The sequence below is a fragment of the Pseudarthrobacter phenanthrenivorans Sphe3 genome (assembly GCF_000189535.1).
In the GTDB taxonomy this organism is placed as follows: domain Bacteria; phylum Actinomycetota; class Actinomycetes; order Actinomycetales; family Micrococcaceae; genus Arthrobacter; species Arthrobacter phenanthrenivorans.
In genome coordinates this window covers 3,906,398-4,250,414 of the sequence record NC_015145.1, presented here as the reverse complement: position 1 = coordinate 4,250,414, position 344,017 = coordinate 3,906,398, and the positions used below count along the sequence as shown (strand labels likewise).

General features: G+C 64.8%; 295 protein-coding genes, 1 tRNA gene, 6 rRNA genes, 9 pseudogenes and 2 riboswitches. Of the genes and pseudogenes, 173 read left to right on the top strand and 138 right to left on the bottom strand.

The window, feature by feature from the left end; genetic code table 11:
- The first annotated feature begins 73 nt into the window (after positions 1 to 73).
- From rpmH to ASPHE3_RS19645, 8 genes are all read left to right on the top strand, one after another.
- The gene (rpmH, locus tag ASPHE3_RS21655; RefSeq protein WP_003800212.1) at positions 74 to 211 is read left to right on the top strand and encodes a 50S ribosomal protein L34; all 138 of its coding nucleotides are present in this window, start codon (positions 74 to 76) and stop codon (positions 209 to 211) included.
- A 41-nt stretch (positions 212 to 252) separates the two neighbouring features.
- Complete coding sequence (gene rnpA, locus ASPHE3_RS21650; RefSeq protein WP_081459877.1) at positions 253 to 663, top strand: ribonuclease P protein component; 411 nt, start codon at positions 253 to 255, stop codon at positions 661 to 663.
- Positions 656 to 1,051 carry a membrane protein insertion efficiency factor YidD gene (gene yidD, locus ASPHE3_RS19670; RefSeq protein ID WP_013602944.1) on the top strand — a complete coding sequence of 132 codons (396 nt, stop codon included), beginning with the start codon at positions 656 to 658 and terminating at the stop codon, positions 1,049 to 1,051. Before rnpA ends, yidD begins: the two co-directional genes overlap by 8 nt.
- 15 nt (positions 1,052 to 1,066) lie before the next feature.
- Positions 1,067 to 2,047 carry a membrane protein insertase YidC gene (yidC, locus tag ASPHE3_RS19665; RefSeq protein WP_013602943.1) on the top strand — a complete coding sequence of 327 codons (981 nt, stop codon included), beginning with the start codon at positions 1,067 to 1,069 and terminating at the stop codon, positions 2,045 to 2,047.
- The gene (locus ASPHE3_RS19660; RefSeq protein ID WP_013602942.1) at positions 2,047 to 2,613 is read left to right on the top strand and encodes a Jag family protein; all 567 of its coding nucleotides are present in this window, start codon (positions 2,047 to 2,049) and stop codon (positions 2,611 to 2,613) included. Before yidC ends, ASPHE3_RS19660 begins: the two co-directional genes overlap by 1 nt.
- Before the next feature lie 21 nt (positions 2,614 to 2,634).
- Complete coding sequence (rsmG, locus tag ASPHE3_RS19655) at positions 2,635 to 3,285, top strand: 16S rRNA (guanine(527)-N(7))-methyltransferase RsmG (RefSeq protein WP_013602941.1); 651 nt, start codon at positions 2,635 to 2,637, stop codon at positions 3,283 to 3,285.
- Between the two features lie 89 nt (positions 3,286 to 3,374).
- Positions 3,375 to 4,442 carry a ParA family protein gene (locus tag ASPHE3_RS19650; RefSeq protein WP_013602940.1) on the top strand — a complete coding sequence of 356 codons (1,068 nt, stop codon included), beginning with the start codon at positions 3,375 to 3,377 and terminating at the stop codon, positions 4,440 to 4,442.
- A gap of 63 nt (positions 4,443 to 4,505) precedes the next feature.
- Positions 4,506 to 5,798, top strand: coding sequence for a ParB/RepB/Spo0J family partition protein (locus tag ASPHE3_RS19645; protein ID WP_013602939.1), 1,293 nt, complete (start codon positions 4,506 to 4,508; stop codon positions 5,796 to 5,798).
- 4,468 nt (positions 5,799 to 10,266) lie between these two features.
- Here ASPHE3_RS19645 and trxA read toward each other — a convergent pair.
- The 5 genes from trxA to ASPHE3_RS19620 form a co-directional block, all read right to left on the bottom strand.
- Positions 10,267 to 10,593: a thioredoxin gene (gene trxA, locus ASPHE3_RS19640; RefSeq protein ID WP_013602938.1), complete on the bottom strand. Its 327-nt coding sequence runs from the start codon at positions 10,591 to 10,593 to the stop codon at positions 10,267 to 10,269.
- 32 nt (positions 10,594 to 10,625) lie between these two features.
- The gene (gene trxB / locus ASPHE3_RS19635) at positions 10,626 to 11,582 is read right to left on the bottom strand and encodes a thioredoxin-disulfide reductase (protein ID WP_013602937.1); all 957 of its coding nucleotides are present in this window, start codon (positions 11,580 to 11,582) and stop codon (positions 10,626 to 10,628) included.
- 284 nt (positions 11,583 to 11,866) lie between these two features.
- Positions 11,867 to 13,486: a protein kinase family protein gene (locus tag ASPHE3_RS22350; RefSeq protein ID WP_013602936.1), complete on the bottom strand. Its 1,620-nt coding sequence runs from the start codon at positions 13,484 to 13,486 to the stop codon at positions 11,867 to 11,869.
- A gap of 166 nt (positions 13,487 to 13,652) precedes the next feature.
- On the bottom strand, positions 13,653 to 15,857 hold the full coding sequence (gene murJ / locus ASPHE3_RS19625) for a murein biosynthesis integral membrane protein MurJ (RefSeq protein WP_013602935.1): 2,205 nt from the start codon (positions 15,855 to 15,857) through the stop codon (positions 13,653 to 13,655).
- 61 nt (positions 15,858 to 15,918) lie between these two features.
- Positions 15,919 to 16,419 carry an NUDIX hydrolase gene (locus ASPHE3_RS19620; RefSeq protein ID WP_013602934.1) on the bottom strand — a complete coding sequence of 167 codons (501 nt, stop codon included), beginning with the start codon at positions 16,417 to 16,419 and terminating at the stop codon, positions 15,919 to 15,921.
- Positions 16,420 to 16,626: 207 nt separating this feature from the next.
- Between ASPHE3_RS19620 and ASPHE3_RS19615 the strand changes: the two genes are divergently transcribed.
- The 17 genes from ASPHE3_RS19615 to ASPHE3_RS21645 all read left to right on the top strand — a co-directional run bounded on the left by ASPHE3_RS19615 (position 16,627) and on the right by ASPHE3_RS21645 (position 43,787).
- Positions 16,627 to 18,132 carry a CCA tRNA nucleotidyltransferase gene (locus tag ASPHE3_RS19615; RefSeq protein ID WP_013602933.1) on the top strand — a complete coding sequence of 502 codons (1,506 nt, stop codon included), beginning with the start codon at positions 16,627 to 16,629 and terminating at the stop codon, positions 18,130 to 18,132.
- A complete protein-coding gene (locus ASPHE3_RS19610; protein ID WP_013602932.1) occupies positions 18,129 to 18,713 on the top strand; it encodes a histidine phosphatase family protein in 585 nt (194 codons plus the stop codon). The genes ASPHE3_RS19615 and ASPHE3_RS19610 overlap by 4 nt, the downstream gene beginning before the upstream one ends.
- A gap of 618 nt (positions 18,714 to 19,331) precedes the next feature.
- Positions 19,332 to 19,472 carry a hypothetical protein gene (locus ASPHE3_RS22345; RefSeq protein ID WP_167536968.1) on the top strand — a complete coding sequence of 47 codons (141 nt, stop codon included), beginning with the start codon at positions 19,332 to 19,334 and terminating at the stop codon, positions 19,470 to 19,472.
- 121 nt (positions 19,473 to 19,593) lie between these two features.
- Positions 19,594 to 21,054, top strand: coding sequence for a glycosyltransferase family 87 protein (locus tag ASPHE3_RS19605; RefSeq protein ID WP_013602931.1), 1,461 nt, complete (start codon positions 19,594 to 19,596; stop codon positions 21,052 to 21,054).
- Positions 21,047 to 22,495, top strand: coding sequence for a phytoene desaturase family protein (locus ASPHE3_RS19600; RefSeq protein WP_013602930.1), 1,449 nt, complete (start codon positions 21,047 to 21,049; stop codon positions 22,493 to 22,495). Before ASPHE3_RS19605 ends, ASPHE3_RS19600 begins: the two co-directional genes overlap by 8 nt.
- A gap of 67 nt (positions 22,496 to 22,562) precedes the next feature.
- Positions 22,563 to 24,551: a penicillin-binding transpeptidase domain-containing protein gene (locus tag ASPHE3_RS19595; protein WP_013602929.1), complete on the top strand. Its 1,989-nt coding sequence runs from the start codon at positions 22,563 to 22,565 to the stop codon at positions 24,549 to 24,551.
- 35 nt (positions 24,552 to 24,586) lie between these two features.
- The gene (locus ASPHE3_RS19590) at positions 24,587 to 26,269 is read left to right on the top strand and encodes an ABC-F family ATP-binding cassette domain-containing protein (RefSeq protein ID WP_013602928.1); all 1,683 of its coding nucleotides are present in this window, start codon (positions 24,587 to 24,589) and stop codon (positions 26,267 to 26,269) included.
- 42 nt (positions 26,270 to 26,311) lie between these two features.
- The gene (locus tag ASPHE3_RS19585; RefSeq protein WP_041653414.1) at positions 26,312 to 27,085 is read left to right on the top strand and encodes a DeoR/GlpR family DNA-binding transcription regulator; all 774 of its coding nucleotides are present in this window, start codon (positions 26,312 to 26,314) and stop codon (positions 27,083 to 27,085) included.
- Entirely contained in the window at positions 27,082 to 28,293 is a 1,212-nt protein-coding gene (locus tag ASPHE3_RS19580; protein WP_013602926.1) for an MFS transporter, read from the top strand. Before ASPHE3_RS19585 ends, ASPHE3_RS19580 begins: the two co-directional genes overlap by 4 nt.
- 31 nt (positions 28,294 to 28,324) lie before the next feature.
- Positions 28,325 to 29,821, top strand: coding sequence for a bifunctional phosphatase PAP2/diacylglycerol kinase family protein (locus ASPHE3_RS19575; RefSeq protein WP_013602925.1), 1,497 nt, complete (start codon positions 28,325 to 28,327; stop codon positions 29,819 to 29,821).
- Between the two features lie 157 nt (positions 29,822 to 29,978).
- A complete protein-coding gene (locus tag ASPHE3_RS19570; RefSeq protein ID WP_013602924.1) occupies positions 29,979 to 30,926 on the top strand; it encodes an ABC transporter ATP-binding protein in 948 nt (315 codons plus the stop codon).
- Positions 30,923 to 31,774, top strand: coding sequence for an ABC transporter permease (locus ASPHE3_RS19565; RefSeq protein ID WP_013602923.1), 852 nt, complete (start codon positions 30,923 to 30,925; stop codon positions 31,772 to 31,774). Before ASPHE3_RS19570 ends, ASPHE3_RS19565 begins: the two co-directional genes overlap by 4 nt.
- A 23-nt stretch (positions 31,775 to 31,797) precedes the next feature.
- Positions 31,798 to 33,168, top strand: a complete 1,371-nt coding sequence (locus tag ASPHE3_RS19560; protein ID WP_013602922.1) for a sensor histidine kinase — start codon at positions 31,798 to 31,800, stop codon at positions 33,166 to 33,168.
- Positions 33,161 to 33,853: a response regulator gene (locus ASPHE3_RS19555; RefSeq protein ID WP_013602921.1), complete on the top strand. Its 693-nt coding sequence runs from the start codon at positions 33,161 to 33,163 to the stop codon at positions 33,851 to 33,853. The genes ASPHE3_RS19560 and ASPHE3_RS19555 overlap by 8 nt, the downstream gene beginning before the upstream one ends.
- A 33-nt stretch (positions 33,854 to 33,886) precedes the next feature.
- Complete coding sequence (locus tag ASPHE3_RS19550; RefSeq protein WP_013602920.1) at positions 33,887 to 35,188, top strand: M18 family aminopeptidase; 1,302 nt, start codon at positions 33,887 to 33,889, stop codon at positions 35,186 to 35,188.
- Between the two features lie 300 nt (positions 35,189 to 35,488).
- Positions 35,489 to 41,005 (top strand): DUF4082 domain-containing protein, encoded by a 5,517-nt coding sequence (locus tag ASPHE3_RS19545; RefSeq protein ID WP_013602919.1) that lies wholly within the window; start codon positions 35,489 to 35,491, stop codon positions 41,003 to 41,005.
- A gap of 43 nt (positions 41,006 to 41,048) precedes the next feature.
- Positions 41,049 to 43,787 (top strand): WecB/TagA/CpsF family glycosyltransferase, encoded by a 2,739-nt coding sequence (locus ASPHE3_RS21645; RefSeq protein WP_013602918.1) that lies wholly within the window; start codon positions 41,049 to 41,051, stop codon positions 43,785 to 43,787.
- 22 nt (positions 43,788 to 43,809) lie between these two features.
- Here ASPHE3_RS21645 and ASPHE3_RS19530 read toward each other — a convergent pair whose 3' ends face one another.
- The 16 genes from ASPHE3_RS19530 to ASPHE3_RS19455 all read right to left on the bottom strand — a co-directional run bounded on the left by ASPHE3_RS19530 (position 43,810) and on the right by ASPHE3_RS19455 (position 64,294).
- Positions 43,810 to 45,117 (bottom strand): hypothetical protein, encoded by a 1,308-nt coding sequence (locus tag ASPHE3_RS19530; RefSeq protein ID WP_013602917.1) that lies wholly within the window; start codon positions 45,115 to 45,117, stop codon positions 43,810 to 43,812.
- 97 nt (positions 45,118 to 45,214) lie between these two features.
- Entirely contained in the window at positions 45,215 to 46,507 is a 1,293-nt protein-coding gene (epsE, locus tag ASPHE3_RS22855; RefSeq protein WP_013602916.1) for an exopolysaccharide biosynthesis GT4 family glycosyltransferase EpsE, read from the bottom strand.
- The gene (locus ASPHE3_RS19520) at positions 46,504 to 47,340 is read right to left on the bottom strand and encodes a hypothetical protein (protein WP_013602915.1); all 837 of its coding nucleotides are present in this window, start codon (positions 47,338 to 47,340) and stop codon (positions 46,504 to 46,506) included. Before ASPHE3_RS19520 ends, epsE begins: the two co-directional genes overlap by 4 nt.
- Positions 47,328 to 48,713: an O-antigen ligase family protein gene (locus ASPHE3_RS19515; RefSeq protein WP_013602914.1), complete on the bottom strand. Its 1,386-nt coding sequence runs from the start codon at positions 48,711 to 48,713 to the stop codon at positions 47,328 to 47,330. The genes ASPHE3_RS19520 and ASPHE3_RS19515 overlap by 13 nt, the downstream gene beginning before the upstream one ends.
- A 44-nt stretch (positions 48,714 to 48,757) precedes the next feature.
- Positions 48,758 to 49,750: a glycosyltransferase gene (locus ASPHE3_RS19510; RefSeq protein WP_148258131.1), complete on the bottom strand. Its 993-nt coding sequence runs from the start codon at positions 49,748 to 49,750 to the stop codon at positions 48,758 to 48,760.
- A 275-nt stretch (positions 49,751 to 50,025) separates the two neighbouring features.
- Positions 50,026 to 50,925 (bottom strand): DUF6492 family protein, encoded by a 900-nt coding sequence (locus ASPHE3_RS19505; RefSeq protein WP_013602912.1) that lies wholly within the window; start codon positions 50,923 to 50,925, stop codon positions 50,026 to 50,028.
- Complete coding sequence (locus ASPHE3_RS19500; RefSeq protein ID WP_013602911.1) at positions 50,915 to 51,988, bottom strand: glycosyltransferase family 2 protein; 1,074 nt, start codon at positions 51,986 to 51,988, stop codon at positions 50,915 to 50,917. The genes ASPHE3_RS19505 and ASPHE3_RS19500 overlap by 11 nt, the downstream gene beginning before the upstream one ends.
- Entirely contained in the window at positions 51,981 to 53,144 is a 1,164-nt protein-coding gene (locus ASPHE3_RS19495) for a glycosyltransferase family 4 protein (protein ID WP_013602910.1), read from the bottom strand. The genes ASPHE3_RS19500 and ASPHE3_RS19495 overlap by 8 nt, the downstream gene beginning before the upstream one ends.
- Positions 53,141 to 54,703, bottom strand: coding sequence for an oligosaccharide flippase family protein (locus tag ASPHE3_RS19490; protein ID WP_013602909.1), 1,563 nt, complete (start codon positions 54,701 to 54,703; stop codon positions 53,141 to 53,143). The genes ASPHE3_RS19495 and ASPHE3_RS19490 overlap by 4 nt, the downstream gene beginning before the upstream one ends.
- On the bottom strand, positions 54,693 to 55,859 hold the full coding sequence (locus ASPHE3_RS19485; RefSeq protein WP_013602908.1) for a DegT/DnrJ/EryC1/StrS family aminotransferase: 1,167 nt from the start codon (positions 55,857 to 55,859) through the stop codon (positions 54,693 to 54,695). The genes ASPHE3_RS19490 and ASPHE3_RS19485 overlap by 11 nt, the downstream gene beginning before the upstream one ends.
- The gene (locus tag ASPHE3_RS19480) at positions 55,856 to 56,515 is read right to left on the bottom strand and encodes an acetyltransferase (RefSeq protein WP_013602907.1); all 660 of its coding nucleotides are present in this window, start codon (positions 56,513 to 56,515) and stop codon (positions 55,856 to 55,858) included. Before ASPHE3_RS19480 ends, ASPHE3_RS19485 begins: the two co-directional genes overlap by 4 nt.
- Positions 56,512 to 57,678: a DegT/DnrJ/EryC1/StrS family aminotransferase gene (locus ASPHE3_RS19475; RefSeq protein ID WP_013602906.1), complete on the bottom strand. Its 1,167-nt coding sequence runs from the start codon at positions 57,676 to 57,678 to the stop codon at positions 56,512 to 56,514. Before ASPHE3_RS19475 ends, ASPHE3_RS19480 begins: the two co-directional genes overlap by 4 nt.
- On the bottom strand, positions 57,675 to 58,670 hold the full coding sequence (locus ASPHE3_RS19470; protein ID WP_013602905.1) for an NAD-dependent epimerase/dehydratase family protein: 996 nt from the start codon (positions 58,668 to 58,670) through the stop codon (positions 57,675 to 57,677). Before ASPHE3_RS19470 ends, ASPHE3_RS19475 begins: the two co-directional genes overlap by 4 nt.
- A complete protein-coding gene (locus ASPHE3_RS19465; protein WP_013602904.1) occupies positions 58,667 to 59,791 on the bottom strand; it encodes a Gfo/Idh/MocA family protein in 1,125 nt (374 codons plus the stop codon). Before ASPHE3_RS19465 ends, ASPHE3_RS19470 begins: the two co-directional genes overlap by 4 nt.
- 27 nt (positions 59,792 to 59,818) lie before the next feature.
- Positions 59,819 to 61,444, bottom strand: a complete 1,626-nt coding sequence (locus tag ASPHE3_RS19460; protein ID WP_081459902.1) for a sugar transferase — start codon at positions 61,442 to 61,444, stop codon at positions 59,819 to 59,821.
- A 153-nt stretch (positions 61,445 to 61,597) separates the two neighbouring features.
- Positions 61,598 to 64,294: a LuxR family transcriptional regulator gene (locus tag ASPHE3_RS19455; RefSeq protein WP_013602902.1), complete on the bottom strand. Its 2,697-nt coding sequence runs from the start codon at positions 64,292 to 64,294 to the stop codon at positions 61,598 to 61,600.
- Positions 64,295 to 64,722: 428 nt separating this feature from the next.
- On the opposite strand from ASPHE3_RS19455, the gene ASPHE3_RS19450 reads away from it, so the two are divergent.
- From ASPHE3_RS19450 to ASPHE3_RS19410, 9 genes are all read left to right on the top strand, one after another.
- On the top strand, positions 64,723 to 66,144 hold the full coding sequence (locus ASPHE3_RS19450; protein WP_013602901.1) for an amino acid permease: 1,422 nt from the start codon (positions 64,723 to 64,725) through the stop codon (positions 66,142 to 66,144).
- A gap of 547 nt (positions 66,145 to 66,691) precedes the next feature.
- Positions 66,692 to 66,997, top strand: a complete 306-nt coding sequence (gene rpsF / locus ASPHE3_RS19445; protein WP_013602900.1) for a 30S ribosomal protein S6 — start codon at positions 66,692 to 66,694, stop codon at positions 66,995 to 66,997.
- 74 nt (positions 66,998 to 67,071) lie between these two features.
- Positions 67,072 to 67,647 (top strand): single-stranded DNA-binding protein, encoded by a 576-nt coding sequence (locus ASPHE3_RS19440; protein ID WP_013602899.1) that lies wholly within the window; start codon positions 67,072 to 67,074, stop codon positions 67,645 to 67,647.
- Positions 67,648 to 67,775: 128 nt separating this feature from the next.
- Positions 67,776 to 68,015 carry a 30S ribosomal protein S18 gene (gene rpsR / locus ASPHE3_RS19435; RefSeq protein ID WP_003800144.1) on the top strand — a complete coding sequence of 80 codons (240 nt, stop codon included), beginning with the start codon at positions 67,776 to 67,778 and terminating at the stop codon, positions 68,013 to 68,015.
- 17 nt (positions 68,016 to 68,032) lie between these two features.
- Positions 68,033 to 68,485 carry a 50S ribosomal protein L9 gene (gene rplI / locus ASPHE3_RS19430; RefSeq protein WP_013602898.1) on the top strand — a complete coding sequence of 151 codons (453 nt, stop codon included), beginning with the start codon at positions 68,033 to 68,035 and terminating at the stop codon, positions 68,483 to 68,485.
- A gap of 108 nt (positions 68,486 to 68,593) precedes the next feature.
- Positions 68,594 to 69,589, top strand: coding sequence for a YdcF family protein (locus ASPHE3_RS19425; protein ID WP_013602897.1), 996 nt, complete (start codon positions 68,594 to 68,596; stop codon positions 69,587 to 69,589).
- A 62-nt stretch (positions 69,590 to 69,651) separates the two neighbouring features.
- Positions 69,652 to 70,500 (top strand): PhzF family phenazine biosynthesis protein, encoded by an 849-nt coding sequence (locus ASPHE3_RS19420; protein WP_041652399.1) that lies wholly within the window; start codon positions 69,652 to 69,654, stop codon positions 70,498 to 70,500.
- 92 nt (positions 70,501 to 70,592) lie between these two features.
- On the top strand, positions 70,593 to 71,219 hold the full coding sequence (locus tag ASPHE3_RS19415; RefSeq protein ID WP_041653387.1) for an FMN reductase: 627 nt from the start codon (positions 70,593 to 70,595) through the stop codon (positions 71,217 to 71,219).
- A 64-nt stretch (positions 71,220 to 71,283) separates the two neighbouring features.
- The gene (locus ASPHE3_RS19410; RefSeq protein ID WP_013602894.1) at positions 71,284 to 71,613 is read left to right on the top strand and encodes a TFIIB-type zinc ribbon-containing protein; all 330 of its coding nucleotides are present in this window, start codon (positions 71,284 to 71,286) and stop codon (positions 71,611 to 71,613) included.
- Between the two features lie 63 nt (positions 71,614 to 71,676).
- On the opposite strand, the gene ASPHE3_RS19405 is transcribed toward ASPHE3_RS19410, so the two are convergent.
- Positions 71,677 to 72,249 carry a hypothetical protein gene (locus tag ASPHE3_RS19405; protein WP_013602893.1) on the bottom strand — a complete coding sequence of 191 codons (573 nt, stop codon included), beginning with the start codon at positions 72,247 to 72,249 and terminating at the stop codon, positions 71,677 to 71,679.
- A 2-nt stretch (positions 72,250 to 72,251) separates the two neighbouring features.
- A complete protein-coding gene (locus tag ASPHE3_RS19400; RefSeq protein WP_013602892.1) occupies positions 72,252 to 72,527 on the bottom strand; it encodes a hypothetical protein in 276 nt (91 codons plus the stop codon).
- A 656-nt stretch (positions 72,528 to 73,183) separates the two neighbouring features.
- Here ASPHE3_RS19400 and dnaB point away from each other — a divergent pair.
- A complete protein-coding gene (dnaB, locus tag ASPHE3_RS19395) occupies positions 73,184 to 74,566 on the top strand; it encodes a replicative DNA helicase (protein ID WP_013602891.1) in 1,383 nt (460 codons plus the stop codon).
- 27 nt (positions 74,567 to 74,593) lie between these two features.
- On the opposite strand, the gene ASPHE3_RS19390 is transcribed toward dnaB, so the two are convergent.
- Both ASPHE3_RS19390 and ASPHE3_RS19385 read right to left on the bottom strand, forming a co-directional pair.
- Positions 74,594 to 75,565, bottom strand: coding sequence for an acyl-CoA thioesterase (locus ASPHE3_RS19390; RefSeq protein WP_013602890.1), 972 nt, complete (start codon positions 75,563 to 75,565; stop codon positions 74,594 to 74,596).
- Between the two features lie 220 nt (positions 75,566 to 75,785).
- Positions 75,786 to 76,220 carry a DoxX family protein gene (locus ASPHE3_RS19385; RefSeq protein WP_013602889.1) on the bottom strand — a complete coding sequence of 145 codons (435 nt, stop codon included), beginning with the start codon at positions 76,218 to 76,220 and terminating at the stop codon, positions 75,786 to 75,788.
- Positions 76,221 to 76,327: 107 nt separating this feature from the next.
- Here ASPHE3_RS19385 and ASPHE3_RS19380 point away from each other — a divergent pair, with 107 nt between their 5' ends.
- The 3 genes from ASPHE3_RS19380 (at position 76,328) to ASPHE3_RS19370 (ending at position 78,794) form a co-directional block, all read left to right on the top strand.
- Positions 76,328 to 77,680, top strand: a complete 1,353-nt coding sequence (locus ASPHE3_RS19380) for an MATE family efflux transporter (RefSeq protein ID WP_254362949.1) — start codon at positions 76,328 to 76,330, stop codon at positions 77,678 to 77,680.
- Between the two features lie 55 nt (positions 77,681 to 77,735).
- Positions 77,736 to 78,326 (top strand): hypothetical protein, encoded by a 591-nt coding sequence (locus ASPHE3_RS19375; protein WP_013602887.1) that lies wholly within the window; start codon positions 77,736 to 77,738, stop codon positions 78,324 to 78,326.
- A gap of 105 nt (positions 78,327 to 78,431) precedes the next feature.
- The gene (locus ASPHE3_RS19370; RefSeq protein ID WP_013602886.1) at positions 78,432 to 78,794 is read left to right on the top strand and encodes a hypothetical protein; all 363 of its coding nucleotides are present in this window, start codon (positions 78,432 to 78,434) and stop codon (positions 78,792 to 78,794) included.
- Here ASPHE3_RS19370 and ASPHE3_RS19365 read toward each other — a convergent pair.
- A complete protein-coding gene (locus ASPHE3_RS19365) occupies positions 78,791 to 79,336 on the bottom strand; it encodes a CGNR zinc finger domain-containing protein (protein ID WP_013602885.1) in 546 nt (181 codons plus the stop codon). The two genes, ASPHE3_RS19370 and ASPHE3_RS19365, sit on opposite strands and share 4 nt — an antisense overlap.
- A gap of 72 nt (positions 79,337 to 79,408) precedes the next feature.
- On the opposite strand from ASPHE3_RS19365, the gene ASPHE3_RS19360 reads away from it, so the two are divergent.
- The gene (locus ASPHE3_RS19360; RefSeq protein ID WP_013602884.1) at positions 79,409 to 80,449 is read left to right on the top strand and encodes an EamA family transporter; all 1,041 of its coding nucleotides are present in this window, start codon (positions 79,409 to 79,411) and stop codon (positions 80,447 to 80,449) included.
- A 76-nt stretch (positions 80,450 to 80,525) separates the two neighbouring features.
- Here the strand turns inward: ASPHE3_RS19360 and ASPHE3_RS19355 are convergent, their stop codons facing one another.
- Complete coding sequence (locus ASPHE3_RS19355) at positions 80,526 to 80,789, bottom strand: WXG100 family type VII secretion target (protein ID WP_013602883.1); 264 nt, start codon at positions 80,787 to 80,789, stop codon at positions 80,526 to 80,528.
- Between the two features lie 210 nt (positions 80,790 to 80,999).
- Between ASPHE3_RS19355 and ASPHE3_RS19350 the strand changes: the two genes are divergently transcribed.
- A complete protein-coding gene (locus ASPHE3_RS19350; protein ID WP_013602882.1) occupies positions 81,000 to 81,272 on the top strand; it encodes a DUF2277 domain-containing protein in 273 nt (90 codons plus the stop codon).
- Positions 81,273 to 81,282: 10 nt separating this feature from the next.
- On the opposite strand, the gene ASPHE3_RS19345 is transcribed toward ASPHE3_RS19350, so the two are convergent.
- The 6 genes from ASPHE3_RS19345 to ASPHE3_RS22340 all read right to left on the bottom strand — a co-directional run bounded on the left by ASPHE3_RS19345 (position 81,283) and on the right by ASPHE3_RS22340 (position 87,361).
- Positions 81,283 to 83,745 (bottom strand): heavy metal translocating P-type ATPase, encoded by a 2,463-nt coding sequence (locus ASPHE3_RS19345; RefSeq protein WP_013602881.1) that lies wholly within the window; start codon positions 83,743 to 83,745, stop codon positions 81,283 to 81,285.
- 24 nt (positions 83,746 to 83,769) lie between these two features.
- Positions 83,770 to 84,009, bottom strand: a complete 240-nt coding sequence (locus ASPHE3_RS19340) for a heavy-metal-associated domain-containing protein (RefSeq protein WP_013602880.1) — start codon at positions 84,007 to 84,009, stop codon at positions 83,770 to 83,772.
- An 80-nt stretch (positions 84,010 to 84,089) separates the two neighbouring features.
- A complete protein-coding gene (locus ASPHE3_RS19335; protein ID WP_041653380.1) occupies positions 84,090 to 84,440 on the bottom strand; it encodes a metal-sensitive transcriptional regulator in 351 nt (116 codons plus the stop codon).
- 287 nt (positions 84,441 to 84,727) lie between these two features.
- Positions 84,728 to 85,246, bottom strand: coding sequence for a universal stress protein (locus tag ASPHE3_RS19330; protein ID WP_013602878.1), 519 nt, complete (start codon positions 85,244 to 85,246; stop codon positions 84,728 to 84,730).
- 78 nt (positions 85,247 to 85,324) lie between these two features.
- On the bottom strand, positions 85,325 to 86,056 hold the full coding sequence (locus tag ASPHE3_RS19325) for a sortase family protein (RefSeq protein ID WP_013602877.1): 732 nt from the start codon (positions 86,054 to 86,056) through the stop codon (positions 85,325 to 85,327).
- 117 nt (positions 86,057 to 86,173) lie between these two features.
- Complete coding sequence (locus ASPHE3_RS22340; protein WP_167536992.1) at positions 86,174 to 87,361, bottom strand: hypothetical protein; 1,188 nt, start codon at positions 87,359 to 87,361, stop codon at positions 86,174 to 86,176.
- A 297-nt stretch (positions 87,362 to 87,658) separates the two neighbouring features.
- Here ASPHE3_RS22340 and ASPHE3_RS19315 point away from each other — a divergent pair, with 297 nt between their 5' ends.
- From ASPHE3_RS19315 to ASPHE3_RS19305, 3 genes are read left to right on the top strand one after another with little or no spacing between them, the layout of a single operon-like run.
- A complete protein-coding gene (locus ASPHE3_RS19315; protein ID WP_041653378.1) occupies positions 87,659 to 87,859 on the top strand; it encodes a hypothetical protein in 201 nt (66 codons plus the stop codon).
- Positions 87,860 to 87,916: 57 nt separating this feature from the next.
- Positions 87,917 to 89,023 (top strand): WD40/YVTN/BNR-like repeat-containing protein, encoded by a 1,107-nt coding sequence (locus ASPHE3_RS19310; protein WP_013602874.1) that lies wholly within the window; start codon positions 87,917 to 87,919, stop codon positions 89,021 to 89,023.
- Entirely contained in the window at positions 88,983 to 89,303 is a 321-nt protein-coding gene (locus tag ASPHE3_RS19305; protein WP_375153953.1) for a MoaD/ThiS family protein, read from the top strand. The genes ASPHE3_RS19310 and ASPHE3_RS19305 overlap by 41 nt, the downstream gene beginning before the upstream one ends.
- Before the next feature lie 105 nt (positions 89,304 to 89,408).
- Here ASPHE3_RS19305 and ASPHE3_RS19300 read toward each other — a convergent pair whose 3' ends face one another.
- Both ASPHE3_RS19300 and ASPHE3_RS19295 read right to left on the bottom strand, forming a co-directional pair.
- Positions 89,409 to 89,645 carry a hypothetical protein gene (locus ASPHE3_RS19300; RefSeq protein ID WP_013602872.1) on the bottom strand — a complete coding sequence of 79 codons (237 nt, stop codon included), beginning with the start codon at positions 89,643 to 89,645 and terminating at the stop codon, positions 89,409 to 89,411.
- A 126-nt stretch (positions 89,646 to 89,771) separates the two neighbouring features.
- Positions 89,772 to 91,001, bottom strand: coding sequence for a pyridoxal phosphate-dependent aminotransferase (locus ASPHE3_RS19295; RefSeq protein WP_013602871.1), 1,230 nt, complete (start codon positions 90,999 to 91,001; stop codon positions 89,772 to 89,774).
- Positions 91,002 to 91,482: 481 nt separating this feature from the next.
- Here ASPHE3_RS19295 and ASPHE3_RS19290 point away from each other — a divergent pair, with 481 nt between their 5' ends.
- The 5 genes from ASPHE3_RS19290 to ASPHE3_RS19270 are packed head-to-tail and all read left to right on the top strand — an operon-like array spanning position 91,483 to position 96,694.
- Entirely contained in the window at positions 91,483 to 92,565 is a 1,083-nt protein-coding gene (locus tag ASPHE3_RS19290) for an ABC transporter substrate-binding protein (RefSeq protein ID WP_013602870.1), read from the top strand.
- A 3-nt stretch (positions 92,566 to 92,568) separates the two neighbouring features.
- Positions 92,569 to 93,453 (top strand): ABC transporter ATP-binding protein, encoded by an 885-nt coding sequence (locus ASPHE3_RS19285; protein WP_013602869.1) that lies wholly within the window; start codon positions 92,569 to 92,571, stop codon positions 93,451 to 93,453.
- Positions 93,453 to 94,334, top strand: a complete 882-nt coding sequence (locus ASPHE3_RS19280; protein ID WP_013602868.1) for an ABC transporter permease — start codon at positions 93,453 to 93,455, stop codon at positions 94,332 to 94,334. The genes ASPHE3_RS19285 and ASPHE3_RS19280 overlap by 1 nt, the downstream gene beginning before the upstream one ends.
- 42 nt (positions 94,335 to 94,376) lie before the next feature.
- On the top strand, positions 94,377 to 95,345 hold the full coding sequence (locus tag ASPHE3_RS19275) for a TauD/TfdA dioxygenase family protein (RefSeq protein WP_013602867.1): 969 nt from the start codon (positions 94,377 to 94,379) through the stop codon (positions 95,343 to 95,345).
- Positions 95,342 to 96,694: an LLM class flavin-dependent oxidoreductase gene (locus tag ASPHE3_RS19270; protein ID WP_041652396.1), complete on the top strand. Its 1,353-nt coding sequence runs from the start codon at positions 95,342 to 95,344 to the stop codon at positions 96,692 to 96,694. Before ASPHE3_RS19275 ends, ASPHE3_RS19270 begins: the two co-directional genes overlap by 4 nt.
- A gap of 129 nt (positions 96,695 to 96,823) precedes the next feature.
- On the opposite strand, the gene ASPHE3_RS19265 is transcribed toward ASPHE3_RS19270, so the two are convergent.
- On the bottom strand, positions 96,824 to 97,324 hold the full coding sequence (locus ASPHE3_RS19265; protein WP_013602865.1) for an SRPBCC family protein: 501 nt from the start codon (positions 97,322 to 97,324) through the stop codon (positions 96,824 to 96,826).
- Positions 97,325 to 97,577: 253 nt separating this feature from the next.
- On the opposite strand from ASPHE3_RS19265, the gene ASPHE3_RS19260 reads away from it, so the two are divergent.
- The gene (locus tag ASPHE3_RS19260; RefSeq protein ID WP_013602864.1) at positions 97,578 to 98,093 is read left to right on the top strand and encodes a flavin reductase family protein; all 516 of its coding nucleotides are present in this window, start codon (positions 97,578 to 97,580) and stop codon (positions 98,091 to 98,093) included.
- Positions 98,094 to 98,121: 28 nt separating this feature from the next.
- Here the strand turns inward: ASPHE3_RS19260 and ASPHE3_RS19255 are convergent, their stop codons facing one another.
- Both ASPHE3_RS19255 and ASPHE3_RS19250 read right to left on the bottom strand, forming a co-directional pair.
- Positions 98,122 to 99,816 (bottom strand): alpha-amylase family protein, encoded by a 1,695-nt coding sequence (locus ASPHE3_RS19255; protein WP_013602863.1) that lies wholly within the window; start codon positions 99,814 to 99,816, stop codon positions 98,122 to 98,124.
- Complete coding sequence (locus ASPHE3_RS19250; RefSeq protein WP_013602862.1) at positions 99,813 to 100,793, bottom strand: TIGR03885 family FMN-dependent LLM class oxidoreductase; 981 nt, start codon at positions 100,791 to 100,793, stop codon at positions 99,813 to 99,815. The genes ASPHE3_RS19255 and ASPHE3_RS19250 overlap by 4 nt, the downstream gene beginning before the upstream one ends.
- Positions 100,794 to 100,972: 179 nt before the next feature.
- On the opposite strand from ASPHE3_RS19250, the gene ASPHE3_RS19245 reads away from it, so the two are divergent.
- Positions 100,973 to 101,896: an AEC family transporter gene (locus ASPHE3_RS19245; protein ID WP_013602861.1), complete on the top strand. Its 924-nt coding sequence runs from the start codon at positions 100,973 to 100,975 to the stop codon at positions 101,894 to 101,896.
- On the opposite strand, the gene ASPHE3_RS19240 is transcribed toward ASPHE3_RS19245, so the two are convergent.
- A complete protein-coding gene (locus tag ASPHE3_RS19240; protein ID WP_013602860.1) occupies positions 101,893 to 102,402 on the bottom strand; it encodes a hypothetical protein in 510 nt (169 codons plus the stop codon). The two genes, ASPHE3_RS19245 and ASPHE3_RS19240, sit on opposite strands and share 4 nt — an antisense overlap.
- Positions 102,403 to 102,532: 130 nt before the next feature.
- Here ASPHE3_RS19240 and ASPHE3_RS19235 point away from each other — a divergent pair, with 130 nt between their 5' ends.
- Positions 102,533 to 103,609 carry an ATP-dependent DNA ligase gene (locus tag ASPHE3_RS19235; RefSeq protein ID WP_013602859.1) on the top strand — a complete coding sequence of 359 codons (1,077 nt, stop codon included), beginning with the start codon at positions 102,533 to 102,535 and terminating at the stop codon, positions 103,607 to 103,609.
- Between the two features lie 123 nt (positions 103,610 to 103,732).
- Here ASPHE3_RS19235 and ASPHE3_RS19230 read toward each other — a convergent pair whose 3' ends face one another.
- The gene (locus tag ASPHE3_RS19230; protein ID WP_013602858.1) at positions 103,733 to 105,052 is read right to left on the bottom strand and encodes an MFS transporter; all 1,320 of its coding nucleotides are present in this window, start codon (positions 105,050 to 105,052) and stop codon (positions 103,733 to 103,735) included.
- Positions 105,053 to 105,283: 231 nt separating this feature from the next.
- Here ASPHE3_RS19230 and ASPHE3_RS19225 point away from each other — a divergent pair, with 231 nt between their 5' ends.
- The 17 genes from ASPHE3_RS19225 (at position 105,284) to ASPHE3_RS19145 (ending at position 121,018) form a co-directional block, all read left to right on the top strand.
- A complete protein-coding gene (locus ASPHE3_RS19225) occupies positions 105,284 to 106,111 on the top strand; it encodes an IclR family transcriptional regulator (RefSeq protein ID WP_013602857.1) in 828 nt (275 codons plus the stop codon).
- Between the two features lie 135 nt (positions 106,112 to 106,246).
- On the top strand, positions 106,247 to 107,128 hold the full coding sequence (locus ASPHE3_RS19220) for a shikimate dehydrogenase (RefSeq protein ID WP_013602856.1): 882 nt from the start codon (positions 106,247 to 106,249) through the stop codon (positions 107,126 to 107,128).
- Positions 107,128 to 109,002, top strand: a complete 1,875-nt coding sequence (locus ASPHE3_RS19215; RefSeq protein ID WP_013602855.1) for a bifunctional sugar phosphate isomerase/epimerase/4-hydroxyphenylpyruvate dioxygenase family protein — start codon at positions 107,128 to 107,130, stop codon at positions 109,000 to 109,002. Before ASPHE3_RS19220 ends, ASPHE3_RS19215 begins: the two co-directional genes overlap by 1 nt.
- A 55-nt stretch (positions 109,003 to 109,057) precedes the next feature.
- Complete coding sequence (gene pcaH, locus ASPHE3_RS19210) at positions 109,058 to 109,930, top strand: protocatechuate 3,4-dioxygenase subunit beta (protein WP_013602854.1); 873 nt, start codon at positions 109,058 to 109,060, stop codon at positions 109,928 to 109,930.
- Between the two features lie 12 nt (positions 109,931 to 109,942).
- A complete protein-coding gene (gene pcaG / locus ASPHE3_RS19205) occupies positions 109,943 to 110,506 on the top strand; it encodes a protocatechuate 3,4-dioxygenase subunit alpha (RefSeq protein WP_013602853.1) in 564 nt (187 codons plus the stop codon).
- Positions 110,503 to 111,945 carry a lyase family protein gene (locus ASPHE3_RS19200; RefSeq protein WP_013602852.1) on the top strand — a complete coding sequence of 481 codons (1,443 nt, stop codon included), beginning with the start codon at positions 110,503 to 110,505 and terminating at the stop codon, positions 111,943 to 111,945. The genes pcaG and ASPHE3_RS19200 overlap by 4 nt, the downstream gene beginning before the upstream one ends.
- Positions 111,938 to 112,756 carry an alpha/beta fold hydrolase gene (locus ASPHE3_RS19195; protein ID WP_013602851.1) on the top strand — a complete coding sequence of 273 codons (819 nt, stop codon included), beginning with the start codon at positions 111,938 to 111,940 and terminating at the stop codon, positions 112,754 to 112,756. The genes ASPHE3_RS19200 and ASPHE3_RS19195 overlap by 8 nt, the downstream gene beginning before the upstream one ends.
- Positions 112,753 to 113,199: a 4-carboxymuconolactone decarboxylase gene (pcaC, locus tag ASPHE3_RS19190; RefSeq protein WP_013602850.1), complete on the top strand. Its 447-nt coding sequence runs from the start codon at positions 112,753 to 112,755 to the stop codon at positions 113,197 to 113,199. Before ASPHE3_RS19195 ends, pcaC begins: the two co-directional genes overlap by 4 nt.
- 29 nt (positions 113,200 to 113,228) lie before the next feature.
- Positions 113,229 to 114,461 (top strand): thiolase family protein, encoded by a 1,233-nt coding sequence (locus ASPHE3_RS19185; protein ID WP_013602849.1) that lies wholly within the window; start codon positions 113,229 to 113,231, stop codon positions 114,459 to 114,461.
- Between the two features lie 4 nt (positions 114,462 to 114,465).
- Complete coding sequence (locus tag ASPHE3_RS19180) at positions 114,466 to 115,167, top strand: 3-oxoacid CoA-transferase subunit A (protein ID WP_013602848.1); 702 nt, start codon at positions 114,466 to 114,468, stop codon at positions 115,165 to 115,167.
- Between the two features lie 2 nt (positions 115,168 to 115,169).
- Positions 115,170 to 115,844, top strand: a complete 675-nt coding sequence (locus tag ASPHE3_RS19175; protein WP_013602847.1) for a 3-oxoacid CoA-transferase subunit B — start codon at positions 115,170 to 115,172, stop codon at positions 115,842 to 115,844.
- A gap of 37 nt (positions 115,845 to 115,881) precedes the next feature.
- Positions 115,882 to 116,685, top strand: a complete 804-nt coding sequence (locus ASPHE3_RS19170) for an IclR family transcriptional regulator domain-containing protein (RefSeq protein WP_013602846.1) — start codon at positions 115,882 to 115,884, stop codon at positions 116,683 to 116,685.
- Positions 116,686 to 116,739: 54 nt separating this feature from the next.
- Positions 116,740 to 117,066, top strand: coding sequence for an MmcQ/YjbR family DNA-binding protein (locus ASPHE3_RS19165; protein ID WP_013602845.1), 327 nt, complete (start codon positions 116,740 to 116,742; stop codon positions 117,064 to 117,066).
- Positions 117,067 to 117,158: 92 nt separating this feature from the next.
- Positions 117,159 to 118,328, top strand: a complete 1,170-nt coding sequence (locus tag ASPHE3_RS19160; protein ID WP_013602844.1) for a Re/Si-specific NAD(P)(+) transhydrogenase subunit alpha — start codon at positions 117,159 to 117,161, stop codon at positions 118,326 to 118,328.
- A complete protein-coding gene (locus tag ASPHE3_RS19155) occupies positions 118,328 to 118,648 on the top strand; it encodes an NAD(P) transhydrogenase subunit alpha part 2 (RefSeq protein WP_013602843.1) in 321 nt (106 codons plus the stop codon). Before ASPHE3_RS19160 ends, ASPHE3_RS19155 begins: the two co-directional genes overlap by 1 nt.
- On the top strand, positions 118,645 to 120,018 hold the full coding sequence (locus ASPHE3_RS19150; RefSeq protein ID WP_013602842.1) for an NAD(P)(+) transhydrogenase (Re/Si-specific) subunit beta: 1,374 nt from the start codon (positions 118,645 to 118,647) through the stop codon (positions 120,016 to 120,018). Before ASPHE3_RS19155 ends, ASPHE3_RS19150 begins: the two co-directional genes overlap by 4 nt.
- A 79-nt stretch (positions 120,019 to 120,097) precedes the next feature.
- On the top strand, positions 120,098 to 121,018 hold the full coding sequence (locus ASPHE3_RS19145) for a diacylglycerol/lipid kinase family protein (protein ID WP_013602841.1): 921 nt from the start codon (positions 120,098 to 120,100) through the stop codon (positions 121,016 to 121,018).
- Between the two features lie 74 nt (positions 121,019 to 121,092).
- Here ASPHE3_RS19145 and ASPHE3_RS19140 read toward each other — a convergent pair whose 3' ends face one another.
- Positions 121,093 to 121,932, bottom strand: coding sequence for an ACT domain-containing protein (locus ASPHE3_RS19140; RefSeq protein WP_013602840.1), 840 nt, complete (start codon positions 121,930 to 121,932; stop codon positions 121,093 to 121,095).
- Positions 121,933 to 122,093: 161 nt separating this feature from the next.
- Here ASPHE3_RS19140 and ASPHE3_RS19135 point away from each other — a divergent pair, with 161 nt between their 5' ends.
- From ASPHE3_RS19135 to ASPHE3_RS19125, 3 genes are all read left to right on the top strand, one after another.
- The gene (locus ASPHE3_RS19135; protein ID WP_013602839.1) at positions 122,094 to 123,197 is read left to right on the top strand and encodes an FUSC family protein; all 1,104 of its coding nucleotides are present in this window, start codon (positions 122,094 to 122,096) and stop codon (positions 123,195 to 123,197) included.
- 42 nt (positions 123,198 to 123,239) lie between these two features.
- Positions 123,240 to 123,983, top strand: a complete 744-nt coding sequence (locus ASPHE3_RS19130; protein WP_013602838.1) for an IclR family transcriptional regulator — start codon at positions 123,240 to 123,242, stop codon at positions 123,981 to 123,983.
- Positions 123,984 to 124,104: 121 nt separating this feature from the next.
- Positions 124,105 to 125,292: a 4-hydroxybenzoate 3-monooxygenase gene (locus ASPHE3_RS19125; RefSeq protein ID WP_013602837.1), complete on the top strand. Its 1,188-nt coding sequence runs from the start codon at positions 124,105 to 124,107 to the stop codon at positions 125,290 to 125,292.
- Between the two features lie 89 nt (positions 125,293 to 125,381).
- Here ASPHE3_RS19125 and ASPHE3_RS19120 read toward each other — a convergent pair whose 3' ends face one another.
- Complete coding sequence (locus ASPHE3_RS19120) at positions 125,382 to 125,921, bottom strand: TetR/AcrR family transcriptional regulator (protein WP_013602836.1); 540 nt, start codon at positions 125,919 to 125,921, stop codon at positions 125,382 to 125,384.
- A 54-nt stretch (positions 125,922 to 125,975) separates the two neighbouring features.
- Here ASPHE3_RS19120 and ASPHE3_RS19115 point away from each other — a divergent pair, with 54 nt between their 5' ends.
- Positions 125,976 to 127,031, top strand: a complete 1,056-nt coding sequence (locus ASPHE3_RS19115; protein ID WP_013602835.1) for an FAD-dependent monooxygenase — start codon at positions 125,976 to 125,978, stop codon at positions 127,029 to 127,031.
- On the opposite strand, the gene ASPHE3_RS19110 is transcribed toward ASPHE3_RS19115, so the two are convergent.
- The 4 genes from ASPHE3_RS19110 to ASPHE3_RS19095 form a co-directional block, all read right to left on the bottom strand.
- Entirely contained in the window at positions 127,032 to 128,849 is a 1,818-nt protein-coding gene (locus tag ASPHE3_RS19110) for an ABC transporter permease (protein ID WP_013602834.1), read from the bottom strand.
- Positions 128,846 to 129,916, bottom strand: coding sequence for an ABC transporter ATP-binding protein (locus ASPHE3_RS19105; protein WP_013602833.1), 1,071 nt, complete (start codon positions 129,914 to 129,916; stop codon positions 128,846 to 128,848). Before ASPHE3_RS19105 ends, ASPHE3_RS19110 begins: the two co-directional genes overlap by 4 nt.
- A gap of 55 nt (positions 129,917 to 129,971) precedes the next feature.
- Complete coding sequence (locus ASPHE3_RS19100) at positions 129,972 to 131,045, bottom strand: extracellular solute-binding protein (protein ID WP_013602832.1); 1,074 nt, start codon at positions 131,043 to 131,045, stop codon at positions 129,972 to 129,974.
- A gap of 320 nt (positions 131,046 to 131,365) precedes the next feature.
- Positions 131,366 to 131,869, bottom strand: coding sequence for a GNAT family N-acetyltransferase (locus tag ASPHE3_RS19095; protein ID WP_013602831.1), 504 nt, complete (start codon positions 131,867 to 131,869; stop codon positions 131,366 to 131,368).
- A gap of 154 nt (positions 131,870 to 132,023) precedes the next feature.
- On the opposite strand from ASPHE3_RS19095, the gene ASPHE3_RS19090 reads away from it, so the two are divergent.
- From ASPHE3_RS19090 to ASPHE3_RS19080, 3 genes are all read left to right on the top strand, one after another.
- Positions 132,024 to 132,530, top strand: a complete 507-nt coding sequence (locus ASPHE3_RS19090) for a MarR family winged helix-turn-helix transcriptional regulator (RefSeq protein ID WP_013602830.1) — start codon at positions 132,024 to 132,026, stop codon at positions 132,528 to 132,530.
- 74 nt (positions 132,531 to 132,604) lie between these two features.
- Complete coding sequence (locus ASPHE3_RS19085; protein WP_141001712.1) at positions 132,605 to 132,925, top strand: hypothetical protein; 321 nt, start codon at positions 132,605 to 132,607, stop codon at positions 132,923 to 132,925.
- Positions 132,922 to 133,842 (top strand): serine/threonine-protein kinase, encoded by a 921-nt coding sequence (locus ASPHE3_RS19080; protein ID WP_013602828.1) that lies wholly within the window; start codon positions 132,922 to 132,924, stop codon positions 133,840 to 133,842. The genes ASPHE3_RS19085 and ASPHE3_RS19080 overlap by 4 nt, the downstream gene beginning before the upstream one ends.
- Here ASPHE3_RS19080 and ASPHE3_RS19075 read toward each other — a convergent pair.
- Positions 133,839 to 134,516, bottom strand: a complete 678-nt coding sequence (locus ASPHE3_RS19075; RefSeq protein ID WP_013602827.1) for a histidine phosphatase family protein — start codon at positions 134,514 to 134,516, stop codon at positions 133,839 to 133,841. The two genes, ASPHE3_RS19080 and ASPHE3_RS19075, sit on opposite strands and share 4 nt — an antisense overlap.
- 125 nt (positions 134,517 to 134,641) lie before the next feature.
- Entirely contained in the window at positions 134,642 to 136,084 is a 1,443-nt protein-coding gene (gene purB, locus ASPHE3_RS19070) for an adenylosuccinate lyase (RefSeq protein ID WP_013602826.1), read from the bottom strand.
- Between the two features lie 186 nt (positions 136,085 to 136,270).
- Here purB and ASPHE3_RS19065 point away from each other — a divergent pair, with 186 nt between their 5' ends.
- Together ASPHE3_RS19065 and ASPHE3_RS19060 are read left to right on the top strand one after the other, a co-directional pair.
- A complete protein-coding gene (locus ASPHE3_RS19065) occupies positions 136,271 to 136,573 on the top strand; it encodes a hypothetical protein (RefSeq protein WP_013602825.1) in 303 nt (100 codons plus the stop codon).
- A complete protein-coding gene (locus ASPHE3_RS19060; RefSeq protein WP_013602824.1) occupies positions 136,573 to 137,919 on the top strand; it encodes a hypothetical protein in 1,347 nt (448 codons plus the stop codon). Before ASPHE3_RS19065 ends, ASPHE3_RS19060 begins: the two co-directional genes overlap by 1 nt.
- A gap of 18 nt (positions 137,920 to 137,937) precedes the next feature.
- Here the strand turns inward: ASPHE3_RS19060 and ASPHE3_RS19055 are convergent, their stop codons facing one another.
- Positions 137,938 to 138,360: a phage holin family protein gene (locus tag ASPHE3_RS19055; RefSeq protein WP_013602823.1), complete on the bottom strand. Its 423-nt coding sequence runs from the start codon at positions 138,358 to 138,360 to the stop codon at positions 137,938 to 137,940.
- A gap of 234 nt (positions 138,361 to 138,594) precedes the next feature.
- On the opposite strand from ASPHE3_RS19055, the gene ASPHE3_RS19050 reads away from it, so the two are divergent.
- From ASPHE3_RS19050 to ASPHE3_RS19020, 7 genes are all read left to right on the top strand, one after another.
- The gene (locus ASPHE3_RS19050) at positions 138,595 to 139,968 is read left to right on the top strand and encodes a pectate lyase family protein (RefSeq protein ID WP_013602822.1); all 1,374 of its coding nucleotides are present in this window, start codon (positions 138,595 to 138,597) and stop codon (positions 139,966 to 139,968) included.
- Positions 139,968 to 141,878, top strand: coding sequence for a pectinesterase family protein (locus ASPHE3_RS19045; RefSeq protein ID WP_013602821.1), 1,911 nt, complete (start codon positions 139,968 to 139,970; stop codon positions 141,876 to 141,878). Before ASPHE3_RS19050 ends, ASPHE3_RS19045 begins: the two co-directional genes overlap by 1 nt.
- Positions 141,879 to 142,010: 132 nt before the next feature.
- Positions 142,011 to 143,129 (top strand): histidinol-phosphate transaminase, encoded by a 1,119-nt coding sequence (locus ASPHE3_RS19040; RefSeq protein WP_013602820.1) that lies wholly within the window; start codon positions 142,011 to 142,013, stop codon positions 143,127 to 143,129.
- A 149-nt stretch (positions 143,130 to 143,278) separates the two neighbouring features.
- A complete protein-coding gene (pdhA, locus tag ASPHE3_RS19035; protein WP_013602819.1) occupies positions 143,279 to 144,517 on the top strand; it encodes a pyruvate dehydrogenase (acetyl-transferring) E1 component subunit alpha in 1,239 nt (412 codons plus the stop codon).
- Entirely contained in the window at positions 144,517 to 145,497 is a 981-nt protein-coding gene (locus ASPHE3_RS19030) for an alpha-ketoacid dehydrogenase subunit beta (protein ID WP_013602818.1), read from the top strand. Before pdhA ends, ASPHE3_RS19030 begins: the two co-directional genes overlap by 1 nt.
- A 20-nt stretch (positions 145,498 to 145,517) precedes the next feature.
- Positions 145,518 to 146,996: a 2-oxo acid dehydrogenase subunit E2 gene (locus ASPHE3_RS19025; protein WP_013602817.1), complete on the top strand. Its 1,479-nt coding sequence runs from the start codon at positions 145,518 to 145,520 to the stop codon at positions 146,994 to 146,996.
- A gap of 9 nt (positions 146,997 to 147,005) precedes the next feature.
- Positions 147,006 to 147,629: a phosphatase PAP2 family protein gene (locus ASPHE3_RS19020; protein WP_013602816.1), complete on the top strand. Its 624-nt coding sequence runs from the start codon at positions 147,006 to 147,008 to the stop codon at positions 147,627 to 147,629.
- 16 nt (positions 147,630 to 147,645) lie between these two features.
- Here ASPHE3_RS19020 and ASPHE3_RS19015 read toward each other — a convergent pair whose 3' ends face one another.
- The 6 genes from ASPHE3_RS19015 to ASPHE3_RS18990 form a co-directional block, all read right to left on the bottom strand.
- Positions 147,646 to 147,981, bottom strand: coding sequence for a hypothetical protein (locus ASPHE3_RS19015; protein WP_013602815.1), 336 nt, complete (start codon positions 147,979 to 147,981; stop codon positions 147,646 to 147,648).
- 156 nt (positions 147,982 to 148,137) lie between these two features.
- Positions 148,138 to 148,566, bottom strand: a complete 429-nt coding sequence (locus ASPHE3_RS19010; RefSeq protein WP_013602814.1) for a universal stress protein — start codon at positions 148,564 to 148,566, stop codon at positions 148,138 to 148,140.
- 43 nt (positions 148,567 to 148,609) lie between these two features.
- The gene (locus ASPHE3_RS19005) at positions 148,610 to 149,902 is read right to left on the bottom strand and encodes an aminotransferase-like domain-containing protein (RefSeq protein WP_013602813.1); all 1,293 of its coding nucleotides are present in this window, start codon (positions 149,900 to 149,902) and stop codon (positions 148,610 to 148,612) included.
- A 105-nt stretch (positions 149,903 to 150,007) separates the two neighbouring features.
- A complete protein-coding gene (locus ASPHE3_RS22745; RefSeq protein ID WP_254362946.1) occupies positions 150,008 to 150,802 on the bottom strand; it encodes a hypothetical protein in 795 nt (264 codons plus the stop codon).
- A 116-nt stretch (positions 150,803 to 150,918) separates the two neighbouring features.
- Positions 150,919 to 152,163 (bottom strand): non-homologous end-joining DNA ligase, encoded by a 1,245-nt coding sequence (ligD, locus tag ASPHE3_RS18995; RefSeq protein WP_013602811.1) that lies wholly within the window; start codon positions 152,161 to 152,163, stop codon positions 150,919 to 150,921.
- 112 nt (positions 152,164 to 152,275) lie between these two features.
- Positions 152,276 to 152,833: an NAD(P)H-dependent oxidoreductase gene (locus ASPHE3_RS18990; RefSeq protein WP_013602810.1), complete on the bottom strand. Its 558-nt coding sequence runs from the start codon at positions 152,831 to 152,833 to the stop codon at positions 152,276 to 152,278.
- Between the two features lie 124 nt (positions 152,834 to 152,957).
- Between ASPHE3_RS18990 and ASPHE3_RS18985 the strand changes: the two genes are divergently transcribed.
- The 7 genes from ASPHE3_RS18985 to ASPHE3_RS18955 all read left to right on the top strand — a co-directional run bounded on the left by ASPHE3_RS18985 (position 152,958) and on the right by ASPHE3_RS18955 (position 161,198).
- Positions 152,958 to 153,566, top strand: a complete 609-nt coding sequence (locus ASPHE3_RS18985) for a TetR/AcrR family transcriptional regulator (protein WP_013602809.1) — start codon at positions 152,958 to 152,960, stop codon at positions 153,564 to 153,566.
- 136 nt (positions 153,567 to 153,702) lie between these two features.
- Positions 153,703 to 153,915 carry a hypothetical protein gene (locus ASPHE3_RS18980; protein WP_041652393.1) on the top strand — a complete coding sequence of 71 codons (213 nt, stop codon included), beginning with the start codon at positions 153,703 to 153,705 and terminating at the stop codon, positions 153,913 to 153,915.
- A 6-nt stretch (positions 153,916 to 153,921) separates the two neighbouring features.
- On the top strand, positions 153,922 to 154,905 hold the full coding sequence (locus tag ASPHE3_RS18975) for an ABC transporter permease (RefSeq protein ID WP_013602808.1): 984 nt from the start codon (positions 153,922 to 153,924) through the stop codon (positions 154,903 to 154,905).
- A 2-nt stretch (positions 154,906 to 154,907) separates the two neighbouring features.
- Positions 154,908 to 155,897 carry an ABC transporter permease gene (locus ASPHE3_RS18970; RefSeq protein ID WP_013602807.1) on the top strand — a complete coding sequence of 330 codons (990 nt, stop codon included), beginning with the start codon at positions 154,908 to 154,910 and terminating at the stop codon, positions 155,895 to 155,897.
- Positions 155,894 to 158,131, top strand: a complete 2,238-nt coding sequence (locus tag ASPHE3_RS18965; protein ID WP_013602806.1) for an ABC transporter ATP-binding protein — start codon at positions 155,894 to 155,896, stop codon at positions 158,129 to 158,131. The genes ASPHE3_RS18970 and ASPHE3_RS18965 overlap by 4 nt, the downstream gene beginning before the upstream one ends.
- Positions 158,132 to 158,183: 52 nt before the next feature.
- Complete coding sequence (locus ASPHE3_RS18960; RefSeq protein WP_041653364.1) at positions 158,184 to 159,887, top strand: ABC transporter family substrate-binding protein; 1,704 nt, start codon at positions 158,184 to 158,186, stop codon at positions 159,885 to 159,887.
- A gap of 249 nt (positions 159,888 to 160,136) precedes the next feature.
- Complete coding sequence (locus ASPHE3_RS18955; RefSeq protein WP_013602804.1) at positions 160,137 to 161,198, top strand: Gfo/Idh/MocA family protein; 1,062 nt, start codon at positions 160,137 to 160,139, stop codon at positions 161,196 to 161,198.
- 78 nt (positions 161,199 to 161,276) lie between these two features.
- Here the strand turns inward: ASPHE3_RS18955 and ald are convergent, their stop codons facing one another.
- Entirely contained in the window at positions 161,277 to 162,395 is a 1,119-nt protein-coding gene (ald, locus tag ASPHE3_RS18950; protein WP_013602803.1) for an alanine dehydrogenase, read from the bottom strand.
- A gap of 234 nt (positions 162,396 to 162,629) precedes the next feature.
- On the opposite strand from ald, the gene ASPHE3_RS18945 reads away from it, so the two are divergent.
- Positions 162,630 to 163,850 carry a PucR family transcriptional regulator gene (locus tag ASPHE3_RS18945; protein WP_013602802.1) on the top strand — a complete coding sequence of 407 codons (1,221 nt, stop codon included), beginning with the start codon at positions 162,630 to 162,632 and terminating at the stop codon, positions 163,848 to 163,850.
- Here ASPHE3_RS18945 and ASPHE3_RS18940 read toward each other — a convergent pair.
- Positions 163,847 to 164,251, bottom strand: coding sequence for a helix-turn-helix domain-containing protein (locus ASPHE3_RS18940; protein WP_013602801.1), 405 nt, complete (start codon positions 164,249 to 164,251; stop codon positions 163,847 to 163,849). The genes ASPHE3_RS18945 and ASPHE3_RS18940 overlap by 4 nt on opposite strands.
- A 50-nt stretch (positions 164,252 to 164,301) precedes the next feature.
- Here ASPHE3_RS18940 and ASPHE3_RS18935 point away from each other — a divergent pair, with 50 nt between their 5' ends.
- Positions 164,302 to 165,105: an alpha/beta fold hydrolase gene (locus ASPHE3_RS18935; protein ID WP_013602800.1), complete on the top strand. Its 804-nt coding sequence runs from the start codon at positions 164,302 to 164,304 to the stop codon at positions 165,103 to 165,105.
- A gap of 8 nt (positions 165,106 to 165,113) precedes the next feature.
- Here the strand turns inward: ASPHE3_RS18935 and ptsP are convergent, their stop codons facing one another.
- Complete coding sequence (gene ptsP / locus ASPHE3_RS18930) at positions 165,114 to 166,799, bottom strand: phosphoenolpyruvate--protein phosphotransferase (protein WP_013602799.1); 1,686 nt, start codon at positions 166,797 to 166,799, stop codon at positions 165,114 to 165,116.
- A 160-nt stretch (positions 166,800 to 166,959) separates the two neighbouring features.
- Between ptsP and ASPHE3_RS18925 the strand changes: the two genes are divergently transcribed.
- The 3 genes from ASPHE3_RS18925 (at position 166,960) to ASPHE3_RS18915 (ending at position 170,995) form a co-directional block, all read left to right on the top strand.
- Entirely contained in the window at positions 166,960 to 167,688 is a 729-nt protein-coding gene (locus ASPHE3_RS18925; protein ID WP_041652392.1) for a TetR/AcrR family transcriptional regulator, read from the top strand.
- A gap of 80 nt (positions 167,689 to 167,768) precedes the next feature.
- Positions 167,769 to 169,832, top strand: a complete 2,064-nt coding sequence (locus ASPHE3_RS18920) for a PTS mannitol transporter subunit IICBA (RefSeq protein WP_013602797.1) — start codon at positions 167,769 to 167,771, stop codon at positions 169,830 to 169,832.
- Positions 169,832 to 170,995, top strand: coding sequence for a mannitol-1-phosphate 5-dehydrogenase (locus tag ASPHE3_RS18915; RefSeq protein WP_013602796.1), 1,164 nt, complete (start codon positions 169,832 to 169,834; stop codon positions 170,993 to 170,995). The genes ASPHE3_RS18920 and ASPHE3_RS18915 overlap by 1 nt, the downstream gene beginning before the upstream one ends.
- A 114-nt stretch (positions 170,996 to 171,109) precedes the next feature.
- Here the strand turns inward: ASPHE3_RS18915 and ASPHE3_RS18910 are convergent, their stop codons facing one another.
- A complete protein-coding gene (locus tag ASPHE3_RS18910) occupies positions 171,110 to 171,394 on the bottom strand; it encodes a hypothetical protein (RefSeq protein WP_013602795.1) in 285 nt (94 codons plus the stop codon).
- A gap of 147 nt (positions 171,395 to 171,541) precedes the next feature.
- Here ASPHE3_RS18910 and ASPHE3_RS18905 point away from each other — a divergent pair, with 147 nt between their 5' ends.
- Positions 171,542 to 172,030, top strand: coding sequence for a GNAT family N-acetyltransferase (locus ASPHE3_RS18905; RefSeq protein ID WP_013602794.1), 489 nt, complete (start codon positions 171,542 to 171,544; stop codon positions 172,028 to 172,030).
- Positions 172,031 to 172,112: 82 nt separating this feature from the next.
- On the opposite strand, the gene ASPHE3_RS18900 is transcribed toward ASPHE3_RS18905, so the two are convergent.
- The 3 genes from ASPHE3_RS18900 to rraA all read right to left on the bottom strand — a co-directional run bounded on the left by ASPHE3_RS18900 (position 172,113) and on the right by rraA (position 176,006).
- Complete coding sequence (locus tag ASPHE3_RS18900) at positions 172,113 to 173,552, bottom strand: sugar porter family MFS transporter (RefSeq protein WP_013602793.1); 1,440 nt, start codon at positions 173,550 to 173,552, stop codon at positions 172,113 to 172,115.
- A gap of 210 nt (positions 173,553 to 173,762) precedes the next feature.
- Positions 173,763 to 175,415: an MDR family MFS transporter gene (locus tag ASPHE3_RS18895; RefSeq protein ID WP_013602792.1), complete on the bottom strand. Its 1,653-nt coding sequence runs from the start codon at positions 175,413 to 175,415 to the stop codon at positions 173,763 to 173,765.
- 96 nt (positions 175,416 to 175,511) lie between these two features.
- Positions 175,512 to 176,006, bottom strand: a complete 495-nt coding sequence (rraA, locus tag ASPHE3_RS18890) for a ribonuclease E activity regulator RraA (RefSeq protein ID WP_013602791.1) — start codon at positions 176,004 to 176,006, stop codon at positions 175,512 to 175,514.
- Between the two features lie 122 nt (positions 176,007 to 176,128).
- Between rraA and ASPHE3_RS18885 the strand changes: the two genes are divergently transcribed.
- From ASPHE3_RS18885 to ASPHE3_RS18865, 5 genes are all read left to right on the top strand, one after another.
- Positions 176,129 to 177,418, top strand: a complete 1,290-nt coding sequence (locus ASPHE3_RS18885) for an MFS transporter (protein WP_041652387.1) — start codon at positions 176,129 to 176,131, stop codon at positions 177,416 to 177,418.
- A gap of 139 nt (positions 177,419 to 177,557) precedes the next feature.
- Positions 177,558 to 178,166: a TetR/AcrR family transcriptional regulator gene (locus ASPHE3_RS18880; protein WP_041652385.1), complete on the top strand. Its 609-nt coding sequence runs from the start codon at positions 177,558 to 177,560 to the stop codon at positions 178,164 to 178,166.
- 280 nt (positions 178,167 to 178,446) lie between these two features.
- Entirely contained in the window at positions 178,447 to 179,646 is a 1,200-nt protein-coding gene (locus ASPHE3_RS18875; protein ID WP_013602788.1) for an NAD(P)-dependent malic enzyme, read from the top strand.
- Between the two features lie 96 nt (positions 179,647 to 179,742).
- A complete protein-coding gene (locus ASPHE3_RS18870; RefSeq protein ID WP_013602787.1) occupies positions 179,743 to 180,246 on the top strand; it encodes a DUF456 domain-containing protein in 504 nt (167 codons plus the stop codon).
- 40 nt (positions 180,247 to 180,286) lie between these two features.
- Positions 180,287 to 180,661, top strand: coding sequence for a nuclear transport factor 2 family protein (locus ASPHE3_RS18865; RefSeq protein WP_013602786.1), 375 nt, complete (start codon positions 180,287 to 180,289; stop codon positions 180,659 to 180,661).
- A gap of 27 nt (positions 180,662 to 180,688) precedes the next feature.
- Here ASPHE3_RS18865 and ASPHE3_RS18860 read toward each other — a convergent pair whose 3' ends face one another.
- Positions 180,689 to 180,895, bottom strand: a complete 207-nt coding sequence (locus ASPHE3_RS18860; RefSeq protein WP_013602785.1) for a hypothetical protein — start codon at positions 180,893 to 180,895, stop codon at positions 180,689 to 180,691.
- Between the two features lie 100 nt (positions 180,896 to 180,995).
- Here ASPHE3_RS18860 and ASPHE3_RS18855 point away from each other — a divergent pair, with 100 nt between their 5' ends.
- Positions 180,996 to 181,973 carry a hypothetical protein gene (locus ASPHE3_RS18855; RefSeq protein WP_013602784.1) on the top strand — a complete coding sequence of 326 codons (978 nt, stop codon included), beginning with the start codon at positions 180,996 to 180,998 and terminating at the stop codon, positions 181,971 to 181,973.
- Between the two features lie 4 nt (positions 181,974 to 181,977).
- Here the strand turns inward: ASPHE3_RS18855 and ASPHE3_RS18850 are convergent, their stop codons facing one another.
- Positions 181,978 to 182,616, bottom strand: coding sequence for a LysE family translocator (locus ASPHE3_RS18850; RefSeq protein WP_013602783.1), 639 nt, complete (start codon positions 182,614 to 182,616; stop codon positions 181,978 to 181,980).
- A gap of 105 nt (positions 182,617 to 182,721) precedes the next feature.
- On the opposite strand from ASPHE3_RS18850, the gene ASPHE3_RS18845 reads away from it, so the two are divergent.
- Positions 182,722 to 183,177 (top strand): Lrp/AsnC family transcriptional regulator, encoded by a 456-nt coding sequence (locus ASPHE3_RS18845; RefSeq protein WP_081459876.1) that lies wholly within the window; start codon positions 182,722 to 182,724, stop codon positions 183,175 to 183,177.
- Here the strand turns inward: ASPHE3_RS18845 and ASPHE3_RS18840 are convergent.
- Entirely contained in the window at positions 183,174 to 183,674 is a 501-nt protein-coding gene (locus ASPHE3_RS18840) for an Lrp/AsnC family transcriptional regulator (protein ID WP_174266621.1), read from the bottom strand. The genes ASPHE3_RS18845 and ASPHE3_RS18840 overlap by 4 nt on opposite strands.
- A 366-nt stretch (positions 183,675 to 184,040) precedes the next feature.
- Between ASPHE3_RS18840 and gluQRS the strand changes: the two genes are divergently transcribed.
- Together gluQRS and ASPHE3_RS18830 are read left to right on the top strand one after the other, a co-directional pair.
- Positions 184,041 to 184,922, top strand: a complete 882-nt coding sequence (gene gluQRS, locus ASPHE3_RS18835; RefSeq protein ID WP_013602780.1) for a tRNA glutamyl-Q(34) synthetase GluQRS — start codon at positions 184,041 to 184,043, stop codon at positions 184,920 to 184,922.
- A gap of 9 nt (positions 184,923 to 184,931) precedes the next feature.
- Entirely contained in the window at positions 184,932 to 185,528 is a 597-nt protein-coding gene (locus ASPHE3_RS18830; protein WP_013602779.1) for an HD domain-containing protein, read from the top strand.
- Between the two features lie 43 nt (positions 185,529 to 185,571).
- On the opposite strand, the gene ASPHE3_RS18825 is transcribed toward ASPHE3_RS18830, so the two are convergent.
- The 4 genes and pseudogenes from ASPHE3_RS18825 to ASPHE3_RS18810 all read right to left on the bottom strand — a co-directional run bounded on the left by ASPHE3_RS18825 (position 185,572) and on the right by ASPHE3_RS18810 (position 190,782).
- Positions 185,572 to 187,035, bottom strand: coding sequence for a carboxylesterase/lipase family protein (locus ASPHE3_RS18825; protein ID WP_254362944.1), 1,464 nt, complete (start codon positions 187,033 to 187,035; stop codon positions 185,572 to 185,574).
- A 76-nt stretch (positions 187,036 to 187,111) separates the two neighbouring features.
- On the bottom strand, positions 187,112 to 188,368 hold the full coding sequence (locus ASPHE3_RS18820) for a low temperature requirement protein A (protein WP_041652383.1): 1,257 nt from the start codon (positions 188,366 to 188,368) through the stop codon (positions 187,112 to 187,114).
- Between the two features lie 45 nt (positions 188,369 to 188,413).
- Positions 188,414 to 189,729 (bottom strand): annotated as a pseudogene (locus tag ASPHE3_RS18815) (ATP-binding protein).
- Between the two features lie 105 nt (positions 189,730 to 189,834).
- The gene (locus ASPHE3_RS18810; RefSeq protein ID WP_013602776.1) at positions 189,835 to 190,782 is read right to left on the bottom strand and encodes an L-lactate dehydrogenase; all 948 of its coding nucleotides are present in this window, start codon (positions 190,780 to 190,782) and stop codon (positions 189,835 to 189,837) included.
- Positions 190,783 to 190,942: 160 nt separating this feature from the next.
- On the opposite strand from ASPHE3_RS18810, the gene ggt reads away from it, so the two are divergent.
- Positions 190,943 to 192,793 (top strand): gamma-glutamyltransferase, encoded by a 1,851-nt coding sequence (gene ggt / locus ASPHE3_RS18805; protein WP_041652382.1) that lies wholly within the window; start codon positions 190,943 to 190,945, stop codon positions 192,791 to 192,793.
- Between the two features lie 115 nt (positions 192,794 to 192,908).
- Here ggt and ASPHE3_RS18800 read toward each other — a convergent pair whose 3' ends face one another.
- The 5 genes from ASPHE3_RS18800 to ASPHE3_RS18780 all read right to left on the bottom strand — a co-directional run bounded on the left by ASPHE3_RS18800 (position 192,909) and on the right by ASPHE3_RS18780 (position 199,360).
- Entirely contained in the window at positions 192,909 to 194,423 is a 1,515-nt protein-coding gene (locus ASPHE3_RS18800) for an amino acid permease (protein ID WP_013602774.1), read from the bottom strand.
- 33 nt (positions 194,424 to 194,456) lie between these two features.
- A complete protein-coding gene (locus ASPHE3_RS18795; RefSeq protein ID WP_013602773.1) occupies positions 194,457 to 195,887 on the bottom strand; it encodes an aspartate ammonia-lyase in 1,431 nt (476 codons plus the stop codon).
- Between the two features lie 6 nt (positions 195,888 to 195,893).
- Positions 195,894 to 196,928, bottom strand: a complete 1,035-nt coding sequence (locus ASPHE3_RS18790; RefSeq protein WP_013602772.1) for an asparaginase — start codon at positions 196,926 to 196,928, stop codon at positions 195,894 to 195,896.
- 31 nt (positions 196,929 to 196,959) lie between these two features.
- The gene (locus ASPHE3_RS18785) at positions 196,960 to 197,661 is read right to left on the bottom strand and encodes a FadR/GntR family transcriptional regulator (protein ID WP_013602771.1); all 702 of its coding nucleotides are present in this window, start codon (positions 197,659 to 197,661) and stop codon (positions 196,960 to 196,962) included.
- A gap of 139 nt (positions 197,662 to 197,800) precedes the next feature.
- A complete protein-coding gene (locus tag ASPHE3_RS18780; protein ID WP_013602770.1) occupies positions 197,801 to 199,360 on the bottom strand; it encodes an alanine/glycine:cation symporter family protein in 1,560 nt (519 codons plus the stop codon).
- A gap of 323 nt (positions 199,361 to 199,683) precedes the next feature.
- Here ASPHE3_RS18780 and ASPHE3_RS18775 point away from each other — a divergent pair, with 323 nt between their 5' ends.
- A complete protein-coding gene (locus ASPHE3_RS18775) occupies positions 199,684 to 199,950 on the top strand; it encodes a type II toxin-antitoxin system Y4mF family antitoxin (protein ID WP_049786094.1) in 267 nt (88 codons plus the stop codon).
- The gene (locus ASPHE3_RS18770; protein WP_013602768.1) at positions 199,947 to 201,194 is read left to right on the top strand and encodes a type II toxin-antitoxin system HipA family toxin; all 1,248 of its coding nucleotides are present in this window, start codon (positions 199,947 to 199,949) and stop codon (positions 201,192 to 201,194) included. Before ASPHE3_RS18775 ends, ASPHE3_RS18770 begins: the two co-directional genes overlap by 4 nt.
- 6 nt (positions 201,195 to 201,200) lie before the next feature.
- Here the strand turns inward: ASPHE3_RS18770 and ASPHE3_RS18765 are convergent, their stop codons facing one another.
- From ASPHE3_RS18765 to ASPHE3_RS18755, 3 genes are all read right to left on the bottom strand, one after another.
- Complete coding sequence (locus ASPHE3_RS18765; protein WP_013602767.1) at positions 201,201 to 202,154, bottom strand: prenyltransferase/squalene oxidase repeat-containing protein; 954 nt, start codon at positions 202,152 to 202,154, stop codon at positions 201,201 to 201,203.
- A 15-nt stretch (positions 202,155 to 202,169) separates the two neighbouring features.
- On the bottom strand, positions 202,170 to 202,787 hold the full coding sequence (locus tag ASPHE3_RS18760) for a uracil-DNA glycosylase family protein (protein WP_013602766.1): 618 nt from the start codon (positions 202,785 to 202,787) through the stop codon (positions 202,170 to 202,172).
- Positions 202,788 to 202,952: 165 nt separating this feature from the next.
- On the bottom strand, positions 202,953 to 204,197 hold the full coding sequence (locus ASPHE3_RS18755; protein ID WP_013602765.1) for an HNH endonuclease: 1,245 nt from the start codon (positions 204,195 to 204,197) through the stop codon (positions 202,953 to 202,955).
- Between the two features lie 146 nt (positions 204,198 to 204,343).
- Here ASPHE3_RS18755 and ASPHE3_RS18750 point away from each other — a divergent pair, with 146 nt between their 5' ends.
- Positions 204,344 to 204,847: a hypothetical protein gene (locus tag ASPHE3_RS18750; protein WP_013602764.1), complete on the top strand. Its 504-nt coding sequence runs from the start codon at positions 204,344 to 204,346 to the stop codon at positions 204,845 to 204,847.
- A gap of 57 nt (positions 204,848 to 204,904) precedes the next feature.
- On the opposite strand, the gene ASPHE3_RS18745 is transcribed toward ASPHE3_RS18750, so the two are convergent.
- From ASPHE3_RS18745 to ASPHE3_RS18720, 6 genes are all read right to left on the bottom strand, one after another.
- Complete coding sequence (locus ASPHE3_RS18745) at positions 204,905 to 206,368, bottom strand: amidohydrolase (RefSeq protein WP_013602763.1); 1,464 nt, start codon at positions 206,366 to 206,368, stop codon at positions 204,905 to 204,907.
- Entirely contained in the window at positions 206,365 to 206,748 is a 384-nt protein-coding gene (locus ASPHE3_RS18740; protein ID WP_013602762.1) for an RNA-binding S4 domain-containing protein, read from the bottom strand. Before ASPHE3_RS18740 ends, ASPHE3_RS18745 begins: the two co-directional genes overlap by 4 nt.
- A gap of 55 nt (positions 206,749 to 206,803) precedes the next feature.
- Positions 206,804 to 207,874 (bottom strand): sulfite oxidase, encoded by a 1,071-nt coding sequence (locus ASPHE3_RS18735; protein WP_041653355.1) that lies wholly within the window; start codon positions 207,872 to 207,874, stop codon positions 206,804 to 206,806.
- A gap of 155 nt (positions 207,875 to 208,029) precedes the next feature.
- Positions 208,030 to 208,890, bottom strand: coding sequence for an SDR family oxidoreductase (locus ASPHE3_RS18730; RefSeq protein WP_013602760.1), 861 nt, complete (start codon positions 208,888 to 208,890; stop codon positions 208,030 to 208,032).
- 6 nt (positions 208,891 to 208,896) lie between these two features.
- Positions 208,897 to 209,901 carry an aldo/keto reductase family protein gene (locus ASPHE3_RS18725; RefSeq protein WP_013602759.1) on the bottom strand — a complete coding sequence of 335 codons (1,005 nt, stop codon included), beginning with the start codon at positions 209,899 to 209,901 and terminating at the stop codon, positions 208,897 to 208,899.
- Positions 209,902 to 209,928: 27 nt separating this feature from the next.
- A complete protein-coding gene (locus ASPHE3_RS18720; protein ID WP_013602758.1) occupies positions 209,929 to 210,669 on the bottom strand; it encodes a hypothetical protein in 741 nt (246 codons plus the stop codon).
- A gap of 194 nt (positions 210,670 to 210,863) precedes the next feature.
- Between ASPHE3_RS18720 and ASPHE3_RS18715 the strand changes: the two genes are divergently transcribed.
- The gene (locus tag ASPHE3_RS18715; protein WP_013602757.1) at positions 210,864 to 211,232 is read left to right on the top strand and encodes a YchJ family protein; all 369 of its coding nucleotides are present in this window, start codon (positions 210,864 to 210,866) and stop codon (positions 211,230 to 211,232) included.
- Here ASPHE3_RS18715 and ASPHE3_RS18710 read toward each other — a convergent pair whose 3' ends face one another.
- The 3 genes from ASPHE3_RS18710 to ASPHE3_RS18700 all read right to left on the bottom strand — a co-directional run bounded on the left by ASPHE3_RS18710 (position 211,233) and on the right by ASPHE3_RS18700 (position 214,523).
- The gene (locus ASPHE3_RS18710) at positions 211,233 to 212,051 is read right to left on the bottom strand and encodes a YrzE family protein (RefSeq protein ID WP_013602756.1); all 819 of its coding nucleotides are present in this window, start codon (positions 212,049 to 212,051) and stop codon (positions 211,233 to 211,235) included.
- A gap of 64 nt (positions 212,052 to 212,115) precedes the next feature.
- On the bottom strand, positions 212,116 to 214,161 hold the full coding sequence (locus ASPHE3_RS18705) for an acyl-CoA dehydrogenase family protein (RefSeq protein ID WP_013602755.1): 2,046 nt from the start codon (positions 214,159 to 214,161) through the stop codon (positions 212,116 to 212,118).
- Between the two features lie 59 nt (positions 214,162 to 214,220).
- On the bottom strand, positions 214,221 to 214,523 hold the full coding sequence (locus ASPHE3_RS18700; RefSeq protein ID WP_013602754.1) for a hypothetical protein: 303 nt from the start codon (positions 214,521 to 214,523) through the stop codon (positions 214,221 to 214,223).
- A gap of 227 nt (positions 214,524 to 214,750) precedes the next feature.
- Here ASPHE3_RS18700 and ASPHE3_RS18695 point away from each other — a divergent pair, with 227 nt between their 5' ends.
- The 4 genes from ASPHE3_RS18695 to ASPHE3_RS18680 all read left to right on the top strand — a co-directional run bounded on the left by ASPHE3_RS18695 (position 214,751) and on the right by ASPHE3_RS18680 (position 221,308).
- A complete protein-coding gene (locus tag ASPHE3_RS18695; protein WP_013602753.1) occupies positions 214,751 to 216,199 on the top strand; it encodes a DUF3375 family protein in 1,449 nt (482 codons plus the stop codon).
- Complete coding sequence (locus tag ASPHE3_RS18690) at positions 216,199 to 216,954, top strand: DUF4194 domain-containing protein (RefSeq protein ID WP_013602752.1); 756 nt, start codon at positions 216,199 to 216,201, stop codon at positions 216,952 to 216,954. Before ASPHE3_RS18695 ends, ASPHE3_RS18690 begins: the two co-directional genes overlap by 1 nt.
- Positions 216,951 to 220,427 (top strand): ATP-binding protein, encoded by a 3,477-nt coding sequence (locus tag ASPHE3_RS18685; RefSeq protein ID WP_041652379.1) that lies wholly within the window; start codon positions 216,951 to 216,953, stop codon positions 220,425 to 220,427. The genes ASPHE3_RS18690 and ASPHE3_RS18685 overlap by 4 nt, the downstream gene beginning before the upstream one ends.
- Before the next feature lie 194 nt (positions 220,428 to 220,621).
- The gene (locus ASPHE3_RS18680) at positions 220,622 to 221,308 is read left to right on the top strand and encodes a hypothetical protein (RefSeq protein WP_013602750.1); all 687 of its coding nucleotides are present in this window, start codon (positions 220,622 to 220,624) and stop codon (positions 221,306 to 221,308) included.
- A gap of 72 nt (positions 221,309 to 221,380) precedes the next feature.
- Here the strand turns inward: ASPHE3_RS18680 and ASPHE3_RS18675 are convergent, their stop codons facing one another.
- Entirely contained in the window at positions 221,381 to 221,875 is a 495-nt protein-coding gene (locus ASPHE3_RS18675) for an FBP domain-containing protein (protein WP_013602749.1), read from the bottom strand.
- Positions 221,876 to 222,039: 164 nt separating this feature from the next.
- Between ASPHE3_RS18675 and ASPHE3_RS18670 the strand changes: the two genes are divergently transcribed.
- The 5 genes from ASPHE3_RS18670 to ASPHE3_RS18650 are packed head-to-tail and all read left to right on the top strand — an operon-like array spanning position 222,040 to position 227,195.
- Positions 222,040 to 223,131, top strand: a complete 1,092-nt coding sequence (locus tag ASPHE3_RS18670) for an iron-siderophore ABC transporter substrate-binding protein (protein ID WP_013602748.1) — start codon at positions 222,040 to 222,042, stop codon at positions 223,129 to 223,131.
- Positions 223,132 to 223,140: 9 nt separating this feature from the next.
- Positions 223,141 to 224,232 carry a FecCD family ABC transporter permease gene (locus ASPHE3_RS18665; protein WP_013602747.1) on the top strand — a complete coding sequence of 364 codons (1,092 nt, stop codon included), beginning with the start codon at positions 223,141 to 223,143 and terminating at the stop codon, positions 224,230 to 224,232.
- 20 nt (positions 224,233 to 224,252) lie between these two features.
- Complete coding sequence (locus tag ASPHE3_RS22440; RefSeq protein ID WP_041653345.1) at positions 224,253 to 225,326, top strand: FecCD family ABC transporter permease; 1,074 nt, start codon at positions 224,253 to 224,255, stop codon at positions 225,324 to 225,326.
- A 1-nt stretch (position 225,327) separates the two neighbouring features.
- Entirely contained in the window at positions 225,328 to 226,143 is an 816-nt protein-coding gene (locus ASPHE3_RS18655; protein WP_013602745.1) for an ABC transporter ATP-binding protein, read from the top strand.
- A complete protein-coding gene (locus ASPHE3_RS18650; RefSeq protein WP_013602744.1) occupies positions 226,140 to 227,195 on the top strand; it encodes a siderophore-interacting protein in 1,056 nt (351 codons plus the stop codon). Before ASPHE3_RS18655 ends, ASPHE3_RS18650 begins: the two co-directional genes overlap by 4 nt.
- Positions 227,196 to 227,255: 60 nt before the next feature.
- On the opposite strand, the gene ASPHE3_RS22515 is transcribed toward ASPHE3_RS18650, so the two are convergent.
- Together ASPHE3_RS22515 and ASPHE3_RS22510 are read right to left on the bottom strand one after the other, a co-directional pair.
- Positions 227,256 to 228,110, bottom strand: a complete 855-nt coding sequence (locus ASPHE3_RS22515) for an IS3 family transposase (protein WP_013602743.1) — start codon at positions 228,108 to 228,110, stop codon at positions 227,256 to 227,258.
- Positions 228,107 to 228,433: a helix-turn-helix domain-containing protein gene (locus tag ASPHE3_RS22510; protein ID WP_167536972.1), complete on the bottom strand. Its 327-nt coding sequence runs from the start codon at positions 228,431 to 228,433 to the stop codon at positions 228,107 to 228,109. The genes ASPHE3_RS22515 and ASPHE3_RS22510 overlap by 4 nt, the downstream gene beginning before the upstream one ends.
- A gap of 343 nt (positions 228,434 to 228,776) precedes the next feature.
- On the opposite strand from ASPHE3_RS22510, the gene ASPHE3_RS18635 reads away from it, so the two are divergent.
- Positions 228,777 to 229,622, top strand: coding sequence for an SGNH/GDSL hydrolase family protein (locus ASPHE3_RS18635; protein WP_041652377.1), 846 nt, complete (start codon positions 228,777 to 228,779; stop codon positions 229,620 to 229,622).
- Here the strand turns inward: ASPHE3_RS18635 and ASPHE3_RS18630 are convergent.
- Positions 229,619 to 229,906, bottom strand: a complete 288-nt coding sequence (locus ASPHE3_RS18630; protein ID WP_013602741.1) for a YciI family protein — start codon at positions 229,904 to 229,906, stop codon at positions 229,619 to 229,621. The two genes, ASPHE3_RS18635 and ASPHE3_RS18630, sit on opposite strands and share 4 nt — an antisense overlap.
- 71 nt (positions 229,907 to 229,977) lie before the next feature.
- Between ASPHE3_RS18630 and ASPHE3_RS18625 the strand changes: the two genes are divergently transcribed.
- From ASPHE3_RS18625 to ASPHE3_RS18560, 14 genes are all read left to right on the top strand, one after another.
- A complete protein-coding gene (locus tag ASPHE3_RS18625) occupies positions 229,978 to 230,457 on the top strand; it encodes a MarR family winged helix-turn-helix transcriptional regulator (RefSeq protein ID WP_013602740.1) in 480 nt (159 codons plus the stop codon).
- Between the two features lie 52 nt (positions 230,458 to 230,509).
- Positions 230,510 to 231,271 (top strand): SGNH/GDSL hydrolase family protein, encoded by a 762-nt coding sequence (locus tag ASPHE3_RS18620; protein WP_013602739.1) that lies wholly within the window; start codon positions 230,510 to 230,512, stop codon positions 231,269 to 231,271.
- A 255-nt stretch (positions 231,272 to 231,526) separates the two neighbouring features.
- Positions 231,527 to 231,763: a 50S ribosomal protein L28 gene (rpmB, locus tag ASPHE3_RS18615; RefSeq protein ID WP_013602738.1), complete on the top strand. Its 237-nt coding sequence runs from the start codon at positions 231,527 to 231,529 to the stop codon at positions 231,761 to 231,763.
- Positions 231,763 to 231,930, top strand: coding sequence for a 50S ribosomal protein L33 (gene rpmG / locus ASPHE3_RS18610; RefSeq protein ID WP_013602737.1), 168 nt, complete (start codon positions 231,763 to 231,765; stop codon positions 231,928 to 231,930). Before rpmB ends, rpmG begins: the two co-directional genes overlap by 1 nt.
- A gap of 2 nt (positions 231,931 to 231,932) precedes the next feature.
- Positions 231,933 to 232,238, top strand: a complete 306-nt coding sequence (gene rpsN, locus ASPHE3_RS18605) for a 30S ribosomal protein S14 (RefSeq protein ID WP_009358853.1) — start codon at positions 231,933 to 231,935, stop codon at positions 232,236 to 232,238.
- A 681-nt stretch (positions 232,239 to 232,919) separates the two neighbouring features.
- Positions 232,920 to 234,442, top strand: a 16S ribosomal RNA gene (locus ASPHE3_RS18600).
- A 518-nt stretch (positions 234,443 to 234,960) separates the two neighbouring features.
- A 23S ribosomal RNA gene (locus ASPHE3_RS18595) occupies positions 234,961 to 238,087 on the top strand.
- A gap of 228 nt (positions 238,088 to 238,315) precedes the next feature.
- Positions 238,316 to 238,432: ribosomal RNA gene (gene rrf, locus ASPHE3_RS18590) — 5S ribosomal RNA — on the top strand.
- The 16S, 23S and 5S rRNA genes sit together here, the layout of an rRNA operon.
- A 222-nt stretch (positions 238,433 to 238,654) precedes the next feature.
- Positions 238,655 to 239,662, top strand: a complete 1,008-nt coding sequence (locus ASPHE3_RS18585) for a LacI family DNA-binding transcriptional regulator (RefSeq protein ID WP_013602736.1) — start codon at positions 238,655 to 238,657, stop codon at positions 239,660 to 239,662.
- A 110-nt stretch (positions 239,663 to 239,772) separates the two neighbouring features.
- Entirely contained in the window at positions 239,773 to 242,820 is a 3,048-nt protein-coding gene (locus ASPHE3_RS18580; protein ID WP_013602735.1) for a glycoside hydrolase family 2 TIM barrel-domain containing protein, read from the top strand.
- A gap of 544 nt (positions 242,821 to 243,364) precedes the next feature.
- Positions 243,365 to 244,887, top strand: a 16S ribosomal RNA gene (locus ASPHE3_RS18575).
- A 518-nt stretch (positions 244,888 to 245,405) separates the two neighbouring features.
- Positions 245,406 to 248,532: ribosomal RNA gene (locus ASPHE3_RS18570) — 23S ribosomal RNA — on the top strand.
- Positions 248,533 to 248,760: 228 nt separating this feature from the next.
- Positions 248,761 to 248,877, top strand: a 5S ribosomal RNA gene (gene rrf, locus ASPHE3_RS18565).
- Between the two features lie 372 nt (positions 248,878 to 249,249).
- The gene (locus ASPHE3_RS18560; protein WP_457920594.1) at positions 249,250 to 250,515 is read left to right on the top strand and encodes an IS256 family transposase; all 1,266 of its coding nucleotides are present in this window, start codon (positions 249,250 to 249,252) and stop codon (positions 250,513 to 250,515) included.
- On the opposite strand, the pseudogene ASPHE3_RS21630 reads toward ASPHE3_RS18560, so the two are convergent.
- A pseudogene (locus ASPHE3_RS21630) lies at positions 250,426 to 251,808 on the bottom strand (transposase); the annotation flags it as partial. The gene ASPHE3_RS18560 and the pseudogene ASPHE3_RS21630 sit on opposite strands and share 90 nt — an antisense overlap.
- Before the next feature lie 167 nt (positions 251,809 to 251,975).
- Between ASPHE3_RS21630 and ASPHE3_RS21625 the strand changes: the two are divergent.
- Positions 251,976 to 252,248 (top strand): annotated as a pseudogene (locus tag ASPHE3_RS21625) (transposase); the annotation flags it as partial.
- 66 nt (positions 252,249 to 252,314) lie between these two features.
- On the opposite strand, the pseudogene ASPHE3_RS22120 reads toward ASPHE3_RS21625, so the two are convergent.
- A pseudogene (locus tag ASPHE3_RS22120) lies at positions 252,315 to 252,776 on the bottom strand (IS30 family transposase); the annotation flags it as partial.
- Between the two features lie 237 nt (positions 252,777 to 253,013).
- Between ASPHE3_RS22120 and ASPHE3_RS18545 the strand changes: the two are divergent.
- Complete coding sequence (locus ASPHE3_RS18545) at positions 253,014 to 254,216, top strand: IS110 family RNA-guided transposase (protein WP_013599339.1); 1,203 nt, start codon at positions 253,014 to 253,016, stop codon at positions 254,214 to 254,216.
- Positions 254,217 to 254,230: 14 nt separating this feature from the next.
- Here the strand turns inward: ASPHE3_RS18545 and ASPHE3_RS18540 are convergent.
- Positions 254,231 to 254,971: pseudogene (locus ASPHE3_RS18540) on the bottom strand (IS30 family transposase); the annotation flags it as partial.
- 364 nt (positions 254,972 to 255,335) lie between these two features.
- On the opposite strand from ASPHE3_RS18540, the gene ASPHE3_RS18535 reads away from it, so the two are divergent.
- From ASPHE3_RS18535 to ASPHE3_RS18525, 3 genes are all read left to right on the top strand, one after another.
- On the top strand, positions 255,336 to 255,623 hold the full coding sequence (locus ASPHE3_RS18535; RefSeq protein ID WP_009358243.1) for an HU family DNA-binding protein: 288 nt from the start codon (positions 255,336 to 255,338) through the stop codon (positions 255,621 to 255,623).
- 116 nt (positions 255,624 to 255,739) lie between these two features.
- The gene (locus ASPHE3_RS18530) at positions 255,740 to 257,923 is read left to right on the top strand and encodes a cytochrome c oxidase assembly protein (protein ID WP_013602732.1); all 2,184 of its coding nucleotides are present in this window, start codon (positions 255,740 to 255,742) and stop codon (positions 257,921 to 257,923) included.
- Positions 257,923 to 259,947 carry an NHL domain-containing thioredoxin family protein gene (locus tag ASPHE3_RS18525; protein WP_013602731.1) on the top strand — a complete coding sequence of 675 codons (2,025 nt, stop codon included), beginning with the start codon at positions 257,923 to 257,925 and terminating at the stop codon, positions 259,945 to 259,947. Before ASPHE3_RS18530 ends, ASPHE3_RS18525 begins: the two co-directional genes overlap by 1 nt.
- Positions 259,948 to 260,066: 119 nt before the next feature.
- Here the strand turns inward: ASPHE3_RS18525 and ASPHE3_RS18520 are convergent, their stop codons facing one another.
- Positions 260,067 to 261,059: a hypothetical protein gene (locus ASPHE3_RS18520; RefSeq protein WP_174266605.1), complete on the bottom strand. Its 993-nt coding sequence runs from the start codon at positions 261,057 to 261,059 to the stop codon at positions 260,067 to 260,069.
- 69 nt (positions 261,060 to 261,128) lie between these two features.
- Positions 261,129 to 262,835 (bottom strand): helicase HerA-like domain-containing protein, encoded by a 1,707-nt coding sequence (locus tag ASPHE3_RS18515; protein WP_013602729.1) that lies wholly within the window; start codon positions 262,833 to 262,835, stop codon positions 261,129 to 261,131.
- Positions 262,836 to 263,085: 250 nt separating this feature from the next.
- On the opposite strand from ASPHE3_RS18515, the gene ASPHE3_RS18510 reads away from it, so the two are divergent.
- The gene (locus ASPHE3_RS18510; protein ID WP_013602728.1) at positions 263,086 to 265,425 is read left to right on the top strand and encodes a coiled-coil domain-containing protein; all 2,340 of its coding nucleotides are present in this window, start codon (positions 263,086 to 263,088) and stop codon (positions 265,423 to 265,425) included.
- 105 nt (positions 265,426 to 265,530) lie between these two features.
- On the opposite strand, the gene ASPHE3_RS18505 is transcribed toward ASPHE3_RS18510, so the two are convergent.
- Together ASPHE3_RS18505 and ASPHE3_RS18500 are read right to left on the bottom strand one after the other, a co-directional pair.
- Entirely contained in the window at positions 265,531 to 266,229 is a 699-nt protein-coding gene (locus ASPHE3_RS18505) for a type 1 glutamine amidotransferase domain-containing protein (RefSeq protein ID WP_013602727.1), read from the bottom strand.
- 24 nt (positions 266,230 to 266,253) lie between these two features.
- Positions 266,254 to 267,123 (bottom strand): aldo/keto reductase, encoded by an 870-nt coding sequence (locus ASPHE3_RS18500; protein WP_041652371.1) that lies wholly within the window; start codon positions 267,121 to 267,123, stop codon positions 266,254 to 266,256.
- A gap of 140 nt (positions 267,124 to 267,263) precedes the next feature.
- Here ASPHE3_RS18500 and ASPHE3_RS18495 point away from each other — a divergent pair, with 140 nt between their 5' ends.
- Both ASPHE3_RS18495 and ASPHE3_RS18490 read left to right on the top strand, forming a co-directional pair.
- Complete coding sequence (locus ASPHE3_RS18495; protein ID WP_013602725.1) at positions 267,264 to 268,256, top strand: LLM class flavin-dependent oxidoreductase; 993 nt, start codon at positions 267,264 to 267,266, stop codon at positions 268,254 to 268,256.
- Positions 268,257 to 268,267: 11 nt separating this feature from the next.
- Positions 268,268 to 269,782 (top strand): MFS transporter, encoded by a 1,515-nt coding sequence (locus ASPHE3_RS18490; protein WP_013602724.1) that lies wholly within the window; start codon positions 268,268 to 268,270, stop codon positions 269,780 to 269,782.
- A gap of 83 nt (positions 269,783 to 269,865) precedes the next feature.
- Here the strand turns inward: ASPHE3_RS18490 and ASPHE3_RS18485 are convergent, their stop codons facing one another.
- The 4 genes from ASPHE3_RS18485 to ASPHE3_RS18470 all read right to left on the bottom strand — a co-directional run bounded on the left by ASPHE3_RS18485 (position 269,866) and on the right by ASPHE3_RS18470 (position 273,463).
- Positions 269,866 to 271,008 carry an FAD-dependent oxidoreductase gene (locus tag ASPHE3_RS18485; protein WP_013602723.1) on the bottom strand — a complete coding sequence of 381 codons (1,143 nt, stop codon included), beginning with the start codon at positions 271,006 to 271,008 and terminating at the stop codon, positions 269,866 to 269,868.
- 18 nt (positions 271,009 to 271,026) lie between these two features.
- Positions 271,027 to 271,953, bottom strand: a complete 927-nt coding sequence (locus ASPHE3_RS18480; RefSeq protein WP_013602722.1) for an AEC family transporter — start codon at positions 271,951 to 271,953, stop codon at positions 271,027 to 271,029.
- 66 nt (positions 271,954 to 272,019) lie between these two features.
- Positions 272,020 to 272,445 (bottom strand): aspartate 1-decarboxylase, encoded by a 426-nt coding sequence (gene panD / locus ASPHE3_RS18475; protein ID WP_174266604.1) that lies wholly within the window; start codon positions 272,443 to 272,445, stop codon positions 272,020 to 272,022.
- Between the two features lie 103 nt (positions 272,446 to 272,548).
- Positions 272,549 to 273,463, bottom strand: coding sequence for a LysR substrate-binding domain-containing protein (locus ASPHE3_RS18470; RefSeq protein ID WP_013602720.1), 915 nt, complete (start codon positions 273,461 to 273,463; stop codon positions 272,549 to 272,551).
- Between the two features lie 153 nt (positions 273,464 to 273,616).
- On the opposite strand from ASPHE3_RS18470, the gene ASPHE3_RS18465 reads away from it, so the two are divergent.
- Together ASPHE3_RS18465 and ASPHE3_RS18460 are read left to right on the top strand one after the other, a co-directional pair.
- Positions 273,617 to 275,080: an amino acid permease gene (locus tag ASPHE3_RS18465; RefSeq protein ID WP_041652368.1), complete on the top strand. Its 1,464-nt coding sequence runs from the start codon at positions 273,617 to 273,619 to the stop codon at positions 275,078 to 275,080.
- Between the two features lie 355 nt (positions 275,081 to 275,435).
- Complete coding sequence (locus ASPHE3_RS18460) at positions 275,436 to 278,954, top strand: proline dehydrogenase family protein (protein ID WP_013602718.1); 3,519 nt, start codon at positions 275,436 to 275,438, stop codon at positions 278,952 to 278,954.
- A gap of 112 nt (positions 278,955 to 279,066) precedes the next feature.
- On the opposite strand, the gene ASPHE3_RS18455 is transcribed toward ASPHE3_RS18460, so the two are convergent.
- Positions 279,067 to 279,384, bottom strand: a complete 318-nt coding sequence (locus ASPHE3_RS18455; RefSeq protein WP_041652365.1) for a hypothetical protein — start codon at positions 279,382 to 279,384, stop codon at positions 279,067 to 279,069.
- A 159-nt stretch (positions 279,385 to 279,543) separates the two neighbouring features.
- Positions 279,544 to 280,398: a LysR family transcriptional regulator gene (locus ASPHE3_RS18450; protein ID WP_013602716.1), complete on the bottom strand. Its 855-nt coding sequence runs from the start codon at positions 280,396 to 280,398 to the stop codon at positions 279,544 to 279,546.
- A gap of 144 nt (positions 280,399 to 280,542) precedes the next feature.
- Between ASPHE3_RS18450 and ASPHE3_RS18445 the strand changes: the two genes are divergently transcribed.
- Positions 280,543 to 281,922 (top strand): MFS transporter, encoded by a 1,380-nt coding sequence (locus ASPHE3_RS18445; RefSeq protein ID WP_013602715.1) that lies wholly within the window; start codon positions 280,543 to 280,545, stop codon positions 281,920 to 281,922.
- A gap of 38 nt (positions 281,923 to 281,960) precedes the next feature.
- On the opposite strand, the gene ASPHE3_RS18440 is transcribed toward ASPHE3_RS18445, so the two are convergent.
- The 3 genes from ASPHE3_RS18440 to ASPHE3_RS18435 form a co-directional block, all read right to left on the bottom strand.
- Positions 281,961 to 283,115: a N(5)-(carboxyethyl)ornithine synthase gene (locus ASPHE3_RS18440; protein WP_013602714.1), complete on the bottom strand. Its 1,155-nt coding sequence runs from the start codon at positions 283,113 to 283,115 to the stop codon at positions 281,961 to 281,963.
- Positions 283,112 to 283,252 carry a hypothetical protein gene (locus tag ASPHE3_RS22335; protein ID WP_013602713.1) on the bottom strand — a complete coding sequence of 47 codons (141 nt, stop codon included), beginning with the start codon at positions 283,250 to 283,252 and terminating at the stop codon, positions 283,112 to 283,114. The genes ASPHE3_RS18440 and ASPHE3_RS22335 overlap by 4 nt, the downstream gene beginning before the upstream one ends.
- A 94-nt stretch (positions 283,253 to 283,346) precedes the next feature.
- Positions 283,347 to 283,420 (bottom strand) — tRNA-Gly (locus ASPHE3_RS18435).
- A gap of 236 nt (positions 283,421 to 283,656) precedes the next feature.
- On the opposite strand from ASPHE3_RS18435, the gene ASPHE3_RS18430 reads away from it, so the two are divergent.
- Complete coding sequence (locus ASPHE3_RS18430; RefSeq protein ID WP_013602712.1) at positions 283,657 to 284,136, top strand: SRPBCC family protein; 480 nt, start codon at positions 283,657 to 283,659, stop codon at positions 284,134 to 284,136.
- 23 nt (positions 284,137 to 284,159) lie between these two features.
- Here ASPHE3_RS18430 and ASPHE3_RS18425 read toward each other — a convergent pair whose 3' ends face one another.
- The gene (locus tag ASPHE3_RS18425; RefSeq protein WP_254362935.1) at positions 284,160 to 285,908 is read right to left on the bottom strand and encodes a CAP domain-containing protein; all 1,749 of its coding nucleotides are present in this window, start codon (positions 285,906 to 285,908) and stop codon (positions 284,160 to 284,162) included.
- Positions 285,909 to 286,053: 145 nt separating this feature from the next.
- On the opposite strand from ASPHE3_RS18425, the gene dcd reads away from it, so the two are divergent.
- Complete coding sequence (gene dcd / locus ASPHE3_RS18420) at positions 286,054 to 286,629, top strand: dCTP deaminase (protein WP_013602710.1); 576 nt, start codon at positions 286,054 to 286,056, stop codon at positions 286,627 to 286,629.
- 47 nt (positions 286,630 to 286,676) lie between these two features.
- On the opposite strand, the gene ASPHE3_RS18415 is transcribed toward dcd, so the two are convergent.
- From ASPHE3_RS18415 to ASPHE3_RS18400, 4 genes are all read right to left on the bottom strand, one after another.
- On the bottom strand, positions 286,677 to 287,855 hold the full coding sequence (locus ASPHE3_RS18415) for a cation:proton antiporter (protein ID WP_013602709.1): 1,179 nt from the start codon (positions 287,853 to 287,855) through the stop codon (positions 286,677 to 286,679).
- 6 nt (positions 287,856 to 287,861) lie between these two features.
- Entirely contained in the window at positions 287,862 to 288,344 is a 483-nt protein-coding gene (locus tag ASPHE3_RS18410; RefSeq protein ID WP_013602708.1) for a cation:proton antiporter regulatory subunit, read from the bottom strand.
- Positions 288,345 to 288,434: 90 nt separating this feature from the next.
- On the bottom strand, positions 288,435 to 289,406 hold the full coding sequence (locus ASPHE3_RS18405) for a DUF6807 domain-containing protein (protein ID WP_013602707.1): 972 nt from the start codon (positions 289,404 to 289,406) through the stop codon (positions 288,435 to 288,437).
- A gap of 220 nt (positions 289,407 to 289,626) precedes the next feature.
- Positions 289,627 to 291,030, bottom strand: a complete 1,404-nt coding sequence (locus tag ASPHE3_RS18400; RefSeq protein ID WP_013602706.1) for an MFS transporter — start codon at positions 291,028 to 291,030, stop codon at positions 289,627 to 289,629.
- A 195-nt stretch (positions 291,031 to 291,225) separates the two neighbouring features.
- Between ASPHE3_RS18400 and ASPHE3_RS18395 the strand changes: the two genes are divergently transcribed.
- From ASPHE3_RS18395 to mnhG, 6 genes are read left to right on the top strand one after another with little or no spacing between them, the layout of a single operon-like run.
- Positions 291,226 to 294,294 carry a Na+/H+ antiporter subunit A gene (locus tag ASPHE3_RS18395; protein WP_013602705.1) on the top strand — a complete coding sequence of 1,023 codons (3,069 nt, stop codon included), beginning with the start codon at positions 291,226 to 291,228 and terminating at the stop codon, positions 294,292 to 294,294.
- Complete coding sequence (locus ASPHE3_RS18390; RefSeq protein ID WP_013602704.1) at positions 294,291 to 294,812, top strand: Na(+)/H(+) antiporter subunit C; 522 nt, start codon at positions 294,291 to 294,293, stop codon at positions 294,810 to 294,812. Before ASPHE3_RS18395 ends, ASPHE3_RS18390 begins: the two co-directional genes overlap by 4 nt.
- The gene (locus tag ASPHE3_RS18385; protein ID WP_013602703.1) at positions 294,809 to 296,425 is read left to right on the top strand and encodes a Na+/H+ antiporter subunit D; all 1,617 of its coding nucleotides are present in this window, start codon (positions 294,809 to 294,811) and stop codon (positions 296,423 to 296,425) included. Before ASPHE3_RS18390 ends, ASPHE3_RS18385 begins: the two co-directional genes overlap by 4 nt.
- Positions 296,422 to 296,967 (top strand): Na+/H+ antiporter subunit E, encoded by a 546-nt coding sequence (locus tag ASPHE3_RS18380; protein WP_013602702.1) that lies wholly within the window; start codon positions 296,422 to 296,424, stop codon positions 296,965 to 296,967. Before ASPHE3_RS18385 ends, ASPHE3_RS18380 begins: the two co-directional genes overlap by 4 nt.
- A complete protein-coding gene (locus tag ASPHE3_RS18375; RefSeq protein ID WP_041652362.1) occupies positions 296,964 to 297,242 on the top strand; it encodes a monovalent cation/H+ antiporter complex subunit F in 279 nt (92 codons plus the stop codon). Before ASPHE3_RS18380 ends, ASPHE3_RS18375 begins: the two co-directional genes overlap by 4 nt.
- Entirely contained in the window at positions 297,232 to 297,642 is a 411-nt protein-coding gene (mnhG, locus tag ASPHE3_RS18370; RefSeq protein WP_013602700.1) for a monovalent cation/H(+) antiporter subunit G, read from the top strand. Before ASPHE3_RS18375 ends, mnhG begins: the two co-directional genes overlap by 11 nt.
- 14 nt (positions 297,643 to 297,656) lie before the next feature.
- Here mnhG and ASPHE3_RS18365 read toward each other — a convergent pair whose 3' ends face one another.
- The 7 genes from ASPHE3_RS18365 to ASPHE3_RS18335 form a co-directional block, all read right to left on the bottom strand.
- On the bottom strand, positions 297,657 to 297,920 hold the full coding sequence (locus tag ASPHE3_RS18365; RefSeq protein ID WP_013602699.1) for a DUF4235 domain-containing protein: 264 nt from the start codon (positions 297,918 to 297,920) through the stop codon (positions 297,657 to 297,659).
- 98 nt (positions 297,921 to 298,018) lie between these two features.
- The gene (locus tag ASPHE3_RS18360; RefSeq protein WP_013602698.1) at positions 298,019 to 298,234 is read right to left on the bottom strand and encodes a CDGSH iron-sulfur domain-containing protein; all 216 of its coding nucleotides are present in this window, start codon (positions 298,232 to 298,234) and stop codon (positions 298,019 to 298,021) included.
- Positions 298,231 to 299,352, bottom strand: a complete 1,122-nt coding sequence (locus ASPHE3_RS18355; RefSeq protein WP_013602697.1) for a glycosyltransferase family 2 protein — start codon at positions 299,350 to 299,352, stop codon at positions 298,231 to 298,233. Before ASPHE3_RS18355 ends, ASPHE3_RS18360 begins: the two co-directional genes overlap by 4 nt.
- The gene (locus ASPHE3_RS18350; protein WP_013602696.1) at positions 299,349 to 300,404 is read right to left on the bottom strand and encodes an iron-containing redox enzyme family protein; all 1,056 of its coding nucleotides are present in this window, start codon (positions 300,402 to 300,404) and stop codon (positions 299,349 to 299,351) included. Before ASPHE3_RS18350 ends, ASPHE3_RS18355 begins: the two co-directional genes overlap by 4 nt.
- On the bottom strand, positions 300,401 to 300,907 hold the full coding sequence (locus ASPHE3_RS18345; RefSeq protein ID WP_013602695.1) for a DUF4383 domain-containing protein: 507 nt from the start codon (positions 300,905 to 300,907) through the stop codon (positions 300,401 to 300,403). Before ASPHE3_RS18345 ends, ASPHE3_RS18350 begins: the two co-directional genes overlap by 4 nt.
- Positions 300,908 to 300,998: 91 nt before the next feature.
- On the bottom strand, positions 300,999 to 301,208 hold the full coding sequence (locus ASPHE3_RS18340) for a hypothetical protein (protein ID WP_013602694.1): 210 nt from the start codon (positions 301,206 to 301,208) through the stop codon (positions 300,999 to 301,001).
- Positions 301,205 to 301,756, bottom strand: a complete 552-nt coding sequence (locus ASPHE3_RS18335; RefSeq protein ID WP_013602693.1) for a heme-degrading domain-containing protein — start codon at positions 301,754 to 301,756, stop codon at positions 301,205 to 301,207. Before ASPHE3_RS18335 ends, ASPHE3_RS18340 begins: the two co-directional genes overlap by 4 nt.
- A 72-nt stretch (positions 301,757 to 301,828) precedes the next feature.
- Positions 301,829 to 301,964: riboswitch (TPP riboswitch) on the top strand.
- A 66-nt stretch (positions 301,965 to 302,030) separates the two neighbouring features.
- Here ASPHE3_RS18335 and ASPHE3_RS18330 point away from each other — a divergent pair.
- The 3 genes and pseudogenes from ASPHE3_RS18330 to ASPHE3_RS18320 all read left to right on the top strand — a co-directional run bounded on the left by ASPHE3_RS18330 (position 302,031) and on the right by ASPHE3_RS18320 (position 305,022).
- A pseudogene (locus ASPHE3_RS18330) lies at positions 302,031 to 302,655 on the top strand (ECF transporter S component).
- A complete protein-coding gene (locus ASPHE3_RS18325; RefSeq protein ID WP_013602690.1) occupies positions 302,655 to 304,208 on the top strand; it encodes an ABC transporter ATP-binding protein in 1,554 nt (517 codons plus the stop codon). The pseudogene ASPHE3_RS18330 and the gene ASPHE3_RS18325 overlap by 1 nt, the downstream one beginning before the upstream one ends.
- Before the next feature lie 13 nt (positions 304,209 to 304,221).
- On the top strand, positions 304,222 to 305,022 hold the full coding sequence (locus ASPHE3_RS18320; RefSeq protein WP_041653311.1) for an energy-coupling factor transporter transmembrane component T family protein: 801 nt from the start codon (positions 304,222 to 304,224) through the stop codon (positions 305,020 to 305,022).
- A gap of 11 nt (positions 305,023 to 305,033) precedes the next feature.
- Here ASPHE3_RS18320 and ASPHE3_RS18315 read toward each other — a convergent pair whose 3' ends face one another.
- The gene (locus ASPHE3_RS18315; protein WP_013602688.1) at positions 305,034 to 305,885 is read right to left on the bottom strand and encodes a glycoside hydrolase family 25 domain-containing protein; all 852 of its coding nucleotides are present in this window, start codon (positions 305,883 to 305,885) and stop codon (positions 305,034 to 305,036) included.
- 177 nt (positions 305,886 to 306,062) lie between these two features.
- Here ASPHE3_RS18315 and ASPHE3_RS18310 point away from each other — a divergent pair, with 177 nt between their 5' ends.
- Both ASPHE3_RS18310 and ASPHE3_RS18305 read left to right on the top strand, forming a co-directional pair.
- Positions 306,063 to 307,586 (top strand): UDP-N-acetylglucosamine 1-carboxyvinyltransferase, encoded by a 1,524-nt coding sequence (locus ASPHE3_RS18310; RefSeq protein ID WP_013602687.1) that lies wholly within the window; start codon positions 306,063 to 306,065, stop codon positions 307,584 to 307,586.
- A 67-nt stretch (positions 307,587 to 307,653) separates the two neighbouring features.
- Positions 307,654 to 308,883, top strand: a complete 1,230-nt coding sequence (locus ASPHE3_RS18305) for a glutamate--cysteine ligase 2 (RefSeq protein ID WP_013602686.1) — start codon at positions 307,654 to 307,656, stop codon at positions 308,881 to 308,883.
- Between the two features lie 48 nt (positions 308,884 to 308,931).
- Here ASPHE3_RS18305 and ASPHE3_RS18300 read toward each other — a convergent pair.
- Positions 308,932 to 310,531 (bottom strand): annotated as a pseudogene (locus ASPHE3_RS18300) (DUF222 domain-containing protein).
- Between the two features lie 118 nt (positions 310,532 to 310,649).
- On the opposite strand from ASPHE3_RS18300, the gene ASPHE3_RS21620 reads away from it, so the two are divergent.
- Entirely contained in the window at positions 310,650 to 310,949 is a 300-nt protein-coding gene (locus tag ASPHE3_RS21620; RefSeq protein WP_081459875.1) for a DUF1905 domain-containing protein, read from the top strand.
- A gap of 4 nt (positions 310,950 to 310,953) precedes the next feature.
- Here the strand turns inward: ASPHE3_RS21620 and ASPHE3_RS18295 are convergent, their stop codons facing one another.
- The 4 genes from ASPHE3_RS18295 to ASPHE3_RS18280 all read right to left on the bottom strand — a co-directional run bounded on the left by ASPHE3_RS18295 (position 310,954) and on the right by ASPHE3_RS18280 (position 313,450).
- Positions 310,954 to 312,162 carry an O-succinylhomoserine sulfhydrylase gene (locus ASPHE3_RS18295; protein WP_013602683.1) on the bottom strand — a complete coding sequence of 403 codons (1,209 nt, stop codon included), beginning with the start codon at positions 312,160 to 312,162 and terminating at the stop codon, positions 310,954 to 310,956.
- A complete protein-coding gene (locus tag ASPHE3_RS18290) occupies positions 312,163 to 312,573 on the bottom strand; it encodes a rhodanese-like domain-containing protein (protein WP_013602682.1) in 411 nt (136 codons plus the stop codon).
- Complete coding sequence (locus ASPHE3_RS18285) at positions 312,570 to 312,848, bottom strand: DUF1737 domain-containing protein (protein WP_013602681.1); 279 nt, start codon at positions 312,846 to 312,848, stop codon at positions 312,570 to 312,572. Before ASPHE3_RS18285 ends, ASPHE3_RS18290 begins: the two co-directional genes overlap by 4 nt.
- A 13-nt stretch (positions 312,849 to 312,861) precedes the next feature.
- Positions 312,862 to 312,976: riboswitch (SAM riboswitch) on the bottom strand.
- A 219-nt stretch (positions 312,977 to 313,195) separates the two neighbouring features.
- Positions 313,196 to 313,450, bottom strand: coding sequence for a hypothetical protein (locus ASPHE3_RS18280; protein ID WP_013602680.1), 255 nt, complete (start codon positions 313,448 to 313,450; stop codon positions 313,196 to 313,198).
- Between the two features lie 224 nt (positions 313,451 to 313,674).
- Between ASPHE3_RS18280 and ASPHE3_RS18275 the strand changes: the two genes are divergently transcribed.
- Complete coding sequence (locus ASPHE3_RS18275) at positions 313,675 to 314,382, top strand: TetR/AcrR family transcriptional regulator C-terminal domain-containing protein (RefSeq protein WP_013602679.1); 708 nt, start codon at positions 313,675 to 313,677, stop codon at positions 314,380 to 314,382.
- An 18-nt stretch (positions 314,383 to 314,400) separates the two neighbouring features.
- Here the strand turns inward: ASPHE3_RS18275 and ASPHE3_RS18270 are convergent, their stop codons facing one another.
- Positions 314,401 to 314,865 carry a pyridoxamine 5'-phosphate oxidase family protein gene (locus ASPHE3_RS18270; protein WP_041652360.1) on the bottom strand — a complete coding sequence of 155 codons (465 nt, stop codon included), beginning with the start codon at positions 314,863 to 314,865 and terminating at the stop codon, positions 314,401 to 314,403.
- Between the two features lie 68 nt (positions 314,866 to 314,933).
- Entirely contained in the window at positions 314,934 to 315,863 is a 930-nt protein-coding gene (locus ASPHE3_RS18265) for an aminodeoxychorismate lyase (RefSeq protein WP_013602677.1), read from the bottom strand.
- Positions 315,864 to 315,994: 131 nt separating this feature from the next.
- On the opposite strand from ASPHE3_RS18265, the gene cls reads away from it, so the two are divergent.
- Positions 315,995 to 317,434, top strand: coding sequence for a cardiolipin synthase (gene cls, locus ASPHE3_RS18260; RefSeq protein WP_013602676.1), 1,440 nt, complete (start codon positions 315,995 to 315,997; stop codon positions 317,432 to 317,434).
- A gap of 27 nt (positions 317,435 to 317,461) precedes the next feature.
- On the opposite strand, the gene ASPHE3_RS18255 is transcribed toward cls, so the two are convergent.
- The 4 genes from ASPHE3_RS18255 to ASPHE3_RS18240 form a co-directional block, all read right to left on the bottom strand.
- Positions 317,462 to 318,736 carry a multidrug effflux MFS transporter gene (locus tag ASPHE3_RS18255; protein WP_013602675.1) on the bottom strand — a complete coding sequence of 425 codons (1,275 nt, stop codon included), beginning with the start codon at positions 318,734 to 318,736 and terminating at the stop codon, positions 317,462 to 317,464.
- A gap of 60 nt (positions 318,737 to 318,796) precedes the next feature.
- Positions 318,797 to 319,024, bottom strand: a complete 228-nt coding sequence (locus ASPHE3_RS18250; RefSeq protein WP_013602674.1) for a hypothetical protein — start codon at positions 319,022 to 319,024, stop codon at positions 318,797 to 318,799.
- An 86-nt stretch (positions 319,025 to 319,110) separates the two neighbouring features.
- Positions 319,111 to 321,474 (bottom strand): beta-xylosidase/alpha-l-arabinosidase, encoded by a 2,364-nt coding sequence (locus ASPHE3_RS18245; protein ID WP_013602673.1) that lies wholly within the window; start codon positions 321,472 to 321,474, stop codon positions 319,111 to 319,113.
- Positions 321,475 to 321,476: 2 nt separating this feature from the next.
- Positions 321,477 to 322,019 (bottom strand): carbohydrate ABC transporter permease, encoded by a 543-nt coding sequence (locus tag ASPHE3_RS18240; protein WP_013602672.1) that lies wholly within the window; start codon positions 322,017 to 322,019, stop codon positions 321,477 to 321,479.
- 134 nt (positions 322,020 to 322,153) lie between these two features.
- Between ASPHE3_RS18240 and ASPHE3_RS18235 the strand changes: the two genes are divergently transcribed.
- Both ASPHE3_RS18235 and ASPHE3_RS18230 read left to right on the top strand, forming a co-directional pair.
- The gene (locus ASPHE3_RS18235; protein ID WP_013602671.1) at positions 322,154 to 323,182 is read left to right on the top strand and encodes a LacI family DNA-binding transcriptional regulator; all 1,029 of its coding nucleotides are present in this window, start codon (positions 322,154 to 322,156) and stop codon (positions 323,180 to 323,182) included.
- A 26-nt stretch (positions 323,183 to 323,208) separates the two neighbouring features.
- The gene (locus tag ASPHE3_RS18230) at positions 323,209 to 324,120 is read left to right on the top strand and encodes an aldose-1-epimerase (protein ID WP_013602670.1); all 912 of its coding nucleotides are present in this window, start codon (positions 323,209 to 323,211) and stop codon (positions 324,118 to 324,120) included.
- A 119-nt stretch (positions 324,121 to 324,239) separates the two neighbouring features.
- Here ASPHE3_RS18230 and ASPHE3_RS18225 read toward each other — a convergent pair whose 3' ends face one another.
- Entirely contained in the window at positions 324,240 to 325,406 is a 1,167-nt protein-coding gene (locus ASPHE3_RS18225) for an endo-1,4-beta-xylanase (RefSeq protein ID WP_013602669.1), read from the bottom strand.
- A 185-nt stretch (positions 325,407 to 325,591) separates the two neighbouring features.
- Here ASPHE3_RS18225 and ASPHE3_RS18220 point away from each other — a divergent pair, with 185 nt between their 5' ends.
- Both ASPHE3_RS18220 and ASPHE3_RS18215 read left to right on the top strand, forming a co-directional pair.
- On the top strand, positions 325,592 to 326,620 hold the full coding sequence (locus ASPHE3_RS18220; protein ID WP_013602668.1) for a LacI family DNA-binding transcriptional regulator: 1,029 nt from the start codon (positions 325,592 to 325,594) through the stop codon (positions 326,618 to 326,620).
- A gap of 262 nt (positions 326,621 to 326,882) precedes the next feature.
- Positions 326,883 to 327,614, top strand: a complete 732-nt coding sequence (locus ASPHE3_RS18215) for a polysaccharide deacetylase family protein (protein WP_120692991.1) — start codon at positions 326,883 to 326,885, stop codon at positions 327,612 to 327,614.
- A gap of 25 nt (positions 327,615 to 327,639) precedes the next feature.
- Here ASPHE3_RS18215 and pabB read toward each other — a convergent pair whose 3' ends face one another.
- From pabB to ASPHE3_RS18195, 4 genes and pseudogenes are all read right to left on the bottom strand, one after another.
- Positions 327,640 to 329,703, bottom strand: a complete 2,064-nt coding sequence (gene pabB, locus ASPHE3_RS18210; RefSeq protein WP_013602666.1) for an aminodeoxychorismate synthase component I — start codon at positions 329,701 to 329,703, stop codon at positions 327,640 to 327,642.
- Positions 329,704 to 329,755: 52 nt separating this feature from the next.
- Positions 329,756 to 330,295 (bottom strand): low molecular weight protein-tyrosine-phosphatase, encoded by a 540-nt coding sequence (locus ASPHE3_RS18205; RefSeq protein ID WP_041653299.1) that lies wholly within the window; start codon positions 330,293 to 330,295, stop codon positions 329,756 to 329,758.
- Positions 330,296 to 330,418: 123 nt separating this feature from the next.
- A complete protein-coding gene (locus ASPHE3_RS18200; protein WP_013602664.1) occupies positions 330,419 to 331,042 on the bottom strand; it encodes a LysE family transporter in 624 nt (207 codons plus the stop codon).
- A gap of 69 nt (positions 331,043 to 331,111) precedes the next feature.
- Positions 331,112 to 331,549: pseudogene (locus tag ASPHE3_RS18195) on the bottom strand (SAM-dependent methyltransferase); the annotation flags it as partial.
- A 418-nt stretch (positions 331,550 to 331,967) separates the two neighbouring features.
- On the opposite strand from ASPHE3_RS18195, the gene ASPHE3_RS18190 reads away from it, so the two are divergent.
- Entirely contained in the window at positions 331,968 to 333,032 is a 1,065-nt protein-coding gene (locus ASPHE3_RS18190; protein ID WP_013603094.1) for an IS110 family RNA-guided transposase, read from the top strand.
- Positions 333,033 to 333,710: 678 nt separating this feature from the next.
- On the opposite strand, the gene ASPHE3_RS18180 is transcribed toward ASPHE3_RS18190, so the two are convergent.
- The 3 genes and pseudogenes from ASPHE3_RS18180 to ASPHE3_RS18170 form a co-directional block, all read right to left on the bottom strand.
- Positions 333,711 to 334,964 (bottom strand): IS256 family transposase, encoded by a 1,254-nt coding sequence (locus tag ASPHE3_RS18180; RefSeq protein ID WP_041653295.1) that lies wholly within the window; start codon positions 334,962 to 334,964, stop codon positions 333,711 to 333,713.
- A gap of 654 nt (positions 334,965 to 335,618) precedes the next feature.
- A pseudogene (locus ASPHE3_RS18175) lies at positions 335,619 to 335,999 on the bottom strand (methyltransferase domain-containing protein); the annotation flags it as partial.
- Between the two features lie 71 nt (positions 336,000 to 336,070).
- The gene (locus ASPHE3_RS18170; protein WP_041653291.1) at positions 336,071 to 336,598 is read right to left on the bottom strand and encodes a MarR family winged helix-turn-helix transcriptional regulator; all 528 of its coding nucleotides are present in this window, start codon (positions 336,596 to 336,598) and stop codon (positions 336,071 to 336,073) included.
- A gap of 203 nt (positions 336,599 to 336,801) precedes the next feature.
- Here ASPHE3_RS18170 and ASPHE3_RS18165 point away from each other — a divergent pair, with 203 nt between their 5' ends.
- From ASPHE3_RS18165 to ASPHE3_RS18140, 6 genes are all read left to right on the top strand, one after another.
- On the top strand, positions 336,802 to 338,994 hold the full coding sequence (locus tag ASPHE3_RS18165; RefSeq protein ID WP_013602662.1) for an MMPL family transporter: 2,193 nt from the start codon (positions 336,802 to 336,804) through the stop codon (positions 338,992 to 338,994).
- Between the two features lie 48 nt (positions 338,995 to 339,042).
- Entirely contained in the window at positions 339,043 to 339,339 is a 297-nt protein-coding gene (locus ASPHE3_RS18160) for a hypothetical protein (protein ID WP_013602661.1), read from the top strand.
- A 250-nt stretch (positions 339,340 to 339,589) separates the two neighbouring features.
- Positions 339,590 to 341,461, top strand: coding sequence for a molecular chaperone DnaK (gene dnaK, locus ASPHE3_RS18155; protein ID WP_013602660.1), 1,872 nt, complete (start codon positions 339,590 to 339,592; stop codon positions 341,459 to 341,461).
- Between the two features lie 2 nt (positions 341,462 to 341,463).
- Positions 341,464 to 342,168, top strand: a complete 705-nt coding sequence (locus ASPHE3_RS18150; RefSeq protein ID WP_013602659.1) for a nucleotide exchange factor GrpE — start codon at positions 341,464 to 341,466, stop codon at positions 342,166 to 342,168.
- Positions 342,169 to 342,435: 267 nt separating this feature from the next.
- Positions 342,436 to 343,407, top strand: a complete 972-nt coding sequence (locus tag ASPHE3_RS18145; protein ID WP_174266602.1) for a DnaJ C-terminal domain-containing protein — start codon at positions 342,436 to 342,438, stop codon at positions 343,405 to 343,407.
- A gap of 15 nt (positions 343,408 to 343,422) precedes the next feature.
- On the top strand, positions 343,423 to 343,848 hold the full coding sequence (locus ASPHE3_RS18140; protein ID WP_013602657.1) for a heat shock protein transcriptional repressor HspR: 426 nt from the start codon (positions 343,423 to 343,425) through the stop codon (positions 343,846 to 343,848).
- Positions 343,849 to 344,017 lie beyond the last annotated feature (169 nt).

Sequence of the window (344,017 nt, the reverse complement as noted above, 5' to 3'; positions counted from 1 at the left end):
AAACTTAGCGTCGGCCAGTTCTTCCCCATTACTGATCGGGTGGGCGCACCTTTGATCCACTGGAGTAACTAACGTGAGCAAGCGGACTTTTCAGCCGAATAACCGCCGTCGAGCCAAGAAGCACGGCTTCCGCCTTCGTATGCGTACCCGTGCCGGCCGCGCCATCCTGGCAGCCCGCCGTGGCAAGGGCCGCACCGAGCTGTCGGCCTAAATAACTGACTCTTCGGTACACATTTCTTTGCGAGTTTAAAGGTGCTGGCCACCCGTAACCGTTTGAGGACTGCAACCGATTTTTCAACAACCGTACGTTCCGGTGTCCGCAATGGACGCCGGAACGTAGTGTTATATACGGCAGCCATTGCTGTCGACGAACCCAGCCGGATCGGGTTCATCGTTTCCAAGAGTGTAGGGAACGCTGTGGTCAGGAACCTCGTTAAGAGGAGATTGAGAGAAGCAGGTGCTGCCTCGCTGCGCGAGCATGGTACCGGTTTTGCCATAGTGGTCCGGGCGCTTCCCGCGTCCGCAACTGCCAGCTGGGACCAGCTGCTGTCGGATTACAATGCCGCATTGGAATCGACGCTGAACCGGCTGGCCAGCCGCCCACGACGGGCGGCAGCCATCGGTTCGGCCGGTACAACACAGGAGGGGACACCGCGTGCGTAACGCCACCGCCGTCGTCGTCACCCATCTCCATCCTGTTGTTGCCGCGGTGGCAATGTTCTTCTGGAACCTTCCCCGCAATATCCTCATTCTTTTGTTGAAGGCTTACCGCAAGGTGATTTCACCCTTGTACGGCCAGGTCTGCCGGTTCTTTCCTTCCTGTTCCGCCTATGCTTTGGAAGCGGTCACCGTCCATGGTGCAGTCAAGGGAAGCTGGCTGGCGCTCCGCCGCCTGGGCCGCTGCCACCCATGGAATGCCGGCGGTGTGGACCACGTCCCCGCTGGCCACCGGGAATGGCCCGAGCACCAGACCCCCACAATTGTTGTGCTGAACAACCCGGACAAGTACCTGGCTGCTCGGACTGATGGAGAAGGCCGCAGTGCGGCCTGACGAATAGGGATAAGTATGGACTTCTTTGAAACAATCATGTTTCCGTTCAAATGGCTTGTGTCCATCATCATGGTGGGATTCCATGAGGGACTGACTGCCATCGGGCTGCCGGAGGCTTCCGGCTGGACATGGACGCTGTCCATCATCGGCCTGGTGCTGGTGATCCGCGCCGCCCTGATCCCCGTTTTCGTCAAGCAGATTAAGGCGCAGCGCGGCATGCAGCTGTTGCAGCCTGACCTGAAGAAGCTCCAGGACAAGTACAAGGGCAAGACCGACCAGCTGTCCCGCCAGGCAATGGCGCAGGAACAGATGGCCATGTACAAGAAGCACGGCACCAATCCCTTCTCCGCATGCCTTCCCATGCTGATCCAGATGCCCTTCTTCTTCGCGCTGTTCACCGTGCTGTCCGGCATTTCGACGGCGAGCCGCGGGGGCGAAGGCATTGGTGCCATGAACCACGAGCAAGTGGTTCAGTTCGACCAGTCCACCATTTTCGGTGCCCCGCTTTCCGCAACCCTGCTCCACGGCACTCCTCCCGGCGGCAACGTCGTCGCCGTCTGGATCCTTTCCATCCTGATGATCCTTGCCATGACCGCCTCGCAGTTCATCACGCAGAAGCAGATCATGGCCAAGAACATGTCTGAAGAAGCCATGGCCAGCCCGTTCATGCGGCAGCAGAAGATGATGCTCTACATCCTGCCCATCGTGTTCGGCGTGGGCGGCATCAACTTCCCCATCGGAGTCCTCATCTACTGGACCACCACCAACCTGTGGACCATGGGCCAGCAGTTCTTCGTAATCCGCCGCATGCCGACGCCGGGATCCCCCGCCGCCAAGGCCCTCGCCGAACGTCGTGCCGCCAAGGGCCTCCCGGCCCTCCCCATTTTGGGGGGCAAAAAAGACGACGCGGCCGCCGACGCTGCCGCGGCTGCGGCCGTCGCCCAGGCCAAGGGCCAGCGCATCCAGCCACAACGCAAGAACAGGAAGAAGAAGTAATGTCAGCCGAGAGCACCGAACACGCCCTTTCCGAAGAGATCATTGACGATCAGGACGCGTCCGCGAACGGGGAGTCTTCCTCCCCCAAGGCTTCCTCAGCCAGCCGCCTGGAGGAGGAGGGGGACGTCGCAGCAGACTACCTTGAGGAGTTGCTGGACATCGCTGACATCGATGGGGACATCGACATTGAAGTCCGCAACGGGCGCACGTACATCTCGATCGTGACCGAGGAAGAATCCGATGCCCTGGACAGCCTGGTGGGTGAGGACGGAGAAGTCCTCGAAGCCCTTCAGGAACTCACCCGGCTTTCCGTGTTGTCTGCAACGGACAACCGGTCCCGGCTGGTACTGGATATCAATGGTTACCGGCAGGAGCGGACGGGCCACCTGCAGAAGATTGCAGAAGACGCCGCAGCGTCCGTCAAGGAAAGCGGCAAGCCGGTTGCACTGAAGCCCATGAGCGCGTACGAGCGCAAAATCGTTCACGATGCCGTTGCTGATCTTGGCCTGGTAAGTGAGTCCGAGGGTGAAGGCGCCGGCCGCCATATTGTTGTTTCCGCCCACTAGAGAATTGCTGAACCGTTAATCATGGTTGACATCACGGCAGCTGAACTGGTGGCAGCTGAGAAGATCTTCGGCGACCGGCTGGACCTGGCCAAGCGCTACGTGGAACACCTGGCCACGTCCGGTACGGAGCGCGGCCTCATCGGGCCGCGGGAGATACCACGCCTGTGGAGCCGTCACGTCCTGAACTGCGCTGTCATCGAAAGTGAAATCGCCGAGGGAAGCCACGTGGCCGACGTCGGCAGCGGTGCCGGCTTGCCCGGGCTGTGCCTTGCCATTGCACGTCCGGACCTCGAACTGACCCTGATCGAACCGCTGGAGCGGCGCGTTATCTGGCTCCAGGAAGTAGTGGACGATCTGGGACTGGACAACGTCACCGTGATGCGAACCAGGGCGGAACTGGCTGTGGGACAGGTGGAAGCCGATGTGGTTACTGCCCGGGCTGTGTCGGCCTTGAGTAATCTGGCTGGCCTGACCATTCCCCTTCTTGGCGGCCACGGTGAAGTGGTTGCCATCAAGGGCCGGAGCGCCGGCGAGGAAATTGAGAAGGCTGCGAAAGTTATCCGGAAACTGGGGGGCGTTCAGACGTCCGTTCTGACCGTGGGCGAGGGCCTGTTGGAGGAACCCACCACTGTGGTGCGCATCGTTGTAAACAAGTCCCAAAAGAAGGCCTAGTTCGGGCCCGGTAACCAAACTCTGCCGGGTCCACCAGTTAGGCTAGACAACGGCAGCAAATTTGGCCGAACGAGAGTGAGTGTGCCCCAGTGACCAGTAGCGAAGCCTCCACACAACGGATACCACCGTTTGTGTCTTTGGGGTCAGCACGTTCCGTCGCTGGTCCTTTGGGAACTCCGATAAGAGGGGGTATTCATCCCGACAGGCTGGCGGATGCATCCAAGGCCGTTGCCGTTTCACGTGAAACAACTTCTCTGGGTAGATCAAACATCATCGACGCTATTGACGATTCCAGTCCTATCGCGCGTGAACTGGCGCATGAGACCAAACGCCGCGAGCGGCTTGTGGGCCGTCAGCTTCCCCGCCCTGAGAACACGCGCGTCTTTACTGTTTCCAACCAGAAAGGTGGTGTGGGTAAAACCACCACCACCGTGAACATTGCAGCAGCCCTCGCCGCGGCGGGCCTGAACGTGCTGGTCATTGATATTGACCCACAGGGAAATGCTTCTACGGCACTGGGGATAGAACATCATGCAGATGTGGACAGCATCTATGACGTGCTGATAAACGATGTCCCCCTTGCCGACGTGGTGGCCCCATGCCCGGATATCGATAACCTCATTTGTGCACCGGCCACCATTCATCTTGCCGGCGCTGAGATAGAACTGGTTTCGCTGGTGGCACGTGAGCAGCGGCTCCGCCGCGCCATCGACGTCTATGCCAAGGTGCGGGAGAAGAACGGCGAGCAGCGGCTCGACTACATCTTTATCGACTGCCCGCCCAGTCTTGGCCTTCTTACTGTTAACGCCTTCTGCGCTGCCAACGAGGTTCTCATCCCGATTCAGTGCGAATACTATGCGCTGGAGGGACTCAGCCAGCTCCTCAAGAACATTGAGATGATCCAGAAGCACCTGAATGCTGATCTGGTGGTTTCCACCATTCTCTTGACGATGTACGACGGCCGCACAAACCTCGCCGCCCAGGTTGCCGCCGAGGTCCGCCAGCACTTCCCCGATCAGGTCCTGTCAGCTGTTGTTCCCCGTTCGGTGCGCATCTCGGAAGCGCCGAGCTACCAGCAGACCGTCATGACGTACGACCCTTCCTCCAGCGGAGCCCTGTCTTACCTGGAAGCCGCTGCCGAAATAGCAGAGCGCTAAAATCTTCACACTGCAACGACCGGAGCACGGCCAGGCCAAGCTCTACCACTGGAGGGATTACCAATGAGCGAGAAGCGACGGGGCCTAGGCCGCGGTCTTGGCGCGCTGATTCCAAGTTCCGCCGCTGCCAACGGGTCGGGAAACGCACCAACCGTGTCGCGTCCGGTGGATCTGTTTTTTCCTGAGGGGCGAAAGAAGACTGAACCTTCCGAGGAGACCGCCGAGAACGGAGCCGCGGCCAAGGCTGCCGGTGCACGTCCTGCAGCTGCCTCCACCAAGCCCTCCGCATCGAAGGCGCTGGCGGGTAAGGGAACAACTGGAAAGTCCGCAGTGCCCAAGTCCCGTACCGCCGGCAAGGACCCGGATGATGCGGCAGCGCGCTCCGGATCGGAAGCCGCCACGAATGCTGAGCCGAATGATGGGCCTGAGCAGGACAAGGTACAGACACCCGGCGGGGGCGCACCCTCAACTGCCGAAGTCCCCGCCGAACGGATTGAAGAACCGGCCCGCCCTGACTCTGGTGTTGAACTGGTGGATGTACCCGGCGCCCACTTCGCCGAGATTCCCGTGGCGGATATCCACCCGAACCGCAAACAGCCCCGCTCTGTCTTTGATGAGGACGACATGGCGGAGCTGGTTCACTCCGTGCGCGAGATCGGTGTGCTCCAGCCAATTGTCGTGCGAAAGTCAACTGAAGACGGTAGCGAACCGTATGAGTTGGTCATGGGTGAGCGCCGGTGGAGGGCAGTCCAGGCCGCGGGCCTCGAAACTATCCCCGCGATTGTCCGCGACACTACTGACGACGACCTCCTGCGCGATGCACTGCTGGAGAACCTGCACCGCAGCCAGCTGAATCCCCTGGAAGAGGCCGCGGCGTACCAGCAGCTCCTCGAGGACTTCGGCACAACCCACGAACAGCTGGCTGACCGGATTGGCCGTTCCCGTCCGCAGGTTTCCAACACCCTGCGGCTTCTCAAGCTCCCGCCGCTGGTACAGCGACGGGTGGCTGCCGGTGTACTCTCTGCCGGTCACGCCCGGGCTTTGCTGGCCCTTCCTGACGCTGCCGCAATGGAGCGGCTTGCGCAGAGAATCGTCGCCGAGGGCATGTCTGTACGGGCCACCGAGGAAGCCGTGACCTTGTACCAGGACCCGGCCAAACCTGCCAAGAACAATATTCCGCGGCCCGGCGCCCGCCATGAGCGCCTTGACTACTTGGCTTCTTCGCTTTCTGATCGGCTGGATACGAACGTGAAGATTTCCCTTGGTGTGCGCAAGGGAAAGGTGAGCATTGAGTTCGCGAGCGTGGAAGACCTGAACCGCATCATGGATGTATTGGCGCCCGGCTCAAATAACTAGCCGACGAAGACGATGAAAAGGCCTGATCCCTTTGCGGATCAGGCCTTTTCTATTTTTTCGTGTCCAGCTAGGGCATCAGTGCCAGTTCCGTTGGTTTACATAGGAGCTGGCTCGGGCTGAGTGTTGGGTCTGCATATGCCTTTCTTCAGCGCGGTCCTGATTACTGACTGACGCAAAATCTCAAGCATTGCGAGCACCGCTTTACCGCGGGCTCCCCCGGGATATCGACCTGACGCGGCAGTGAGGGCTATCTAGGAGAGGCTGCGTCCTACGGCTGAGTTCTCAACTGTGGCCCAGAAATATAGACACCCTTGCGGTGCAAGGCCAAATACTCGTCATGTTTCACGTGGAACACCCCCAGGCTAAAACTGCTAAACCATCGGACATCCTGTCCTGCGAACCCTCTGATGTGACGAGGTGCGTCAGGCACCGCACTACTGCTCGGAAATCCGCTGCTATCTACAGGTAGGGCAAGCTCCAACCAGATGGTAGGGCTGTGAAATCGCGATCCCGTGCTCAACTGCTTGCCACAGCTCGGTTGGGATGCGTTATGCGAATTGCCTCGGATGGCGGTTTAGCAATTGCGCGAAACGCAGTAGGTTAGTCGATCAGTGGTCCCTGGCGCCAAATTCCAGGCCCAAGCGGTCACCTCTCACCTCCTGAGGTCAGCTATCCTCGCTCTCCTGGTGATTCTTTCGTTGGACTCGGACGCTGGCAGCTGGGGCGTTCATAGTCACAACTCCTTCCAAAACCTGGATGCACCGACAGTTGCGATGCGATCCCGTCATGTTGGTGGCAGTGAACACCATGCATTCGGATCGTCAGGTGTCCTGATGTAGATGGGCCCGTGTACGCCTCCATTCTGTTTCACGTGAAACAGAAAACAGCTAGGTGCGGCCCCGCGGAAATGGCCATGTCAACGTACGGCGGCAGCATGGCGTAGCCTCCGTCCGGCTGCTAGACGTTCCTTCCGCGGCTCGGTGCCGCTACTTCTAAGGAGAAAGAGGCCACCCGTGCAGGGCTCATACCCCGGAGGTCTGATGCTCCTGGACCATCATCAACGGTCCTGACCAGCAGCACCATTGATGATGATCGAGCGGCATGTCTACGCTGTACTCTTTGGGCGAGGCCGAAGGCCGTTTGGAGTTGGTTGGTGGATTGTGCCGTACCTAGAGCATGTGCTTACGCCCCCGTCAGTGCCCAAGGGAAGATTGGAAAATGCGAGCACCGCCAGCGCCGAAGCGTTTTCTTGTCACTGTGACACGTAACGGCTGCTGTAGCTGTGACCATTCACTAAACTCAGCCGTGTTTCACGTGAAACGGTCGTCGCGTCTCCTGCCGTAACCCCCTCCGATGGTTTTCCGTATTGGGGCGCATCGGGGTGCCGCCTAAGTGACGAGACCCGGAGGTTCAGTGTGTGTAGCACTGGCATGGGCCGTCGCCAAGACGGGGTGTGCATGCTTGCAGGACAGTTGTGATGGGTTACGAGCAGCAGCGCATGCAGCAACTCCCCCAGGGAAACAACTAGCAATAGCACTGACGGCGACACCTAGTCACGGTGCAACGCTGTCCGGTCGGCGTCAGAACCGTGTGACCCTGAGCTTGCGACATGAGGATTGGGCCTGCCTGGTCCGGATGAGTCGGATCGGATCGGCCTAGCGTGGAACCTAGATTCGCTCCGACTGGCCTTGCGTGGATGATGAAGGCAGCATGCACGACACGACTGTGGCAGCGTGGGACGCGGTAGCGTCCCTCTGTTGCCTTGAGTGCAGCCATGCTCGCGGCCACTTCTCCGTACTTGCCTGCCTGCTCGCCACCTAACCTGATCAAGTGGCTTAGTCGACTTTCCATTCATCGCCTGTCGGTTTGTACCTTCCTTGATAGGTGCTGCAAGCCGAGGCGATATCCCGTTGGCGTAGGAATTGCACGCGCGCGACCGTGTCCGCTGGCATCGGTGTACTTGAGATGGCGGGCAGGAATGTGTTTTCGGATCGGTGGCATAGTGCCAGCGACCGCTGCGCTGGCTCTGGTTCTGGTGGTCGTCGCCATCGGCGCGCATGATTCCCCGACGCGATGACTGCCAAGAGGCAATTGTTTCGGCGCGTGGCAATGATAAGACGGTCCCTAGGAGCTGTGAACCGCCGGTGGATAAGCCTGTGGACATTGTTGTGGATATCCTTGTGGATAAGAGCCGGCTGGAGGCGGTCGTCGCGACGGGCGGTGAGCACTGTGAGTGATGGGATGGGCCAGATGCGTAAACGGCACTGGGCGGTACCAGCGCCTGGTTTCACGTGAAACGGCGGCGAGGGGCGGCGAATGCTGCGGGCACAAAGGACGCTAAACCCTAACAAGTAGGAAAACTGTGCTCCAGCCCGTCCTAGGGGGAAACATTGCTAGGCTACTGCAGTCTTTCGCGCGGAGAAAGAGCCCGGGTTGACGGGCACCATAGCGGAGGGGCCCCCGGCGACAGGGGCTGGCTGCAGGTGATTCGCGCCACGTGCTGTGGATAACGGTGTGAATATCAGTGGCATGTACCTGTGGATAACATGTGGATAAAGCGGCTCAATTTCTTCTGGTCGCGTACGGTCACAGCAGGGCCGGCCTCGGAAGATGACGAGGAAGCCTGTAGAGTTTGCAGGGATCAGCTAGCAGTTCGCCCCCGTGGAGGCCCTGGCGTAAAACGTGTCGCACCGTGCTTACTAACCGGCACCGGCTTCCACGAGCGGCACTATTCATGCAGTGCCCGTAAATCCCGGTAATGGCTTCGAGGGGCAAGTACACGGTTGCAGGCCATCATGACTCGCAAGGTCTACTAAGCGGAGTCGGGCGGTAAGTCCCCCATTCCACCCTGTCATGCAGTCGACGACCTGAAATCACCGGACACGCGGAGGTGTCCCAGGTCCTCTGCATATACAGGACCAGTGGAAGTAGCCAGCCCAAAGCCTGATGCGCTCCGGTGTGGAAGGGGGAAGGCCGCCTTATGCAGCTCGTCGTGTTTCTGATCGGTCGACGGCTGGCACTTGTGTACCGCTGCAGGCCACCGCACTCCTGATCGAGGAAGTCGCCCTCGGGGTTCCCCTAATGATTGATATCGCTTTCGGCCATTCGTGTTTCACGTGAAACGACGCACTGCCCCGGTCATACCAAGAGTCCGAACTAGCGCGGCGATAGCGCATCGGGGAGCTACACCCTGGCGCAATTTGGAAACCCAAGTGTCTGCACAAGATTGATGTCGCGACTCCAGCTCGCGGTGCATGTCCTGACCATTCTCCAGCCCACAGTGCATTTTGCGTACTCTATGGATCGAGCCTGCCCGCCTCGCGATGGACTGTGTGTTCACTCGTGTTCGCCCCTGGGGTGGAGCTGACCCCAGTTCCACATCCTGCCCTTACGGCACGATTCGCGCGCTGAGGTCAGCAGGCCGCCTGCACTCCATCGGTGCTGCGGGAGTGGCCACTCGATCCCCGATACTAGGATCGCCATGGCACGGGCAGGGGGGCCGCATGTTCGCCGGTCTAGCTGCCCTCTATCGTTTCATTTGTTGCGCTGCCCTAGTCGCCGCGGTAGAGTCTTGGGCCGCCGAGGCCTAGGCCCCACGGATGCAGCTAAAGTGTGGGAGACACAGATGGCATCCTATGCCGCACTCGTGGCTGGCCAAATTCCCTACTCCCCATACCATCCACGTCCCCGGAGCTGCTTGGAGGGTACGAGATCATGTGTAAGGAGAGGTGATTTCGAAGGAGCAGCGACTGGGCGTAGCAAGTCGGCTGTGAGTGTGTACCGCTCATCGGGTTTCGCACGCACTCTAACTACTATGCGTAGAGCAGTAGGCGTTCCCGCCGCCTTTCGCTTTTGTTTCACGTGAAACGAGCCGCTGGTCGCTAGAAAGGACGAACTACGTCTTCACGAAGAACCAAAACGAGTCTTCTTCGTGAAATCCGACGGAGACGCCAACCGTTGCACGCGAGCGTTTAAGAAGAACGTTGGATTTCTGGTCGACGGGTCTTGCACCTTCTATTAGCCGGAGTGTCCCCAAGTGGGGCGTATAGCCTCCGCTCCTCGGACTAGCGCTTGACAGGTCCGAAAGGAATTGCACGCACCGTACAAGTACATGAGGATCGACCCTGACACCGGAATTGCTCTATCCAGCCGCATAACAACTGGCCATGACTACTTCTGTAGACTCCTAGGCCAGGTTCCATCAGAGAGGCGCGTGGCCGGCAGCAGCGGCTCGCGTTGTGTTTCACGTGAAACAGCCCCATCCCCTGTCTACTTATCTCATAATCGCTCCACCAGCCTAGGACTTCTATTGCTGATGTCAGTTCGTCAGTTGTTCAGTTTCCGGTGACAACCGCCAGAACTCAACCTCATACTGCGTCCAGCACTTAGAGAGAAAAAGAAGTGGCCACCGCCCTCAGGCCGTGACCACTTCTTCCGGTTCTCGTGCCCAATGGGTCACGTCGAACGCTTACGAGAGAACGTCAGAGAACTCCTTCTCGAAAAACTGCTTGGGCTTAGCGCCAATGACGGTGCTCTTTACCTCGCCACCCTGGAACAGGTAAACAGCCGGAATAGACGTAATGCCGTACTCTGCCGCGATAGCAGGGTTGTCGTCGACATTCACCTTCACGACATCCACCTTCTCGCTGTACTCAACCGAGATCTCGTCGAGGATGGGACCCAGTTTGCGGCAGGGACCGCACCACTCAGCCCAGAAGTCGACAATAACCGGCTTGTCAGAGGACAAAACGTCCGTGCTGAAACTTGCATCCGTTACATCTTTAGCGTTGCTCATAACCTTGTCTCTCTCTTCGGGTATCTGGGGGATTAAGCGGGAAGGTCGGCCAGGTAGTGTTCCACATCGATGGCGGCTACGCAGCCGGAGCCGGAGGCTGTAATGGCCTGGCGGTACGTTGGATCCACTACATCGCCGGCGGCGAAGACGCCGGGAATGCTGGTCTTGGAGCTGCGCCCCTGGACGGCAATAGTTCCCTCGGGCGTAAGGTCGAGGACATCCTTGACCAGGTCAGTTCGTGGATCGTTTCCGATCGCAACAAAGACACCGGTGACAGCCAAGTTCGAAACGGTGCCGTCGATGAGGTTCCTCAACGTCAGCCCTGTTACTTTCTCTCCACCCAGAACGTCCTCAACGGTGCTGTTCCAGATAAAATTGATCTTCTCGTGCGCGAGGGCCCGGTCGGCCATGATTTTTGAGGCTTTCAGCGAGTCGCGGCGATGGACAACCGTAACCGATTTCGCGAACTTGGTAAGGAAGAGCGCCTCCTCCATGGCAGAATCACCGCCACCAATGACCGCGATGTCCTGGTCCTTGAAAAAGAAACCGTCACAGGTTGCACACCAGCTGACCCCGTGGCCGGAGAGCCGCTTCTCGTTGGGAAGACCGAGCTCACGGTAGGCAGAACCGGTAGAAAGGATCACGGATTTTGCCTGGAAGCTCTCGCCGGTGGCGATCGTCACCGTCTTAACGGGACCCGCAAGGTCAAGAGCTGTGACATCCTCGAACTGGATCTCAGTGCCAAAGCGTGCGGCCTGCTTTTCGAAGTTCTCCATCAAGTCCGGACCCATGATTCCCTCTGGGAACCCCGGGTAGTTCTCCACCTCAGTGGTGTTCATCAACTCACCGCCGGCAGTAACCGAACCGGCCAGCAGCAGGGGCTTGAGGTTGGCACGGGCGGTGTAGACAGCTGCCGTGTATCCTGCAGGGCCCGAGCCGACAATGATGACATCACGTACTTCGGATGCGGTGTTTTCTGCGATGGTCACTGAACGGTGAACCTCTTCCTTATTTGACGTGCCTCCCCTCGGAGGCCGGCCACATGGCACAACTGTTACCTGATGCTGAATATTCCGGGGCGCCCTGATGCGTAGCCCACAGGCGGCCGGCGGAAAGCGGCTGCCCCAGGCGCCCTTCCAAGGTTACAGTCCGGCGAAGGCAGCATCTCCCTTTGCCTTGTGCAAGCAGCGGTGCGGTGGTGTCGACTCCCCTGCCGGAACAAGGCTAAGTTGCCGGCCCGCCGCATCGGAGCAAGTCCAAGTGGAACTTTGTCCTACTGAACCCTGATCTCAGCGAGGCGGATACCGAAGCCGTAACGTGTCTTCGGAGCTGCAAGGCGTGGAAGCGAGTTGATGGATACAATCACGTATTCCGCCTCAACGGGCTCCGCCAGCGGCATGGTGAGGTCGGTGGACGTAAAGCTGTTCGTCCCAACCGCTTTTGCCCCATCCAAAGCAGGACGGTCATTGGTGTAAACGGTGATATTGCCGCCCGAACCGCCCAGCTGTGAGAGCGTGATTGACGATACCTTCGCAGGCTTCTCGAGCTTTACCACCAGGGGGACTCCCTGCGGTGCAAGGCCACCCCAGTTCTCGGTGGCAAACTCCATGTCCGACCAGTAGCTGGCCGCGTTGCCGTCGTATGCCTTGACCAGGTCGCCGTCGAAGGTCGCAGCGAAATCGAAGTTGCCCTGCCGGCTGATGCTTTCAATGGCCGGCGGAGCCGCGGGCGGCGCTGAGGTGGGCGCCTGGGTTGCCGCGGGAGTCTGGGCCGCAGCACTGCCGTCCGTTGCAGGCGCGGTGGGAACAGCCTGGGGCTGTGATGAGAAGAGGCTGCCCAGATTGGTCACGGCGAAGACAAGCCCGGCAATCAGCACCACAGCAAGAAGTCCGCCGACAAGCCACCGCATGGACCTGGGCTCCCGGGCCGGCTCGTCGTCGTTATCGTCGTCAAAGCCGGACTGCCCAGGGAAGGAAGACGCGGCAGCAGCGGGCGCCGCCGAGCGTGCAAAAACGGAAGATGTCTTCTTCTTCCCGGCCTGCTGTTCGTTCTCCGCGGGCGCGGCCTCGGCAGGCTGGTCTTCGGCGTAGGCATAGTCGTCGTCCGACCACAGGGAAACCTTCGGCTTGCTGCCCGGAGCTCCTTCCCCAGGGCTGGTTGCGCTTGAACCGGAAACTGCACCGCGGTCACCCTGGCTTACGCTCCCGCCGTGGTGATCGGACTGCCCACCAGGACGGCTGCCGGCGGCGGGGCGGGATTCCGGCCCCGCACTCGCGGCGGCAGCGCCCGGTGCGCTGGCCCCCGCAGCGCCAGCCCCTGCCGCAGCAGCCCCTGCGGCAGCAGACGCACCAGCGGACGGGCCACGTCCGGAAGAAGGAGCCGCAGCCGGCCGTGCAGGGGACTTCGGCGGCACGGCGGGTGCCGGGCGGTAGGGATCAACCTGGCTGGGGTGCGTATCGGAGTAGTTAATGTAGCCGGCCTCGACGTGGTCCTCATCGTCGTAGGGTTCCGGCTCACGTGACCTGGGCTGGCCGAAGATCTCGCTTCCCAAGGTGTCCGTGAAGAACGGTTCCACGTAGGGAGGATTGGACGCGACCACCAGGTCCAGCAGATCCGCAGCAGATGTGTGGTTGGTGATGAGGTAGGTGGCAGCCTCGGTCATGCCAAGGTCCAGCACCTGAACGGTGCCCGGACGTTCACCCGTGGCAACTTCCCGGGCGCTTTGCGCAACCTGTTCCGTGTTTCCGGGTCCAGCCACCAGGATACTGACGGGACGGTTCAGGACCTGGTCCACACCGTCCAGCACCAGATCGTGGTCATGCGAGGCCAATACAGTGGCTGTGACCTTGTAACGGCCGCCCAGTACTGATCCGACATCGATCGGGTTGGACACGTGTTCCTCCTAGACTGTCCGGGATTGCCGGCTTGGATGATGCAACCGCCGTCCAGGAGCCCGCCGGGCGGCTGACCCCTGAATGCAACTACCCCTGTACCTTTTCGATCCTAGCCGATTGCGTCCCCTCCGCCTTGGAACAAGACAGCCTGAAACGCTTCCGGGATCACTTTTTACGGGGTCTCCGGCGCTTGAAATAAGGGTTCTCGCCGGCCTTCCCCTGGAAGGTCCGGCGTCCGGGCAGCGGGATCTGATCGCGGAGGAAGCCGCCCCGTGCGGTGCTCGGCTGGTCCTCGCCGGGAAGGTAGCCGCCGTCGGTGGAATCCGGTGCGCCGCCGTCGCGCAGTTGCCGCCGGCGGGTGGCGTGCTCGGGAACATCCCGCTCGGGAGCCGGGCCGGCCCTGAAGGAGACTGCGTCAAACTCGCCGGAAATCCGGGGAATGAGCCCCGTATCCACCGAAGTGGTGGCACGTTCCGGCGCAGCCCTCCGGCGCTCCCCGGAAGCAGTCCCGGAGGCAGCTCCCGGCGTCCCCTCGGACGGGGCACCGTCCGGGGAGTCCGACGGCGGGGTCCCGCCTTCTGCAGAAGGCTCAGGCGGCCCGCCGCGGCCGAGGCGTCCCAGCAGTGGCCGCAGGAGGTCGCGCAGCTCAGCGACGCGGAACAGTTTGAGCAGCAGGAAGTAGACGGCCAGCATGACCGGGCCCACCACGATGACGGTGACCAGCGCTGTGATCCGGTTCTGCCAGGCAAAACCGTTGGGGTTGTAGCTGCCCATGAGCCAGAGGGCGCCCGCGGCGGCGATGGCTGAACCGAGCGCGGCGTATCCCATGCGGATGTAGGAGTTGACGATCCGGGCCCCGTCCAGGTGCCCCAGGAGACGCCTCAGGAAGTAGGCGCTGATGACCACGGAGAGGATATTGCCCACCATGTACAGGACCGCGATGGCGTAGATGATCTGGGTGACGGGCAGGAACTGGATGGCGAACGCTCCGGCCACGTAGACAAACGCCAGGAGCAGCTGGATGTAGAAGGGCGTCCGGGCATCCTCATTCGCGTAGAACACGCGGGACATCATGAAGTTGGCGCTCATGAACGGTGTACTGAGGGCCAGGATGGTCAGCGTTTGGGCCAGCATGACGCCGTCCTGCCGCAGGCCGCCGGAGAAGAACATGCCAAGGGGGCCGGCAAGGGCAAAGAGGGCCAGCGCCCCGAACACCGTGGCGACCGCCATGGTCCGGAGGCCGTGCGAGAGAGCATCGCGCAGCTCATCCCGGTTGCCGTCCTGCGAGGCCCGCGTCATCCGGTTAAACAGGACGGTGGCCAGGGACAGGGCAATGATGGAGTGCGGCAGGAGGTACAGCTGGCTGGCCACCTCCAGCACCGCGTTGCCGGGCAGCATGTTCGCGGCAGGGTCGCCGGCCTGCTGCAGCCGGATGCGTTCCGCACCGGGGATGGTGGCGATGCGCATGACGTACAGGAAGGCGAGTTGCCCGACGGCGGCAGTCAGCAGCGTCCATACGCTCAGCCTGGCGGCCTGGCCCAGTCCCACTCCCCGCCAGCCAAACCGTGGCCGCAGGCCCAGCCTGAGCCGGATGACCGGGATCATCAGGATGGCGGTCTGGGACACCACTCCGATGGTGGAGAATCCGGCAACCAGCAGCGTTTGGGTGTCTCCCCAGTTGTCCAAAGTATGCGGATTTACTTCATTCGCACCGAAGATCCAGATGAACATGCCAAGGCCGGCGATGGCCACTATGTTGTTCAGGATGGGAGCCCACATGGCAGGACCGAAGGCACCATTGGCATTCAGGACCTGTGTGAGCAGGGCATACAGGCCATAGAAGAAGATCTGCGGCAGGCACCAGAACGCGAAGGTGACGGCCAGCGCCTTCTGGGTGGGTGTGTATCCCTGCGTGGTCAGCTCAATGACCCAGGGTGCGGCCAACGTCACCAGCGCCGTCAGGCCCAGCAGGAGCAGCACTGCCAGCGTCAGCAGCCGGCTGATGTAGTCCGCTCCCCTGTCCGGAGCCTTGCTTGCCTTGATGATTTGCGGAACCAGGACGGCATTGAACACACCGCCTGCCACCAGCAGGAAGATCAGGTTGGGCAGGTTGTTGGCGTTGATGAAGGTGTCATTGACCGTGGAGCCGAGGCCGAGGGCTGTGCCGAGCATCCAGGTCTTGCCGAACCCGAGGAACCGGGAGACGAGCGTCCCGGCAGCCATGATGGCGCTGGAACGGGTTTCGCTGGCAGCGACTGCGCCGGGGGTGCCCTCTGTGACGGCCGGTTCGGGGGGAACGCCGTCCGGCACGGCGTCGCCCGCATCACCTGGGCGTCCGGCTTTATCGGAAGGGAAGTTGGTAGCTGACATCGAGTTCATCGTCTCACCCGTGGGCGGTTATTGCCGCAACGGGAGCGCCGGGAGTGCAGCCCTAAAGGTGCCCTGGCAGGACCTCGCGGGCCAGATCGGCGATCCGGCGCTCATTGGGGAAGGAAAGCTTACGTGCCAGCTCCTGGATGGGAACCCAGGCAACGTCCACGGCTTCCTGGTCGGGATCGTTCTCGATGGTCAGCTCGCCGCCCGTAGCCCGGAGGAGGTAATGATGGACGGTTTTGTGGACCCGATGGCCGCTCACGGTGAACCAGTAGTCGATGCTGCCCAGCGGCGCCAGGATGTCCCCTTCGATACCGGTTTCCTCGGCGATTTCCCGGACCGCTGCCTGCTCGTTGTTTTCCTTGCCCTCGGGATGGCCCTTGGGAAGGCACCACTCCAAACGTCCCCCGCGGTTTAGGCGGGCGATGATCGCAACCCTCAACTCGGCGTCGGACGTGTCCACCACCACGCCGCCGGCGGAGACTTCCTCCACCGTAGGCAGCGAGGCCGGCGCCGCATGCTGGGCAGGCGCAACGTGCGCACCGATTGCCGACGGCAACGGTGCGTTTGTCCTCCTGCCTGGAGCGCTCGGTACTGGATGGGCCATGGAGTCCACTCTAACGACTGTTGCCCGTTCGTGATGACCGGAACATGACACCAACATGGACGGCATATGACGCACTTTCCCGCGGGTGGAGGGTTTCCCCCGGATCTTGACCGTATTTTGGCCTGCCGACGCGCTGGTTTCTGACAAGCTTAAGTAACTATGGCGCACGCACATCACAAGACAGATTCCCCAACCGTCGACTTCCAGGTGGACCCGGTGGTCCTGGAGCTCGGCCAGCGCTTCGTGGACGCCGGCCACGAACTCTCGCTGGTGGGTGGGCCGGTGCGGGACCTGTTCCTGGGCAGGACCTCCCCTGACCTCGACTTCACCACCGACGCGACGCCGGACCAAACGGTGGCGTTGATCAAGAAGTGGGCGGACAACTACTGGGAGATCGGCCGCGCGTTCGGGACCATCGGCATGCGCAAGGCAGGTTTCCAGATTGAAGTCACCACCTACCGCGCAGAGGCCTACGATCCCGATTCCCGCAAGCCCGTGGTGGCGTTCGGTTCGTCGTTGACAGATGACCTGCTCCGGCGGGACTTCACCATCAACGCCATGGCCCTGAAGCTGCCGTCCCTGGAACTGGTGGATCCGTTCGGCGGCGTGCGGGACCTCCACGCCTCCGTGCTGGCCACCCCCGGGGCCCCCGAGCTCTCCTTCTCCGACGACCCGCTGAGGATGATGCGCGCCGCACGGTTCGCGGCGCAGCTGGGAGTCTCCGTCCACCCGGACGTCCATAAAGCGATGACGGACATGGCCGAACGCATCACCATCATTTCCGCGGAACGGGTGCGGGACGAACTGGTCAAGCTCATCTGCGGCGCCCAGCCGCGGGCAGGCGTGGATCTGCTGGTGGACACCGGCCTCGCCGAATTCGTGCTGCCGGAAGTCTCGGCGCTGCGCCTGGAATCGGATGAACACCACCGGCACAAGGATGTGTACCAGCATTCGCTGCAGGTGCTGGAACAGGCGGCGCAGTTGGAAACGGATGCGGAGGGTCCGGTGCCCGGGCCGGATTTCGTGCTGCGTTTCGCAGCATTAATGCACGACGTCGGCAAGCCGGCTACGCGCCGCTTCGAACCGGGCGGCGCGGTGAGCTTCCGCCATCACGACATGGTGGGGGCCAAGCTCACCTCCAAGCGGATGAAGGCGCTGCGCTTCGATAACGACACCACCAAGGCAGTGGCCCGGTTGGTGGAGCTGCATATGCGCTTCTACGGCTACGGGGAGGCCGGCTGGAGCGATTCGGCCGTCCGCCGCTACGTGACCGACGCCGGCCCGCTGCTGGAACGGCTGCACCGGCTCACCCGCTCGGACGTCACCACCCGGAACCAGCGGAAGGCTGAACGCCTGGCCTTCGCCTATGACGACCTTGAAGCCCGGATCGCCGCGCTGCGTGAACAGGAATCCCTGGACGCTGTACGTCCCGATCTTGACGGCGCCCGGATCATGGCCCTGCTGGACCTCAAACCCGGGCCCGTAGTGGGCCGCGCCTACAAGTTCCTGCTGAACGAGCGGATGGAGAACGGTCCTTTGCCCGCTGAGGAAGCGGAGGCGAGGCTGCTCCGCTGGTGGGCGGAACAGCCTGAATCTGCACCTGCCGAAGCCGGGGCTGGAACCGCTGCTGCCGGCGTCGACCTTTCTTCCGAGGAGTCCAAGTGACCAACCCTGCCTTTGCCCCCCGGCCCCAGCTCTGGATCCTCCGCCACGGTGAGACGGAATGGTCCAAGAGCGGGCAGTACACCGGACTCACTGACCTGCCCCTTACCGTGGAAGGCGAGCAGCAGGCGGTGGAGGCCCGGAAGGTCCTGGACCCTGTGGACTTCGACCTGGTGCTGACCTCCCCCCTGCGCAGGGCACGGCGGACTGCCGAACTGGCGGGCTTCCCCGACGCCCTGCATGAGCCGCTCGCCGTGGAGTGGAATTACGGGGACTATGAAGGCATCAGTTCGGACCTGATCCGGAAGGACAACCCGGATTACCTGATCTGGACCCATGGCGTGCCCAACGGGGAAACGCTGGACGAAGTGGCGGCCAGGGCGGACAAGATCATTGGCCGTGTCCTGGAGTCGGGCATGGACAATGTCCTGATCGTGGCCCACGGACATTTCTCCAGGATCCTCACCGCCCGCTGGCTGGAACTGCCTCCCACCGAGGGGCGGCACTTCATTTTGGGCACCGCAAAAGTGTGCACCCTCGGTTGGGACAAGAGGACTCCCGCTATTCTCCGCTGGGGCCTTTAAAAGGTATTTGTTCTTTCTGCAAGATACTTTTAACGAAAAGGTAGCCACGAACTTCATTTATGGTGTATTTTTATTCCTGACCCCAGAGCGTTCCTGCCGGGGTCGTGGCGCACGTTGCCGGTCCGGTTTACCGGATGGCAGCGGCAGAGCGGAAAAGGAGGTTGGGAAAATGATTACTTTGACTAGCGGACGGAAGACGATTGTCACCGCCGGCCCGGCCTCTGATGCTTTTGCGCTCCCCTTTGCGGAGCTCGCAAACTCCTAGCCTTCGCCCTTCCTGCCGGTGTTAGCCGGTAGTTTGGCTATGGCTGCTTGAGTTCGCTCCTGGCCGCCAGCGACGGTACGGCCCCGGAATCAGGCCATCGCCTGGCTGGTTCTTTTTCGGCCGGCATCTTTGCGCAAATTCCTCCTAATCAGGGCATTGCTCCCGGAATTGGCTGTTGCTGGTTTGCCCGGGTTTCATTGCCTGTATTTGTGCGCCTAAAGCGGGCGTAAATCCTTTATGCCCTTTATGCGGTATTGCCCTGCCTGAATCTGCCCTTAATCCACGATGTGTGGAGGGGCTTAATTGCCGCGCCCAGTTTGCGGGCCAGCCAGTCCCCGAAGGAGGTGACCCACATGATAAAGAAGCTCCAGCGATTTCTCTTCCGTGTAACCGCGGGAGGCAGCAGCCGGCGCCACTTCAACCGCCCCCTGCTGGAGAAGCAGCGCGAGGACGTGTTCGCACTGATGCACCAGCAGATGGGCGGCATGCGCTGACCGCAGGCGTTCACAGGAGATCCGATGAAGCACCCGATTCAGGCCAGGGAGCCCGCGCATAGACTCGCGGGCTCCCTGGCACCACCTTTCCTGGTTGTCCGGCGGCGGTAAGCTCGATTCCATGCAGGAGACCCAGCCGCCGGAGCACCACGGCCGGTCACGCCTGGTAGTGCCGAGCCGCAGTGATGTCCTGCTGCGGAACTTCACGGAACTCGTTGGCGGGCCCCTCGGAGCGAAGGCCGCGCCCGGCGTCGTCTCCCCCGGCGTTTTCACGGTGGAACGGGTCCTTGTCATCCTCACCGTTACGGCTGCCCTGCTCGGAATCCTCCTCAAGGGCTACTGCCGCGCCAACGGCTGGGACTCCCCTACGCAGTTCTACGCCACCTGCTATTCGGACTTCCCGGAAGTCTTCCGCAGCCGCGGCCTGGCGGAGGGCACCTTCCCCATCCTGGGCGGGCAGTTTGAATATCCGGTACTGATCGCCCTGATCGCAGGAGTGACGGCCTGGCTGGTTCCCGGAACCGGCCTGTCCGATGACCGGGTCCTGGCTTATTTCGACATCAATGCTGCGCTCCTGGCCGCTGTCACCGTGGTTGCCGTCCTTGCCACCGCCCGAATGAGCACCAGGCGCCCGTGGGATGCCGCCATGGTAGCCCTGGCTCCGGGCATCGTCCTGGCCGGTACCATCAACTGGGATCTCTGGGCCGTGGCCCTGCTGGCCGTGGGCATGTACTTCTTCGCCCGGGAACGGCTGGTTCCGGCCGGCATCTTCATCGGCCTTGCAGTATCAGCAAACTTGTATCCGTTGCTGATCCTGGCGGCCATGTTCCTGCTTGCCCTGCGGACCGGCCGCTTCCGGCCGCTGCTGAAGACGACGGCAGCGGCCGCTGCCGCATGGTTGGCAGCCAACCTGCCGTTCGCCGTCGCCAATCCTGCAGGCTGGCTCCACTTCTTCCAGTTTTCAGCAGACCGGGATGCCGGCTACGGCTCTCCCTGGTTCGCCTACAACCTGCTGCTGGACAGGTTGCGCGGACAGGAGCTCAGCGCCGGTGCCGTGGACGTGCTCTCCCTGGGTTTCTTTGCCGTCTCCTGTGCCCTCATTGCACTGGTTGCCCTCACTGCCCCTCGCCGCCCGCGCCTCGCGCAGCTGGCTTTCCTGATCGTGGCGGCCTTCATCCTGACCAACAAGGTCTATTCACCACAGTTTGTTGTCTGGCTGGTGCCGCTCCTGGCACTTGCGCGGCCGCGGTGGCGGGACTTCCTGGTCTGGCAGGGAGTCGAAGGCCTGCACTGGGCCGCCGTCTGGATGTACCTTGGACAAGTGACCAGCGCAGGCTCCTCCCAGCACAACCTGGATATGCCGTATTACGTCCTGGCCGTGGCGGCCCACATGGCCGCGGTCGCCTACCTGATGGCGCGGGTGACGTGGGATATTTACGACCCCACCTACGATCCCATCCGGAGGCACCACCTGGACGATCCCCACGGCGGACCCTTCAACGGCGCCCCCGACAGGTTTCGCCTGCATCCGCGGCGCAGTGCCGGCTCCACCGTCCCGGGAAAGGTCTCATCCAATGCCTGACGCAACAGTGGTGGGTGCGGGCCCCAACGGGCTGGCGGCTGCAGTGGTGATGGCACGGGCAGGGCTTTCCGTCGAAGTCTTCGAGGCTGCGGCGACCATTGGCGGGGGTACCCGCACGGTGGAACTGATGCAGCCGGAACATTTCCACGACGTCTGCTCTGCAGTGCACCCCATGGCCCTGGCATCACCGTTCTTCAGGGCGTTCGAGCTCTCACGCCGCGTGGACCTCGTTTCGCCCGATCTCTCCTACGGTTCGCCGCTGGACGGCGGACGTTCCGCCCTTGCCTACAAGTCACTCGACCGGACTGCCGCCGGGCTGGGACGGGACGGTGCAGCGTACCGGCGCCTGATGCAGCCACTGGTGAGGAACATCGACGACGTCATGGACTTCACGCAGAACCAGCTCTTCCGTATCCCCCGGAATCCCCTGGCAGCCGGAATTTTCGGGGCACGCACCGTGGAACAGGGCTCTGGTCTGTGGAACCTGCGGTTCAAGGACCAGCTCGCACCTGCCCTGCTCAGTGGGGTGGCCGCACACGCCATTTCCCACCTGCCGTCCCTGGCAGCGTCCGGGGCAGGGCTGATGCTGGGTGCACTGGGGCACGCCCAAGGGTGGCCCATACCCCTGGGCGGTTCCGCCGCAATCGCCGCCGCCCTGGCAAAGGATATCGAGGCGCATGGCGGGGTCATCCACACCAACACTCCGATAAACCGCTTGTCCGATCTCCCGCCCGCGCGTGCCACCCTGCTCGACGTTGCTCCGCGGGGACTGCTGAACATGGCCGGAGATTCCCTGCCGGACCGGTACCGGAAGTCCCTGGAGTCCTTCCGCTACGGGAACGGCTCATGCAAGGTGGACTTCATCCTCTCCGGCCCTGTGCCGTGGGCTGCCGCAGAACTGACGGATGCCGGGACGGTCCATGTGGGCGGGACCCGGGCCGAACTGGCACACTCCGAAAATGAAGTCAGCGCCGGTCGGCACCCCGAACAGCCCTACGTGCTGGTGGCCCAGCCATCCCGGTTCGACTCAGGCCGCGCCCCCGCCGGACGCCACACGCTCTGGACGTACTGCCATGTTCCAGCCGGTTCAACCAAGGACATGACGGAAGCGATCACGGCGCAGCTGGAGCGGTTTGCCCCCGGATTCCGCGACCTCGTGCTGGACACGAATGTGGTCACGGCCGCCCAACTCGAGGATTACAACCGGAACTACATAGGGGGCGACTTCAGCGTCGGCGTGATGGATATGCGCGGCCTCGTCCAGCGCCCAGTGGTGTCCCGCCATCCATGGCGGACTCCCCTGCCGGGCGTCTACCTCTGTTCCTCCGCTACCCCTCCCGGCCCCGGAGTGACCGGCATGCCCGGATACCATGCGGCAACATATGCACTAAAAGACATATTCGGGCAGGCCCTTCCCCCGCTTGGCGTCACCGCGTCCTGACCTGACCTTTGCTGGCCGGCGCCGTAAATGGCGCGGCAACACCAAGTGGGCGGGGGATAATGGCCGAATGGGGAAAATATCACAACTTTCTGTTGCCATAGCTGCGCTCATCCTGGGGACCTCCCTGGTGGCGTGCGATGACGGCAGGAGCGGCGCTGAAGCCGCGGCACAACAGTTCGCCACCGCAGTTTCTGCCCTGGACGTGGGGCCTGTGGCGTTCGACGGCAAGGATGCCGCAGTTGCCAATGACCAGCTCAAGAACGTCTTCGCGGCACTGGAACCACAAAAGCCGGCCGTGGACGCCGGAGAGGTGACGCTGGAGGGGGACAACGCATCCGCACCGCTCGACTACACCTGGAAGTTCGGCGAGGCGGAATGGAAGTACACGGTCCAGGCAAAGTTCCGGAAGTCCGGTGACAAGTGGCTGACAGTGTGGGATCCGGCCACACTGGTTCCGGGACTCGCGGACAGTGAAATCCTCACCAAGGGCTCCCAGTCTCCCCCGCGGGCGGACATTCTCGGTGCCGGGGATGTCCCGCTGGTCACGTACCGTCCGGTGGTGAATGTGGGAATCGACAAACCGCAGTTGGGCGACGCCGATCCTGCGGACGCCGCCACCAAACTCGCCACCCTCGTAGGGGTTGACCCGGCCGGCTACGCCCAGCAGGTCAAGGCCTCCGGTGCGGAAGCTTTTGTTTCCGCCATCACGCTGCGGGAAGAAGGGCGTACCATCACCAACGAGCAGATCGCGGCAATTCCGGGCGCGCGCGCCATTCCGGCTTCCGTTCCCCTCGCGCCGAGCAGAACCTTTGCCCGCGCTGTCCTGGGTACTGTCGGCGAGGCGACAGCCGAGCAGATAGAAGCCTCCGAAGGTGCCCTGACTGCTGGCGACGTGACCGGCATCGGCGGCCTGCAGCAGCAGTATGACGAGCAGCTCAGGGGGACGGACGCCGTCGTCATCCGTGCCCAGCGGGCCGACCTGACCCGCGAACAGATCCAGTCCGCGGCAACCGACCCGCGTCGGGTGCTCTTTGAAGTGGCGCCCACGCCCGGGACGCCGCTGAAGACAACCATCGATCCCAACCTGCAGTCCCTGGCGGAGACTACCCTGGCGGACGTGGGTCCGGCCTCCGCCATTGTGGCACTTCGGCCGTCCAGCGGCGCCGTCCTTGCTGTGGCGTCCGGCCCGGGAAGCAACGGCTACAACACGGCGATGCTGGGCCAGTACGCGCCTGGCTCGATCTTCAAAATGGTGGACTCGCTGGCCATGTTCCGCAATGGCCTCACGCCTGACTCGAAGGTTGAATGCCCGCCCACGCTCACGGTTGACGGACGGACCTTCAAGAACGCCGAGGGCTACCCTGAGGGCTCGCTCGGCTCCGTCAGCCTGCGCGACGCCTTTGCGCACTCCTGCAACACTGCGTTCATCGCGGCCCGGGACACCGTGTCACAGGGGCAGCTCGAGGCCGCGGCCCTTGCCATGGGCATCGCTGTGGAAGCACCGTCGCTTGGTGCCGAAGCATTCCTGGGTTCGGTTCCCGGTGAGGCAACGGGAACGGAGCACGCTGCCTCCATGATCGGGCAGGGGAAGGTGCTGCTCTCGCCTTTGGCCGCCGCCATGATGGCCGGTTCCGTGGCGAAGGGAGCGCCAGTGTCACCCCAGCTGGTCCTTAATCCCGACGGCGGCGCTGCCGCTGCCGGGACCACGAGCGGTTCCGCTGCGCCCTCCGCACAGCCTTCCGCCACGGCGACGGCGGAGGCACCCGCCGCTGCTTCCGGTGAACCCATCACCGCCGCAGAGGCCGCCTCACTGGCGGACATGATGAGGGCAGTGGTGACCTCAGGCCACGCGGGCTTCCTTTCCAGCGTTCCCGGGGCTCCGGTAGGGGCGAAAACGGGCACGGCCGAGTTCGGCGATGAGAACCCGCCCAAGACCCATGCGTGGATCGTGGCCGTGCACGGTGATCTCGCTGTCGCCGTCTTTGTGGAGGACGGCGGCCTGGGTGCCACCACCTCGGGGCCGCTGCTGAAGGAGTTCCTCACCGCTGCCGGCTAAAACTCGGATGGGCGTGCCGTGGGAAGATGGAATGCGTGGCCCATATTGACGTTTCCGGTATCGATTACTTCCTTTCCGACGGCACGCAGCTGCTCAACGGGGTGACCTTCAAGGTTCCGGACGGTACCAAGACGGCACTGATCGGCCCGAACGGCACAGGCAAGACCACGCTTTTCCGGATCATCGCGGGGGACCTGGTGCCGGATGAGGGCGTCATTGGGCGTTCCGGAAACATGGGCATCATGCGGCAGTTCGTGGGCCAGGTGCGTGACGGGTCCACGGTCCGGGACCTCCTGGTCTCTGCGGCCCCTCCTGCCCTTGCCGCGGCCGCGCGGGAGGTGGACGACGCCGAGCTTGCCATGGTGGAGTACGACGACGAGCCAAGCCAGATGCGCTACGCCCAGGCCATCGTGGACTGGGGAGACGCGGGCGGTTACGACGTCGAGACCGTCTGGGACGAGGTGTGCATGGCCGCGCTGGGACTCCCCTTCGACCGCGCGCAGCACCGCCCGGCGTCGAGCCTTTCCGGTGGCGAGCAGAAACGCCTGGTGCTTGAAGCGCTCTTTGCCGGACCGGACGAGCTGCTGCTGCTGGATGAGCCGGACAACTATCTGGACGTGCCCGGCAAGCGCTGGCTGGAGGACAAGCTGAATGAGTCCAAAAAGACGGTCTTTTTCATCAGCCACGACCGGGAACTGCTGAACAACGCCGCGGGGCGCATTGTCACACTGGAGCCCGGCATCAACGGGGCCGGGGCGTGGGTCCACGGCGGCGGCTTTGGTTCCTACGTGGAGGCGCGGGCGGACCGGAACGCCCGGTTCGAAGAACTCCGCAAACGCTGGGACGAGGAGCATGTCAAGCTCAAGGAACTCGTCAACATGTACAAAAACAAGGCGGCGTTCCGCTCCGACATGGCAAACCGGTACCACGCCGCCCAGACCAGGCTGGCGAAGTTCCTGGAGATCGGCCCGCCCGAGGCGCTGCCCATCGAACAGAACGTGCAGATGCGGCTCAAGGGCGGGCGGACCGCCAAGCGTGCCATCGTTGCGGAGCAGCTGGAACTGACGGGGCTGATGAAGCCGTTCTCCACGGAGGTGTGGTTCGGCGACCGCGTAGGTGTCCTGGGATCCAACGGCTCAGGCAAGTCACACTTCCTTCGGCTGCTGGCCACCGGCGGCACTGATCCCGAGCGGGAGCACCTGCCCGTGTCCGATGTGGAGATTGCCGAGGTGCCGCACGAAGGCACGGTGAAGCTTGGCGCCCGTATCCGGCCCGGCTTTTTTGCCCAGACCCATGTCCGGCCGGACCTGCTGGGCAAGACTCTGCTGGAGATCCTGCACCGCGGGGATGAGCACCGTTCCGGGCTTGGCCGCGAAGCCGCCGCCGGGGCACTGGACGGTTACGGGCTGGCCGGGCAGTCGGAGCAGAAGTATGAATCCCTCTCCGGCGGCCAGCAGGCCCGGTTCCAGATCCTGCTGCTGCAGCTGTCCGGTGCCACCCTGCTGCTGCTGGATGAGCCCACGGACAACCTGGACCTCCACTCCGCCGAGGCGCTGGAACGCGCCATCGACCACTTCGAGGGCACCGTCCTGGCGGTGACGCACGACCGCTGGTTCGCGCGCACCTTCGACCGCTTTCTGGTGTTCGGAGCCGATGGCAAAGTCTACGAATCCGCCGAGCCTGTCTGGGACGAGAAGCGGGTGGAGCGCGCCCGCTGACGTTTTTCTGATCAAATGATCAAGCGCTGCTATCATTTGATCATGAAGACGGATGAGCGGCACCGCACCATTGCGGAGATGCTGCGGAAACGCTCCGAGGTCAGCGTCGACGAGCTCATCCTCGTCTGCGATGCGTCCGGGGCTACGATCCGGCGCGACCTTGAAGTCCTGGCCGCCAATGGGGTCCTTCGGCGCATCCACGGCGGAGCCAGGAGCCTGATCAAGCAGGGCGCGAATCCGGGTTACGGCCAGCGCGAGCTGGAGGACCAGGACGTCAAGAAACGGATCGCGGCGGCAGTTGCAAGACTTTTCCGGGACGGCGAACACGTCTGGCTGGACAGCGGCACTACGGCAACGGAGGTGGCCCGTGCGGTGGCTGGCAGGGAGCTGACGGTGATGCCCATGTCGTTGCGGGCACTCAACGCTGCAGCCGCGGAGGAGGGCGGTGCGGGGGTGCGGCCGTCGCTCCTTTTGCCCGGCGGAAGCCTGGTCCCCGGGGAACTGTGCTTCCGCGGCCCGCTGGCAGAGTCCAACATCAGGTCCCTGCGTTTTGACACTGCTGTTGTTACGCCGTGCGCTGTGGACTTCAAAGACGGGCTGTTGGCCCATGACCTGGAGGATGCTGCGGTAAAGCGCGCAGGCCTCGAAGCAGGTGCACGGGTGGTGCTGGCAGCAGCCGCGGCAAAGTGGCACGCACAGGCAAGGGTACTTGTGGCAGGCCTGGAGCGGGTGGATGTGATGGTGACGGACAAAGAATTCAGCGCAGAAGAACGCGCACAACTCGATAAATACTCAGTGGAAGTAGTGAATGTATGAGCCTGAATACCGGTACGCCATCCGAAGCGGGATTGAAGGCGGCAGCGGTGGCCACGTTCGTGGTCTTTGGTATCAACGGCCTGGTCTTCGCCAGCTGGGCTGCACGAATTCCCGCGGTGACCGAAACACTTCAGATCACCTCAGGCCAGATGGGGACGCTCCTGCTGTGCACTGCCGTGGGTTCGCTGCTCGCCCTGCCCACGGCCGGCCTGGTGGTTGGCCGTCTGGGGACCGCCAATACCGTCCGCCTAGGCGGGCTGCTGGCTGCCGCGGCGGGCGTGGGCATCGCCCTGTCGCTGTCCATCGCTTCGATTCCCGGTACGGCAATCTCCCTCTTCTTCTTCGGCATTGCCATTGGCCTGTGGGACGTGTCCCAGAACATTGAAGGGGCCGATGTTGAACACAAGATGCGGCGTACCATCATGCCGCAGTTCCACGCAGCATTCAGTGGCGGCGCCTTCGTGGGTGCGCTCATCGGTGCGGGTCTTTCAAACCTGGGCGTGGACCTGCCGGTACACCTCCTGGTCATCGTTGGCATCGTCGTTGTGGTCACCATGATCGCGCCCCGCTACTTCCTGCCCCATATTTCAACCGCCACTCCCGCTGGCGAAGCGAAGCCGGCCAAGGGACCCTCCGCGTGGCGGGACAGCCGCACGCTGCTCATCGGCGTTGTGGTGCTCGGAGCCACCCTGACGGAGGGCGCCGGCAACGACTGGATTGCCAAGGCCTCGGTCGACGGACTCGGAACCTCCGAGTCCACGGGGGCCCTGATGTTTGCGCTCTTCGTCCTGGCCATGACCGCCATGCGGTTCTTCGGAGGCCAGGTCATTGACAAATACGGGCGGGTAGCGGTGTTGCGCGCAAGCATGGCGGCGGCGGCCGCCGGTCTCTGCCTCTTCGTCCTGGCCGGAAACGTATGGCTGGCAGCCGTTGGTGCTGCCCTGTGGGGCGTAGGGGCAGCGCTGGCATTTCCGATGGGGATGTCCGCAGCGGCCGACGATCCCAAGCATGCGGCGGCAAGGGTATCCGTTGTATCCACTCTCGGTTATATCTCGTTCCTTGCCGGCCCTCCCCTGCTCGGGTACCTCGGGGACCTGACCGGTATCCACCTGGCATTGCTTGCCATCCTGGCCCCGATTCTCCTGGCCCTCCTGCTGGCCGGAGCAGCCAAGCCGCTAAGGCTGAAACAGGGGGCGGAAGTCAAGTAGTCCGCCCTTAGTGTGGCGGTAGGGTGGGGGAATGCACAGCACATGGCGCCGCAGCCATCGTTGGATAAGCCGCCTGGACAGATACCTGGTCCGGCATGTCTCAGACCTGCCAGGTGGAAACCATGATGATTTTTTTCGCCGGCTCTCGGCATCTGCGAACCATGGAAAGCTGTGGATTGGCGCGGCAGCCGTCATGTCCGCATTTCGCGGCCGGCCCCGCCGTGCCGCGCTGCATGGACTGATAGCCCAGGCGGTTGCGTCGGCCGTGACGAATGGCGTCTTCAAGACGCTCCTGCCCCGAGCCCGGCCGCTGCCCGAACATCTGCCGGTTTTCCGGTTCGTCCACCCCCAGCCCACAAGTTCCTCGATGCCTTCGGGGCATTCTGCATCGGCCATCGCTTTCGCTACCGGCGTGGGCCTGGTCCACCCCATGCTTGGTGCAGCGCTGGCACCGGCCGCCGTTGGAGTTGCCTATTCCCGTGTCCATACCGGGGCCCACTGGCCGTCCGACGTGGTCTTCGGTTCCGCGCTCGGTGCCGGGGCTGCGCTGGTCACCCGGCACTGGTGGCCCGTGCGCCCTCCTTTTCCGCAAGTGGCCAGAACCTGGACTCCTGCACCCGAGCTTTCCGGCGGCAAGGGGCTCAGCATCGTTGTCAACACGCTTGGCGGCTCCTTCACGGAGGAGACCGCGGCCGCGCTCCAAGAAGTATTCCCGGAAGCGCATATCAATACCGTCCGCCCGGACGAGGACCTGTTGCAGGAGATCCGCAAAACGGCCGATCATCCGGGCACCGTTGCAGTGGGCGTGTGGGGCGGGGACGGAACAGTGGGAGCGGCAGCAGCGGCCGCCGTCGAAAGGTCACTCCCGCTGCTGGTCCTGCCCGGCGGCACACTGAACCACTTTGCCCGCGACGCCGGAACGGGAAGCCTGAAGGATGCAGTGGCGGCGGCCTCGAGAGGGGAAGCTGCGCTGGCCGACGTGGGGACCGTCACCGTTGAGCGGGGACTTGCCGGTAATCCCGAGTCTGCCCAGTTGATCATGCTGAACACATCGAGCGTCGGCCTGTACCCGAATTTCGTGCGTCGCCGGGAACAACTGCAGCCGGCCCTTGGAAAACCGTTGGCCGGCGTCGTGGCGATGTTCCGGACCTTTGCTGCCGGCACTCCCACCACGCTCACGGTCGACGGCAGGACGCACAAGGTCTGGATCGCGTATGTGGGACGCGGCCGCTACTACCCGCGGGACCACGCACCCCTGCTTCGTCCGGTCATGGATGACGGCGTGCTGGACGTCCGCATGATCACGGCCGACGAGTCCTTTGCAAGGTTGCGGCTGCTCTGGTCGGTACTGACGGGGACAGTCGCCACCTCTCGGATCACCCACCTGTCCGAGGCAACACGGGTGCGCATCGACGCCGGGGGTTCGCCCATGGCCCTCGCTGTTGACGGTGAAGCGCTGGCTGGCGTGCAAAGCGTGGAGTACAGCATCCGGCCCCAGGCCCTTGCCTACTACTCGCCCCATCCCTAGCTACCCGTCCGGCGGTCATCCAAGGGGACTACCCTGACCTGCCCCTGAATCATCCCTGAGACCGGCGCATCCGGCGCCTGCTGTGGGTAGCGTGGTGCTTACACATCTTCCGGGCATGCATCCTGCAGTCCGCAGCTGCCATTCGAAGGAAATTTCCATGATTGAGGCAAGAGGGCTGACCAAGGTCTACGGCGATAAAACCGCTGTGGACGGCGTCAGCTTTACCGTCCAGGCGGGGCACGTGACCGGCTTCCTGGGGCCCAACGGCGCAGGCAAGTCGACCACCATGAGGATGATCATGGGGCTTGACCGGCCATCGGCAGGCTCCGTTACCGTAAATGGGGTTCCCTTTGCCCAGCACGCTGCACCGCTCCGCGAGATCGGCTCCCTGCTGGACGCCAAGGCCGTGCACACCGGCCGGACCGCCTACAACCACCTCCTGGCCATGGCCGCCACCCACAGCATCCCCCGGAGGCGGGTGCGGGAGGTGATTGAGATGACCGGCCTCGGTGAGGTGGCAAAGAAGAAGGTCAAAGGCTTCTCGCTGGGCATGGGCCAACGGCTTGGCATTGCGGCGGCCCTGCTGGGTGATCCGCAGACCATCATTCTGGATGAGCCGGTCAACGGCCTCGATCCCGAAGGCGTGGTCTGGGTGCGGAACCTGGTGAAGTACCTCGCCTCGGAAGGGCGTACCGTTTTCCTGTCCAGCCACCTGATGAGCGAAATGGCCGTAACTGCCGACCACCTGATCGTGATTGGCCGCGGCAGGATCATCGCGGATGCCCCTATTGGCGAAATCATCACCGGAAAGGGCCAGTCACGGGCACGCGTCCGCACGGACCAGCCACAGCAGCTCATGCGCCTGCTGGCCAGCGACGGCGTTTCGGTGGAAGTCCAGGACCAGGAACTCCTGGAGGTCACGGGTGTGCCCCCGAAGGAGATTGCACGGACAGCCCTGGACAACCGGATCATGGTTTATGAACTCACGCCCCTCCAGGCCAGCCTGGAGGAGGCCTACATGGAACTCACCAAGGACGAGGTGGAGTACCACTCCCTCATCACCACGGGGGCCACGGCTCCCGGCCAGACCGGAGGACAGCAATGAGCACGGCAACCCGCGACTCCCGCCGTACCCACAGCGAGGTTGGACCGGGTCCGAGCTTCCTGCGGGTACTTAATTCCGAGTTCATCAAGTTCCGGACCCTGCTCTCCACCCTGATCCTGGTGGCGTCGACCGTGGTGGTGATGGTGGGCTTCGCAGCCCTGAACGCTTGGGGTGTGGGACAGTTCTCCGAGGCTTCCAAAAGCGACCCCCAGGCGGCTGCCGCCTTTGCCGCCCAGGGCGCAGACCTGACGGCGGGAGTTCCGACGTCGGGCATCGCCTTTGCCCAGCTCATCATTGGATCCCTGGCAGTCCTTTTGATGAGCTCCGAATTCACCACGGGCATGGCCCGGTCCACTTTCACGGCGGTCCCCAAGCGGATTCCAGCCTTCATCGCCAAACTGCTGGTGGTCACCGTGTGCGCCTTTGTGGTGACCGTGGTGTCATCGCTCCTCGCCTACCTGGCGGCCACCCCCATCCTGGACAACTACGGGTTCGATATCGACCTCGGGTCCGAACACTCACAGCGCCTGCTCCTTGTCAGCGGCGTGTACGTGGCCGCGGTGGCCGCGATCGGAATGTCCCTCGGGACCCTGCTGCGGAACTCCGCTGGCGGAATCATGTCTTTGGTGGGCCTGTTCTTCGTGGTTCCCATCGCTTTCCAGCTGATTCCGGGGGAATTCTTCGAAGAGGCGCGGAAGTACCTTCCGGACAATCTGTTCGAACGCATCGTTACAGCTTCGCCGGCAGAAGGGGCGCTGGAAGTCTGGCAGGCGGCCACCTGGCTTGGTGCCTGGGTGGTGGTTCCGCTGGTGGCGGCCATGGTGGTCCTGAAGAAGCGCGACGTCTAGGACGGACCCCTGAACTGCAAAGTATGAACCAAGCGGCATTTACCAAGGACGCGCCTGCCGGTGAGGCCGACGCGTCCTTTGCCGAGCTCACGGCACGGCGCAGGGGATGGCTGAGGAGGTACCTGCACCAGCACCCCTTCCTCATGGACGCCGTGGTGGCTGCGGGCTACAGTCTGCTGGTGGCGCCAACAGTGGTGGATGCCACCGCCTCGGGCAACTGGATTGCGGCAGCCCTGCTTGCCCTGGTGGCCGGATCCATGTTCCTGCGGCGCTTCCACCCCGTGGGGCTGGTGGCCTTTATTGCCGTGGTGGAAGTGGCGGTTACGCTGCTGCACCCCTGGGGCTCCAACGTGTCAGCCGGATTGTGGTTCTCGCTTTACGCCGTGGCAGCGGCGCATACCCGCCGCTTCGCGCTGATCACCATGGCCGCTGCCACCGCACCGGTGGCCCTCCTGTACCTTCTGGCGGCCGTGGGACCCATGGAAAATTCCTTCGTCCATGACCCCGGCGTGAACCCGGGCGACTTCCACCTGTTGACCAGCATTGCCACGGGAGCCACCATTGCCTTGTCCAACCTCCTGGCCACCGGCATTGGCATCGGGGTACGGCAACGCCGTGAGCATGAACAGGAAGTTGCGGCCTGGGCCGCCCGGACGGCGAGCCTCGCCTCCGTCAATGAACGCAACCGGATCGCGCGGGAGATGCACGACGTCGTTGCCCACTCGCTGACGGTGATGGTCAGCCTGTCGGATGGTGCCGCCGTCGTGGTCCGGAAGAGCCCTGAGCGGGCAGCTGAAGTGCTTGGCGAACTGTCCAGAACGGGACGGACTGCCCTGGCCGATATGCGGCGGGTCCTGGGTGTGCTGCGTGACGATGCCGCCGCACCCAGGCGGCCGATCACCGCCGGGTCCAGCCTGCCTCCGCTGCTGGACGGCTTCCGTGCCGCCGGCCTGCCGCTGCACTACTCCCACACTGGGCCCGCTCTGCCCGACGATCCGGCGTTCCAGCTCACGGTGTACCGGATCGTACAGGAATCCCTCACCAATGTGCTCCGCTACGGCCGCGCCCTTGGCAGGGTGGAGGTCAACGTTGTCCGCACCGGTTCCACCGTCACCATTGAAGTGCTCGACGACGGTGCCGGCGTTGCTGCCCATCCCGCCCGGGACGGAAGTACTGCCCTCCGCGATACCCTCCACCCGGGTTCCGGCGGTTCCTACGGTTCCGGACAGGGACTTGCAGGTATGGCCGAGCGGGCCAGGATTTACGCCGGCACGGTGGAAGCAGGCCGCAGCGGCCGGGGCTGGCGCGTTTATGCCGTGCTCTCCTGGCCGGGCACTGAGCCCCGTCCCCCACGTCCTTCCGTCCGAACAAGCTGCAAGGCCAACCATGATTGAAAATCCCGCCATTAACGTCCTGCTGGTGGATGACCAGCCCCTGCTGCGAATGGGCTTCCGCCTGATCCTTGAGGGTGAAGAAGACCTGAGCATCGCGGGAGAAGCTTCGGACGGCGCCGAGGCCGTGCGGCTGGCCAGGGAACTGAACCCGGACGTGGTGCTGATGGACGTCCGGATGCCCGTCCTGGACGGCATAGAGGCGACGCGCGCGATTGCCGCTGCCGGTTCCAGTGCCCGGATCATCATCCTCACCACTTTCGATGTGGATGAGTATGCTTTTGCCGGCCTCCAGGCCGGTGCCTCGGCATTCCTCCTCAAGGACGTGGCGCCGTCGGAGTTGATCCAGGCCGTCCGCGTGGTGGCCAGCGGGGACGCAGTGGTGGCGCCCAGGGTCACCCAGCGGCTGCTGGAAACGTATGTGCGGGGAGCCGAACTCCCCGTTCGCCCGGCGCCGGCCCCCGACCCGCTGCTGGCGGACCTGACGCCCCGGGAAACGGAGATGCTCGAGGCCATGGCTGAAGGGCTGTCCAATGCTGAGATTGCGCACCGGTACTTCCTGTCCGAAGCGACCGTGAAAACGCATGTGCGGCGCATCCTCACCAAGCTGCACCTGCGTGATCGGGTTCAGGCCGTGGTTTACGCCTATGAGACCGGCCTGGTGGTGCCGAGCAACCCGGACTACTGAGGGCGGGGCGCGGGTCCGTCTAGACTCGAAACCATGCCTACCCTTACCTCTGCCGCCGACCACATCCAGGACCTTGGCCACTTCGTCAGCGCCTCGCCGTCGAGCTTCCATGCAGTGCAGGAGGCGGGGCGAAGGCTTGCCGAAGCAGGATTCGTCCGGCTGGACGAGGTGGAGCCGTGGGAGGGTGGGGCGGGCGCGTTCTTCATGATCCGGGACGGCGCGCTGATTGCCTGGGTGGTACCCGAAGGGGCGGGCCCGGCGACGGGTTTCAACATCCTGGGGGCGCATACTGACTCGCCCACGTTCAAGCTCAAGCCCAAGCCGACGACCGGAGGGCACGGCTGGCTGCAGGCGGGGGTGGAGGTTTATGGCGGGCCGCTGCTGAACTCGTGGCTGGACCGCGAACTGCAGCTTGCCGGGCGCCTGGTGATGCTGGACGGGACAGAACACCTGACCGCGACCGGTCCGATGCTCCGGTTCCCGCAGCTGGCCATCCACCTGGACCGTGCGGTGAATGACGGGCTGGTGCTGGACAAGCAGCGCCACATGAACCCCGTCTGGGGGCTGGGGAATCCTTCCGACTTCGACCTGCTCGCGGTGCTGGCTTCCCATGTTTCCGGCGCCTCAGTGGACCCTTCGCGGATCGGCGGGTACGACGTCGTCATTGCGGACACGCAGGCACCTGCGGTTTTCCGGGGGAACGGGGAGTTCTTCGCGTCCGGGCGGCTGGACAACCTGTCGTCCACCCATGCAGGACTCGCGGCGCTGATAGCGCACGGCTCCGGCCCCGCTCCCGCGGGACCGATCGCAGTGCTGGCGGCCTTCGACCACGAGGAGATCGGCTCGAACTCCCGGTCCGGCGCCTGCGGACCCATTCTCGAAGACGTGCTGGTGCGTATATCCGACGGCCTTGGCGCGACGGTGAGCCAGCGGCGGCAGGCCCTCTCGGCGTCGTTCTGTGTCTCCGCCGACGCCGGCCACGCCGTACACCCCAACTACGCCGAGCGGCACGACCCCGCGAACCACCCTGTCCTCAACGGCGGCCCGCTCCTGAAGATCAATGCGAACCAGCGCTATGCCACGGACGCGCCCGGCGCTGCTTTCTGGGGCCGCCTCTGTGGTGCGGCCGGGGTGCCGTACCAGGAGTTTGTGTCCAACAACGCGATCCCGTGCGGCTCCACGATCGGGCCATTGACCGCCACGCGTTTGGGTATCCGGACGGTGGACGTGGGCGTGCCGCTGCTTTCCATGCACTCCGCGAGGGAAATGTGCGGTGTGGAGGACCCATGGCGGTTGGCTGCCGTGACGGAACTGTTCTTCCGGACCGCTGTGTAGTTCCCTGCTGGGGAGCACCACATTGTTGGTGCGGATACCCGCAGAGTAGCTCCCCTTCGCCTAGCCGTGTTGTTTGGCCGGACTTACGGTTGAAGACACGGAAGCCCTGTGGGGGTTTACGGCCCATGGTTCCGGGCCGCGATCCAGGGGAGGCTCAATGGCCTCGCCACCGGCAGGATGTCCGTGACTACTGACTGACGCAACAGGCGAGGTGCCGGGCTATCCCGGTCTCCGGCCGAGCGGGGAGTGCAGACCCCACCCGGCTGCTGCCTGGTTGCGCCGCGACCATGGAGCCAAAAGATGACGTCTGCACCTGGAATCCTCCCCCGCTGGATCGTCCGACGCTGGGTACCTGCACTGGTTCTCGCCCTTCTGGCCTCCATGTTTTCGATGGCAGTGGACCCCTCGTGGCTGCCGCCGGCCCGGGCCGCCGGGCCCTGTGATGCGCCCGTGGTCAGCAAGGTGGCCTGCGAGAATACCCAGCCGGGGAGCCCGGCCAGCGAATGGCGCGTGACCGGTGCGGGAGACAGCACCATCCAGGGATATGCCACGTCAATGAGCGTGAACGTGGGCCAAACTGTCACCTTCAAGGTCAAGACCACTGCCTCTGCCTACCGGATCGATATTTACCGCTTGGGCTACTACCAGGGGCTCGGGGCGCGCAAGGTTGCCGCAAACATCCTTCCCTCCGTTCCGTTGCCGCAAAACCAGCCCAACTGCGCCACTTTTTCCGCCACCGGCCTGATCGACTGCGGCAACTGGGGTGTGTCCGCGTCCTGGCCGGTTCCGGCTGCCGCGGTTTCCGGCGTGTACCTTGCCCGCCTGGTCCGGACGGACAACAGCGGAGCAAGCGTAATTCCGTTCGTGGTGCGTGATGACGCTGCCAAATCCGACATGCTGTTCCAGACGTCCGACACTACATGGCAGGCCTATAACACTTATGGCGGCAACAGCCTCTACCAGTGCACGGTTGCTTGCCCGGCCGGTAACCCGCTTGCCTACAAAGCCGCATACAAGGTGTCCTACAACAGGCCGTTCAACTCGGCGTTGGATGACCAGGGCCGCAGTTGGCTGATGTACGCCGAATATCCCATGATCCGTTTCCTGGAGGCCAACGGCTACGACGTGAGCTATATGAGCGGTTTGGATGTGGCCACCAAGGCGCCGCTACTGCTGAACCACAAGGCATTTTTGTCAGTGGGCCACGACGAGTATTGGTCCGCTGAGCAGCGGTCCAACGTGGAGGCGGCGCGCGATGCCGGCGTGCATCTTGCGTTCTTTAGCGGCAATGAGATGTTCTGGAAAACCCGCTGGGAACCGAGTGCCGACGGGACCAGCACCGCCGGACGGACCCTGGTCTCCTACAAGGACACCCACTTCAACGGCCCTACTGATCCGGTTTCCTGGACGGGCACTTGGCGCGATCCTCGGTATGGCACGGCCACCGGCGGAGGGAAACCAGAGAACTCCCTGACCGGGCAGTACTTTTTGGTCAATTCCGGGACGGCGGACATCGATGTCCCCTCAGCATTCAAACAACTTCGGTTCTGGCGGGGTACCTCCATCCCAGGTATGGCTGACGGTTCCGTGGTGACCCTCGGAGACGGATTGGGGACGCTGGGCTACGAGTGGGACATTGACGCGGACAACGGCTTCCGTCCACCGGGTGCCTTCCGGCTGTCTCATACGAATAGTACTTCCGCTGAAATTTTTACCGACTACGGCTCTACCGTTCTGCCCGGTCAGCCCGCGACTCACAATATGACGTTGTACAAGGCGGGCAGCGGTGCCCTGGTCTTCGGATCAGGAACGGTCCAATGGTCCTGGGGCCTCGACGGGTACACCACTGGTAAGCCTGTGGACCGCAACATGCAACAGGCCACCGTAAATCTGTTCGCTGACATGCGGACTCAGCCTGCAACTCTGGTTTCAGGCCTCTCTGCAGCACTGGCGTCAAACGACGTCACGGCCCCGACGTCCCAAGTGGTTTCACCGGCCGCAGGGTCGACAGTTGCCGACGGCACCATCGTCACGGTTTCAGGGACCGCCGCTGACGTCGGCGGCGCTGTGGCTGGAGTGGAAGTCTCCACGGACGGAGGAACAACTTGGCGCCGCGCTAATGGGACTACAAACTGGACCTATACGTGGAATGCGCACGGTAGCCCCACTTCAGTGCTGCGATCCCGGGCCGTGGATGACAGCGGCAACATAGGACCGGTTTCCTCAGGGAATGCTGTGAGTGTTTCCTGCCCCTGCTCGCTCGTGGGAGCAAATGTCACCCCAGTAAGCGCGGACGCTGGGGATCCGGGGTCGATTGAGCTTGGCGCGAAGTTTTACTCCGACGTCCCAGGAACCGTCAGTGCAGTGCGGTTCTACAAGTCCGCCAAGAACACCGGCACCCACATCGGCAACGTATGGAGCGAGTCGGGGCAAAGGTTGGCGACCGCCACATTCACCGGTGAGACCGCCTCCGGCTGGCAAACTGCCACCTTATCGCCGCCCTTGACCATTACTGCGAAAACCAACTATGTGGTTTCCTATTTCGCCCCGGCCGGACATTATGCCCAAGATCCTGGCTACTTTTACAACAACCCATCTCCGTCCGGTGGATCGAACAGCACGGACAGTTCTCCATTGCACTTCACCAGGAGTACTCCAGGATCGCCGAACGGCTTCTACCGCTACAACTCCACATCCAGTTTCCCCGACCAGATTTTTGACGCAGAGTACTACTGGCTTGATGTTTCATTCACGCCGTCACAGGCGGTGGCCCCGGCGGTTTCATCAGTGTCACCTCCCAATAACACCTCCGGAGTCGCTCTCGATGTCAAGCCGACGGCGACGTTCAACCAGCCGGTGACCGATTCATCGGTGGTTTTCACGCTGAAGGATTCTGCCGGGGTTGTCGTAAGCGGTACGCAGGCATACAACGCGGCAACTAATACCAGTACATTTACCCCGGCTAATGCCTTGAAGTACGCGGTTACGTACACTGCCACCGTCAGTGGAGTCACCAATGCTTCCGGACAGACGATGACTGCCCCGTACTCGTGGACGTTCACGACTGCCGCGACTCCAACCGCTCCGACAGTGTCATCCGTGTCGCCCATGAGCAGTACATCGGACGCGGCCGTCAGCACCAAACCGACAGCGACCTTTGATCAGGCGGTCTCCGGTTCCTCAGTGGTTTTCGGGCTGAAGGACGCGGCCGGTACAACCGTCGTAGGCTCCGTAACTTATGACGCGGGCTCAAACACCGCCGTGTTTAGTCCCTCCGTCGCCCTTGCCTACAGCACGGGATACACCGCGACAGTCAGCGGTGCCACGAACGCCTCCGGATTGGCGATGGCGGCGCCGTATTCCTGGACGTTCGCTACTGCTGCCGCGCCCGCGAGCTGCCCGTGTACCGTGTTCAGTCCGACTTCGGTCCCTGCTGTGCCAGCCGACGGTGATGCCAATGCCGTTGAGCTAGGAATGAAGTTCCGTTCAGACGTGGCGGGGGCTGTCACCGGGGTTCGGTTCTACAAGGGCAGCGGCAACACGGGCACACATACCGGCCATCTTTGGTCCGTTACCGGAACGCTCCTGGCGTCTGTCACGTTCACGGGCGAGACGGCGACAGGCTGGCAGCAAGCCAACTTCTCGGCCCCGGTAAATATCACCGCAAATACAACGTACGTGGTTTCCTATCACGCACCGAACGGCCACTACGCGGCGAACACCGGATTTTTCGGCACTTCCGCAGACCGCGCGCCGCTACATGGCTTGGCAAGCGGCGTCGACGGGTCCAACGGCGTCTACCGTTATGGAAACTCGGCATTTCCTACGGACAGTTACAACAATACGAACTATTGGGTCGACGTGGTGTTCAGCACGACGGCAAGTGGGACGGCCCCATCTGTAACGAAAGTTACACCTGCCAGCGGTGCCACGGGTGTTGCAGTGCAGGTGAATCCGACGGCCACCTTCGACCAACCGGTGACGGCATCCTCGGTCGTGTTCACCCTGAAGGACCCAGCCGGCGCGAGCATAACCGGATCCACGTCCTACGACGCCGCCACAAACACGATGACCTTGACGCCTTCCACCTCGCTCTCCTACAGCACTGCGTACACGGCAACAGTCAGTGGTGCCACCAACGCCACCGGTCAAACCATGGGTGCGCCCTACGCCTGGTCCTTCACCACTACCGCGGCCGCCATACTGCCGGCCGTATCTTCTGCCAACCCGGCAAACAACGCTACGAATGTGGCTGTTGCGGTGGCACCGGCTGCGACGTTCAACCAGGGCGTGAGCGCGTCCTCCATTGTCTTCACGTTGAAGGACGCTGCCGGCGCGGCAATTTCCGGGACCGTGGCTTACGACGCGGCAACAGCCACCGCCACGTTCACGCCAGGCGCCGCACTCAGCTACAGCACCACCTACACCGCGACAGTCAGTGGGGCGACGAATTCCAGCGGGCAAAGCATGAGCGCACCCTACTCCTGGACTTTTTCGACGGCGTCAGCGCCCGCCTCCTGTCCATGCACAGTGTTCAGTCCGGATGCCGTACCGGCCACGATCTCAACCGCGGATAACAATGCCGTGGAACTCGGGATGAAGTTCCGCTCTGATACTGCCGGCACCGTTGCCGGCGTACGGTTCTACAAAGGTGAACAGAACACGGGGACGCATACCGGACACCTCTGGTCATCGACAGGAACACTCCTGGCATCGGTGACGTTCGCAGGAGAAACGGCAAGCGGATGGCAGCAGGCGCTCTTCTCATCACCCGTTCCGATTGCTGCCAACACCACCTACGTGGTTTCATACTTCGCACCCAACGGATTCTATTCATCGAGCAGTGGATACTTCGCTTCCTCCGTTGACCGGGCACCCCTGCATGGCCTCTCGAATGGAACCGACGGACCAAATGGCGTCTACCGTTATGATGCGACGGCGTTTCCCACAGACAGCTTCAACAGCACGAACTACTGGGTGGATGTCGTCTTCAACGCCAGCGCATCAGGAGCAGCGCCGGCGGTGGCTGCCGTTTCACCAGCAAACAACGCAATGGACGTATCTGAGCGCGTGCGGCCGACGGCAACCTTCGAACAACCGGTGACGGGGTCTTCGGTGGTCTTCAGTCTGACCGATGCCGCCGGAACTGCCGTACCCGGGTCAACCGCCTACGATTCGGCTACGAACACAGCCACATTCTCGCCGGCAGCGGCGCTGGCCTTCGGCACCGTTTTCACGGCCACCGTCAGCGGTGCGACGAATTCCGCCGGTACGGCAATGACTGCGCCTTACTCCTGGGCGTTCAAGACCAAGGCTGCGCCTGCAGCCTGTCCCTGCAGCGTTTTTAGTCCCGCCGCCGTTCCAGCCGTGCCCAACTCGAATGACAGGAAAGCCGTGGAAGTGGGCATGAAGTTCCGTTCCGATGTTGCCGGGACCGTAACGGGAGTCCGGTTCTTCAAGGGAAGTTCCAACACGGGTACGCATACCGGACATTTATGGTCCTCAACTGGAGCCTTGCTCGCGTCCGTTACCTTCACCGGCGAGACCGGCTCCGGCTGGCAGCAGGCGCTGTTTGCTACACCTGTTGCGATCACTGCAAACACCACCTACGTGGTTTCCTACCACGCACCTCTGGGCTTTTATTCCTCGACTAAGGACTACTTCAGCGGTGCATCGGCGGACAACCCACCGTTGCACGGGCTGGCCAGTGGGGTCGACGGAGCAAACGGCGTCTATCGCTACGGCAGTTCGGCCTTCCCAACGGAAAGCTTCAAAAACACTAACTACTGGGTCGACGTCGTTTTCACCCGTTCGTAGCCATGGACAAGGGACCTTGAGCATTCACGAAAGGTAGGACCTTATGACCGAATTAGCCTCTCTTCGAAGCCTCGTTCAGGCCGCAGCACTCCTGCGGCCTGAACGCCCTCACCAAGTCGCAACCAGGGAAGCCGGACCGGCCACGCAGGGCAAGTTCGGCGAAGAGGTGACGCTGGGGGGCGTTCCCGTCAAATTGCTGGAACGCGAACAGGCGCTGAAGATCATCATTGACAGGGCACGGGACGGCGGAAGTCGACCACTGGCTGTTGCCTCCGCGAACCTTGATCATGTGAAGCACTTTGGTCAGGGCGGCCGGTGGGCCGATACCTTGGACCACCAGGCGTCAGTGGAATGGCTCACGCTCCTGGATGGCTCCCCGCTCGTCTCCCAGGCTGAGATGATCACTGAGCGGAAGTGGCCGCGGCTCTCCGGAAGTGACCTCATTCTGCCGCTGCTGGACGTCGCTGAAACGGCTGGACTGAGGGTGGGAATCGTTGGGGGGACTGGGGCGTGCCACGACTTGATACGCGAAAAGTTCACCGAGGACCATCCCGGCCTCACCGTGTCCGGTCTTTGGGCTCCTGAACGCAGTTCGCTCGCGGACGCCGCGGCCTCCCACGCCCTAGCGGCCGAAATTTCGAAAGCGGGGACGGACGTCCTGGTTGTGTGCCTGGGCAAGCCCCGCCAAGAACTCTGGATCTCAGAGTTCGGCCAGCTGACGGGTGCGAAGGTGCTGCTCGCCTTCGGCGCCGTAGTGGACTTTCTTGCAGGGCGAGTGCGCAGGGCTCCCGCCCGTGTCAGTGACGCTGGTTTGGAATGGGCCTGGCGACTTGCCCTGGAGCCCAGGCGGCTCGCGCGCCGCTACCTGGTTGACGGGCCGGAAGCCTACCTGAAACTCCGGCGGTGCAGCCGTGCGGGCCACCAAGAAAGCTTGACGGGCGGTGCCCGCTCGGGAAAGTTCATGCAGGCATGGGCGGAGCAAGTTTCAGTTGCGATCCCCGGGCGTGTGCGGGGGTTCTCGGGGACGGATGAGCATACCGACGTTGCCGTTCTGGTAGTCACCTACAACAGCGAAAAGGATATCGCTGCGCTCCTCGAAAGTCTGCGCCCGGAGACAGCGGACCAATCCATCAAGGTAATTGTTGCGGACAACTCCCCCTCACCGTCCACTCTTTCCGCTCTAAAAGATCAGACTGATGTCTTCGCCTTCCCGACAGGGGGAAACCTGGGTTACGCCGCTGCAATCAATGCAGCCGTTGAAAAGGCAGGTGCCACCGATGCTTATCTGATACTCAACCCAGACATGCGGGTGGTGCGCGGATCGGTGCGGGCGCTTCGGGACAGGATGGCATTGTCCGGGGCCGGTGTTGTGGTCCCGTTGTTGTTCGATGATGACGGCACGGTCTACCCTTCGCTGCGTCGGGAGCCGAGTGTTTCCCGGGCTATCGGAGATGCACTGCTGGGAAGCAAGCTCCCGGGGCGTCCAGCCTGGTTATCCGAGATGGATTCTGATCCAGAAAGCTACCTTCATGCCCATAAGATCGACTGGGCAACTGGAGCAGCTCTTCTGATCCGGCATGAGGTGGCCGGGCTGGTGGGGAACTGGGAGGAAGAATATTTCCTGTACTCCGAAGAAACGGACTATTTAAGGCGGGTCCGAGAGGCGGGAGCCACTGTCTGGTTCGAACCGCTGGCACGGATGGAGCACAGCCGGGGAGGTTCGGGCAGTTCGTTCGCGCTTGACGCCCTGATGACCGTTAACCGCATCAGATATGTGCGGAAGTTCCATTCGGCGGGTTACGCTTGCGGATTTCAGGCCGCCGTCATGCTCGCAGCCCTGCTGCGTTCACCGTTGCCGGGAGGCAAGGAAATCCTTTCTGTTGCAACCCGGGAACGGCTATGGGAGCAGCTGCCACATGCCACGCGCTATCCGGCGACCGCAACGAGCCGAGGAGGGTTTCCGACTGGGGCAGTCATCATACCGGCACACAACGAAGAGGCCGTCCTGCGGCGGACGCTGAAGGCATTGGCCATCCCGCTGGCAAGCGGCGCTGTGGAAGTGATTGTCGCGTGCAACGCGTGCACGGACGGGACGGAAGCAATAGCGAAATCGTTTGCTGGCGTCCAAGTCGTCCGCATCACTGAGGCATCAAAGGTCGCGGCACTGAACGCGGGAGACCGTGCGGCAACACTGTGGCCACGGGTATACCTTGACGCGGACATCGAGTTGCCCGCCGAAGCACTCAGTGCCACGTTCGAACAGCTGGCCGGGGACGGAACCATTCAATGCGCGCGTCCTCAGTTCACGTACAACACAGATGGTGCGAGCTGGCCGGTGCGGGCCTACTACCGTGCCCGAAACCGCCTGCCGAAGGCTTCGGAATCAATGTGGGGAGCAGGAGTCTACGGACTGAATCGCAGGGGTCACGAGAGATTTGGCGAATTTCCCCCAGTCATCGCCGACGACTGCTACATCGACCGCCTCTTTGACAGTTCTGAAAAGACCGTCCTTCCGTGTCCACCAGTCATCATCCGCACACCCCGGTCCACGCGGGCTCTTATTGCTGTCCTGCGACGGGTCTACAGAGGCAACAGCGAATTACGCGCAATGCCGGGCGCCGCTACAGGGAGGACCGTCCGCCAACTGCTTGGGTCCGCCAAGACGCCAGGATCGGTGTTTGATGCGGCCGTCTACGCTGCCTTCGCCCTCCTTGGACGTCAGGCCCGGCCCGGTGGTACCGCATGGGAGCGGGACGACTCAAGCCGTCCTGACCTTCACTGAAGGCAGCCCGGGGGATCGGGACTTACAGCGAAAATTTGTAAGTATGATGCGAGTATTCAGCCTCGAAGTTGTCGGTGAACGCCCCGTCTGCGACGTCCAACGTCCGGTTCTCACCAACCACTTCGACAGCAGAGGCCGTGACGCCCGCCGGGAGAGTGAAAGTCTTTTGGCCTGGCGAGTGTGTGAGTCCGATGCCGGCAAAGATGTATGCGGATCCCTCGAATTCCTTGAGCATCGTGTCCGTTGTGGTGTTGAAGCTGTATTGGTAGGACTGCGTATTCAGGACCGGTGCCAGGGCCTGAATACCCGCGTTGATGGCGCGGATCCCCTTCAACCTGTCAGCATCACATTCCACCAGGGAGTAGAAGCCGCAGGTGGTGCCGTTGTTGTGCTGGAAATATGCCAGGCCTCGTGCTTCGTGGATGATGGCAGACCAGGCGGCGCCTTCCATCTGCTCCAGGGAAATGGTGAGGGAACCGTCCTCCAGAAGGAGAGGCCGTGCCGCCTCGATGAATATCCAGTTGGGATGGGCGCCGACGGGATCCTGGTAAGACCGCATCCGGTCCACCAGCCAGCCGTACGCGCCGGAAGTGGCGGGTTCTGCGCCATTTGGCCAATGCGGCGAATGGGCTAACTGATCATCAACGAAGGGACTGGTGTAGGCATACTTGTCCACACTGGCGACATCAACGACTTTCATAAGCTCGGCCATTGATCCCTGAGCCCAGTAGGTGTCGAGGACGCCGTTTGAGTAATTGGCCATCGTAAAGCGGCCGTCCTTGAGCCCGCGGATCCTGTCGACTTTTTGCTGCTGATCCAGGAGATTGGCAGCGGCGTCCAGGCCCGAGCAGCCCAATCCGATGTCACATTCGTCGGACACGAACCAGCCCACGGCACGCGGGTCCTGGCCGACTTCCGCCGTTGACCATTCGTCCTGGGGCAGGACAAACAGGCCGCTGCCAGTAACCTCGGACAGGGGCGAGCCGTCATGCTCTGCCCCCATGTAGGTGTTGATGCCGAGTGCCTTCAACTGGGGAGCGTGCTCGGGTTTACCCATGAACACGGAAATCGGAAAGAACGAGGGATCGTTCCAACCCGCTGCAGCGGCCTTGGGGAACCTGTTCCAGTAGGCCGGACCACCTTCCCATGGGACCTTCGGCAGGTTGCGGATTGAGGATATCGAACTGCCGGCGGGCCCCTCCGAACCAACGGCAAGCTCATCGCAGGAAGTTAGCGCAGCGGACAGGGTCAGGCCCATGACGGCGGTCAGGGCGAAGGCACGGACTGCAGACCGATTGCTGACGGCAACGCGGTGGGCGTTTGTGGGCATATGAACTCCTGCTGGCAATTATGGGTGGGCTGAACGGACCAAACGGAGAAATTGACCTGTTTCAGAATGGGCAGCGGTGAGGAACTGAACGCCTCCTTCAGCTGTTTGGTTCCGCGTTCAGGACCACCCCGGCCCGCGCCATTTGGACAAGCACTTCGGCGCTTCGGCGGTAGCTGAAAAGGGTGGTGGCACGCTGGCGCCCGGCTTGGCCCATGTTCGCGCACAACAGGGGATCGCCCATCAGTTGAACCAACCCCTCCGCCAGTGATCCCGGGTCGCCAGACTTGACTAGGACTCCGGTCCGACCGGGCACCACTAGCTCGGAAACCCCACCAGCAGCCGTGGCCACTACAGGAAGCCCCATGCTCATCGCTTCCATGATCGCTACGCCAAGCGGCTCAGCATGGCTGGCCAAAGTAAATACGTGCGCCAAGCTTAATTCCTGCCGGATCACCTTGTCTGGCACGCAACCGAGGAGCCGCACACGGTCCTGGAGGCCCATGTTGTCGATCAGGCGTTCGATTACTTGGCGATATCCCCTCCCGCCGGCCTCATCCTCGCCGGCGATGACAAGTTGCACATCGGCACCATTTTCAACCAGCATCCTGACCGCGGCCAGGAGAACGTCGTGGCCCTTGCTTGGATTAAGGCGGCCGCAGGAGAAGATCCGGAATGTCCCGGGTGCAGTCCACGGAACGTATGGTTGGCTCCTTTTGAATACATTCACATCCACACCCATGGGAGCCACCCTGACGGTAGGCAGTGCGGTTCTCAGTGACTGTCGGACTTGGCCCTCTAGTTGTTCTGTTATGACGAGCGCAAAGGCGGCATTGGACCACTTATACTCCTGATTGCCTCCATAGTCGGCAAGTGGCCCATGCAGGGTCAGGCTGTATGGCAGCCCGGAAAGGAGCCGGGCGTACAGGGCAATGTAGGCTGCGTTACCGCAGGAGTGCACGTGCACATGCTGCCAGTCCTGTTCCCTTGCCAGGCCAGACAACCTCGCTCCGAGGGCCAGCCATACGAGCTGGGTGATAAACCCGCGAGGCCGGGCAAAGCGGGGTGCCCGGTCTCCAACCTTTGACATGCGGGCGGCATGCCGGAGGACCTCTGCCAGCCTGCCGGGTGTCAGGGCGCGGAGTTCCCGCACGCAGGAAAGGAACGCCGGCACGGAGACCGAGGCCAGATACGGGGTGATCGACGCAGCGTGTTCCCCCCAGTCATTCCTGGAAGCATTCCTGCCTGGATGCCGGGTTGAGACGACACCTGGTGAGACACCTAGCTGCTTCAGGACCCCTAGTTCGCGCCAGAAAAAACCGTGCGTCTGGCCCGGAAACTCAGGAACAAGGTATCCCAGTCGCAAGGCGTCGGGTACGGACTCAGTTGTCATTGCTTGACCCCGGACAAGCGTCGTCCTATACGCGTGTCGAGCGTTTTTGGCTCATTCAGGTCAAGCCCGCTTTCGAGTTGATTGACCAGCGCTATTGACTCGGCCGTGACTGCAGGGTCTTCCGCTTCGCTGCTGTCGCGACCACCTTTGGGGCGTTTCCTTCTGTTGGCTGCTTTGTCGGATAACAGCAGACGGCGCTCCTTGGCCGCTGCCAGCGATCGTGCCACTGAGACCGCGCCAAACATTGTCACCACTCCACTGAGGAACACAACGATCAGGGCGCGAAGCCGGCTGGAGAATTGTTCAGTGGCTTTATCAGGGGTAGCGACCACGAGAGCGGAAAAGAGGTAGACGTCGTCGGCCTCGTTGACCTTCTGTGCCTCATACAGGTATTCCTGCAGCAGTTGACCCAGTGCCTGCGTCGTAGCAATGGACTTCTCCGGTGTTTCGCCCTCACCAGTGATGTCCACCAGGAAGCCGTTCAAACCACCTACGCCACGGCTGACCGTGTACTGGTCGCTCAAACCCTTTTCGATGAGTAGATCAGCTGTGGATGCGTCGTTGAGCCGGGTCAACAAAACCTGGACGATCAATGAAGGATCTGAGGAACGCAAATACGGATTCTTGTTATTCAAGTCCTTCAGCTCGGGGTGCTTGATCATGTCCAGTTCGGTCGGTATGTCTGGGTTGATCATCGCAAACGTCGACGACGATTCGTAGGACCGGGGGGCAAACTGGAAGACATAAAGGGCGGCCAGTGCTGTCAGCACTACGATTGGGATCGAAACGATTCGATGCCGCCAAATGGTCCTCACGACTGCTAGCGGGTCCATGGGATGTCTCCTCTCAGGGGCTGACCTGGTCCCGTGTCAGGAACAGGTCTCAAAAAACCAAGCTCATTCAGTGAATCTGCCGTCTTCTCGCGCTTGACCATCACCCATACCGCCCCGCCCAGCCCGACTAGAACGGGATAGGTGAGAGCAAAAACCGGGAATGACATGGAATCGAAAGTCAGAGAACATACGGCCGCCACCAGGGCTCCCGCGCCGACGGCGCCCGCTAAGGACCTGAGCTGCGGATCGGCGGTGGCACGCGCGGCCATGACAGTGCTGACGCCCGGCAACGTCAAATAGATGATGATGGCCACCAGCCCTATAATTCCCTGGGTGACGGCTGCGTTCAGATACTGGTTGTCTAGGATATGGATCGCGGTGTCCGCAACGTAGTTCCCCGGGCCGAGACCCAGCCAGGGGCGTTCGGACACCATCGCCTCGACCCGGGGGAAGTTGTTGGTCCGTGTCGTAATCGACGGGTCCGAGCTGGATGTGGTGACAGTGCCTGTGAGCGTACTAACCAGTCCGGGCACTCCGAGGAACAGGGCTGCCAGTGCTACCGGAGCTCCCAGCAGTGCCCACAACCGGGGAATGCTGGGAAGGAATGGAATGAAGATCACGAGCCCGGCAAGCAGCCCGAGAATTCCAGAACGGGACACTGTGGATGCAATAGCGAAGATGAGCAGGGCCGGCCCAAGTACCCGGCCTATAAGGTGCCCGCGTTGGTCGTAAATCACGCGCCAGATGGACAGTGGCAGGAGCATGGCAGACACGACAGCCAATTCAATGGAGTGGAACGTGCTGCCGGCAACGCGAAGCAGCGCCCCGCGGGATTGAAAAGGTGTGTCACCGCCGTTGTAGTCAAATCCGGGCATCGCTACGCGGAACCATTCCATCGGGTTCAACTGGAGGGTGAATTGCACAACCGCCACCAGACTGCAAAAGCTGGCACCCGCTAGCAGCGCGCGAAGAAACACCATCGCATCGTCCATTGTCCGTATCACCTCACCCACGACAATGACAACGCCGGCACTGGCCAGTAGCAGAAGCATCCAGCGGTCCGCAGATGCCCGGGCCAATTCGGTACTTCCGCCAGTGATTCCCGCGTAGAGAGCAACATATGAAGCACTTGTGGCCAGGAAAAGGACACCCACTGCCAGGCGTCCTGGATGCTTGACGCTGAGCGGGTCGTGCAGGCCAAAAAGGACACTGGAGAGCCACAGCCCGAAAACGAGCAGGGCCAGGATCATCGGGGCGGTTCCGGCAGCCCCAATGGGCTTGAACACCATCGAAGACGGGAAAAAGAAGATGCAGAAGGCCATGGCCCGCACGATCAAAGGAACTTGCGGGCGGCCGCGGACCTCAAGTGCCACTGCTGAACTTCCTCCCGAAGCCCTCCCAGCCCACCCCACACTGTTCATTGTTGTGGCTCCACGAATTGGGTGTCAGCCGTTCGGGACTGCGGAAAAGCGCAGACACGCTCGATTGTTTCGGAGACCGTGACTGCTGTCGTGGTCCAGCCGCGGCGGGCTGATGCATTGAGAAGCCGGGCCCGTTCTTCGATATCCGGTGCTGTGACCGCTGCGGACAAGGCCCGGGCCATCGCCGCGGGGTTCGGTCTCGTCCACATCGCATAAGGGGCGAATAGGTCCGCCTGGGCAAAGTCGTGATCGTTCAGAACAGGGACGTTTCCCGCCGCCATCAACTCCTCCGCAACAAGGCTGATGTTGGTGAAGGAAAATGTGAGGCTGGCAATCGTCCGGTTGTAGAGGACGTTCAGATCCCTTGGCGTCAAAGACCCATGATTCGTCACCGGAACCGACCACCCAGACACCCGGTCGCCGAAAACGTGAATTTCATGTTCCGGGTGATCATGGTGGAACCTCTCCAGCGCAAGTTTGGCCAGCAGGTAGCCGCGCCGATCCACCGAGCGTTTGGCGTAGTAAACCACTCCGGCGCGAGGTGTGGAGGCGCCATCCCGGCGCAGTAGCCGGTACTCCCCATCATCACAGCCGAACGGCACCACCGTGTCGGGTTCAATGCCGATTTCTGCGCGAAGCCTGGAGGCAACCATCTCGCCCAACACGATGTTGGTGAACCCGAACCGGTAAGTGTCCTCTGCAAAGGTGTAGAGGGCGCCCCGCGGATAGAAGTACGGTTCGAAGTCTTGTATGAAATAGAACTTGTTGGCCGTTTTCGGCGCGCGACTAGCCACCACGTGCGCCGAACCCCAGGAACTGGCGATGACGGCATCCATACCGTCCATTCCCGTGGTGGCACTGCGGATGTCTGCCTTGAGATTCTTCCAGTGCCGTCTGATGATCGCTTCATGGCGGTGGACGTCGTCCGAGTTCCGGTCGTAGAGGAAGAGCGTGCACTGGTGGCCGCGTTGCTCGGCCATTTCAACCATTCGGAACAGGGTGGTGTGGCCACCTGAACCACCGGCTGGCGGGGCGCACACCCAGCCAATTCGCAGTTTTCCCTCCCGTGCTTCACCCGTGATTCCCCGAGGAAGGGCACTGGAGTCTGCGAGGTCTTCAGGCCGCACGGGCAGATCAGCGGAGACAAGATCCATGTGCTCGTTAATCTTGTTCACGACTTGGCGTGCCACAGTCGTGGTTACACCGGCTATCCCCTGAGCCCGGTACAGCGGCCAAAGACCCCAGAGGACACGCTGTATCGAAGTCACTGCAAGCCTCCGGCTCTGCTGCTGGAGTCCGCATATTCCTGCAGCGCCTTTGCTCGGACGTCGTAGGCAATCCCGGACTTGGCGGAGATCATTACCGCTTGCACGGTTCCAGTGGCCCTATTGAGCAGGGCGCTGATTTCAGCAGGGCTCAGTGGTGTCTCCGCAGAGTAGATGACACTGTTCATTGAAGACGTCGTAGCCGGTGCACCACCCAGGACCCCGTCAACGTAGGCGCCGTAGAGCATCATCTCGGAGAAATGAAGTTGGCATGCTATGGCTGACTGCCATGGGAGCCCTGTTACGTCTTCCACTCGACGGAGCATGGACCGGACCGTTCTGGGATCCCAAGCGCAGGGCCAGCAGATGTAGTCCGTCAGATCCTCCGGGCCGGGCTGTTCCAACCCCAGCAGGTGGTGCGCCGATTCCAGCCACTGCCGGTGTCTGGGCAGTCCCGAATGGACAGCTCCGGGCTTCCGGTAGAGCACGGGTGCCCCGTTCTGCTGGAAGGATTTCAATCCGGTGCTGGAGACGAAGACCATGTCGGAATCCACCAGCAGGATGGCTTCCGCGTCCAGAGTTGCTGCGGCAGAGAGCTTAAGCAGTTGCTGAGTGATCCAACCGCGGACAGGAAGCCATGGTCGCCTCTTGTTCATCCATAGGTTCAGTAACGGCAGTCTCCTGATTGTGGACGACAGGAACTCTCTATCGTCGTGGATGACTGTTCTGTTGTTGGCAAGCATGCGGAAGACCCCGAGATCCTGATGGGGCACGATGATGTGGTGCTGGACGTCCGGGGGTGTCCATTGCAGGACAGATCGGTTCAGATCGCGACAGAGTTCGCTGTCCGGGGCATAGCTGGGGGTGACGACAACGAGGCCACGCTTTTTAGATTCCATATCTCCTCCATTGGCGCCACCGGAGACGGGGGCCAAAGTCGCGTTGGATGGACCCCCGCCAAGCGCCCACCGCCATGGCCAGGTCCGGTGTTCCCGCGGACCCCGAGCGGTACTGGTAGTCCATGTAGGCTGGCGATGACGCCGCCTCTGGATAGATCTCAAGAGCGAAGGAAACGGCTTTGTCTATTTCATCGACGGGTACATTGCCTGCTTGGCACGATGCCGCTGACCATTCCAGTGCTTCCGCCGCCATCCGCCTTATTACGACCCGCCGCAGCTGTTCACTCCTGGTGGTACCGAGTGCAGTGCCGGCAAAGAAGGACTCGTAGGCCCTAACCCGGTGTTCCAGATCTGCTTGCAGGGTGCCGTAATTGGTTGACATCATGCTGGCTGGGTGCACGCGACGGTATGCCTGGTCGACCCCGTTGATTCGCCCCACCCCTGAAACGTCCGCGATCCGAAGCCACATCTCGAGATCACCCGAATGCGGCAGTTCCGGATTGTAGTAACCCACCCTGTGCTGAACGGATGTCCGGACCACGGCCTCCGGGCTGCTGATGATGCTGAGTCCCCGCCTGCACTGGGCGGCGATCCAGCGGTCCCCTTGCCATATCGACCAGTTCCGGAGCCGGCCGGTCTCTGGAGCCGGCTCCGATTCGAAGGCTTGAGGATGGCCGTAAACCAAGCCCACGGAAGGAAAGGCGCCCATCAGGTCGGTGGCGCGTGCCAGAGCGCCGGGTGCGAGCATGTCATCAGCGGACAGCAGCACTACGTAGTCTGAGTCGGCAGCCACGAGCCCTTCGTTATAGGTTGCGATATGTCCGCGGTTGCTGGGGTGCAGCGTCACTTGGACGCGCGGGTCCCGGTCCGCCATCGCTTGAGCAGCCTCGTCACTCCCGTCGGTTGAAGCGTCGTCGAGAATGTGGACCCGGACTGAGACACCTTTTTGGGACAGCAGGCTCACGACGCAGGACTCAAGGTAGCGACCGTAGTTGTAGCACGGGACGATGACCAGGACCTCGGGTTGGCGGTCGCCCAGTCCCTGCCGGACACGCCTAAACATGGTGCTTGCCTTCCGTTCCGATCGCCGTAATGCTTCCGCGGCCCTCGTCGAGGCCCAGAGCGTCACCGATGCGGAGGGCGACGTGGGTCCAGGACGATGCCGCCGCACTGTCAGCGGCAGCCGCCCCGGCTCTGGCGGCTGCGGTTGGATCTGAGTAGGTGAGCATGGCTGCTACCAGTGCCTCCCGGTCGTTGGGCTCAACGACAAGCGCTCCCTCTTTCAATAGGCTTCCAGCACCGCCCCTGGTAGTCGCGATGACGGGCAGTCCGGAAGATGCGGCTTCGAGGTAGGCGATCGGCGAGGGATCAAACCGGCTCGGCAGAACAAAGCAGGTGGCGCCAGCGTAAAGGCAATCAAGTCGCTGCTGTGCGGCTGCATCCACACGTGAAAGGAACCCGTGCCCGGTGACGCCTGGGACGTCCAGGGCCGGATGGTTACCTACAATGTCGAGGGTCGCTTCCGGGTACCGGTGCCGGACTTCCCGAAATGCCTCCAGCACGGCATTACCGTTCTTGCGCTGCCAGTCAACACCTACAAAGAGAAACCTGGGTACCGTCCAGTCCCGGACGACACCGGCAACACCACGGCGCGGCCGGTGCCCCATACCTACAACCGCAACGCGCCGGGAAGGAATGTTGTAGTCCGCCACGAAAGACGCTGCAGCCCAGTCAGTACTGACGCAACACATGTGGGCGGCCCGGCTTGACCGCTTCTGCCGGTCAATCCAGCGGCTGACATGCCGGGCGGGGAACCGCGATTGACTGATGTCGGACAGGGGGTCCGCGTACATCTGCAGTAGGGTTCCGTCGTCGTAGGTCGCGATGGGAAGACCTGCCGGCAGGATCCGGGGCAAGTCGTACATTTCGGTGCCCATGGCAACGACGGCGTCGAGGGGCAGCGCTTCTGCAATGCACGCCCTGAGGGCGTTAGTCCTGGCCCACTGCCGGATTTGCATTCGGTCGGCGACAGCACCTCGCCGGCCGGTAGCGTGGGAAAGGAGTGCGACTGCTTCGTGCAGAACCCGCGGCACCTTGACTCCCAGCGGCACCACGTCGGCTCCCATGGATATGAACCCGGAAGCGAGGCCATGCGGTGTACCGGACCAGTTGAGGGCAGCAAGTGGCTCCGGAACGGGGTAAATGATTCCGACCCTCATTGTGAACTCCTCTCTTGACTGCTCGGATGGCCGCAGAAGTGGCTTTTCACCCGTGCGAGACGGATAAGGAATCTGGCTGGGATCAGAGCGGAGATATCCCGCCAGTTGAGTAACGCGTAAACGCACATGCCGATATTGCCCGCGACGATGAGTTTGAGCAGCGGGTCCTCAAGGGCAAGGGTGACCAGCCATGCGGCCAGTCCCGTCAACGCGGTTGTCGCGGCCGGAAGTTGTAGTGCCGCCAGGAGCGCCGGGATACGGAGTCCAGTGGAGCGCCGCAGGGCGACGACATAGACCGGAGAAGTCACCGCAACGACCACGATGACGTGCATGAGCGCAGCACCCTGGATGCCGCCCAGGTGGATAGCAGCCGGAAGGCCCGGCAGAAGCACCGCCAGGGCACACAGCTGGACCCCGAGCAGCACGCCGGTCCGCCCACTGGCGATGATGACGTTGGCCAGGAAGAGTCCCACGACGGACACGGCGCCATAGATGGCGAGGACTGACAGCACGGGTGCCGCGGGAAGCCAGGCAGGTCCGTAAATGGTTTTCACCAGTTCGAGGGAGAAGACACTAAGGAACGCCGCCAAAGGGAATGCGATGAGCGCGACCGTCCTTAGGCCCAACGTTACGGCTCCCGCCATATCCCCGCCATCGCGGCGTACCGCGGAGATGGCGGGAAGGACCAGTCCGTTCAGCATCGAGCCAATCACTGCAGTGGGCCACATTGCGATACTGAAGGCGAGGAAATAAATACCGAGTTCGGCGGCGCCCAACATCGGGCCGATAAAAAGGTAATCGGCGTTCAGCAGTACCTGGCTTAGGAGGTTTGCTCCCGCAAGCGGCAGCCCGAAGGCGAGAAGAGGCCTCATCATGCTCTTGTTCAATCGCGGCACCAAGGGCCTGCCTGTTGCCGCCAGGATGACCACGCCCATCACCACCTGGCCGACAATCCGCGACCAGGCGAAGGCCTCGGGTCCGCTGCCTTGGAGGGCAAGGAGAACCAAAGTAGCGCTGCCTGGGACGAAAGCGATGGCGGAGGCCCAGAAGATCACGTGCTGGCGAAAATCACGCTGAAGCTGGGCTCCCGGTACGGCAAACGGGCCGATGAGTGCGACTCCGACGGCCAGTATTTTCAAGGCCGGGCCAGCCGCTGCCGTGCCAAGTACCGCAGCGATGCTGTCAGCGAAAATGAACATCGGTGCAGCCATAAGAAAGCTGCTGACTATTGAAATCGAGGCCACTGTGGGGGCAATGCGGTCGAAATCCAAATCGGATCGTGCAATGGAAGAGGCCACGCCGAGTTCCGCGACACTGACGATCACCGCATGAACGGTCACCGCCAGCGTGAAGATGCCCAGTTCCCTTGGTGACACAATTCTGGCGACGACCGCCATGAGTGCGATGTTGCCCAGGCGCAGTAGCACTGTGCTGCCTGCTGTCCACACGGCCCCGCGTCTTACGGCTGAACCCAAGTCCGCGTTGGAGGTAGGACCTTTCTTGTGCTGGCGGGGAAGGGACTCCTGCGTCGTCACGCGGAAGCTGATTTCATCGGTCATTTTCTATGCACCGTCCATTGCCCCCTGTAAGCGCCGCACGCAGCGCCTCCACAACACGTTCCTGTTGCTCGGTGGTGATGTGGGGGAAGATCGGCAGGGAGAGGATTTGTCCGGCGGCTTCTTCGGCCACAGGGAAGGAACCAGGACCGTAGCCGGCAGACGCGTAGGCCGCACTCAGGTGCACCGGAACCGGATAGTGGATCCCCGCCTGGATTCCGGCCGAATGTAGAGCTGCCAGTACGGCATCACGCTCTGGAACCCGCACTACGTACAGATGCCACACATCAACGTTTCCGGGTGCCTCTAGAGGAAGTACAACTCCGGGAACATCCGCGAGGAGTTCCGAGTACCGCTCAGCAGCTGCCCGCCGGAGCAAGTTCCAGGACTCCAGCCGCTCCAGTTTGGCCTTGAGAACCACAGCTTGGACGGTATCGAGCCGGGAGTTCATGCCAACAGCATCGTGCCGGTACTTCTCCATGCTGCCGTGGGCGCCCAGCATCCGCACCTGGTCGGCAATCGAAGGGTCGTTCGTCAGGACGGCTCCTGCGTCACCGGCAGCTCCCAGATTCTTCCCTGGATAGAAACTGGTGCTGGCGGCAAGCCCGAGAGTCCCGGCACAGCGCCCAAAACGCCTCGCTCCCTGCGCCTGTGCAGCGTCTTCAATAATCACCGCGCCGCAGGCATCGGCAAGTGGAACCAACTGCTCAACGAACGCCGTCTGGCCGAAGAGGTGCACCGGCACAATAGCCTGTGTCCGGGAGGTCACGGCCGCGGCAACGGCGGAAGAATTTATTAGTAAGTACGCCGGGTCCACATCAACGGGAACCGGTACAGCGCCGATGCGGCTCACGGCCTCCGCTGTAGCGATGAACGTGTTGGCGGGAAGGATGACCTCGCCGCCCGGGGTGACCCCGCCTGCGCGAAGGGCCAGTTCCAAGGCGTCCGTTCCGTTGGCCACACCTATGCAATGACGGGCACTGACAAAGGAAGCGTAGGCAGCTTCGAACAGGGCGACAGCGGCGCCGCCAATAAACGACGCCTCCTTAAAGACGTCAGCCAGTTCCGCCATGACCTCCTCATGGACATCCGCCTGCTGCGCGGCAAGGTCAACCAGCGGCACAGCAGCATCGGACTGGACTTCAACCCCGGCGCTCACCGCACACTCCCGAAATGGAAACTCTCCCGGTCGATCTCGTGCGCGGGGACGCCCACCCAGGTCTCGCCGTCGGGCACGTTGCTCAGGACAGCGGCGCCCATGCCCACGGTCGCGTAGGCACCCACCGAGGTCCGTTCGCGGACGCTCGCGTTCATTCCGAGGTAGGCCGCGCGGCCGATCCGGACTCCGCCGCCCAGGGACACTCCCGAAGCGAACGTGGCAAAGTCCGCCACGTCGTCGTCGTGCGTGAACGTCACCGACGGCATGGCAACCACGTGGGCGCCGAGCGTGACGGCGGCGGTGAGCGTGACGTTGCGGAGCAGGATGCTGCCACGGCCGATCCGGCAACCTTCCGGGTATTGCACGGTTGGGTCTATGGCTGTGGCGTAGCGGGATTCGTTCAGCCCCAGGGCGGTGAGCCGGTGCACCACCGCTTCGCGGGATTTCCCCGCGCCGATGCAGACCAGCAGGAGGGCGTGCGTGTACTTCGCGGCGTCGTCAATGCGCCCCAGCACAGGGGCGCCGTCAACAATGACCCCTGCCATCTCCTTGTCGTCGTCCAGCAGGCCAACGACGTCGTACTGGCCGCTGCTGCGGACCATGGCCAGGACCTCCCTGGCCAGGCCGCTGGCGGCAATGAGGATCAGCTCGCTCATACGGCCACCCCGGTGGCGGCGGCACGCACGGTGCCGATGATCCGGTCCAGTCCCTCGTCGTCGAGTTCGTGGAAGACGGGAAGGATGAGAGTCCTGTCATTGAGCCGCTCCGTGTGCTGCAGGAGCGGGCTCCCGGTGTCCCGCCACCGGTACGCGGGCTGGCGGTGGGCCGCCATAATGCCCCGGCGGGCAGAAATTCCCGCCCCGGCCAACTGCGCCATCAGCCCCTCCCGCGATGTGCGGAAGGTGGGCAGGACCTCGATCCAGAAGGACTGGAAGTTGCTGGTCCCGTACGGCGGATCACACACCAGCCGCAGGCCCCTTACCCCGGACAGCCCGGCAACGTACCGGGCGGCGATGTCCCGCCGCCGCTGCAGGACTTCCGGGAGCTTGCCCAGCTGGACAATTCCGACGGCGGCCTGCAGGTCCGTCATCCGGTAGTTGAACCCGACCTCGAGGTAGACCTCCGGATGGGCCAGGACCGAACCGTGCCTGTCCGTGGCGGACACGCTCATGGAATGCTCCCGGAGCGTCCTGGCCCTGGCGGCCCAATCGGCCCGGTTGGTGGTGAGCATGCCGCCTTCCCCGGTGGTCAGGATCTTGCGGGGGTGGAAGGACCACACGGCAACGTCCGCCCCCGCACCTACCGGCCGGCCTTTGTAGGTAGAGCCAACACCGCAGGCGGCATCCTCGATCACGGTGATCTCGTGGCGGTCGCAAAGGTCCCGGATGGGGTCCAGGTCAAGGGGCACGCCGCCCTGGTCCACCACGATCACGGCACGCGTATCCAGTGTGAGGGCGGCATGGATCGTTTCCGCCGTCACGTTGCCGGTGGCCGGGTCCACGTCGCAAAACACCGGCCGGGCCCCCACATACGTCACTGCGTTGGCGGTGGCGATGAAGGACAGCGACGGCACGACGACGTCGTCGCCCGGCCCGATGCCGGCCACCACCAGGGCCAGGTGCAGGGCCGTGGTGCAGCTGGAGGTTGCGACGGCGTGCCGCACCCCCTGCGATTCGGCGAACCGGGCCTCGAACTCCTTCACTTTCGGACCTTGTGCAACCCACCCGGACGCAACCACCTCGGCCAGTGCCGCGGCTTCCTCTTCACCAAGCCACGGCTTCATCACGTTGATCCGGGCAACGACTGTCTCGGCGGTCATCGGGCACCAACTTTCCTTGTGGCGGCGATCTCGTCCCGCAGCGGCATCCACCAGGTGACAAGTTCGCGAAGGCCTTCTTCCAGTTCCACTTCTGCCTTGAATCCGAGCTCCCGGGCGGCGGCGGACGTATCCGCAAGGCGCCGGACCACTCCGTTGACCAGACGCGACGGGCCGTGTTCCACTTCCAGGTCGGAACCCATGACCCGCAGCAGCGCCCGTGCCATCTCCAGCAGGCTGGTCTCCGTTCCGCTGGCGATGTTGTAGGTACCGTGGGTGGCGTCGCTGGCGGCGGCCAGCACGTTGGCCCGTGCCACATCCGCCGTGTAGACGAAGTCCATCGTCTGCAGGCCGTCGCCGAAGATCAGCGGCGGCTGGCCGTCCATGATCCTTTCCATCCAGCGGACCAGCACCTCCGTATAGAGGCCGTGGACGTCCATCCGGGGACCGTAGACGTTGAAGTAGCGGAGCATGACGTAATCCAGCCCGGCCATGGCGTGGAAACTCCTGGCCATCCCTTCGTTAAAGGATTTGGCGGCCCCGTAAAACGTGTCGTTATTGGCGTGGTGGTGCCTCTCCGGGGTGGGGAACTCCTCCGCCATCCCGTACACGGAGGCGCTGGAGGCAGCAACCAGCTTGTCCACCTTGTGCCTGGCGGCGGCCTCCATGACGTTGAAGGTTCCGTCCACCATGACTTCCAGCGCCAGCCGGGGTTCCTCCGCGCACTGGGTAATCCTGATGGCCGCCTGGTGGAACACCAGGTCTTTGCCTTTGGTCAGGTCGTTCACGAGGTCCCGGTCCTGGATGGTTCCGGGCACCAGTTCCACCCGGCCGCCGGCCAGGGCCCCTTCCAGGTTCGCCAGGCGGCCGCGGACCAGGTTGTCCAGCACATCAATGCGGTTTACCCCGGCGTCCAGCAGGGCATCCACCAGGGTGGATCCGATGGTTCCGGCCCCACCGGTCACCAGGACGTTGGCTCCCTCAAGTTCGCTCACAGCACTTCCTCCATTTCGACGCCGGAACCGGCCATTGCTGCGCCTGCCACCTTGGAGGGGTGGCCGTCGAGGGTCAGGCTCCGGGTGGCCGCTTCGAGGACGGACAGGACACGGAGTCCGGATTCCCCGCCCGTGCGTGCCTGCCGGCCGCTCCTAATGCAAAGGGCCAGTTCTTCCACCACCTGGCTCAGTGCCTCGCGTTCGGGCAGCGCCGGGGACCATGTGTCGCCGAGCCGGTAGGAAACAGCCGAGGCCGCCCTTTCGCCCGCCGATTGCGGCTGCCGGTCAAGGTTGACCCCCCGGTCGTAGACGCTGAGCCGCTGCTGCGGGTTAAGGTCGTCCCACACCAGGGTCCGCTGCGAGCCGCCGATCACCATCTGCCTGATCTTCGTGGGGCTCAGCCAGTTCACGTGGACATGGGCCGTGGCGTCATTGGGAAGCCGGAAGTTCAGGTGGCCGACGCAGTCCCTGCCGGTTCCCAGCGGGTCCGCACCGAACGCCGAAACCTCAACCGGGTTGAGGCCGCCGGGAAGAACGAAGTCCAGGATGGCCAGGTCATGGGGTGCGAGGTCCCAGAACACGTCGACGTCGGGCTGCACCAGCCCCAGGTTGATGCGCGTGGAGTCCACGAACAGGATCTCGCCCAGTGATCCCGCCTGCACCAGCTCCTGCATCTTCAGCACCGCCGGCGTGTAGCAATACGTGTGGTCCGCCATGAGTATCAGGCCGTTGGCTTCGGCTTCGGCCACCATCTCCAGCCCGTGCGCCCTGCTGTCCGCCAGCGGCTTTTCCACCAGCACGTGCTTTCCTGCCCGCAGGGCCGTCATCACCGTTCCGTGATGCGTGCGGGCCGGCGTGGCGATGGCTACCGCATCCACGTCGAACGTGTCCAGCAGTTCGTCCAGGGACTCCACCACCGGAATATCCCCAAGGGTGGCCGCCAGCCTGCGGGCCTTCTCCAGGTCCAGGTCGCAGATGGCCACCAGGTCCCACTCCGGGCTGGCCTGCAGGTTCCTGGCCAGGTTGGGCCCCCAGTAGCCGGCTCCAACGACGGCGATGCGCAGCTTCTGCGCAGCCTGCCGTGGGGCGGGGGCGGTGAACGGATTAGTGAAGGATCTCATAGCACTCCCTTTCCAGAAGTCCGATGGTCAGTAGGCGCCAGACGGCCGGATGACTGCCCGGAACGTCCGCCAGAGGATCAGCAGGTCGCCGGCAATGGACCAGTTTTCGACGTAGTAGAGGTCAAGCCGCACAGCCTCGTCCCATGGAAGGTCGGAGCGTCCGTTGATCTGCCAAAGCCCGGTGATGCCCGGTTTGATCAGCAGCCTGCGGCGCGTGTGGCGTTCGTAACCGCTGACTTCGCGGTCCAGCGGGGGCCGCGGCCCCACCATGCTCATATGGCCCAGCACCACGTTCCACAGTTGGGGCAGTTCGTCCAGGGAGTATTTGCGCATCCACCGGCCGCACCGCGTGACCCGGGGATCGTCGCGCATCTTGAACAGCACGCCAGCCCCCTGGTTTTGCCCGCCCAGGGCGGCCAGCCGCGCTTCGGCGTCCACCACCATGGACCGGAACTTGAACATCCCGAAGACCCTGCCGCCCTTGCCGATCCGGTCCTGCCGGAAAAAGACCGGTCCGGGGCTGTCCAGCCGCACAGTGACGGCGAGGACCAGCAGCAGCGGTGAGAGAACCAGGAGCGCGGCCAGCGCCGCCGCAACATCGAGCACCCTCTTAAGGGCGTGCTTGGCCCCGGTGTACTGGGGAATGTCCACGTGCATCAGGGGCAGGCCCTCCACCGGACGCCAGTGGATGCGGGGACCGGCCACATTGGTGAGGGTGGCGGCAAGGATCAGCTCTGCGGAGCACTCTTCGAGCTTCCATCCCAGTTCGCGGATGAATTTGTTCCCGCCGGGAAGGGGGCCCGCCACGATCACCGAATCGGCCTGGGCCAGCCGGACGGTCCGGGCAATGTCGTCTGTGGAGGAAAGCACCGGGACGAAGGTTGTATCCACCTTCAGGCTGGCACCCCGCCGCGCGCCCGGGAGGCAAACTCCCAGGATTTGGTAGACGGCCCCGGACTTCCGGGACACCTGCTTCACCACGTAGCGGACGTCCTCCGCGTCACCCACAACAATGGCCCGGGAGAGATGCCGCCCCTTCGCCTTCTCTGCGGTGAGGCGCCGGCGGAACATCCAGCGGTTCGCCGTGAGGCCCAACAGCCCCAGCGGGAGCGAGACCGTGACGAAGGCTCCCGCTCCGTGAAGGTTGAAAACCACTGCCGTGATGGCCATGAGCCCGAAGATCCGCAGCGTCGCCGACGCAACGCGTTTGTACTCGTCCGCCCCCACCCCCATGACCTTCGAGTCGCGCGTCCGGTAGATCTCCAGCGCTGCCAGCCACGTGCCTGCCACGGCCACGGCCGTGAGGATGGTTCCTGCGTCGCCAGGCCCGCCGGGGGCGAAGCCAACATTGGAGAGCAGGTAGCCTCCGTAGACCGCTCCCACCACCAGGAGTGAGTCCGCGGCCCGGAGGAGATTGGTGTGGGCGGCAATCCAGGATGCTGCCCGTTTGCGGCCGGACGCCTTGCCTGTGGTACCTGGCGTGGAAGGGCCGGCAGCTCCTGTTTGCGGGGCGGCAGTTGGCGGCAGCAGAAGCCGGGTTCCTGCGGTCTCGGCCGCCGCCAACGGCACGGATTGCATCCGCTGTGCAGCAACGGGTGCAACGGGCCAGTTGAAGGCAGCACGCGGAGTTCGGGTGACTGGTATTTCTGCCATGGTGACCCCTTCCGGCATGTCCGCTTTTGCTCTGACCGTGAAGCAAAACTAGCTGTGGAAAAGGGCCTGTGGCGGGGTTCGGACGGGGCTTTGTGGGTCCTGTGGAGGAACAGTGTGGAAACTGCGGGTACCTGCATTTGCAGGCGTCAGAGCCTAGATTGCAGGCAGGACGTAGGCCTCCGCCGGCGCCGGTTCCTTGCCTGCTGCCAGGGCTGTGAGCTGGGCGCGGGACTCCACGCCAAGCTTCCGGTAGATGGCGGTGAGGCGTACTTCGACGGTCCGTACTGACACGTAAAGGGTGGCGGCAATTTCCTTGTTGCGCATGCCCCGGGCCACCATTTTTGCCAGTGCGCGTTCATGGTCCGCCAGCATGAGCATGGCAGGGTTCCCTTGGGGCCGGGCCGGCTCCACCCTTTCGTCGAGCAGGAGTGAATCCACATGCTGGGTCCACGCGTCGGCACCCGCTTCATCGAACATCACTTTGGCCCGCAGCAGGGCGTCACGGGCGTCCCGCAACCGGCCAAAGGCATGGAGGCGCTCGGCGTAGCACAGCAGGGTCCGGGCCCTTTCAAGCAGTGAATCGTGGGCGTTCCGGTTTTCCAGCGCCTGGCTGAACAGCTGCAGCGACTGCTCTCCGTCAGCAAGCATGGCCCGGCTGCGGGCAACGGCAGTCATCAGCCAGGGGGAGCGCAGGCCTACAGCCCGGCTCTCCAGCCGCACCAGTGCCTGGGTGGCCTCACGGTGCCGGCCAAGCCGGACCAGGACTTCCACGAGGTCCGCCTCGCAGCGCAGCAGCGCGGGGTTTCCAAATTCCATCCCGATTTCCACGGCACGGGTGAGCTGCGCCAAGGACTCCGCGAGGTCACCCCGCAGCAGCGCAAAGTGGCCCTGGCAGGCGGCGAGCCGGGCGGTGACCGCGGGATGGCTGTCCGCGCTCGAGTGACGCTGGGCTTCGGCCAGGTGGACCTGGGCCAGCGCCTCATCCCCCATCGCGTGGGCCCGCCACACACGGAAGATGTACCGCAGCCCGCGGTGGTACTTGATCTCGGGTTCGTGGAGCTCAAGCTCGTCAATGAGCCGGACCGCGGTACGGACGTTCCCGGCGCGGATTTCGTTGTCCACTGCGAGGAAGGCCGCGGTTTCCCGCCAGTTGATGTGGCTGTCGTCCGCAAAAGTCCGCACCATGGCGAAGGCCTCGGCCGCATGGTCGTAGTGCTCGGCGTAGCTCAGGGCGCGCCCCTGCGCCAGCAGGCTTGCCACCTTGGCGCCGCCGCCGTGCACATGCTGGCGACTGAGCCGTGCGGTGTTGCCGCTGATGGTTTCGGTCAGCAACCGGGCGCAGTCGGTGATGGCAAGGCATTCGGCCGATGCGGAGTCCTTGAACTCTTCGCCATGCCGAAGCACTGCGGCGGCGTCCTTGAGCTCCCAGCGTTCCGCGTAGTACAGGGCGGCGACGGCCAACAGGTTCGCCGTATAAGCGGGGTCGTGCCCGCCGAATTCCTTGGCAAGGCGCAGGACCATGCTTGAACGGACGGCGGCCCCCTGGATGAACTGGATCTCGAAGGAGAGGCCGGTCAGCCGCAGGATCAGGGCGGGATTCCGGGTCACCCGCTGGGCCCAGTCCAGGTAGCGCCTGGCGTACACAAACTCCCCGCGGTTGAACAGCATCTTCGCAACATTGGAAAGCCGGGCGGCCGTTTCCGCTTCCCAGGGATTGATGGTGAGGGCACGCTCGATGTACTCAATAGCGAAGGCCACTTCCCCGCCACGGATCAGGTCCACCGCATGCCGGAGCAACCCGAAAGGTGTCTGCCGTTCCAGCGCCGTGAAGCTGAGGTGCCAGCGGCGGGCATAGGGGTCAGTCGCTTCCGCCGCTGCAGCCATGGCGCGGTGGCTGGCGGTGCGGACCGCTGGAGTCATGGCAGCAAAGACGTAGCCCCTGAGGAGCTGGTCGCGGATCCTGAGGTGGGGGCCGGTGCGGCTCACCATGCCGCACGCCAGCAGCTCGTCCACTCCGGCCCAAATGTCACTGGTGACCTTTTCCAAGGTGGCAATGTCGCTGCGGTAGGACAGCGACAGCAGGTCAAGGACTGTACGGGCGGCGGGGGTCAGCCCTCCGATCACTGAGGCGAACTCCGCCTCAAAGCTGCCCTTGCAGGGCAGGGGAACAGGGAGGGCGTACTTTCCCTCCGCCTGCCGTTCCAGCAGCCGGAGGTAAAGTTCGACGGCGGCAAGCGGGTTCCCCTGGGTTGCTGCGGCAACCGCGTGGGCAGCCGCCGTCGTTGTTTGGCGTGCGGGGATGGCCTCGAGCATCCTTACCGTGTCGCTGTAACCCATGGGTCCCAAATGCAGGGCGGGCAGGCCGGCGAAGGCACCATGGTCCGGTGCAGTGTCGCGGACACTGATGAATAGTGCGATCTCGGTGCCTGCCAGGCGGCGGGCCAGGAAGCCGATGACGGCCTGGCTGCTCGGGTCCAGCTGGTCGGCGTCGTCGATGACGATGACCGTCCGTGATGATGAGCGCTGATGGAGTCCGTTGAGGAGCAGGGATGACACGGTGGGGACGTCCATCGTGCCGGCGGTATCGTGGAGCACTTCGTCCGCTATCCGGTTCAGCACGGGATCGTCCATGCCGTTCAGGAGGGCCGTGAGTCCGGACAGCGGCCAGTCAGACTCGGCTGCGCTGGCCTGCAGGAAAATGGTCCGGTAATCGGAGAGCCGGGGAATTTCCGCCAGCAGGGCTGATTTGCCCACACCCCGCCGGCCCACTACTGCCAAGGAGCCGTCTTTGGGTCCCCGGATCACTGAAAGGACCCGGTCCAGCTCCTTGTTCCGCCCGATTAACGACATATGGTCCCCATCCATCGCAGAAGGAGACCACTTTTCTTGCTTTAGTTTCCGGTAATGCAGCGCCTTCGGCTGGTCGCCTCCAGCACGGTTCCCAGCCGTAGAAGTGAATATAACGCCCCGCCTCTGAAGGGAACCACAACTTAGACACTGGATTGGATCAAGATTGGCACCTGCATTTCGTCAAGATTTCAACGTTGCCTGTGGCGAACCACTTGATTCCTGTCGTGGTCCGCATCTGTGACAAGATCTGTTTTCGGCCATTGCCTCCTGTGCTGGTGCACATAACTCCTGCTTCCCTCCCGCCCTTAGGGTGGGATGCACGTGTGATCCACCCCACGGATCCGTACAATGCATGGCCCTGCCGCGGGGGCCCGCTGGCTTCCCGCAGGTTTCGTAATATCCGCTGAAGAACGAAGGACGGCGCACCTATGCCCGCTGACCAACAATTAGCCAAGTCGCTCAAGCCGCGGCACCTGTCCATGATCGCGATCGCAGGCGTCATCGGCGCCGGTCTCTTCGTGGGCTCCGGGGCTGCCATCCAGCAGGCCGGGCCGGGCATCCTGCTGGCCTACATGGCGGCAGGCATCGTGGTGATCCTGGTGATGCGCATGCTCGGGGAGATGGCTGCGGCCAACCCGGAGACCGGTTCGTTTTCAACCTATGCGGACAAGGCCCTCGGCCGGTGGGCAGGATTCAGCATCGGCTGGCTCTACGCCTGGTTCTGGATCATTGTGCTGGGCATCGAAGCAACGGCCGGGGCGGCCATCATGCACCGCTGGGTGCCCGGCATCGACCAATGGGTCTGGGCGCTGATCCTCATGGTCCTGCTGACTCTGACCAACCTCGGTTCGGTGAAGTCCTACGGTGAGTTCGAGTTCTGGTTTGCCTCCATCAAGGTTGCGGCAATCGTGCTCTTCCTGCTGTTTGGCGCCGCCGCCATCCTCGGCCTGGTCCCGGGCGTCCCGGCCCCGGGCCTCTCCAACCTGGTGGAGAACGGGGGCTTCCTGCCCAACGGCCCCGGCGCGGTCCTGGCCGGCATCCTGGTGGTTGTGTTCTCCTTTTTCGGCGCGGAAATCGCCACCATCGCTGCAGGTGAGTCGGAAAACCCGGTGGACGCCGTCAAGAAGGCCGTGAAGTCCACTGTCTGGCGGATCCTGGTGTTCTACATCGGCTCCATCGCCATTGTCGTCACCCTCCTGCCCTGGAATGACGCCAGCGTCGCCAAAAGCCCCTACGTTGCGGTCATTGAGCTTTTCGGGATCCCCGGCGCCGGCACCATCATGGATGTGGTCGTGCTGACGTCCGTCCTGTCCTGCCTGAACTCCGGCCTCTACACCGCCAGCAGGATGCTGTTCTCGCTCTCCAAGCGGGGGGACGCCCCATCCGCCTGGACCAGGATCTCCAAGCGCGGTGTTCCCGTTGCTGCTGTGCTGGCATCCACGGTGGTGGGCTTTGTCACAGTGGGCCTGAACTACATCGCACCGGACACCGTGTTCCTCTTCCTGGTGAACACCTCCGGCGCCATCGCCCTGTTCGTGTGGCTGGTCATCGCGTCCTCGCAGCTGATCCTCCGCAAGCGCATGGGGGCGGCGGGCAAGGACCTCGAGTTGAAGATGTGGTTCTTCCCCTACCTGACCTGGCTCGCGATCGTCAGCATCGTGGCACTGCTCATCGGCATGGTCATCCTTGAATCCACCCGCGAGTCGCTGCTGCTCTCCGTGGCACTGGCCGCCGTCGTCGTCGGCATCGGGGTATGGCGCTACCGCAAGTTCGGCACGCGCCCCGGCTCCGGCGAACTGCACCACGGGGAAAGCCCGGAGGTCGTGGTGAAGGCCGGCACGGCGTCGTAACCCACCAGATCTGCTTCACAGGAATCCGCCCTGCCCGGGAGCCAGAACATGGCTCCGGGCGGGCGGTTCCTTCTTTAAGGACCACGTGTCCTTTCAGCGCGTGCGGGGCGTTGGCGGATGCGCGGGTGGTGGTGGCAGCTGTGCTGCCGCAGGGGTTATCCACACCTGCCCGCCATGTGACTGGCACCCGCGGCCTTTTCCCTGGATTCACAGCGACTTCAGCAAGGCCAACCCGGACTGGGAAACCAAGACCGAATGTCGATTCCTACGCGCGGGGCCCGGTATCCGTGGACGGAGACAAGGTTCAGGTGAAGATGTCCCGGTACTGGGGTTTTCCACATACAGGCTCCGGTGCTGCCTCCCGGTTGCCACGGCGGATAGCCTTGAGTCAAGCGTGAATCGCCTATCCGGTCCAGATGCACTAAGATATTGAAGTCTGTGCTGCGTCCTGCCTCCGTTCCGGTGGCGGGGCATTGCCGGAATCGCAAATGAACCTCCTGTTACGGAAATGCCGTAACCGCTTAGCCCAAAGGAGGTGGGTTCACATATGCGTCCTTACGAATTGATGGTAATCATCGACCCCGAGGTCGAAGAGCGTACCGTTGAGCCGTCGCTTCAGAAGTTCCTGAACGTCATCACCAACGATGGTGGAACCATCGAAAAGGTTGACATCTGGGGCCGTCGTCGTCTGGCTTACGAGATCAAGAAGAAGTCCGAAGGTATCTACGCCGTGGTGAACTTCACCGCCAAGCCGGAAACCGCCAAGGAACTTGACCGCCAGCTGTCTCTTAACGAGACCATCATGCGCACCAAGATCACCCGCCCCGAAGAGCAGAAGGTTGTTGCTGAGTAATTTCAGCACCGATTTTCATTCTTTACCCCGCAGGAAACGCACTCTTCACCCAGGTCCGAACAAGGAGGCAGTAGATGGCAGGCGAAACCACCATTACGGTCATCGGTAATCTCACCAATGACCCGGAATTGCGGTTCACACCGTCCGGTTCAGCAGTAGCGAACTTCACCATCGCTTCCTCCCCCCGTACCTTTGACCGCCAGTCCAACGAGTGGAAGGACGGGGAAACCCTGTTCCTCCGCGCCGCTGTCTGGCGTGAAGCAGCCGAGAACGTCGCCGAGTCCCTCACCAAGGGCATGCGCGTGATTGTTACCGGCCGCCTGAAGAGCCGTTCCTACGAAACCAAAGAAGGCGAAAAGCGCACTGTTATCGAGCTTGAGGTCGACGAAATCGGCCCCAGCCTGCGCTACGCCAACGCCAAGGTCAACCGCACCCAGCGCTCCGGCGCCGGCGGGCAGGGCGGCTTCGGCGGAGGCAACAGCGGCGGTGGCTTCGGAGGCGGCAACCCTGGTGGAAACCAGGGCGGCAACTCCGGTGGAGGCTGGGGCGGCGGCAACCAGCAGGCTGCACAGGACGACCCCTGGGCGACGCCCGGTGTCTCCAATGCAGGTGGCTGGGGCAACGGCCCCGATTCCGAACCTCCCTTCTAAAACACCCCATTAAGGCCCGAGGCCGGGACCGCCGGAAGTGCCTCCAGGCACCATGGTGACTGCCGCCGTCGGACCACCACCATCCCGTGGATCAACATCCACGGGCTCCCTAGAATAGGAGCTCCACGATGGCTAAGGCTGAACTCCGTAAGCCCAAACCAAAGTCCAACCCCTTGAAGGCCGCTGACATCACTGTCATCGACTACAAGGACGTAGCATTGCTGCGCAAGTTCATCTCCGACCGCGGAAAGATCCGCGCCCGTCGCGTCACCGGCGTCACGGTGCAGGAACAGCGCAAGATCGCCCAGGCAATCAAGAACGCCCGCGAAGTTGCTCTGCTGCCTTACTCCGGCGCTGGCCGCGGCTAAGGAAGGGATTAACTAAAATGGCAAAGCTCATTCTGACCCACGAAGTAACCGGTCTCGGTGCTGCTGGCGACGTTGTCGAGGTCAAGGACGGTTACGCACGTAACTACCTGCTGCCCCGCAACTTTGCCCTGACCTGGTCGAAGGGCGGCGAGAAGCAGGTTGAGTCCATCAAGGCTGCCCGCGCTGCCCGCGAGCACGCTTCCCTGGAAGATGCTCAGAAGCAGGCTGCTGCACTGCAGTCCAAGCCGGTCAAGCTCGTTGTCAAGGCTGGCGAAACCGGACGCCTGTTCGGCACCGTCAAGCAGGGCGACGTCGCTGACGCTGTTGAGGCCGCTGGCCTTGGCCGCATCGACAAGCGCAAGGTTGAACTGCCTGTCCACATCAAGTCGGTTGGTTCCTACCAGGCCAACGTCCGTCTGCACGAGGACGTTGCTGCTGTGATCGAACTCGACGTAGTAGCTGGCAAGTAGTATCTGACTGCATAAAAAGGGCCTCCGCCGCCGGATTCCGGCAGCGGAGGCCCTTTTTGGTTCGCCGTTGTGCGCAGGCCAGTCCACATTCTGCGAAGGGATTTTGCTTTGCCATACCTTGCCCTCAGCAGCATCCTCCTGGTGGCCGCGGCGATCAGCTTTGCGTCGGACCGAAGACGCCTCCGCAACGGCGTTCTCCTCCTCCTGGCCCTGGGATTCGGCTGGCTCGGCCTGCTTGGAGTGGCTGGAAGCGACTCTGCCCCGGTGTTCATGACACTGGCCCTGGTGGTTCTGTTCATCCTGTCCGTTCCGGTCCTGGCGGTCTTCCTGATCCTCAACGGCATTGTGATGCTCCGGCGTGAAGGGCGCAGCCTGGCCAACATGCTTTCGCTCCTGGCGGGACTGGCCATGGTGGCAGGGCCGCTCAGCCTGGCACTCCTGCACTCGGCCGCTCCCAACCTAGGCGTCCTCACGGGCACCATGGCCGTCCTGGTTGGCTACTTTGGTTTCGTCTTCGCCAGTTACCTCGCGTACTCCCTGATCTACTCAAGCCTGCCGCCCAGGCGCCGGCCGGAGTATGTGGTGGTCTTAGGCTCCGGACTTGCTGGAAACGCCGTCCCGCCGCTGCTGGCGGCCCGGCTCGATGCTGCGGTAAGCCTGTACCGGGGAAAGCACGGCGGGACCATCAGGGCCCTCATTCCCAGCGGTGGCCGGGGTGCCGACGAGCTGACCACTGAAGGGGCGGCAATGGCCCGGTACCTCCAGGAGCAGGGCATTCCCGCCGCCAGCATTCTGATTGAAGATAAAGCCACCACCACCCTCGAGAACCTGGTTTTCTCCCGGAACCTGATGGACCGGCCGGACCGGCCAGTCACCGTTGTCACCAGCAGCTACCACGTGTTCCGGGCGGCCATGTTCACGCGCCGGGCCGGGATGCGTGCGCACGTCACCGGCGCCAGGACCGCAGGCTATTTCATGCCCAGTGCGTTCCTCCGCGAGTTTATTGCCATTCTGGTGAAGTACAAATGGATCAATCTGGGCTTCTGCTCCGCAATCCTTGCTTTCCCGCTGGCCGTAATGACGCTGTCCCAGCCGCACTCCTAGGGGGCGGGGGGAACGCCAGTACCTCTGCCAGTGGGTTCCTCCGCCGGTGATAGCCTGCAGCGGTGACTTCACCCTTGCGCAACCGCCCCTTCCATCAGGTCGATGTATTCTCCAGTGAGCCATACCGGGGCAACCCGCTGGCCGTCGTCCTCGACGCTGCGGATCTCAGCGCCGAGGAAATGCAGGGCTTCGCCAACTGGACAAACCTGTCTGAAACCACGTTCCTGCTGCCGCCAACTGATTCCCGGGCCGACTACAGGGTCCGGATTTTCACCGGCAATGAGGAGTTTCCCTTCGCCGGGCATCCCACGCTGGGATCAGCCCATACCTGGCTTGAGGCCGGCGGTGTGCCGCAGTCGGAGCGTTTCGTGGTGCAGGAGTGCGGCGCCGGCCTGGTCCGGGTTCGGCGCGACGACGGCAGGCTGGCATTCGCTGCCCCGGCCCTGACGCGCTTCGAGCCCGTCGAGGACGATGTTCGTAACCGGCTGGCGGCCGGCCTGCGCCTGCCGGTCTCCGCGTTCCTGGACGCCTCCTGGCTGGTCAACGGGCCCGAGTGGGTAGGCGTGCTCCTGGAATCCGCCGCGGACGTCCTCGCCGTGCAGCCGGATTACGCCGCCATGGGCAACCTGAAGGTGGGAGTTGTGGGACCGCACCCCGCTGGTGCCGGCGCCGACTTTGAAATCCGCACCTTCATTCCGGGCGATGCGATGCTTGAGGACCCGGTGACCGGGAGTTTCAACGCCGGAGTTGCCCAGTGGTTGATCGGCAGCAACAGGGCGCCGAACGAGTACGTCGCAGCCCAAGGGACCGTACTTGGCCGGGCAGGACGCATCCACGTCCAGGCTGATGACGGCGAAATCTGGGTGGGCGGCGCTTCCGCCACGTGCATTCGGGGGTCGGTGCTGCTGTAAGTCGATGCGGGAATACTCCGGCGGCTCCCCATGTTCACAGGATAGATGCAAACGCATATATGATGAAGATGAACGAGCAACAGGAGATTGCCATGGAGACCCGCCGCATCACAGTCCTTTCCGCCGGGCTCGGCGTACCGTCGTCGAGCCGACTGCTGGCTGACCAGCTGGCCGCGTCCGCTGTGCGGCAGTTGCGCGAGGCGGGCTTCGATGTCCAGGTGGACGTCGTAGAACTCCGTGACGTGGCCGTGGACATCGCAAACAACTTCGTGACGGGCTATGCCGCACCCCGCCTGGCCGAGGTGATCGCGAACCTGGAAGCCTCAGACGGAGTCATCGCGGTCTCACCGGTATTCAGTGCCTCCTATAGCGGGCTGTTCAAGTCCTTCATCGACGTCCTCGACCCCAAGTCGCTGGACGGGAAGGCTGTCCTGCTCGGAGCCACCGGCGGCACTGACCGCCACCAGATGGTTTTGGACTACGCCATGCGTCCGCTGTTCAGCTACCTGCGCACCAGGATGGCTCCCACAGGCGTCTTCGCCGGTCCCCAGGACTGGGGAACCGCGGACGACGGCGGCACTTCACTTTCGCAGCGGATCGACCGGGCGGCGGGGGAGTTTGTGCAGCTTCTTGAGGGACCCCAGCCGGGCCGCAAGCCTGAGCCCATGGAGTCGCTGCCCTTCGAGCAGCTGCTGGCGGGGATCTCGGGGGCACGCTGACCCTGACCGGAACCAGGCGAACGTTCCGGCTACGCCGCTCGTTGTGCGGAACATGAAATGTCCCGTGGATGCAGTGGAACTGATGATGACCGAACGCAGTGGGGTGGAAATCGACTACTGCCCGCAATGCCGGGGAGTGTGGCTAGACCGCGGAGAGCTGGACAAGATCCTGGACCGGGCCGCCGAGTACCTGCCGGCCGCCCCAGGCCCGGCCAGGCCTGCGGCGCCCGCTCCGGGCCCCACGCCTCCGCCGCTCTATCCCAATTTCGAACCCCGCCGGGAGCAGCCCCGCCACGATGACCGCAAGTACGGCCAGCAGGGGTATGACCGGGATTACGACCGGCGGCGGCACAAAAAGAAGGAAGGCTGGCTGGGCGAGCTGTTCGACTTCTAGCGCGGCTTGCCCAGGCAGGCCCGGGCCTCGCCACTCACCCCAGCGCTTCCGCACCCAGGCGCGTCAATCATCCAGCAGGGCGATGAACTCCCGTGCCTGCTTCATGGAAATATCAGAATGCCGGGTCAGCGCGATGGCGGCCGCCTCCGTGTCTCCGCTGCGGGCCAACGTCCGGATCCTGCCGTAGATCTCATCGTTGAGCATGTTGCTGCTGACCTCGCGGGTCACGTCGCCCTTGCTGGCGATTGCCCGGTAGCGGTAGGGGAACCGCTGAGGAGCGTCGTCCTCATCGTCGTCGGCCTCTGCCGGCGTCGCCTCCGGGCCGCGGTAGGGCTGGGGGTGGGCAGCCAGGGCGCCCACGGCGTCACGGGATGCGCGCAGGCCGTCGCCCGTTACCTCGTAGTACAGCTTGATGGCCGCCATGGCCTGGCCTTGGGCGATCAGCGCGTAGAGCCTCCGGTGTTCTTCCTCGGACAGTTTCGCGGCGGCTGCGCGGGCAAGATCGGCGGGGTTGGCGGCGGGCTCCCGCGGCACCGCCGCGGCGGCGGCCCTTCTCCTGCTGAAGGCGCGGGAAGCCAGGATGACGGCGGCAGCCACGGCCAGGAGGATGAGGACGGGGACCACAAGCGATTCCATTTTCAAAGCCGTTCTGTGTACTTCCTGGTCTTGGCGAGGTCTGATTGCATCGCCTGGGCGTTCTGGCTTGGCCGCGTCTTGGCCTCAAGGCGCGCCCGCGCATCCGTCGCAGCCTGGACCTGCGCGGCGTAGTGCCGGGCCGAGCGCTCGGCAAGGTCGCGCTGGTGCTTTTCGGCTTCGGACACGCCCGAATCGCGCGGACTGAGGGCCGTGGCCAGCCCCCAGATGAGCGCCGCCAAAACAAGTGCCGGCAGCAGTACCAGCAGCAGTTCGCCCATACATAGAGCTTATGCCAGATCGCCTTTATCCACAGCAATATTCACCTGTGCGCATATTGGCCCGCCTGCCGCAGAAAGGGATCCGGGAAGAGAATGTTGGCGGCAGGGTCGGGGCCTGCATGAACTGGGTCACTGGACAGAGGGGCCTACGGTTTTGCCCATAGCCGGCGCGTCAGGCTGTGGATGAAATTCCCGGAAAGAAATATTTACTCCACATGCTTGAAGTAGTGTTTCCGCAGGTCAAGGCCTCGTGGTGCAGCAAACTTTTTTAGTTTCCACAGCCTTTCCCACAGGCTGTGCACAAGCTATGCCACTTAGTGCACAGGTTATCCACAGCCCAGCCGGCATGCTGGCTTGGTGGCTGGAGCCAAGGGGGCTAGCGTAGCGGAGTGCCTGTTCTTCAGGGCCTCGGAGACCCCGGCTCGCTGTCGAAAGAGCAGCCAGGTGGATCGACGGGAACCAGAAAAAGGGCCGTTGTGGAAAACCTGTGGATATGGGGATAACTCTCGTTGTTCCCGCCACGGGCGGCTGGCCGCACTCCGTTGTCAGACCCCGCTGGTACACCTGAACAGGTAGCGGTGCACGGCTTGCCGGCAACGCCACGGCAGGATGTTTAAGTCCCGGGCGGGTCCCGGATCACATGGAGGACGGCAGCTTTGTCAATCGCGCATCTGGACCCGGTCGAAACAACCCGCGGATCGGACGCGAGCCGGAAGCCCCCGCAGGATATCCCGGCAGAGCAATCCGTCCTGGGCGGCATGATGCTGTCCAAGGATGCAATCGCGGATGTTGTTGAGATTCTCCGCGGGCAGGATTTCTACCGCCCCGCCCACGAGACCATCTATGAAGCCATCATCGATCTCTACGGCCGGGGTGAGCCCGCGGACGCAGTGACGGTTTCGGACGAACTGACCAAACGCGCCGAGATCAACAGGATCGGCGGGCCTGCGTACCTTCACGAGCTGATCCAGACCGTCCCCACGGCTGCCAACGCCGGGTATTACGCCGAAATCGTAGCTGAACGGGCTGTCCTGCGCCGCCTCGTCAACGCCGGCACCAAGATCGTCCAGCTGGGCTACGGGTCAGACGGCGAGGTGGAGGACCTGGTGAACCAGGCCCAGGCCGAGGTGTACGCCGTCGCCGAAAGGCGCACCGCGGAGGACTACGTGGTCCTCAAGGACGTCATGGAGTCCACCGTGGACGAGATCGAGGCATCCGGCCACCGCGGTGAAGGCATGACCGGCGTTCCCACCGGCTTCTACGAACTGGACGAGCTGACGCACGGCCTCCACCCCGGCCAGATGATTGTCATCGCCGCCCGCCCCGCCGTGGGTAAGTCCACGTTTGCCCTTGATTTTGCGCGCTCCGCCGCCATCAAGAACAACCTGGCCACCGTGATGTTTTCGCTGGAAATGGGCCGGAATGAAATCGCCATGCGTCTCCTCTCCGCAGAGGCAACCATCGGTCTGCAGGACCTGCGCAAGGGAACCATCAAGGACGAGCAGTGGTCCAAGATCGCCACCACCATGGGCAGGATGAACGATGCCCCGCTCTTCATTGATGACAGCCCCAACATGTCCCTGATGGAGATCCGCGCCAAGTGCAGGCGCCTGAAGCAGCAGCACGACCTCAAGCTCGTCATCCTCGACTACCTGCAGCTCATGAGCTCGGGCAAGAAGGTTGAATCCCGCCAGCAGGAAGTGTCCGAGTTCTCTCGTGCGCTGAAGCTCCTGGCCAAGGAGCTGCAGGTCCCGGTCATCGCGCTGTCGCAGCTGAACCGTGGATCCGAGCAACGCCAGGACAAGCGGCCCATGGTCTCGGACCTCCGCGAATCCGGCTCCATCGAGCAGGATGCGGACATGGTGATCCTGCTCCACCGCGAGGATGTCTACGACAAGGAATCACCGCGCGCCGGTGAAGCTGACATCCTGGTTGCCAAACACCGTAACGGCCCCACGAAGGATATTGTGGTCGCCTTCCAGGGCCACTACTCCCGGTTCGCCAACATGGCGGCCGACGCCGGCGGGGGCGGCTTCTAGCACCCGCTCAGCCGGTGCGCCGGCGGCTCAGCCCTGCTTCAGCAGGTGGTTGGGCAGGCGGTTGCCCGGGGCGGTGCCCCGGATTTCCAGCAGCTCGCGGGCGTGTGCGTGCAGCCTCTTGTCCTCCTCGCTGGCCGGCACCCATGGGGGGACCGGAACGGAGTTCCCCTGGGCGTCACGAGCCACCATGACCGTCAGGCAGTAGGTGGTGAGGTTCATTTCGCGGCTCTTGGGATCGCCCGAGCGGACATGTACTGCAATGTGCATGCCTTTGGTCCCCGTGTACACGAGGCGTGCCTCCACCTCCACCACGTGGCCGATCAGCAGTGGCCGGTAGAACCGGACGCCACCGGAAAACACTGCCACGGTATCCATGCCGCAGTAGCGGGAGGCGCACACGTAAGCGGCCTCGTCGATCCACTTCATGACGATCCCGCCGTGGACCTTGCCGCCCCAGTTGACGTCCGTGGGGGCAGCCATGAAGCGCAGGGTTACCCTTTCGGCCGTGCCGGCGTCGGTGTATTCCTGGCCGTTCATGGCTTCAACGATTTGTTCCCGCACCTTGATCCGGGCAACGGCGTGATCCCGCTCTTCAATCTCTTCAAGGGTGGCGGGCTCGAACTGCTTCACGGGGATGGGTTTTCCGTCCTCTCCCACAGCCACGAAGATCACCATGCACTGGCTGCGCATGGTGGCCGGCCCACCTTTGGGATCGCCGGAGGAAACCACGGTGCGGATGTGCATCGATGACCGGCCCGTGTAGACGATGGTGGCTTCAACTTCCACCATATCCCCGCTGTTCACGGGGTCGGCGAAATGGATGTTACCCACATAGGCGGTGACACAGTAGGACTTTGCCCAGCCCACGGCCGCAGCGTAGGCGGCCTTGTCCACCCACTCCAGGACGGTTCCGGCATCCACGGAGCCGCTGTGTCCCACGTCCATGGGCGCGGCCAGGAAGCGGAGGGTCACGGAGTTGGCGGCATGGGTCTCGGTCATGGTGCGATCATACTGACGCCGGCGGTTACCCGCCGGTTCGGGCGGTGCCGCACCGCGATCGCCGGAACGCGCCTACGTCGCCGTTCCGGAATGGCGAAACCGCAGCTTTCCCGCGACCTCGGGGATGTGGCGGACCGGTGGTGATAAAGCGCGACGGCGAGTGGGGCACCTGGGTGCCCCACCCGCCGTCGGACGTTTCCCGCTGGCCGGACGCGGATGGTCAGGCCAGGACGGCCAGCCTGGAATTGCTGCGCCCGAAGAGGGCGCGGTCCACAGAGAGCCGGCCCGCGCCGGTCAGGGCCAGGGCGAAGGCTGCTGCGGCGAGGAGCAGCACCAGCTCGTAGCCGCCGTTTGCCGCGAAGACACCGGCGGGGCCGTGCACCAGGACCAGTGCCCCAAGCATGTCAAGGACCAGGAGGGCCGCAATCACGCGGGTGAAGATTCCCAGGATCAGGGCGATGCCCCCGGCGAATTCGAGCACGGCGATGGCGGGTGCTGCAATTTCCGCGGCCGGCACGCCCATTTTGGCGAAGGAAGCCTGCGTGCCAGCGATCGTCCATTCGTTGAACTTCTGCCAGCCGTGGGCTGCAAACAGGAAACCGAGGATGATGCGGAGGGCGGTGATGGCTGTGGTGGTAAGTCGTGACTGGTTCATGGCTCCAGTGTTTCCGACAAATACTTGAAGAGTCAACTATTTGCGTCACATTGTGTCCCTTGTCATGTCCGGCTGGCCATCCCCGGCGGGCAGATTAGGCTGGCAGCGTGCCCCGCTTACCTGCCCCCGATACTGCCGTGCCGCACAAGGGACAGAGCCGCGAGATCCTTCGGCTGGCCGTTCCTGCCTTCGGTGCCCTGGTGGCGGAACCGTTGTTCCTGCTCGCGGATTCAGCCATCGTGGGCCACCTTGGCGTGGCACAGCTGGCTGGCGTGGGGCTCGCATCCGCCGTGCTGCACACCGCCGTCGGCCTGATGGTCTTCCTTGCCTATTCCACGACTCCTGCCGTGGCCCGCGCAATGGGTGACGGCCAGTGGGGAAAGGCCCTGGCGGCCGGGCGCGACGGCGTGTGGCTGGCACTGCTGCTGGGCCTGGTCCTCGCCGTGGCGGGCTTCCTGGCCGCGGACCCGCTGATCGGCCTCCTGGGGGCCGAGGGGGAGGTCCGCACCTTCGCCGTGGACTATCTCCGCTGGTCCATGCCAGGGCTGGTGGCAATGCTCCTGATCTTTGCGGGTACCGGCCTGCTCCGCGGAATGCAGGACACTCGAACGCCGCTGCTGGTGGCCACGTCCGGATTCGGCCTGAACATCGTCCTGAACCTGTGGCTGGTGTACGGGCTTGGCTGGTCCGTCACGGGCTCGGCCGTGGGAACCAGCGTGGCACAGTGGGCGATGGCTGCCGTGTATCTGGTGATAGTCCGGCAAAATGCCGTCCGCCACGGGGTGCCGCTGGCGCCGAACTGGCGGGGGATCCGAAGCATGACCCGGGTGGGATCGTGGCTGATGCTGCGCACGCTCAGTCTCCGGGTTGCCATCCTGGCCACGGTGCTGGTTGTCACGGCGCAGGGCGCCGTGAACCTGGCCGCCCACCAACTGGCCATGACCATCTTTTCTTTCCTGGCCTTCGCCCTGGACGCCCTGGCCATTGCCGCCCAGGCCCTGATCGGCAAGGAACTAGGCGCGTCAAACGCCCTCAAGGCGCGTCTCCTGACGGGAACCATGGTCCGCTGGGGACTGGGATTCGGTGTGGTGACCGGGGTGCTGCTAGCCCTTGCGGCGCCCTTTGCCGGGCGCCTCTTCACCTCCGATCCCGAGGTGCAGGCCGTCCTGGCCCTTGCCCTCTGGGTCGTCGCTGCCGGCCAGCCGGTTGCAGGCTATGTCTTCGTGCTGGACGGTGTGCTGATCGGTGCCGGCGACGCGAGATACCTTGCGTTGGCTGGGCTGGCGAACCTGGCAGCCTACCTGCCCATGCTGGTTGCGGTGGCGGTACTGGGCCTGCCGGGCGCGGCTGGCCTGGGCTGGCTGTGGGCGGCCTTTGCGCTTGGATATATGGCGGCCCGTGCCCTTACCCTGGGCCTCCGGGCCCGCTCCGACCGGTGGATGGTGCTCGGCTCGGACTAGGGCCCGATTCCGTTCCAGGTTCTACCCGCGTCCCTGCCGCTACTAAACTGGACCGGTGACGCAACCAAGGACACCCGCAGGCACCGCTCCCGGAACCAACCCCCGGCCGGATCTGTGGCAGCCGGTCCTGCTCCGTTCCGTGGCAGCCCTGGTGTTCGGCGCGGTGACCATATTCTGGGCCGCCCCGTCCGTGGAGGTCATGGGATGGGCCGGGGGGCTGTATCTTCTGGCCACGGGCGCGCTGCTGCTCAGGAGCGTTGGGGCAACAGGATTCCAGCGGGATGCGGCGCCGGGCAAAATGCTCTCCGCCGCAGGCGCCGTGCTGGCAGGCGCCGGATTCTCCCTGGTGCTGCTGCACGGCGACCTCGTGTTTGGTGTGGTGGCAGCCGCGGGGCTGGGGGTGGCGGGGGCCCTGGAACTCGCGTGCGGGCTGACCCTGCGCGGGCGCCATGTACTGGCCCGCGATTGGATCGCGTCCGGAGTAGTGGGCCTTGGCACCGCAGCCGTCCTGCCTTTCTTCATCAGCCTGGGCGCCCACGCCCTGCTGGGTGTGGTGGGTGGAGGCGCGATTATTTCGGGCGTTTTGTGGGTACTTTCCGGGCTGACGCTTCGGCACGATGCCCGCAGTGCTGCAGGAAAGCCGTAAACTAGGAAAGCGCGGTTCTACTTCTTGTAGAAATTTTGCCGGGCAAACCACCGCAATACTGGAAAACCAGGCCGGCCTGCGTGCCGCCTGCAGGGAGGAATCACCGTGGCAGACCAGCATCAGGGAAAACCGCGCAAGCTGCGGACCTCGGTGAAGGGCCCGCTGATGTTCTCTGCGTTCTGGGCAGTGGTGGCCTTCCTGGCCGTGGTGGTCTTTGCCTCGGGCGGCAGTGCACGCGCCCCCCGTTTCGACCTGGCTTTCACTGCCGCAGGCATCGCTTTCATTGTCACGCTTGTGGTGGCTGCCATGCTCTCAATGAGCCACAAGGAGAATGCCGAGCACCTGGGCAAGGGTTCGGGAGTAAACCTCAGTTCAGCACGAAAGCCTTCCCATGGCTTCGGCGCCCCGGGCAGCACCCAGGGCCCCGCTGCACCGGCTGACGGGCAGGAACCCCGGGACAACCGCTAGCTGGAGGCTGCCTGCCGGGCCCGGTAGGCGGCAACGTGCGCCCGGTTGGCGCAGTTGCCGGTGTCGCAGTACCGCTTAGACCGGTTCCGGCTAAGGTCCAATACCGCAGCGTCGCAATCCTCGGCTTCGCAGGTGCGCATCCGGTCCATCTCCTTGCCGCGGATGACGTCCGCCAGTGCCATCGCCGCCTCTGTGCTCATCCTGTCCACCAGAGGGGCCTCGGGGGTGGTGGCATGCAGGTGCCAGTCCCACTCGTCGTGCTTAACCAGTTGGGGCAGGGCCCGTGCCTCACGCAGCAGGCGGTTCACCGTCCGGACGGCCGATTCTTCATCCGCAGTCCACAGTTCCGCCAGCTGCCCGCGCAGTTGCCGCACGCTTTCCAGCTCCGCGCCGTCCCGGGTCCGGGAACCGGTAAAGCCTTCCGCCGCCAGGAAGCGGTCCAGGTCCGCCGGGGTGGCAAGGGCTTCGGCCCCGTTCGCCGCGGAGTTGATCAGGTTCACCACGGTCCGCAGCGCCACCTCAGTGTCAGGTGCAAAAACCATCTTGACTCCTTACAGGCTGTTCCCGTACTGTCATGACCATTACCCCACTTTACTCCTGACAGGAGGGCAATGATGTCCGCTGCAACCAGCCGTCCGCGCAGTCAGCCACACGCCGGAGGCCGCAGCTTCGTTGCCTCCGGGCTCGGCATCGCCCTCTTCTCTTCCGCGGTCTTCGGCCTCTCTGGATCCTTCGCCAAGGCGTTGCTGGAGACCGGCTGGACGCCCGGGGCTGCCGTAACTGCCCGGCTCACCGGCGCGGCCCTGATTCTCGCGGTGCCCGCGATTCCTGCCCTGAAGGGCCGCTGGCACCAGCTCCGGGACAACTGGTTGACCATTCTGCTTTTCGGGTTGGTGGGCGTGGCAGCCTGCCAGCTGTTCTACTTCAACGCCGTGGCCAGGCTCTCCGTGGGGGTGGCACTCCTCCTGGAGTACCTGGCGCCGGTGATCATCGTGCTCTGGCTGTGGGCGGCCAGCCGGAAACAGCCCCGGGCCCTGACCTTCGGTGGAACGCTGCTGTCCATCGCCGGCCTGGTCCTGGTCCTCGACTTGACCGGTGCCGTAAAGATCGATGTGGTGGGTGTCCTTTGGGGTGTCGCGGCCGCAGTGTGCCTGGCCATGTACTTCTTCATCACCGCCAAGGAGAATGACTCCCTGCCGCCCATCGTGCTGGCATCCGGCGGGCTCCTGGTGGGCGCGGCCGTGATGTGGCTTGCCGCAGCAACCGGCCTGGCGCCTATGGCCTTCAGCACCGCCGATACCGCCCTGGGTCCCTGGGTTACGCCGTGGTGGGTTTCGTTGGCGGGGCTGGTGGTCCTGGCCACGGTGCTGGCCTACGTATCCGGGATTATGGCGGCGCGCGCGCTGGGCTCCAAGGTGGCGTCCTTCGTGTCGTTGACCGAGGTGCTCTTCGCCGTGATCTGGGCATGGCTGCTGCTCGGCGAACTTCCGGGGGCCATCCAACTCCTTGGCGGAGTGCTGATCGTGGGCGGCGTCATCCTGGTCCGCCTTGATGAACTTCGGGGCCCGGCAGCGGCGCCTGTGGCGGACGGCGCGCACGCAGCAAAGGCCCCGTCCCCGCTGGAACACGCCAACGACGTCGAGCCTGTCCCATAGCCAAAGGCCTTAAGCCGCAGCAGGCCCGGACTGTGCGTCCGGGCCTGCTGGCGGTGCGTGCGTGAAGCTGCAGGAATCAGCGCGAGGCCTGGTCCTGCTCCTCGGCGTTGCGCTTGGCCTTGCCGCCGGCTTCCTTGAGCGCTTCCGCCACCTTGGTCAGCATGGTGGTGTGGGTACCGCTCCATTCGTCGCGGAACTTCTCCGCGTCCGGGCCCTTCCAGTCAGTGCCGTTCAGGAGATTGGTAAGGGCCGACTTCTGGTTCTCGATCTCGGCGGCACCCGACTGAAGCTTGCTGCCCAGCTGACGAAGCTGCTGAACGTCTGCACCCCAAATAGCCATCAGTTTTTCTCCTCATAGAGTCATGGATCCGAACCAAGTCGGCATCCCCAGCGGCCTCCCGGCTCATCCGGAAGATCCATTGCCTAAAACCTACCGTGGCCCTCGAAACAGTGTCGATGGGCACCCCTGCCCATGCGGCCTCCACATGGCACGGCCGGCGGCGGCGGGAGGAGGGTCGATCCCAGGCGTTCCAGAGCCTAGCATGGCTGTATGTGCCGGAATATCCGAACCCTCCACAACTTCGAACCGCACGCCACGTCGGAGGAAGTGCACGCCGCTGCCCTGCAGTATGTACGCAAGATCAGCGGCAGTACCAAGCCATCGAAGGCGAACCAGGAGGCCTTTGACGCCGCGGTCCACGAGATCGCGCACGTCACCCAGCACCTCCTTGACGCACTGGTGTCGCAGGCCCCGCCCAAGGACCGCGAAACGGAGGCGGCAAAGGCCAAGGCCCGCGCGGCAGTCCGGTACGGGGCTGCCTGACATTCCCTGCCTACGTGCCCTGCTGCTTTCCAAAGCTCCGCAGCCGGAGCGAGTTGGCCACCACCAGGACTGAGCTGGCGGCCATGGCGGCACCGGCGATCATTGGGTTGAGCAGGCCCAGCGCGGCCACCGGGATGCCCACGGCGTTGTAGAAGAACGCCCAGAAGAGGTTGGTCTTGATAGTGGCCAGCGTCCTGCGGGAGAGTTCGATGGCCTGGGCCACCTGGGCGAGATTGTTGCCCATGACGGTGAGGTCCGCCGCCTCGATGGCCACGTCCGTTCCCGATCCCATTGCAATGCCGAGATCCGCCTGCGCAAGCGCGGCTGCGTCGTTGACTCCGTCCCCTGCCATAGCCACGGTGGCTCCGCGCGCCTGCAGCTCCCGGACTGCCTCGACTTTCCCTTCCGGCAGGACCCCGGCATAGACGTCTTCCTTGTCAATGCCGACGGCGGCCGCCACCTGTGCAGCCACGGCTGCGTTGTCGCCGGTGAGCAGAATGGGCCGCAGGCCGAGTTCCCGCAGCCGGGCGATCGCGGCAGCCGAGCCCTCCTTGACCGTGTCCCGAAGGCTGATGATGCCGGCAACGGCGCCGTCCACCGCAACCCAGATGGCCGTGGCACCGGTTGCTTCCGCTGCTGCCAGTGAAGACTGCTGCTCCGGTGTGGGTTTGGTGCAGTTTTGCTCCAGCCACCCCGTGCGGCCGGCCGTCACCAGCCTGCCTTCGACAGTCCCTGAGACGCCGCCGCCGGGGGCGGAACGGAAGTCCGCCACGGAAGGCAGCGCCCCGCCGTCGTCCCATGCCTGGCTGTCCCTGGCTCTCGCCTGGGCGGCAGCGGCAATGGCGCGGGCCACGGGATGTTCCGATGCCGCCTCCACCGCTCCCGCAAGCCGCAGCACCTCGCCCTCGGCGAAGCCCTCGAAGGCAAGGGTTGCGTCCACGGCCAGGACACCGGTGGTCACCGTGCCGGTCTTGTCCAGCAGGATGGTGTCAACGGTCCGGGTGTCCTCCAGGACCTGCGGCCCCTTGATGAGGATGCCCAGTTGGGCTCCCCGCCCGGTGCCGGTCAGCAGGCCCACGGGCGTGGCCAGCCCCAGGGCGCAGGGGCAGGCGATCACCAGGACGGCGACGGCGGCGGTGAACGCGGAGCGCAGGTCGCCGCTGCTGGCATCGGGTCCCGTGATAAGCAGCCAGAGCAGGAATGTGAGCGCGGCGATAGCCAGGACCACCGGAACGAAGACCGCGCTGATGCGGTCTGCCAGGCGCGCGATGGGCGCTTTGCCGGTCTGTGCCTGGGAGACCAGGCGGGCCATCTGGGCGAGGGTTGTTTCGGAGCCCACGCGGGTTGCCCGTACCAGCAGGCGTCCCGAGGTGTTGATGGTGGCGCCGGTGACGCGGCTGCCAGGGCCCACTTCCACCGGGACCGATTCGCCCGTCACCAGGGAGGCGTCCACCGCGGAGTTGCCGTCTGCAACCACGCCATCGGTGGCGATCTTCTCGCCGGGGCGGACCACCAGGACATCACCCACCTGCAGCTGGTCCGCGCGGATCCTCTCCTCCCTGCCGTCACGCAGGACGGTGGCGTCCTTGGCACCCAGGTTCAGGAGGGCCCGCAGCGCGTCGCCGGCTTTCTGCTTGGCGCTGGCCTCCAGGTACCGGCCCAGCAGGAGGAAGGTGGTCACCACGGCGGCCACTTCAAAGTAGAGGCCGCCGGTCTCCATGCCTTCCATCCCCGGATGTTCGGTCATCCGCGGATCGGCCAACAGCTGCCAGGCGGAGAACAGGTAGGCGGCTGCCACGCCGATGGACACCAGCGTGTCCATCGTGGAAGCCAGGTGCCTGGCATTGATGGCCGCCGCCCGGTGGAAGGGCCATGCCGCCCAGGTCACCACCGGCAGTGCAAGCAGCGCCGCCACCCAGCCCCAGTGGGGGAACTGGGCCACGGGGACCATGGAGACCAGGAAAACAGGGACTGTCAGGATTGCCGCCAGGATCAGGCGCGGGCGGAGCTTGGCGGCTGCGCTGGCAACGGGTGTAGCGTCCGCGGTGCCAACGGCGACTTGCTCTGCGTGCTCGCTCGTTCCTCCCCGGCGGTTCCCTGGCCTCGCAAGCTCGTCCAAGGAACCCTGCCGCGGTGGGTCCAGCTTGGACGCATGCTGCCGCAAATCCCCGCCGTCACCGCCTGCCGGCACGTTCCCGGATGCGCTGGTTTCCTCACCCGCGCCTTCTGGTATCCCATGGATCTTCGCTTTATAGCCCGCTGCGTTGACGGTTTCTATCAGTTGCTCATCAGTGATCCCCGCCGGGACTGTCACGTGCGCTGACTCGAGCGGGAGGTTGACTGAAGCCTGCACGCCGTCGAGCTTGCCGAGCTTTTTCTCCACGCGGTTAACGCAGGAGGCGCAGGTCATGCCTTCGATGTCGAGTTCCACCACGCGGGTTGCCGGCTGGTGGAGAAGTTCCTGGTTGCTCATGCGGCTCCCAAATCAGTGGTGGCTTCAGGCCTCGTTGGCGACGACCAGATAGCCGGCTTCAGCCACAGCCTCGCCGATTTCAGCCGGCGACAATTCGTTGCTGGAGGTGATGGTCACGGTGGAAATGCCGCCGGCGTTCAGCTCGACGTTGACCTCTTCAACGCCAGCCAGTGCCTCGAGTTCCTCACTGACTGCCGAGACGCAGTGCCCGCAGGTCATCCCGGAGACGCTGACTGTGGTGGTGGTAGGGGAGGTGGTGCTCATGGCTTGCTCCTAAAGGGTTGGCCGGCGGTGGCCGGCATTGAGGGGTCCAGGGGTAAGGGTTCGTGGGGTCGGGATCCGGGTCAGCGAAGCAGCCGGCCGATGGCGTCGGCCGCTTCCTTGACCTTTACGTCGATCGCTTCGGCGCGGACTGCGGGGTCGGGCTCATTGGCGGCGCCCACAACGCAGTGGCCAATGTGTTCTTCCACCAGTCCCAGGCTGACTGCGTGCAACGCCTTGGTGACGGCTGAAACCTGGGTGAGGATATCGATGCAGTACTTGTCCTCATCCACCATGCGTGCAATTCCGCGGACCTGGCCCTCGATGCGCTTCAGCCTGCGGAGGTATGCCTCCTTGTTGGCGGTGTAGCCGTGCGGCGCGAGGTCCTGCCCGGGTGCCTGGGCAGCCTGAACCGCTTCTTCCGTGGTGTTCATGAAATTCACCATATACCCCCAAGGGGTATAAATTCAAGTACCCCATGGGGGTATCCGCAGAGCTACGTCCCCCACATCTTTCCGGGCACAAAAAAGCTCCGGAGTGCGTTATTGGGGGATACGCACTCCGGAGCAGCTCTTGGGCAGTTCCCGTTCCCTGGTGGTTGGAACCGGCCTGCTTGAATCAGCTTACTGTCTGGTAGCGCAAGCCGCCAGCATGCGGAATAACTACTTTCGCTTTATTTTTCGAGCATGCTCCAGCAGGCGCGGAGCCCTGCAGCGGCTGACTAGGGCCTGTCTTCGTGGGCGGGCATCCGGTAGGGGACCACCAGGACGGGCCTGCTTTGGTGGTGGGTCAGCCAGGCGCCCACCGATCCGTTCAGGGCTTCCGCGATCCGGTGGGAGAACCCGCGTTCAGAGGTGCCCACGATGATCATTGGGGCGTCGGTTTCCGCAGCAAGCTGCGCCAGCGCGCGGGCCGGATCTCCTGCCAGCGTCCGCAAGGTCCATTCCACGCCGTCGTCACCGGCCGGCACCTTCGCCGCCGCTGCCTGTATCACTGACTCCAGCTCCGATGTGAGGGCACGGATTTCCTTGTCGTCAGCGTCCGGATGGAGGGACAGCCGGTGGGCTGAGCGTGCAGGATCCCATTCCACGAGGTAGCTGGCCTCGTCCACGTAGGCGCAGACCAGGGGTGCACCCAAGCGTGCGGCGAGGGTGGTTGCGGTCTGCAGGACTTCGGGATGCTGCTTGGGCATGACGCCCACCAGGAGTGGGGCCGTCCCATTGAATCGTTCTGAGGTCATAGCCTATTGTCCGCCCGGGGAAACGTGCTTGCACAGTCAGGCCGGCGGCCACAGCTGGGACCAGCAGGAAGAAGCGGGCTAGGAAACCGCAGGTGAAGCCGTAATGACGACGTTTTTCCCCCAGGGGTCCTCGGTGAAGCAACTGATCAGGACCAAGCGGTTGGGCACTATCTCCCAGATGGGGCTGTCCTTCAGGCTGGACTTGAGATAGGTGGTCACACTGTCCACCCGGTAGGAGATGGTGCCCATGGCGGTCTCTACCTGGAACAGGTCACCCACCGCGGCCGCTGAGCTGAGGTTGTTGAAGGGTGCCTCCGCGCCTTCCCAGCTGTGACCGATGACATAGGTGGTGTTGGCCGAACCCTGGCCTGGCGTGCCGAAGGGGGTCAGCCAGTAGCCGTCCTTGGTGGCTGGCGGCACGATGGTCTGGCTGGACTGCGCCGCGCCGTCCAGTTCGAGCGGGTGGACGGGAACATCGAAGGCTGCGGACGGGTATCGGATCCGGCGCGGTTGTGCCGCTTCCGGGAGTTGGGGCTGGGCAACTGAACCGGCGGCCGGCCGGGGAGGCGCCGTGGCCCCGTCCGGAGTTCCCGCTACGGCGATGGGGGCCGGCTCGGCCACGGGAACCCCGCTGGCCATGGACTCCACCGCTCCGCCCGGGACCCGGCTGGGTTGGCTGATCAGGGGAGCGCCAAAGGTGATGGATAGAAAGGCGAGGACACCGCACAGCATGATGGCCAGGTCGCCACGGTTCCATCGGCGCCGCCGCCCTTTGGTTTCCGCTGCGTGCCGGCTGTGGATCTTTGCCATCGTGCTCCTCGGCGGTGGAGGTGGAAGGGAACTGGGAAAGGAAGGAAGGCATCCCGCCGGGCACTGGCGGGATGCCTTCCTTGTCGATGGCCGCGTGACGCGGCGTGGGCCGTGGTGTCAGTTGGTGGCGCCGGACCGGCGGCGCACTGCTACCGCCGCTCCTGCTGCTGCCAGTGCACCCAGTCCGCCGAGCCAGGCGGGCGAACCTTCGGCGCCGCCCACGGCGGTCTGTGCGTTGTAGCCCTGGTTGGTGCCGAGGCTGGTAGAGGTTGCTGCCGGAACACCGGTGCGTGCCGCGGGCTGTGCGGCCAAAGACTGCGCGGGAATTACAGCAGTACCGACTGTTTCGCCGCCGCCGGTTCCGCCGGTTCCGCCTGTTTCGCCGCCACCGGGTCCGCCTGTATCGCCGCCGCCGCCGTCGTTTCCGCCGCCGCCTCCGCCGTTGCCGCCGTCGTTGTTGCCGCCGTCGTTTCCGCCTCCGCCGTTGCCGCCGTCGTTATTGCCGCCGCCGCCGCCGTTGCCGCCGCCGTTGCCGCCGCCGTTGCCGCCGTCGTTTCCGCCGCCGCCTCCGCCGTTGCCGCCGTCGTTTCCGCCGCCGCCATTGTTGCCGCCGTCATTTCCGCCGCCACCGTTTCCGCCGCCGTTGTTGCCGCCGTTGCCGCCGCCGTTGCCGCCGCCGTTGCCGCCGTCATTTACGCCGCCGCCGTTGCCGCCGCCGCCGCCGTTGTTGCCGCCGCCGCCGCCGTTGCCGCCGCCGCCGCCGTTGTTGCCGCCGCCGCCGCCGTTGCCGCCGCCGTTGTTGCCGCCGCCGTTGTTGCCGCCGCCGTTGTTGCCGCCGCCGCCGCCGTTGCCGCCGCCATTGTTGCCGCCGTCATTTACGCCGCCGCCGTTGCCGCCGCCATTGTTGCCGCCGTCATTTACGCCGCCGCCGTTTCCGCCGCCGTTGTTGCCGCCGCCGCCGCCGTTGTTGCCGCCGCCGCCGCCGTTGCCGCCGCCGCCGTTGCCGCCGCCGTTGTTGCCGCCGCCGTTGTTGCCGCCGCCGCCGCCGTTGCCGCCGCCATTGTTGCCGCCGTCATTTACGCCGCCGCCGTTTCCGCCGCCGCCGCCGCCGCCGTTTCCGCCGCCGCCGCCGCCGTTTCCGCCGCCGCCGCCGCCGTTGCCGGCAGCGTCGACCAGCTGCACGACGGACGGTGCCACGCATCCGTCCTTTTGACAGACGTTGATGCCATCTGCGGCCAGGGCAGGGGCCGTGAGGCCGATCAAACCCAGCCCCGCCACCCCCAGTGTGGCTAAGGTACGTTTCATTTTTTCTCCCCAGGATTTTTGATGGTGAAACGGACCATGATGAGGAGGACTGGCAGGTGCCGATTGCCCCAGCAGCACGGTCAGCTTGCTTGAGTTTTCAGGCTAGGTGGGGGGCCCAAGACAGTCCTGAGTAGGGGATACTCGTCTTTTCCGGACTTCGGTCAGTGTGGGTTACCTGCGGGTACCCGCATCGCTTGGGGGACTACCTGCACTGGCTGCCTGCCTCCCGGCGGTGTATCTTGTCCGCGAATGCTGCCGGGCCTAACGTTGGAGCACAACGAAAGGTACGTGAAAATCATGGAAATCTTCATGTGGTGGCTGGATCTGGACTTGGCCAGCAAGGAGTGGCTGCGGGAGAACCTCCGTGCCGAGGAGCTGCCCCTTCCGGTGCTCCAGGGCATCGCCGAGGCGGGCGGGCCGCATCCGGACAATCCGGCGGCGGTCCTTACCGAGGCGGACTGGGACTTCATCGAGACGCAGTCCGAATTCGTGGACTGAGCTTTTCCCGCAACGGACGCCTGGAAACCGTTGCGGGTTGCCCGGGGCGGTGGTTGCATGGTGGGCATGGCAACCGCACAGAGTTTTGTCCTGGCGATCGGAACCAAAAAGGGGCTGTGGCTGGCCACCAGTCCGGACCGGCAGCAGTGGTCCTTCACCGGCCCGCACTTCCTCATGAATGAGATCCCCAGCATCGGGATCGACACCCGGGACGGCAGGACGCGGATCATGGTGGGGGTCCGGAGTGAGCATTGGGGCCCTACCGTGGCACACTCCGATGACCTTGGCGCCACCTGGTCCGAGCCGGAGCAGGGCGCCATCGCGTTCCCGGAGGACGCTGGGGCAGCGGTTGAGCGCATTTGGCAGATCTACCCGGACGCAGCCTCCCGTCCGGGCGTCGTCTGGGCGGGAGCGGAACCCATCTCCGTCTGGAAATCTACCGACGGCGGGGAACACTTCGAGTTGAACCGCGGCCTGTGGGATCATCCCCACCGCGGTGAGTGGGGCGCCGGTTACGGGGGCGCCGCCGCGCACTCCATCGTGGTCCACCCTTCCGGGGACACAATCCACGTGGCCATGAGCACGGGGGGTGTCTACCGCTCGCTCGACGGCGGCGCCTCCTGGGAGCCGCGCAACCGCGGCATTTCGGCGTATTTCATGCCGGACCCCAATCCGGAGTTCGGCCAGTGCGTCCACAAGATCGCAGCGGATGCCGCCGTCGACGGCCGCCTTTATGCCCAGAACCACCACGGCGTGTACCGCACGGACGACAATGCCGAGACCTGGAACTCCATCGCGGATGGCCTGCCCGCCGACTTCGGTTTCGTGATGTTGGCCCATCCCCGCAGGGAGGGCACGGCCTGGGTGGTGCCGCTGAAGGCTGACGGCGAACGCATTCCGCCGAACGGCGAACTCGCCGTGCACCGCACGGACGACGCCGGCAGCACCTGGACGAGGCTCAGCAAGGGCCTGCCTACCGGGGAATACAACAGCGTGCTGCGGGACGCGGCCTCAGTGGATACCGCGGAGCCCGCTGGAGTCTATTTCGGAACGCGCGGGGGCACCGTCTACGCCAGCGCGGACGAAGGCGGGACGTTCCAGGAGGTGGTGTCGCACCTTCCGGATGTGCTGTGCGTGCGGGCGGCTGTGGTTGCGGGTGCCTGAGATTGCGGTGGTGCTTCCCAGCGTCCTGCAGCCCCTGGCCGGCGGGCAGTCCGTCCTGACTGCGCCCGCCGACGGGCCGGTAACCGTGGGAAAACTGCTGGATGCGGTGACCACGGACTTCGCGGTGCTTGCCCGGCGGCTCCGCGACGAGACCGGGGCGCTGAGGCGCTTCGTGAATGTGTATGTAGATGGCGACGAGGTGCGGCGGCTGCAAGGGCTGGACACCAAGGTGTCTCCCGGCCAGGAGGTGCTGGTCATCCAGTCAGTGGCCGGCGGCTAGGCCGCCCCGCAACCGGGCGGGAGCGCTGCTGCGGGCAGCCCTTACTGGCTACGCCCGCGGCAGCGGCGTCCCGATGTTCAGGTGACGATGTGCACGCGACTGCGTTCAGGCGACCCGCCAGACGCTGCATTCGTCGGTATTAATGGCTTTGCGCAGGCCGGTGAGCCGGTCCAGGATCCAGACCACGCCGATCCCCGGTGCGGTTTCCTGGACACTGCCGCGGCGGATCACCACGTCGTCGTAGGAGGGCCCTACGGAGAGCCGGGCTTCTATCTCATCACCACGGTGGAGCTGGTCCAGGGCGCGGACTCTGGTCACATGGGGCGCAACTTTCTGCTTCATGGCGTGGCCTCCTGGCTGGGGCTGGGTGCCGGCTCTTGCCTGCAGAATCCAGTGTGCCCACCCATTGTTGCGGCCGCGTTTCCCCGCGGTTAGGCCCGGGTTAGTTCTTCACGCCGGACCTGTTTCCTAGCGCAGCTCCATGCTGCTGCGGTAGGCCGCCAGGAAGGTGGAGATCCGGCGGACTGCCTCCCGGATGTCCAGGACGGATGGAAGGATGACGAAGCGGAAGTGGTCCGGCGCGGGCCAGTTGAACGCCGATCCGTGCGAGACGAGGATCTTCTGGTCCTGCAGCAGGGCCAGGACGAACTGCTCGTCGCTGGTGATGGGGTAGAGCTCCGGATCCAGCCGGGGAAACAGGTACATCGCCCCGGACGCGGGCACGCAGGTCACGCCGGGAATCTCCGTCAGGAGCTGGTAGGCAAGGTCCCGCTGTTCGCGGAGCCGGCCGCCGGGCCGCACCAGCGCCTCGATGCTCTGGTAGCCGCCAAGGCAGGTCTGGATGGCGTGCTGGGCGGGAACGTTGGGACACAAGCGGAGCGAGGCGAGCAGTTCCAGCCCTTCGCGGTAGGCCGCGGTGGCGGCCAGGGGTCCGGTCACCGCCACCCAGCCGGCACGGTAACCGGGCATCCGGTAGGCCTTGGACAGGCCGCTGAAGGTCAGGCAGCAGACGTCCTCGGCCACGGAGGCGGTGTGGATGTGCTGGGCGTCCCCGTAGAGCACCTTCTCGTAAATCTCGTCGGAGAACAGGACCAGGTGGTGTTTCCTCGCCAGCTCGGCAAACTGCTCCAGGATGTGGCGGGGATAAACAGCGCCGGTGGGATTGTTGGGATTGATGATGACAATCCCCTTGGTGCGGCCGGTGATTTTGGCCTCGACGTCCGCCATGTCCGGCCACCAGTTCTCAGCCTCGTCGCAGATGTAGTGCACCGGTTTCCCGCCGGTCAGCGTGACGGCAGCGGTCCAGAGCGGATAGTCCGGGGCGGGGACCAGGATTTCGTCGCCGTCCTCCATGAACGCCTGCAGGCACATGGAAATGAGCTCGCTGACGCCGTTGCCGATGAAGATATCCTCCACGCCGATCTGCATGAGGCCCCGCGTCTGGTAGTACTGCGAGATGGCGGTCCGGGCGGTGAAGATCCCCTTCGAGTCGCTGTACCCCTGTGCTCCGCGCAGGTGGTGAATCATGTCCACCACCACGGACTCCGGCGTTTCCAGGCCGAAGGGCGCGGTGTCCCCAAGATTCATCTTGAGGATCCGATGCCCCTCCGCCTCCATGGCCTTGGCGGCCTGGAGGATGGGTCCACGGAGTTCGTAGCGGACGTTCTGGAGCTTGCTGGAGTGCTGCATGGGGCGCATGGTTGATTTTTTCATAAACGCACGACGGCGGCGCACGGCTGCAGTTTCGCAGCAAACCATGGCGGGCCGCGGGTAACAAACGAAGTTCTTCGGCAGAAATATTTGCGCCATTTATCTGGCATTTTGAGAACGCATGCCGTTTGAGGTGGCGCCCATGCGGGCAGGGCGGCGGCGTCCACTGTTCGAAGAAAGGCGTGTATTGCGCCGCGGTGGCCCTGCGCGTCGCCGCATGAACCCCCATGAACCTCGAAAACCCGATTGCGTTACGTCCTGATGCGCCATGTGTCGCCGGACGGCACAACGTGCGGCGGAGTGTCCGCGCACTACGCCGCAAGGACGCCTGTTACTCCCCTTTTCCCGGTGTTGCCGGCCGTTTCGCGCAATTAAGCCACCGCTTCTGCCGGTGATTCTTCTCTGTTCTAGTGGTTGCCACGAGCCACAAGGTCCGGATCGACACCCGAACTGCAGAAAGACCACAACCATGAAAAACCGACTCCAGCCCGCACGGGCCATCCGCACCACAGGCACGGCATTTGCCGCGGCTGCAGTCGTGGCAGTCACGGTGGCGCTGTCCGGTTGCGGCGGTCCGGCAGCGGCAGAAAAGGCAGCGGGCGAGGGCAGATCCGAAGTGAAAACCGTCCGGTACCAGGGTTCGCCCAACACAGTGGCCCTGGTGGAAGTGGCCGAAGACCTCGGCTATCTGGGCGACGTCAAGCTCGAATGGGTCAGTAACACCACCAGCGGACCTCAGAGCATCCAGTCCGTGGCCACCGACCAGACGGACATGGGGGGAGCATTCACCGGAGCCGTGATCAAGCTGATCGAGGCCGGTGCGCCCGTCAAAGCCGTCATCAACTACTACGGCGAGGACAAGGAAACCTTCACGGGGTACTACGTGGAGGAAGGCAGCCCCATCCGGACCGCCAGGGACCTGATCGGCAAGAAGATCGCCGTGAACACCCTTGGCGCCCACCACGAAGCCGTGATCACCACCCACCTGAAGAACAGCGGCCTTACTGCCGAGGAAATCAAGCAGGTGCAGCTGGTGGTGGTTCCACCGAACGAAACCGAAGTGGCCCTGCGCAAGAAGCAGGTCGACGTCGGAACCCTGGGCGGAGTGCTGCAGGACCGTGCGCTCGCCGAGGGAGGCCTGCGTGCCCTCTTCACCGACGTCGCCGTCATCGGAGGACCGTTCGACGCCGGGCAGTACGTCCTTCGCAATGACTTCCTGGCGAGGAACCCGGAGACTAGCCGGACGCTGGTCACCGGCGTGGCCAAAGCCATCGAATGGCAGCGGAGCACCCCACGGGAACAGGTGATCGCCAAGTTCGAGGAAATCATTGCCAAGCGGGGCCGCAACGAGAGTGCCGAGGCGCTGAAGTACTGGAAGAGCGTGGGCGTTGCCTCGCCGGGCGGCCGGATCCAGGACACCGATTTCACCCGTTGGGCCGACTACCTGAAGTCGTCCGGGATCATCAGCGGTGACCTCGATACCTCCAAGCTCTACACGAACGAGTTCAACCTGCTGGAAGCTCCAGTGCAGGCCGCAACCCCGAAAGGATAGACGATGACCCCCAAAATCAGCCTTCGCAACATCACCAAGGAATTCAGTATCCGGCAAGGCAAGGGCACCGGCGGCCATCGCCAGGGCGGGCCCTCGGTCCTCACCGCCATCGACAGCCTCAGCCTGGACGTGGCGGCCGGGGAGTTCCTCACCCTCGTGGGTCCCAGCGGTTCCGGCAAGACCACGCTCCTGGACCTGCTGGCCGGGCTTTCCCGCCCCACATCGGGGGAGGTCCTGGTGGACGGGAAGGAAGTGACCGGACCGGGCCAGGACCGGGCTGTCGTCTTCCAGCAGTATGCACTGTTTCCCTGGCGGACGGCGTCGGCCAACGTTTCAATAGGCCTCGAGAACACCGGCCTGTCTAAAAAGGAAAGGGCGGGGAAGGCCAGCGAGTTCCTGGACCTGGTGGGCCTTGCGGGGTTCGGGGACCGGTATCCGCACGAGCTATCCGGCGGTATGAAGCAGCGCGTGGCCATCGCAAGAAGCCTGGCCTATGAGCCGGACGTGCTGCTGATGGACGAGCCCTTCGCCGCCCTTGACGCCCAGACCCGCGAACAGCTCCAGGACGAGCTCCTGCGGATCTGGAAGGCGACCGGCAAGACCATCGTCTTCATTACCCACGGGATCGACGAGGCGGTGTACCTCGGCCAGCGGGTGGCGGTGCTGAGCGCCCGGCCGGGAAAACTCAAGGAAATCGTGGACATCAGCATCCCCGACCGCGAAGGGGACGCGGACATCCGCTCGCACCCCGCCTTCGTGGAACACCGCCACCAGGTGTGGTCCCTGCTGCATGACGAAGTCCGCCTCGCCCGGGACTCCGGCCACCGGAAGATCCTGCCGGACGGCACCGCCCCCGATGAACAGCCCCTCGAAAGGAGCGCAGCCTGATGAGTACAGTCTTGACCCGCCCACCGGAGGCGCCTGCCGCCGTCGAACCCTCACCAGCCATTCCCCCAGCGGAGCGCCGGAAGGCGGGCAGGCTCTCCTATGTGGCACACCAGGCTGCCCGCGCCGGCTGGAAATCTTTGGCTGTGGTGCTGTTCCTGACACTCTGGGAAGTGGGGCCGCTGTACCTGGCCAGTGCCTCCACCCGAGTGTTCCTGCCGCCGCTGCACGAAGTCCTCGCCGCCGGGGCCAGGCTCGTGGAGGCCGGGCAGCTGCAGAGCCATCTGCAGGCAAGCCTCACCCGCTCGGTGTCCGGTTTCGGGATTGCAGTGGTCACCGCCGTGGCCCTGGGGCTCCTGATCGCCTGGTACGGCTGGCTCAATTCATTCCTGAACCCGCTCCTGGAGCTATTCCGGAACACGGCCACCCTCGCACTGCTGCCGGTATTCACCCTGCTGCTGGGCATCGGCGAGGAATCCAAGATCACCATCGTGGCCTACGCCGCGTTCTTCCCTGTCCTGCTGAACACCATCGCCGGCGTCCGGACCGTGGACCCGCTGCTCATCCGTGCCGCCAAGTCCTTGGGGCTGAATAGTTTCCGGCTCTTCCAGAAGGTGATCCTGCCGTCTGCGGTCCCCACGATTTTCACCGGGATCAGGATGGCAGGGACATCGTCCATCCTGGTCCTGATCGCCGCCGAGATGGTGGGTGCGAAGGCCGGGCTGGGCTACCTGATTGTCAATTCGCAAATGAGCTTTCTGATACCGGACATGTACGCCGGCATCCTGACTGTCTCCGTGCTGGGCCTCGCCGTCAACGCTCTGCTCGTGGCACTGGAACGGCACTTCTCCCGCTGGCGCACCGCCGTCGGCTCCACATCCTGAAATCAACCCACTGAACTGCCCTGAACTGCAAAGGAAGATCCAATGACCGTCATCACCAAAAGCAAACTCCAGTTCACCAAGCTGAGCGCCCGCATCGGCGCCGAAATCCGCGGCCTGGACCTCAGCCAGGACCTGTCACCCGAGACCGTGGCGCAGATCCGTGCAGCACTGAACACCCACAAAGCGCTTGTCTTCAGGGAAGTCAACGTGCGGACCGATGAGGAGCAGGTGCGGTTCGCCAGCCACTTCGGGCCACTCACCAAGGCCCACCCCACGGTGGCCTCGGTGGACGGCAAACCGGCGGTCCTCCCGGTGGACAGCGAAAACGGGAGTGCCAACAACTGGCACACGGATGTCACATTCGTCGTCAACCCACCGCAGGCGTCCACCCTGCGCAGCATCACCCTGCCGGCTTACGGCGGCGAAACCCTGATCGCGTCCTCGGCCGGTGCCTACCAGGACCTGCCCGCGGAACTGCGGAACTTCGCCGACACCCTTTGGGCAATCCACACCAACGACTACGACTACTCCGTCCCGAAGAACCTGGAACATGCCAACGCCGACGAGCGGCGCAAGGAATTCACGCGCATCCACTTCGAATCGGCGCATCCCGTTGTCCGTATCCATCCACTGACCGGTGAGCGCGGGCTTTTCATCGGCGGGTTCGCCCAGCGGCTCCGGATTGTTGGCCTGTCCAACACCGAATCCAAGGACATTCTGCGCCTCCTGCAGGCGTACGTGACCAGGCCTGAGAACGTGGTCCGGGTGAACTGGGAGCCGGACCAACTGGTCCTGTTCGACAACCGCATCACCCAGCACTACGCGCCGGACAACTACGACGGCCAGCCCCGCCAGCTGAACCGCGTTACCATCGCCGGCGACGTCCCCCGCGGCGTGGACGGCCGCAGCAGCACCGCCATCAAGGGCGACTCGTCCGCCTACTCGGAGACCGTCATCGTGCCTGAAATCCCACAGGCTCCGGCCTTCGCGGCAGCCGGGGCAAACCAGTGAGCGCTCCGGAAAGCGGCCCACGGCAGCTGCACCTGAACGCATTCCTAATGAGTACCGGCCATCACGAGGCATCGTGGCGGCTGCCGGAGAGCAACAGTTCCGCCAGCACGGACGTGAAGCATTTCCAGCGGCTGGCCAAGGTTGCGGAGCGCGGAAAGCTGGATTCGATCTTCTTCGCCGACTCACCGGTGCTGCACGGGAATGTGGCCCAGCGGCCGTACACCAGCCTGGAGCCGACTGTCCTGCTCGCGGCCATAGCGGCCGTTACCGAGCGGATCGGGCTGATTGCCACCGCCTCCACCACCTACAACGAGCCGTACAACCTGGCGCGGCGGTTCGCCTCGGTGGACCACATCAGCGGGGGCAGGGCCGGCTGGAACGTGGTGACCACAGCTGGTGACGCCGCAGCCCGGAACTTCTCGCTGGCTGGCCAGCCGGGCCACTCGCAGCGGTACGAACGGGCTGCGGAGTTCCTGGACGTGGCGCAAAAACTTTGGGACAGCTGGGAAGACGGCGCTGTGGTGGCCGACAAGGGCGCCGGAGTGTGGGCAGACCCCTTCCGGGTGCACGCGGCCAACCACGAGGGTAAGCATTTCCAGGTGGAAGGCGCCTTGGATGTCCCCAGATCCGTCCAGGGGCGCCCGGTCGTGGTCCAGGCCGGCTCCTCCGAGGACGGGAAGGAGTTCGCATCCCGGTACGCGGAGGCGGTATTCACTGCCCATCAGACCCTCTCCGATGCGCAGGATTTCTATGCCGACCTGAAGAGACGGACGACGGCGGCCGGCCGGGACCCGGGATCCCTCAAGATCCTGCCGGGCATTGTTCCCGTCATCGCCGCCTCCGAGGCCGAAGCCCTGAAGCTGGAGCGCGAGTTGGATGAATTAATCCTGCCCGAACACGCCCGGCGGCAGCTCGCTAACGTGCTGCGTGTGGCACCCGAATCCTTGAAGCTGGACGCCCAGCTTCCGGCAGACCTCCCATCCGAGGACAAGATCGAGGGAGCCAAAAGCCGGTACACGCTGATCGTAAACCTGGCGCGCCGTGAACATCTCACCGTGCGGCAGCTCATTGGTCGGCTGGGCGGGGGCCGCGGGCACCGGACGTTCTCCGGCACTCCCGACCAGGTCGCGGACGCCATCCAGGATTGGTTCCAGGCAGGTGCGGCCGACGGATTCAATATCATGCCACCGGTATTGCCCTCCGGGTTGGAGATTTTCGTGGACCAGGTGGTCCCAATTTTGCAGGACCGTGGCCTGTTCCGGAGCGAATACGCGGGACGCACACTGCGCGAACACTACGGTCTCGCCATACCTGTCAACTCCCACAACCCGGTGCCACAGCCTGCGTAGTCCTGGCTGATAGGTGCCCCCCATGCTGATTCTGCAGTGGCGGGGCACTTTTCATCGTGCACCCCAGTCATGGCGTAGGCGGCCCTGCGGCGGGCGGAAATCTGTCGCAGGGCCGCCCGCTGCTGCGTTCTAGGCCTCGCTAGCGTGGGCACCCGCCGAGTGCTGCTGCACCAGCAGGCTCAGGCGCTCCGAACTCAGGCGCAGCGCTTCGAGCTCACGGCCGCTGTATTCATCAATCGTGCGCTGCATCAGCCCCGGGAGGTCTCCGGCTGCTGCCCCATCCACCTCAAACTCGTGGGTAAGGGTTACCTCGGACCCGCCGTCCGCGCTGAGGATCACCCAGCTGCCGCCGAGTCTCAGCAGTGGGTGCTCCAAGCCGACCTGCCAAAATTCTGCGCGGTGTCTGGCAGCATCGAAGAGGCGGTGGCAGTGGCTGGAGTTCAGGGCACCGTTGGCCACTATGGACGTGCGGAGTTCATGGTCGGCATCGTCACCGCTGACCCGTTCGGAGTAGACGGTCAGCCCGTCGAGGAACGGCCAGTGGGAGGAATCCCGCAGTACCGTGAAGACCAGGTCGGCCGGGGCCTTGATGATGAGCCGGTGGGTAGTCCGCTGCGTAGTCAACGACACTCAGTACACCTCCTGTAATGTGCGGGGCTTTTTAGCAATCTAGGCCAGTCCGGGCAAGGCAGGGGGATTTCCGTCCTCCTGCGTCACGGCACGAAATCAGGGGTAACACTTTGTTCCCCGCAGGGGGCATTCCTGGTCGCCGGATGAAGCCCGGCGGCCCCGGATTGCGGAAGGCGTCGGCAGGTTTCAGCTGAAGTTGAGGTCTGAATACCGGGGTGGTTGATTGAGGTCACCCCCCTTTGAAAGGACACCCATGACGGACCAATATGACCTCAGTCCCCGGCGCCTGCGCCATATCCTGGGGCACTTTGCCACAGGCCTGACGGTGATCACAGCCTCGACTGAGGCCGGGTTCGCCGGCATGACCTGCCAGTCGTTTTCGTCGCTTTCGCTGGAACCGGCGCTGGTGTCCTTCAGCCCCGCGCGGACCTCCACCACCTGGCCCCTGCTAAGGGCAGCAGGCCGGTTCGCCGTGAACATCCTTCCCGCCGAACACCAGCATTTGGCGGCCCAGTTTGGGCGCCCGGCCACGGACAAATTCGCTGGAGTCAGCCACTCGCCGTCTCCGCTTGGAAGCCCAATCCTGGACCAGGCCCTGGCATGGGTGGATTGCGAGCTCGAGCAGGAGTACGACGGCGGAGACCACACCATCGTTGTGGGTGCAGTCCGTTCACTGAGTGCCCGGGCTGGCGCAGAGCCCCTTCTATTCTTCAAGGGTGCCTACGCAGCACTCGACTCCCGGCCCGGCATTCTGGAGAGCGTCGCCTGACCCGCACCTCCCGGGCGAGCCGAGGGCGTTATGGAGCCAGGCGGTCACCTTTCCTGTGGACGCGGTACCAGCGGTAACCGTACCGTCCCAGCTCAACGGTGAAGCCGCCGTCTGGCTCCAAAGGCACACTGTCGCCGTCGAACAGGTCCAGCAGGATGGCGTCCTTGAACGCATTCCGCGGTCCATCCTCCGGGCCAACCGTGCCACTGACTTTTACCGGGGCTTCGGCGAAATTGTGCAGGAGCACCAGCGTGCCGCCGTCCGAGCTGCAGGTATGGGCGAAGACCGCGGACTCCGGCTGGTCAATGATGGCGAACGAGCCCCAGCCCAGCTCTGCGGACTCGCGGTAGCGGGCGATCAGGGTGGCCATGAAATTGAACAACGAACGCGGGTCACGTTTGGCGGCAGCCGCGTTCACGTGGTCCGGCCCGTATTCACCGCGTACCAGGGGAACGACCAGGTCGGCAGCCTTGGCGCTGGAGAATCCGCCGTTCTTTTCATCGTTCCACTGCATGGGCGTACGCACGGCGGCGCGGCTTTTCTGGCGGAGGTCCTCGCCCATGCCGATCTCCTCCCCGTAAAACAGCACCGGGGTGCCCGGCAGGGCGAACATCAGGGAATACACCATGCGGATGCGTTCCGCGTCGCCGCCGAGCATGGGGGGAAGACGGCGGCGCAGGCCCCGCCCGTAGATCTGCATGGTCTTTTCCGGCCCGAAGGCGGCGAACACCTCTTCCCGCTCGCCGTCACTCAGCTTGTCCAGCGTGAGTTCGTCGTGGTTCCGGACGAACATGGCCCACTGGTTGTCCGGGTGCAGGGGCGGGCGGCTCTTCAGGGTTTCCGCCAGTGCCCTCGCATCCTGGCGGGCAAGCGAGAGGTAGATGTGCTGCATGGACATGAAATCGAACTGCATGTTCAGCTCGTTGCCGTCCGGTCCGCCGAAGTACTCCACCTGCTCCTTGTAGGGCAGGTTGACCTCTCCCAACAGGACCGCACTTCCGTTGCGGCGGCTGACGAAGCTGCGCAGCGCGGCAAGGTATTCGTGGGGATCAAGGTTGGCGGCCTGGTCCTTGGGCTGGCCCCGGGTCTCCAGGAAAAAGGGCACTGCGTCCAGCCGGAAGCCGTCCAGGCCCAGTTCAAGCCACAGGCCCATGGCTTTGGCGATCTCGTTCCGGACCGCGGGATTGGTCACGTTCAGGTCCGGCTGATGCTTGGCGAACATGTGCAGGTACCACTCGCCGGTGGCGTCATCCCGGGTCCACAGTGAGTCCTCCTCGCCGGGGAACACCACCTCTGAGGAGGTGTCCGGGGGAGTGTCGCTCCGCCACACATAGTAGTCCCGGTACTTGTTGTCCGTGGATTTCCGGGCTTCGACAAACCACGGGTGCTGGTCCGAAGTGTGGTTGACCACGAAGTCCGCGATTACCCGCATGCCCCGGTCCTTCGCGGCACGGATGAACTCCACCAGGTCCCCCATGGTGCCCAGGCGGGGGTCAACGGTGAAGAAATCGGTGACGTCGTAGCCGTCGTCCCGGTCAGGAGAGGGGTAGAACGGCATCAGCCAGATGCAGGTCACGCCCAGGGCTGCCAGGTAATCCACGCGCTGGGTGAGGCCCGCGAAGTCGCCGGTGCCGTCACCGTCGTCGTCAAAGAAGGTCTCCACGTCCAGGCAGTAGACCACCGCGTTCTTCCACCAGAGGTCCGAAGTCTCGGCAATCCTCACGCCTGCACCTGCACCCGGGAAGCGCGCAGCTGCGGAAGGACCTGCGCGGCGAACGCATCGATGAAGGGCGCCTGCTCCTGCCCCACGTAATGCAGGTAGAGCTCGTCGAAGCCCAGGTCCGCGTACCCGCCCAGCCACTCGGCGTGCTGGTCCAGGCTTGCCGAAATGTTGACCGTTGAGCGGACCTGCTCCTCGGTAACATGTTCGCCCACCAGGTCGAAGTGTCCGGCCGTCGGCAGGTCCCAGGGGATGGGAGGCTGGTAGGTGTTGGTACGCCACTGGTCCAGGGCAACGGCCACCGCCTCCTGCTCGCTGCCGGCCCAGGACAGGTGCACCTGCAGGACGGCCTTGCCCCTGCCCCCGTTGTCCCGGTAGGCGGCCAGCATCTCCCGCAGCTTTTCCGGCGGCTGGTTCACCGTGGCCAGTCCATCCGCCCAGGCGGCCGCGCGGCGTGCAGTGTCCACGCTGACCGCGGGGGCAATCAGCGGCGGCGGACTGTCCGGAACATCCCAGATCCGTGCCTGCTCCACGGTGACCAGGCCGCGGTGCGTGACCTCCTCGCCGCGGTGCAGCTGCCGGATCACCTCAACGCATTCCTCCAGCCGGCGCTGGCGGATATCCTTGGCCGGCCAGCCGTCCCCGGTGATGTGCTCGTTCATGTTCTCGCCGCTGCCCGGCGCGAACCAGAAGCGGCCCGGGAACATGCTGGCAAGGGTGGCTGAGGCGTGGGCAATGATGGCCGGGTGGTAGCGCTGGCCCGGCGCCGTCACCACGCCGAAGCGGAGGTTCGTGGTTGCCAGCGCTGCCCCCAACCAGGACCAGGCGAACCCGGAGTGGCCCTGCCGGGCGGACCAGGGTTCAATATGGTCCGAGCACATGGCGGCATCGAACCCTGCCTGCTCCGCATGCTGGACGTCTTTGAGCAGTTGGGCGGGACTGATCTGTTCGTGCGAGGCGTGAAAGCCGACAGTAACCATCGTTAACCTCTACCGTCCAAGGTGGTGCGGTGTCGAGGGTTTCGTCCCGATGCCGGCCCGTTGGAAGCCTGCCGTGCAGCCGGGCTGCAACTTGTCAGATAAGTTGGAGGCTTGTAGTACTGCGCCTCCGGGATGCCCGGCGCCTGCGCAGGCGGCGGAACGGGAAGGAAGTACCCCTTGTGGGCGGTGTGCTGATCGGGCTGGCGGTGATCGGCGTCGTCATTGCCGTGGGGTACATCGCCGCGCGGTGCGGCCTGGGCGGGGAGCCCACGGTCTCGGCGCTGACGCGCACGGCCTTCTTCATCACCAACCCCGTCCTGCTGTTCACCGTAGTGCTTGAATCGGACCTCACAGTGGTGTTTTCCGCCTACGTGCCGCTTGCCCTGCTGACGGCGGCCGCCACCGCCTTCCTGTATGTGCTGGCCAGCCGCCTGTGGTTCCGGCGGCCGCTGGCCGAGACTGCCGTGGGAGCGATGGCCAGTTCCTACGTCAACGCCAACAACATCGGCATCCCCATCACCCTGTATGCCCTGGGTGATGCCACCCCCGTGGCACCGGTGCTGCTGGTCCAGCTGCTCCTGTTCGCCCCGCTGGTCCTCACCCTGCTGGACTTCTCCGCGGCCGGCCGGGTGTCGCCGCGGCTGCTGGTGACGCAGCCGTTCCGGAACCCCATGATCATCGCGTCCCTGCTGGGTGTGGTCCTGGCGGCATTCAACGTGGAACTTCCGGACCCGGTGATGGCGCCGCTGGAGCTCCTGGGCGGGGCGGCCGTTCCCGTGGTCCTGCTGGCCTTCGGCATGTCCCTGCACGGCACCAGAATGCTGCAAAGCGGCGGGAACAAGGCGGAGATACTCACCGCCACCCTCCTGAAGTCCGCGGTGATGCCGGCGGTGGCGTACGCCGTCGGCCGCTTTGCCTTCAACCTGGACCAGCCCATGCTCCTTGGCGTGGTGCTGATGGCGGCGCTTCCGTCGGCCCAGAACGTGTTCCTGTTTGCCAGCAAATACGGGCGGGGAGTGGCGGTGGCACGCGAAACAATCCTGCTTTCGACGGCGGCGGCGGCCCCGGCGCTGATCCTCATCGTTTGGCTCCTGGCCGGCTAAGTACCCGCTAGAAGGGTGAGCGCATCACAGCCATAGCAAGGCGTAATCCCCAGGAGGTACTGGTTGGCAGCACCGAGGGCGAACCACATCCAGTCCCAAGGTATAAGCACCGCACCAACCACAAGGGCAGCGAACCCGGCAATATTCACGATAAGTCCGAGCTGGCTTGGCCGGCCAAGCACACGCAGTGCCAGGTGAATGAAGCCCGCCACCAGGAAGGTCTGGAGAACCAGGACAAACGGCGTTGCGACCGTGAGGAAGAGGTAATACTCCTGGGGAGGGATCCCCGGGATAAAAGGCTGCATGGGGGGAATCCGGTGGAGCAGGGTGACCGGGAGATAGACGAGCAACGAATCAAGGACGCCGCGGAGTGACTGCGCCGCGACGCCCCACACATACCCCTGTTTTTGCTGCAGCCGGTCTGCGAGGCGGGACGGGCCCGCGTATCCGAGAAACCAAAGGCGCAGGAATTCGCCCAAGGCGGTCCGCGCCGCAGGAGCGGGCATGGCATCACCCGCCCAGTACGCTCCACACCAGGTACATGTATCCAGAATAGGTCGATGGACGGGTGCTGCACCGGACCAACGGGGCCCCTGGCCTATCGCGGGCGGCGGTTGCCGGGCAAGAATGGGCAGCATGGAACTTCCCGTGATGCCGCCCGTCCCGCCCATGCTCGCCAAGGCCGTCAGCGGCATCCCCGAAGGCGACCTCAGCTATGAGCCGAAGTGGGACGGGTTCCGGTCCATCATCTTCCGCGACGGCGATGACGTGGAGATCGGCAGCCGCAACGAAAAGCCGATGACGCGCTACTTTCCCGAGCTGGTGGAGGCGCTTAAGGAAAACCTGCCGCCGCGGTGCGTGGTGGACGGTGAAATCGTCCTGATCGGGCCTTCCGGCGACCGGCTGGATTTCGACGCCCTCCAGCAGCGCATCCATCCGGCAGCGAGCAGGGTCAGGCTGCTGGCAGAGCAGACGCCCGCCTCTTTCGTGGCGTTCGACCTGCTGGCCCTTGGCGATGACAGCTATATGGACAGGCCCTTCACGGAGCGGCGCGCAGCCCTGGAGAAGGCGCTCGCGGCGAGCAAGGCGCCGGTGCATCTCACGGCCGCCACAACAGACAAGGACACTGCGCAACGGTGGTTCGAGCAGTTCGAGGGCGCCGGCCTGGACGGGGTGGTGGCCAAACGGCTCGAGGGCCGGTACGAGCCGGACAAGCGGGTCATGTTCAAGACGAAGCACGAGCGGACTGCGGACTGCGTGGTGGCAGGCTACCGGCTGCACAAGAGCGGGCCCGACGCCATCGGGTCGCTGCTGCTGGGCCTGTACAAGGACGACGGCGGCCTGGCCAGCGTGGGCGTGATCGGCGCGTTCCCCATGAAGCGCCGCCGGGAACTGTATGAACAGCTCCAGCAGCTGGTGACCGATTTTGATAACCATCCGTGGGCCTGGGCCAAGCAGGAGGAAGGCGAGCGGACCCCGCGGAACGCCGAAGGCAGCCGCTGGAGCGCCGGCAAGGACCTGTCCTTCGTGCCGCTGCGTCCGGAACTGGTGGTGGAGGTCCGGTACGACCATATGGAGGGGGACCGGTTCCGGCACACCGCCCAGTTCAACCGCTGGCGGCCGGACCGTGATCCCGAATCGTGCACCTACGCCCAGCTGGAGGAGCCGGTCAGCTTCGACCTGGTGTCGGTACTGGAGACCGGCCGGCCCTAGGTTTCGGCAGCCCGCTGCCCAAGGCAGCCCATTTTTCTACGGGGAAAGCCCGCCATTTGGGGAATGGCGGGCTTTCCGGGCTGAATCCCGGGCCGGAGTGTGTGCCGCCGGCCCGGCTGGCTGTTACTTCAGGCCGAGCTGCTGCGTGGGGATCTTGTACGATTCCTTCGCCGTCAGCGCGGAGATGGCTGCGATGCCGGCGATCACTGCGGTGAAGATGCTGATCTGGACCCAGCCGCCGGGCTTGATGCCGCCCATCGCGGCCACGATGGCCGGTGCGAAGCCTGCCATCAGGAAGCCCAGCTGGGTGCCGATGGCCAGGCCGGAGAAACGCACCTTGGTGCTGAACATTTCCGCGTAGAAAGACGGCCAGACGGCGTTGGAGGCTGCATAGCCGCAGGAGAACATGCCGATGGCGGCCAGGAACATCAGCGGGACACTGCCGGACTCCAGGCTGAGCAGGAAGACGGGTGTCAGCGCGGCACTGGCCACGGCGCCGTAGATGAACACGGGCTTGCGGCCGATCTTGTCCGCCAGCATGCCGAACAGCGGCTGGGTGCCCAGTGCAACGAGGTTGGCGCCGACGACGAGCCACAGGGTGGTGGTGCCGTCCACGCCGGCAACTGTCTTGGCGTAGCTGATGGCCAGGGTTCCGAACACGGTGGAGACGGCGGCGATGAAGGCGCAGCAGATGACGCGGAGGACGTCGCGCCAGTGGCCCTTGAGCAGGTCGGCAACCGGGAGCTTGGAGATCTGGGCGGACTTCTGGGCTTCCTCGAAGGCCGGGGGCTCGTGCAGGGTGCGGCGGATGATGAACGCAACAACAACCACGACGGCGCTGAGCCAGAAGGGGATGCGCCAGCCGATGCCGTACTTGATCTCGTCCGGAAGTGCCAGGACGGGGATGAAGACGAGGGCGGCGAGGATCTGGCCGCCCTGGGTGCCGGTGAGGGTCCAGGAGGTGAAGAAGGAGCGGCGGTTGTCCGGTGCGTGCTCCAGTGTCATGGAGGAGGCGCCTGCCTGCTCACCGGCCGCGGAGAGGCCCTGGCACAGCCGGGCGAGCACCAGCAGGGCGGGAGCCCACCAGCCGACGGTGTTGAAGTCCGGCAGGCAGCCGATCAGGAAGGTGGAGGCACCCATGAGCAGGAGGGTGAACATGAGGACCTTCCGGCGTCCCACCCTGTCACCGAAGTGCCCCAGGATGACGGCGCCCACGGGACGGGCCACGTAGGCGAAGCCAAAGGTTGCGAACGACATGATGGCGGCGTTGGCATCGGCGTCGGGGAAGAAGACCGTGGGGAAGATCAGTGCAGCAGCGGAGCCGAAGATGAAGAAGTCGTAGTATTCGACGGCGCTGCCCAGGAAGCTGGCGACGGCTGCTTTCTTGGGTGTACGGCCGTGGGTGGCAGTGTCCGTTCCGGCGGACGGAAGTGTCTGGCTCATGGAGTTCCTTTGTGTGACGACATTGTCGCGGATGGATCTGGGGGTCGCAGCCGCCGCTGCCTTGGTGCGGGCGGGGCGCGTTGCGGCTGGAGTCCGATAGAAGACCCGGACGAGTAGCCACATTGTGAGAGCTACTTGTGCGATACAGCAATGATGACTGTGAGGGCTGTCACCTGTCAAGAAAATAATCACCATCTAGAAATAGCTCTCACATTGTGGCAACATCGACTTATGAGTGTGAATCAAACCACAGCTGACGATGATGCAGCTGTCGATATCAAAGCCGACGCCAGGCCGGCCAAGGCGGACCGCACCGACATGGTGGGCAAGGCCCTGGGCCTCCTGGTCCTTCTGGGGGATGAACCCCGCGGCGCGAGTGCCGCGGAAATCTCCCGGCGCGCAGACCTGCCCTTCAGCACCACCTACCGCCTGCTGGGCTCGCTGACCCGGGACGGGTTCGTTGACTATGAGCCGGACGGCCGCCGGTACCACCTCGGCCTGCGGATCTTCCAGCTGGGCCAGCGCGTCTCCAACCACCACGGCTTCGCGGGTGCGGCGCTCCCTGTCCTCCGGCGCGTCACGGAACAGACTGGCGAGGCCACCATCCTGAGTGTCCGCGACGGCCATCACCACCTCACGGTGAACAAGGTGGACGGCCCGCAGACGTTCCGCGTCACCAGCGACCCCGGCCACCTGGGCTCCCTGCACACGACGTCCGTGGGCAAGGCATTGGTGGCATTCGCTGAGGACGCCGAGCGGCAGCGCCTGGTGGAGGAGTTGGAGCTTGAGCCCCTGACCAAGTTCTCCATCACGGACAGGGATGCCTTCCGGGCCGAAATCGAGCAGGTCCGTAACCGTGGCTACGCCGTGATGGATGAGGAGAACGAACTGGGCATGCGTGCTGTCGCTGTTCCGGTCTTCAACTCGCAGGGTTATGCGTTTGCTTCACTGGCAACGGCCGTGCCGGTCTTTCGCCTGAGCGTGGAGCAGCTTGTTGCGCATGTGCCGTTGCTGCAGGAGGCTGCCGCCGAGCTGTCAGCCAGGCTCCCGCAGCGCTGATTCCTGCCGGAACATCCTCTCATGTTCGTATTACGAACATGAGTGCGAAGAGTGAACATTTGTTGTATCGTATTTTCCAGCACCGGACCTGCCGCCCAGAGCGGCCGCCGGTGCCGTACCAAAGGAGCTGCACGGATGAGTAATCGAACTGAGTCCTACCTCGTGGGACTGGTCGGCGACGGCGTGATGCCGTCACTCACCCCGCCCATGCACGAACGGGAAGGGGACGTGCAGGGCCTGCGCTACCTTTACCGGCCCATCGACCTGCTGGAACTGGGCCTTTCCGGGGAATCCGTGGGAGAGCTCCTGAAGAGCGCACGGGACCTTGGCTTCAACGGACTCAACATCACCCACCCCTGCAAGCAGCTGGTCCTGCAGCACCTGGACGAGGTGTCCCCGGACGCCCGCCGGCTGGGCGCCGTCAACACCGTGGTGATCGAGGACGGCCGCTTCATCGGCCACAACACCGACTTTTCCGGCTTTGCCGCGGCACTGGCCTCCGGGCTTCCAGGCGCCAAACTGGACCGCGTGGTCCAGCTCGGTGCCGGCGGCGCGGGATCCGCCGTGGCCTATGCGCTGCTCAGTGCCGGGGTCCGGCACCTGGACCTCGTGGACATGGACGCCGCCCGCGGCGCCGCACGCGCGGAGGAGCTGGCCGGGTTCTTCCCGGACAGCACCGTGGCGGCACGGACGACGGCGGAGCTGCCGCAGCTGATGCGGCTGGCCGACGGCCTGGTGCACTGCACCCCGGTGGGCATGGCCGCCCACCCCGGCGTCCCCCTGGACCTGGACCTGCTGGAGCCCCGCCACTGGGTGGCTGACATTGTGTACCGCCCCATCGACACCGAACTGGTCCGAGCTGCCCGCGCCAAGGGCTGCGAGGTCCTGGACGGCGGCCGGATGGCCGTAGGCCAGGCTGCCGACGCCTTCCGTATCTTCACCGGCCTCCACGCCGATCCGGACCGCATGCGCTCCCACTTCCTGGAGCTCGTGGCTGCCGAGGAGGTGGCCGCCTGATGCGCACCGGAATCGCCACGGTCTGCCTCTCCGGCACACTGAAGGAAAAGATGCAGGCCTGCGCAATCGCGGGTTTCGACGGCATTGAGATTTTCGAGCAGGACCTGGTCACCTCGCCGCTGAGCCCCGAGGACGTGCGGAAGATGGCCGCGGACCTGGGCTTGGGGCTGGACCTCTACCAGCCGTTCCGGGATTTCGACGGCGTCACGCCGGACCTGCTCAAAGCCAACCTCCGCCGGGCCGAGGCAAAGTTCAAGCTGATGTCCCGCCTGGGCATGGACACCGTCCTGGTCTGCTCGAACGTGGCCACGGCAACAATCGACGACGACGGCCTCCGCGCCTCCCAGCTTGCCGAACTTGCGGAACTGGCCGGGGACCACGGCGTCAAGGTGGCCTACGAGGCCCTGGCCTGGGGCAAGTACGTCAACGACTACGAGCACGCGTACAAGCTGGTGGAGATGGTGGACCACCCCAACTTCGGCACCTGCCTGGATTCCTTCCACATCCTGTCCCGCGACTGGGACACCTCGCACATCGAGGCGTTCAACCCCGAAAAGATCTTCTTTGTCCAGGTGGCGGACGCCCCCAAGCTCTCCATGGACGTCCTCTCCTGGAGCCGCCACTACCGCGTCTTCCCGGGCGAGGGCCAGTTCGAGCTCGCCAAATTCATGGGCCACGTGGTCCGGGCCGGCTACTCCGGCCCCGTGTCCCTGGAAGTGTTCAATGACGTCTTCCGCCAGTCGGACGTCGAGCGCACGGCCGTGGATGCCATGCGTTCGCTGATCTGGCTGGAGGAGCAGAGCGCCACCTGGCTGGCAAGCACCTCCGCGGGTGCCGCAGCCGGCCCCGCAGCCGCGCCCCGCCGTCGTTATCCCATGGAACTGGCCACGCTGCCCAAGGTGAGTGAACCCGCCGGTTTCAACTTCGCGGAGGTCAAGGCGGACGACACCGCGCAGCTGGAAAAACTCCTGGGCCAGCTTGGCTTCGCGTTCGAGGGCCGGCACCGCACCAAGGACGTCCAGCTGTGGACCATGGGCCAGGCGCGCGTGATCATCAACGAGCAGGCCGCGCAGCACGCCGAGCCCGCCATCGCTGCGCTGGGGTTCGACGTCGATTCGCCCGTGATTGCCTCAGCCCGGGCCCAGCAGCTCAAGGCGCCCGTGGTGGCCCGCAAGGTCCAGGCCGACGAGGAAGTGTTCCAGGGAATCTCCGCCCCCGACTCCACCGAGATCTTCCTGTGCCAGGGCAGTCCCGGCGGCACCGCTGCCTGGACCCGTGAATTCGGGGAGGGCCTTGAGCATCCGCGGCAGTCGCAGAACGCGGTGATCGACCACGTCAACCTCGCCCAGCCCTGGCAGCACTTCGACGAGGCCGTCCTCTTCTACACCAGCGCCCTGGCACTGGAACCCCAGCCCTTCGCCGAGGTGCCCAGCCCCAGCGGGCTGGTGCGCTCGCAGGTCATGCAGACCTCCGACGGCGCCGTGCGGCTCGTCCTGAACCTCGCCCCGATTCAGCAGGCGCAGAACGAAGCCCGGAAGACGTACCAGGAGCACATCGCCTTCGCCGTTGACGACCTCGTGGCTGCCGCCAGGGCCGCGCGGGGCCGGGGGCTGGATTTCCTGCAGATTCCGGCCAATTACTACGAGGACCTGGACGCCCGCTTCGACCTCGATCCGGGATTCCTGGCCACCCTCAAGGAGCTCAACCTCCTCTACGACCGGGATGCCGAGGGCGAATTCCTCCACTTCTACACCGCCACGGTAGGCAGTGTGTTCTTTGAGGTGGTGGAACGCCGCGGCGGCTATGACGGGTACGGGGCGCCCAACGCCCCCGTCCGCCACGCAGTCCAGTACGACTCGCTGCACCGCACCTGAGCAGCACGCCAAGCACCACCAACCGATCAATCGAAAAACCAGAAAGGAGCCAGCCGTGCCGGAAGAAACCAACGCCCAGCTTGAAACGGACGAGTCTGTACCGCCCGCCGAGCCGAAGGCAGCACACCTGCCGCTGGACCGTGCCATCGAAACCCAGGCTGACCTCAGTGCCGAGATCAGCGCCCTGGGCGAGGCCTACGCCCGCGCGCTGAAAGACGGTGCGCCCGCCGAGACCCAGCCCCGGCTGGACTACCCGCCCTACCGCTCCAGCATCCTGCGCCACCCCACCAAGAGCCTGCAGCACGCGGACCCGGAAACCATCGAGCTCTACTCGCCGGCGTTCGGCCACCAGGACGTGCACGCACTCGAGTCCGACCTCACCATCCAGCACAACGGCGAGCCCCAAGGTGAACGGATCATCGTGACCGGCAAGGTCCTGGACGGCGACGGCCGCCCGGTGGCAGGCCAGCTGGTGGAGATCTGGCAGGCCAACGCCTCCGGCCGCTACATCCACAAGCGTGACCAGCATCCCGCGCCGATCGATCCCAACTTCACGGGCATCGGCCGCTGCATCACCGGCCCGGACGGCTCCTACCGGTTCATCACCATCAAGCCCGGCGCGTACCCATGGAAGAACCACCTGAACGCCTGGCGCCCCGCGCACATCCACTTCTCCCTGTTCGGCACCGAGTTCACCCAGCGCATCATCACCCAGATGTACTTCCCCGGGGACCAGCTCTTCCCGCTGGACCCCATCTACCAGACCATCGTGGACCAGGACGCCCGCGACCGGCTGGTGGCAACGTACGATCACAGCATCACGGAGCCCGAATGGGCGCTCGGCTACAACTGGGACATCATCCTGACCGGCCCCAAGCGGACCTGGACGGAAAATGAAGCACTTGGTGCAGCAGGCGACGAGGAATAGGCAGACAGGCACATGAGCAACCCCACCAAACTCATCCCCACGCCCGGCCAGACCGTCGGCCCGTTTTACGGCTACGCCTTGCCGTTCGAGAAGGACAATGAACTCCTGGCACCCGGCTCGCCGGGATCCATCCGCCTGCAAGGCACCGTCTACGATGGCGCGGGCCACACCATCCCGGACGCCATCCTGGAAATCTGGCAGCCGGACGCCGAGGGCAAGGTGGTCCAGAAGACCGGCTCCCTGGTCCGGGACGGCTACACCTTTACCGGGTGGGGCCGCGGCGCCGTGGGCAACACCGGTGTCTTCACCTTCACCACAGTGAATCCCGGCCCCACCAGGCCGGGGGCGGCACCGTTCATTTCGGTGGCCATTTTCGCGCGCGGCCTCACCAACCGGCTGTTCACCCGGATCTACCTCCCTGAAGACACCGATGCGCTGGCCAACGACCCGCTGCTCAGCTCATTGGACCCTGAGCGGCGCAGGACGCTGATCGCGCGCCGCGACCCCGACGGCGGGCTTACCTGGGATGTCCGCCTCCAGGGCGAGGGCGAGACAGTCTTCCTGGACTTCCAGTGAATGATGCCGGCCTGCTCAGTCCGGTCTCGGCGTCGCCCCTGGTAGCGGCGCTGACAGGGGACCGCGCCGTGCTGGCCGCGATCCTCGCCGTCGAGGCCGGCTGGGCGGCCGTGCTGGAAAACGCCGGACTCGCGCCTGCCGGTGCGGCCGCCGTCGTCGCTTCCGCTGCCGAGGCGGGCCGCTACGATCCCGCGGACATCGCCCGCCGGGCACAGGGCGGCGGCAACCCCGTGATCCCCTTGCTGGCGGACCTTCGGAAGAACGTCCAGGCGCTGGACAGCAACGGTATTGGCGCCGGGAAAGCAGTCCATACGTCGCTGACCAGCCAGGACGTGCTGGACAGTGCGCTGATGCTGGTGGCCCGGAACACCGTTGAGGCGCTGCTGGCCGATCTCAGGGGAACGACGGCGGCGCTCGCAACGTTGGCGGAGCACCATGCGGACACGTTGTGCGTGGGCAGGAGCCTGACCCAGCATTCGCTGCCGTTCACGTTTGGGCTGCGGGCTGCGCAATGGTTCCATGGCCTGGCCGCTGCCGGGCGGCTGCTGGAGGGACTGCAGTTTCCCGCCCAGTTCGGCGGGGCGGCAGGCACGCTCGCCGCCGGAACCGTTCTCACGGCCGGTTCCCACGCCACGCCCTTCAGCCTGGCGGACGCCCTGGCATCCCAACTGGGCCTCGCCCCGGCGGCCGCGCCCTGGCACACCAACAGGTTGGCGGTCACGTCCCTGGGCCACGGGCTGGCCGCGGTGCTGGATGCCTTCGGCAAGATCGCCGCCGACGTCCTGTTCCTGAGCCGGCCGGAGGTGGGCGAACTGGCCGAACCGCGGGCCGCGGGCAGGGGCGTCTCCTCCGCCATGCCGCAGAAGCAGAACCCCGTGCTCTCCGTGCTGGTCCGCAGCGCCGCGCTGCAGGCTCCGGGCCTGGCAGGCCAGCTGCACCTGGCTGCCGCCAATTTCAACGACGAACGCCCGGACGCTGCCTGGCACATTGAATGGCCTGCGCTCCGGCAGCTCCTGGCACTGGCACTCGGCGCGGCCGGCCACGTGCGCGAACTTGCCGAGGGGCTGCAGGTCTTCCCGGATGCCATGCGCCGCAACCTGGACCTCGCCGGTCCGCTGCTCCTGGCCGAAGGCGTGGGCGCCGCTGTGGCCCCGCTGCTTGCCGAGCGGGAGGGACTGAGCGGGAAGCAGCAACTGCAGGCCGTGGTGGACCAGACCCTGCAGGCAGCGCCCGCGGAGCAGGCCGCCACCTACCGCAAGCTGCTTCGTGAGGCTGTCCCCGCGAGGGTGCTGACCGACGTTCGGCTGGAGGAACTCCTCAACCCGGCCAGCTACCTCGGCGAAGCCGCCGGCATCGCCCGCCGGATCCTCGCCGCCTACCCGCAATTTGCCGCCAATTCTTCTGCCGAGACCGATGCGAATGGAGCTTCCCGTGGCTAAACCTGCGCTGAAGGCAGCGCTGCTGTCACCCCAGCGACCCCTTGGAGACCGCCCGCTGGTGGTGGTGGGGCCGTCACTGGGTACCTCCACTATTCTGTGGAACCGCACGGCCTCCGTGCTGGGCAACGACTACGACGTGGTGGCCTGGGACCTGCCCGGCCACGGCGTCTCGCCCGCCGCCACCGAAACGTTCGACGTCGCGGCGCTGGCTGACGCCGTGGTGGACCTTGTGGATTCCATTGCCCCCGGCGCGTCCTTCCACTACGCCGGCGTCTCCCTGGGCGGCGCCACCGGCCTCCAGCTGGGAATCAAGCACGGAGAACGGCTCAAGAGCCTGTCCGTGCAGTGCAGCGGCGCCAAGCTGGGCACTCCGGAGGGATGGCTGGAGCGCGCGGAAACCGTCCGCAGCCAGGGCACACCGGTGATGATCCAGGGCTCGGCTGAGCGCTGGTTCGCGCCGGGCTTCATGGAGCGCGAGCCCGAACTCAGCAGCCGGCTCCTGCACGCCCTGCGCGACGCCGACCGCTTCAGCTACGCGTTCTGCTGCGAGGCCCTTGCGGCCTTTGACGTCCGTGACGAACTGGGCAGCATCCGGGTCCCAACCCAGGTCATAGCCGGGGCGCTGGACGGGGTGGCCCCGCCGTCGTTCGCCGAGGAAGTCGCTGCGGGCATCACCGCCGGCGGCGGCACGGCCACTGCCGTCACGCTGGAGGGCGTGGCCCATCTTGCCCCCGCCGAAGCCCCTGGCCATGTCGCGGAGCTGATGCGCAGCCTCATCTCGTGGGCGGAATCGCAGGAGGAGGCCAAGTGAGCAGCTTTGAACAGGCGGGCGCGGAGCGGCACGGCGTGGTCCAGCCCGGCGCCACCAGCCAGGAAATTTACGACGGCGGGATGGTGGTCCGGCGCGAAGTCCTGGGAGATGCGCACGTGGACCGTGCCAACGCCAACAAGGACGAATTCACGGACGACTTCCAGGACATGATCACCCGGATCGCCTGGGGAGGCATCTGGACCCGGCCCGGCCTGACCCGGCAGATGCGCTCCGCCGTCACCATCACCGCGATGGTGGCGCACGGGCACTGGGAAGAGCTGGCCATGCATATCCGCGCCGCTTTGCGTAACGGCCTGAGCAGGGACGAGATCAAGGAAATCCTGCTCCAGACCGCCATCTACTGCGGAGTTCCGTCCGCCAACACAGCTTTCAAGACAGCCCAAGAGGTGTTCCGCGAGCTGGACACAACCCACACCGACTAAACCCGCCAGACAGAACCAAGAGGAACATGATGAACCAGGCTTTTGTGTACGACGCCGTGCGCACCCCGTTCGGCAAGTTCGGCTCCGGCCTTGCCGCCGTCCGTCCGGATGACCTTGCCGCGCATGTGATCAGGGAGTCCGTGAAGCGCGCCCCGGCACTGGATCCGGAGCGGATCGACGAGGTGGTGTTCGGTAACGCGAACGGCGCCGGTGAAGAGAACCGCAACATCGCGCGGATGGGCACCTTGCTGGCCGGCCTGCCGGTCTCCATTCCGGGCACCACGGTGAACCGGCTCTGCGGGTCCTCCCTGGACGCGGCCATCATTGCTTCGCGCCAGATCAACGCCGGCGACGCCGAGCTGATGCTGGTAGGCGGGGCAGAGTCGATGTCCCGTGCTCCGTGGGTGCTGCCCAAGACGGAGAAGCCGTACCCGGCCGGGGACATGACCCTCGCGTCCACCACGCTGGGCTGGCGGCTGGTGAACAAGGCCATGCCCAAGGAGTGGACCATCTCCCTGGGCGAGGCCACGGAGCGTTTGCGCGAGAAGTACAAGGTCACCCGGCAGGCGCAGGACGAGTTCGCCGCGAACTCCCACAACCTGTCCGCCGCGGCGTGGGATGAGGGCTTCTATGACAACCTGGTGGCCCCGGTGCCGGGCACTGACCTGGTCCGTGACGAGGGCATCCGCCCCGGCTCCACCGCCGAGAAGCTGGCCGCGTTGAAGACCGTGTTCCGCGATGAGCCCGAAGGCGCCGAAGTGGGCGGTCCCAACGGCGGTGGCACGGTCACCGCGGGGAATGCTTCACCGCTGTCCGACGGCGCCTCCGCAGCCTGGGTGGGCAGCGAGGCCGCCGCCGGGCTGCTGGGGTTGGAGCCCGTGGCCCGGATTGCCGGGCGCGGCGCGCACGCCAACGATCCGCAGTACTTCGGCTACGCGCCGGTGGAAGCGGCGAACAAGGCCCTCGAGAAGGCGGGCATCGGGTGGGACCAGGTGGGCGCCGTCGAACTTAACGAAGCGTTCGCCGCGCAGTCCCTGGCGTGCATCAACGCCTGGGGCATCGACCCCTCGATCGTGAACCGGCACGGCGGCGCGATCGCGATGGGCCACCCGCTCGGTGCGTCCGGCACCCGGATCCTGGGCACCCTCGCCCGGTCCCTGCAGGCCTCCGGGGAGCGCTGGGGAGTCGCGGCGATCTGCATCGGCGTCGGCCAGGGCCTGGCCGTGGTGCTCGAAAACGTAACTGCTGGTGTGAAGGGCTAGGAAAATGCTGACTTTTGTTGATTCCGTCCAGGAGGCCGTGTCCGGCATCAGGGACGGCTCCACCGTGATGATCGGCGGGTTCGGCAACGCCGGGCAGCCGTTCGAACTGATCGACGCGCTGCTCGAGTGCGGCGCCACGGACCTGACCGTGGTGAACAACAACGCCGGGCAGGGCGACCAGGGCCTGGCCCTGCTGATCAAGGAAGGCCGGGTGAAGAAGATGATCTGCTCCTTCCCGCGCCAGTCCGATTCCTGGCACTTTGATGCCAAGTACAAGGCGGGCGAGATCGAACTGGAGCTGGTACCGCAGGGCAACCTGGCGGAGCGGATCCGCGCGGCCGGGGCAGGAATCGGGGGGTTCTTCACCCCCACCGGCTACGGCACCATGCTCGCCGAGGGCAAGGAAACCCGCATCATCGACGGCCGCGGCCAGGTCTTCGAAACCCCCATCCACGCCGACGTCGCCCTGATCAAGGCACTCAAAGCAGACGGCAAGGGCAACCTCGTGTACCGCAAGACGGCCCGGAACTTCGGCCCGATTATGGCCGCCGCGGCTAAGCAGACCATCGTCCAGGTCTCGGAGGTTGTCCCCACCGGAGGGCTGGACCCGGAAAACGTGGTGACCCCCGGCATCTACGTCAACACAGTGGTCCGCGTCCCCGCGGGCGCCGGCAGCACCGCCGGCACGAGCGAGAAGGTGGCCTGACAATGAGCACCGCAACAACCCTCCAGACCTCCGCCACCCCGCTGGGCCGGGACGACCTCGCCCGCTTGGTGGCCCGGGACATCGCACCGGGATCCTTTGTGAACCTGGGCATCGGCCAGCCCACCCTTGTCTCCAATTACCTCACCGAGGAGCAGAACATCACGCTGCACACGGAGAACGGGATGCTCGGCATGGGCCCCGAAGCCAAGGGGGACCAGATCGACGATGACCTCATCAACGCCGGCAAAATCCCCGTCACGGAGCTCCCCGGTGCCTCGTACTTCCACCACGCCGACTCGTTTGCGATGATGCGCGGCGGGCACCTGGACATCTGCGTGCTCGGCGCGTTCCAGGTATCTGTCACCGGCGACCTCGCCAACTGGCACACCGGCGCGCCCGGGGCGATCCCCGCCGTCGGAGGCGCCATGGACCTCGCCACCGGCGCTAAGGACGTCTTCGTCATGATGACCCTCTTGACCCGCGAAGGCGCCTCCAAGCTCGTGGAGTCCTGCACGTACCCGCTCACCGGCGTCGGCTGCGTGACCCGCGTTTACACGGACAAGGCGGTCTTCCTCACCGGACCGGACGGCGTGACCGTCCGCGAGACATTCGGCTGCACCCTCGAGGAACTCCAGGAGCTGGTCCCTGTTCCCTTGAAGGCCGCCGCCGGCAGCTGAGCGGTTAGTCCGCCACCCGCGCCTAGGATTGATAACCATGACCGACGCAGCAGTAACGGGCGCCCCGCAGGCCAGCGACCAGTACGTCCAGTCCCTGGCCCGCGGCCTCGCCGTGATCCGCGCCTTCGATACCGAGCACCCGGTCATGACCCTTACGGAGGTAGCCGGGCGCACCGGTCTCACGCGTGCCACCGCCCGCCGGTTCCTGCACACCCTGGTGGAGCTGGGCTATGTCCGGACCGACGGCAAGACCTTCGCGCTGACCGCCAAGGTGCTCCAGCTGGGCTACGCCTATCTCTCCGGTTTGTCGCTGCCCCAACTGGCCCAGCCGCACCTGGAGGAACTGTCCCTGAAGCTGGGCGAATCCACGTCCGCTGCGGTGCTGGACGGAACGGACATTGCCTACATCGCGCGGGTCACCACCCGCCGGATCATGAACGTGGGCATCACGGTGGGGACCCGCTTCCCGGCGTATGCCACGTCCATGGGACGGGTGCTGCTTGCCGGGCTGCCGCCCGCGGACCTGAAGGCGTACCTTGCGGAGGCCGAGATCAGGCCGCTTACTCCGCGCGCCCTGGGGAGCGCCAAGGAGCTGCTGGCCGTGCTGGATACAGTCCGCGCCCAAGGCTGGTGCCTGCTGGACCAGGAGCTGGAGCTCGGGCTCATGTCCGTGGCCGCCCCGGTCTACGACGGATCGAAGGTGGTGGCTGCCGTGAACGTGTCCCTGCAGGCCCAGTCCGTTGCGGCGCAGCCGGACCCCGACGCCTACCTCGCATCGGTGGCCCAGGAGATCGTGGCGACGGCGAAGCTCGTCTCCGCGGACCTGACCGCCCGCGGCTAGCCCTCCGGGTCAGGGAGGGTGCCGGACGTACCCCCTTGAGGCAGACTGTGACCCATGGCCACGGAAGACGACGTCCGCAGCATTGCCCTGGCGCTGCCCGGTGTGACCGAACGGCCCAGCTGGGGCCAGCCGGCCTGGTTCGCCAAAACCCTGATGGCGCGGATCTGGGAACCGGGCGTCCTCACAGTTAAGACGGAGGAGCGCGAGGCCCTGGCCGGGACCGAACCGGACATCTACTTCTGGACCCCGCATCATGAGCGGTCACCCCAGCTCGTGCTCGTGCGGCTGGACAGGATCGACACCGGGCTGCTCAGCGAACTGCTGCAGGAGCCCTACCGTCTCGCGGGCGGCGCAGGCGGCCGGCGGCAGCCCGGGCGGTAACTGTTTACACACAAGCGGCACCCTCCCACTCCCGCGGCAGCGGCGCGGGCCATAGACTCAAGCCAACTACGTGCAGCGAGGGGAGTCGGCGGGTGAAACTGGGTATACCGCGGGAACGCCGGGAGGGTGAACGGCGGGTGGCCGCAACCCCGGAAACGGTGAAGCAGCTGGCCGCGCTCGGCGTCGAAATACTTCTGGAGGAAGATGCCGGCGCCGCGGCAGGGTACCCGGATATTGCCTACAGCCAGGCCGGCGCCCGCCTCGTCCCCGCACTTGACCTGGCCCAACTGGATGTCCTGGCCCACGTCCGGCCATTGGACCCGGACACAGCCCAGGCCCTGAAAAGGGGAGCCGTCACCGTTGGCCTGGCGTCGCCGTCGTCCGAGCTGCCCACCGTCCAGGCGCTCGCAGACGCCGGTGTCACGGCCTTCGCCCTTGAACTGGTGCCCCGCATCTCCCGCGCCCAGTCCATGGACGCCCTCAGCTCCCAGGCGCTGGTGGCCGGCTACCGTTGCGTCCTGGAGGCGGCCATCAGGCTGCCCCGGTTCTTCCCGCTCTATATGACCGCCGCCGGCACCGTCCCGCCCGCGAGGGTCCTGGTGCTTGGCGCGGGCGTAGCAGGCCTGCAGGCCATTGGAACCGCAAAACGGCTGGGCGCCCGCGTTTTCGCTAACGACATCCGCCCCGCGTCGGCCGACGAGGTGGCCTCCATGGGCGGGACCTTCATCCGGCTGGACCTGGAAACCGCGGAAGCAGCCGGTGGTTATGCCCGCCAGCTCAGTTCGGACGCCGGCACCCGGCAGAGGCAGCTGCTCGCCCCGCATGTTGCCCAGGCGGACGTGCTGATTACGACGGCGGCCGTCCCCGGCAGGCGCGCACCCCTCCTGGTCACCACAGAGATGGTCCAGGGCATGCGGGCGGGGTCCGTGGTGGTTGACCTCGCGGCGGAGTCGGGCGGCAATGTTGAGTCAGTGGTTCCGGGCCAGGACATTCCGGTGCCCACGGCGGACGGCACGGGGCATGTCACATTGGTGGGATTGAAGGACGCACCGTCCGCCATGGCGTCCGACGCGTCCCGGCTCTACGCCAAGAACGTTGCCAACCTCCTGGCCCTCATGATCCGGGACGGTGCAGTGGCCGCGGATTTCGGCGACGAAGTGCTGGCGGGCGCGTGCCTGACCCACGGCGGGGAAGTCAGGCACCAGCCGACGGCGGAACTCCTGGCCGAGCGGGCCAGCACCTGGCGGGAAGGGGTGCTCTGATGGATGGAATGAGCCTGCTGACCATCACGGTCCTGGCCGTGTTCGTGGGCTTCGAGGTGGTGTCCAAGGTCTCCAGCACCCTGCACACGCCGCTCATGTCCGGCGCCAATGCCATCCACGGGATCATCCTGGTGGGTGCCATCATCGTGGCCGGCCAGGCAGCGGACCCGCTGGTGCTCGGGGTGGCGCTGCTCGCCGTCGTCCTGGCCACCGCCAACTTGGTGGGCGGCTTTGTGGTGACCGACCGGATGCTGCATATGTTCCATGCCAGGAAAGCGGCCGGGCGCAAAGATGCCGCGGGGGAGGTGGAGGGCAGATGATCCTCCTGGACCCGGTCTGGACCTCGCTCCTTTACCTGATTGCCGCCGTCTTCTTCATCCTGGCGCTGCGCGGCCTCAGTTCCCCGCGGACCGCCCGCCGGGGCAACCTGATCGGCGCCGCCGGAGCCCTGATCGCCGTCGTCACCGTTTTCCTCTCCTCGCGGCTCGACAATATCCCCTGGATCCTCGCGGCCATCGTCGTGGGATCGGCCATTGCCGCCCCCGTGGCCCGGCGGGTCAGGATGACCCAGATGCCGCAGCTGGTGGCACTCTTCAACGGGGTGGGCGGCGGTGCCGCGGCCCTGGTGGCCCTCCTGGAGCTGAGCCACGCGGATGATCCCTGGGTGCGGCTGGCCATCGTGTTCACGTTGCTGGTGGGGGCCGTTTCCTTCGCCGGTTCCGGGGTCACGTTCGCCAAGCTCCAGGAACTGATGACCACCCGGCCGGTGGTGTTCCCCGGACTGCCCGTGGTGATGGGCGCGGTGCTGCTGGCTGCTGTGGCGGCCGCCGGCGTCGTCATTTTCACCGGCTCCCTGCCGCTCGCAGTGCTGCTGCTGGCACTGGGCCTGGCCGCCGGCGTCCTGCTGGTGCTGCCGGTGGGAGGGGCCGACGTTCCCATCGTGATCTCGCTGTTGAACGCCTTCACCGGCCTGGCGGTTGCCGCGTCCGGCGTGGTGCTCGGCAATGTGCTGCTGGTAGTGGCCGGCACGCTGGTGGGTGCCTCCGGTACCATCCTCACCCGCGCCATGGCGGCGGCCATGGGCCGCAGCGTGACGGGCATCCTGTTCGGCGCCTTCAAGGGAAGTTCGACGGCGGGATCCACAGCCGTGAGCGAGCGTCCGGTACGTTCCTCCAGCGCCGAGGACGTGGCCGTGCTCCTGGGCTACGCCCAGCGCGTGATCATTGTGCCCGGCTACGGCCTGGCCGTGGCGCAGGGCCAGCACACGGCGGCCGAACTGGCGCAGGCCCTGGAAGCGCGCGGCATCGAGGTGGATTTCGCCATCCATCCTGTAGCCGGCCGGATGCCCGGACACATGAACGTGCTCCTGGCCGAAGCCAATGTGCCCTACGAGTCCCTCAAGGAAATGGGGGAGATCAATCCGGAGTTCAAGACCGCGGATGTTGCGTTGGTGGTGGGCGCCAATGACGTGGTCAACCCTGCGGCCAAGACGTCCTCCGGATCCCCCATCTATGGGATGCCCATCCTGGAGGTGGCGGAGGCACGGCAGGTGGTGTTCCTGAAGCGGTCCATGCGGCCGGGCTTCGCCGGGATCGAGAACGACCTGCTGTACGAGCCGCAGACGTCGCTGCTGTTCGGCGACGCCAAGGACTCGCTGGCGCAGGTACTCGGGGCGGTCAAGGCACTGTAGCCGTCCCTGCTGCTGGGAGGCTCCCCGGCAGGCTACCCTTCAGTGAGAAGCACCCTTCCAATCGCCACCAGAGGACACCATGACTGCCAACTCACCCACTGCCCCCCAGCGCGCGGCCATCATCATCAATCCGGCCAAGACGGTAGACGTTGATGTGCGGGAGCTCGCAGCCCGGCACGCCGCGGAAAATGGCTGGGGCGAGACCCTGTGGTTTGAAACCACCAAGGAGGATCCCGGCGTCGGGCAGGCGAAGGAAGCCCTTGCCCAGGGCGCCGATATTGTCATTGCCGCCGGCGGGGACGGGACCGTCCGGTGCGTGGCTGAGGTCCTGACCGGCGGCGACACTCCGATGGGCCTGCTCCCGCTCGGGACCGGCAACCTCCTGGCCCGCAACCTCGGCATGGACGTCACCGACTACGACGGCGCCATGGCCGGCGCGCTCGCCGGAACCGAACGGAAGATCGACGTGGTCCGTGCCCGCCGCAGCGACCCGGACATGGAACAGCTGTTCCTGGTGATGGCCGGCGTGGGGTACGACGCCACCATCATGGCCGACACGGACGAGGAACTTAAGCACAAGGTGGGCTGGCTCGCCTATGTGGACGCCGGAATCCGCAACCTGCCCGGCAAGCCCGTTAAGGCCACCGTGGTGATCGACGGGAAGCGGGCTCTGCACCGCGGCGTCCGCAGCGTCATGGTGGGCAACTGCGGCAAGGTCCAGGGCGGCCTGGAAATCTTCCCCGAGGCCAAGATGGACGACGGCCTGCTGGACGTGGCGGTACTGGCACCCCACCACGGAAGGCTGGGCTGGCTCTCTGTACTTGCGGGGATGATCGTCAAGGGCAAGAACAACTCCACCTCGGTGGAGTATTTCCAGGGCAAGACCGTGGAGATCATCCTGGAGCACAACGACGACTACCAGCTGGACGGCGACCATGAGGGCCAGGGCAAGCACGTGCTCATGACCCTGGATCCGTCCGCCCTGACCATCCGGATGTAGGCGTTAACGCCCCCCGCCCCAAGTAAGTAGCGCCAAGTGTCGTTTTGAACACCCAAAACGACACTTGGCGCTACCTAGTTGGGATGGGAACCCGCGCGCCGATGGGACAGGATTTCCGCGAGCTCTGCCAGCCGGTGGGCTCGGGCAGCTTCTGCGGGAGTGAACGGCTCCCCGGGCCGGGTGAAGGTGATGGGGCCGTGCCAGGCGGTGGGAATCTTCAGCCGGGTGCCGCCGTCGTCCCCTGCCATCAAGGGCTCGCCGGGCGGGAGGATGCGGGCGCGCAGCAGCTCCGCCACTGCCAACGGGAGCTCGTCCGGTGCGTCCGCGATCCGGGCCGCGAGGCTGAGAGCCTTTGTTTGCCCGTCCGCCATCGCCAGGGCGGTGGTTGGCCAGACGCGGGAACCGGTGCCGCCGCCGTCGTGCAGGGCCTCCAGGAGCTCGCGCTCGCTGACCCGCCCGGGGGCCGAAAGGACAAACTCGTCAAGCACCCCGCCCGCCACCGGGTGCACATGGATGCTGAGGATGTTGGTGCCCGTGCGCGCCAGGGCCCGCGTGGCTTTCTGCAGTGAACCGGGCTCGTCCGCCAACACGGTTCGGGCACGCCATAATGCCGGGGCCGCGCCCAGCTTCCGCCGATGCCGCAGCGCCGGCGCGTGGAGCCAGCCGCGGAGGATCCGGGCAGCAGAAGGTTCGGCAACCCAGATCACCAGGAAAGTCGCGGCCAGGGCAAGCACCAGCACCTTGGCCACGTACGGCAGGGCGGTTTCCACCACCAGGGCGTGCACCAGCAGCTCGATGGGCAGCATCACAGCCACATTGGCCACGGTCAGGCGGGTCTTGGGAGGTTCCGGCATCAGGCCGCAGACTTCACAGCTCAGTTCAGCCGCGGGCGTGTTGCGTGCGGTGGGCTTCATGCCTCAAGCATCAGGCGGCGCTGTTTCAGCGGTGTTGCCCAGCCGTTCCATTCATGGGAACGCCGTTCGCCGCCGGTACCGGCGCCCGTCGTAGGATTTAGCAGGAACGTCAGCGCGGCCGGCCGCCACCCGTCCACCCGCCGCAGGAAGGCGCTGTTTCCGTGAAGATGCTCGCCGAGATGTTCCGCCTTGCTCCCGGCAACAAGGACCACCATCCAGCCCTAAGGTGCGCCGTTGGTGTCTTCGTTCCGCTCTTTGCCCTGGTGCTGATGGGCCGGCTGGACCTGGCCATCTTCGCGTCCTTTGGGGCCTTCACCGGGATCTACGGGCGCGGTGAGCCGCATTCGATCCGCTTTGCCCTGCAGCTCAGGGCCGGCGTGCTGATGCTGCTGGTCATTGTCCTCGCGGCCCTCGCGGCACGGGCAGGAGCCGCCTGGGGCCTGGGCGCGGAGCCCACCACCTGGCTCCTTGTCCTGGCCACCACGCTGGTGGCGGGCGGCTGTTCGGTGGCCATCGCCTGGCTCCGGCTGCGGCCGGCAGGATCGCTGTTCCACATCTTCGCCTTCGCCGCCATCGCCTCCATTCCCAACCAGCCCCCGCTCTGGGAGGGCCTGCTGGTGTCCGTCCTTACCACCGTTTTTTGCCTGCTGGTCGGGTTTTCGTCAAGGGTGCTGCCCAGCCGCCGGACGGCTTGGGTGCGGCCCCGCCCCATCCGCCGCACGCCGGAGGAGAAGCGGGCCGCCTGGCTGGAAGGCTTCGGCTATCTGGTGGCTGCCGGCCTGGCGGGTGCGCTGGCCACCTGGGCGGGAAGCCGCCTCGGCTTCGGCCACAACTACTGGGCCATGGTGGCTGCCGTGGTTCCGCTGGTGGGCCACACCACGCGGCACAGGGTACGCCGCGGGGTGCAGAGGATCATCGGCACCATCCTGGGCCTGGTGGTGATGGCAGCGATCCTGCTGCTGGGCCTGCAGCCGTGGCAGACGGTGGTGGTCATGGCACTGTGCCAGTTCGGTGCCGAGCTGTTCATCATCAGGCAGTATCTTCTGGCCCAGGTTTTCGTCACCCCGTTGGCGCTGGTTTCCACGCTCCTGGTGGTTCCGTCCTCGCCCGGCCTCCTCCTCCGGGACCGGATTATCGAGACGGTCATCGGTGCCGCCCTCGGCATAGCCGTAGTGCTTGCCCCGGACGCTTGGCGCCTGCTGCGGGGACGCACGACGGCGGCGGGCGGCTCCGTGCCAGGCCCTCCGCAGGTGCCGCAGCGGTAGGCTGGTAGCGTCCCATTCAATGGAAAAGGCGGGTGGTGTGCGGTGGCCAATTCCGCGTCCGGAGATTCGGTGGTGGACCGGATCGTGCGGCTGATCTCCGCCTTTCCCGAGGATGTGACCGCCCTGCAGCTCGCGGAGCTGGCGGAACGCGCTGACCTGCCGCTCACCACCGCCCACCGGCTGGTCCGCCAGCTCGCCGCCCACGGCCTGCTGGACGCAGCTCCCGGCGGCCTGGTGCGGCCCGGGCTGCGGCTCTGGGAGCTGGTCAACCGGACCGCGCCCACCCTTGCCCTGCGGCAGGCTGCCATGCCGTTCATGGAGGACATCCAGCAGGTCCTGAACCAAAACGTCAACCTGGCTGTGCTGGACGGCTGGGAAGCCCTGTTCGTGGAGCGGCTCTCCCGCCGCGGGTCCGTTGCCAACAGGGCCAAAGTGGCGGGACGGATGCCCGTCCACACCTCCTCGGCGGGGCTGGCGCTGATGGCGCACCAGGACAAGCAGCTCCAGGGCCAGTACCTGGACCAGTTCGCGGACCCGGAAGGGAAGGTCAGCACGGATGCCGTCCGGGTGCTGCTGAGCGAAACCTTCCACCAGGGCTTTGCCCAGCTCAAGGGCGTGGTGGACCCCGATACGTGGGGGATAGCCGTCCCCGTGCTGGGACCGCGCCAGCGTGCGGTGGCGTCGCTCGGGGTGGTGGTGCCCTTGCGGGAGATGCGGCTGCAGGCCCTGGTCCCTGCCCTGCAGACCGCAGCGCGGGGCATAGCGCGGCGGCTGGCGGAACCGTAAGATTCACATTCCGTTGAACGGAATTGCTGTAACACGGGTGGCCGGCGGGCGCGCAGACTGGGAAGCAGAAGCACCCATCCGGCCGCTCAGCAGCAGGCCCCGCAACGAAGCGAGAACGCCAATGGCACGCAAGATCCTCACCACCCAGGTGGCCATCATGGGCGCAGGCCCGGCCGGCCTGATGCTCTCCCACCTGCTGGCCAAGGCGGGCATCGACTCCACCGTCATCGAAGTCCGCAGCCACAAGGAAATCTCCGAAACCGTACGTGCCGGCATCCTGGAGCACGGCACCGTGAACCTGCTCGTGGACAGCGGCGTTTCGGACCGGGTACTGCGCGACGGCGACCGGCACGACGGCATCGAGCTGCGCTTCAACGGGGAAAGCCACCGGGTGGACTTCAAGGACCTCGTGGGCGAGTCCGTGTGGCTCTACCCGCAGACCGACGTCTTCCTGGACCTCGCCGCCCGCAGGAGGGACGACGGCGGGGACGTCCGCTACAGCGTCACGGACACCACAGTGCATGACCTCGAAGGCAAGCCGAAGGTGTGGTTCACGGACTCCGAAGGGGTGGAGTTCGAGATTCAGGCCGATTTCCTGGTGGGGGCCGACGGTTCCCGCAGCCACTGCCGCTTCCAGATTCCGGAAGCCGGCCGCAAGTGGTACTTCCACGAGTACCCCTTCGCCTGGTTCGGGATCCTCGCCGAGGCCCCGCGCAGCTCCAACGAACTGATCTACGCCAACTCCGCGAACGGTTTTGCCCTCATCAGCCAGCGCACCGAGACGGTCCAGCGGATGTACTTCCAGTGCGACCCAAAGGAGAACGTGGCGGAGTGGGATGACGAGCGGATCTGGGCCGAGTTCCGGAGCAGGGTCAACGGCAACGGCTTTGAGCTGAAGGAGGGCCCGGTCATCGACAAGATGGTCCTGCCGTTCCGGAGCTTCGTCCACACGCCCATGCGCCACGGCAACCTGTTCCTCGCCGGCGACGCTGCCCACACCGTCCCGCCCACCGGTGCGAAGGGCCTGAACCTGGCCATCCACGACGTCAAGATGCTCTTCGAGGGCCTGGACAGCCACTACAACTCCGGCTCTGACCACTTGCTGGATACCTTCAGCGACCGCGCCCTGGAGCGGGTGTGGAAAGCGCAGCAGTTCTCCTACTGGATGACCACAATGCTGCACACCCCTGCGGATGCGGATGACTTCTCCCGTGCCCGGCAGTTGGGTGAGCTGAACTCGGTGGTGTCATCCAGGCACGGCATGGCTTACCTTGCCGAGGCCTACACCGGCTGGCCGGGACAGCCCTGACAAGGTCTGCCGGGAGTACGACGGCGGTGCTGGCGCCGGCGGAGGCGGCATGTCGCCGTCGTGCCGGGGGGTTGAAGGCGACTTTGGCCTCAGGGCGCAATCAGCCGCCGGACCGCTGCGGCGATGGCCGCGGCGTCGGGCTGTTCGTCCCGCCTGACGGTGAGCAGGTGGAGCAGGACGCCGTCGCCGTAGTCCGCAACGTCCCGGGCGCGGGCGGACGCGTCCGCAACCCCCAGAGCGGTGAGGGCCTGCTCCAGGCCGCCCACCAGCCGGAAATGCCCGGCCGTCACCGACTCCGGCCGGTCCAGCGAGAGTGCCATGCGCGCCCGGGTGAGGCCCGCCTGCCGCCCGGCGAGGGCCAGCACCAGCCTGGAAAGCTGGTCTGCCAGCTCCTCGATGTCCCGGGGCGGTCCGGCCGGGTCCTGCTCCTCCAGGAGCGCGGCGTCCAGCTCCAGCAGCCGCTCCAGGACGGCCTCCACGAGGGCGGCGCGGCTCCGGTAGTAGTTGGAGGTGGTGCCCTCAGGAAACTGTGCCGCCGCATCAACGGCACGGTGCGTGAGACCCTTCATTCCTTTGTCCGCCACCACCGTCAGGGCGGCATCCATCAGTTCCGTGCGGCGGTCAGGCATGGCCTCAGTGTAATTGCCCCTAGCGAACCACTACAAAAGTAGTAAAATTGCGGCATGGAAACAATCTCGATCGTTGGCGGAGGGATAGCGGGCCTGGCGCTCGCAGCATGCCTTGATCAGGACCGCTTCGAGGTGACGGTGTACGAGAAGCGGCCTGAGCTGCCGGTAGTGGGCACCGTCCTGGCTATGTGGCCCAATGCCCAGCGTGCGCTGGCAGAAGTTGGTGTCCTCGACAAGGCCCGTGCCGTGAGCCCGGTGATCGGCAGCGGATCGATACGGGACGCCGCGGGCGAGCCCTGGGTTACCGTGAATGGCGGCGACATGTTTGGCATTTCCAGGATTGACCTCCTCCGCCTGCTCGATGCCTCGGTCCCGCGGTCGGTCAGCCGGATCACCAGGCGGGTGGATGCCGTCCCGTCCGGCGCGGACATCGTGGTGGGTGCCGATGGTGTGCACAGTGCCGTCCGCAGGGCCATCTGGGGTGGAAGGACTGCCGCCAGGCTTACGCCCTACCTCGCCGTGCGCGGTGTCCTCCCTGCCCCGGTTAACCCTGCGGACGTGGGCGAGTACTGGGGGCGCGGCGACCTGTTCGGCCTGGCGAATGCAGCCGGGGGAACAAACTGGTACGCGAGCTACCGTTCCAACCTCGGTCCTGCCGGCATCGACGTCGCGTCAATCCTTGAGGAAGCGAGGCACCACTTTGCCCAGCACGCACCTGCCATCCGCAGTGTGCTTGCCGCAGCCACCCCCGAGCTTTCACTCGCCCAGCGCATCTGGACCACACCGCCGCTGGCGTCCTATGTCCGTGGCAACGCAGTCCTGGTCGGCGACGCCGCACACGCCATGACGCCCAACCTCGGCAGGGGAGCCTGCGAATCGCTGGTGGACGCGGTCACGCTCGCAGGGCTGCTGAACACGAGACCGGTTGGGGAAGCCCTCAGGTCCTACGACCGCCGGCGTCGGCTCCGCACCCAGGCGCTGAGCCTCGCATCTGCGGCACTCATGAAAGTGGCCCTCGCGGACGCCGCCCAGCCCTTCCGTGACCGCCTGCTCAACCTTGCCCGACGGCGGAACGGACCCGCCGCCGTCGTCAGCGGTCCGGCAGGCTGATCAGCGCGCCGGAGCTGCCGGCTGCGCGGCATCCTCCGCGGCGGGCCTTCCGGGAAGTCCCGGCCCCGGCACTGGCGATGCGGGCGGAACGGCAGGCAGCCGCTTCCGCTTGGAGCGGCCCCTGCTGGAGCGTCCGTAGACGAGGTACATGGTCACGCCGGTGATGACCATCAAGAGCACCGTGTAGACGAACGTGTTGGCAATCCCGTCAACGCCTTCCGCGCCGTCCGTGTTCGCCTTGATCACCAGGCCCAGCGGCTGAACCAGGGGGTGGGCCAGGAAGATTGCGGTGTCGTAGTCGTCCAGCAGGCTGTTGAAGTTCAGGGCGGTGATGGCAGCGGCGGCCGGCAGTACCAGCGGCAGCAGGATCCGCCGGAATACATACAGCGTCTTGGCGCCCATGATGGCCGCTGCTTCCTCCAACGAGGAGTTCACTGAGGCGAAGGATGCTTTGAGCATGCGCAGGGTGAAGGGGATCTTCACCGTCACGAAGGCAATCAGCAGGATCACTGTGGTTCCGGTCAGTACAGCGCCGCCCACCAGCGGATTGGGATGGTCGTAACTGATGATCAGGCCCAGGGCCAGCAGTGCGGACGGCAGGATCCACGGAATGTGGAGCAGGTATTCGAAGGCCGCGGCCACCCAGTTCTTGTACTTCTGCAGGAGCCGGGCCACAAACAGCAGGCCGCCCACGGCGATCACTGCAGCCAGGGCGCTGTACACCACGCTCACGATGAACGGCCGCAGTCCCGATTGTTGGGTGAGAACCCGCTCATAGTTCTCCAGCGTCAGGCTGCCGAGCGAGAGCTGGCCGGTTTGGATAGCGGCACCGTCCGCGAAGGAGTACAGCACAATCAGCACTACAGGCAGTGTGTAAACAGCAAACAGCAGGTAAGCCACGGCGTGGACCACCACATTGGCCATGGGGTTGGTGATCTCCTGCTTCTGCAGTGCGGAGGACACCTTGGATACCGAGAAGTAGGTGCCGCCCTTTTCCAGGCGGGACATGACGGCGAGCATGAGGATGGTGGCCAGGCCCAGGATCACGGCCAGCAGGGCGGCCAGGTCCCGTGAGGTAGGGCTGTTGGTGAAGGTCAGGATCATCGGGGTGATGGTCTGGAAGTCGCGCCCCCCAAGCACTTGGGGTGCACTCAGGGCACCCAGCCCAGTGAGGAAGGACAGGATGGTGACGGCGAACAGGGTTGGTTTGAGCATGGGCAGTACAATCCGCCGCAGGATGGTCCAGGTGGAGGCCCCGAGGTTCCGGGCTGCTTCGATGGTCTGGTAGTCGATGCCCTTCAGCGCGTTGGCCACGAACAGCATGTGGTTGGTGGTGGTGGCGAAGGTCATCACCACCAGCACGGCGAAGAAGCCGGAGAACCATGCCGGATCCATGCCGGGAAAGACCTTCACCAGCAGCGACGTGACGATTCCCTTGTCCCCGTAGATGAACTTGTACCCGGCAGCCAGGACAATGCCGCCGTAAATGAACGTGGACGCATAGCCTAGGAAAAGGATCCGTGAACCCCGGATCCGGAAATAGTGCGTAACCAGGACAATGAAGACGCCCACCAGGTTCACGGTGATGGACAGGGCCACTGCCAGCAGGAAGCTGTTGCCCAGCGCCTTCATGGCCCGCTGGGACGAAAAGAGCTTCTCCGCCGCCCGCCCGGAGAAGCTGCCGTCGGGGAAGAACGTGGCTAGCAGGACGTTGATGTTGGGCCACACCAGGAACGCCGCAATGAACCAGGTCAGGACTGCGCCAACCACCAGCACGAAGGGGGAGCGGACCATGCCGCGGACGCCGGAGCCGCTCATGGCAGGACTGCTGCCGCCGGGTCCTGGTGCGGAAGCGCCGTCCCCGTCCCGGAGTGGTACTGGAGGACGTGCGCCGGCTGGAGGTAGACCATGGTTTCCGCGCCCGGTTCAGGGTGGGCGCCGCCGTCTTCCTTCACGAGCAGGCGGATATCCGCCCCCTGGCTCCGCACCACGTAGCGGCTGTGCAGGCCGTGGTAGGTCCGGGAGACCACCGTGCCGGGGAGGCCGACGGCGGGCCCTCCTTCCGGCGAAGGGTTCAGGGACGCCTTTTCCACCCGAAGGTAGGACTTGGCGTCGGTGCTGAGCCGGGCCCCGGACACACGGTTCAACTCCGCCACGAATTCCGGCGTTAACGCTGAGCTGTCTCCGATGAAGTTGCACACGAACTCCGTCGCTGACCTGTCATAGATCTCCTGGGGAGTTCCCACCTGCTCCACCACCCCCTTGTTGAAGACGGCTACACGGTCGCTCATGGCCAGGGCTTCATCCTGGTCATGGGTGACATATACCGTGGTGATGCCGAATTCACTTTGCAGGTCCTTGAGCTGCTGCCGGAGCTGGTGGCGCAGCTTGGCGTCCAAATTGGACAGCGGTTCGTCCAGGAGGAGGATCTTGGGCCGCAGTACCAGCGCCCGTGCCACCGCCACGCGCTGCTGCTGTCCGCCGGACAGCTCCGCCACGTTCTTGGACAGCTGCTCATCGCTCAGCTCCACCCGCCCGGCAATATCCCGGACCAGGTGGTTGCTGTCCGCCGGCTTCTCCTTCCGGACCCGGAGGCCAAAGGCGATGTTTTCCCACACGCTCATGCTGGGGAAGAGGGCATAGTTCTGGAACACCATGCCCACCTGCCTCTTGTCGCTGGGAAGCCGGGTGACATCCTTTCCGTCCACGTGCACCGTACCCCTGGTGGGCTGGATGAATCCCGCCAGGGTGCGGAGCGCCGTCGTTTTCCCGCAGCCGGACGGCCCCAGGAGAGTAAAGAACTCGCCTGGCCGCACGTGCAGGTCAAGGTTGGGGATGGCGGTGAAATCACCAAAGGAGACTTCGATGTTGTCCAAGCGGATCATGGCAAACCTGTCTGGTGAAGCGAAGGTCGGGTTGACGGGGCCGGCAGCGGACCGGTTACGTCATGTATTCGAGCTCGATCTTCTCCACCCAGGCGCCCATGTTCTCCTGCACGAACTCCCAGTCGATGTCCTGCTGCTTGAGGTTCGCGAAGAAGTCCACCACCTCGGGGTTTGCCTGCGCTTCGGCACCCTTGTTGACCGGCATGGAATTGAACTGCTTGGCAAACTCGCCCTGAACCTCGGCGCTGCCGAACCAGTCGATAAACTTCTTGGCTTGCTCTTCCTTCTTCGTTCCCTTCACCAGGGCGATCTGTTCCACGGCCAGGGGGACACCCACGGACGGGACCACTGCCTCGACGTTCACCTTGAAGGACTTCTCACGCTCGGCGATGATCGAGGACGGCATCTGGCCCATGTCCACTTCCCCGGAAGCAATCCGGGCAAAGAGGTCCGTCTTTGCCACCGCCGGGCTTCCGTTCTGGAAGTACTGCTCCACCTGCTTCCAGCCCTCGTCCGAGATGCCCAGGTCGCCGGAATCGTCCCGGTAGCGGCTGAGGATCCCTGCAAAGACGAGCTGTGCCGTTGCTGTGCCCAGGCCGGTCACCCGTTCGTAGCGGTCCTTGAACTCGTCCTTGGTCCACAGGTCCGTCCAGTCCCGGGGTGCGTTGTCCTTCGAGATCTTGTCCGAGTTGTAGCCCAGCAGGATGGCCTGCTTCACCAGGGGCCAGTAGGTTTCACCGTCGCTTAGGGACTTGTCCACGTCCCCTGCCCAACTCGGTTCATAAGGCTCGAGGGCACCCTCTGCGGTGATCTGCGAGAAGTACATGTTGTTCAGCCCGAACGCTACGTCGGCGATCGGATTGTTCTTCTCGGCGATGAGTTTGTTGGTGGCATCAGCGCCACCGGCACCCACGATCTCGATTTTGAAGCCGGCCTCGGCGGCCTTGGCAGTCACCCATTCGCCGCGGCCTTCCCCGTTGGAATTGGTGTAGACAACCAGGGTTTCGCCGCTGGCGGCAGGCGCCGAGGAGGCGTCGCCCGAAGCCGCGGGGGTAGCTGATCCCCCTCCGCATCCGGCAAGGAGGGTGGCGGCGACGGCGGCGGCGACCAAAGCTTGGAATTTACGCACGATCAGGACTCATTTCTGGACTGGAATCGGAGCATGTCCGGCCAGCCTATAGCCGGACACGGCAAAATCCGGGCCTTATTGCTATCGATTCGATAAACAGCCCGGCTGTCCACTCTGGTCCAGCCGCAGGAACGGTTGGTGCCTCCGGCGTTAACGTCGAGTTAACTCCTTGCCGCCCGCCGCCGTCGTGCGTCCTGTCCGTTGTCAGTCCTGAGGTACGGCCTCCGTGGGGTGGTGTCTGGGGATCCTGTCCCTGTCGTTGGTGATCTCCGTGTAGATACAGGCCTACCCGGCGTGACGAGCCGCCCGTATGCCCCGCCCTACGCCATCGCCGTCTGGGCGGCGCTGCGGGCATTGATGCTCTTGGCGTAGCAGTAGGAGTGTGCAACCCCCACGTACGGCCCGAAATTGGGGACGGGTTCGAAGCCGGAGTTCTGGTAGAAATTCCGCCCGTCCGGTTGCGCGGATCCTGCTTCTGCCTTGATTCGCGTGATTCCCTGCCTGAAGGCTTCCGCCTCAAGGGCCGCCAGGATTGAACTCGCCACCCCGGAGCCCCGGGTATAGGGCAGGACGTAGAGCCGCTTGATCTCTGCCGTAGTGGCGTCGAGCATGCGCAGCCCGCCGCAGCCCACTGGCTGGCCTGATCCTTTGTCGTAGGCCACCAGGAAGACAGCGCAATCAGCGCCCGACGGCGGCGGGCCGGGTTCGTGGTCAGGGGTACCAAAGCGGGCGTCGAGTTCGGCCCGCTGGGCGCGGCGGAGGTCGGCACCTACGGGATTGGACCAGGGAACCTGCCTGATGTTGAGCCGCGGGTTGGTCTGCATTCTGCCTCGATTCGCCGAAGGGTTATGCGAATCTAGGCTAGGAGACGGCCGTTACGCCGGTGTTTCCCGCCGGTTATGGCCCGGATAACGCTTTTTGACGGAGCCGGGCCAGGTCGCTTGGTTGCCTAGTTATCAGCTGGTCTAGGATGATTGCATGGGTTCTACGGGTAACGAAGGCTCCGGCTACTGGTACGGGCCGGACGGTCAACTGGATTACAGCGCTGCGGTGCTGAAGTCCCTGCGGGACTACCGGACCGCTGAGACCACGGTACGCCGGGCCACCCGCGACTCCATGGGCATGGGCGAAACGGACATCCTTGCCCTCCGTTACCTTCTCCGCGCGCAGGCCTCGGGCAAGTCGGTGGTACCCAAGGACATCAGCCAGTTCCTCGGAATTACCAGCGCCTCAACAACTTCCCTTATTGACAGGCTTGTTGCCAGCGGCCATGTTCGCAGGGAAGCCCACCCCAGCGACAGGCGCTCCGTGGTGGTAGTGCCTACTGTTGAATCGGACCGGGAGGTCCGGGTAACCCTGGGTGCCATGCACCGGGAGATGATGACCGTCGCCGAGGCCTTGACCGCTGATGAAGCGCGTGTGGTGGTGGAGTTCCTTGAACGGATGACCAAAGCGCTGCAGCAATCACGCCACGAAGAAAAGTAACTAGCCTGACTAGCTAGATCGACTAGCTATATGTATGCTTACGATTATTCCCGTACTTACTTACAGCCGGAGTCGTGAGCGTGTTGGTTACCTTTACTGAGCTTTTGCCCCTGGATTTGCCGTCCACTGCTCCTTCCGGCTTCCCGGGCGCTCCCGGCACTGAACCGGCTATGCACTGCGGAACCGCCATGGAACTGGTCACCCCCGCTGTCGGTCCCGCCGCCGTCGGCTATACGTTCGAACCGGCCGACGAGGGTCCCGTCCACCTTCCGCCCGTCTGGCGCTGCCGGTGCGGCTTCCAGCTCGACGCCTGGATCCGCTCACCGTACGCCCGCACATCCCCTGCTCAGGCTGCCGAGTCCCACGCCCCACATGCCCTGCCCCTCTCCGCATGACTGCCGGCACGCCGCTGCTGATCCGGACCGGCCAACACGCCGGGCAGCCGATTGTGGCAAACCGCTACCAGCTCAAGGAGCTTCTGGGCCGGGGTTCCTTGGCCGAGGTCTTCCGCGCCGTTGATCGGGCCGGCGGGCCAGACGTAGCCGTCAAAGTGGCTGTGGGGACATCCGGAAAGCACATACTGCGGATCAACACCGAAGCTGACGTCCTGGCCGCAGTGCAGCACCCGTCCATCGTCAGGTTTATCCGCCAGGGCGTGATGCCGGCCGGTACGCACCTCGCGGGCCGCCCCTTCCTGGTCGAAGAGCTGGCTCTGGGCACGAGCCTCGCCGAGGCATGCCGCAGCGGCGCCTGCACCCCCGGGACCGTTGCAGGGTGGGCCACCGGACTTTTCAGTGCCCTTGCCCACCTGCACGGACAAGGGCTGGTCCACCGGGACATCAAGCCGGGGAACTTGATGCTGAGCGGGCTGAGGAGGAGCCCGGTCCGAATCATCGACTTCGGCATCGCAGCCGCTGACGGGGCAGCTCCTGAACCGGGAATCTCGTCCGGAACCGTCCACTACATGAGCCCCGAGCAGGCCTCGGGCGGTCCCGCACGCGCATCCTGGGACGTCTACGCCATGGGCCTGGTCCTGCTGGAACTGCTGACCGGATCCAAGGCCTTTCCCGGGACCGCCATCGAGTCACTCGTTGCGAGGACCCTACGCAGCCCGGACGTCCCCGACTCCCTGGGGCCGCGGTGGTGTTCGTTCCTCCGGTCCCTGACCGCCATGGACAGTGCAGAACGGCCGACGGCGGCAGAGGCCGCCGGGATCGCTGCCCGCTTGATCCCCGTTCCCCTGGACGAAGCGGGCAGCCAATGCCGCAGGATGGCGGTCTTTCCGGCCCGCCGGATCAGGCAGCTGGCCTAGGCGCCCTTGACGTCCCTGCCGGTGGGATCCGCCGCCGTCGGGTCGGCCAGGGCCAGTCCGCCCACCGGGCTTCCGTCCCAGTGGATCAGTTTCCACCCGCTGTCCGGGTCCCCTTCCAGGGCAACAATTCCGGTATTGGCCAGGACGTGCCGGGCAGCGAATTCATGGTCTGCATCCTCGGCCCGCCGGCCGGCCCAGGTGCGGATCGCTGCACCGTGGCTGACCACGGCGGCCGCCTCGTGCTGCTGCCCGAAGGCACGGTCCACCACTTGGCGGATGGCAGCGTCAAAGCGCGCGAAAAACGTATGCCCGTCCGGACCGGCAGGCATCCGCTTGTCCAGGTCCCCGGCAGCCCAGGAAAACACAGTTCCCATATAGCGCTTATGGGCTTCCTCATCCGTGAGTTTTTCGAGGGCGCCGGCTTCAATCTCGTGCAGCCCTTCCAGCACCTCGACGTCCAGGCCATGCACCTGGCCAAGAGGCGCGGCGGTGATCTGGGTCCGGATCAGCGTGGAGGCATACAAGGCCCCGATGGGCTCATTGGCGAGTGATCGCGCCATTGCTTCAGCCTGCCGCTCACCCAGTTCCGTAAGCCCGGGACCCGGATGGGCCGTGTCCAGTTGGCCGAGCACGTTTCCGGGAGTTTGTCCGTGGCGGATAAGCAGCAGCTTCATATATCAAGTTTCGCATCCCGCCGAAGGAACAGCGGGCCGGGTTGGCGCGCGCGTGCCAATGCGAAAGGCGCCGGGCTCATGGGAGCCCGGCACCGTCGTCGTGCTTTCCTGCTTGATGTAGCGGACTACTTAAGGTGGTCCACCAGCTGGTCCGCGATGCCCGTGTACTTTCCGGGCGTCAGCGCAAGCAGGCGTGCTTCCGCTTCGGCCGAAAGGCCCAGGCTTTGTACGAATTCCTGCATGCGGGCGGCATCCACCCGCTGGCCGCGGGTAAGGTCCTTGAGCCGTTCGTAAGGGTTCTCCATGCCTTCGACGCCGGCAATAGCCTCGGCGCGCATGACCATCTGAATGGCCTCGCCCAGCACTTCCCAGTTGGTGTCAAGGTCTCCTGCGAGCACGTCTTCGGCCACGTCCAGGCGCTCCAGGCCCTTGGCCACGTTGGAAATGGCCAGCAGGGAGTGGCCGAATGCCACGCCGATGTTTCGCTGGCTGGAGGAGTCGGTGAGGTCGCGCTGCCAGCGGGAGGTCACCAGGGTGGCGCCCAGGGTGTCCAGCAGGCCGTTGGAGATTTCGAGGTTGGCCTCGGCGTTCTCGAACCTGATGGGGTTCACCTTGTGCGGCATGGTGGAGGAACCCGTGGCGCCGGCCACGGGGATCTGGGCGAAGTAGCCGATGGAGATGTAGCTCCAGATGTCCGTGCAGACGTTGTGCAGGATGCGGTTGAAACGCGCGACGTCGGCGTACAGTTCTGCCTGCCAGTCGTGGCTTTCGATCTGCGTGGTGAGCGGGTTCCAGGTCAGCCCCAGCCCTTCCACGAATGACTTGGAGACCTGCTGCCAGTCAGCGCCGGGAACGGAGGCGATGTGCGCGGCGTAGGTTCCGGTGGCACCGTTGATCTTGCCCAGGTATTCGGTTTTGGCGATCCGGTCCAGCTGGCGGGTGAGGCGGTGCGCGGTGACCGCCAGTTCCTTGCCCAGGGTCGTGGGGGTGGCGGGCTGGCCGTGCGTGCGGGACAGCATGGGGACTGCGCGGTTGTCCTCGGCCATCCTGCTGATCTGGGCTACCAGGTTGCGGGCGGCAGGAAGCCACACGTCCTCCACAGCACCCTTGATGCCCAGTGCATAGGAAAGGTTGTTGATGTCCTCCGAGGTGCAGCCGAAGTGGACCATGGCCGTGAGGTTTTCGATGCCGATAGCCGGCAGGCGCCGGCCGATGTAGTACTCCACGGCCTTGACGTCGTGGACAGTGACGGCCTCGATCTCGGCCAGCTCGGCCACGGCCGCGGCATCGAATTCGGTGACGATGGCGCGCAGCTCTTCCTGCTGGTCTGCTGTGAGGGGTCCCGCGCCGGGAAGAACGTTGTTGCTGGTCAGGTGGATGAGCCATTCAACTTCCACTGCCACACGGTCACGGTTCAGCGCTGCCTCGGACAGGTAGTCAACGAGGGGCGCGACGGCGGACTGGTAGCGGCCGTCCAGCGGGCCGAGCGCTATTTTTTCCGGGGACGCGGCGAGGGCCAGGCGTCCTGAGGGCGTACGGGTATCAGCTGTGGCGGCAGTTTCAGGCATGTGCTGATTCTTTCACGAAGTCCCGCAGCCCCTTAAGCGGTGCAGTCTCCGTTACTTGTCCACATAGCCGACGGCGGTTCTTCAGGTCAGGGGCAGTCCTCCGTAGCGTCGGAGCAGGGAAGGGCAGCGCCGGGCGGAACGGGGGATTCATCGGATGCAACGGGCAAAGGTGTGGTGGGAAGGGCAATGAGCAGCGAACTGGCGGGCACGGACCTGCGGACCGGCATGCTGCGTGCTTCCCAGGTGGACCAGCTGGCGGATCGCGTGGCGGCCTGCCTGGTCCGGGCAGAGGAAGTCCTTGCAGGATTCAGCGATATCCAGTTGCTGCAGTGGGAATCACCGGCAGGCCGGGCATACCGGGACGCTGTGTCACTCCAGGCCGCTGCCCTGCGCCGTTCGCTCGAATCGTTGATTGAGGCAAGGGCCGCTGTGGCCAGGCACAGCCAGGAGACCTCGGTGGCTGCCTGTTCCTACGGCGGCAGGCCGTAATGGCCGAGGCAACCCCTTCAGGCAGCGGCGGGCCTATCCGGGTTTCCGGGCCGGCGGATGATGGAACCCTGGCGATCCGGGGAGGCATGGGCGGCATCAGCTTCCAGCTGGAGGAGCTCGCCGGCGGTACCGGGAAGCTGGATGACCTCGCAGGCAGGCTCGCCGCGATCGAGGTCGAGGTCCGCCGCATCTGGGAGGACCTCACTCCTTACCAGGATCTGCCCAGGTGGACGGGAACCATTGCCCTGACGGCGGTGTGGGAAGCCGAGCGGAGCGTCCGGGCGGTCCGGACCGAACTGCAGCGCATCAGCAGCCAGGTCCGGGCCTCCAAGCACGAGTATGAGATGGCGGAGTGGTTGGCGGGCGCTGCCCGTGGTCTGGGAGTTCCAAACGTTGAAGGAGAACTTGAACGCCACGCGGACTTCTGGCGGACAGGGTTTCTCAACCGAAGCGCCGCCGAGAACATCGTCGGCAATGCCACATTTGTCTCTCCCCTCCTCAAGACCCTGGCGGATGCAGTGATTCCAGCGCTCAGGCCTCGCCCGCTGAAAGTCACCACGGAGGAGAGTGTTCCAATTGTCCTGGATCCTTCTCCATCGGGCCTGCTGGAACGTGTCCGGGTAATTGATGAACGCGGCGCCGGCTATATCGAGGTCATCGAAGTTGATGGCGGTGGGCGTAGAGCCTACGTGGTGGTCATCCCGGGCACGCAGCTGCGTGACGCCGCGGAGGGCGCAAATCCCTTTGATCTGGACGGCATAGTCGAAGGCGTGGGAGACCGCTCGGAAAGTGTCAACAAGGCTGTTCGGGAAGCCCTTGAGGCAGCGGGGGCAAGAAAGGGTGACCCTGTAGTGGGCGTCGGTTTCAGCCAAGGGGGTATCCACACGATGAACCTGGCAGCAAGTGACGACTTCCTGAATGAATACGACCTCCAGTACGTCTTGACCGCGGGATCGCCCGTCGCCCACATTGCATCAAAGCCGGACGTCAGCAGCCTCCACCTGGAGCACCGTACCGACTGGGTTCCCGGCGCCGACGGTGCGCCGAACCCGGACGCCAGAAACCAGGTCACGGTCACCATGACCAATGACTTGTACGTCCAAACGGGGGAGGACGTAGGTATCGGTCCTGGCCACCAGCTGGAAAGCTACCAGGAGGGAGCCCGGCTGGTGTCACAAAGCGGCGACCCTTCGCTTGTGGAGTCCACCGCCGCCCTCGGCGCCATTCTCGGCACCGGAGGTGCCGCCACGGCCACCCGGTTTTCCCTGTCGCGGACCCAAGCGGCGGTGCCCGATCTCCACGCGGCCAACACCCGAAGGCGGGAACGTGGACACGGCGGCCGATAGCTTTCCCGCCCGGAGGTATTACCGCCGGACGCCTGTGATTCCGCCGGCAACCAGCGAGACCAGGGTGGTGATGATGGCGGCGAGGACCGCTGTCCAGAAGAAGGAGTCGATGGTGAAGTGCACGGGGGTGAAGCTGCTGATCCAGGACGTCAGGTACAGCATTGCAGCGTTAATTACGATCGTAAAAAGACCCAGGGTCAGGATGGTGATGGGCAGCGCAAGGAGGCTCACCAGCGGCCTGACCAGCACGTTCACCAGTCCAAAGATGGCGCCGATGAACAAGTAGGCCAGGACCAGGCCTATGGTGTCAGTTTCCTGCGTGACACCGCTTCCGGCCACGGCGTCCGCGGCGGCAGAGCTGGCGATCTCCAGGCCAGGAAGTATCCAGCTGGCCACCCAAAGCGCCAGAGCGTTGATCAGTACCCGGGCAATCAGTCGCATGTGCCAATCGTTGCACATTCTGGTCTGTGCATGCCGTGCAGGTGGCGCAGCATTCCCCAACCTGGAGCAAACGAGTTCCGTGACAAGCCGGAGTTGCCGAAGTCAAAAACTTACGCACCCCTTGACAACAAGAAAACGGTTTCCGATAGTGGAGAAATCGCTTTCTCATGCGCGGCCAGCTGTGCTGTTTGCCGCCATCAGAGCGTGGTTCATTCCAATGGAGGAAGAGAGATCATGCGTAATCCGAAGCCCTTAACGTCGCTGTCAGTGCTGGTGGCCGTGGCCGCCTCGCTGCTGGCAAGCTCACCCACCTCGTTTGCTTCCCCTGCCCCGCAGGCCGACCCCGCAGCGCAGACTGCCCGCGTGCCGCTGGAGCGCCAAGTGCTCCCCGCGAATGATGGCTGGGCCGCAGCCGGAACGGGTACCACCGGTGGAGCAGCAGCAAGTGCAGACCGGGTTTACGACGTCTCGACAAAGGCTGAACTGCTGTCAGCCTTTGCCTTTGCAGGGTCGGAGCCGAAGATCATCCGCATCCACGGGGATATCGCGGCCAACGTGGACGCGAACGGTTCTCCCCTGAGCTGCGACGACTACGCAAGCGGAACGGGGTATTCCCTGGCCCGGTACCTGGCCGATTTCGATCCCGTCCGATACGGAACGGACACGGAACCGGAGGGGCCGCAGGAGAGCGCCCGGCGGCTTGCAGCGGCGAAGCAGGCCTCCACGATCCGCTGGGACATCCCCAGCAACACCACCCTCGTAGGAGCGGGGCCGGGCAGCAGCATCTCGGGGGCGGCGCTCCGAATCAACCGGGCAGAGAACGTCATCGTCCGGAATCTGACAGTGCGTGATGCCGCCGACTGTTTTCCGTCCTGGGACCCCACCGACGGTGACACCGGTAACTGGAACAGCGAGTATGACCTCCTGCAGATCATCAACGGGTCCAGGAACGTCTGGGTGGACCATGCCCACTTTACTGACGCCCCAAACCTGGACAGCGCCCAGCCCAGCTACTTCGGCCGGCCGTACCAGGTCCACGATGGGGCCGTTGACGTGACCAACGGCTCGGACCTGGTCACCATGTCCTACAACCGGTTCTCGGAACACGACAAGCTCCTGCTCATCGGGTCCACGGATTCCACCAGCCGGGGGGATGTTGGCAAGCTGCGCGTAACCATCCACCACAACGTCTTTGACAATGTGGGCCAGCGTGCACCCCGGGTGCGCTACGGACAGGTGGACGTGTACAACAACCACTTCAGGACCTCGGATTCATCGGGGATCCCGTACGGGTACACCTTCAGGGCAGGTGTGGAATCCCACCTCTATGCTGAGGCAAATGCCGTCACCCTCCCGGCAGACATTCCCACCGCAGCGGTGATCTCCTACTTCAAGGGGAAGGCCATTGCCACCATCGGTAACGCAGTAAATGGCAAGATCGTGGACCTCCGTGAGGCCTACAACGCAGCCGCGCCCGCGGACCGGCAACTGGCGGCCGACGACAGCTGGAAGCCGGAACTCCGAACCCACGTCCATGCGGCCCAGGCTGTGCCCGCACTCCTGGCGGGCGCCGTCGGACCCGTCTTCACAGCAGGGGAGGCCCGCTGATGGGCCGCTTCAAGCCCAGCCGCCGCTCCGTCCTGGCTGCGGTGGCAGCGGGAGCAGTGACAGCAGCGGCGGGACTCTCGGGACCAGCCGCTCTGCGCGCCCATGCCGCCGTCCTGCAAGCGAACGAACCTCCCTTGGACCGCCCCCATCCGGTCATCTTCGTGGTGGGTGATTCCACCTCCGCGGCCTATCAGCACTCGGAACGTCCCCGGGCTGGCTGGGGACAGGCGCTCCCCTTGCTGCTGGGGCCGCAGTCCGGCGTGTTTGACTGTGCCTGGTCCGGCGCCTCGTCCAAGAGTTTCGCCGATGCGGGCTTGTTGGACGAAGTGGTGGCCATGCTCCAGCCGGGCGACTACCTGCTCATCTCCTTCGGGCACAATGACGAGAAGGTCCAGGACCCGGCGAGGGGCACGGATCCACAGACAACGTTCAAGGAGTACCTGCAGAAATACATTGACGGCGCCAGGGGCAGCGGTGCCAAACCCGTGCTGGTCACCCCGGTGGAACGGCGCAGGTTCAGTGCCTTGGGCGTGGCACAGGATTCGCACGGATCCTATCCACAGGCTGTCCGTGAACTCGCCGCCGTAACCCAAACGCCGCTCGTGGACCTTTCCGCCTCCTCCAAGGAGTTGTGGCAGCAGCTCGGGCCGGAAGGTACCAAGAACCATTTCCTTTATGCAGACCCCGGCCGCTACCCGCAGTACCCGGACGGCGTTGCCGACAACACGCACTTCCAGGCTGAAGGCGCCTTCGCCGTGGCCAAACTGGTGGCTTTGGAACTCCAGGCGCAGCAGGCGGTGCCGCCCGGTTATTTCCAGCACCTCAACGACCGGCTTGACCCGATGCAAGGGATCCATTGGCCTAGCGAACGGCCTGTGGATAAGCCGCTGGTCCTGGAGGTTGGACCGGGAGCAGGTTTCCAGACAGTGCAGGCTGCAGTTGACGCAGTACCCGCAGGCAGCACGCGCCGCACCCAGATCCGCATCGCGCCCGGCACCTACCGGGGAACCGTCCGGGTGCCGGCCAACAAGGCAAGAGTCTCGTTCATCGGGCTGGGAGAGAAGCCGGAGGACGTTGTACTTGTCCACAACAATGCCTCCGGCACCCCCAAGCCTGACGGCACTGGCCCCTTTGGAACGGGCGGAAGTGCGAGCGTACGGATTGACGGGACCGACTTCACCGCGGAAAACCTCACGTTCAGCAATGACTTCGATGAGGCCGCCAACCAGGAGATGAAGAACCGTCAGGCGGTTGCACTCTTCCTGACCGGAGACCGAGCGGTGCTGCGCAATATCCGCTGCCTCGGAAACCAGGACACGTTGCTGGTCGATTCCCCGGCCCGCGGTGTCCAGGCACGGTCCTACTTTGCCGGGTGCTACGTGGAAGGGGACGTCGACTTCATCTTTGGCCGGGGGACCGCCGTCTTCTCCGGCTGTGAAATCCGTTCCCTGGACCGGGGGTCCGGGACCAACAACGGCTATGTTTCCGCCGGCAGCGTGAACATCGGGATCAAGCACGGCTACCTGTTTACGGACTGCAGGTTTGTCTCCAGTGCCGCAGCGGGTTCGGTCCACCTTGGCCGTCCCTGGCATCCCAGCGGGGACGTGGACGCCATCGCCCAGGTGTTGGTCAGAAACTCCTGGCTAGGGTCGCACATCTCCGAAACGCCCTGGACGGATATGAGCGGCTTCTCCTGGCGGGAAGCGCGGTTCCACGAGTTCAACAACAACGGGCCGGGATCCCGCATCACCCCCACCCGCCCCCAGCTGGATCCAGCCCTGGCCGCAGAGTTCACGCTGGAAGAGTACCTCCGCGGGACGGACGGTTGGGCGCCGCACCTGGCGGGCACCCGGATGGACAGCGCCACCGCGCCGTCCGCGGCCGGTTCGGGAACGGGGCGACCCTCCTGACACGGGAGCGCACGTAAACGGGGCGGCCGGCGGAACTTTCTGCACAGGTTCCGCCGGCCGCCCTTCGTGCAACAAAAAGCAGGCGAGTGACACCGCCTTCCCTCCAGCATCCTGCGAAGTAGGCTGGTCTGCATGACCTCATCTGAGACCGTGACGGGCGGCACCCGGCCACGCCCCGTGGTGGGCAGGCTGCCCCGCTATGCCGCCGGAAAACCTGCAGCAGCCGTGGATGGCCTGGTGAGCTACAAGCTCTCCTCGAACGAAAATCCGCTGCCCCCGCTCCCGGCAGTCCTTGAGGCCATCGCGCACCAGGCGGACTTCAACCGCTATCCTGACCCGCTGAGCAGCAAGCTGCGGGCGGAGCTCTCGGAGTTCCTCGGAGTTCCTGCTGAGGACATCGTCACGGGTGCGGGCAGCCTGGGCGCCCTCAACCAGTTGCTGGCCACGTTCGCAGGCCGGAATGAGGACGGGACCGCGGATGAGGTGATTTACGCCTGGCGTTCCTTCGAGGCATACCCCATCAGCGTGGGCCTGTCCGGAGCCGAAAGCGTGCCCATACCTGTCACTGAGGACGGCCGGCACGACCTGCCGGCGATGGCGGCCGCTGTCACGGACCGGACCAAAGTCATCCTGCTCTGCACGCCCAACAATCCCACCGGCCCAGTCCTCGGGGCAGCCGAGACCGAGGACTTCATCCGGCTGGTCCCACCGCACGTGGTGGTGGTCATCGATGAGGCTTACCAGGAGTTCGTCAGGGCGCAGGACGCAGCGGACGGCATCGCCTTGTACCGCAGGTACCCCAACGTTGTGGTACTGCGGACCTTCTCCAAAGCGCACGGGCTGGCCGGGCTGCGGGTGGGCTACAGCGTCTCCAATCCTGGACTCACGCAGTACCTGCGGGTGGCGGCAACGCCGTTCGCCGTGTCGCAGATTGCAGAAAAAGCGGCCATGGTTTCGCTGCAGAATTACTCCCAGGTTGTAGAAAGGGTACAAAGCATCGTGGATGAGAGGGAGCGTGTCACGGCGGGCCTGCGGAGCCTGGGCTGGTTTGTTCCTGACGCCCAGGGCAATTTTGTCTGGCTTGGCCTGGGAGCGGATAGCGCCGAATTTGCTGAGCTTGCGGCCAGCAAGGCCTTGTCCGTCAGGGCGTTTCCCGGTGAGGGCGTCAGGGTGAGCATTGGCGAAGCGGAGGCGAACAGCAGATTCCTCCAGCTCTGTGCGACCTATACAAAGGGGCGCATTCGTTCCTAGCGCTTAACAAGTAGCTCTGCGCGTACCTACTGAAGATAAAGTTAGGATCAGTACAGCAATATATATGCCGCGCCGGGAATCTATTCCTCTGAAGGCATATATCCCAGCGACATTGCACTGCATCCGCATGCGGCAAGCGAGGAGACGGTATGGGCACACATCTGCCTTCCACCGAGTTCGACGAAACAGCGGTAGACGACCAGCGCGAGGCGGATGCCGAGGCGGTCATGGGTGAGCCTCCAGCGCAGATGATCCAGCTTCTCGGGCCTGACGGAAAACTCGGCTTTGATCCGGTCTTCACGGAGTACGCCCGGAAGATCACCCCTGAGGGACTCCGCGGCCTCTACGCGGACATGGCCGCGATCCGCAGGTTCGATGTGGAAGCCACTGCCTTGCAGCGGCAGGGCCAGCTTGCCCTCTGGGTGCCGCTGACCGGGCAGGAGGCCGCGCAGATCGGTTCCGGGCGGGCCAGCCAGCCTCAGGACTACATCTTCCCCACCTACCGCGAGCACGGCGTGGCCCTCACCCGCAACGTGGACCTTGCGGAGCTCCTCAGGCAGTTCCGCGGAGTCTCCAACGGCGGTTGGAACCCGAAGGACACCAACTTCCACCTTTACACACTGGTCCTTGCTGCGCAGACGCTGCACGCGGTCGGCTATGCCATGGGCATCCAGCGCGACCAGAAGCTGGCAGCAGCAACGGGCGCGGCCGGTGCGGGGGAGGACGCCGCCGTCATCGCCTACTTCGGCGACGGTGCCAGCTCCGAGGGCGACGTCCACGAATCCATGGTCTTCGCCTCCTCCTACAATGCTCCCGTGGTGTTCTTCTGCCAGAACAACCACTGGGCCATCTCGGTACCCACCAATGTCCAGACGCGGGTTCCGTTGTCCAACCGCGCCAAGGGCTATGGATTCCCCGGCATCCGGGTGGACGGCAACGACGTCATTGCCGTCCACGCCGTCACCGAGTGGGCTCTGGAGCACGCACGCCAGGGCAAGGGCCCGGTCCTGATTGAGGCCTTCACCTACCGGGTGGGCGCCCACACCACCGCAGACGATCCCACCAAGTACCGGGAGTCGGCCGAGGAGGATGCGTGGCGGGCCAAGGATCCGCTGTCCCGCCTGGAGAAATACCTGCGCTCCGAAGGGCTGGCGGACGACGCTTTCTTCGCGAAGGTGAAGGCCGACGGCGATGAACTCGCCGCCTACGTCCGGCGCACCACCCACGACCTTGAAACTCCTGACATCCGCTCCGCCTTCGCCAACACCTACGCCGAAGCCCACCCCCTGGTGGCGGAGGAGCTTGCCTGGTTTGAGGAATACAGCGCAGGGTTCGCAGCCGGGGAACCCGGCGAAGAGGCCCAGGCAGCAGCAAAGGCAGGCCACTGATGACCACCATGACCATCGCCAAGGCCATCAACGAAGGCCTCCGTGCAACCCTCAGCCAAAACCCCAAATCACTGCTGATGGGTGAAGACATCGGCCCCTTGGGCGGCGTCTACCGGGTGACGGACGGGCTGATTGGCGAGTTCGGTCCGGACCGGGTAGTGGACACCCCGCTGGCGGAATCGGGCATCATTGGAACCGCCATCGGCCTTGCGCTGCGCGGGTACCGGCCGGTCTGCGAAATCCAGTTCGACGGATTCGTGTTCCCCGGCTTCAACCAGATCACCACCCAGCTGGCCAAGATGCACGCCCGCAGCAACGGCAACCTCACCGTCCCGGTGGTCATCCGCATCCCTTACGGCGGGGGCATCGGTTCCGTCGAGCACCACTCGGAGTCACCGGAAGCGCTCTTCGCCCACACGGCCGGCCTGCGCATCATCACCCCGTCCAACGCCCACGATGCGTACTGGATGGTCCAGCAGGCGGTGGAGTGCCAGGACCCGGTGATCATTTTCGAGCCCAAGCGCCGCTACTGGCTCAAGGGCGAGGTGGACATGGACGCACCTGGCCGGGCAGGGGATCCCTTCAAGGCCCACGTCCTCCGCAAGGGCACCGATGCCACCATCGTGGCCTACGGCCCGCTGGTTCCCGTTGCGCTTGCTGCCGCCAACGCCGCCGAGGAGGACGGCCGGAGCGTCGAGGTGATCGACCTGCGGTCCATCTCACCCCTTGACTTCGATACGGTCACGGCCTCGGTCCAGAAGACGGGCCGCCTGATTGTGGCCCATGAGGCACCCACCTTCGGCGGAATCGGCGGCGAAATCGCTGCCCGAATCAGCGAGCGGGCCTTCCACTCCCTGGAAGCCCCGGTTATCCGCGTGGGCGGATTCCACATGCCCTACCCGGTTGCCAAGGTTGAGGAAGACTACCTTCCGGATATCGACCGCATCCTTGAGGCGCTGGACCGCGCCCTCTCCTACTGAGGATTCCAACCGAGGACACCATGACTCTCAACAAGTTCAACCTGCCCGACGTCGGCGAGGGCCTGACCGAGGCCGAAATCGTCTCCTGGAAGGTCAAGCCAGGTGACGCCGTCGCCATAAACGACGTCCTCTGCGAGATCGAAACGGCCAAGTCCCTGGTGGAACTGCCCTCACCCTTCGCGGGGACCGTCACGGAACTGCTGGTGCCCGAAGGGGTGACTATCGACGTCGGGACCGCCATCATCAGCGTGAGCGACGACGTTTCCGGCGACCCCACGCCCGCGGACGTCCGCGCGCCGGCAACGCCGGTCCAGCCGCTGTACGGAACGCTCCCCACCCAGGAGGCGGACGGCGCAGCGGCCGACGGCGGCACGCAGGGCGGTGCCCCGGCCGGCGGTCCACTGGTGGGTTCCGGTCCAAAGGCCGACGCCGTCAAGCGGCGGCCGCGGAAATCGTCGCCGGCGTCCGCAGTCACGGCCAACGCCCCGGTGGTTGAGCCTGTCCAGCCGCTGACGCCTGCCGCCGTTTCCGCAACGGACACCGAAAGCGCACCCGTCGACAACCGCCCCACCCTCGGCGGAACCATCACGGGCCTGGTGAACCGGGTGCTGGCGAAGCCGCCGGTCCGAAAAATTGCCCGCGACCTGGGCATTGACCTGGCGGACGTGGTGGCCACCGGTTCACGGGGCGAGGTCACCCGGGAAGACCTGGTCAGCTACCAGGCGCAGCGCGACGCGGAACTGGACAAGGCGGACGGATTCTGGGGCAAGGCCGGCAAGCCGCAGGACCAGCGGATCGAACGGATCCCCGTCAAGGGCGTCCGGAAGGCCACGGCGAAGGCCATGGTGGATTCCGCGTTCGCGGCGCCGCACGTGAGTATCTTCGTGGACGTGGATGCCAGCCGGACCATGGAATTCGTCAAGCGGCTCAAATCGTCGCGGGATTTTGAGGGCATCAAGGTTTCGCCACTGCTCATCCTCGCCAAGGCCGTGATCTGGGCCGCGGCGCGGAATCCAAGCGTCAACGCCACCTGGGTGGACAACCCGGACGGAAACGATGGTGCCGAAATCCAGGTCAAGCACTATATGAACCTGGGGATCGCGGCGGCAACCCCGCGGGGACTCATGGTGCCGAATATCAAGAACGCGCAGGACCTTTCGCTGAAGGAACTGGCACTGGCGCTCAACAACCTGGCCGTCACTGCCCGGGCCGGCAAGACGAAGCCCGCTGATATGCAGGGGGGCACGCTCACCATCACCAACATTGGAGCCCTCGGCATTGATACCGGCACTCCCATCATCAATCCGGGCGAGGTAGCCATCGTGGCCTTCGGAACCATCAAGCAGAAGCCCTGGGTCCTGGACGGCGAAGTCATTCCCCGGTGGATTACCACCCTTGGCGGATCCTTCGACCACCGCGTGGTGGACGGAGACCTGTCCGCCCGCTTCATGGCGGACGTCGCTGCCATCCTGGAGGAGCCTGCGCTCCTCCTGGACTAGGCAAATCCTATGGCCGTTAACAGCAGCACCATCATCCGGGCCAAGAACAGGTCGGCGAGGTGGCTGACAGAGGCGCTCCAGCCCCCCGTGGTGGTGAGCGTCCAGCTGCTGGCCAGTCCCCTTACGCAGCCTGGCTTCCCGGGAACCGCCGGCTACGGGGCACTCGCCGCCCTGTTCGTCTGCGTCCTCCCGCTGGTCCTCTTGCTGGTGCTGGTGCGGCTGGGGAAGGTAACGGACCACCATGTCAGCGACCGCCGGCAGCGCGCCCCTGTGCTGCTGATGGCCCTCGCATCCATCCTGGCTGGGCTCCTGGTGCTGGACGCCGCGGGTGCGCCGCAGAGCGTGGTGGTGATGGTCCTTGCCGTGGTGGCGGGCGTGGTGGTGCTCGCCGGCGTAAGCCCCTTTTGGAAGATCAGCGGGCATGCCGCTGCCATCTCCTCATCCGCCGTAATTGGGGTGCTCATGCTGGGTGCGGCATGGCTTCCCCTGCTGCTGTTGATCCCCGCCGTCGGCTGGTCGCGGGTGGTGCTGCGCGCCCACTCCCCAGCTCAGGTTGTGGCCGGATCGCTCTTTGGCGGCGTGGTCATGGCCGGGATTTGGTGGGTCCTGCAGGGCCTGCTGGTGTCACCCTGAGGGCGGCGGACTTTCCCTAGTAGGCGGTGGCGGAAGCCAGCATTTCCAGGGTGGCAGGGTCCGCGGTGGTACCCAGCACCACGGCAGCACCGGCCATCAGGACACCCATCGCCGCGGCCATGCCCGCCCAGGCGGTCAGGAGCTTCCAGTCCTCCCGCATTACACTGCCCACAGTCTCGGGAAGCTTGAGCCCTGGCGCGATGAGGTTGGGGGCGCTGTCCACACTGCCGTCATCCAGCAGGGCCACTACCCGGTCATTGCCGCGGTCAACGCGCATGGAGCAGATGTGGTTGCCGTGCCGGGCCAGGAGGATGTCGTGGCCTGGGAGGTGGCGGCGCTGGAGAGTAATCATTGGAGCCTTTGGGTGGTGGCGGATGCGGGTTGTCCGCACCATTGGGGGCTTCTCCAATTTTATCTTCGCGCCCTTTCCCGGAACTCCGGAATGGCCGTGAGAACAGACACTCCCCCAGGCGACGTGCGCCACCAGGGGGAGTGTCCCGGGTAACTGCTAGTCGGCGTCGTAGGTGTTGGCGATGTACACGTCGCAGGGTGCGTTATGGGCCACGCTGTTGGCAACACTGCCCAGCACACGGCCGATTCCGTGCATCCTGCGGTTTCCCACCACGATGATCCGCGCTTCGGTCCGCAGTGCTTCCTTGATCAGGGCGTCCGCAGGGCGTCCGCGGGCAGCCGAGTACGTCACCTTGATGTCCCTGCCCAGCGAATCTGCGACCGTCCGGGCCACGTGCTCCGCGGCATCGGCGTCGGACACGATCCACCGGTCGCTGCCGCTGCCGAACACCTCGGTCTTGTCGCTGTCGAATGCGGACACCACATGGAGGGAAGCGCCCAGTGCTGCCGCGAGTTCCCTCGCCTGCTCCGCCGCCTTCTTCGCAGTTGCGCTGCCGTCCACACCGACGACGATGATTCCGCTCATGTTGCTCCTTTGCTTGGTTTCGTTGGCGCTGGTCAGGCCAAGGCTACAGCGCGGCGATTGCTTCCTGAAGCACCGGCGCAAGCCGCCTGACGCCTTCCGCGATCGCTTCCGGAGGTACGGCGCTGAACGCCAGGCGCAGCTTGTTGGACGGCTCGTCCGACGGCGTGAAGGCGGCTCCCGGAATAAACACCACGCCGGCGTCGATCGCCTTGTGCAACAAAGGATAGGTATCCACGCCTTCGGGGAGCGTAACCCACACAAAGAAGCCGCCCTCCGGAGTGGTCCAGGTGGTTCCGGCCGGCATGTGTTCGGTCAGGGCGGCGAGCATGGCGTTGCAGCGCTCCGCGTAGAGTCCTCGATACGTCCCGATCTGTCCCTTCCAGTCGTAGTCCCGAAGGTAGGCGGAAACCAGCATCTGATTGAAGGCAGGCGGACACAGCGTTACCGCTTCCGCCGCGAGGTAGTAGCGCCGCTGCAGGTGTTCGGGAACCAGGGCCCAGCCGATCCGCAGCCCGGGGGCAAAAATCTTGGAGAAGGAACCCATGTAAATCACGTCGTCAGGGTTTTCCGCCCGCAGCGGCTCCAGGGGTTCTCCGCTGTAGCGGAGCAGGCCGTATGGATTATCCTCAAGCACCAATATATTCGCATTGCGGCATATATCGACCACCTTCTGGCGGCGCTCTTTGGCCAGGGTGATGCCGGACGGGTTGTTGAAGTTGGGGATGGTGTAGAGGAACTTGACGTTCTTGCCAGCCAGCTGAAGCGCGGCGATCCGTGCCTCCAGCAGGTCCGGAACCAGGCCGGACTCATCCATTGCCACGGTTTCCACCTGGACCTGGTAGGCCTCGAACGTGTTCAGGGCACCCACGTACGTAGGGTCTTCAACCAGCACCACATCGCCGGGGTTGCAGAAGACCTTGGTGGCCACGTCCTGTGCAGACTGTGATCCCGCCGTGATGACCACGTTCTGCGGAAGGGCGTCCCGGATGCCCTCTGCCGCCATCACTTCGCAGATCTGGGCACGGAGTTCTTCCGATCCCTGGCCGCTGCTGTACTGCAGTGCGGTGAGCCCGTCCTCGGAGATGATCTTCGCTGCCGTGGCGGCGAGCCGTTCGAGGGGGAGGGACTGGAGGTAGGGGCTTCCCCCGGCCAGCGACACAAGCCCGGGGCGCATGGAGATATCAAAGACATCGCGCACGGCTGACTGGCGGATGTTTGCGGCCCGCTCCGAAAACAGTTCGTCATGGCGGTGGGCGGACGTTGCCGCCCGCTCGATGGCATCAATGGCTTCTGCCGGCAGCGTCCCTGCTGCGGCGTCAAGTGTTTCGTGGCTCACATCATCAGGATACAGCGGACTGTTGCCCGAAAAGCAACAGTTGTTTATTAGTGTGGCACAAACCCAAGTGCCGGCGACCGGTAGCCCTGCCCTTTCGCGTTGCCATTATTTGAGCGAGAGCGCTTCGGCCAGGCTGCGTCCGTTGACGCGGATTTCGGCCCGGATGGCTCCCACCGAGGCCAGTGCGGTCTGCGTGAGCTGGGCTTCCAGCCGCGGGACGTCGCAGGTGCCGGCGGGGCGGAGGGTACCGGCCAGGTACACGGTCACCGTGGTGCCATCGAAGCTGCCCGAGAGGAAGGTGAGGCGGGAGCCGGAGAGGGCGTTGTAGACGCCCGGCGGCGGGGTTTCTGCTTCACCCGGCGCCTGCAGCAATGCCTCCATGGCAGCAGGAAGTGAGTCGCCGGCGATGGGTGACTCCATGGTGATGCCCACCAGGCTGTCATTGCACCCGAAGCGCACGCCGTTCCTGCCGCCGTCGTCCGGAAGCACGTAGTACGCCGTCACCGTACCTGCTGCCGTTCCCGCGGCGGTTGCCCCGGCGGCTTCGGAGGCCGCAGCCTCGGGCGGCCCTTCCCCACCCCGCGCCGACTTGCCTCGGGCGGAGGCACTGGCAGTTCCCGGGCCGGCAGAGAGACCCGGCGCGGCAGATTCTTCACGAGCGGGGGCAGTGGTTCCCGCCGTTCCCAGCGGCACTGCGTCCTTGGCCTGCGGTGCCGGAGTGGGGGAGGACACCGCTGGGGCCGCCGCCTCCGGGGTTGCTGCCGGAACGGAGGATTCGGTGACCGGCTCCCGGGGCCCGTCAACAACGCAGGCGCTTAGCCACAGCGGAAGTGCCAGGCTGGCTGCAGCCAATCCCCGCAGCCGTGCCCTGCCCCTCTTTTCGCTCCATCTTGCTGGCATGCCTGCACCGCAATCCTTTTCCGGGTCCGGTGGATTAACGTTACGGCCGGTGCCTGCGGGCTGGAATGTCTGGAATGTACCGGTTGGGACAAGAGTTGGTCACGGGCCTTGCCTTGTCACGAGTCCTGCTGCCCCGGCCATTCCCTGCCCGCCCAGGGGTCATAATTGGCGATCAGTTCCTCCTGCGGCGGGCGCTCCGGCTCCGTGACATGCTGCAGGTTCACCCTGACCCGGTACCAGAGCGAGCTCGAGCCGCGCATCCCATCCACCAGGATGTCTGCGGGGTGGAGTGCGGGAACGAGGTCCGCGTGCCGGGACTTCCACTCGTCCAGTGCGGCCAGCGCCTCGGGCTTTGTCTTGGTCCGGGCAACTTCGATCAGCGGCATCACGGACTGCCGGCGGCCGGAGCCGTCCCCGCTGCGTGGAGGCTTTTCCGCGGGTCCCAATTCGGCAGCCAGTGCCAGCAGCCCGTCGAGCCTGCCCACCGCATCATCAATGCCGGCATGGGGGTCACCCATCCTGCCAAAGCGCCCAGGTACGGTCAGGACCGTGAACTGTTCCGGCCGGGCGGTGCGGACTTCATCCCAGGCCAGCGGGGTGGAAACCCTGGCATCGGGCAGCGGCCGGACGGAATAGGCGGATGCGACCGTGCGGTCCTTCGCGTTCTGGTTGAAGTCCACGAACACGCTTTCGCCGCGTTCCTCCTTCCACCACCGGGCGGTTGCCAGGCCGGGAGCGCGGTTTTCCACCTCTCGGGCAAGGGTTTCGGCCGCAAGCCGAACGTCCCGGTAGGACCACTGCGGCGCAATGCGGACCAGGATGTGCAGTCCGCGCGATCCGCTGGTCTTCGGCCATCCCACCAGGCCAACATCATGCAGCACCTCCCGCGCCACGTACGCGACATCCACGATCTGTGACCAGTCCACCCCCGGCATCGGATCGAGGTCCACCCGCAGCTCGTCGGGGTGCTCCAGGTCCTCCGCGCGGACGGGGTGGGGATTCAGGTCGAGGCAGCCCAGGTTCACCACCCATGCCAGGCCTGCTGCGTCCCTGATCACCGCTTCTTCAGCCGAGGTGCCGGATGCGTAGCGCAGTGTGGCGGTGTCGATGAAGGGCGGATGGTTTTCCGGGACGCGCTTCTGGAAGAACGGTTCGGCGTCGATGCCTTTGGGAAAGCGCTTCAGCACCATGGGCCGCCCGCCGGCGCCCCGCAGCGCACCCTCCGCCACGGACAGGTAGTACTGCACCAGGTCCAGCTTTGTCAGGCCCTGTTCCGGGAACAGCACTTTGTCCGGACTCGAGATGCGAACCTCTGTGCCTGCGATGCTGAGGATCTCGGCGGGCGTCTTGGAGGGGCTCATTCCGACACGCTAGCAACGATCGAATGCCGCTGCCAGAGCTGCGGCGGCGGCTTAAACAGCAGTGCCCGGCACCGTGTCAGGTGCCGGGCACTGCCAGATGTCAAGGCTGGGGTCAGGCAGCCGGCTGGGAGGCGGTCAGGGCATCGAACACGACCTTGATCTGCTCCACGACCTCGGCGTCGTCCTTGGGGTGCACTTCAGCGAAGCGCACCATGGAGCCGGGAACCGCGAGCTTGACGTCCTCCAGGACCTGGGCGCCGGCGATGCCTACAGCCTTGCGGGCCTCGTCCTGGGCCCAGACCCCGCCGTACTGGCCAAAGGCAGTGCCGACGACGGCGGTGGGCTTGCCGGCGAGGGCGCCGGCGCCGAAGGGGCGGGACAGCCAGTCGATGGCATTCTTCAGCGCGGCGGGCACGGTGCCGTTGTGCTCCGGCGTGACGAGCAGCAGCGTGTCGGCCTCACTGGCAGCGGCGCGCAATGCGGCAGCAGCCTCCGGGACCTGGCCTTCGACGTCGATGTCCTCGTTGTAGAACGGGATGTTGCCGAGGCTGTCATGGATGACCACGTCCACCTGCTCGGGCGCGTTCAGCTGGATGGCCTCGGCAAGCTTCTGGTTGGTGGACTCGGCGCGGAGGCTGCCGACGAGGGTGAGGACTGTGCTCTTGGACATGTGGACTCCTGGGGTTGAGGCCGCGAGGGAAGTTGCGGCGGGTCAAAAGCTGAGGGACGTAATGCCTTCACCAGACTAAACGGACTACGGTCCGTTTAATATTCCCGGGGCTTAGAATGCTCGTGTGAGCTTCATCCCACTGCGGCCCGGCCTGGGCCCGGACCGTTCCTCAGAGCGCAGCGATGCCGCACGGAACCGGGAGCGCCTGTTGACGGCAGCCCGGGAGCTTATCGAGGAATGCGGTGCCGAAGGGCTGACCATGGACCGGCTCGCGGAGCAGGCCGGGGTGGGCAAGGGAACGGTCTTCCGCCGCTTCGGCAGCCGTGCGGGTCTGATGCTGACCCTCCTGAGTGAGTCCGAGGCGGCTTTCCAGGCGCGCTTCCTGTTCGGGCCGCCGCCGCTTGGACCGGGTGCTCCCGGGATGGACCGGCTCATCGCCTTCGGTACTGAGCGAATTGCCTACGTCATGGAGTTCGGCGAACTGGTCCTTGCCGCCGAACACGCTTCACGGGGGCGTTACGAAGCACCGGCAGCCGCCCTGTGGCACCGGCACATCGAGGTTCTGCTTCGGGATGCGGGCTTCGACTCCGACCCGTGGCTGATGGCCAGCTCGCTGGCGGCCACGCTTGATCCGGAGCGCCTGCTGACGCTGGTCCGGGCGCACGGCGTCGCGCCTGAGCGGCTGTCGGCTTCGTGGCAGGAGCTTGTCACACGCGTTGTCCGCGGCGCGTAGATTACGGCAACAGCGGCGCATCCGTCCAGTCAAATCAACTTCACAGAATTATTCATAACGATCTGATACGGGCGGTTGGTATTCCGGGCGTTCGCCCGCAAATTCCGTTCCCGCTTGTGATAGTTTCCTCTGGAATGTGACCCGCGACATAGTCCACCAGGGCTTGGCCACCGGCCAGCGGGAGGCCAGCTACCCGCTGGTGGAGGACCCGGTGAAGCGGCACAACCCCCGCTTATCCGGGGATAACGGAAGGATCCAGCACGTGATTGTTGATACGCCCAACACCCCGGCTCGCCAGCGGATACCGCTGTGTTCCTCCCCCCGGACCCTGGCGGCGAAAAAGAAATAGCGCCCCATGCTCAGGTACCTCGCCAAGCGCGGCATCACATACATGTTCATGATCTTCCTGACCACGTCGGCAGGGTATTTCCTGGCGGTGACCTCCCTCAAGCCAGCGCTGCTCGAGCAGGAACGCATTCCGCGTCCCACTCCGGAGCAGGTGGCAAACTCCATGCGGCTGAAGGGCCTGGATCCGGAACTCAGCCCCTGGGAACGGTACGTCGACTGGCTGACCGCCATTGTGACCCGTTGGGACTGGGGCCGCAGCCCCAATGGGGCCTACATCAACGCCGAGTTCGGGGACCGCGTCTGGATCTCCACCAGGCTCTTCCTCGCCTCCATCATCCTCACGCTGGTCATCGGCGTGGCCCTCGGTGTCTACTCCGCCGCGCGGCAGTACAAGTTCCAGGACCGCGTCATCACCTCGTACAGCTACCTTGCGTACATCGTGCCTGCCCCGATTGCCTACTTCCTGGTGCAGCTGGGCGCCATCAGTATCAATGAGACCGTGGGGGAGCGGATCTTCTTCGTTACCGGCATCTCCACTCCAGGAATGGAGCCTGGCTGGGCACAATTCGTCGACATGATGGCGCACTACGCCGTACCTACCGTCGCCATCACCCTGGTGGGCTGGGGTTCCTATCAGATAGCCCAGCGCCAGTACCTCCTGGACAATGTCAATGCGGACTTTGTCCGTACTGCCCGCGCAAAGGGCCTCACACGGAACCAGGCCATCTCCCGGCACGCCCTGCGGGTGTCGTTCATTCCCGTGGCCCAAAGCATCGCCTTCACCATCCCGGCCATCTTCGCTGGCGGGTTCTTCGCCGAGAAGATTTTCGCCTGGCCCGGCGTCGGTTCGTGGAGCATCGATGCCATCTCCCTCCAGGACGTGAACGCCGCCACGGCCACCCTCGCTTACGGCTCCGTCATTTTCGCCCTCGGCGCCATCCTGGCGGACTTCGCCACCACCCTTGTCGACCCGAGAGTGCGGGTGCAGTAACCGTGACCAACCTCAACGCAGTGGATCCGGCCGCCGTCGCCCAGGACGCGCACCTGGAGGGCGCCGACGTCGTCATCGGCAAGAACACCATCATCTTCCGCCGCTTCATGCGGAACAGGACGGCAGTGGCCGGACTTGCCATCTTCCTTGCCCTGACCATCTTTTCCTTCGTCGGCGGGTACTTCACCCCGTGGGACAAGGAAACCATCGACCCCTTCAACATCGGCATGCCGCCCTCCGCGGAGCACTACCTGGGCACCTCCCAGGCGGGCATCGACCTCTACGCCATGACCGTGGAGGGTACCCGCATCTCCATCCTGATCGGCCTCGTCGTCGGGCTTGTCTCGGTCCTGGTGGCCGCCGTCTACGGCTGCACCATGGCTTACTTCGGGGGCAAGGTGGACAAGGTCATGCTCTTCATCCTTGAAGCCCTCATCATGATGCCGGCCCTGCTCGTTGTGGCCGTGGCCACCAGCGGCGGCGGGGAGGGGCTCAGGCGGGACCTGCCGTCCTGGCTGCTGCTGATCATCGTGCTGCTGGTCTTCAGCTGGATGGGCACCGCACGGCTGATCCGTTCCCTCTCGATGTCCCTCATGGAGCGTGACTTCGTCAAGGCCGCCCAGTACATGGGCATTCCGGCGCGCCGGATCGTCTGGCGGCACCTGGTTCCCAACATCGGGTCACTGCTGGTCCTGGACATCACCCGCGGTGTCACCGGGGCCATCCTTGCGGAGGTCGCCTTCTCCTTCATCGGCATCGGCATCAAGGTCCCGGACGTGAGCCTTGGCGTGCTGATCGGCGGCGCCACATCCCAGGTCCAGACCTTCCCGTGGATGTTCTGGGTGCCGCTGGCCGTCATGTTCCTCCTCACCGGCTCCTTGGCCATGATGAACGACGGGCTGCGCGACGCCTTCGACCCGAGCTCAAGTTCCTCCGGCCGCGCCCGGAAGCGCAGTGCCAGGAAAAACCGTCTGAAGGGGAGTGCGGCATGAGCAGCGAAATCGCCACCGGCGCGGACGGCCGGCCCCAGCCGGCCGTGGAACGCCTGCACGTCGCCGGCCTTCACGCTCCCCAGGACGCCATCCTCTCCGTCCGTGACCTCAACGTCAGGTTCAACACCGAAAACGGCGTGGTCCATGCCGTCCGGGGCGTCGACTTTGACCTGATGCCGGGCAAGACGCTGGGCATCGTGGGCGAGTCCGGGTCCGGAAAGTCCGTCACCTCCCTGGCCATCATGGGCCTGCTTCCCTCAACAGCCGAAGTCTCGGGATCGGTGATGCTGAAGGGGCGTGAACTGCTGGGCCTGGGCGATAAGGCCATGTGCGGGTACCGCGGCAATGAGCTGGCCATGGTCTTCCAGGACCCGCTGTCCTCCTTGACGCCGGTGTATACGGTGGGCGCGCAGATCATCGAGGCCCTCACCATCCACAACCCCGCCATGAGCAAGCAGGCCAAAGAAGCCCGCGCCGTCGAACTCCTTGCCATGGTGGGCATCCCCAGCCCCAAGGAACGCCTCAGGGCCTTCCCGCACGAATTCTCCGGAGGAATGCGCCAGCGGGTAATGATCGCGATCGCGATCGCCAACAACCCGCGGGTCCTCATCGCGGATGAGCCGACGACGGCGCTGGACGTTACCATCCAGGCGCAGGTGCTGGAGGTGCTGCATACCGCGCAGGAGGAGACCGGCGCCGCCGTCGTGATGATCACCCACGACCTTGGCGTGGTGGCGGGCATGGCGGACGACATCATGGTGATGTACGCGGGCAAGCCTGTTGAAACGGGGGCCGTGGATGACATCTACTACAACCCGCGCATGCCCTACACCATGGGCCTGCTGGGCGCAGTGCCCCGAGTGGACGTTGCGGAGAAGTCCTCACTGGTCCCCATCGAAGGCATGCCGCCGAACCTGATCCACACTCCCACGGGCTGCTCGTTCGCCCCCCGCTGTCCCCTGGCCTCGGATGCCTGCCTTGACGGCGAACCCGCCCTGGCTTCTGTACCGGGCAGCGTCCTGCACCGGGCCGCCTGCATCAAGTCCGGTGCTTTGGGCGCAGACGTGGACGTCCACGATGTCTTTGCCGCTCCGCCCGTGCCCGTTTCGCGCTTCGACGCCATCCCCCGGGAAGACCGTTCCACGGTGCTGGAACTCAAGGACGTGCGCAAGCACTTCCCGCTGACCCGCGGCGCGCTGCTCAAGAAGCGGATTGGCACCATCAAGGCCGTGGACGGGCTCACCTTCGACATCCGCGAAGGGGAGTGCTTTTCCATCGTGGGCGAGTCGGGTTCCGGCAAGACCACCACCCTCCTGGAAATCATGGAGTTCCACAAGGACCAGGACGGCGAGGTGCTGATCGGCGGAATCAGCAACAAGCAGGCAGCCGATGCCCGGGCCAAGAGCGCCATGCGCCGCGAGCTGCAGATGGTGTTCCAGGACCCCACCGGTGCGCTCGATCCGCGTTTCACGGTGTACGAGGTCCTTGCCGAGCCGCTCCAGAACGCAGGCATGGACCGGCAGGCCATCAAGAAGCGCATCATGGAACTGATGAAGCTGGTGGGCCTGCAACCGGACCATGTGAACCGCTTCCCCAACCAGTTCTCCGGCGGCCAGCGCCAACGGATCGGCATCGCCCGGGCCCTGGCCGTGAACCCGAAGCTGGTGGTCCTCGACGAGCCAGTCTCCGCCCTGGATGTCTCGGTCCAGGCAGGCGTCATCAACCTGCTGGACAAGCTCCGGGCGGAACTCGGCCTCAGCTACCTCCTGGTGGCCCACGACCTCTCGGTGGTCCGGCACATCTCCAACCGGGTGGCCGTCATGTACCTGGGCAAGATCGTGGAGATCGGCGAGGTGGACCGGGTGTTCGACAACCCCCGCCACCCGTACACCCGGGCGCTCCTCTCCGCCATCCCGGTGCCGGACCCGCAGCTGGAACGCACGCGGGAGCGCATCATCCTCCAGGGCGACCTCCCGTCTCCGCTCGACGCACCCAAGGGCTGCAACTTCGCCACCCGTTGTCCCATCTTCGCTGCCCTCCCGCCGGCGAAGCAGGACAAGTGCCTCAGCCTCGAACCGCCACTGGAACCCGTGGCACCCTCGGCAGCGGCCCAGGCCCTCGAGGCCCATCCACTGCCCGCCCCGGACCAGCGCTTCGCCTGCTTCTTCCCCGACGGGGAACTCGACGAGGACATGCTGGTGGTCCATGACCCGGCCGACCATCATGCACCTTAGGCTTTTCCAACCCATCACCAGCACCACCACCCGCAACAACGAAGGGAACACCATGAGGAATCTGAACAGGATCGGCGGAGCCGCAGCTATTGCTGCAGCCCTGGCGCTGACGGCCTGCGGCGGCGGTGGCGGATCCACCGGTCCGGAAACGGCCAAGGGGCAGGAGGCAGGCAGCGACCTGTCCAAGCTCATCAGCATCAACGAGAAGCCGGCAGCCGATCTTGAGCAGGGCGGCAAGGTCACCCTTCCGCTGGGCAACATCGGCCCGGACTTCAACGGGTTCTCCAACAACGGCAACAGCGCGGACAACACGGCGCTGCACCGTCCCATCGACCAGGCGGGAACCTGGGGATGCTGGGACATTGCTTTTGACGGAAAAGTGACTCCGAACAAGGACTTCTGCGAATCGGTGGAGAACGAAGTGGAGGATGGCAAGCAGACCATCACCATCAAGGTCAACGAGAAGGCCACCTACAACGATGGCACCCCGATTGACGTCAAGGCCTTCCAGAACACCTGGAACATCCTCAAGAGCCCGGACGCCGGCTACGACATCGTCAGCTCCGGTAACTACGAATTCGTTGAATCCGTGGAGGCCGGCAGCAATGACAAGGAAGTTGTCGTCAAGACGAGCCAGCCGGTGTACCCGCTGGACTCCCTCTTCACCGGGCTGATCCACCCCGCCGTGAACTCTCCTGAAATCTTCAACGAGGGCTTCAACGGCGAACTCCACCCTGAATGGATGGCCGGGCCCTTCAAGGTTGACCAGTACGACGCCGCCGCGAAGACCGTCTCCCTGGTCCCCAACGAGAAGTGGTGGGGCAACAAGCCGGTGCTGGAAAGCGTCATCTTCCGCCAGCTCGAAACCAGTGCCCAGATCGCAGCCTTCAAGAACGGCGAAATCGACGCGATGTCCGCCAACACCATCTCCCTCTACAAGCAGCTTGAAGGCACCACGAACTCCGAGGTCCGCCGCGGCCAGCGGCTGTTCGCCGGCGGCATGAACCTCAACGCCCAGCGCATCACCGATGTCGCCGTGCGCGAGGCCATCTTCGCGGCCGTGGACCGTGAAGCGCTTCGCAAGGTCCGCTTCAACGGGCTGAACTGGGAAGAGCCCAGCTCCGGTTCCATGATGCTGCTGCCCTTCTCGGAGTACTACCAGGACAACTACCCGGTGAAGGAAACCGGTCCTGAAGCAGCCAAGAAGGTGCTGACGGACGCCGGCTACACCGAGAACGCCAACGGCATCATGGAGAAGGACGGCAAGCCCGCGGCCTTCAAGATCAGCAACTTCGGCGACGATCCCACCACCCTTGCCTTCACCCAGACGCTGCAGAAGCAGCTGCAGGCGGGCGGCATGGATGTCGGGATCGACCAGCGCGCCTCCGCCGATTTCGGCAAGGTCCTGGGCTCACGGGAGTTCGATATGAGCGTTTCCGGCTACACCGTTGGCGCGGATGCCACTGAAGCCGTCAAGCAGTACTACGACTCCAAGACCAACGAGAACCAGCTGGGCGACGCCGAACTGGACAAGAAGATCGCCGACCTTGCATCCATCGAGGATGACGCCGAACGCAACAAGGCGGCCATGGACGTGGAGAAGGAACACATGGCGAAGTACTTCTCCATGGGCGTGGTCATGAACGGCCCGCAGATCTCATTCGTCCGCACCGGCTTGGCCAACTACGGCCCGTCCCTTTTCCGCAGCCTGTCCCAGGTTCCGGACTGGACCACCATCGGCTGGGAAAAGAAGTAACCCTCCTGCCCTTGTGGGAACCAGCTGAATAAATGTGGTACTGCTGAATAGTTCAGCGCAGCGGGGCCGGCAGCTCCTGGAACATCCAGGGCCTGCCGGCCTTCGCCGTTCCACGCCCTCTCTCACTTAACGTCGGTTTTCCTGCGGCGCTCCCTCACTTAACGTCGGTTTTCCTGCGGCGCTCCCTCACTTAACGTCGGTTTTCCCGGGACGCTCCCTCACCGGCGGCGGGGGAGTAGCGTAGCCACTATGACCGGGACTGAAGCCTCGCCCACCATCCGAACGGCCGTCGTCGGCTTCGGACTGTCCGGGAGCGTGTTCCATGCACCGCTCATAGCAGCCGACCCCCGCTACTCGCTCGAACTCATCGCCACCTCCAACGCCGGCAGGGACGCCACGGCCAGCGCCCGCTACCCCGGCGCGCAGACAGTTCCCGACGGCAATGCAGTCCTTGAACGTGCAGGTGATGTGGACCTGGTGGTGCTGGGCACGCCGCCTGCCACGCATTACCCGCTGGCCAAGGCAGCGCTGGAAGCCGGGCTGGATGTGGTGGTGGACAAGCCCTTCGCCGTCACCAGCGGGCAGGGGCAGGAGCTGATTGCCCTGGCCGAAGAACGGGGACGGGTGCTGACGGTGTTTCAGAACCGGCGCTGGGACGGCGACTTCCTGACTCTCCGGAAGCTCCTGGCCGCGGACGCGCTGGGCAGGGTGACGCGCTTCGAATCGCGCTTCGAGCGCTGGTCCCCGGCCATCGCCAAGGCCTGGAAGGCCCGCGCCACAGCCGCGGAGGGCGGCGGCACCCTGTTTGACCTGGGCAGCCACCTTATCGACCAGGCCCTGCAGTTGTTCGGCCCCGCCCACGTTGTCCATGCGGAGTTGAAGGCGCGCCGGTCCGACGAGCGCGCGGACGACGACGTCTTCGTGGCCCTGCGGCATGAGTCAGGGGTCCTGAGCCATCTCACCATGAACATGATGTGCGCGCAGCAGGGCCCCCGGTTCCGCGTCCTGGGCTCCGTGGGCGGGTTCACGAAAAGAGGGGTGGATCCGCAGGAGCCGTACATCGCTGCCGGCGGCAGTCCCCTGGACGCCGCCTATGGGGAGGAAGCGCCGGAGTGGGCCGGACTGCTGGGACGGGACGGGCACCTTGACGCGCTGCCCACCGAACGCGGCGCCTACCCCGAGTTCTACCGCATCCTGGCAGACAAAATTCTCGACGGCGGCACCACGTCAGCGCTGCCTCTTCCTGTGAACCCGGAAGACGCCGTCGACACCCTGAAGCTCATCGAAGCTGCCCGGAAGTGGGCCCATTAACCATCGATTGCTCCGCAGGTGCCGTTACCAGGGTGGAAACGGCACCTGCGGAGCATCGATTGGGGCAGGGCGTCTGGATTAAGCGGTGACCAGTTCGTGCCAGTCTGCCACCAGGGGCAGGTTGTGGGCCTCGGAAACGGAGTGGTGGGCCACGTGGCCCGCGGCGATGTTCAGGCCGGCGGCCAGGGCGGGGTCGCGGTCGAAGGCGGCCTTGACTCCCAGGTTGGCCAGGGCCAGCCCGTATCGCAGGGTGACGTTGGTCAGCGCGTAGGTGGAGGTGTTCGGCACTGCGCCGGGCATGTTGGCAACGCAGTAGAAGATGGTGTTGTGCACCTTGTAGGTGGGCTCCTGGTGCGTGGTGGGGTGGGTGTCCTCGAAGCAGCCACCCTGGTCCACGGCGATGTCCACCAGGACCGAGCCCGGCTTCATGCGGGCCACAAGGTCGTTGGTGACCAGTTTGGGGGCCTTGGCACCGGGGATCAGCACGGACCCGATCACCAGGTCGGCGTCCACCACGGACTTCTCGATCTCGTACTTGTTCGAGGCCACCGTCTTGAGCCGACCCTGGTACAGCGCGTCCAGTTCACGCAGCCGGTTGATGTTGATGTCCAGGATGGTGACGTCGGCGCCCAGGCCCAAAGCCATGGCCGCGGCATTGGTCCCGGCCACGCCCGCACCCAGGACAACCACCTTGGCAGCGCGGACACCGGGGACGCCGCCCAGCAGCACGCCCTTGCCGCCTGCGGGTGCCATCAGGGACGCAGCCCCCACCTGGACGGAGAGGCGGCCGGCCACCTCGGACATGGGGGCCAGCAGCGGAAGGGTCCGGCCCTCCTGGACTGTCTCGTACGCGATGGCGGTGACGCCGGAGTTGATCAGTTCACGGGTGAGTTCGGGCTCGGCGGCGAGGTGCAGGTACGTGAACAGGATCAGGCCCTTGCGGAACCGGTGGTACTCGGCCTTGACCGGCTCCTTGACCTTCATCACCATGTCCGCGCGGGCCCAGACGTCGTCCGCCTCGTTCACGATCTCGGCGCCGGCAATCGAGTATTCCTCATCGGTGATGCCGGAACCCAGTCCTGCGCCGCGCTCCACCAGCACGGTGTGGCCGCTGCTGCGGAACTCGTGGACGCCGGCGGCAGTGATGGCCACCCGGAATTCGTTGTTCTTGATTTCTTTGGGGACGCCGATGATCATCGTGGGCTCCAGATTCTCGGCCTGGTCAGCCGGAAAGTGCGGAAGGATTTCGTGTATCCACGATAAATCCGGTTGTGAGCCAGCTGACAGGCATGGCGAAGGGCCCCCGGATGAAAAAGCGCGGAATTCCTGGCTTTTTGATCATCCGGGCTAGACATTTGTCGCGCCGTGGAGCGGCAGGTGTCGCCTGCTGTCCGTTCGTCCGGAAGGCCACGCAGGCAGTAGTGTGGGCGCATGCAGCAGCAGGGTGTGGAACAGCTGGTGGAGCAGGTGGCGCAGAAACTGGGCCGTGGCCTGTCTCTTGAGGACCTGGACGGAGTGCTGCTGGCGTACAGCTCCAACCAGTCCCACGCGGACCGGGTCCGGGTGAATTTCCTGCTGAGCAAGAAGGTCCCGGCCGATGTAAGTGCCTGGCAGCTCTCGCACGGCATCGCGACCGCCGTCCGGCCCGTGGTGGTTCCCGCCAACCAGGACCTGGGAATGCTGGGCCGCGTGTGCGTTCCGCTGATGGTGCGCGGCTTCCGGGTGGGCTACCTCTGGGTGCAGCAGGACTCGGCGGATGAAAACCCGACGGCGATCCTCACCCAGCTGCCTGCCGTCAACCACGAGCTGGAGATGCTGTCCGGCCTCCTGCTGGATTCGAATACGGCGGAGTCTGAATTCCGGCGAGGGCGGGAGCGGGAATTCCTGGCAGCGTGTGCCGGCGAGTCCAACGCCGTGGCCGCCGTGGCCGGCTGGAAGGAGGTCCAGGGCCGCGGCCCGTGGCAGATGGTCACCGTGCTGGACGCCGAGGGCTGGGCCGGCGGCCCCGACCCTATTGCCTCCACCCTTATCCACCGTTCGGCCGCGCTCCAGGCAACCATCGGAGTTGACGCTGCCCTGTTCAGTGCCGGAACGGAGACGCATGCCGCGGTCCTTTTCCGCGAGTTGTCCGGACGGGCCAACCACGCCCAGGTACTGGTGCATTACCAGCTGGAGCTCGCCAAACGGTCCGGCCGGCCGGTGCACCGCGTCATCCTGGGCATCAGCGAGGGATTCGGCAGGCCACGGGAGCTTGCCGGCGCGTACCGGCAGTCCAAAGTGGCAGCCCAGGCTGCCGCCGTCGACCCCCAGCTTGGCGAGCTGGTGGACTGCAGGGCCACCGGCATGTACCAGCTCCTGGCCTCGGCCGGGGGAGGGGCCGGCGCGTGGGCTGATGCGGGGTCCGTGTACTTCCGCATGCTTGAGGACCATGACCGCAATGGTGAGCTGATTCCGGTCCTGGAACTCCTGTATGACAATGACGGTTCAGTCCAGGATGTGGCCACGAAGCTCCACCTGCACCGCAGCAGCATCTATAACAGGCTCGGCCGGATCCGGCAGCTGCTGGGTGTGGACCCGCTTAAGGGCATGGCGCGCCTGGAGCTTCATTCTGCACTGAAGATGCGGCGCTGGGCGGGGCGGCCCAGGATCTAGGCGTCCTGTTCCTGCGTGCCTTCCGTCGCGCGCTGGGCCTTCTTCTGCCCTTCCAGCCACTTCATGATGGCCGCGCGTGGAATCCGACGGTGGCTGCCGCGGTATTCCACGGGTATCTCGCCGCGATCGGTCATGTTCCGCAGGAAGGTATGGGAAATGCCGGCCAGCTCTGCTGCCTTGGACGTGGTGAGCATGTCCTCAACACTGCTGACGGTCACCGCTTCGCCGCGGCTGAAGCGGCGGAGGAGGTCCACGACGGCGTCCCTCGCCAGCGGCGGCAGCCGATGGACGGTGCCGTCCACGAAGACGGTGATGTCATCGCTGCCTTCCAGCGCCCGGCGCAGCTTTTCAGCGTCTTCAGGAGGGAGGGCGCCCGTGGGGCGGGGAGCGATCAGTGCCATGGCACCAGCCTACCGGCGGCCCTGCCTGCCCGGGGCGGTATGCTCGGCAGATGGTACTTACTGGCGGCCGCGACGTTAAAGCGGGAGGACTGCAGGGCAAGCTCTACGCGTCAGTTCTCCCGACCAACCACCAGGAACGGCCTGCCTACGTGCTGCTGCACGGCATCGGCGTCTCCCACCGGTACCTGGCCCGGCTGCACCTGGAACTGTCAAAGGAAGCGGACGTCTATACCTTCGACCTTCCCGGCTTCGGAAAGGCGTCGAGGCCCCAGCATCAACTGCAGGTGGAGGACTTCGCCGCGTTCGTGAGCGCTGTCCTGACAGAGGCCGGCGTTTCCCGTTATGTGGTGGTGGGCCATTCGATGGGGACGCAATTTGCCGTGGAACTGGCGTTGCGGGAACCCAGCCGGGTGGCCGGTGCCGTGCTGATGGGGCCGGTGGTGGACACGCCCAGGAAGACAGTCACCAAACAGGCCCTGGCGCTCACGCGTGATGCGCTGTTCAGTGAGTCCCTCACCTCGAACGCTCTCGTTTTTGGCGACTACTTCCGGGCGGGCCCGCGCTGGTACCTGACTGAACTGCCGGTGATGATGGCCTACCCCATGGAGGAAAGGCTGGCAGCCGTCAGCCAGCCCGTCCTGGTCCTCCGCGGCGCCAAGGACCCCGTTGCGCGTCGTCCCTGGTGCGAACGCCTGGCGAGGGTGGCTCCCCACGGCAGCATGGCGGAGGTCCCGGGGCAGGGCCACGTTGTCCAGCACACTGCCCCGGACGCCGCCGCGGAAATCATCACCGGATGGGTGCGGGCGGCGGCCCTGCCGGCACCGTGCCAAAAGACCGCCGCTCCTGAGGCCTAGCGTCTCGGTTAGAGCCCGAGTTCCGCCAGGACGGGCAGCTTCTCCCGCACCCATGCCCGGGCTTCCGTGGCGCTGGGGGCGGACAGGGCGAGCTTCGCCAGCTGCTGTGCTTCCTCCAAAGTCACGGTCTTCAGGACGGCCGCCACGGCAGCCAGGGAGCGCGCCGTCATGGAGAGCGTGCTCACCCCCAGGCCGGTGAGGACGACGGCGAGGGCGGGATCCGCGGCTGCCTCGCCGCAGACGCCCACCGGCTTGTTGTTGCCTTCCGCGCGGGAACCTTCCACGGTCAGGCCCACCAGCCGCAGGACGGCCGGCTGCCAGGGGGTGTTGAGGTTGGCGAGCGGGCCCAGCTGGCGGTCGGCCGCCATGGCGTACTGGGTGAGGTCGTTGGTGCCCAGGCTGGCGAAGCTCACCTCGCGGAGGATCGCTTCGGCGGTCAGGGCAGCGGAAGGCACTTCCACCATCACGCCGGGCGTCTTGATGCCGGCGTCCGTGCACATGGAGGCAAACCGGGCAGCCTCTTCGGCCGTCGAAATCATGGGGGCCATGACCCAGACATCCGCCTCGGACTGCTGCTGCGCCAAGGCGATGGCCTCCAGCTGGCGGTCCAGGACCCCGGGGGTGGTGAAGTCCGTGCGGTAGCCGCGGACACCCAGGGCGGGGTTCGGTTCCGTGGAGTCAGTCAGGAACGGCAGCGGCTTGTCCGCTCCGGCGTCGAGCGTGCGAAGGACCACTTTCTTGCCGGGGAAGGCGTCAAAAACGCTCTTGTAGGCCGCGGCCTGCTCTTCCACGCTCGGCTCGGTGTCCCGTTCCAGGAAGCAGAACTCGGTGCGGAAGAGGCCCACGCCCTGGGCGCCCAGCTTTGCGGCCGCTTCGGCGTCCTTGCCGCCGCCAACGTTGGCGAGCAGCGGCACCAGGTGGCCGTCCGCCGTCGTACCCGTTCCGCTGAACTCCGCCAGCAGGGAAGCTGTGGCAGCCCATGCCTCTGCTGCGGCGCGCAGGGATTCGTCCGGGTCGGAGGTGACGCTGCCGGCGGCGCCGTCAACATACACTTCGGTGCCGTCCGGGAGATCGTCCACGCCCGTGGCCGCAACGACGGCGGGAAGGCCGAGGGAGCGGGCGATGATGGCGGTGTGGGACTGGGGGCCGCCGCCCGCGGTAACCAGGGCCAGGACCTTGTTCGGGTCAAGGGTGGCAGTGTCCGCCGGGGCCAGGTCTTCCGCCACCAGGACGAAGGGTGTGTTCGACGCCGGGATGCCGGGTGCGGGAACACCACGAAGTTCGGCCACGATCCGTGCGCGCACGTCCAGGACGTCGGTGGCCCGCTCAGCCATATAACCACCCAGGTTGTGCAGCATTTCGGACACGGAGGAGCCTGACTCCCAGATGGCACGCTCTGCCGACGTGCCGCGGGCAACCAGCTTTGCCGCGCCCTTGATCAGCATGGTGTCCTTGGCCATCAGCGCGGTGGCTTCCAGGACGGCCTTGCCGTCACCGGTGGCGTGGGCGGCACGGTCCTTCAGGTCATCGTGCACGGCCTGGGAGGCCGCCTTCAGCGCTGCTGTCGCTTCCTCTGCCGTGGTGCCTGCTGCCAGCTGTTCGCCGGCGGGAGGTTCACTGATGGGCTTGGGCATCTGACGGACGGTGCCGATGACGCGGCCTGGGCTGACGCCTACTCCTGGGAAGTTCTGCACTGAAGGTCCTCATTCTCTGCCGGTTGCCAGGCCCGCCCATCTGTCCGGCGCCATGCCGGCCGCCGTCGGACTGCTGCATCCGGAGGCGGGAAACGTGCCTGAAAAAAATTGTATGTGATTCAGTTCATATAGCATTGCTATAGGTGCTAGGGTAGCGGTTATGAGTTTGGATGGCCAGCTTCCCCCCAAAATGCGGCTGCTCCGTGCCGCCGCGGAGTTGCTGGCAAAGTCGGGTGGCGCGCCGGTGTCCACCCGCCAGATCACGCAGCTGGCAGGCGTTTCAGCTCCCACCCTTTATCACCACTTCGGTGACAAGGAAGGACTGTTCGATGCCGTCGTCAGCGCAGGGTTTGAAGAGTATGTAGCGGGCGAAAGGGATTTCGCCCCCTCCGGACAACCTCTCGAGGACATCCGGAGGATGTGGGACAACCACGTCCAGTTCGGGCTGAACCAGCCGGAACTGTACCTGGTCATGTTCGGTAACATCCGCCCGGAAAGCCGGCCGGCCATCGTTGCAGATGCCGAGGCACTGATGGAGGAGATGCTGAACAAGGCAGCGGCGGCGGGCCAGCTGAACGTCCAGCCCAGGGAAGCAGCCAGGTCCATTCTGGCGGCCAACGTGGGCGTGACGCTGATGCTGATTGCGGAACCCGCCTCCGAACGCAACCTTGAACTGTCCACCATGACCCGGGACGCCATGATCTTCGCGGTGTCTGCCGAGCCCGCCAGCGGCGCGGCTGCGGGCGACGCCGGGAAATCCTCGGTAGTGGTGGCAGCGATTGCCCTGAACGCCGCACTTCAGGCTTCGCACTCAGACCAGCTTTCGAGCTCGGAACTCAAGCTCTTCCTCGAATGGCTTCACCGCATCTCCACCAGCCCCACGGGCTGAAAACGCGAAGTCCCAGCAGTACGTCGTCGTAATCATCGAACCATCCTGCGGAGCCGCAGGAATGACGGTTAGGAAATCACATGGCAACAGAGACAGTTGCAAAACCCCGTACCAGCGCGCGCGTGCACGTCCAAAAGTTCGGGACGTTCCTGTCCGGCATGATCATGCCCAATATCGGCGCCTTCATTGCGTGGGGCATCATCACAGCGCTGTTCATCGAGAAGGGCTGGCTGCCCGTTCCGCAGCTGGGCGGCTTCGGTGAGACAGACGGCGTCGCCAACACAGGCCTGGTGGGGCCGATGATCACCTACCTGCTGCCGCTCCTGATCGCCTACACCGGCGGCCGGATGGTCTACGACGTCCGCGGCGGCGTGGTGGGTGCCATCGGCACGATGGGCGTGATTGTGGGCGCCGGCATCCCCATGTTCATCGGTGCCATGATCATGGGCCCGCTGGGCGGCTGGACAATGAAGAAGATTGACGCCATTTGGGACGGCAAGATCCGCCCCGGTTTCGAGATGCTGGTCAACAACTTTGCCGCCGGCATCTGGGGCGCCCTGCTGGCCATGCTGGGCTTCTACGCCATCGCTCCTGTGGTTTCGGCCTTCAGCGAGGGCGCCGGCAACGTGGTCCAGTTCCTGGTGGACAACGGCCTGCTGCCCCTGACCAGCATCTTCATCGAGCCTGCCAAGGTGCTGTTCCTCAACAACGCCATCAACCATGGCGTGCTCACCCCGCTGGGCGTCCAGCAGTCGCTGGAGCAGGGCAAGTCCATCCTGTTCCTGCTTGAAGCCAACCCCGGCCCCGGCCTGGGCATCCTGCTCGCCTACATGCTCTTCGGCCGCGGTGCCGCCAAGGCATCCGCACCCGGTGCCGCCATCATCCACTTCCTGGGCGGCATCCACGAGATCTACTTCCCGTACGTCCTGATGCGCCCGCTGCTGATCCTGGCTGCGATCGCAGGCGGCATGACAGGCGTGGCCACGCTGGCCATCACGGGCTCAGGACTGGTGGCACCGGCAGCCCCCGGATCCATCTTTGCCGTGCTCGCCCAGACCTCCCGCGACAGCTACGTCGGAGTCATCCTCGCGGTCCTGCTGGCCACGGCCGCATCCTTCCTGGTGGCCTCCATCATCATGAAGACCACCAAGCACAGTGACGAGGTGGACCTCAACGACGCCACCTCGAAGATGGAGCAGATGAAGGGCAAGAAGAGCTCTGTAGCCTCCACGCTGACAGGCGCAGGCGCAGGCGCAGGTGCTGGCACGGGAGGCGGCGTGGGCGTCCTCGCCGGCCCGGTCCGCAACATTGTCTTCGCGTGCGACGCCGGCATGGGCTCGAGTGCCATGGGCGCCTCGGTGCTGCGGAACAAGATCAAGGCTGCCGGCTTCCCGGACGTCAAGGTCACCAACGCCTCCATCGCCAACCTCCGCGATGACTACGACGTGGTGATCACCCACCAGGACCTGACCGAGCGGGCCAAGCCTGCCACGGCCAGCGCCGTCCACTATTCCGTGGACAATTTCATGAGCAGCCCGCGGTACGACGAGATCGTTGAACTGGTGCGGGAGAGCAACACAGAGGGCGGGGCGGCAACTGAAGGCCCGGACGCCAGCGCGGGAACACCCGGCGGCGCCGCAGCTTCCGGTCCCGCAGTGGCAACGGCTGAGGCAGGCGCCGCCGCCGGTGGTGCTGCCGCCGGCGCCGGATCCGCCGAAATCCTGGCCCGCGAGAGTGTAGTGCTGGAGGGCTCGGCAACCACCCGCGACGCCGCCATTGACGAGGCAGGCCGGCTCCTGCTGGCACGCGGCGCCGTGGACGAGGACTACATTGCCGCCATGCATGAGCGCGAGCAGTCCGTGTCCACGTACATGGGCAGCTTCCTGGCCATCCCGCACGGAACCAACGCTGCCAAGGACCACATCCGCAAATCCGCAGTCTCCGTCATCCGCTACCCGGAGGGCATCGACTGGAACGGCAAGCAGGTGAAGTTCGTGGTGGGCGTCGCTGGCGTCAACAATGAGCACCTGCACATCCTGTCCTCCATCGCGAAGGTCTTCACCAACAAGGAGCAGGTTGCCCGGCTGGAGGCTGCCACTTCGGTGGATGAAGTACTGGAGCTCTTCGGAAAGGTCAACTCATAGTGAAGGCTGTACATTTCGGGGCCGGGAACATCGGACGCGGGTTTGTTGGGCTGCTCCTGCACGACGCCGGGTATGAGGTGGTGTTCGCGGACGTGGCCGAGGAGCTGATCGCACAGTTGGCTGCAGCGGACAGCTACCGGGTCCATGAGGTGGGCGAGGAAGCCACGGAGCGTCTGGTGCGCAACTTCCGGGCCTTGAACTCCAACACCCAGGAAGCCGAACTCATTGCGGAAATCGCGACGGCGGACATCGTCACCACGGCCGTGGGCCCGCATGTCCTGAAGTTCCTGGCTCCGGTGATCGCCAAGGGCATCGTTGCGCGGGAACCCGGCCTGGCACCCCTGCAGGTCATGGCCTGCGAGAACGCGATCAATGCCACCGACATCCTGGCCAAGGAGGTGGCCTCCCAGCCGGGGGCCGCCGCCGGTGCGCTCGACGGCAAGGCGGTGTTTGCCAACACGGCCGTGGACCGGATCGTCCCGAACCAGGAACCGGGGCAGGGGCTTGACGTCACCGTGGAGACGTTCTACGAGTGGGTCATTGACCGGACCGCCTTTGGCGGTGCGGCCCCCGCCATCCCCGGTGCCACATTCGTGGACGACCTCTCGCCGTACATCGAGCGGAAGCTGTTCACCGTCAACACCGGCCATGCCTCCGCCGCCTACTTCGGTTACGAGGCGGGGCTGGAAAAGATCTCCGATGCCATGGCCGACCAGGATGTTGCCGAGGACGTCCGGGCCGTGCTGGAGGAGACCAAGCAGCTGCTGGTCAGCAAACACGGCTTCAGCAACGACGAGCAGGAAGCCTACGTCCAGAAGATCCTGGTCCGGTTCTCCAACCCGTACCTGCCGGACACCGTCCACCGCGTGGGCCGTGCGCCGCTGCGGAAGCTGAGCCGGAACGAGCGGTTCATCGGTCCCGCAGCCGAACTCGCCGAGCGCGGCGTGGTGCCGGAGGCGCTTCTGGGCGCCATCGCCGCGGCGCTGCGCTTCAATGATCCCGCCGACGCCGAAGCTGTGGAATTGGCCGAGATCCTGGCCTCCTCCAGCCCGGCTGACGCCACCGTGCGGATCACCGGACTGGAGGAGGGCCATCCGCTGTTCAACGCTGTGGCCACCCTCGTGGAGGAACGCCAGGCGGAACTCGCCCAGGCCCCCGCCTAAACCCTCTCGCACTTACTGCCGCTTCTATCGCAACGCTCCGGCAGTTAATGCGGCTCTTGCCGCAACGCTCCTGCAACGCACGACGCCGGCACTCACCTGAGTGCCGGCGTCGTGCTACTTAACCGGGCCAGCCGCTGCGGTCCCGGTGAGTACCGAGCCCACGTACCGCATCACCAGGGATCCGGCTATCAGGGCCGCGGAGAACGGCAGGAAGAACAGGGTGACGAGCTGGAAGACCATGTTGAGGAGCGCGGCCATGGCCTGCGAATAGGACGGCCCCAACTGCAACGACTGGAGGATCTGGGGAGCAAGGATGACCGCGAACGCGCCGGCTGCGCCAATGATAATTCCTGCCCGCAGGGTGGTTTTCGGCAGGGCTGACAAAGTTTTCTGATCCATGACGGACTCCCCCAAAAGGTAATTCACTCCAACGCTGGTTTCCCAGCCAAACATGGGGCGCGGCTGAGGGCAAGGATGCAGGAGAGTCCGTGGAATGCTGGTTCAGTGACAACGAAACGTGCTTCTTCCGGTACTCCGCCATTTTTGATGACTGCCGACGTCGGCAGCGGGACTTTCCGTCTCCGCCCCGCCGCGCGCGGAGACCTGCTTGCCATCGTCCACCTCCTTGCGGACGATTCCATGGGTGCCGCGCGCGAAAGCGACCTGGACATGGAACCGTATGAGCGGGCCTTTGAAGCGATCGACGCCGACCCCCGCCACCTGCTCGTCGTGGGGGAATTGGTGCGACAGGGGTCAGCTGACACTCCCGTGGTGAGCACTTTCCAGATCAGCTTCCTGCCCGGCATCTCGCGGCGGGGCGCCTGGCGCTCGCAGATCGAGGGCGTGCGGGTGGCTGCCAGCGTCCGGGGCCAGGGCCTCGGCAACCTCATGATCCAGTGGGCCATCGACGAGTCCCGGCGCCGCGGGTGCTCACTGATGCAGCTGACTACCCACAAATCGCGGACTGCGGCGCACCGTTTTTATGGCCGACTTGGCTTCACAGCGGACCACGTAGGCATGAAGCTTTCGCTCTGATCGCTGCACCCACAAACGGGCACTGCACCCGGGAGTTCAGGGGTGCAATGCCCGTTGAAGGGGTGCAGAACGGAGGCGTGCGCTACGCCTTGGCGGAGCCCTTGGCCACGAACAGCGTCTCGGCCTGCTCCAGGGACATGCCGTTGGTCTCCGGGACCTTGAACATCACGAAGAAGAAGGACGCCGCCGCGAACAGGGCGTACATGGCGTAGGTCAGCGGCAGCGAGCCGGCGGCCATCACGGGGAAGCTGAGGGTGATCACGAAGTTCGCCACCCACTGCGCGGCGGCGGCCAGGCCAAGGGCGCGGGCGCGGATCCGTGACGGGAAGATCTCCCCCAGGAGCACCCACACCAGCGGTCCCCAGGATGCGCCAAAGCTGACCACGAAGACGTTGGCAGCCACGAGGGCCACCGGACCCCAGGCGCCCGGCAGGGAAATCTCGGAGCCGGTCCCCACGGCGGTGGAGAAGGCCAGGGCCATGGCGCCCAGGGACACGGCCATGCCCACGGACCCGGCCAGCAGGATGGGCCTGCGCCCGATCCGGTCCACCAGCGCGATGGCCACCAGGGTGACCAGGATGTTGGTGACGGACGTGGCAACGGAGATGGTGAGCGAGTCCTTCTCCTGGAAACCCACCGCCTTCCACAGGGTGGTGGAGTAGTAGAAAATCACGTTGATGCCCACGAACTGCTGCAAAACGGACAGGACGATGCCCACCCACACCACCGCCTGCAGTCCGAAGGTCCGGCCGCGCAGGGAGCCCTTCTGGCCGGCCAGCTTGTCTTCCTCGATCGCTTCGCGGATCTCGCGGATGTGCCGGTCGGTGTCCTCAGCCGGAGCAATCGAATCGAAGACCGCCCGGGCCTGGTCCTCCTTGCCCAGGAACACCAGGAACCGCGGCGATTCGGGAAGAGTGTAGGCCACCCAGCCGTAGACCACGGCGGGCACGGCGGCGGCAAGGAACATCCAGCGCCACGCCTCGATTCCCAGCCAGAAGGCCTGGTCCGCCCCGCCGGCGCTGGTGGCGAAGAGCGCATCGGACAGCAGCGCGGCGAAGATACCCGTGGTGATGGCCAGCTGCTGCAACGATGCCAGGCGGCCGCGGACCTTCCGCGGCGAAATTTCGGAGATGTACGCGGGGGCGATGACGGATGCCAGGCCGATTCCCAGGCCGCCGACCAGGCGCCAGAAGATCAGGTCCCAGACGCTGAAGGCGAAGCCAGTACCGAGGGCGCTGACCAGGAAGAGCAGCGCCCCCAGCTTCATCGCCGGGATGCGGCCGTAATGGTCGGCCACCTTGCCGGCGAGGTAGGCGCCGGCCGCGCAGCCCAGCAGGGCAATGGCCACGGCGAAGCCCGTGACGGCCTCAGACAGCGCAAACTCGTCCTTCATCGCGTCCACAGCGCCGTTGACCACGGACGAATCGAAGCCGAACAGGAATCCGCCCACCGCCCCCGCAAGGGCCAGCCAGATCACCCGCCGCGGTATCTGGGCGGTTGTCTGCTCCTGGGCAGTGGGCATGGTTCTCCCTTGGTCTGGGTTTTGGTGGATGCGGTGCGGACGTCGTCGGCTGCGGAACCGGCCCCTGGCCGGCGCACGCGCGTTACACAGTGTTCCATGCCACGGTGCGCCATTCCAGTTGAGCCGGCGGCGGTCCCGCTTGTCCGCAAACAAAAGACGACGACGGCGGGGCGCCCCGCCGTCGTCGTCCCCTGTCTGGTCCGGGCCGGCTTAGTGGGCTGCGGCGGGTTCTTGCACCACTGCCTTGGAGTCGGTGAGCTTCTTGTTGGGCAACGCGAAGCTGATCAGGAATGCGATCCCGGTAAGGACGGCTGCGGTGAGCATCACGGCGTCGATCGCGTAGGCGAAACCCTCCGTGATGGGGCGGGTCAGTGTGCTGTTGGCGGTATGCAGCCAGCTCGTGTCGTTCAGGGACTCGTTGGACGCCCCGTTGCGGAAGAACTCGTAGAGCTTGGCGTTGGCGGGGTCGGCGGCAACCGCCGGGTCCTGAAGGACCGCCTGGTACGCAGGGCTTTCCATGGCTGACCTCATGGTGTCCGCGATCCTGGCCGCGGCAAGGCTGAACAGCATGGAGATGAACACTGCGGTGCCCACGGCGCCTCCCATGGAGCGGAAGAATGCGGCCGAGGAGGTGCCCACGCCCATGTCCCGCCGCGGCACGGACACCTGCATGGCGAGGGTGAGCGGCTGCATGCAGAAGCCCAGGCCCATGCCGAAGAACACGGCGATAACGCCCGGAACCCACAAGCCGGTGTCCACGCCCAGGCTGAGTCCCATGACGGTGGCGGCAGCGGTGAGGATGGCCGTGCCCAGGATGGGGAAGATGCGGTAGGTGCCGGACGCGGAAATGGTACGCCCGGCCGTGATGGAGCCGCTGAGGATGCCGACGGTGAAGGTGATCATCATCAGGCCCGCCTCCGTGGGGGTCAGGCCCTTCACCAGCTGCAGGTACATCGGCAGCATGGCGATGGCGCCGAACATGCCGATGCCGATGATGAAGTTCAGCAGCGAAGACAGTCCGAAGGTGGCGTTCCGGAAGAGCCGCAGCGGGATCAGGGCGTAGTCGCCGGCACGCTTCTCTGCGAGCAGGAACCACACGATGCCCACCACGCCAAGCCCGTAGCAGAGGAAGGAGTTCAGCGACGCCCAGCCCCAGCTCCGGCCCTGCTCCGCCACCAGCAGGAGCGGCACGATGGCCAGGGTGATGGCGGCAGCGCCCCAATAGTCGATCTTCTGCTTGGCGTGCTTGGCTGGCAGGTGCAGGAACAGGAACACCACGGCCAGGGCGGCCAGGCCGATGGGCAGGTTGATGAAGAACACCCAGCGCCAGCCGTCGAAGCCCAGGATGGTGGAGGAGCCCGCGAAGGCGCCGCCCACTACGGGGCCCAGCACTGAAGAAATGCCGAACACGGACATGAAGTAGCCCTGGTACTTGGCCCGGTCCTTCAGGGACACGATGTCCCCGATGATGGTGAGCGCGAGGGCCAGGAGGCCGCCGGCCCCGAGGCCCTGGACGCCCCGGGCAAGCGCCAGTTCGGTCATGGAGTGCACCGAGCCCGCATACAGGGAGCCGGCGAGGAAGATCACGATGGCGATCAGATAGAGCGGACGGCGTCCGAAGATGTCGCTCAGCTTGCCATACAGAGGCGTGCTGACGGTGGAGGTGATCAGGTACGAGGTGGTGGCCCAGGCCTGGAGCGAGAGGCCGTCCAGGTCGTTGGCAATGGTGTAGATGGACGTGGACACAATGGTCTGGTCCAGCGAGGCCAAGAACATACCCAGCATCAGGCCAACCATTACGGTGACGATCTGGCGCTGCGTCAGGGTTTCTCCGCCGGCGCGCGCGGCAGGGGCTTGGGTCATGGGGGCTCCAGGAGACGAAAGAGGATCAAAGCGTAGGATAGTTGCTTTCAGTAACTATCCTACGCCGGTTCCTATTCCCGGGGCCGGAATTCCCTTTTACCGCTCCACGAGGATTCCGTCCGGATCACACCAGATCATGGCCCCGGTCCGGATGGTCACGCCGTCGATCACCACGTCCACGTCCACCTCCCCGGCGCCGTCCCTGGCGCTCTTGCGGGGATTGCTGCCCAGGGCCTTCACGCCCAGGTCCAGTGCGGCGATTGCTTCACGGTCCCGTATTGCGCCGTTGATGACGACGCCGGCCCAGCCGTTGGCCACGGCGCTTTCGGCGATCATGTCCCCCATCAGGGCCGTGCCCAGTGAGCCGCCGCCGTCCACCACCAGGACGCAGCCGTTGCCCGGCGTTGCGAGCGTGGACTTCACGAGCGCGTTGTCCTGGAAGCAGCGGATGGTCCGCGCCCTCCCGCTGAAGTGTGAGCGGCCGCCCAACGACTGGAACTGCAGGGACACGGAGGCCAGCTCCTCACCGCGCTCATCGTAGAGATCCGCCGTGTTGACGGCTGCCGTACTGGGGGTTGGTGCTGCACTCATAATGCTCTCCTCGATGCTGCGGCGGCTGTGGCCGTTCCGGCGGCAGTTTCCGCGGGAAACGGTACCGCCCACGATAGTCTGACTCCGTCACCAACCAGCAGCAGTCCGGGGGAGTTAATGCCATGAGCCTGTCCGATACTCCCGCACCTCCCGGTCGCCGGGCGATGCCCCCCGGCGGTCAGCCGGCGGCGCTCGCCGAACCCGGACGAAGGGTCACGGCACGCTGGGTGACCGGGCTGGTCCTGGTCAACGTCGGCATCAATGCCGCGTTCTTCGGCCCCATCAACGTGTTCATCGGGCAGCAGGCCATCAGCATTGATGAGCCCGGCAAGGAGGCGATACTGTCGCTGGCCACGGCATGCGGGGCCGCCGTCTCGCTGGTGGCGAATCCGCTTTTTGGTGCCCTTTCCGACCGCACAACGTCCCGCTGGGGCCGCAGGTCGCCGTGGGTGCTGGCCGGGGCGGTGCTGGCGACGGCGGCCCTGCTGGCCATGTCCGGGGCCGCGACCGTGGCGCTTATGGTGCTGTTCTGGTGCCTGGTCCAGCTTGGTGCCAATGCCGCTTACGCCGCCATCACAGCTGCCGTACCGGACCGGGTGCCGGTACCCCAGCGCGGGAAAGTAGGCGGGATGGCTGCCATGGGCCAGACGCTGGGCATCCTCACCGGGGCTGTTTTCGGCGCAGTGGTGTCGGGAAACTTCGTGGTGGGCTACTGGCTTTGCGCCGCCGCCCTGGCGCTCTCCGTCCTCCCATACCTCTTCCACCGTGACGACCCCGTCCTCCATAAGGGGGTCCTGCCGCCGTTTCGGATGCTCGCCTTCCTCACCGGATTTTGGATCAGCCCCAGGCTGTACCCGGACTTCGCCTGGGCCTGGCTCACCCGCTTCCTGGTCAACGTGGGCAACCAGCTGACCATTGTCTACCTCCTGTTTTTCCTCCGGGACGTCCTGCGCCACGAGGATCCGGCGGCCGGCGTGCTGGTCCTCACCGGCATCTACGCGGTCATGGTGATGGTCACGGCCGTGGTGGCCGGGCCGTGGAGTGACCGGGTGGGCCGCCGGAAGCCCTTCGTCATCGGTTCCTCGGCCACCATCGCGATGGCAGGCATGATCATGGCCTTCTTCCCGGTGTGGCCTGGGGCCCTGGCAGGTGCCGCCGTCCTGGGCATCGGGTTCGGTGCCTACCTGGCAGTGGACTTTGCGCTGCTGACTCAGGTCCTTCCCATGGCGGCGGATCGCGGGAAGGACATGGGCATCATCAATGTGGCCAACTCCTTGCCCCAGGTCGTTGCCCCGTTCCTGGCCTTCATGGCAGTTACGGCCTGGGGCGGCTACCGCACCCTCTTCGTTACGGCAGCGATTGTCGGCCTGCTTGGTGCCGTGTTCGTGGTGAAGATCAAGAGCGTCCGGTAATCCAGGTTCCGACCGGGAACTAAGCCTCCTGACTAATTACGTCACTATGGCGTGCCGTATAGTTGAACCGGACTGCCGGCGGTCCGGTATGGGGATGATCGCGGCTGCTGCACCATACGTACACAACCCCGGAATGCTGATGCCCGATACCATCTCAGACCATCCGCCCATGGCCCCCAGGCCCTCCGCGCCGCGCCAGCGCCTCCGCTATTCCAAGATCCTTGAAGCCGCAGGAGGGTTTGCGCGCAAAGGCCTTGATTCAGTGGAGTTCACGGAGGTGGCCGAAAGGGCGGATGTCCCGCTGGGCACCCTTTACCGGTATTTTCCTACCCCCACCCACTTGATGCTTGCCCTCTACCGCCATCAGCTGGAGGAGCTTCAGGGGTCGGGACGGAACGGGGCGGCCCGCTTCCGCGGCAGGGCCCTTGCCGGGCTGGTGATGGAGATCTTCCATATGCGGGTGATGCAGCCCGCCGTGGAACAGTGCCTGAGCCGCGGCGTCTACCTTCCGGACAGGGATACCACCGGGCTTCTGCGGGAGATCGACGCGCTGAGTGAAAAAGTGGTGGCTGATGCATGCGGCGACGATGTCGCGGCACGGGTCCTCCTTTTGACGGTCACTGGTCTGGTCCAGTCCGTGCGGAACCGCAGGCTGTCCCTCTTTGAGGCAGAGGAAGACCTCAAGAAGGCATGTGCCCGCCTGTCGGAAGGTGGAAAAGCGGGTTACAAACTCCACCGGAGCGCGTAACCGGTCTAGACCAATTGGGCATTAAATCAGCCATATAGCAGTGGCGTAGGTCACTAAGGGCCGTGAAGAATCGTTATGGCACCGCCGGCGGTCCGTAAAGCTGTCACCCGCCCCCATTTCCCGCCCCTACGATGGTGCCAACGGAGCAGCGGGCACCACCCCGGGCTCCCACAGACCCGCCACCCTTGGGTTCCTGCCGCATCCATGCCATCGCCCTGGCCGCTTTTCCGCCCGGGCTCCCATATGCCGTGTCCACGGCGAGCACCCAGGAGACAACGACGTGTCCATTGACGCACTTGCAGCTACCGACAATTCTGCAGCCACGGCTTTGACTGAAGAGGAGATCTTCGATGCCCACCAGGGCGGCAAGCTCTCCATAGCCAGCACCGTCCCGCTGTCCAACAAGCGCGACCTGTCCATCGCCTACACGCCGGGCGTGGCCGAGGTCAGCCGCGCCATCCACGCCAAGCCGGAACTTGCCCGCACCCTCACCTGGGCCGAACGCCTGGTGGTCGTGGTCAGCGACGGGACCGCCGTCCTGGGACTCGGCAACATCGGCGCCAGCGCCTCCCTGCCGGTGATGGAGGGCAAGTCCGCCCTGTTCAAGACCTTCGGCGATCTGGATTCCATTCCCTTGGTACTGAACACCACCGACGTGGACGAGATCGTGGAGACGCTGGTCCGCCTGCGCCCCAGTTTCGGTGCCGTCAACCTCGAGGACATCTCCGCTCCCCGCTGCTTCGAACTGGAAGAGAAGCTGATCGAGGCGCTGGACTGCCCGGTGATGCACGACGATCAGCACGGAACCGCCGTCGTGGCCCTTGCCGCGCTGACCAACGCCGCCAAGGTGACCGGGCGCGGACTCGATACGCTCCGCGTGGTGGTCTCCGGCGCAGGCGCGGCAGGCATCGCCGTTGCCGAGATCCTGCTGGCCGCGGGAATCACCGACGTTGTCCTGCTGGACTCACGCGGCATCATCAACAGTGCACGGCCGGATCTTGCAGCCGACCCTGCCAGCAAGAAGGCCCACATCGCCGGCCGCAGCAACCCCCGCAGCGTGAAAGGCGGGCCGGCCGAAGCCCTCGCCGGGGCGGACGTCTTCATCGGCGTCTCCTCCTCCAAGCTCGACGAGGAACACCTTAAGCTCATGAACAAGGACGCCATCGTCTTCGCGCTCTCCAACCCGGACCCGGAGGTCCTGCCTGAGGTTGCCGCGAAGTATGCCGCCGTCGTCGCCACGGGCCGCAGTGACTTCCCCAACCAGATCAACAACGTGCTCGCCTTTCCCGGCATCTTCCGCGGCGCGCTGGACGCCGGAGCACGCCGCATCACCCCGGCGATGAAGCTGGCAGCTGCCCACGCCATCGCTGAACTTGCCGCCGAAGACCTGTCTGCGGACTACATCGTGCCCAGCCCGCTGGATCCCCGCGTTGCCCCCGCCGTCACGGCAGCCGTCGCCGCTGCCGTGGAAGCGGAGTAGCCTCCTTCCCTTTCGGAAAGTCCGACGGCGGTGCCTCCCCTGCGTGGTAGGCGCCGCCGTCGGGGTTAAGCGTGCGGCAACCATAGACTGGAGCCCATGACTTCCGAAACCGTGGTGACCATCCTGTGCGGCCTGGCTATTCTCGTAGGCGTCGCCGGGACAGTCATCCCGGTCCTTCCGGGCAGCATCCTGATAGGCGCCGGCCTGCTTACTTGGGCTATCTGGGGCGGCGCCGGGACGGCGGGGTGGGTGGTGTTCGCCATTGCCATGGTCTTCGTGGTGGCGGGCATGGCCGCCAGCGCGGTCCTGACCGGCCGGAAGCTGAAACAACATGCAATTCCCAGCCGCAGCATCGCGGCCGGCCTGGCGGCGGGCGTAGTTGGGATGTTCATCATTCCCGTAGTTGGGCTCTTCGTGGGTTTCGCCGCCGGTCTGCTGGTAAGTGAATTCCTCCGCACCCGGAACCTGGGTACGGCAACCACGTCCAGTTGGGCGGCCCTGAAGGCAACGGGCCTGGGCATGCTCGCCGAGTTCGGGCTGGCCTGCCTCGCTGCCAGCACCTGGGTGATCGGCGTGTGGATTGCCGCCGTCAGCGGCTGAAACCCTTGCGGCCCGAACACGGCAGGCGTAGAACGGCACCATGACGGAGCGGACTTCAGCACACGAACAGGTTGCCGGCTGGGTGGAAAGATACCAGGCCGCGTGGACCAGCAACCGGCCCGAGGATATCCGGGCCCTATTCACGCCGGAAGCGCGCTATGAAACGCGGCCTGGCGATCCCAGCCCGTGGCTGGGGCATGACGGCATCGTGGAGGGCTGGCTGGAGGCCCGGGACGAACCCGCGGACTGGACCTTTACATGGGAACTGCTTGGAGCTGACGGTGACACAGCCTTCGTGCAGGGGGTTACGACGTACCTGGGGGACCGCCCCACGTATGACAACCTGTGGGTGATCCGGTTCGACGGGGAGGGCCGCGCCTCCTCCTTCACTGAATGGTTCATGGAGCGGACCTGAAGGCAGGACGGCGCGGCGTAACGCCGGCTAGAGGCCCAGCCCTCCCAGCTTGTCGCCGAGGCCGCCGGGAAGCCTGCCGAGCAGGTCCGCCGGGTTGATGCCCAGCTTCGACAGGAGGCCGGCGTGCTGCTCGGTGTCCACCTGGTCCGGGAGCTCTGCCTCTGCCTGGGCGGCCTTGTCGTTGTCTCCGTTGTTCCTGAGGAGTTCCAAAATCTGGGACTTGTCGATGTTCATGGCATTCTCCTTGCTGATTGAACGGAACTGCTAAGGGTGCTTACCACCCTTGCGGAAATCACGGGTGAGGACAAGTGCTGCTCCCGGCTAGCATGGAAAGATGACCGCCGGGGACCCTGCACCGATCTATTGGGACAGGCGCGACCTCACGCCTTTTGGCCAGCCCCAGCTGCGCACGCCCGTACATGACCTCGCCGGGGGAGTGGGCGAACTGCTGACTGGCGTGCTCGGGGGACGCAACGCGGCCCTGCTGTCCGTGGACGGTGAAGTCCCACGCCTCAAGCGGATGCTCCCCAAGCCGGCCAGGGCCGTCCATGAGGCCATCTTCACCAGCCGCGAGCCCGAACGCCTCATCAGCCTGGCGCGGGCCTACCCCGGCTGGGCCGGTCTGTGCTACCTGATGTCGGGGCTGCTCGCCTACAAGCATGGGGGCTACCTGCGCGCCTCGGAGCTCCTGCAGCGGGGCCTCACCACCCGGAACGACGACGAAGCGAACCGCTACTCGTCCACCTACCTCACCAGGATCGTCTCCCGCATCGAACTTGCCGAACGCGTGGAGATCCCGGTCCTGTTCAGCGAGGAGTCCGTGTTCCTTGCCCTTGCGCATTCGCTCCGGGAGACAGGCCGCACCGAGGCGGCACTTGATGCCCTGGCCGGACTTCCGCCGTCGCTCCCCATGGCGCTGGCGCGCTGTTCGCTGGCACTGACACTTGGCCGGAGCCGGACGGTCATCGACTGGACGGAAGGCCTGCTCAACGCCGATGATCTTTCCGCCGCGCTGCTGCTGGTGCGGGCACGCGCCCTGCGGCGGGAAGGCCGGCTGGAGGCGGCTAACCAGGCGCTTGCCGAGGTCCTGCGCCGGCGCAAAACCCACATGACCCTGCGCAATGACGCACTCACAGACCGTGCATTGCTTCTGTTGGACTCCAGCCGCCGTTCGCTCAACCCCCGGGACTGGGGGCGGCGGCGCGAGGACCCGGTGCCGCAGAAGGAGATCGCGGCGCCGGTCCCCATCCGCAAGGACGAGGAGATGCGGCGGATCTGGGAACAGGACTGGAAGCGGCTAAGCGACGAATAGGCCCCTACGCCGTGGTGAGCAACGGCAGCAGCTGCTCCGCGAGCAGCGCAGCGCCGAGCACCACCATGACCACCCCGCTGGTTAATGTCACCAGCCGCGCTGCCCCGGGCCGGCTCTGCAGAAGGGTCCGGGCAAGGATTGCCACTGCCGTATACACGAGCCCCGCCAGCAGCACGAACGTCAGTCCGAGCAGTCCGGACTGCACCGGGACGGGCAGGGATGCGTCGGTGCTGACGAACTGGGGGACCAGCGCCACGTAGAAGAGCAGGCCCTTGGGATTGATGCCGCTGGTGCCCATGCCCTGCAGGAATGTACGGATCCGGCCGGTGCCCCCGCCGCCTGGCCGGGCGGAGAAGCTGGCTTGGCGCCAACAGCGCAGCGTGCCGATGCCCAGCCACATGAGGTACGCCGCGCCTGCCAGTGTGATCCAGGCGAGGACGCCGGGCAGGCCCGTCAGAAGGGCCGCCAGTCCAGCCACCAGCAGGACAGTGTGCAGGACATAGCCGCCGCAGAGGCCTGCCACCGCCGGAACGAAGCTGCTCTGGCGCAATCCGGCCGAGATCGAGTAGGCCCAGTCCACGCCGGGGGTACAGGCCAGCGCCGCGGCCACCAGCACGAAGGCCAAAAACAGCTCCGGGTCCATTCTCTCTCCTGACATGCGGTCCGTCAGGGAAAACACTAAATACTTTCGCGGCGGAAGTGCTGTCCTTTTTCGCCGCGTCCCGCGCAGAACCGGTAAGATTCTTGCGTGATTGACCATATTGACAGGAATATCTTGCGCCACCTCAAGGAGGACGGCCGCATGACCGCTACGGCCCTGGCCGGCAAGGTCGGTTTGACGGTTGCGCCGTGCCACCGCCGGCTGCGGGACCTGGAGCAGTCCGGCGTGATCCGGGGGTACCGCGCGGACATCGATCCCTCAGCCGTGGGGCTCGGCTTTGAGGCGATTGTGTTCGTTACGCTGCGCCAGGTGGACCGCTCCACCATGGAAGTCTTTGAGACGCGGGTGGCCAACAATCCCAATATCGTCGAGGCCCAGCGCCTCTTCGGTTCGCCGGACTACCTCCTGAAGGTCATCGCGGAGGACCTGCCCGCCTACCAGCGTTTCTACGACGCCGAACTCACGTCCCTCCCCGGAGTGGAGCGCCTGACGTCCACGCTGGTGATGAAGAACCTGAAATCCAACGCCGGGCCGCCCGTCTAGGACCCCTTGCCGGCCCCGTCAGCGCCCGCCGTCTTCCGCTGTTCCTTGAGCAGGCCGGTCGTGCGGTAGGGGATGACTTCACGCAGGAACATGCTGGTGGAGGTGCGCACAATGCCGGGGCAGAGCCTGATTTCCTCCGAAACGCGGTAGAGGTCGTCGGGGCTCGTGGCCACCACCCGGATCAGCAGGTCCGTGTCCCCGGCAGGAGCGTGGCACTCCAAAACTTCCGGGATCTCCCGCAGGGCGGCGATGGCCTCATTGAGATGGCTTTGGTCCAGTTCGGCGCTGACTGAAGCCGCCACACCCCGGCCGAGTGCTCCTGGAAGGACCCTGCTGCTGTTCGGCCGCAACGCCCCGGACGAAGTCATGCGCTCCAGGCGGCTTTGCACTGTTCCCCGCGCGAGGCCGAGCCGCTGCGCCAGCACCATGATGGGAACCCGGGGGTCCTCATCCAAGGCCCTCAGGATCCGCTTGTCCGTAGGGTCCAGCTCCTGCAATCCGATCACTTCCTGTCGCTGCGCGGCGGGAGTACTAGTCAAATTGACCAGTTGAGATGCTGCCGCTTGCACCAACTGTAAGTCTACTGGTGGAATACTGGCAACGGGCCAGGCTACCGCCGAAACCCCGCAGGCTAAAGCTTCTCCGGCACACACCACCCGGGGAGTGCGAAAAACAGCTTCCCGCAAGGAGGCCGCCCTGATTGACTCTTGTTCACACCATTGGTCACTCACTCCACAAACACGGCAAGAGCCCCTGAACCACCGGCGCGTCGGATTCCTCGGCGTCCTCGGTAGCTGAGGGGCTCTTGTGTTGTCTCCCCTGCCACATCCGGTACAGCCGGTCCGCCCGCTTAGGCTGGTTCCATGACGTCCGCCGGCCGCTTCGCCCCCAGCCCCTCCGGTGAGTTCCATGTGGGGAACCTCAGGACGGCGATCCTCGCCTGGCTGTTTGCCCGCTCCACCGGCCGCAGGTTCCTGTTGCGGGTGGAGGACCTGGACCGCGCGCGGGCCGGTGCGGAGGAGGAGCAGCTCCGCGACCTCGCTGCCATCGGTGTCACGTGGGACGGGGATGTGGTGCGCCAGACCGCCAGACACGCTTTTTATGAGCAGGCAATTGTTCGGCTCCAGGCTGCCGGCCTGACCTATGAGTGCTTCTGCACGCGGCGGGAAATCCAGGAGGCGCCGTCCGCGCCGCACGCCCCTCAGGGGGCATACCCGGGAACTTGCCGCAACCTCGATCCCGCTGAACTCGAGTTCAAACGCTCCACGAGGCGGGCTGCGATCCGGCTGCGTGCCGACGTTGGGGAGTACACAGTCAACGACGTCCTGCACGGGCAGTTTACGGGCGTGGTGGATGACTTCGTGCTGCGCCGCAACGATGGCGTCACGGCCTACAACCTGGCAGTGGTGGTGGATGATGCCGGGCAAGGCATCGACCAGGTGGTCCGCGGCGACGACCTCCTGCCGTCCACTCCGCGCCAGGCCTACCTTGCAAGCCTCCTGGATATTCCTTCGCCGGAATATGCGCATGTCCCCCTGGTGGTCAATAGCGACGGCGTTCGGCTGGCCAAGCGCGACGGTGCTGTTACGCTGAAGGATCTCGCCGCGAAAGGGTTTCCCGCGGCAGGGGTGCGGGACCTGCTGCTGGAGTCTTTGGGCCTCCCGCCAGGGCCGCTGGGCCACGCACTCGCGGCCTTCAACCCTGCGGCGCTGCCGCGGGCACCATGGGTGTGGCACGCACCGTAGGCTTGGGCTATGCCAGAATCTCAGGACCAGCCAGCTGCCAGCAGTTTCACTCCCGACACGGCAAGGGTCCTCGCCGAGGTGGCGCACAACCGCCAGAAGGACAAGCTGAAGCGGCCGTACAAGGACCATGTGCTGGCCGTCGGTGATGCGCTGGAAGACTTCGACGACGACATCCGCATCGCCGGTTATCTGCACGACATCGCGGAGGACACTCCCATGACCCGCCAGGCACTCCTGGACATGGGCGTTTCCGGGCGCGCAGTGGACATCATCGAACGCCTCACGAGCCGCCTGCACCCCAACCCCGACGACTACCAGGCCGTGATCCGCGACATCGCGGAGGACCACGACGCCGCCCTGGTCAAGATCGCGGACAATGCCCACAACTCGCTGCCGGAGCGGGTCCAGGCGCTGGCGGAGAAGTGGCCGGACAAGCCGCCCGTCACCAAGTACCGCGATGCCCGCCCGGTGCTGTACGCCGCCGTCGAGGTGGAGGAGATCCGGAAGATCCTTGCCCGGGTCAATCCCTGGCTGCTGGCGGAGCTGGACGACCAGTTCGATGAGGACGACACCACGGACTACGAAAACCTGTCCTACGACTCCTAGCGGATGCCCTTCCACAGGTTCCGTTCCCAGGCCCGGGGATCGTTCACCACGCGGGAGTCCGTGCTGAAATACATCGTGCTCCGGCCGGCCGTGCTGTAATCCGGCCAGCCGGGGTCGCCGGTGGCCGCGAACGACACCCAAGCGGAGTGCATGGCATCGGCCAGCGGCTGGGCGGGTCCGTTCCCAGGAGGGGCCCGAACAGTCTGGAGTCCTTGTCCAAGGTGTCGAAGACGAAGGGGACCTCGACAGCGTGGACGGCACCGAGACCTGGCGCCGGCCAGCCAAACTCGTACATATACGTACGGGCCCTGCCTGTGGACGCCGCTTCTGCATGCGCTTCGGCCAGGAGGATCGCCGGTATCCGCACCCACCAGTCCGTCTCCACCGCGGCGAGCAGTTCCCCGGGGGAGCTGTCCGGGTAATGGGAGCGGTACTCCCGGAAGGCGGTTTCGGAGGGAAGCCCGTACGCGGACATCGGCGGGAAGCCGTCCACGCTGTTGGATTCCATCAGGTCCTGTTCCGTGACCTTCGTGATGGAGCCTGTGATCGCAAGGAACATTTTCCAGTCCTCGGCGTTGGTCCCCGCGATCACGTCCACCCCGGCGCCAGCGCCGCCTGCAATCCGGTCGATGGGCCGGCCCGGGACAACGTCCCCGTCGATGCTCGGCTGCCAGAGCATCGTGCTGGCCACTACATCATGGCCCCAGAACCCGGGATCCGGATGGGCGGCGAGATCCGCCTTCAGCTCCGCCTGCGCTGCCAGGAGACGAGGGGTGGGCACGGCGGCGAGGGCGCTCCTGCTGGGCTGAACGCCAAGCTTTTCGGCGAACAGCCGGCCGATCTTCTGTGCTGTTCCGGTAGGAATCGCGTGGTGGGCTGCCCCGCTCTCCAGGATGGCACGACGGAACAAACCATCGGCGCTGGGCATCGAAAGGAGCACGCCGATGCTCATGGCACCCGCCGACTGGCCGAAGACCGTGACGTTCTCCGGGTCCCCGCCGAACGCCGCAATGTTCTCGTGGACCCATTCCAGTGCAGCGACCTGGTCGAGCAGGCCCACATTGGCCTGGTTATCGCCGAGGTCAAGGAAGCCGTCCGCCCCCAGACGCCAATTGATCACCACGCAAACCACGCCGTCCCGGGCGAAGTTCCTGCCGTCGTATGCCGCCGTCGAGCCGATTTCAAACGCTCCGCCCTGGATCCAGACCATCACGGGCAGGCCGGTTGAACCCGGGCCGGGGGTCCAGATATTCAGGTTCAGGCAGTCCTCGCCGCCCAAGCTGGTGTCCCATTCGGAACCTGCACTTTCCGGCGGTGCCAGCTGGAAAGGTGCAGCGCCGTACAGGGTGGCGTCCCGGACGCCACTCCATGGCTGCACGGGCTGCGGCGGGCGGAACCGGTTCTCCCGAGCGGTCGGTGCAGCGTATGGAATACCCAGGAACCGGTGCACACCGTCCACGACGCTGCCGCGCAGCCGGCCCTGCCTGGTCATGACAACGTTGCCCATGCCTGCCTCCATAACGGTGGTTCGTTGTACCCTGCCACCTTGGCAGCCTGTGCGCGGCCGGGTGCAGGGCCGAAAGTCACGCCTGGGGAGCGGCAGCCTCCGCCTCAAGCTTCGTGAGGGCAACATGCAGCCGCTCGGATCCGCGGCGTTCATCGACGAGGATCGAGGCGCCGAGTGCCAGCACGATCACGAGCAGGCAGACGGGAACGGAGGCCCCGGCTGCGGCAAGCCCGACTGCGGCGGCAGTTGCTGCCAGCACTCCGGCCGCAACGCTGATGACGGTGCGGTCCGCTCCCACCATGACGCTGTACAACCAAGTGACCGAACCTTTGAACAGGGCTACGGGAATGGCAACGCTCGCCACAGCGGCGGCCGCGCTGATGCCTGTCTCGTTATCGATGTAATAGGCCGCCACGTGCAGCCCGCCGCCCGTGGCCGCGATGGCGGCGAAGATCGGAATGTGCCCGTAGCCGAAGAGGAAGGACCGGTGCCGGCGCAGGTGCAGCGCCTGTCCCGCCGGAAGCATGAAGTAAATCCACCACATCGCGAAGGCCAAGGCAGTCCCGCCAAAGCCCACCAGGGCGGCATCCACGCTCCAGCCGTGGTTGGCCACGATGGCGCGGAGGGTCTCGATGGCGCCAATCAGGCATTCACCCAGGGCAATGATGGCCAGCAGCCCGTACCGCTCGGCAATATGGTGCGCATGCCAGGGCGTCCTGGTCCTGCGCTCCGCCGCGAAAGGCGCGGCCATTTCCAAGGCCACCAGGGGAACGATCATCGCGAGCGTGGCAGGTACGTCCGCCTCGATAAAGAGCACCGCGATCCATCCCAGCTGCACCAGCGCCAGGTATCTGGCGTACCGCAGGCAGGTCTCGCGGCGGCCAGGATCCTGGCGGGCGGCCCGGAGCCACTGTGAAACCAGGGCCAACCGCATGATCACGTAACCGCCCACCATCACGGCGTTGTCCACGTGGTGGCCATCCACCAGGGAATGGAACATGGGTTCGATCCCCATGGCCAGGATGAGGACGCCCACAATCTGGATCATGGTGACCACCCGGAAGATCCAGTCATCGGTATCGTAGGCGCTCGCAAACCAGGTGAAGTTGATCCACGCCCAGATCACGGCGAACATCGCGAACGAGAAACCCAGCAGGCCGGCCATCACGTGGGCTTCGGCGATCTCATGGGCGAACTGGCTGCCGGCGACACCAAACGCGATGACGAATGTCAGGTCGAAGAAGAGCTCAAGCGGGGTGGCGGCGCGGTGCTTCTCGTGTGGATCGCGGCCGCCCATGCGCGCCATGGCATGGCGAAGGGGATTGGAAGACATGGGTCAAAGATTACGCCCCGCCGTTTCAGCCCCGGAAGCCGGAAATTACACCCGCCCCAACGCGTCGATATCCTCCAGGAAGTCCTGGTGCACTTCCGCGCTGACCGTGGTGCGGGTTTCGGCGATCGCGTCGAGGTAGTCGTGGGTGGACGGCCCTTTCCGCACCGCCTCCCGTACAGAAGCCGTGCCGCCCGACGCCAGCCCGCCGTCGTCGTACACTGCCTTCTCCAAGGCACGCTGGGAGGCGCTGCGGGCGGCGTACTCGATGTCCGCAGGGGAGAAGCCCTCAGTCCTCTCCACCAGCAGTTCCACGTCCACCGCGTCCACGACGGGTGCCGGGATGAAGCGCTGCCACATGGCTTCACGGGCCTGCCGGTCCGGCAGTCCAATGGGGATGACATAGTCGAACCGGCCGTGCCGCAGGAAGGCTGAGTCCAGGGCGCGGATGAAGTTGGTGGCGCAGACCAGCAGCCGGCCGGGCTGTTCGCGGAACGCCGGGATGATCTTGAGCAATTCATTGGTGACGCCCTGCAGCGGTGACGGCGGCTCGCCGAGCGCTGGGCGGCGATCTCCTCCACCTCGTCGATGAACACCACGGCGTGCTCCAGTTCGGCGATCTCCAGGAACGTTTCGCGCAGCGCGCCGGCGAGGCCCTGCGGGTCGGCTGCGAGGCGGGACGGGAAGACCTCCACGAACGGCCATTCCAGCCGGGAGGCGATGGCCTTGGCAAAAGTGGTCTTGCCGGTGCCCGGCGGGCCAAAGAGCACGACGGCGCGTGGCGGCACTACGCCGAATTCATCGGCGAGGTCGGCCTCGGCAAGGGGAAGGACCAGGCGGCGCTCCAGCAGTTCCTTCTCCTTGCGCATGCCCGCCACGTTCTCCCACAGGTCCCGTGCAAGGACGCGCCCGCCGAGCTGGCCCAGCGCACCAAGCTCCTGCCGCTGGACGGGAATGGTGCGTTCGAAGTAGCGCAGGTTCTTCTTCAGGGCGAAGCCGCGGCTGAGGAACGCCTCCACCCTGGTTTCGGATTCCGGCATGAGGGCGGAGAGCTTGTTCAGCCCGTGAGGCGCCATCCGGTTTTCGACGGCGGCGAGCAGCGAGGTGCCGATCCCGCGGCCACGGTACTCCGGCAGGGTGGCCAGGAAGACGATCCAGCCCTGGTCGTGCGCGGCGCGGCCCACGGCGGCGCCCACCACCTGCTCGCCCTGCACCGCCACCACAGCATGGTCCTTCTCGCAGGACGCGAGGACCTCCGAAAGGGCGTACACAGGTTCCACGTTATGCGCCTTGAGGGTCTCCCACAGGTGCAGGATCCCGTCCAGGTCGGCCGAATGGAAATCCCTGATGCGCCAGTTGGTCATGCGTTTACTCCTGAGGTGGTTCGTCGTTGAGCCAGCGTGGACTGCTCTGCTGAGCATATGCGAACCGCGGCGGCACGGGGTTGCGCCGCCGTTGCATGACGATGCTCAGACGCCCAGCGTATCCAGCGAGTGCCGCAGGGTGTCCGCCGAATGCTGGAGTGCTGCCAGCTCACCTTGGTCCATGGGCATCTCCAACACCGTGTGGACGCCGCCGCGTCCCACCACGCAGGGCAGGGAGAGTGCCACCCCCGAAATCCCGTGCTGCCCGTCCAGGACAGTGGACACCGGCAGTACCGCGTTCTCGTCACGGAGGAGGGCCTCCACGATCCGTGCGCCGGAGAGGCCGATCGCGTAGTTGGTTGCGCCCTTGCCCGCGATGACCTTGTAGGCCGCCTGGGTCACTTCACGTGCCGTTTCGGCGAGGTACTCCGGGGTGAACACGCGTTCCCCGTCCATCGTCCAGTCACGCACCGGGATGGGACCGATGGTGGCGGTGGACCATACTGGGAACTCTGTATCCCCGTGCTCCCCCACAATGCTGGCGTGGACGCTGGGTACAGCCACCCCTGCCCGGCGTGCCAGCAGCCAGCGCAGCCGGGAGGTGTCCAGGACGGTGCCGGAGGAAAAAATGCGGCCTGTCGGGAGTCCGGTGATCTTCTGCGCCGCCACGGTGAGGACGTCGCAGGGGTTGGTGACCAGGACGTAGACGGCATCGGGGGAGCGCTGGAGCAGTTGCGGCATGAGGTCTTCGAGGATCCGCACGTTGGTTCCGGCCAGGTCCAGGCGCGTCTGGCCCGGCGCCTGCTTGGCCCCGGCGGTAATTACGACGACGTCCGCACCCTCCGTCACCGCGATGTCACCGCCGCCGGTCATGGCGGCAGCGGCTGCAGCGAACTGGGTGCCGTGAGCCAGGTCCAGGACTTCGGCCTCGGCCTTGGCGGCGTTGACGTCGAACAAGGCAATGTTGCTGGCCGAACCACGGATCAGGGCTGCGTAGGCCAGCGAAGTGCCTACGCTTCCGGCACCAACTATGGCGAGTTTGGATCCTGACATAGGTACCTCGTCTTCCCGGGACCCCGCAGGGGCCCGCGCTGAGTGCTGCCCGCAACGGCTCTCATGCTACCGAGTGACGAGGGTAGGCGGGAACGTTGAGAGTGCCAGGCCTGAGGAGTAGCGTGTGACCCACCTCACCCACACCCCTTCAGGAGCAACCATGCCACATCTGGGACGCCGGCTTGCTGCAGTAACTGCAACGTTGGCGATGAGCGTGACCACCGGTGCCATCATTAGTCCAGCCGCTGCGCATCCGCGGGAAACGGACAGTGCCACAAAGGCCCCAACCGCCACGGGCTACGGCGGTGCGGTCAGCACCGTTGACCTGGACGCGTCGGCAGCCGCCATCGCGGTCCTCCGAAAAGGGGGAAATGCGGTGGATGCGGCCGTCGCCGCGGCTGCCACGCTGGGTGTCACGGAACCCTACAGCGCGGGCATCGGTGGCGGCGGCTACTTCGTGTACTACGACGCCGGCAGTGGTGACGTCAGCACGATCGATGGCCGGGAAACCGCTCCGGCGGCCATGCCCCAGGACGCATTCGTCAAACCAGGCACTGCTGAGGCTTACCCGTTCCGCAAGCAGGCCACCAGCGGGATGTCGGTGGGCGTACCCGGTACTCCGGCCACCTGGGAGCGGGCCCTGGAGCGCTGGGGGAGCCTGAGCCTTGCCGAGACCCTGGCGCCCGCCATTGATGTGGCAACAGAAGGCTTTGTGGTGGATGAGACTTTCCGCCAGCAAACGCTGGACAACAAGGACCGCTTCCTGCCATTCGAGGCAACAAGGGAACTCTTCCTGCCCGGACCCGGTAACGACGCGCCAGCGGTGGGTTCCACCTTCCAAAACCCGGACCTTGCGGAGGCGTACCGGATTCTCGCCGCCGAGGGCATGGACGCCTTCTACGAGGGTGCGATGGCCGAAGAAATCGTGTCAACGGTCCGGAACGCTCCCACCAACCCCGATCCCAACACACTGCCGGGTCCTGCCGGGGTGATGACAGCGGAGGACCTCGATGACTACGAGGCCCTGGACCAGGATCCAACGCACGTGAACTACCGCGGGTACGACGTTTATGGCATGGCGCCTTCCAGCAGCGGCGGCACCACCGTGGGTGAGGCGCTGAATATCCTGGAAGTGTTCGACCTTCCGGGCCTGGCCAGGGGCAACGGAAACGCAAAGAAGCAGCCGGACGTGCTGCACCACTACCTTGAAGCAAGCGCCCTCGCGTTCGCTGACCGCGGCAAGTACGTGGGTGATCCGGCCTTTGTGGACGTACCCACCGAGGAGCTCTTGGACCCGGTCTTCGGAAAGGAACGCGCCTGCGAAATAGATCCACTGAAGGCGGCACCCAAGCCGGTCCTGCCAGGTGACGTGGGCTCGTACGACGGCGTGTGCCCGGTGAAACCGGCGGCGCTGGATGAAAAGGCCGACACCGAGAACATCAACACCACCAACCTCACCGTCTCGGATAAGTGGGGCAACGTGGTGGAGTACACGCTCACCATCGAGCAGACGGGCGGATCGGGCATTGTGGTCCCTGGCCGCGGTTTCATCCTGAACAACGAGCTCACCGACTTCACGCCGGTCTACAGCGAGTCTGACCCGAACCGCATCCAGCCGGGCAAGCGGCCCCGTTCGTCCATGTCTCCCACCATCGTCCTGAAGGACGGAAAGCCCTTTGTGGCACTCGGGTCACCGGGCGGCGCCACAATTATCACCACTGTGCTGCAGACACTCATCAACCGGATCGACCTCGGCATGACCATTTCTGACGCACTCGCCGCCCCACGCGCCTCCCAGCGCAATTCCGCAACACCGCAGGCTGAGCCGGCGTTCATTGCAGTCAACGAGAAGCAACTCATGGAATTCGGACACCCGGCCTTCTCCCCGGTTGCCGAGCTGGGCGCCGCCACCGCCATCGAATTCCTCCCCGACGGCAGAACGGTGGCCGCAGCGGAACCGACCCGTCGCGGCGGAGGGTCGGCGATGGTCGTTAAACCGTCGCGCAAGTAACCCCCCGCAGAACTGCTCACGTAATCGGGCTGTTCAGTTAACCGCGACGGCGGCACCCAGGTTCTGTAGGTCCAGACCCCGGGTGCCGCCGTCGGGCGTTATGAAAGGGACGCTGCTACTTCTTGAAGGTGGCGGCGGGCGGGTTGGCGATGACGGGGGAGAGGCCGGTGTGGCCTTCGCGGGTTTCGGCGATTTCGTGGATGCGTTTGCGGCAGGCGTACCAGCCCAGGACCATGAGGACCGAGGCGATTGCAGTGACGAGCATGGTGAGCGGGGATTCGATGAAGACCATGATGAGGACGCCCACGAGGAAGAGCAGGGACAGGTAGCCGGTGTAGGGGGCGCCGAACATGCGGAAGGAGGGGCGCTCGAGCCAGCCCTTGTCGGCCCAGCGCTTGAGTTGGATCTGGCACAGGACGATGGTGGCCCAGGTCATGATGATGCCGACGGAGGCGACGTTGAGGACGATTTCGAAGGCCTGGGCGGGGACGAGGTAGTTCAGCGGGACGCCGAGCAGGGACACGGCGGCGGTGATGGCGATGCCGCCGTAGGGGACGCCGGCTTTGTTCATGCGGGAGGCGAACTTGGGGGCTGAGCCGTTGACGGACATGGAGCGCAGGATCCGGCCGGTGGAGTAGAGCCCGGCGTTCAGGGAGGACAGGGCGGCGGTGAGGACCACGAGGTTCATGATGACGTCCACGCCCTGGATGCCGATGGAGCCGAAGAAGGTCACGAAGGGGCTGACGCCCTTTTCATAGGCGGTGTAGGGCAGCAGCAGGGCCAGCAGGATCACGGAGCCGACGTAGAACACGGCGATGCGGAAGACCACGGAGTTGATGGCCTTGGGCATGATCTTCTCGGGGTTTTCGGTTTCACCGGCTGCGGTGCCGACGAGTTCGATGGAGGCGTAGGCGAACAGGACGCCCTGCATGAGGATGATCATGGGCAGCAGGCCGTTGGGGAAGACGCCGCCGTTATCGGACAGCAGGCTCAGGCCCACCTGCTGGCCGTCCACGGGAGTGCCGAAGATGACGAAGTAGGTGCCCACGATGAGGAAGATGACCAGGGCGGCGACCTTGATCAGGGCGAACCAGAATTCCATTTCGCCGAAGACCTTGACCGAGACCAGGTTCAGGCACAGGACCACCACCAGGGCGATCAGGGCCCAGGCCCATTGCGGGACGGCTGCCATCCAGGGGATGTAGTTGCCGAAGAAGTTCATGTAGAGGGCGGCGGCGGTGATGTCCACGATGGTGGTGGTGGCCCAGTTGATCCAGTAGAACCAGCCCGAGACGAACGCCGCCTTTTCACCGAAGAATTCGCGGGCGTAGGAGACGAACGAGCCCGACGAGGGCCGGTGGAGGACCAGTTCGCCCAGGGCGCGCAGGATCAGGAACGCGAAGAACCCGCACACGGCGTAGGCGATCACCAGGGACGGGCCGGCCGCGTTGAGCCGGCCGCCGGCACCGAGGAACAGGCCGGTGCCGATCGCACCGCCGATCGCGATCATCTGGATCTGCCGGGGCTTCAAATTCTTGTGGTAGCCCTTGTCCTCGGCATGCAGCGCAGCCTCCGAAGCATGGGCATGGCCACCATCAATAATGTGGTCAGGGAGCGTGGGATTCGACATGGGGGTCCTTGGGGTATCCGTTGGCATGGGGGATTACTTGCTCAGGTTGGCGAGGCGCTCAGGGCTGAGGAGCTCCTGAAGCTGGGTGTCGGTGAGGAGTCCGTGTTCCAGGACGAGTTCGGCCACGCCCTTGCCGGTTGCCAGTGCTTCCTTGGCGATGGCGGTGGCGGTGGCGTAGCCCAGGTGGGGATTCAGGGCGGTGACCAGGCCGATGGACTGCTCCACGGTACGGCGGAGGTGCTCGGTGTTCGCGGTGATACCCCGGATGCAGCGCGCGGTAAGGGTGCGGCACGCTGCTTCCAGGTGGGAGATGCTCTTGTGGAGGCTGTGGACGATGACGGGCTCAAACGCGTTGAGTTGGAGCTGTCCGGCTTCGGCGGCCATGGTGATGGTGACGTCGTTGCCGATGACTTCGTAGGCCACCTGGCTGACCACTTCCGGGATCACCGGGTTGATCTTGCCGGGCATGATGGACGAGCCTGACTGGACGGCCGGCAGGTTGATCTCGCCAAAGCCGGCGCGCGGTCCGGAGGAGAGCAGGCGGAGGTCATTGCAGATCTTGGAAAGCTTCACGGCCACCCGCTTGAGCACGCCTGACAGGTGCACGAAGGCGCCTACATCCTGGGTGGCTTCGATCAGGTCCGGGGCGGTGACCAATGGCAGGCCGGTCACCTCGGCAAGGTGCCGGCAGGCAGCTTCCGCGTAGCCGGCCGGCGCATTCAGGCCGGTGCCGATGGCGGTGGCGCCGAGGTTGATCTCATGGATCAGCAGTTCCGCCTCGGCCAGGCGCAGCCGGTCTTCACCGATGGTGATGGCATAGCTGCCGAACTCCTGCCCCAGGGTCATGGGCACCGCGTCCTGCAACTGCGTGCGGCCCATCTTGACCAGGGTTCGGAATTCCAGGGCCTTGGACGCGCACGCTTCCTCCAGTTCGGCCAGTGCGTCCAGCAGTTCGCGCGCGGCGAAGATGGTGCCGAGCTTCACGGCCGTGGGATACACGTCGTTGGTGGACTGCGAAAGGTTCACGTGGTCGTTGGGGTGCAGCCGTGCGTAGTCGCCCTTGGGGTGGCCCAGGATTTCCAGGGCGCGGTTGGCGATGACCTCGTTGGCGTTCATGTTCGACGACGTCCCCGCGCCGCCCTGGATCACGTCCACCACGAACTGGTCGGCCAGGTGGCCATCCAGCACGTCCTGGCATGCCTGCTCGATCGCGTCAGAGCGTTCCGCATCCAGCAGGCCAAGTTCGCGGTTGGTGCGGGCGGCGGCGAGCTTCACTGCTGCGAGGCCGCGGACCAGGTGCATGTTGGAGGAAAGCTTCTGCCCCGTGATGGGGAAGTTCTCCACTGCCCGGAGCGTGTGCACCCCCCAGTAGGCGTCGCCGGGAATATCGCGGTATCCGAGCAGGTCGTGTTCAGAGCGAACACCGGGTGTTGCGGTGGCCGCTGCGGTTTCGATGGCAGTCATGGGTCCTTACGGGGCTTCGTTGACGGGTACGGACGGTTGGTTCAGAAAGTTGGTTGCCTGGAGCAGGCCCACCTGCTGCCCGCCGCCGAGGACGGGTGCGGTGGCGATGGTGGAGAGCGATGAAGTATCAATTCCCAGAGCTTCGAGCAGTTTCACGGTGGCCGGCATCCGGGCGCGGTCGCCGCCGTCGGAAATCTTCACGGCCACGGCTGATCTGTCCGCCAGTCCCACCAGCTGGACGCCCTCAAAGCCGTCCTTGGCCACCGAGCCCGGGAGGAGGCGCATCAGCCCGGTGACGTCGCGGCTTTCCCCGGCCACCATCTCGGGGTGCTGTTGCATGGCGAGCCCGACGGCGGCTGCCGCAGTGCCGTCGTCGTCCGCGGCGGCGCGGGCAATCAGCCCGAAGGCGCGGGCCATGCCCGGCAGGGTCAGGGCAAACAGTGGCGTGCCGCAGCCATCGGTGCTCAGGGCGAGGGGTTCTTCATCCGTGAGTTCGGTTACGGTCTCAGCCACAAGCTGCTGCAGCGGGTGATCGGGGTGGAGGTAGCCTTCGACGGGCCAGCCGTTGATGACACAGGTGGCGGCCATGGCGGCGTGCTTGCCGGAGCAGTTCTGGGTGAGCTGCGTGGCCCCGCCGCCGTTGCGCAGCCATTCCGCACGCTCAGCCGTTCCATACGGGAGGTCGGCGCTGTTTTCGAAGTCGCTCACGCTGAGGCCGTGCAGTTCGAGGATGCGCAGGGCGCCATCGCGGTGCTGGGCGGCGCCGGAGTGGCTTGCTGCCGCGAGGGCAAGAAGGTCGGCGGGCAGTTCGAGACCGGCGCGGACCATGGCCACGGCTTGGAGCGGCTTGAGGGAGGACCTGGGGTAGAAGGGCGCGGTGGGGTCGCCGGCAGCGGCGGCAATCGCTCCGTTCGCGTCGAGGGCAACTGCTGATCCGTAGTGGACGCTTTCCACCAGTCCATCGCGGGTGGCGGTGACCAGCGGGGTGTGCTGCGCGAGGATGGCAGCAGTGCGGGCAGCGGAAAGCGCAGGGGAGAGCATGGATTCCTTGGGGTGGTGTGCTTAGCGGGAGCTAGTTGTTGAGGATGGAGTCGAGGGCCACGCCCACGGCGTGGAGGTGATGGGCCATGGCCGCGCGGGCCTCCTCCGCGGAGCCTGCCTCGATGGCGGCAAGGATCTGCTGGTGTTCCACGTCTGAGGCGTGCTGCCGGTCTGCCACCATGTTCAAGGTTTCGGACTGGTGGGCCAGGGCGTCGCGGATATCAGCCACCACACTGGCAAAGACCTTGTTGCCGCTGGCCCGGGCGATGGCCGCGTGGAAGCTGGAGTCCAGGGCTACCCAGGACTCAGGGTCGGTCTCGGTGCCCATGGCGGCCACCAGATGCCGGAGGGTGTCCAGCTCCTCCTCGGTGCGCCGTTCGGCAGCGAGTCCGGCGGCGGGGACCTCGATGTGGGGACGTGCCTCGGTGAGGTCCCGGGCGGAGTACTGGCCGAGGGTGAGGTCGTTCGCCACCTGGTTGGCCACCACGAAGGTGCCCTTGCCCGTTTTCGTGACAGTCAGGCCCAGTGCCGTGCAGGAGCGGAGGGCTTCTCGGATGACCGAGCGGCTCACGCCGTACTGCTGCGAGAGCGTGGCTTCGGAACTGAGCTTGCTGCCGACGCCCAGCCGTCCGGACTCGATGTCCTGCCGGATCGCGTTGAACACCGCTTCGGCGGCGCTAAGCCGCGCGAGGGGAGCAGGCTGTCCTGCTGTCCGGCTGTCTGACAGGTTCACGCTTTAAATATGGCAGGGGTCACAAGCGGTGTCAATGCGGGTTCACCCTAAAGGGGAGGTTGAGCACAAAAGGGGCCAGCGCCATGGCGGCGCCGGCCCCTGCGTCCGCGGGGAGGGAAGGTGGCTGCGTGGTCCGGCGCTAGGCCCGGTGCGTTCCCACCTCGTCAGCCTCGGCGGCGCCGAGCTTGTGGAGGTCGCCACACTTCCGTTCTGCCAGGTAGGCCTTCATTTCGCGTTTGATGACCGGGAGCAGCATGTACACGCCCAGCAGGTTTACGAACGCGCAGATGAACAAGGCTGCATCGGCGAAGTTCAGGACCTGGGTGAAGGTCAGCACCGTTCCCACTACCGTGAAAAACAGGAAGACGCACTTGTAGCTAATCTCGGATGCCTTGCTGCGCCCGAAGAGGTATTCCCATGCCTTCAGTCCGTAGTAGGACCAGGTAATTAGCGTCGAGAAGGCGAACAGGGCCACTGCCACGGCCAGGACCACAGGGAACCAGGGCAGGACCGTGGCAAAGGCATCGGACGTGAGGATAACGCCGTCGGGCGCGCCTTCGCCGGCCTGGACCTGATCGATTCCGGACTGGAGGCTCGGTGCGCCGGCAATGACAATCGCAAGGGCAGTCATGGTGCAGATGACCACTGTGTCAACGAGGGGTTCGAACATGGCAACGAAGCCCTCGCTGACCGGGCGGCGGGTCTTCACGGTCGAATGCGCAATGGCAGCTGAACCCAGGCCCGCCTCGTTGGAGAAGGCGGCGCGCTGGAAACCGACGATCATGACGCCCACCAGGCCGCCGGCCATTCCTGCCGGGTTGAAGGCGCCGGTGATGATGGCGTTGAAAGCGGCCGGTACCTGGCCGATGTTCACGAAGATGACGAAGAGGCAGGCAATCACGTAGACGGCTGCCATGGCCGGCACGAGCCGGCTGGTGGTGGCGCCGATAGATTTCATGCCACCAAGGATCACGGCGGCAACAAGCGTTGCGAGGATGAGGCCGAAGACCAGTGCAGCGCCAGCGCTTCCGAGAAGGCCTTCATCGCCACCAGTGACGTTCCTCATCTGTGCAAACGTCTGGTTGGCCTGGAACATGTTTCCACCCGCGACACCAAAGATCAGGATGGAGACGGCGAAAATTCCGGTGAGGACCTTGCCCGGCCACTTGCCGAACTTCTTGAAAGCAATGGGCAGGTACTTGAAAGGGCCACCCGTAACGGTGCCGTCTTCATGCACCTCGCGGTACTTGACGCCCAGGGTGCATTCGGCAAATTTGGTGGCCATGCCCAGCAGCCCGGCCAGGATCATCCAGAAGGTGGCGCCGGGACCGCCGAGCGCCATGGCGGCCCCCACGCCCGCGATGTTTCCCAGACCCACGGTTCCGGACAGGGCAGAGGTCAGTGCCTGGAAGTGCGGCACCTCTCCAGGATCGTGGTGGGCTGAGTATCGTCCGCGCACAACCTCGTAGGACACCTTGAGGCCGCGGAACTGGATCAGCCCCAAGTAGATGCTGATGATGACTCCGGCGGCAATAAGCCAGGCCACTACGGCGGGAAAACTGACGTCGCCGATCGTGATGGGGAAGAAAACTACTGTCGAAAATATCTCAGCGGCCGGGCGGAACACCGCATCGATCGCTTCTTCTACTGATGCGAGCCAGCCGACGTCATCGGTCACAGCCATGGGTATTGCCTGCATGGGTTCCATACTCTTTTCGTTTGCGGGTTGCGGTCTGCCCGCCTCCGTTCAGACAGCGCCTGCCTGAACTCCCCCAACAGATGTGAGCTGCGACATAGTCGCTCCAACGTATGCCAATCGAGCCGAAAACTCGACCTTGGGCTTGCCGGCCGAATCTGGTAAGGAACGGACTTGCGCGCAAGTTGCGCCCGACAGTTAGCCGACGCGGGCGCAGGATGGGCGCGCCGGTATGTTCGTACCGTTTTACCCCTGTCGCATGGCCGGGGCTGGCGCTAGACTCGCAAAAGACGTCGAAGCGGAACGATCGTACCTATTGGAGCTCTATGACTCGAGGAATCAGTGAGGTGCTCGCGGCGGAGGTCAGGAGGCGCCGTGCGGCTCTCCATCTGACACAGCAAGACCTCGCCGATATGGCAGGAGTCTCAGAGCGTTTTGTCCGCTTCGTCGAGCAGGGCAAGCCGAGCATCCAGCTGGATTCGCTCGTTGCCGTCCTTGAGACGCTGGGACTCGAGCTGCAGCTCACCCCACGGACCAGCGGAGCCGTCCGCGCGCTCCCAGGGCCCTCCGCTGAAAAGGGTGCCCACCTGTGAGGCACCGCATCGCCGATATTTACAAGGCAGGAGTGCTGGCCGCGCGGCTCGAGCGGCACGATGGCGGCACGCGCTTCAGCTACCTACCCGCCTACCTCCAAGCCGGGGGACCCGCCGTCGCCACTTCCCTGCCGCTCAGCAGCGGGCCGGTCCTCTCCGCCGCAGGGGCGGCGCCGCCTTATTTCACTGGTCTCCTGCCGGAAGGCCGGCGCCTCAACGCACTGCGGCGCTCCATCAAAACCAGCGCTGACGACGACCTTTCCCTTCTCATCGCGGCCGGTGCAAACCCCGTAGGCGACGTGCAGATCGTGGGGCACGGCGAGCCGTTGGGGCCGGATGATCACGCCGTCCCGCTCGATCCGAGGCAACCGGTGGACTTCGACCAGCTTCTTGGCGACCCTGACCTGATTGACCCGGTGGCACTGGCGGGGGTGCAGGACAAGATGTCAGCCGGCATGATTTCAGTGCCGGTGACGGGGACGGGACACCAGTTCATCCTGAAACTCAACGCGCCGGAATTCCCGCACGTAGTGGAAAACGAGCTGGTGATGTTCCGGTACGCGGCCAAGCTCCGGATCCCCCTGGGCCGGGTCCGGCTCATCCGGGACATCGCGGGCCGGCCCGGACTGCTGGTGGAGCGTTTCGACCGCCTTCCGGAGCCAGGGGCTCCGGAAGGCGTGCGGCGGCTGGCCGTTGAGGACGCGGCGCAGGTGCTCAAGCTTTACCCGGCGGACAAGTACAACGTGGGTTACAGCGATGTCTGCCGTGCGCTGGCTTCCCACTGCGCCGCGCCACTACCCGCCCTGCGGAACCTCGCCATCCAGGGTGCCTTTGCCTGGCTGACCGGCAACGGGGACCTGCACGCCAAGAACGTGTCCATGGTCCAGCAACCCCATGGGGAGTGGACCATCGCACCCGTGTACGACATCCCCTCCACAGTGGTTTACGGCGACAAGACGCTTGCGCTGACCCTGGACGGAAAACGGACCGGGATCTCGCGCCGCCACTTCCTGGGCTGGGCCACGCAGCTCGGCCTGACCGAGCGGGCCGCTGCCCAGGTACTGGACCTCGCCTTGAAGGCGACGGGTCCCCTCATTGCCGATCTGGAGGCGGGGACAGCATTCCGGGGCCTGAACGGGAGTCATGCAAAGAGTGCCGACGACGGCGGCTCGCCGTTTTCCGGTCCGGTCACCAGGGCATGGGTCAAGGAGTTGAAGCACCGGCGGCGGCTGCTGGAAGGCTGAGACGGGCTAGGAAGGCCCGTACCACCGCAGGACCCTGAGGGCGCGGAGGGTGTTCCACCTGCTGGGCTCGCCGTCCCCGGCCTCAAGCGCGAAGTGCACCTTCCCGGGATGGGTGTTTTCCAGCAGCCAGGTGCCGTCCCGCTGTTGCTTGGAACGGACGATGCCCACTGCTTCGGCGAGGCGCTTGTCGGGAGCGCCGGCCGTTTCACCTGGGAGTTCACCCGCGGCACGGAAGTAGTCGAGCCCGCGGAGTACGTCGTAGTACCAGCGGGTGGGGAAGGAAAACTTCAGCCAGTCATCGCTGATCACTGCACCTGTGGACTCCCTCCTCAGCAGGGAACGCTTGAGCAGGTATTCCTCGCCCCGGCGCCGTGCTTCCCTGGAACTGCTTGTTCCGCCAGTCGCCCGTTCGTGCTCGAGCAGGCCCTCAAGGACGCAGATAGTGGTGTGGAAGGACGAACGTGTGGAGCCCCGCTCCACATCGCAGTTCCAGCCGCCGTCGGCCAACTGCCCACCGGCGAGCCGATCCACGACGGCGTCCACGTCCTCCCCGAAGTAGGCGCCGAGTGCCACGGTCATGCCGTTGATACAGGGTTCCACCTCACCCTCGAAAAAGGGCTGGCCCCCTTCTTCCCAGCGGCTGTTGGCCTTGACCAGGCTGATTGCGTGGCGGGCCTCCTGGCTCGCCGGGTCCAGCCCGAACTCACGCAGGAGCAGCAGGGTGTATGTCGTTGCCGTCCACGGCTGACCCTCAGGGTCGTCGTCGTGGGACGGCCAGTATGTTCCGCCGTCCCATTGGCCGCCTGCTTCCTGCAGTGCCAGCAGCCTTGCACCCCAGCTATGGGTCGCAACCCGCTTCCGTTCGGCAGCAACCTCTTCGGGTGAAGCGACGGCAAGGTCGCGCAGGACCTGCCAGCGGACAGCAGGATCGGAATCGAGCAACCAGTCCAGTACATCCATCCGCGGCACCAGGTCTCAGAGGTGCTGGATGCCCGCCCGCTGCATGGCGTCCTTGTAGATCTCCACGCTCTTGGCCAGGAGTTCTTCCTGCTTCGCCTCGGAGACGGCGAAAGCGCGTCCCCCCAGCGCCGTGGCCTTGTAGACCTTGATGCCGCTGTTCTTCAACGGCTGGTGGTAGGTCTTCTCGAAGAGGGTGAGGAAGGTGGAAGCATCGGTGCCGTGCGCGATGATGGCCGATACCCGGGAATTGATCTTGAGGAACTGCCGGAAGGGACGCAGGCCATCAGTCTTTTCCTGCACGTTCAGCGCTGACGGCATATCCGGGTCCCGCACCCAGGGGTAGGCGTTCCAGGGCATCACGTACCGGGGGTCCAGCTCCGCGAGTTCGTAAATCTGCGTGGCGCGGCGTGCGGCCTCGTCGTCGTTGTAGTGCGAAACAAAGCCGGACTCGGTGCCCTTTCCGGGGCTGACCTGCAGGCTCACGATGCGGCACTCATCTTCGTCGTGCACCGGGTCGATATAGGGGACGACAGATCCCGGCTTCTTCTCCATCAATTCATCGCAAAGCTGCGTTACCTTCGCGATGTTCGGTTCCTGTAGCAGGGCCTTTTTCTCGTCCCAATCAATCGTCACGATTTCTCCCTCAGCAGCAAGGCGTCCAGAATCAGGCGTCTTAGGCCACTCTACGCTTTTGGGCTGAAGGGTGGGCAGGCGGAGTTTCCTCTCCCTTCTGCCACCTGGTGCTTTTGGCCCCGCCGCTGCGTCTATGTTGCCCGGGAATGCCGTCGGCGCCCGCGCTTAAGTGCCATAGGAGGAGGCAGGCGGATCCGTGTTAGCCAAGGCCGTGCCTGACGGCACGGGGGCGGAACAATCTATGCCGGAGGAGGCCGTCCCCGGCAACGGCGGGGCGGTGGAGTGATAGGTGTGGCCGGTAGGCGTTTGCAGTTCCACTGAATGACGCCGCCGTGGTCCGGCCAGTGTGCGCGCTGTCCAGCCGGGCGCTTCTTTGGTGTGGTTGCAGGCTTCGCAGAGGCCTTGGCCGTTGCCGGCTGTGGTGGGGCCGTCCTGGTGCCAGGGGATGATGTGGTCCTGGTGGCGGATCGGCGCGTCGCAATAGGGGGTGCGGCACACGTTGTCCCGGACCTGCAGGAATCGCCGGAGCCCTGGTGGGAAGAGCCGGGCCGGTTCGCTGTCGCCGTGGAACAGGGTGCGGTCGCTCATGACGAGCTGGATGTCCACGCCGCTGATCCCGCCCGGGGTGCCGGTGACGCGTTCGACGAGCTGATCGGCCATGACGGCGCCGCGGGACCGGTCATCCCCGCCGGCCTTGACGGTGTCCGCATGCCTGCTCAACGCGGCATAGGCGGCCACGCCCTGGGCCACTGGAAGTAATGCTGTCAGGTAGGTCATGGTGTCCGGTGCCGGCCGCAGGCTCACCGTTCGTTCCGTGACTGCCTGGCTGGACCGTTTAGCGACAGACCGCGGATCCCGCCGATAGGCCGCGGCCCGGGCAGCAGCAACAATGGCCCGATCCCCGGCGCCGTCGAAGGTTCCGGTGTCGGCGGCGAGTTCCTGGTCGACGGCCCACCGGTCCTCGGGGGACAGGCAGACGGTTTCCTTCACGATGAGGGTGGCCCGCCATTCATTCAACTGCCCGGACTGCAAAGCTGCGAGAGTTCGGGGCATCCCTGTGGTCAAGGCCTTCGCCAATCCCAGGAGTGTGCCGCCACGGGATGGGGACTCCCGGCGGGCCAACGCTATTTCAGCCCCCACCCCCGCACCCTGCTCATCAGCCGGGACACCAGCCGCTGCCCGCTCCTGCCGCCTTTGCACCTCAAGGGCCGCGGCGATGCGTGCCTGCTTCGCGGCCAATGCGGATTTCACGTCCTCGAGTTCCCTGATCTGGTCAATCTTTCCCCGGCTATCCATGGCGACAGGCACGGCGGCCAGCAACGCAAGGACATCAGCAACACAAGGACCAGGAACGCCTCCTGCCTTCACAACACCTCCCGCACCAAGCCCTGTTCCCGCCGTCGCCACCATCCCCCCAGCCTTCCAGCACCCCAGTCCCGACGCACTCACCCACCCGCCCTATGTGGATAATCCGAGGCAAACCTGCCCGCCGTCCGAGCTGTCCACATAGTGCTTTCCAGCACGGCTGTTCGGCAGCCGTGCTGTTCAATAAAGGGATGCAGTTCGACAGAAAGGGCCTCAAGCTCGAAGGCTTCTCCGGTTTCCGGCCGATCGACGCGCTGGACGCCATGCGCATCCCGCAGGGAACGGGGCTGTTCGCAGTACTGGCACCGGAGGGGTTCCAGCCCCGCTTCCTCAAGAAAAGCACCGCCGGCGTCTTCAAGAAGAAGGATCCCTCGCTTCCGGAGGCGGCCCTGGCCACAGAATGGGTGGACACCGCAACGGTCCTTTACCTGGGCAAAGCCGGCCCCGGCAGCAAAGGCAACCGGGGCCTCAGGCGGCAGATCCAGGAATTCCTCGACTTCGGGCAGGGCAAGCCGCCGGGGCACTGGGACGGCCGCCTGGTCTGGCAGCTCGCTGACGCTGAAAAGCTGGTCATCGCGTGGAAGGAACTTCCGGCGGAACAGCTCTCCAAAGCCGAGGCGGACTGTCATGCAGCGTTCATCGCAGAGTACGGAAAGCTTCCCTTCGCCAACCTGGTGAGGGCCCGCGCAAAGTGAACGGAGCGGCAAAGTGAGCGGAGCCGCAAAGTCAGGGGAGCGGAAAAGTGAGAGGAACTAGGCCAAACCGTCGTCGTACGTAAAACGCCCGCCTAGCAGCGTGGCCGCCACCGGCATCGCCGCGAACACGTCATCCGGCACAGTCAGCGGATCCGCATCGAGGAGGACCAGGTCGGCAGCATCACCAACACGGACACCCAAGCGGCCCCGGGCGGAAGCAAAGAGGGCCTGCTCCCGCGTGATGGCCTCCTGCGGATGCCACGGCCCGCGCCCGTCCCCGCGCGCCCGCAAGACTGCGGCAGCCATCGCCGCCCACGGTTCAAGCGGCGCCACCGGCGCATCAGAGCCCAGCAGCAGCTCTGCCCCGGCATCGAGCAGTGACCGCAACGGAAAAGCGCGGTCAGTCCGTCCCGGCCAGTTCGTTTCGGCAGCGTCACGGTCATCCAGGGCGTGGACCGGCTGGACACTGGCCGCCACCCCCAGGGAACCGAAGCGGGCAAGATCCTCCCGGCGGACAAACTGCGCATGCTCGATCCGGCCGCCCACTCCCGCAGATTCGAAAGCGTCGAGGGCCACCCGGTTGGCCGCATCACCGATCGCATGGACGGCAGGGACAAAGCCGGTATCACCCGCCCGCCCCAGCAGTTCCGCCAGCTCATCAAAGCCCACCGTCAGCAGCCCATGCCCGCCAAAAGGGTAGGGGTCCACGCAAAAGGCAGTCCGGGTATTTAGGGAACCGTCAATAAGTACTTTCAGGGGACCTACCCTCAGCAGCCCGTTGCCGCCGTCCACCTCCTGCCCTGTCCGCATGCCCTGGGCGACGGCACGTTCAAGGTCAGCCGGATAGACACCCGCCTCCACCCGCAACGCGTCAAACCCGCCGGTGATGCGCCGCAACCACGGATCCCGGTTCCACGTCATCTCGAAGTCCACCACGCCCACCACGCCACGGGCCGCGGCGGCCCGGGTAGCATCGCCAACCCAGCGGTCCACCACGGTGTCCGGCAACCGTCCCAGCTCCCGGGTCAGGGCGAACGCCGGCTCCTCGCGCAACAGGCCGGAAGAATCCACCTGCACGGCATAGCGCGCGGCCGCTGCAGAGTTGAGCCACACACAGTGCAGGTCATGGCTGACCAGAACGGTGGGCTGGCTGCCCGTGGCGGCGTCCAGCACTGCGAGGGAGGGCTGGTCCGGCCACAGTGCGTCACGAAAGCCGACGCCCACGGTGGTTACTGAAGGGTCGGCGGCTGCCATGCTGCAACGGACGACGGCGGCAGCCTCGTGGGCGGTGAGCGCACCGGAGAGGTCAATACGGTTGGCATGCAGCGCCCACTGGGTCATGTGGACGTGCTCGTCCCACAACCCCGGAACAGCAAACCGGCCGTCAGCATTAACTACTTGCGCGCTGCCTCTGGACTCAGTGGCAGCCGAGATCCCGCTGACCCGGCCCTGGCGGATATGCACGTTGCAGGGCGCGGACTTTCCTGGCAGCCGCACGTTAGCCAGTACCAGCCCCGTCACGCTGGACCGCGCAGCCGTTCCATCTCACGGCGGTCTTTCTTGGTGGGCCGCCCGGCGCCCCGGTCCCGCTGAGGAAGGCCAAGGGCGGGGGCCACTGGCCGCGGCGGGGTGTGGTCGGTGAAACAGTGCGATGCTGCCTCCGCTCCGACGCGTTTGGCTATCAGCCGGCGCACTTCGAGAATGCGTTCGTAACCGGGCATCCGCACCGTCACGGTGTCGCCGCCCACCAGTGTGGCGGATGCTTTTGCCGGGCTGCCGTTCAGGCGGACATGGCCGGCGCGGCAGGCAGCAGTGGCCGCGGAACGGGTCTTATAGGCGCGGATGGCCCACAGCCACGCGTCGATGCGGACGCTGGCGGGGGAGGAAGGAAGGCTGGTCATGGCTGGCACCGAGTATAGTCCCGGCGGCGTGCCTCAGGGCCAGCCAACTCCCCCGCTACCCAACCGTCACCTTCACGCGCTGCACCATATTGTTGCCCAGGCCCTGGTAATTCCAGTGCTGCTCCAACGGCTGCGTGGCACCGCTGGAATCCGTTGCGCGGCAGGAAAGGATGTGCTCGCCCGGTTCCGCCACCCACGGCAGTGTCCACTTACGCCAGGCATAGCCGCCCGCGGGCTTCTCCAACTGGGCCTGGAGCCAGGTGCCGTCAACGCCCACCTCCACTCCTGTGACGGCGCCTCCGCCGGACCATGCCCTGCCCTGGAGCAGCACAGGTCCCGGCTTCAGGAACCGCGTTCGGGTGAAGAAGTCAGGTATCCCCGGCGGCACCATCAGTGAACGTACCCTGATCCGCGATACCGGAGTCCCGGCGTCGTCCGCTGACTCCTGGTAGCGGTACGCGACCTCCTGCTGGAAGCCCTTGAAGGGGGTGGTGACCACCTCGATGGACTTCAGCCACTTCACGCTTGCCATCCCGTACCACCCGGGCACCACCAGGCGGAGCGGGTATCCGTGCTGGGGCGGCAGCTCACTGCCGTTCATTTTGTAGGCGAGTACGACGTCGGGGCGCAGCGCCTCGCGGATCGGCAGGCTTCGTGCGTAATGGTGGGGAACGCCGCCTTGGACACCCTCGTCCGCGCCAGTGAAGACAACCTCCACGGCGTGCGGCAGGACACCCGCCTTGCCAAGGAGGTAGGCGAGCGGTACTCCGGTCCAGTGCGCGGTTCCAACGCCTTCGAGGAGCCATGGCTGGCTCATTGGCCGGGGATCCAGGAGCGAGCGCCCGTTGCCCGCACATTCCAGGGTGACCGGGACGGTTATGGCCGGGTCCTTCCGCAGTGCGGCCATGCCCAGTTCCAGGGCCATCTCCACTGCTCCGCTGATCCTGAGATGCCACGATGAACCGTCCACATCCGGAATGTCGAAATGCGTGAGCACATAGTGGAGCCCCGGGGGTGTGACGTCCCGGCGGAGCGCCTCGAGCGGCATGGAGTGGTTGCGGGCGCCCAGCTGCAGTTCCTCCCGTGTGAGGGGGCCGGTGGTGGGCCCTCCCGCGGCGGGAACCATGCTCCCGGCGGCTGCTGCTGACCCGCTGGACTGGTGGGTTTGATAGGTCTGTTTCACGGCGGTGCCACTCCTGCCCGGCTGGCTGGTACATCCCTTGCCACAGGTCTACGCCCACGCCGCCGGTCCGTCAACGCCCCACAAAACTCCCGGGGGATTCAGAGGACGGGGCGGGTCAGGAACCCGGCCAGGCTGATCGGATCCTGGCCGGTGAGCCCGTGGACGTCTGGCGAGATCCCTGCCATCTCGCCTGCTGCAATAGCTGTGTATGTACTGACCCAGGCATCAAGCTGCCAGGCAGGGGCGCCGTAGGAGGCACGGGATGCGTACGCCTCCTCCACTGTTTCATGCTGGTAGCTGACGTTGCGGCCGGTCCCTTCGGTGAGGATCTGTGCCGCCTGCGCCATGGTGAGCTCTTCCGGACCGGTCAGGTTGTAGGTGGCGCCCTTGTGAATGGCGGGGTCGCGCAGCACGGCAAGGGCGCACCGGGCGATGTCCTCGCGGGCCACCCCTGAGAAGGCGCCGTCCCCGGCGGGACCGCGGATCACCCCGTCCTGCCCGGCCAGGCGGGGCAGGAAGTCCAGGTAGAAGTTGTCCCGCAGGAACGTGAAGTCCATTCCGGACGCGCGGATGTGTTCCTCCGTGGCGTGATGGTCCCGGGCCAGGGTGAAGGTGGCGTCCGGCGCCGCTCCATAGAGGGACGTGTACACCACGTGCTCCACCCCGGAATCTGCCGCCGCATCCACGAACACGCGGTGCTGCTGCACCCGGTCCTCCGTTTCGGCGGCCGACACCATGAACAGGACTTTGGCGCCGTCCAGGGCCTGCCGGACGGCGGCGGCGTCGGAGTAGCTGCACTGGGAAACCGTGGCGCCGTGCAGCGCCGGCGCACGTGAGGTGTCCCGCACCAACAAGCGCTGGGCGGAACCTGCAGCCGCGAGCTGCCGCGCCACCATTCCACCCAGGCCGCCGGTGGCACCAGTGACGGCGAGATCCGGGACTTCCGGAGCGTCAGCCATGGGGTCCTAGGCTTCGCGCTTTGGCGGCGACGTGGTCTTGGCGGGATCGCGCTCGGCAAGTGAGCCCACGGCGTCGTCAATCTTCTTCAGAACCTCCGGCTCCAGCTTCACTCCCGCCGCGCCCACGCTGTCCGCGATCTGCTCCGGCCGTGAAGCTCCAATGATGGCGGAAGCAACGTTCGGGTTCTGCAACACCCAGGCCACGGCCAGCTGCGGCATGGAGAGGCCGGCTTCCTCGGCGATGGGCTTGAGTTCCTGCACGCCGGCCAGGACGTCGTCGCGCATCCAGCGCTCGATCATCTTGGCCCCGCCTTTTTCGTCGGTGGCCCGGCTGCCTTCAGGGGCGGGCTGGCCGGGAAGGTATTTGCCGCTGAGCACACCCTGTGCCATGGGCGACCAGACGATCTGGGACACGCCCAGCTCCTCCGACGCCGGCACCACCTCGGCTTCGATGACCCGCCACAGCATGGAGTACTGCGGCTGGTTGGAGATCAGCTGGAAGCCGAGCTCCCTGGACAGCTTGTGGCCTTCGCGGAGCTGCTCTGCGGTCCACTCGCTCACGCCGATGTACAGCGCCTTGCCCTGCCGGACAATGTCGGCGAAGGCCTGCATGGTTTCTTCCAGCGGCGTTTCGAAGTCGTAGCGGTGGGCCTGGTAAAGGTCCACGTAGTCTGTCTGCAGCCTGCGCAGGGACCCGTTGATGGATTCCATGATGTGCTTGCGGGACAGGCCAAGATCGTTCTTGCCCTTGGGCCCGGTGGGTCCGTAGACCTTGGTGAAGATTTCCAGGGATTCGCGGCGTTCGTTCTTCAGGGCGGCGCCCAAAACGGTTTCTGCTGCGGTGTTGGCGTAGACGTCTGCTGTGTCGAAGGTGCTGATGCCGGCGTCGATCGCGGCCCGCACACACTCTGTGGCTACGTCGTTTTCCACCTGGGAGCCGTGGGTCAGCCAGTTGCCGAACGTGATTTCCGAGACTTTGAAGCCGCTGTTTCCGAGGTATCTGAATTCCATGGGTTTCACGCTAGCCCAGATGGTTGCTCAGGGTAAGGGCTGTTTACCCTTCGACCTTGTGCCGTTGGAGTCGGCCTTCTTCGCAGCTTCTCCTGCCGCCTTGCTGATCTGCTCCGGGGCGGACAGGGATACCAGCGATCCCGTGTCCAGCGGCGCCAAGGGATGGGGGGCCTGCGGCTTCTTGAAGGACCGCGGCTTCTCCCGCGCCGGACGGCTGTTGTCCAATGCAGACTCCACCAGGGGGGCCACTTCGGCCACTTGCTCGGCGGGCACCTTGGGATCGGGAAGGTCGCGCACCGAAAGCTTGATTTGCGGCCTGGCAGCACGGGCGCGGGCTATGGCGCGCGCGTCGGCGTCGGCAACGGCAGCCGCCCAGTCTTCCGCGAGGACGGGTGGCTCGCGGCGGGCGGCGGTCAGTGCGGGGTGATGCTCGACGGCGGTGCGCAGCGACGACTTAAGATGCGTGGGCTTAAGCGCGGCGCGCCAGTCCCGGCGGGCCTTTCGCGGTGCGGCCGCGGCGGCAGCACCGGCGTCGGACGTGTCTTGGCGGGTGTGGAGCCGCGTGCCGTACAGCTGGACCAGCGGCAGGGATTCATTGCCGGGGCGCCTTCCGAACAGGGCCATCAGTACAACGGCCGCCAGCCTGCCCACCCCTGCCAGCACCAGGGTGATGACCCCCAGCAGGAAGAGGACCAGGAACATCAGGAAGGCCACTCCCACAGTCCCCAAAAAGGTCAGGTTGAGGATGAGCGTATCCGGATTTCCCACGTCATCTCTCCTCTCTGCCTTCAGCGGGGCCGTCCCCGGTACTTCCTTGCCCCGGCGCCGGCTCCTTCTCCACCTTACGGATTTTTGCCGGGGCATGCCGCCGGCGGCAAGGGCGCGTCCCGGGTTGTAGCAAAGCTGTTACAGCTTGTGACAGCATCGCCTGTATGACAGGAACCAGGGACCAGGAAAACTGTATGTGCCTGTCCGGCGAGCCGTACGGGCAGTGCTGCGGACGGTTCCACAGTGGCTCGGCGGAAGCTGCCACGGCTGAACAGTTGATGCGCTCCCGCTACAGCGCCTTTGCGCTGATGGACGCGGACTACCTCCGGCGTACGTGGCACCCGGAGACGGAGCCCGCCAGCCTGGACCTGGACCCGGCCATGGAGTGGCGCCGCCTGGACATCATTTCCACCTCCCGCGGCGGGCCATTGGACACCGAGGGCACAGTGGAGTTCAAGGCCCACTTCAGGCATGGCGGGGAACGCGGTGTCCTTCATGAAAGCAGCAGGTTTGTCCGGGAACATCGGCGCTGGCTCTATCTGGACGGGCAGATCCTGGGCTGACTACTCGTCGGCGTATTCGCTGTCCGGGGTGAAGCCGGCCCGGTCCACTTTCCGGTGGAAGCGCATGCCCGCCAGGCCGCCCAGCACCGCGCCCACCAGGGCAACCAGCGCCACGACGACGGCCGCGATGATGCTGGTAGTGGTCAGCTGGCCCTCGTTGATGGGGATCCGCGGGAAGCTGTTGAGGTTGGCCAGCACGTTGAACTGCTGTCCGAACACGAGCCCCAGGATGGAAACCAGGACGGCCACGATCAGGGCCCAGATCCAGACCATGAGGCCCTGCTTCATTCCGTTGAAGCGGGCCATGCGGCCGGCCACGTACCCGCCGCAGTAATAGGAGAGGAAGAGGATGACCAGCAGCACAATGATGCCTACCAGCCCAACCGTGCCGCTGTTTGAAGCTGCCTGGTTGACCGCTTCACTGACGTCCGTGTTGGTGGCCAGTCCAACAGCTGTTCCGGCTGCTGCCACCAAGGCTGTCAGGAGCACGGCCATGCCGGTGGCAGTGAGCCAGCCAAAGAACGCCGAGCCCACCTTGATGCCGCCGAACTGCTCCTTCTCGCGGGCCACGGCAGTTTGCCGGTCGGTCACGCCTGGATCCACCACGGGGGTGTGGGTGGTGGGGGTGTACTCCCGCTCCGCCGACGCGGCGGGCTGCCCGTCATAGCTGGAGGTGGGCACGGCCCTGGTGGCCGGCGTCTGGTCCACCCTGCGGGTGTGCTCAGTGTCCGCCGGACCGTCCCGATAGCTTCCGCTCCGGTCCGCGTCCTCCCGCGCATGCCGTGGGGGCAGGTTTTCTGGATCTGTTGAGCTGCTCATAGAACCACTCAACCATCGGGCAGCACCGATAGCAAGGATGCTTACTATTTTGTGACCAGCGGCTTTAGCGGTATCGGCGGTGCAGGTTTTCTTTCCGGGACGGGCCGGGGGAGGCGTCCGCGATCCACGGGCCGGTCCCTTCTGACGGGTCCAGGACGCCTTCCTCCAACCAGGTGTAATCTCCGGCGAGGACCTTCCGTGTGAGGGCGTGGTCGCCGTCGTCCGTGTTCCGCCACAGCTGGTCAAAGTACTCATCCACGCGCACCCTGGCCTGCTCACAGTACGCTTCCGCCAGCTCATAGGCGCTGGCAGCCTTGTCCGGTGAGGTATGGAGCAGCATCTCGGCGCGTGCGCAGCAGGCAGTCATGGCGAAGAGCTCCGCACCGATGTCCACTACCCGGCCAAGGAATGCCTGCTTCCGTTCCAGCTTCGCCTGCCAGCGGCCCATGCCGTAGAACGTCTGCCTCGCCAGCCGCCGGGATGAGCGCTCCACGAACCGCAGCTGCTTGGCCAGCCGCCCGAATTCACCATAGGAGCGGGGGTCCATGCCCGCGCCCGCCACCAGCTTGGGCAGCCACCTGGCATAGAAGCCGGACGCGCCGACGGCGGCCTTCGCCTTTTCGGACAGGCTCGCGTCCAGCGATGCGAGGTCGCCGGCGGCGGCCAGGTGCGCATCCACGGCCTCGCGGGCAATCAGCAGCCGCATGATTTCCGAGGAGCCTTCAAAGATCCGGTTGATCCGCAGGTCCCTCAGCTGCTGCTCGGCCGGGACCGCGCGCTCGCCCCGGGCGGACAGTGATTCCGCGGTCTCAAACCCGCGGCCGCCCCGGATCTGCACCAGCTCGTCAGCGATCCGGCAGCTGATTTCGGTGGACCAGAGCTTGGCAAGCGCGGCCTCGATCCGCACATCCTTCTGGCCCGCGTCCGCCAGCTCGGCAGAGAGTTCGAAGACCGCATCCAGGGCGAAGGCGGACGCCGCGATAAAGGCAATCTTCTTTCCCACGGCCTCGTGTTTACCCACCGGCCGGCCCCACTGCGTGCGGGCGTTCGACCATTCCCGGGCTATCTTGAGGCTCCACCGGCCGGAGGCGACGCAGAGCGCCGGCAAGGCAAGGCGCCCGGTGTTCAGTGTTGTCAGCGCAATCTTCAGGCCCTGCCCCTCCCTGCCCAGGCGGTTTGCCGCCGGTACGCGGACCTGATGGAACCGGGTGACGCCGTTTTCGATGCCCCGCAGGCCCATGAAGGAATTCCGGTTCTCTACCGTGATCCCGGGCGAGTCCATCTCCACCACGAACGCGCTGATCCCGCCCTTGTGCCGGGTTCCGTCCGAATCCGTGTGGGCCGGCACTACCGCCATCACCACCACCAGTTCAGCGATCACGCCGTTGGTGGTCCACAACTTGACGCCGTCCAGGAGGTACGCGCCGCCGTCGTCCGTTGGCGTCGCTGTGCTGCCCAGCCGGGCAGGATCGCTGCCCACGTCAGGTTCCGTCAGCAGGAACGCGGTCACGGCACCGGCAGCGCAGCGGGGCAGGAACTCGCTTTTCTGTTCGGGCGTCCCGAAGACCTTGACCGGTTCCGGAACGCCGATGGACTGATGGGCGGAAATCAGGGCGCCGATACTGGGGTGGACACTGCCCAGGAGAGCCAATGCCCGCCCGTAGTACACCAGGGACAAGCCAAGACCGCCGTATTCCTCCGGGATCTTCATGCCGAAGACGCCCAGATCGGCCAGTCCCCGGATGTACTCGTCCGGGATCTTGGCCTCGCGCTCGATAATCCGCCCGTCCATGGTGCGCGCGTATTCCGTCAGCCTGGCCATGAAGGCCTCGCCGCGTTCCACCGACGCTGCTTCCGGGGTTGGCCAGGGATGGACCAGCCCGAGGTCGAAGTTGCCCAGGTACAGGCCCTTCGCAAAGCTGGGACGCTCCCAGCCTGCCTCGCGTGCGGCCTCCGCTACGGCGCGCGCCTCATCCGCGGTGACGCCGGCGCCGATCTTGCCGGCCGGTACAGGGGTCTCCTCGGCAGGGGCGTCCGTTGCCGGGCTGGTGGGTGCCGGGATGCCGGTGGCAGGGCTGGTTGTGGAGGTGCTGTCAGTGGCGGAGCTCATGGGTCATCTCCTTGGCCGATGGCCGGTGTAGCCATGGATCCGCCGGGTTGGAGAACCCTTCAGCTGTCCCTCAATATTACCCGCGGGTAAGTTCCGGTGCTAGGGGAAGCCTGCCCCTGGAAGTCCCCGGTGGCGTCCGCCGCTGCTGCGTGGCGCAGCAGCTTGTCCCATGCCGCATTGATCCCATGGACAACTGTCAGCAGGGTGGTGGAAACAACAGTCCAGCCCAGCTTTCCTACCCCCACCAGCACCAGGGCAACCAGTCCGGCAGCCAACACGAATGCGGCCAGGATGAAGCCAAACACCAGCGTGCCCATGAATACCAGGGTGGCGGTTTCCACTGAACTTAGATCGAACTGCATGGGTCCCCCTGCTGCGACGTTGCTTTGGTTGAGATCAGTAGCAAGAGCGTAGGGGGAGACAGTTGGACCAGCCAGAGCTGCCGGGCCCCCGGGGAGCTGTTGATATGGGATCGAAACACTACGGCCGGGTAGGTCACGGAGCGGTCGCGGCGGCTGCGTTAACCTTGTAGTTGGCAGTTTTCGATCTGAGCCGCCGCCCCGCCCCCGCAGACAGCCAAGGAGAGTGTGTGCCCCGCACCGCCAGGTCATCCGCTGACGCCATCAGCGCCCGGCTCCGGGACCTCGAACTCCTCACCAAGGGACCCGCCTGGGCCCTGACGCGTTCGGCCCCCTGGGTGATCGCGGTGCTGCAGGCATCCTTCACCCGCACCCGCCCACAGCTTCCACTCGAGGAGTTCCATGCCGACGTCGACTCCTTCCTTGAGGAGCTGCGGCGCCAGGACCCGGGGCTGGGCGGCGGGGCGAACGGCAAGTCCTTCGGCGACGAATGGACGCGCCGCCAGTTCCTGACGCGGCGGAACCAGTCCGGCCAGATCGTGTACGAGGTCACCGAACCCGCGGCGCGTGTGCTCGCCTTCCTGGACAGCCTTTCCAGCGAACGGTCCACCCTCAACGGTTCCCGCCTCGGAACGCTCCTGGGTGACGTGGAGAAACTCGCCAACGAGACCAACCCGGACCAAAGCGCACGCCTCGAATCGCTGGAAGAGGAAATAGAGGAACGCCAGCAGCTGATCCAGGACATCAGCAGCGGCGAGTTTGACGGCCTGCTGGACGACGACGAGGCCGTGGAGGCAGCCGGAAACATCCTGGACCTCGCCGCGAGCCTGCCTGCGGACTACAAAAAGATGCGTGACCGGATCGAGGAGCTGGTGGGCGGGCTGCGCAACCAGATCATCGAGGAGTCGCTGACCAAAGGCGCCACCATGGCCCAGGTGCTGGAGGCGGACAAGCGGCTCCGGCAGAGTCCGGAGGGGCGCACGTTCCGTTCCTTCACGGCGTTCCTTGAGGACCCGCAGCAGCAGCTGAGGTTCCGGTCAGCCATCGGGGAAGTGCTCAGCCGGCAGTTCGCGGATGACCTTTCCCCCGAAGACCGGGAAACGCTGAAGAACCTGGTGGCCGAACTGCGCCAGCAGCACAGCCAGATCCAGCGCATCTACGGCAAGCTCAGCGAGAGCCTCAACACCTACGTCCAGAGCGACGACTTCCGGCAGTCGGTCCGGCTCCGGCAGGTCCTGCGCGAAGCGGAGCAGGCCATCCGGTCCCTTCCCTACGAGCGGGAACGCCCCGGCCTGGTTCCCGGGCCTGTCCTCTTCAACGCCGGCTTCGAGTCACTGTCCATGGTCAAGCTCTTCGATCCCGACGAGTTCGCGGCCCCGCCCAAGCTGGCTGACCCCATCGCCTTCAGCGACTCCGACCGGACGCGCTCGCCGAGGACCGGAAAAGCCAAGCCTGGCGTGGTGCGCGCCGCCATGGCCGGCGCAGCCACCCTGTCCGAAGCCTGGCGGCAGCTGCCGCCGGAGGAGCAGCACATCAACTCCATCCGGGCGCTCCTCTCGGAAGCCCTCCATGCCGGCGCGGGGTTCGACGAGGAAGCCTTTGAAGGCCTGGACTTTGAACAGATAGACGGCACCACGCGCAGGGCTTACCTGCCGCTCGTGAAGCTCAAGAAGGACTGATGATGACTGAAGTTTCGAACGCTGAGCGGCCCCACACCGGAGGAATCACCCCCCGGGACACGTTCGTCGACGGCGCAGCCCTGTTCCCCGGCGATACCGGCGTCCTGTCCATGAAGGTGCGGCAGGCGCTGGTGAAGCTCCTCAAGGGCCCCTACGTGGACGGCGGCCGGGACGAGAAGCTCTGGACCGTGCTGCTGGACCACCAGGTCATCCTTCGCAGCCGGCTGTCCGAGCTGTTCCTTAATCTGGAACTGGACCATGAGCGGAAGATCGCCGTGCTGCGCCCGGTGGACCCGGACGCGATCGGCGGGAGTGCCCGCTCGTCCATCCTCCGGCAGCAGCGTGCCCTCAGCCGGGTGGAAACTATCGTGCTGCTTCGGATGCGCCTGTTGCTGGACCGCCACGTCACGGCACAGACGGACCCCACCATTACGCGCGAGGAAATCGCCGACCTGGTGGCGCACTACCAGCCGGCAGGGCAGCAGGACGCACTCCGGGACTCGGACGTGGTCAACAGGGCCATCACCAAGCTCCTTGCCCGCCAGCTCCTGCTCCCCACCGGCCTGGATAACGTCTACACCATCTCCAACGCCCTGCCCCTGGCCCTCCCGTTCGAGAACATCGGTGACATCCCGGCCCAGATAGCGGCGCTGGCAGCAGCCACCACGGATCCCACCGGCACCGAGGCGCTCATAGAGCTCGACACGGAGCCGGCAGCTGAACCTGCCGACAACGAAGCGGAGGATGCCCAGTGAGCGTCGCGAGCATGTTACCCCTGGGCGACCTGACGAATCCCGGCCAGATGCGCCTTGCCTTGGTCCAGGTGGTCAACTGGGGCACGTTCCACGGGGCGCACACCATGCACGTGGACCGGAACGGCACCCTGCTCACGGGCAACTCGGGCGTGGGCAAGTCCACCCTCTTCGACGCCATGCTGCGCGTCTTCGATGCGCGGCCGCGGTCCAACGAAGCGGCTGCACAGCGTTCGGGCGGAGCGGTGGAGGACAAGCGCACCACGTTTACGTACATGCGCGGCAAGGTGGGCGACAAGGCCGTCGGCGAGGGCTCGGCAAGTGCTTTCCAGCGGCCGGGTGCCACGTGGTCCGCGGTCGCGCTGACGTTCGATAACGCGGCAGGCACCCGCGTGACCATCTCGGCATTGTTCGACCTCCCCAAGAACGGCACGGAGTCCAGCGTGGGGCGCTTCTACCTGGTCGACCACGCGCCGCTGGACCTTGAGGCGCTGGAAGGCATTGCGGACAAGCGGTTCACCAAGGCAGCCCTGGAGACGATCTTCCCGGACGCCCAGGTCTTCGACGTCCACAAGGCGTTCGCCGAGCGGTTCCGCCGGCTGCTGGGCATCAACTCGGACCAGGCCCTGCCGCTCCTGCGCGTCATCCAGGCCGGCAAGGGCCTGGGCGGCAGCGTCAACACCTTCTTCCGGGACCAGGTCCTGGATGCGCCGGCAACGCTCGCGGCGGCGGATGACGTGGTGGAGGAGTTCAGCAACCTGATGTCCATCCGGCAGCGGCTGGAGGACATCCGGCAGCAGCGGGACCAGCTGGCCCCGGTCCCGGGCCTGAACCGGGAGTACGCCCAGTCGCTGCTGGACGCGAACCGGTTGCGGGACCTCGCCGGCGAGGAGTTCGACGCCTACAAACAGCAACTGGCCGTCACCGTCCACCAGAAGACCCTGGCGCGTTTCAGGGAGCTGGCCCAGGCAAAGGCCAAGGAGCTCGGCGCCGAGCGGTCGGTCCGCGACGGCCTGGCCAAGGAACTGCGCGAGCTGGAGGCGGACTACAACAACCAGGGCGGCAACGCCATCTCGGCCATCGAGCAGTCGCTGGAGAACGCCCGCGTGGGCTTGAAGCTTCGCCAGCAGGTGGAGGAAGCCGCACGCCAGGCTTTGTCCGACGCCGGCCTGAGGCTGGACTGGTCCGAGGAAGGCTGGGAGCAGGCGCACGAGCAGGCAGCGGCCAGGTCCGCCGAGCTGAAGGATGATTCCCAGGCGCTGCAGGAACTCCGCTTCGAAGCCTTCGATGCCCACGCAACCAGGAAGCGCGAACTGGCAGCGGCTGAGCAGGAGCTCGTGTCGCTGAAGACGCGCAAGTCCCTGCTGCCGCCGTCGAGCATTGAGAACCGGGCGGCCATCGCCGCCGCCACCGGCATCCCCGAAGACCGAATGCCGTTCGCCGGCGAGCTGATGGACCTTGCCGAGGGGCAGGAGAAGTGGCGCCCCGCCGCAGAACGCGCGCTCCGGAACCTCGCCACCACCCTGCTGGTGCCCGGCGAGCACTTTGCGGCAGTGACGCGCTACCTCAATGACCACAACGTGCGGGGCGCCTTGCGGGCGGTGGACGTTTCCAAGCCGCTCGCCGGCGGTGCGCTGGCTTTGGAGGACGTGCACGACGGCGACCTGCTGACCAAGCTGGACATCCTCGCCACGGGTGCCGCGACCGAAGCGGGGGAGTGGATCCGGGAGCGCATCGCCCTGGACTTCGCCTACCCCTGCGTGGAGGACCCGGACGAGCTGGCAACTCTGGACCGCGGCCTGAGCCTGGGCGGCGTGGTCAAGCGCAACCGCCACACCGTGGAGAAGGACGACCGGTTCACCAGCAGGCAGGATTACGTCCTCGGGTTCGACAACGCCGCCAAACTGGAACTGGTGGCCGGCCAGGTGGAGGACCTGCGCCAGGAGGTGGCCAAAGCGGCGGAGCTCGCCCAGAGCCGCGAGGACTCGCACCAGGGCATGAGCCGCCAGCTTGAGGCGCTGCGCAGGATCGCCGAGGACCACCGCCCTTGGGAGCAGGTGTCGGCGGCAGTGGCGGCCGAGGAGCTCGCCCGCATCGAGCAGCGCCTGAAGGATGCCCTGGCCGCGCAGGCGGACCTGGAACCCCTCCGCGCCACCATCGAGGAGGTGCGGCACAAACACCAGTCCAGCACCGAGGCCGCCGCGGTCCTGCAAAGCGAATACAAGGCCCTGGACAGGCAGCTCACTGCTGCCGACTCCCTCCTGGAAGCTGCGCGGCAGCGATTGACCCAGGCACCGCCGTCGGACGCCACCGTCACGGCGCTGGAACCGTACTTCGCTGATTTCGGCGACGTCAGCGAGATGCACGAGCTGGACAACCTTGCCAACCGGGTGCGGACCGCGCTCTTGGGCGAACTGCACGCTGCGGAGTCCCGTGGACAAGCGACTGCCGAGCGCCTGACCCGGATCTTCGAGGGGTTCGTCCGCGAATGGGGCACTGCCATCTCCGCTGACCACGGCACCACGATCGGCGCCGCCGGTGAATTCGAAACCCGCTACCACGCGATCGTCAGCGACGGCCTGCCTGCACAGGAGGCGGAGTTCCGGCAGTTCTTCAACCAGCGCACGCACGAATCCTTCAGCACGCTGCTGCACCTGCTCGATGAGGAACGCCGCTCCATCACCAGCCGCATCCTTCCGCTCAACGGGATCCTTTCGCAGGTCAACTTCCACGAAGGCAGCTTCCTGGAACTGGACATCAAGCAGACCCTGCCGCCCACCGCAAAGCAGTTCAAGGACGCCATCCAGAACGCCCTCAAGGCCCGGCACACCCGGCCTGCCCGTGCGGACGCCTCCAGGGCGGAGGGCGGCGGGGAAAGGGACGACGACGCCGAGCTCACCGCCCGCTACAAGTCCCTGGAAACCCTGGTCAAGCGGTTGGGTTCGCAGGCACCCGAAGACCGGCGCTGGCGGGCCGAAGTGCTCGACGTGCGCGGACATCTCTTCATCCAGTGCAAGGAGCACCGCGAGGTGGCGGGCCCGGCGTCGGGCACAAAGGGCGGCGCGAAGAAGTCCGAGGTGTTTATGCACGCGGACACCGGGTCCATGTCAGGCGGCGAGCGGCAGCGCTTCACAGCCTTCATCATGGCCGCCGCCCTGAGCTACCAGCTGGGGATCGCCGAGCAGGGCTTCACCACTTACGGCACGGTGATGATGGACGAAGCCTTTGTGCTGGCCTCCGAAGAGTTCGCCGGTGCCGGGATCAAGGCACTGCACGAGTTCGGTTTCCAGCTGCTGCTGGCTGCCCCCGAAAACGTGATCGACCTGTCCCGGCACCTCGGTTCCGTCACGGAAATCCTCCGCGACAAGCGAACCAACCGCTCCGGCGTGCTGACGGCGCCGGTCATCAAGCCCCGGCCCGGTGAAGAAGGCGCGTGGCGGTCCGAGGCGAACCCGGTGGACATCATTTTGCGCTAGCCGTTACCAAGGACAACCGTTTATAACAAATCGATGGATATATTGTCCGGATGCTGTTGGAAGATGTTGTCCGGGTGCCATGCTTTTCACATCACTCACTCGCCTTCATCCTCCCGCCGGGCAGTTGTGGAACGCTGGGTCCCGCATCTGATTGCCTGATGAGCTTGACGGCTTTTCCTTGAAAGGCACCACAAATGCGCCCAGCACGCCGCGCCATCACCTCCATGGCGCTCACCGCAGTCGCAGCCCTCACCCTCACGGGCTGCATGGCTGACAGCACTGCCGGGGACGGCGGTCCCTCAGCCGGCACTGCTGCCCAGGCAGTTACCCAGAGTCCCCCTGCATCCATCGTTCCCGCCGCTACCTCGTCTCCTGTTCCCAAAGGGCCGGTGACCTTCACGTTCGCAGATGGCCGCCTGTCCTTTGCCTACCCGGAGGGCTGGCGCGTGGAGCATGAACAGGTATCGGTGTCCCCCGCGGTCGAAACGGCCACCGTCTACGATGCCGCCGGCAACGAGCAGGTCGCCGTCTACTACAGCCAGATCGGCGACGCCACGGCCGGCAACGTCTCCAGGTTCATACTCGAGACGGACCCGGTGCCGGGCCTGATCGGGGCTGCGGTTCCCACGCCCAGTTCGTCGTTCTATGTTGATCACGCTTTTGGCACTGCTACGTACCACATGGGGCTAACGGCAGGGTCGCCAATCTCGCCGGACGGACAGGTGCAGTACGGGCTCATACAGCTCGGCGACCGCATTCTGACCGCAGACGTGCTGTTCGATGGCCGGCAGTTCGCGAACGACGAGGCGGCGAAAGAGTGGTACTGGAGTGCCGAGGGCCGGGCGCTGAAGGCCGTGCTCATGAGCTTCTCCTACCGCTGATCCGCAATTGGGGGAGCCCTCCTTCGCATCCTGCGGGGAGGGCTTTCTCGTGTTTGCCAAGCCTGCCCGGTGCTACTTGGCCCGCACCCGTGCCAGGAATTGGGCGGTCCGGTCCTTCAGTCCTTCAATCTGGCGGAGGACGACGGCGGACGGGTCCGGGTTGATCTCGTTGGCCGGCGGTTCCTTCCGGACATTGCCGCAGCACAGGAAGTCGGCGCAGATGAGGGTGCCTACGGTGTTGCCGTCCCGGCCGGACTGGCCGGCGCGCCTTGCCACCCACAGCAGCACATCCTCCTTGGAGAACACGTCGCGGCACAGTTCGCACAGTACAGACCGGTTCTTCCGCGCTCCGCCCTCGGGGGCGCGGAGCATGACGCCGGTGAGGCCCTCGGCGTCCGGCACAACGAGGTAGCCGCGGAGGGGCATCTTCCCGTCCCGCCAGCCCAGGAAGTCCAGGCCGTCCCAGTCGAGGGAATCGAAGTCCTTGGGCAGGGTGAGCTTTGCGGTTTCCGAGCGGCTGGCATTGACGAATGACGATCGGATTTGTTGAGGTGTGATCGGTTGCATGGCGCCTGCCATCCTGCCAAACCGTGTTTGTGCTGTTCAAGGTCTTCCAGTGCTACGGAGAGTGTCCTTCGTCACGTACGGGAATAAGTTACGAAACTCTTGCGTAATGCTCCCGAGGATAGGCTAGCCTTACTTAAGTTCGCTTCATTCACTTAAGGAGTTCCGTGACTTCCCCCCTTTTCTCCGGGCCCAACACCACCCGGCGCACGCTGTTCAAATCAGTCGGCAAGGCGACGGCCGTTCTGGCCGCAGCGGCGCTCACCCTCTCCGCCTGCTCCACCGGCCCGGCCTCCTCCACAACGGACGCCGGTACCGCCAGCTCCAGCAGCTCCCAGTTCCCCGTGACCATCGAGCATGTTTACGGCGAGACCAAAATCGAGAAGCAGCCCACCCGCGTAGCCACCGTTTCCTGGGTCAATGACGACGTCGCCATTGCCCTGGGTGTAGTCCCCGTGGGTGTTCCCAAGAACGAGTGGGGCGGCAACGAGCAGGGCTCCACCCCCTGGAAGGACGCAGCCCTTCAGGAGCTCGGCGCCGGCTTCGGTTCCGACAAGGCTCCGGTCCAGTACTCCGAGGCCGACGGCATCAACTTCACCGAGATCGCCAAGCTCACGCCGGACGTCATCCTCGCCGCCTACTCGGGCCTGACGGAGGAGGACTACAAGAAACTCAGCGAGATCGCCCCCGTGGTGGCCCACCCCGAAGTTGCGTACGGAACGTCCTGGCAGGACTCAACCTCCATCATCGGCAAGGCGCTCGGCAAGGACGCGGAAGCCGCCAAACTGATCTCCGATACCGAGGCCACCATCAAGGAAAAGGTCGCCGAATACCCGCAGATCGCCGGCAAGAGCTTCATCTACGGGAACCTCGAGCCCGCCTCCGCCGAGGGCGTCAACGTCTACACGGCCAATGACAACCGTCCCCGGTTCCTCTCCGAAATCGGCATGAAGCTTGCGCCCGTTGTTGAAGAGAAGTCCAAGGGTTCCAAGGAATTCTTCATCCCCTGGTCCGCTGAAAAGGCCAACGAGCTCGAATCGGACATCTTCGTCACCTGGGTGCCGGACGCCGCCACCACGGACTCCATCAAGTCCGATCCCCTCCTCGGCCAGATCCCGGCCATCAAGAGCGGCGCGCTGGTGGCTGATTCGGACAACACCCTCACACTGTCCATCTCCGCTTCCTCCCCGCTGAGCCTGCCGTGGTCGCTGGACACGTTCCTGCCGCAGCTGGCCACCGCAGCGGACGCAGTGAAGTAAGCACCTTCCATGACGCAGAGTACGACGACGGCGGCGCGCCACGAGCCGGGGTCCGGCACCTTCGTGCCGGCCAAGGGAGCAGTTGACACTGCCCGCGCCCGCGCTTTCGGGGGGAAGCGCGCCGCCTGGCTGCTGGCCGCCGTCGTCGTACTTGCCCTGCTGGCCGGGGCCTCCCTGGCCGTCGGCGCCAGGGGGCTGTCCCTGGCCACGGTGTGGGAGGCGCTGGCTGCGTTTGATCCCGCCAACGGCGACCATGCCGTGGTCCATGCCCGCATTCCCCGTACCGTCCTTGGCCTGCTGGCCGGCGGCGCACTGGGGCTGGCGGGTGCAGCGATGCAGGGCGTGGCCAGGAATCCGCTCGCCGACCCGGGCATCATGGGCGTCAACGCCGGGGCTGCCCTCGCGGTGGTCACCGGCATCTACGTCTTCGGTGTCGGCTCACTCTCCGGCTACATCTGGTTCGCTTTCGTCGGGGCCGCAGCCGCCGCCGTCGTGGTTTACCTCATTGCCTCCCTGGGCCGGGACGGTGCCACCCCCGTGAAGCTTGCCCTGGCAGGCGCGGCGCTGAACGCCGGCCTGTACTCCCTGATGAACGTCATCCTGGTATCCAGCCAGGACACCCTGGACCGCTTCCGTTTCTGGCAGGTGGGCGGCATCGCCGGACGCGACTGGTCCGTGGTGCTGTCCGGACTGCCCTTCCTTGCCGCCGGCGCGGTCATCGTGCTCCTGACCGGGCGCGTCCTGAACAGCCTGGCCCTCGGGGACGACATAGCCCGCGGCCTCGGCCAGAGCGTAGGCCTGGCCCGCGGCGTCACAGCCCTCGGTGTGGTGCTGCTGTGCGGGTCCGCCACGGCGCTGGCCGGCCCCATTGCGTTCGTTGGCCTGGTCATTCCGCACGCCGTCCGCTTCCTGACCGGTCCGGACTACCGCTGGATCCTGCCGTTCTCGCTGGTCCTCGCGCCGGCGCTGCTCCTGGGCGCGGACATCATCGGCCGCGTGGTGCTCCTTCCCGGCGAAGTCCCGGCCGGCATCATGACCGCCCTCGTGGGCGCCCCCGTTTTCGTCTGGCTGATCCGCCGCGGGAAGGGAGCCGGGCTGTGAACCTCACCAAGTCCCGCGAGATGACATTTGACGGCAGTCCGGCGGTAAGACATTACCGATTCCTGCCATTTCGCAGCGGCCTGAACCGGACTGCGCTCCTGGCCGCCGCCGTCGTGGTCCTTTTTGCCGTGTCCGTCCTGCTGGGCAGCTACACCGTCACCATCCCCGACTTCTTCAAAATCCTGATCGCCCACCTGACCGGCGGTGAGAAGATCCCCGGCGCCAGCTTCATCGTGATGGAGAACAAGCTGCCGCGGGCCGTTATCGGCACCATGATCGGGCTCGCGTTCGGCCTGGCGGGCGCCCTGTTCCAGACGATGCTCCGCAATCCGCTGGCCAGCCCGGACATCATCGGCATCAGCTACGGCGCCAGCGCTGCTGCCGTGGTGGCCATCGTTATTTTCGGTGCCTCCGGGGCGGCCGTCTCGGGGGCAGCACTTGCCGGCGCGCTCGGCGTCGCGGCCCTCATTTACGCCATCTCCAGCGGCACCATCAGCGGCAACGGCCGCGGTGACGCCGCCGGCAACCGCCTCATCCTGTCAGGGGTGGGGATCGCCGCCGCGCTGCATGCAGTGGTGAGCTTCCTGATGACCCGGGCAGATATCCGAACCGCAGCCGACGCGCTCGTCTGGCTCAACGGCTCCCTGAACTCCGCCAGCTGGGACCGCGCCGGTGTCCTTGCCCTTGCCCTGTTGGTCCTGCTTCCTGCCGCGGCGGCCATCGCCGGCCCGCTGCGCATCCTTGAGCTTGGACCGGACGCCGCCGCGGGCCTGGGCATCAGGGTCAGCGCCACCCGCCTGGCGCTGGTGGTCGTTGCCGTTGCGCTTGCAGCGGTGGCGACTGCAGCCGCCGGGCCAGTCTCGTTCGTCGCCTTCCTGGCCGGTCCCATCGCCCGCCGCTTCGCCGGGAAAGCCAGCCTCCCGGCGTCGGCCCTGGTGGGTGCCCTCATCGTCCTTGCGGCCGACTACGCGGCCGCCAACCTTGCCCCCCTGCTGCTGGACGGCACCGTCCTGCCCGTGGGCGTCATCACCGGCGCGCTTGGTGCCCCGTTCCTGCTGTGGCTCCTGGTCACGGCCAACCGAAAGGATGCCTGACGTGGCAGTTCTCAACGCCAAGGACCTGACGCTGAAGTACGATCAGCGCTGCGTGGTGGACGGACTCACCGCCGAGATCCCCGAGGGCAAGGTGACCATGATCGTGGGCGCCAACGCCTGCGGTAAATCGACCCTCCTCCGCGGCCTGTCCCGGCTCCTGAAACCCGCGGCCGGCGCAGTGACCCTCGATGGCAAGGACATCCACTCCCGTCCCGCGCGCGAGCTGGCCCGCACCCTGGGCCTCCTCCCGCAGCACCCCACCGCCCCGGACGGCATCACGGTCCGGGACCTGGTGGGCCGCGGCCGCTACCCGCACCAAGGCTTCTTCCGCAGCTGGAGCGAAAAGGACGACGCCGCCGTGCAGCGCGCGCTTGAGGCTACGGACACACTGGCCCTGGCAGGGCGGAACGTCGATGAACTGTCCGGAGGGCAGCGGCAGCGGGTGTGGATAGCGATGGCCCTGGCACAGGAGACCGACGTGCTGCTGCTGGACGAGCCCACCACCTATCTGGATCTGGCGCACCAGGTGGAGGTCCTGGACCTGGTGACGGACCTGAACCGCCGGCGCGGCACCACCGTGGCCATCGTCCTGCATGACTTGAACCTCGCCGCCCGTTATGCGGACAACGTCATCGCCATGAAGAGCGGCGCCGTGGTGGCTGTGGGTTCCCCGCTCGAAGTGGTCACCGAAAGCCTGGTGCGCGATGTCTTCGGCCTCGAATCCCGCGTCATTCCCGATCCGGTGTCCGGAACACCCCTGATCATTCCCATCGGACGCCACCACATCCCCGTCAACGAACTGGAGCTCGTTTCATGAAGACTGAGGTAACCGCCGCCGCAAGGACGATGAACACCGAGCCAATGACGCTGGCGTTCGACGTCACCGTCACGTCCGTCCAGGAACTCAGCCCCAACTTCCGGCGGATCACGTTCGGCGGATACTCCCTGCGGGATTTCGGCGTCCACGGTGACACCCTGGACCTGCGGATCAAGCTCATGATCCCGTCCCTGGCGGCAGACGGCACGCCCCTGCCCCTTCCCGTCTTCGAGATGACCTCCTCCGGCTGGTACCGCGAATGGCTCGCTATGGACCCCGCCGTCCGGGGGTCGATGCGCACCTACACAGTCCGCCGGGCCCGGCTGGACGCGGTGTACCCGGAGATCGACGTGGATTTCGTGATGCACTTCGATGACCACGGCAACGGCGGGCCCGCAGCCAATTGGGCGCTCAATGCCAAGCCCGGCGACGCCATCACCATCATCGGCCCCAACAACCGGGCCGCCCATTGCGTCACTGCCGAGATCTACTCCGGCATCGAGTGGCGTCCCGGCCTGGCGCAGCGCATCCTGCTGGCCGGCGACGAAACGTCTGTTCCGGCCATCTCCGCCATCCTGGAAAGCCTGCCCGGCTACATGACCGGCCATGCCTTCCTGGAAGTACCCGAAGCAGGGGACTTCCAGGAGCTGACGTCACCCGCCGACGTCGAAATCACGTGGCTGGCGCGGGGTGCGTCCATCGGCCGGTCACGGCCGCACGGCCAACTGCTCCAGGAGGCCGTCCGCAAGGCAGTCCCGGTACCTGGCTGGGTGGGCATCAAAGCGGCCGACGGCGGCGCGGGCCCCGAGCCCGAAGACGTCAACGTGGACGTGGACATCCTCTGGGAGACGCCCGCCCGGATGGAGACTTCCGAGATCCAGGCAACCAAGAACCCGGGCATGCCGGCCGGTGCCATGCCCTTCTACGCCTGGATCGCGGGCGAAGCCGGGGTCATCAAGGAGATGCGCCGGTACCTGGTGCGGGATGTCGGGATCGACCGCAAGCAGGTCGCTTTCATGGGCTACTGGCGGCAGGGCAAAGCCGAGGGGTAACCCCCGACGCTCTCTCACTTATGAACTGGTCCCCGTTAGTTGGACTGGTTAAATGGGATTCTAGGCTGCGAGGGTCTGGGCCCGGTATTGGACCGGGCTCAGACCCTTGAGCTTTGTGGAGATTCTTTCGTTGTTGTACCAGTGGATGTACTCGTTCAGTGCCGTTGCCAGTGCGTCGGTGCTGATGAACCGGACGCGGTGGAAGAGTTCTTCCTTGAGGTGGCCAAAGAAGTTCTCCATCACTGCGTTGTCGTGGCAGTTGCCCTTGCGGGACATCGACTGGACAGCGCCGGCGGCCTTGAGAAGCGTCCGCCAAGTGAGGTGCTGGTATTGGATGCCTTGGTCCGAATGCACCAGTGGCTGCTGGCCGGGCTCGAGGCAGGCCAGAGCCTCCTTCAGCGAAGCGTTCGTCAGAGCCAGGTTCGGGGACGTGCTGATGGCATGGGAAATGATCTGCCGGTCGAAGAGGTCCATCACCGGGGAAAGGTAGAGCTTGCGGTCCCCGACGCTGAATTCGGTCACGTCGGTCACCCACTTCTGGTTCGGGGCATCGGCCTGGAACTGCCGGTTCAGCAGGTTCGGGGCAATCCTGCCCTGTTCGCCTTGGTAAGAGTTGTAGCGCTTCCGGCGCCGGATCCTGCAGAGCAGCTGCAGTGAGCGCATCAGTTTCAGCACGGTCTTCTTCGCAACCGTCCACCCTTGCTTGAGTAGCTCCGCATGGATCCGCCGGTGCCCGTACCGGCCATGGTTCGTCTCAAAGATCTCCGTGACGGCCGCTTTGAGTTTCTCTTTCGGGTCCGGGACCTGAAGACGGGCCTGGTGATAGAAGAACGTCGAGCGGGCCAGGCCCGCGATCTCCAGCAGGACCGGGAGAGGGTAGTCAGCCTTGAGGGAAACGACGGACTGGACCTTCACCGTCGTTCCTGATCCCTCAAGGCCCGCAGTTTTCCCAGATACGCCACCTCCGCGCGGAGCCGCTCGTTCTCCCGCCGCAACCGTTCCAGTTCGGATAACTCGACCCGTTCAGGTGGAGCCGCGGACTTCGCAGGCCTGCCCTTGGCCTTGGGACGCAATCCCTCCGCACCATCACGGCGATACGCCCGGACCCACTTTTGCAGCAACTGACGCGAGGACAAACCGGCCTCCACAGCCAGGTCCGGGCCGGTCTCACCCGCGAGGAACCGCTCCACCAACGCCAGCTTGAACTCAAACGAGTACGACTTCGCCGGTTTGCTCACCAGCACTCCTTGCCCCTGAATCCTCCACCGCCCATACAGTGCCCTGACCGGCACCCACGGCGCATCAAGCAAACGAGCCGCAGCCCGATACCCAACACCCTTCTCAAACCACGCTACCGCCGCCTCACGCTGGACCTCAGACAAAGAACTACGTGCACCCATAAAAACTGCTCCCCGGAAGTCGAAACTGAATTACTCAGTCCAACTTCCGGGGAGCAGTTCACTTAACGTGGGTTTTCCCCGGACGCTCTCTCACTTGACGGGGGTTTTCCCCAAACCCTCTCTCACCTGCTGTTCATCCCGCCGTCGTCCGTTCTTCTCGTTTGGCCGATACCTTCGACCCGTGGTGCCTGAACCTTTGCTTCCCGAGTCCGGGCGGCGGGTGTTTGTTGCCTTAGGGGACTCTTTTACCGAGGGCGTGGGGGACCGGGACGAGCGGCTGCCCAACGGGGTCCGCGGCTGGGCTGACCGGGTGGCGGAGAAACTCGCCAAGGCGCAGCCGGGCTGGCGCTACGCAAATCTCGCCATCCGCAGCAAACGTCTCCGGCACGTCATCAGTGAGCAGCTTGAACCGGCCCTGCAAATGCAGCCCACGCTGGTCACGCTGTACGCCGGCGGAAACGACATCCTGGACCTCAAAACGGACATGGCGGCATTGATGGCTGACTACGAAAAGCTCGTGGCGCGGCTGGCGGAAACCGGAGCGACGCTGGTACTTTTCACAGGCTTTGACGTCAAGGTCTCCGCCTTGCTGGAGCCGTTGAAGAAACGCAACAGCTACTACAACCAGCAGGTCCGCGCCATGGCCGAACGGTACGGCGCCGTCCTGGTGGACTACTGGTGCCTGGACGCCTTCCACGACCGCCGGATGTGGGATTCGGACCGGCTGCATATGTCCAAAGCCGGGCACAAGTATCTGGCGGGGCAGGTGCTGGACCAGCTGGGCGTCCCGCACAAAATCCGCCCCAAGGACTGGGAGCCCCCCGCGCGGCTGGGACTCAGGGAATGGGAGCGGCTGCAGCGGCGCTGGGTCCACGACTGGGTGCTGCCGCTCTTCGGCCGCAAGCTTCGTGGCGTTACCCTGGGCGATGATCTGGCCCCGAGGTGGCCCCAGCCGGTCAAGGTGCCGCGGAAAGGCGGCTTGAAGAAGCTGGCGGGCGCGCCCGAAGACAACCCGCGGCAGCTCTAGCTGTCCAGCAGGATCTCGTATCCCGGTGCCACCCTGGCGGCGTGGAACTCCATGACCTCGAAGTCCGCCACGCCATTCGTGTAGAAGGGGTCCTGCTTCAGGCAGGCATCAAGGGTGGCGCGGTCGGCCTGGGAGAGCAGCAGGCCGCCGGTCCGCGGCACCTTTCGGCCGGCCGCAATGAAGACTCCGTCATCGAAAGCCTTCTGCAACCACTCAATGTGGCCCGCATTATGGAAGTCCACGATGTCCTGCGGAACCCGGTAGCTCAAGGAGACAACATACATGGCCCCAGCCTACCGGCCGCCACACCGCCTACTTGAAGAATCAACAAGGCTGCTCTCGTAGAATGAGAGGCATGACCGAACCGCGCTGGCTCAACGCCGACGAACGCCGTGCCTGGCTGGCCCTGGTAAGCATTAACACCCTGCTGCCTGCCGCCCTGGACACCAAGCTCCACGCCGCGGGAAAGCTGTCACTCTTTGACTACACCGTCCTGGCCATGCTCTCCGAGGCGGAAGGCCGGTTCCTGCCCATGAGCGAACTTGCCGCCCGCAGCAGCGCGTCCCTGTCCAGGCTTTCGCACGTGGTGACAAAACTGCAGAAGCGCGGCTGGGTGGAACGCCGGCCGCATCCCCATGATGCACGCGTCACCACAGCCCACCTCACGGAGGAGGGCTGGGCAACCATCGTGGGCCTGGCTCCCGGGCACGTCGAGGACGTTCGAGACCTGTTTCTGGACGCGCTTACGGAACAGGACGTCCTGGACCTCGCCCGGATCGGCGAGAAGGTAGTGGGCCGGCTGGATGCCGACCACTGGATCCTCCGGGAAAGCTAGGGTCCAGAGGCGTAGGTTGGTTGCTCCCAGCAACTGATGGCAAACTATCCGAATGGATTTCACTACCCGGTTTGTTGCCCTTGGTGACTCGTTCACAGAAGGCGTGGGCGATGACGATCCCACCCGCCCCAACAGCGTGCGCGGCTGGGCGGACCGCGTGGCTGAGCAGCTCGGTGCCGCGGACCCGGGCTTCGGCTACGCCAACCTCGCGATCCGGGGAAGAAAGCTCCGCCAGATCCTGGCTGAGCAGGTGCCCGCCGCCGTCGAACTTAAACCCACCCTGGTGAGCATTTACGCGGGTGCCAACGACATCCTCCGTCCCAGGATCGACATCGACGACCTCCTGGTGGAGTACGACGATGCCATCGCCAAACTGCGCGCCACCGGTGCCACAGTGGTTGTGTTCACAGGCTTCGATGCCCGGGGGTCGAAGGTGTTCAGCACCATGCGGGGGCGCACGGCGATTTACAACGAACTGGTCCGCGGCATAGCCGGCGACCATGGCGCGCTGCTGGTGGACTACTGGCGTTTCAGCGAGTACTACGACTGGGGCATGTGGGCACACGACCGGATGCATATGTCTGCTGCCGGTCATGCCAACATGGCCAAGCGCGTCTTGGAGGTCCTGCAGCACGACCATTCGATCGACGTCCCGCCCATGACGCCCGTTCCCGAACTCAGCGGGGTGGATGCCCTCCGCGCCAACGCCCGCTGGTTCCGCGAGTACGCCGGACCCTGGGTGGTCCGCAGGGTCACCGGAAAGTCCTCCGGGGACGGCTTGGCGCCGAAGTACCCACAGCTCACGCGGCTGTGATCGCAAGGCCCCCCTTATACACCTTGCGGCGCCCAATTGGTCTTTAATTGCGTGAACTCGTAGACTTGGTAGGCGCTAAGTGCGCGGAGCGTGCGCAATTGCTCCGGTTGCCCGGTATTTTCTCCAGGGTGGCCGGTAGTTAGGGGCTCAAGTTGCGTGACTAACCGTTGCCCTTCTTCACTTTTGGGTCGCCCTTAGCAGCATGGTCCAGCAGCAGATATGCGGATCATTACTTTCAATTCTTGAGGAGAAGTCATGGCAGCACACTGCCAAGTGACCGGAGCCGAGCCGGGCTTTGGGCACAGCATTTCGCACTCGCACCGCCGCAACAAGCGTCGGTTCGATCCGAACATTCAGAAGAAGCGCTACTGGGTTCCGTCCCTGCGCCGTAACGTCACGCTGCAGGTTTCTGCACGTGGCATCAAGACCATTGACGTACGCGGCATCGACGTAGTCGTTGCCCAGATCCTGGCTCGTGGGGTGAAGCTCTAGTGGCTAAGGACAAGGACGTACGTCCGATCATCAAGCTCAAGTCGACCGCGGGAACGGGTTACACCTACGTAACCCGCAAGAACCGTCGTAACGATCCGGACCGCATGGTCCTGAAGAAGTACGACCCCAAGATCCGCCAGCACGTCGAATTCCGAGAGGAGCGCTAAACATGGCTAAGAAGTCCAAGATTGCTCGCAACGAGCAGCGCAAGGTCATCGTTGAGCGTTACGCTGCAAAGCGCCTCGAGCTGAAGAAGACCCTGGTTGACGAAAACGCAACCGACGAAGCACGCGAAGCAGCCCGCCTGGGCCTGCAGAAGCTGCCCCGCAACGCGTCTCCGATCCGTCTGCGTAACCGCGACATCATCGACGGCCGCCCCCGCGGTACCTTCCAGAAGTTCGGCATCTCCCGTGTCCGCTTCCGCGACATGGCCCACAAGGGCGAACTCCCGGGCATCACCAAGTCTTCCTGGTAATCAGCACCGCTGACACCAGCTGCTTGAGAAGGGCCGGCATCCTCACGGGTGCCGGTCCTTCTGCGTTTAAAGCATCCGGTGGCTGGCCCATGTGGCGATGTCTGGCGGGGCCAGTGCCGGTGGCAGGACTGTGCTGCAGCCCACAAAAAGAGGGTACGACGGCGGATGGCGCTCCTTGGGCGCGAATGAGCCGTTTTCCCGCGGAACGGCGGGGATCAGGGGCGCACGAAAGGGGGATTTGCGGTGGGGCGGAAGCAGGTGTATTGTTTTCTAAGTCGCCGCGAGGGAGACAGCGAAGAGCTGGTTACCCCGGGCGGCCAAACCCCCAAAAATCAAGACCAATTCTGGTAGGGCTTTCGAGCGCTCCTGAAGAGGTGGGGACGACTTCCCACCGATGAGAATCCGGAAAGACGGATTTGCATCGGACTGAGAAGTCGGGTAGGTTTGAAAAGTTGCTCCGGAGCGAGTCACGGCCTTGAGGGTGTGTGGTGGTGCCGGGTGTGTCTGTTGTTTGAGAACTCAATAGTGTGCCAAGTTTGTTGATACCAATTGTTTTAGTGATTGGTTGAATTGATCGGGTCATCCGCCCCTGTGGGTGGTCTGGTTTTTACAGCTGGTTTCAAATTTTGTGCAGCCTTTTGGTCCCGTTTTCCCGGGGCTGGGGGTTGTGTCTGTTTTACTTCAACGGAGAGTTTGATCCTGGCTCAGGATGAACGCTGGCGGCGTGCTTAACACATGCAAGTCGAACGATGATGCCAGCTTGCTGGTGGATTAGTGGCGAACGGGTGAGTAACACGTGAGTAACCTGCCCTTAACTCTGGGATAAGCCTGGGAAACTGGGTCTAATACCGGATATGACCTTCCATCGCATGGTGGTTGGTGGAAAGCTTTTTGTGGTTTTGGATGGACTCGCGGCCTATCAGCTTGTTGGTGAGGTAATGGCTTACCAAGGCGACGACGGGTAGCCGGCCTGAGAGGGTGACCGGCCACACTGGGACTGAGACACGGCCCAGACTCCTACGGGAGGCAGCAGTGGGGAATATTGCACAATGGGCGCAAGCCTGATGCAGCGACGCCGCGTGAGGGATGACGGCCTTCGGGTTGTAAACCTCTTTCAGTAGGGAAGAAGCGAAAGTGACGGTACCTGCAGAAGAAGCGCCGGCTAACTACGTGCCAGCAGCCGCGGTAATACGTAGGGCGCAAGCGTTATCCGGAATTATTGGGCGTAAAGAGCTCGTAGGCGGTTTGTCGCGTCTGCCGTGAAAGTCCGGGGCTCAACTCCGGATCTGCGGTGGGTACGGGCAGACTAGAGTGATGTAGGGGAGACTGGAATTCCTGGTGTAGCGGTGAAATGCGCAGATATCAGGAGGAACACCGATGGCGAAGGCAGGTCTCTGGGCATTAACTGACGCTGAGGAGCGAAAGCATGGGGAGCGAACAGGATTAGATACCCTGGTAGTCCATGCCGTAAACGTTGGGCACTAGGTGTGGGGGACATTCCACGTTTTCCGCGCCGTAGCTAACGCATTAAGTGCCCCGCCTGGGGAGTACGGCCGCAAGGCTAAAACTCAAAGGAATTGACGGGGGCCCGCACAAGCGGCGGAGCATGCGGATTAATTCGATGCAACGCGAAGAACCTTACCAAGGCTTGACATGAACCGGTAACGCCTGGAGACAGGTGCCCCGCTTGCGGTCGGTTTACAGGTGGTGCATGGTTGTCGTCAGCTCGTGTCGTGAGATGTTGGGTTAAGTCCCGCAACGAGCGCAACCCTCGTTCTATGTTGCCAGCACGTGATGGTGGGGACTCATAGGAGACTGCCGGGGTCAACTCGGAGGAAGGTGGGGACGACGTCAAATCATCATGCCCCTTATGTCTTGGGCTTCACGCATGCTACAATGGCCGGTACAAAGGGTTGCGATACTGTGAGGTGGAGCTAATCCCAAAAAGCCGGTCTCAGTTCGGATTGGGGTCTGCAACTCGACCCCATGAAGTCGGAGTCGCTAGTAATCGCAGATCAGCAACGCTGCGGTGAATACGTTCCCGGGCCTTGTACACACCGCCCGTCAAGTCACGAAAGTTGGTAACACCCGAAGCCGGTGGCCTAACCCCTTGTGGGAGGGAGCTGTCGAAGGTGGGACTGGCGATTGGGACTAAGTCGTAACAAGGTAGCCGTACCGGAAGGTGCGGCTGGATCACCTCCTTTCTAAGGAGCACCTACAGGCCTGTCACTGCGTGTATGCGCTGGTGGGGGTTTGTCAGGAGTATATGCCCGTTGCGCAGACGCAAGTTCTGCGGCGGGTGCTCAAGGGTGGAATATCAACAAATAGCGGCTGCTTGTTTCTTGTCTTGTCTAGTACGGATGGTCATCCTTTGGGTGGTTGTCCTGGAACGGCGGGGCGGGGTGCGGGTGGTTTAGTGTTTGGCACACTGTTGGGTCCTGAGGCAACAGGGCCGGGGTTTTCCCGGGTTTGTTTGTTTCTGGTTTCCTGGCTGCACCGATCATGCACGGTTGGCTCCCTTTGGGGGTTGTGTGTGTGTGGTGTGTGGTTTGGGGTTGTTGTTTGAGAACTACATAGTGGACGCGAGCATCTTTTATAAGAAGCAATTTCCAAGAATATGAACCTGGATCTGGCTGCGCGTGGTGGTACTGCCCTGGTGGTGGTGTTGTTGTGTGTGGTTGGTTTTCATGGTTCTCTCGAAAAGTGTTTTTTGATCTTTTGTGGTCAAGTTTTTAAGAGCACACGGTGGATGCCTTGGCATTAGGAGCCGAAGAAGGACGTAGGAATCTGCGATAAGCCTGGGGGAGTCGATAACCGGACTGTGATCCCAGGGTGTCCGAATGGGGAAACCCCGCCAAGCGCGCGAGTGACTTGGTGACCCGCATCTGAACACATAGGGTGCGTGGAGGGAACGCGGGGAAGTGAAACATCTCAGTACCCGCAGGAAGAGAAAACAATAGTGATTCCGTTAGTAGTGGCGAGCGAACGCGGATCAGGCTAAACCGTTCCATGTGTGATAGCCGGCGGGCGTTGCATGGTCGGGGTTGTGGGACTTTCCATACCAGTTCTGCCGGGCTGGTGGGGTGTGATGTGCGCGCATAGGTGAACGGTCTTGAAAGGCCGGCCAGAGAGGGTGTTAGCCCCGTAACTGTAATGCGTTGTGCCGCCTGTGAGAGTATCCCAAGTAGTACGGGGCCCGAGAAATCCCGTGCGAATCTGTCAGGACCACCTGATAAGCCTAAATACTCCCTAATGACCGATAGCGGACCAGTACCGTGAGGGAAAGGTGAAAAGTACCCCGGGAGGGGAGTGAAACAGTACCTGAAACCGTGTGCTTACAATCCGTCGGAGCCAGTCTGATTCTGGTGACGGCGTGCCTTTTGAAGAATGAGCCTGCGAGTTAGTGTTACGTCGCGAGGTTAACCCGTGTGGGGCAGCCGTAGCGAAAGCGAGTCTGAATAGGGCGTTGCAGTGGCGTGATCTAGACCCGAAGCGAAGTGATCTACCCATGGCCAGGTTGAAGCGACGGTAAGACGTCGTGGAGGACCGAACCCACTTCAGTTGAAAATGGAGGGGATGAGCTGTGGGTAGGGGTGAAAGGCCAATCAAACTTCGTGATAGCTGGTTCTCCCCGAAATGCATTTAGGTGCAGCGTTGCGTGTTTCTTGCTGGAGGTAGAGCTACTGGATGGCTAATGGGCCCTACAAGGTTACTGACGTCAGCCAAACTCCGAATGCCGGTAAGTGAGAGCGCAGCAGTGAGACTGTGGGGGATAAGCTTCATAGTCGAGAGGGAAACAGCCCAGACCACCAACTAAGGCCCCTAAGCGTGTGCTAAGTGGGAAAGGATGTGGAGTTGCGAAGACAACCAGGAGGTTGGCTTAGAAGCAGCCATCCTTAAAAGAGTGCGTAATAGCTCACTGGTCAAGTGATTCCGCGCCGACAATGTAGCGGGGCTCAAGTACACCGCCGAAGTTGTGGCATTCAAACAATGACTAAGCCTTCGTGGTTCAGGTGTTTGGATGGGTAGGGGAGCGTCGTGTGGGCGGTGAAGTCGCGGTGTAAACCAGCGGTGGAGCCTACACGAGTGAGAATGCAGGCATGAGTAGCGAAAGACGGGTGAGAAACCCGTCCGCCGAATGATCAAGGGTTCCAGGGTCAAGCTAATCTGCCCTGGGTAAGTCGGGACCTAAGGCGAGGCCGACAGGCGTAGTCGATGGACAACGGGTTGATATTCCCGTACCGGCGAAAAACCGCCCATGCTGAACAGGGGATACTAACTGCCCGAGACCTGCCCGATCACCCTTGTGGTGTGAGGGTTTTGGTGGAGCGCAGGACCTGATCCTGGGAGGCAAGCGTATTAACAGGTGTGACGCAGGAAGGTAGCCGAGCCGGGCGATGGTTGTCCCGGTCTAAGGATGTAGGGCGAACGGTAGGCAAATCCGCTGTTCATGATGCCTGAGATCTGATGGGACCCCCGTTTGGGGGGATTTGGTGATCCTATGCTGCCGAGAAAAGCATCGACGCGAGGTTTTAGCCGCCCGTACCCCAAACCGACACAGGTGATCAGGTAGAGAATACTAAGGCGATCGAGAGAATTATGGTTAAGGAACTCGGCAAAATGCCCCCGTAACTTCGGGAGAAGGGGGGCCCCAACCTTGATCGGACTTCGCGTCCGGGAGGGGATCGGGGCCGCAGAGACCAGGGGGAAGCGACTGTTTACTAAAAACACAGGTCCGTGCGAAGTCGCAAGACGATGTATACGGACTGACTCCTGCCCGGTGCTGGAAGGTTAAGAGGACCGGTTAGCCTCACGGCGAAGCTGAGAATTTAAGCCCCAGTAAACGGCGGTGGTAACTATAACCATCCTAAGGTAGCGAAATTCCTTGTCGGGTAAGTTCCGACCTGCACGAATGGAGTAACGACTTCCCCGCTGTCTCAACCATAAACTCGGCGAAATTGCAGTACGAGTAAAGATGCTCGTTACGCGCAGCAGGACGGAAAGACCCCGAGACCTTTACTATAGTTTGGTATTGGTGTTCGGAGTGGCTTGTGTAGGATAGGTGGGAGACGTTGAAGCCCGGACGCCAGTTCGGGTGGAGTCATCGTTGAAATACCACTCTGGTCACTTTGGACATCTAACTTCGGCCCGTAATCCGGGTCAGGGACAGTGCCTGATGGGTAGTTTAACTGGGGCGGTTGCCTCCTAAAAAGTAACGGAGGCGCCCAAAGGTTCCCTCAGCCTGGTTGGCAATCAGGTGTCGAGTGTAAGTGCACAAGGGAGCTTGACTGTGAGAGAGACATCTCGAGCAGGGACGAAAGTCGGGACTAGTGATCCGGCGGTACATTGTGGAATGGCCGTCGCTCAACGGATAAAAGGTACCTCGGGGATAACAGGCTGATCTTGCCCAAGAGTCCATATCGACGGCATGGTTTGGCACCTCGATGTCGGCTCGTCGCATCCTGGGGCTGGAGTAGGTCCCAAGGGTTGGGCTGTTCGCCCATTAAAGCGGTACGCGAGCTGGGTTTAGAACGTCGTGAGACAGTTCGGTCCCTATCCGCTGCGCGCGCAGGAAATTTGAGAAGGGCTGTCCTTAGTACGAGAGGACCGGGACGGACGAACCTCTGGTGTGTCAGTTGTACTGCCAAGTGCACCGCTGATTAGCTACGTTCGGATGGGATAACCGCTGAAAGCATCTAAGCGGGAAGCTCGCTTCAAGATGAGATTTCCATACACCTTGTGTGTGAGAGGCCCCCAGCCAGACCACTGGGTTGATAGGCCGGATGTGGAAGCGAGGACTAACGACTCGTGAAGCTGACCGGTACTAATAGGCCGATAACTTACACCACACACCCACCCCGCAAACGGGTTCAAAAGCGTTTGCACCACGGGGAGGGTAAAAAGATGAACAAGACTGCTTGCGTCCACTATGTGGTTCCCAACCAACAAACCCGCCACGGGCCTGTTGCGCTGAGGAACACAACTGAATAAACAACACCACCGCTCTCTAACAGGAGCAGTTGTAACCACAAGTCTTCCCACACCACCCCAACAGGGTTGGTGACGGGTAACAGGGTTACGGCGGTCATAGCGTGGGGGAAACGCCCGGTCCCATTCCGAACCCGGAAGCTAAGACCCACAGCGCCGATGGTACTGCACCCGGGAGGGTGTGGGAGAGTAGGTCACCGCCGGACAACCATTAGGTCGAGGCCCCAACCACACGGTTGGGGCCTCCCACATTTAACACACACACCAGAACACCAGCTGATAGAGCGTCCGGGGAAACCCCACATCAACTGCGAGAGCGTCGCGGGGAACCCGACATCAACTGCGAGGGCGTCCGCTGTGGGTGCCTCCGCCACCACTGGGGGCAGCAAGCGTGTGGCCCACAGCCTGCCCACTTTAGACTTACTCCCATGACCTCGAGTTCCCGCGGCCCGGCCAACCGCCGCGCCACCATTCTTGATGTGGCAGCGGCAGCGGGGGTGTCACGGCAGACTGTCACGCGCGCCATGAACGACATGCCGGGGATCAGTGCAACCACGCGGGAACGAGTCCAGAATCTGGCCGCGGAGCTTGGGTATTCTCCGAGCCGGTTCGCGAAAGGCCTGGTCCAGGGCGCGCGGGTCTCGCTGGGTCTCGCCATCCCGGACCTGACCAATCCTTACTTTCCTGCCTTCGCGGCCAGTGTGGTCGAAGAAGCCACCCAGCGCGGCTGGAACGTGGTGATGGATGATTTTGGCCACGGCAGCGCCAGTGGCCTGGACGCTGTAACACGGTTGGCGCCGCAGGTTGACGCGCTGGTGGGATATCTCGGCGGATGCTCAGTGGAGGCCCAGGCCATGATGGGCCGTCGCCCGGTGGTTGTGCTGGACGACCCAGCGGGCGAAGCGGCAGGCCGGATCTCTTTCGACTACTCACACGCGGCACAGCTCGCGTTGGGCTATCTCCTGGAGAACCAGCGCCGGCGCATCGCCTACTTGGATTCGGACCAGGAGGGGCCGGCGACGGCGCGCGGCAAGGCGGTGGCCGTTGCGGCCGGGGCCGCCGGAGTCGGCCTCCGGGTGGAGCGCTCCGCTGATTCTGCCACCGCCGCCCGTGGTGCTGTCCGCAGGATGATCGATGAAAAAGGGAGCCCCGACGGCCTGCTGGTCTTCAACGATCTCATGGCTGCCGGCGCGCTCAAGGCTTTTGCCGATGCAGGCGTGACAGTCCCGCGGGACTGCGCAGTTGTAGGGATGGACGGGATTCCCCTTGGCGAATTGGTATCGCCTGAGCTGACTACCCTCTCCCTGGACCTCCGCGCGGTGGGGAGGGCCGCCGTCGGCCTTGTGGATGGCCTGCTCACTGGCCGCATGGAGGCAGGCGGCGCGGATGCCCACTTGGTCCTCAAGCACCAGTTGGTCCGTCGACAATCGGCCTGACCCTACAAAACAAGGACCCCACCAGCTAGGCTTGATAGCGCCGTGAACGTTCACGTGCCGTCGGTGGCGGACGGTTGCCGCCGGTCGAATCATCTAAGAGCAAGGAAGCCATGTCGGTCCATGCACCTTCCGCCCTGACAGACAGCACAACGGTGACAACCCCAGGTTCACCAGGACGAAGGCTGGACCTTGGCGCGGCGGCCGCCGAGGGGCTGGCCTCACCCACCCCTGCCACCGGAACATTGACTCCCCGCGCCTATCTGGACAGCAGCGCGCCAAAGTTGTCGTTGAACGGCGAATGGCAGTTCAGGCTCAGCTCGGGGGCGCGGGTGGCGCCCGACGATGGCTGGCAGCTGGGGCAGCCCCTGGACGGCTTTCAAGGCCTGCCGGTTCCCTCCAGTTGGCCGATGCACGGACACGGCGCCCCGGCATACACCAACGTCCAGTTCCCCTTCGCGGTGGAGCCGCCTCAGGTTCCGGACGCCAATCCCATCGGTGATCACGTGCTCGTGTTCGACGCCGGCCCGGAGTTCTTTCCGCATGCACTGCTGCGCTTTGACGGTATCGAGTCGGCCGGCACCGTATGGCTGAATGGGGTGGAACTCGGTACCACGCGCGGCAGCCGGCTGCCACACGAGTTTGACGTCTCCGGGATCCTGGAATCCGGACAGAACACGCTGGCAGTGCGGGTCGCCCAGTTTTCGGCGTCGAGCTACGTGGAAGACCAGGACATGTGGTGGCTCCCCGGCATCTTCCGCGACGTCACCCTGCAGGCAAGGCCGGTGGGCGGCATCGACGACGTCTTCGTCCACGCTGGCTACGATCATCTCACCGGCGAAGGAACCCTCAGGGTTGAGGTGAGCCGGGGCGGCCAGGCGATAGACGCCGTCGTCCGCGTTCCGGAACTGAACCTCGAGCTGCCCGCCGGTACTGCCGTGCGGCTGCCCGTCGTCGAGCCGTGGTCCGCGGAGGTGCCCAGGCTTTATGGGGCAACTGTCAGCACTCCGGGGGAGATGGTCACGGTGGAGGTTGGCTTCCGCAGCATCAGCATCGAGGACGCCCAGTTCAAGGTGAATGGCCGGCGGATCCTGCTGCGCGGGGTCAACCGCCATGAGCACCATCCGCGTCTCGGCCGGGTGGTCCCCAGGGACGTAGTTGAAGCCGAGCTGCGGCTCATGAAGCAGCACAACATCAATGCCATCCGGACCTCGCATTACCCGCCGCACCCGGATGTCCTGGCGTTGGCGGACCAGCTCGGCTTTTATGTGGTGCTCGAGTGCGACCTGGAAACGCACGGGTTCGAGAGTGCCGGCTGGGCGCAGAACCCCAGCGACGATCCGCAATGGGAGCCGGCTCTGGTTGACCGCATGCGCCGTACGGTCGAGCGGGACAAAAACCATCCCTGCGTCATCATGTGGTCGCTCGGCAACGAGGCAGGCACGGGCCGGAACCTGGCCGCCATGTCCCGCTGGACCAAGGACCGCGACCCGTCGCGGCCCATCCATTATGAGGGGGACTGGTCTTCGGAGCACGTGGACGTCTACTCCCGGATGTACGCCAGCCAGGCCGAAACGGAGCTCATCGGGCAGGGCATCGAGCCGCCCCTTGAAGACCCGGCACTGGATGCCCGACGCCGTGCCATGCCATTCGTTCTCTGCGAGTACGTTCACGCCATGGGTAACGGTCCCGGCGGAATGACGGAGTACCAGGAACTCTTCGAGAAGTACCCACGGCTGATGGGCGGCTTTGTATGGGAGTGGCTGGAGCACGGGATTACCGTTACCTCCAAGGATGGCCGTGAGCACTATGGCTACGGCGGGGACTTCGGTGAAGAAGTCCACGACGGCAACTTCGTCACGGACGGCCTGGTGGACGCTGACCGCAACCCCCGGCCCGGTTTGCTGGACTTCAAGAAGGTCATCGAACCGTTGCGCATCACCGTGGCCGGCGACTGGTCCGGCTTCACCTTCCGCAATGGCCAGGACTTTGCGGACACCTCCGCCTTCAGCTTCCGCTATCAGGTGGAGGCTGAAGGTGGCATCCTCGATGCCGGCGCAGTGGAGGTTGCGGCAGTGGCCCCGCATGAGGAAACCTGGGCGGGGCTCCCCGCCAGCGTCGCCACCTTGGCAGCCGGTGAAAGGAGTACGACGTCGGTGCTCACCGTGAGCGCGGTCCTCGCCGCTGACACGGCCTGGGCTCCAGCGGGGTACGAGATTGCGTGGGGCCAGTCAGTCCGGGAGCAGACTCCGCCGGTTGAGCCGGCTCCTGTCGACGCCGTCCACGTCACCGACCGTGAACTGTCAGTGGGACCAGTTGTCCTCAGCCGCTCCACGGGCATGCCCACGTCCATCAGTAGCATCCCGGTGAAAAAGTTGGGTCTGAACTTATGGTGGGCACCCACGGACAACGACTTGGGCCGTGAGTGGGGCGCGGCAGACGAGCGACCGATGGCCACTCAGTGGACGGACGCCGGTTTGAACCGGCTCCACACCCGGCTGCTCCGTATCACCGCGGAGCCCACCCCGGAGGGGGGAGAAGCACTGGCCGTCCGAACCCGTGTCAGCGCCGCCGACAAGCAGTATGGCGTTTTTGTGGACTACACATGGACCAGCGATGGCGACGCTGTAGGACTGCGCACGCAGGTACGTCCTGACGGCCAGTGGATCAACCGCGGTTTTGACGTCGAGTGGGCGCGGATTGGCCTGGAGCTCGTGCTGGGTGAAGAGACCGGCGCGGTGAGCTGGTTCGGTGACGGACCGCACCAGAGCTACCCGGACACCGGGCAGGGAACAAGGACGGGATGGTTCTCGCTGCCCCTTTCCGACATGGACGTGGAGTACGTGCGGCCCCAGGAATGCGGGGCGAGGTCCGGGGTGCGTTCCGCCGGACTCCAGCTCAGCGGCAGGACCCTGGACATCTCCGGGCAGCCTTTTGCGTTGACCGTGCGCCCCTATAGGCAGGACGTTCTTGAAGCTGCGGCCCACCGTCCTGACCTGCGCGCCGACGGACTCACTTACGTCTACCTCGACCACACACGCCGGGGCGTGGGCACAGCGGCCTGCGGACCTGGGGTACTGGAGCAGTACCGGCTTCAACCGCGGGAAGCGGACTTCCTGCTGACCCTGCGGGTGAGCAGTCCACGATCCGCGGATATGTGACCCACTCCATAGATCAGGGTGCAGCCTCCCACCGGGGCTGGGACCGGCGAGAAGATGCCAAAAAGCCCGGAATTACGGGGGTTTCGGGGGTGCTGCTCTGCCTCGAAGGCGGATTTGCAGAGCGGCTTCTGCCCGTGTATTGTTTTCTGAGTCGCCGCCGCTGAAGCGGAAAAATAGCGACCAACCCCCTTACAAACAGCCTGCAAATGGTTCGCCTCCTGGCGCGCCGGATGCGGGTGGGGACGGTTGAGAAAGCCACGAATCGCCGGAAACGCCGATTTGCAAAGCTTCTCGAAACCGGGTAAGTTTGAAAAGTTGCTCCGGAGCGAGTCACGGCCTTGAGGGTGTGTGGTGGTGCCGGGTGTGTCTGTTGTTTGAGAACTCAATAGTGTGCCAAGTTTGTTGATACCAATTGTTTTAGTGATTGGTTGAATTGATCGGGTCATCCGCCCCTGTGGGTGGTCTGGTTTTTACAGCTGGTTTCAAATTTTGTGCAGCCTTTTGGTCCCGTTTTCCCGGGGCTGGGGGTTGTGTCTGTTTTACTTCAACGGAGAGTTTGATCCTGGCTCAGGATGAACGCTGGCGGCGTGCTTAACACATGCAAGTCGAACGATGATGCCAGCTTGCTGGTGGATTAGTGGCGAACGGGTGAGTAACACGTGAGTAACCTGCCCTTAACTCTGGGATAAGCCTGGGAAACTGGGTCTAATACCGGATATGACCTTCCATCGCATGGTGGTTGGTGGAAAGCTTTTTGTGGTTTTGGATGGACTCGCGGCCTATCAGCTTGTTGGTGAGGTAATGGCTTACCAAGGCGACGACGGGTAGCCGGCCTGAGAGGGTGACCGGCCACACTGGGACTGAGACACGGCCCAGACTCCTACGGGAGGCAGCAGTGGGGAATATTGCACAATGGGCGCAAGCCTGATGCAGCGACGCCGCGTGAGGGATGACGGCCTTCGGGTTGTAAACCTCTTTCAGTAGGGAAGAAGCGAAAGTGACGGTACCTGCAGAAGAAGCGCCGGCTAACTACGTGCCAGCAGCCGCGGTAATACGTAGGGCGCAAGCGTTATCCGGAATTATTGGGCGTAAAGAGCTCGTAGGCGGTTTGTCGCGTCTGCCGTGAAAGTCCGGGGCTCAACTCCGGATCTGCGGTGGGTACGGGCAGACTAGAGTGATGTAGGGGAGACTGGAATTCCTGGTGTAGCGGTGAAATGCGCAGATATCAGGAGGAACACCGATGGCGAAGGCAGGTCTCTGGGCATTAACTGACGCTGAGGAGCGAAAGCATGGGGAGCGAACAGGATTAGATACCCTGGTAGTCCATGCCGTAAACGTTGGGCACTAGGTGTGGGGGACATTCCACGTTTTCCGCGCCGTAGCTAACGCATTAAGTGCCCCGCCTGGGGAGTACGGCCGCAAGGCTAAAACTCAAAGGAATTGACGGGGGCCCGCACAAGCGGCGGAGCATGCGGATTAATTCGATGCAACGCGAAGAACCTTACCAAGGCTTGACATGAACCGGTAACGCCTGGAGACAGGTGCCCCGCTTGCGGTCGGTTTACAGGTGGTGCATGGTTGTCGTCAGCTCGTGTCGTGAGATGTTGGGTTAAGTCCCGCAACGAGCGCAACCCTCGTTCTATGTTGCCAGCACGTGATGGTGGGGACTCATAGGAGACTGCCGGGGTCAACTCGGAGGAAGGTGGGGACGACGTCAAATCATCATGCCCCTTATGTCTTGGGCTTCACGCATGCTACAATGGCCGGTACAAAGGGTTGCGATACTGTGAGGTGGAGCTAATCCCAAAAAGCCGGTCTCAGTTCGGATTGGGGTCTGCAACTCGACCCCATGAAGTCGGAGTCGCTAGTAATCGCAGATCAGCAACGCTGCGGTGAATACGTTCCCGGGCCTTGTACACACCGCCCGTCAAGTCACGAAAGTTGGTAACACCCGAAGCCGGTGGCCTAACCCCTTGTGGGAGGGAGCTGTCGAAGGTGGGACTGGCGATTGGGACTAAGTCGTAACAAGGTAGCCGTACCGGAAGGTGCGGCTGGATCACCTCCTTTCTAAGGAGCACCTACAGGCCTGTCACTGCGTGTATGCGCTGGTGGGGGTTTGTCAGGAGTATATGCCCGTTGCGCAGACGCAAGTTCTGCGGCGGGTGCTCAAGGGTGGAATATCAACAAATAGCGGCTGCTTGTTTCTTGTCTTGTCTAGTACGGATGGTCATCCTTTGGGTGGTTGTCCTGGAACGGCGGGGCGGGGTGCGGGTGGTTTAGTGTTTGGCACACTGTTGGGTCCTGAGGCAACAGGGCCGGGGTTTTCCCGGGTTTGTTTGTTTCTGGTTTCCTGGCTGCACCGATCATGCACGGTTGGCTCCCTTTGGGGGTTGTGTGTGTGTGGTGTGTGGTTTGGGGTTGTTGTTTGAGAACTACATAGTGGACGCGAGCATCTTTTATAAGAAGCAATTTCCAAGAATATGAACCTGGATCTGGCTGCGCGTGGTGGTACTGCCCTGGTGGTGGTGTTGTTGTGTGTGGTTGGTTTTCATGGTTCTCTCGAAAAGTGTTTTTTGATCTTTTGTGGTCAAGTTTTTAAGAGCACACGGTGGATGCCTTGGCATTAGGAGCCGAAGAAGGACGTAGGAATCTGCGATAAGCCTGGGGGAGTCGATAACCGGACTGTGATCCCAGGGTGTCCGAATGGGGAAACCCCGCCAAGCGCGCGAGTGACTTGGTGACCCGCATCTGAACACATAGGGTGCGTGGAGGGAACGCGGGGAAGTGAAACATCTCAGTACCCGCAGGAAGAGAAAACAATAGTGATTCCGTTAGTAGTGGCGAGCGAACGCGGATCAGGCTAAACCGTTCCATGTGTGATAGCCGGCGGGCGTTGCATGGTCGGGGTTGTGGGACTTTCCATACCAGTTCTGCCGGGCTGGTGGGGTGTGATGTGCGCGCATAGGTGAACGGTCTTGAAAGGCCGGCCAGAGAGGGTGTTAGCCCCGTAACTGTAATGCGTTGTGCCGCCTGTGAGAGTATCCCAAGTAGTACGGGGCCCGAGAAATCCCGTGCGAATCTGTCAGGACCACCTGATAAGCCTAAATACTCCCTAATGACCGATAGCGGACCAGTACCGTGAGGGAAAGGTGAAAAGTACCCCGGGAGGGGAGTGAAACAGTACCTGAAACCGTGTGCTTACAATCCGTCGGAGCCAGTCTGATTCTGGTGACGGCGTGCCTTTTGAAGAATGAGCCTGCGAGTTAGTGTTACGTCGCGAGGTTAACCCGTGTGGGGCAGCCGTAGCGAAAGCGAGTCTGAATAGGGCGTTGCAGTGGCGTGATCTAGACCCGAAGCGAAGTGATCTACCCATGGCCAGGTTGAAGCGACGGTAAGACGTCGTGGAGGACCGAACCCACTTCAGTTGAAAATGGAGGGGATGAGCTGTGGGTAGGGGTGAAAGGCCAATCAAACTTCGTGATAGCTGGTTCTCCCCGAAATGCATTTAGGTGCAGCGTTGCGTGTTTCTTGCTGGAGGTAGAGCTACTGGATGGCTAATGGGCCCTACAAGGTTACTGACGTCAGCCAAACTCCGAATGCCGGTAAGTGAGAGCGCAGCAGTGAGACTGTGGGGGATAAGCTTCATAGTCGAGAGGGAAACAGCCCAGACCACCAACTAAGGCCCCTAAGCGTGTGCTAAGTGGGAAAGGATGTGGAGTTGCGAAGACAACCAGGAGGTTGGCTTAGAAGCAGCCATCCTTAAAAGAGTGCGTAATAGCTCACTGGTCAAGTGATTCCGCGCCGACAATGTAGCGGGGCTCAAGTACACCGCCGAAGTTGTGGCATTCAAACAATGACTAAGCCTTCGTGGTTCAGGTGTTTGGATGGGTAGGGGAGCGTCGTGTGGGCGGTGAAGTCGCGGTGTAAACCAGCGGTGGAGCCTACACGAGTGAGAATGCAGGCATGAGTAGCGAAAGACGGGTGAGAAACCCGTCCGCCGAATGATCAAGGGTTCCAGGGTCAAGCTAATCTGCCCTGGGTAAGTCGGGACCTAAGGCGAGGCCGACAGGCGTAGTCGATGGACAACGGGTTGATATTCCCGTACCGGCGAAAAACCGCCCATGCTGAACAGGGGATACTAACTGCCCGAGACCTGCCCGATCACCCTTGTGGTGTGAGGGTTTTGGTGGAGCGCAGGACCTGATCCTGGGAGGCAAGCGTATTAACAGGTGTGACGCAGGAAGGTAGCCGAGCCGGGCGATGGTTGTCCCGGTCTAAGGATGTAGGGCGAACGGTAGGCAAATCCGCTGTTCATGATGCCTGAGATCTGATGGGACCCCCGTTTGGGGGGATTTGGTGATCCTATGCTGCCGAGAAAAGCATCGACGCGAGGTTTTAGCCGCCCGTACCCCAAACCGACACAGGTGATCAGGTAGAGAATACTAAGGCGATCGAGAGAATTATGGTTAAGGAACTCGGCAAAATGCCCCCGTAACTTCGGGAGAAGGGGGGCCCCAACCTTGATCGGACTTCGCGTCCGGGAGGGGATCGGGGCCGCAGAGACCAGGGGGAAGCGACTGTTTACTAAAAACACAGGTCCGTGCGAAGTCGCAAGACGATGTATACGGACTGACTCCTGCCCGGTGCTGGAAGGTTAAGAGGACCGGTTAGCCTCACGGCGAAGCTGAGAATTTAAGCCCCAGTAAACGGCGGTGGTAACTATAACCATCCTAAGGTAGCGAAATTCCTTGTCGGGTAAGTTCCGACCTGCACGAATGGAGTAACGACTTCCCCGCTGTCTCAACCATAAACTCGGCGAAATTGCAGTACGAGTAAAGATGCTCGTTACGCGCAGCAGGACGGAAAGACCCCGAGACCTTTACTATAGTTTGGTATTGGTGTTCGGAGTGGCTTGTGTAGGATAGGTGGGAGACGTTGAAGCCCGGACGCCAGTTCGGGTGGAGTCATCGTTGAAATACCACTCTGGTCACTTTGGACATCTAACTTCGGCCCGTAATCCGGGTCAGGGACAGTGCCTGATGGGTAGTTTAACTGGGGCGGTTGCCTCCTAAAAAGTAACGGAGGCGCCCAAAGGTTCCCTCAGCCTGGTTGGCAATCAGGTGTCGAGTGTAAGTGCACAAGGGAGCTTGACTGTGAGAGAGACATCTCGAGCAGGGACGAAAGTCGGGACTAGTGATCCGGCGGTACATTGTGGAATGGCCGTCGCTCAACGGATAAAAGGTACCTCGGGGATAACAGGCTGATCTTGCCCAAGAGTCCATATCGACGGCATGGTTTGGCACCTCGATGTCGGCTCGTCGCATCCTGGGGCTGGAGTAGGTCCCAAGGGTTGGGCTGTTCGCCCATTAAAGCGGTACGCGAGCTGGGTTTAGAACGTCGTGAGACAGTTCGGTCCCTATCCGCTGCGCGCGCAGGAAATTTGAGAAGGGCTGTCCTTAGTACGAGAGGACCGGGACGGACGAACCTCTGGTGTGTCAGTTGTACTGCCAAGTGCACCGCTGATTAGCTACGTTCGGATGGGATAACCGCTGAAAGCATCTAAGCGGGAAGCTCGCTTCAAGATGAGATTTCCATACACCTTGTGTGTGAGAGGCCCCCAGCCAGACCACTGGGTTGATAGGCCGGATGTGGAAGCGAGGACTAACGACTCGTGAAGCTGACCGGTACTAATAGGCCGATAACTTACACCACACACCCACCCCGCAAACGGGTTCAAAAGCGTTTGCACCACGGGGAGGGTAAAAAGATGAACAAGACTGCTTGCGTCCACTATGTGGTTCCCAACCAACAAACCCGCCACGGGCCTGTTGCGCTGAGGAACACAACTGAATAAACAACACCACCGCTCTCTAACAGGAGCAGTTGTAACCACAAGTCTTCCCACACCACCCCAACAGGGTTGGTGACGGGTAACAGGGTTACGGCGGTCATAGCGTGGGGGAAACGCCCGGTCCCATTCCGAACCCGGAAGCTAAGACCCACAGCGCCGATGGTACTGCACCCGGGAGGGTGTGGGAGAGTAGGTCACCGCCGGACAACCATTAGGTCGAGGCCCCAACCACACGGTTGGGGCCTCCCACATTTAACACACACACCACCAGCTGATAGAGCGCCGCACGGACCCTCTCTCAGTTGATGCGGCCTTCCATCGGACGCTCTCTCACTCGATACGCGTTTCTGACGGACGCTCTCTCAGTTCATGTGCTTTCTATCGCGGGCCCAGACAAGCCCACCCCCGCCACCGCCCGACCGGCATCGACCACCACGACAGCGTCGAAAGACCCAACAACAACTGATAGAGCGTGCCTGGCGGATTCAAGGGGACTGTCTGAATAACGGTGTGTGGAGTCCGGCCTGATCCGAAAGGAGACGGCCGTGTCAGAGTCCACGTCCGAGATGGCAGGGGTGATGATCGATCCTGTGACGGGAGAGATCATCGATCAGAAGGAGCTTGCGGAGCGGTTGCTCGCGCAGGCCAAGGAACAGGGCGTGAGCCTGGTAGGCCCGGGCGGGCTGCTGAACCAACTCACGAGAAATGTGCTGGAGACCGCTCTGGAAGCCGAGCTGACAGAGCACCTCGGCCACGAGCACGGCCAGACACCGATCGCAGCCAACATGCGCAACGGCACCAGGTCAAAGACCGTGTTGACCGAGATCGGTCCGGTCGAGATTGAGGTGCCCCGGGATCGGGACGGGTCGTTCGAGCCGGTGATCGTGCCCAAGCGGAAACGGCGTCTGGACGGGATCGACCAGATCGTGCTCTCCCTCTCTGCCCGGGGGCTGACGACCGGGGAAATCGCCGCCCACTTCGAGGAGGTCTACGGGGCCAGAGTCTCTAAAGACACCATCAGCCGCATCACGGAGAAAGTCGCCGGAGAACTGGCCGAATGGTCGGCCCGGCCTTTGGATCCGATCTATCCGGTGCTGTTCGTTGATGCGGTCGTGGTCAAGGTCCGTGACGGGCAGGTGCGCAACACCCCGTTCTACGTCGTTATGGGCGTCACCACCAATGGGGAGCGGGAGATCCTGGGCATCTGGGCCGGCGACGGTGGCGAGGGTGCCCGGTTCTGGCTGCAGGTCTTCTCGGAGCTGAAGAACCGGGGCGTGGAAGATGTGCTGATCGCCGTCTGCGACGGGCTCAAAGGCCTGCCGGAGGCGATCACGACCACGTGGGAGCGGACGGTGGTGCAGCAGTGCATCGTGCACCTGATCCGCAACAGCTTCCGCTACGCCGGACGCCAGCACCGCGACGGCATCGTCAAGGCGCTCAAGCCGGTCTACACGGCCCCGTCCGAGCAGGCGGCGAAGGACCGGTTCGCCGAATTCACTGCCGAGTGGGGCCAGCGGTATCCGGCCATCGTACGGCTCTGGGAATCCTCCTGGGCCGAATTCGTGCCCTTCCTGGAGTACGGAGCCTGTCGCAGAATGGCGTGTCCCAGCCCGGATGGTGACGGGGGCCTGTTGGTCGGGGTCGGCAGGTCGGCTCGCCTGGTCCCCGCGGCCAGCGCCTCAGGCGGTTGCCGTGTGGATCTTCCGGATGTTGTAGGCGGCGGCCGCGAGGTTCAGCTCGCTGCGGGCTGCATCAAGGCCTCTCCGGGAGAATCTGCTCAGGATCGTCTTGAGGGTTCCGATGCTGGGTTCGACGGTTGCGCCGCGGCGCTTGTAAGCGGCTGATCCTTCGGGTGTTCGGAGGCGGTGGGCCATCGCTTCCCGTGCGTTCGCCCCGGCCGGCGGCGGGCCGGATGCCGGGGATCGGACTGCCTTGGCATGCTGTTCGCGACCCTTGCCCAAGGCGATGATCCGGTCGGCGCCGGGCGCCTCCAGGTTCTTGTTGCTGCAGTAGCCGGCATCGGCCAGCACGACCCCGATCTGATGCTCAGGCGAGCCGGTCCGCGCGTGCAGGCCCGAGGCGGCATTGGTGGCCGCGCTCATCATGGGAACGAACGAGGGCATATCGTTGGGCTGCTGGTTCACATCGACGGCGGCGATGAGATGGTCACCGGTGACGGCGACCTGCGCGTTGTACCCCTGGACGAATCCCCGGCGTGTGGGCATCACCCGCGAGTCCGGGTCGGTGGTGTTCGCGACGGCCTTGGACAGGCTCCTTGTCGGGGCTTGCCCGTCGCGCGCCGCGGCGGCTTCGGCGGCAGCGACGACACGGCGGGCCCGGATGATCCGGGAGTGCTCCTCGGTAGGGACGGACGGGGCGCCCATCGGCTTCTTCCCCGCGGCGATCAACGCGGCCCTGCGATCGAGCTTGGCCTGGTGGTCACGCAGTTCCCGTTCCAGATGCGCCCTCGCCTCGGCCAGCCGTAGCGGACCGTCAGGGATCCGGCCTCGCACCGGCCGCCCGGCCCGGGATGTCTCCAGCCGGGCCTGAGCCCCGGTCTGGCGGGCGTCGCGATCGGCGTCCAGTCGACCCTGCTGCTGGGCAAGTTCCGCCGCTGCGCGACGGATCCGCTCGGCCCGCGCCGACCTCATGGCCAGCGCCCCACGGACACGGTCACCGCCCTCGTCAGCCCCGCGGGCGGCCAGCGCATCCTCGGCTGCGTCCACGCGCTGGGCCTCTTCGACGACCCCGGCGGCGATCTCTGCCGCGTGCTGCTCGAACCAGTCCCGACCGCGGTTCGCGTCGATGGACGCGTTCGCGGGGATCTTCGTCCCGTCGATCGCGATCGTGCCGAACCGGGCAAGCCCCGCCCGTGCGGCGATCAGCAGCACCTGCGCGAACAACCCGGCGAACGCTTCCTCGGACACGGCACGGAACCTCGCGATCGTCGCATGGTCGGGCACATCGCCGGCGCACGCCACCTTGAACGCGATGTCCGTATGGCAGAGCCGCTCGACCTGACGCGAGGACCGCACGCCACGGCAGTACGCGTAGACAAGCAGCCCCAGGAGCATCCGCGGATCGTATCCCGCTGCGCCGACCCCGCCCCGCCGCCGCGACGCCTCGAAAGCCGACATATCGAGCGTCTCGACGATCTCGATGACAAGCCAAACGAGGTGATCTTCCGGCAGCCAGTCCCGCATGTCCGGCGGAAGCAGAAACACCTGATCACGCCGCACAGGACGATAACTCCGAGCCATACCCGATTCTCCCAAGCCCCCGCCACCATCCGGGCTGGGACACGCCATTCTGCGACAGGCTCTACGACGTGGAGATCCGACGGGTCATCTGCACGACGAACGCGATCGAGTCGATCAACGCACGCTACCGAAGGGCGGTGAGGGCCCGCGGGCACTTTCCGAACGAGACCGCTGCCCTGAAATGCCTATACCTGGTCACCAGATCTCTTGATCCAACCGGCGGTGGCCGTGCACGCTGGGTGATGAGGTGGAAGCCTGCGCTAAACGCGTTCGCTATTACCTTCGCTGGCCGGTTCGAAAGAACCACTCAACAATGAAAACCGGCCGGACTCGACACACCGTTTATCGGACAGTCCCGATTCAAGTGGTCGTTGCAACACGTCCTATGCTGCTGATTCTTCCAGTATTTGCTGGAGGGCTTGTGCGGGTGTTTTCCAGCCGAGGGTTTTGCGTAGGCGTCCGTTGAGTCCTGCGGCAGCGTAGTCGAGGTCTGCGCGGGTGACGGTGGTGAGGTCCATGCCTTTGGGGAAGTACTGTCGCAGGAGTCCGTTGGTGTTCTCGTTCGTGCCGCGTTGCCAGGGTGAGTGAGGATCGCAGAAGTAGACCTCGGCGCCGGTGGCGATCCTGACGCGTTCGTGAATGCCGACCATCTCAGCGCCTTGGTCCCAGGTCAGGGACCGGCGCAGCTGGGCCGGCAGGGTCGGAAGGGTTGCCTCGATGGCGGCCAGCACCTGCTCGCCGGTATGTCCGTTAGGCAGGTGCAGGAGCATCACGAAACGGCTACTGCGTTCCACGAGGGTTCCGATCGCCCCGGCGCCAGGGGTACCGATGATCAGATCGCCCTCCTTACGATTTTGTTGTGGGTGATTTCGGAGCTGTCGTAGTGTTTCGATCACCCTCGGGTGGCGGGTATGGCCTAGGTCGCCCTGCCGCTTGGATGGCTCACTGGGAATGGCCGCCCGCTGCCCGCCGATGACTCGACCGCTGATTGAGAATTACGACATTGATCGTTGGGTAAGGACGTGCCGGCGTAGTTATCGACAGGGCCAACCGAAATTGGAGCTGATCGAAGGAGACTGAACATGCCGGCATTCTGGGTAGGAATCGACTCAGGCAAAAGAGCACATCATTGCGTCGTGATCGATCAGACGGGGACCGTGCTGCTCTCGAAACGGGTCGAGAACGACGAAAACGCAGTGCTCGAACTCATAGCCACGATCGCGGAGATCGCGGCCGGGGGCGAAGTCTGCTGGGCCACGGATCTGAATTCCGGCGGAGCGGCCCTGTTGATCGAGTTGTTGGCCGCGCACGCCCAGCAACTGCTCTATATACCTGGACGGATCGTGCATCACGCTGCGGAGACCTACCGCGGAGATGGCAAGACCGACGCGAAAGATGCCAGGATCATCGCTGACCAGGCACGGATGCGCACGGACCTCCAACCAGTCCGCCGCACGGACCAGATCAGCGTTGACCTGCGGCTCCTCACCGCCCGCCGTACGGATCTGATCTGCGACCGTGTCCGGGCGATCAACAGGCTCCGCGCCACCTTGCTGGAATATTTCCCGGCTCTCGAGCGTGCGTTCGACTACTCCAAACAGGCGCCCCTGGTCCTCCTGGGCGGCTACCAGACACCCGAGGGCATCCGGCGGATCGGACTAGCTCGGCTCACCGGTTGGCTGAGGAAACGCGGCTGCCGCAATAGTGCCAAGATGGCAGAGAAGGCACTGATAGCCGCAAACTCCCAGCACACCGTACTGCCAACTCAGACCACAGGCTCTGCCCTGGTCGTCCGGCTGGCCGGGCAAATCAGCACTCTCGATGCGGAGATCGCCGGCATCGATGCCCAGATCACGGACCTGTTCGGGAAGCACGACAGCGCCGATGTTTTGCTCACCATGCCGGGCTTCGGCCCCGTACTCGCAGCTACTTTTCTCGCGAACATCGGCGGCAACCTGGACGCGTTTGACTCAGTCGACCGGCTCGCCAGCGTCGCGGGGCTGGCTCCCGTCCCGCGCGATTCCGGACGAATCAGCGGGAACCTGCACCGACCACGTCGCTTTAACCGCAGGCTCCTGCGGACCTGTTACCTCGCCGCCCTCTCCAGCTTGAAGAACAGCGCGGCCTCAAGAACCTATTACGACCGGAAGCGCGGAGAAGGAAAGTCGCATAAACAGGCCCTCATCGCCCTCGCCAGACGTCGCATCAACGTCCTCTGGGCGATGCTCCGTGACCACACCATCTACCAGGAACCAATGCCACGCATCACCGCTCAGGCGGCTTGACAGAAACATTGAGATTCCCAGTGCCCGGGCACTGCCCGGTCATCGGCTTCCGCGGGGCGTTCACTGATCAGCAACTCTTGCGGGACCCGGGGCCTTCGCATGCCCGCGCGCCGGTTTGGCTGCCGCACGGCCCGGCCGGTGCGCAGAGCAGCAGCGAGCTCGGCTCTCAGCCCGCCGCGGCCCTGGATGTAGATGCACTGATAGATAGTCTCCGGGCTGATGCGCATGCTTTCATCATCGGGGAAATCAATCCGCAGTCGGGCGCTGATCTGCTCCGGGGACAACCGTTCCCGCGCCGTCAGCATTCCGGCGACGTAAAGCGCCAGGGCCTCGTTGAAAACCAGCTTCCGTGCCTTAGGCCTGCGCGCCAGCTTCTGCGCACGGTTCTGCGCCGAGGACGCCAGGTACGGACGGTTGCCCCCGTTCCGGATGTTCCTGCCCAGCTCCCTGCTGACAGTGGACGGGTTCCGGCCCAAACGCCGACCGATCTCCCGCACGCCGCACCCGGCCGCCCGCCACACAGCGATCAACTCGCGCTCATCGAAGGACAGGAACCGCCCGCACGGGGGCTTCTTCGCAGGATCCACCCCACCATGCTGACGGACGATCAACCTGGCCGCAGACAGGGACATACCGGCCACCGCCGCCGCCACCTCATCAGATGCCCCAGAAGACCGCGCCTCCCAGAAAACCCGCACCACCGACTGCAACAGCTCAGGCCGACCAAAACCCACAACAACACCCCAATCACTCAGGTGTTGCAACGACCCCTTGAACCTGCCCCTGCAGACCCGACTTCAACTGATAGAGCGTGCCTGCAGACCCGACTTCAACTGATAGAGCGTCCCGGGGAACCCGACTTCAACTGATAGAGCGTCCCGGGGAACCCGACTTCAACTGATAGAGCGTCCCTGGAGACCCGACATCAACTGCGAGAGCGTCCGCTGGTGGCTGAATCAGCAGCTGAAAACGCTCAAATACCGGTGATTAACCTCAAAAAGTGGCGGAAACACGCGGAATTTGCGGACCCGGACCTCCCAAGCTGGTAAGTTTTCGAACAGTGGCTTGTGCGCATGCCGCGTTCAGGCTCCAGAATCATGACCGTCCAGGAGGACATAAATGGCTAAGAACCGTAGTGAACTTGTTGCAGAGGTAGCGGGCAAGGCCGGCACCAGCCAGGCAGCCGTCAACTCCGTCCTCGATGCACTGTTCGAGGTTTTCGAGACTTCTGTCGCCGCGGGCGAGAAGATCACCATCCCCGGCTGGCTCGCCGTGGAGCGCACCGACCGTGCAGCACGCACCGGCCGCAACCCGCAGACGGGTGAGACCATCCAGATCGCAGCTGGCCACAGCGTCAAGCTGACCGCAGGCTCCAAGCTGAAGGCTGCTGTCTCCAACAAGAAGTAAACGTCTTCCGCCCCCGGCAGTCAGCCGGCGGAGAAAAGGAGCGGCAACCGTGCGGTTGCCGCTCCTTTTGCTTTTAAGCCCGATTCGCGGCCCGGGCAGGCGTAGCGGACAATGGAATGGTGTCTTCTGCCGCAAAACCTCGTTCCACCCACCCCGACTCCGCGCAAGGCAAGGGAGCACGGGGTAACGGTGCACGGGGCAACGGTGCGCCGGGCAGCAGCATCATAGGGATCCTCCCGGGATGGCAGCTGGCAGGACTGGCTGCTCTCTTCATTGGCCTGGCGGCAGCGCTTGTTTTCTCCGGCGCCGCGGGAGCCCGGGCAGTGTCCGATCCCGGTGCCCTGGTCCGCTGGGGCCTGCCGGTCAGCAAGGCCCTCCACAACGTCTCGCTGGCCACTGTCATTGGCGGCCTGCTCTTCGCGGTCGGCATCCTCCCGAGGAATGCAGGGCCGCGGAACCGTGACAGGGAGCCCGCCGGCGCCGACGCTCCGGAGCACCCTGCCTTCAGCCGTGCCCTCACGATAGCGGCCGCGGCAGGCGCCGTGTGGACGCTGTCCGCGATCGCTGTCCTGGTCCTCACGTACTCGGACGTGGCGGGACAAGGCCTCTCGGGTGATGCGGAGTTCACCCAGGCACTTGTCTTCTTCATGACGGACATCGACACGGGACGCGCTTGGCTCGCCGTCACCATCATCGCGGCAGTGGTGACCACAGCCTTGTTCGGCGTCCGGTCCCTGGCTGGCCTGGCACTCACCCTGGTCCTGGCGTTTATCGGGCTCATCCCGACCGCACTCATTGGCCACTCCTCAAGCTCCTCCGACCACGAAGGTGCCATCAACTCCCTGGGCCTGCACCTGGTGGGCGTCAGCACCTGGGTTGGCGGCATCATCATGCTGGCCCTGTTGTCCGGCATCCTGACCGGACCCAAAGCCGCTGCCGCCTCTGACATCACAGAGCCCACATTGCGCCGGTTCTCCTCCCTCGCCGGCTTCGCCTTTGTCCTGGTCTTCGCTTCAGGCATCATCAACGCCAGCATCCGGATCACCAACTGGGAGGACCTCTTTGGGGCGCCGTACGGCCAGCTGATCCTGGCCAAGTCCGCGGCCACCCTGGTGCTGGGCGGGATCGGCTTCATGCACCGGCAGTGGGTTATTCCCCAACTGGGCCGCAAGGGCTCCGCGATGTCCTCGCGAAGGGTCCTCTGGCAATTGGTCCTGGCGGAATTCCTGCTGATGGGAGCAACGTCCGGTGTGGCCGTCGCCCTGGGCCGCTCGGCCCCGCCTGAGCCCAGCACCTACGCCCCCGATGCTTCACCCGCCTTCATCCTCACCGGGTATGAGCTGCCCCCCGAACTGACACCCGAGCGGTGGCTGACCGAATGGCGCCCGGACTGGCTTTGGATTGCCGCCGCACTTTTCGGCCTGGTGTCCTACTTCCTGGGCGTGGCAAGAATCCATCAGCGCGGCGACAAATGGCAGTGGTTCAGGTCCGTTAACTGGGTGGTTGGCCTGCTGGTGCTGACCTATATCACTTCCGGGCCGCCGTCGGTCTACGGCCGCGTGCTGTTCTCGGCGCACATGGTGGACCACATGGCGCTGACCATGGTGGCTCCCATCTTCCTGGTGCTGGGCGCGCCGGTGACGCTTGCCCTGCGTGCACTCCCTTCGCGGGGAGACGGATCGCGCGGCCCCAGGGAGTGGCTGCTGGTGTTCATCCACTCGAAATTCTCCCAGTTGGTCACGCACCCGCTCTTTGCGGCTGCCAACTTCGCCGGATCGATCGTCCTGTTCTACTACTCGGACCTGTTCGGCTTCGCGATGCGCGAGCACGTGGGGCACGAACTCATGATCGTGCACTTCCTGCTGACCGGCTACATCTTCATTCTGAGCATGATCGGCACCGACCCCCTGCCGCGCCGCGCCCCGTACCCCATGCGGCTCCTCCTGCTCCTGGCCACCATGGGCTTCCACGCCTTCTTCGGGGTGGCCATCATGGGCGGGACCAACCTCCTGGCCGCGGACTACTTCGGTAACTTGGGCAGGGACTGGGGCCAGTCCGCACTCATGGACCAGCAGACCGGGGGTGCTGTGGCCTGGGGGATCGGCGAGGTGCCCACGCTCCTGGTGGCGATCGGCGTCGCCATCATGTGGTCCCGCTCGGACCAGCGGGAGACCAAACGGGTGGACCGCGCGGCGGACAGGAATAACGACGCCGATCTCACCGCTTACAACGATATGTTTGCCAAATTGGCCGAACGCGACGCCAGGCTGGCTGAACGAAACAAGCTGGAAGGACGCTGATGAGCGAAACCGTACGTACCCACCACCGGGTCCGAGCCTCCGAACTGGTGGGCCGTAACTGGTTGAACACCGGCGGCAAATCACTGGACCTTGAAGCGCTGCGCGGCAAGATCGTGCTCCTGGACTTCTGGACCTTCTGCTGCATCAACTGCCTGCACGTCCTGGACGAACTGCGGCCGCTTGAGGAACAGTATTCGGACGTCCTGGTGACGGTGGGCGTCCACTCGCCCAAGTTCGAGCACGAGGCCGATCCGGTGGCTCTGGCTGCCGCCGTGGAACGCTACGAGATCCACCATCCCGTCCTCGACGACCCCGAGCTGGAGACCTGGAAGGCCTACACCGCCCGCGCCTGGCCCACCCTGGTGGTCATCGACCCCGAGGGCTACATCGTGGCCCACCTCTCCGGCGAAGGCCACGCGGACGGCCTGGCCGTGCTGATTCCAGAGCTCATCGCACAACATGAGGCCAAGGGGACGCTGCACCGCGGTTCCGGCCCGTACGTGGCGCCGGAGCCGACGTCCGGCACCCTGCGCTTCCCCGGCAAGGCGCTTTTCCTTCCGCCGGGCCGCGGTTCGGCTTCAGAGGGAATGTCCGACGGCGGTACTGCGGCGGGTGCCGCGGCCGCCGGTTCCGCAGCAAGCAAGGGCTCGTGGCTGGTCACCGATACCGGCCACCACCGACTGGTGGAGCTGGGCACCGACTTCCACACCGTCCTGGGCACCTTCGGCTCCGGCACCCGTGGCCACGCCGACGGACCGGCCGCCGGGGACACTGCCGTGGCCCAGTTCAACGAGCCCCAAGGCCTGGTGCTGCTGCCGGAAGATGTGGCAGCCAAGGCCGGTTACGACGTCGTTATTGCCGACTCCGTCAACCACCGGCTCCGCGGGCTGTCCCTCGCGGACGGCAAGGCATCCACCCTGGCAGGCAGCGGTGTCCAGCGGCTGCTGGAGGCGGGGCCCGCGCGCGTGGACGAGGACGCTGCGGGCTTCTCAGGCCAGCTCGTCGGGCACCCGCTTGATGTTGCCCTGAGCTCGCCGTGGGACGTTGTCTGGTCGCGCAAGCTCAACGCCGTGGTGATCGCCATGGCCGGGACGCACCAGATCTTCAGCTTCGATCCTCTCACCGGCTCTGTGGCCATCGTGGCCGGCAACGGACTGGAGGGCCTGCTGGACGGTGCCCCGCACGAGGCCTGGTTCGCCCAGCCATCCGGCTTGGCCGAGGACGCGGACGGGAACATCTGGGTTGCCGACTCCGAGACGTCAGCCCTCCGCAAGCTGGTGATTGACGACGACGGCGGGGTCGCCGTGGAGTCCGCCATCGGCAAGGGACTGTTCGACTTCGGCTTCCGCGACGGCCCGGCTGCGGAAGCCCGGCTGCAGCACCCTCTCGGGGTTACGGTCCTGCCGGACGGATCCGTGGCGATCGCGGACACCTACAACGGTGCCGTCCGCCGCTACGATCCTGCCTCCGGCACGGTGTCAACCCTCGCGCGAGGCCTCCTGGAGCCCTCCGACGTGATTGTGGACCACACGCACTCGGCCGGTTCCGAGCCGCTGCTGGTGGTGGTGGAGGCCAACAAGCACCAGGTGGTGTTCGTTCCCATCCCCAAGGAAGCCCAGCAGGTGGACGAGGGAGCGGTCCAGACCCACCGGCCCAAGAGCCCGGTCGCCCCCGGCCCCCTCGAGCTGACTGTCCGCTTCACAGCCCCCACCGGGCAGAAGCTGGACGACCGCTGGGGCGACCCCACGCAGCTCAAGATCTCTTCCACCCCGCCGGAACTGCTGGCGGCCGGTGGTGGAACGTCCGTTGGGCTGCAGCGGACGCTGGAGCTGTCACCCGGTGTGGCCGAGGGCGTCCTCCACATCACTGCCCGCGCTGCTGCCTGTGACGGGCCCGAGACCGAGGACGGCGAGATTCCGGACCACGCGGCCTGCCACCTGTACCAGCAGGACTGGGGCATCCCGGTGGTGCTGCAGGGCGACGGCGATACGGAGCTGGTACTGGACCTGCGCGGGATGGACTGACGCGCCGGCGTCGTAATTCTGCTGGAAAGGCTGCCGCCCGTGACTGACGCGTCACGGACGGTGCGCCCCAAAGCGCGCCCTGCGTGACGCAAACCGGGTCAGTGCGGGGGGAGCGGGCGCTAGAAGCTCAGTACCGGCGTGACCTTGACGGTGTCGCCGGAGACGTCCAGCCGGGTGGTGAAACTGAAGTCCACTTCCTCGTCCAGCGGGTACCAGGCTCCCGTGAACAGGTTCTGCTGGAGGGCTTGCACCTTGGCTTTGCCGTCCAGGGGAGCCACCACCCAGCGTCCGTCAAAGGGCTCAATGGACACGTTGGGGTATTCCGTCACGGACCACTTGATGCTGCCGTCCTGGACCCGGTTGTTGCTGGCGTAGTAGAACGGGCAGTCGGGCTGGAGCCGCTGTTCCTTGACCGCCACGGCTGCGCAGCCGTCCAGGAATTCCTTGACCTTGGCTGCCACATCCTTCTTCAGGTTGTCCGTGGCCTGGGTGAGGAGGTTCAGCGGGGCAACGGGAACGTCCCGGGCCGTGACGGTGGCGCGGGTGGGCGCTGCCGAGAAGTACTGGCCGTTGACTGTGGCCTCGTACTCTCCAGGGTAGAAAACGGCGAAGGAATTGCGGCCGTTCGGCATGTTGACCGGCACGCCGTTGATGGTCGCTTCGCTGGCGTTGACCACCGTGATGTCCACCGTGGGCAGCCGGGACGGAACAAAAGCCCAGGTGTTGAAGAAAATCCACTCGGTCCCGGTCTTCTCCAGCAGGAACTCAGTGCGGAGCCGGCTGCCGTCGATGGTGTACTCCATCGGAACCATGACCTGGTTGTTGGGCCGCTCCACAGCTTCGCCGATTTCCACATTTGCGAACCGGGAGGCCGCGGTCTGCAAAGCGGTGCCGTCCAGCATGGCGGCGTTGCTGGGCGGGACAGTGGCACGCAGGAGCCCCAGTGCCTTCCCGCCGTCGCCACTCTGCAGCGCATCCAGATACTCACGCACGGGCTGCTGCGGGCTGGCCACCGTGTTGTTGACCAGGTTCACCGCAACCACGGCCCCGGCGACGGCAAGCATGAGGCCCAGCAGCCATCCGGCCGCGATCCTCACCAACGCTTGACTCATCTGCACTTTCAATACGTTACCTGCCATGTGCCTGGCGGCTGCAGTTGAGTCAACAGGATGCGACGCCGGTCACCGGCGGCGCCGGCGGGACGAGGTGCCGAATACTCCGCGCAGCAGCTCCCGGCCCAGCTGGGTGCCGATGGACCTGGCCATGCTCTTGAGACCGCCGCCGAGCGCCCCGCCCAGTACGCCGCCAAGCTCGCCCATCATCGAGTCACCTGCACCTGGAGCGGAACGTTCTTCCGCGTGGGTGCGCCGGGGACTGCCCCCGGAGGCCGACGGCCTGCTGCTCGGGCGGCCCAGGATCTCCTCTTCGATCCGCCGCGCTTCGGCGTCGACGTCGACGTCCGCTCCCTCAGTACGGCCGGTAGAGCCGCCCGGAACAGGTGTTGAGGACTCGGCGGCCGGCCCGGTGGGGGCGGCAGCCTTCCCGGACAGCTTCTCGAAGGCGGAGGGGTTGTCCACCGCCGTCCCATACTTTGGCAGCAGCGCCGAAGCCGCAACGGTGCTGCGGACCAGGGCCTCGTCGCTGGGCCCCATGACAGACTCGGGGGCGCGGAGCCGGGTAAGGGCCACCGGCGTTGGGGCACCCTTCTCGTTCATGACTGTGACGACGGCCTCGCCAATGCCGGCGGAGGTGAGCGTCTCTTCGAGGTCGTAGTCGCTCACCGGGAACGTTGAAACGGTGGCTTTGAGGGCCTTCGCGTCCTCCGGAGTGAACGCCCGGAGGGCGTGCTGCACCCGGTTGGCCAGCTGGCCCAGCACATCCGCCGGGACGTCCTTGGGTGTCTGGGTGACGAAGAAGATGCCCACGCCCTTGGACCGGATCAGCCGGACGGTGGTGGTGATGGCTTCCAGGAAGGCTTTGGATGCGTCGTTGAACAGTAGGTGAGCCTCGTCCAGGAAGAACACGAGCTTCGGCTTGTCCAGGTCGCCGGCCTCGGGCAGGTCCTCGAAGAGGTCGGCCAGCAGCCACATCAGGAACGTGGAAAAGAGCATGGGCTTGGTCTGCAGGGTAGGCAGCTCCAGGCAGGTGATCACGCCGCGGCCGTCCGGGGCGGTCCGCAGCAGTTCCGCGGTATCGAACTCGGGCTCACCGAAGAACTTCTCCAGACCCTGAGCCTCAAGGCTTACGAGCTCCCGCAGGATCACACCGGCGGTCGCCTTGGACAGGCCGCCGAGCTCCTCCAGCTGGTCCTTGCCCTCGGCCGAGGTCAGGAACTGGATCACCGCCCGGAGGTCCTTCAGGTCAATCAGTTCCAGGCCATTCTTGTCAGCGAAGTAGAAGACCAGTTGCAGGCTCGATTCCTGGGTGTCGTTCAGTTCCATGATCCGCGAGAGCAGGATGGGCCCGAACGAAGACACTGTTGCCCGGACCGGGACGCCGTTGCCGTCGCCGCCCAGCGCCAGGAACTCCACCGGGAACGTCCTGCCCTGCCACGGCTGCCCGATGCCCTCGGTACGTGCGGCGAGCTTTTCGCTGCCGACGGCGGCGGTGGCCAGGCCGGAAAGGTCGCCTTTGATGTCGGCAAGGAAGACGGGGACGCCTGCCGTGGACAGCTGTTCCGCCATCATGTGCAGTGTGACCGTCTTGCCGGTGCCTGTGGCCCCGGCCACCAGGCCGTGGCGGTTCATCATGGACAGCGGCAGCCGCACCGGCGCGTCCTTGTGGAGTTCGCCGTCGATGATGGCGGCCCCAAGCTCTATGGTGGCGCCTTCCAGCGTGTAGCCCTTCTGGAGGGTGGCAAGCTTCTCTGCTGTGGTTTTGGTGGCCATGCCGCTAGCTTAGCCGCGGTTCCTGGAAGTGCCGACGACGGCGGCGCGGCAAGTGCCGTCGTCGGCCTTTGCTCCCAAGCAGTCAGGCTGGGGCCAAAACCAAGTAGTGCCGTCGAAGGCAAGTTGAGAAAACGAGTACTTAAGGACCAAAGACAGGTGTGCGATTACGCGTGTTCTCCTCGGGGCGGGGACCCTACCGTTAGAGCAGCAAGCGGCCATGCGGCCGTCTGAGGGTCTCACAGGAGCACACATGCGCACTTCATCATCCACGTCCGTCCGTACCCGCCGTCTTGCAGCCGCGGTTGTCCTGCCCGGACTGCTGGCCACCAGCCTGGTGCTGGTCCAGCCGGCCTCCGCCGGAACCAGCACCTCCACCGGGATCTGCAGCGGTGTAGTGAACCAGTTTGCGCACCGGGGGACGGTCCAGGAGAACCTGCTGAAGGCGGCGGCGAAGAAGAACGCGGACGTGATTGCCGGGCTGCAGGCGGAGAGGGACAGCCTCCAGGCCCAGGAGGCCGCGCTCACCCTGGACATAGCCGCAGCAGTCCAGGCTATAGCGGACATCGAAAAGGAAGAGAAGCAATACGAATCCGACCTGCAGGCTGCCACCGATGAGGCCGCGCGCGTGGCAGCGGACCAGGCCGCCATAGAGGCGGAGATCGCCGGGGCGGAGGCACGGCTCGCGGATCTTCAGGATGAGCAGTTGAGGGTGGAGGGCGAACTCGCGCCACTGGAGGAGGAATTGGCTGCCGCCCAGGCCATAGCCGTTGATCTGAGGGACAGTGTCACTGCACTGGTCGCTGAACAGGAGGCCAACACGCAGGCCATGACCGTCGCCCGGGATGAGCTTGAATCGCTGCAACAAGCAGCGGCTGACGCAGCCGGCGCAGTGGCCGCCAAGGAAACCGAGATCCGGAACGCGCAGGACGAATTGATCGTCCTTGCGGCCGAGGCAGAGTCGGCATCGTCAGCCGTAACGGCGGCTGAGCTGGAAGCAGCCAAGGCCGAAGAGGAACTCAAGACGCTGGAAGCAGCTGGCACCATAGCGGAAGGGGCGCTGCAGGCCCAAAAGGACAAGGTGGCCGACGCACAGCAAACACTCTTGGATCTTCAGGCCAAGGCCGCCGATGCCGCCGGTGCAATCTCTGCCAAACAAGCCCAGATGGACATTGGCCGGCAGGAGCTGGAAGGCCTTCAGGCCACGGCGGAAAACGCCGCGGAGGCGCTTGCCGACAAGAACGCCGCCCTCACCGCCGCCCAGGCGGACCTGCAGAAGCTGGAAGGGGAGGCTGCAGGGGCAGCTAAGGCCCTTGATGACAACACGGCCAGCATCGCCGCCCTCACCGCCGGGATTGCAGAGCTCCAGGGTCAAATATCCACGTTGGAGAGCCAGGCCGCCACGAAGCAGGCCGAGCTTGCCGCAGCGCAGGCCGAGCTGCCTGCGCTGCAGGCTGAGAAGACAGCGCTGGAAGCAGAGATCGCCAGACTCAACCTGGAAATAGCCAAATTCCCTGTCAACAGCAACTCGACCGCCAAACGCCAACTGGAGGCTGCCCGTCTGGCCAAGCAAGCCGAGCTCGAGGGTGTTCTCACCGAGATCGCCGACAAGAACGCTCTGATTTCTGCCTTGGAGGGTGACCTGGACACCCTGAACAAGCAGGTGGCGGCCCTGAACACCCAACTGCTGGCAAAGCAGCAGGAAAGCAGTTCCCTACAAACGCAGGCAGCAGGACTGCAGGCGGCCTTGGATGCCGCAAATGCGGCGGTTACTGCCAAACAGGGAGACATCGAAGCGCTGGAGTCCCAGGTGCCAGTGCTTCAAGGGGCCGTGGACCAGGCCAACGCAGCCGTGGCAAACAAACAGTTTGAACTGGATAGCCTCGAGGACGAACTTCCCGCGCTTCAGGATGCGGCCGTGGCGGCTGCCGACGCTGTGGTGGACCAGCAGAAGGTGCTTGATGAATTAACAGCCGCACTGCCGGGCCTGGAGTCGGATTTCCAGCAAGCGCAGCTGGCCATTATGGAGCAGCAGGCCGTCGTTGATGGGAAGAAGTGGGAACTGCTGCAGGCGGACGCCGCCCGTAGTGCGGCGAACACTGCGGTTGAGGAAAAGCAGGGCGAAATTGCCGCCCTGCTAGGCCAACTCCCGGAGCTTCAGAAGAGCCTGGACGTGGCCAACCAGGCAGTGTCTGACTTGTCGGGGGAAATTGCACGGCTGAACCAACTGGCGGACAGCCTGGTGGATAAGCTGACCGGTCTCAACTCCCAGATCACCGCCAAGGAAGCTGAGATCCTGTCCCTGCAGAACCGGGTGGCGCCCCTGGTGGCGGAGCTCGACAGGCTTAATGGCGAGGTAAGTGCAGCGGAAGCGCACCTCGCAGGGCTGCAAAGCCAGCTGCAGGGCCTTGACACGCAGCTCACGGCGGCACAGGAGAAGCTTCGGGACCTGCAGGCCCAGAAGAAGCCGGCCAAGAGCCTGGTTGAAGCCCAGAGGCTGACCGTGTCCGACCTGCAGGCACAGCTCGGCAGCGTCCAGCAGCAAATCGCCGCCATCGATCCAAGCATCAGGAACGGGGGCTGCGCCGTCTGATTCCGGCGGGTGCTTGAGGGCCGGTGCACAACGACGTGCGCCGCAAGGAGGGGACCAGTTCATTGCGAACTGGTCCCCTCTGCTATTGCCTGAAAGCGGCGCTACTCAGCCCAGCGCCTTGATGACTTCCTTGGCCACGTCCTCACTGGACTGCGGGTTCTGGCCGGTGATGAGGTTGCCGTCTCTGACCACATTGGAGGTCCAGGCGGCGGCGTTCTCCACAACTGCGCCCTTCTCCTTCAGGGCATCTTCCACCAGCCACGGCGTGTTCTCGCCGGTGCCGCCGCCCAGCTCTTCCTCGTTGCTGAACACGGTGAGGCGGCGTCCTGCGAAAGCAAACCCGCCGTCGTCGTCCGTTGCCGCCAGCAGCCCGGCGGGACCATGGCAGAACGGCGCAATGATCTTGCCGTCCTTGTTGGCGGCCACCAGCAGGCGGCCAAGGTCCGCGTCCTTGTAGAGGTCGGCCATGGGGCCGTGCCCGCCGGGCATCACCACAGCGTCGTAGGAATTGATGTCGACGTCGGCCAGCACCAGCGGGTGGGAGAGCTCAGTGTCGATGGACGCGAGGTAGTCCCGGAAGCCTTTGGCCCGATCCTCGCCACCGGCGGATTCTGCGGCCAGGCTGACCTGGTCCACGGTGGGCTTCCGGCCGCCGGGGGCTGCCAGGTGGACGGTGTGTCCGGCGTCGAGCAGGGTCTGGTGGGCCACCACCAGCTCCTCGGCCCAGAACCCGGTGGGGTGCTCGCTGCCGTCCTTCATGGTCAGTGAGTCTGCTGCTGAAACAACCATCAGAATGTTTGCCACGGTATTGCTCCTGTCTGTAGTTCTCTACTTACCGGCGGCCTCAAGCTCAACGTACGTCTCGTCGTCGAGCTCCACGCTGGCAGCTGCCATGTTCTCTTCCAGGTGCTTGACCGATCCTGTACCCGGAATCGGCATCATGACGGGGGAGCGGCGCAGGAGCCAGGCCAGCGCCACCTGGGAAGTGGTGGCCCCCAGCCGCTTCGCGGCCTCGTCCAGCGGTCCGCCGGGCTGCGCAAGTTCTCCGGCGGAGATCGGCGCCCACGGAATGAAGCCGATCCCGTTCTCCTCCGAGTAGCGCAGGACGTCTTCCGAGCTCCGGTCCGTGAGGTTGTAGCGGTTCTGGACCGTGGAAACGGTGAAGTGCTTTCCTGCCGCCTCAAGTTCCTCAACACTGACCTGCGAGAGGCCCAGCGCACGGACCTTGCCCTCGTCCTGCAGTTCGCGCAGCACACCGAACTGCTCCTCGGCGTCCACCTTGGGGTCGATCCGGTGCAGCTGCAGCAGGTCCAGGGTGTCCACCTTGAGCTTCCGCAGGCTCAGTTCCGTTTGCTGGCGCAGGTATTCGGGGCGCCCGACGGGAACCCACTGGTTGGGGCCGGTCCGGGTGAAGCCCACCTTCGTGGCAATCTTCAGCCCGTCCTTGTACGGGTGCAGCGCCTCGGCCAGGATCTCCTCGCTGATGTTCGGGCCATAGGAATCAGCGGTATCGATGAAGTCGACGCCGAGTTCGACGGCGCGGCGCACCACGTCCACCGCGGCGGCCCGGTCTGCGGGCTCGCCCCAGATGCCGTCACCCACGATGCGCATGGCACCGAAGCCGAGCCGGTGCACGGTTCCGAGGTCCTTCAGGTCAATGGTTGCGGACAATTCCAACTGGTTCGTATTCGGGCTCATAGGGGCGGCAACATCATAAGTTTGCTGAGTATTCCGGAGATCACAGAAATAAGCAGGGCGCCGCCGCCGTTATGCCATCAGTGCGCGCCGTGACCGGCGGGCAAAACTACGCAGCTTCCCCCGAAAGGCCGGCACCTACCGTGACTCTTCCCCTCTCCATCCTTGACCTGGCAACCATCGGCAAGGGCCAGACGGCGGCGGAGAGCTTCGCAGGCAGCGTGGCCATGGCGCAAAGCGCCGAGAAGCTCGGATACCGGCGGGTCTGGTACGCCGAGCACCACAACATGTCCTCCATTGCCTCGTCGGCCACCAGTGTGCTGATTGCTCACGTTGCTGCGCACACGGAAAGCATCCGGCTCGGCGCCGGCGGGGTGATGCTGCCCAACCACTCGCCGCTGACCATCGCCGAGCAGTTCGGGACGCTGGAAACCCTGCACCCGGGCCGCATCGACCTCGGCCTGGGCCGCGCGCCGGGCAGCGACCAGAACACCATGCGTGCGCTCCGGCGGGACCCCATGTCCGCGGACAGCTTCCCCCAGGATGTCCTGGAACTGCAGGGCTATCTCACCGGCCCCACCCGGATCCAGGGCGTTGAAGCCACACCGGGCAAGGGGACCAACGTGCCGCTCTACATCCTCGGTTCCTCCTTGTTCGGCGCCCGCCTCGCCGCCCAGCTCGGGTTGCCGTACGCCTTTGCCTCCCACTTTGCGCCGAACGCGCTGCAGGACGCGGTGGCCCTGTACCGCCGCGAGTTCAAGCCCTCGGCGCAGCTGGAGGCACCGCACGTTATTGCCGGCGTCAACGTGATCGCCGCGGATTCCGCCGCGGAGGCGCAGTCCATGCTGCAGGCCACCAAGCGCGCCCGTGTGTCCCTGTTCTTCGGCGGCGGCACCCGCGAGTTCACGGACGACGAGGCGGACATGATCCTCGACTCCCCGCAGGGCCAGCACGTCTCGCAGATGATGACCTATTCGGCAGTGGGGACACCCGACGTCGTACTTGACTACCTGGACAGCTTTGGCCGGCACGCCGACGCCGACGAACTCATCGTTGCCCACCAGAGCACCGGCACCCAGGAACGGCTGCGGTCCGTCGAACTGCTCGCTGAAGCTGCCGGCCTGGCCCGGGTATGAGGGGCGCGGGTATGGGCGGCGCAAGCCGGGCCGCTGCGGCCACGTCAGGGGGCGTAGGGTTCCGCTCCGACCGCGGGCCCATCCTCATCGCCCTGATGCTGGCCACCGGACTGGTGGCCATTGATTCCACCATCGTGGCCACCGCCGTCCCGTCCATCGTCCGCGACGTGGGCGGGTTCGAGTCCTTCCCGTGGCTCTTCTCGGCCTACCTGCTGGCCCAGGCCGTCTCGGTGCCCATCTACGGGAAACTCTCGGACATGGTGGGGCGGAAACCGATCATCCTGGCAGGGATCGGGCTCTTCCTGCTCGGGTCCATCCTCTGCGGCATCGCCTGGAGCATGCCTTCCCTGATCGCGTTCCGCGCCCTGCAGGGCCTCGGTGCCGGTGCGGTGCTGCCGGTCTCCATCACGATCGCGGGCGACATCTACTCCCTCGAGGAACGCGCGAAAGTCCAGGGCTACCTCGCCAGCGTGTGGGCGGCGTCCTCCGTGGTGGGTCCCAGCCTCGGCGGCATCTTCGCCTCGCTCGGTTTCTGGCGCGGCATCTTCCTGGTCAACATCCCCCTGTGCCTGCTGGCCGGGTGGATGCTGCTGCGCACCCTGCATGAGAACGTGGACCGGGCGAAGCACCGGGTGGACTATGCCGGCGCGGCCCTGTTGGCGGTCTCCCTTGGCCTGCTCATTTTGGGCGCGCTTCAGGGGGGCCAGGCCTGGGCATGGAACTCGCCCGTCAGCATCGCCATCTTCGCCGTGGGCACCGTGCTCCTGGCCCTGTTCCTGCTGGTTGAGCGGCGGGCGGCCGAACCGATCCTCCCGGCCTGGGTCATCTCGCGCCGGCTCCTGGGCACCACCGCGCTGGTGTCCTTCGGCGTCGGCGCGGTGATGATCGGGCTGACGTCCTACGTGCCCACCTTCCTCGAGGGCGCGCTGGCTACCTCGCCCCTGGTTGCCGGGCTGGCCCTGGCCGCACTGACCCTCGGCTGGCCCATCAGCGCCTCGCAGGCCGGCCGCTTCTACCTGCGCATCGGGTTCAAGGCCACAGCCCTCATTGGCATTGCCGTCACCGTTGCGGGGCTGCTCGTCCTGACGCTCACTTCGGGGGCACCCAACGTGCTGCTGGTCGCCCTCGGCTGCTTCGTCGTCGGACTCGGCCTGGGCCTGGTGGCAACCCCCACCCTGATCTCCGCCCAGTCCAGCGTCCCCTGGCACGAGCGCGGCGTGGTGACCAGCACCAACATGTTCGCCCGGTCCATCGGCAGCGCCCTGGGCGTGGCGGTCTTCGGCGCCGTGGCCAACGCGATCTACTCCGGTGCGCCGGGCGGCGACAGCAATGGTCCGGCCGTGGTGGCCGCGTCCGGTGCCGTGTTCCTCGCCGCCCTGGTGGCAGGCCTGCTCACCGTCGCGGCAGTACTGGCCATGCCCGCGGTGAAGGCAGGCGCCTCCGGAAAGGACGTTTCCGGAAAGGACGACGACGGCGGCCCGGCGGAAGAGCCGGCCCTCACCGAGGCGGAGGACAGTTCCCGTTGACCCCACCTCTCCCAACTAGGTAGCGCCAAGTGTCGTTTTGGGAGGTCAAAACGACACTTGGCGCTACCTAGTTGGGTCGGTGGCTACCGCGACGCGCGGAAGATTTCCGGGGCCGGCCGCGTGCCGGTGGCGAGGTCGGCGAGCATCCGGCCGATCACCGGCGTGAACTTGAACCCGTGCCCGGAAAACCCGGCGCCGATCACTACCGGGCCGATCCTGTCCAGGACAAAGTCCTCGTCAGGGGTGGTGGTGTAGGTGCAGCTGACAGCTTCGAAGGAGTCCGCATCCACACCGGGCAGCCAGGTCCGGGCGTAGTCCTGCAGCGCGGCCAGCTGTTGCGGCTCGGGCTGGAAGGACCGCCGGTCAGGGTCTGTCACGGGACCTACGCCGTGCCATCCCGCCTTGATTCCCTCACCCGGAGTCTGCATCCCATACACGGGGGAATACCAGTTCCTGTACTCCGCGCCGGTCCCCGGGTAATGGTTGAAGCCCGGCCATTGGGCTCCCGGGTCGGCCAGCCGGAAGTGTGCCGGCTGTTCCTGGGTGACGCGGAGCCTGGGAAGCCGGGCCCCGCCGCCGGTACTGCCTGGGAAGGCGGCGCCCAGCAGCTTCTCCGTCCAGCCGCCCGCGGTGACCACGGCCTGGCCGGCGGTGACCACCTCGGTGCCGCCGCCGGATTCCAAAAGGAGCCGGACGCCGTCGTCCATCACCTTCAGGTCCACCACTTTGGTGTGGTGCCGGATCTCGGCGCCGCGGGCGGCCGCGAGCCGCTGGAAGGCGGGCAGGGCGGCGTCAGGGTTGAGCTGGCCGCCGTCGGGCATGTGCAGCACCTGCTGGTCGAAGCGGATTCCCCGCCAGCGCTCCCCGGCCTCGGCGGGTGCAAGGAACTCTGCGCGGATACCTGCCTGGTTCAGGGCTGCGGCAATGTCCCCGAACAGCGGCTCCGGCCCATGGTTGACCACTCCGGTGCGGGCCAGCAGCGTCTCGCCGCTTTCCTGCTCCAGCTCGTCCCACAGGGACAGCCCCTCCGTCAGCATGGCGACGTATTCAGGCTGGTGGTACCCCGGGTTCAGGTTGCGCGTGGTGCCGTGCGAGGCGCCGATCTTGTGCCCCGGCCCGAACTGCTCCACCAGCGTCACCTGCCGGCCCCGCCGGGAGAGTGCCCAGGCAGCGGCCGAGCCCATGGCCCCGCCGCCGATCACCACGGTGTCCAGAACAGTATCCATCAGCCCTCCAAGCTGCGGTCAGGTGAGCAGCAGCGCGACGCCGATCATCGCCGGCACGGCCACAACGGTGGTAATCAGCACGGTGTCCTTGGCCACGGTGAGGCCCGTCTTGTAGCGGCTGGCAGCAACAAAGACGTTTTGCGCGGTGGGTAGGGCCGAGGTCACCACCACCGCGAACAGGATATGGCCCTCAAGCCCCAGCGTGAACCGGGCAAAGAGATATGCGATCGCAGGCTGGACGGCCAGTTTGAAGCCGCTTGCCAGCAGCGTGTCCAGGCGCCGGCCCGCCGAGGCCTGCAGCGGCCGGGAACCGTTCAGGCTCATGCCAAAAGCGATCAGCATGGCCGGAATCGCGGCACCGCCGATCAGGTGGATGGGTTCCATGACCAATTCCGGAACCTGCCAGCCGGTCCCGGCCACGAGCAGGCCCAGGGCGGAGCCCACGATCATGGGGTTCCGCAGGATCATCACGATGAAATTCAGGGGGGTGGTGCGGTGCTTGCTGGTGCTTGAATCCAGGAGCATCAGGAACAGCGGGGTGAAGAAGGCGAGTTGGAAGATGAGCAGGGGCGCTACGTAGCTCGCGTCGCCCAGGACGTACACGGCAATGGGGATGCCCAGGTTGGCGGAGTTCACCAGCGAGGCCGCCATCGAGGACATCAGCGACTCGGGCAGCGAACGCTTGAGCCAGAACTTGGCGAGGGCGAAGAAGATGGCTGCTGTGGCTACGGCCGATACCGCCGCCACCAGCAGGGGAGCGGCGAAAACCTCGGCGAGGCGAGCCTTGCTCAGTGTTTCGAACAGCAGCGCCGGGCTGGCCACGAAAAAGGTGAGGGAACTGAGGACCTGGCGCGCATTGTCCCCGAGGATCTTCTGCCGGCCCACGAACCAGCCCACCAGGATGATGCACCACACCACGAAAAAGCCGGCGAGTACCCCTAGCAAGGGATCACCGGCAGGAGGATTTCCCGCAGGGCGCGGCGGAGCAGGGGGCCGGGGCTCACGCTCCGGTTAGGCTGTGGCGTTGTTAAGGGCGAACGGCGGACGCATCATTCCGGGGGTAAGGCCTTCCGCGGGGTCGTTCCCCAGCTGGACTATCCGGTTGTTTTCGTCCACGTGGACCACCCGCGGTTCATAGGCCTTGGCCTCTTCGGTGGTCATTTGGGCGTAGGTAATCAGGATGACGACGTCGTTCTCGTGCATGAGGTGCGCCGCTGCGCCGTTGATGCCGATCACGCCGGAACCGCGCTCGCCGGCGATGGTGTAGGTTTCGAGCCGCGAACCGTTGGTCACGTCCACGATCGACACCAGCTCGCCGGGAAGGATATCGGCGGCCTCGAGCAGGTCCAGGTCGACGGTGACCGAGCCTACGTAGTGCAGGTCGGCGTGCGTGACGGTGGCCCGGTGGATTTTGGACTTGAACATTGTTCGATTCATAACGGCATCAGTCTAGCGCCGGGCGCCCGGCGGCGCAGTGACGCAGGGAACAGTGACGGACGGCGGTGGCACTTTCGTGAGGGCAAAGCACGACCGCGGCGGGTCACCCGCCGTCGTGCTTTTCCACGGCCGCTGCGGTGGCAGTCAGGGTCTCCCGAGCCGCGAGGATCGCGGGCCGCTGCGCGCTGGAGCGACGGACGGAGGTGAACACAGTGCGGTGCGGCTTGCCCGGCAGGTCGAGGAGCCGGGCGGTGGTGCCGCGCCCCGTCCAGACCAGGTCCGGCATCAGTGCCACTGCATTGCCGGACTCGATGAGCCGGATCTGGGCCTGGAGGTCTGCAGTCTCATACCGCACGTCGGGCTCGAACCCTGCGCTCCGGCAGGCCTGCTCAGCCCAGTGGCGGGACGCCGCGCCCCGCGGTTCCATGACCCAGGCGAGCTGCGCGGTGTCCTCGATCGAGGAGATGGCGGGGCCGCCGTCGTTCGCGGGGGGAACGGCAAGCCGGATGGCATCGGTGGTCAGCTTGACCCGGTCGAGCTCCGGGTACCGGGGCGCGGCATGGCCGGGGTACTGCTCGGCGATCACCAGGTCGAAGTCGCGGGCCCACGTTTCATGCAGCGCGGTTTCCGGCTCGCGCTGGATCATCTCGATCCGGACCTCCGGGTATTTCCTGGCCATCCGGGTGAGGGTCTCCGGCATCAAAGCAAGTGCTGCGGACTGGAAGACAGCAATCCGAACCGTTCCTGTCACGGTAGTCAGGGACGCTGCAAGGTCCGCCTCCGCCTGTTCCATGGTTTCCAGCAGCTGCGCGGTGTGCGCCACCAGCACCTCGGCCTGCGGTGTCAGCTGCACCCGCCGCCCGGTCTTGCGCAGGAGCTCCACGCCGACTTCCTTTTCGAGCAGCGCAAGCTGCTGGGAAACCGACGACGGGCTGTACTGCAGTGCGTCCGCAACCTCTGCAAGCGTTCCCCGGATGCTCAATTCCCTGAGCAATCGAAGCCGGCGGACGTCAAGCATGAGGAAATCCTTACCGAAACTAATGAATATAGGTTAGAAGTAGTCACTTTATCTAACGCAACCCCGCTTGCATACTGTTGGAACCGAGTTACCCCCGTCACAAGCGATTCTTCGCGCGCCGTGACGGGGCAGCACCCCAAGCAGGAGTTCCTGATGAGCACAAGAGATATGACCCAGTCGATCATGCGGCGAAAGCCGATCGACGACATCGAAGAAGAGAATAAGCACAGTGGTCTCTTCAAGTCACTCGGACTGTGGCAGCTGACGGCCATCGGCGTTGGCGGCATTATCGGCGTCGGCATCTTTTCCCTTGCCGGCCTGGTTGCTGCAGGCAGTGAAGGAACACCCGGGGTGGGGCCCGCGGTGCTGATTTCCTTCCTGGTGGCCGGCCTCGCCTCGGCGGCCGCCGCGTTGTCCTACGCAGAGTTCGCCGGCATGATTCCGCGCGCCGGCTCCGCCTACACCTATGGCTATGTGGCCCTGGGCGAAGTCGTCGGCTGGTTCATCGGCTGGGACCTGCTGCTCGAATACATTGCCATCGTGGCCGTGGTGGCCATCGGCATCTCGGGCTACTTTGACGCCTTCCTCTCCGGCATCGGCATCCACATGCCGGCCTGGATGACCTCGACGGCGGATGAGGGCAAGGGCGGCATCGTCAACATCCCTGCCATCCTGGTTTGCCTCCTGGTCACCTGGATCCTGTCCCGCGGCACCAAGGCGTTCGGCCGTTTTGAGCTGGTGGCCGTTGCCATCAAGGTGATCCTGATCCTTTTCATCATCGGCCTGGGCGTCTTCTACATCGACACCAACAACTACAACCCCTTCATGCCCAGCGGTTTCGGCCCCGTCCTTGCCGGTGCAGCCACCGTGTTCTTCGCCGTGTTCGGTTATGACGCCATGAGCACCGCCGCCGAGGAAGCCACCGACGGCAAGAAGCACATGCCCAAGGCCATCATCCTGTCCCTCATCATCGCCATGCTGCTCTACGTGGCCGCCACCCTGGTGCTCACCGGCATGCAGAACTACAAGGACATCGATCCCACCGCCGGCTTCGCATCCGCGTTTACCAGCGTGGGCCTGCCCGTGATCGCCACCATCATTTCGGTGTTCGCGGTGCTGTCCATCCTTACCGTGATGCTGACCTTCCTCCTGGGCGTCACCCGCGTCTGGTTCGCCATGAGCCGCGATGGCCTGCTGCCCGGCTGGTTCGCCAAGACGGACCGGCACGGCACGCCCCAGCGGGTTACCTGGATCGCCGGTGTTGCCTCGGCGTTCCTGGCCGGCGTGTTCCCCATCAAGGAAGTCGCGGACCTGACGAATATCGGCATCCTGGCGGCGTTCGTCGTCGTCTGCCTCTCGGTGATCATCTTCCGCTACAAGAAGCCGGACGCTCCGCGCACCTTCCGCCTGCCGCTGATGCCGGTGATTCCCGCCTTCGGCGTCCTGGCGTCCGCCTTCCTGATGTTCCAGCTGCACTGGGAAACGTGGGTCCGGTTCGGTGTCTGGCTGCTGGTGGGCCTGGCCATCTACTTCCTCTATGGCAAGAAGAACTCGCTGATGAATCCCAACAGCCCCCGGCACGAGGAAATCGTGGAGATGCACCGCCCCGTCGGCTGAGCCGACCCGGACGCTCTATCACTTAACGTCGCCCAAACGCGGACGCTCTATCACTTGACGTCGCCCAACCAGGAACGCTCTATCACCTTCCATTGGAGGTGATAGAGCGTTTCCGTTTTTCCCGCATTAAGTGAGAGAGCGTCGGAGGGAAACCGGCGTTATGTGAGAGAGGGTGGCCGAAATGGCTGCGTCAAGTGAGACAGCGTTGGAGGGGAAATCAGGCTGGCGGCGCGGCACGAAACATTTGGTTTTTCTAACCTGTATTGCTTAGAAAAGATCGCTTTATCTTATGTGAGTGGAAGCTCATACTGATGGATAAGACCTCCTTGCACCTCAGGAAAGAACGAGAAAAGCCATGACCCACATTGCAATGGAACCGGCGGTTGCCGCCGGAACCGCACTGCGCACCGTCGATGCCGATGTGCCCCAGGCCAAGGCCCTGGCTACCGAAGCCGTGGCCCTGGTGCGCCATTGGCTGACCGAGGCGTCCAAGGTTCCCGTGGACGCTTCCGCCCAGCAGCTTGCGGGGGTGCTGAAGGACCCCAACGGCCTGGAATTCACCGTGGGCTTCGTGGACGGCGTGGTCCGCCCCGAGGACCTGAACGTCGCCGCCCGCAACCTCGCTGCGCTGGCCCCCAAGGTCCCCGCCTTCCTGCCCTGGTACATGCGCCGCGCGGTCCAGGTGGGTGGCGCTATGGCGCCGGTAATGCCCCAGGTTGTCATCCCCATCGCGCGCAAGGTCCTCCGCGAAATGGTGGGCCACCTGATCGTTGACGCCACCGACGCCAAGCTGGGCCCCGCGATCGCCAAGATCCGCAAGGACGGGATCAAGCTCAACGTCAACCTCCTCGGCGAAGCAGTCCTCGGCGAGCATGAAGCCTCCCGCCGGCTCGAAGGCACCCACACCCTGCTGGCCCGCCCGGACGTGGACTACGTCTCCATCAAGGTCTCCTCCACTGTCGCCCCGCACTCGGCATGGGCGTTCGACGAAGCCGTTGAGCACGTCGTCGAGAAGCTCACTCCGCTGTTCCAGCGCGCCGCATCTTTCGCCCGCCCCGGCAGCACCACAGGCGGCAAGGCCAAGTTCATTAACCTGGACATGGAGGAATACAAGGATCTGGACATGACCATCGCGGTCTTCACCAGGATCCTGGACAAGCCGGAATTCAAGGACCTTGAGGCAGGCATCGTGCTCCAGGCCTACCTCCCGGACGCCCTGTCCGCGATGATCCGCCTGCAGGACTGGGCCGCCGAGCGGCGCGCCAACGGCGGTGCTGCCATTAAAGTCCGCGTGGTGAAGGGCGCCAACCTGCCCATGGAGCAGGTGGAGTCGTCCCTGCATGACTGGCCGCTCGCCACCTGGGGCAGCAAGCAGGATTCCGATACCAGCTACAAGAGCGTCATCAACTATTCGCTCCACCCCGAGCGGATCAAGAACATTCGGATCGGCGTGGCCGGCCACAACCTGTTCGACATCGCCTTCGCCTGGCTCCTGGCCAAGCAGCGGGGCGTCGAGTCCGGCATCGAGTTCGAGATGCTGCTGGGCATGGCGCAAGGGCAGGCCGAGGCCGTCAAGAAGGACGTCGGGTCGCTGCTGCTCTACACCCCGGTGGTGCACCCCGCCGAATTCGACGTTGCCATCGCGTACCTGATCCGCCGCCTCGAAGAGGGGGCCAGCCAGGACAACTTCATGTCCGCCGTGTTCGAGCTGAGCGAAAACGAGGTCCTGTTCGAGCGCGAGAAGCAGCGTTTCCTCGCCTCGCTCGCGGCGCTGGACAACCACGTACCGGCGCCGAACCGCCAGCAGAACCGCAACCTGCCGCCGGTCCCGATGCCCCACAACGCGTTCGAGAACACTCCGGACACCGACCCGGCCCTGCCGGCCAACCGTGACTGGGGCCGGGCCATCCTGGACCGCGTCCCGGCCTCCACCCTGGGTAACGCGTCTGTGGAAGCCGCGTACATCAATGACGAGGCCACCCTCAACACCGCCATCGAGACCGCCGTCCAAAAGGGCAAGGCCTGGGGCGAACTGTCAGGCGCCGAGCGCGCAGAAATCCTGCACCGCGCGGGCGACGTCCTGGAGGCCCGCCGCGCGGACCTGCTCGAGGTCATGGCCAGCGAGACCGGCAAGACGATCGACCAGGGCGACCCCGAGGTCAGCGAGGCGGTGGACTTTGCCCACTACTACGCCGAGTCTGCGCGCAAGCTGGACAAGGTCGACGGCGCCACGTTCGTCCCTGCCAAACTCACCGTTGTCACCCCGCCGTGGAACTTCCCGGTCGCCATCCCGGCAGGGTCCACCCTCGCGGCGCTTGCCGCCGGCTCCGCCGTCGTGATTAAGCCCGCCAAGCAGGCCGCCCGCAGCGGCGCCGTGATGATCGAAGCCCTCTGGGAGGCCGGCGTTCCGCGCGACGTGCTGACCATGGTGCAGCTTGGCGAGCGGGAACTCGGCAAGCAGCTCATCAGCCACCCCGCCGTTGACCGCGTCATCCTTACGGGCGGCTACGAGACCGCAGAACTTTTCCGCTCCTTCCGCAAGGACCTGCCCCTCCTGGCCGAAACCAGCGGCAAGAACGCCATCATCGTCACCCCCAGCGCGGACCTGGACCTGGCAGCCAAGGACGTGGCCTACTCCGCGTTCGGCCACGCCGGCCAGAAGTGCTCCGCAGCCTCACTGGTGATCCTGGTGGGCTCCGTGGCCAAGTCCAAGCGGTTCCACAACCAGCTGATCGACGCCGTCACCTCCCTGAAGGTGGGCTACCCCGAGGACCCCACCAGCCAGATGGGCCCGATCATCGAGCCCGCCAGCGGCAAGCTCCTCAACGCCCTGACCACCCTCGGCGAGGGCGAAAACTGGGCCGTGGAGCCGAAGAAGCTGGACAACACCGGCCGGCTCTGGAGCCCGGGCGTGCGCTACGGTGTGAAGCGCGGTTCCTACTTCCACCTCACCGAATTCTTCGGGCCCGTCCTCGGTGTGATGACGGCGGAGACGCTGGAAGAGGCCATCGCCATCCAGAACCAGATCGAGTACGGCCTCACCGCCGGCCTGCACTCGCTGAACTCGGCGGAACTCGGCATCTGGCTGGAAACCATCCAGGCCGGAAACCTGTACGTCAACCGCGGCATCACCGGCGCCATCGTCCAGCGCCAGCCCTTCGGCGGCTGGAAGAAGTCCGCAGTAGGCGCCGGCACCAAGGCAGGCGGGCCCAACTACCTGGCCGGCCTGGGTGACTGGGCTCCCGCGGCCAGCACCGCTGATGCTGCCGTAACCCACCCGGGCGTCCGGCGGATCCTCAACGCAGCCGCTACAGCCCTCGAGCCTGCAGCGCTTGAGTCCGTCCAGCGCGCGCTGGCCTCCGATGCGCAGGCGTGGGCCGAGGAGTTCGGGACGGCAAAGGACGTTTCCGGCCTCACCGCGGAACGCAACATCTTCCGCTACCGCAGCCTGCCCGTCACCATCCGGCTCTCTGAGGGGGCGCCGCTCGCGCACCTGGTACGGACCGTGGCAGCCGGCGTCCTGGCTGGTTCGCCGCTGACCGTGTCCACCGCCGTCGAACTTCCGGCCCAGCTGCGCGCCGTACTCACCGCGCTGGACGCCGGGGTGGCAGTGGAGTCCGACGCCGACTGGCTGGCTTCCGCCGGCCGTCTCGCCGCGGCGGGGAAGCTTTCCGGCGCACGCGTCCGCCTGATCGGTGGCGATGCTTCCGCACTTGCTGAGGCCACCGGCGGCCGCCCCGACCTTGCGATCTACGCGCACCCGGTCACCGAAGCCGGCCGGGTGGAACTGCTGCCGTTCCTGCACGAGCAGGCCGTGAGCATTACCGCGCACCGGTTCGGCACGCCAAACCACCTCTCGGATGCCCTGATCTAGGTCTCCGGATGCCCTGACTCTGGAAAGAGGCTGGCCGGCCACCTTTCGGTGGCCGGCCAGCCTCTTTGATTCCAGGTGTCCGCACTGGCTGTGCGGCGGGAGACCTTGGAAACTAGCCCAGGTACCACCCGGGCGGCGTCCACGTGACCGGGACGCTGTGAGCCGAGAAATCCTCGCAGCGCGTGCACGTGTAGGCGACTTCACCAAGGCTGGCCACGGACCCGTCACGCCGGTAAGTAGGCGGGATGTAGGACTCGAGGTAGACGAATTCGTCGGTTCGGCACCTGTCACAGGTGGGTTTTCCGACGTATCCGGAGTCGGTGGTGGCGATGCCGGCACCGAGCCGGGAATTGCGGGTGCCAAGCGGCCGCGCAGTGGTGTGCGCGCGGTTATGGGCCGGGCTGTAGTGAGGGTTCTTGGCTGTCGTCATTGGCTGCCTGTCCCGAGCGGGAATCCTGGCATGCAGGTATGCGCTCGTGTTGGTGAACCGGCCAGCTGCTTGACCCTGGAAAATCAGCATAAGTGATGCGACCTTGTGCAATCAATGGAAGCTGCGGCAAGTCTGCCCCTGGCCGGGCCCTGGCCGGCGTTATGATTGGCGGTTAATGGTCCGGCCCACAATTGACTGGGTGAGCGCGTCGATGACCTCGGCGTTGGCCAGGGGGTTGCGGATCAGGGTGAAGTCCACGTCTCCCACCGGCGGGAGATCGAAGCGCCGGGTAATGATCTTCAGGTCCTCCGGAACAAGCGAGGACGGCATCACCGCCACGCCGATCCCGGCCCGCACGGCAGCAAGCACGCCGCTGATCTGCCGGGTTGTGCAGGTAATCCGCCAGGTCCTGCCGTGGGCCTCAAGGGCGTCGATGGCAAGTTTCCGGCTCAAACTCGGGGACGGGTAGGCAATCAGCGGAACCGGAGCGGCCGGGTCCAGCGTGGTCTGCTCCAGCCCCACCCAGGAGAAGGAGTCGTGCTGGACTACGGTCCCGTCCTTGGCGCCCGCCACCCACTTGACGAAGACCAGGTCCAGCTGGCCGGCGTTGAGTTTTTTGTACAGCTGGTCGCTCTGGCCGACCGTCAGTTCCAGGTTGATCTGTGGATAGATCTGCCGGAACTCCCGCAGGATCCGCGGCAGGCCCGTGATGGCCAGATCGTCTGCGGTACCGAACCGCAGCCTCCCGCGCATTGCGGACCCGGAGAAATAGCGGGAAGCGGAGTCGTGCGCCGCCAGGATGTTCCGCGCGAATCCCGCCATCGCGTCCCCGTTGTCCGTGAGCCTCACATCGCGGGTGTCCCGGCTGACCAGGACCCGCTTGGCGGCCGCCTCGAGTTTGCGGACATGCTGGCTGACGGTGGGCTGGGCCAGGCCGAGGCGCTCTGCCGCCTTGGTGAAGCTGAGCGTTTCCGCCACGGCAAGGAAGGAGCGCAACTGGGCTGGTTCAAACACTACGGACTCCGGTGGCAATAAGTGCGGACATCTTAGGCATTGCAGTCTGCAATAGGAGTTATAGAGACGATACGTCTCCATAATCCTTTGCCCCAGCCTAGCGTTAAGGGCATCCCGGACCGCACGCACTGTGAGGACATACCTGTGGCACCCCCACCGCCGTCAACGGCAACTGTCAGCCAGCCCGCCATCGACTCTGCCGGCGCCCCGCCGCCGGAACACCAGACCCAGCCCGTCGCCGTCGTCAGCGAACGGCTGCCCTGGAAGCACACGTTCATTTCGCTCAAGGTTCCCAACTTCCGCATCTTTGCGGTGGGGCATTTTGTGGCCGTCATCGCCATCTGGATGCAGCGGATCGCGCAGGACTGGCTGGTGCTGGAGCTGTCCGGTTCCGTGACGGCCGTTGGCATCACCGTGGCCCTGCAGTTCCTGCCGTCGCTGCTGCTGGGACCGTGGGGCGGGATGGTGGCGGACCGGTTCGCCAAGCGGAAGATCCTCATCCTGTGCCAGAGCCTCGCCGCGGTCCTGGCAGCCGCGCTCGCAGTCCTCGCGCTGACGGGCGCCATCGAGGTGTGGCACGTGTACGTGATAGCGCTGGTGCTGGGCCTGGTGACGGTCCTGGACCAGCCGGCCCGGCAGGTATTCGTCCATGAACTGGTGGGGCCCACGTACCTCCGCAACGCCATCAGCGTCAACTCCACCACGTTCCAGCTGGGCGGGCTGATTGGGCCTGCCCTGGCCGGGTGGCTGCTCATGGCGATGGGGGCGGGGTGGGCGTTTGCGGGCAATGCGTTTGCCTGCTGCTCCACAGTGGCCATGCTGCTCATCCTCCGAAAGGACCAGCTGTTCACCAGCGCCCCGGTGCCCAAGAGCAAGGGAATGCTCAGGGAAGGGCTGCGGTATGCCTTGAGTAAGCCCACCATCTACTGGCCCTGGCTGATGGCCGGCTTCATTGCGGTATTCGCCATGGGCCTGCCCGTAGTGCTTGCCGCCTTCGCGGACCACGTGTTCAATGTGGGAGCCGGCGGCTACGGCCTCCTGAACGCCCTGGTGGCGCTTGGGGCACTGGCAGGCGCAGTGGCATCGACCCGCCGCCGGCAGCTCCGGCTCCGGTCCGTTGTGTTCTGCGCGGGGATGTATGGAGCCATGCTGTGCGTGGCTGCCGCGGCGCCGTCCATGCTGGTGTTCGGTGCCATGATGGTGCTGTCCGGATTCTGGTGCCTGATGTTCCTCACCGGATCCAACCAGCTGGTCCAGGTCAGTTCCAACATGGGCATCAGGGGCAGAGTGATGAGCCTGTACATCATGGTGCTGATCGGCGGCCAGGCCATTGGCGGCCCGATGCTTGGCTGGATTGCCGAACACGCGGACCCGCACGTGGCCCTGCTGGTGTCCGGCGGGGTGCCCGCGGCCGCGGCACTGGCAGTTGCCGTGATCCTTGCACGCAAGGGATCGCTCCTGTTGAGGGTGAACCTCCGGGACCGCCGGCAACCCGTCCGAATTGTCAGCCGGGCCGCCGCCTAACCGGGCGGCGCGCTCGGCAGACAGCCCCGGCCCGCCGTCTACAGCGGGAGGTGCGGGTACTCCTCTTGGCGTTTCTGGAACGCCAGGACGTCCTGGTTGCGGATCACGCCGTCACGGATTTCGATGGCCCGGGAAATGGTTTCGTTGCCTTCCCAGGCTTCCGGGCCGCCAAGCACGGTGTCCAGGAACGGCAGCAGCGCCTGGCTGATCTCCCAGCTCGAGGAATTCCAAAGGTAGGACGGGCTGTGGTCCACGGCGTAGTAGTTGATGTGGTCGCCCACCGTGAACATGGGGTCGGCGAAAGTGGTGCTCCGGGCCCAACTGAAACCCATGCCGTCGTCGCACGAAACATCAATGATGAGGCTGCCGGGATTGAACGCCGCCAGGTCCTCCGTCCGCAGGTAAGTCAGCGGGTTGTTCGGGTCCTGCAGCGTGCAGTTCACCACGATGTCGCTTTGGGCAAGGAACGGCGCCAGCGGGACCCTTCCCTGCTCACTGATGACCTGGCTGAGGAAGGGGGCTTCGTCGTCGTGGTCGAACTGGACGATGTTCACTGAGTGGATAGGCGCTCCCACAGCGGCGACGCCCCTGTTCGTCAGCACCTGGACGTCGTGGATGCCGTGCGCATTCAGTGCAGTGACGGCTCCGCGGGCGGTGGCGCCAAAACCTATGACGGTGGCGCTCAGCCGGCGGCCGTAGTCGCCCGTCGAACCTGTCAGGGCGAGCGCGTGCAGCACCGAACAGTAGCCTGCAAGCTCGTTGTTCTTGTGGAAGACGTGCAGCCCGAACCCGCCGTCGCTGGCCCAGTGGTTCATGGCCTCGAACGCAATCAGCGTCAGCTTCTTGTCGATGGCCAGCTGCGTGACCGCCCGGTCCTGGACGCAGTGCGGCCAGCCCCAAAGGACCTGGCCGTCCCGGAGGTCGGCCAGGTCCTCCGGCTGCGGCTTGGGCAGAAGGACGACGTCGGCCTCCGCCAGCAACGCCTCCCGGCTGGCCATCCTGCCCACCAAAGTTGAGAGGTGCGCGTCTGAAACGCCAAGGCGCTCGCCGTAGCCGTTCTCCAGAATGATGTGCTGCCGGATGTGGGGCGCGATGCGCTGGAAATGCAGCGGATGAATGGGGAGCCGGCGCTCGTCTGGCTTGCGGGTGGAAGCCAGGACGCCCAGGGTCAGATTGTTCTGCTGCCCTGTCACTTCTTTTTGGCGGCCTTGCTGGACGTTGCGTCCAGGGAGCTGGCCGGCGCCGAAGCGGCCCTCTTGTCGGCGCGCTTTTCCTTGATGGACTTGGCGGATTTTTTGGATGCTGTTTGACGCGGGGACTTGTCAGCCATGGTTGCTCCTGTAGCGGAACCGAAGAGGTTCCTGACCTCTGACCATACACGCCGCCACCTAATGGCCGGCGGGTGCTTGCCTCCGCTGCAATCCTGGAGCGGCTGACGGGAATCGAACCCGCGTATCAAGCTTGGGAAGCTAGCGCTCTACCATTGAGCTACAGCCGCAGTGCCCCGGTGTGAAGGGGCAGAACATAGCTTAGCGCAGATGTCCGGCTGCTCCGCCCAACTGCAACGCAGGCACCCCGTGTCCGGCCGGGGGCACGTCATCCAGTAACTCTTCAATAACGTCCCCTGCCCTGGCTAGGCGGGTGTGCGGAGCGCTGGCTAACCTGATCCGGGTAGCTGCGATGCCGGGGGGTGCAGCTGCTGCCGCAGGTAGACGTCAACCAGGAAAGTTCCCGATGGCATTCGCAGAGCACGAGGTCCTCATCCGGCGCGATGCCATGGCTGTGTACCTGTTCTTGCTCGACGCAGCCAACCTTCCGCTCTGGCACGACACGGTCCGCAGCGTACAACTGCTGCAGGGCGCCGCCGAATCCAAAGGCGCCGTGTACCGCACTATGGTGGCAGGACGGTCCGGACTCAGCATTCCTGCTGAACTGGAAATCACCCATGCCAGGCCTGGAGCCGAGATCCGGTTCCAGGCAATATCCGGCCCGGCGCACCGCGCCGGTGGGTACTTCCTCAGCACGGAAGCCTCGGGAACGCGGGTCCGGTTCGCCCTCGAAGTCCGGGCAGAGGGGTTGGCTGGTTTCCTGGTGAAGTTCCGGTTCCTCAACAGGCTGGGCCTGCCGGACAGGATGCTCCAGCGCAGTCTGCGGTCCGAGGTGGCGCAGTTGGAGCGCCTGAAGGACGTCCTGGAGCTCCAACCGGCCATGTAGGGCTGGGCGATGTTCCCTGACGGCTAGTGAGCCAGCCGCTGTCCGGTCCAGGGACCGGGGATGTTCGACGGCGAAGCGAGGCTTCCGGCGGTGAGGTCCCAGTACTGCACCACGTCGCCTGCACGGCGGAGTGCCACGCCGGTTGAGTTCAGCCCGGTGACGTCCCGCAACGGCCTGATGCCCGTAACGTCCCCCCAGCCGGTGGCAACGCTAGCCCTTGCTTCTGCCCGCAGTGCAGTGGTTCCCCACCCGCGGTGGAGCTGCACCGAGCCGTCCCCGCGGAGAGCCAGGAGATCCTGGAACCCGTCGGCGTCGTAATCCACCATGGACAGCTTCCGGGCGGCGCCTACCCCTGTTGCCACGGTGGCACGTGCGGAAAGATCACCGAGGCCCTTGTTGGGGTACAGGTAGAGGCCGCCGGCCCCGTCCAAAGCCAGGATCTGGGGCATCCTGTTGTTGGCGCACCAGCCTCCCACTGCGAGCGTCAGGGTTTCCCACCCTCCATTGCCGAGCGTGGCCGGCGCCTGGAAACCTCCGGAGGCAACGCCCCGGTGCAGGCTCAGGGTTCCGTTGGTCCATTGGGTGAGGAGATCGTAGGCGCCGTCGCGGTCCCAGTCCGTGGTGAACACTTCCTTGGCGCCGGCAAAGCCCGATCCGATCACCCGGGCAGGGGCGAAGGTGCGGGCACCGGTGGCTGTCCGGGCCAGGAGCTGGCCGGCGGAGTCCACCGTGACCAGGTCGCCCGGTCCCTTGATTGCTGCCGCCGACAGGTCAAGCGTGGGCGGCATGTGCCGGGTGGGGGCGTCACACAAAGTGGGTGCAGGAGGCGGGAACGCAGTGCTGGGTCCAGTGCCGCCGCCGGGGGAGTCGGTGGTGCCGGCGGGGAGGGTGGTGTAGCCGAAGAAGTTGACCACGCCCCAGATTTTGTACGTGCGGTCCGTGTAGGTGATCCCGGCGCCCATGACGTTGAAGCGCGGATCGAGCAGCATGGCATTGTGGCCAGCGGAGCCCTTCCACCATTCCACCAGCAGTGCGGCGTCGCGGTCCGTCCGGATGGCGATGACCTCGCCGGCGCCGTTGTTCGGGTTCAAGGCCCGGGGGTCTGTCCAGAAGCTTGCCCGGTGCTCGATGACTTCGCGGGATGCGATGCTGTCCGACCACTCCTGGGCCATCCCCGCCACGGTGGCGTGGTACTTCACGGGGTTCAGGCCCTTTGAAAGCCGGTATTCATTGATTTTGTTGAAGACCGTGAGGACGGCGGCCGCGTTGCTGTCTGGAATCAGGGCTTCGGGAGCAGGAACCGTGGTGGCTTCCGAAGTGGCCATGGGGGAATCCGAAGGTGAGCCAAGCTCCTCATCCGGAGCCCAGAGCGGAGGGATGGAGGGAACCCAGGGGTCAGTCTCCTCCGTGGCGGCAGCAGGTGCCGCGGCAGCGGCGCCGCTGGTGGAGGAGGCAGGAAGAGGTTCCGTTGCCGGTGCTTCTGGTGTGGGTGCTTGTGCTGCCAGTGGGTCCGGGGCCAGTGGTTCGGGAGCCAGGGGCGCCGTGGGGGAGGCCGGCCGGATTTCCGGATCAACGGCCGGTGTGAGCCGGGCTCCGGCAGGGGCGGCACCACGGGATGACGCCTCCCCGGTAAGCGCCGAGGCGCCCAGGGTGATGCTGCTGGGCCCGCTGGCGCTGACGGCCTGGTGCACAGTGGGAGCCAGCGGCGGCGCGCCCGACGAGGAGGAAACAAGCGCCAATGCGCAGAGCACGCCAATAAAAGAAGGCGCCACCAATCTATTCACAACATCCCCAGCTCTGTTGGGCCATCCGGGAGACCATCCGGCGCCTGAATCACTGAGGCAACATTAGCCCCACTAGGCGCCAGCAACAACGAAAGAATGTGGCTGTGGATAAGCGATACGGTAATTTGGGACGGTGCTGATCTCTGACCGCGACATTCGTGCCGAAATTGACTCCCAGCGGATCGTCCTGGAACCTTACGATCCCGCGATGGTGCAGCCCTCGTCCGTGGATGTCCGGATCGACAAGTTCTTCCGCCTGTTCGATAACCACAAGTACGCACACATCGATCCGGCCGAGGAACAGCCCGAGCTGACCCGCCTGGTGGAAGTGGAGCAGGACGAGCCGTTCATCCTCCACCCGGGCGAGTTCGTCCTCGGCTCCACCTACGAGACGGTGACGTTGCCCGATGACATTGCCGCCCGCCTGGAAGGCAAGTCCTCCCTGGGCCGGCTGGGGCTCCTGACGCACTCGACCGCCGGCTTCATCGACCCCGGATTCTCCGGGCACGTCACCCTGGAACTGTCCAACATGGCCACCCTGCCCATCAAGCTCTGGCCGGGCATGAAGATCGGCCAACTGTGCTTCTTCCGGCTGTCCTCGTCCGCGCAGCACCCGTACGGTTCCGGCGAATACGGGAACCGCTACCAGGGGCAACGCGGTCCGACAGCCAGCCGCAGCCACCTGAACTTCCACCGCACCACGATTTAGCAGGCAGGTTACAGCCGCCCTGGAGCCAGGCTTGGGCAGTGCGGCCTTCAGGCTTTGGCAGCCACTTCTGCAGGCGGCTGCATAGCCCTCAGCGGCCCTGCAAACCGGGCCGCCAGGGGGCCCAGGACCGCCATCACCAGGACGTAGGCCGTGGCAAGGGCCGCGAGCTCGCCGGGCACTGCGCCCGAGGCAACCGCCAGCCCGGCAATGACGATGGAGAATTCGCCGCGGGCGATCAGCGTGGCGCCTGCACGGAAGCGGCCGGGCCTGGCGATTCCGGCCTGTTTGGCCGCCCAGATTCCGGTGGCCATCTTGGTGGCCGCGGTGATCACCGCGAGCACAAGGGCCCAGCCAAGGACCGGCGGAATGGACGAGGGATCCGTATTGAGCCCGAACGCCACGAAGAAGATGGCGGCGAACAGGTCCCGCAGCGGTTCGAGGATGCGGGTTGCGTTGTGTGCCGTCGCCCCTGAAATTGCGATGCCAAGCAGGAATGCCCCCACCGCGGCGGAGACCTGCATGGCTGAGGCAACGCCCGCCACCAGCAGCGCGGCGCCGAGCACATTCAAAAGGAACACTTCCGAGTTCTCGCTGTGAACGGCCTTGGAGACGTGATGCCCATGCCGCAACGCGACCATCAGCACCACACTGACCACCGCAAGGGCGATGCCCACGCTGGTCAGCCCGCCCAGGAAGCTGACGCCGGCCAGGATGGTGGTCAACACGGGAAGATAGACGGCCATGGCCAGGTCCTCGAACACCAGGATGGACAGCACTACGGGCGTTTCCCGGTTGCCGATGCGGCCCAGGTCCGTGATGACCTTGGCGGCAATGCCTGACGAGGAGATGTAGGTGACACCGCCCATCACCATGGCCCCCACCCCGCCCCAGCCCAGCAGGTAGGCAAGGGCGGCCCCCGGCAGGAAGTTCAGGACCAGGTCAAGGATGCCTGCCTGCCAGGAACGCCGCAAGCCAGTGAATAGTTCTGCTGCGGTATATTCCAGCCCGAGCATAAGCAGGAGCAGGATGACTCCGATTTCACCGGAGACGTGGGCGAATTCCTTCATGCCTTCGAGCTTGACGATGCCGCCGGCACCGAAAGCGAGTCCGCCCAGAAGGTAAAGGGGGATGGGAGACATGCCGACCCGTCCGGCCAGCCTGGCCAACAAGCCAAGGCAGAACACAACGGCCCCCAGTTCAATGAGGGTCAGGGCCAACGGGTCCATAGCGTCCTATCCGTGACGCAGGATGTCGGCCGCCGCGTCGAGGCCTTCCTGGGTGCCCACAGCCACCAGCAGGTCGCCAGTGTGGAGGACGACGTCGGGCCCCGGCGACGGGAGCACCTCGCCTTCGCGCATGATCGCCACGATCGAGACGCCGCACCGGGTACGGATGCATGCCTTGCCCATGGGCTGGTTCTGGAAGGGGGAGTCCGGAGCGATGGAGAACTGCCGGGTGACGATTCCCGGGACGTCCTTATGCTCTTCCGTCAGTTTCATGGCCAGGTGCTGCCCACCGAGGAGATTGCCGAGGGTGGCTGCTTCCTCCGTGGTAAGCGGTATGGAGGCCTGGCAGGTGTCGGGATCATCCCAGGCCGAAACAATGAGCTCCGTCTGTCCCTCACGCAACTCCACGACGCCGATCCGGCGGCCGGAGGCGGTCATGAAATCCTTGCGCCGGCCCAGGCCGGGAAGGTTCGTCTCGTCCACGTTCATGTTTCCAGCCTAGTCGGCCCTGGCCCCCTTGGCGCGGGTTCTGATGATTACCTCAGGACCCGCGGTATCCCGGCAGGCCCGGGTTACTGCTCACCCTCCTTGGACGGGCGCTGGTGCACCTGCCAGCACGCTGCGCGCTGCAGTTGCCAGCGCTTCCGCGCGGTCCGCGTCCGATGTGCCGTCTGCAATAACCACGCCGTACCGGAAACGCAATGCTGTCCCGGCCTGGAACAGGACTTCCTGCCTGAAGAAGGGGGCCGGTCCCATGCAGGCAAACGGCTCTGAACGGGCGAACCACTCCGGCTCCGGGTGCGCGCTTCCGGGGTCATCAACCATGACCACGGTTGAGAAACGGCAGGTTTCATCATGTTGCCCCACGAAGGAAAGCCAGGGGGCGCGCTGGCCGCGGAGGCCTTCGCCGGTGGCGCCGCCGGGGCCGATGATCTTTCCCCCCGTGAAGGACCGGGGCCCCCGCCAGAACAAGCCACCGTACCCGGCGTTCTCACGACCCTCAGTGGTGGGGGAGCCAATGTGGATGTCCTTCCCCGACACGTTGGACATGGCGGTTTCGAAGACCAGGGTGTAGCTGGCGTCCTGGCCCGGCACTACCTGGAAGGAGCGCTCTTCCTGCACCACAACCGACCCCCGCTGGGTCACCCACTGCAGCCTGTGGGCGAAACTGAACGCGCCGTCGTCGTTCGCTGCCTGCACAGTTTCCAGGTGCCGCATGGCGCCGTTGTTCGGCAGCCACTGGTAGTCCTGGCCGCGCCTGTAGCTGGGGCCGCCCCAGAAGTTGTCGGGACCCAGGTGCGGCAGGGACCAGGCGATGCCCTTATGCCACACATGGTCGTGGGGACGGTAGGCGCTGACCAGGTCCCCGGATCGGGTGCGGACGGGGTGGAAGTACGGCCTGGGTGATTCCACCTGGGGATCATCGGCGGCGTAGGTGTAGGTGAGTATGTCCGTGCCGTCCAGGGAAATGACGACGGCGGCACCATTGTCAGTCCAGGTCAGCTGGGTTGCGGGGGCGTCGGCAGCGGTTGTTGCTGCAGTGGTGCTCATGCGGGGCTCTTTTCGGGTTTCCAGGGTGCCAGCCGCCCGTCGGCACAGTCAGGGAACAGTCTCCTTTGCTGATTTCGCCGCGGCGGGCTCCTTGGGAGGCAGGCAGGATATTGAAAGGTTTCATTTTTGGGCTCAAGCCATTATGTGGTCGACAAGAAGGGGGAGTCAACGGGCCCGGAAAACGGCATTCATCCGTTCGTGTCCCGGCGCAAGCGGCAGGCTAGGCCACAGGAACCACCGCGACAGGAACCTTGTCCGGGGACTTCACCGGCAGCAGCACCAGTAGCCCGGCCAGGAGCACCACCATGATGCCCAGGATTCCCCAGCGCTGCGCCTCTCCGGGCGCCACGAAGGGAGCGGCGAGGGTGATGCTCAGCGTGAAGAGTGCCGGTGCCAGGAAACTCACGGCTCTGCCGGTGGTGGCGTAGAGGCCAAACAGTTCGCCGGACTCTCCATGCGGGGCAAGCCGCGCCAGGTAGGCCCTCGACGCGGACTGCGCGGGCCCCACGAAGAGGCAGAGGAAGAGGCCGAAGATCCAGAATGTGGTGCTGCCGGCCCAGGCCATCCCCAGGAATTCATAGTCACCGTTGCCGAGGACCAGGATGGCGGTCCCGGCCGCCAACAGTCCAACCAGGGAGCCGATGATCACCCGTTTGGGGCCGAGCCGGTCATCCAGGAAACCCCCGATCACAGCCCCCACCGCCGCCACCACGTTGCCGAAGATGGCGAAGAAGATGACTTGCGACAGTTCAAAACCGAAGGTGCCGGCGGCAATGATCCCGCCAAAAGTGAAGACGGCGGCAAGGCCGTCCCGGAACACTGCGCTGGCCAGCAGGAAGTAGATGGTGTGCGGGCTGGTGGCGTAGATGGCCTTGATCCGCCGGACCAGCAATCCGTAGCTGGCCAGGAAGCCCAGCCGCTTCGCCTGGGCGGAGCGCGGAAGTTCGGGGACGGCAAACAGCACGGGGAGGGCGAAAACGAAGAACCACAAAGCCGAGAAGACCGCCACCAGGCGGATGTTCAGGCTGTCCTCGGTGGAGGCGCCGAACCATTCGAAGCTGGGCTGGACGAACAGTTGGAGGACGATCAGCAGGGCCACAATCCCGCCAAGGTACCCCGCGCCCCAGCCGAGGCCGCTGACTTTGCCGATGTTCCGCGGTGTGGAGACCTGGGCGAGCATGGCGTTGTAATTGACCCCGGCGAATTCGAAGAACACGTTTCCCAGTGCAATCAGGGAGACCCCGAGCAGCAGGAATTCCGGCCGCGGGAACACGAAGAAGCACAGGGCCGTGAGGATGGCGACGGCGGCTGTGTTGACTCCCAGCCACAGCTTGCGCCGCCCGCCCGCATCGGAGCGCTGGCCGGTGACAGGGGCCAGCAGGGCGATGGCCAGGCCCGCCACCGCCAGGGCGCCGCCGAGCACCGCCGACGCCTGGTCCTCGCCGCCAAAGGCGTTGGAGGTCAGGTACACCGTGAAGACGAACGTGGTCATCACGGCGTTGAAGGCCGCCGAGCCCCAGTCCCAGGCGGCCCACGCGAGGACCCGGCCCTTGCTGGTGCCCTGCTCCCCGGATGCAAGCTCCGGGGACGGCTGCGTGGCCCCGCGGGGGCTGGCGCTGTTCATACGATGCATCGTATCCGCCCGTGGCGAACATACCCCGGACCGCGCGCCCGTCACGCCGGGGAATGCGGGGAAGGATACAACATCAAGGCCGGAAGGGCTGCCCGGGCCTTGGTAAACTGGGCTCTCCCGGACCTAACGAACTAACCGCCTGCTCCAACTTTTGACAATCGAATCCCTGACGTTGCGGAGATACCAGTGATCACAGTCCTTGCCGTGCACTTTTCGGTGGCTGTCCTGGCGCCGCTCCTCTTCAGGTCCTGGGGCCGGAACGCGTTCTATGGGCTCGCCGCAGTTCCTGCGGCCTCCTTCGCCTGGCTGCTGCTGCAGCACGGTCCGGTCTACTCGGGCGGATCCATCAGTGAAGTTGTTCCGTGGATTCCGGGACTGAAACTCGAGCTCGCCTTCCGTATGGACGCACTCGCGTGGGTCATGTCGCTGCTGGTGCTGGGCGTCGGCTCCCTGGTGCTGGTCTATTGCGCCAGGTACTTCAAGAAAAAGGACCAGGACCTCGGCGCTTTTGGCGCACAGCTGCTGGCCTTCGCCGGTGCCATGTTCGGCCTGGTGGTGGCTGACGACCTGCTGCTGCTGTTCATCTTCTGGGAGCTCACCACCATCCTGTCCTACCTGCTGATCGGGTTCGCCCGTACCAGGTTGGCCGCACGCCGCTCGGCGCTGCAGGCGCTCATGGTGACCACCGCCGGCGGGCTCGCCATGCTGGTGGGCCTCATCATGCTGGGGCACACCGCGGGCACTTACCGCATCTCGGCGATTCTGGAGCAGGCGCCGGCCCTCGTCAGCGGCGGGTCGGGCGCCCTGGTGGGCGCCGCCGTCGTACTGATCCTGGTGGGTGCCATCACCAAGTCCGCCCTGGTCCCGTTCCATTTCTGGCTTCCCGGCGCCATGGCGGCGCCAACCCCCGTCAGCGCCTACCTGCACGCCGCGGCGATGGTCAAGGCCGGCATCTACCTGGTGGCCCGGCTTGCTCCCGGTTTTTCGGAGACGGTTTACTGGCAGCCGGTGGTGCTGGGCCTGGGACTGGCCACGATGCTGGTGGGCGGCTACCGGGCGCTGCGGCAGACGGACATCAAGCTCATCCTTGCCTACGGGACCGTGAGCCAGCTGGGTTTCCTCACCATGGTGGTGGGCCTCGGTACGCCCGATGCGGCCCTGGCGGGGCTGGCAATGCTCCTGGCCCACGGCCTCTTCAAGGCCACCCTGTTCCTGGTGGTGGGCATCATCGACCACCAGTCGGGCACCCGCGATGTCCGGAAACTGTCCGGCGTCTTCCGTTCCTCGCGCGCCTTGGCGATTGTTGCCGCCATCGGTGCCGCCTCCATGGCCGGGGTGCCGCTGCTGGGCGGATTCGTGGCGAAGGAATCGGTCTTGGAGGCCTTCGTCCACCACGCAGGCGATCCCGCGGCCGGACCGTGGGGGATTGTGGTCCTGGCCGGGCTGGTGCTGGGCTCCGTCCTCACCTTTGCCTACAGTGCCCGCTTCATGTGGGGGGCCTTCGCCGATAAGCCCGGCGTGGAGCCTACCCCGTTCAAGGCCATCAGGCCCTCCTTCCTTGCTGCGCCGGCCATCCTGAGCCTCCTCACCATCATCTACGGCGTGTGGCCCGTTCCCGTGGACGCATGGATCCAGCCCTACGCCGCACTTTTTGCATCCAACGCTCCCGACGCCGGAACGGCCGCCGAGCAGGCAGGCCACCTTGCGCTGTGGCACGGGTTCACCCCGGCACTGGGCTTGACGGCCCTCACCTTCGTGCTGGGCCTGGCCATGTACCTCGGCCGCGAAGCGGTGTCCCGGGCGCAGTCCCACGTGCCGCCATGGGTGGACGGGGACAAGGCCTACCAGCTTACCGTCGGCGCACTGGATGATGTGGCGGTCTGGATCACCGGCCGCACCCAGCGCGGTTCGCTGTACTACTACCTCGCGGTCATCCTGACTGTTGCATTCGTGCTCCCGCTGTCCGCCATCCTGGTGGCCGGAAAGCCGCTCCCGGAGGGCATCTACCTGCTGGATCCCGGGTCCCCGCTCCAGCTGGTGGTGGGTGCAGGCATCGTGATCGGCGCCCTGGCCGCGGTCAAAGCCAACAAGCGCTTCCTGGCTGTCCTGATGGTCTCCGTCACGGGGTACGGCATCGCCCTGATGTTTGCGCTGCAGGGGGCTCCGGACCTTGCCCTGACCCAGATGCTGGTGGAAACCATCATCCTGGTGGCCTTCGTCCTGGCGATGCGGAGCCTGCCGGCCGAGCTCCGTGACCGGACCGGGGGCAAGTACCGGGTGGTGCGCGTCATCATCGGCCTGTGTTTTGGCATCACCATGGTGGTCGCCGCGATCTACGCCATGGGCGCCCGGATTGCCACGCCCGTCGCGCTGGAGTTTCCGCGCCTCGCCTATGAGGGCGGCGGCGGCCTCAACATCGTCAACGTGACGCTCGTGGACATCCGGGCCTGGGACACCTTCGGTGAAATCACGGTGCTGGCCCTGGCCGCCACCGGAGTGGCAAGCCTGATCTTCGTCCGCGGCCGCGGCGACCGGATCAGGAACGCAGCAACCGTTGCCGAAGGTACGGTGGGGCGCTACCGCGGCGTCAATCCCGGTTCGCGCGACGCCGCTGCGCTCGCGGTTAGCCGGAAGTTCGCGGCACCGGCCCGGGACGCATGGATCGTGGCAGGCCGCACCCTTGCCCCCGAACGCCGCTCCATCATTTTCGAAGTGGTCACGCGGCTGATCTTCCACTCCATGATCATCTTCTCGCTGTACCTGCTGCTCGCGGGCCACAACCTGCCGGGCGGAGGCTTTGCCGGCGGCCTTACCGCAGGCCTTGCCCTGACCATCCGCTACCTGGCCGGCGGCCGGTTCGAGCTCAGCGAGGCCACCCCGGTAAGTGCGGGCGCGCTGCTGGGCGTGGGACTGGCGGTTGCCTCCTCCTCAGGCGTGGTGCCGCTGCTGCTGGGCGGACAGGTCTTCCAGACGGCCATCATCGAACTCTGGCTGCCGGTGTTCGGCGACATCAAGTTCGTTACTTCCACCATCTTCGATATCGGCGTCTACATCGTGGTGGTGGGCCTGGTGCTGGACGTCCTGCGCAGCCTCGGGGCGGAAATCGACGAACACTTCGAGGAGCGGTCCGCCGGCCACGACGCGGATCTGCCCGCGGAGCAGGAATACGCAGGGAACGCTCCGGCCGCGGGCGCCGCCCCGGAGCGCGAAACCGAAGGCGCCGCCGTCGAGACCACCGCAAAGGGCCAAGCATGAGCGTAAACCTGACCCTCCTGATCGTCATGGGGGCCCTCTACGCCTGCGGCATCTACCTGATCCTCGAACGCAGCCTGACCCGGGTCCTGCTGGGCCTGATGCTCCTGGCCAATGCCACCAACCTGCTGATCCTTGCTACGGGAGGCTACGCCGGGCTCGCACCGCTGTACGCCAAGGACATCCCGGCGGAGGACTACAACGATCCCCTTCCCCAGGCGCTGATCCTGACGTCCATCGTCATCTCCTTTGCCGTGACCTCCTTCATGCTGGGCATCATCTACCGGACCTGGGTCCTGGCACGGCGTGATGAAATCCAGGCGGACATGGAGGACCTCAGGGTGGCGGAAACGCCGAGCTTCGACGCCGAGGACGACGCCGTGATCCCCGCCGAAACCTCCGAGTTCCCCGTAGCCACAGTCGTCGCCGGAGGCCGCGAAATGCCCGCCGAAGACGCAGCCAGGGAAGAAAAGCCCGGCTCAACAAACGTGGCCCCCGGCCCGGAAGGAGCCGGAAGGTGAACATTGCAAGCCTGGCCCCGCTCGCCGTCGTACTTCCCATTTTGGGCGCCGCCCTGACCTTCCTGCTGATCCGCCATTCGCGGGCCCAGCGGGCCGTCAGCATCGGACTCCTGTCCCTCACCCTCCTGCTTGAGTGCCTCCTGCTGGCCTCGGTCTGGGACGGCGGGACGGCCGCGGTGACCATCGGCGGCTGGCTGCCGCCGTGGGGCATCGTGCTGGTGGTGGACCAGTTCTCGTCCCTGATGCTGGTGGTCTCCTCCGCAGTGAGCCTCGCCGTGCTGGTCTACGCCACCGGGCAGGGCATGGCCGACGGCGATCACGACGCCCCTGTGTCGATCTTCCACCCCACCTACCTGATCCTGGTGGCGGGGGTCTCCAACGCGTTCCTTTCCGGGGACCTCTTCAACCTCTACGTGGGCTTCGAAATCCTGCTGACGGCAAGCTATGTGCTGATGACCCTTGGCGGAACGGGCCCCCGCATCCGCGCGGGCGTCACCTATGTTGTGGTGTCCGTGGTGTCCTCGGTGCTGTTCCTGATCGCCATCGCCATGGTCTACGGGGCCACCGGCACGGTGAACATGGCGGACCTGGCCATCAAGCTCGGCGAGCTGGACCAGGGCACCAGGACCCTCCTGCACGTGATGCTGCTGGTGGCGTTCGGCATCAAGGCGGCTGTCTTCCCGCTGTCCTTCTGGCTGCCGGACTCCTATCCCACCGCTCCCGCGCCGGTCACCGCCGTGTTCGCCGGCCTGCTCACCAAGGTGGGCGTCTATGCCATGGTGCGGACCGAGACCCTGCTCTTCCCAGGGGACTCCCTGAACACACCCTTGATGGTGGCGGCCCTGCTGACCATGGTGGTGGGGATCCTGGGTGCCCTGGCGCAGAGCGACATCAAGCGCCTGCTTTCCTTTACCCTTGTCAGCCACATCGGCTACATGGTGTTCGGCCTGGCCATGTCCTCTGTTGCAGGACTTGGGGCTGCCGTGTTCTACGTGGCGCACCACATCACCATCCAGACGAGCCTCTTCCTGGTGACGGGCCTCATTGAACGCCGCGGCGGCAGTTCCTCCGTGGACCGGTTGGGCGGGCTGGCGAAGCTCTCGCCGCTGCTGGCGTTGCTCTTCTTCGTGCCCGCCATGAACCTGGCCGGCATTCCGCCGTTCTCCGGGTTCCTGGGCAAGGTGGGGCTCATGCAGGCAGGTGTGGAGCTTGGCACGCCGCTCGCGTACGCGTTGGTGATCGGCGGCGTTGTCACCAGCCTGCTGACCCTGCTGGCCATTGCCAGGGTGTGGAACCGTGCGTTCTGGCGCCGGCCCTCCGACGCGGAACATCCGGATCCCGTGCTGCTGGCTACGGTCGAAAGGGCCGCAGGGCCTGGAGCAAAGCGGCGAGGTGCCACTGAAAACGCCGTCACGCTCCTTCCACGCACCATGGTGGGTCCCACGGCGGGGCTGGTGATCCTGGGCATTGCCCTGACGGTCTTCGCGGGACCGCTGTTCACCGTCTCCGACCAGGCCGCGCGGGACATGCTGGACAGGTCCGCCTACATCCAGGCCGTCCTTGGCCCGGACACCGACGTGCCCATGATCGTCACCGCGGGAGGCGGAAAATGAGCCGGCGGCGCATCTCCCTTCGCCAGGAGCTGCCGCTCCTGGTATGGCTGGTCATCGTCTGGGGGGCCCTCTGGCAGGACTTCAGCCCGGGAAACCTCCTGTTCGGGGCGCTGCTGGCGGTGGCCGTGGCACGGCTGTTCTACCTTCCGCCGGTGGAACTCAGCGGCCGCTTCAACATCATTTTCGCCATTCCTTTTGCCCTCATGTTCCTGGCGAAAGTGGCGGCCGCCAGCGCGCAGCTCCTCTACCTGGCCGTGGTGCGCGGACCCAAGGTCAAGAACGCAGTGGTGGCGGTAACCCTGCGGAGCCACCAGGACCTGATCGTCACCGCCACAGGACATGTGATTTCGCTGATTCCGGGCTCACTGGTGGTGGAAGTGGACCGCTCAACATCCACTCTGTACCTCCACGCGCTCAACATCAGCACCCCGCAGGACGTTGAAAACCTGAAGAACCAGGTGCGGTCCATCGAGGCGGGGCTGATCAGGATCATGGGAACGAAGGAAGAACTGGAAACCGTGCAAAGCGAGGCTGGCGCATGATGCAGATCGTCCTGGTTGTTACGGCCGTGATCTTTTCGCTCGCGGCCGCCGGCGCCATAGTCAGGATCTCCCGCGGTCCGTCGCTGCTGGACCGGGTGCTGGCCACGGACGTCCTGCTGGCCATCCTGGGCGGAGCGCTGTGCGTGGACATGGCCGTCAACCGGCACCTGAACAACCTGATGCTGGTGGTCGCCATCTCCATCATCGGCTTCATCGGATCAGTGACCGTGGCCAGGTTCGTGGCCGACCGGAGGGAGCAGACCAATGAATCCTGATTCCACCGGCCTGGACACCTGGGTGGACGTGCTCTCCGCGGTGTTCATGATTGTTGGGGCCGTGATGTCCCTGGGTGCGGCCATCGGCCTGCTGCGGTTCCCGGACCTCCTGAGCCGCATGCACGCCGCCACCAAGCCGCAGGTCCTGGGGCTGTTCCTGCTGCTGGCATCCATCGGCCTGCAGATGCGGACCTGGTGGGTGTGGCCGGTGCTGCTGGTGGCCTGGATCTTCCAGTTGCTGACCGTCCCGGTGTCAGCCCATATGGTGGGCCGCGCCGGCTACCGCACCAAGCACCTGCACCGCGAGCTCCTCACCTCTGATGAGCTGGAAGCGGTTGTGCAGAAAGCCGCCGCCAAAGCCGCCCGTGAGGACGCTTCCGACGACGGCCAGCTGCGTTAGGGAACCAGGTCAGGTCAGACGATGTCCTGGCTCTTGGCGAAACGGGTGATGGCGCGCTGGGTGCCACGGTTGGCCAGGACCTGGATGATGGTGCTGACGGAGGCGGAGATGAGGGCGAACGTCAGTGCTGACTGCAGGCTCGTGGGGACGTCCTCATCCTTGCCGGTAGGCGGCTTGCGCCCCGTGCTCTTCTCCCAGATGGCGTTGACCAGCTTGGTGCCGAGGAAGCCGGCGCCGAGGCTGATTCCGGTGCCGAGCAGCTTGATGAAGAAATTCATTCCTAGTACTCCTTGCGGGCGGTAAAACGGACTGCCACCAGCCTATCTGCCCCGGGACAGGCCCGAGGGACGACGTTGCCGGGATCAGGGGGTGGGGATCAGGGGGCGGGCGGTTCCGTCCGGAACTTGATCATCTTGTGTGTGCCATCGCAATAGGGCTTGATGGCTGACGCCCCGCAGCGGCACAATGCAACGGTTTTCCGTTCGCGGGGTACCGGGTCGCCTGACGGCGTGACGATCTCGAAATCGCCCCGCACAATGAGCGGCCCATCGGGGCAGACCACAATGGAGCTCTCGGCCGGTTCCTGGTTCATGTGTGCTCCTGCTCTGGGTTAATAATGGAACTCCATAGGTGTTGGTTGCGCTGTTCGGCGATCCGGCCCTGGTAGCGCCGCCGGAGTCCCGCAACCGAATGGGCTGCTGTCCTGAGCCTGGTTCCGGCATAGGGCATACCGCCGGACAGCCGGTAGCCGAGCGCTATCCAAATACAGAAGGCGCGCTCCAGGGTCCAGAGCGGGGCAAACCACACTGCAGCGAAGGGAAAGACGGCAGTCCCGCCGTGCCGGCGCCGCCCGATTTCCGCGGCGAGGGCAGGCGCTGCGGCAAGGCAGAAAAAAGCCGTCCGGCGGTGCCGTGGCGGCAGGCAGGCGGCTGCAGCGATGGCCGGAAGCAGCGCCAGTTCCGCCACGAGCCTGCGCGGCTGGGCAAAGTCGTCGTACGCCTGCCGGACGCGCTGCTTCACGAAGTGCCGGCTGCCCGGTGGACGGCGGGCCACGAAAAGGTCCGGGACAATTTTCTCCCGTCCCCCGGCGGCCTTGACTGTCCGGATCAGCTCCAGGTTTTCGAACAGGACGGGAGCATAGCCTCCCGTTGCCAGCAGCGCGTCCCGGCGGAGAGCCAGCGTCCCGGGAAAGTCCGCGGACCAGGCACGGTTGATGAGCGTCCTGGCCGTATCCCAGCACGCGTGCCAAGGGAGGGGATCGAAGTAATTCTGCGGGCGCACCACGTCCGCTGAACGGAGGTGATGGACGACGGCGGCGAGGGCCTCGCGCGTGTAGCGGACGTCGTCGTCGGCAATCACCAGGAGGTCCGCCGTCGAGTCCCGTACGCCCGTCATGACCCCGGCGACTTTGCCGTTGCCGCCGCTGCCCGCCCTTGGAGGGATGTGCTTGACGGCGGCGGGGAACAGCACCCGGTGCTGTTCGAAGAGCCGTACCGGCGAACCGTCCACCACCGTGACGGGAATCCATTCCGTGAGGCGGCGGAGGTAGGCGGCCAGTTCCGGCAGGCAGGAATCGTCGGTCCAGCGCAGGGGCAGGATGTATTCGACGGATCCTTCCAAGGCGGGTCCCTCCACGGCGGGTCCCTCCACCGCGGAATTGTCCTGGGCGGGTCCCTCCACGGCGGACCGCGCCGCAGGCTGGCTGCTCATGCTGCCGCCGGTACAGCCGCCCTGAGGGAGCTTCGGCCGTTTTCCCAGGACTGCAGGATGTGCGCCGACAGCCGGCCGTCGATGGCCATGACTGCCGTGGCTCCGAACAGCACGTCCCCGAGCAGGTGCGGTTCTGCCTCCACCAGCCCGCCGGCCAGGTCACGGCCGGCGATCTGTTCATGGACGGCGTCCGCTTCCACATGCTCGTCGAAGTAGCGGGTCACGCCGGCATCGAAACCAAGCCGGCGAAACCCGTTGCCGTACAGGCGGTTGGGCTGGGAAGACGTCATTTCATACATGGCCAGGTGCCCGGTGATGGCCCCCCGCAGCCGCCGGTTCAGCCCGAACAGGGACATCAGGTTCACCGCCGCGAGGGAAATCGCGGGGACCGCGTCAACATACGCTCCATAGGCGCAGTCCATTCCCAGCCCGCTCATGGTTCGGGCGAACAGCGTGCTGTGCATCCGCTCGGGCCGCCCGCCGCCGTACTCGTCAGCCTGGATTTCCACGAGCGCCGCCTTGGCCCGTCCGGACAGGCGGGGGATGGCGAAGGTGTGGGGGTCCGCTTCCTTGAGCTGGTAGATGGACTTGTGGACCAGGAATTCCTTGAGCTGGTCCAGGGTTGCCTTTTTCGCCACATAGCGGGAAAGGCTGGGACCGCTGTCCTGCGCCGCGAGGCCGAACAGGACGGCCGCCACGGCGTCGCTGGTGGGGACCATGTCCGCGGGAAGCTCCAGCTCACCGGCCGCCTCATGGGCGGCTTGCCTGAGGGCGGCTTCGAAGGGCTTTTCCAGTGAATGCCGCAGCTGGATCAGTCCCGGCGCCCACTCCCACTCATCACTGACGCCCTCGAGCCCGGAGTAGTGGAGTTCGTAGAGGCAAAACAGCGTGAGTTGCAGGTCATCGTCCTCGATGATGTCTATCTCGGCCGCCAGGCGGGCGGCCGCCATCCGGTGCAGCCCGTCCAGGCCTTCCGTGTCCGCGCCCGGGGCGCCGGCGAGGACGCTGAACAAGGCCGTGCTGATGGGTCCACGCGGTCCGGGGATTCTCATGATGCTCCTTCAGATCTGGTGCTGGCGCTGGTGCTGGCGTTGCTGCCGTTGTTGGTGCTCGCGTTGGTGGCAGGGCCCCTTGCCAGCATGACGGCCAGGGCGATCATGGCCAGGCCCAGGACCAGGTGCAGCCAGTTGTCGGCGTTGTTTGCCGGGACGAAGTTTGCCGGCGTGGTGTCGCCTACCAGCAGGCCGTACAGCCACAGGACGAGGTAGATCACTCCGCCATAGACGAGGTAGCTCCTGGCTTGCGCGTGGGTGCGCGCCATCAGGACGCCTGCCACACCGAAGAGCAGGTGCACGATGTTGTGAAGTGCTGAAACCTGGAAAATCCCCAGCAGGAGCGCTCCGGATCCATGGCCGGCAAGGCCCAGGGAACCATAGTTGGCGGTGACGCCCGGGACGAAGCCGAGGACGCCAGCCAGGCAGAACACGGCGGCGGTGCCCAAAGCAGCTCTCTGCAGGCCTGTGCGGGCGCCTGTCAGGCGGGTGCTGGCTGCCATGTCCTGTACTCCTCATAAGCCGGGAGACAACATAGTAAGCATGATTACTATGTAAATGCTAAGCAGCCTTTGTATTTCCTCTGGCGGCGGATCAGCCCGCCGCGCTGTTCCACGTGTAGGGGTTCGCGTCGTCCCCGCCCCGGCGGCCGTGGTCATAGCCCTGCTGCCAGGAATTTCCGACGGCGGACACCAGCTCCGCCAGCAGCGGATAGTAAGGGTGGTCCGGGCCGATGAAAATCATCTCATCCGAGGCTTTGTCCAGCGCCGCCCGGACCTGGTTTTCGCCGGCCGGTCCGGTCACAACCCGTCTCCGGACCGCACTCCCTGAAGGACCTCCCGCAACGCCTCCACCACCAGATCATGGTCCTGGACCTGCGGAAGCCCGGAAACTGTGACGGTGGCTACCGCACCCACGCCAGTCACATAGACGGGAAACGACCCGCCATGGGCGGCATAGCGGCGTTCGTCGAACCAGCCCTGATCCTCGATTCGTCCGCCCCCGAGCCGGCCGCGCAGTCCCACCAGCAGCGAGGGCACCTCGTACCGGGCGGCAGTGCGCTGCTTGGCGCGGATCCAGTGGTCGTTGTCCGGTGTGGCGCCAGGCAGGGCCACGTGGAAGAGGACCTGCCTGCCCTTGGTGATGTCGATGGCGATGGGCAGGTCCCGTTCCTTGCCCAGTTCCACCAGGAGCAGGCCCAGGTTCAGGGAATCATCCGGAGAAAACCCGGGAAACTGCAGTTCCCGGACTTCCGCCTCGATCCGGGCGATCAATGCTTCCAGCGATCCCTCGGGCTGGGCGGCGTCGGAGTCCGGATCGTACTCGGTCACATGGGGCGGAGTGGCAGTCATGGGCCACAATCTACCCCTCCTGCGGTGTAAACTGGACCACGCCCACCAGGGCGATTATTTACACACAGAATCATTCAACGACAGGGGAGCGCCGCCGTCGGACTGGCCATGCCAGGCACCGCAGGTGGGCGCTGAGAGTGCGGACAGCCGCAGACCCTCGAACCTGATCCGGTTAGTACCGGCGCAAGGGAGTCGAGTTCTCGAAGTGCGCGCGCATCGGCAGCAGTGCCGGCAGCCGCGTCCACTTTCCCCTCCTGTTCCTCAGGAGGATCGCATGGCAACAACAGCAGTGAAGAAGAGCACGGCCAAGTCCTGGCGCGTGGTGGACATCGTGGTGGCGGCCCTTATCGCCATTGCCGGCGGCGTTATTTTCTGGGCGTGGTCCCAGGGTGCGGCCGCAGTCTCGGCGCCCATGAATGCCGTCTACCCCGCCCCTCACGGGCCTCATCGCCGGCGGCTGGATGATTCCGGCGGTACTAGGCATGCTCATCATTCGCAAGCCCGGCGCCGCGCTGTTCTGCGAGACCGTTGCAGCCACCGGTGAGCTGCTCATGGGCTCCCAGTACGGCGCCTCCGTACTGTTCTCCGGCTTTGTCCAGGGCCTGGGAGCGGAGATCGTTTTCGCGATCTTCGTGTACCGGAAGTTCAACCTGCCCGTTTCCCTGTTGGCAGGCGCTGCGGCGGGCCTCTTCTGCGGCCTGAACGACTCCTTCGCTCCGTGGGGCTGGAACATCGCGTACTCAGGCGGCGACAAGCTGGCGTACATCATCTTCACCATGATTTCCGGCGCGATCATCGCGGGCGCCCTGTCCTGGCTCGCCACCCGCGGGCTGGCGAAGACCGGCGTCCTGAGCTCCTTTGCCTCACGAAAGGCAGCAACGGAGCCCGTCTTCTCCTGATGGCTGCACCTACCCGCCATGACGCTCCGGCGGCAGTGCGTCCGGCGGCCGTCAGCGCCCGCGGCTGGGGCTGGCGGCATGCCGGGCGGTCCACGCCCGCGGTGCAGGCCCTTGAGCTGGACATCCTGCCGGGGGAGCGCGTCCTCCTGCTGGGGCCATCGGGCGCCGGCAAGTCCACCCTCCTCCATGCCTTGGCAGGGGTGCTGGGCGATGCGGACGACGACGGCGGGGCCGGCGACTCCGACGAATCCGGCTCGCTGCTGGTTGACGGGGCGTCCCCGCGCGAACAGCGTGGCCGCGCCGGCCTCATGCAGCAGGACCCGGAGACCCAGGTGGTCCTCTCCCGGGTAGGCGACGACGTCGCTTTCGGTGCGGAGAACCTTGCCGTGCCCCGCGACGCCATCTGGGCCCGCGTGCATGAAGCATTGGACGACGTCGGCCTGTCCCACCTGCCGCTGGACCATCCGACGTCGGCACTGTCCGGCGGGCAGAAGCAGCGCCTCGCGCTGGCAGGCATCCTCGCCATGCGCCCGGGGCTGATCCTGCTGGACGAGCCTACTGCCAATCTCGATCCCGCTGGGGTCCTGGAGGTGCGTGACGCGGTGGCGCGGTGCCTGGACAAGACCGGGGCCACCCTGGTGGTGGTGGAACACCGCGTGTCCGTATGGAAGGACCTGGTGGACCGCATCGTGGTGCTTCAGCCGGGCAGCGCCACTGAGGAAGCGGTGCTGCTCGACGGCCCGCCGGACCAGGTGCTGGCGGATGCGCGCAGCATGCTGATTGCCGCCGGTGTCTGGGTGCCCGGCTATGTCCCGGACACCAGGCCGCGCGGGCAGGAACCCGCCGCCGGTGCAGGCAGCCTGCTGCTCGCCGCCGAGAATCTGGCCGTGTCCCGCGAAAGAGCACGCCGCACCGGCTTCCGGAAGATACCTCCGGTGCCCGTGCAGGAAGGTATCTCAGCGCAGGTGCGTGCCGGACAGGCGCTGGCAATCACGGGTCCCAACGGAGCCGGGAAGTCAACGTTTGCCCTGACCCTGGCCGGACTCCTCGAGCCGGCCGCGGGGAAGGTTTCCGCCACCCTGGACCTCAGCCGCGGCGCCGGAATAGACCCGTACAAGTGGAAAGCCGAGGTGCTCATTGAGCGGATCGGCACGGTGTTCCAGGAACCCGAGCACCAGTTCGTCACGGGCAATGTGCTTGACGAGCTGCGTTTCGGGCCGCGGCACCTGGGCCATGGCGGGGAGCGCGTGGACGAGCTGCTGGAGCGGCTGCGGCTTGCCCACCTCGTGGACGCCAACCCTTACACGCTCTCGGGCGGGGAGAAGCGGCGGCTTTCCGTGGCCACCGTCCTGGCCGCCCACCCCCAGGTGCTGGTCCTGGACGAGCCCACGTTCGGCCAGGATGCCAACACGTGGGCGGAGCTGGCGTCGTTCCTGTCCGAGCTGTTGGACGCCGGCACGGCCGTGGTGTCCGTGACGCACGACGCCGAATTCACGGCCGCGCTGGGCGGGACGGAACTGCGGATGGCCGCGGCGGGACAGGTGCAGCCATGAGGTGGGAGGCATCGTGAGGCAGGAGCTCAACCTGCGCGGAAACCAGGCGCTGCTTGCCCGGGCCAACCCCCTGAGCAAGTTTGCCGCCGTCTTCCTCATAACTGCGGTGCTGGCGCTGTCCATCGATTGGGTGTCCGCGTCCGTTGCGCTCGCCTTTGAGTTCCTGCTCTTCCCACTGGCCGGACTCACCCTGACGCTGCTGTGGCAGCGCGGCTGGCCGCTCATCCTGGCGGCCGCGGTAGGGGGCTGGAGCACCTCCATCCTGGCGCCGGACAGCGGCAGGACGCTGATCGACGTCGGCATCTGGACCATGAGTGAAGGTTCGCTGGAGTTGGGGATCGGTTTCATGCTGCGCGGACTGGCGATTGCGCTGCCTGCCGTGCTGCTGATGAGCTGTACGGATCCCACGGACCTGGCCGATGCGCTGGCGCAGAAGGCGCGGCTGCCGCACCGGTTCGTCCTGGGGACGCTGGCCGCCATGCGGCTGGTGGGGCTGATGGCGGAAGAGTGGCAGACCATCGGCATGGCGCGCCGCGCGCGCGGGGTGGGATCCAGGGGCACTGCGGCGCAGCGGATCAAGGCCACCCTGGGGCAGAGCTTCGGGCTCCTGGTGCAGGCCATCCGCAGGGCGTCACGGCTGGCGGTGACCATGGAAGCCCGCGGCTTCGGCGGGGGACGTCGGACCTGGGCCCGGGAATCAACCTACAGCGTGCTGGATGCCTGGGTGCTGGCCGGCGGTGTGCTCATGGCAGGAACGGCTGTTGCCGCGGCGCTCACCATGGGCACGTGGAACATGGTGTGGCTGGGGACCTGACCCCGCCTGCCTCACCGGCAGGAGTAATTGTAGTCAAACCCGTTCGATACGAACTGGGTCAGTGCCACGGTGCCGCCGCCGGTAAGGGGCGGCTCTGAGCAGGCCCTGGCCGCTCCTGCGGCGTTCAGCGATCCGGCCAGCCAGCTCGGCAGGTTGTAGAGGTTGCTCGAACTGCTGACTGGTCCCACGATCCGGTCCCACTGCTGGCCGGTGGAGTAGATCCCCACCTGCGCGCCGATGCTGTGGAAGAAGTCCGTCATGCCTTCCAGGACGGTCCGGTTGGCATCCTTGTTTGTGCCCGACCAGGTGTTCTCGGTTTCCACGTCCAGCCACCAGAAATAGCCGGCAGGGTTGCTGACACCGCGGCGGGTGGCGTTGTCGTACGCCTTGGCGTAGCCGTACATGTAGGCGCACGCGGTCCCATAGTCCCCGGCCTTGCAGGTGCCGTAGGGATTGTGGATGGTCCGGCCAGCAGGGTACTCATTGCTTTCCGGCCACCAGGAGCCGGCGGCGCCGGGGTTTGCCGTGTTGACGTACAGGGAGACCGTGGGCTGCTCGGGGTGGCCAGCCGAATCCTCGGCCCACGTAAGCTGCTCCGTGAGGCAGGGGTTGGTGTTGTTGGCCAGGCCGTTGTTGACGCCCACAACACCGAAGGCCTGGCCCGTGGGAAGCTCCCCATTGCACTGCGGCCAGGAGACATCGTTGCCCAGAAGGGATTGCTTTCCTTCGCCCGGCGACGGCGCCGCGAAGGCAGGCGAACCTCCGAGGAGCAGCAGTGCCGCAGCAAGCAGGCCCGCGAGCGCCAGGAAGATGCGCCGGTGGCGGGCGGGTGCCGTGAGGTGGGAGGGAGGTGTCCGGCGCATGCTGCCTCCGTTGCGGCTGGACGACGAGGTGCTGATCCAGTCTCTCGCCTCCCCCTCCACCGGTCAAGGAGTCGAAAGACCCGTTTCTATCGCATGTAGTGGGTAGCCACCCTTGCCTACGGCACGTCACCGCCTGATTTTCCTAGCATTTACATCATTTATGATATAAATTGGATTATGACGCAGGAAACCACTGAGCACGTAGCCGCCATGTTGAGGGACGCCCGGGGCGAAAAGGGTTGGACCCAGGGCCAGCTGGCCGCGGAGCTGGGAACAAGCCAGAGCGCCGTCGCCCGGATGGAGCAGGGGAAGCAGAACCTGAGCCTGAAGATGATCCAGCGCCTCGAAGCGATCTTCGGCCGGAGCATCGTGAACGTAGGCAAGCCGCAGATGACCCATCTGCGCGTTGAGGGCGGACGCACCCTTTCCGGTACTGTGGATGTCAACAGCAGCAAGAACGCCGGCGTGGCATTGCTGTGCGCCAGCCTGATCAACCGGGGAACCACCATCCTTCGCCGCCTGGCACGGATAGAAGAGGTGAACCGGATTGTTGAGGTGCTCTCCTCCATTGGAGTGGACTGCACCTGGCTCAACGACACCGACCTGCAGCTGCGGCGCCCGGCCGTACTCAACCTGGAGGCCATGGACGTGGATGCTGCCCGCCGCACCCGCAGCGTCATCATGCTCCTGGGACCCCTGCTTGATGAGTCGGCCAAGTACCGGCTTCCCTACGCGGGCGGCTGCGACCTTGGCACCCGCACCGTGGAGCCGCACATGCAGGCGCTGCGCCAGTTCGGGCTCTCGGTGGAGGCGACAGCCGGGTTCTATACCGTCCAGGCGCCTTCCGCAGATACCCGGGACCGCTCGTTCGTCCTGACCGAACGGGGCGATACCGTTACGGAGAACGCCATCATGGCAGCGGCCCACCGTGAAGGCACAACTGTCATCCGCAATGCCAGCCCCAACTACATGGTGCAGGACCTCTGCTTCTACCTGCAGATGCTCGGAGTGGCCATCGAGGGAGTGGGCACCACTACCTTGAAGATCACCGGCCGCCAGTCAATTGATGCAGACATCGAGTACTTCCCGTCTGAGGACCCTATCGAGGCCATGAGCCTGATCACCGCCGGCATTGTCACGAACTCGGAAGTGACCATCCGTCGCGTTCCCATCGAGTTCATGGAAATCGAACTGGCCACCCTGGGCCAGATGGGCCAGGAACTGGAAATCTCCGGTGAATACATGGCCCGCAACGGCCGCACCCGCCTGGTGGACGTCACCACCAAACCCTCGGAACTGCGCGCTCCAGAGGACAAGATCCATCCGATGCCCTTCCCCGGGCTCAACATCGACAACCTGCCGTTCTTCGCCGTCATCGCAGCGAAGGCGCACGGACAGACCATGATCCACGACTGGGTGTACGAGAACCGCGCCATCTACCTGACGGAGCTGAACCGGCTGGGGGCGCAGGTTCAGCTCCTGGATCCGCACCGGATCTATGTCAACGGCCCCACCAAATGGCGTGCCGCCGAGGTGGGCTGCCCGCCGGCACTTCGTCCGGCTGCGTGCCTGCTGCTGGCAATGCTGGCTGCAAGGGGCGTGTCCGAGCTAAGGAACATCTACGTCATCGAGCGCGGCTACGAGGATCTGGCGGAGCGCCTGAACACCATCGGCGCGAAGGTGGAGTACTTCCAGGACTGAGCATTCACGGTTCGTCATGAAGGGCGGCGGCTCCCCATAAATCTCCGCACTGGCGCAAAATGTCAGTATGCGAACATTCGGCGTGGAGGAAGAGCTCCTGATCGTTGATCCGGAGAGCGGGGAGCCGCTTGCCCTTGCTGATGCGTTGCTGTCCAGCCGGCACCTGGCGGCCGATGACGCACCGGACGACCCACGGCTCCTGGAAACGGAAGACAAAACCGTTTACGACGACGACGAGATGGGGCTGAGTGCCGAGCTCAAGCTGGAGCAGATCGAGACGCAGACGAGGCCCTGCCTGGAGTACGGTGAACTGCTGGACCAGATCCGTGCCGGGCGGGCGCTCGCGGACAGGGCGGCCGCCAAGAACAATGCACGGGTAGCCGCGCTGGCCACCTCGCCGCTGGGCCTGTCCAGCCACACCACCCCGGATCCCCGCTACGCACGAATGCTCGAGCGCTTTGGCTTGACTGCCCAGGAGCAGCTGACCTGCGGCTTCCATGTGCACACGTACATTGAGTCGCCCGACGAAGGCGTGGCGGTCCTGGACCGGATCCGTGACAAGCTCGCGGTCCTTACTGCGATGAGTGCCAATTCACCCTTCTGGAATGGCACCCAGACGGGCTTTGAGAGTTACCGCACCCAAGCGTGGAACCGGTGGCCGACGGCCGGTCCTGCGGGCATCTACGGCACGTATTCGGCATACCGCCGCGTGGTTACCCGCCTCCTGGACAGCGGCGTCATGCTGGATGAGGGCATGCTGTATTTTGACGCCCGGCTGTCCCGCAACCATCCCACAGTGGAGGTCCGGGTTGCCGATGTCTGTCTTCGCGCTGAGGACGCCGCGCTTCTTGCCGTCCTGGTGCGAGCCCTGGTGGAAACCGCCAGCCGGGAGTGGCAGGACGGCATTGATCCCGCACCCGTGCCCACGGTCCTTCTGCGCATGGCATCCTGGCAGGCGAGCAGTGCCGGCCTCAGCGGGGACCTGCTGGATTTCGGCACCTTCCGGCCGGCGAGGGCCACTGATGTTGTGCGATCCCTGGTGGACTATCTCGCTCCGGTACTCCAGGAACAAGGCGAGCTTTCCCTTGCCCGGCAAGGGGTGGAGGACATGATTGCGCGCGGCACTGGGGCAGCCGAACAACGCAGGGTCCGGGACCAAGTGCTGGCAGAGTCACAACCTGAAGATTTCGGTTTCGGCGCAGTGGTCAAGCACGCCGTGAACATCACCATGCGGGGCTCACTGGATCTTTCCAAGGTGGACGAGGTTCCGGAATTGTTGCGGGTCCGGCAGTCCTAGCCGATACGGAAAGCTGGCGGACACGGAAAGCTAACCGATACGGGAAAGCTAAGGGACGGAGAGGGATTCGTCCAGCCAAAGGTGCCACTCAGGGAACGGGTCCGGGGGCAGAACCGGGGCAACGGCATAGAAGTCGTCCCATACGGGGTCGTCAGGCGGAAAGGCATCCGCATCATCCAGGCAGTTCCCTGAGCCACGAGAGATTTCGCAACACCCCCGCCCACGACAGATTTCCTTGGGCCATTGGGGTGGTTCCCAGTCGTGGTGTTCGGCTTTGTAGTGCCGTCCGGTGGGGGGAGGTCCAGCCGGGTGGTTCGGTTTTGGTGGCGGGGGTGGGTTTCCAAGCGCTGTTGTGCTTGAGGTGGTGGTGTTTGGGACAGAGTTGGGCGAGGTTGCTGATTCCGGTGCTTCCGCCGTGGTGCCAAGCGGTGAGGTGGTCGTCCTCGTTGTCCAGGGAGGTGTTTTGGCAGCCGGGGAAGGTGCATTTTCCGTCCCGGAGGTGGAGGGCCTTTTTCATGGCTGTGGTGAGGCGGTAGCTGGTGCGTCCGATTTCCAGGGGTGCGCCGTTCCGGGGGTCCACGAGGACGCGGTAGAACGAGGTTGCCCCGCTGGCGACGAGTTTGCGTGCCATGGACGCCGGGATCGGGCCATGGCCGTCCAGCAGGGCGGGTTCGTCGGTGGCTCCGAGCAGGGCGAAGACCGGGACGGTGACGAGTACGTCTGCCTTGGGTGTCGGGACCGTGCCGATGGCCGCCTTCACGGTGTTCCCTTCGGCGTTCCCTTCGGCGGTGTCCGCGTTCCGGGTGTAGCCCGCGGGGGCGGCGAGCAGGAGGCTGGCGGCGACGTCGGACCTGCGTTGGGCGAGGGTTCGTGGTTCGTGGGGGCCTTGGAGGCCGCGGGCCAGGGCGGTGGTGCGGTTCCAGATGGCGTTGGCGGTGTCGCCGGGGAGGTAGAGCGAGAGCCAGGCCATGCCGTCGCGGTCCCTGGTGTATTCCAAGCGCCGGTCTGCGGCGCATTTGGCATGGCGTTGTTCGAGGGATTCGGGATGGTGGCGTTCGCGCCAGGCCCGGACCTTGCTTCGGAAGCGGGAGGGGACGAGTTTACCCGGTGCGGCGCCGCGGGCGGGGTTGGGTGCCTGGGGGTCGAAGAAGTGCGCCACCAGGGCGGCGGCGCCGGCGGGGCCCAGGCCGTCGGTTTCGTCGACGATGATTTTGGCATGCTGCCAGGAGATGATCCCCGCGGACAGGGCGTCCAGTGCCAGGGGGACGGCGCAAAGCTGACGGGACTGGGTGACGAGTGCCCCGGCCGCGCTGGAGCTTATGGTGAGGACGCCGGCGATTTCCTCAACCGCGGACATCTCGGCGTAGGTCCGTTCGTGCACGGGCGCCTCGGGCGGGATCATGGCGTGCTGGATGCCGACGGCTTCGGCGGCGTCCCGGGCTTTGACCGCGGCGATTTGCGCTTCGAGTTCCTTTGCCACCGCCATGCGCTCCAGGCGGAGCTCATACCGGCGCTCAAGCACATTAATCCCGGCGCCCGGACCAGAGCCGGTTTCCAGGGCGGCATCTTCGAGAAACAGGGCATCCAGGCGGGCAGTGGAGGCCTGAATGCCCTCCATTGCTCTTGCAGTCCCCGTGCCGTTTCCCATGGAAACATCCTCTACCGGGGGTCTGACATTTTGAGGGCGGCTGGCCTGCCTCCTGGGGAACCTCCAAGACTTCTTTGGCAGCTTTATTCGAAGGTCGCGATCGTGCCATACTCAGCGCGTGACGGCGTCGTATTCCTTTAAAGCGGAGCTGTGGCTCTATCCAGGGGAAGCCGGTTGGCATTTCGTGACCCTGCCTGCGGATATCGCTGACGATATCCGTGCTCAAACTGCCGGTGCCAGCAAGGCTTTTGGGTCAGTAAGGGTTACTGCGGAGATCGCAGGCCATTCCTGGCAGACCTCATTATTTCCGGACAGCCAGAAAGGCTCGTATCTCCTGCCCGTCAAGAAGTCCGTCAGGAACAAAGCCGGGATCGATGCAGGTGACGTGGTAGGGGTGGCGCTCCGCACGGAAGCATGACCAGCTAGATCTGCTTGAGCGCCTGCTCCAGGTCTCCGATCAGGTCGTCCACGTCCTCCAGCCCCACGGACAGGCGCACCACGCCGTCGCTCAACCCGATCGCAGCCCTCCCCTCCGGACCCATCGCCCTGTGCGTGGTGGTGGCCGGGTGGGTGATGAGGGACTTCGCGTCGCCGAGGTTATTGGAGATGTCGATGATCTTCAGGGCGTCCAGCAGCGCAAAGGCGGCTTCCTTGCCGGAACGCCCGCCGGAAGGCGCCAGCTCGAGGGTGAGGACGGTCCCGCCGGCGCTCATCTGTTTGGCGGCGAGCTCATACTGCGGATGTGACTTCAGGAGCGGGTACTTCACCCAGCTCACGGCAGGCTGCTGCTCCAGCCACTCGGCGAGACGAAGGGCTGTGGCGGAAGAGTGGTTGACGCGCAGGGCCATCGTTTCCAGGCCCTTGGTGAGCACCCAGGCGTTGAAGGCGGACAGGGCGGGCCCGGTATGGCGCATGAGCTGCTTCACGGGGCCGTCGATGAACTCCTTGGTGCCCAGGATGGCGCCGCCGAGCACCCGGCCCTGGCCGTCAATGTGCTTGGTTCCGGAGTACACAATCACGTCCGCGCCGAACTGGCCGCAGCGCTGCAGCAGGGGAGTGGCAAAGACGTTGTCGACGACGACTGTCGCCCCCGCCGCATGGGCCAGTTCACTGACGGCGGCGATGTCCACGATCTCCTGCATGGGGTTGGACGGCGACTCGAAGAAGACGGCAGTGGTGGGCTGGGAGAGCGCTGCGCGCCACTGCTCCAGGTCCGGTCCGTCCACAAATACGGTCTCCACGCCCCAGCGCGGCAGGATCTCGTTCAGGATCACGAAGCAGGAACCGAACAACGAGCGGGCAGCCACAACGCGGTCACCGGCCGCCAGCAAGGCACCCAAGGCGGTGAAAACGGCGGACATGCCGGACGCCGTCGCAAAGCACGCCTCCGTGCCTTCCAAAAGCCGGAGCCGCTCCTGGAATGTGGCTACGGAAGGGTTGCCGTAGCGGGAGTAGACAAAGCGCTCGTCCTCGCCAGTAAAGGCTCGTTCGGCGGCTGCAGCGGATTCGTACACGAACCCGGAGTTCAGGAAGACAGCCTCGCTGGTCTCCTGGAAGTTGGTGCGGTCCAATCCGCCGCGGACGGCCTGGGTGTCGGGGCTCCAGCCGGCGGCGTCTTCGTTGAAGGTCACTTAGTTCTTTCCCAGGTTGGTGGGCAGGCCGCGGTTCTTCCAGCCGTTGACGGTACGTTCGCCGTAGCGGTCCGGCTCGCCTTCGAAGCCCTCCAGGACGTTGTAGGAGGTGAATCCCGCCTGGGTGGCGGCAATTGCCGCGGCAATGGAACGCTGGCCGGAACGGCACAGGAACACCAGCTCGGTTGACCGGTCCTCCGGCGCCTGCTGCGTGAGGTCGTTGATGAAGTCCGGGTTCTGGATGCCGCCCGGGAAGGACCACTGGATGAAGAGGGGATCGTTGTCCGTGGCTTTGGTATCGGGGATGCCGATGTGCGCCCATTCGCCTTCGGTGCGAACGTCCACCAGCACAGCACCCTGCTGGAGCTTCTCCCAGGCCTCCTGCGGGGTCAGGTCTCCGGCGTAGCTCATGCGTGGCCCTCGCCGTCGAACTCGAGGTCGTCGCCTGCAGCTTCAAGGTCATCCACGGCGTCGGCCACTGCGGCGTCGGCGGAAGCGATGGCTGCGGGCAGGACCACGGCCTGGGCGACGATGACGCTGGTGCCGTTGAAGGTTGCCGCCGGGCTGCCGTGGAGCACATAGCCTTCCGTCAGGGCGTTGGAGATCCGTTCGCAGAATTCACGGTTGTCCGGTCCGCTGATCAAGCGGTAGGACAGTTTCTCTTCAGGGGCAGGTGCGTCAGACACGACGGATCTCCTTCTCTCACGCTTGCAACTCGAATCGGTCGATATGCCGAGTATTCACCTGAGGCACCCCGCCGCGGAAGGAGGGTTGCCGACCGGCCAGTCAGGGCTTGGCGCCGGTACTCATTACTCCGCAAAAACGTAACACTTGCCGCCGTGAGCCGCACCGCCGCCGTCGTCATGTTGCGTAACTGAACCGTGCAAGGCGCCGCGGGTAGGCTCAGCACCTCCCGTGAAGGTACGACGGCGGATCCGCCGGCAAGAAGGACGGCCAGCCCGCAAACAGAAAAGGCGCGGACCGCCTGTCGTGAGGCTGCGGTCCGCGCCGGAATTCCTTGCGGGAAGGGCTCCTAGACGAGCCCGGGGTAGCTGGCCATGATGTAATCGGCAGCGGCCGGGCCTTTCATGCGGAGCCCATTGTGGCCGGGGGCAACCCGGTGGTTCATTGCTGACCAGAAAGTTGACTCAGGGCGCGGCTTTTGCTGGTTGATGAAACACCAGCTCGTGTACAGGCCGTACAGCCGGTCGCTGTCGAGCGTGGATTCCGAGGCCTGGTCGACGTAGGTGGCTTCTTTGAGGAAAAGATCAAACTGCGAATGTGCCATGACGGCTTCCCTTCGCTAAGTGCGGTGGTGCCGCCGTTCGGCTACAGCAGCCAACCTCAATGCCGTGCACAGGGCAATGGGGGTTGTGGATGAAGCCCGCTATGACCACGGACTATGGGACGTGTCAATGCCGCATCTACACTGTAGACTTTACCCGTAGACTACACATCAGGCAAGCGTTTGGATTAACCCCTGCGGACTTGCTGCTAGCCAGGATGGAAACCATGGCCTCCCCCAAACCGACCAAGGCCGGTTACAGGCGAAAAGCCCCGCTGACCAGGGACCTCGTGCTCGCAAAGGCGCTTGAGGTGCTTGACAATGAGGGGCTGGATGCACTGACCATGCGCCGTCTAGGCCAGGAGTTGGACCGCGATCCGATGAGCCTTTACCGGTACGCGGAGAATCGGGCGGCGCTGCTCGACGGAGTCACGGAACTGGTGCTCAACAAACTCTCCATCCAGCCCGAGGACCCGGACTGGAAGGCCCAATTGCGCCACATAGCGCACAGTCTGCGAACGCTGGCGCTGGAGCATCCCAACGTCGTACCACTGCTGGTGACCAGGCCACTGTCCACGCCGCTGGGCCTGCGCCCGCTCGGAACGCTGCGCCCCTTGGAGCAGATCCTGTCCCTGCTGGTGGGGGCAGGGTTCAGCCCCGCGGGCGCCCTCCACGTCTACCGCGCCTACTACGGATTCCTCTACGGGCACATCCTCAACGAACTGCAGGAATTCGTGGTGGACCCGGAGGAAAACGAAGTACTGCTGCGGCTTGGGCTGCACCGTCTTCCGGCCAAGGAGTTTCCCAGGCTCCGTGCCCTGGCCCCGGCCTTGGCCGAGTACGACGGTTCCGCCGAACTCGACCAGGGGCTTGCCATCCTGCTGTCCGGCCTGGAGGCGCAGCTTTCACGCGAGGTGGCAGTCTCAGGGCGTTAGTAGAGGCCGCAGCCGCTGCTACTCGAAGGATGCCCGGCGCTTATCCTGCGCCCGGGTGCTCCAGATATCGGGCCGGTTCACCTTGAAGCGGCGGCCCGTGAGAACCTGGGCTGAGAGCCTGATGTAGTTCGCCTTTTCCCCCGGCTGCCACGGCTCCAGCCCCAGGCTGTCCACCGCGTCCTTGTCCTCCTGGTCTTCCATCACCTCTGTGTTTCCGCGCACCACTACGCTCCAGGCCTCTTCGGTATGGGGATCGTACCCATCGATCTCCATCGCCGCCGGCCGCTCCGAGAGCGCACTCCAGAGCTTGGTGACGCCGGCGGTGCGGAAGGCGATGCTGCGGCGGTGCACCACGTAATTGACGGGGAAGATTTCAGGATGGCCATCAACCACCAGGGCGAGGCGCCCCACCGCGTCGTTTTCCAGGAGTTCCCAGCATTCGTCAAAGGTCAGGTGGTCTTTCGGCTGCGTCTGCGAGTCCATGAACCACACCTTACGGGCACTGTCCCGCAGGAGCCTAGGGTGCAAAGGACCTGGATCCGGGTGCGTCCTTACTGTATGCCCGCCAACAGCTCGTTCAGTTCCGCGGTGAGCTCTTTCTGGACGGACGCGGTACCCACTTCCTTGCCGTCGATCCGGTTCACCGGCGCCAGCAGGCGGACACTGGAAATCAGCCATACGGCGTCGGCATCCAGCAGGTCCTGCGGCTCCAGCGGGCCGTAGCCAAGTTCCCAACCCGCCGCCTTGGCAGCAGCGAACAGCGCGCCCTGGGAGGTTCCGGGCAGGATGCCGCTGTCCAGTTGCGGTGTGATGAGGCGCTTAACGGAAGTGCCGTCGTCGGACGTCCCTGCGTGGGCCATCAGGACAGTGGAAGTGGGCCCTTCCAGGACGCGGCCGTCGGTTGAGATGAAAATGACGTCGTCAGCGCCCTGTTTCTGGGCGTGGCGCAACGCCGCCATGTTCACGGCGTAGGACAGCGTCTTGGCGCCCAGCAGCAGCCAGGGGGCGCGCTCGGCTGCGCCGCTGTCATAGCCGCGGTCCAGGAGGATGACGTCGATGCCGGCCTCACGCTGGCGCCGGGCGCCGGCCCCGACCGGTGATGCTTGGACCCAGGCGGTGGGTGCGGACGCACCCTCGACACCGCGGGTCACCACCAGCTTGACCACCAGTTCGTCCGCCGCGGCCGAGGCGGGCGGGTGCTGCGAACGGTGCTGGGCGACAGCATGGGTGATGGCGCGCCGCCACTCCTGCTCACTTGGGATCACCAGGTCGAGCGCGGCTGCGGAGCCGGCCAGGCGGTCCAGGTGCGCCTGGAGCTTCCGGACCGTGCCGCCCACCGCCAGCATGGTCTCGAAGATGCCGTCCCCGCGGGTGGCGCCCTGGTCGGTGACCAGGAGCTGGGGCTTGGAAGCGTCGGCCAGCCTGCCGTCCGGGAAATCAGGATCGAGGAAAACGAGAACCACGGAAGCCGGAGAAGTCATGGCTCCAGCTTAGTGCCGCACCGCACGGATAAGCTGGGCGGAGTGCCTGGCTGGAAACGGTCCGCCGGGAGCCCATCCTCCGGGGGTTTATTTCATTGTTGTGGCCATTTTCGCTTGCCGGCACCGCGCCAATGTGGGTGGTGGTAGTGCTGGGCATCGCCGACCTGGTTATCCGCGTCCTGGCGCTGGGGATCATTCCGGGAAACAGGCGCCCCACCACGGCAATGGCATGGCTGCTGGGCATCTTCTTCGTCCCGTTCGTGGGGATCATCCTGTTCCTGCTGTTCGGCAACTTCAGGCTCTCCAGCCGGCGCCGGGAACAGCAGCAGCAGGTCAACGAACGGGTGCGCGCGGGGATCTCCTCGCTGGCCGAGGTAGAAAGCGACTACCCGGGACCCGAATGGGTGAAGTCCGCGGCGGAATTGAACCGGCGGCTGGGATCGGTGCCCATGGTGGACGGAAACACCGTGGACCTGATCCCCGGCTATCCGGACTCCATCCTGGAAATGACCAAGGCCGTGCGGAAGGCCGAGAAGTTCGTCAACGCCGAGTTCTACATCATGAGCACGGACCACATCACCGATGAGCTTCTCACCGCCTTGGAGGAAGCCGCCGAGCGCGGGGTTGAAGTGCGGGTGCTCTTCGACCACATCGGCACCCTCCGGGTTAAGGGATACCGGAAACTGCTGAAACGGCTGCGCGCGGGCAAGATCCAGTGGAAGCGCATGCTTCCGCTCCTGCCCATCCACGGCCAGTGGCGCCGGCCGGACCTGCGGAACCACCGCAAGATCATGGTGATCGACGGCGAAATCGCCTTCACCGGCTCGCAGAACCTGATCGAACCCTCCTACAACAATCCCCGCCACCGCAAGGCCGGCAGGGAATGGGTGGAGCTGATGGCCCGCCTCCAGGGGCCGATCGTCACAACCCTGAACGTCGTCTTCGCCACCGACTGGCTGAGCGAAACGGACGAGTCCCTGGAACACCAGCTGCAGCTGCCCTCGAACCTGCATCCGGGGAAGGTTACGGCGCAGGTTGTTCCCAGCGGGCCGGGGTTCATTACCGAGAACAACCTGCGGCTCTTCAACACGCTCATCTACTCGGCCCAGCACCGGATCTCGATCTGCAGCCCCTATTTCGTGCCGGACGATTCGCTGCTCTACGCCATCACCACCGCTGCCCAGCGAGGGGTGGACGTGGAACTGTTCGTATCGGAGAAGGGGGACCAGTTCCTGGTGCACCATGCCCAGCAGTCCTACTATGAGGCGCTGCTGAGGGCCGGGGTCCGAATCTACCTTTACAAGGCGCCGTTCGTGCTCCATGCCAAGCACTTCACCATTGACGACGAGGTTGCCGTCCTTGGCTCTAGCAACATGGACATGCGCTCCTTTTCGTTGAACCTGGAGGTGTCGGTCATGCTGCTCGGTGAGGACATTGTCACCAAGATGCGGGCGGTGGAGGACACATACCGGGATATCTCGCACGAGCTGCAACTGGTGGACTGGCTCAACCGGCCGCTCGCTGCACGATACGTGGACAACGTGGCCAGGTTGACGGCCACGGTCCAGTAGTCGAGTCCAAAGGGCTCCTCCGGCCGGTTATCCGTCGGCAGCAACCCGCTCATCATCACCACGGGCTGTATGCTCCGGCCAGCCGCCCCGACGGTAGGCAGGCGTCCCGAGCGCCAGGACCAGCACTGTGAGAACACAGCTGCCGATCATGACACCTACCATCGAGAGGGCGTTTCCGCCGAGCAACCCCACAAGCGGGCTCACCAGGCCGGCCACGCCGGACTGCAGGGCACCAATTACGGCTGCAGCGGTACCGGCCATATGCCCGTAGTTATGCAGGGCAAGGACAGAGGCGTTGGCCGGGATCATTCCCTGCGCGCCCAGGACGAGCCAGAGCCCTGCCATCAGCCCCCATACGCCCCCGGTGCCTGTGGCCACCGCCGCCAACAGGAGCAGGGCAAGGACCAGTTGGACAAGGACGGCGGTGCGCAGAAGGCGGACCGGTGGAAACTTACGAACCAGGGTTGCGTTGAGCTGCGCCGAAAGGACCAGGGCGGCACCGTTAAGTGCGAAGGCGAGGGCGAACTGCTGCTCGGTGAAGCCGTATTCGTCCTGGAAGACGAAGGGGGAGCCAACCACGTAGCTCATGATCAGGGCCAGTCCGAGGCCGGGGATAACGGCCAGCGCCATGAAGTGCTTGTCCCGAAGCAGTGACCAGTAGGCGCCGGCAACATACCGCGGACGGCCCGGGCTGCGGCTGCCCTCCGGCAGCGTTTCGGGCATGAACTTCCAGACGATGGCCACCAGGACGACGCCGATGAGTGCCAGGACATAGAAGACGGCACGCCACTGCCAGGCTCCCGCCACGGCTTGGCCGACGGTGGGGGCAAAGAGGGGAGCGACGCCGATCACCAGCATCAGGCGCGACAGCAGGCGGGCCGCTGTGGAGCCGGTGAAGCGGTCGCGGATGACGGCGATGGCCACCACGGCCGCCGCGGCGTTGAAGAAGCCCTGAAGGACACGCAGCAGGGTGAGCGTTTCGATGGTGGCCGTGATGGAGCAGAGCAGTGAGATCACAACGTGCAGCGAGATGCCGATGAGCAGCGGCAGGCGCCTGCCGAACCGGTCTGAGAACGGGCCGATGACCAGCTGGCCTATGCCGCCGCCGAGGAGGGTTCCGGACAAAGTCAGCTGGGCTGCGGCCTGGGTGGTTTCAAGATCCTGCACCACCGCCGGCAGTGAGGGCAGGTACATGTCGGTGGTGACGGCCGGAAGAGCGGCCAGGGCGCCCAGCATCAGGATGTACTTGATGCTGCTGCGGGGTGCTTGGGGGCTGGAGGTTGTGGGGTGGGTGTCCGTCACGCGGCAATACCTAACTGTGTGGAAGCACTGGGGATGGGGCCCGCCGCGTGGCTTGAGCGGTCACCGGACGGAGTCCGGGTGGTTCACGGATTCCCAGGTCTGCCCGTAGGGAACCTGGTCACTGAGTTCAAGGGTGAAATGGCCGGCACCGCGCTTTGTCACGAGGATACCCCTGGTGGGGTTTTCCCTGGCAAGGTCACGGAGTTGCTGGACCGAGGCGTTGAGCTTTTCGTCCGCCTCGGAACGGGTGGTGGCCGAAATCGTCAGGAAGTGCGGGTTCGTGGCCATGTCAATGTCCTTTCGCTCGTCTGTCGGTTGAGTGCGGCAAAGCCTGAAGGCCGGGTGGGGGCCGGAAGGGCGCCCCGGCCGGTCCGTCAGCTGGCCGGGGTGACCTTGACGCCGCAGTGGAGCCGGCGGGTGTGGTCGACGGGGCGTGTTTCCCCGGTGAGGCTGACCGTTGCTGTCAGCCGGATGTCTCCGCTGGACGCGCCGAAGCCGAGTTCAAGGTCGCCCGGTTCGACGATCCGGTGGCCGTCCCGCCCGGTGAAGGAGGTGACGTCGGCCGGTACCGTGAAGGCAACCCGGGCGGATTCGCCGGGCTCGAGGGGAACACGGGCATATCCCACGAGCCGCTGTTCGGGCCGGACAACCGATGCCACGGGGTCGTGCAGATAGAGCTGGACCAGTTCCGTTCCTGCCCTGTCGCCGGTGTTCGTGACCGTGATGCCTGCCGTGGCTTCGCCGTCCACGGGAATGGCGGCGGGCCCGTCCAACGTCAGTTCGCCCCACTCGAAGGTGGTGTAGCTGAGGCCGTGGCCGAACGGGTAGGCGGCGGCGGGATCGATGTTGGAGACGCTGCTGGCCTTGGCCAGGCGCGACGCGAGGTAGGTGGAGGGCTGCGCCCCGGGGCGGGCGGGGATGCTGACGGGCAAACGTCCGCTGGGGTTCACCCGGCCGCTGAGGATTCCGGCAACTGCGGGGCCGCCTTCCTCACCTGGGAAGAACGCCTGCACAATCGCTGCCGCGTCCTCGACGGCGGAGCCCACCGCGTAGGGCCGGCCCGTGAGGAGGACCAGCACCACCGGTTTGCCGGTTCCGATCAGCAGGTCCAGCAGCTGCTGCTGGACCCCCGGCAGCACCAGGGATTCCGCGTCGCAACCTTCGCCGCTGGTGCCCCTGCCGAAGAGGCCGGCGCGGTCGCCCAGCACCGCGACGACGACATCCGAATCGGTGGCGGCAGCAACGGCGTCGTCAAATCCTTCTGTGGAAGTGCCGTCAACCGAGCACCCGGCGGTGACGGAGATGGCGCTGTCCGGGAATTCGGCCCGAAGGGCCTGCGCCACGGTGGGCAGTTCGATGCCGACCGGAACTTCCGGGTGCTGTCCGCCCACGTGGGCCGGGAAGGAGTAGCAGCCCAGGAACGCCTGCGTGTTGTCAGCGTTGGGTCCGACGACGGCGATACGGCCTGGGGTGCGCAGCGGCAGGACGCCGTCGTTGCTGGCAAGGACGATTGACTGCTCGGCGATCCGGGCGGCAAGTGCACGGTTGGCATCGCTGTCCAGCGTGATGCTGCCCTCCAAGCTTGCCGCGTCCTCCAGGTTGGCGTTCCGCAGGGCCGGCGGAACCGCTGACCAGGCCTCGTCCAGCAGGCCCAGTTCAATCTTTTGCACCAGGACCCGGTGCAGGGCGCGGTCCACCAACCTGACGGGGAGGCGGCCGGCTTCAATTTCGGCGATGAGGTGCTCACCGAAGGCGTGCACTGTTGGGAGCTCGACGTCCACGCCCGCGGCCAAGGCGGCAGCTGCGGCTTCACCCAGGGAGCCGGCGACCCCATGCAGGTTCTTCAGGAATGCAATGCCGAAGTAATCCGCCACCACCGTGCCGGTGAAACCCCAGGTGTCACGAAGGAGCCCGGTGAGGAGGGATGCATCGGCAGCGGTGGGAACGCCGTCCAAGTCCGTGTAGGCATGCATGACTGAGCGGACGCCGGATTCGCGGACAGCCATCTCGAAGGGTGGAAGCAAGACGTCGGCCAGTTCCCGCGTCCCCACGGAGACCGGTGCCAGGTTCCGGCCGGCCTTGGACGCCGAATAGCCCACAAAGTGCTTCAGTGTGGCGATGATGCCACTGCTTTCCAGCCCTTGGATGTAGGCGGTGGCCAGCGTTCCAATCAGGTACGGATCCTCACCGATGGTTTCCTCCACCCGGCCCCAGCGGGCGTCGCGGACAACATCGAGGACAGGGGCAAGGCCCTGGTGCACCCCGACGGAACGCATGTCGGTGCCGATCGCCGCACCCATGGTGCGTACGAGCTCCGGGTTGAAGGTGGCCCCCCAGGCGAGCGGCACCGGATAGGAGGTGGCCTGCCAGGCGGCGAAGCCTGCCAGGCATTCTTCATGGACCAAGGCGGGGATGCCGAACCGGTTGGCTGCGGTGATGCGCTGCTGGGTCCGCTGGAGCGACAGGGCGCCGAGCGCCGGATCCACGGGCGCCGTGCCGAACGGCCTGGTGAGCTGGCCGAGGCCGTTCGGAAGGACCTCGTCCAGGTCGACCGGAGGGTTCATTTCATTCTGGTGCGGGGCGACTTCGCCTCCCTCAGTGGAGGCGCCGACCCAGATGCCGAAGAGCTGTGCTGTCTTCTCCCGCAGGGTCATGGCGGCAATGAGGCTGTCGGCACGTTTTTGTGGGGTGGCAGTCGCATCGCGCCACGGAGTGGAGTGGGTGGTGGTTTCGGTCATTTTTACTTTCCGCCAGCGCCCATGAGGCCCTGGACAAGCGCGCGGCGCGCGAAGAGGTAGACGAGGAGCACCGGCACCATGGACAGGGTCACAGCGGCCAGGAGGCCGGGGATGTTGATGCCGAACTGGGTCTGGAAGTTGAACAGGCCAAGCGTGACCACCCGGGTGGATTCGGACTGCGTCAGGATCAGCGGGAAAAGGAAGCCGTTCCAGGCCTGGAGTGCCGAGAAAACCGCGATGGTGGACAAGCCGCCTTTGGACAGGGGCAGTACCAGGCGCAGGAAGGAACGCGCGGGTGTTGCACCGTCCATGGCCATCGCCTCATAGAGCTCCGGGGTAATGTCCCGCATGGTTCCACTGAGGATGATGGTGCAGATCGGCAAGGCAAACGCGGCGGTGGGGAGGATGACACCCAGCAGGTTGTGTATTTCATTTTCAGGCCGGCTGGCTGCGCCGTTCCCTCCTGAGTATCCGGCCATGGTCAGGCCGAGGGCCAAAGCCGCACCGCCTGCAAGGCTGCAGGTCACCCATCCATGCTTGTTCATCCTTGAACGCCTCTCGAAAGTTTCGATACAAGGACCGAAAGTTGCTTTACGGATCACAGTCTAGGTGTGCCGTGGGCCACGCGCAAAACTGCCCATAGGTTTGCGTTACATATCTCGAAACTCTCGCTAACATGATGGCCATGACCAGCTCTATTTCCCCTTCTGACGCGCGCGTAACCCTGGCCCAACTGGCCGAGGAAGCGGGTGTCTCCCTCTCCACCATCTCGAAGGTCCTCAATGGGCGGTCAGATGTTTCGCGAAAAACTCGAGCGAAAGTTGAGGAGCTTTTGGAGGAGCACGGCTACAAAAGAAGGAATGCGTCCTCGAAATCGGCGCTCCTGGAACTCGTTTTCCCCGAACTTGAAAGCGCATGGGCGCTGGAGATCATCCGCGGCGTCGAAAATGTCGCCAAGGCCAACGGCCTGAGCGTCGTGCTGACGGAAAGCGGCACCCGCAAGGCCCCGGATGCCAGCTGGGTGGAAGGTGTCATGGCGCGGCGCCCTGCCGGTGTCGTCCTCGTATTTTCCGACCTGCCGCTTGAGCACCGGCAGCAACTTGAGTCGCGTTCCATTCCCTTCGCCATTATCGACCCTGCCGGCGACCCGGCCCCCGACGTTCCGTCAGTTGGCTCGGCCAACTGGGCGGGGGGAATGATGGCAACCCGGCACCTAATTGAACTGGGACACCGGCGCATTGCCGCCATCTCGGGGCCGGAAGACATGATGTGCTCGCTGGCGCGGATCGACGGCTACAGCTCCGCCCTGAATGCTGCGGGCATTCCCCTGGACCGCTCGCTCATCAGGTACGGCGACTTCCAGGTTGACGGAGGCCGTGCGCACGCACTGGAACTGCTGCAGATGAAGGACCGCCCCAGTGCTATCTTCGCGGGCAGCGACCTGCAAGCACTCGGGGTGCTCGACGCCGCCCGCCAGCTGGGACTGTCTGTCCCGGAGCAACTGTCCATCGTGGGCTACGACGACCTCCAGGTGGCACGGTGGTCCAGCCCCGCGCTGACCACCGTTCACCAGCCCTTGATTGAAATGGCCGAAGAGGCTGCCCGGATGGTCCTGCGCCTGCGGGAAGGTGAACGGCCCAAGAACCTGCGCCTGGACCTCGCAACATCACTCGTTGTCCGGCAGAGCACGGCACGCCCAGCCAGCTGATTTGCCCGCCTCCCGAAAGGAACCCCATGCCACCGATCATCAGCGCCAACGGCGATCTCATCACCCTCGAGGCGGGAGACTACACCGCAACAGTCGCCACTGTCGGCGCGGGCCTCCTGGGCCTGTCGTTCCAAGGGCAGGACCTGGTGCTGCCCTTCCCGGCGGATGAAGTGCCGCCTGCCTATTCCGGCAAGACCCTCATGCCGTGGCCGAACCGTGTAAGCGGGGGTGCCTACACTTTCCGGGGGCAGCGCTACGAACTGCCGGTAAATGAGGCAGCCAGTGGCAGTGCGCTGCATGGGCTTGCGCTGTGGAGTGAATGGCGGACAGAACAGCGGTCGCAGGCGGAAGTCACCCTGACCCAGCTGCTGCACGGTGAGCCGGGCTATCCCTTTCAGCTGGCGCTGACTGCCTCGTTCAGGCTGGACGCGCAGTCCGGGCTGCAGGTGGAGCTCTCTGCTGCCAATTGCGGAACTGCGGCTGCACCCTACGGTGCTGGCTCCCACCCCTACATCACTGTGGGGGGAGACGATATCTCCGAATGTGAGTTGACCTTCCAGGCCGGCAAGGTGCTCCTCACGGATGAGAGGCTCCGGCCCAGCAGGCTTATGGATGCACCGGGCACGGAATTTGATTTCTCGCACGCCCGCAGGATCGGGGAGCAGTCCCTGGACCACGCCTTCACCGCCCTTCCCGTCGGGGAGTGGGACGTGACCCTGCGGAACCCTGCCCGCAGGCTCTCGGCAGTGGTGCAGTCCACCGGAGTCACTTCGCCGTGGCTGCAGCTCTACTCAGGAGAATTGCGCGGCCGCAAGGGACTGGCCGTGGAACCGATGAGTTGCCCACCGGATGCGTTCAATTCCGGCCAGGACCTGGTGGTTCTCGAGCCCGGGGAGTCACATTCCCTTGGGTACAGGATCCACGCCCTGGTGGGCTAGGACCGCCGGGACCTGTTATGGGCCACCACCTGGCAGGTCGAGCAAAAAGCGGCCCGGAATTGTAGGGTTCCGGGCCGCTTTTTGTCAGCATTGCTGCAGGATTACTGCCTTGGCAGAGACTACCGCTGGTAGGCCGGGTGGTGGCTGTAGCGCTGTTCTCCGCCCGGGGTTGCCGCAGCCAGGGTGGACTGCAGGGCGTAGTAGGAAGGCTTCCGGGTGTAGTCCTCCCACATCACCGTTGCCTCACCCTCTCCGCCGAAGAAGACAGGCACCCACGAGTACTTGTCGTTGAAGCCCCAGATGGTGAAGGACTTGCATCCCTCAATGTTCAGGCATGCGTCCAGTGCCCGCTGGTAGTAGCTCGCCTGCTTGGCCAGCTGCTCGTCCGTGGGCTTGGTGCCGGCGGGAACGTCCATGCGGACGTCGATCTCAGTGACGGCCGTTTCCAGGCCAAGGTCCTCGAAGCGCTGGAGGTTTGCCTGCAGGTCCGCGGGGAAACCGTAGCGGGTGCTCAGGTGGCCCTGGACGGCGAAGCCATCGACCTTCACGCCCTGTGCCAGGAGCTTCGAAATGAGGTTGACGTAAGCCGTGCTCTTGCGGTTGATGCTTTCCACGCCGTAGTCGTTGAAGAAGAGCTTGGCGTTCGGATCGGCTTCGTGGGTCCAGCGGAAGGCGTCGGCGATGATCTCCGGCCCCAGCTCGCGGATCCAGATGTTGTCGGTGGTGCGGAGGGTGCCGTCACCGTTGAAGATTTCATTGGCAACATCCCACTGCTGGACTTTGCCCGCGTACCGTCCCGCCACGGTGGTGATGTGGTCCTTCAGGATCGAGCGGAGTTCGTCCTTGCTGAAGTTGCCCTGCTCCAGCCAGGCGGGGTTCTGGCTGTGCCAGAACAGTGTGTGGCCGCGGACCACCTGCCCATTTTGCTGGGCGAATTCCACGATCGCGTCCATCTCTGCAAAGCGGTACTGGTCCCGGGCGGGGTGGATGAACTCCCACTTCGCCTGGTTCTCAGGTGACACGGAGCTGAATTCCGCTGCGAGCACTTCGCGGTACTGGGCGTCCGATGTGAAGGGGTTGGCGTAAGGCATGGTTTCGTGATGTCCGCCGCCGGCAACTGCCGTGCCGATCCGGACATCGTTGGGGGCGGCCCAGCGCAGGGTGTCCTGCTTGGCGAGGCCGGGGGGCTGCGGCTTGTCCTCCGGGCCTGCCATCGCAGGCAATGCCGTTGGGAGGACAAAGGTCGACGCCAGCGCAGCGGCGGCGACTAGTTTGGCAACCTTCATGAAGAGCTCTCCTTTGAGGTACTGAGTAGATCGGCGGCTAGGCCGAGAAGCAGTTCCGGAAGTTTCCGGAAGTTGCGCGCTTGTAGGTTATGAAGATTTCGGAGAGTACGTCAAGGGTTTTGACAAAACTCAGCTCTGGCCGTGCCCCTGGAAGGCCTATACTTGCAGCGGACCAGGAGGAATGCGTGCAGGAGAGTCACCGCCCGGCAGTCACAATTTCGGCGATCGCAGCTGAGGCGGGTGTATCCGTGCCCACTGTTTCCCGCGTACTTAACGGCCGCGGCGATGTTGCCCCCCGAACCCGGGAGCGCGTGGAAGCGCTTCTCCGCGATTACGGTTACCAGCGGCGCGGAGTGCGGCCCGAGGCGCGGTCGGGCCTGATTGACCTTGTCTTCAACGACCTTGACAGCCCATGGGCCGTGGAAATCATCCGAGGTGTTGAGGAGGCTGCCAACGAGGCAGGCGCCTCCACCGTGGTATCCGCCATCCACCGCCACACCAGCCCCGCATCCACCAGGAAGTGGCTGGACAACGTCAGTGCCAGGGCGAGCGACGGGGCCATCCTGGTTACCACGGACCTTGATTCGTTCCTGCGTGCGGAACTTCAGCGCCTGCATGTGCCTGCGGTGGTGGTGGATCCTGCGGGCGTGCCGGACCTGGATGTCCCAACCATAGGCGCCACGAACTGGACGGGAGCGGTGGGTGCCACGGAGCATCTGACTGCTGCGGGGCATCGGCGCATCGGGTTTGTTGCCGGCGCGCCCGGCCTGTGGTGCAGCAGGGCGAGGCTGGACGGGTACAGGGCAGGCTTGGACGCGGCAGGTATTGCCTTCGATCCCGAACTGGTGATGGAGGGGGACTTCGACTACCAGTCCGGGTTCCGCGCCGGCTGCACGCTCCTTGAACTGCCGGAGCCGCCATCTGCAGTCTTCGCCGCAAGTGACCAGATGGCCTTGGGCGTGTACGAGGCGGTACGGCAGAAGGGCCTGCGGGTGCCCGAGGATCTCAGTGTGGTGGGATTCGACGATCTTCCTGAAGCCCGGTGGGCATCGCCTCCCCTCACCACAGTCCGGCAGCCGCTTGCGGAGATGGGCAAGCTCGCTGCCCGCACCATCCTCCGGATGCTCCAGGGCGAGGGGCCGGAGAGCTCGCGGGTGGAACTCGCCACCCGGCTGGTGGTGCGGGAGAGTACGGCTGCGCCCGGCAGCCGCTGACCACGAAAAGGTTGCTCCGAAACCGCGGGACAGTTCACGCGTCTGCACCGTCTTTTTCCCAACAGAACTCTTGACGGCGCTCGCGGGGAAAGCCTACGCTGACGGTGTTCCGGAAATTACCGGAAGTTTCCATGACTCCCGCGGGACTCCTGCCTTGCGCCTTCCTTCGCCGCCACCCAAGACGCCACTTGCCGTGTCCCGGGCCAAAAGCGTCAAGAACAAGGCGGCAGGAGCGGGTTTCATGATGACCGAAAGGAAAGCAATGAAGCTCCCGATCCACCGCCCGGTTTCCCTCCGCAAGGCAGCCTTCCCTGTCGCCGCGGCAGTCCTCGCCCTCAGCGCTTCTGTTCCGGCAGGCCTCGTGGGGGCAACGGCAGCACAGGCGGATGAGGCAACGCCCGCGATCGTCGAGTCCACCCGGCACGAGGGCAAGTACGCCAGCTTGACCTTTGACGACGGGCCGGACCCGGTGAGCACGCCTAAACTGCTGGCAGTCCTGGAGAAGCACCATGTCAAGGCAACATTCTGCCTGTGGGGCGACCATGTAAAACAACACCCGGACATCGTGCGGCAAATCGCCGCCGCCGGCCATCTGCTGTGCAACCACACGATGCATCACGACAACATGGGTGCATGGAGTGCGGAGGCCATCAAAGCTGACTTGCTGGAGACGAGTGCCGCCATCAGGGAAGCTGTCCCCGACGCGAAAATCGACTACTTCAGGGCCCCCTACGGAAGCTGGGGGCAGACACCCGAAGTTGCTGCCGAATTGGGCATGCAGCCGCTTGGCTGGCAGTTGACCATCGGCGACTGGGAGCCGCCGGGAACGTCCGAACTGGTCCGCCGGATCCGGGAAGGCATTCGGCCCGGAGGCGTTGTGCTCCTCCATGACGGCGGCGGCGACAGGACTCAGACTGTTGAGGCCGTCGATCAGGTCATCCCCGTGCTCAAGGCCGAAGGGTGGAAGTTCGACAGGCCTGCCCGGCGGGGCTGACCCTCCCAGGGCGGAGTTCCCGGCGCTAGCTTTCCGGGAACTCCGCCCCCAGGGTTGAGAGGACGCCGAAGGCCTTGGTCCGGATTTCCTCGTACTCCTCAGCGGGGACGGAGTCGGATGTGATGGCGCCACCCACTCCGAGGCTCAGTTCCGCGGTTCCCGTCACGTCCCTGCTGACCACCAGGGTCCGGATGGCAACGGCAAGGTCCGTGGCGCCGTTGAGGGAGAAGTAGCCGATGGCGCCGGAGTAGATTCCCCGCGGCCCCCCTTCCAGCCGGTCAAGGATGGCCATGGTGCTGATCTTGGGCGCCCCGGTCATTGAGCCGGCAGGGAAACAGGCGGCCACGGCTTCGGCGCGCGGCGAACCCGGCAGGAGCTGCGCGTCGATGGTGCTCACCATCTGGTGGACGGTGGCGTAGGTTTCGATCGCGCAGAGCCTGCTTACGGTGACTGATCCGGGAACAGCGAAGTGGCTGAGGTCGTTCCGGAGCAGGTCCACGATCATGATGTTTTCCGCCCGGTCCTTCAGGGACGTGGCCAGGTCGGTTCGCAGTTGCTCGTCTTCGTCAGGGTCCGATCCCCGGCGGCGGGTTCCCTTGATCGGCTCGGCGCGCATGCCGCCGTCGGACGCGATCCTAAGGAACCGCTCGGGGGAAGTGCTTGCCACGGTGAGTCCGCCCAGCTTCAGGTAGCTGGCGAACGGGGCGGGATTCCTGCGCCGCAGTGAAAGGTAGGTGCCCCAGGTGTCCAGGGCAGTTTCCGGAACGGTGGCCGCGAGGGTAGTGGTCAGGCAGACCTCGTAAGTGTTTCCCTCCGCGATCTCGCGCTGCGCGGAGGCGATCTTGGCCAGGTATTCCGCACGGGCATCCCGGCTGCGGAAGCCGGGAGCCGGAGGACGTACGACGCCGGTGCTGCCGCCGGCCTGCGCCGCCGGTCCGGCGGTTTCCACGGCCGTCCGGGCGCTGTCCAGCCACTCGTCGGCATCCGCGGCCTTGACTGCCAGGAGCCAGGCGGTGCCTTCCCGATGATCAAGGACCACAGCCCGTGCCGCGAAGATGAGCGCGGCGTCCGGGGTGGGGGCGGGCTGGTCCGTCCCGCCGGTTTCGCGCTTGAGTTCGTAACCCAGGCAGCCCAGCCACCCCAGCGTGAAATCGCCGGGATAGGTTCCGGGTACATCTGCGGCCGCGGCAACCCATGCTGTGTCCAGCCAGCGGAAGAAGGGGCCCTCAATGGTGGCGGTTGCACAGCCGGCGCTGACCCGGCTCCGGCCGGAACTGTGCGTGACCGACTGGCCCAGCAGGCCGCCGTCGTCCGCGAGGATACTGAAGCGGCTGCGCTCGGCTGCCTCCGCTGTGGTGCCTCCGGGATCGGCCGCAATGGAACCGGCGTTGGAAGAGTCCAGCCACACGGCATTGGCCGAACTGCCGTACAGGGTATGGAACAGGGTGGCCGGGTCTGGCCCGCCAGCCAACCGCTCCGCATGCAGGCGCAGCCCGCGGCGGACGGACAGTTCCGGTGCCAGGGCCGCGGCAAGGGCAGGGACGTACGGGAGGACCTGCATGACATCTCCCGGCGCAGTTCCGTCTGCCGGGTTAAGCACATGGATGTCGGCGTGGCCCGGGACGTCATCCCCGGCGAGCCATTCCTCTTCCTGCGCCGCCCACTGGTCCCAATACGGTTCATAGGTCGAGCCGTCGCGGCCCAGGGCGCGGGTCCGGCGCACGTCGTCAGGCGCCTCTGCCCAGATGACCGCACTCAGCAGCGGGCGGGCTGCCTGGGCCGCCGCCCCCACGCCCTCCACGATCACAATGTCTGCCGGAAGCGTCACGCGGGGAGCGCCGTCGTAATGTTTCTCCCAGTCCCAGCTGACCCACTGCGCGGCGTCCCCCCGGCTCAGGGGTGCGAGCACGGTGGAAATGTAGCGTTCGACGCCGGCGGCGAGGCCATTCCAGCCCGGGTAGATGTCCTCGAGGTGGAACAGGGACACCTTGTGGTGGGCGCGCAGCCGGGCTGCCAGTTCGACGGCGAGGGTGGTCTTGCCGGCGCCGGAGCGTCCGTCAACGGCGATGATGACGGGGGCTGGGCTCATGGAGTAGAGCGTACCGTTTTCCCCGGCGCGCTTTCATCCGGGTACGTTCCGGCTAGTGGATCTGCCGCTGCAGTTCGGCGCCCCTGAGTACCGCCGCCCTGATGTGGTCCACGATCCCAGGCAGTGCCGCGTGGATCTGGTGCCAGACGGCGTCGAAGTCCGCGTGCCCGCCATACCAGGGGTCTTCGATGCCCTGGTCCAGCAGGTCCCGGCCAGCCATGGCCGGATCAAAGCTGCGGAGCATCCGGATTTTCTCCAGGGACTCCTGGTCCGGAGCGGCCTCGCTCAGCCAGGCGTAGTGGTCGATGTCCAGGGCAAGGATCAGATCCCGTTCCCGGAACCAGTCGTGGACCCATTCACGGGCAATGTGCTGCTGCGATGCCAGTTGCGTGGCGGCGAGCCTGCGTGCAGCCCTGGGATCGATGGGCCGGCCCGCCTCATAGCCGGTGGTTCCCGCCGAGTCCACGCTCACCACGCGGTCCAGCCCGGCGCGTTCCAGGGCCGCCGTGAGCATGAGCTCCGCCATGGGGGACCGGCAGATATTTCCGGTACAGACGGCGATGACGCGGTATGGGCTCGACGTTGAGTTCATGAAACTAAGCATGCGCGCTATCTGCCCGATTGGCTAGGGAGAGCATTCACAAAGGTTGACGGGCTTGTAAAGAAGCTTGTTATTCCCGTCACGTTCCTTGCCTTCAGCTGTAAGAGCAGGGGGCTAGTGGATGACGGCGAGCAGGATGCCAACCGCCACAAAGAGGACGCCAAAGACCTTGCTAAGGACCAGCTGGCCTTTCTCCGTGCGCGTAAACCTTTGGAAGGAGCGGGCAGCCGCCGCGAAGAAGAACCACATGACCAGGATGTCGATGACCACGATGGTTGCAGTGAGCACTGCGTACTGGGCAAGGAGGGGCTGTTCGGGCCGGATGAACTGTGGCATGAAGGCCAGGAAGAAAACGATGGCCTTCGGGTTCAGCAAGTTGACCCACAGGCCACGGCGGAAGATCGACCAGGCCGGCTCGTTACGGAGGGCCGCGGTTTGCTGTTCCTCGAGGTCCGGTTTGCTCAGGAACTGCCTGATTCCCAGGTACACAAGGTAGGCCGCGCCGGCATAACGGATCACGTTGAAGGCGACGGGAGAGCTCGCCACCAGCACGCCCACGCCCAGAGCGACGATCACCACGTGGATCACCAGTGCCGCCTGCTGCCCCAGGATGCCCCAAATGGAGCGGCGGAACCCGGCGTTCAACGAATTGCTCATGGTGTTGATGGCCCCGGCGCCGGGAGTGAAGCTGATCAGGGTGCCGGCACCCGCGAGGGCCAGCCACAGGGAAAATTGCACCTCACAATACTACTCGGCGCACGTCCGGCGCCGGCCTCCGGGTCCGGGGGTTATGTGGACAAACTGCCCCTACGCCCGGGCGATCACCTCTCCGTTCGGAATCAGGAACCAGCCGTCATCGGTGGAACCCCAGCGGTGCCAGCCCGCTGAAATGCGGGCAAGGTCGGCAGGATTGGCAAAGCCGTACTCCAGCGCCTGCTCAGCAAAGGCGGAGTGGAGCACCCGTTCACCCCAGACGCGGGCCTGCCAGCGGCGCTGCTGTCCCGTGGCATAGAGCCAGTTGCTGCTGCTGGGGGCCACGTCGGTGAACCCGGCAGCCTGAGCCCAGCTGACCAGCCGCCGGCCGGCATCGGGTTCCGCCCCGTTCCGGCGTGCGATCCGCTGGTACAGCTCCATCCACTCGTCCAGCTCAGGGATGGCGGGATACCAGCTCATGCCGTGGAAATCGGCGTCGCGCACGGCAACAATGCCGCCCGGCTTCGCAACCCGCCGCATCTCCCGCAGCGCCACTGAGGAGAATTGCAACTGTGGCAGGGCAGTAGTTCCTGGCTTACCCGCATGTTGACGTTCGGCACAGGACCGGATCTGTATTGGAGGAGATTTGTCGGTTCGATTGCTCTGCCCGTCTCGAACCAAAGGTTTGGCTATGGCGAGCCTGATGTTTGGAGACAGGCCAACTGCCGAGAATGAGACTGTGGCAGGGGAGCAGTTCCTGACTTGCCCGCTGCGTGACGTTCGGTACTTGGTGCATGAATCTGTCTATGCGGAGATCTGTCGGTACAGCTGTCCTGCCACTCACCTAGGGCGACCGGGCCGGACGGAGTCGTGACTTGATAGGAACGTGCAGCTTAGCTTTTCAGTGCTTTGTCCGCCCGGCCCGGTCAATCGTGCTCGCCATTCTCAACCTCGACAGGAATGAGGCGGCATGACTCTGACAACGACACACCCCGCCAAGGCTGTAACCATCGGAGTGGACACCCACCAGCTGGTCCACCATGCAGCTGCAGTAGATCAGGACGGGCGAATGCTCGGCGACCGAGAATTCCCCTCGGACCGCGGGGGCTACCAACAACTGCTGGACTGGGCAGCAAGCTTCGGCATCATCAACGCATTCGGCATCGAATGCACCGGATCCTACGGCGCGGGCCTGACCCGGCACCTTCTCGCGGCAGGGATCGATGTCGTAGAGGTAAACAAGAGCCACTCTCAAGTCCGTCACCGCGTCGGTAAGAGCGACGCTGTCGACGCTGAAGCTGCTGCCCGCAAAGTTCTCTCTGGTGAATGCACAGATCCAGCGAAGGACACCACCGGAGCGGTCGAAGCAATCCGCAATCTTCACCTGGTCAGAGACTCTGCGATCAAGGCCCGCAGCGCGGCATGTGTTCAGCTGCGGGATGTTCTGCTCACCGCACCGGATCATCTCAGGACCAGGCTGACCGCCAGAACCCTCGAGGGCAAAGCCACTCAAGCCCGCGCCCTGCGGCCGGATCTGAGCCGGATCCACGAGCCCGAGCAGGCAGTGAAATACGCACTGCGGGAGCTCGGCCGCCGCGTTTACGAGCTCACGGCCGAAATCAACGAGGTAGACAAGCATCTGACTCGGCTGGTCTCCGCCGTGGCACCCAACACCCTGGCGCTGCCCCAAGTCGGCCCCGTCAGTGTCGCCCAACTACTCATAACCGCCGGTGAGAACTTCGAGCGCTTCCGCAACGAAGCCGCGTTCGCCCGGCTCTGCGGCGTCGCTCCCATCCCCGTCTCCTCCGGGAAATCACACCGCATGCGGCTCCACCGGGGAGGCAACCGCCAAGCCAACAGGGTCATCTACCTCATAGCCATCTGCCGACTTCGCTATGACCCAAGGAGCCAGGCATACCGTGACCGCAAACGTGCTCAAGGGCACTCATCAGCCGACGCCATCCGCTGCCTCAAACGCTTCATCGCCCGCGAGCTCTACTACAGCCTCAAAAGGGACCTGACCCAGACAAGATAAGGGCAACCTGGAAGTCTGGCTGACAACGAGGAAGACTACTCGGCGCGTCTCTTGCTGCGGCTTGCAACTAGACCAGCTAGAAGGGCACCAATAAGAGAGAGGACTAGGGGCGATTTGGCCCCTTCTATCAAGATGTACACCAGCAGCGGGTAGTGTTCCTCGCCGGCACGGGGTCCTCCTGATGCAAGCGGGGTGGCCCACAAAGCAGCGACAGTCAGAAGTGCAAGAGCGACAAGGCGGGCGGGTGTGCCGTGTACGAGCAGGCGGTATGTGAGGACTGCTGCAAGCCCGACAAGAACGAGACAGAGCCGCCACACGTACGGCAACCAGTCGCCGGGAACTCCAACAGCGCGCCCATCGAGACCCAAGACAGCATGAATCTCGGACAGCTGCAGCTGCATCGTGAGGTAACCCGTCAAGCAGATCACCACCAAGGAACCGACTCCAGCGATTACAACTGAAAGCGCCGAGCTTCGCTTCGAAGTTGAAACCGTACTCCCCGTAGCCGGGCTATCCGTCTTCTCCATTGAAATCCCCCATTTCATTCTTCCTATGACTCTAAACCTCGCGGAAAACTTTTCGGACAGCGGACAGTCTCAAACTGGCTGACAGTCCAAGGCGCTAAGAAGCGACTGAGGGGGACTGTCCGATAAACGGTGTGTGGAGTCCGGCCGGTTTTCATTGTTGAGTGGTTCTTTCGAACCGGCCAGCGAAGGTAATAGCGAACGCGTTTAGCGCAGGCTTCCACCTCATCACCCAGCGTGCACGGCCACCGCCGGTTGGATCAAGAGATCTGGTGACCAGGTATAGGCATTTCAGGGCAGCGGTCTCGTTCGGAAAGTGCCCGCGGGCCCTCACCGCCCTTCGGTAGCGTGCGTTGATCGACTCGATCGCGTTCGTCGTGCAGATGACCCGTCGGATCTCCACGTCGTACTCCAGGAAGGGCACGAATTCGGCCCAGGAGGATTCCCAGAGCCGTACGATGGCCGGATACCGCTGGCCCCACTCGGCAGTGAATTCGGCGAACCGGTCCTTCGCCGCCTGCTCGGACGGGGCCGTGTAGACCGGCTTGAGCGCCTTGACGATGCCGTCGCGGTGCTGGCGTCCGGCGTAGCGGAAGCTGTTGCGGATCAGGTGCACGATGCACTGCTGCACCACCGTCCGCTCCCACGTGGTCGTGATCGCCTCCGGCAGGCCTTTGAGCCCGTCGCAGACGGCGATCAGCACATCTTCCACGCCCCGGTTCTTCAGCTCCGAGAAGACCTGCAGCCAGAACCGGGCACCCTCGCCACCGTCGCCGGCCCAGATGCCCAGGATCTCCCGCTCCCCATTGGTGGTGACGCCCATAACGACGTAGAACGGGGTGTTGCGCACCTGCCCGTCACGGACCTTGACCACGACCGCATCAACGAACAGCACCGGATAGATCGGATCCAAAGGCCGGGCCGACCATTCGGCCAGTTCTCCGGCGACTTTCTCCGTGATGCGGCTGATGGTGTCTTTAGAGACTCTGGCCCCGTAGACCTCCTCGAAGTGGGCGGCGATTTCCCCGGTCGTCAGCCCCCGGGCAGAGAGGGAGAGCACGATCTGGTCGATCCCGTCCAGACGCCGTTTCCGCTTGGGCACGATCACCGGTTCGAACGACCCGTCCCGATCCCGGGGCACCTCAATCTCGACCGGACCGATCTCGGTCAACACGGTCTTTGACCTGGTGCCGTTGCGCATGTTGGCTGCGATCGGTGTCTGGCCGTGCTCGTGGCCGAGGTGCTCTGTCAGCTCGGCTTCCAGAGCGGTCTCCAGCACATTTCTCGTGAGTTGGTTCAGCAGCCCGCCCGGGCCTACCAGGCTCACGCCCTGTTCCTTGGCCTGCGCGAGCAACCGCTCCGCAAGCTCCTTCTGATCGATGATCTCTCCCGTCACAGGATCGATCATCACCCCTGCCATCTCGGACGTGGACTCTGACACGGCCGTCTCCTTTCGGATCAGGCCGGACTCCACACACCGTTATTCAGACAGTCCCGACTGAGGCCGTTTCCACCGATAGGAGCCGGGCGTAGTTCAGACACATGCTCAGGCTTTCATTGCCGGGAACACGAGCACCGGACAGAGAAACCGACTCACCCTCGGATACGGACGAGCTGTCAGGAAGGACCAATGACTCACCATCGAACTTCGTACCTTCAGGAAAGACCAACGTGTAATCATCACCGTCGTCCGCGCGGACGATAAAGCAGCCCGCTCCATCATTATCGAGACGTCCCGTAAGCTGGGCGTCTTCTCTCGGAGCGGTTGACGGGCCAGAATGCACTACGGCCTTTTTGCCACCCTCACTAAGAAGCAGCTCTGTTGGTAACTCCTGCACCACAGAAGGCGAGCTGCTGGCCGTCGGAGAGTCTTGGGCTACCGCGGAGCAGGAAGCCAGGGAGAACGCAATGATGGTCAAAGCACCGAAGGAAAGTGTGTGTTTCATTTCTGTCCCCAATCAGAATGAGCTGTGTTGCCCCAGCCTAAAGCTGAAGCGGAAACGAGGCACCGATTCAGACTTGACTGCAACTAAATCGGTACAGGGGTTGTCTATAGGAACATCTCCACCGGGTCCGTGAGGTGTTGGAGCACCTGGTGGGCATGCACGACGTCGAACGTCCCGTCCTGGAACTCCAGGTCGTAGATGTTGCCGGCAACGAATTCCACATTGGGTACCTCGCGTTCCACGGCGAGGGCCTGCGCCTGGGCGATGATATCCGGCGAGCGGTCCAGGCCCGTGACTTTTCCAGGAGCCACCAGCGCTGCGAAGTCGCAGGTGATGGTGCCCGGACCGCAGCCGACGTCCAGGACACTCGAACCCGGCGTGAGGTGGGGCAGGACAAAGGCTGCCGAGTTCTCGGCGGTCCTGGCGGCATGGGCGCGGACCACCGACTCGTGATGGCCGTGCGTGTACACATCGTTTTCAGGCTGCTGCGCACTCATAACCAAACGCTACCCCCAGCCAGGTAGCGGCAAGTGTCGTTTTGAAGCTCCAAAACGACACTTGCCGCTACCTAGTTGGGTGGGGAGGTGGGTGAGCTGGAGGATTCCTCCCGGGCGGCCACCGTGGCTTCCACCATTGCCGTCATGAAACGGGTCACTGTCTCCAGTTCCTCCGGCGAGAAGTCTGCCATGGCGCTTCCCATGTGGCGCGAGAGCGGGGCGAAGATGGCGCCGCCGTCCTGGTACGCCTTGGGCGTCATTTTCAACTGGACCTGCCGGCGGTCGGAGCTGTGCCGTTCGCGCACCACATGACCCGACTGGTCCAGCCTGTCGATCAGGGCGGTGGTGGCCGGCGAGCTGAGGTGCAGCTCCTTGCGGAGGAGGCCAGGCGTCACCACGTTCCCCTTCGCGGTGTGGGTCATGATGACTGCCAGCGCGTTCAGGTCCGTGCGGTGCATATCCTTCCGGCCGCCCGCTGTGTCTACGTACCGGTTGGCCTCCAGGGTGAACTCCTGCAGGAGCCGGACCAGGGGATGGGGGGCTCCCGGCCCGGGGGGAGATGTGCGGGCATCGTCCGGTAAGGGGCTCTCGCTTGCCATGACCACCTCCTCGAATTCCGGCCGCATTGCGGCTCCTGCGGGTTTGCCGTACTGACGGATACTACTTCAGCCGCAAAGGCAGCCGGGTGCTGCCCCCCTCAGTACTGCGCGAAGCAAAAACAGCTAGCCTGCCTCTTATCTCTATCGTGGAGATACTCTAGTATGGAACCAATACTACTCCCGTCCCCCTTTCGGAAGGCATCATGAAACCAAAATCCGCCGGCAAGGAGCGCGTACCGTTCTGGCTGCGCTGGCTGCTTCCTGTCATCCTGGTCCTTACCTGGCTTGCGCTCGCCGGAATTGGTGGGCCTACCTTCGGCAGGCTTGAAGAGGTTTCCTCGAACGACCAGGCCTCGTTCCTTCCCGCCGGGGCAGAAGCCACTGCTGCCCAGGACTGGCAGGCAAAATTCCGGGATTCGGACGAGGTTCCCGGCGTGATCGTGATCGAGAACGGGGAGGCGTTCACTCCGGCCCAGCTGGGTGAAGTTGCCGGCCTTCGGACAGAGCTGGAAGAGCTGCAGCTTGGCAGTGCGGTGATCGGACCCATTCCCTCCGAGGACGGCAGGGCGGTCCAGTTCATAGCGTCCATCAGCGAATCGGCCGAGATCAAGGAGGCGGTGCAGGAACTGCGGGAGACGGTGGCAGAGGCGGCCCCGGAGGGAACACAGACCTTCGTGACGGGACCGGCCGGGCTCGCTGCCGACCTGACAGCCGCCTTCGCCGGCATCGACGGGATCCTGCTGCTGGTGGCACTGGCTGCCGTCTTCGTGATCCTGCTGATCGTGTACCGGTCACTCCTGCTGCCCATCATGGTGCTCCTGACGTCGGTCTTCGCCCTCTGCGCAGCCATCCTGCTGGTATTCGGCATGGCCAAGGCCGGCTGGATCCAGCTGAACGGCCAGAGCCAGGGCATCCTGTCCATCCTGGTGATCGGCGCGGCCACGGACTACGCGCTGCTCTACGTGGCACGGTTCCGCGAGGCGCTGACCCACACCACCAACCGCACAGCGGCCGCGTTGACGGCCTGGAAAGCGTCCTTTGAACCGATCCTGGCCTCCGGCGCCACCGTGATCATCGCCCTGCTGTGCCTGCTTTTTTCCGACCTCAACTCGAACAAGGCCCTGGGCCCCGTGGCGGCCGCCGGCATCCTCTGCTCCCTGTTTGCGGCACTCACCCTGCTCCCGGCGCTGATGGGGCTGCTGGGCCGGGCGGCGTTCTGGCCCTTCATTCCAAAACTGGTTCCCGCCAGTGAACGCGAGCCTGAGCTGATCACCGGGCTTGAGGGCCAGAAGGGCCTGTGGCATGCCACCGGCTCCCTGGTGGCCCGCCGCCCGCGTGCGGTGTGGATTGCATCCGTCCTTTTCCTGGCGGTCGCCTCCGCCGGCGTCCTGCAGCTCAAAGCCAACGGCGTGCCCCAGACGGATGTCATCCTGACCGCGTCCAATGCGGTGGACGGCCAGGACGCGCTGGCGCGCCACTTCGACGCCGGCAGCGGCAGCCCCGCCGTCGTGGTTGCGGACCAGGGCAAGGCGCAGGAGGTGCTGGAGGCTGTGAAAGCGTCCGACGGCGTGGGCGAGGCTTACCTGCTCGCGCAGGGGAGCGTGCCGATCACCGGAGCCCCGGGCGCTCCCAGCGCCCCCGACGTCCGCGACGGCAAGGTACTCATCACCGCCACTCTGAATGACGCCGCGGACTCGCTGGAAGCAGAGGAGACCGTCAAGGCCCTCCGCGCAGAGGTGAAAACGGTGGATCCCGGTGCCTTGGTGGGCGGTGTGACCGCAACAGCACTCGATACCAACACCACGGCCCAGCGGGACCTGGTGATCATCATCCCCGTGGTCCTGGTGGTCATCCTCTTCATCCTGATGCTGCTGCTCCGCTCCGTCCTGGCACCGGTGTTGCTGGTGCTCTCCGTGGTGCTCTCCTACGCGGCCGCCATGGGCGTCTCCGCCTTCGTATTCAACAACATCCTGGGATTCCCGGGGGCTGATGCAACGGTTCCGCTGTTCGGTTTTGTGTTCCTGGTAGCCCTAGGCGTGGACTACAACATCTTCCTGATGAGCCGTGTCCGCGAGGAATCGCTGAAGCACGGCACCCGGCCCGGCATTCTGCGCGGCCTGGGAGTCACGGGCGGTGTGATCACCTCCGCCGGCGTCGTGCTGGCAGCCACGTTCGCGGCCCTGGGCGTTATCCCGATCATGTTCCTGGTGCAGCTGGCCTTTATCGTGGCCTTCGGCGTGCTGCTGGATACGGTGCTGGTCCGGTCGCTGCTGGTTCCCGCCCTTGCGTACGACATTGGTCCGCGGATCTGGTGGCCCAGCAAGTTGGCGCGGCAGGAGTTTGAGGAGCCTTCGGGCCGGACTGAGGCCCTGTTGGAGGAAACACCTGCTCGGTAGACTGCCAATGCGCCCGCATGGACGCGGAACTCAAAGGAGAGGTGCACCATGACTGAGAACCCGGAAATCCCTGGCGAGGAGCCGCGGAGGGGAAGCACCGCCCCCGGCCTGGAAGGTGAGGGCGGGCAGTACGTGGACGGTGACTACGGCGACGCAGGCACCGTGGGGGAGCCTGCCGGGAACGTCGAAGACGGCGAATATCCGGATGGTGACTACGGCGAGGCCGGGTCCACCGGAACGGCACGGGAAGCAGACACCATCCGCGAAGGTCTTACTGACAGGCAGGTGAACACCACGGCCGATGAGCGTGGCCCGCTCCACGGTGACGACGGCAGTGGCAGGTAGCAGGGCATAAGAAGTACGACGACGGCGCGTTCTCCTACAGCGAAAGGGGAGCGCGCCGTCGTACTTCTTTAACCGCCGGGAACCGCGCCACTGCAAGGGAAAGCGCAGGGCCCGCGGCAAGTCGGGAACGAGAGTTGAGCGCACTACGCTCAACTTGGGATTGACATGATCTGCGTGCTGAGTAAAGTTGAGTGCAGAACGCTCAATAAGCGAGCGCCGACCAGTTTCCAAGGAAAGAAGGAAGCAACACATGTCACGTGCAGTAGGTATTGACCTCGGAACCACCAACTCCGTCGTCTCCGTTCTCGAAGGTGGCGAGCCCACCGTTATTGCCAACGCCGAGGGTGGCCGCACCACGCCGTCCGTCGTTGCGTTCTCCAAGTCCGGCGAGGTCCTGGTTGGCGAAATCGCCAAGCGCCAGGCCGTCAACAACATTGACCGCACCATCGCTTCGGTCAAGCGCCACATGGGCACGGACTGGACCATCAACATTGATGACAAGAAGTACACCCCGCAGGAAATCTCCGCGCGTATCCTCATGAAGTTGAAGAACGACGCCGAGTCCTACCTGGGTGAGAAGGTCACCGACGCCGTCATCACCGTTCCGGCGTACTTCAACGACGCCGAGCGCCAGGCCACCAAGGAAGCCGGCGAAATCGCCGGCCTGAACGTCCTGCGCATCGTCAACGAGCCCACCGCCGCGGCACTGGCCTACGGCCTGGACAAGGGCAAGGAAGACGAACTCATCCTGGTCTTCGACCTCGGTGGCGGTACCTTCGACGTCTCCCTGCTGGAAGTCGGCAAGGACGAAGACAGCTTCTCCACCATCCAGGTCCGCGCCACCGCCGGTGACAACCGCCTCGGCGGTGACGACTGGGACCAGCGGGTCGTTGACTACCTGCTGAACCAGCTCAAGGTCAAGGGCATCGACCTCTCCAAGGACAAGATCGCCCTGCAGCGCCTCCGTGAAGCAGCTGAGCAGGCCAAGAAGGAACTGTCCTCCTCAACCAGCACCAACGTTTCGCTCCAGTACCTTTCCGTCACCCCCGACGGCCCGGTCCACCTGGACGAGCAGCTGACCCGCGCCAAGTTCCAGGACCTCACCAAGGACCTCCTGGAGCGCACCAAGAAGCCGTTCCACGACGTCATCAAGGAAGCCGGCATCAAGCTCTCCGACATCAACCACATCGTCCTGGTCGGTGGCTCCACCCGTATGCCCGCCGTCTACGACCTGGTCAAGGAACTTGCCGGCGGCAAGGAGCCGAACAAGGGCGTGAACCCGGATGAGGTTGTGGCCGTTGGTGCAGCCCTCCAGGCAGGTGTGCTGAAGGGTGAGCGCAAGGATGTCCTCCTGATCGACGTCACCCCGCTGTCCCTCGGCATCGAAACCAAGGGCGGCGTGATGACGCACCTGATCGAGCGCAACACCGCCATCCCCACCAAGCGGTCCGAGACCTTCACCACCGCTGACGACAACCAGCCGTCCGTGGCCATCCAGGTCTTCCAGGGTGAGCGCGAGTTCACCAGGGACAACAAGCCGCTGGGCACGTTCGAGCTGACCGGCATCGCCCCGGCGCCGCGCGGCATCCCGCAGATCGAGGTCACCTTCGACATCGACGCCAACGGCATCGTCCACGTCTCCGCGAAGGACAAGGGCACCGGCAAGGAACAGTCCATGACCATCACCGGCGGCACCGCGCTCTCCAAGGAAGACATCGACCGCATGGTCCGTGACGCTGAGGAGCACGCAGCCGAGGACAAGGCCCGCCGCGAGGCAACCGACACCCGCAACTCCGCGGAGCAGCTGGCCTACTCCGTGGACAAGCTCATCGCCGACAACGCCGACAAGCTGCCTGAAGAGGTCAAGACCGAGGTCCAGACCGACGTCGACGACCTGAAGAAGGCCCTCGAAGGCACGGACGACGCCGCTGTGAAGTCCGCCTTCGAGAAGCTGCAGGCATCGCAGACCAAGCTGGGCGAGGCCATCTACGCCCAGGCGGGGTCCCCGGACGGAAACACCGGCGCCGCAGGTGCTGAAGGTGCCGCCGGTTCCGCTGACTCCAAGGCTGACGAGGACATTGTTGACGCCGAGATCATCGACGAAGACGAAGCGAAGAAGTAATCATGCCCCATCACGGTAACGAGGAAGAGCACACTTCCACCGACCAGAGCAGGCACGACGGCGAGCCGGTCATCCGGGACAACCGCAAGGTTGACCCGGTGACCGGGCAGGCCCGGCACCCCGAAGGCGGTCACGCTGAAGGCGGGCACGCCCCCAAGGGCTCCGGCCCGGCGTCGGCTTCCCAGGAATCCGACGGCGACGCGCTGGCCCAGGCTGAGGAGATCCTCAACCGCGTCGAGGTGCCGGCGGAGGAATCCGTGGCCCAGGGCGCCGCGGCGGCCGGTACCACCGCCGCCGAGGTTGCAGAGCTGCGGAACGACCTCCTCCGCCTGCAGGCCGAGTACGTCAACTACCGCAAGCGGGTGGAGCGTGACCGCGCAGTAGCAGGGGAGATGGCCGTCATCGGCGTCCTGAACTCGCTGCTGCCGGTCCTGGACGACGTCGATGCGGCCCGCCAGCATGGCGACCTCACTGACGGTCCGTTCGCAGCGATCGCCACCAAGCTGGAGAACGCGCTGAAGACGTACGGCCTGACCCGCATCGACGAGACCGGCGTGGAGTTCGATCCCACGATCCACGAGGCCCTGATCCAGCAGCCCGGCGAGGACATCGAGGTTGACACCGTCAGCCAGGTGCTCCGCTCCGGCTACAAGTCAGGCGACCGCGTCCTTCGGGCCGCACAGGTGATTGTCGCGGTACCGGCCTGACGGTCACCAGGCGCTCCGCCGGATATGGGGCGGTGCCCGCTTCGCGGTGCCCTCCACACCGCCGCCCCATATCCGGCCTCCGCGCAGGCGGTCATCTCGCCTAAGGTGAGATGACCACAAAGCTCGGAGCGCTGCATGGGCCCCGGGAGTGGCATCGGGCCTATCGGAGCCGGGTGGCTTGGGATCGCAGATCCCAGGCCACCCGGCGTAGGGGCGGGGGCCCATGCAGCGCGTAGAGCTTTAGTAAGTACTAGAAAGGAAACGCCATTGGCTAGCCAGGATTGGGTGGACAAGGACTTTTACAAGATCCTTGGTGTTGCCAAGGACGCTTCCGACGCCGACATCAAGAAGGCCTACCGGAAGCTTGCCCGGCAGCACCACCCCGACACGAATGCGGGGAACGCCGCGTCCGAGAAGAAGTTCAAGGACATTTCCGAGGCCTACTCTGTGCTCTCGGACCCCGATGAGCGCCAGCAGTACGACGCCATCCGGGCCATGGGCGGGGGTGCCCGGTTCGCACCTGGCGGTGCCGGCGCCGCCAATGGCGGTTTCGAGGACCTGTTCGGCGGCCTGTTCACGGGTAACACCGGCCGGCACGCCGGCGGCTTCAACCCCTCTTCCGGCGGTATCCCGCCCGAGTTCGCGGACCTGTTCGGCGGCGGCTTCGGCCAGACCGGCTTCCAGCGGGCACCGTCCAAGGGTGCTGACCGCACTGCCTCCACCAGCATCTCCTTTGCCGGCGCAATCCGCGGCACCACCATCGGACTGCGGGAACCGAGCGGTGAGGTCATCGACGTCCGCGTGCCCGCAGGCATCAAGGACGGCCAGAAGATCCGCGTCCGCGGCAAGGGCCAGCCCGGCCCCGCAGGCAACGGCGACCTTGTGGTGTCCGTCTCGGTCCAGCCGCATCAGTTCTACACGCGCGACGGCGACAACCTCCGCATCCACGTGCCCGTCACCTTCCCCGAAGCTGCTTTGGGCGCCGACATCGAAGTGCCCACCATCGAGGGCGAAAAGGTGCGGGTCCGCGTGCCGGCAGGGACGCCGTCGGGCCGTACGCTGCGCGTCAAGGGCAAAGGCGTGAAGACGTCCAAGGGGACCGGTGACCTTCTGGTGACCATCGACGTCGCGGTGCCCAAGAACCTGAACAAGGAGGCCGAAGCCGCAGTCAAGGCCTTTGCAGAGGCAACGGCGGGTGCGGATGTCCGCGAGGGCCTGGCCGCCAAGGCCCGGTTGTAGCAGGGAGGGTGTGCTGTGGACGTCAGTGCTGACCAGCCCATCTTTGTGATTTCGGTGGCGGCTGAGCTTGCGGACATGCACCCTCAGACGCTCCGGCAGTACGACCGGCTGGGCATCGTTTCGCCCAGCCGCGCGCCCGGCAAGTCCCGCCGCTATTCGCAGCGGGACGTCAACATGCTGCGCGAGGTGCAGCGGTTGTCCCAGGAAGGCGTATCGCTGGAAGGGATCAAGCGCATCCTGGAACTTGAGAACCAGGTTGCAGCCCTGCAGAGCCGGATCAGCGAGCTGACCGAGGAGCTCGGCCGCCGCCGGCAACCGCTGGATGCACGGATCTTTGCCGCAGGCGCCGCCGGTGACGTGGTGAGCCTGGCCCGCGGGCAGCGCCCCCGCCCCCGGTCACAGGCAGTGGTGCTGTGGCGGCCCCGCGCCATCGGCAAGTAAGCGCGGCTAAGTACCGCTCCAGCATCGCAGGGCGGAAATAGAGTACTCACTACTCGTGACCACGGATGCCCCCGGAAACTTCAATGGAACCACTGTTGGATCAGCAGCAGTGGTTCCAAGTTTCTGGGGGTTTTCCATGTGTGGTTTCGCTTTTTGCAGCCCTGCCGTT

What these genes read in the sequence shown, in the direction of transcription:
- yidC (WP_013602943.1), top strand. Translation starts at nt 1,067, where the DNA reads ATGGACTTCTTTGAAACAATCATGTTTCCGTTCAAATGGCTTGTGTCC.
- ASPHE3_RS19660 (WP_013602942.1), top strand. Translation starts at nt 2,047, where the DNA reads ATGTCAGCCGAGAGCACCGAACACGCCCTTTCCGAAGAGATCATTGAC.
- rsmG (WP_013602941.1), top strand. Translation starts at nt 2,635, where the DNA reads ATGGTTGACATCACGGCAGCTGAACTGGTGGCAGCTGAGAAGATCTTC.
- ASPHE3_RS19645 (WP_013602939.1), top strand. Translation starts at nt 4,506, where the DNA reads ATGAGCGAGAAGCGACGGGGCCTAGGCCGCGGTCTTGGCGCGCTGATT.
- trxA (WP_013602938.1), bottom strand. Translation starts at nt 10,593, where the DNA reads ATGAGCAACGCTAAAGATGTAACGGATGCAAGTTTCAGCACGGACGTT.
- murJ (WP_013602935.1), bottom strand. Translation starts at nt 15,857, where the DNA reads ATGTCAGCTACCAACTTCCCTTCCGATAAAGCCGGACGCCCAGGTGAT.
- ASPHE3_RS19615 (WP_013602933.1), top strand. Translation starts at nt 16,627, where the DNA reads ATGGCGCACGCACATCACAAGACAGATTCCCCAACCGTCGACTTCCAG.
- ASPHE3_RS22345 (WP_167536968.1), top strand. Translation starts at nt 19,332, where the DNA reads ATGATAAAGAAGCTCCAGCGATTTCTCTTCCGTGTAACCGCGGGAGGC.
- ASPHE3_RS19605 (WP_013602931.1), top strand. Translation starts at nt 19,594, where the DNA reads ATGCAGGAGACCCAGCCGCCGGAGCACCACGGCCGGTCACGCCTGGTA.
- ASPHE3_RS19600 (WP_013602930.1), top strand. Translation starts at nt 21,047, where the DNA reads ATGCCTGACGCAACAGTGGTGGGTGCGGGCCCCAACGGGCTGGCGGCT.
- ASPHE3_RS19595 (WP_013602929.1), top strand. Translation starts at nt 22,563, where the DNA reads ATGGGGAAAATATCACAACTTTCTGTTGCCATAGCTGCGCTCATCCTG.
- ASPHE3_RS19585 (WP_041653414.1), top strand. Translation starts at nt 26,312, where the DNA reads ATGAAGACGGATGAGCGGCACCGCACCATTGCGGAGATGCTGCGGAAA.
- ASPHE3_RS19580 (WP_013602926.1), top strand. Translation starts at nt 27,082, where the DNA reads ATGAGCCTGAATACCGGTACGCCATCCGAAGCGGGATTGAAGGCGGCA.
- ASPHE3_RS19575 (WP_013602925.1), top strand. Translation starts at nt 28,325, where the DNA reads ATGCACAGCACATGGCGCCGCAGCCATCGTTGGATAAGCCGCCTGGAC.
- ASPHE3_RS19570 (WP_013602924.1), top strand. Translation starts at nt 29,979, where the DNA reads ATGATTGAGGCAAGAGGGCTGACCAAGGTCTACGGCGATAAAACCGCT.
- ASPHE3_RS19565 (WP_013602923.1), top strand. Translation starts at nt 30,923, where the DNA reads ATGAGCACGGCAACCCGCGACTCCCGCCGTACCCACAGCGAGGTTGGA.
- ASPHE3_RS19560 (WP_013602922.1), top strand. Translation starts at nt 31,798, where the DNA reads ATGAACCAAGCGGCATTTACCAAGGACGCGCCTGCCGGTGAGGCCGAC.
- ASPHE3_RS19555 (WP_013602921.1), top strand. Translation starts at nt 33,161, where the DNA reads ATGATTGAAAATCCCGCCATTAACGTCCTGCTGGTGGATGACCAGCCC.
- ASPHE3_RS19550 (WP_013602920.1), top strand. Translation starts at nt 33,887, where the DNA reads ATGCCTACCCTTACCTCTGCCGCCGACCACATCCAGGACCTTGGCCAC.
- ASPHE3_RS19545 (WP_013602919.1), top strand. Translation starts at nt 35,489, where the DNA reads ATGACGTCTGCACCTGGAATCCTCCCCCGCTGGATCGTCCGACGCTGG.
- ASPHE3_RS21645 (WP_013602918.1), top strand. Translation starts at nt 41,049, where the DNA reads ATGACCGAATTAGCCTCTCTTCGAAGCCTCGTTCAGGCCGCAGCACTC.
- ASPHE3_RS19530 (WP_013602917.1), bottom strand. Translation starts at nt 45,117, where the DNA reads ATGCCCACAAACGCCCACCGCGTTGCCGTCAGCAATCGGTCTGCAGTC.
- epsE (WP_013602916.1), bottom strand. Translation starts at nt 46,507, where the DNA reads ATGACAACTGAGTCCGTACCCGACGCCTTGCGACTGGGATACCTTGTT.
- ASPHE3_RS19520 (WP_013602915.1), bottom strand. Translation starts at nt 47,340, where the DNA reads ATGGACCCGCTAGCAGTCGTGAGGACCATTTGGCGGCATCGAATCGTT.
- ASPHE3_RS19510 (WP_148258131.1), bottom strand. Translation starts at nt 49,750, where the DNA reads ATGGTTGAAATGGCCGAGCAACGCGGCCACCAGTGCACGCTCTTCCTC.
- ASPHE3_RS19505 (WP_013602912.1), bottom strand. Translation starts at nt 50,925, where the DNA reads ATGGAATCTAAAAAGCGTGGCCTCGTTGTCGTCACCCCCAGCTATGCC.
- ASPHE3_RS19500 (WP_013602911.1), bottom strand. Translation starts at nt 51,988, where the DNA reads ATGTTTAGGCGTGTCCGGCAGGGACTGGGCGACCGCCAACCCGAGGTC.
- ASPHE3_RS19495 (WP_013602910.1), bottom strand. Translation starts at nt 53,144, where the DNA reads ATGAGGGTCGGAATCATTTACCCCGTTCCGGAGCCACTTGCTGCCCTC.
- ASPHE3_RS19490 (WP_013602909.1), bottom strand. Translation starts at nt 54,703, where the DNA reads ATGACCGATGAAATCAGCTTCCGCGTGACGACGCAGGAGTCCCTTCCC.
- ASPHE3_RS19480 (WP_013602907.1), bottom strand. Translation starts at nt 56,515, where the DNA reads ATGAGCGAGCTGATCCTCATTGCCGCCAGCGGCCTGGCCAGGGAGGTC.
- ASPHE3_RS19475 (WP_013602906.1), bottom strand. Translation starts at nt 57,678, where the DNA reads ATGACCGCCGAGACAGTCGTTGCCCGGATCAACGTGATGAAGCCGTGG.
- ASPHE3_RS19465 (WP_013602904.1), bottom strand. Translation starts at nt 59,791, where the DNA reads ATGAGATCCTTCACTAATCCGTTCACCGCCCCCGCCCCACGGCAGGCT.
- ASPHE3_RS19460 (WP_081459902.1), bottom strand. Translation starts at nt 61,444, where the DNA reads ATGGCAGAAATACCAGTCACCCGAACTCCGCGTGCTGCCTTCAACTGG.
- ASPHE3_RS19455 (WP_013602902.1), bottom strand. Translation starts at nt 64,294, where the DNA reads ATGTCGTTAATCGGGCGGAACAAGGAGCTGGACCGGGTCCTTTCAGTG.
- ASPHE3_RS19450 (WP_013602901.1), top strand. Translation starts at nt 64,723, where the DNA reads ATGCCCGCTGACCAACAATTAGCCAAGTCGCTCAAGCCGCGGCACCTG.
- rpsF (WP_013602900.1), top strand. Translation starts at nt 66,692, where the DNA reads ATGCGTCCTTACGAATTGATGGTAATCATCGACCCCGAGGTCGAAGAG.
- ASPHE3_RS19440 (WP_013602899.1), top strand. Translation starts at nt 67,072, where the DNA reads ATGGCAGGCGAAACCACCATTACGGTCATCGGTAATCTCACCAATGAC.
- rpsR (WP_003800144.1), top strand. Translation starts at nt 67,776, where the DNA reads ATGGCTAAGGCTGAACTCCGTAAGCCCAAACCAAAGTCCAACCCCTTG.
- rplI (WP_013602898.1), top strand. Translation starts at nt 68,033, where the DNA reads ATGGCAAAGCTCATTCTGACCCACGAAGTAACCGGTCTCGGTGCTGCT.
- ASPHE3_RS19415 (WP_041653387.1), top strand. Translation starts at nt 70,593, where the DNA reads ATGGAGACCCGCCGCATCACAGTCCTTTCCGCCGGGCTCGGCGTACCG.
- ASPHE3_RS19405 (WP_013602893.1), bottom strand. Translation starts at nt 72,249, where the DNA reads ATGGAATCGCTTGTGGTCCCCGTCCTCATCCTCCTGGCCGTGGCTGCC.
- ASPHE3_RS19400 (WP_013602892.1), bottom strand. Translation starts at nt 72,527, where the DNA reads ATGGGCGAACTGCTGCTGGTACTGCTGCCGGCACTTGTTTTGGCGGCG.
- ASPHE3_RS19390 (WP_013602890.1), bottom strand. Translation starts at nt 75,565, where the DNA reads ATGACCGAGACCCATGCCGCCAACTCCGTGACCCTCCGCTTCCTGGCC.
- ASPHE3_RS19385 (WP_013602889.1), bottom strand. Translation starts at nt 76,220, where the DNA reads ATGAACCAGTCACGACTTACCACCACAGCCATCACCGCCCTCCGCATC.
- ASPHE3_RS19365 (WP_013602885.1), bottom strand. Translation starts at nt 79,336, where the DNA reads ATGGTTTTTGCACCTGACACTGAGGTGGCGCTGCGGACCGTGGTGAAC.
- ASPHE3_RS19360 (WP_013602884.1), top strand. Translation starts at nt 79,409, where the DNA reads ATGTCCGCTGCAACCAGCCGTCCGCGCAGTCAGCCACACGCCGGAGGC.
- ASPHE3_RS19355 (WP_013602883.1), bottom strand. Translation starts at nt 80,789, where the DNA reads ATGGCTATTTGGGGTGCAGACGTTCAGCAGCTTCGTCAGCTGGGCAGC.
- ASPHE3_RS19350 (WP_013602882.1), top strand. Translation starts at nt 81,000, where the DNA reads ATGTGCCGGAATATCCGAACCCTCCACAACTTCGAACCGCACGCCACG.
- ASPHE3_RS19345 (WP_013602881.1), bottom strand. Translation starts at nt 83,745, where the DNA reads ATGAGCAACCAGGAACTTCTCCACCAGCCGGCAACCCGCGTGGTGGAA.
- ASPHE3_RS19340 (WP_013602880.1), bottom strand. Translation starts at nt 84,009, where the DNA reads ATGAGCACCACCTCCCCTACCACCACCACAGTCAGCGTCTCCGGGATG.
- ASPHE3_RS19335 (WP_041653380.1), bottom strand. Translation starts at nt 84,440, where the DNA reads ATGAACACCACGGAAGAAGCGGTTCAGGCTGCCCAGGCACCCGGGCAG.
- ASPHE3_RS19330 (WP_013602878.1), bottom strand. Translation starts at nt 85,246, where the DNA reads ATGACCTCAGAACGATTCAATGGGACGGCCCCACTCCTGGTGGGCGTC.
- ASPHE3_RS19325 (WP_013602877.1), bottom strand. Translation starts at nt 86,056, where the DNA reads ATGGCAAAGATCCACAGCCGGCACGCAGCGGAAACCAAAGGGCGGCGG.
- ASPHE3_RS22340 (WP_167536992.1), bottom strand. Translation starts at nt 87,361, where the DNA reads ATGAAACGTACCTTAGCCACACTGGGGGTGGCGGGGCTGGGTTTGATC.
- ASPHE3_RS19315 (WP_041653378.1), top strand. Translation starts at nt 87,659, where the DNA reads ATGGAAATCTTCATGTGGTGGCTGGATCTGGACTTGGCCAGCAAGGAG.
- ASPHE3_RS19310 (WP_013602874.1), top strand. Translation starts at nt 87,917, where the DNA reads ATGGTGGGCATGGCAACCGCACAGAGTTTTGTCCTGGCGATCGGAACC.
- ASPHE3_RS19305 (WP_375153953.1), top strand. Translation starts at nt 88,983, where the DNA reads ATGTGCTGTGCGTGCGGGCGGCTGTGGTTGCGGGTGCCTGAGATTGCG.
- ASPHE3_RS19300 (WP_013602872.1), bottom strand. Translation starts at nt 89,645, where the DNA reads ATGAAGCAGAAAGTTGCGCCCCATGTGACCAGAGTCCGCGCCCTGGAC.
- ASPHE3_RS19295 (WP_013602871.1), bottom strand. Translation starts at nt 91,001, where the DNA reads ATGCGCCCCATGCAGCACTCCAGCAAGCTCCAGAACGTCCGCTACGAA.
- ASPHE3_RS19290 (WP_013602870.1), top strand. Translation starts at nt 91,483, where the DNA reads ATGAAAAACCGACTCCAGCCCGCACGGGCCATCCGCACCACAGGCACG.
- ASPHE3_RS19285 (WP_013602869.1), top strand. Translation starts at nt 92,569, where the DNA reads ATGACCCCCAAAATCAGCCTTCGCAACATCACCAAGGAATTCAGTATC.
- ASPHE3_RS19280 (WP_013602868.1), top strand. Translation starts at nt 93,453, where the DNA reads ATGAGTACAGTCTTGACCCGCCCACCGGAGGCGCCTGCCGCCGTCGAA.
- ASPHE3_RS19275 (WP_013602867.1), top strand. Translation starts at nt 94,377, where the DNA reads ATGACCGTCATCACCAAAAGCAAACTCCAGTTCACCAAGCTGAGCGCC.
- ASPHE3_RS19260 (WP_013602864.1), top strand. Translation starts at nt 97,578, where the DNA reads ATGACGGACCAATATGACCTCAGTCCCCGGCGCCTGCGCCATATCCTG.
- ASPHE3_RS19250 (WP_013602862.1), bottom strand. Translation starts at nt 100,793, where the DNA reads ATGGTTACTGTCGGCTTTCACGCCTCGCACGAACAGATCAGTCCCGCC.
- ASPHE3_RS19240 (WP_013602860.1), bottom strand. Translation starts at nt 102,402, where the DNA reads ATGCCCGCTCCTGCGGCGCGGACCGCCTTGGGCGAATTCCTGCGCCTT.
- ASPHE3_RS19235 (WP_013602859.1), top strand. Translation starts at nt 102,533, where the DNA reads ATGGAACTTCCCGTGATGCCGCCCGTCCCGCCCATGCTCGCCAAGGCC.
- ASPHE3_RS19230 (WP_013602858.1), bottom strand. Translation starts at nt 105,052, where the DNA reads ATGAGCCAGACACTTCCGTCCGCCGGAACGGACACTGCCACCCACGGC.
- ASPHE3_RS19225 (WP_013602857.1), top strand. Translation starts at nt 105,284, where the DNA reads ATGAGTGTGAATCAAACCACAGCTGACGATGATGCAGCTGTCGATATC.
- ASPHE3_RS19220 (WP_013602856.1), top strand. Translation starts at nt 106,247, where the DNA reads ATGAGTAATCGAACTGAGTCCTACCTCGTGGGACTGGTCGGCGACGGC.
- ASPHE3_RS19215 (WP_013602855.1), top strand. Translation starts at nt 107,128, where the DNA reads ATGCGCACCGGAATCGCCACGGTCTGCCTCTCCGGCACACTGAAGGAA.
- pcaG (WP_013602853.1), top strand. Translation starts at nt 109,943, where the DNA reads ATGAGCAACCCCACCAAACTCATCCCCACGCCCGGCCAGACCGTCGGC.
- ASPHE3_RS19185 (WP_013602849.1), top strand. Translation starts at nt 113,229, where the DNA reads ATGAACCAGGCTTTTGTGTACGACGCCGTGCGCACCCCGTTCGGCAAG.
- ASPHE3_RS19180 (WP_013602848.1), top strand. Translation starts at nt 114,466, where the DNA reads ATGCTGACTTTTGTTGATTCCGTCCAGGAGGCCGTGTCCGGCATCAGG.
- ASPHE3_RS19175 (WP_013602847.1), top strand. Translation starts at nt 115,170, where the DNA reads ATGAGCACCGCAACAACCCTCCAGACCTCCGCCACCCCGCTGGGCCGG.
- ASPHE3_RS19170 (WP_013602846.1), top strand. Translation starts at nt 115,882, where the DNA reads ATGACCGACGCAGCAGTAACGGGCGCCCCGCAGGCCAGCGACCAGTAC.
- ASPHE3_RS19165 (WP_013602845.1), top strand. Translation starts at nt 116,740, where the DNA reads ATGGCCACGGAAGACGACGTCCGCAGCATTGCCCTGGCGCTGCCCGGT.
- ASPHE3_RS19155 (WP_013602843.1), top strand. Translation starts at nt 118,328, where the DNA reads ATGGATGGAATGAGCCTGCTGACCATCACGGTCCTGGCCGTGTTCGTG.
- ASPHE3_RS19150 (WP_013602842.1), top strand. Translation starts at nt 118,645, where the DNA reads ATGATCCTCCTGGACCCGGTCTGGACCTCGCTCCTTTACCTGATTGCC.
- ASPHE3_RS19145 (WP_013602841.1), top strand. Translation starts at nt 120,098, where the DNA reads ATGACTGCCAACTCACCCACTGCCCCCCAGCGCGCGGCCATCATCATC.
- ASPHE3_RS19140 (WP_013602840.1), bottom strand. Translation starts at nt 121,932, where the DNA reads ATGAAGCCCACCGCACGCAACACGCCCGCGGCTGAACTGAGCTGTGAA.
- ASPHE3_RS19125 (WP_013602837.1), top strand. Translation starts at nt 124,105, where the DNA reads ATGGCACGCAAGATCCTCACCACCCAGGTGGCCATCATGGGCGCAGGC.
- ASPHE3_RS19120 (WP_013602836.1), bottom strand. Translation starts at nt 125,921, where the DNA reads ATGCCTGACCGCCGCACGGAACTGATGGATGCCGCCCTGACGGTGGTG.
- ASPHE3_RS19115 (WP_013602835.1), top strand. Translation starts at nt 125,976, where the DNA reads ATGGAAACAATCTCGATCGTTGGCGGAGGGATAGCGGGCCTGGCGCTC.
- ASPHE3_RS19110 (WP_013602834.1), bottom strand. Translation starts at nt 128,849, where the DNA reads ATGAGCGGCTCCGGCGTCCGCGGCATGGTCCGCTCCCCCTTCGTGCTG.
- ASPHE3_RS19105 (WP_013602833.1), bottom strand. Translation starts at nt 129,916, where the DNA reads ATGATCCGCTTGGACAACATCGAAGTCTCCTTTGGTGATTTCACCGCC.
- ASPHE3_RS19095 (WP_013602831.1), bottom strand. Translation starts at nt 131,869, where the DNA reads ATGCAGACCAACCCGCGGCTCAACATCAGGCAGGTTCCCTGGTCCAAT.
- ASPHE3_RS19090 (WP_013602830.1), top strand. Translation starts at nt 132,024, where the DNA reads ATGGGTTCTACGGGTAACGAAGGCTCCGGCTACTGGTACGGGCCGGAC.
- ASPHE3_RS19080 (WP_013602828.1), top strand. Translation starts at nt 132,922, where the DNA reads ATGACTGCCGGCACGCCGCTGCTGATCCGGACCGGCCAACACGCCGGG.
- ASPHE3_RS19075 (WP_013602827.1), bottom strand. Translation starts at nt 134,516, where the DNA reads ATGAAGCTGCTGCTTATCCGCCACGGACAAACTCCCGGAAACGTGCTC.
- purB (WP_013602826.1), bottom strand. Translation starts at nt 136,084, where the DNA reads ATGCCTGAAACTGCCGCCACAGCTGATACCCGTACGCCCTCAGGACGC.
- ASPHE3_RS19065 (WP_013602825.1), top strand. Translation starts at nt 136,271, where the DNA reads ATGAGCAGCGAACTGGCGGGCACGGACCTGCGGACCGGCATGCTGCGT.
- ASPHE3_RS19060 (WP_013602824.1), top strand. Translation starts at nt 136,573, where the DNA reads ATGGCCGAGGCAACCCCTTCAGGCAGCGGCGGGCCTATCCGGGTTTCC.
- ASPHE3_RS19055 (WP_013602823.1), bottom strand. Translation starts at nt 138,360, where the DNA reads ATGCGACTGATTGCCCGGGTACTGATCAACGCTCTGGCGCTTTGGGTG.
- ASPHE3_RS19050 (WP_013602822.1), top strand. Translation starts at nt 138,595, where the DNA reads ATGCGTAATCCGAAGCCCTTAACGTCGCTGTCAGTGCTGGTGGCCGTG.
- ASPHE3_RS19045 (WP_013602821.1), top strand. Translation starts at nt 139,968, where the DNA reads ATGGGCCGCTTCAAGCCCAGCCGCCGCTCCGTCCTGGCTGCGGTGGCA.
- ASPHE3_RS19040 (WP_013602820.1), top strand. Translation starts at nt 142,011, where the DNA reads ATGACCTCATCTGAGACCGTGACGGGCGGCACCCGGCCACGCCCCGTG.
- pdhA (WP_013602819.1), top strand. Translation starts at nt 143,279, where the DNA reads ATGGGCACACATCTGCCTTCCACCGAGTTCGACGAAACAGCGGTAGAC.
- ASPHE3_RS19030 (WP_013602818.1), top strand. Translation starts at nt 144,517, where the DNA reads ATGACCACCATGACCATCGCCAAGGCCATCAACGAAGGCCTCCGTGCA.
- ASPHE3_RS19025 (WP_013602817.1), top strand. Translation starts at nt 145,518, where the DNA reads ATGACTCTCAACAAGTTCAACCTGCCCGACGTCGGCGAGGGCCTGACC.
- ASPHE3_RS19020 (WP_013602816.1), top strand. Translation starts at nt 147,006, where the DNA reads ATGGCCGTTAACAGCAGCACCATCATCCGGGCCAAGAACAGGTCGGCG.
- ASPHE3_RS19015 (WP_013602815.1), bottom strand. Translation starts at nt 147,981, where the DNA reads ATGATTACTCTCCAGCGCCGCCACCTCCCAGGCCACGACATCCTCCTG.
- ASPHE3_RS19010 (WP_013602814.1), bottom strand. Translation starts at nt 148,566, where the DNA reads ATGAGCGGAATCATCGTCGTCGGTGTGGACGGCAGCGCAACTGCGAAG.
- ASPHE3_RS22745 (WP_254362946.1), bottom strand. Translation starts at nt 150,802, where the DNA reads ATGCCAGCAAGATGGAGCGAAAAGAGGGGCAGGGCACGGCTGCGGGGA.
- ligD (WP_013602811.1), bottom strand. Translation starts at nt 152,163, where the DNA reads ATGAGCCCCTCCAAGACGCCCGCCGAGATCCTCAGCATCGCAGGCACA.
- ASPHE3_RS18990 (WP_013602810.1), bottom strand. Translation starts at nt 152,833, where the DNA reads ATGTCCAAGAGCACAGTCCTCACCCTCGTCGGCAGCCTCCGCGCCGAG.
- ASPHE3_RS18975 (WP_013602808.1), top strand. Translation starts at nt 153,922, where the DNA reads ATGCTCAGGTACCTCGCCAAGCGCGGCATCACATACATGTTCATGATC.
- ASPHE3_RS18965 (WP_013602806.1), top strand. Translation starts at nt 155,894, where the DNA reads ATGAGCAGCGAAATCGCCACCGGCGCGGACGGCCGGCCCCAGCCGGCC.
- ASPHE3_RS18960 (WP_041653364.1), top strand. Translation starts at nt 158,184, where the DNA reads ATGAGGAATCTGAACAGGATCGGCGGAGCCGCAGCTATTGCTGCAGCC.
- ASPHE3_RS18955 (WP_013602804.1), top strand. Translation starts at nt 160,137, where the DNA reads ATGACCGGGACTGAAGCCTCGCCCACCATCCGAACGGCCGTCGTCGGC.
- ald (WP_013602803.1), bottom strand. Translation starts at nt 162,395, where the DNA reads ATGATCATCGGCGTCCCCAAAGAAATCAAGAACAACGAATTCCGGGTG.
- ASPHE3_RS18945 (WP_013602802.1), top strand. Translation starts at nt 162,630, where the DNA reads ATGCAGCAGCAGGGTGTGGAACAGCTGGTGGAGCAGGTGGCGCAGAAA.
- ASPHE3_RS18940 (WP_013602801.1), bottom strand. Translation starts at nt 164,251, where the DNA reads ATGGCACTGATCGCTCCCCGCCCCACGGGCGCCCTCCCTCCTGAAGAC.
- ASPHE3_RS18935 (WP_013602800.1), top strand. Translation starts at nt 164,302, where the DNA reads ATGGTACTTACTGGCGGCCGCGACGTTAAAGCGGGAGGACTGCAGGGC.
- ASPHE3_RS18925 (WP_041652392.1), top strand. Translation starts at nt 166,960, where the DNA reads ATGAGTTTGGATGGCCAGCTTCCCCCCAAAATGCGGCTGCTCCGTGCC.
- ASPHE3_RS18920 (WP_013602797.1), top strand. Translation starts at nt 167,769, where the DNA reads ATGGCAACAGAGACAGTTGCAAAACCCCGTACCAGCGCGCGCGTGCAC.
- ASPHE3_RS18910 (WP_013602795.1), bottom strand. Translation starts at nt 171,394, where the DNA reads ATGGATCAGAAAACTTTGTCAGCCCTGCCGAAAACCACCCTGCGGGCA.
- ASPHE3_RS18905 (WP_013602794.1), top strand. Translation starts at nt 171,542, where the DNA reads ATGACTGCCGACGTCGGCAGCGGGACTTTCCGTCTCCGCCCCGCCGCG.
- ASPHE3_RS18900 (WP_013602793.1), bottom strand. Translation starts at nt 173,552, where the DNA reads ATGCCCACTGCCCAGGAGCAGACAACCGCCCAGATACCGCGGCGGGTG.
- ASPHE3_RS18895 (WP_013602792.1), bottom strand. Translation starts at nt 175,415, where the DNA reads ATGACCCAAGCCCCTGCCGCGCGCGCCGGCGGAGAAACCCTGACGCAG.
- rraA (WP_013602791.1), bottom strand. Translation starts at nt 176,006, where the DNA reads ATGAGTGCAGCACCAACCCCCAGTACGGCAGCCGTCAACACGGCGGAT.
- ASPHE3_RS18885 (WP_041652387.1), top strand. Translation starts at nt 176,129, where the DNA reads ATGAGCCTGTCCGATACTCCCGCACCTCCCGGTCGCCGGGCGATGCCC.
- ASPHE3_RS18880 (WP_041652385.1), top strand. Translation starts at nt 177,558, where the DNA reads ATGCCCGATACCATCTCAGACCATCCGCCCATGGCCCCCAGGCCCTCC.
- ASPHE3_RS18870 (WP_013602787.1), top strand. Translation starts at nt 179,743, where the DNA reads ATGACTTCCGAAACCGTGGTGACCATCCTGTGCGGCCTGGCTATTCTC.
- ASPHE3_RS18865 (WP_013602786.1), top strand. Translation starts at nt 180,287, where the DNA reads ATGACGGAGCGGACTTCAGCACACGAACAGGTTGCCGGCTGGGTGGAA.
- ASPHE3_RS18860 (WP_013602785.1), bottom strand. Translation starts at nt 180,895, where the DNA reads ATGAACATCGACAAGTCCCAGATTTTGGAACTCCTCAGGAACAACGGA.
- ASPHE3_RS18855 (WP_013602784.1), top strand. Translation starts at nt 180,996, where the DNA reads ATGACCGCCGGGGACCCTGCACCGATCTATTGGGACAGGCGCGACCTC.
- ASPHE3_RS18850 (WP_013602783.1), bottom strand. Translation starts at nt 182,616, where the DNA reads ATGGACCCGGAGCTGTTTTTGGCCTTCGTGCTGGTGGCCGCGGCGCTG.
- gluQRS (WP_013602780.1), top strand. Translation starts at nt 184,041, where the DNA reads ATGACGTCCGCCGGCCGCTTCGCCCCCAGCCCCTCCGGTGAGTTCCAT.
- ASPHE3_RS18830 (WP_013602779.1), top strand. Translation starts at nt 184,932, where the DNA reads ATGCCAGAATCTCAGGACCAGCCAGCTGCCAGCAGTTTCACTCCCGAC.
- ASPHE3_RS18825 (WP_254362944.1), bottom strand. Translation starts at nt 187,035, where the DNA reads ATGGGCAACGTTGTCATGACCAGGCAGGGCCGGCTGCGCGGCAGCGTC.
- ASPHE3_RS18820 (WP_041652383.1), bottom strand. Translation starts at nt 188,368, where the DNA reads ATGTCTTCCAATCCCCTTCGCCATGCCATGGCGCGCATGGGCGGCCGC.
- ASPHE3_RS18810 (WP_013602776.1), bottom strand. Translation starts at nt 190,782, where the DNA reads ATGTCAGGATCCAAACTCGCCATAGTTGGTGCCGGAAGCGTAGGCACT.
- ggt (WP_041652382.1), top strand. Translation starts at nt 190,943, where the DNA reads ATGCCACATCTGGGACGCCGGCTTGCTGCAGTAACTGCAACGTTGGCG.
- ASPHE3_RS18800 (WP_013602774.1), bottom strand. Translation starts at nt 194,423, where the DNA reads ATGTCGAATCCCACGCTCCCTGACCACATTATTGATGGTGGCCATGCC.
- ASPHE3_RS18795 (WP_013602773.1), bottom strand. Translation starts at nt 195,887, where the DNA reads ATGACTGCCATCGAAACCGCAGCGGCCACCGCAACACCCGGTGTTCGC.
- ASPHE3_RS18790 (WP_013602772.1), bottom strand. Translation starts at nt 196,928, where the DNA reads ATGCTCTCCCCTGCGCTTTCCGCTGCCCGCACTGCTGCCATCCTCGCG.
- ASPHE3_RS18780 (WP_013602770.1), bottom strand. Translation starts at nt 199,360, where the DNA reads ATGCAGGCAATACCCATGGCTGTGACCGATGACGTCGGCTGGCTCGCA.
- ASPHE3_RS18775 (WP_049786094.1), top strand. Translation starts at nt 199,684, where the DNA reads ATGACTCGAGGAATCAGTGAGGTGCTCGCGGCGGAGGTCAGGAGGCGC.
- ASPHE3_RS18765 (WP_013602767.1), bottom strand. Translation starts at nt 202,154, where the DNA reads ATGGATGTACTGGACTGGTTGCTCGATTCCGATCCTGCTGTCCGCTGG.
- ASPHE3_RS18755 (WP_013602765.1), bottom strand. Translation starts at nt 204,197, where the DNA reads ATGGTGGCGACGGCGGGAACAGGGCTTGGTGCGGGAGGTGTTGTGAAG.
- ASPHE3_RS18750 (WP_013602764.1), top strand. Translation starts at nt 204,344, where the DNA reads ATGCAGTTCGACAGAAAGGGCCTCAAGCTCGAAGGCTTCTCCGGTTTC.
- ASPHE3_RS18740 (WP_013602762.1), bottom strand. Translation starts at nt 206,748, where the DNA reads ATGACCAGCCTTCCTTCCTCCCCCGCCAGCGTCCGCATCGACGCGTGG.
- ASPHE3_RS18735 (WP_041653355.1), bottom strand. Translation starts at nt 207,874, where the DNA reads ATGGTTCCCGCCGCGGGAGGGCCCACCACCGGCCCCCTCACACGGGAG.
- ASPHE3_RS18730 (WP_013602760.1), bottom strand. Translation starts at nt 208,890, where the DNA reads ATGGCTGACGCTCCGGAAGTCCCGGATCTCGCCGTCACTGGTGCCACC.
- ASPHE3_RS18725 (WP_013602759.1), bottom strand. Translation starts at nt 209,901, where the DNA reads ATGGAATTCAGATACCTCGGAAACAGCGGCTTCAAAGTCTCGGAAATC.
- ASPHE3_RS18715 (WP_013602757.1), top strand. Translation starts at nt 210,864, where the DNA reads ATGTGCCTGTCCGGCGAGCCGTACGGGCAGTGCTGCGGACGGTTCCAC.
- ASPHE3_RS18710 (WP_013602756.1), bottom strand. Translation starts at nt 212,051, where the DNA reads ATGAGCAGCTCAACAGATCCAGAAAACCTGCCCCCACGGCATGCGCGG.
- ASPHE3_RS18705 (WP_013602755.1), bottom strand. Translation starts at nt 214,161, where the DNA reads ATGAGCTCCGCCACTGACAGCACCTCCACAACCAGCCCTGCCACCGGC.
- ASPHE3_RS18700 (WP_013602754.1), bottom strand. Translation starts at nt 214,523, where the DNA reads ATGCAGTTCGATCTAAGTTCAGTGGAAACCGCCACCCTGGTATTCATG.
- ASPHE3_RS18690 (WP_013602752.1), top strand. Translation starts at nt 216,199, where the DNA reads ATGATGACTGAAGTTTCGAACGCTGAGCGGCCCCACACCGGAGGAATC.
- ASPHE3_RS18680 (WP_013602750.1), top strand. Translation starts at nt 220,622, where the DNA reads ATGCGCCCAGCACGCCGCGCCATCACCTCCATGGCGCTCACCGCAGTC.
- ASPHE3_RS18675 (WP_013602749.1), bottom strand. Translation starts at nt 221,875, where the DNA reads ATGCAACCGATCACACCTCAACAAATCCGATCGTCATTCGTCAATGCC.
- ASPHE3_RS18665 (WP_013602747.1), top strand. Translation starts at nt 223,141, where the DNA reads ATGACGCAGAGTACGACGACGGCGGCGCGCCACGAGCCGGGGTCCGGC.
- ASPHE3_RS22440 (WP_041653345.1), top strand. Translation starts at nt 224,253, where the DNA reads ATGACATTTGACGGCAGTCCGGCGGTAAGACATTACCGATTCCTGCCA.
- ASPHE3_RS18650 (WP_013602744.1), top strand. Translation starts at nt 226,140, where the DNA reads ATGAAGACTGAGGTAACCGCCGCCGCAAGGACGATGAACACCGAGCCA.
- ASPHE3_RS18630 (WP_013602741.1), bottom strand. Translation starts at nt 229,906, where the DNA reads ATGTATGTTGTCTCCTTGAGCTACCGGGTTCCGCAGGACATCGTGGAC.
- ASPHE3_RS18625 (WP_013602740.1), top strand. Translation starts at nt 229,978, where the DNA reads ATGACCGAACCGCGCTGGCTCAACGCCGACGAACGCCGTGCCTGGCTG.
- ASPHE3_RS18620 (WP_013602739.1), top strand. Translation starts at nt 230,510, where the DNA reads ATGGATTTCACTACCCGGTTTGTTGCCCTTGGTGACTCGTTCACAGAA.
- rpmB (WP_013602738.1), top strand. Translation starts at nt 231,527, where the DNA reads ATGGCAGCACACTGCCAAGTGACCGGAGCCGAGCCGGGCTTTGGGCAC.
- rpsN (WP_009358853.1), top strand. Translation starts at nt 231,933, where the DNA reads ATGGCTAAGAAGTCCAAGATTGCTCGCAACGAGCAGCGCAAGGTCATC.
- ASPHE3_RS18585 (WP_013602736.1), top strand. Translation starts at nt 238,655, where the DNA reads ATGACCTCGAGTTCCCGCGGCCCGGCCAACCGCCGCGCCACCATTCTT.
- ASPHE3_RS18580 (WP_013602735.1), top strand. Translation starts at nt 239,773, where the DNA reads ATGTCGGTCCATGCACCTTCCGCCCTGACAGACAGCACAACGGTGACA.
- ASPHE3_RS18560 (WP_457920594.1), top strand. Translation starts at nt 249,250, where the DNA reads ATGATCGATCCTGTGACGGGAGAGATCATCGATCAGAAGGAGCTTGCG.
- ASPHE3_RS18545 (WP_013599339.1), top strand. Translation starts at nt 253,014, where the DNA reads ATGCCGGCATTCTGGGTAGGAATCGACTCAGGCAAAAGAGCACATCAT.
- ASPHE3_RS18535 (WP_009358243.1), top strand. Translation starts at nt 255,336, where the DNA reads ATGGCTAAGAACCGTAGTGAACTTGTTGCAGAGGTAGCGGGCAAGGCC.
- ASPHE3_RS18530 (WP_013602732.1), top strand. Translation starts at nt 255,740, where the DNA reads ATGGTGTCTTCTGCCGCAAAACCTCGTTCCACCCACCCCGACTCCGCG.
- ASPHE3_RS18525 (WP_013602731.1), top strand. Translation starts at nt 257,923, where the DNA reads ATGAGCGAAACCGTACGTACCCACCACCGGGTCCGAGCCTCCGAACTG.
- ASPHE3_RS18520 (WP_174266605.1), bottom strand. Translation starts at nt 261,059, where the DNA reads ATGAGTCAAGCGTTGGTGAGGATCGCGGCCGGATGGCTGCTGGGCCTC.
- ASPHE3_RS18515 (WP_013602729.1), bottom strand. Translation starts at nt 262,835, where the DNA reads ATGGCCACCAAAACCACAGCAGAGAAGCTTGCCACCCTCCAGAAGGGC.
- ASPHE3_RS18510 (WP_013602728.1), top strand. Translation starts at nt 263,086, where the DNA reads ATGCGCACTTCATCATCCACGTCCGTCCGTACCCGCCGTCTTGCAGCC.
- ASPHE3_RS18500 (WP_041652371.1), bottom strand. Translation starts at nt 267,123, where the DNA reads ATGAGCCCGAATACGAACCAGTTGGAATTGTCCGCAACCATTGACCTG.
- ASPHE3_RS18490 (WP_013602724.1), top strand. Translation starts at nt 268,268, where the DNA reads ATGGGCGGCGCAAGCCGGGCCGCTGCGGCCACGTCAGGGGGCGTAGGG.
- ASPHE3_RS18485 (WP_013602723.1), bottom strand. Translation starts at nt 271,008, where the DNA reads ATGGATACTGTTCTGGACACCGTGGTGATCGGCGGCGGGGCCATGGGC.
- panD (WP_174266604.1), bottom strand. Translation starts at nt 272,445, where the DNA reads ATGAATCGAACAATGTTCAAGTCCAAAATCCACCGGGCCACCGTCACG.
- ASPHE3_RS18470 (WP_013602720.1), bottom strand. Translation starts at nt 273,463, where the DNA reads ATGCTTGACGTCCGCCGGCTTCGATTGCTCAGGGAATTGAGCATCCGG.
- ASPHE3_RS18465 (WP_041652368.1), top strand. Translation starts at nt 273,617, where the DNA reads ATGAGCACAAGAGATATGACCCAGTCGATCATGCGGCGAAAGCCGATC.
- ASPHE3_RS18460 (WP_013602718.1), top strand. Translation starts at nt 275,436, where the DNA reads ATGACCCACATTGCAATGGAACCGGCGGTTGCCGCCGGAACCGCACTG.
- ASPHE3_RS18455 (WP_041652365.1), bottom strand. Translation starts at nt 279,384, where the DNA reads ATGACGACAGCCAAGAACCCTCACTACAGCCCGGCCCATAACCGCGCG.
- ASPHE3_RS22335 (WP_013602713.1), bottom strand. Translation starts at nt 283,252, where the DNA reads ATGGCTGACAAGTCCCCGCGTCAAACAGCATCCAAAAAATCCGCCAAG.
- ASPHE3_RS18430 (WP_013602712.1), top strand. Translation starts at nt 283,657, where the DNA reads ATGGCATTCGCAGAGCACGAGGTCCTCATCCGGCGCGATGCCATGGCT.
- ASPHE3_RS18415 (WP_013602709.1), bottom strand. Translation starts at nt 287,855, where the DNA reads ATGGACCCGTTGGCCCTGACCCTCATTGAACTGGGGGCCGTTGTGTTC.
- ASPHE3_RS18410 (WP_013602708.1), bottom strand. Translation starts at nt 288,344, where the DNA reads ATGAACGTGGACGAGACGAACCTTCCCGGCCTGGGCCGGCGCAAGGAT.
- ASPHE3_RS18405 (WP_013602707.1), bottom strand. Translation starts at nt 289,406, where the DNA reads ATGAGCACCACTGCAGCAACAACCGCTGCCGACGCCCCCGCAACCCAG.
- ASPHE3_RS18400 (WP_013602706.1), bottom strand. Translation starts at nt 291,030, where the DNA reads ATGAACAGCGCCAGCCCCCGCGGGGCCACGCAGCCGTCCCCGGAGCTT.
- ASPHE3_RS18390 (WP_013602704.1), top strand. Translation starts at nt 294,291, where the DNA reads ATGAGCGTAAACCTGACCCTCCTGATCGTCATGGGGGCCCTCTACGCC.
- ASPHE3_RS18380 (WP_013602702.1), top strand. Translation starts at nt 296,422, where the DNA reads ATGAGCCGGCGGCGCATCTCCCTTCGCCAGGAGCTGCCGCTCCTGGTA.
- ASPHE3_RS18375 (WP_041652362.1), top strand. Translation starts at nt 296,964, where the DNA reads ATGATGCAGATCGTCCTGGTTGTTACGGCCGTGATCTTTTCGCTCGCG.
- mnhG (WP_013602700.1), top strand. Translation starts at nt 297,232, where the DNA reads ATGAATCCTGATTCCACCGGCCTGGACACCTGGGTGGACGTGCTCTCC.
- ASPHE3_RS18365 (WP_013602699.1), bottom strand. Translation starts at nt 297,920, where the DNA reads ATGAATTTCTTCATCAAGCTGCTCGGCACCGGAATCAGCCTCGGCGCC.
- ASPHE3_RS18360 (WP_013602698.1), bottom strand. Translation starts at nt 298,234, where the DNA reads ATGAACCAGGAACCGGCCGAGAGCTCCATTGTGGTCTGCCCCGATGGG.
- ASPHE3_RS18355 (WP_013602697.1), bottom strand. Translation starts at nt 299,352, where the DNA reads ATGAGCAGCCAGCCTGCGGCGCGGTCCGCCGTGGAGGGACCCGCCCAG.
- ASPHE3_RS18350 (WP_013602696.1), bottom strand. Translation starts at nt 300,404, where the DNA reads ATGAGAATCCCCGGACCGCGTGGACCCATCAGCACGGCCTTGTTCAGC.
- ASPHE3_RS18345 (WP_013602695.1), bottom strand. Translation starts at nt 300,907, where the DNA reads ATGGCAGCCAGCACCCGCCTGACAGGCGCCCGCACAGGCCTGCAGAGA.
- ASPHE3_RS18335 (WP_013602693.1), bottom strand. Translation starts at nt 301,756, where the DNA reads ATGACTGCCACTCCGCCCCATGTGACCGAGTACGATCCGGACTCCGAC.
- ASPHE3_RS18325 (WP_013602690.1), top strand. Translation starts at nt 302,655, where the DNA reads ATGGCTGCACCTACCCGCCATGACGCTCCGGCGGCAGTGCGTCCGGCG.
- ASPHE3_RS18315 (WP_013602688.1), bottom strand. Translation starts at nt 305,885, where the DNA reads ATGCGCCGGACACCTCCCTCCCACCTCACGGCACCCGCCCGCCACCGG.
- ASPHE3_RS18310 (WP_013602687.1), top strand. Translation starts at nt 306,063, where the DNA reads ATGACGCAGGAAACCACTGAGCACGTAGCCGCCATGTTGAGGGACGCC.
- ASPHE3_RS18305 (WP_013602686.1), top strand. Translation starts at nt 307,654, where the DNA reads ATGCGAACATTCGGCGTGGAGGAAGAGCTCCTGATCGTTGATCCGGAG.
- ASPHE3_RS18290 (WP_013602682.1), bottom strand. Translation starts at nt 312,573, where the DNA reads ATGAGCTACGCCGGAGACCTGACCCCGCAGGAGGCCTGGGAGAAGCTC.
- ASPHE3_RS18280 (WP_013602680.1), bottom strand. Translation starts at nt 313,450, where the DNA reads ATGGCACATTCGCAGTTTGATCTTTTCCTCAAAGAAGCCACCTACGTC.
- ASPHE3_RS18275 (WP_013602679.1), top strand. Translation starts at nt 313,675, where the DNA reads ATGGCCTCCCCCAAACCGACCAAGGCCGGTTACAGGCGAAAAGCCCCG.
- ASPHE3_RS18270 (WP_041652360.1), bottom strand. Translation starts at nt 314,865, where the DNA reads ATGGACTCGCAGACGCAGCCGAAAGACCACCTGACCTTTGACGAATGC.
- ASPHE3_RS18265 (WP_013602677.1), bottom strand. Translation starts at nt 315,863, where the DNA reads ATGACTTCTCCGGCTTCCGTGGTTCTCGTTTTCCTCGATCCTGATTTC.
- cls (WP_013602676.1), top strand. Translation starts at nt 315,995, where the DNA reads ATGTGGGTGGTGGTAGTGCTGGGCATCGCCGACCTGGTTATCCGCGTC.
- ASPHE3_RS18250 (WP_013602674.1), bottom strand. Translation starts at nt 319,024, where the DNA reads ATGGCCACGAACCCGCACTTCCTGACGATTTCGGCCACCACCCGTTCC.
- ASPHE3_RS18245 (WP_013602673.1), bottom strand. Translation starts at nt 321,474, where the DNA reads ATGACCGAAACCACCACCCACTCCACTCCGTGGCGCGATGCGACTGCC.
- ASPHE3_RS18240 (WP_013602672.1), bottom strand. Translation starts at nt 322,019, where the DNA reads ATGAACAAGCATGGATGGGTGACCTGCAGCCTTGCAGGCGGTGCGGCT.
- ASPHE3_RS18235 (WP_013602671.1), top strand. Translation starts at nt 322,154, where the DNA reads ATGGCCATGACCAGCTCTATTTCCCCTTCTGACGCGCGCGTAACCCTG.
- ASPHE3_RS18230 (WP_013602670.1), top strand. Translation starts at nt 323,209, where the DNA reads ATGCCACCGATCATCAGCGCCAACGGCGATCTCATCACCCTCGAGGCG.
- ASPHE3_RS18225 (WP_013602669.1), bottom strand. Translation starts at nt 325,406, where the DNA reads ATGAAGGTTGCCAAACTAGTCGCCGCCGCTGCGCTGGCGTCGACCTTT.
- ASPHE3_RS18215 (WP_120692991.1), top strand. Translation starts at nt 326,883, where the DNA reads ATGAAGCTCCCGATCCACCGCCCGGTTTCCCTCCGCAAGGCAGCCTTC.
- pabB (WP_013602666.1), bottom strand. Translation starts at nt 329,703, where the DNA reads ATGAGCCCAGCCCCCGTCATCATCGCCGTTGACGGACGCTCCGGCGCC.
- ASPHE3_RS18205 (WP_041653299.1), bottom strand. Translation starts at nt 330,295, where the DNA reads ATGAACTCAACGTCGAGCCCATACCGCGTCATCGCCGTCTGTACCGGA.
- ASPHE3_RS18190 (WP_013603094.1), top strand. Translation starts at nt 331,968, where the DNA reads ATGACTCTGACAACGACACACCCCGCCAAGGCTGTAACCATCGGAGTG.
- ASPHE3_RS18180 (WP_041653295.1), bottom strand. Translation starts at nt 334,964, where the DNA reads ATGATCGATCCTGTGACGGGAGAGATCATCGATCAGAAGGAGCTTGCG.
- ASPHE3_RS18170 (WP_041653291.1), bottom strand. Translation starts at nt 336,598, where the DNA reads ATGGCAAGCGAGAGCCCCTTACCGGACGATGCCCGCACATCTCCCCCC.
- ASPHE3_RS18165 (WP_013602662.1), top strand. Translation starts at nt 336,802, where the DNA reads ATGAAACCAAAATCCGCCGGCAAGGAGCGCGTACCGTTCTGGCTGCGC.
- ASPHE3_RS18160 (WP_013602661.1), top strand. Translation starts at nt 339,043, where the DNA reads ATGACTGAGAACCCGGAAATCCCTGGCGAGGAGCCGCGGAGGGGAAGC.
- dnaK (WP_013602660.1), top strand. Translation starts at nt 339,590, where the DNA reads ATGTCACGTGCAGTAGGTATTGACCTCGGAACCACCAACTCCGTCGTC.
- ASPHE3_RS18150 (WP_013602659.1), top strand. Translation starts at nt 341,464, where the DNA reads ATGCCCCATCACGGTAACGAGGAAGAGCACACTTCCACCGACCAGAGC.